This is a genomic window from Pseudomonas gebzensis, assembly GCF_034427815.1.
Taxonomy (GTDB): Bacteria; Pseudomonadota; Gammaproteobacteria; order Pseudomonadales; family Pseudomonadaceae; genus Aquipseudomonas.
The window spans coordinates 284,715-644,885 of the sequence record NZ_JAXQNS010000002.1 but is presented as its reverse complement, the minus strand read 5'-3'; the positions used below and the strand labels follow the sequence as shown (position 1 = coordinate 644,885).

The 360,171-nt window shown below is 64.5% G+C and carries 287 protein-coding genes, 7 tRNA genes and 1 other RNA gene (1 of these 295 cut by a window edge); 153 read left to right on the top strand and 142 right to left on the bottom strand.

Annotated features, from left to right (window positions below):
• Positions 1–6: 6 nt before the first annotated feature.
• From SJI00_RS06870 to SJI00_RS06855, 4 genes are all read left to right on the top strand, one after another.
• A complete protein-coding gene (locus SJI00_RS06870; protein ID WP_322460991.1) occupies positions 7–966 on the top strand; it encodes a PDR/VanB family oxidoreductase in 960 nt (319 codons plus the stop codon).
• A gap of 108 nt (positions 967–1,074) precedes the next feature.
• The gene (locus SJI00_RS06865; protein WP_322460975.1) at positions 1,075–2,319 is read left to right on the top strand and encodes an OprD family outer membrane porin; all 1,245 of its coding nucleotides are present in this window, start codon (positions 1,075–1,077) and stop codon (positions 2,317–2,319) included.
• A gap of 18 nt (positions 2,320–2,337) precedes the next feature.
• Positions 2,338–3,633: an MFS transporter gene (locus SJI00_RS06860; RefSeq protein WP_322460974.1), complete on the top strand. Its 1,296-nt coding sequence runs from the start codon at positions 2,338–2,340 to the stop codon at positions 3,631–3,633.
• A gap of 497 nt (positions 3,634–4,130) precedes the next feature.
• Positions 4,131–4,757 (top strand): NIPSNAP family protein, encoded by a 627-nt coding sequence (locus SJI00_RS06855; RefSeq protein WP_322460973.1) that lies wholly within the window; start codon positions 4,131–4,133, stop codon positions 4,755–4,757.
• A 59-nt stretch (positions 4,758–4,816) separates the two neighbouring features.
• Here the strand turns inward: SJI00_RS06855 and SJI00_RS06850 are convergent, their stop codons facing one another.
• The 6 genes from SJI00_RS06850 to SJI00_RS06825 form a co-directional block, all read right to left on the bottom strand.
• The gene (locus SJI00_RS06850) at positions 4,817–6,034 is read right to left on the bottom strand and encodes a 3-hydroxybutyryl-CoA dehydrogenase (RefSeq protein ID WP_322460972.1); all 1,218 of its coding nucleotides are present in this window, start codon (positions 6,032–6,034) and stop codon (positions 4,817–4,819) included.
• Complete coding sequence (locus SJI00_RS06845; RefSeq protein ID WP_322460971.1) at positions 6,031–7,137, bottom strand: NAD/NADP-dependent octopine/nopaline dehydrogenase family protein; 1,107 nt, start codon at positions 7,135–7,137, stop codon at positions 6,031–6,033. The genes SJI00_RS06850 and SJI00_RS06845 overlap by 4 nt, the downstream gene beginning before the upstream one ends.
• A 63-nt stretch (positions 7,138–7,200) precedes the next feature.
• Positions 7,201–8,556 (bottom strand): spinster family MFS transporter, encoded by a 1,356-nt coding sequence (locus tag SJI00_RS06840; protein ID WP_322460970.1) that lies wholly within the window; start codon positions 8,554–8,556, stop codon positions 7,201–7,203.
• 268 nt (positions 8,557–8,824) lie between these two features.
• Entirely contained in the window at positions 8,825–9,760 is a 936-nt protein-coding gene (gene catA / locus SJI00_RS06835; protein WP_322460969.1) for a catechol 1,2-dioxygenase, read from the bottom strand.
• Positions 9,761–9,827: 67 nt separating this feature from the next.
• A complete protein-coding gene (gene catC, locus SJI00_RS06830; protein ID WP_322460968.1) occupies positions 9,828–10,118 on the bottom strand; it encodes a muconolactone Delta-isomerase in 291 nt (96 codons plus the stop codon).
• A gap of 25 nt (positions 10,119–10,143) precedes the next feature.
• Positions 10,144–11,265: a muconate cycloisomerase family protein gene (locus tag SJI00_RS06825; RefSeq protein WP_322460967.1), complete on the bottom strand. Its 1,122-nt coding sequence runs from the start codon at positions 11,263–11,265 to the stop codon at positions 10,144–10,146.
• Positions 11,266–11,388: 123 nt separating this feature from the next.
• Between SJI00_RS06825 and SJI00_RS06820 the strand changes: the two genes are divergently transcribed.
• The gene (locus SJI00_RS06820; protein ID WP_322460966.1) at positions 11,389–12,261 is read left to right on the top strand and encodes a LysR substrate-binding domain-containing protein; all 873 of its coding nucleotides are present in this window, start codon (positions 11,389–11,391) and stop codon (positions 12,259–12,261) included.
• Here the strand turns inward: SJI00_RS06820 and SJI00_RS06815 are convergent.
• Both SJI00_RS06815 and SJI00_RS06810 read right to left on the bottom strand, forming a co-directional pair.
• The gene (locus SJI00_RS06815; RefSeq protein WP_322460965.1) at positions 12,255–14,393 is read right to left on the bottom strand and encodes a TonB-dependent siderophore receptor; all 2,139 of its coding nucleotides are present in this window, start codon (positions 14,391–14,393) and stop codon (positions 12,255–12,257) included. The two genes, SJI00_RS06820 and SJI00_RS06815, sit on opposite strands and share 7 nt — an antisense overlap.
• A 290-nt stretch (positions 14,394–14,683) precedes the next feature.
• Complete coding sequence (locus SJI00_RS06810; RefSeq protein WP_322460964.1) at positions 14,684–15,646, bottom strand: GlxA family transcriptional regulator; 963 nt, start codon at positions 15,644–15,646, stop codon at positions 14,684–14,686.
• A 365-nt stretch (positions 15,647–16,011) separates the two neighbouring features.
• Here SJI00_RS06810 and choX point away from each other — a divergent pair, with 365 nt between their 5' ends.
• The 14 genes from choX to SJI00_RS06740 all read left to right on the top strand — a co-directional run bounded on the left by choX (position 16,012) and on the right by SJI00_RS06740 (position 35,979).
• On the top strand, positions 16,012–16,932 hold the full coding sequence (choX, locus tag SJI00_RS06805) for a choline ABC transporter substrate-binding protein (RefSeq protein ID WP_322460990.1): 921 nt from the start codon (positions 16,012–16,014) through the stop codon (positions 16,930–16,932).
• A gap of 194 nt (positions 16,933–17,126) precedes the next feature.
• Positions 17,127–17,918: an HpcH/HpaI aldolase family protein gene (locus SJI00_RS06800; protein ID WP_322460963.1), complete on the top strand. Its 792-nt coding sequence runs from the start codon at positions 17,127–17,129 to the stop codon at positions 17,916–17,918.
• Positions 17,915–19,300 carry an FAD-binding oxidoreductase gene (locus SJI00_RS06795; protein WP_322460962.1) on the top strand — a complete coding sequence of 462 codons (1,386 nt, stop codon included), beginning with the start codon at positions 17,915–17,917 and terminating at the stop codon, positions 19,298–19,300. Before SJI00_RS06800 ends, SJI00_RS06795 begins: the two co-directional genes overlap by 4 nt.
• A gap of 116 nt (positions 19,301–19,416) precedes the next feature.
• On the top strand, positions 19,417–20,916 hold the full coding sequence (locus tag SJI00_RS06790) for an SrfA family protein (protein ID WP_322460961.1): 1,500 nt from the start codon (positions 19,417–19,419) through the stop codon (positions 20,914–20,916).
• 12 nt (positions 20,917–20,928) lie between these two features.
• Positions 20,929–24,048, top strand: coding sequence for a virulence factor SrfB (locus tag SJI00_RS06785; RefSeq protein ID WP_322460960.1), 3,120 nt, complete (start codon positions 20,929–20,931; stop codon positions 24,046–24,048).
• The gene (locus SJI00_RS06780) at positions 24,045–26,720 is read left to right on the top strand and encodes a virulence factor SrfC family protein (protein ID WP_322460959.1); all 2,676 of its coding nucleotides are present in this window, start codon (positions 24,045–24,047) and stop codon (positions 26,718–26,720) included. Before SJI00_RS06785 ends, SJI00_RS06780 begins: the two co-directional genes overlap by 4 nt.
• A gap of 3 nt (positions 26,721–26,723) precedes the next feature.
• Positions 26,724–27,740 (top strand): hypothetical protein, encoded by a 1,017-nt coding sequence (locus SJI00_RS06775; RefSeq protein WP_322460958.1) that lies wholly within the window; start codon positions 26,724–26,726, stop codon positions 27,738–27,740.
• Complete coding sequence (locus SJI00_RS06770; RefSeq protein WP_416221001.1) at positions 27,737–29,710, top strand: vWA domain-containing protein; 1,974 nt, start codon at positions 27,737–27,739, stop codon at positions 29,708–29,710. The genes SJI00_RS06775 and SJI00_RS06770 overlap by 4 nt, the downstream gene beginning before the upstream one ends.
• A 2-nt stretch (positions 29,711–29,712) precedes the next feature.
• The gene (locus SJI00_RS06765) at positions 29,713–30,405 is read left to right on the top strand and encodes an ABC transporter ATP-binding protein (protein WP_322460957.1); all 693 of its coding nucleotides are present in this window, start codon (positions 29,713–29,715) and stop codon (positions 30,403–30,405) included.
• Entirely contained in the window at positions 30,389–31,612 is a 1,224-nt protein-coding gene (locus SJI00_RS06760) for an FtsX-like permease family protein (RefSeq protein ID WP_416221000.1), read from the top strand. The genes SJI00_RS06765 and SJI00_RS06760 overlap by 17 nt, the downstream gene beginning before the upstream one ends.
• Positions 31,602–33,149 carry a formylglycine-generating enzyme family protein gene (locus SJI00_RS06755; RefSeq protein ID WP_322460956.1) on the top strand — a complete coding sequence of 516 codons (1,548 nt, stop codon included), beginning with the start codon at positions 31,602–31,604 and terminating at the stop codon, positions 33,147–33,149. The genes SJI00_RS06760 and SJI00_RS06755 overlap by 11 nt, the downstream gene beginning before the upstream one ends.
• 46 nt (positions 33,150–33,195) lie before the next feature.
• On the top strand, positions 33,196–33,906 hold the full coding sequence (locus SJI00_RS06750) for a hypothetical protein (RefSeq protein WP_322460955.1): 711 nt from the start codon (positions 33,196–33,198) through the stop codon (positions 33,904–33,906).
• Between the two features lie 6 nt (positions 33,907–33,912).
• On the top strand, positions 33,913–34,413 hold the full coding sequence (locus SJI00_RS06745; RefSeq protein ID WP_322460954.1) for a hypothetical protein: 501 nt from the start codon (positions 33,913–33,915) through the stop codon (positions 34,411–34,413).
• 291 nt (positions 34,414–34,704) lie between these two features.
• On the top strand, positions 34,705–35,979 hold the full coding sequence (locus SJI00_RS06740) for a VWA domain-containing protein (protein WP_322460953.1): 1,275 nt from the start codon (positions 34,705–34,707) through the stop codon (positions 35,977–35,979).
• Positions 35,980–36,076: 97 nt separating this feature from the next.
• Here the strand turns inward: SJI00_RS06740 and SJI00_RS06735 are convergent, their stop codons facing one another.
• Positions 36,077–36,994 (bottom strand): LysR family transcriptional regulator, encoded by a 918-nt coding sequence (locus tag SJI00_RS06735; protein WP_322460952.1) that lies wholly within the window; start codon positions 36,992–36,994, stop codon positions 36,077–36,079.
• A 182-nt stretch (positions 36,995–37,176) separates the two neighbouring features.
• Between SJI00_RS06735 and speB the strand changes: the two genes are divergently transcribed.
• From speB to SJI00_RS06690, 9 genes are all read left to right on the top strand, one after another.
• The gene (gene speB / locus SJI00_RS06730) at positions 37,177–38,136 is read left to right on the top strand and encodes an agmatinase (protein ID WP_322460951.1); all 960 of its coding nucleotides are present in this window, start codon (positions 37,177–37,179) and stop codon (positions 38,134–38,136) included.
• On the top strand, positions 38,133–38,519 hold the full coding sequence (locus SJI00_RS06725; RefSeq protein ID WP_322460950.1) for a YybH family protein: 387 nt from the start codon (positions 38,133–38,135) through the stop codon (positions 38,517–38,519). The genes speB and SJI00_RS06725 overlap by 4 nt, the downstream gene beginning before the upstream one ends.
• A gap of 166 nt (positions 38,520–38,685) precedes the next feature.
• Positions 38,686–40,185, top strand: a complete 1,500-nt coding sequence (locus SJI00_RS06720) for a purine-cytosine permease family protein (protein ID WP_322460949.1) — start codon at positions 38,686–38,688, stop codon at positions 40,183–40,185.
• A gap of 72 nt (positions 40,186–40,257) precedes the next feature.
• Positions 40,258–41,637: a sodium:solute symporter family protein gene (locus SJI00_RS06715; protein ID WP_322460948.1), complete on the top strand. Its 1,380-nt coding sequence runs from the start codon at positions 40,258–40,260 to the stop codon at positions 41,635–41,637.
• A 218-nt stretch (positions 41,638–41,855) separates the two neighbouring features.
• On the top strand, positions 41,856–43,457 hold the full coding sequence (locus SJI00_RS06710) for a 5-guanidino-2-oxopentanoate decarboxylase (RefSeq protein ID WP_322460947.1): 1,602 nt from the start codon (positions 41,856–41,858) through the stop codon (positions 43,455–43,457).
• Between the two features lie 198 nt (positions 43,458–43,655).
• On the top strand, positions 43,656–45,089 hold the full coding sequence (locus SJI00_RS06705) for an aldehyde dehydrogenase family protein (RefSeq protein WP_322460946.1): 1,434 nt from the start codon (positions 43,656–43,658) through the stop codon (positions 45,087–45,089).
• A 373-nt stretch (positions 45,090–45,462) separates the two neighbouring features.
• Positions 45,463–47,253 (top strand): allophanate hydrolase, encoded by a 1,791-nt coding sequence (gene atzF, locus SJI00_RS06700; protein ID WP_322460945.1) that lies wholly within the window; start codon positions 45,463–45,465, stop codon positions 47,251–47,253.
• Positions 47,254–47,329: 76 nt separating this feature from the next.
• The gene (gene uca / locus SJI00_RS06695) at positions 47,330–50,956 is read left to right on the top strand and encodes an urea carboxylase (protein ID WP_322460944.1); all 3,627 of its coding nucleotides are present in this window, start codon (positions 47,330–47,332) and stop codon (positions 50,954–50,956) included.
• A gap of 1 nt (position 50,957) precedes the next feature.
• Positions 50,958–51,680 carry a GntR family transcriptional regulator gene (locus SJI00_RS06690; RefSeq protein WP_322460943.1) on the top strand — a complete coding sequence of 241 codons (723 nt, stop codon included), beginning with the start codon at positions 50,958–50,960 and terminating at the stop codon, positions 51,678–51,680.
• A gap of 68 nt (positions 51,681–51,748) precedes the next feature.
• Here SJI00_RS06690 and SJI00_RS06685 read toward each other — a convergent pair whose 3' ends face one another.
• From SJI00_RS06685 to SJI00_RS06655, 7 genes are all read right to left on the bottom strand, one after another.
• On the bottom strand, positions 51,749–52,873 hold the full coding sequence (locus SJI00_RS06685) for a 5-oxoprolinase subunit C family protein (RefSeq protein ID WP_322460942.1): 1,125 nt from the start codon (positions 52,871–52,873) through the stop codon (positions 51,749–51,751).
• Complete coding sequence (locus SJI00_RS06680) at positions 52,870–53,574, bottom strand: 5-oxoprolinase subunit B family protein (protein WP_322460941.1); 705 nt, start codon at positions 53,572–53,574, stop codon at positions 52,870–52,872. The genes SJI00_RS06685 and SJI00_RS06680 overlap by 4 nt, the downstream gene beginning before the upstream one ends.
• Positions 53,571–54,320, bottom strand: a complete 750-nt coding sequence (locus SJI00_RS06675; protein ID WP_322460940.1) for a 5-oxoprolinase subunit PxpA — start codon at positions 54,318–54,320, stop codon at positions 53,571–53,573. The genes SJI00_RS06680 and SJI00_RS06675 overlap by 4 nt, the downstream gene beginning before the upstream one ends.
• A gap of 129 nt (positions 54,321–54,449) precedes the next feature.
• Positions 54,450–55,388 carry a tetratricopeptide repeat protein gene (locus SJI00_RS06670; RefSeq protein ID WP_322460939.1) on the bottom strand — a complete coding sequence of 313 codons (939 nt, stop codon included), beginning with the start codon at positions 55,386–55,388 and terminating at the stop codon, positions 54,450–54,452.
• A gap of 347 nt (positions 55,389–55,735) precedes the next feature.
• Entirely contained in the window at positions 55,736–57,946 is a 2,211-nt protein-coding gene (gene glgB, locus SJI00_RS06665; RefSeq protein WP_322460938.1) for a 1,4-alpha-glucan branching protein GlgB, read from the bottom strand.
• Positions 57,947–61,258, bottom strand: coding sequence for a maltose alpha-D-glucosyltransferase (gene treS, locus SJI00_RS06660; RefSeq protein WP_322460937.1), 3,312 nt, complete (start codon positions 61,256–61,258; stop codon positions 57,947–57,949).
• 454 nt (positions 61,259–61,712) lie between these two features.
• On the bottom strand, positions 61,713–63,731 hold the full coding sequence (locus tag SJI00_RS06655) for an alpha-1,4-glucan--maltose-1-phosphate maltosyltransferase (RefSeq protein WP_322460936.1): 2,019 nt from the start codon (positions 63,729–63,731) through the stop codon (positions 61,713–61,715).
• A 141-nt stretch (positions 63,732–63,872) separates the two neighbouring features.
• Between SJI00_RS06655 and SJI00_RS06650 the strand changes: the two genes are divergently transcribed.
• Complete coding sequence (locus tag SJI00_RS06650; protein ID WP_322460935.1) at positions 63,873–64,049, top strand: hypothetical protein; 177 nt, start codon at positions 63,873–63,875, stop codon at positions 64,047–64,049.
• 330 nt (positions 64,050–64,379) lie between these two features.
• Here SJI00_RS06650 and SJI00_RS06645 read toward each other — a convergent pair whose 3' ends face one another.
• Complete coding sequence (locus SJI00_RS06645) at positions 64,380–66,080, bottom strand: AMP-binding protein (protein WP_322460934.1); 1,701 nt, start codon at positions 66,078–66,080, stop codon at positions 64,380–64,382.
• 229 nt (positions 66,081–66,309) lie between these two features.
• Between SJI00_RS06645 and SJI00_RS06640 the strand changes: the two genes are divergently transcribed.
• The 4 genes from SJI00_RS06640 to SJI00_RS06625 all read left to right on the top strand — a co-directional run bounded on the left by SJI00_RS06640 (position 66,310) and on the right by SJI00_RS06625 (position 71,955).
• Positions 66,310–67,473, top strand: a complete 1,164-nt coding sequence (locus SJI00_RS06640; protein WP_322460933.1) for an isovaleryl-CoA dehydrogenase — start codon at positions 66,310–66,312, stop codon at positions 67,471–67,473.
• 118 nt (positions 67,474–67,591) lie between these two features.
• Positions 67,592–69,196 (top strand): carboxyl transferase domain-containing protein, encoded by a 1,605-nt coding sequence (locus SJI00_RS06635; RefSeq protein WP_322460932.1) that lies wholly within the window; start codon positions 67,592–67,594, stop codon positions 69,194–69,196.
• Between the two features lie 3 nt (positions 69,197–69,199).
• Positions 69,200–70,018 (top strand): gamma-carboxygeranoyl-CoA hydratase, encoded by an 819-nt coding sequence (locus SJI00_RS06630; RefSeq protein ID WP_322460931.1) that lies wholly within the window; start codon positions 69,200–69,202, stop codon positions 70,016–70,018.
• Entirely contained in the window at positions 70,015–71,955 is a 1,941-nt protein-coding gene (locus tag SJI00_RS06625; RefSeq protein ID WP_322460930.1) for an acetyl/propionyl/methylcrotonyl-CoA carboxylase subunit alpha, read from the top strand. Before SJI00_RS06630 ends, SJI00_RS06625 begins: the two co-directional genes overlap by 4 nt.
• 315 nt (positions 71,956–72,270) lie before the next feature.
• Here SJI00_RS06625 and SJI00_RS06620 read toward each other — a convergent pair whose 3' ends face one another.
• Positions 72,271–72,933: a helix-turn-helix domain-containing protein gene (locus SJI00_RS06620; protein WP_322460929.1), complete on the bottom strand. Its 663-nt coding sequence runs from the start codon at positions 72,931–72,933 to the stop codon at positions 72,271–72,273.
• Positions 72,934–73,065: 132 nt separating this feature from the next.
• On the opposite strand from SJI00_RS06620, the gene SJI00_RS06615 reads away from it, so the two are divergent.
• The 6 genes from SJI00_RS06615 (at position 73,066) to SJI00_RS06590 (ending at position 81,043) form a co-directional block, all read left to right on the top strand.
• Positions 73,066–73,371, top strand: coding sequence for a DUF6124 family protein (locus tag SJI00_RS06615; RefSeq protein ID WP_322460928.1), 306 nt, complete (start codon positions 73,066–73,068; stop codon positions 73,369–73,371).
• 452 nt (positions 73,372–73,823) lie between these two features.
• Entirely contained in the window at positions 73,824–74,339 is a 516-nt protein-coding gene (locus SJI00_RS06610; RefSeq protein ID WP_322460927.1) for a DUF4880 domain-containing protein, read from the top strand.
• A 41-nt stretch (positions 74,340–74,380) separates the two neighbouring features.
• Positions 74,381–75,529 (top strand): M14 family metallopeptidase, encoded by a 1,149-nt coding sequence (locus tag SJI00_RS06605; protein ID WP_322460926.1) that lies wholly within the window; start codon positions 74,381–74,383, stop codon positions 75,527–75,529.
• Positions 75,530–75,917: 388 nt separating this feature from the next.
• Positions 75,918–78,161 (top strand): ATP-binding protein, encoded by a 2,244-nt coding sequence (locus SJI00_RS06600; RefSeq protein WP_322460925.1) that lies wholly within the window; start codon positions 75,918–75,920, stop codon positions 78,159–78,161.
• A gap of 16 nt (positions 78,162–78,177) precedes the next feature.
• The gene (locus SJI00_RS06595; protein WP_322460924.1) at positions 78,178–78,639 is read left to right on the top strand and encodes a response regulator; all 462 of its coding nucleotides are present in this window, start codon (positions 78,178–78,180) and stop codon (positions 78,637–78,639) included.
• Between the two features lie 10 nt (positions 78,640–78,649).
• Positions 78,650–81,043 (top strand): response regulator, encoded by a 2,394-nt coding sequence (locus tag SJI00_RS06590; protein WP_322460923.1) that lies wholly within the window; start codon positions 78,650–78,652, stop codon positions 81,041–81,043.
• Positions 81,044–81,101: 58 nt separating this feature from the next.
• On the opposite strand, the gene SJI00_RS06585 is transcribed toward SJI00_RS06590, so the two are convergent.
• From SJI00_RS06585 to SJI00_RS06550, 8 genes are all read right to left on the bottom strand, one after another.
• On the bottom strand, positions 81,102–82,247 hold the full coding sequence (locus SJI00_RS06585) for a PQQ-dependent sugar dehydrogenase (RefSeq protein WP_322460922.1): 1,146 nt from the start codon (positions 82,245–82,247) through the stop codon (positions 81,102–81,104).
• Positions 82,248–82,310: 63 nt separating this feature from the next.
• Positions 82,311–82,646, bottom strand: a complete 336-nt coding sequence (locus SJI00_RS06580) for a hypothetical protein (protein ID WP_322460921.1) — start codon at positions 82,644–82,646, stop codon at positions 82,311–82,313.
• 386 nt (positions 82,647–83,032) lie between these two features.
• Positions 83,033–84,424: a siroheme synthase CysG gene (cysG, locus tag SJI00_RS06575; protein ID WP_322460920.1), complete on the bottom strand. Its 1,392-nt coding sequence runs from the start codon at positions 84,422–84,424 to the stop codon at positions 83,033–83,035.
• Positions 84,425–85,705 carry a serine--tRNA ligase gene (serS, locus tag SJI00_RS06570; protein ID WP_322460919.1) on the bottom strand — a complete coding sequence of 427 codons (1,281 nt, stop codon included), beginning with the start codon at positions 85,703–85,705 and terminating at the stop codon, positions 84,425–84,427.
• A gap of 29 nt (positions 85,706–85,734) precedes the next feature.
• Positions 85,735–86,109 carry a fluoride efflux transporter CrcB gene (gene crcB, locus SJI00_RS06565; RefSeq protein WP_322460918.1) on the bottom strand — a complete coding sequence of 125 codons (375 nt, stop codon included), beginning with the start codon at positions 86,107–86,109 and terminating at the stop codon, positions 85,735–85,737.
• Positions 86,106–87,431 (bottom strand): replication-associated recombination protein A, encoded by a 1,326-nt coding sequence (locus SJI00_RS06560; protein WP_322460917.1) that lies wholly within the window; start codon positions 87,429–87,431, stop codon positions 86,106–86,108. Before SJI00_RS06560 ends, crcB begins: the two co-directional genes overlap by 4 nt.
• A 12-nt stretch (positions 87,432–87,443) precedes the next feature.
• Positions 87,444–88,067 (bottom strand): outer membrane lipoprotein periplasmic chaperone LolA, encoded by a 624-nt coding sequence (gene lolA / locus SJI00_RS06555; RefSeq protein WP_322460916.1) that lies wholly within the window; start codon positions 88,065–88,067, stop codon positions 87,444–87,446.
• A 61-nt stretch (positions 88,068–88,128) separates the two neighbouring features.
• A complete protein-coding gene (locus SJI00_RS06550) occupies positions 88,129–90,594 on the bottom strand; it encodes a DNA translocase FtsK (RefSeq protein ID WP_416220999.1) in 2,466 nt (821 codons plus the stop codon).
• Positions 90,595–90,954: 360 nt separating this feature from the next.
• On the opposite strand from SJI00_RS06550, the gene aat reads away from it, so the two are divergent.
• The 3 genes from aat (at position 90,955) to infA (ending at position 92,732) form a co-directional block, all read left to right on the top strand.
• Positions 90,955–91,647, top strand: a complete 693-nt coding sequence (aat, locus tag SJI00_RS06545; protein WP_322460915.1) for a leucyl/phenylalanyl-tRNA--protein transferase — start codon at positions 90,955–90,957, stop codon at positions 91,645–91,647.
• A 55-nt stretch (positions 91,648–91,702) separates the two neighbouring features.
• Complete coding sequence (locus SJI00_RS06540; RefSeq protein ID WP_322460914.1) at positions 91,703–92,410, top strand: arginyltransferase; 708 nt, start codon at positions 91,703–91,705, stop codon at positions 92,408–92,410.
• Positions 92,411–92,513: 103 nt separating this feature from the next.
• Complete coding sequence (gene infA / locus SJI00_RS06535; RefSeq protein ID WP_002553999.1) at positions 92,514–92,732, top strand: translation initiation factor IF-1; 219 nt, start codon at positions 92,514–92,516, stop codon at positions 92,730–92,732.
• Between the two features lie 83 nt (positions 92,733–92,815).
• Here the strand turns inward: infA and clpA are convergent, their stop codons facing one another.
• Together clpA and clpS are read right to left on the bottom strand one after the other, a co-directional pair.
• Positions 92,816–95,086, bottom strand: a complete 2,271-nt coding sequence (gene clpA / locus SJI00_RS06530) for an ATP-dependent Clp protease ATP-binding subunit ClpA (protein ID WP_322460913.1) — start codon at positions 95,084–95,086, stop codon at positions 92,816–92,818.
• Between the two features lie 30 nt (positions 95,087–95,116).
• Entirely contained in the window at positions 95,117–95,479 is a 363-nt protein-coding gene (clpS, locus tag SJI00_RS06525; RefSeq protein WP_322460912.1) for an ATP-dependent Clp protease adapter ClpS, read from the bottom strand.
• 232 nt (positions 95,480–95,711) lie between these two features.
• Between clpS and SJI00_RS06520 the strand changes: the two genes are divergently transcribed.
• The 11 genes from SJI00_RS06520 to SJI00_RS06470 all read left to right on the top strand — a co-directional run bounded on the left by SJI00_RS06520 (position 95,712) and on the right by SJI00_RS06470 (position 109,177).
• Positions 95,712–95,978, top strand: a complete 267-nt coding sequence (locus SJI00_RS06520) for a cold shock domain-containing protein (RefSeq protein WP_322460911.1) — start codon at positions 95,712–95,714, stop codon at positions 95,976–95,978.
• A 448-nt stretch (positions 95,979–96,426) separates the two neighbouring features.
• Positions 96,427–98,652, top strand: coding sequence for an NADP-dependent isocitrate dehydrogenase (locus tag SJI00_RS06515; protein WP_322460910.1), 2,226 nt, complete (start codon positions 96,427–96,429; stop codon positions 98,650–98,652).
• A gap of 80 nt (positions 98,653–98,732) precedes the next feature.
• Positions 98,733–99,173, top strand: coding sequence for an NUDIX hydrolase (locus SJI00_RS06510; protein ID WP_322460909.1), 441 nt, complete (start codon positions 98,733–98,735; stop codon positions 99,171–99,173).
• Between the two features lie 57 nt (positions 99,174–99,230).
• A complete protein-coding gene (gene mnmA / locus SJI00_RS06505; RefSeq protein WP_322460908.1) occupies positions 99,231–100,355 on the top strand; it encodes a tRNA 2-thiouridine(34) synthase MnmA in 1,125 nt (374 codons plus the stop codon).
• Entirely contained in the window at positions 100,352–100,972 is a 621-nt protein-coding gene (hflD, locus tag SJI00_RS06500) for a high frequency lysogenization protein HflD (RefSeq protein WP_322460907.1), read from the top strand. The genes mnmA and hflD overlap by 4 nt, the downstream gene beginning before the upstream one ends.
• A 227-nt stretch (positions 100,973–101,199) precedes the next feature.
• Positions 101,200–102,570: an adenylosuccinate lyase gene (purB, locus tag SJI00_RS06495; protein ID WP_322460906.1), complete on the top strand. Its 1,371-nt coding sequence runs from the start codon at positions 101,200–101,202 to the stop codon at positions 102,568–102,570.
• A gap of 81 nt (positions 102,571–102,651) precedes the next feature.
• Positions 102,652–103,818, top strand: coding sequence for a ribosomal protein uL16 3-hydroxylase (locus SJI00_RS06490; RefSeq protein WP_322460905.1), 1,167 nt, complete (start codon positions 102,652–102,654; stop codon positions 103,816–103,818).
• Positions 103,811–104,239 carry a GNAT family N-acetyltransferase gene (locus SJI00_RS06485; RefSeq protein WP_322460904.1) on the top strand — a complete coding sequence of 143 codons (429 nt, stop codon included), beginning with the start codon at positions 103,811–103,813 and terminating at the stop codon, positions 104,237–104,239. Before SJI00_RS06490 ends, SJI00_RS06485 begins: the two co-directional genes overlap by 8 nt.
• A gap of 386 nt (positions 104,240–104,625) precedes the next feature.
• Entirely contained in the window at positions 104,626–106,596 is a 1,971-nt protein-coding gene (locus SJI00_RS06480) for a DNA topoisomerase III (protein WP_322460903.1), read from the top strand.
• 316 nt (positions 106,597–106,912) lie between these two features.
• Positions 106,913–107,809 (top strand): transcriptional regulator GcvA, encoded by an 897-nt coding sequence (gcvA, locus tag SJI00_RS06475; RefSeq protein WP_322460902.1) that lies wholly within the window; start codon positions 106,913–106,915, stop codon positions 107,807–107,809.
• A gap of 117 nt (positions 107,810–107,926) precedes the next feature.
• Complete coding sequence (locus SJI00_RS06470) at positions 107,927–109,177, top strand: 2-aminoadipate transaminase (protein ID WP_322460901.1); 1,251 nt, start codon at positions 107,927–107,929, stop codon at positions 109,175–109,177.
• 3 nt (positions 109,178–109,180) lie between these two features.
• Here SJI00_RS06470 and SJI00_RS06465 read toward each other — a convergent pair whose 3' ends face one another.
• Positions 109,181–109,477 (bottom strand): hypothetical protein, encoded by a 297-nt coding sequence (locus tag SJI00_RS06465; protein ID WP_322460900.1) that lies wholly within the window; start codon positions 109,475–109,477, stop codon positions 109,181–109,183.
• Between the two features lie 149 nt (positions 109,478–109,626).
• On the opposite strand from SJI00_RS06465, the gene SJI00_RS06460 reads away from it, so the two are divergent.
• On the top strand, positions 109,627–110,055 hold the full coding sequence (locus SJI00_RS06460) for a hypothetical protein (RefSeq protein ID WP_322460899.1): 429 nt from the start codon (positions 109,627–109,629) through the stop codon (positions 110,053–110,055).
• Between the two features lie 109 nt (positions 110,056–110,164).
• On the opposite strand, the gene SJI00_RS06455 is transcribed toward SJI00_RS06460, so the two are convergent.
• Positions 110,165–111,607, bottom strand: coding sequence for a SulP family inorganic anion transporter (locus tag SJI00_RS06455; protein WP_322460898.1), 1,443 nt, complete (start codon positions 111,605–111,607; stop codon positions 110,165–110,167).
• A 177-nt stretch (positions 111,608–111,784) separates the two neighbouring features.
• Here SJI00_RS06455 and SJI00_RS06450 point away from each other — a divergent pair, with 177 nt between their 5' ends.
• The 16 genes from SJI00_RS06450 (at position 111,785) to nuoN (ending at position 129,985) form a co-directional block, all read left to right on the top strand.
• A complete protein-coding gene (locus SJI00_RS06450; RefSeq protein WP_322460897.1) occupies positions 111,785–112,546 on the top strand; it encodes a secretin GspD/PilQ domain-containing protein in 762 nt (253 codons plus the stop codon).
• 195 nt (positions 112,547–112,741) lie between these two features.
• On the top strand, positions 112,742–113,002 hold the full coding sequence (locus tag SJI00_RS06445) for a hypothetical protein (RefSeq protein WP_322460896.1): 261 nt from the start codon (positions 112,742–112,744) through the stop codon (positions 113,000–113,002).
• A gap of 23 nt (positions 113,003–113,025) precedes the next feature.
• Positions 113,026–114,351, top strand: coding sequence for an isocitrate lyase (aceA, locus tag SJI00_RS06440; RefSeq protein ID WP_322460895.1), 1,326 nt, complete (start codon positions 113,026–113,028; stop codon positions 114,349–114,351).
• Positions 114,352–115,004: 653 nt separating this feature from the next.
• Positions 115,005–115,418 carry an NADH-quinone oxidoreductase subunit A gene (locus SJI00_RS06435; protein WP_322460894.1) on the top strand — a complete coding sequence of 138 codons (414 nt, stop codon included), beginning with the start codon at positions 115,005–115,007 and terminating at the stop codon, positions 115,416–115,418.
• A 10-nt stretch (positions 115,419–115,428) separates the two neighbouring features.
• Positions 115,429–116,106, top strand: coding sequence for a NuoB/complex I 20 kDa subunit family protein (locus tag SJI00_RS06430; protein WP_312934297.1), 678 nt, complete (start codon positions 115,429–115,431; stop codon positions 116,104–116,106).
• A 78-nt stretch (positions 116,107–116,184) separates the two neighbouring features.
• Positions 116,185–117,966: an NADH-quinone oxidoreductase subunit C/D gene (nuoC, locus tag SJI00_RS06425; RefSeq protein WP_322460893.1), complete on the top strand. Its 1,782-nt coding sequence runs from the start codon at positions 116,185–116,187 to the stop codon at positions 117,964–117,966.
• A gap of 2 nt (positions 117,967–117,968) precedes the next feature.
• A complete protein-coding gene (gene nuoE, locus SJI00_RS06420) occupies positions 117,969–118,466 on the top strand; it encodes an NADH-quinone oxidoreductase subunit NuoE (RefSeq protein WP_322460892.1) in 498 nt (165 codons plus the stop codon).
• Positions 118,463–119,842: an NADH-quinone oxidoreductase subunit NuoF gene (gene nuoF / locus SJI00_RS06415; protein ID WP_322460891.1), complete on the top strand. Its 1,380-nt coding sequence runs from the start codon at positions 118,463–118,465 to the stop codon at positions 119,840–119,842. Before nuoE ends, nuoF begins: the two co-directional genes overlap by 4 nt.
• 132 nt (positions 119,843–119,974) lie before the next feature.
• Positions 119,975–122,689, top strand: coding sequence for an NADH-quinone oxidoreductase subunit NuoG (gene nuoG / locus SJI00_RS06410; protein ID WP_322460890.1), 2,715 nt, complete (start codon positions 119,975–119,977; stop codon positions 122,687–122,689).
• Complete coding sequence (gene nuoH, locus SJI00_RS06405; protein ID WP_322460889.1) at positions 122,686–123,693, top strand: NADH-quinone oxidoreductase subunit NuoH; 1,008 nt, start codon at positions 122,686–122,688, stop codon at positions 123,691–123,693. Before nuoG ends, nuoH begins: the two co-directional genes overlap by 4 nt.
• A gap of 11 nt (positions 123,694–123,704) precedes the next feature.
• A complete protein-coding gene (gene nuoI / locus SJI00_RS06400) occupies positions 123,705–124,253 on the top strand; it encodes an NADH-quinone oxidoreductase subunit NuoI (RefSeq protein ID WP_312934302.1) in 549 nt (182 codons plus the stop codon).
• 10 nt (positions 124,254–124,263) lie between these two features.
• On the top strand, positions 124,264–124,764 hold the full coding sequence (gene nuoJ / locus SJI00_RS06395; protein WP_322460888.1) for an NADH-quinone oxidoreductase subunit J: 501 nt from the start codon (positions 124,264–124,266) through the stop codon (positions 124,762–124,764).
• A 3-nt stretch (positions 124,765–124,767) separates the two neighbouring features.
• Entirely contained in the window at positions 124,768–125,076 is a 309-nt protein-coding gene (gene nuoK / locus SJI00_RS06390; protein ID WP_322460887.1) for an NADH-quinone oxidoreductase subunit NuoK, read from the top strand.
• A complete protein-coding gene (gene nuoL / locus SJI00_RS06385) occupies positions 125,073–126,926 on the top strand; it encodes an NADH-quinone oxidoreductase subunit L (RefSeq protein ID WP_322460886.1) in 1,854 nt (617 codons plus the stop codon). The genes nuoK and nuoL overlap by 4 nt, the downstream gene beginning before the upstream one ends.
• Before the next feature lie 49 nt (positions 126,927–126,975).
• Positions 126,976–128,508 carry an NADH-quinone oxidoreductase subunit M gene (gene nuoM / locus SJI00_RS06380; RefSeq protein ID WP_322460885.1) on the top strand — a complete coding sequence of 511 codons (1,533 nt, stop codon included), beginning with the start codon at positions 126,976–126,978 and terminating at the stop codon, positions 128,506–128,508.
• 7 nt (positions 128,509–128,515) lie between these two features.
• Positions 128,516–129,985: an NADH-quinone oxidoreductase subunit NuoN gene (gene nuoN / locus SJI00_RS06375; RefSeq protein WP_322460884.1), complete on the top strand. Its 1,470-nt coding sequence runs from the start codon at positions 128,516–128,518 to the stop codon at positions 129,983–129,985.
• Positions 129,986–130,043: 58 nt separating this feature from the next.
• On the opposite strand, the gene SJI00_RS06370 is transcribed toward nuoN, so the two are convergent.
• On the bottom strand, positions 130,044–130,310 hold the full coding sequence (locus SJI00_RS06370) for an Ogr/Delta-like zinc finger protein (RefSeq protein WP_322460883.1): 267 nt from the start codon (positions 130,308–130,310) through the stop codon (positions 130,044–130,046).
• A 203-nt stretch (positions 130,311–130,513) separates the two neighbouring features.
• Between SJI00_RS06370 and SJI00_RS06365 the strand changes: the two genes are divergently transcribed.
• Positions 130,514–130,903 (top strand): helix-turn-helix domain-containing protein, encoded by a 390-nt coding sequence (locus tag SJI00_RS06365; protein WP_322460882.1) that lies wholly within the window; start codon positions 130,514–130,516, stop codon positions 130,901–130,903.
• Between the two features lie 73 nt (positions 130,904–130,976).
• Here SJI00_RS06365 and SJI00_RS06360 read toward each other — a convergent pair whose 3' ends face one another.
• The 3 genes from SJI00_RS06360 to SJI00_RS06350 are packed head-to-tail and all read right to left on the bottom strand — an operon-like array spanning position 130,977 to position 131,974.
• Positions 130,977–131,351: a hypothetical protein gene (locus SJI00_RS06360; RefSeq protein WP_322460881.1), complete on the bottom strand. Its 375-nt coding sequence runs from the start codon at positions 131,349–131,351 to the stop codon at positions 130,977–130,979.
• A complete protein-coding gene (locus SJI00_RS06355) occupies positions 131,344–131,715 on the bottom strand; it encodes a head completion/stabilization protein (RefSeq protein ID WP_322460880.1) in 372 nt (123 codons plus the stop codon). The genes SJI00_RS06360 and SJI00_RS06355 overlap by 8 nt, the downstream gene beginning before the upstream one ends.
• Positions 131,705–131,974, bottom strand: coding sequence for a helix-turn-helix domain-containing protein (locus SJI00_RS06350; protein ID WP_322460879.1), 270 nt, complete (start codon positions 131,972–131,974; stop codon positions 131,705–131,707). The genes SJI00_RS06355 and SJI00_RS06350 overlap by 11 nt, the downstream gene beginning before the upstream one ends.
• Before the next feature lie 228 nt (positions 131,975–132,202).
• Between SJI00_RS06350 and SJI00_RS06345 the strand changes: the two genes are divergently transcribed.
• Positions 132,203–134,293, top strand: coding sequence for a TonB-dependent receptor family protein (locus SJI00_RS06345; protein ID WP_322460878.1), 2,091 nt, complete (start codon positions 132,203–132,205; stop codon positions 134,291–134,293).
• Positions 134,294–134,344: 51 nt separating this feature from the next.
• Here the strand turns inward: SJI00_RS06345 and SJI00_RS06340 are convergent, their stop codons facing one another.
• Positions 134,345–135,409 carry an AI-2E family transporter gene (locus SJI00_RS06340; RefSeq protein ID WP_322460877.1) on the bottom strand — a complete coding sequence of 355 codons (1,065 nt, stop codon included), beginning with the start codon at positions 135,407–135,409 and terminating at the stop codon, positions 134,345–134,347.
• Between the two features lie 120 nt (positions 135,410–135,529).
• On the opposite strand from SJI00_RS06340, the gene trhP reads away from it, so the two are divergent.
• The 3 genes from trhP (at position 135,530) to SJI00_RS06325 (ending at position 137,839) form a co-directional block, all read left to right on the top strand.
• Complete coding sequence (gene trhP, locus SJI00_RS06335; protein WP_322460876.1) at positions 135,530–136,894, top strand: prephenate-dependent tRNA uridine(34) hydroxylase TrhP; 1,365 nt, start codon at positions 135,530–135,532, stop codon at positions 136,892–136,894.
• Positions 136,895–136,973: 79 nt separating this feature from the next.
• Positions 136,974–137,402 (top strand): DUF411 domain-containing protein, encoded by a 429-nt coding sequence (locus SJI00_RS06330; RefSeq protein WP_322460875.1) that lies wholly within the window; start codon positions 136,974–136,976, stop codon positions 137,400–137,402.
• Complete coding sequence (locus tag SJI00_RS06325) at positions 137,402–137,839, top strand: YqaA family protein (RefSeq protein WP_322460874.1); 438 nt, start codon at positions 137,402–137,404, stop codon at positions 137,837–137,839. The genes SJI00_RS06330 and SJI00_RS06325 overlap by 1 nt, the downstream gene beginning before the upstream one ends.
• A gap of 3 nt (positions 137,840–137,842) precedes the next feature.
• Here the strand turns inward: SJI00_RS06325 and zapE are convergent, their stop codons facing one another.
• Entirely contained in the window at positions 137,843–138,952 is a 1,110-nt protein-coding gene (gene zapE / locus SJI00_RS06320; protein ID WP_322460873.1) for a cell division protein ZapE, read from the bottom strand.
• 127 nt (positions 138,953–139,079) lie between these two features.
• Positions 139,080–139,154 (bottom strand) — tRNA-Gln (locus tag SJI00_RS06315).
• Positions 139,155–139,429: 275 nt separating this feature from the next.
• Between SJI00_RS06315 and SJI00_RS06310 the strand changes: the two genes are divergently transcribed.
• The 3 genes from SJI00_RS06310 to SJI00_RS06300 all read left to right on the top strand — a co-directional run bounded on the left by SJI00_RS06310 (position 139,430) and on the right by SJI00_RS06300 (position 142,141).
• On the top strand, positions 139,430–139,672 hold the full coding sequence (locus tag SJI00_RS06310) for a hypothetical protein (RefSeq protein WP_322460872.1): 243 nt from the start codon (positions 139,430–139,432) through the stop codon (positions 139,670–139,672).
• Positions 139,673–139,954: 282 nt separating this feature from the next.
• Positions 139,955–141,253: a leucine-rich repeat-containing protein kinase family protein gene (locus tag SJI00_RS06305; RefSeq protein ID WP_322460871.1), complete on the top strand. Its 1,299-nt coding sequence runs from the start codon at positions 139,955–139,957 to the stop codon at positions 141,251–141,253.
• 21 nt (positions 141,254–141,274) lie between these two features.
• Positions 141,275–142,141, top strand: coding sequence for a LysR family transcriptional regulator (locus tag SJI00_RS06300; RefSeq protein ID WP_322460870.1), 867 nt, complete (start codon positions 141,275–141,277; stop codon positions 142,139–142,141).
• Here SJI00_RS06300 and SJI00_RS06295 read toward each other — a convergent pair.
• The 5 genes from SJI00_RS06295 to SJI00_RS06275 all read right to left on the bottom strand — a co-directional run bounded on the left by SJI00_RS06295 (position 142,115) and on the right by SJI00_RS06275 (position 146,076).
• Complete coding sequence (locus SJI00_RS06295; protein ID WP_322460869.1) at positions 142,115–143,263, bottom strand: HPP family protein; 1,149 nt, start codon at positions 143,261–143,263, stop codon at positions 142,115–142,117. The genes SJI00_RS06300 and SJI00_RS06295 overlap by 27 nt on opposite strands.
• 205 nt (positions 143,264–143,468) lie before the next feature.
• Positions 143,469–144,788 carry a sensor histidine kinase gene (locus SJI00_RS06290; protein ID WP_322460868.1) on the bottom strand — a complete coding sequence of 440 codons (1,320 nt, stop codon included), beginning with the start codon at positions 144,786–144,788 and terminating at the stop codon, positions 143,469–143,471.
• A complete protein-coding gene (locus SJI00_RS06285) occupies positions 144,785–145,453 on the bottom strand; it encodes a response regulator transcription factor (RefSeq protein ID WP_322460867.1) in 669 nt (222 codons plus the stop codon). The genes SJI00_RS06290 and SJI00_RS06285 overlap by 4 nt, the downstream gene beginning before the upstream one ends.
• The gene (locus SJI00_RS06280) at positions 145,454–145,768 is read right to left on the bottom strand and encodes a PepSY domain-containing protein (protein ID WP_322460866.1); all 315 of its coding nucleotides are present in this window, start codon (positions 145,766–145,768) and stop codon (positions 145,454–145,456) included. It lies immediately after the preceding gene.
• The gene (locus SJI00_RS06275; protein WP_322460865.1) at positions 145,768–146,076 is read right to left on the bottom strand and encodes a PepSY domain-containing protein; all 309 of its coding nucleotides are present in this window, start codon (positions 146,074–146,076) and stop codon (positions 145,768–145,770) included. The genes SJI00_RS06280 and SJI00_RS06275 overlap by 1 nt, the downstream gene beginning before the upstream one ends.
• Before the next feature lie 301 nt (positions 146,077–146,377).
• On the opposite strand from SJI00_RS06275, the gene SJI00_RS06270 reads away from it, so the two are divergent.
• The gene (locus tag SJI00_RS06270; RefSeq protein WP_322460864.1) at positions 146,378–146,635 is read left to right on the top strand and encodes a hypothetical protein; all 258 of its coding nucleotides are present in this window, start codon (positions 146,378–146,380) and stop codon (positions 146,633–146,635) included.
• 280 nt (positions 146,636–146,915) lie between these two features.
• A complete protein-coding gene (gene queD / locus SJI00_RS06265; RefSeq protein ID WP_322460863.1) occupies positions 146,916–147,272 on the top strand; it encodes a 6-carboxytetrahydropterin synthase QueD in 357 nt (118 codons plus the stop codon).
• Positions 147,273–147,282: 10 nt separating this feature from the next.
• Here the strand turns inward: queD and SJI00_RS06260 are convergent, their stop codons facing one another.
• Together SJI00_RS06260 and SJI00_RS06255 are read right to left on the bottom strand one after the other, a co-directional pair.
• Positions 147,283–148,068: a hypothetical protein gene (locus SJI00_RS06260; protein ID WP_322460862.1), complete on the bottom strand. Its 786-nt coding sequence runs from the start codon at positions 148,066–148,068 to the stop codon at positions 147,283–147,285.
• A gap of 175 nt (positions 148,069–148,243) precedes the next feature.
• Entirely contained in the window at positions 148,244–148,711 is a 468-nt protein-coding gene (locus SJI00_RS06255) for a DUF1289 domain-containing protein (protein WP_322460861.1), read from the bottom strand.
• A 407-nt stretch (positions 148,712–149,118) separates the two neighbouring features.
• Here SJI00_RS06255 and acnB point away from each other — a divergent pair, with 407 nt between their 5' ends.
• Positions 149,119–151,728 (top strand): bifunctional aconitate hydratase 2/2-methylisocitrate dehydratase, encoded by a 2,610-nt coding sequence (gene acnB, locus SJI00_RS06250; RefSeq protein ID WP_322460986.1) that lies wholly within the window; start codon positions 149,119–149,121, stop codon positions 151,726–151,728.
• 176 nt (positions 151,729–151,904) lie between these two features.
• Here the strand turns inward: acnB and SJI00_RS06245 are convergent, their stop codons facing one another.
• From SJI00_RS06245 to SJI00_RS06235, 3 genes are all read right to left on the bottom strand, one after another.
• Complete coding sequence (locus tag SJI00_RS06245; RefSeq protein ID WP_322460860.1) at positions 151,905–153,149, bottom strand: lipoprotein-releasing ABC transporter permease subunit; 1,245 nt, start codon at positions 153,147–153,149, stop codon at positions 151,905–151,907.
• A 218-nt stretch (positions 153,150–153,367) separates the two neighbouring features.
• Positions 153,368–154,051 (bottom strand): lipoprotein-releasing ABC transporter ATP-binding protein LolD, encoded by a 684-nt coding sequence (gene lolD / locus SJI00_RS06240; RefSeq protein ID WP_322460859.1) that lies wholly within the window; start codon positions 154,049–154,051, stop codon positions 153,368–153,370.
• Positions 154,052–154,058: 7 nt separating this feature from the next.
• A complete protein-coding gene (locus tag SJI00_RS06235) occupies positions 154,059–155,306 on the bottom strand; it encodes a lipoprotein-releasing ABC transporter permease subunit (protein ID WP_322460858.1) in 1,248 nt (415 codons plus the stop codon).
• 93 nt (positions 155,307–155,399) lie between these two features.
• Between SJI00_RS06235 and SJI00_RS06230 the strand changes: the two genes are divergently transcribed.
• Together SJI00_RS06230 and SJI00_RS06225 are read left to right on the top strand one after the other, a co-directional pair.
• On the top strand, positions 155,400–155,984 hold the full coding sequence (locus SJI00_RS06230; RefSeq protein WP_322460857.1) for a PilZ domain-containing protein: 585 nt from the start codon (positions 155,400–155,402) through the stop codon (positions 155,982–155,984).
• A 30-nt stretch (positions 155,985–156,014) separates the two neighbouring features.
• A complete protein-coding gene (locus SJI00_RS06225; protein ID WP_322460856.1) occupies positions 156,015–156,737 on the top strand; it encodes a glycerophosphodiester phosphodiesterase in 723 nt (240 codons plus the stop codon).
• 42 nt (positions 156,738–156,779) lie between these two features.
• Here SJI00_RS06225 and sthA read toward each other — a convergent pair whose 3' ends face one another.
• Together sthA and SJI00_RS06215 are read right to left on the bottom strand one after the other, a co-directional pair.
• Entirely contained in the window at positions 156,780–158,174 is a 1,395-nt protein-coding gene (gene sthA, locus SJI00_RS06220; protein WP_322460855.1) for a Si-specific NAD(P)(+) transhydrogenase, read from the bottom strand.
• 304 nt (positions 158,175–158,478) lie between these two features.
• Complete coding sequence (locus SJI00_RS06215) at positions 158,479–159,942, bottom strand: glyceraldehyde-3-phosphate dehydrogenase (RefSeq protein ID WP_322460854.1); 1,464 nt, start codon at positions 159,940–159,942, stop codon at positions 158,479–158,481.
• Positions 159,943–160,109: 167 nt separating this feature from the next.
• Between SJI00_RS06215 and mfd the strand changes: the two genes are divergently transcribed.
• From mfd to SJI00_RS06200, 3 genes are read left to right on the top strand one after another with little or no spacing between them, the layout of a single operon-like run.
• Positions 160,110–163,559 (top strand): transcription-repair coupling factor, encoded by a 3,450-nt coding sequence (mfd, locus tag SJI00_RS06210; RefSeq protein ID WP_322460853.1) that lies wholly within the window; start codon positions 160,110–160,112, stop codon positions 163,557–163,559.
• 10 nt (positions 163,560–163,569) lie between these two features.
• A complete protein-coding gene (locus tag SJI00_RS06205; protein ID WP_322460852.1) occupies positions 163,570–164,142 on the top strand; it encodes a CsiV family protein in 573 nt (190 codons plus the stop codon).
• Between the two features lies 1 nt (position 164,143).
• Positions 164,144–167,443 carry a DEAD/DEAH box helicase gene (locus SJI00_RS06200; protein ID WP_322460851.1) on the top strand — a complete coding sequence of 1,100 codons (3,300 nt, stop codon included), beginning with the start codon at positions 164,144–164,146 and terminating at the stop codon, positions 167,441–167,443.
• A gap of 246 nt (positions 167,444–167,689) precedes the next feature.
• On the opposite strand, the gene nagZ is transcribed toward SJI00_RS06200, so the two are convergent.
• Both nagZ and SJI00_RS06190 read right to left on the bottom strand, forming a co-directional pair.
• Positions 167,690–168,688 (bottom strand): beta-N-acetylhexosaminidase, encoded by a 999-nt coding sequence (gene nagZ / locus SJI00_RS06195; protein ID WP_322460985.1) that lies wholly within the window; start codon positions 168,686–168,688, stop codon positions 167,690–167,692.
• A gap of 43 nt (positions 168,689–168,731) precedes the next feature.
• A complete protein-coding gene (locus SJI00_RS06190) occupies positions 168,732–169,445 on the bottom strand; it encodes a TetR/AcrR family transcriptional regulator (protein WP_322460850.1) in 714 nt (237 codons plus the stop codon).
• A 244-nt stretch (positions 169,446–169,689) separates the two neighbouring features.
• Between SJI00_RS06190 and lexA the strand changes: the two genes are divergently transcribed.
• Together lexA and sulA are read left to right on the top strand one after the other, a co-directional pair.
• The gene (lexA, locus tag SJI00_RS06185; protein ID WP_322460849.1) at positions 169,690–170,298 is read left to right on the top strand and encodes a transcriptional repressor LexA; all 609 of its coding nucleotides are present in this window, start codon (positions 169,690–169,692) and stop codon (positions 170,296–170,298) included.
• A 13-nt stretch (positions 170,299–170,311) separates the two neighbouring features.
• On the top strand, positions 170,312–170,788 hold the full coding sequence (gene sulA / locus SJI00_RS06180; RefSeq protein ID WP_322460848.1) for an SOS-induced cell division inhibitor SulA: 477 nt from the start codon (positions 170,312–170,314) through the stop codon (positions 170,786–170,788).
• A gap of 63 nt (positions 170,789–170,851) precedes the next feature.
• Here the strand turns inward: sulA and SJI00_RS06175 are convergent, their stop codons facing one another.
• The 7 genes from SJI00_RS06175 to SJI00_RS06145 all read right to left on the bottom strand — a co-directional run bounded on the left by SJI00_RS06175 (position 170,852) and on the right by SJI00_RS06145 (position 179,281).
• Positions 170,852–171,085 (bottom strand): hypothetical protein, encoded by a 234-nt coding sequence (locus SJI00_RS06175; RefSeq protein ID WP_312935477.1) that lies wholly within the window; start codon positions 171,083–171,085, stop codon positions 170,852–170,854.
• Between the two features lie 50 nt (positions 171,086–171,135).
• A complete protein-coding gene (locus SJI00_RS06170) occupies positions 171,136–171,657 on the bottom strand; it encodes a DUF6586 family protein (RefSeq protein ID WP_322460847.1) in 522 nt (173 codons plus the stop codon).
• 172 nt (positions 171,658–171,829) lie between these two features.
• Positions 171,830–174,439, bottom strand: coding sequence for a type I DNA topoisomerase (gene topA / locus SJI00_RS06165; protein ID WP_322460846.1), 2,610 nt, complete (start codon positions 174,437–174,439; stop codon positions 171,830–171,832).
• 100 nt (positions 174,440–174,539) lie between these two features.
• Complete coding sequence (locus SJI00_RS06160) at positions 174,540–174,791, bottom strand: DUF1653 domain-containing protein (protein WP_322460845.1); 252 nt, start codon at positions 174,789–174,791, stop codon at positions 174,540–174,542.
• A gap of 74 nt (positions 174,792–174,865) precedes the next feature.
• A complete protein-coding gene (gene fadA, locus SJI00_RS06155; protein ID WP_322460844.1) occupies positions 174,866–176,041 on the bottom strand; it encodes an acetyl-CoA C-acyltransferase FadA in 1,176 nt (391 codons plus the stop codon).
• Between the two features lie 31 nt (positions 176,042–176,072).
• Positions 176,073–178,220: a fatty acid oxidation complex subunit alpha FadB gene (gene fadB / locus SJI00_RS06150; RefSeq protein WP_322460843.1), complete on the bottom strand. Its 2,148-nt coding sequence runs from the start codon at positions 178,218–178,220 to the stop codon at positions 176,073–176,075.
• Positions 178,221–178,843: 623 nt separating this feature from the next.
• On the bottom strand, positions 178,844–179,281 hold the full coding sequence (locus SJI00_RS06145; RefSeq protein ID WP_322460842.1) for a hypothetical protein: 438 nt from the start codon (positions 179,279–179,281) through the stop codon (positions 178,844–178,846).
• Between the two features lie 108 nt (positions 179,282–179,389).
• Between SJI00_RS06145 and SJI00_RS06140 the strand changes: the two genes are divergently transcribed.
• Positions 179,390–179,833 carry a universal stress protein gene (locus tag SJI00_RS06140; protein WP_322460841.1) on the top strand — a complete coding sequence of 148 codons (444 nt, stop codon included), beginning with the start codon at positions 179,390–179,392 and terminating at the stop codon, positions 179,831–179,833.
• Between the two features lie 62 nt (positions 179,834–179,895).
• Here the strand turns inward: SJI00_RS06140 and SJI00_RS06135 are convergent, their stop codons facing one another.
• Positions 179,896–181,824, bottom strand: a complete 1,929-nt coding sequence (locus tag SJI00_RS06135) for an ATP-binding cassette domain-containing protein (protein WP_322460840.1) — start codon at positions 181,822–181,824, stop codon at positions 179,896–179,898.
• A 207-nt stretch (positions 181,825–182,031) separates the two neighbouring features.
• Here SJI00_RS06135 and SJI00_RS06130 point away from each other — a divergent pair, with 207 nt between their 5' ends.
• The 4 genes from SJI00_RS06130 (at position 182,032) to dsbG (ending at position 187,612) form a co-directional block, all read left to right on the top strand.
• Complete coding sequence (locus SJI00_RS06130; protein ID WP_322460839.1) at positions 182,032–183,960, top strand: transglycosylase SLT domain-containing protein; 1,929 nt, start codon at positions 182,032–182,034, stop codon at positions 183,958–183,960.
• Between the two features lie 322 nt (positions 183,961–184,282).
• Entirely contained in the window at positions 184,283–186,022 is a 1,740-nt protein-coding gene (gene dsbD / locus SJI00_RS06125; RefSeq protein ID WP_322460838.1) for a protein-disulfide reductase DsbD, read from the top strand.
• Complete coding sequence (locus SJI00_RS06120) at positions 186,022–186,855, top strand: prolipoprotein diacylglyceryl transferase family protein (RefSeq protein WP_322460837.1); 834 nt, start codon at positions 186,022–186,024, stop codon at positions 186,853–186,855. Before dsbD ends, SJI00_RS06120 begins: the two co-directional genes overlap by 1 nt.
• Before the next feature lie 4 nt (positions 186,856–186,859).
• Positions 186,860–187,612 (top strand): thiol:disulfide interchange protein DsbG, encoded by a 753-nt coding sequence (gene dsbG, locus SJI00_RS06115; RefSeq protein ID WP_322460836.1) that lies wholly within the window; start codon positions 186,860–186,862, stop codon positions 187,610–187,612.
• Positions 187,613–187,885: 273 nt separating this feature from the next.
• Here the strand turns inward: dsbG and SJI00_RS06110 are convergent, their stop codons facing one another.
• Positions 187,886–200,845, bottom strand: a complete 12,960-nt coding sequence (locus tag SJI00_RS06110) for a non-ribosomal peptide synthase/polyketide synthase (RefSeq protein WP_322460835.1) — start codon at positions 200,843–200,845, stop codon at positions 187,886–187,888.
• A gap of 438 nt (positions 200,846–201,283) precedes the next feature.
• Here SJI00_RS06110 and SJI00_RS06105 point away from each other — a divergent pair, with 438 nt between their 5' ends.
• Positions 201,284–201,814 (top strand): RNA polymerase factor sigma-70, encoded by a 531-nt coding sequence (locus SJI00_RS06105; RefSeq protein ID WP_322460834.1) that lies wholly within the window; start codon positions 201,284–201,286, stop codon positions 201,812–201,814.
• A 145-nt stretch (positions 201,815–201,959) separates the two neighbouring features.
• Here SJI00_RS06105 and SJI00_RS06100 read toward each other — a convergent pair whose 3' ends face one another.
• Together SJI00_RS06100 and SJI00_RS06095 are read right to left on the bottom strand one after the other, a co-directional pair.
• Positions 201,960–202,985: a GNAT family N-acetyltransferase gene (locus SJI00_RS06100; protein WP_322460833.1), complete on the bottom strand. Its 1,026-nt coding sequence runs from the start codon at positions 202,983–202,985 to the stop codon at positions 201,960–201,962.
• 58 nt (positions 202,986–203,043) lie between these two features.
• Positions 203,044–203,745, bottom strand: a complete 702-nt coding sequence (locus SJI00_RS06095; protein WP_322460984.1) for a substrate-binding periplasmic protein — start codon at positions 203,743–203,745, stop codon at positions 203,044–203,046.
• 245 nt (positions 203,746–203,990) lie between these two features.
• On the opposite strand from SJI00_RS06095, the gene SJI00_RS06090 reads away from it, so the two are divergent.
• Entirely contained in the window at positions 203,991–204,542 is a 552-nt protein-coding gene (locus SJI00_RS06090; protein WP_322460832.1) for a 3'-5' exonuclease, read from the top strand.
• A gap of 76 nt (positions 204,543–204,618) precedes the next feature.
• Positions 204,619–204,903 (top strand): pyrimidine/purine nucleoside phosphorylase, encoded by a 285-nt coding sequence (ppnP, locus tag SJI00_RS06085; protein ID WP_322460831.1) that lies wholly within the window; start codon positions 204,619–204,621, stop codon positions 204,901–204,903.
• Positions 204,904–204,970: 67 nt separating this feature from the next.
• Here ppnP and SJI00_RS06080 read toward each other — a convergent pair whose 3' ends face one another.
• Positions 204,971–205,669 (bottom strand): alpha/beta family hydrolase, encoded by a 699-nt coding sequence (locus tag SJI00_RS06080; RefSeq protein WP_322460830.1) that lies wholly within the window; start codon positions 205,667–205,669, stop codon positions 204,971–204,973.
• 49 nt (positions 205,670–205,718) lie between these two features.
• On the opposite strand from SJI00_RS06080, the gene ccoN (SJI00_RS06075) reads away from it, so the two are divergent.
• The 17 genes from ccoN (SJI00_RS06075) (at position 205,719) to SJI00_RS05995 (ending at position 222,824) form a co-directional block, all read left to right on the top strand.
• On the top strand, positions 205,719–207,149 hold the full coding sequence (ccoN, locus tag SJI00_RS06075; RefSeq protein WP_322460829.1) for a cytochrome-c oxidase, cbb3-type subunit I: 1,431 nt from the start codon (positions 205,719–205,721) through the stop codon (positions 207,147–207,149).
• A gap of 13 nt (positions 207,150–207,162) precedes the next feature.
• Positions 207,163–207,771: a cytochrome-c oxidase, cbb3-type subunit II gene (gene ccoO, locus SJI00_RS06070; protein ID WP_312935184.1), complete on the top strand. Its 609-nt coding sequence runs from the start codon at positions 207,163–207,165 to the stop codon at positions 207,769–207,771.
• Positions 207,772–207,776: 5 nt separating this feature from the next.
• Positions 207,777–207,968: a cbb3-type cytochrome oxidase subunit 3 gene (locus SJI00_RS06065; RefSeq protein WP_312935183.1), complete on the top strand. Its 192-nt coding sequence runs from the start codon at positions 207,777–207,779 to the stop codon at positions 207,966–207,968.
• Positions 207,965–208,948, top strand: coding sequence for a cytochrome-c oxidase, cbb3-type subunit III (gene ccoP, locus SJI00_RS06060; RefSeq protein ID WP_322460828.1), 984 nt, complete (start codon positions 207,965–207,967; stop codon positions 208,946–208,948). The genes SJI00_RS06065 and ccoP (SJI00_RS06060) overlap by 4 nt, the downstream gene beginning before the upstream one ends.
• Positions 208,949–209,660: 712 nt before the next feature.
• Entirely contained in the window at positions 209,661–211,106 is a 1,446-nt protein-coding gene (gene ccoN / locus SJI00_RS06055) for a cytochrome-c oxidase, cbb3-type subunit I (RefSeq protein WP_322460827.1), read from the top strand.
• Positions 211,106–211,714, top strand: coding sequence for a cytochrome-c oxidase, cbb3-type subunit II (ccoO, locus tag SJI00_RS06050; protein ID WP_322460826.1), 609 nt, complete (start codon positions 211,106–211,108; stop codon positions 211,712–211,714). Before ccoN (SJI00_RS06055) ends, ccoO (SJI00_RS06050) begins: the two co-directional genes overlap by 1 nt.
• The gene (locus tag SJI00_RS06045) at positions 211,714–211,923 is read left to right on the top strand and encodes a cbb3-type cytochrome oxidase subunit 3 (RefSeq protein ID WP_322460825.1); all 210 of its coding nucleotides are present in this window, start codon (positions 211,714–211,716) and stop codon (positions 211,921–211,923) included. The genes ccoO (SJI00_RS06050) and SJI00_RS06045 overlap by 1 nt, the downstream gene beginning before the upstream one ends.
• The gene (gene ccoP / locus SJI00_RS06040; RefSeq protein WP_322460824.1) at positions 211,920–212,900 is read left to right on the top strand and encodes a cytochrome-c oxidase, cbb3-type subunit III; all 981 of its coding nucleotides are present in this window, start codon (positions 211,920–211,922) and stop codon (positions 212,898–212,900) included. The genes SJI00_RS06045 and ccoP (SJI00_RS06040) overlap by 4 nt, the downstream gene beginning before the upstream one ends.
• Before the next feature lie 133 nt (positions 212,901–213,033).
• Positions 213,034–214,020, top strand: a complete 987-nt coding sequence (locus SJI00_RS06035) for a metallophosphoesterase family protein (RefSeq protein ID WP_322460823.1) — start codon at positions 213,034–213,036, stop codon at positions 214,018–214,020.
• 221 nt (positions 214,021–214,241) lie between these two features.
• The gene (ccoG, locus tag SJI00_RS06030; protein WP_322460822.1) at positions 214,242–215,651 is read left to right on the top strand and encodes a cytochrome c oxidase accessory protein CcoG; all 1,410 of its coding nucleotides are present in this window, start codon (positions 214,242–214,244) and stop codon (positions 215,649–215,651) included.
• An 11-nt stretch (positions 215,652–215,662) separates the two neighbouring features.
• Positions 215,663–216,190, top strand: a complete 528-nt coding sequence (locus SJI00_RS06025; protein ID WP_322460821.1) for a FixH family protein — start codon at positions 215,663–215,665, stop codon at positions 216,188–216,190.
• Between the two features lie 145 nt (positions 216,191–216,335).
• Positions 216,336–218,789: a heavy metal translocating P-type ATPase gene (locus SJI00_RS06020; RefSeq protein WP_322460820.1), complete on the top strand. Its 2,454-nt coding sequence runs from the start codon at positions 216,336–216,338 to the stop codon at positions 218,787–218,789.
• Between the two features lie 49 nt (positions 218,790–218,838).
• Complete coding sequence (gene ccoS, locus SJI00_RS06015; RefSeq protein ID WP_322460819.1) at positions 218,839–219,042, top strand: cbb3-type cytochrome oxidase assembly protein CcoS; 204 nt, start codon at positions 218,839–218,841, stop codon at positions 219,040–219,042.
• Complete coding sequence (locus SJI00_RS06010) at positions 219,035–219,718, top strand: sulfite exporter TauE/SafE family protein (protein WP_322460818.1); 684 nt, start codon at positions 219,035–219,037, stop codon at positions 219,716–219,718. The genes ccoS and SJI00_RS06010 overlap by 8 nt, the downstream gene beginning before the upstream one ends.
• Before the next feature lie 105 nt (positions 219,719–219,823).
• Entirely contained in the window at positions 219,824–221,206 is a 1,383-nt protein-coding gene (gene hemN, locus SJI00_RS06005) for an oxygen-independent coproporphyrinogen III oxidase (RefSeq protein ID WP_322460817.1), read from the top strand.
• 281 nt (positions 221,207–221,487) lie between these two features.
• Positions 221,488–222,222, top strand: a complete 735-nt coding sequence (fnrA, locus tag SJI00_RS06000; RefSeq protein ID WP_322460816.1) for a Crp/Fnr family transcriptional regulator FnrA — start codon at positions 221,488–221,490, stop codon at positions 222,220–222,222.
• A gap of 53 nt (positions 222,223–222,275) precedes the next feature.
• The gene (locus SJI00_RS05995; RefSeq protein ID WP_322460815.1) at positions 222,276–222,824 is read left to right on the top strand and encodes an adenine phosphoribosyltransferase; all 549 of its coding nucleotides are present in this window, start codon (positions 222,276–222,278) and stop codon (positions 222,822–222,824) included.
• A gap of 56 nt (positions 222,825–222,880) precedes the next feature.
• Here SJI00_RS05995 and recR read toward each other — a convergent pair whose 3' ends face one another.
• The 3 genes from recR to dnaX all read right to left on the bottom strand — a co-directional run bounded on the left by recR (position 222,881) and on the right by dnaX (position 226,150).
• Positions 222,881–223,483, bottom strand: a complete 603-nt coding sequence (recR, locus tag SJI00_RS05990; protein WP_322460814.1) for a recombination mediator RecR — start codon at positions 223,481–223,483, stop codon at positions 222,881–222,883.
• A gap of 87 nt (positions 223,484–223,570) precedes the next feature.
• The gene (locus tag SJI00_RS05985; protein WP_322460813.1) at positions 223,571–223,897 is read right to left on the bottom strand and encodes a YbaB/EbfC family nucleoid-associated protein; all 327 of its coding nucleotides are present in this window, start codon (positions 223,895–223,897) and stop codon (positions 223,571–223,573) included.
• A gap of 63 nt (positions 223,898–223,960) precedes the next feature.
• Entirely contained in the window at positions 223,961–226,150 is a 2,190-nt protein-coding gene (gene dnaX / locus SJI00_RS05980; protein ID WP_322460812.1) for a DNA polymerase III subunit gamma/tau, read from the bottom strand.
• 356 nt (positions 226,151–226,506) lie between these two features.
• Between dnaX and SJI00_RS05975 the strand changes: the two genes are divergently transcribed.
• Positions 226,507–228,633: a TonB-dependent siderophore receptor gene (locus tag SJI00_RS05975; protein WP_416221008.1), complete on the top strand. Its 2,127-nt coding sequence runs from the start codon at positions 226,507–226,509 to the stop codon at positions 228,631–228,633.
• 304 nt (positions 228,634–228,937) lie between these two features.
• On the opposite strand, the gene SJI00_RS05970 is transcribed toward SJI00_RS05975, so the two are convergent.
• Both SJI00_RS05970 and SJI00_RS05965 read right to left on the bottom strand, forming a co-directional pair.
• Positions 228,938–229,885, bottom strand: a complete 948-nt coding sequence (locus SJI00_RS05970) for a hypothetical protein (protein WP_322460810.1) — start codon at positions 229,883–229,885, stop codon at positions 228,938–228,940.
• 316 nt (positions 229,886–230,201) lie between these two features.
• Entirely contained in the window at positions 230,202–230,693 is a 492-nt protein-coding gene (locus SJI00_RS05965) for a DUF2938 domain-containing protein (RefSeq protein ID WP_322460809.1), read from the bottom strand.
• 84 nt (positions 230,694–230,777) lie between these two features.
• Between SJI00_RS05965 and SJI00_RS05960 the strand changes: the two genes are divergently transcribed.
• The 3 genes from SJI00_RS05960 to SJI00_RS05950 all read left to right on the top strand — a co-directional run bounded on the left by SJI00_RS05960 (position 230,778) and on the right by SJI00_RS05950 (position 234,411).
• The gene (locus SJI00_RS05960; protein ID WP_322460808.1) at positions 230,778–231,206 is read left to right on the top strand and encodes a helix-turn-helix domain-containing protein; all 429 of its coding nucleotides are present in this window, start codon (positions 230,778–230,780) and stop codon (positions 231,204–231,206) included.
• 325 nt (positions 231,207–231,531) lie between these two features.
• Positions 231,532–232,842 (top strand): site-specific integrase, encoded by a 1,311-nt coding sequence (locus SJI00_RS05955; protein WP_322460807.1) that lies wholly within the window; start codon positions 231,532–231,534, stop codon positions 232,840–232,842.
• A gap of 681 nt (positions 232,843–233,523) precedes the next feature.
• A complete protein-coding gene (locus tag SJI00_RS05950; protein ID WP_322460806.1) occupies positions 233,524–234,411 on the top strand; it encodes a helix-turn-helix domain-containing protein in 888 nt (295 codons plus the stop codon).
• A gap of 790 nt (positions 234,412–235,201) precedes the next feature.
• Here SJI00_RS05950 and SJI00_RS05945 read toward each other — a convergent pair.
• From SJI00_RS05945 to SJI00_RS05935, 3 genes are all read right to left on the bottom strand, one after another.
• Positions 235,202–235,555, bottom strand: coding sequence for a hypothetical protein (locus tag SJI00_RS05945; RefSeq protein WP_322460805.1), 354 nt, complete (start codon positions 235,553–235,555; stop codon positions 235,202–235,204).
• 162 nt (positions 235,556–235,717) lie between these two features.
• Positions 235,718–236,263 carry a hypothetical protein gene (locus SJI00_RS05940; protein ID WP_322460804.1) on the bottom strand — a complete coding sequence of 182 codons (546 nt, stop codon included), beginning with the start codon at positions 236,261–236,263 and terminating at the stop codon, positions 235,718–235,720.
• The gene (locus tag SJI00_RS05935) at positions 236,263–236,553 is read right to left on the bottom strand and encodes a hypothetical protein (protein WP_322460803.1); all 291 of its coding nucleotides are present in this window, start codon (positions 236,551–236,553) and stop codon (positions 236,263–236,265) included. Before SJI00_RS05935 ends, SJI00_RS05940 begins: the two co-directional genes overlap by 1 nt.
• 128 nt (positions 236,554–236,681) lie before the next feature.
• Here SJI00_RS05935 and SJI00_RS05930 point away from each other — a divergent pair, with 128 nt between their 5' ends.
• Together SJI00_RS05930 and SJI00_RS05925 are read left to right on the top strand one after the other, a co-directional pair.
• On the top strand, positions 236,682–236,909 hold the full coding sequence (locus SJI00_RS05930) for a helix-turn-helix domain-containing protein (protein WP_322460802.1): 228 nt from the start codon (positions 236,682–236,684) through the stop codon (positions 236,907–236,909).
• Positions 236,910–236,942: 33 nt separating this feature from the next.
• The gene (locus tag SJI00_RS05925) at positions 236,943–237,047 is read left to right on the top strand and encodes a helix-turn-helix domain-containing protein (protein ID WP_322460801.1); all 105 of its coding nucleotides are present in this window, start codon (positions 236,943–236,945) and stop codon (positions 237,045–237,047) included.
• A gap of 566 nt (positions 237,048–237,613) precedes the next feature.
• Here the strand turns inward: SJI00_RS05925 and SJI00_RS05920 are convergent.
• Positions 237,614–238,288 (bottom strand): DUF2441 domain-containing protein, encoded by a 675-nt coding sequence (locus SJI00_RS05920; RefSeq protein WP_322460800.1) that lies wholly within the window; start codon positions 238,286–238,288, stop codon positions 237,614–237,616.
• 610 nt (positions 238,289–238,898) lie between these two features.
• Here SJI00_RS05920 and SJI00_RS05915 point away from each other — a divergent pair.
• Together SJI00_RS05915 and SJI00_RS05910 are read left to right on the top strand one after the other, a co-directional pair.
• On the top strand, positions 238,899–239,489 hold the full coding sequence (locus tag SJI00_RS05915) for a recombinase family protein (RefSeq protein WP_322460799.1): 591 nt from the start codon (positions 238,899–238,901) through the stop codon (positions 239,487–239,489).
• A gap of 12 nt (positions 239,490–239,501) precedes the next feature.
• On the top strand, positions 239,502–239,720 hold the full coding sequence (locus SJI00_RS05910; RefSeq protein WP_322460798.1) for a hypothetical protein: 219 nt from the start codon (positions 239,502–239,504) through the stop codon (positions 239,718–239,720).
• A gap of 212 nt (positions 239,721–239,932) precedes the next feature.
• Here the strand turns inward: SJI00_RS05910 and SJI00_RS05905 are convergent, their stop codons facing one another.
• From SJI00_RS05905 to SJI00_RS05875, 7 genes are all read right to left on the bottom strand, one after another.
• The gene (locus SJI00_RS05905; protein ID WP_322460797.1) at positions 239,933–240,796 is read right to left on the bottom strand and encodes a DUF4238 domain-containing protein; all 864 of its coding nucleotides are present in this window, start codon (positions 240,794–240,796) and stop codon (positions 239,933–239,935) included.
• A 10-nt stretch (positions 240,797–240,806) separates the two neighbouring features.
• Positions 240,807–241,727: a hypothetical protein gene (locus SJI00_RS05900; RefSeq protein WP_322460796.1), complete on the bottom strand. Its 921-nt coding sequence runs from the start codon at positions 241,725–241,727 to the stop codon at positions 240,807–240,809.
• A 347-nt stretch (positions 241,728–242,074) separates the two neighbouring features.
• An RNA gene (gene ffs / locus SJI00_RS05895) (signal recognition particle sRNA small type) lies at positions 242,075–242,171 on the bottom strand.
• Between the two features lie 122 nt (positions 242,172–242,293).
• A complete protein-coding gene (gene ligA / locus SJI00_RS05890; RefSeq protein ID WP_322460795.1) occupies positions 242,294–244,648 on the bottom strand; it encodes an NAD-dependent DNA ligase LigA in 2,355 nt (784 codons plus the stop codon).
• A gap of 101 nt (positions 244,649–244,749) precedes the next feature.
• Positions 244,750–245,640, bottom strand: a complete 891-nt coding sequence (gene zipA, locus SJI00_RS05885; protein ID WP_322460794.1) for a cell division protein ZipA — start codon at positions 245,638–245,640, stop codon at positions 244,750–244,752.
• A gap of 220 nt (positions 245,641–245,860) precedes the next feature.
• Positions 245,861–249,349, bottom strand: a complete 3,489-nt coding sequence (gene smc, locus SJI00_RS05880; protein ID WP_322460793.1) for a chromosome segregation protein SMC — start codon at positions 249,347–249,349, stop codon at positions 245,861–245,863.
• Between the two features lie 3 nt (positions 249,350–249,352).
• Positions 249,353–250,012 carry a GntR family transcriptional regulator gene (locus SJI00_RS05875; RefSeq protein WP_322460792.1) on the bottom strand — a complete coding sequence of 220 codons (660 nt, stop codon included), beginning with the start codon at positions 250,010–250,012 and terminating at the stop codon, positions 249,353–249,355.
• A gap of 266 nt (positions 250,013–250,278) precedes the next feature.
• Between SJI00_RS05875 and xdhA the strand changes: the two genes are divergently transcribed.
• The 4 genes from xdhA (at position 250,279) to guaD (ending at position 256,356) form a co-directional block, all read left to right on the top strand.
• A complete protein-coding gene (xdhA, locus tag SJI00_RS05870; protein WP_322460791.1) occupies positions 250,279–251,730 on the top strand; it encodes a xanthine dehydrogenase small subunit in 1,452 nt (483 codons plus the stop codon).
• On the top strand, positions 251,723–254,080 hold the full coding sequence (gene xdhB / locus SJI00_RS05865) for a xanthine dehydrogenase molybdopterin binding subunit (protein ID WP_322460790.1): 2,358 nt from the start codon (positions 251,723–251,725) through the stop codon (positions 254,078–254,080). Before xdhA ends, xdhB begins: the two co-directional genes overlap by 8 nt.
• A 115-nt stretch (positions 254,081–254,195) precedes the next feature.
• Entirely contained in the window at positions 254,196–255,041 is an 846-nt protein-coding gene (gene xdhC, locus SJI00_RS05860; RefSeq protein ID WP_322460789.1) for a xanthine dehydrogenase accessory protein XdhC, read from the top strand.
• A gap of 10 nt (positions 255,042–255,051) precedes the next feature.
• A complete protein-coding gene (guaD, locus tag SJI00_RS05855) occupies positions 255,052–256,356 on the top strand; it encodes a guanine deaminase (RefSeq protein WP_322460788.1) in 1,305 nt (434 codons plus the stop codon).
• A 54-nt stretch (positions 256,357–256,410) separates the two neighbouring features.
• Here guaD and SJI00_RS05850 read toward each other — a convergent pair whose 3' ends face one another.
• Positions 256,411–256,539, bottom strand: coding sequence for a hypothetical protein (locus SJI00_RS05850; RefSeq protein WP_322460787.1), 129 nt, complete (start codon positions 256,537–256,539; stop codon positions 256,411–256,413).
• Between the two features lie 184 nt (positions 256,540–256,723).
• On the bottom strand, positions 256,724–257,479 hold the full coding sequence (locus SJI00_RS05845; RefSeq protein ID WP_322460786.1) for a GntR family transcriptional regulator: 756 nt from the start codon (positions 257,477–257,479) through the stop codon (positions 256,724–256,726).
• Positions 257,480–257,830: 351 nt separating this feature from the next.
• Between SJI00_RS05845 and SJI00_RS05840 the strand changes: the two genes are divergently transcribed.
• The gene (locus tag SJI00_RS05840) at positions 257,831–259,180 is read left to right on the top strand and encodes an NCS2 family permease (protein WP_322460785.1); all 1,350 of its coding nucleotides are present in this window, start codon (positions 257,831–257,833) and stop codon (positions 259,178–259,180) included.
• A gap of 7 nt (positions 259,181–259,187) precedes the next feature.
• Here the strand turns inward: SJI00_RS05840 and SJI00_RS05835 are convergent, their stop codons facing one another.
• Entirely contained in the window at positions 259,188–259,991 is an 804-nt protein-coding gene (locus SJI00_RS05835) for an MOSC domain-containing protein (RefSeq protein WP_322460784.1), read from the bottom strand.
• Between the two features lie 64 nt (positions 259,992–260,055).
• On the bottom strand, positions 260,056–260,991 hold the full coding sequence (locus SJI00_RS05830; protein WP_322460783.1) for a chemotaxis protein CheV: 936 nt from the start codon (positions 260,989–260,991) through the stop codon (positions 260,056–260,058).
• A gap of 331 nt (positions 260,992–261,322) precedes the next feature.
• Here SJI00_RS05830 and SJI00_RS05825 point away from each other — a divergent pair, with 331 nt between their 5' ends.
• From SJI00_RS05825 to SJI00_RS05815, 3 genes are all read left to right on the top strand, one after another.
• Entirely contained in the window at positions 261,323–261,787 is a 465-nt protein-coding gene (locus SJI00_RS05825) for a histidine kinase (protein WP_322460782.1), read from the top strand.
• 386 nt (positions 261,788–262,173) lie between these two features.
• Positions 262,174–263,070 carry a sensor histidine kinase gene (locus SJI00_RS05820; protein ID WP_322460781.1) on the top strand — a complete coding sequence of 299 codons (897 nt, stop codon included), beginning with the start codon at positions 262,174–262,176 and terminating at the stop codon, positions 263,068–263,070.
• Positions 263,060–263,707, top strand: a complete 648-nt coding sequence (locus SJI00_RS05815; RefSeq protein ID WP_322460780.1) for a response regulator transcription factor — start codon at positions 263,060–263,062, stop codon at positions 263,705–263,707. Before SJI00_RS05820 ends, SJI00_RS05815 begins: the two co-directional genes overlap by 11 nt.
• Here the strand turns inward: SJI00_RS05815 and yegS are convergent.
• From yegS to moaB, 3 genes are all read right to left on the bottom strand, one after another.
• Positions 263,691–264,581 carry a lipid kinase YegS gene (yegS, locus tag SJI00_RS05810; RefSeq protein WP_322460779.1) on the bottom strand — a complete coding sequence of 297 codons (891 nt, stop codon included), beginning with the start codon at positions 264,579–264,581 and terminating at the stop codon, positions 263,691–263,693. The two genes, SJI00_RS05815 and yegS, sit on opposite strands and share 17 nt — an antisense overlap.
• 209 nt (positions 264,582–264,790) lie before the next feature.
• The gene (locus SJI00_RS05805; RefSeq protein ID WP_416221007.1) at positions 264,791–265,978 is read right to left on the bottom strand and encodes a molybdopterin molybdotransferase MoeA; all 1,188 of its coding nucleotides are present in this window, start codon (positions 265,976–265,978) and stop codon (positions 264,791–264,793) included.
• A gap of 22 nt (positions 265,979–266,000) precedes the next feature.
• Positions 266,001–266,540: a molybdenum cofactor biosynthesis protein B gene (gene moaB, locus SJI00_RS05800; protein WP_322460777.1), complete on the bottom strand. Its 540-nt coding sequence runs from the start codon at positions 266,538–266,540 to the stop codon at positions 266,001–266,003.
• Between the two features lie 160 nt (positions 266,541–266,700).
• Between moaB and SJI00_RS05795 the strand changes: the two genes are divergently transcribed.
• Both SJI00_RS05795 and SJI00_RS05790 read left to right on the top strand, forming a co-directional pair.
• Complete coding sequence (locus SJI00_RS05795; protein ID WP_312935066.1) at positions 266,701–266,922, top strand: YgdI/YgdR family lipoprotein; 222 nt, start codon at positions 266,701–266,703, stop codon at positions 266,920–266,922.
• 78 nt (positions 266,923–267,000) lie between these two features.
• Positions 267,001–267,077, top strand: a tRNA-Pro gene (locus SJI00_RS05790).
• A gap of 166 nt (positions 267,078–267,243) precedes the next feature.
• On the opposite strand, the gene SJI00_RS05785 is transcribed toward SJI00_RS05790, so the two are convergent.
• The 3 genes from SJI00_RS05785 to SJI00_RS05775 form a co-directional block, all read right to left on the bottom strand.
• The gene (locus SJI00_RS05785; RefSeq protein WP_322460776.1) at positions 267,244–267,816 is read right to left on the bottom strand and encodes a dihydrofolate reductase family protein; all 573 of its coding nucleotides are present in this window, start codon (positions 267,814–267,816) and stop codon (positions 267,244–267,246) included.
• Positions 267,813–268,391 (bottom strand): TetR/AcrR family transcriptional regulator, encoded by a 579-nt coding sequence (locus tag SJI00_RS05780; RefSeq protein ID WP_322460775.1) that lies wholly within the window; start codon positions 268,389–268,391, stop codon positions 267,813–267,815. The genes SJI00_RS05785 and SJI00_RS05780 overlap by 4 nt, the downstream gene beginning before the upstream one ends.
• Positions 268,392–268,483: 92 nt before the next feature.
• Complete coding sequence (locus SJI00_RS05775) at positions 268,484–270,244, bottom strand: ABC transporter transmembrane domain-containing protein (protein ID WP_416221006.1); 1,761 nt, start codon at positions 270,242–270,244, stop codon at positions 268,484–268,486.
• Between the two features lie 268 nt (positions 270,245–270,512).
• Here SJI00_RS05775 and SJI00_RS05770 point away from each other — a divergent pair, with 268 nt between their 5' ends.
• The gene (locus SJI00_RS05770) at positions 270,513–270,686 is read left to right on the top strand and encodes a PA1571 family protein (protein WP_322460773.1); all 174 of its coding nucleotides are present in this window, start codon (positions 270,513–270,515) and stop codon (positions 270,684–270,686) included.
• 427 nt (positions 270,687–271,113) lie between these two features.
• Here the strand turns inward: SJI00_RS05770 and pdxB are convergent, their stop codons facing one another.
• The 3 genes from pdxB to rlmM form a co-directional block, all read right to left on the bottom strand.
• Positions 271,114–272,256, bottom strand: a complete 1,143-nt coding sequence (gene pdxB / locus SJI00_RS05765; RefSeq protein WP_322460772.1) for a 4-phosphoerythronate dehydrogenase PdxB — start codon at positions 272,254–272,256, stop codon at positions 271,114–271,116.
• Positions 272,257–272,439: 183 nt separating this feature from the next.
• The gene (tusA, locus tag SJI00_RS05760; RefSeq protein WP_322460771.1) at positions 272,440–272,682 is read right to left on the bottom strand and encodes a sulfurtransferase TusA; all 243 of its coding nucleotides are present in this window, start codon (positions 272,680–272,682) and stop codon (positions 272,440–272,442) included.
• 34 nt (positions 272,683–272,716) lie between these two features.
• Positions 272,717–273,781, bottom strand: coding sequence for a 23S rRNA (cytidine(2498)-2'-O)-methyltransferase RlmM (rlmM, locus tag SJI00_RS05755; RefSeq protein ID WP_322460770.1), 1,065 nt, complete (start codon positions 273,779–273,781; stop codon positions 272,717–272,719).
• Positions 273,782–274,179: 398 nt separating this feature from the next.
• Between rlmM and acnA the strand changes: the two genes are divergently transcribed.
• On the top strand, positions 274,180–276,918 hold the full coding sequence (gene acnA / locus SJI00_RS05750; protein ID WP_322460769.1) for an aconitate hydratase AcnA: 2,739 nt from the start codon (positions 274,180–274,182) through the stop codon (positions 276,916–276,918).
• A gap of 164 nt (positions 276,919–277,082) precedes the next feature.
• Here acnA and SJI00_RS05745 read toward each other — a convergent pair whose 3' ends face one another.
• The 7 genes from SJI00_RS05745 to SJI00_RS05715 all read right to left on the bottom strand — a co-directional run bounded on the left by SJI00_RS05745 (position 277,083) and on the right by SJI00_RS05715 (position 284,342).
• Complete coding sequence (locus tag SJI00_RS05745; RefSeq protein ID WP_322460768.1) at positions 277,083–277,484, bottom strand: ExbD/TolR family protein; 402 nt, start codon at positions 277,482–277,484, stop codon at positions 277,083–277,085.
• 1 nt (position 277,485) lies between these two features.
• The gene (locus SJI00_RS05740; RefSeq protein ID WP_322460767.1) at positions 277,486–278,211 is read right to left on the bottom strand and encodes a MotA/TolQ/ExbB proton channel family protein; all 726 of its coding nucleotides are present in this window, start codon (positions 278,209–278,211) and stop codon (positions 277,486–277,488) included.
• Between the two features lie 81 nt (positions 278,212–278,292).
• Complete coding sequence (locus SJI00_RS05735; protein WP_322460766.1) at positions 278,293–279,114, bottom strand: energy transducer TonB; 822 nt, start codon at positions 279,112–279,114, stop codon at positions 278,293–278,295.
• A 114-nt stretch (positions 279,115–279,228) separates the two neighbouring features.
• Positions 279,229–280,233, bottom strand: coding sequence for an aldo/keto reductase (locus SJI00_RS05730; protein ID WP_322460765.1), 1,005 nt, complete (start codon positions 280,231–280,233; stop codon positions 279,229–279,231).
• A complete protein-coding gene (locus tag SJI00_RS05725; protein ID WP_322460764.1) occupies positions 280,230–281,297 on the bottom strand; it encodes an ABC transporter substrate-binding protein in 1,068 nt (355 codons plus the stop codon). The genes SJI00_RS05730 and SJI00_RS05725 overlap by 4 nt, the downstream gene beginning before the upstream one ends.
• Positions 281,294–282,118, bottom strand: a complete 825-nt coding sequence (locus SJI00_RS05720; protein WP_322460763.1) for a TauD/TfdA family dioxygenase — start codon at positions 282,116–282,118, stop codon at positions 281,294–281,296. Before SJI00_RS05720 ends, SJI00_RS05725 begins: the two co-directional genes overlap by 4 nt.
• 25 nt (positions 282,119–282,143) lie before the next feature.
• Positions 282,144–284,342 carry a TonB-dependent receptor gene (locus tag SJI00_RS05715; RefSeq protein ID WP_322460762.1) on the bottom strand — a complete coding sequence of 733 codons (2,199 nt, stop codon included), beginning with the start codon at positions 284,340–284,342 and terminating at the stop codon, positions 282,144–282,146.
• A 486-nt stretch (positions 284,343–284,828) separates the two neighbouring features.
• Here SJI00_RS05715 and SJI00_RS05710 point away from each other — a divergent pair, with 486 nt between their 5' ends.
• Positions 284,829–285,785, top strand: coding sequence for a LysR family transcriptional regulator (locus SJI00_RS05710; RefSeq protein ID WP_322460761.1), 957 nt, complete (start codon positions 284,829–284,831; stop codon positions 285,783–285,785).
• A gap of 211 nt (positions 285,786–285,996) precedes the next feature.
• Here the strand turns inward: SJI00_RS05710 and SJI00_RS05705 are convergent, their stop codons facing one another.
• On the bottom strand, positions 285,997–290,862 hold the full coding sequence (locus SJI00_RS05705) for an NAD-glutamate dehydrogenase (protein WP_322460760.1): 4,866 nt from the start codon (positions 290,860–290,862) through the stop codon (positions 285,997–285,999).
• Positions 290,863–291,204: 342 nt separating this feature from the next.
• Here SJI00_RS05705 and SJI00_RS05700 point away from each other — a divergent pair, with 342 nt between their 5' ends.
• Positions 291,205–291,558 (top strand): hypothetical protein, encoded by a 354-nt coding sequence (locus tag SJI00_RS05700; RefSeq protein WP_322460759.1) that lies wholly within the window; start codon positions 291,205–291,207, stop codon positions 291,556–291,558.
• Between the two features lie 460 nt (positions 291,559–292,018).
• Here the strand turns inward: SJI00_RS05700 and SJI00_RS05695 are convergent, their stop codons facing one another.
• On the bottom strand, positions 292,019–293,335 hold the full coding sequence (locus tag SJI00_RS05695; RefSeq protein WP_322460758.1) for a T6SS phospholipase effector Tle1-like catalytic domain-containing protein: 1,317 nt from the start codon (positions 293,333–293,335) through the stop codon (positions 292,019–292,021).
• A gap of 229 nt (positions 293,336–293,564) precedes the next feature.
• Here SJI00_RS05695 and SJI00_RS05690 point away from each other — a divergent pair, with 229 nt between their 5' ends.
• From SJI00_RS05690 to SJI00_RS05665, 6 genes are read left to right on the top strand one after another with little or no spacing between them, the layout of a single operon-like run.
• Positions 293,565–294,524: an AAA family ATPase gene (locus tag SJI00_RS05690; RefSeq protein WP_322460757.1), complete on the top strand. Its 960-nt coding sequence runs from the start codon at positions 293,565–293,567 to the stop codon at positions 294,522–294,524.
• Between the two features lie 4 nt (positions 294,525–294,528).
• Positions 294,529–295,473 (top strand): DUF58 domain-containing protein, encoded by a 945-nt coding sequence (locus SJI00_RS05685; RefSeq protein ID WP_322460756.1) that lies wholly within the window; start codon positions 294,529–294,531, stop codon positions 295,471–295,473.
• Entirely contained in the window at positions 295,470–295,964 is a 495-nt protein-coding gene (locus SJI00_RS05680) for a DUF4381 domain-containing protein (protein ID WP_322460755.1), read from the top strand. The genes SJI00_RS05685 and SJI00_RS05680 overlap by 4 nt, the downstream gene beginning before the upstream one ends.
• Complete coding sequence (locus tag SJI00_RS05675) at positions 295,957–297,033, top strand: vWA domain-containing protein (RefSeq protein ID WP_322460754.1); 1,077 nt, start codon at positions 295,957–295,959, stop codon at positions 297,031–297,033. The genes SJI00_RS05680 and SJI00_RS05675 overlap by 8 nt, the downstream gene beginning before the upstream one ends.
• On the top strand, positions 297,030–298,751 hold the full coding sequence (locus tag SJI00_RS05670) for a VWA domain-containing protein (RefSeq protein ID WP_322460753.1): 1,722 nt from the start codon (positions 297,030–297,032) through the stop codon (positions 298,749–298,751). Before SJI00_RS05675 ends, SJI00_RS05670 begins: the two co-directional genes overlap by 4 nt.
• Entirely contained in the window at positions 298,748–300,367 is a 1,620-nt protein-coding gene (locus SJI00_RS05665) for a BatD family protein (protein WP_322460752.1), read from the top strand. The genes SJI00_RS05670 and SJI00_RS05665 overlap by 4 nt, the downstream gene beginning before the upstream one ends.
• 393 nt (positions 300,368–300,760) lie before the next feature.
• On the opposite strand, the gene SJI00_RS05660 is transcribed toward SJI00_RS05665, so the two are convergent.
• The 4 genes from SJI00_RS05660 to SJI00_RS05645 form a co-directional block, all read right to left on the bottom strand.
• Positions 300,761–301,771 (bottom strand): zinc-dependent alcohol dehydrogenase family protein, encoded by a 1,011-nt coding sequence (locus SJI00_RS05660; protein WP_322460751.1) that lies wholly within the window; start codon positions 301,769–301,771, stop codon positions 300,761–300,763.
• Between the two features lie 55 nt (positions 301,772–301,826).
• Positions 301,827–302,123: an ArsR/SmtB family transcription factor gene (locus SJI00_RS05655; protein ID WP_322460750.1), complete on the bottom strand. Its 297-nt coding sequence runs from the start codon at positions 302,121–302,123 to the stop codon at positions 301,827–301,829.
• Between the two features lie 57 nt (positions 302,124–302,180).
• Positions 302,181–302,450: a hypothetical protein gene (locus tag SJI00_RS05650; protein ID WP_322460749.1), complete on the bottom strand. Its 270-nt coding sequence runs from the start codon at positions 302,448–302,450 to the stop codon at positions 302,181–302,183.
• Positions 302,451–302,474: 24 nt separating this feature from the next.
• Positions 302,475–302,549 (bottom strand) — tRNA-Ser (locus SJI00_RS05645).
• A 405-nt stretch (positions 302,550–302,954) separates the two neighbouring features.
• On the opposite strand from SJI00_RS05645, the gene SJI00_RS05640 reads away from it, so the two are divergent.
• Positions 302,955–304,193: an exonuclease SbcCD subunit D C-terminal domain-containing protein gene (locus SJI00_RS05640; protein ID WP_322460748.1), complete on the top strand. Its 1,239-nt coding sequence runs from the start codon at positions 302,955–302,957 to the stop codon at positions 304,191–304,193.
• Positions 304,190–307,834, top strand: coding sequence for an AAA family ATPase (locus SJI00_RS05635; protein WP_322460747.1), 3,645 nt, complete (start codon positions 304,190–304,192; stop codon positions 307,832–307,834). The genes SJI00_RS05640 and SJI00_RS05635 overlap by 4 nt, the downstream gene beginning before the upstream one ends.
• A 482-nt stretch (positions 307,835–308,316) precedes the next feature.
• On the opposite strand, the gene SJI00_RS05630 is transcribed toward SJI00_RS05635, so the two are convergent.
• From SJI00_RS05630 to SJI00_RS05605, 6 genes are all read right to left on the bottom strand, one after another.
• The gene (locus tag SJI00_RS05630) at positions 308,317–309,447 is read right to left on the bottom strand and encodes a lactonase family protein (protein ID WP_322460746.1); all 1,131 of its coding nucleotides are present in this window, start codon (positions 309,445–309,447) and stop codon (positions 308,317–308,319) included.
• Positions 309,419–309,700 carry a DUF5629 family protein gene (locus tag SJI00_RS05625; RefSeq protein WP_322460745.1) on the bottom strand — a complete coding sequence of 94 codons (282 nt, stop codon included), beginning with the start codon at positions 309,698–309,700 and terminating at the stop codon, positions 309,419–309,421. The genes SJI00_RS05630 and SJI00_RS05625 overlap by 29 nt, the downstream gene beginning before the upstream one ends.
• Positions 309,701–310,060: 360 nt before the next feature.
• Positions 310,061–312,451 (bottom strand): efflux RND transporter permease subunit, encoded by a 2,391-nt coding sequence (locus tag SJI00_RS05620; protein WP_322460744.1) that lies wholly within the window; start codon positions 312,449–312,451, stop codon positions 310,061–310,063.
• Positions 312,448–313,470 carry a WD40/YVTN/BNR-like repeat-containing protein gene (locus tag SJI00_RS05615; RefSeq protein WP_322460743.1) on the bottom strand — a complete coding sequence of 341 codons (1,023 nt, stop codon included), beginning with the start codon at positions 313,468–313,470 and terminating at the stop codon, positions 312,448–312,450. The genes SJI00_RS05620 and SJI00_RS05615 overlap by 4 nt, the downstream gene beginning before the upstream one ends.
• A gap of 197 nt (positions 313,471–313,667) precedes the next feature.
• A complete protein-coding gene (locus SJI00_RS05610) occupies positions 313,668–314,117 on the bottom strand; it encodes a GFA family protein (protein WP_322460742.1) in 450 nt (149 codons plus the stop codon).
• A gap of 92 nt (positions 314,118–314,209) precedes the next feature.
• Positions 314,210–314,713 carry an isochorismatase family protein gene (locus SJI00_RS05605; protein WP_322460741.1) on the bottom strand — a complete coding sequence of 168 codons (504 nt, stop codon included), beginning with the start codon at positions 314,711–314,713 and terminating at the stop codon, positions 314,210–314,212.
• A gap of 96 nt (positions 314,714–314,809) precedes the next feature.
• Between SJI00_RS05605 and SJI00_RS05600 the strand changes: the two genes are divergently transcribed.
• Positions 314,810–315,751: a GlxA family transcriptional regulator gene (locus tag SJI00_RS05600; RefSeq protein ID WP_322460740.1), complete on the top strand. Its 942-nt coding sequence runs from the start codon at positions 314,810–314,812 to the stop codon at positions 315,749–315,751.
• Positions 315,752–315,922: 171 nt separating this feature from the next.
• Here the strand turns inward: SJI00_RS05600 and pepN are convergent, their stop codons facing one another.
• The 6 genes from pepN to SJI00_RS05570 all read right to left on the bottom strand — a co-directional run bounded on the left by pepN (position 315,923) and on the right by SJI00_RS05570 (position 322,627).
• Positions 315,923–318,580, bottom strand: a complete 2,658-nt coding sequence (gene pepN, locus SJI00_RS05595) for an aminopeptidase N (protein ID WP_322460739.1) — start codon at positions 318,578–318,580, stop codon at positions 315,923–315,925.
• Between the two features lie 108 nt (positions 318,581–318,688).
• The gene (locus SJI00_RS05590) at positions 318,689–319,525 is read right to left on the bottom strand and encodes a DUF2797 domain-containing protein (RefSeq protein ID WP_322460738.1); all 837 of its coding nucleotides are present in this window, start codon (positions 319,523–319,525) and stop codon (positions 318,689–318,691) included.
• Positions 319,522–319,782: a YeaC family protein gene (locus tag SJI00_RS05585; protein WP_322460737.1), complete on the bottom strand. Its 261-nt coding sequence runs from the start codon at positions 319,780–319,782 to the stop codon at positions 319,522–319,524. The genes SJI00_RS05590 and SJI00_RS05585 overlap by 4 nt, the downstream gene beginning before the upstream one ends.
• Positions 319,783–319,890: 108 nt before the next feature.
• Positions 319,891–320,769 carry a rhomboid family intramembrane serine protease gene (locus tag SJI00_RS05580; protein WP_322460736.1) on the bottom strand — a complete coding sequence of 293 codons (879 nt, stop codon included), beginning with the start codon at positions 320,767–320,769 and terminating at the stop codon, positions 319,891–319,893.
• A complete protein-coding gene (locus SJI00_RS05575; protein ID WP_322460735.1) occupies positions 320,766–321,737 on the bottom strand; it encodes a metallophosphoesterase in 972 nt (323 codons plus the stop codon). The genes SJI00_RS05580 and SJI00_RS05575 overlap by 4 nt, the downstream gene beginning before the upstream one ends.
• Positions 321,737–322,627: an NAD(+) kinase gene (locus SJI00_RS05570; protein WP_312935889.1), complete on the bottom strand. Its 891-nt coding sequence runs from the start codon at positions 322,625–322,627 to the stop codon at positions 321,737–321,739. Before SJI00_RS05570 ends, SJI00_RS05575 begins: the two co-directional genes overlap by 1 nt.
• 55 nt (positions 322,628–322,682) lie before the next feature.
• Between SJI00_RS05570 and SJI00_RS05565 the strand changes: the two genes are divergently transcribed.
• Complete coding sequence (locus tag SJI00_RS05565; RefSeq protein WP_322460734.1) at positions 322,683–323,669, top strand: DUF1853 family protein; 987 nt, start codon at positions 322,683–322,685, stop codon at positions 323,667–323,669.
• Positions 323,670–323,746: 77 nt separating this feature from the next.
• Positions 323,747–324,292, top strand: a complete 546-nt coding sequence (locus SJI00_RS05560; RefSeq protein ID WP_322460733.1) for a cytochrome b — start codon at positions 323,747–323,749, stop codon at positions 324,290–324,292.
• Here the strand turns inward: SJI00_RS05560 and SJI00_RS05555 are convergent.
• Positions 324,283–325,176 carry a 1-aminocyclopropane-1-carboxylate deaminase/D-cysteine desulfhydrase gene (locus tag SJI00_RS05555; protein ID WP_322460983.1) on the bottom strand — a complete coding sequence of 298 codons (894 nt, stop codon included), beginning with the start codon at positions 325,174–325,176 and terminating at the stop codon, positions 324,283–324,285. The genes SJI00_RS05560 and SJI00_RS05555 overlap by 10 nt on opposite strands.
• Before the next feature lie 177 nt (positions 325,177–325,353).
• Complete coding sequence (locus SJI00_RS05550; protein ID WP_322460732.1) at positions 325,354–327,531, bottom strand: TonB-dependent siderophore receptor; 2,178 nt, start codon at positions 327,529–327,531, stop codon at positions 325,354–325,356.
• A gap of 182 nt (positions 327,532–327,713) precedes the next feature.
• Here SJI00_RS05550 and SJI00_RS05545 point away from each other — a divergent pair, with 182 nt between their 5' ends.
• The 3 genes from SJI00_RS05545 (at position 327,714) to SJI00_RS05535 (ending at position 330,721) form a co-directional block, all read left to right on the top strand.
• Positions 327,714–328,409: a response regulator transcription factor gene (locus SJI00_RS05545; protein ID WP_322460731.1), complete on the top strand. Its 696-nt coding sequence runs from the start codon at positions 327,714–327,716 to the stop codon at positions 328,407–328,409.
• Complete coding sequence (locus tag SJI00_RS05540; RefSeq protein ID WP_322460730.1) at positions 328,409–329,755, top strand: HAMP domain-containing sensor histidine kinase; 1,347 nt, start codon at positions 328,409–328,411, stop codon at positions 329,753–329,755. The genes SJI00_RS05545 and SJI00_RS05540 overlap by 1 nt, the downstream gene beginning before the upstream one ends.
• A gap of 81 nt (positions 329,756–329,836) precedes the next feature.
• Positions 329,837–330,721, top strand: a complete 885-nt coding sequence (locus tag SJI00_RS05535) for an alpha/beta hydrolase (protein ID WP_322460729.1) — start codon at positions 329,837–329,839, stop codon at positions 330,719–330,721.
• A 52-nt stretch (positions 330,722–330,773) separates the two neighbouring features.
• Here SJI00_RS05535 and SJI00_RS05530 read toward each other — a convergent pair whose 3' ends face one another.
• Entirely contained in the window at positions 330,774–332,810 is a 2,037-nt protein-coding gene (locus SJI00_RS05530) for an NADPH-dependent 2,4-dienoyl-CoA reductase (RefSeq protein WP_322460728.1), read from the bottom strand.
• A gap of 294 nt (positions 332,811–333,104) precedes the next feature.
• Between SJI00_RS05530 and SJI00_RS05525 the strand changes: the two genes are divergently transcribed.
• Together SJI00_RS05525 and SJI00_RS05520 are read left to right on the top strand one after the other, a co-directional pair.
• Positions 333,105–334,223, top strand: coding sequence for a nitrilase-related carbon-nitrogen hydrolase (locus tag SJI00_RS05525; RefSeq protein ID WP_322460727.1), 1,119 nt, complete (start codon positions 333,105–333,107; stop codon positions 334,221–334,223).
• Between the two features lie 2 nt (positions 334,224–334,225).
• Positions 334,226–335,269 (top strand): AraC family transcriptional regulator, encoded by a 1,044-nt coding sequence (locus SJI00_RS05520; RefSeq protein ID WP_322460726.1) that lies wholly within the window; start codon positions 334,226–334,228, stop codon positions 335,267–335,269.
• Positions 335,270–335,456: 187 nt separating this feature from the next.
• Here the strand turns inward: SJI00_RS05520 and SJI00_RS05515 are convergent, their stop codons facing one another.
• The 21 genes from SJI00_RS05515 to leuC form a co-directional block, all read right to left on the bottom strand.
• Entirely contained in the window at positions 335,457–336,380 is a 924-nt protein-coding gene (locus SJI00_RS05515; RefSeq protein ID WP_322460725.1) for a DUF2242 domain-containing protein, read from the bottom strand.
• A 184-nt stretch (positions 336,381–336,564) separates the two neighbouring features.
• Positions 336,565–336,641, bottom strand: a tRNA-Asp gene (locus SJI00_RS05510).
• 132 nt (positions 336,642–336,773) lie between these two features.
• A tRNA-Asp gene (locus tag SJI00_RS05505) sits at positions 336,774–336,850 on the bottom strand.
• Between the two features lie 95 nt (positions 336,851–336,945).
• A tRNA-Asp gene (locus SJI00_RS05500) sits at positions 336,946–337,022 on the bottom strand.
• Between the two features lie 78 nt (positions 337,023–337,100).
• Positions 337,101–337,176: transfer RNA gene (locus SJI00_RS05495), tRNA-Val, on the bottom strand.
• 177 nt (positions 337,177–337,353) lie between these two features.
• Entirely contained in the window at positions 337,354–338,118 is a 765-nt protein-coding gene (locus SJI00_RS05490) for an SDR family oxidoreductase (RefSeq protein ID WP_416221005.1), read from the bottom strand.
• A 5-nt stretch (positions 338,119–338,123) separates the two neighbouring features.
• Positions 338,124–339,335: an O-succinylhomoserine sulfhydrylase gene (locus SJI00_RS05485; RefSeq protein ID WP_322460723.1), complete on the bottom strand. Its 1,212-nt coding sequence runs from the start codon at positions 339,333–339,335 to the stop codon at positions 338,124–338,126.
• A 15-nt stretch (positions 339,336–339,350) separates the two neighbouring features.
• Positions 339,351–340,856, bottom strand: coding sequence for an amidophosphoribosyltransferase (gene purF / locus SJI00_RS05480; RefSeq protein ID WP_322460722.1), 1,506 nt, complete (start codon positions 340,854–340,856; stop codon positions 339,351–339,353).
• A gap of 42 nt (positions 340,857–340,898) precedes the next feature.
• Entirely contained in the window at positions 340,899–341,453 is a 555-nt protein-coding gene (locus tag SJI00_RS05475) for a CvpA family protein (RefSeq protein ID WP_322460721.1), read from the bottom strand.
• A 144-nt stretch (positions 341,454–341,597) separates the two neighbouring features.
• The gene (locus SJI00_RS05470; protein ID WP_322460720.1) at positions 341,598–342,257 is read right to left on the bottom strand and encodes an SPOR domain-containing protein; all 660 of its coding nucleotides are present in this window, start codon (positions 342,255–342,257) and stop codon (positions 341,598–341,600) included.
• Positions 342,241–343,548: a bifunctional tetrahydrofolate synthase/dihydrofolate synthase gene (gene folC, locus SJI00_RS05465; protein ID WP_322460719.1), complete on the bottom strand. Its 1,308-nt coding sequence runs from the start codon at positions 343,546–343,548 to the stop codon at positions 342,241–342,243. The genes SJI00_RS05470 and folC overlap by 17 nt, the downstream gene beginning before the upstream one ends.
• On the bottom strand, positions 343,548–344,441 hold the full coding sequence (gene accD, locus SJI00_RS05460) for an acetyl-CoA carboxylase, carboxyltransferase subunit beta (protein ID WP_322460718.1): 894 nt from the start codon (positions 344,439–344,441) through the stop codon (positions 343,548–343,550). The genes folC and accD overlap by 1 nt, the downstream gene beginning before the upstream one ends.
• A gap of 319 nt (positions 344,442–344,760) precedes the next feature.
• Entirely contained in the window at positions 344,761–345,381 is a 621-nt protein-coding gene (locus tag SJI00_RS05455) for a phosphoribosylanthranilate isomerase (protein ID WP_322460717.1), read from the bottom strand.
• A 56-nt stretch (positions 345,382–345,437) separates the two neighbouring features.
• Positions 345,438–346,292, bottom strand: a complete 855-nt coding sequence (gene truA / locus SJI00_RS05450) for a tRNA pseudouridine(38-40) synthase TruA (RefSeq protein WP_322460716.1) — start codon at positions 346,290–346,292, stop codon at positions 345,438–345,440.
• A 128-nt stretch (positions 346,293–346,420) separates the two neighbouring features.
• Complete coding sequence (locus SJI00_RS05445; RefSeq protein WP_322460715.1) at positions 346,421–349,009, bottom strand: motility hub landmark protein FimV; 2,589 nt, start codon at positions 349,007–349,009, stop codon at positions 346,421–346,423.
• A 69-nt stretch (positions 349,010–349,078) separates the two neighbouring features.
• Complete coding sequence (locus tag SJI00_RS05440) at positions 349,079–350,083, bottom strand: aspartate-semialdehyde dehydrogenase (RefSeq protein ID WP_322460714.1); 1,005 nt, start codon at positions 350,081–350,083, stop codon at positions 349,079–349,081.
• Between the two features lie 180 nt (positions 350,084–350,263).
• Entirely contained in the window at positions 350,264–351,376 is a 1,113-nt protein-coding gene (gene asd, locus SJI00_RS05435; protein ID WP_322460713.1) for an aspartate-semialdehyde dehydrogenase, read from the bottom strand.
• 65 nt (positions 351,377–351,441) lie between these two features.
• A complete protein-coding gene (gene leuB / locus SJI00_RS05430; RefSeq protein WP_322460712.1) occupies positions 351,442–352,524 on the bottom strand; it encodes a 3-isopropylmalate dehydrogenase in 1,083 nt (360 codons plus the stop codon).
• Positions 352,525–352,599: 75 nt separating this feature from the next.
• The gene (locus SJI00_RS05425; RefSeq protein ID WP_322460711.1) at positions 352,600–353,364 is read right to left on the bottom strand and encodes a class I SAM-dependent methyltransferase; all 765 of its coding nucleotides are present in this window, start codon (positions 353,362–353,364) and stop codon (positions 352,600–352,602) included.
• A 64-nt stretch (positions 353,365–353,428) separates the two neighbouring features.
• Positions 353,429–354,076, bottom strand: coding sequence for a 3-isopropylmalate dehydratase small subunit (leuD, locus tag SJI00_RS05420; protein WP_322460710.1), 648 nt, complete (start codon positions 354,074–354,076; stop codon positions 353,429–353,431).
• Entirely contained in the window at positions 354,073–355,506 is a 1,434-nt protein-coding gene (gene leuC / locus SJI00_RS05415) for a 3-isopropylmalate dehydratase large subunit (protein WP_322460709.1), read from the bottom strand. Before leuC ends, leuD begins: the two co-directional genes overlap by 4 nt.
• Before the next feature lie 134 nt (positions 355,507–355,640).
• On the opposite strand from leuC, the gene SJI00_RS05410 reads away from it, so the two are divergent.
• Positions 355,641–356,519, top strand: coding sequence for a LysR family transcriptional regulator (locus SJI00_RS05410; protein ID WP_322460708.1), 879 nt, complete (start codon positions 355,641–355,643; stop codon positions 356,517–356,519).
• Positions 356,520–356,579: 60 nt separating this feature from the next.
• Complete coding sequence (locus tag SJI00_RS05405) at positions 356,580–359,870, top strand: EAL domain-containing protein (protein ID WP_322460707.1); 3,291 nt, start codon at positions 356,580–356,582, stop codon at positions 359,868–359,870.
• 19 nt (positions 359,871–359,889) lie between these two features.
• Here the strand turns inward: SJI00_RS05405 and SJI00_RS05400 are convergent, their stop codons facing one another.
• A protein-coding gene (locus SJI00_RS05400) for a tRNA dihydrouridine synthase (RefSeq protein ID WP_322460706.1) crosses the window boundary here: on the bottom strand, positions 359,890–360,171 show its end. The gene runs 702 nt beyond the window's last position; only the last 282 of its 984 coding nucleotides appear in the window; its start codon lies beyond the right edge, outside the window — the gene reads right to left on this strand; its stop codon occupies positions 359,890–359,892.

The following is a 360,171-nucleotide window of genomic DNA, read 5'->3' as shown; positions in this document are numbered from 1 at the left end:
TCGAGCATGAGCGACGCATTGCTGGATGTCGTTGTCCGCACCTGCGAGGTGCAAGGCGGCGAGGTGCTGGTGCTGGAACTCGCCGCCGCCCACGGCCAGGCACTGCCGCGCTTTGCGGCGGGTGCCCATGTCGATCTGCACGTGGCCCCGGGGGTGGTGCGCCAGTACTCGCTGTGCGGCGACCCGGCAAGGGCCAACGTCTATCGCCTTGGCGTGCTCAAGGACGCACAGTCGCGCGGCGGCTCCAGCGCTGTGCATGCACAGCTGCAGCAAGGCGCGACGACGCGCATCAGCGCACCGCGCAACCTGTTCCCGTTGGTGACCGACGCCCAGCGCAGCCTGCTGATCGGCGGCGGCATCGGCATCACCCCGCTGATCGCCATGGCCCATGCCCTGTATGCCCAGGGCCAGGCTTTCGAGCTGCATTACCGGGGCCGTTCGCGCAGCCGCTGCGCCTTTGTCGAGGAGCTGCTGGCCGCACCGTTCGCCGGCCACGTGTTTACCCACTTCAGTGACGAAGGCGCCGAGCAGCAACTCAACCTTGCCCAGGTGCTCGGCCCACCGGCAGCGGGTACGCACCTGTACACCTGCGGCCCGGCCGGCTTCATGGACTGGGTGATCGAGGGCGCCCGGCAACAAGGCTACGACGCCGCGCACATCCATTACGAATACTTCCAGGCCGAGGTCGACAACAGCGGCCAAGGCTTTGAAGTCCAGGCCGTGCGCAGCGGCAAGACCGTGCAGGTGCTGCCCGGCCAGTCGCTGCTGCACGCGCTGCGCGCCGAAGGCATCGCGGTCGAGGTGTCGTGCGAGCAAGGGGTGTGCGGAACCTGCCTGTGCGACGTGATCGAAGGCGAGCCGGAGCACCGTGACCATTACCTGACCGATGAGGAGAAACAGAGCAACGAGCAGATCGTCGTGTGCTGTTCCCGGGCGCGTAGCGCGCGCCTGGTGCTGGATATCTGAAAACAACAAAAACAATACGTGACAGCCACGCGGGCCATGACCTACAGCCCGCACGCCCCGCTCACCCGGGGCCGACCCGTGGACTGATCGCCATTCCAGGACATTCCCATGCAACTGACAAAGCCGTTACGTGCGACATCGCTGTGCCTGAGCGTCGGCGCCCTGCTGCCGATGACCGGCTGGGCCGACGTGATCGATGACAGTCACCTGTCGCTGAACCTGCGAAACCTCTACCTCAACCGCAACTTCACGCAGTCCGACGCGCCGGTGTCGAAGGTCGGCAACTGGTCCCAGGGCTTCGACCTGCAGTTCGAGTCGGGCTATACCGACACGCCGCTGGCCATCGGCCTGGACCTCAACGGGCAGTACGCCCTGCGCCTGGATTCCACGGGCAACGACGGCTCGCTGCCGTTCAGCCAGTCGCGGCAAAAAGCGGCCGACGACTACGGTCGCGCCGGCGCCACGCTGAAACTGAAATACGCCAAGACCTTGGTGAAGATCGGCGACCAGAAACCCAACTATCCCATCGCCTCCAATGACCCGAGCCGTCAGTTGGACACGATCTACCAGGGTGCCGTGATCGAGTCCCGCTACATCGACGACCTGACCCTGGTCGGTGGGCGGTTCTGGTCCATCGTCACCCGTGAATCGTCCAACCACGAGCGCCTGTACCGCTACGGCACGCGCGATAGCCAGGACAGCGATGGCCTGGACTTCGTCGGCGCCACCTACGCCCTGACCCCTGGCCTGCAAGCCAGCTACTTCCACGGCGTGCTCAACGACATCTACCGGCAGGACTACGGCGGCCTCAAGCACAGCGTGAAACTCGCTGACGACTACCTGCTCAAGACCGACATCGGTTACTTCAACAACCGCGAAGACGGAGCAGCGCGCGGCGGCGCCGTGGACAACCGCGCCTACTACGGCCTGGTGACCGTGGAAAACAACGGCCACATGCTCGGTGCCAGCTACCAGCGCATGACCGGTGACACGGTGTTCCCGACCCTCAACGGCTACGTGCCGCAGTTCTACCTGCCGAACTGGGCAGGCCTGCCGTTCATTCGACCCGATGAGCGCAGTTGGTCGGTGCGCTACGGCTACAACTTCGCCGCCGTCGGCATTCCCGGACTCAAGCTGTTCACCCGCTACATCAAGGGTACCGACATCGACCGGGGTGCCGGGCTGTCGCGGGACCAGGAAAGCGAGCGCGACATCATGCTCTCGTACGTGGTGCAGAACGGCCCGCTCAAAGACTTGGGCTTGGAGCTGAAGAACCTGCGCACGCAACAGCGCTACGGCAACGACTACGACGAATACCGCCTGATCACCTCCTACACCTGGAAGTTCTGGTAACGGCCCCGGAGAACGCACATGTCCGACCTCAACACGAACATCGGTGAAGACACCGATCCGCGTACCCTGCGCCGCATCGTCATCGCCTCGGTGCTGGGCAATGCGCTGGAATGGTACGACTTTTTCCTCTATGGCACGGCGGCAGCGCTGATCTTCGGCCCCTTGTTCTTCCCCGGTGGCACCGACCCGGTACTGGGCACCATGGCTGCCTTCGCAGGCTTTGCCGTGGGCTTTCTCGCGCGGCCTCTGGGCGGGTTGATCTTCGGTCACATCGGCGATAAAGCCGGGCGCAAGAAGGCCCTGGTGATGACGCTGGGCATCATGGGCGCGGCCACCTTCGCCATGGGCCTGCTGCCGACCTTCGAGCAGGTCGGCTACCTGGCGCCCATCTGCCTGGTGTTGCTGCGCATCCTGCAAGGCGTGGCCTCGGGCGGCGAATGGGGCGGCGGCGTGCTGATGCTCAGCGAAAACGCCCCCAAGGGCCGAGTCGGCTTCTTTGCCGCCTGGAGCCAGTTGGGCGTCTCGGGCGGCTTCGTGCTGTCGGCGGCGGCCTTCTACCTGGTCCAGCTGCTGCCCCATGAAGACATGATGAGCTGGGGCTGGCGCATCCCGTTCCTGGCCAGCATCCTGATTTTCGGCGTGGGCGTGTACATCCGTCGGCAACTGCCGGAAAGCAAAGCGTTCGTCCAAGAACAGGCCGCGCATGGCGTACCGGACAAGATCCCGGCCATGCAGGTGCTGCGCGACCACCCCAAGGCGGTGCTGCAGGCCATGGGCATTCGCATCGCCGAAAACGGCAGCGCCTACTTGTTTCTGGCCTTCACCATCGCCTATGCCAAGTTCACCGGGCTCGACACCCAGCTGGTGCTGGCCAGCGTGATGCTGGCGATGATCGTCGAGGCCTTCACCATCGTGTTCTGGGGCTGGCTGTCCGACCGCATCGGCCGGCGCACGGTGTATGCCATCGGCTCGGTGGGCCTGATGCTGCTGGCCTTCCCCTTCTTCTGGATGCTCGACACCCACGCCACGCTCTGGGTGTACCTGGCGGCGCTGCTGGGCATGGCTTTCTGCCATGGCGCGATGATCGGTACGCAACCGGCGCTGATGGGCGAACTGTTCCCGCCCAAGGTGCGCTACACCGGCATGGCCATGGGGCATGAAGTGGCCTCGATCTTCTCCGGTGGTCTGGCGCCACTGGCGGCCACGGCGCTGTTCAGCGTGTACCACTCGGCCTGGCCGGTCGCGGTGATGCTGATCGTGATGGGCGCCATCACCACCTTGACTTTGCTGACCATCAAGCCGACCCAGCCCTGAGGCTGGGCGGCAACTGTTTGCCTGGGCCTTTCCGTGCGGGGAGGGTCCGGGCTTTTTATGGAGTGGGCGCGTGCTGCCTGGATCGCTGCCAGCTGTGGTGTCGGTCACCTGCGCGGTGCCTGTCTGCGGGCCGACGACGCCCTCTTGAAGGCTGCGGGCGTGGTCCGACAGCTACGGCACGGCGCCTGGCCTGGGGCGGCGCTACCGGCCCAGTACAGACCCTACCGATTCAGCTGGCTGAACGCGCCCAACTCGCCCCGTTGCTTAGCGTCGAATCAAGGACCGTTGGCTCCTACTCCGATCGCATCGTTCTGCCGGAAGGATTGCCTGCGGCTTGCCGCGATCTGTGGACTGCCCGCTGTGGGCGGTTTTAGCCGCGACGCGCCGCGCACGCTCGCTACCGCCTCAGCGCGGATCAATCAGGAAAACCCCGAACCCGAACACGCAGCTATCCATCGACGTCCTAGCCGTCTTCGCCCCCTACCAGGAACCACCCCATGCTTCACGACTACGAACTGATCCGCCTCACCCTGCGCGTGCGCACCCCACCCCAGGCCTTGCCGCGCTTGCAGGCCGCGCTGGCCGAAGCCCCCGCGGGCGTCGAGCTGATCGGCTGCTGGCTCTCGGAGATCGGCCCGCAGAACACCTTCGCCGTGCTGCGCCGCTTCGCCGATGCCAGCGTGCGCGACCGCGAACGCCAGCGGGTTCTGGAAGCCGCAGATGCGTTCGCGATTGGCGAGTTCCTGCTCGAACAGCGCATCAATGACTACCGCCTGTTCCCGTTCCTGACCCCCCTGGCGCCGGGTGCGCATGGGCCCTTTTACGAGTTGCGCGAGTACGACCTGGTGCCTGGCGGGCTGGCGCCGACCCTGGCCGGCTGGCGCAAGGCGGTCGGCCCGCGCACCGGCCCTGCTTATTCCCAGGTGTTCGCCGCGTTCTACGCCACCAGCGGCAAGCTGCCGCGCTACCTGCACATCTGGCCGTATGCGAGCCTGGAGCAGCGCTTGCAGGTGCGCACTCAGGCGGTGAAAGACGGGGTCTGGCCGCCGGAAAACTCGGCGCCACAGCTGCAGAAGATGGAGTCGGGGGTCTACCTGCCCGCAGCGTTCTCACCTTTGCAGTGAGACCAGGCAGTGATGGGCGCGAACGCTAAGCGGCCTGCCCATCACACGCGACCTACGGTTCAGGCGATCCGAGGTAACAGGCCCATCTGCTCCAGGCGCGTCACGAACGCGGCGAGGCGTTGCTGGCGGTAGTGCACGGTATCGACGCCGTGGTAATCGTAGAACCCTGCCCCGTCGCACAGGCCATTGCGCCCGGCATGGAAATGGGCCTGCACCCTGGGCGCCGGCGCGAAGCGCTCGCCCAGCTCGCCACTGAGGTAATGCGAAGCCTGGTAGAGGGTATCGCCGCCGCCCCAGTCGATGAACTCCAGCGCGCCAAGGACCGAAAAGCGTAGGCCCAGGCCATTGCGCACAGCGGTGTCGATGTCGGCGACACTGGCGACCCCCTCCTCGACCATCCGCGCGGCTTCGTTCATCACCAGCGCCTGCAAGCGCGGCACGATGAAGCCGGCGCAGGGGCCGCACACCACCGGCACCTTGCCGATGGCCTGCAAGCCGTCGCTGAGCCGCTGCACGGCGCTGTCCAGGCTGGCCGGGCTGCGGCTGATCTCCACCAGCGGCATGAGATGGGCCGGATTCAGCCAGTGCGCCACCAGCACCCGCTGCGGGCCGGGCAGCATCGCTGCCAGCTCGCTGACGCGGAAGGTCGAGGTCGTCGAAGCAATGATCGCGTCAGGGTGCACGTGCTGACCGAGCCAACCCAGGCCCTCTCGCTTGACCTCAAGGCGCTCCGGCAAGGCTTCGAACACCAGCGACTGGCCCACCAGCGCGGCGGCGGCCTGCGGCAATGGCACCAAGGCGATCCGCGCGAGCACCTCGCTGCACTGCGCGGCGCTCAGCAGCCCGGCGTGGTGCAGGCTGCCCAGCTGCTCGTCAAGGCTCTGCCTGAGCGCCGTGAAACACGCCAGCTGGGCGGTCGCTTCCCGGGCTTTGAGGTCGATCAGCGCCACCGTTTGCCCGGCCAACGCGAACGCCAGGGCGATGCCTTCGCCGATGCGCCCGGCGCCTATGACGCAGGCGTGTGTGTGCCGTTCGCCCATGCCCTCGGCCTGCATCGCATCGGCGCTGCCTGGCCCACTGCCTGCTGGAACTCCAGCTTGCCCGCCGCTGTGGCCTGTGCCGACGGCCTGTTGGCCCATGTCCTGGGTGGCGGGCTGGCCAACGCGCTCGGGCGGCAGCGCGCCAGCGCGGCCAAGCCGATCATCCGCCGCGTCTACGTCCGGCGCGCTGCCGTTGGCAACGCAGGCTGCGCCGGTGCGATCCGCCCGCCCGCTCATGCCCCTGGCCCGTCGTTCAGCAGCCCATGCATCTGCTCACGGGTCAGGCCCGCCACGCCGAGGTTTTCCAGGGTACGCCCCTGTCGATAGAGGTCTTGCCCGGTGACCGCGCTGGCCAGCGCCAACAAGCCGGATGCCAGTGGCGTGGCAACGCCGGCCCAGCGCGCGACCGAGACCAGCAGCGACAGGCCCAGGCGAGTGTCTTCGAGCATGTAGCGGTGCTCGAGCAAGTCGATCTTTTCCCGCCAGTCGCCGCTGTCGGTGAGCTGCTCATGGGCGCCGTGGCCGTACATCCATGGCTCGCCGTCGTTGCAGTAATGATCAGCCAACGGGAAGTGTGGCGCGCCGTAGCCCAATGCCTCCCGCACACGCATGCGTTCCTCATCGAGCGCGTTGGTGACGCGGCGGATGGCGGGTTGGGTGCCTTCGTGATGAATGTCCCAGGCCGGGAAATGCTCCAGCGGGCCTGCGTTCATCAAAATCAACGGCGGGTGAATGATCGGCCCTGCGTTCATCAGGGCTGCGCTGAGCACATCCTCGATGGGCTCCACACTGGGGTAGGCCTCACGCAGCACCGCGAAGGCCTGCCGCGCCAGCCGCGCGGGCATCACTCCGGTAGGCAGGCGCGTGGCGTAGGCGCTGATCACAAGGTCGGCCACGCCGTGCTTGCGCACCAGGTAAGGCAAGGTGCCGGTTTCGGCGAAGGCGACCCGCGCCCGATTGCCGCTGGCCTGCACTGCCTGGGCGAACATCAGGCTGCCCAAGGTGCCCGGCGGCAGAAACACCACCTGGCCGTCCTGCAGGTGTGGCGCCACCTGCGTGGCCAGCGCCGGGTGGCTGGTCGAGGGCAGCGGGATCACCACCAGCGCAGCGCCCGCCAGCGCTTGGGCAAGGTCTTCGCAGACCTGCAAACGGTCATCCGCCCCACCCACGCCTACCCGCCGCGTACCGCGGTGGTCCCGCAGGCTCACCTGGCCTTCGGCGCGAAGCGCCAGCAAAGCGGCCCGGTCACGGCGCCACAGGCGCACGCAGTGGCCACGCTCGGCCAGGTCTACAGCGGCGGCGTAGCAGCCGTGGCCGCCTCCCAGAACAGTGATGAGCATGTGTCCCTCCTTCTCCTACGCAGCGAGGCACCCCAGACGCACCGGGGTGCAGGTCGTGGTGCTTCAGCCCGGATACTGGCGCTGCAAACTCTCGCGAAAATGCCGGCAGCCCTTGCACAGCAAGCCAATGGCGAGCAGCGAAGCCACCAGGCTGACGATCGACATCGACTCGCCCACCGCTGCCGGCGAGCCGAAGTAACGGTCGGTCAGCAGCGCCACCAACGTGGTGCCCAAGCCCAGCGCCAGCAGGTTGCTGACCAGCAGGAAGACTGCCGACACCTGTGCGCGGACCTGGTTAGGCGAGAGGATCTGCATCGCAGCGGTGGACGCCGGCATCGGGAACGAGGCGAAGAACATCGCCGGCACCAGCAGCGTCACCGACAGCCACAGCTGATCGACCTGGGAATACAGCACCGCCGGCACGATCATGCCCAGCGCGCCAATCACCCCGGTGCGCATGGCCGCATCGGTGTAGCCACGTTTGCCAAGCGCATCCGTCAGCCACCCGCCGAATACCACGCCGGTGGTGTTGGCCAACAACAGGATGGTGCCGAGCATGAAGCCGGCTTCTTGCGGGCTCATGCCGAACTTGCGGATGTACAGCGCCGGGGTCCAGCTCATCATGCAGAACAGCGCCATGGCGTAGAACGAGAAGCCCAGGTAATGGCAGCCGAAGGTGGCGCGGTGGCTGCCGATGAAGCGCAAGCCATCGGCCAGCGCCAGTTTGCGCGGTTGGCCCTGGGCATCGAGTTGCGCACCCTTGCGCTGCGGGTCGCGCACGGTGAGCCAGATCAGCAGACCGACGATCACCCCCGGCAGGCCGACCAGAATGAACGCCAGCTGCCAGGCCTTCATCGCCCCGAGCAGTGCCACTTCGAGGATGTCGGCGTTCTTCAGCAAGGCGATCACATAGCCGCCGACCAGGAACGCCACCCCGCCACCGACGAACGAGCCGATGGAGTACACGCCCACGGCGCGGCCGAGCTTTTCCTTGGGGAACATGTCGCTGAACATCGAGTAGGCCGACGGCGACAGCGCCGCCTCGCCCACACCGACGCCGATGCGCGCCAGGAACATCTGCAGGAAGTTCTTGCTCAGGCCGCATGCGGCGGTGGCCACGCTCCAGAACACCACCCCCAGGGCGATGATCTTGGGCCGCGAAAAGCGGTCGGCCAGATACGCGATGGGCATGCCCATGAAGGCGTAGAACAGCGAAAACGCCAGGCCATGCAGCAGGCTGAACTGGGTGTCGCTGAGGTGCAGGTCGGCTTTGATTGGCTCGATCATCAGCGCCAGGATCTGCCGATCGACGAAGGAAAAGATGTACGCAACCATGCACAGCACGACCACATACCATTCATAGACGTAGCGTTTTTTCTGCAGCGGCCGGGTGGGTGAACCGATAGCGGGAGTAGTCATGTGTCTGAGTTCCTGAAAGAGAACAGCCTGAGGTGATCCGCAGCGCGCGCGGGCAGGAGCGACCGGCCCGGAACGCGCGGAGCGGGCTGAAAAAAGGCAGTGACCTGTCAGTAACAGGCAGACGACAAGCGCAACGGGATGCGGGGCATGGACATGAGCGGGGCCTTTATTGTTATGGGTGTCGGCAGGGGGTCTTGTGGGGTCTGTGCAGCCGTGCAGCCGGTAGCGGGCTGTGGCCCGGCGCAGCGCACCGGGCCACAGCCTCGGCTCAGCCCTCCTGCAACGCGCGCGGGCGCTGGCTGCGCACCTGGGCGTTCGGCGCACTGGCCGTTTGCAGGTGGAAGTCGAAGACGAGGTCGGCGAAGGTGTCGCCCTCGATCCCGCGCGCCTGCGCCTGCTCAGCGTTGGTGACGAAGTTCAGGGCGCCGATCAGACCGTCGCGGGTGGCGTAGGCGAAGTCGTCCCAGAGGTACTTGTCGCCCTCGAAGTTGATCTGCGTGGTCAGGTGACGGTAGCCCGGTGCGCTGATGAAGAAGTGCACGTGGGCCGGACGCTGGCCGTGACGGCCGAGCAGGTTCAGGCATTCCTGGGTTGGACCCTGCGGGTTGCAGCCATAGCCCGACGGCACGATGCTGCGCGCGCGGTAGCGCCCTTGCGCGTCGGTGACGATGCGCCGGCGCAGGTTGAACGCTGACTGGCGGCTGTCGAAGTACGAATACGTGCCTTGGGTGTTGGCATGCCACACGTCCACCACCGCGCCGGCCAAGGGCTGGCCCTGCGGGTCGAACACCTGGCCATGGAGGAACAGCACGGTGCCCGGATCGGTGCCGTCGTCCATGCGCGCCTCGCCGTGCGACAACGGCGCGCCGGCCACGTACAGCGGGCCTTCGATGGTGCGCGGGGTGCCGCCGGTCAGGCCCTGTTGCTGGTCCTTGGCGTCTTGCAGCAGGTCGAGGAAATGCTCGATGCCCAAGCCGGCTGCGGCCAGGCCAGCCTCGTTCTGACCGCCCAGGCGGTTGAGATAGTCGACCGCCTTCCAGAACTCGTTCTCGCTGATCTCGAGGTCTTCGACGGTGCGTGCGAGGTCTTGCAGCAGGCGCAGCAGGATCTGCTTGAAGCGCGGGCTGCCCTGGTCGTTGTCCAGGCCGACCACGGTCTCAAAGAACGCTTGCACCTCGGGGGTATGGGAAATCTTCACGGTCATGGGTGTTCACCTCGAATTGTTGTTATCAGGCGTCAGTTTCAGGAGCAGACGGTGATGGGCGTGCGCCTCATCGATCGTCGGCGTGGATCGACGAGGGGTGGCGACACAGCCCATCGATCTCGATCTCCATGTACGGGAACAGCGGCAGTTGCAGCAGCGTGTCATGCAGCGCCTCGACGCTCGGTACATCGAACACGCTGTAGTTGGCGTAGTGCCCGGCAATGCGCCACAGGTGGCGCCAGGTGCCCGCCTCTTGCAGGCGCTGAGCCAGGGCCTTCTCATCGGCCTTGAGCTGGGCGGCCTGGGCCGGGTCCATGGCGGGGGGCAACTTCACGGTCATCTTGACGTGGAACAGCATGGGTTCGCTCCTTGAAACGGCAGGGTCAGTGGCGGACGAAGCGCGCCAGGCGCGCTTCGTCCAGGGTCAGGCCAAGCCCGGGCGTGCGGGGCACGTGCAGGGCAAAATCGCGGTACTGCGGCGGCTCGTTGACGATCTCTTCGGTCAGCAGCAGCGGCCCGAACAGCTCGGTGCCCCAGGTGAGCTGGCGCAGGGTCAGAAAAGCATGCGCCGAGGCCAGGGTGCCGATCGAGCCTTCGAGCATGGTCCCGCCGTACAGCGCGATGCCGGCCGCTTCGGCGATCTGCGCGGTACGCAACACGGCCCGAGGGCCGCCGTTCTTGGCGATCTTCAAGGCGAATACGCTGGCCGCACCGTCGGCAGCCAGGCTGAAGGCGTCTTCCACGCTCTCGATGGATTCATCGGCCATGATCGGCGCTGGGCTGCGTTGGTTCAGGCGCACCTGGCCGCTGCGGTTGATGCGCGAAATGGGCTGCTCGATCAGGTCGATGCCGTTGTCGCCCAGCACCTGGCAGGCGCGCAGGGCCTGAGACTCGTCCCAGTACTGGTTGACGTCGACACGCACGCTGGCCTGCTCGCCCAGCTCGCGCTTGATGGCGATGACGTGGTCCAGGTCCTGCGCGATGGGGTTGGCGCCGATCTTGAGCTTGAACACCCGGTGGCGACGGATGTCCAGCATGTGCTGGGCCTCGGCGATGTCGCGCGCGGTGTCGCCGCTGGCCAGGGTCCAGGCGACTTCCAGGCTGTCGCGCACGCGCCCGCCAAGCAGCTCGCTGACCGGCAGGCCCAGGCGCTTGCCCTGGGCATCGAGCAGCGCGCTCTCAAGGCCGGACTTGGCGAAGGTGTTGCCCTTGGCCAGTTTGTCGAGCTTGAGCATGGCCGCGTTGATATTGCCGGCCGGCAGGCCGAGCAGCGCCGGTGCCAGGTGCGTATCGATGTTGACCTTGATACCTTCGGGGCTTTCATAACCGTAGGCCAGGCCGCCAATGGTGGTGGCTTCGCCGAGGCCTTCGATGCCGTCGCTGCAGCGCAGGCGGATGATCACCAGGGTCTGCTGCTGCATCGTGTGCATCGCCAGCTTGTGCGGGCGGAGGGTGGGCAGGTCGACGATTACGGCGTCGATACGCTCGATAACGGGTGCGGTCATGGGCTCTTCTCGTCGCGCCGGCACAGGTTCGGGCCGGAGGATTTACTTGATTATTCAAGCATTGCGCGAGACCCTGCAAAGGTCCAATACCAAATATGTCTGCGACCATACCCTGGAGGTCTGATGGAGCTGCGCCACCTTCGCTACTTCAAAGTGGTCGCCCAGACCCTCAGCTTCACCAAGGCGGCGCAGCAGTTGCACATTGCCCAGCCGCCGCTGAGCCGGCAGATCATCCAGCTCGAAGAGCACCTGGGCACTGCCCTGCTGTTGCGCGAGCGCCCGCTGCGCCTGACCGAGGCCGGGCACTACTTCCACAAGCAGGCCTGCGCGTTGCTGGAGCAGCTCGATGGCATCAGCGACAACACCCGGCGCATTGGACAGGGCCAGCGCAAATGGCTGGGCATCGGCTTTGCGCCATCGACCCTGTACGGCGCCCTGCCCGATCTGATCCGCGCCTTGCGCGCCGATCCTGAGCTGGAGCTGGGCTTGAGCGAGATGACCACCCTGGAGCAGATCGAGGCGCTCAAGAGCGGGCGCATCGACATCGGCTTCGGTCGTTTACACGTCGAAGACGCCGCCATTGCCCAGCAAGTACTGACCCAGGATCGACTGGTCGCCGCCCTGCCCAGTGGCCATCCCCTGGCCGGGCAATCGCTGCACCTGGCGCAGTTGGCCAACGCGCCGTTCGTGCTGTACCCAGCGCAACCGAGGCCCAGCTATGCCGACCACGTGCTCGGGCTGTTCGCCGCCCAGGGCGTCGCGATCCAGGTCAGCCAGTGGGCCAACGAAATGCAGACGGCCATCGGCCTGGTGGCTGCAGGGTTGGGCGTGACCCTGGTGCCTGCGTCGGTACAGCAGCAGCACCGTACCGACGTCGACTACGCCCCCTTGATGGACGCCAACGCGGCCAGCCCGATCATTCTCAGCGCCCGCACCCGGGATGCCAGCCCGCTGCTGCGGCACTGCATCAACTGGCTCGAGCAGCGCGGTCAGTAGCTGTAGGTCAGCGACATCAAGGCGGTGCGGTCATTGCCCAGCGCTACCGCCTGGGCCAGACCGCCGGCGTAATAATCGCGGTCGAACAGGTTGTTGACGTTCAGCGCGGCACGCCAGTGCTCGGCGCCATACGCGACGCCGACGTTGGCAACCGCATAACCGGGCAGGTAGTAGCCATTGGTGAAGCGCTCGGTGACCGCGTTCACCCCCCCGTTGACTTCCCAGCCGTGCGGGCTGGCGCTGAAGCGGTAGCGGGCAAACACGTTGCCGGTGTGGCGCGGCACGTTGTTCAGCCGATCGCCTTCGGTGCTGCTCGGTTGCCCGCCATCGTCGGTGATCACCGCCCAGGTGTAGGCATAGCCGGCATTCAGGCTGAGGCGGTCAGAGACATCGGCGGTCAGCTCGATTTCCGCGCCGCGGGTGCGCTGCTCGCCAATGGCGATCTTCTGGTCCGGCACCACCGGGTCTGCCTGCAGCACGTTCTGCCGGCGCAGGTCATACGCGGCCACGGTCAGCAAGGTGCGGCCCGGCACCAGGTCGAACTTGACCCCGACCTCCGATTGCTCGCCCTCCTCGGCCTTGAACGTGCTGCCCGCCGCATCGACGCCCATGTTGGGGTAGAACGAGGTGGCGTAACTGACATACGGGCGCACGTTGGGGAACAGCTCGTACATCACCGCCACGGCGCCGGTGGTCTTGTCGGCCGGGTTGGCGTTGCGCGCCTTGCCGAGCTTGTCTTCGCCATAGGTGTCGGTGGTGTCGTAACGCAAGCCGGCGGTGACCAGCCAGCGGTCGGTGATGCGGTAGTTGTCGCGCACATAGCCGCCGAGCATGCGCACGGTGGTGTCCTGCCATTCACGCGGGGTGGTTGGGCAGACGATATCGGCACCATAAACGGGCGTGTAAGCGTCCAGCGCGGCGACCTTGCAGGCGATGTGCCGCGTGCTTTCGCGCGAGCGCAGGTAGTCGGCGCCGACGGTCACGTCATGGCTGCCGTAGGGGGTGTCGAACAGGTGCTGAAGGTTGTTGTCCAGGCTCAGGGTATCGCCGTCGAAGTGCTGGTCCTGGGCGGTGCGGTTGAGGCTACGGTGATTGGCGGCCATGCGCGCATTGGCGACGAACTGGCCGTCGAGGCGGAACGTTTGCCAGCGCAGGTTCTGGTTGAAGGTCCAGTCATTGGCCAAGCGGTGCGTCAGGCTGTAGCCCACGCGGTTGGACACGCCGTGGTACGGGTCCTGTCCCGGCTCGCCGGTAAAGCGGTGGCGCGGCAGGTCGCCGTTGGGGTTGGCGGCGATCGAGCCCGACAGCGGCAGGCCCTGCTGGCGCAGGTACTGGCGGTCCTGGTGGCTGGCGAGCAGGGTCAGGTCGGTGTCCGGGCCCAGGTCGAGGCTCAGCGACGGGGCGATGTAGTTGTTCCTGAAGCCGACATGGTCGGTGGCGTCGTTGCTGTCGCTCAGCAGGCCATTGACGCGGATCGCCGCCTTGCCGTTGTCCGACAGCGGTGTGCCGACGTCAAAGGTGCCCTGGCGAAAATCATCGCTGCCATAGCTCACGCCAAGGGTGGCGAAGGGATCGGCCTTGGGTCGCTTGCTGACCATGTTCACCACACCGCCCGGCATGACCAGGCCGTACTCCATCGACGCCGGGCCCTTGAGCACTTCGACCTGCTCCAGGCCGAAGATCTGTTCGGCCACGCGGTTCGAGGCGCTGGTGCGCAAGCCATCGAGAAACAGCGAATCGGAGGCGACCTGGCCGCGAATGATCAGGTCATCCCAGCCACGCCGGCCGTACTGCCCTGCCGTGACGCCCGGCACGTTGGCCAATGCATCGGCCAGGCTGCGCGACTGCTGGCTGTCCATCACCGCGCGCGACACCACGCTGATGCTGCGCGGCGTTTCGGCCACCGGCAGTGCCGATTTGCCGACCTGCGCCGGCGCGCCGCTGAAGCTGTCGCCGCCGCCGCTGTCGTACACGTCCGCAATGGTGCTGGTGGGCAGCTCCACAGCGGCCGGGGCCGAGGCTGCGCCGGCAGTCGACGGCGCAGCCGCCCAGGTAAGGTGGGAGGTGGTGGCCAGGGCCACACACAATACGGGCGAGACAAAGCCTTTGCGGGCTTGGATAACAGCCTTCATGAACGTCCTAATCGATGATGCCTGCGCAGCGCTGCCTGAGAGGACCTGCACAGGGCCGGTGCTGCGGTGAATCGGCCTGACGGCCGGGTTCGCGTTGCCTGGCCAGGGCCCCCACCGCTCTCGGACAGACCGCCGTACAGGCGTTGCGCCAACGGGTCTGGGTCGTCATCCATGGGCATGGATGAAACGACCGCGCGACGATACAGATCGAAAGAAATGAATGCAAACGATTTTCATTTGCTACAGCGCTTGCGTTTTGCATGCTGGCGTGGCGTCTGCATCGGTGAGGGTCAGCCCAGGTGCTCGTTGACCTGATCCGGAAACGCCCGATCCTCCCGTGGGCTGCAGGCGAACCGCGCGTTGTAGCGCCGCGCCAGGTACGACGGCGACTCGAAGCCGCAGGCCAGACTCACTTCGGTGATGCTCATCTCGGTCTGGCGCAGCAGTTGTCGGGCCTTGTCCAGGCGCAGGTCGAGGTAGAAACGATTGGGCGTGGTCTCCAGGTGCAGACGGAACAGCCGCTCCAGCTGGCGCGCCGTGATCGACACGCCCTGCGCCAGGGCGTCGGTGCGCAGTGGCTGCTCCATGTGCTCGGCCATGCGCCGGATCACGTTGACCAGTTTTTTATTGGTGGTGCCGTAACGGCCGACGATGTGCCCGCGCTGGGGGAACTGCGCCAGGCGCACCGAGCCCATGACCAGTTGCTCGGACACGCGCACCGCCAACTGCGCGCCCTGCTGTTGGCTGATCACATGCAGCATCAGGTCGATGGTGGCGGCGCCGCCGGCGCAGGTCATGCGGTCGCGGTCGATCTCGAAGGTTTCCAGGGTGGTGAGGATGTTCGGGTAGGACTCGCGGAAGGCTTCCAGCGCCTCCCAATGCAGGGTGACCTTGTAGCCGGTCAGTAGCCCGGCCCGGGCCAGCGGGAACACGCCGGTATCGATGGCGCCCAGCGCAATGCGGTTGGCCGCCAAGTGCCGCAGCCAGGCCTGCAGCGCGTCGTCATAGCAGCGCATCGGCTCATAGCCGGCCACCACGATCACCATGCAGTCGGCCGGTACTGCGCCGAGTGCGTCATCGGCGCTGATGGTCAAGCCGCTGCAGCTTTCCACCGGCTGGCCATCCAGGCTCAGCGTGCGCCAGCGGTAGTAGCCGGGCTGAAAGCGGTTGGCGATGCGCAGGGTCTCCACGGCGTTGACGAACGCCGAGGGTGGAAAACCGGGGAGCAAGAGAATCCTGAAGTCCTGGGGCATGTCGTTCTCCGTGACGCAGGCGAGCAGTCCCCAAGCCTGGGAAGTGTCGAGCCACGCGATACTGGCGCCTGGCCATGCGTCAAGCCGGCAGCGGCTTTGGCATGGTCGATAGCAGCCGATGCAACGTGTCGGAATGTATACAGCAAAGAGGTCGGTAAAGTGCGTAAAGGTGTCGGAATTATCCGCTCCTGACCCATGGGAGTTGCGTAATGTTGCTCGGGAGAACCGGTGCAATCGCGCCCGGTGCAAGGATCGCCGGAGGCCTGGAAGGCCCGTGGTCACTTGCCTGTCTTGCCAACACTCCGTTGCTCTTCATGCCAAGGAATAATCAAACCATGAATCACCCAGCGACGCTCAAACAGCCCATGTCCAAGCCCTTGCGCCAGCGGTTGTTGCTCGGCGCGCTGTGCGTGCTGCCGGTTGCCTCGCTACAGGCCGCCGATGCCGACAGCTGCAAGACCGTGCGAATGGGCCTGGTCAGCTGGACCGACGTGACCGCCACCAGCAGCGTTGCCAAGGTATTGCTCGAAGCGCTCGGCTACACCGTCAAGCAAACCACCGCAACGCAGCAGTTGATCATGGCGGGCATTCGCGACAAGCGCCTGGACATCTACCTGGGCTACTGGCAGCCGCTGATGACGCCCGTGGTGCAGCCGTATATCGACGCCGGCACGATTGTCCAGTTGCCCAAGCCGAGCCTTGAGGATGCGCGCACTACCCTCGCCGTCCCTACCTACCTGTACGACAAGGGCCTGAAAACCTTCGCTGACATCGCCAGGTTCCGCGACAGCCTGGGCGGCAAGATCTATGGCCTGGAGCCAGGTGTCGGCTCGAACCAGATCATCAAGAAAATGATCGACGACGATCAATTCGGCCTGAAGGGCTTCACCCTCATCGAGTCGAGTGAAAGCGGCATCGTCGCCACCCTCAAGCGCGAAGTGCCCAAGCACAAGGACGTGGTGTTCTTCGGCTGGACCCCCCACCCGATGAACGTCAACTTCGACATTTCCTTCCTCAGTGGCAGCAACGACGTGTTCGCCCCCGATGACGGCAAGGCCACGGTCAGCACGCTGACCTCGCCCGACTACCAGCAGCAGTGCCCCAACGTGCATCGACTGCTGGAGAACCTGACCTTCACCGCCGCCGAAGAAAGCGAAATGATGATTCCGATCATGGCGCGCAAGGCCCCCGACAGCGTGGCCAGACAGTGGCTGGAAAAACACCCGCAGCGCCGCGCCGACTGGCTGCAGGGCGTGACCCGTATCGACGGCAGCGCAGCGCCCTGACGCGCAGCAGCGCACAGGGCTCGGTATCCCGTCCGTGGGGCGCACGCCCTGCCCGGTGCTGAACCTGGAGACTGACCGGCAAGCGCCTGGACACTGACCGCCCCCTGATCCACCGACCCCTGTGTGCCCTGGGCTCGCGCGGCGCCCCGTGCGGTGCCCGCGGCTCGGCGCAGACCCCATTCGAGGCATCGACGATGAACACTGCACCCGGCGCCGCACTGCGCGCCGCCCTGGCCCACCGCACGCTGCTGATCGGTCCGTGGGTGGGTATCCCGGACCCCACCGTGGTCGAGCTGATGGCCAGGCTGGACAACGATTTCCTGCTGCTCGATGGCGAGCACTCAGCGCTGCCCGCCGCCGCGCTCAGGCCCTTGCTGCCCTGCGCAGAACTGCAGCGAAAGCCTGTGATCTACCGCGTGCCGTCGCATTCGGCCACGCACCTCAAGCACGCACTGGACCTGGGCGTCAGCGGTGTGATGGTGCCGATGATCGACACCCCGCGCCAAGCGGCGGCCATCGTCGCGGCCTGCCGCTATGCGCCACTGGGCGCGCGCGGGATCGGCCCCTGGCGAGCGTCGGGTTACTACGAGCACTTCACCGACTACCTCACCTGCGCCAACGACCACACCACGGTGATTCTGCAGCTCGAAAGCACGGTGGGCCTGGCCAACCTCGAGGCCATTGCCGCGGTCGAGGGCTATGACGTGCTGTACGCAGGCCCCACCGACCTCGCCCAGGCCATGGGCTTGCCTGTCGGCGAATTCGGCCCCGACCTGCTGGCCACCCTCGAGCGCATCTGCCAGGCAGGCCTGGCCGCCGGCAAAACCCTGGGCATCGACGCCCCCGGTTCGGCGAGTCTGCCGATGCTGCGCGACCTGGGTTTCAGCTTTTTCACCCTCGGCTCGGACATGGGCTACCTCAGCGAAGCGGGCCGTGCCCAGGCACGGGAACTGGCGCTACTGGACATTGGGAAACCGCGCACATGATGAGCCCCGAACAGATCAAGACCCTGGTCGGCACCAACGGCTGGATCGACGGCAGTGAACTGCTGCAACGCCCCGTGGATTTCTGGAACGCCACCCCCACCCAAGCCCTGGGCCTGGCCCGCCCGGCCAGTACTCAGGCACTGTCGGCGCTGCTGGCCGCGTGCAACCGCGCCGGCCAGGCGGTGGTCATCGAAGGGGGACGCACCAACCTGGTCAGCGCCACCCTGGCCAACCCCGATACCCTGCTGATTTCCCTGGAGCGGCTCAATGGCGTGTCGGTGCCCGATCCGCACGCGATGGTCATCGAAGTGGGCGCAGGCGCGGTGATCGAGCATGTCCAGGCGATCTGCGCCGAGGCCCAGCTGCGCTTTGGCCTGGATTTCGGCGCCCGTGGCAGTGCCACCCTGGGCGGTGCGCTGTCGACCAATGCCGGCGGCTTCCAGGCCCTGCGCTACGGCGTGGCGCGTGACCAGGTGCTGGGCCTGGAATGCGTGCTGGCCGATGGCACCGTGCTCAGCCACCTCAGCAGCTACGCCAAAGACAACACCGGCTACGACCTCAAGCACTTGTTCATCGGCTCGGAAGGCACGTTGGGCGTGATCACCCGGGTGATGGTCAAGTTGCACCCCAAACCCACCTCGTCCAGCACCGCCCTGCTGGCCTTCGACAGCTTCGCCCACGTGCTCGAGGCGCTGAGCACCTTGCGCCGCAGCCTCAACGGCACGCTGTCGACCTTCGAGCTGATGTGGCAGGAGTTCTTCGAGTTCAACGTCAACGCCCTGCTCAACGGCCGCTCGCCGCTCGACATCGGGCACCCGTATTACGTGCTGTGCGAGGTCGAAGGGTTTTCCCCCGAGACCGATGGCGACACCTTCCAGGCGCTGATCAACGGCCTGTTCGAACAGGGTGCGGTGGTCGACGCGGTGATCGCCAACTCCGAGCGTCAGCGCGCCGAGCTGTGGCGTATTCGCGAAGAGTTCGAGGATGAAATCCAGGCGTTCACACGCATGGTCGACTTCGACGTGTCGCTGCCCTTGCAGCAGATCGAGGCGTTCTCCGACCAGGTGCGGGTGACGCTCGCCCGCGAATTCCCGGAAAACCTCGGCCTGCATGTGCTGGCCCATCTGGGCGACGGCAATGTGCACGTCACCACAGGCCTGCCCGACACCACCCGCAAGGATGAGCTCAAGCGCTGCATCTACCGGATCATCGCCCAGCTCGGCGGTTCGATTTCGGCCGAGCATGGCGTGGGGTTGGCGAAAAGAGATTACCTGCACTATTCGAGGAGCCCGGCGGAGCTGGCGACCATGCGCGCGCTGAAGGTGGCGCTGGACCCGAAGAATATTCTGAATCCGGGCAAGGTGATTGATCTGGCGGGGTGAAAAAACGACGTGCGGCTGCCGCGACACCCTGCCCGGCGGCTTGCGTACGTCTACCCCTGAAACAATATGCAAAAACACAGCGCTGGCAAATTGACGCGTAAGGCGCATTGCCATTAATGTTCGCACCCCGCCACAGGATGGCGATGATTCATTCAAGGGTTGAAACGATGCAGGGTGTACTTGTTCGTACGGGCAGAAGTGACGCATTCATTGCCATGGGCGAAACCGGCCAACCGGTGTTTCAGGCCGCCCTGCAACTGATCGCCGCCCTGCAGCGACGCAACCCCGAGCTTGCACGTTTCCTGGCCGTACCGCAGAGCAACGAGCACGGCACGGTGCTCGACTGGTACAGCCCGATGCCGGGCGAGGTGGTCAGCTGGCGTGCCGCCACCGAAGCGGAGCGTGAGCACGCGCGCAGCCAGTTGCTGGGCTTTCGCGAGCAGATCCAGGCCAGCGCCGCCCAGCTGGTGGAATCGGCCGGCAAGCGCGGCCAGGGTGACCAGGTCATCTTTGGCAAGCTGCTTGGCCTGGTGCCTTTTTGCCCCGGCGAAGATTTTCTCTATCTGGTGCACACCGACCGGGGCCTGCAGCCGGTACTGACCTTCTGGGGTTTTGTGCGCAACGCGGCCGACCGCCAGCTCGATCCGCTGTATTTTCTCACTCCACGCCCGGTGGCACCTGCCCCCGCCCCTATCCCGGCGCCGGTAGCGCCCGTTGAGCCCGTGGCACCTGCGCCCCTCCCGCCACTGCCGGCACCTGTGCCCGTGGTCACACGGCCGTGGTGGAAGCGCTGGTGGTGGTGGCTGTTGCTGGCCTTGCTGCTGCTGGCCTTGCTGTTCGGCCTGCTGCGCGGTTGCGCACCGCACGTGGGGCTACCGGCGCTGGTGGGTGGGCTAGCGGACCAGCCGCAGGTCGACCACCGCGTGTCCGCACCGCTGAACGCGGGCTCCACGACCCCACTTCCAGGTGCCACGCTGCCAGGTGCCACGCTGCCTGTGCCCGAAGGCTCGCGCCTCACCACGCAGCCGGCCGACGCCACGGCCGGTGTGCCTGACGGTGCGTTGCCGCCCACCGACAGCCCGTCGCAGGCCCCATCGACCGAAGCAACAGAGGCCGAGAAGCCCGCGCAAGCCGCTGAGGCCGCAGTGCCTGCGGACGGTCAACCCGTCGCCGCTGAGCAAGGCACCGCGGCGACACCCCCTGCAATCCAGTCGGACCCCGCCGAGGTCGCCCCCACTGCGGGCAACAGCCCCGACCTGAGCATCCCGGCAGACGCCGGCGACGGACCTGCCGATTTCCTCAACGGCAACTACCGGGCCGGCGCCGGTCTGCTCGACGCCAAGACCGCCAAGCCTTTGCGCCTGGAATACGCTTTCGAGAAAGGCCAGGGCACCGTCACCATCCGCCGCCCCGATGGCGTCAGCTGCACAGGGGCGGTGAATGCCGCCATGCAGCAGGGCCAGTTGGGTATCCAGAGCCAGGACCAGGCCACCTGCACCGATGGCAGCCGCTACGACATGCCGGCCGTCAACTGCGCCCCGGGTGCCCAGCAGATCGCCGACTGCCAGGGCCATTACGGCTCCAGCCAATTCCCTATTTTCATGCGCCGCGACTAAAGGCTCTCCCTTATGCTGCCCGAGCTCACCCCCTTCGAAGACACCGTTCACCTGGTCAACGACAGCGGCTTGCAGTTCCTTGATTTCGCCGTTCAGCTCGACCCCGGCAAAGCCCCGGCCGGGCGCTTTGCGCGGATGGGCAATACGCTCATCGCGCGCTTGCTGCTGAACCACGACACCCGCGAGTACTTCCACCTCGGCCCCGTCAGCAACAACGGCCAGATCCGCCAGAACGAGCGGCTGGTGAGTGTGGTCGACGAAGAGGACCTGGCCCTGAGCCTGCAGAGCAGCCTCACGCTGCTCGAAGGGCTGTGGCTGCCCGCACCGTACTTCCGCTTTCTGCCGCCGGAGCGTTTCGACGAGGGCCCGACCAACTGGGCGCGGATGCGTCTGGTGCGCCTGCAGCAGCCTGACGTCGACGGCAACACCCACCGCTTGACGCTGGCCTTCGACACCCGGGCGATGTCCAGCAGCCAGGGCGTGCAGTACCTGGCGCCGACCCAGGACGACATCAACGCCGGCGCCAACTTCCGCCTGGCCTGCCATGCCCAGCAGAGCCGCTGGTTCCTTGACCAGCAGTGGGTACGGCTGTGGCTCGAAGAGATCTACCGCGACAGCCAGAAGGCCCGGCCCAAGGAAGACATCGACGAAGAGATCGACGAGCAGCGCCACCTGGGCCACTACCTCAACCTGCTGAGCCTGATGGCGCCCCCGGTGCCGGAACAGTACACCCAGGCGCCGGCGCTGATCCCGGTCCCCGACATCAAGCTCACCGCCAACGGCGTCGCGGGCCTGGAGCCGGCGATTCCGGTCGACCTGGTGCTGGATGTGGGCAACTCGCGCACCTGCGGGATTCTGATCGAGAACCACGGCCAGTCCGGCGATGGGCTCAAGCACAACTACGTGCTGCAGATCCGCGACCTGACCTGCCCCGAACGCGTCTACAGCCAGCCCTTCGAGAGCCGGGTGGAGTTTGCCCAGGCCAGTTTCGGCAAGGAAAACTTTTCGGTGCAAAGCGGCCGCCACGACGCGTTCCAGTGGCCGACCATCGCCCGCGTCGGGGTCGAGGCCGGACGCCTGTCGGGGTGCCGCAAAGGCACTGAAGGCTCGACCGGGTTGTCCAGCCCCAAACGTTACCTGTGGGATGAAAACGCCTACCTGCATGGCTGGCGGTTCAACGGCACCTCTGTGGGCAGCGACAAAGAGTCCAAAGCCACCGCTGCGCCGTTTTCCCACTGCATCACCAAGCTCGGCCAGGCGTTCTACAAGCTGAAGAACGAAGACGACCGCCTGCCTGCCTTTGCCCCGCAGTATTCGCGCAGCTCGCTGATGACCTTCATGCTGGCCGAGGTCATTACCCAGGCGCTGATGCAGATCAACAGCCCGGCGCAACGTGCGCGCATGGGCCACACCCAGCGCCCGCGGCAGCTGTCGGGCATCACCTTGACCGTGCCGCCGGGCATGCCGCAAGTCGAGCGCAGCCTGCTCAACGACCGCCTGCTGCAAGCCATCGCCGTGGTGTGGAAATGCATGGGCTGGCACGAGGGCGACCTCGACCCGGCCAAGGCGCGCGCCAGCAACGACATTCCCCTGCCACGCATCCCGCTGCCCAAGGTCAAGGTCGAGTGGGACGAGGCCACCTGCGGCCAGCTGGTGTACCTCTACACGGAAATCCGCGAAAACTTCGCCGGCCACCCGCAGGAGTTCTTCGACACCCTCGCTCGCCCCGACAAGACCCACCGTGAAGCGATCACCCTGGCCAGTATCGACATCGGCGGCGGCACCAGCGACCTGGTGATCACCGACTACAGCCTTGAGCGTGCGACCGAGAACGCCAGCGGCAGCAACGTCACCATCATTCCGACGCAGCGCTTTCGCGACAGCTTCAAGGTGGCCGGCGACGACATTCTGCTCGATGTGATCCAGCGCTTCGTGCTGCCCGGGCTGGAACAGGCGTTCGCTGCCGCCGGCGTTCACGCGCCGCGCGCCTTGCTGTCCAAACTGTGTGGCGAAGAGACGTCCACCACGCAGGACACCGTGCTGCGCCAACAGCTCAACCTGCAGGTGTTCGTCCCGTTGGGCCTGTACCTGCTGGGGCAATACGAACGCTTCGACCCCGAGTTCCCCACCGCCCCCTACTCGCTCAGCTACCGCGAGGTGCTGGCGCTGAGCCAGGGCGCGATCACCCAACAGGTGCAGGACTACGTCGCCAGCGGCGTGCGCCGCGCCGACGGCGGGCCGCCACGCTACGACCTGGAACAGGTGCCGTTGCAGGTCGACCTGGGCGCCATCCACCAGGCTTTCCTCAAGGGCCAGATCAACCTGTGCAAGATTCTCGATGCCCTGGCCGAGGTGGTGTTCCACTACCCCTGCGATGCCTTGCTGATCACCGGCCGGCCCTCGCGCCTGCCTGGGGTGCTGAGCTACCTGCGGCGCAAGGTGCCGCTGCCGCCAGGGCGCATCGTGCCGATGGATGGCTACCGGGTGGGCGGCTGGTACCCCTTCCACCGCAACGGCCGCATCGATGACCCGAAGACCACCGCCGCCGTGGGCGCCATGCTGTGCCTGCTCAGTGCGCAGCGCAACGTCTCCAACTTCTACCTCAGCGTGGCACGCCTGAAGCCGTATTCGACCATGCGCCACATCGGCAAGCTGGACGAGAACAACCTGATCATCGACCACGACGTGTTCTACCGCGACGTGATCCGCAGCGACGCCAACGGCAACGAAGCGCTGCAACTGCACGACCCCAGCGAGGAAGGCCCACGGCTGCGCGTGCTCGGCAAGATTCGCCTGGGCTACCGCCAGTTGCTGGCCCAGCGCTGGGTCGCCTCGCCGCTGTACGTGCTCGAACTCACCGCCAGCGGCAGCCGCAAACTGGCGGACAAACGCACCACCGACGGCCTTGAGCCGTGCCTGCTGGTGCGCCTGAAGGTGGAGAGCGCAGACAGCGAACGCGGCGAGGCCGAGATCATCGCCGAGAAGCTGCTGATCGATGAAAACATCGAGAGCAACGTCGAGGGCGAGTCGTTCACGCGCAAAGACGTGCGCCTGCAGCTGTACACCATGCTGAGCGCCGAAGGCGGCGCCTCTGACTACTGGCTCGACAGCGGGAGCGTGAGTCCGAAATGAGCAAAATGACCTCGCAACACGCCCCAGAGCAATTGGCCCGTGGCTGGCACAACCTGCACCAGGGCGCAGGGCTGGCCCTGGACTGGATCGCCAGCGTGGCGCCGGCGGTGGACGACATCGCGCGCCTGGCCCCTGGCCTGAACCGCGAGCTGCACCGGGCGCGCAATCTGTCCAGCAGCCTGCAGCGGGTCAGCACCACGCCCATGACGGCTGGTTTCTTTGGCCTGTCACAGGCGGGCAAGAGCTACCTGATTTCGGCCTTGGCGGCAGACAGTCAGGGCCGGCTGGACACCCGCTTCGGCGAGCGCAACCTGGGTTTCATCGAACACGTCAACCCTGTCGGCAGCGGCACGGAGGCCACCGGTCTGGTCACCCGCTTCACCCGCCATGCCACGCCCAGCCCCGACTCGGCCTACCCGGTCGAGCTGCGGCTGTTCAAGGAAATCGAGATCGCCATCATCCTGGCCAACAGCTGGTTTGAGGACTTCGATCACCAGAAAATCGACTCGGCGTTCACCGAGGCGCGTATCGATGCGGCCCTGGCGCCTTATGCCGACCTGGCGGTTGCGTCTGCTGTACCAGGCGTGACGGGCGATGACGTGGTGCGCCTCTGGGACTACCTGGAAAAGCATTACAGCTTGCCGGTGCAGCCTTTGGCGGCACGTTACTGGCCACGGGTACTGGAGATCGCCCCGCAATTGAACGTGCGCGAACGGGCCCGGCTGCTTGGGCCGCTGTGGGGCAATCTTGAGCCGATGATCAAGCTCTATGAGCAATTGGCCAATGCCCTGCATGGCCTAGGCCTGGCGCAGACCGTGAGGGCACCGCTGCAGGTGCTGGTCAGCGAGCACGACGGGGAGCTGGTGCAGCGCAACAACATCATGAACGTCGATACGCTGCCCTTGCTGGGCACGGCCAAGGACAGCCCCCTGCAAGTACGCCCACTGCTGCCCGACGGCACGCTGGGTGCACCGGCCAGCGTGACGACCGCGCAACTGGCGGCGCTGAGCAATGAGCTGATTTTCGGCCTGATGAACACACCAGCCAATGACATCGTCAACGAGGTCGATCTGCTCGACTTTCCCGGCTACCGGAGTCGTGAAAAGCTCCTGCAACTGCCCGCTTCGGGCGAAGACCTGATGCCTCGGTTGTTCCTGCGCGGCAAGGTGGCCTATCTGTTCCAGCGCTACAGCACCGAGCAGGAAATGAACGCCCTGGTGATGTGCACCAGCACCGCCCTGCAGAGCGAAGTAGTCAATGTAGGAACCGTCCTGCAGGACTGGATCGAGCGCACCCAGGGGGCCACGCCCCAGCAACGCGATGGCAAGGCACCAGGCCTGCTCTGGGCCCTCACCATGTGCGATCTGTTCGTAACCACCGCTTTGAACGGTTACCGGACGCAATACACCGAATCGTGCGCCAACCTGCTCAAGCGTACGGTGCTCGAGCGCTTCGGCAACGAGTCGTGGATGCGTGACTGGGGTAGCCGACCGTTCAACAACATGTGCCTGGTGCGCAAGCCGCGCCGGGAAGTCACTTTCATCGAGCTCAGCAGCAAAGCGGCCGATGGTACCTACCAGGAACTGGGCATCAAGGAGGACAAGAAGGCCGATCTGGAGGTGCTCAAGTCGACCTTCCTGGACAACCCGCTCGTCCATCGTCACCTCGCCGAACCTGTTGCAGCCTGGGACGCAATGCTCGCGGTGAACGACGGCGGCCTGAGCTTCTTCTGCGACGGTTTCGTCAAGGCCACCTCGCTGCACCGCAAGCTCGACCACATCGCCGAGCAGTACGACGACCTGCTGGCCCAGTTACTGCCTCGCCTGGAGCGCTACTACCAGGCCGGCGGCGAAGACGAGCGCAAGAAAAAGAAAGAACTGGCCAACCGCATTGCCGGGCCGTTCGTGCGTGAAGTCCAGCGCAAGCAGGTGCTCGGCGAGCTGCTGGCCTACATGGCGGTGCCGGAAACCGCGCTGCGCGAGCTGTACCTGTCTGGCGACTTCGAAAGCGCCGCCGCGGCGAGCACCGACGCTGCCGAGGCGGCGCCGGCCCATGACGATTTCGACATCTTCGGCGAACCCGAAGAGGCCGCGCCTGCGTCGCACGTGGCGCAGTACCAGAGCCACGAACACCGGTTCGCCCGTGCCGCTTTCGACCTGTGGGCCGCACACCTGCGCTCGCTGAGCTGCCGCGCCTACGTCCTGGAACTGCTCGACCTGCCCGCTGACACCGTCGCCAGCCTGGTCAACGAGCTGATCATCTGCGCCGAACGCCTGGAATTGCCGCAGCAGCTCAGCGAGGCCCTGTTGCGCCGCGCGCAGAGTGGCGTACGCCGAGAATCGCTGGTGCAGCGCCAGATCCTCACCGCGCAGTTGATGCTCAATGACTTCAGTGCCTGGTTCGGCCACCTCGGCCAGCCCCTGGGGCAGCGCCCGAACAGCCTGCTGGGCGGCCGCGAGCCGCTGTTCGCCTGCTACCAGCGGCCCTTGCCTGGGCGCTTCCCGGAACTGGCGGCGCAAGCCGAAGACCAGGCCGTGACCTTTGCCGACCATTGGGTTTCGGGCATTGCCATTCACACTCAGGACAACGCCGGGCACCGCAAGGGCATGGCGATCAGCCCCGAACAGAACGAACAGCTGGGCCGTGTGCTGAACACGCTCAAAGCGAGATAGATCATGGCCATTACTCCCAAGTTGCACCCCTTGAGCCCTCCCGTTCCCGGCCGCGCGCTGCTGCAGATCCGTGGTTGGGACTACGACTGCGGGGCCTTGGCCTTCGCCATCCAGCGCAATCAGGACGAGCACTACCTGCAGGCTGACCAGCGCTGGAGCAGCACCCCGTGCTGGTTCGAGCAGGTGTTCGACGAAGACGCTGCGGGCGAACACATTTACTGCACCCTCGCCGGCCAGGTGCTCGACCCGCTGCTGAGCCAGCCCAACAGCATCTTCAACCTGCGCCTGCGCGGCAGCGACGCGTCCGAGGTGGACGAAAACGTGCTGCGCCTGGGCGAGGGTCTGCTGCCTTCGAGCGCCGCCGCGGCCAGTGGCCCGGCGGCCGCTGAACGCAGTGCGGTGCTGGCCGCCGAACCACCGCCGGTTGCGCCGGCGCTGCCCGAGCCGGTAGCCGAACCGCTGGCCGAGCCGGTTGCAGCGCCAGAGCCGGTGGTCACACCGCCGCCAGCGCCCCCTGCACCCGCTCCTGCCAAACGCAGCCGCACTGGCCTGTGGATCGCCCTGGCGGTGGTCTTGCTGGCCTTGGCCGGCCTCCTCGCCTGGTGGTTCCTCAAACCGGCACCGCAGGCCGTTGTCGAGCCCACCGCGAGCACCACCACGCCGGCGCCCGACGCAACGCCTTGCAGCGCCCAAGCCCTGGCCAGCGAAGACGAGCTGCCCTTCGTCCAGGCCTGCATCAAGCACGCACCCGACAGCCAGGCTCTGCTGCAAGCGATCGCCCAGGCCAAGGCGGCCAACAAGTGCGGCGTGGCCCAGCGCCTGTACGCCAACCGCGCGCAAGCGGGCGATGTCGCCATTGCCAGCGCCTACGCCCATGAGTACGACAGCAAGTTCCTGCAGCCCAGCGAGTGTTTCAAGACGCCGGACGATGCCACTGCCGTGTACTGGTACGAAACCGTACAGAGCGTCGACCCCGACAACGCCGAAGCTGCCGAGCGGCTCAAGGAGCTGAAGAAGTGAAACTGCGCCTGCTCGCCCTCGCCATCAGCCTGACTCTGGCCAACACCGCGGCCCTGGCCGCCGACAAACCGTTGCTGCAAGACGGCAAGAAGACCCTGTTCCAGCGCGTGCTGACCACCCCTGGCTGCCAGCTCAGCCCCAGCGCCGGCGGCGCCGCCGGCGCGCAGCAACCGGCGTTCAGCCGCTTTTATGTGTATGAACGCAGCCAGGCAGCCAATGCCGAGTGGCTCAAGGTCGGGCCGGACAGCTTCGGCAAGACCCTCGGCTGGTTGCCGGCGGCCTGCACGGTCGAGTGGCGCATGCAACTGACCCTGGCCTTTACCAACCCGGCCAACCGCGACCGACTGCTGTTCTTCAAGGACCGCAGCACCCTGCAAGGCATCCTTGATGCCCCGGACCCGGTCAGCCGCATCGCTCCGCTGCGCGCCAAGCTCAAGCAGGGCCAGAGCGCCGATGGCGTGCTGGCCCAGGAGCCGGAATATTTCATCGACCTGCAGAAGCAGTTCTACCTGCTGCCCGTGCTCAGCGGCGAAGAGGTGATGACCGAGGCAGGCTTTCGCACGCGCATCCTCGATGTTGCCTCGGTGAGCAAGGCCGCAGCCGGCAACGCCGCGACCGGCACCGGGGCCCAGCCCGCTGCCCCCGCCAGCGCGGCGACCCGCGCCAGCCAGCTGAAGGAATTCAGCGCGGCCGTGGTGTTCGTGATCGATTCGACCATTTCGATGGACCCCTACATCGACCGCACCCGCGAAGCGATTCGCAAGGTCTACGCGCAGATCGCCAAGGAAAACCTCGGCCGGCAGGTCAAGTTCGGCCTGGTTGCGTTCCGCTCCAGCACCAAAGCGGTGCCGGGTCTCGAGTACCTGACCAAGCTGTACGCCGACCCCAACACGGTCAAGGACGGCGACGACTTCCTGGCCAAGGTCGCTGACCTCAAGCAGGCCAAGGTCTCCAGCAAAGCCTTCGACGAAGATGCTTACGCCGGGGTCATGCAGGCCGTCGAGCAGATCGACTGGAAGCCGTTCGGCGCCCGTTATGTGGTGCTGATCACCGACGCCGGCGCCCTGGATGGCGACGACAAACTCTCCGCCACCGGCCTGAATGCCGAGCAGGTGCGCATCGAGGCCGCCAACCCTGGGGTTGCGCTGTACACCCTGCACCTGAAGACCCCCGCCGGGGCCAAGGACCACGCGCGCGCCGAAGCGCAGTACCAGGCCCTGTCGACCTATGCCGGCACGCAGACCTCGCTCTACTACCCGGTCGATGCCGGCGATGTGGACGCCTATGGGCGCAAGGTCGACGCGCTGGCCAGCGCCATCACCGCGCAGGTCAAGGCCGCCTACATGGGCGACGACGCCATCGGCAGCGCACTGAATGCCAAGGCCGATGCCCAGGAGCAGAAGCTGATCGACGACTCGGCGCTGATTGGTCACGCCATGCGCCTGGCTTACCTGGGCGAGAAACAAGGCACCCAGGCACCGCCGGTGTTCCAGGCGTGGATCGCCGACCGTGATCCGATCAAGCAGAACATCCCCACCACCGACGTGCGGGTGCTGCTGACCAAGGCGCAGTTGAGCGACCTGTCCGATGTGCTCAAGCAGATCCTCGAGGCGGCCAACCAGGGGTTGATTTCCCCCAGCGACATGTTCGAGCGCCTGCGCAACGTTGCCGCGACCATGGGCACCGACCCCAACCAGCTCAAGGCCAACAGCAACGCCAAGGTCGCCGATCTCGGCGTGCTCGGTGAATACCTCGATGACCTGCCCTACCACAGCGAAGTGCTCAACCTCGATGAAGAGACCTGGAAGAGCTGGGACGGCCTGGCCCAGGAGAAATTCGTCCGCACCCTGGCCACCAAGCTGCGCCACTACCAGCGCTACAACGCCGATGTCGATCGCTGGGTCGGGCTGGCCGAGGGCAGCGATGCCCGCGACCATGTCTACCCGGTGCCACTGGAAATGATGCCCTGAGCATGCTCGAAGTTAGTGCCCTCAGCGTGCAACGCGGCACCCCGGGCCAAGGCCATCGGGTGCACCTGCCTGCGCTGAGCCTGGGTGCCGGCGATGTGGTGGCGGTGACCGGAGAAAGCGGCTGCGGCAAGAGCACCTTGCTCGAAGCCCTGGGCCTGCTGCTGGCGCCCAGCCAGCTGGCCAGCTATCGCCTGGGCGGGGTCGATGTGGCGGCGTTGCTGGCCAGCGGTGCGCAGGCCGAGCTGGCGCAACTGCGGGCGCAGCGCCTGGGGTTTGTGCTGCAGAACGGCGGGCTGCTGCCGTTTCTGAATGTGGCGGCGAACATTCGCCTGCCTCGCCGGTTGCTCGGCCAACCCGGCCTGGGCCCCGCTGCCGAACGGGCGATCGATGTGCTCAACCTCGCCCCGCTGCTGGGCAAGCTGCCCCAGGCGCTGTCGATTGGCGAGCGCCAGCGCGTGGCCTGTGCCCGTGCCGTCGCGCACCAGCCGCAGTTGCTGCTGGCCGACGAACCCACCGCCGCACTGGACCCGCACAACGCCAAGCGCTTGTTCGCCCTGCTGCTTGAGCTGGCCTGCGAGCTGCGCCTGGCCATCGTGCTGGTGTCACACGACTGGGCCATGGTCGAGGCCTTTGGCTTGCCCACCCTGCAGGCGCACAGCCGCCCTGGAGAAACCGACTTTGCCCCGCTGGCCTGAACGCGCGCGCCTGCTGGCGCAGCTGGCACTCGCCGACCTCTGGCACGACCGCAAGGTCTCGTTGTGCGTGGCCGCCGCATTGATGGCGGTGGTCGCCCCGCTGTTGTTGCTGTTCGGCCTCAAGTACGGCGTGGTCAGCCAGTTGCAGGCGCAACTGCTGAGTGATCCGCGCAACCTGGAGATCAAGCTGCTGGGCAGCGGCAACTTCGACAGCCAGTGGTTGCAAGCCTTGCAGCAACGCCCGGAAACCGGCTTTGCCGTGGGCCTGACGCGCTCGCTCAATACCCAGGCCGACCTGCTCGGTGAGCAGGGCCGGTTCGTCGAAAACGCCGAAGTCCTGCCCACCGGGGCGGGTGATCCGTTGCTGGCCGGTGTCGGCACCGACCTCGCCGCTGACGCCGCGGTGCTCAGTGCCGCCTCCGCCGAGCGCCTGGGGGTGTCCACCGGCGGCACGGTGCGTCTGCGCATTCAGCGGCGTCTCGAGGGCCAGCCGCAGCGCGGCGAACTGCGCCTTGAAGTCAGGGCCGTGCTGCCTGCGCAGCGTTTCGCCCGGCCTGGGGTGTTCGTCGCGCCCGCCTTGCTGCAGCAGCTCGAACGTTTTCGCGATGGCTACCAAACCCCGCTGCTCGGCGCGTTCGAGGGCGCTGAGCAAGCTCAGCTCAGCCCGCGCTATGCCCGCGCCCGTTTGTACGCCCGGGACATCGACAGCGTGCCGTCGCTGGCCCGCTGGCTGGAAAGCCAGCACCTGGAAACCAGCAGCCGCCTGGCCGAGATCGAGAACGTCAAAGCCATCAACCATGTGCTGAGCGTGATTTTTGCGGTGATTGCCGCTGCGGCCCTGTGCGGCTGCACGGCCTCGCTGGCCGGCGCGTTCCTCGCCAACATCGAACGCAAGCGCCGTAGCCTGGCGCTGTTGCGCCTGATGGGTTTTCAACGCGGTGCGGCCGCCGGGTTCATCGTGCTGCAGGCCCTGACCCTGGCGCTGCTGGGCTACTCGGGTGGACTGCTCGGTTACCTGGCCGGCAGCACGCTGTTCGACCGACTGCTCGGCGGCGCCCAAGCGACCGGCGCGTTCGTCTGCCACATCACGCCCTGGCATGCGCTGGCAGCTTTGCTGCTGGCCTTGCTGGTCGCCGCTCTGGTGGCGCTGACCGGCGCGGCCCGAGCCATCAACATCGAACCTGCGGAGAGCCTGCGTGAATTGTAAATCGCTACGTGCCCTGTGCCTGACACCGCTCCTGGCCGCCAGCCTGCATACCCAGGCGGCGACCTGGGAGGACAAGTACTTCAACCCCAAGCCCGCCGAGGGCGACGTCGTCCTGCCGATGCCGTGCGACGGGGCCATGGTGTTTCGCAAAGTGCTGGTCCCGCTTGCCGGGCCCTTGGACGACTACCCGATGGTGCTCGGCCAGGACAGCGCCGAGTGGGGCTATGTCGAGCAGTCGCGCCCGGCCTTCCTGGCCGGCAGCTTCACCGACGGCAAGCCTGCCAAGGCCCGCTACTACCTGATGGCCAAGTATGAGATGAGCGCCTTGCAATACCAGGCGCTGACTGCCGAGCAGTGCCCGGAGCCCAGCACCAAGGGCCGCTTGCCGGCGGTGTCGGTCAGCTGGATCAAGGCGCTGGACGCCAGTGACCGCTACAACCTCTGGCTGCGCCAGCATGCCAAGGGCCAGTTGCCCAAGGAAGATGGCGTGGCCGGTTTCGTTCGCCTGCCGACCGAGGTGGAGTGGGAATTCGCTGCCCGCGGAGGCCTGAAGGTCAACGCCGCCGAGTTCCGCGACGGCCGCTACCCCATGCCTGAAGGCCTGGGCACGTACGAATGGTTCGCCGGCAGCCAGTCAGCCAACGGCCAACCCCAGCTCACCGGCCTGCTGCAAGGCAACCCGCTGGGCCTGCACGATATGCTCGGTAACGTCGCCGAGATGATGTTCGAGCCCTTTCGCCTGAACAAACTCGATCGCCAGCATGGCCAGGCCGGCGGCTTCGTGGTGCGTGGCGCCGATTTCCGTACCGCTCAGGCCGAGGTGCGCACCGCATTGCGCCAGGAGCGTGACTACTACGACGGTGACCAGGCGGCGACCAGCAAGAGCACCGGCTTGCGCCTGGCACTGGTGGCCCCTGCCCTGACCTCGCGCGAGCGGGTCAAGGCCATCGAGAGCCAGTGGCAGAAACTGGGCCAGGCCGAAGCCGTCACCTCACCGGGCACCAGCACCGCGCAGGCGCTGAGCCAACTGGCGTCGGTCGTTGCCGATCAGGCCATCAAGGACAAGCTCAAGGCGCTGGAAAACCAGTTGCGCGCCAGCAACCAGCAGCAGGAAGAAAACCGCGACCAGGCCATCCGCGCCAGCCTCAACCTCGGCGCGTTCCTCTGCACCAAGCTGCTCGACGACGGCCGCTACCTCGACTTCCTGCAAAAGAACTACGCCCTGAACTGCGCCGCCGGCACTGACGACACCTCGTGCCCGATGCGCCAGGGCAAGCTCGACGAGCAGCAGGACCGCCTGCACAAGCTGAGCAACTACTACGCCAGCACCCTGGTCGAGGCCTCTACCTTGTACGCCGAGCCGTTGCTGGCCCGGCAGGTGCCGGTGCAAGACGAAATCATTGCCAGCAACCCGCGGTTGCAGGAGCTCAAACCGTTCCTCGCCACCCACTGGGGCAACCTCAAGGGTTACCTGAAGACCCAGAAGATCGACACCGAGGGCTGGCTCAAGCAATGCAAGCGCGTAAAGACCCCATGACCCCCGCCGCACCCCTGACGTCTATCACCCGGACAAGGAGCCCTTGATGAACAGGATTTTGAGCAACTCACTGCTGAGCGCGTTGCTGGCATTCAGCCTGACGCTGACCGGTTGCGCCAGCAGCGGCGGCCAGCCCGATGCGCAGGTCGACCCGCGCCTGACCCAAGGCCAGGACGCCACCTTCTTCTCCAGCTCCGGCCTGACGGCCTGCGCGGCGGCGGCCGGGGTCGGCGTGCTGGCCTGCGCGCTGGCGGCTGAAAACAAGGTCGGCTGCATGGTCGTGGCCGGCATTGGCGCGTGCGGCGTGGCGTTGGGCGCGAACTACTACTACGACTATCGACGCAGCAAGTACGCCAACGCCACCGAGCGTTTGCAGAAGATGAACGACGAGGTCAAGGCCGACACCGACAAGGTGGCCCTGCGCAGCGCCACCCTGCAGCAGGTGATCGGTGACGACAAGCAGCGCATCGCCCAGTTGAAGAAATCCATTCAGGCCAAGACCGTCAACAAGGCCGCGGCGCAGCAGCAGGTCGCCGACATCGACGCCAACATCAAGCAGATGCGCACCGACGTCGGCAACATGCGTAACAAGGTCGCGCAGTACCAGAAGACCGCGCAACTGGAACGGCAGAACGGCGCCGGCAACAACATCGCCGTCGTCGAAGCGGAAATCGCCAAGATGAATGCCAAGGTCAACAGCCTGCAGCAGGAAGTCGACGGCCTGTACAGCCAACGTTCGGCCATCACCCTCGGATAACCACCCATGAACCCTAGACACCTTCTGCCCGTGCTCGGCCTGCTCGCCCTGGGCGGTTGCACCACCACCGCACAACAGTGCGACAGCACCCTCAACGACCCGAGCCTGATCACCAAGATGAGCTGCGACCTGGGCGGCGGTTACCAGCAGCAGGTGGACCAGAAGCAGCAGGCGCTGAGCGACGCGCGTTCGGAGAATGCCGCCTTCCATCAGGTGTACGACACCCTCGTGGCTCAGCAACGGGCCACCGGGCAGAGCCTGGCCGAACAGCAGCGCCAGGACCAGACGCTGCAGCGCTCGATGAACAGCCTGCTGAGCCAGCTCAAGACCCGCCACGCCAACAAGGCCGACGTGCAGACCCAGGTGGCTGACCTGCAACGCCAGTTGACCCGCGCCAAAGCACCTGTGGCCACAGCCACGCCCGCGCAGGTCGAGGCCCGCCAGCAGGAACTCAAGACCCTGCAACAGAAGGTCTCGCGGCTGCAGATGAGCCTGGGTTACGAATGATCGCCGTGCCAGGCGCCCAAGCGCGGGAGATGGCTTTCGAGGCCCTTTACTAGGCGCTCGCTGGACGCTGACCCGGCGCTGCGCGAACAGTCAGCACACACGGGCCATCCCAGGCGCTCAGCTGCGCGAGCGCCTGGGCCGGGCTGGCACTCTCGCCGGTTTTGACGCAGCAGGCATGCGTAGCAAGCCTGTTGCAACACAGCCTGGTCGGCACCCCTGCGCATCGTGCGCCTGCGCCTGCACCTGCACCTACACCTGCACCTGCACCTGGCACTTCACCGGATTGACCCCATGCAACGTATGACCCTCGACCCCGGCCGCTACAGCAGTGCTCAGATGGCGCAGCTAAAGGCCAAGACGACCCTGCTCGCGCACCATTTCCCGCCGAGCATCGTCAGCCTGTTCGCTGTGCCACGCCAGCCCGCCACCGGCTTGCAATGGTGGACCTACCTCACCGGCCAGCCGACACCCTATGCCGAACTCGACAGCACAGCCCAGCGCGACCTGCTGGCGCGCTATGCGCAGCGCCAGCAGGCCATCGCCCAGTTGGCCGCACGCTTGCGCGAGACCGGCGACAGCGCCGGGGCCGACGCGTTGCAGAGCCTGGTACAGCCCGCCGATCTGGCGCAGCTGTACAGCGTCAATGCCGAGCCTGTGGTGCTGCGCTGGGGCGGCCTGCTACCGGCCTTGCCCGATGCGCCGGTCGCGCCACACAGCACGCCCCTGTCGCCGCCTGCTGCGCAGAGCCCGCCCACGCCCACCCCGACCCGCAGCGTGCGGCGCGGCTGGCGGCGTTGGCGCTGGCTGGCCCTGCTGCTGGTGCTGCTGCTCGCCGGGTTGTGGGCCCTGTGGCACTGGCGCGGCCCGCTGTTGCACTGGCTCAAGCCCACGGCCGTGGGCAACTTCGCCTGCACGCCCGGCACACCGCCGCCGGACTTCGTCATGGTGCTCGACACCTCAGGCTCGATGAACCTCAACGTCGCGGCCAGCGCGGACGATGAAACCTGGTTGAACGAGATCGGCGGCAACCTGCCCGACACCAATCCGCGCCGGCAACGGATACTTGCCGAACCCACGCGCCTGAGCCTGGCCAAGCAGGCCATGGCCACCACCCTCAAGCAGGTGCACCCGGCCATCGACACCCGTTTGCTGACCTTTGGCGGCTGTCACTGGGTGCGCAACCAGGGCCTGTTCAGCAACGCGCAACGTCCGCAACTGCTGGCGGCGATCGACCAACTGGGTGCCGACCGCGGCACACCCCTGGCCTACAGCCTCGAACAAGCCGCCGAGCAGGTCGACGGCCGCATGAAGGACGCGGTGGTGGTGATGTTCGTCGACGGCGAGGACACCTGCGACCAGGACGCCTGCGCCGTGGCCGAGCGGATCGCCCGCGAGCAGCCGAGGCTGCGCGTGAACATGGTCAGCATCAGCGAAAACCCGCTGTCCCAGTGCGTCGCCACAGCGACCGGCGGGCGCGTGTACGCCGCGCGTGAGGCGCAAGCGCTGGGCGCCGGGTTGCGCGAAGCGATGGAAGAGGTGGCAGAGCAGCCTGACTGTCAGCCATGAAAGGCCACGCCACTCGAACTCTGCACACCCAGGGAGCCGTCAGCCCGTCGCGAAGCGCCACACCACCGCGCTTGCGTGGGTTTTCGTCGACAGGGCCTCAGCGCTTCACAGGAACATCGGGCGCGTCCTTGCCCGCCTGCGCCTTGATCCGATCCCGAAAGCTCTGGATCAGCGGTTCGCGCGAGCGCCCCCGGCGTATCGCCGTGGCAAACGGGGCCTGGTAGCCAAAGGTGCTCGGCAGCAAGACTTTCAGACGCTTCTGCTCCACCCAGTGCTGGGCATGGTGCTCGGGCAGGTAGCCGATGTAGGCGCCCGACAACACCAGAATCAGCTGCGCCTCCATCGACTCCACGGTCGCGGCGCTGTGCTTGAAGCCATGCCGCGCCAGTTCCGCCTGGCTCCAGTAACCACGGCCCACCATGCGTTGCTGGGCGATCACTTCGGCCGGGATACGCTTTTGCGCGTAGAGCGGGTGACGGTCGCTGCAATACAGCCAATGCTGTTCGCGGTACAGCGCCTGGTAGATCAACCCGCTGGTGCGCACGGTAAACGCACCGATGGCCAGGTCCAGACGGTTTTCCAGCACGCCCATTTGCAGCTCGGCAGGGCTCAGCACCGCCAGGTGCAGGTGCACCGCCGGGTGCTCCTGGCTGTAGGCGCCAATGATGTCGGCAAGCGGCAGCGCTGGATCGCTCACCGTGGAGTCCAGCACGCCGAGGTTGAGCGTGCCGCGCAGTTCACCCTTCAAGGAAGCGGCGTAACGCTCGAAATCATGCAGCTCGGCCAGCAGGCGCAAGGTTTCCTGATGAAACAGCTCGCCTTTGCCGGTCAGGCTGAAGCCGCCTCGGCCGCGGTGGCACAGGGCAACGCCAAGCAGCGACTCCAGCTGGCTCATGTATGTGCTGATGGCCGAGGTCGACAGGTTCAGCTCTTGCTGGGCCGCCGCGAAGCCTTGGTTGCGCACCACGCTGGCAAAGATGCGCAGCAGCTTGAGATCGGGTAATGCGGACGCCATGCACGCGCTCCTGCCGGGAATCATGAAGGCCGCCAGTCTACCGCTGGCCATGGCGCCACTGGAAAGCCTGGCGCTGGAAAGTTTAGAAATTTCTGAACTGATTATTTGCTTGCAGCGATTTGTCGCACCCCGCCCAGTGCGCAGAATCGGCCCACGACAATCAGAATAATGTGAGGCCCACCGTGGACAACACCCTCCACCAGCCCCTGGGCGGCAACGAGATGCCGCGTTTCGGCGGCATCGCCACCATGCTCCGCCTGCCCCATGTGCAGGCCCCGGAAGCACTCGCTCGGCTCGATGCCGCCTTCATCGGCATTCCGCTGGACATCGGCACCTCGCTGCGCTCGGGCACCCGCTTCGGCCCTCGGCAGATCCGCGCCGAATCGGTGATGATCCGCCCCTACAACATGGCCACCGGCGCGGCCCCTTTCGACTCGCTGAACGTGGCCGACATCGGCGACGTGGCGCTCAACACCTTCAACCTGCTCGACACCGTGCGCATCATCGAGGCGCACTATGACGGCATTCTCGAACACGGCATCATTCCCCTGACCCTGGGCGGCGACCACACCCTGACCCTGCCGATCCTGCGTGCCATGAAGAAGAAATACGGCAAGGTCGGCCTGGTCCACATCGATGCCCACGCCGATGTCAACGACCACATGTTCGGCGAGAAGATCGCCCACGGCACCACCTTCCGCCGCGCCCAGGAAGAAGGCCTGCTCGACAGCGACCGGGTGGTGCAGATCGGCCTGCGCGCCCAGGGCTACACCGCCGATGATTTCAACTGGAGCCGCCGGCAAGGCTTTCGTGTGGTGCAGGCCGAGGAATGCTGGCACCAGTCCCTGGCCCCCTTGATGGAAGAAGTGCGCGCCAAGGTCGATGGCGGGCCGGTGTACCTGTCGTTCGACATCGACGGCATCGACCCGGCTTGGGCACCGGGCACCGGCACCCCGGAAGTCGGCGGGCTGACCACTATCCAGGCACTGGAAATCGTCCGTGGCTGCCACGGCCTGAACCTGGTCGGCTGCGACCTGGTCGAGGTCTCGCCGCCCTATGACACCACGGGCAACACCGCGCTGCTCGGCGCCAACCTGTTGTACGAAATGCTCTGCGTCCTGCCTGGCGTGGTGCGCCGATGAGCCCGGCCGCCGAAGTGCACGCCGCGGCCGCTGCGTTGGTCGAGGCGTTCGCCAGCAACGACACGGCGCGCTACTTCGCCTGCTTCAGCGACGATGCAACCTTCATCTTCCATACCCAGCCACACGCGCTGACGCTCGCCGGTTACCAGGCCTTATGGCAGCAGTGGCAGGCCGAGGGCTTTGCGGTGCTGGGCTGTCGCTCCAGCCATGGCCAGGTGAGCCTACAGGGCGATGTGGCGATTTTCCTCCATGACGTCGCCACGCACCTGCGGGCAGACGGTGCAGAGCATCACCTGGAGGAACGCGAGACCATCGTCTTTCGCCACCAGGCCGGACGCTGGCTGGCGTGCCATGAGCACCTGTCAGCCCCAAGCCCGAACTGACGCGCCCGCGCGCGGTGTCACCCTCACCGCGCGCGTCAGGCCCCATACCCGGGGGCCTTGCAGCATTGCCACAACACCGCCACCCGGCACAGCCGGGGGTGAATAAAAAAGGCCGGCGAGCCTGAGCCGGCCTTACAAGAACCGTGACAGGCAGCGGAGAAACGCAATGAGTCACTCCACGGGTATCGAAACCTTTGGCGTCGAGCAGATTCCTGACGCCCAGCGCGATGCATCCCCCATCGACCTGTTCCGCCTCATCTTCGGTGGCGCCAACACCTTTGCCACGGCGGTGCTGGGCAGCTTTCCCGTGCTGTTCGGGCTGTCGTTCCAGGCCGGGGTGTGGGCGATCGTCCTCGGCGTTGCCGTCGGCGCGGTGATTCTTGCGCCCATGGGCTTGTTCGGCGCGCTCAATGGCACCAACAACGCGGTGTCGTCGGGCGCGCATTTCGGCGTGCACGGACGCATCGTCGGCTCCTTCCTGTCACTGCTGACCGCCGTGGCCTTCTTCTCACTCTCGGTGTGGAGTTCGGGTGACGCGTTGATTGGCGGCGCCAAACGCCTGGTCGGCTTGCCGGAAACCGACCTGACCCTGGGCCTGGCCTATGGCGTGTTCGCGGTGCTGGTGCTGGTGGTGTGCATCTATGGCTTCCGCTTCATGCTGTGGGTGAACAAGGTGGCGGTGTGGGCCTCCAGCCTGCTGTTCCTGCTCGGCCTCATGGCCTTTGCCGGGCCGTTCGATGCGAGCTACGCCGGCACGGTGAACCTGGCGCAGCCGGGCTTCTGGGCGGCCTTCATTGGCGCTGCGCTGCTGGCGATGAGCAATCCGGTGTCGTTCGGCGCCTTTCTCGGCGACTGGTCGCGCTACATCCCGCGCCAGACCCCCAAGCGCCGCATCATGCTGGCAGTGGTCGCGGCCCAGGCCGGCACGCTGATTCCGTTCCTGTTCGGCCTGTGCACCGCCACCCTGGTGGCCACCCAGGCGCCGCAGTACATCGAATCGAGCAATTACGTGGGCGGCCTGCTGGCGATTTCGCCCACCTGGTTCTTCCTGCCGGTGTGCCTGATTGCCCTGATCGGTGGCATGTCCACCGGCACCACGGCGCTGTATGGCACCGGCCTGGACATGTCGAGCCTGTTTCCGAAGGTGTTGAGCCGAGCGGTGGCCACCTTGTTGATCGGCGTAGCGGCGATTGCCTTCATCTTCATCGGCCGCTTTACCTTCAACCTGGTGCAGAGCGTGTCGACCTTCGCTGTGCTGATCGTGACCTGCACCAGCCCGTGGATGGTCATCATGATTCTCGGCCTGATCGTGCGCCGGGGCGTCTACCACGCCGATGACCTGCAGGTGTTCACCCGCGGTGAGCGCGGCGGTCGCTACTGGTTCCAGCATGGCTGGAACTGGCGTGGCCTGGGCGCCTGGATTCCCAGCGCGGCGACCGGCCTGTGCTTCGTCAACCTGCCGGGGCAGTTCGTCGGGCCGCTGGGCCACCTGGCCGGCGGCATCGACATCAGCCTGCCGCTCACCCTGGGCATGGCGGCGCTGCTGTACCTGGCACTGCTCAACCTGTTCCCTGAACCGGCCAGCGTGTACGGGCCTGCCGGTCCGTGCTGGGTCCGCGTGAGCGGCGCCAGCGGCGCCGACCTCAAGGGCGCAGGGATCGCCTGACCCTGCGCCGTGGGCGCTGCGGGTGCGCGGCGCCCGCCTGAACCTTTCTTCCAGAACAATGAGAACAACACCATGCTCCTGGATATCTCTGTAGTGATCGTTTACGCCGCCGGCATGCTGCTGCTCGGCTGGTTCGGCATGCGCCGCGCGCGCACCCAGGACGACTACCTGGTGGCCGGGCGCAACCTGGGCCCGGCCTTCTATATGGGCACCATGGCCGCCACCGTGCTGGGCGGCGCGGCCACGGTCGGTACCGTGCGCCTGGGCTATGTGCATGGCTTGTCGGGGTTCTGGCTGTGCGCCGCCCTGGGTGCCGGGATCATCGTGCTCAACCTGTTCCTGGCAAAGCCCCTGCTCAAGTTGCGCATCAGCACCGTGACGCAGATTCTGGAGCGTCGTTACACGCCCATGGCGCGTCAGGCCAGCGCCGTGGTGATGTTCGCCTATGCGCTGATGATTGCCGTCGTTTCGACCCTGGCCAGTGCCACCGTGCTGCAGGTGCTGTTCGACCTGCCGTTCATCACCGCCGTGCTGCTCGCCGGCGGTGTGGTGGTGGTGTATTCGAGCATCGGCGGCATGTGGTCGCTGACCTTGACCGACATCGTCCAGTTCGTGATCAAGACCGTGGGCCTGATGTTCGTGCTGCTGCCGATCTGCCTGTACCGCGTGGGCGGCTGGGACGCCCTGCACGCCAAGCTGCCGGACGCCGCGTTCAGCCTCAGCACCATTGGCTACGACACCATACTCACCTACTTCCTGATCTACTTCTTCGGCATCCTCATCGGCCAGGACATCTGGCAGCGCGTGTTCACCGCGCGCAGCGAAGGTGTGGCACGGGTGGCCGGTAGCATGGCCGGGGTGTACTGCGTGATCTACGGCCTGGTCGGTGCGCTGATCGGCATGTGCGCGAAAGTGCTGCTGCCGGACCTGGCCGACGCCAACAACGCCTTTGCCTCGATCGTGCAGAGCGCCCTGCCCGACGGCATTCGCGGCCTGGTAATCGCCGCTGCGCTGGCCGCGATGATGTCCACCGCCAGCGCCGGCCTGCTGGCCGCCTCGACCACCATCACCGAAGACCTGCTGCCGAAGCTGCGCAGGGGTCGGCCCTCGACCCTGGGCATGTCGCGTGCGTTCACCTTCCTCACCGGGCTGGTGGTGCTGAGTACTGCACTGGTGGTCAACGATGTGATCGGCGCCCTGACCCTGGCCTACAACCTGCTGGTCGGCGGCATCCTGATCCCGATGCTCGGTGCCATCTACTGGAAGCGTGCGACCACCACCGGGGCGATTCTGAGCATGGCGCTGGGCTGCGGCACGGCGTTGGTGTTCATGTTCCGCGACGGCCTGGAAGCCAACACGCCGATCTACTACAGCTTGTCGGTCGGCCTGCTGGCGTTCGTGCTGGGCAGCCTGCTGACCCGGCCGCAGGTGCATGCCACGCGCATCGCGTGAGTCGCAGCGCCGACCCCATTGCCGGTCCGCAGGCGCCGCCGCGTCGGCCTGACGCTGAGCGGTGACGCCGGCGGGCCGCGCGGCCTGCGCAACGCCCCTGACAGGCACGGTGCCAGGCGCTGCGGCCGATGCCCTCACAGGCGCTGCACGGCACCCGCCGACCTGCCTGCCGGACGGACTGGCAGCCGGTATTCCCCCTTACTTCCAAGGACAGCAGTATGACCACCTGTGGAGAATTTCTCGTCAAGCAGCTCCAGGCCTGGGGCGTCGATACCGTGTTCGGCATCCCCGGCGTGCACACCGTGGAGCTGTATCGCGGCCTGCCGAACAGCGGCGTGCGCCACATCACACCGCGGCACGAGCAAGGCGCCGGTTTCATGGCCGATGGCTACGCGCGGGTCAGCGGCAAGCCTGGGGTGTGCTTCATCATCACCGGGCCTGGGATGACCAATATCCTCACGGCAATGGGCCAGGCCTATGCCGATTCCATTCCCATGCTGGTGATCTCCAGCGTCAACGAGCGCAACCGCCTGGGCCTGGGCAACGGCTACCTGCACGAATTGCCCGACCAGCACGCGCTGGTGGCCGGAGTGGCTGCGTTCAGCCACACAGTGATGACGGTCGACGAGCTGCCCGACGCGCTCGCCCGTGCGTTCGCCGTATTCGACGGTCAGCGACCGCGCCCGGTGCACCTCGAGCTGCCGTTGGACGTGATCACGGCTCGCGCCGACCATTTGAGCCTGCAACCGCGCGTGGTCACTGCGCGCCCGGCCCCGTCGCCGGCGCTGATCGAGCAGGCAGTCCAGCGTTTGCAGCAGGCGCGCTGCCCGCTGCTGTTGATCGGCGGTGGCTGCGTCGCCTGGCCCGACGCCGTGCGCCGGCTGGCCGAAGCGCTGGATGCGCCGACGGCGCTGACCATCAATGCCAAAGGCCTGCTGCCACCCGCCCATCCCCTGCTGCTGGGCAGCAATCAGTCGCGAGTGCCGGTGCGGCAGCTGGTGCGGGAGGCTGACGTGGTGCTGGCCATTGGCACTGAGCTGGGCGAGACCGACTACGACGTGGTGTTCGACGGCAACTTTCAGATAGTGGGCGAGCTGATTCGCATCGATATCGACGCCGACCAACTCAAGCGCAATCACCCGCCGCTGCTGGCCATCCACAGCGATGCGGGGCTGGCCATCGAGGCGTTGCTCGGCGCGCTGCCGAGCCGTGCCGAGGCGGCCACAGGCACTGGCGCCACGCGCGTGGCTGGCGTGCAACGGCAACTGGCCGAAGACTTCAGCGGCTGGGCACATTACCGACACGTGTTCGCCTGCATCCTCGATGTCCTGCCCAGCGCCCGCTTCGTCGGCGATTCGACACAGACCGTGTACAGCGGCAACCACCTGGTGGACCTCGACGGCCCGCGGCGCTGGTTCAATTCGTCTACCGGCTACGGCACCCTAGGCTATGGCCTGCCAGCCGCCATCGGCGCCAAACTGGCCGAGCCAACGCGTCCGGTGATCAGCCTGATGGGCGACGGCGGCCTGCAGTTCACCGTGGCGGAACTGGCCAGCGCCGTGGAGGCGCGGGTGGGCGTGGTCATCCTGCTGTGGAACAACCACGGCTACGGCGAAATCAAGCGCTACATGGAGCGCCACGGCATTACCCCGCTGGGCGTCGACCTCTACACACCAGACTTCATTGCGATTGCCCGAGGCTTCGGCTGCCAGGCCGAACGCGCTCGCGACCACGCGCATCTGCAAACCTTGCTGCGCGAGGCACCGGAGGATCGCCCGCTGCTGATCGAAATCGCCGAGGCGCCGCCGTTTGCGCCCTGAGCGAGCCTGGCAGACGCCGCTGATCGCCGCCGCTTGCGCGCCCTGTGCGCTGAGCGGCGCGCTGCAAATGCGGCCGGCCCGGGCATGCCGGCAGAGGCAGGGTCATCTGCTCGAAGCAACGCTGCGGTGCGCCAGCCGGTTGCGCATTACCCCCATTGATCATTCGCCGCGCCGTTGCGCGGCTGCCGGAGTCCGTTCATGAACACCCCTCACTACATTGCCGGCCAGTGGGTCGACGGCCAAGGCGCTGACGTGCTCAGCGTGTTCGACCCTGCACGCGCCGAGGTGTTTGCCGAGCTGCGTGCTGCCAGCCGCGTCCAGGTCGACCAGGCGGTCGCCGCCGCGCGTTCCGCCCTGCCTGCCTGGAAGAACACCGCACCCGGCACCCGTGCCGGCTACCTGCGTGGCTTCGCAGGCGCCCTCGCGGCGCGGCGCCAGGCGCTGGTCGAGCTGCAGATGCGCAACAACGGCAAGCCACGCGCCGAGGCCGAGGTGGACATCGATGATGCCGTGGCGACCTTCACCTATTACGCCGACCTCGCCGACGATCTGGCCGCCCGCCAATACCGCCCGGTGGCCCTGGCTGCGCCCGGCTTCAGCGCACGCACCCGCCTGGAGGCCATCGGCGTGGTCGGGCTGATCGTGCCGTGGAACTTTCCCCTGGTCACCAGCGCCTGGAAAATCGCCCCGGCCCTGGCCGCCGGCTGCACGGTGGTGCTCAAGCCGTCGGAAGTCACACCACTCATCGAGCTGGCGTACGGCCAGATCGCCGAGGAACTGGGCCTGCCCGCAGGGGTGCTGAACATCGTCGGCGGCAAGGCTGAGGTAGGTGCGGCGCTGAGTGCGCACCCAGGCGTCGACAAACTCTCCTTCACCGGCAGCAACGCCGTGGGCAGCCGCGTGATGCACAGCGCCGCCGAGCAGTGCCGGCCGGTGACCCTGGAACTGGGCGGCAAGTCGGCGATCATCGTCTTCGATGACTGCGACATCGATCAGGCCATCGAGTGGATTATCGCTGGCATCGCCTGGAACGCAGGCCAGATGTGCTCGGCCACCTCGCGCCTGCTGATCCAAGAGGGTATCGCCGACGCCCTGCTGCCGCGCCTGGCCCAAGCACTGAGCACCCTGCGCCTGGGCAATCCTTTCGACGACGACATCGACATGGGCCCGCTGAGCAGCGAAGCGCAATGGCGCAAGGCGGGCGACTATTTCGCAGTGGCTGAACGGGAGGGCCTGCGCTGCCTGACGGGTGGGCAGAGGCTTGACCGTCAGGGCTGGTTCGTCGCGCCGACGCTCTATACCGACGTCCCCACTGACAGCCGGCTGTGGACCGAGGAAATTTTTGCTCCAGTGCTCTGCGCCCGACGCTTCACGCGTGAAGACGAAGCCATCGAACTGGCCAACGACAGCCGCTTCGGCCTGGTCGCCACGGTCGCCAGCGCCGACCTGCAGCGTGCCGAGCGGTGCGCTGCGGCCCTGGAGGTCGGCCATGTGTGGATCAACTCGATCCAGGCGGTGTTCGTGGAAACCTCATGGGGCGGTACCAAGGGCAGCGGCATCGGCCGCGAGCTGGGGCCGTGGGGGCTGAGTGCGTATCAGTCGGTGAAGCATGTGACGCGGTGTCTGGGGTGAAGTCATCCGTCATGGCAGTGGGCTTAGCGACCCGATCCATAGAGGGTCTTGTCGGGGCCAGCGGTCTTCCACGCGCCCCCGACCCTGGGGCTGCTCAGGCGGGCTCTGTCAGGCGAATCAGTGTCATGCGCCCCTTCACATTGACACGCTCGTGGAGCGGCCGGTCCGCCGCTCCGGGGTGCGGCGATGGCCGGCGTAGCCGGGTCGGGCTCCGCTTCGCACCAAAAGGCTCCATCGCAGCCTCAGGGCGGTGCAATCATGCGCCACGTAGGCGATGGCTTTCAAAGAACTACTGAAAAATCAACAACTTGAAAACTGGCACCACTCTTGCTCTGGTCAATTCCAACTTGGATACAAGATGGAGTTCCAGCGCATGCCCTCGACCGCCTTTACCCTGGCTGACTGGCAACAGGCCTACCGCGATGCGGCGCAACCTGCCGAGTTGCTGCACCGCCTGCTCAAGCAACTCGACAACGCCGACAACGCCTGGATCTGCCTGGCCAGCGCGGGCCAACTCGATGCGCAACTGAGCCACCTGCAGACCCTGCATGACAACGCCGCAGGCCGACTCGACGCGCTGCCGCTGTATGGCGTGCCCTTCGCCATCAAGGACAACATCGACGCCGCCGGCTGGCCCACCAGCGCGGGCTGCCCCTCGTTCGCCTATGCCGCCGCGCAGGATGCGACCGCCGTGGCACGCCTGCGTGCGGCCGGCGCCATTGTGATCGGCAAGACCAATCTGGACCAGTTCGCCACTGGCCTGGTCGGTACCCGCTCGCCGCATGGCGCGGTGGTCAACAGCTTCAACCCGGCCTATGTCAGCGGGGGCTCCAGCTCCGGTTCGGCCAGCGTGGTCGCACGGGGCCTGGTGCCCTTCTCGCTGGGCACCGACACCGCTGGCTCGGGCCGTGTGCCGGCCGGCTTCAACAATATCGTCGGGCTGAAACCGACCCGCGGCTGGCTGCCCACCACCGGTGTGGTTCCGGCCTGCCGCACCTTGGACTGCCTCTCGGTCTTTGCCCTCACCGTGCAGGATGCTGAAACAGTCGCCACGATCGCCAGCGGCGACGACGGCGCCGACCCTTACGCACGCCCCAACCCCAACCGCGCACCGGTGGGCATGCCCCGCCAACCGGTGTTCGCCGTGCCGGACAGCCTGGAGTTTTTCGCTGACCGCCAGGCGCAGGCCGCCTTCGCGCAGGCACTCGAACAGCTCAGCGCCCTTGGCGTGACCCTCAAGACCCTCGATTTCGGTCCCTTCCGCGAACTGGCCGAGCAGCTCTACTGCGGGCCATGGGTTGCCGAGCGCACAGTGGCCGTGGAGGGCGTCGACCCGGCGCACCTGGACCCGGTGGTGCGCGATATCGTCGCCAATGGCCACCGTTACAGCGCCTGCGATGCCTATAAGGCCGAGTACCGGCGCGCCGCGCTGAGTCGCACCCTCAACGCCGCACTGTCCGATTTCGACGCACTGGTGGTGCCCACCTCACCGACCATTCGCAGCCTGGCCGAGATGGCGCAGGAGCCGGTGCTGTTCAACAGCCAGTTCGGCACCTATACCAATTTCACCAACCTCGCCGACCTCTCGGCCCTGGCCCTGCCCGCCAGCCTGCGCGCGGACGGGCTGCCCGCCGGCATCACCCTGCTCGCCCCTGCCTGGCATGACCGCGCACTGGCGGCGTTTGGCAAACGCTGGCAGGCCAGCCTGGACCTGCCGCTGGGCGCCACTGGCCGGCGCCTGCCGGTGCAGCCTCCGGTACGCGCAGTACCGGCGGGCAGCGTGCGCCTCGCCGTGGTCGGCGCACACCTGACCGGCATGCCGCTGAACAGCCAGCTGACGCAGCGCGACGCAGTGCTGGTCGAGCAGACGCAGACCTCGCCCGACTACCGTCTCTACGCGCTGCCCGGCACCGTGCCGCCCAAACCAGGCCTGGCGCGCAGCGGCGACGGCGACTCGATCACCGTCGAGTTGTGGGACATCCCCCTGGCGCGCTTTGGCGAATTCGTCGCCGAGATTCCTGCACCGCTCGGCATCGGCACCTTGACCCTGGCCGACGGGCGCAGCGTCAAGGGCTTCATCTGCGAGCCGTGGGCCTTGACCGACGCCCGTGACATCACCCGTTTCGGCGGCTGGCGCGCGTTTATCGCCAGCACCCACGCCTGACCCGCGTTCCCTGCCGCCAACGCACACGCCGGTGCACGCCCTGTGAGGCGATCCACCCCCCGAAGAGGCAACGAGCATGTTCCAGACCGTACTGATCGCCAACCGTGGCGAAATCGCCGTGCGCGCCATCCGCACCCTCAAGCGCCTGGGCGTGAAAAGCGTGGCCGTGTATTCGGACGCCGACCGCAATGCCCCGCACGTGCGCGATGCCGATGTCGCCATCGCGTTGGGCGGCGACAAGCCGGCCGACAGCTACCTGCGCATCGACAAGATCCTTGCCGCGGCGCAGGCCACCGGCGCCCAGGCGATTTATCCCGGCTATGGCTTTCTCTCGGAAAGCGCCGAGTTCGCGCAAACCTGCGAAGACGCCAACATCGCCTTCGTGGGCCCTGATGCCGTGCACATCCGTGAATTCGGCCTCAAGCACCGCGCCCGTGAGCTGGCGGCCCAGGCGCAGGTGCCGATGGCCCCGGGCACCGCACTGCTGCACAGCCTGGAGCAGGCCCTGGCGGCGGCCCAGGACATCGGCTACCCCATCATGCTCAAGACCACCGCCGGCGGTGGCGGCATTGGCCTGACGCGCTGCGCCGACGCCGACGCGCTGGCCAGTGCCTATGACAGCGTCAAGCGCATGGGCGAGCAGTTTTTCAGCGACGCCGGGGTGTTCATCGAGCGCTTCGTCGATCAGGCGCGGCATGTCGAAGTGCAGATCTTCGGTGACGGCAACGGCCGTGTCGTCGCCCTCGGCGAACGCGACTGCTCGCTGCAACGGCGCAACCAGAAAGTGCTCGAAGAGACCCCCGCGCCGCACCTGCCCCAGGCCACCCGCGAGCGCCTGCACGCTGCCGCCATCGAACTGGGAGAATCGGTGCGCTACCGCAGCGCCGGCACCGTCGAGTTCATCTACGACGCCGCGCGTGACGCCTTCTACTTCCTCGAAGTGAACACCCGCCTGCAGGTCGAGCACCCGGTGACCGAGCAGGTCACCGGCCTGGACCTGATCGAGTGCATGCTGCGCCTGGCCGCAGGCGACGCGCTGGACTGGACTGCGCTGAGCCGCGCTGCGCAGGGCGTTGCCATCGAAGTGCGGCTGTACGCCGAAGACCCACTGAAACACTTCCAGCCCAGCCCCGGCGTACTCACCGACGTGCAGTTTCCGGACAACGTACGCGTCGACGGCTGGGTCAGCACCGGCAGCGAGGTGTCGGCCTTCTATGACCCGATGCTGGCCAAGCTGATCGTGCATGCCGCCACCCGCGATCACGCCATTGCCGCGCTGCAGACTGCACTGGGCGAAACGCGCCTGCACGGTATCGCCACCAACCTCGATTACCTGCGCCAGGTGGTGGCCGACCCGCGCTTTCGCAACGCGCAGGTCCACACCCGCCTGCTCGACGACCTGCCCTACGCCGCCCAAGTGATCGAAGTGCTCGAGCCCGGTACGTGCAGCAGCGTGCAGGACTTCCCCGGTCGCCTGGGCTACTGGGACATCGGCGTGCCACCGTCCGGGCCGATGGACGATTACGCCTTCCGCCTGGGCAACCGCATCGTTGGCAACCACGCCAGCGCGGCCGGGCTGGAGTTCACCTTGCAGGGGCCGACCCTGCGCTTCCACAGCGCTGCCGTGGTCGCCCTGACCGGCGCCGACTGCCCTGCCACGCTGGACGCCGAGCCTGTGCCTTACTGGACTCCGATCGTGGTCAAGGCGGGCCAGGTGCTCACACTTGGCCGCGCGACCCACGGTTGCCGCACTTACCTGGCCGTGCGCCGCGGCTTCGATGTGCCGGTGTACCTGGGGAGCCGCTCGACCTTCGCCTTGGGCCAGTTCGGTGGCCACGCCGGGCGTACCCTGCGCGCCGGCGACATGCTCGGCATTTCCCAGGACCTGCCCGCCTGCACCACACCTGCGCCGGTCAGCGCGCCGCAGGCACTCGAGGCCTCGCTGATCCCCCACTACACCCGCACCTGGAGCATCGGCGTGCTCTACGGCCCGCACGGCGCGCCGGATTTCTTCACGGCCGAGGCCATCGAGGCCTTTTTCGCCGCCGACTGGCAGGTGCACTACAACTCCAATCGCCTCGGCGTGCGCCTGAGCGGGCCGAAGCCCAGCTGGGCCCGTACCGACGGTGGCGAAGCCGGGCTGCATCCGTCCAATGTGCATGATTGCGAGTACGCCATCGGGGCGATCAACTTTACCGGCGACTTCCCGGTGATCCTGGGCAAAGACGGCCCGAGCCTGGGCGGTTTCGTCTGCCCGGTGACCATCGCCAAGGCCGAGCTGTGGAAGGTCGGCCAGGTCAAGCCCGGCGACACCCTGCGTTTTCACCCGATCAGCTTCGCGCAGGCGCAAGCGTTGGAACAGGCACAACTGGACAGCCTGCTCAGCCTCAAGGCCACACAGGCGCCGCAGCTGCCCGCGCCCAGCCTGCAACCCGGTGACACCGTCTCGGCCACCGTGCTGGCGCAACTGCCCGCCGAGGGCAGCCGCCCGCGGGCGGTCTATCGCCAGGCCGGCGACGCCTACCTGCTGCTCGAATACGGCGACAATGTGCTCGACCTGGCGCTGCGCCTGCGTGTGCATATGCTGATGGAGGCGCTCAAGGCGCAGCCTTTGGCCGGCCTGGAAGAACTGGCGCCGGGGGTGCGTTCGCTGCAACTGCGTTACGACAGCCGCGTGCTGCATCAGCAGACCCTGCTCGCTCACCTGCTGCGCCTGGAACACGCGCTGGGCGATGTCGCATCGGTCAAGGTGCCGTCGCGCATCGTCCACCTGCCCATGACCTTCGAAGACAGCGCCACCCTCGGCGCGGTGACGCGCTACAGCGAGACCGTGCGCAGCCAGGCGCCGTGGTTGCCGAACAATGTCGACTTCATCCAGCGCGCCAATGGCCTGGCGAGCCGCGAGCAGGTGCGCGACATTCTTTTCGACGCCCGCTACCTGGTGCTGGGCCTGGGCGATGTCTACCTCGACGCACCGTGCGCCGTGCCCCTCGACCCGCGCCACCGGCTGCTCAGTTCCAAGTACAACCCGGCGCGCACCTACACCGCCGAAGGCACCGTGGGCATCGGCGGCATGTACATGTGCATCTACGGCATGGACTCGCCCGGCGGCTACCAATTGGTGGGGCGGACCGTGCCGATCTGGAACACCTTCGTGAAGAATCCGCAGTTCGCCGACGGTCAGCCGTGGCTGCTGCAGTTCTTTGACCAGGTGCAGTTCTACCCGGTCAGCCAAGCGCAGCTCGATGACTGGCGTGAAGCCTTTCGCGAAGGCCGTGCGCAGATACGCATCGAACACAGCACCTTCGATTTCGCCGAGTACCGGCAGTTTCTCGCGGACAACGCAGCGAGCATCGAACACTTCCAGGCCCAGCAGAAGCAGGCCTTCGACGCCGAAGCGCTGCGCTGGCATGACCAGCAAGACGACAACCACACGGCGCCCGCCCCACCTCAGGACGAGGCGCAGGCCGTGGATGGCCATCTGGTCAGCGCCGACCTGTGCGGCAGTGTGTGGAAGGTGCTGGTCGAACCGGGGCAGCACGTTCAGGCCGGCGCCACGCTGCTGGTGGTCGAAGCCATGAAGATGGAACTGGCGGTGCTTGCCCCGGTGGCCGGCACGGTCACCTCGGTGCGCTGCCAGCCCGGCAAGGCCATCGCGCCGGGCGATGCGCTGCTCACCCTCGCACCCAGCGAGGCCGCCTGAGATGCCGTTGGGCGATCCGCTCGAGCACCCCAGGGTGCGCCCACAGAACCTCGCCGAACGCATTTATTGCCAGCTCAAGGACGACATCTTCGAGTTTCGCCTGCTACCCGGTGACCGTTTCAGCGAAGGCGAGATTGCGGCGCGCATGGCAGCCAGCCGCACGCCGGTGCGTCAGGCGCTGTATCGCCTGGAGCGCGAGGGCTATCTGGCGGTGCACTTTCGCAGTGGCTGGCAGCTCAAACCGTTCGATTTCCAGCGCTTCGAAGAGCTCTACGACGTGCGCATCGTGCTGGAGCTGGCGGCGGTCAAGCGCCTGTGCGAGCGCCAGGCAGGCCCCACCCCGCCGCTGCTGGAGGGGCTGGCCCGCGTGTGGAAGGTTCCGCCCCAACAGCGCCTGGCGGACGGCCGCGAGGTCGCCCGGCTCGACGAGGCATTCCACTGCCAGTTGGTCGAGGCCACCGGCAATGGCGAGATGGCGCGGCTGCACAGCGAGGTCAGCGAACGGATTCGGATTCTGCGGCGCCTGGACTTCACCCAGCCCTCGCGGGTCGAGGCGACCTATGACGAGCACGCGCGCATTCTCGAGGCGATCCTCTCACGCCGCTGCGACACGGCCCAACAGCTGTTGCAGAGCCACATCGACCTCAGCAAGGCGCAAGTGCGCCAGATCACCCTGCACCGGCTGCACGCGGCGCACCAGCGGGCCGTCTCGGCGCCTGCATGAGGCGCGTGTAGAGGGGGTGCGCCAACGGTCTGCAGACAGGCCGAGCGAGGCACTGACCAGGGGAGCGCTCAGCGTGCCCCGCGCAACGCTTGCACACAGCGTTGCTGGCGCTGTTGGGCAGCGTAGGTCACCTGCGGCCACAGGCGCACCGTCTCGCCGGGCAGGCACTGCGCCAGCCGCGCCACGGCCAATGGGCTGAGCGCGCCCAGGCGCGGGTAGCCGCCGATGGTCTGGCGGTCGTTGAGCAGGATGATCGGCTGGCCGTCGGGCGGCACCTGCACCGCGCCCAGGGGAATGCCTTCGGAGATCAGGCCCGGTCCGCGGTAGTGCAGCGGCTCACCGGTCAGGCGCAGGCCCATGCGGTCGCTGCGCACATCCACCGTCCAGGGCTGGTTGAAGGCGTTGAACAGGCTCTGCCCAGTGAAGCCGCTGGCCTGGGCACCGAGGATCAGCTCCAGGTGCGCGGGGCTGCGCAGGTCAGGGATCAGCGCCGTGGGCACGGCGCGTGGCGCGCAGGCGCTAGCCGCAGCGCTGGATACGGCCCTGGCGGCAGGCTTGGAGGCGGCGCTGAAGACAGGCTCGCAGGCTGCGCGGGACGCAGTCTCAGAGGCGGCACCTGATGCACCTTCAGGTGCATCCCCACCTGCAGCACCCGAGGCGGCGTGACGTGCTGCGGCGTCGGCCAATGCAGTTGCAACGGCGCCTGGCGAACCGGCTTCGCCATACCCCATCAACCGATCACCCTCGCGCAAGGCGCTTCCGCGCCCATCCAGACCGCCCACGCCCTCACGGCTGACCGTCGCGCAACTGCCTGCCAGCGACGGCGCCTGCACCCCACCCGGCACCGCCAGGTACGCCCGCGCGCCCAGCCGCGGGCTGGCGAAGCGCAGGCGCTGTCCGGCCTTGACCGCGAACGGTTGCCAGACGGCCAGCGGCTGGCCATCGAGGGTGGCACCCAGGTCGGCGCCCGCCAGGGCCAGCCAGCCCTCGCCCTGGCATTGCAGCTGTAACCCGCCCAGGGTGATTTCCACCACGGCGGCGTCCAGGGCGTTGCCCAGCATCCAGTTGGCCCAGTGCTGCGCCAGCCAGTCCAACGCACCGCCCTGTGTCAGCCCCAAGTGGCGCACGCCGCTGCGGCCGGCATCCTGCACGCTGGCATAGGGGCCGCACTTTTCCACGATCAATACGCTCATGCGCGGGTCTCCATGGGCGTTTCGTCGCCACCCAAACGTAGGAATTCATCACGTTGCACCGGCTCGAAGCGTACCCGGTCACCCGGGCGCAGCAGGCTGAAGCCCTCCAGCGACGGGTCGAACAAGCGCGCCGGGCTGCGCCCCACCAGGTTCCAGCCGCCGGGGGACACCGCCGGATAGATCGCCGTCTGCCGCTCGGCGATGCCGACGCTGCCCGCAGCCACGGCTTGCCGGGGCGTGGCCAGGCGCGGGCTGGCCAGGCGTGGGTCGACCAGGCCCATGAAGGCAAAGCCAGGCGCAAAACCCAACGCGAACACCGAATACGCGCGGCCGCTGTGCAGGGCGATCAGCGCGTCCACACGCAAGCCCCGTTGCCGGGCCAGGGATTCGAGGTCCGGCCCGACGCTGGGGTGATACCACACCGGCAGGGACAACTCGCGGCCGCTGTCGGCCGTGCTCGGCTGCAGGTCCTTGAGGGCCTGCTCACACAAGGCGCGGGCCTGAGCATCGTCCAGCCGGGTCAGGTCGTAGTGCAGCATCAGCGTGGTGTAGGACGGCACCAGGTCCACCAGCGCCGCACCGAACGCTGCGCGCAGTTGCTCGGCGGCGGCCAGGAGCCAGGGCACATTGGCTTCGTCGATGGCGTCGAACAGGCGCAGGGTCAGGCAGTCGATGGCGGCGACTTCGACGCGCAGCTTCATGCCGGCAGCCCGTCGAGGGCGTGGCGAATCTGCCGCACGGCGGCCACCGACGCTGGATTGTCGCCGTGCACGCAGAGGGTATCGACCTGCAGGCGCAAGGCGCTGCCGTCGCGGGTGATCAAGGGCTCGCCACGGGCCAGGCCCAGCGCCTGGGCCACCACCTGCGCCGGCTCATGGTGCACCGCACCCGGCAGGCGGCGGCTGACCAGTTGGCCATCGGGCTCGTAGGCGCGGTCGGCGAAGGCCTCGAACCAGAGGGTCAGGCCATGTTCGCCGGCCAGCTGGCGACTGGCCGTGGTGTCGGCGGTGGCCATGAGCATCAGCGGCAGCTGCGGGTCGTAGGCCCGCACGGCGCGCATCACGGCGCGCAGGCGCACAGGGTCGGCCATCATGTCGTTGTACAGTGCACCGTGGGGTTTGACGTATTGCACGCGGCTCCCCTCGGCGCGGCACATCGCTTCCAGCGCGCCGAGCTGGTAGAGCACCAGGTCTTCGATTTCCTGCGCCGAGCAGCCCATGCTGCGGCGGCCGAACCCGGCGAGGTCCGGATACGCCGGGTGCGCGCCGATGCGCACCTGATGCTTGACCGCCAAGGCCACGGTACGCCGCATGATGCCGGGGTCACCGGCGTGGAAACCGCAGGCGATGTTGGCGCAGTCGATCAAGGGCATGACCTCTTCATCCAGGCCCATGGACCAGGCGCCGAAGCTTTCGCCGATATCGCAGTTGAGCATGGGACGTATCATTAAGGCCTCCGCCAGTGACTGAGGGGCTGATGTTCGGGCCCGCAGCGCTTGTGCGCTCGACAGGCGCTGTGTGACAAGTTGAGACCCTATGCCGAGCGCGGTGCCTGGGGCAAGCCTGCGGTATCAACCCTACTGGCTCAAAAACATTTCACGGGGCGAGTCGGAACAATCCATGAACCGGCACAGGCTGGGGTAGCGCGCCCGCGCCCAAGAGGCCGTGAAGCGCAGCGGCAGGCTGACTTCTCGCGTGCCAGAGGCATCGGTCAAGGGTCGCACGCTGCGTATGGACATCTTAGATAAGGCCTTCATCACCCAGTAATCGACCTTGTCGTCGCCAAAACGCTGGCTCAGAGTGATCTGCGGGGTGCCACTGCCGGCCTTGAAATGGTATGTCAGCTGGCCTGTCTGCAGATGAGGCGCTGCACGCACCGCCGCTGACACTTCGCTGAACCACAGGGCGCGGCTCTGCTGTTGGACCAGCGCTTTCATCCAGAGCTGCTCATACTGCTGGCGCTGCGCGTCAGTCAACGCCTGGCCCTGTTCGCGCAGCTGATCCATGGCGTTCCAGGCATCGTCTCCAGGGTAGCGGGTGGCCCGCAAGTAGCTCGATATCGCCGCTTCCAAGTCCTTGGGGCCGCCCTTGCCCGCTTCCTGCAGCCTACCCAGCGACTCTGCACCGGACTGCCCGGCCAGGGTGTAGTGTTCACGTGCCTTGGTGTAGTCGACCGGTTCACCTGCACCTGTCTCGGCCATCCGTCCCAGCGCGACATCGCCCAAGGGGCTGCCTTTGCTGGCCTGGGCATACAGCCGGCGGGCCTTGCCGAAGTTCTGCCAGACATAGCCCTGACCTCGCTGATACAGCTTGCCCAGTGCCACGAGGCACTGCGGGTGTTCGTCGTTGGCGTAACGGTCGATGAAGCGTTGGTCGTCGTAGCCGAGCGGGTCCTTGCTCAACAACAGGAGGCACCGGGTGCCGGCGAACTCCGCTTCTGCATTGGGAGGGCCGGCCATCCCCTGGCACCCCGAGAGGGCGAGAAGGGTGGCCAGTAGCATCATGGGTCGGTACATGGCGTCCTTGCGTCTGGAGCAACGTTATGCGCGCATGGGCAGAGGTGGCTCGATGCGCTCTAGGATCAGGTCAGAACACACCCGAGGCGTTTAGTTCGGCCCTCGGCGCGGGCCGCTGAGTTGACTGGCCTGCCCTTTGCGGCTGACCGACGCACGGGTCCGGCTGCTTCCAGCCGGACCACGCGATGACAGAGGGAACACCCTGTGGCAGGGGCAGGCGCGACCGACGTCGCTTCTGCCCCCGCTGACTCGCAGGAACTCGACGGCCACCGGAGCGGCCAATCGCCCTCCCACACCGAACACGTCGCCTGCGTGACAAGGGGCACCTGACCGCGGGCCGACGCGCGTTACACCGGCTTCATCACCAATATCCCCAATGGCGGCAAGTTCAGTGACAACGACAGCGGCTGGCCGTGACTTGGCAGGTGCTCGACCGTCACCGCCCCGCCATTGCCGTAATTGGTGCCGGCATAACGCTCGGCATCGCTGTTGAGCATTTCCTGCCACTGCTCGCCAAACGGCACACCGACCCTATACGCCTCACGCGGCACGGGGGTGAAGTTGGCCACCACCAGCACCGGTTCACCGTCCTTGCTCCAGCGCAACCAGGCATACACGCTGTTCTGCGCATCGTCGCCGATCAGCCACTGGAAGCCCGCTGGCTTACAGTCCTGATCATGCAGCGCCGGCACGTCGCGATACAGGCGGTTGAGGTCGCTGACCAGATCCTGCACGCCCTGGTGCTCGGAATACTGCAGCAGGTACCAGTCCAGTTGATGGTCGTGGTTCCACTCGCGCCATTGGCCGAACTCGCAGCCCATGAACAGCAGCTTCTTGCCCGGGTGCAGCCACATGAACGAGAGGTACGCGCGCAGGTTGGCAAACTTCTGCCAGCGGTCGCCAGGCATCTTGTCGATCAGCGAATGCTTGCCGTGCACCACTTCGTCGTGGGAAATCGGCAGCACGAAGCGTTCGGAATAGGCATACACCAGGCCAAAGCTCAGCTCGTTGTGGTGATGGGCGCGGTGCACCGGATCGTTCTGGATGTAATGCAGCGTGTCGTGCATCCAGCCCATGTTCCACTTGTAGGTGAAGCCCAGGCCGCCTTGTTGGGTCGATTGGCTGACACCCGGCCACGACGTGGATTCTTCGGCGATGATCAGCGCACCCGGCGCTTCCAATGCCGCGACATCGTTGAGCTGGCGCAGGAACTCGATGGCTTCGAGGTTCTCGCGGCCACCGTACTGGTTCGGCACCCACTCGCCAGCCTTGCGCGAATAGTCGCGGTACAGCATCGAGGCCACCGCATCGACGCGCAGGCCGTCGATGTGGAAGTGCTTGAGCCAGTGCAGCGCCGAGGCGAGCATGAACCCGCGCACTTCGTTGCGGCCAAGGTTGTAGATCAGCGTGTTCCAGTCTTGATGGAAGCCTTCGTGGGGGTTGGCGTACTCGTACAGCGCGGTGCCGTCGAACTGCGCCAGGCCATGTTCGTCGGTTGGGAAATGCGCAGGCACCCAGTCAAGAATCACGCCAATGCTGGCCTGGTGGCAGGCGTCGATGAACGCGGCAAAATCTTCCGCCGTGCCGTAGCGCGAGGTCGGCGCGAACATCGACAGTGGCTGGTAACCCCACGAGCCGCCGAACGGGTGCTCCATGATCGGCAGCAGCTCGATGTGGGTGAAGCCCAGTTGCTGCACATAGGGCACCAGGCGCTCGGCCAGCTCACGCCAGTTGTAGAAGCGCGCCACCTCGCCGACGTCATCCACTTCGCAGCGCCAGGAACCGGCATGCAGTTCATAGATCGACAGCGGCGCGCTGATGGCATGGCGCTGGTCGCGCTCGCTCATCCACTGGCTGTCACCCCACTCATGGCCCAGCGGCCCGGCGACTTTCGAGGAGGTGCTGGGCGGCAGCTCGGTGGCGCGCGCCAGTGGGTCGGCTTTCAATGGCAGTACGCCATTCTTGCCGAGCACCTCGAACTTGTACGTCTCGCCCGGGCCCAGGCGCGGGATGAACAGCTCCCAGACCCCCGCGCCATGGCGCAGGCGCATGGGGTGGCGGCGGCCATCCCAGTTGTTGAAGTGACCGACTACCGACACACGCCGCGCATTGGGCGCCCACACCGAGAAGCACACGCCATCGACCCCCTCGGCCTGAATCGGCTGTGCGCCGAAGCGCCCGGCCAAATCACGGTGCGTGCCTTCGTTGAACAGGTGCATATCGATGTCGCCGAGCTGGGCGCCGAAGCTGTACGGGTCTTCGGTAACCTGCTCGCCGCCCGCCCAGCCGATCTGCAAGCGATACGGCTGGTCGTGCTCCAGGTAGGCGAAGAACAGGCCCGGCAGGCTGCCCTGCTGCATCTCGGCCAGCACCCGATCATCCTCGCGGCTGAGCACACGGGCATGCAGCGCAGTGGGCAGGAAGGCGCGGACCACTACAGCACCGCCAGCATCCCGATGAGCGCCGAGCACGGCAAAGGGATCGGCGTGTTCGGCACGGGCCAAGGCATTCAGGTCACGCTGCCGCAAACCGCCGTTTTCACGCGTTGTTGCATTCATTCAGGACTCTCCCCAGGTGCTGATCAGTCCATGCAGACCGTGCAATGGCACGGCAAGCCAGGCGGGACGATTTTCGGCTTCATATATGATTTCGTAGGCGGCTTTTTCCAGACAGAACAGCTCCAGCGCCGCGCGCTCGCCGTCGGCCTGCTCCCAAGCGTGGGGCATGCCGGCAGTGGCAAGGCCATAGGCCTCGACGAACGCTTGACGAGACTGGTGCAGGTACTGCCGGGCGACCCGTTGCCGCGCTTGCCGCTCGGGCTCGGAAAGGTCCGTGGCAGAGGCGCTGCGTAATATCATCGCGGCAGCATAGTCGAAAGAACGCAGCACACCGCTGACATCTTTGAACGGGCTGTGCTTGGCCCGACGCTCCTCCAGCGGCCGCGAGGGTTCACCCTCGAAGTCGATCAGGTAGGCATCGCCCTGCACCACCAGTACCTGGCCCAGGTGCAGGTCGCCATGTACGCGGATCAGCAGCCCGCCCTGCGCCGCATCGGCCAGGCGCGCCACGTGCTGGGCCAGGCCCTCGCGCTGCTGTTGCAGGTCATCGACCAGGGCCTGGCTGTCGGCATCCAGCGCGTCGCGGTGCTGGGCCAGCAGGTCCAGCGCGTGCTCGAGTTCGGCGCCAATCTGCTGCGCCCAGCGCTGGCTGTCATCCACGCTGCTGACCTGCGCGGCGAACGCCGGGTCATCGCTCGGCGCGGCCAGGTGCAGGTGCATTTCGCCCAACCGCTGGCCGAACAAGGCCGCAAAATCGGCGAGTTCGCTCTGGGCACTGGCATGGGCCTGCTCGCCCTCCTGCTCGGCTTCCAGCGCGTCGCGGATCGCCCGCTCCAGGGTGTTCTGGGTCCAGGCCCAGGCATCGCCCTGATTGCTCAGGTAGCCCTGGGCGATCATCAGCAGGTGCGGTTGCTGCTGTTCGTCCACGCGGCTGACCCATGCCAGCAGCGGCGAGATATTGGCAAACCCGGCCTGGGTCAGGTACGCGCTCATTTCCAGCTCAGGGTGGATACCGCCATTGACCCGGCGAATCAGCTTGAGCACCAGGCTCTCGCCCACCACCACCGAGCTGTTGGACTGCTCGGCGCTGAGGTAGCGCACCGACGTGTCGTCGGTGATGGTGAAGCTGGACAACAGTTCAGTGCGGTGAAACTGCAGCTCGCCCTCCTCCAACGCCAGGCGGGTGTCGTCCTGGCAGGCGCGCAGCACTTGCCGAATGAACGGTTCCAGCACAAAACCATCGGTGATCAGCCCCACTTCACGGCCGCGGCGCACACGCGACAACGCCAGCTGTTGCGGCAGCGCGGCACTGATGTGTTCTTCGGCCAGCAGGCCGAACGGCAACTGGTAACGGCTGGCGACACCGTTGCTGACCACCTCGATTTCAGTGAGCAGCACGGGGCTTTGCGCGGTGCCGAAACGCACGCCATAGCACAGGCCGATGCTGTCGAGCGGGCCCTCTTTGCCGGCGAACCAGCGGCGCTTGGGCAAGTACTGCGGCAGGATCGTGCTTTCCAGCATGTCGCGGGCCGGCGCCTGCAACAGCTCTTCCATGCGCGCGCGCAGCACCAGAGTGGTCAGCTCGGGCAAGGCTTCGGCCGGCTCTTGGTGCCAGCTGGGCATGCGTTCGCGGCTGGCCAACTGGAACCAGTAGAAGCCGTAAGGCGCCAGGGTCAGCAGGAACGGCAGTTGGCCGATGGGCGGGAAGGCGCTGCCGCCGAGCATCTCCACCGGCACCTTGTCGGCGTAGTGCGACAGGTCCAGCTCGGCCGCCTGCGCGGTGCGCGAGACGTTGGCCACGCAGAGGATGATCTCGTGGTGGCCGGCCTCGTCGGTGAATTCGCGCAGGTAGGCGAGCACGCGGCGGTTGCTGTTGGTCAGCGTTTTCATCGTGCCACGGCCGAAGGCTTTCTGCTGATTGCGCACCGCCAGCAGGCGGCGGTTCCAGTTCAGCAGCGAATGCGGGTCATGGGCCTGGGCTTCGACGTTGACCGTCTGGAAGCCGTACAGCGGGTCCATCACCGGGGGCAGCACCAAGCGCTGCGGGTCGGCCTTGGAAAAACCGCCGTTGCGGTCGGGCGACCACTGCATGGGCGTGCGTACCCCGTCGCGGTCGCCCAGGTAGATATTGTCGCCCATGCCCAGTTCGTCACCGTAGTACAGCGTCGGCGTGCCGGGCATCGACAGCAGCAGGCTGGTGAGCAGTTCGATGCGCCGCCGATCGCGTTGCAGCAACGGCGCCAGACGCCGGCGGATGCCGAGGTTGATGCGCGCGCGGCGGTCTTCGGCGTAGTGGTTCCAGAGGTAGTCGCGCTCGCGGTCGGTGACCATCTCCAGCGTCAGCTCATCGTGGTTGCGCAGGAAGATCGCCCACTGGCACTTGGCCGGAATCTCCGGGGTCTGGCGCAGGATGTCGGTGATCGGGAAGCGGTCTTCCATGGCCAGGGCCATGTACATGCGCGGCATCAGCGGGAAGTGGAAGGCCATGTGGCATTCGTCGCCCTCGCCTTCGCCGAAATACGGCCGGGTGTCTTCCGGCCATTGGTTGGCTTCGGCCAGGAGCATGCGGTCGGGGTAGTTGGCGTCGATCTCGGCGCGGATCGCCTTGAGCACCGCGTGGGTCTCGGGCAGGTTTTCGTTGTTGGTGCCGTCGCGCTCGATCAGGTACGGAATAGCATCCAGGCGCAGGCCATCGACGCCCAGATCGAGCCAGAAGCGCATCACCGAAAGCACGGCTTTCATGACCTGCGGATTGTCGAAATTGAGGTCGGGCTGGTGGGAATAGAAGCGGTGCCAGAAGTACTGGCCGGCGACCGGGTCCCAGGTCCAGTTGGATTTTTCCGTGTCGAGGAAGATGATCCGTGTGCCGTCGTATTTCTGGTCGGTGTCCGACCACACGTAGAAATTCCGTGCCTTGCTGCCGGCCTTGGCGTGGCGGGCGCGCTGGAACCAAGGATGCTGGTCGGAGGTGTGGTTGATGACCAGCTCGGTGATCACCCGCAGCCCGCGCTTGTGCGCTTCGCTGATGAAGCGCTTGGCGTCGGCCAGGGTGCCGTAGTCGGGGTGTACGGCATTGTATTCGGCGATGTCATAGCCGTCGTCGCGCCGTGGCGAGGGGTAGAACGGCAGCAGCCAGAGCGTGTTGACGCCCAGTTCCTGAATGTAGTCGAGCTTGCTGATCAGGCCGGCGAAATCACCGATGCCATCATCGTTGGCGTCGAAGAACGACTTGATGTGGAGCTGATAGATGACCGCGTCCTTGTACCACAGCGGGTCATCGATGAAGGCTGCCGGGCGAGAACGCTTGGCCATGTGCAACTCCTTTCAAGTACGTGGTTGGGCCTTGGCGGCTACCGCTGTTCGCTCAGGCAGACCGCGATGGCCATTTGCGTAATGCGCTCGCCATGCGCTGCGCCGGTGGCTCAGGCTGCATCACGCTGGGATGTTGCCTTGCAACGGTGTCGATTCGTTCACTTGCAGACCCCCTGTACAAGCCAATTGCGAGACCTTGCAGGCGCTGCCGGTCCGGCGTCGCGGTCAGCCGCGCAGGGCGGCGACGCTGTTGCGAATTCAGGCAACGCTTCCCAGCCGATGACGCGCGGTTGCAGCCAGTGGGGGCTGCTTCGCGCAGCCCATCGCGACTGCAGTCGCTCCCACCTCGGGCAGGCTGCCCTTGCGTACCGTGCAGTGGACAGGGCGGGCTTGGCAGCGAAAAACGGCAACCCTGCCTCCCCACAGCCCGATGCGGTCACTCACGCGCCCTGCGTTACTCCCCAGCACTGATCCGCCAGATCCCGAACGGCTGATAATTGGGATCGATGCGCATCCACTGATTCTTGCCATGCCAGGTCCAGCGATGCCCGTTCATCAGGTCTTCACCCTGAGTTTCAGCGTTGTCATCCAAGCCCAGTTCCCACAAGGGCAGCTCGAAATTGGCCTCCTGCACGTTGTGCGGATCCAGGCTGATGGCCACCAGAATGTAGTTGTCGCGTTCGGTGGTGCGCTTGGCGAAATACAGGATGTTGTCGTTCCAGCAGTGCAGGAACGTCACGCCCAGGTGGGTCTGCAGCGCCCGGTTCTGCCGGCGAATGCGGTTGAGCTGGGCGATCTCGGCGATGATGTTGCCGGGCGCGGTGAAATCGCGCGGGCGAATCTCGTATTTCTCCGAGTCGAGGTATTCCTCCTTGCCCGGCAAGCCCGCGCCTTCGCACAGCTCAAAGCCTGAATACATGCCCCACAGCCCCGAGCCCATGGTCGCCAGTGCCGCGCGGATGAGGAACCCGGCCCGGCCCGACTGCTGCAGGAAGAACGGGTTGATGTCAGGCGTGTTGACGAAGAAATTGGGCCGGTAGCAGTCGCGCCATGGCGGCTGATTGAGCTGCTCGAAGTACTCGCGCAGCTCTTCTTTGGTGTTGCGCCAGGTGAAATAGGTGTAGCTCTGCGCGTAACCGACCTTGCCCAGGCGGGCCATCATCGCCGGCTTGGTGAAGGCTTCGGCGAGGAACAGCACGTCCGGGTACTGGCTGCGCACATTGGCGATCAGCCACTGCCAGAAGGGCAGAGGTTTGGTGTGCGGGTTGTCGACGCGGAAGGTCTTCACGCCCTCCTCGACCCAGCCGATCACCACATCGCGCAGGGCGATCCACAGCGACGGAACGGCGTCTGCGGCATAGAAATCGACGTTGACGATGTCCTGGTATTTCTTGGGCGGGTTCTCGGCGTAACGGATGGTGCCGTCGGGGCGCCAGCTGAACCAGCCGGGGTGTTCCTGCAACCAGGGGTGGTCCTGGGAGCACTGGATGGCGAAGTCCAGGGCGATTTCCAAGCCATGCTCGGCAGCGGCGGCCACCAGGCGACGGAAGTCTTCACGGTCGCCCAGTTGTGGGTGGATGGCATCGTGACCGCCGTCGGCGCTGCCGATGGCATACGGGCTGCCCGGATCATCCTGCCCGGCCTGCAAGGAGTTGTTCGGCCCCTTGCGATGGCTGCGGCCGATGGGATGGATCGGCGGGAAGTACAACACGTCAAAGCCCATGTCACGGATCATCGGCAGGCGCGCGTGCACGTCATTGAAGGTGCCGTGACGGGCCTTGTCGTCGGTGATCGAGCGCGGAAACAGCTCGTACCAGCTGGCGAACAATGCCGCCTCGCGATCGACGTCCAACGGCAGCTCGGCGCTGCGGGTGAGGTAACTGCGATGCTCGGCTTCGGTCATCAGCAGGGTGGTGTCGGGGTGCAAGTACATGGCCACCTGCTCACCACTGGACAACCCGTTCAGCTGCTCACGCACCTGCTGCAGACGCTGTTGCAGCTCGGGCTGACAACGGTCGGCGGCCTGGCCGAGCATCGTCTGGCCTTCCTGCAACTCAAGGCCGATGTCGACACCCGCCTGGTACTTCTTTTCCAGGTCGTAGCAGAAGGTGGCGAACGGATCGATCCAGGCCTCCAGGCAGAAGCTGTGCACACCCGGCGCCTGAGGGGTGAACTCGCCACTCCACAGATCATTGCCCAGGCTGATCAAGCTGGTGCTGTGCCAGTGTTCATCGCCGGCGGCGCGCCAGTGCAGCACCACTGCGAGCTTGTCGTGGCCATCGCTGTACACCTTGGCACTGACCGGCACCGGTTGCCCGGCCACGGCCTTGGCGGCGAACGCACCGCCATCGAGGGTCGGCTGGATGTCTTCGATCACGATCCGCGGCGCCATCAAGGCTTGGGCCAGGCTGATCGCCTGCTGCGGGTGATCGTTCGCCATGGGCACGCTTTCAAAAGGCTCGTTACGTGACATCGGACCTTGCTCCCTGAGACTGAGGCGGTGGAGGTTGAGAGCTGCTGGCACGCGGCAGGGTTCAAAAAACATTGAGCTGTGAAAGCGCCGCCGGGGTCATAACCAGGGCGACCCGATCATTAAACCTTGCGAGGTGACGCGATGACCCTGCCACAGCCTGGAAAAACGCCTGATCCGAATATCGATGATCCCACCTTGCCGCCGCCCGAGCCGGTGCCGGAGGGAGAGCCTGAGGGTGTGCCAGTGCAACCCACCGTGCCGCCGACGGTAGGCGATCCGCCACCCGAAGAGCCGCCGATGAAGGCGGGGCAGGTGTGACGGCGTTGACGTGACAGGCACGACCCTTGGCCTGGTCAGGCGCTGGAGGCTCTGCCAGGCGCTGTCGCTGAGGCTCTGAACGAAACGTGTTCACACAAGACGTCTGCAAGGTGGACACACAGCCCGGGCGTCGCGCCTGGGCAGGTGGGGCATTTCTAGCAAGTTGAACCTGCCGCTGCACCCCAGCGTGAGGCAGGGCGAAGGCGAGCCACTCACGTTTCGGGCGCTCACGTATCACCAGGTGCAGCGGTAGCGCCTCAGGGGCTCAGGGGCTCAGGGGCTCAGGGGCTCAGGGGCTCAGCTATCGCGGACCGCCCGCGCCTCAAACGTTCACACCTCGCGCGACAAACCAAGGCTGCCCTCGCGCGCCAACAGCTCGATACTCACCTCGCGCATCCGAAACTTCTGCACCTTGCCCGTGACCGTCATGGGGAAGTGCTCCACGAAACGAAAATGCCGCGGCACCTTGAAATGCGCGATACGCGCCTTGCACCAGGCGTGCAGGGTGTCCGGGTCGAGCGCATGCCCTGGGTGCAGCCTGATCCACGCCACGATCTCCTCGCCATAGCGGCTGCACGGCACGCCGACCACCTGCGCTTCGGCGATGGCGGGATGGGTATGCAGGAACTCTTCGAGCTCACGCGGGTACACGTTCTCGCCGCCGCGAATGATCATGTCCTTGCTGCGCCCGACGATGCGTACATAGCCCGCCTCGTCCATCACCGCCAGGTCGCCGCTGTGCATCCAGCCATCGTTATCGATCGCCTCGGCGCTGGCCTGAGGGTTGTCCCAGTAGCCGAGCATGACGCTGTAGCCGCGGGTGCACAGCTCGCCGATCTCGCCGCGCGGTACGACCGCACCCTCGGCGTCCAGCAGCTGGGTTTCCAGGTGCGGCTGGGTGCGGCCGACGGTGGTGACGCGGCGCTCCAGCTCATCCTCGGCGCCGGTCTGCAGCGACACCGGGCTGGTCTCGGTCATGCCGTAGGCGATCTGCACCTGGGCCATGTGCAGGTGCTCGATGACCTTGCGCATGACTTCGATCGGGCAGGTGGCGCCGGCCATGATGCCGCTGCGCAGGGTCGAGAGGTCCAGCTGGCAGCGCACGGGGTGGTCGAGCATGGCGATGAACATGGTGGGTACGCCATAGAGGATGCTGGCGCGCTCCTCGGCGACGCAGCGCAAGGTCAGTTCGGCGTCGAAGGCAGCATTGGGGTAAATCATGGTGCTGGCGTGGGTGATGCAGCCCAGGTTACCCATGACCATGCCAAAGCAGTGGTACAGCGGCACGGGAATGACCATGCGGTCGTGGGCGGTCAGGCCCAGGCTCTGGCCGACCATGTAGCCGTTGTTGAGGATGTTGCGGTGGCTGAGGGTGGCGCCTTTCGGGGCGCCGGTGGTGCCGGAGGTGTACTGGATGTTCAGCGCCTGGTCGGGATGCAGCCCGGCCTTGCGCGCCTGATAGACGGCGAGGTCGACCTGCCCTGCCCGCTGCGCAAGGCTCGCCCAGGCAATGAAGCCACACGGCGGCTGCTCGGCCAGGCTGATGATGCCGCGCAGTTCGGGCAGGGCGTCGCTGCGCCAACTGCCGGCCGGCTGGGTCGCGAGCGTGGGGATCAGCGCGCTGAGCATCGCGTGGTAGTCGGATGTCTTGAAGGCGTCGGCGCAGACCAGCCAGCGGCAGCCGGACTGGCGCAGGACGAACTCCAGTTCACTGGCCCGATAGGCTGGGTTGATGGTGACCAGGATCGCGCCGATCTGGGCGCTGGCGATCTGCAGAATGCACCACTGCGCGCCGTTGGGCGCCCAGATGCCGATGCGCTCGCCGGCCTCGACGCCCAGCGCCATCAGCGCGCGGGCGTGTTGGTCGACGGTCTCGGCCAGCTCGCGCCAGGTGTAGCGAAGGCCCTGGTGGCGCACGACCAGGGCTTCGCGGTGCGGGTGGGCGGCGGCCGTGAGGTCGAAGGCCTGGCCGAGGGTCTGATCGAGCAGCGGGCAGTCCTGAAGGCCACGGCTGTAGCTGAGTTGACGCATGGATGTCCCTTCTTGTGATTGTTCTGGAAGGAGGCGCCGGATGGCGCAGGCAGCGTGACAACTCTGGCTCAGGATTCCGTTAACGTAAAGGTCACCCGGCACATTGACAGTCGCGCAGACCACGTTTACGTTAACGTAAAGGTGAGACCTGCCGCGCAGAGCGCCTGCTCGGTTGCGTCCAGGCTGTCCAGCGTCGCTGACCTCTTTCAAGAACAACAAGGTGCCCTGTATGTACTACACCTCACTCAACTTTGCCCTGGGCGAAACCCTCGACATGCTGCGCGACCATGTGCGCGCCTTCGTCGCTGCCGAAATCGCGCCACGCGCCGCGCAAATCGACCAGGACAACCTCTTCCCCGCCGACCTGTGGCGCAAGTTCGGCGACATGGGCCTGCTGGGCGTAACGGTGCCGGAAGCATTCGGCGGCGCCGGCCTGGGCTACCTCGCGCATGTGCTGGTGATGGAAGAAATCAGCCGCGGCTCGGCCTCGGTGGCGCTGTCATATGGGGCGCACTCCAACCTTTGCGTGAACCAGATCAACCGCAACGGCACCGACGCGCAGAAGCGCCAGTACCTGCCCAAGCTGATCAGCGGCGAACACGTCGGCGCTCTGGCCATGAGCGAGCCCAATGCGGGCTCGGACGTGGTGTCGATGAAACTGCGGGCTGACAAGCGCGGCGACCACTACGTGCTCAATGGCAGCAAGACCTGGATCACCAACGGCCCCGACGCCCACACCTATGTGATCTACGCCAAGACCGACCTGGACAAGGGCGCCCACGGCATCACCGCGTTCATTGTCGAACGCGACTGGACCGGTTTCAGCCGCAGCCCCAAGTTCGACAAGCTGGGCATGCGCGGCTCCAACACCTGCGAGCTGTTCTTCGATGACGTCGAAGTGCCCGAGCAGAACATTCTCGGCCAGCTCAACGGCGGGGTGCGAGTGCTGATGAGCGGCCTGGACTACGAGCGCGTGGTGCTGGCCGGTGGCCCGACCGGGATCATGCAGAGCTGCCTGGACCTGATCGTTCCGTACATCCATGACCGCAAGCAGTTCGGCCAGAGCATCGGGGAATTCCAGCTGATCCAGGGCAAGGTGGCGGACCTGTACACCCAACTCAACGCCAGCCGCGCCTACCTGTATGCCGTGGCCCAAGCCTGCGACCGTGGCGAGACCACGCGCAAGGACGCCGCGGGGGTAATCCTCTACACCGCCGAGCGTGCTACGCAGATGGCGCTGGAGGCCATCCAGATTCTGGGCGGCAATGGCTACATCAACGAATTCCCTGCCGGACGCCTGCTGCGCGACGCCAAGCTGTATGAAATCGGCGCCGGCACCAGCGAGATTCGGCGGATGCTGATCGGCCGTGAGCTGTTCAACGAGACGCGCTGAGTCAGCGGTGAGCGGCAAGCGAGCCGCGGTGCATCGCCCACTCATATGCCTGTCACAGCCCCTCCCCCATCCGCTCGCAACTCGCGGTCAACAGCGTGCCGCGCCCAAGAGGCCAACGATGATCTTGAAGTCTCAGCTAAACGTGAATTCACCGGACTTTGCGCGCAATCGCGACGCGATGCTGGCGCAGGTCGAAGCCTTGCGCGCCCTGCTCGCGCACATCAGCCAGGGCGGCGGCGAGCAGGCGCAGGCGCGACACATCGCGCGTGGCAAATTGCTGCCGCGCGAGCGGATCGACCGCTTGCTCGACCCAGGCTCGCCGTTTCTGGAAATCGGCCAACTGGCGGCCCACGAGGTGTACGGCGAGGACGTCCCCGGCGCAGGCCTGGTCGCCGGCATTGGCCGAGTTGAAGGCGTGGAGTGCCTGATCGTGGCCAACGACGCCACGGTCAAGGGCGGCTCGTACTACCCGCTCACCGTAAAAAAACACCTGCGCGCCCAGGCCATCGCCCAGGAAAACCGCCTGCCCTGTATCTACCTGGTGGACTCAGGCGGCGCCAACCTGCCACGCCAGGACGAGGTGTTTCCTGACCGCGAGCACTTCGGGCGAATCTTCTTCAATCAGGCCAACATGAGCGCCCAAGGCATCGCCCAGATCGCCGTGGTCATGGGCTCGTGCACCGCAGGCGGGGCCTATGTGCCAGCGATGGCCGACGAGGCCATCATGGTGCGCCAGCAGGCGACCATCTTCCTTGCCGGCCCACCCCTGGTAAAAGCGGCCACCGGCGAAGTGGTCAGCGCCGAAGACCTGGGCGGTGCCGACGTGCATTGCCGCACCAGCGGCGTGGCCGACCACTACGCCGAGAACGACGAACACGCCCTGGCCCTGGCGCGGCGCTGCGTGGCCAACCTGAACTGGCGCAAGCAGGGCCAGTCGCAGTGCCAGGCGCCACGCCCGCCGCTGCTCGACGCCGAACAGCTGTATGGCGTGGTGCCGGCCGACGCCAAGCAGCCCTTCGATGTGCGTGAAGTGATTGCGCGGCTGGTCGACGGCTCGCAGTTCGATGAATTCAAGGCATTGTTTGGCACCACCCTGGTCTGCGGTTTCGCGCACCTGCACGGCTATCCGATCGCCATCCTGGCAAACAACGGCATCCTCTTCGCAGAGGCCGCGCAGAAGGGCGCGCACTTCATCGAGCTGGCCTGCCAGCGCGGCATTGCGCTGCTGTTCCTGCAGAACATCACCGGCTTCATGGTCGGCAAGAAATACGAAGAAGGCGGCATCGCCAAGCATGGCGCCAAGCTGGTCACCGCGGTGGCCTGCGCACAGGTGCCGAAATTCACCGTGATCATCGGCGGCAGTTTTGGAGCCGGCAACTACGGGATGTGCGGCCGCGCCTACGACCCGCGCTTTCTGTGGATGTGGCCGAACGCGCGGATCGGCGTGATGGGCGCCGAGCAGGCGGCCGGCGTGCTGGTGCAGGTCAAGCGCGAGCAAAGCCTGCGCAGTGGCGAGGCATTCGACGACGAGGCCGAAACGCGCCTGCGCCAGCCGATCCTCGAACAGTATGAGCGCCAGGGGCACCCCTACTACTCCAGCGCACGGCTGTGGGACGACGGCGTCATCGACCCGGCGCAGACCCGCGACGTGTTGGCCCTGGCCCTGAGCGCCGCCCACAATGCGCCGATCGCGCCCAGCCGTTTCGGCATTTTCCGGATGTGACCCATGAGCGACCTCAGCACCCTTGAACTGATTCGAGACCGGCGCGGTTTCGCCACCCTGTGGCTCAACCGCGCTGACAAGCACAACGCCTTCAATGGGCAGATGATCGGTGAGCTGGTCAGCGTTCTGACGCAGCTGGCAGACGCTGGCGACCTGCGGTTTCTCCTGCTGCGCGGCCGTGGTCGACATTTCAGCGCCGGCGCCGATCTGCTGTGGATGCAGCAGTCGGTGCAGCTGGACCTGGCGCACAACCTGAGCGATGCCCAGGCGCTGGGCGAGCTGATGTACCGCCTGCACGCGCTGCCGATGCCGACCCTGGCCGTGGTACAGGGCGCAGCCTTCGGCGGCGCGGTTGGGCTGATCAGTTGCTGCGATTTCGCCATCGGCGCCGAGGACGCGCAGGTATGCCTGTCGGAGGTGCGTATCGGCCTGGCGCCAGCGGTGATCAGCCCGTTCGTGGTGGCGGCCATTGGCGCACGCGCCGCGCGGCGCTATGCGCTGAGCGCCGAACGCTTCAACGGCCTGCGCGCGCGGGAGCTGGGCCTGCTGGCCGAGGTGTACCCCGCCGACACGCTTGAGGCAGCGGTCGAGAGCTGGGTCAGCAACCTGCTGCTCAACAGCCCACAGGCCATGCGTGCCAGCAAGGCGCTGCTGCAACAGGTCGACGGCGCAGCGCCATCGCCCACCGTGCGTGCTGCGTGCGAGCAGTGCATCGCGCAGATCCGTGTCAGCGCCGAAGGCCAGGAAGGCCTGCATGCGTTTCTGCACAAACGCCCGCCCACCTGGCAGGCCGTCCCCACCGAGCCGGAGCCCCGCTCATGAGCCAGACCCCGCTGACCACGCTGCTGGTCGCCAACCGTGGCGAGATCGCCTGCCGCATCATGCGCACGGCCAAGGCCATGGGCCTGACCACCGTCGCTGTGCACAGCGCCATCGACCGCACGGCCCGGCATGTGCGCGAGGCCGACATCCGGCTTGATCTGGGCGGCGCTAAAGCGGCCGACAGCTACCTGGACATCGACAAGCTGCTGGCCGCCGCCCGCGCCAGCGGTGCCCAGGCGATCCACCCCGGCTATGGCTTTCTCTCGGAAAATGCCGGCTTCGCCCAGGCCATCGCCGAGGCTGGGCTGATCTTCCTCGGCCCTCCGGCCAGTGCCATCGAGGCGATGGGCAGCAAATCGGCGGCCAAGGCGCTGATGGAGCAGGCCGGCGTTCCGCTGGTACCGGGCTACCACGGCGCTGCGCAAAGCCTTGAAACCTTTCGCGAGGCGGCCGCGCGCATCGGCTACCCGGTGCTGCTCAAGGCCAGCGCCGGTGGCGGTGGCAAGGGCATGAAGGTGGTCGAAGACGAGGGCCAACTGGCGCAGGCGCTGGCCTCAGCGCAGCGCGAGGCGCGCTCCTCGTTCGGCGATGCGCGAATGCTGGTGGAAAAGTACGTGCTGCAACCGCGCCACATAGAAATCCAGGTCTTCGCTGACCAGCACGGGCAGTGTCTGTACCTCAATGAACGGGACTGCTCGATCCAGCGCCGGCACCAGAAGGTCGTCGAAGAAGCGCCGGCGCCAGGGCTCTCGGCGGCGCTGCGCCAGGCCATGGGTGAGGCGGCGGTGCGCGCGGCGCAGGCCATCGGCTATGTCGGTGCCGGTACGGTGGAGTTTCTGCTCGATGCCCGCGGCGACTTTTTCTTCATGGAGATGAACACGCGCCTGCAGGTCGAGCATCCGGTCACTGAAGCCATTACCGGGCTGGACCTGGTGGCTTGGCAGATTCGCGTGGCCTGCGGCGAGCCGCTGCCGCTGCGCCAGGCCGACGTGCCGCTGCGCGGGCATGCCATCGAAGTGCGCCTGTACGCCGAGGACCCGGCGCACGATTTCTTGCCTTCCACTGGCACCCTGGCGCTGTACCGCGAGCCACTGCTGGGCCCAGGGCAGCGCATCGACAGCGGGGTCAGCGAGGGGGATGAGGTGTCGCCCTACTACGACCCCATGCTGGGCAAGCTGATTGCCTGGGGCGAGGACCGTGAGCAGGCACGCCAGCGCTTGCTGGCGCTGCTGGCCGGCATGGCGGTTGGCGGGGTGAAGAGCAACCTGGGTTTCGTGCAACGCATTCTGGCGCACCCGGCATTTGCCTCGGCAGCGCTGGACACCGGGTTCATCCCGCGTCACCAGGCCGACCTGCTGCCCGCCGCCGAGGCGCTGCCGGAGGCGTTCTGGCAGTCGGCAGCGCAGGCGTGGCTGGCGCACGCTGGCGCTGCACCGCGCGCCGACGACGCCGATTCGCCCTGGGCGGCTGTCAGCGGTCTGCGCCTGGGTCTGCCCACGCGCCGTGTGGTGGCGCTGCAGTGCGAAGGCGTCGAGCGGGTGGTTGAACTGCCCGCAGCCGCTGCCGCAGCGTCGCCCTACCCGGCCGCGCAGCTGTGCGAGCCTCAGGCGATCCGCCGCGGCGATGCGCTGTACCTGCACTGGCAACACGACTGGTACCCCCTGCGCGCGGTAGACCCTGCCCGCCATGCCCAAGGCGACACCGCGCAGGCTGGAGGACTGAGCGCGCCGATGAACGGCAGCATCGTGCGGGTGCAAGTGGCGCCGGGTGAGCAGGTTGAAGCCGGCGCGGCGCTGGTCATCCTCGAGGCGATGAAGATGGAGCACAGCATTCGCGCGCCGCACGCAGGGACGGTCAGTGCGCTGCTGTGCAAGGAGGGCGATATGGTCAGCGAGGGCACCCTGCTGGTGGCGCTGGAGGCCGGCGACGGCGCATAGCACAGCGGTGCTCAGCCGTTTCGACCCGCGTTTGAAGGCCGCTGGCCGCGCCAGCCACTGCCACGGGAGGCTCGATCAGGTGGCCGAGCCGCCTGATGCCGATCAGTGACGCTGAGTTGATACCCGTTGAGACTGCCCGGCAGCCCATCGCGCCTGAACGGAGCGCCGGACCGACGGCTGCCGGAAAATAGCGCAGGTCTGTTGGCGCGGCCGGTCGGCCGCGATGGGCCGCACAGCGGCCCCGAGCACTTGACCGACTGGCATGAGCCGAGCCACCTGTCTTTTGATGCGCTTCCAAGTCGTGCGGCCGTGCGATCAGTGCACGCCGTGCGACCGCACCACCACGCCGAGGATCTCCAGGTCATGGCCGCACAAGAGTTTGGGATACGTGGGGTTGAGCGGTCGGAGAAACCGTTGCCCGCCGTCTTCGATCAGCTGCCGGAACATGGCCGCCGTCCCCTGCTGCCGTGCAATGACCAGCTTGCCGGGTGCAGCAGGCACACCCGGATCGACCAGAATCAGCATGTTTTCCGGCACACTGGGGCCGGTGGTCGCACTCATCAAATCACCTTCGACGCGCAACCAGAAGGCCAGGCCCTGGGCGCAGTAGTCGGTCTGTTCGGTGACGATGCTGGTGGAAGGACGCGGGCCGTCGAGTTCGGCCCAAGCCAGTACCGGGTACTGGAAACACAGGATGTACTGCGACGCGATGCCGTCCTGCGCATCAGCGTCTGCAGGGCCGTACTGGGCGGAACGCTCGGCGATGGTGTTCACAGGCGCAATCTGCAGCGACACCTGCAGGTGCGGCATACCCAGGGCCACCAACACCTTGTTCATCATGTCGACCTTGGGCGTGCGCGTGCCGCGTAGCCAATGCCCAACCCCGCCCTGAGTGACCCCGATGCGTTCAGCCAGCTGTTCTTGCGACAGGCCCAGCTCGCGCAGTTTCTGCTTTACCAATGCGATCCATTTATCCATCGCCCGCACGATACTGACTGGCCCGTTGCGCTCAATACACAAATTGTATTATTTGTAACAAATCCATCTAATACCTTATGTACTATAGTGGGGAGGCATTCCCCCCACCGTTAATCACTATTTGGTAACAGGATGAAACCTACGACATATTCTGATAAGGATTTAGACAGCGAAGCCGCACGCCGGGCCTTGGACTACTACCTCAATCCCACGGCGGCCAGCACTGCCGTCGACCGCACCCCCTGGACCGTCCGCGACGATGTGACCCCCGACATGATCGACGCCCATGTCATGAATCTGCTGCGCAGCGCTGCCGCGACGGCATGCGAAAGTGCCAGTCATCAGCAAGGCAATGTGCGGGAAGTGATGTACGCCCTGATGCACATGATCAACATGGCCAGGTCGCTGCTCGAGCAACGCCATTCACAGGAAGGTTGAACGCTGAACACAGAGGAAGGCTAGGCGAACACGCCGCCCAACGCCGGCTATGCGCCGACGAACGTGAAACCAGGAAGTGCTCAGGCGTTTTTATTTCGCCGCATCGCTAAAAATCATTTGACTGCCAAATGATAACGATTATTATTGCACTCAGCGGGTCGAGAGACCTGCTGGATAATCCGAAGGCCCTTAGGTCGGGCACTCTGATTATCTCCTCATCAGGCTAATCACGGTTTTTGACCCAGCTTTTGCTGGGTCTTTTTTTTGGTGCTCTTCAGGCTAATGAAGATGGGTTACCGCTGGAATGGCCCGATCATAGCAAAGCCCTGTGGGCTCGGGAACGTCTACGGCGGGGTTTTGCCGAATCAGCACTTGAGAATCAATCTCGTTTAGATTAAGCTCGCGTCGCGTCACGGAAGATGCCCCACCCCCTGCCGAGCAAGGAGCTGTCCATGAGCCGTCTGACATTGCCGCTGGCACAACGCCCGCAGGCCGCCGCCGAATCCGCTCACAACGTGCTGCTGCAACGTTTGAAGCGCCTTCCCCGCCGCACCCTGCAAGTGTTCCTGCTCAATCGCCTGGACCAGCTCGACTTCAACCACATCGCCGTGCGCCTGGGCCTGACAGCGAGTGGTGTCGAGAAACTGATGAATCAGGCCCTGCTGAACAGCCTGCCGCCGGGCAGCCGGTGCAGGGGTGACGCCTGCCACTGGTACATCAGACTGCAAAGCCCCGCCGCGACCGCCTGCGAACGCATCGACTTCCGCCGCTGGCTCGACGCCTCGCCCCTGCACCTGCAAGCCTTCCATGACACCGAACTGCATTGGCGCAGCCTGCTCGCCCCCGCACGCATGCTGGGCGAGCGCAGCAGCTACCGACACGGCCGCGCAGCGCTTTCGCTCGGCGGCTGTTCATTGGCGGTGGGGCTGGCCGCTGCAACGCTGCTGGCTTTCGGCCTGTGGGCCTGAGGGGTACAGTACCGGCACAATAACGCCAGAGGAGCTTGGCAATGGCCGTGACGCTACCCCCACTGCACATCGACTGCGACTTCGATTCCGGCAACATCCAGGTGGTGGATGCCAGCCACCCGCACCAGGTACGCCTGGGCATTCGCCCGGATACCCACAGCGGCCACTTCCAGTGGTTCCACTTCAGTGCCTGCGGGCTCACGCCAGGGCAGCGCCATCGCTTCAGCCTGGAAAACGCCAGCCAGTCGTCCTACCCCGCTGCCTGGGCCGGCTATCAGGCGGTGGGTTCCTATGACCAGCAGACCTGGTTCCGCGTCCCCAGCCACTTCGACGGCACAGCCTTGCACATTGACCTCGATGCCGAGCAGGCGCAGGTCTGGCTCGCCTATTTCGAACCTTACCCACGCGCCCGTCATAACCAGCTGATCGAACGCGCCCTGCACATCCCCGGTGTGAACCTCCTGGCCAGCGGGCGCAGCGTGCAGGGCCGGGAGATTCCGCTGCTGCGCGCGGGCGATGGCGCACCGGGCAAACGCAAGCTGTGGCTGATCGCTCAGCAACACCCGGGCGAGCACATGGCCGAGTGGTTCATGGAGGGCGTGATCGACTGCCTGGCGCACAACGACACCAAGGTCCAGCAGTTGCTTGCAGCCGCCGACCTCTACCTGATCTGCAACATGAATCCGGACGGCGCCTACCATGGCCACCTGCGTACCAACTACGCCGGCCAGGACCTCAACCGTGCCTGGCAGGACCCCAGCCTGGAGCGCAGCCCTGAAGTGTTCTTCGCCCAGGCCCAGATGAAGCAGTACGGCGTCGACGCCTTCGTCGACGTGCACGGTGACGAGGAAATTCCTCACGTGTTCACCGCCGCCTGCGAAGGCAACCCGGAGTACACGCCGCGCCTGGCCGCGCTGGAAGCCCACTTTCGCGACACCTTGTGCGCCCTCACTGCAGACTTCCAGCAAGTACACGGCTACGCCCGCAGCGCCCCTGGCCAGGCCAACCTCACCCTGGCCGCCAATGCCGTTGGGCACGCCCATGACTGCCTGTCACTGACCTTGGAGATGCCCTTCAAGGACCATGACGACGCCCCCAACCTGCGCACTGGCTGGTCCGGAGCACGCTCCAAGGCGCTGGCAGCCGCGGTGCTCGACACCCTGCGCAGCCTGACGCACGAGCTGCGCTGAGGCGAGCGGATCGCGCGGTATCGCGCCCATCGATGCCGCGCGCTGTCAGCCCCCGCCACAGCCTCGCCACCCACCCCCGCCACCTCGACACGCCCCCAGGCCAACGCGCCTGAACCGGACGCTCGGCGAACTGGCGGGGGTGCCCGTGTACAACCCACTACCCCGCCACGACCCACGCGCTAGAAGCCCTCATCGACCCGGCCACACGCAACTCTCAAAAAAACTTGTACAAAACCCTACTCAACGTAGAACCTAGGGCGATGTCTGGCCTCAAATGGCCACATTTCAACGATCAATTCGGACTTTTCTGATAACGTGGGTGCACTATTCCCCCCTTTTTTCTGACCTGCAGCGGCCTGACCACGTGGCCACGCACGGAGAGTGTTCATTGACAACTGCCCAGAGTGCATTCGACCAAGCGGTCGAACGCTGCGCCCAGGAGCCGATACAAGTTCCGGGCAGCATCCAGCCGCAGGGATTCATGCTGGTGCTGGACGAACAGACCTTGCGCGTTGTGCAGGTCAGCGAGAATGCCCAGCGCTGGCTTGGCAGCGACGCACAGCAGTTGCTTGACCAGCCCTTGGCCGAATTGCTCGAGAGCGGGTTCGAGGTCGAGGCGCACCTGCAACAGCTACCCGATGACGACATTTTCCCGTTTCACATCGCCGATGTTCGCCTGCACGCCGAGGCTCCCTACAGCCAGCCCCTGCGCCTGCTGATGCATCGCCACGACCAGGTCCTGATCGCCGAGTTCGAGCCTTGCGGCGCTGCGACCCGCGCTGACTACCACCCGTTGGTGCGCAGTTTCGTCGGCAGCCTGCACCAGGCGGCGAACCTCGAAGAACTGCTTGATCAATCGGTGCAGCAGATCAAGCGCCTGACCGGTTTTGGCCGGGTCAAGGCCTACCGTTTCGACGCCGAGGGCAACGGCCTGGTCATCGCCGAAGCCGTTGACGCGGGCTACCCCAGCTACCTGGGCTTGTGCTTTCCCGCCTCCGACATTCCGCGTCAGGCGCGCGAGCTGTACCGGATCAACCGCATTCGTTTGATCCAGGACGCCACCTATGAGCCGTCGCCGCTGCTGCCCACGCTCAATCCGCTGACCGGCAAGCCGCTGGACATGAGCTTTGCGGCCCTGCGCAGCGTTTCGCCGGTGCACCTGCAGTACATGCGCAACATGGGCACCCTGGCCTCGATGTCGTTATCGATCGTCGTCGATAACAAGCTCTGGGGCTTGGTGTCGTGTCACCACGCCGAGCCGCGTCCGGTCGATTTCCAGACCCGCACCGCCTGCGAACTGCTGGCCAGCGTGCTGTCGCTGCAGATCGAGTCACGCGAGTCGCACACCAATACCCGCCAGTTGCTCGACCTGCGTCGGCACATCGTGCGCATGCTGTCGTCCATGGCCGACCGCGACAGTGTCAGCGAAGGCTTGCTGGCACTGCCTGAGGTGATGCTCGATTTCGCCAGTGCCAGCGGTGTTGCCATCATCAGTGCCGAACGCTGCGACCTGATCGGCAGCACGCCGCCCGAATCGCACGTGCTCGCGCTGGTGCACTGGTTGAGCCAGCGTGACGATGAAGGCGTGTTCCACACTGATAACGTGCGCCGCGATATTCCACTGCTACCGGAGCTGGCCGAACATGTCGGCGGCGTGCTGGCGGTGGCCATTTCGCAGATCCACTCGCACTACCTGCTGTGGTTCCGCGCCGAGCAAGTGCGCACGGTCGACTGGGCCGGGCGGCCTGAGAAACTGATCGACGACACCACCGGCAGCCTCAGCCCGCGCCACAGTTTCGAGCTCTGGCACGAAGAAATCCGCGGTTTCTGTACGCCCTGGCACCCACTGATCATCGAAGGCGTGCTGGAGCTGCGCATTGCCGTGCTCGGGATCGTGCTGCGCAAGGCCGAAGAGCTGGCGCAACTGGCCGGCGAGCTCAAGCGTTCCAACAAAGAGCTTGAGGCGTTTTCCTACAGCGTGTCCCACGACCTGCGCGCGCCGCTGCGGCATATCGCCGGCTACAGCGAGCTGCTGGGAGAGTTCGAAGGGCAGAGCCTCTCCGAGCGTGGCCAGCGCTTCCTGCAGCACATCGAAGAAGCCGCCAATTTCGCCGGCACGCTGGTGGACAACCTGCTGAATTTCTCGCAGATGGGCCGCTCGGCGCTGCGCATGTCCGATGTCGACCTCAACGCGCTGGTCGACACCATCCGCACCGAGTCCGCGCCCGACTACGCCGGCCGCGACATCGTCTGGGACATCGCTCCGCTGCCCAAGGTGATCGCTGACCCGGCGTTCATCAACATGGTGTTGCAGAACCTGATCTCCAACGCCATCAAATACACGCGTGGCCGTACGCCTGCGCGCATCGAAATCGGCGCCTACGAGCACGACGATGAAGTCGAGATCTTCGTCCGTGACAATGGCGTCGGCTTCGACATGGCGTATGCCAACAAGCTGTTTGGCGTGTTCCAGCGCCTGCACCGCATGGAAGACTTTGAAGGCACCGGCATTGGCCTGGCCAGCGTGCGCCGAATCGTCGAGCGCCACGAAGGCCGTGTCTGGGCCGACGGCGAAATTGACCAGGGCGCGACGTTCCATTTCGCCCTCCCCCTACACCCCCTGCAAGCTTGAGGGAACCGTACCGATCATGCTCAAACCCATTCTGTTGGTCGAAGACAACCCCAAAGACTTGGAGTTGACCCTCGTTGCGCTGGAGCGTAGCCAGCTGGCCAATGAAGTCATCGTGCTCCGCGATGGCGCCGACGCCCTTGACTACCTACTGCGCCGCAACGCCTACAGCGACCGTGACGACGGTAACCCCGCCGTCCTGCTGCTGGACCTGAAACTGCCGAAGGTCGACGGCCTGGAAGTGCTCGAAGCGGTGCGTGCAACGCCTGAGCTACGCAGCATTCCGACCGTGATGCTGACCTCCTCGCGCGAAGAGCCGGACCTGCAGCGTGCCTATGCGCTGGGCGTCAACGCCTACGTCGTCAAACCTGTGGAATTCAAAGAGTTCGTCACTGCCATCTCCGACCTTGGGGTGTTCTGGGCCGTGCTCAACGAGCCGCCACCCGGCTCGCTGCGCCTGTCCCGCCGCAGCACGTCTTGAGGCCCACTGGATGCAGGATAAGTCGCTGAAACTACTGCTGGTCGAAGACAGTTCGATGGACGCCGAACTGACCCTGATGCGCCTGGAGCGCAGTGGCCTGCACATGCAGGCCACGCTGGTATTCGACCATGCCGGCGTGGAGAACGCCCTGCTCGAAGAAGGTTTCGACCTGATCCTGTGCGACTGCGTGCTGCCCAGCTCATCGGGTACGCAGGTGTTGGCCATCGCCCAGCGCCTGGCCCCCGCTACCCCGTTCATCTTCTTGTCCGGCATCTACGGCGAAGAACATGCGGTGGAGATGATCCGCCTGGGCGCCACCGACTATGTGCTGAAGAAAAACCTGTCGCTGCTGCCCAAGGCAGTGCGCCGGGCCTTGACCGAGGTGCAAGAGCGCCAGCGCCGGCATACCGCCGAAGAAGCACTGGCCGACGTCGAAGCACGGGCACGCATCGCCATCGATGCGGCGGGCATGGGCACCTGGGACCTGCGCCCGGTAGAAGGCATCCTGCGCTGGGATGAACGCGCCAAAGCGCTGTTCGGCCTGCCCGTGGACACCGATGTGACCTTGCAGATGTTCTACGACGGCATCTACCCCGAAGACCTCGAACAGGTCCGCGCCGCCGTCAACGAGGCCATGCAGCCGGGCAGCGGTGGCCAGTACCGCGCCGAATTTCGTATCGCCCGCCCCGATCATCAAGAACCCCACTGGTTGCTCAGTAGTGGCCAGGCACGCTTCGTCGAGGGCGAGTGCGTGCGTTTTTCCGGGGTGATGCAGGATATCCATCAGCAGCGCCAAGCCACACAGGGCCTGAAACAGATCAACGAAATGCTCGGCGAGCGCGTCGAGCGCCGCACCCGCGAGCGCGACCGCGCCTGGGAGCTGTCCCAGGACTTGCTGGCGGTGTTGAACAACGACCTGACCCCGGTGGCGCTCAACCCGGCCTGGGAAGCCACGCTGGGCATCAGTCGCGAACGTCTGAGCCAGACGTCCCTGCTGCAACTGATTCCCGAACCCGAACAACAGGCGTTCCTCAGCGAGCTGGCAGCGCTGGCGCAAGGCCGCACCAATGCGCGCTTCGTGGGGCGGGTGCAGCATGTCAGCGGCCACCAACGCTGGCTGTCGTGGGTGGTGGTGCGTGAAGACAACCTGCTCTATGTGGTGGCCCGCGACATCACCAGCGAGCGCGAGTCGGCGCTGGGCCTGGCCGACGCCAACGCTCGCCTGCGCGAGCAGATCGCCGAGCGCGAGCGTATCGAGGCGGCCTTGCAGCAGATGCAACGCCTCGAAGCCGTCGGCCAGCTCACCGCCGGGGTGGCCCACGACTTCAATAATCTGCTCACGGTAATCATCACAGGCTCCAGCTTCCTGGAGCGCGACCTGAACAAGCAGGACCTCAGCAAAGCCCGCTCACGCTTGCAGCACATCCGCGAGGCCGGCGAGCGGGGCGCCAAGCTCACTGCGCAGTTGCTGGCCTTCTCCCGCCGCCAGCGCCTGGACCCGGTGGCGCTGAACCTCAACCGCACGCTCGATGGCGTAGAAGATCTGCTGCAACGCTCCTTGGGGGGCAATATTTCGGTCCGCCTCGATCTCGACCCTGACCTGTGGCAGGCAATGACCGACCCGACCCAGACCGAGATGATCATTCTCAACCTGGCCATCAACGCCCGCGATGCCATGCCCCATGGTGGGCAACTGGTGCTGACCACACGCAATACCTTGCTCAGCGAACCGGCCCGGCGCCCGGAAGATCCCGAGCCTGGCGAGTATGTGATGCTGGCCATCCGCGACACCGGCTCAGGCATGAGCGATGAGGTGGTGGCCAAGGTATTCGAGCCCTTTTTCACCACCAAGGACATCGGCAAGGGCTCCGGCCTGGGCCTGGCCCAGGTGTTTGGCTTCGCCAAGCAATCGGGCGGCGGTGTGCGGATCGACACCGCGCTGGGCAAGGGCACGCAGGTCAGCGTGTACCTGCCTGCGGTGCGCGAACTGCCGGCAATCGAGCCCAGCGTGGCGCCGCCGCCGCTCAGCGCGCTGGAGGACAGCGGCCTGGGCCGCAGCGTGCTGCTGGTGGACGACGACCACCTGGTGCGCGACTTGCTGGGCGATGTGCTGCGCCAGTACGGCTACCGTGTGCGCCAGGCACACAGCGGCGAACAGGCGTTGGCCCTGCTGGATGATCAGATCGATGTGCTGGTCACCGATTTCGCCATGCCGGAATTCAACGGTGGGCAACTGGCCTGCGCGGTACGGGAACGTTTCCCGGACCTGCCGGTGATTTTCCTGACCGGTTACGCCGAGCTGCAGGGCCTTGACCTGCCGATCAGCCTGGTGATGCAAAAGCCGGTACAGCCGCAGGTACTGGCGCAGGCCTTGAAGGATCTGCTGAGCCTGCCGAGCGCCTGAGGCGTCGATTGCGCTCAGCCCGGGTCGGGAGCAACGTTGTCCCGACCGGGCGCCAGGCTTACCGCGCGTCCAGGCCTACCTTGAGCAACACGCCGTCCTTGGCGTCCGTGAGCACGTACAGGTAGCCGTCCGGCCCGACCCGGACGTCACGGATGCGTGCTTTCAACTCGCTCAGCATGCGCTCCTCATGCACGACCTTGTCCCCCTTGAGCTGAAGACGGATCAGCTCTTCGGTCGCCAACGCGCCGATGAACAGGTTGTGGTCCCAGGCGGTGAAGGTCGGGTTGTCGTAGAAGGCCATGCCACTGATACCTGGCGACTTCTCCCACACGTGGTGGGGGTCCTGCATGCCCTCGACGTGCTTGCCTTGAGCCTCGGGGATCGGTTGGCCGGAGTAATTGATGCCATGGGTGGCGATCGGCCAACCGTAGTTCTTGCCGGCTTGCGGAATATTGATCTCGTCGCCACCGCGCGGGCCGTGTTCGTGGGTCCAGATCTTGCCGGTCCACGGGTTCAGTGCGGCGCCTTGCTGGTTGCGGTGGCCGAATGACCAGATTTGCGGCTTGACGTTGTCCTGGCCCACGAACGGGTTGTCCTTGGGCACTTCACCGTCAGGCAGGATGCGCACCAGCTTGCCCTGCAGCTTGTCCAGATCCTGAGCGGTGGCGCGCTGGTTGTTCTCCCCCAGGGCGATGAACAAGAAGCCGTCACGGTCGAATACCAGGCGCGAGCCGAAGTGATTGCCCTCAGACAGCTTGGGCGTCTGACGGAAAATCACCGTGAAGTGCTCCAGGCGCGTGCGGTCTTGGGACAACTGTCCACGCCCGACAGCGGTGCCGGCCTTGCCATCGTCACCGACCTCGGCGAAGGAGAGATACACCGTGCGGTCCTTGGGGAAACTCGGCGACAGCACCACATCGAGCAAGCCGCCCTGCCCTTCGTACCAGACCTTGGGCACGCCTGAAATCGCCGGCCCCACCTTGCCGTCGGCGCTGATGATGCGCAGGTTGCCCGGCCGCTCGGTCACCAGCATGTCGGTGCCGCCCGGCAGGAACGCCAAGGCCCAAGGCTGGCGCAGCCCTTGAGCTACAGTATTGACGATCAGTTCGCCGTCTTCGCTGGGCAGGCGCTGTTCGCTGGCAGCATGGGCCAGCAGAGGAAACAGGGCGGCGGCGGTAAGGGTGGTCAACACACGTGGCAGCATGCTCGGTTCCTTCGAGTGAGAGGTTCACAGTGGGGGGCTAGCGGGATGTTCACAGCGGGGGATTCAAGGCGCGCGCGGCGTGTCACGCGGCGGGCGGGTGGGCTCCAGGTTGGGCGTGCGTTGCTCGCGGCGCAGGTTGTCGCCGTTGCCGACCCCACGGTTGTCGAGGGTCGGCGGGGCGAAGCGCGGCTGAGTCGACGGGCCGCGCGGCGCTGGCACGGCCGGCGCGCTGCCCTGACGGCTGTTGGGATTAGCGCGTTGGATCGGGCTTGTATAGGGGTTGGCGGTGGGTGAATGAATGCGTTCGTTGGCAGCCACCTGCAGGTGGCCAGCGAAGGTGGCGGCAGGCAAGCTGACCATGAAACTGAACAACAGCGCTGGCAGTGCTTTAAGACGCATACTCCACCTCGTGTGCGAAAAATCGTGCTCAGAAGGTTGGAGGACGGAAACGTCGACAGGTTCGGTGGAAAAGCCTTCGAGATCGAGTGGCGATGATTCGTGATGTTTCAAACGTCCGGCGTCCTCGGCGGATGCTCAGCACGTGTGCAGGGGCGCCTTGTGCAGTTTCGCCTTGAAGATCCGCTGCTCGGATCCGGCGATGGCTGGCCACGGGCCTTGCAGGCGAGCCCGTGGGCTAGCGCGATGCCGAGACGCTGCGCAGTACGTGCATGGGTGGCTGGTCAGGCCGCGCCGGTGGCGCTGCAGTACAGCGCACGGCCCTGCATTGTTGCCAATGCAGGGCCGTGCGCAGGTCGGGTTGTCAGAGGGCCGTCTGCAGAACAGGCTCAGGTCCGCTCGGCACCTTCAAACCACGCCAGCTTGTCGCGCAGTTGCACCACCTCCCCGACGATCACCAGGGTGGGGGCATGCACTTCATGGCGCGCCACCATGTCGGGAAGATCGGCCAGAGTGCCGGTGAATACCCGCTGATTGCGCGTGGTGCCTTGTTGCACCAGCGCAGCCGGCGTCGTGGCAGCGCGGCCATGGGCGATCAGCTCGGCGCAGATGGTCGGCAAGCCGACCAGGCCCATGTAGAACACCAGGGTCTGGTTGGGCGCCACCAAGTCATTCCACGGCAGGTTGCTGCTGCCATCTTTCAAGTGCCCGGTGACGAAGCGCACCGATTGTGCGTGGTCACGGTGGGTCAAGGGAATGCCAGCATACGAAGAACAACCGCTGGCGGCGGTAATGCCCGGCACCACCTGGAAGGGAATGCCATGCTCAGCCAGCTCTTCGATCTCCTCTCCGCCGCGCCCGAAAATGAACGGATCGCCGCCTTTCAAGCGCAGCACCCGCTTGCCCTGGCTGGCCAGCTCGACCAGCAGACGGTTGATCTGGTCCTGCGGCACGGCATGCTCGGCACGGCGTTTGCCCACATAGATACGTTCGGCATCGCGCCGGCACATATCGATGATTTCGGGTGTCACCAGACGGTCATACAGCACCACATCGGCCTGCTGCATCAAACGCAGGGCACGGAAGGTCAGCAGGTCCGGGTCACCGGGACCGGCCCCGACCAGGTACACCTCGCCGCCTTTCTGCGCCGGTGCGCCTTCGACCTTCTCGCGCAGCAGACGCTCGGCTTCTGCACCCTGGCCCGCCAGTTGGCGCTCGGCGATCGGGCCCTGGAACACGTCTTCCCAGAAACCACGACGCTGATTGACGTCCGGGTAGAGCGTTTTGACCCGATGGCGGAAACGCGCAGCGAGCCCGGCCAGCTCGCCGTAGGCAGCTGGAATCCAGGTTTCCAGCTTGGCCCGGATCAGCCGCGCCAGCACCGGCGCGTCGCCACCGCTGGACACGGCCACCACCAGCGGTGAACGGTCGACGATGGCAGGGAAAATCACAGTGCACAGCGCTGGGGCGTCGACCACATTGACCGGCAGGCTGAGCGCCTGGGCATCGCTGGACACCTGCGCATTGAGGGGCGCATCGTCCGTGGCCGCGATCACCAGGCGGCAGCCGTCCAGGTCGCTGACCTGATAGCCGCGCAGCCGAACTTCACCGCCGCCCGCCGCGACCATCTCGCGCAGTTGGGGATCGACCTCAGGCGCGACGACACGCAGCTCGGCACCGGCATCGGCGAGCAGACGAGCTTTGCGCAAGGCAATCTCGCCACCCCCGACCACCAATACCCGACCGCCCTGCAGCTTGTGGAACAGCGGCAGGTAATCCATTTAGCGGATGACCTCAACGCCGCCCATGTAGGGCTTGAGCACCTCAGGCACACGAATCGAGCCGTCGGCTTGCTGGTAGTTCTCCAGCACCGCGACCAACGTACGGCCCACGGCCAGGCCCGACCCGTTGAGGGTATGCACCAGCTCAGGCTTGCCGGTTTCCGGGTTGCGCCAGCGCGCGCCCATGCGGCGAGCCTGGAAGTCACCGCAGTTGGAGCAGGAGCTGATCTCGCGGTACTTGCCCTGGCTGGGCACCCAGACTTCCAGGTCGAACGTCTTCACGGCGCTGAAACCCATGTCGCCGGTGCACAGGGCCAGTACGCGATACGGTAATTCCAGGGCTTGCAGCACACGCTCGGCGTTGCCGGTCAGGCTCTCCAGCGCGTCCATGGAGGTCGCCGGCGCAACGACCTGCACCATCTCGACCTTATCGAACTGGTGTTGGCGAATCATCCCGCGGGTATCGCGGCCCGACGCGCCAGCTTCACTGCGGAAGCACGGCGTGTGCGCCACCAGTTTCAGCGGCAGTTGCTTGGCATCGAGGATCTCCCCGGCCACCAGATTGGTCAGCGACACTTCGGCGGTAGGGATCAGGTAGAAGTCGGGCTCACCTTCACGGGTGATCTTGAACAGGTCTTCTTCGAACTTGGGCAGTTGACCGGTGCCTTGCAGCGCCGGCGCCTGGACCAGGTACGGGGTGTAGGCCTCTTCGTAGCCATGCTCGCTGGTATGCAGGTTGATCATGAACTGCGCCAGCGCGCGGTGCAGGCGGGCAATAGGACCGCGCAACACCGCAAAACGCGCGCCGGACAATTTGGCCGCCGTCTCGAAATCCAGGCCGCCGCTGACTTCGCCCAAGGCAACATGATCCTTGACCTCGAAATCGAAGTCGGCAGGCGTGCCCCAGCGGCGCACTTCGACGTTCTCGTCTTCGTCAGCGCCGACCGGAACGCTGGCGTCCGGCAGGTTGGGGAGTGTCAGCAGGATGCCGTCGAGCTCGGCCTGGATGGCGTCGAGTTCGGTCTTGCCGTCGGCCAGTTCGCCCGCCATGCGCTCGACGTCAGCCATCAACGGGGCGATGTCTTCACCCTTGGCCTTGGCGTGGCCGATCGACTTCGAGCGGGCGTTGCGCTCGGCCTGCAGCTGTTCGGTACGGGTCTGCACCGACTTGCGGCGCTCTTCCAGCGATTCGATGCGCGCGACATCCAGGCTGAAGCCACGGGTGGACAGGCGGTCCGCCACGTCCTGGAGTTGGCCGCGTAACAGTTTGGCATCGAGCATAGCGTTCTCTCGTTATGTAATAGGTTGATTCAGAGCCGGGTCAGGGCCAGCCCAGCCCAGGTGGCGAGCAGCCCGCCCACCACACTGAGGCTGGTGTAACCCAGCGCCAGGGCAATTTGCCCGCTTTCGAGCAGGCGCACGGTGTCTAGCGAAAAAGAGGAAAACGTTGTCAGGCCGCCGAGAAAACCGACGATCAGGCCAGCGCGCAACTCTACCGGCACCGTGGGTTTGAGCAGAAACAGCCCATACAACAAGCCGATCAGCAGGCACCCGAGCAGATTGACGGCCAGGGTGCCCACGTAGAAATGCTTGGGCCAGTGCGCAACCACCCAGTTGCCGGTCGCGAAGCGCAACAGTGTACCGGCGATACCGCCGGCGGCAACGGCTGCGATCAAGGCAATCACGGTTTTCTCCGCTGGCGGGGGCTGCTGCGGTCAAGTTCGGCCAGATGGCGCAGCTTCTCGCCGATCTTCAGCTCAAGCCCCCGCGGCACTGGCTGGTAGTAGACGCGCGGCGCCAATTGCTCTGGAAAATAATCTTCGCCGGCAGCAAAGGCGTCGGGCTCATCGTGGGCGTAACGGTATTCGTCGCCATAGCCCAGTTGCTTCATCAGCTTGGTGGGGGCGTTGCGCAGGTGCAGCGGCACCTCGAGCGAGCCGTGTTCGGCCGCCTCGCGCATGGCACGCTTGAAGCCGGTGTACACCGCATTGCTCTTGGGCGCACAGGCGAGATAGGTGATGGCCTGTGCCACCGCCAGCTCACCCTCGGGGCTGCCCAGACGCTCCTGCACATCCCAGGCCGCCAGGCACAGGCCCAGCGCACGCGGGTCAGCGTTGCCGATGTCTTCGCTGGCCATGCGCACCACGCGCCGGGCGAGGTACAGCGGGTCGCAGCCGCCGTCGAGCATGCGCGCGAACCAGTACAGCGCGGCATCCGGGCTGGAGCCACGGACCGATTTGTGCAGCGCCGATATCTGGTCGTAGAACGCCTCGCCACCCTTGTCGAAACGTCGACGGCTGTCGCCCAGCAGGCTCTGCAGCATCTGCACGTCGATGGCGTCGCCATCTTCGGCAAGGTCGGATGCGTTTTCGAGGAAGTTGAGCATGCGCCGGCCATCGCCATCGGCGGCGGCCAGCAGCATCTGGAAGGCCTCGTCACCCACGCGCAGCCTGCGCTTGCCCAAACCACGTTCTTCGCTCAAGGCGCGGTCGACCAGCTTGCGCAAGGCCACTTCGTCGAGGCTCTTGAGCACATACACCCGCGCCCGCGACAGCAACGCGTTGTTGAGTTCGAAAGAGGGGTTTTCGGTGGTGGCGCCGATGAAGATCAGCGTACCGTCCTCGACGAAAGGCAGGAAGGCATCCTGCTGAGACTTGTTGAAGCGGTGGACCTCATCGACGAACAAAATGGTGCGTCGCCCGTATTGCGCCGCCTGTTGGCGGGCCACTTCCACCGCTTGGCGAATTTCCTTCACGCCCGCCAGCACCGCCGATACGGTTTCGAAGTGAGCGTCACAGAACTGTGCCAAGAGCCGCGCCAAGGTGGTTTTGCCGACCCCGGGCGGGCCCCAGAAGATCATCGAATGCAGAGCACCCTGCTCCAGCGCCTCACGCAGCGGCTTGCCGCGGGCCAGCAAATGCTCTTGCCCGACATACTCATCCAGGCTGGCCGCGCGCATACGGGCGGCCAGGGGCTGAGCGACGGGTTCGCTGCGAAACAGGTCCATGATGAACTTGGGTTACTCCTGGATAATGTCCGCGCCTTTCGGAACATCGAAGCGGAAGCGGCTGTCGGGCACTGGCTGGTTGGCCTTGACCCCGTTGAACAGGATGTTGGTGCGCTGGCCAACGCTGTCGATCAGCTGCATGTCGTTGATCAGGCCCTTGCGGAACGACACGCGCAGCGAATCGAACAGGGTGTCCTTGGTCTTGGGCTTGAGGGTGAAATCCATCACTTCGCCCTGCTCCTTGGAGGTGATGTCGAAGCTCTGGCTGATTTTCGACACGTCGCCGGACAGCAGCAGAGCGGGGGTCTGGTTCAGGCGCACATCAAGCTTCTTGATGGTGGCCTGCTCGAGGTCCGGGTCCCACAGGGTGACTTTTTGCCCATCGGACACCACCACCTGTTCCTGTGGCGCATCGGTGTGCCAGTAGAACAGGCCAGGCCGTTTGACCGTCATCTTGCCCGTGGTCTCCTGCAGGCTGGTGCCACCGGCATCCAGGGTCAGCTGAGAGAAGCTGGCATCGATGGTTTGCGACTGCTCCAGCAACTGGGTCAGGCGGGTGACATCCTGCTCGCCGGCCAGGGCAGGCAGGGCGGCGGCGGTCAGGGCAGAAACCAACAGCATGCGAATCGCGCGCATGGAAATCCTCGTCGAACAGTGAATGGGCCGGACGCCGCACGGGCGACCAGCAGGTTGATCATCAATCGCGCGGGCCACCCGGGGCAATCACTTCCCGCGAGCCGTTGGTGTTCATGGGAGTGACCACACCGGCCATCTCCATGGATTCGATCATTCGCGCGGCGCGGTTGTAGCCGATCTTGAGCTTGCGCTGCACTGCGGAGATGGACGCCCGGCGGCTTTCCAGCACGAACTGCACGGCTTCGTCGTACAACGCGTCGGTTTCGGCATCATCGCTGTCGCCGCCACTGCCACCCTCGAATCCGCTGCCGGCCTCTTCAACGCCATTGAGAATGTCGTCGTTGTAGTCCGGCGCGCCACGCAGCTTCCAGGCCTCGACCACGCGGTGCACTTCGTCATCGGAGACGAAGGCACCATGCACACGGATCGGCAGGCTGGTGCCTGGGGGCATGTAGAGCATGTCACCGTGACCGAGCAATTGCTCGGCGCCACCCTGATCGATGATGGTGCGCGAGTCGATCTTGCTCGACACCTGGAACGCCATGCGGGTCGGAATGTTGGCCTTGATCAGGCCGGTAATCACATCGACCGAGGGCCGCTGCGTGGCAAGGATCAGGTGAATACCCGCTGCACGCGCCTTCTGGGCGATCCGCGCGATCAGCTCTTCGACCTTCTTGCCGACGATCATCATCATGTCGGCAAACTCATCGACCACCACTACGATGGTCGGCAGCGTCTTCAAGGTCGGTGCTTCGTCATCCATGCTTTCACGGCGATACAGCGGGTCATGGATGACCTCACCGGCCGCTTCGGCATCCTTGATCTTGCGGTTGAAGCCAGCCAGGTTGCGCACGCCCATGGCAGCCATGAGCTTGTAGCGCCGCTCCATTTCGGCCACGCTCCAGCGCAGCGCGTTGGCGGCGTCTTTCATGTCCGTAACCACGGGGCAGAGCAGGTGCGGAATGCCTTCGTAAATCGACAATTCGAGCATCTTCGGGTCGATCATGATCAGCCGCGCGTCTTCGGGCCCGGACTTGAACAGGATCGACAGGATCATCGCGTTGACGCCGACCGACTTACCGGAACCAGTGGTACCGGCCACCAGCAAATGCGGCATCTTGGCCAGATCGGTGATCACCGGCTTGCCGCCGATGTCGTGGCCCAGGGCCAGGGCAACCGGCGATTTGGACTCATCGAACAGGCTCGAGGACAACACTTCGGAGAAGCGCACGATCTGCCGGTTCTCGTTGGGGATCTCGATGCCGACGGTGGTTTTGCCGGGAATCACCTCGACCACCCGCACACTGGTCACGGCGATCGAACGCGCCAGGTCCTTGGCGAGGTTGGAAATACGGCTGACCTTGACGCCGGCGGCCGGTTGAATTTCGTAGCGGGTGATCACCGGGCCCGGGTGGATCGAGTCAACGGTGACCTCAACGCCAAATTCCTTGAGCTTGATTTCCAGCAGGTTGCCGACGCCTGCGAGGGATTCAGGCGAATATTCGATCTTCTTCTCTTCGGCAGGGTCAAGAATCGAGATCGGCGGCAGGGTGCCCTTCACCGCGCTGTCGACGAACTGCTGAACGGGTTTTTCTGTGCTGCGCTTGTTCAGCTCAGGCGCCCTGATGGGCTCCTTGCTGGCGGGCGGCATGATGACCGGCGCGCTGCGCACTTCGCGCGCAGCAGTCGGCGCTGGCACCGGTGCCGGCCTGGCGGGAGCAGCAATCGGTGCTGGCGCAGGCGCCAGCGCCGGCTCACGCTCGACCACACGCTCACGCACTTCGCGGGCTTTGACAGGCTCGCGCTTGAGCACAGGCGCGGCGCTCAACACCGGCTCATCCACTTCGCGCAGTTGCGCAACCAGGCGCTTGCGCTCGCTGCGTGCTTCCCACCAACGGCGGGTGGCGCCTTGCAGCAACTCGAACAGGTCGAGGGTCAGCTTGCCGGTCATGTCCATCACCTTGAACCACGACAGGTCGGTGAACACGGTGAGGCCGAAGAGGAACAGCGCGATGAACAGCAGCGTGCTGCCTTGTACGTTGAGCAGGCTGCGGGCCAGCTCACCCAGGCCTTCCCCCAACGCGCCGCCTGCGGCGAATGGCAGGCTGGCCGAAGGGTGGAAATGAATGTGTGCCAGGGCAGCGCCTGACAGCACCAGAAACACCAGGCCGATCAGGCGCCAGGAGAACAGCCAACCACTCCACTGCCAGGGCTGATGGCGCTCGCGGAAGATCTGCCAGGTCTTGATCGCCAGCAGCAGGGGGAAGATGTAGGCGAAGTACCCCAGCACCATGAACATGATGTCGGCCAGGTACGCCCCGGCCCTGCCGGCAGCGTTCTGCACCTGATCGAGGTTGCTGGTATGGCTGAAACCCGGATCGGCGGCGTCGAAGGTCAGCAGCGCCATCCACAGATAGAGGCACAGCGCGCCAACAGCGATCAGCGCACCTTCCTTGAGCCGGTAATGCATCTGCTGGCGCCACTGGGGCACGGGCAAAGGGGTCGAGGTTGCGGTGGTTTTTTTCAAAACGCCTGTATTCCTGCGCGTAGTGCGCGTCCAGTAGTGTTCGGCCTGGACAGTGGCCAATAGTCACTACTTTTTAACATTACTGTCCCACAGCTGCCACGCCAGCTAACCGCAGCGGCATGAACGGGGATCGGTTTCCAATGGCGCCAATTTGAGCACGCATTGCCTTGCGTGACAAAGGCTTATGCTGTGTTTTTGCACAGGTGTGACAGCAAATGTCCCCAATGGTGCCAGCTAGCTCGCGGATGTGGGAAAAAACCCGGCGCAGAGCCTTGAAACCGCCATTTGCGCGGCCGTTGACCTGAATCGCCTGGCGCGCCATGCTGATAGCCACTCCCCTCCCCCACCGCCTCGACGACCATGCTGACCTGGCTCAAACGCGATTCATGCACGTTCCCGGCGCTGAGCAAAGCGCTGCGCGAACCCAACGGCCTGCTGGCCGCCGGAGGCGACCTGAGCCCCGCTCGCCTGGTTGCCGCTTACCGGCACGGCTGCTTCCCGTGGTACCAGGACGGCCAGCCGATCCTCTGGTGGTCGCCAGATCCTCGCACCGTGCTGTTTGCCGATGAGTTGCGGGTCTCGCGCTCGTTGGCCAAGCTCATGCGCCAAGGGCATTACAAGGTCTCGTTCGACACCGACTTTGCCGCCGTTATTCAAGCCTGCGCGGCACCGCGCAGCTATACCGACGGCACCTGGATCACCGAGCCCATGCAAGCGGCGTATTGCCAGCTGCATGCCGCGGGCATCGCCCATTCGGTCGAGGTGCGCGCCGACGGCGAGCTGGTCGGCGGCCTGTATGGGCTGGCCATCGGCCGGCTGTTTTTCGGCGAGTCGATGTTCAGCCGGGCCGACAACGCATCCAAGGTGGGTTTTGTCACCCTGGTCCAGCACCTGCGGGATGCAGGCTTCGTGCTGATCGATTGCCAGATGCCCTCGCAACACCTGCACAGCTTCGGCGCCCGCGCGATCAGCCGGGACCATTTTGGCGATTACCTCAGCCAACACCTCGACCAACCCAGTTCCATGTGCTGGGCCGAGGCAGCACAGTCCTGAGGGCTGGCTTACACTCACAGGCACTGCACACCCACACACAGGAGGGGGGTTGACCATGACCGAGCTGGCACGTCTGAGGTTCTATGCCACTCAGCCGCACTCCTGCAGCTACCTGCCCAACGAACAGGCCACCACACTGTTTCTCGACCCGAGCCAGCCGATGGATGTGCATGTGTACGCCGATCTCTCGGACATGGGCTTTCGGCGCAGCGGCGATCACCTGTATCGGCCGCATTGCCAGCAGTGCAGCGCCTGCGTGCCCGCACGCATCCCTGCGGCGCGCTTTGCGCCCAACCGCCAGCAACGGCGCATCCTTACCCGCAATCAGGACCTGCAGGTCGCGCCCGTTCGCCCCACGTTCACTGAAGAATATTTCGACCTCTACCGCCGCTACATCGAACAGCGCCACGCCGATGGCGACATGTTTCCGCCCAGCCGTGAGCAATTCACCACATTCCTGGTCCGCGACCTGCCGTTTTGCTGGTTCTATGAGTTTCGCCTGCAGGGCCGCCTGCTCGCGGTTGCCGTCTGCGACCTGCTGCCTAACGGCCTGTCGGCGGTGTACACCTTCTACGATCCCGACGAGGAGCGCCGCAGCCTGGGGCGCTTCGCCATCCTCTGGCAAATCGCTGAAACCCTGCGGCAGAATCTTGAAGCGGTGTACCTCGGTTACTGGATCAAGAACTGCAAGAAAATGAACTACAAGACTCAATACCGGCCCATTGAGCTGCTGATTAACCAGCGCTGGGTCACCCTTAACTGAAAGCAGTGGCTGCAATTGCACTTTTGCGGCATAATCCACGCCACTTTTTTGCCCGTTGCACGTATGCAGCGGGCGCTTCACTGAATACCGAGGGCTCTACTGCATGTCGAAAGAAGACAGCTTCGAAATGGAAGGTACTGTCGTCGACACCCTGCCCAACACCATGTTCCGCGTGGAGTTGGAAAACGGGCACGTCGTGACCGCGCACATCTCCGGAAAGATGCGCAAGAACTACATCCGAATTCTCACGGGTGACAAAGTGCGCGTCGAACTGACGCCCTACGACCTGAGCAAAGGCCGCATCACCTACCGTGCGCGCTAAACCTCAGACATGAAAAAGCCCGGCCAATGTGCCGGGCTTTTTCATGGGCGCTGAACCGGGATCGCCAGGCGATCCCGGACCGCTTACGCCACCTCTGCGGTTGTCTCGAAGTCAAACACCAACTCACCGTCGCGCAACTCGACGTGAACCACACCGCCGTGATCGGCCAGCTCGCCGAACAGGATCTCTTCGGCCAAGGGCCGCTTGATCTTGTCCTGGATGAGTCGAGCCATCGGACGCGCACCCATCTGCACGTCGTAGCCGGAAGTCGCCAACCAACCCCGTGCCTCGTCGCTGACTTCCAGCAACACCCGCTTGTCTTCCAACTGCGCCTGAAGCTCGATGAGGAACTTGTCGACGATGCTCTTGATGGTCTCGTGGGAAAGACGACCAAACTGGATGATGGTGTCCAGACGGTTGCGGAACTCTGGCGTGAAGCTCTTGCGAATCACCTCCATGGCATCGGACGCATGGTCCTGATGGGTGAAACCGATCGAGGCCCGCGCCGCTGTTTCAGCACCGGCGTTGGTGGTCATGATCAGGATCACGTTACGGAAGTCTGCCTTGCGCCCGTTGTTGTCGGTCAGCGTCCCGTGGTCCATGACCTGCAGGAGCAGGTTGAAGACTTCCGGGTGGGCCTTCTCGATTTCATCGAGCAGCAACACACAATGGGGCTGTTTGGTGATCGCTTCGGTCAGCAGACCGCCCTGATCGAAACCGACATACCCGGGCGGCGCACCGATCAGACGCGACACGGTATGGCGCTCCATGTACTCGGACATGTCGAAACGCACCAGCTCGACGCCCATCGCCTTGGCCAGCTGCCGCGCAGCTTCCGTCTTGCCCACCCCGGTAGGGCCGGCGAACAGGAACGAACCCACCGGCTTGTCTGGGGCCTTCAGACCGGCACGGGACAGCTTGATGGCCGTCGCCAGCGCATCGATGGCCGGATCCTGGCCGAACACCGTCAACTTCAGGTCACGCTCAAGGTTGCGCAGCAGTTCCTTGTCGGAGCTGGTGACATGTTTTGGCGGGATGCGCGCAATCTTCGCGACGATGTCTTCGACCTGCTCCACCTCGATACGCTTGACGCGATTGGCCTCGGGCTGCAGGCGCTGATACGCCCCTGCTTCATCGATGACATCAATGGCCTTGTCCGGCATGTGCCGATCATTGATGTAGCGCGCGGCCAATTCCGCTGCAGCGCGCAGCGCTTCGTCGCTGTACTCGATGTTGTGGTGGCTCTCGAATCGCCCCTTCAGGCCGCGCAGAATGCCGATGGTGTCTTCGACCGATGGCTCGGACACATCGACCTTCTGGAAACGCCGCGCCAATGCACGGTCCTTTTCGAAGATGCCACGAAATTCCTGGAAGGTCGTCGAGCCGATGCAACGGATATCGCCCGATGACAGCAGCGGCTTGAGCAGGTTGGAGGCATCCATCACCCCACCTGAGGCTGCACCGGCACCGATGATGGTGTGGATCTCATCGATGAAGAGAATGGCCTGAGGGCGCTTGCGCAGTTCCCCGAGCAACGCCTTGAAACGCTTCTCGAAGTCGCCGCGGTATTTGGTACCCGCCAGCAGCGCACCCAGGTCGAGCGAGTAGACCACGCTCTGGGCCAGCAGATCAGGGACCTGACCATCGACAATGCGCTTGGCCAGGCCTTCGGCGATGGCCGTTTTGCCAACGCCCGCCTCGCCCACCAGCAAGGGGTTGTTCTTGCGCCGGCGAGCCAGGATCTGGGCTACACGCTCTACCTCGGATTCGCGACCCACCAAAGGGTCGATCCGCCCTTGGCGAGCCTGTTCGTTGAGGTTGCTGGCATAAGCATCGAGCGGATTGCTCGAACTGCCGGTCTCGCCGCCTTCCTCATCCTGCATTTCCTGCTCGCCATCGGCGCTCGGACCGTGGCCCGGCACCTTGGAGATGCCATGGGCGATGAAATTGACGACATCGATCCGAGCCACGCTTTGTTGCTTGAGGAGGAATACCGCCTGGCTTTCCTGTTCGCTGAAGATGGCGACCAGCACATTAGCGCCGGTGACCTCACGCTTGCCGGAACTCTGCACGTGGAATACCGCGCGCTGCAGCACACGCTGGAAGCCCAGGGTCGGCTGCGTTTCGCGATCTTCGTCGTGCACGGGAATCAGAGGTGTAGTGGAATCGATGAACTCTTGCAGGTCGTGCTTGAGCTTGTCGAGATTGGCGCCGCAGGCGCGCAGAACGGTTGCGGCAGCGTCGTTGTCAAGCAGCGCCAACAGCAGGTGTTCGACGGTCATGAATTCATGACGTTTCGAACGAGCCTCCTTGAAGGCCAGATTGAGGGTGACTTCGAGCTCGCGGTTTAACATAGCTTCACCTCATACCCAAGTGGTCGGCGATTAACCGTCCTTCTCGATTTCACAGAGTAGCGGATGCTGGCTTTCCCTGGCGTACTGGTTGACCTGCATGGCCTTGGTTTCGGCGATGTCGCGGGTAAACAGGCCGCATACTGCTCGTCCTTCGGTGTGGACGGTCAGCATGATCTTGGTCGCCAACTCTCGATTGAGATTGAAAAACGTCTCGAGCACCTCGACGACGAAATCCATTGGTGTGTAGTCATCGTTGAACAAAACCACCTTGTACATCGGTGGTGCCTGCAGAGCAGGCTTGGCCTCCTGGAGGGCGAGACCGGAAGCATCGTCCTCCTGCTCGTGTGGGGGATCCTGATTGAATGTTAGACGAATCTGACTGTGTGCATGCATGGAAAGAAATTCATCACATCGGCAGGTTTAAATGAAGGTCGACTACCCGAAACAGCCCGGTGACGCGCCGCTGAAGCGTCCTTGACTAATGGCTAAACGGTGTTACAACAAATAGTGACCCACCGTGTTCGATAAAGCTCCGCGCAGTCAACCGGATTTTTTTCGCAAGATCTGTATGCGGATACCGAGAATGATACTCCAGCCATGGGGTTCTTTGCAGAGGTACGTAGGGATGGCGACTGGCAAAGTCAAGTGGTTCAACAATGAAAAGGGTTACGGCTTCATAAATGAAGACGGTCGGACTGAAGACGTGTTCGTTCATTACTCGAAGATTCGGATGGACGGCTTCAAAACGCTCAAAGCGGGCCAGCAGGTGATATTCGACATCATTCAGGCCCCAAAGGGTCTGCATGCCGAGAACATCCTGATTCACTCGAACGATGCCTCCCCCATCGATGCACCCCAGTGCCTCACCCAGCACCATCATCTCGAAGTGTGACCCTCTGAGCGACCTGCTCGCCTGAGCAGGAGCGCCTCACGTCGCAACCGCCTCCCGCTTGTCGGTCATCGCTGCGCCATCGCATCGCCCCGGCGCCGCTGCCCTGCGACAACACACCACATTGCCCCTACATCTTTGGTCTTATATGCAGGCTGATATCACTCAGCCTTGCTGATTAGGCCGGAGGGTTTGATATACTCCGACGCTGACCGTAGGGTCACCGGGGCGAACCCTAGGAATATGCGGCTCGCTCCACCTCCGGGACCGGCCTGCAAGGGCCGTGAGCCTGGGACAAGCCTGACGTGTTACCGCACGCCAGCATTGACGCTCGAATGATGCATCCACCATCACCGCTCGCGGCCGCTCGACCGCGCCTTCGCAGGGCGCAGCGCCTACCCAGCGCACTTCGAGACTCGGGCTCGCGCAGCAACACAGAGAGTTAACCCGCATGCCCACCCGTTCCAAGATCATCTATACCTTCACCGACGAAGCCCCTGCCCTCGCCACCTATTCACTGCTGCCGGTCATCGAAGCGTTCACCGCTTGTGCCGACATCACTGTCGAAACCCGCGACATCTCCCTGGCAGGCCGTATCCTCGCGGCATTCCCGGAACAACTGGGCGCCGAGAAACACGTAGGCGATCACCTGGCGGAACTGGGCCAATTGGCAACCACTCCTGAAGCCAACATCATCAAGCTGCCGAACATCTCTGCCTCGGTCCCGCAACTCAAGGCCGCGGTCAAGGAACTGCAGGCTCAGGGCTACGACATCCCCGACTACGCTGACGAGCCCAGCACCGACGCCGAGCAGGAATCGCGCGCGCGCTATGACCGCATCAAAGGCAGCGCCGTGAACCCGGTGCTGCGCGAAGGCAACTCCGACCGCCGCGCGCCGCTCTCGGTCAAGAACTATGCCCGCAAGCACCCGCACAAGATGGGCGCCTGGGCGGCCGACTCGAAATCCCATGTGTCCCACATGACCCAAGGCGATTTCTACGGCAGTGAAAAGGCTGCCCTGATCGAAGCCGATGGCGCGGTACGCATCGAACTGGTCGGCAAAGACGGCACCACCACCGTCCTGAAGGAAAAAACCACGGTCAAAGCTGCCGAAGTGGTCGACTGCGCCACCCTGAGCCGCAAAGCCCTGCAAGCCTTCATCGTCGAGCAGATCGCCGATGCCAAGGCCGCCGGCGTGCTGCTTTCGGTGCACCTGAAAGCTACCATGATGAAGGTCTCCGACCCGATCATGTTCGGCATCATCGTCGAAGCGTTCTACGGCGAAGTCCTGAAGAAGTACGCCTCATCCCTGACCGATGTCGGTTTCAACCCGAACAACGGCATTGGCGACCTGTATGCCCGCATCAAGGACCTGCCGGCCGACCTGCAAACGCAGATCGAAGCCGACATGCAGGCGCTGTACGCCGAGCGTCCGGCCCTGGCCATGGTCAACTCCGACAAGGGCATCACCAACCTGCACGTGCCGAGCGACGTCATCGTCGACGCCTCGATGCCGGCGATGATCCGCGACTCGGGCAAGATGTGGAACGCCGCTGGCGAGCTGCAAGATGCCAAGGCGATCATTCCGGACCGCTGCTACGCCGGCATCTACCAGGCCACCATCGAAGACTGCAAGGCCAATGGCGCCTTCGACCCGACCACCATGGGCAGCGTACCGAACGTTGGCCTGATGGCGCAGAAGGCTGAAGAGTACGGCTCCCACGACAAGACCTTCCAGATCAAGGCCGATGGCGTGGTTCGCGTCGTCGACGGCAGCAGCAAGGTGATCCTGGAGCAGAACGTCGAAGCCGGTGACATCTTCCGCATGTGCCAGACCAAAGATGCGCCGATCCAGGACTGGGTCAAGCTGGCCGTCAACCGCGCCCGCCTGAGCGACACCCCGGCAGTGTTCTGGCTGGACCCTGCGCGCGCCCACGACGCGGTCATGATCAACAAGGTCGAGCAGTACCTGAAGGATCACGATACCGCTGGCCTGGACATCCGCATCCTGGAGCCGGTCGAAGCGATCAAGTTCTCGCTGGCACGCATCCGCGAAGGCAAGGACACCATTTCGGTGACCGGCAACGTGCTGCGCGACTACCTCACCGACCTGTTCCCGATCATGGAGCTGGGCACCAGCGCCAAGATGCTGTCGATCGTGCCGCTGATGAGCGGTGGCGGCCTGTTCGAGACCGGCGCTGGCGGCTCGGCACCCAAGCACGTGCAACAGCTGGTGGAAGAGAACTTCCTGCGTTGGGATTCGCTGGGTGAGTTCCTTGCCCTGGCCGCGTCGCTCGAACACCTGGGCAACACCTACGACAACGCCCGCGCCAACGTCCTGGCCAACACCCTCGACCAGGCCACCGGCAAATTCCTCGACACCAACAAGTCGCCTTCGCGCAAAGTTGGCGGGATCGACAACCGCGGCAGCCACTTCTACCTGACCCTGTACTGGGCCCAAGCGCTGGCTGCGCAGTCTGACGACACCGCACTGCAAGCGCGCTTCGCCCCGCTGGCCAAGGCACTGACCGAGCAGGAAGCGACCATCGTCGCCGAGCTGAACGCCGTTCAGGGCAAGCCGGCCGACATCGGTGGCTACTACGCACCGAGCCCGGAGCTCACCGCCAAGGTGATGCGCCCGAGCCAGACCTTCAACAGCGCCATCGCCGCGCTGTAAGGTTCAGCCCCAGCACCGCACGAACCCCGGCCACGCACCGGGGTTTGTGCGTTCTGCACACGCCCTTTCTGGAGCGATCAATGACCTGGCACCCGCACATCACCGTCGCCACCGTAGTCGAGCGCGATGGTCGCTTTCTCATGGTCGAGGAATTCAAGGCCGGCCTGCACGTGTTCAACCAGCCCGCCGGGCACCTGGAACCCAACGAAAGCCTGCAACAAGCAGCCCTGCGCGAAACCCTTGAAGAAACCGCCTGGGACGTCGAGCTGACGGGTGTGGTCGGCATCTACCTCTACACCGCACCGAGCAACGGCGTGACCTACCAGCGCATCTGTTTCGCCGCCCGCCCCGTTCATCACCACGCCGAGCGCCCGCTGGACAGCGATATCCAACGAGCCCTGTGGCTGAGCCGCGATGAGCTGCTGGCAGATCCCGCACGCTGGCGCAGCGAGCTGGTGCCGCGCTGCATCGATGACTACCTCGCCGGCCCGCTGCACAGCCTGGCCCTGCTGCGCGACTGACGCGCGACCGGCAGCCTGATAGAATCGGCCTTTTTTCCCTGATACACGCCGGTAATCATGACCAACCCAGCACGTAAAGACCCCGCCCAGACCCGCGTCATCGTCGGCATGTCCGGCGGCGTGGACTCCTCCGTTTCCGCCGTCCTGCTCATGCAGCAGGGCTACCAGGTGGAAGGGCTGTTCATGAAGAACTGGGAGGAAGACGACGGCACCGAGTATTGCACCGCCCGCGAAGACCTGGCTGACGCCCAGGCTGTGTGCGACCGCATCGGCATCACCCTGCACACGGCCAACTTCGCCGCCGAATACTGGGACAACGTGTTCGAGCATTTCCTGGAGGAATACAAGGCCGGGCGCACGCCCAACCCGGACATCCTCTGCAACCGCGAAATCAAGTTCAAGGCCTTCCTCGATTACGCGCTGTCGCTGGGCGCCGACCTGATCGCCACCGGCCATTATGTGCGCCGACGCGATACCGGTGAACGCACTGAACTGCTCAAGGGCCTGGACGCGAACAAGGACCAGAGTTACTTCCTGCACGCCGTCGGCGGCAGCGAGATCGCCCGCACCTTGTTCCCCGTGGGCGAACTGGAAAAGCCTGCCGTACGCGCGATTGCCGAGCAACACGGGCTGGCGACGGCCAAGAAAAAGGATTCCACCGGCATCTGCTTCATCGGCGAGCGCCGCTTCAGTGATTTTCTCAAGCAATACCTGCCGGCCCAGCCCGGCGAAATCCAGACCACCGACGGCGAGGTGATCGGCCAGCACCATGGCCTGATGTACCACACCATCGGCCAGCGCCAGGGCCTTGGGATTGGCGGCCTCAAAGATGCCGGCGATGAGCCGTGGTACGTGCTGGAGAAGGACCTGACGCGCAATGTGCTGGTGGTTGGCCAGGGCAACGAACATGCGTGGTTGTTCTCCCGCGCGCTGCTGGCCTCGGAAATCTTCTGGGTCAACCCCCTGGACCTCGCCGCCCCGCGCCGCCTGACCGCCAAGGTGCGCTATCGCCAGGGCGATCAGGGCTGCGTGCTGGAACGTACCGAATCGGGTTATCGCGCAGTCTTCGATGAGCCGCAGCGCGCCGTGACCCCCGGCCAGTCGGTGGTGTTCTACGACGGCGAGGTGTGCCTGGGCGGCGGCGTGATCGAAACGGCCGAGCCCTGGAGCCCGCGCGCATGAGCACGACCAAGGAGCAGTTGATTGCCCTGGGCGGTGTGTTCCAGGCAGCGGTACTGGTCGACCAACTGGCCCGCACCGGCCAGGCCAGCGAGGCCAACCTGGGCTGCATGCTCGGCAGCTTGCTGGTGCGCGACCCCAAGGACACCCTGGAAGTGTTCGGCGGTGACGACCTGAACCTGCGCGAAGGCTATCGCGCGCTGGTGGGCGCGCTGGAGCGCGATCCGGCCATCCTTCAGCGTGAGCCGTTGCGCTATGCCCTGTCGATGCTCGGACTGGAACGGCAACTGGCCAAGCGCGGCGACATGCTCGAGGTCATTGGCAAGCGCTTGCCGCAGATTCAGTCCCAGGCCGATCACTTCGGGCTGGTGCACGACAACGTGATCGCCTCCAGCGGCGCGCTGTACCAGGACACCCTCAGCACCTTGCGCCAGCGCATCCAGGTGCACGGCGACATGCGCTTCCTGCAGCAGGCCAACAACGCCTCGAAAATCCGCGCCTTGCTGTTGGCGGGCATTCGCGCGGCGCGCCTGTGGCGCCAGCTGGGCGGCCATCGCTGGCAGCTGGTGTTCAGCCGGCGCAAGCTGCTCAATGAACTCTATGACCTGATGCGCGCTTGATCCGAGCCTTGCGGATCCTCGACGGGCCCTGCGGCGGCGGCAAGACGGCCGGCGCCCGGCCTGCCTGACTCGGTACGGCCGGTCAGGCACGGCCAGTCAGGCGCGCCCCTGAGGCATCGCTCAACAGGATAGACCGCGGCCACGACCTTTGGTCCGCCGTGCCACCCAGGGCGCAATTTCATGTATGATATGCGCCCTCCAAAAGCCTGACTGTCCGAGAACACCCCATGCAGCTTTCCTCGCTCACTGCGGTTTCCCCTGTTGACGGCCGTTACGCCGGCAAAACCCAGGCCTTGCGCCCCATCTTCAGCGAATACGGCCTGATCCGTTTCCGCGCGCTGGTCGAGGTGCGCTGGCTCCAGCGCCTGGCCGCCCACCCGCAAATCGCCGAAGTGCCGGCGTTCTCGGCCCAGGCCAATGCGGTGCTCGATACCCTGGCCAGCGACTTCCAGCTGGCCCACGCCGAGCGCGTCAAAGAGATCGAGCGCACCACCAACCACGACGTCAAGGCCATCGAGTACCTGCTCAAAGAGCAGGCCGCGAAGCTGCCTGAGCTGGCCAAGGTGAGCGAGTTCATCCACTTCGCCTGCACCAGCGAAGACATCAACAACCTGTCCCACGCACTGATGCTGCGCGCTGGCCGTGACGAGGTGCTGCTGCCGCTGATGCGTCAGATCGCCGACGCCATTCGCGCCCAGGCCCATGCTCACGCCGAGGTGCCGATGCTCTCGCGCACCCACGGCCAGCCGGCTTCGCCGACGACCCTGGGCAAAGAGCTGGCCAACGTCGTCTACCGCCTCGAGCGGCAGATCGCGCAAGTGGCCGCCGTGCCACTGCTGGGCAAGATCAACGGCGCCGTGGGCAACTACAACGCCCACCTCTCGGCCTACTCGCAAATCGATTGGGAAGCCAACGCCCGCGCCTTCATCGAAGACGAGCTGGGGCTGCAGTTCAACCCGTACACCACGCAGATCGAGCCGCACGACTACATCGCCGAGCTGTTCGATGCCATTGCGCGCTTCAACACCATCCTCATCGACTTCGACCGTGACGTCTGGGGCTACATCTCGCTGGGCTACTTCAAGCAAAAGACCGTCGCAGGCGAAATCGGCTCTTCGACCATGCCGCACAAGGTCAACCCGATCGACTTCGAGAACTCCGAAGGCAACCTGGGGATCGCCAACGCGCTGTTCCAGCACCTGGCCAGCAAGCTGCCGATCTCGCGCTGGCAGCGCGACCTGACCGACTCCACCGTGCTGCGCAACCTGGGCGTGGGCTTCGCGCACAGTGTCATCGCCTACGAGGCCAGCCTCAAAGGCATCAGCAAGCTGGAGATCAACACCGCGCGCATCGCCGCCGACCTGGACGCCTGCTGGGAAGTGCTGGCCGAGCCGATCCAGACTGTGATGCGCCGCTTCAATATCGAGAACCCCTACGAGAAGCTCAAAGAGCTCACCCGTGGCAAAGGCATCACCCCAGAGGCGCTGCTGACCTTCATCGACGGGCTGGACATGCCCGCCGAGGCCAAGGCCGAGCTCAAGCAGCTGACCCCGGCCAGCTACATCGGTAACGCAGTGGCCCAGGCCAAACGCATCTAAGCGGCCCGTCGCGCCCAACGCCCGGCTTAGCCGGGCGTTTTTATTGGCGAACGAAAATCTCTTTCTTTCAATAGGTTGAACATGAATCCTGATACTCCACTGCAGCTGCTGGGCGGCCTGACGGCTCGTGAATTCCTGCGCGACTACTGGCAGAAGAAACCTCTGCTGGTACGTCAGGCCTTCAGCGACTTCGAGAGCCCGATCGAACCTGACGAGCTGGCCGGTCTGGCACTGGAAGAAGAAGTCGAATCGCGCCTGGTGCTCGAGCACGGCGAGCGCCCTTGGGAACTGCGCCGCGGCCCCTTCGCCGAGGACGCCTTCGCCAACCTGCCTGAGCGTGACTGGACCCTGCTGGTCCAGGCCGTGGACCAGTTCGTGCCGGAAGTGGCCGAGCTGCTGGAGCATTTCCGCTTCCTGCCCAGCTGGCGCATCGATGACGTGATGATCAGCTATGCGGCCCCCGGCGGCAGCGTCGGCCCACACTTCGACAACTACGATGTGTTCCTGCTGCAAGGCCACGGCAAGCGCAACTGGAAGCTCGGGCAGATGTGCGACAGCGACAGCGCGCTGCTCGACCACGCCGACCTGCGCATCCTGGCCGATTTCGAGCAGTCCGAAGAGATGGTTCTGCAGCCAGGCGACATGCTTTACCTGCCGCCGCGCCTGGCCCACTACGGCGTGGCCGAAGATGCCTGCCTGACCTACTCGGTCGGCTTCCGCGCCCCAAGCGCGGCCGAAGTGCTGACCCATTTCACCGACTTCCTCAGCCAGTTCCTGCCGGATGAAGAGCGTTACAGCGATGCCGACGCCCAGCCGGTCAGCGACCCGCACCAGATCCAGCACGACGCGCTCGACCGCCTCAAGGCCCTGCTGGCCGAGCACATGGGCGACGAGCGTCTGCTGTTGACCTGGTTCGGCCAATTCATGACCGAGCCACGCTACCCCGAGCAAGTGGCCGGCGAAGAGCTGAGCGACGCCGACCTGCTCGACGCGCTGGCACAAGGTGCCCTGCTGATTCGCAACCCGAGCGCACGCATGGCCTGGTCGGAAATGGACGCCGATCTGGTGCTGTTCGCCAGCGGCCAGAGCCGCCTGCTCTCCGGCCACCTGCGCGAACTGCTCAAGCTGATCTGCGCGGCCGACGCACTGCACACCGACAACCTCGGCCAGTGGCTTGAGGACGAGGAAGCCGTGCTGCTGCTCAGCCAGCTGGTCAAACAGGGCAGCCTGGGATTTGCCAATGAATAAGATCCGTGTGCGCCTGGCCGACTGGCAGCAGGACAACGCCGACATCCGTCGCATCCGCGACGCAGTGTTCGTCGCCGAGCAACAGGTGCCACCGGAGCAGGAATGGGACGCCGACGACCAGAGCGCGGTGCATTTTCTGGCGCTCGAAGGCGACTACCCGATCGGCACCGCGCGCCTGCTGGGCGACGGCACCATCGGCCGGGTATCGGTGCTCAAGGACTGGCGCGGGCTGAAGGTCGGTGACGCCCTGATGCAGGCGGTGATCGCCGAGGCCCACGTGCGTCAACTGGTTCCACAGAAGCTCAGCGCCCAGGTGCATGCCACGCCGTTCTACGAGCGACTGGGTTTTCACGTGGTGAGTGAGGAGTTTCTCGAAGTGGGCATCCCGCACGTGGACATGGTGCGCAACGGCGACGTCTGAAAAGTGCGCGAGCGGGCGCTGTTCAAGCGCCAGCTCGCGTGCAAGCCGGTAAGGATGACGCGGTTCACGGAATGAGCCGCGCCGCCCGAGCGGTCTTTGCGAGCGCGCCTGCGCCTGCAGGCCGTGCACCCCAGACCCAGCACCACTGCAGTGCGCGGCGCGCAAGCTTGCCTGCCAGGCGCCATACCCCGACCTTGACCACGGCAGTCGCGCGCCTGCTGCTCGCACACGCTGCCGGCCCGGCTACCCTTCAGATTCACAGGCCGCCTCTCCAAACGCTGCCTTGCAGACATAGAATCCTGTACATCCATCCAGATAAACCTTGCCTGCGCGCGCTGGCTTGCGCATCCTAGTGTCCATGATTGTCTGATGAAGCGTTACCCGCCATGCGCCTGTTTCTCTGCGAAAAACCCTCCCAGGCCAAAGATATCGCCAAGGTCCTCGGCGCCAACCGGCGCGGCGAGGGCTGCTGGCAAGGCAGTGACGTGTGCGTCACCTGGTGCATTGGCCACCTCTTGGAAACGGCCCCGCCCGACAGCTATGACGCGCGCTACAAGCGCTGGGTACTGGACGACCTGCCAATCATCCCCGACACCTGGAAAATGCTGGTCAAACCCAAGACCGCCAGCCAGTTCAAAGTGGTCAAACGCCTGCTCGGTGAAGCCCGCGAACTGGTGATTGCCACCGACGCGGACCGCGAGGGGGAAATGATCGCCCGCGAACTGGTCGAGCATTGCCGCTACCGCGGCCCCGTCCAACGCTTGTGGCTGTCGGCGCTGGACGACGCGTCCATCCGTAAAGCGCTGGGTCGCCTCTTACCGGGCCAAGACACCTTCAACCTGTATCACTCGGCACTCGGTCGCTCGCGGGCCGACTGGCTGATCGGCATGAACATGAGCCGTCTGTTCACCCTGCTCGGCCGGCAGTCCGGCTACCAAGGCGTGCTGCCCGTAGGCCGAGTGCAAACGCCCACATTGCGCCTGGTCGTGGACCGCGACCGGAGCATCGCGCAGTTCGTACCGGTGCCGTTCTGGGCCATCGAGGTACAGCTGGGCCATGCCGGGCAGTCATTCACCGCGCAATGGCGCGCGCCTGAGGCAACCTGCGACGAGCAAGGTCGCTGCCTGCAAGAGGGCCTCGCCCAGGCCGCCGCTGCCGCCATGCAAGCCGCAGGCGTGGCCCATGTCAGCAAGGTCGTGACCGAGCGTGTGCGTGAAGCTGCGCCCCTGCCCTTCGACCTCGGCACCTTGCAGGAGCTGTGCTCGAAGAAACTCGGCCTCGGCGCCCAGGAAACCCTCGACATCGCCCAGGCGCTCTACGAAACCCACAAGCTCATCACCTACCCACGCAGCGATTGCGGCTATCTGCCGTTGAGCCAGCACAGCGAGGCGGGAGCCATTCTTGCGGCCCTGCAGCGCGCCGATGCGGGCCTGGCCCCGCTGCAGCCGTACCTGGATGCCACGCGCCGCTCGCGGGCCTGGAATGACAGCAACGTTACCGCTCACCACGGTATCATCCCGACCGCTGCAGCCAGCGACCCTGCGCGCCTTGCGGCCAAGCACAAGGCTGTCTACACACTGATCCGCGCCCGCTACCTGGCGCAATTTCTGCCGCACCACGAGTACGACCGCACCCAGGCCGACTTCGACTGCGCCGGCCATGCGCTGCGCGCCGTGGGCAAGCAGATCGTCGAGCCCGGCTGGCGCCGCGCGCTGCCCGAGGCGCTGACGCCAGGCAAGGGCCGCGAACCGGTACCTGCGCAAATACTGCCGGCATTGCGCCAGGGCCAGGGGTGCACCGTGGAAAAAGTGCAGCTCAAGGACTTGTGGACCCAGCCACCCAAGCCTCTCACCGAGGGCGACCTGATCAAGGCCATGAAGAACGTCGCCAAGCTGGTCGATGACCCGCTGCTCAAGCAGAAACTCAAGGACACCACCGGCATCGGCACAGAGGCCACCCGTGCCAGCATCATCCAGGGCCTGCTTGACCGCGGCTACCTGAGCAAACAAGGCAAGGCGCTGGCGGCCACGCCTGCGGCGTTCGGCCTGATCGATGCAGTCCCACGTGCCATTGCCGACCCCGGCACCACGGCCATCTGGGAGCAGGCGCTGGACATGGTGCAGAGCGGCGAAATGACCCTTGAAGCATTCGTGACCCGCCAATCGGCGTGGATGACCAAGCTGGTGCAGCGTTGCGCGGGCTTGCGCATGGTCATCAGCGGCCCGCCGCAGGGGCCTGCCGGCAAGAGCCCGCCCTGGAAGAAAAAACGCGCCGCTAGCAAAGCCAAGGGCACCACCTCAGGGAAAACCGACAAACCCACCACGCCGCGGCAGCGTAGAAAGAAGGCAGTCGGCTGAGCGCGATGCCCTCAGTCAAATCGCGTCAAAACGCTACCGACCTAGGATGATCCTTGCGAGTAACGGCCCGCCGACCTGCGAGTCGACGCAGCAGTGCCTGGCAACCTTCGAGCGACGACGCGCCGGCATGCCCTCGACAACAACGCGCTGACAGCCACTCCTACCGCACCCACCCGGCTGCAACCACTTAGCAACTTGCCATTACTGACGCAGATCAGTATTAATCTACGCCGCCCAGGCCGACAACCGACCTTTTTGCGGCACATCATTCCCTGCAAGAATGAAATTTCCCTTTTCTGTTCGGTACGTATTCGCTATGTCCAAACGCCTGATGCCCTCGACCACTGCCTTGCAGTGCTTTGAAGCCGCTGCACGCCACTTGAGTTTCACGCGCGCAGCACAGGAGCTGCACCTGACCCAGAGCGCCGTCAGCAAGCAAGTCGCGCAGCTTGAGGACATGCTTTCCCATCCGCTGTTCGAGCGTATTCGTAGGCGTTTGCACCTGACTCCAGCCGGCGCGCTGTACCTGACCGAGGTGAACAAGATCCTCACCCAGATCGACATGTCCAGCCGCTACATCCTCAGTTACGGCGACGAAACCGAAGTGCTGCGCATCGCCACCCAGCCGACCTTCGGCGCGCGTTGGCTGGTGCCGCGCCTGCAGGGATTTGCCGATCAGTACCCGCGTATCAACCTGGATGTGCGCAACGAACTGGAGCCGTTCGACCTGGTGCAGGCCAAGGCCGACATTGCCTTCTTCTTCGGCCAGGGCACCTGGCCGGGTGCCACCTGCCTCGAGCTGTTCAGTGAAACCGTGGTGCCGGTGTGCGCCCCAACCTTGCTCAACAGCCACCGCTTCGACAGCGCCAGCGCGCTCACCGAGCACCGCTTGCTGCAGTGTGCGTCGCGCCCAGAAGCCTGGCACGAGTGGTTCCTGGGCCTGGGCCTGCACAGCCAGAACAGCTACCACGGCCTCCGCTTCGACACCTTCTACCTGTGCATCCGCGCCGCCATCGCCGGCTGCGGCATCGCCCTGATTCCGCGCTATCTGGTGGCCGAAGAACTGGCCGAGGGCAAGCTGGTGGTGGCCTGGGACCATCCCGTACCGAGCAACGGTCGGCACTTCATGGCCCATGCCGAGCACGCCGCACAAGTGCCCAAGGTGCGCGCATTCGTCGAGTGGATCGGCGAGCGGCTGGCAGCGGAGTGCTGATCGTCGACGTGCCTGGGTCATGCCTGGGGGGAATGACCGCAATCGGATAATTCGTTTGCGCGCAGGCTTGCCGACGCGCTTCGATAACGTCAAATTCGAACCCAGGCGTGCGCACAGATGAACCCGGACACTATCAGCCAATCCATTTCCATCGTTCACCCGATCATGCTGTCCCACGGCCGCAATGCCGAAGTCTGGGACAGCGAAGGCAAGCGCTACATCGATTTCGTCGGCGGCATTGGCGTGCTCAATCTGGGGCACTGCAACCCGGCCGTGGTCGAGGCGATCCGCGAGCAGGCCACACGCCTCACTCATTACGCCTTCAATGCCGCGCCGCACGCACCGTATGTGCAGGTCATGGAACGCCTCAGCCAGTTCGTTCCGGTGAGCTACCCGCTGGCAGGCATGCTCACCAACAGCGGCGCGGAAGCGGCGGAGAACGCACTGAAAGTGGTGCGTGGCGCCACCGGCAAGCGCGCCATCATCGCCTTCGACGGCGCCTTCCACGGGCGCACCCTGGCCACCCTCAACCTCAACGGCAAAGTGGCGCCGTACAAGCAGCGCGTCGGCGAGCTGCCAGGGCCGGTGTACCACCTGCCCTACCCCAGCGCAGACACGGGCGTTACCTGCGAAGAAGGCTTGAAGGCGCTGGAGCGGTTGTTCAGTGTGGAGCTTGCCGTGGAGGACGTTGCGGCGTTCATTCTGGAGCCGGTCCAGGGGGAAGGCGGCTTTCTCGCCATGGACCCGACCTTTGCCCAGGCGCTGCGGCGCTTGTGTGACAGTCACGGCATCCTGATCATCGCAGACGAGATTCAGTCGGGCTTTGGCCGTACCGGCCAGCGTTTCGGCTTTAGCCGCCTGGGCATCGAGCCCGACCTGCTGCTGCTCGCCAAGAGCTTGGCCGGGGGCATGCCACTGGGCGCGGTGGTCGGCCGGCGCGAGGTGATGTCGGCGCTGCCCAAAGGCGGCTTGGGTGGCACCTATTCAGGCAACCCGATTGCCTGTGCGGCGGCACTGGCCAGCCTGGAACAGATGACCGATGAAAACCTGTCGAGCTGGGGCGAGCGCCAGGCGCAGGCGATCCAGAACCGCTACCAGCGCTGGCAGGCCACCCGCCTGACCCCGTATCTGGGCCGGCTGACCGGTGTCGGCGCGATGCGCGGTATCGAACTGATCAACCTCGACGGCAGCCCTGCGACCGCACAACTGGCTCAACTGCTCGACGCCGCCCGCGCCAAGGGCCTGTTGTTGATGCCCAGCGGCAAGGCCCGGCACATCGTCCGCCTGCTGGCGCCGCTGACGATCGAGCCGGCGATTCTCGAAGAGGGTCTGGATGTGCTCGAGGACTGCCTGGCCGCACTGGTCTAGCCCTTACAGGCCCAGCTCTTCGGGGGTCAGCATGTCGCACTCGAAAGCGATCCAGCCGCCTTCGAGCTCGGCATGGCCATTGACGATCGGGCCGTAGTAGGCAAGGCCGTTTTCCAGGGTCACGCAAATGTGCGTCGGCGTTTCCGGGGCTGCCAGAGTGTTGACGAAATGCACTTTCTTCAAGGTCTCGGTGACCGCTTCCAGGCCGATCCGCACATTGGGATTTTCCGAGGCTTCGACATCACCGGCGTAGTTTTCGGTGCTGACGGTGATAGTGGCGTTGTAGGGGTAGGTGCTCAACGGGTCGACCTCAATGGCAATGGGGAAGCGCTACAGGGCGCGTAGGGTACGGCAGCGCGGTGCGGTTGTCTCTAGCCCGCCGATGGTCTCGCCTGCTGCGATCTGGTACGGTGCCCGCCGATCTACGCCCCACCCATGAGGACACCCGAGTGAGCGCCGACCAACCCATGACCGCCGACCTGTTCGATGTCGACAAACGCCTGATGCTGAAGCCCGTGGTGGAATTCAACGGCTACCTGCGCAGCGCCTTCGGCGAGGGCCCATGCAACTGCTACCGCTGCATCGAAAGCGGCGGCGAGCAGCTCGACTACAGCCACCTGCACACCTTTACCTTCGACGGCAGTCTCAGCCATCGGCGCTTTGCCAGCACCTCGGCCAGCGAGGTGCTGCTGCGGCTGAAGAAAGCCTGGCTGTCGTACACCCAGGAAGATCTACAGACGCTGGGCGTGCTGAACCTGGACAAGCTCAAGACCTTCATCGAACCCCACCTGCACGAACGCCTGGTCACACTGCTCGGCGCCAGCGGGCTGGCCCATGAGGAAGACGGCCAGTGGCACCTGCTGGCCCTGGCCGACTAGACCAGACCCACACAGCCCTCACGCCCAGGTGGTGTTCAACGCAGCATGAACGCCCGTGGAGACCTTGCCCCCTGGCCTGGGCAACTCCGGCGCGGCGCTTGGCGCCCCTTCAGTGCTGCCCGCCAGCACGGTGCAGCAACTTCTTGCAGCGCTCCGACAGGTGCACCACACGCAGGTGCTTGCCCGCTTTGGCATACCGCTCACGCAAAGTCTGCAGTGCTGCCACGGCGGAGTAATCGACAAAACTCAGGTGCTGGCAGTCGAGCGTGACTTGAGCCGGATCGCCGGCCGGATCGAACTGGTTGAGAAACGGCGCAGTCGAGGCGAAGAACAGCGTGCCGTGAGCCTGATAGTGCTTATGGCCCTCGGCATCGATGCGGCCCTCGGCATACAGCTCGCGGGCATGCTGCCAGGCGAAGTTGATCGCCGCGATGACGATGCCGAACAGCACCGCTGCCGCCAGGTCGGTGAGCACCGTCACCACAGTGACCGCCACGATGGCCAGCATGTCGCTGGCCGGCACCTTGTGCAGCACTCGCAGCGAGGCCCAGGCGAAGGTCTGCTGCGCCACCACGAACATCACGCCCACCAATGCCGCCAGCGGAATACGCTCGATCAACGGCGAGAGGAACAGCACGAACAGCAGGATCATCACGCCCGCCACCACCCCCGACAGCCGCCCGCGGCCACCGGAACTGAGGTTGATCACGGTCTGACCGATCATCGCGCAGCCGCCCATGCCGCCGAACAACCCTGAAGCCATGTTGGCCGCGCCCAGGGCCACACACTCGCGGTCTGGGAAGCCGCGGCTTTCGGTGATCTCGTCGGTGAGGTTGAGCGTCAGCAGGGTTTCCAGCAGGCCGACCATGGCCATCAGCAAGGCGTAGGGCGCGATGATCTGCAGGGTCTCCAGGCTCCACGGCACCTGTGGCAAGGCCAGCGCCGGCAGGCCACCGGCGATCTGCGCCATATCACCCAGGGTGCGGGTGGGCAGGTCGAGGAAGAACACCAGCAGGCCCACGCCGAGAATCGCCACCAGCGCCGGGGGCACAACCTTGGTCAGCCTGGGCAGCACGTAGACCACCAGCATGGTCAGGGCCACCAGGCCCACCATCACGTACAGCGACGCGCCGCCCAGCCACTGCCCCCCTTCCTTGAAGTGTTCCAGCTGAGCCATGGCGATGACGATCGCCAGGCCGTTGACGAAGCCCAGCATCACCGGGTAAGGCACCAGACGGATCAACTTGCCCAGGCGCAACACGCCGAACAGCACCATCAAGGCGCCACCCAGCAGCACCGTGGCCAGCAGATACTCGACACCGTGCTGTACCACCAGCGCCACGATCACCACCGCCATGGACCCGGCCGCGCCGGAAATCATGCCGGGGCGACCGCCCAACAGCGCGGTCAGCGTGCAGATGATGAAGGCGCCGTACAGGCCCATGAGCGGGTTGAGGTGCGCCACCAGGGCGAAGGCGATGCACTCAGGCACCAAGGCGAATGCGGTGGTAAGGCCGGCCAAGAGGTCGGCGCGAAGTCGGGCGGGTTTCATGGAGTTCCTGTGGCAAGGCGGGTATGCGACAGCGGGCGATCAGGCGAGTGACCGTAGCGCAAGCAGAAGAAAGGGGCGCAATGTTACGGAATTTGTCAGCCATCGACCACCGTTGCCGCCGCTCTGACGACAAGCGCAACAGGGGCAGGCGCGCCGTCGTTTAGTTTGCCATCATGCATGGATCTACCTCCGGAGATCGGCCCCATGCTGCGAAGAACCTGCCTCGCGACCCTGCTCCTGGCCAGCAGCCTGACCTGCCAGGCTGCCACCGAAGTGGTGCCCTTGCAGCACCGTACCAGCGCGCAACTGCTGCCCACGGCCCAGGCGTTCATCGGCACCGACGGCTCGGTCAATGCGTTTGAAGACAAACTGGTGGTCAACGCCCCGCAAAATCGCATCGACGAACTGCGCGCCCTGCTGCAACAGCTCGACACCGCGCCCAAGCGCCTGCTGATCAGCGTCGACAACAGCGACAGCAACTACCAGGACAACCGGGGCAACAGCCGGGTGATCCAGTACGGCACCAGCAATCGCGAAGGCGGGCTGCAGCAGATCCGCGCCAGCGAGGGGCAGCCGGCGCTGATTCAAGTGGGCCAGAGCATCCCCATCACCAGCAGCGCGACCGACAGCTACGGCCGTGTGCAGAGCAACACGCAGTACCGTAACGTCACCCAAGGCTTCTATGTCACGCCGAGCATCAGCGGCAACACGGTTCATCTGCAAATCAGCAACAATCATGACCGCATCAGCCCCGAACAGGCTGATGTAGTGAAGGTACAAAGCAGCGACACGACACTCACCGGCAACCTCGGCGAGTGGATCACGCTGGCGGGTTTCGATCAGCAGAGTCGGGCCGATCAAAGCGATTCGCAGGTCACCTACAGCACTCAGCGCGGGGAAAACATGACAGTCCGGGTCAAGGTCGATCTGGTGGAATGACCGTGACACCGAAAAGCACGACCAAAGGCCCCGAAACTGACCGGCAAGTCGTATTAGACCAAAGATGTAGTGCTTAATAAAAACCACTACAAAGTCGTTGACAGGGTGTTTTTGCGCTAGGCATGATGGCCCCGCTCCCGCTCATCAGGGGCCCTGCACAGGGCCTTCGCAGCTCCGCCACCCCGGAGACGCTGCGTGTCCATCCAGCCCACAAGGCGGTTCGACGGGATTGTGACTGCATTGGAGAAGGTCTTCGAAGGACGCAAGCGCATCACCGCAGCCACCGGCACCGAACAGTGCGACCGCAGCACGGCATCCACGAGCCAACCTGCCCAACGTGTTCAGCCCACCTGCACCGCGTCCTGCGAACATCCGTTCTGGTCAGCACAATGCCTCGAACGTGGCAGTTGCCCTGCCCCTGAAGCGCGTGCCGAGCCCAGCACCTATTTCACATGACTGATGCGACGAGGTTTTTTCCCATGGCACTGACACGCGAACAGCAAATTGCAGCCCTCGAGAAAGACTGGGCCGAGAACCCGCGCTGGAAAGGCGTGACCCGTACCTACACCGCCGCCGATGTCGTCCGCCTGCGTGGCTCGCTGCAGCCTGAGCACACCCTGGCCCGAGCCGGCGCCGAGAAACTCTGGACACTGGTCACCCAGGGCGCGCACCCCTCTTTCCGCCCCGACAAAGACTTCGTCAACTGCATGGGCGCCCTCACCGGCGGCCAGGCCGTGCAGCAGGTCAAGGCCGGGATTCAGGCAATCTACCTGTCGGGCTGGCAGGTGGCCGCCGACAACAACTCCGCCGAATCCATGTACCCCGACCAGTCGCTGTACCCCGTCGACTCGGTGCCCACGGTGGTCAAGCGCATCAACAACTCGTTCCGCCGCGCCGACCAGATCCAGTGGAAAGCCGGCAAGAATCCAGGCGACGACGGCTACATCGACTACTTCGCGCCGATCGTGGCCGATGCCGAGGCAGGTTTTGGCGGCGTGCTCAACGCCTATGAGCTGATGAAGAACATGATCGAAGCGGGCGCCGCTGGCGTGCACTTCGAAGACCAACTGGCCTCAGTGAAGAAATGCGGCCATATGGGCGGCAAGGTGCTGGTACCGACCCAGGAAGCTGTGCAAAAGCTGGTAGCCGCGCGACTGGCCGCCGACGTTGCAGGCGTGCCGACCATCATCCTGGCACGCACCGATGCCAACGCCGCCGACCTGCTGACCAGCGACTGCGACCCGTACGACCAACCGTTCGTGATCGGCGAGCGCACCCGCGAGGGCTTCTATAAAGTGCGCGCGGGCCTGGACCAGGCCATTGCCCGCGGCCTTGCCTATGCGCCCTACTCCGACCTGATCTGGTGCGAAACCGCCAAGCCGGATCTGGACGAAGCACGCCGCTTCGCCGAAGCGATCAAGCAGGAATACCCGGATCAATTGCTGTCGTACAACTGCTCGCCATCGTTCAACTGGAAAAAGAACCTCGACGACGCGACCATCGCCAAGTTCCAGCGCGAGCTGTCGGCCATGGGCTACAAACACCAGTTCATCACCCTGGCCGGCATCCACAACATGTGGCACGGCATGTTCAACCTGGCCCATGACTACGCCCGCAACGACATGACCGCCTACGTGAAGCTGCAGGAGCAGGAATTCGCCGACGCCAGCAAGGGCTACACCTTCGTGGCGCACCAGCAGGAAGTGGGCACGGGCTATTTCGATGACGTGACAACCGTGATCCAGGGCGGCGCTTCGTCGGTCACTGCGCTGACCGGCTCTACCGAGGAAGAGCAGTTCCACTGACTGCAGCGGTGACGAAAAAGCCCGGACCGCGAAAGCGTTCCGGGCTTTTCATTGGCCCGACACCCTGCACGACCGCAGTCGACGGTCGGCCTTGATCGGCGCCTGCGCGGGCAGAGTGGCTGATAGCAGCTATGCTTGGCGAACAACGACCCGGCAAGGGCTGCCTTTGTCCCGCTCACGCCTTGGCGCCATTGCACCCCCTGCGCGAGTCGATCGATGCCTGATCGCCCATTCATTGACCCAGCGCGGCACCCACTACGCTTTTATGTGTAGAACAGCGGTTTTTTGCACGCATGCCGCGCGCAGTGAATAAAGCCAACTTGGAGAAGCAATGACCAAGCAAATTAATCGGGCTTTACTTAGATGCTATTAATTATCATTACACACTGTAAATTCATTACAACTACCAAGAAAGATAATTATCCAGAACAGGGCTAAACCCCGAAACTCAAGGCGTACAGCCTGTTACGAGGGTTTTTTGTTCTTAATCCTACGAATAAATTTGCCACAGTAAATTTACTTGCATAGGGTTTACCCATAAAATCAGCGCGATTGCTCCAGCTGCGACATTTCGTCACTGCTCCTGCGACACCACGTCGCCGCTCACATCATTTTCAGTTTGCAGAGCCTGAGCTCTGTATAAGGAATTCAGCATGCCCGATTCGACAGGACTGATCGCCCACAACTGGGGCTTGGCCATCTTCCTTCTCGGTGTCGTCGGTTTGTGCGCGTTCATGCTCGGCCTGTCGAGCCTGCTGGGCAGCAAAGCCTGGGGCCGCGCCAAGAACGAACCGTTCGAATCCGGCATGTTGCCCACCGGCGGCGCGCGCCTGCGCCTGTCGGCCAAATTCTATCTGGTCGCGATGCTGTTCGTGATCTTCGATATCGAAGCCCTCTTTCTCTTTGCCTGGTCTGTGTCCGTCCGCGAAAGCGGCTGGACCGGGTTCGTCGAAGCACTCGTTTTCATAGCAATTCTGTTGGCAGGTCTTGTCTACCTATGGCGCGTGGGGGCTCTTGACTGGGCACCGCAAGCACGCCACAAGCGGCAAGCGAAGCTGAAACAATGAGGCTTTGGCAATGCAATACACGCTCACCAAGATCGATCCAGACGCACCCAACGAGCAGTATCCGGTCGGCGAACGGGAAACCGTCACCGATCAGCTGCTAGAGGATCAGGTCCACAAGAACATCTACATGGGGAAACTCGAAGATGTGCTGCGTGGCGCCGTCAACTGGGGTCGCAAGAACTCACTCTGGCCGTACAACTTCGGCCTGTCCTGCTGCTACGTGGAAATGACCACGGCCTTCACGGCGCCCCACGACATCGCCCGCTTTGGCGCGGAAGTGATCCGGGCATCGCCGCGTCAGGCCGACTTCATGGTCATCGCCGGTACCTGCTTCATCAAGATGGCGCCGATCATTCAGCGTCTCTATGAGCAGATGCTCGAACCCAAGTGGGTGATCTCCATGGGTTCGTGCGCCAACTCCGGCGGCATGTACGACATCTACTCGGTCGTTCAGGGGGTCGACAAGTTCCTCCCCGTGGACGTCTATGTGCCAGGCTGCCCGCCTCGCCCCGAAGCGTTCCTGCAAGGCTTGATGCTGCTGCAGGAATCGATTGGCCAGGAGCGACGCCCGCTGTCCTGGGTCGTGGGCGATCAGGGTATCTACCGTGCCGAGATGCCGGCGCAGAAAGACCTGCGCCGCGAACAGCGTATCGCGGTAACCAACCTGCGCAGCCCCGACGAAGTCTGATCCAGCGACCTGCCGCCCGCTCATCTGGAGCCGGCGGCCTGGCTTCATTCTCTACGTTGACCGAAAGCGACCGAGACCATGACAGCGGACACCGCTATTTATATTCCGCCTTACAAGGCTGACGACCAAGATGTGGTCGTCGAACTGCACAACCGTTTCGGGGCCGACGCCTTCGTCGCCCAGGAAACCCGCACCGGCATGCCGGTGCTGTGGGTCAAGCGCGCTCAGCTCAAGGAAGTGTTGAGCTTCCTGCGCGGCGTGGCCAAGCCCTACAGCATGCTCTACGACCTGCACGGCGTCGACGAGCGCCTGCGCACCCAGCGCCGCGGTTTGCCAGCAGCTGACTTCAGCGTGTTCTACCACCTGATGTCGATCGAACGTAACAGCGACGTGATGATCAAGGTCTCGCTCAGCGAAGGCGACCTGAACCTGCCCACGGTCACCAGCATCTGGCCCAACGCCAACTGGTACGAGCGTGAAGTGTGGGACATGTTCGGCATTGATTTCGCCGGCCACCCGCACCTGAGCCGCATCATGATGCCGCCGACCTGGGAAGGCCACCCACTGCGCAAGGACTACCCTGCCCGCGCCACCGAGTTCGACCCCTATAGCCTGACCCTGGCCAAGCAGCAGCTCGAAGAAGAGTCGGCGCGCTTCAACCCGGAAGCCTGGGGCATGAAGCGTCAGGGCGCCAACGAGGACTACATGTTCCTCAACCTGGGCCCTAACCACCCCTCCGCCCACGGCGCGTTTCGTATCGTCCTGCAGCTGGACGGTGAAGAAATCGTCGACTGCGTACCCGACATCGGTTACCACCACCGTGGTGCCGAGAAGATGGCCGAGCGTCAGTCCTGGCACAGCTTCATTCCCTACACCGACCGCATCGACTACCTCGGCGGGGTGATGAACAACCTGCCGTACGTACTGGCGGTCGAGAAGCTGGCCGGGATCCAGGTGCCGCAGAAAGTCGACGTGATTCGCATCATGCTCGCCGAATTCTTCCGCATCACCAGCCACTTGCTGTTCCTGGGCACCTACATCCAGGACGTTGGCGCCATGACCCCGGTGTTCTTCACCTTCACCGACCGTCAACGCGCCTACACCGTGATCGAAGCCATCACCGGTTTCCGCCTGCACCCGGCCTGGTACCGTATCGGCGGTGTGGCCCACGACCTGCCACGGGGCTGGGAAAAACTGGTCAAGGACTTCGTCGACTGGCTGCCCAAGCGCCTCGACGAATACACCAAGGCCGCGCTGCAGAACAGCATCCTCAAGGGCCGTACTATCGGCGTCGCCGCCTACAACACCAAGGAAGCGCTTGAGTGGGGCACTACCGGTGCCGGCCTGCGCTCCACGGGCTGCGACTTCGACCTGCGTAAAGCGCGCCCGTACTCGGGCTATGAGAACTTCGAGTTCGAAGTGCCGCTGGCGCACAACGGCGACGCCTATGACCGCTGCATGGTGCGCGTGGAAGAGATGCGCCAGAGCATCCGCATCATCGACCAGTGCATGCGCAACATGCCCGAAGGCCCGTACAAGGCGGACCACCCGCTGACCACGCCGCCGCCAAAAGAGCGCACCTTGCAGCATATCGAGACCCTGATCACGCACTTCCTGCAAGTGTCGTGGGGCCCGGTCATGCCGGCCAACGAGTCGTTCCAGATGATCGAAGCGACCAAGGGCATCAACAGTTACTACCTGACGAGCGATGGCGGCACCATGAGCTACCGCACCCGTATCCGCACCCCGAGCTACCCGCACCTGCAGCAGATCCCTTCGGTGATCAAAGGCAGCATGGTCGCCGACCTCATCGCGTATCTGGGCAGTATCGACTTCGTTATGGCTGACGTGGACCGCTAAGCATGAACAACACGCTTATCCAGACTGACCGCTTCGCCCTGAGCGAAGCCGAGCGCTCGGCCATCGAGCACGAGATGCACCACTACGAAGACCCGCGCGCGGCGTCCATCGAGGCCCTGAAAATCGTGCAGAAGGCCCGTGGCTGGGTGCCGGACGGCGCCATTCATGCCATCGGCGAGGTGCTCGGCATTCCGGCCAGCGACGTCGAGGGTGTGGCCACCTTCTACAGCCAGATCTTCCGCCAGCCGGTCGGTCGCCACATCATTCGCGTCTGCGACAGCATGGTCTGCTACATCGGCGGCCATGAATCGGTCGTCAGCCAGATTCAGAGCGAACTGGGCATCGGCCTGGGTCAGACCACCAGCGATGGGCGCTTCACCCTGCTGCCAGTGTGCTGCCTGGGCAACTGCGACAAGGCCCCGGCGCTGATGATCGACGACGAGACCTTTGGCGACGTGCAGCCTGCTGGCGTCAACAAGCTGCTGGAGGGTTACGCATGACCATCACTTCCTTCGGCCCGGCCAACCGCATTGCGCGCAGCGCCGAGACCCACCCACTGACCTGGCGCCTGCGTGACGACGGCGAGCCGGTGTGGCTCAGCGAGTACCAGAGCAAGAACGGCTATGCCGCTGCGCGCACCGCGCTGGCGCAACTGTCGCCCGACGAGATCGTGCAGAACGTCAAGGATTCCGGGCTCAAGGGCCGGGGCGGCGCGGGCTTCCCCACTGGGGTGAAGTGGGGCCTGATGCCCAAAGACGAATCCATGAACATCCGCTACCTGCTGTGCAACGCGGACGAGATGGAGCCCAACACCTGGAAAGACCGCATGCTGATGGAGCAACAGCCCCATCTGCTGATCGAGGGCATGCTGATCAGCGCGCGTGCGCTCAAGGCCTACCGCGGCTACATCTTCCTGCGTGGGGAATACACCACGGCGGCGAAGAACCTCAACCGCGCCATCGATGAAGCCAAGGCCGCCGGCTTGCTCGGCAAGAACATCCTGGGCTCGGGTTTCGACTTCGAGCTGATGGTGCACACCGGCGCCGGCCGCTACATCTGCGGTGAAGAAACCGCGCTGATCAACTCCCTCGAAGGCCGCCGCGCCAACCCACGCTCCAAGCCGCCCTTCCCTGCCGCCGTCGGCGTATGGGGCAAACCTACGTGCGTGAACAACGTCGAGACCTTGTGCAACGTGCCGGCCATCGTCGCCAACGGTAACGATTGGTACAAGGCGCTGGCCCGCGAAGGCAGCGAAGACCACGGTACCAAGCTGATGGGCTTCTCCGGCAAGGTGAAGAACCCCGGCCTGTGGGAACTGCCGTTCGGCGTCACCGCCCGCGAGCTGTTCGAAGACTACGCCGGCGGCATGCGCGATGGCTTCACGCTCAAGTGCTGGCAGCCAGGCGGGGCCGGCACCGGTTTCCTGTTGCCCGAACACCTCGAAGCGCAGATGTACGCCGGCGGCATCGCCAAGGTCGGCACGCGCATGGGGACGGGCCTGGCCATGGCCGTGGACCACACCGTCAACATGGTGTCCCTGCTGCGCAACATGGAAGAGTTCTTCGCCCGTGAGTCCTGCGGCTGGTGCACCCCCTGCCGCGACGGCCTGCCCTGGAGCGTGAAAATGCTGCGCGCTCTGGAGCGCGGTCAAGGCAGCGCTCAGGACATCGAGACGCTGCTCGGGCTGGTCAATTTCCTCGGCCCAGGCCGGACCTTCTGCGCCCACGCACCGGGTGCCGTCGAGCCGCTGGGCAGTGCCATCAAGTACTTCCGCTCGGAGTTCGAGGCCGGTGTCGCCCCTGCTGCGCCAGGCGCCACCTTGAGCCCGAATCTCGCCAAACCACTGCCGGCAGGTCCGGTCGTGGTCGGCGCATAACAAGATGAACGGCGGCTGACCCCGGTCGTCCGCCTGCCCACTGGCCGACCCGAACCGTTCGTGGAAGGCCCGCGGCAAACCGATTTCCATTAGCCACGCCTGCTCACGCGGGCCAACGAAGAACTTTGAACCATGGCCACTATCCACGTAGACGGCAAAGCGCTCGAAGTCAACGGTGCAGACAACCTGTTACAGGCCTGTCTGTCGCTTGGCCTCGACATCCCTTATTTCTGCTGGCACCCGGCGCTTGGTAGCGTCGGCGCCTGCCGGCAGTGTGCAGTCAAACAGTACACCGACGAGAACGACACCCGTGGTCGGATCGTCATGTCCTGCATGACTCCCGCCTCCGACGGCAGCTGGATCTCCATCGAAGACGAGGAATCCAAGGCCTTCCGCGCCAGCGTCGTCGAATGGCTGATGACCAACCACCCGCACGACTGCCCCGTGTGCGAGGAAGGCGGTCACTGCCACTTGCAAGACATGACCGTAATGACCGGTCACAACGAGCGCCGCTACCGCTTCACCAAGCGCACCCACCAGAACCAGGACCTCGGCCCGTTCGTCGCCCACGAGATGAACCGCTGCATCGCTTGCTACCGCTGCGTGCGCTACTACAAGGACTACGCCGGCGGCACCGACCTGGGCGTGTATGGCGCGCATGACAACGTCTATTTCGGCCGCGTCGAAGATGGCGTGCTGGAAAGCGAGTTCTCCGGCAACCTCACCGAGGTCTGCCCGACGGGTGTATTCACGGACAAGACCCACTCCGAGCGCTACAACCGTAAATGGGACATGCAGTTCGCCCCGAGCATCTGCCACGGGTGCTCCAGCGGCTGCAACATCAGCCCCGGCGAGCGCTACGGCGAGCTGCGACGCATCGAGAACCGTTTCAACGGTTCGGTGAACCAGTATTTCCTGTGTGACCGTGGCCGTTTCGGCTATGGCTACGTCAACCGCACGGACCGCCCGCGCCAGCCACGCCTGGCCGACGGCACCACGCTGTCACTCGACGCCGCGCTCGACCACGCGGCTGACCTGCTGCGCGGACGTACCATCGTCGGTATCGGCTCGCCGCGTGCCAGTCTGGAAAGCAACTATGGCCTGCGCGAGCTGGTCGGTGCCGAGTACTTCCACTCCGGGATCGAAGCCGCCGAGCTCGAACGCGTGCGCCTGGCGCTCGAGGTGCTGAACAACAGCCCGCTGCCCGTGCCGACCCTGCGCGACATCGAAAGCCACGACGCGGTGTTCGTGCTCGGTGAAGACCTCACCCAGACGGCCGCGCGTGTCGCCCTCTCGGTGCGCCAGGCCACCAAAGGCAAAGCCCAGGCCATGGCCGAAGGCATGAAAGTACAGCCGTGGCTCGATGCGGCGGTGAAGAACATCGGCCAGCACGCGCTGTATCCGCTGTTCATCGCCTCGCTGACCGACACCAAACTCGACGATGTCGCCGAGGAATGCGTACACGCCGCGCCGGTTGACCTGGCGCGCATCGGCTTCGCCGTCGCCCATGCCATCGACCCGAGCGCTCCGGCCGTGGCCAACCTCGACGACGAAGCCAGCGCCCTGGCCCAGCGCATCGCCGATGCACTGGTCGCGGCCCAGCGCCCGCTGGTGATCGCCGGCACCTCGCTGGCCGAGCCTGCACTGATCGAAGCCGCCGCCAACATCGCCAAGGCGCTGAAGCTGCGTGAAAAAAATGGCTCGCTGAGCCTGGTGGTGCCCGAGGCCAACAGCCTGGGCCTGGCCATGTTCGGTGGCGACAGCGCCGATGCCGCGCTGGATGCCGTGATCAGCGGCAAGGCCGACGCCATGGTGATCCTGGAAAACGACCTGTACGCCCGCCTGCCGGCCGCCAAGGTCGATGCAGCCTTGGCCGCTGCCAAGGTGGTGATCGTCGCCGACCACAGCAAGACCCCGACCAGCGACCGCGCGCACCTGGTGCTGCCGGCCGCTTCGTTCGCCGAAGGCGACGGCACCCTGGTCAGCCTGGAAGGCCGCGCCCAGCGCTTCTTCCAGGTGTTCGACCCGCAGTACCTGGACAGCAGCATCAAGATCCACGAAGGCTGGCGCTGGCTGCATGCCCTGCGCGCAACCCTGCTGAACACGCCGGTGGACTGGACGCAACTGGACCACGTCACCCAGGCTTGCGCCCAGGTCACTCCGCAACTGGCCGGCATCGTCGACGCCGCGCCAAGCGCAGCCTTCCGCATCAAGGGCATGAAGCTGGCCCGTGAGCCGCTGCGCTATTCGGGCCGTACCGCCATGCGCGCCGACATCAGCGTGCACGAGCCGCGCACCCCGCAAGACAAGGACACCGCCTTTGCCTTCTCCATGGAAGGCTACTCCGGGTCGGCCGAGCCGCGCCAACAGGTGCCGTTCGCCTGGTCACCGGGCTGGAACTCGCCGCAGGCCTGGAACAAGTTCCAGGACGAAGTCGGTGGGCACTTGCGTGCCGGTGACCCCGGCGTGCGCCTGATCGAAACCCAGGGTGATCGTCTGAACTGGTTCAGCGCCATCCCGGGTGCCTACAATCCGGCCCGTGGCACCTGGACAGCGGTGCCGCTGTTCCATCTGTTTGGCAGCGAGGAAAACTCTTCGCGCGCGGCCCCAGTGCAATCGCGCATCCCCGAAGCCTACGTGGCCCTGGCCAAGTCCGAAGCCGACCGCCTCGGCGTCAACGAAGGTGCGCTGCTCAGCCTGAGCGTTGCCGGCGTGCCGCTGCGTCTGCCGCTGCGTATCCATGAAGCGCTGGGCGCAGGCCTGGTCGCGCTGCCGAAAGGCCTGGCCGGCATTCCGCCCGCCATCTTCGGTGCCACCGTCGAAGGCCTGCAGGAGGCAGCACAATGAGTTGGTTCACCCCTGAAGTGATCGATGTGATCCTCAGCGTCGTGCGCGCCATCGTGGTGCTGCTGGCGGTGGTGGTATGCGGTGCGCTGCTGAGCTTCGTCGAGCGCCGCTTGCTGGGCTGGTGGCAGGACCGTTACGGTCCGAACCGCGTCGGCCCCTTCGGCATGTTCCAGATCGCTGCCGACATGCTGAAGATGTTCTTCAAGGAAGACTGGAACCCGCCCTTCGTTGACCGGTTCATCTTCACCCTGGCGCCGGTCGTGGCCATGAGTGCACTGCTGATCGCCTTTGCGGTGATTCCGATCACCCCGCTGTGGGGCGTGGCCGACCTGAACATCGGCCTGCTGTTCTTCTTCGCCATGGCCGGGCTGTCGGTGTACGCCGTGCTCTTCGCCGGCTGGTCGTCGAACAACAAATATGCCCTGCTCGGCGCGCTGCGCGCCTCGGCGCAGACCGTGTCGTACGAGGTGTTCCTGGGCCTGGCGCTGATGGGCGTGGTGGTGCAGGTGGGCTCGTTCAACATGCGCGACATCGTCGAGTACCAGGCGCAGAACCTGTGGTTCATCATTCCGCAGTTCTTCGGCTTCTGTACCTTCTTCATCGCAGGCGTCGCGGTCACCCACCGTCACCCCTTCGACCAACCGGAAGCGGAACAGGAACTGGCCGACGGCTACCACATCGAATATGCCGGCATGAAATGGGGCATGTTCTTCGTCGGTGAATACATCGGCATCATCCTGGTGTCGGCGCTGCTGGTGACCCTGTTCTTCGGTGGCTGGCATGGCCCGTTCGATCTGCTGCCGCAGGTGCCGTTCCTGTGGTTCGCGCTGAAGACCGCGTTCTTCATCATGCTGTTCATTCTGCTGCGCGCCTCGATCCCACGCCCGCGCTATGACCAGGTGATGGATTTCAGCTGGAAATTCTGCCTGCCGCTGACCCTGATCAATTTGCTGGTGACCGCTGCGATCGTGCTTTACAACACGCCAGCCGTCGCGGCCCAGTGAGGATTTGACCCATGTTCAAATATATCGGCCACATCGTGAAAGGCACCGGCACCCAGCTGCGCAGCCTGGCGATGGTGTTCTCCCACGGGTTTCGCAAGCGCGACACCCTGCAGTACCCCGAAGAAGCCGTGTACCTGCCGCCGCGCTACCGCGGGCGCATCGTGCTCACCCGTGACCCGGATGGCGAAGAGCGTTGCGTTGCCTGCAACCTTTGCGCCGTGGCCTGCCCGGTCGGCTGCATCTCGTTGCAGAAAGCCGAGACCGAAGACGGCCGCTGGTACCCGGATTTCTTCCGCATCAACTTCTCACGCTGCATCTTCTGCGGCCTGTGCGAGGAAGCGTGCCCGACCACCGCAATCCAGCTCACGCCGGATTTCGAGATGGCCGAGTTCAAACGTCAGGACCTGGTCTACGAAAAGGAAGATCTGCTGATCTCCGGCCCCGGCAAGAACCCTGACTACAACTTCTACCGTGTTGCCGGGATGGCGATTGCAGGCAAGCCTAAAGGCGCCGCGCAGAACGAAGCCGAGCCGATCAACGTGAAGAGCTTGCTCCCATAAGGACAGAAAGATGGAATTCGCGTTCTACTTCGCATCCGGGATCGCCGTGGTCTCCACCCTTCGGGTGGTGACCGGGACCAATCCTGTGCATGCGCTGCTGTACCTGATCATTTCGCTGATCTCGGTGGCGATGATCTTCTTCGCCCTCGGCGCGCCGTTCGCAGGCGCACTGGAAGTGATCGCCTACGCCGGCGCCATCATGGTGCTGTTCGTCTTCGTGGTGATGATGCTCAACCTCGGCCCCGCCTCGGTCGCCCAGGAACGTGGCTGGCTGACGCCGGGCATCTGGGCCGGCCCCGTGCTGCTTGGCGGCCTGCTGCTGGCCGAGTTGCTGTACGTGCTCTTCGTGAGCCCGAGCGGTGCCGGCATCAGCGGCACCACGGTCGATGCAAAAGCCGTGGGCGTCAGCCTGTTCGGTCCTTACTTGCTGGTGGTCGAGCTTGCCTCGATGCTGCTGCTGGCTGCGGCGGTCACCGCCTTCCACCTGGGCCGCAACGAGGCGAAGGAGTAAATCATGGGTGCTATCCCGATGGAGCATGGTCTGGCAGTCGCCGGCATCCTGTTCTGCTTAGGTCTGGTCGGCCTTATGGTCCGGCGCAACATTCTCTTCGTGCTCATGAGCCTGGAAGTCATGATGAACGCCTCTGCCTTGGCGTTCATCGTCGCCGGCGCGCGCTGGGTACAGCCCGACGGTCAGGTGATGTTCATTCTGGTGATCAGCCTGGCAGCGGCCGAGGCCAGTATTGGCCTGGCGATCCTGCTGCAGCTGTATCGCCGCTTCCACACTCTCGACATCGATGCTGCCAGTGAGATGCGCGGATGAACCTTCTCTTCCTGACTTTCGTCTTTCCCCTGATCGGCTTTTTGCTGCTGTCGTTCTCGCGCGGGCGGTTCTCCGAGAATCTGTCTGCCGTGATCGGCGTCGGCTCGGTCGGCCTCTCGGCGGCCGTGGCCGCTTACGTGATCTGGCAGTTCAACGTCGCGCCGCCCGAAGGCGGTGCGTACAGCCAGCTGCTGTGGCAATGGATGTCGGTGGACGGCTTCGCGCCGAGCTTCACCCTGTACCTGGATGGCCTGTCGGTCACCATGCTGGGTGTGGTCACCGGGGTGGGCTTCCTGATCCACTTGTTCGCTTCCTGGTACATGCGCGGCGATACCGGCTATTCGCGGTTCTTCTCGTACACCAACCTGTTCATCGCCAGCATGCTGTTCCTGATCCTGGGCGATAACCTGCTGTTCATCTACTTCGGCTGGGAAGGCGTGGGCCTGTGCTCGTACCTGCTGATCGGCTTCTACTACAGCAACCGCAACAACGGCAACGCTGCACTGAAGGCGTTCATCGTGACCCGCATCGGCGACGTGTTCATGGCCATCGGCCTGTTCATTCTGTTCGCCCAGCTGGGCACGCTGAACGTGCAGGAACTGCTGGTGCTGGCGCCGCAGAAATTCCAGGCCGGCGATACCTGGATGGTGCTGGCCACGCTGATGCTGCTCGGTGGTGCGGTCGGTAAGTCGGCGCAGCTGCCGCTGCAGACCTGGCTGGCCGACGCGATGGCAGGCCCGACCCCGGTCTCGGCACTGATCCACGCCGCGACCATGGTCACCGCTGGCGTATACTTGATCGCCCGTACCAACGGTTTGTTCCTGCTGGCCCCGGACATCCTCCACCTGGTGGGCGTGGTCGGCGGCGTGACGCTGGTGCTGGCTGGCTTCGCCGCGTTGGTACAGACCGACATCAAGCGCATCCTCGCCTACTCGACCATGAGCCAGATCGGCTACATGTTCCTGGCGTTGGGTGTGGGTGCCTGGCAAGCAGCGATCTTCCACCTGATGACCCACGCCTTCTTCAAGGCCCTGCTGTTCCTTGCCTCGGGTTCGGTGATCAATGCCTGCCACCACGAGCAGAACATCTTCAAGATGGGCGGCCTGTGGAAAAAGCTGCCGTTGGCCTATGCCAGCTTCCTGGTCGGTGGCGCGGCCCTGGCGGCCTTGCCGATCATCACCGTGGGCTTCTATTCCAAGGACGAAATCCTCTGGGAAGCGTTCGCCAGCGGTAACAGCGGCCTGCTGTATGCCGGCCTGCTGGGCGCGTTCATGACCTCGCTGTACACCTTCCGCCTGATCTTCATCGCCTTCCATGGCGAAGCCAAGACCGAGGCCCACGCCGGCCACGGCCTGGCCCACGGCTTGCCGCTGGGTGTGCTGATCGTGCTGTCGACCTTCATCGGCGCCTGGATTCACCCGCCGCTGGCTGGCGTGCTGCCAGAAAGCGCAGGGCATGCCGGTGGCGAGGCGCAACACAGCCTGGAAATCGCCTCGGGCGCCATTGCCATCGCCGGTATCCTGCTGGCGGCCATGCTGTTCTTGGGCAAGCGTCGCTTCGTCACGGCGGTGGCCAACAGCGGCATCGGCCGCTTCTTCTCGGCCTGGTGGTATGCGGCGTGGGGCTTCGACTGGCTGTACGACAAGCTGTTCGTCAAGCCGTACCTGTGGATCAGCCACGTGCTGCGCAAAGATCCGGTTGACCGCACCATCGGCGCGATACCGCGCCTGGCGCGCGGCGGCCACGTAGCCATGAGCAAGACCGAGACCGGCCAGCTGCGCTGGTACACCGCCTCCATCGCCCTGGGCGCCGTGCTGGTGCTTGGCGCTGTCGTGGTGGCAGCGGTATGACCCTGAATCTTGCGAACCTTGCGACTCTGCGAAAGGAAACGAACCCGTCATGATTTTGCCTTGGCTGATCCTGATTCCCTTCATCGGCGGCCTCCTGTGCTGGCTGGCTGAGCGCTTCGGCGCCACCCTGCCGCGCTGGATCGCGCTGCTGACCATGTCCCTGTTGCTCGGCATCGGCCTGTGGCTGTGGGCAACCGGCGACTACACCCTCGCCCCTGCCCCGGGTGCTGAACCGGCCTGGGCCCTGGAATTCAAGGTCCAGTGGATCCAGCGCTTTGGCATCAGTGTGCACCTGGCCCTGGATGGCCTGTCGCTGCTGATGATCCTGCTGACCGGCTTGCTCGGCGTGCTCTCGGTGCTGTGCTCCTGGAAAGAGATCCAGGCCCACGTCGGCTTCTTCCACCTCAACCTGATGTGGATCCTGGGCGGCGTGGTCGGGGTGTTCCTGGCCCTGGACCTGTTCCTGTTCTTCTTCTTCTGGGAAATGATGCTGGTGCCGATGTACTTCCTCATCGCGCTCTGGGGTCACAGCTCGGCAGACGGCAAGAAGACGCGCATCTATGCGGCAACCAAGTTCTTCATCTTCACCCAGGCCAGCGGCCTGATCATGCTGGTGGCGATCCTGGGCCTGGTGCTGTTCAACTACAACACCACCGGCGTGCTGACCTTCAACTACAGCGACCTGCTCAAGGCCGAGCTGCCACCTGGTGTTGAATACCTGCTGATGCTGGGCTTCTTCATTGCCTTTGCGGTGAAACTGCCAGTCGTGCCGTTCCACTCCTGGCTGCCCGATGCGCACGCACAGGCGCCGACGGCAGGTTCAGTGGACCTGGCCGGTATCCTGTTGAAGACGGCCGCCTATGGCCTGCTGCGCTTTGCCCTGCCGCTGTTCCCCAACGCCTCGGCAGAGTTCGCGCCGATTGCCATGACCCTCGGCTTGATCGGTATCTTCTACGGCGCCTTCCTGGCCTTCGCACAGACCGACATCAAGCGCCTGATCGCGTTTTCCAGCGTGTCGCACATGGGCTTTGTGCTGATCGGTATCTATTCGGGCAGCCAGCAAGCGCTGCAAGGCGCCGTGATCCAGATGCTCGCCCACGGCGTTTCGGCGGCAGCGTTGTTCATCCTCAGCGGCCAGCTCTACGAGCGCCTGCACACCCGGGACATGCGCCAGATGGGCGGGCTGTGGCACCGCATCGCTTACCTGCCGGCCATCAGCCTGTTCTTCGCAGCGGCATCCCTGGGCCTGCCGGGCACTGGCAACTTCGTCGGTGAGTTCCTGATCCTGATCGGCAGCTTCGCCACTGCCCCATGGTTCACCGTGATTGCCACGACCGGTCTGGTGTTTGGCTCTGTGTACTCGCTGATCATGATTCACCGCGCCTACTTCGGTCCGTCCAAGGGCGATACCGTGCTGGCCGGCATGGACGGCCGCGAGCTGACCATGGTGCTGGGCCTGGCGGTCCTGCTGATCGTGCTGGGCGTGTACCCGCAGCCGTTCCTCGACACTTCTGCCGCCACCATGAGTGGTGTGCAGCAGTGGCTCGGTTCCGCTTTCACTCAACTCGCTTCGGCCCGGTAAGAGCGCTATGGAATTCACCACACAACACTTCATCGCACTGGCGCCGATGCTCATCACCACGATCACCACGGTCGTGGTGATGCTGGCGATCGCCTGGAAGCGCAACCACTCACAAACCTTCCTGCTGTCTACCATCGGCCTGAACCTGGCCCTGCTGTCGATCATCCCGGCCATGAAAGTCGCCCCGTTGGCAGTGACCGGCCTGATCACCATCGACTACTTCGCCTGTTTGTACATGGCCTTGATGCTGGTGGCGACGCTGGCCTGCGTGACCCTGGCCCACGCCTACCTGGGTGAAGGCGCCACCGGCTACCCCGGTAATCGCGAAGAGCTCTATCTGCTGCTGCTGATGTCGGCTCTGGGCGGCCTGGTGCTGGTCAGCGCCAACCACCTGGCCGGGCTGTTCATCGGCCTGGAGCTGCTCTCGGTGCCGGTGTACGGCCTGGTGGCTTACGCCTTCTTCAACAAGCGTTCGCTGGAAGCCGGCATCAAGTACATGGTGCTCTCGGCAGCCGGCTCTGCGTTCCTGCTGTTCGGCATGGCGCTGCTGTATGCCGACGCCGGCAGCCTGAGCTTCGCGGGTATCGGCAAGGCCCTGGCCAGCACCGGCATGCCGAGCCTGCTGGCGCAACTGGGCCTGGGCATGATGCTGGTGGGCCTGGCCTTCAAGCTGTCGCTGGTGCCGTTCCACCTGTGGACCCCGGACGTCTACGAAGGCGCCCCGGCGCCGGTGGCGGCGTTCTTGGCAACGGCCAGCAAGGTGGCGGTGTTCGCCGTGGTGGTACGCCTGTTCATGCTCTCGCCGGCGGCCAGCAGTGGCGTGCTCAGCACCGTACTGGCAGTCATTGCCGTCGCCTCGATCCTGGTCGGCAACCTGCTGGCGCTGACCCAGAGCAACCTCAAGCGTCTGTTGGGTTACTCCTCCATCGCGCACTTTGGTTACCTGCTGATCGCCCTGGTAGCGAGCAAGGGCCTGGCCATGGAAGCGATGGGCGTGTACCTGGTCACCTACGTGATCACCAGCCTGGGCGCATTCGGCGTCATCACCCTGATGTCTTCGCCCTACGCAGGGCGCGATGCCGATGCGCTGTATGAGTACCGCGGGCTGTTCTGGCGTCGTCCGTACTTGACTGCCGTGCTGACCGTGATGATGCTGTCGCTGGCCGGTATTCCGCTCACGGCGGGCTTCATCGGCAAGTTCTACATCATCGCCACCGGCGTGCAATCGCAGCTGTGGTGGCTGGTGGGTGCGTTGGTGGTCGGTAGCGCCATCGGTGTGTATTACTACCTGCGCGTGATGGTGACGCTGTACCTGGCCGAGCCTAATCTGCGTCGTCACGATGCCCCGCTGAAGTGGGAACAGCGCACCGGCGGCGTGATGCTGCTGGCCATCGCCATCCTGGCGTTCGTGCTGGGTGTCTACCCGCAACCGTTAATCGATCTGGTACAGCAGGCGGGTCTGCCACTGCTCGGCTGATAGCCCAACTGCCGACATAAAAACACCCCGCCTTGGCGGGGTGTTTTGTTTTCGGGAATCACGCCTGTGCCGCTTCGCCGTCCGCGTCCTTGACCAACGCCGCCCGGCGCAGCTCGCGGTCAGCCTTGGGCAGATTGACCTCGGGGTTGGGCATGCCACTGGGCGAAAGCTCGTGGGTCATCTCGAACTCGGCGCGTACCGACCAACCACAGGCTTCAGCCGTGCACTGAAGATAGGCGATGCGCAGAAAGACGTGTTTGCCTTCGCTGGTGCGGATGCGCATCCGACTGTTGCAATGCGGGCAGACCAACTTGTAGCCGCTCACAGCCAGCTCCAGGAGGTGACTGCTTCTAGTCGCCGAGGATGTAAGTAAAATCCGCAATGTGTGTCAGAATTCTCAACTACTATGAGGGTAAATTTCATGTTGTCGACGCTCATGCTAGAAGTTCTCAATCAATCATAAGACCAGTATTTGTAACGAGTAGTTTACGCTCAGAAAAGATCGTTAACTAGTCATGGATATTCATTATGAGTAGCACCCCTTTGAGTCTTGTACTCACCCGCTTGAAGCTGCTGACCTGTGCGCAAAGCGATGCTCAGCTATCCAGGACTTTGCAGATCAGCCCACAGACCTTAAGCAGTTGGAAAGTCCGCGACAGCGTTCCATACGCACTTTGCGTAGATATTGCGCGCACCTATGCCTGCTCACTCGACTGGTTGCTGCTAGGCGAAGGCGAACCACAGCGCGTACCCAGCACGCTTGATGACTGGGAGGCTCGCCTGCTTGCGCAACTGCGTACCCTTACCCTGCCCGACCGCGAAGCCATCTTGATGCAGGTGAAGGACAAGCAGCGTTTGCGGCAATTGGAACAGCAAGTCCAGACCCTCAACGAGCAACTGATGGCGGTGAGCAACTGATGGCGGTACAGCGCTGAGGCCTGTGGATACGCGGTGACACGGCGGTCTAGCCACCCCAGTCTGTCGCCGCGCGTCAACTGCGCCGCTTCCAGCGCTGTAGCAGCTCTTGCAGGTCCAGACCGTCCAGCCACACCATGATTTTCAAGCTGATCGGGATGACCACCACCGCCGCCGAGAACGCCGCCATACCGCCCTCCAACATCGGCGCCAGGCTGACGATCAGGGGCTCGAACAAGCATCCCACTCCAGTACTGAGCACCATCAGCACCACGCTCTTGCGCACAGAGCGACGCGCGCCGGCGCCGAGCATCAGCCATACCTTCATGCGCCCACGTGCCAGGCTGACGAGCAGTGCACCCAACGTCGCGCCATACAGCACTTGCACATCCAAGCCCATACACTGTGCGATGGCCTGCCTGCACGCCTGGATCAGCGAATCGTCAATCATCGAACACCTCCGGCGTCATGGTGTGCGCATGCAGGGTGTAGGTCAGTGCAGAACGCGTCGCGCGTTCCAGGCATTCCCGGTAGCAACGCGACAAGGCTCGTCCAGGCGCATGCGTGTCGATGTCCTCCAGGCGCTTGAAGCCGCGGTCGCGCAGCACCCGCCGCCATTGGGCGAACTCCCGCGCGGCGGTGATGGCCGCGCTGCGCGCGGCCAGTTGCAGTTGTGCATCGGTGACCGACTCATCCAGGCCCAAATGACTGCGTAACGTCTGCAAGTCGATGCGTGGCCAGAACGGATCGTGGCTGTCGGCGTAACGCGCCACCGGCGCCGTGCACGTCGCCGGATCGCCTGCTTCAGCGTTCATCCTTCATCTCCTCAGGGTCACACAGCAGGTCGTAGCGAATGGCCTTGATGACTGCAGCTACACGCGTTTCGACTTCGAACTTGCGCAGCAGATTGCCCACGTGGAAATTCACCGTGGACTCCTTGCACCCCAGGATCTGCCCGATCTCCCAGGAGGTCTTGCCGTAGGCGCACCACAGCAGCACTTGCTGCTCTCGGGGGGTGAGGCGAATGTTCGAAGGGTCTTGCCGGTCAAGTGTGATGGTGTGAGCTGTGTACATGGTGGGGCTCCGCAAGCATGTAGGCCTTTCCCGGCAACCCGGGGGTGGCGAAGGCTTCACCTTACGAAGGGGCTGCTGCTGCCTCCAGGCACTGCACTTGTAAAGCGCGCGGCGACAAACGCGTTTCCTGAGGGTAACGCCGCACGCGAATGAAGAAAGTCGTGCTTTGCAGCCTGCTGCGTGCGTCTCAACGCGATTGCCCGTGTGCTTACCGATTGGAGTAGCTCGATGCGTCCCGCCCTACCCTTCGCCCGCTGCCTGGGCGTTCTGGCCCTGCTGCCCGCCGCCGCCAGCGCCACCGATCCCGCACCTGTGGAGCTGGGCCAAGTGGTCATCAGCGAATCGAGCAGCGAAACCGAGCGCGCCGCCGCGCGCCTGCAGGCCCAGCCCGGCGCCAGCAACCTGATCGACCTGCAGCAGGTCGACCAAGGGCGGGTGTCGAGCAATCAAGATGTGCTGGCTTATCAACCGGGCGTGTTTGCCCAGTCAGCGGGCAATGAGGGCATCAAGCTGTCGATTCGTGGCTCTGGCATCAACCGCGCGCCAGGCGCCCATGGCTCAGGGGTGTACGCCATGTTCGACGGCCTGCCGCTGACCGGCCCCGGTGGTACGCCCTATGAGTTGCTGGAGCCGCTGTGGCTGAACCGGGTTGAGGTACTGCGCGGAGCCAATGGCATGCAGTACGGCGCACTGGCCTTGGGCGGCGCGATCAATTATATCACTCACACCGGCTTTGACGCGGCGCCCTTGCAGGTGCGCTATGAAGTCGGCAGCCATGGCTACAGCCATCGCCAGATCAGCTCGGGCCAGGTGCTCGGCGATCTGGACTATTACCTAGCCCTGACCGACATGCAGTACGACGGTTACCAGACCCACAGCAGTGGCCGCGCCAAAGGCGTGGCGGCCAACCTTGGCTACCGCTTCAACGCGAACCTGGACACTCGCTTCTACCTGCGCTACCGCGAAACCGACAACGACCTGGCCGGCCGCCTCACCCAGGAACAGATCCGTCACGACCCGCGCGCCGCCAATCCGGTCTACCTGCGCCGTGACGCCAGCCGCCCGCAACCGGGCAGCACCTGGCTGGCGAACAAGACCACCTACACGTTTGATGACGATTCCAGCCTGGTCGCCGGACTGGTCTACCACGACTTCCCCATGGACCTGCGCGAAGGCCCCAACCGCCTGAAAGTGGCCTACAGCGACGTCAGCGGCACGCTGGATTATCACCGCCGCGACACCCTCGCCGGGCATGAGAGCAAGACCCGCCTCGGCTGGCGCACCAGCAAACACCTGCCCAACACCGGCGCGTCCGAGTTCGTCCGGGTGCCCGAGCCTGCCAACGGCATGCGCCCGGTCGGCACACGCACGCGTGACTTCAGCTACCAGGGTTCAGACACCGTGCTGCACGCCAGCAACGACCTCGAGCTGATCGACGACCTGTGGCTGACCACGGGTCTGGCCATGCTCTACACCCGCCGCGAGAGCGACGTCAGCTACCCGGCGCAGGGCGGTAAGGTCAGCCAGCATGACTGGGACTACGCCCCGCGCATTGGTCTGCGGTATGACATGGACCCTGACCTGCAGGTCTACGCCAACCTCAGCCGCTCGGTCGAACCGCCGCACCCGTGGGCGTTGATCTGGAGTTCGCCGGCGGTGGCCGGTGGGCAGATCCAGCCAATCGAGATGCAGAACCAGACGGCCACCACGCTGGAACTCGGCGCGCGCGGCGATTCACGCCTGGGCCGCTGGGATCTGGCCTGGTACTACGCGCGCGTGCGCCACGAGCTACTGGCCGTCGAGTGGGTGCCGAACATCAGCACGGCGGAGTTCAACGCCAGCCCGACGGTCCATCAAGGCCTTGAAACAGGCCTCGACAGCACCCTCTGGCAAGCGCGCGATGGCGGTCGGCTCGGCCTGCGTCAGGCCTATACCTACAGCGACTTCCATTACCGCAACGACCCGCGCTTTGGCAGCACCCGTTTGCCAGGCCTGCCGGTGCACTATTACCAGGGCGAGCTGCGCTACGACTGGCCGAGCGGCCTCTACGCTGCGGCCAATACCCACCTTGCCTCGAAGGTGCAGGTCGATTACGCCAACAGCCAGCACGCCAATGGCTATGCCACCTTCGGCGCGCGTCTGGGCTGGAATTCGCCCAAGCAGGACTGGCAGACCTGGCTCGACCTGCGCAATCTTGGTGATAAACGCTATGCAGCCACCGTCACGCCCGGCTTTGACGACAAGGGCCAGGACATTGCGCGCGCGACACCCGGTGAAGGTCGCGCCGCCTATGTCGGGGTGTCGTATAGCTTCCAGTAAACAAAAAGGCCCGAACCGGTACACCGGTTCGGGCCTGGGCTGACGCATCGATCAATCCGGCAGGTTCACCTTGGGCTGGTTGTTCGAGAAGATCGCCCAGCTGGAAATGAACAGCGCGGCAATCAACGGGCCGATGACGAAGCCATTGAGACCGAACACCGCCATACCACCCAGGGTCGAGACCAGGATCAGGTAGTCAGGCATCTTGGTGTCCTTGCCCACTAGCAGCGGGCGCAGCACGTTGTCCACCAGGCCGATCACCAGCACACCATAGGCGGTCAGAATGATGCCTTGCCAGAACATTCCTGTGACCAGGAAATACACGGCCACCGGGCCCCAGACGATGCCCGCACCGACTGCCGGCAGCAGCGAGAGAAACGCCATCAGCACGGCCCAGACCAGGGCGCTGGGGATGTCGAGAATCCAGAAGATGATCCCGCCCAGCGCGCCTTGAGTGATGGCGACCACCAGGTTGCCTTTGACGGTCGCACGCACCACCCGGTTGAATTTCAGCTGCAGACGACGCTTCTGCTCTTCGGGCAGTGGCACGCACTGGCGTATCTTGCGTGCGGTTTCCGGCCCCTCGCGCAGGAAGAAGAACAGGATGTACAGCATGATGCCAAAGCTCACGATGAAGTCGAACGTGCCTTGGCCGAAGCTGAACGCCTGGGTCGCCAGGTACTGGCTGCCCTGGCTGGCGAACTGGGTGATCTTCGCGCGCAGCCCGTCGAGGTTGCCGACGCCGAGGCGATCCAGGCCGTTCTGGGCGAAGGTCGGCAGCATGTTCTTGCCATGTTCGAGGTAGCCGGCGATGTCCAGGTTGCCGCTCTGGATACGCTGGTACAACGAGGCCCCCTCTTGCACCAGCAGGCCGCTGATGACGATGACGGGCAGAATGGCGATGGTCAGACAGACGAACAGCGTGGCACCGGCAGCCAGATTGCGGCGCTTGTTGAAACGCATGAGCATCTTGCGCTGCATGGGGGTGAAGATGATCGCGAGCACCACGGCCCAGAACACCGCGCCGTAGTACGGCAGCAAGATCCAGATGAAGGCAATGGTGACCGCGGCGAGCAACACGGTCAGTGCCTTGTTCTGCAGTACAGTTTCGTTCATGAAGTTTCCTCGAGAATTCACCCCTTTAGTGCACGGCGATCAGGCAAAAGTGCCGTTGATGCAGATCAATACTGCGTCGCTTCTAGCGCCTTAGCATTCGCGCCTTTTGCCAGGTGCCCCATGACCCCTCCCGCCACGCCCGAATTGCTGGCCCCCGCCGGCTCGTTGCAGACCCTGCGCTATGCCTTTGCCTATGGCGCCGACGCGGTTTACGCCGGCCAGCCACGCTACAGCCTGCGGGTGCGCAACAACGCGTTTGATCACGCCACGCTCGCGCAGGGCATCGAAGAAGCCCACGCCTTGGGCAAGCGGTTGTACGTAGTGGTCAACATCGCGCCGCACAATGCCAAGCTGAAAACTTTCCTCAAGGACCTGGCGCCGGTGATCGCCATGGGCCCGGATGCGCTGATCATGTCCGACCCCGGGCTGATCATGCTGGTGCGCCAGCACTATCCAGACATGCCCGTGCACCTGTCGGTGCAAGCCAACACGGTGAACTGGGCCAGCGTCCGTTTCTGGCAGCAACTGGGGCTGACGCGGGTGATTCTGTCGCGCGAGCTGTCGCTCGAAGAGATCGAGGAGATACGCCAGCAGGTCCCCGACATGCAGCTGGAAGTGTTCGTGCACGGCGCTTTGTGCATGGCGTATTCGGGGCGCTGTCTGTTGTCGGGCTACCTCAACCGACGCGACGCCAATCAAGGCAGCTGCACCAACGCCTGTCGCTGGAAATACCAGGCCAGCGAAGCCACCGAGAACATCACCGGCGAGATCGTGCGCGAAGTCGATCCGACCCTGGGTCTGGGTGCGCCCACCGAACAGGTGTTCCTGCTGCAGGAAAGCAGCCGCCCCGAAGACGACATGCCGGCGTTCGAGGACGAGCACGGCACTTACATCATGAATGCCAAGGACCTGCGCGCCGTGCAGCATGTCCAGCGCCTGGCCGAGATGGGTGTTCACTCGCTGAAAATCGAGGGCCGCACCAAGTCGCACTTCTACTGCGCCCGCGCGGTTCAGGCCTACCGCCAGGCCATCGACGACGCCGCCGCCGGCAAACCGTTCGACCACACCCTGATGCACAACCTCGAATCCCTCGCGCAGCGCGGCTACACCGAAGGCTTTCTGCGCCGGCACGTGCATGACGAATACCAGAACTATCAGCGCGGCAACTCGCAGTCCGAGCGCCAGCAATTCGTCGGCGAGCTGACCGGCGCACGCGTCGACGGGCTGGCCGAGGTCAAGGTGAAGAACCGCTTTGCGCTGGGCGACCACCTGGAGCTGATGACCCCGCGCGGCAACTATCATTTCGACCTGCACCGCCTGTGCGACCGCCAGCAGCGGCCGATCGAGGTGGCGCCGGGGGATGGCCATGTGGTGTACCTGCCGATTCCCGAAGGCGTATCGCTAGCGTTCGGCCTGCTGATGCGTGACCTGAACCTGACCGTTTCGTCATCTGCCGCTCAGGTCGCTGACAGCTGGCCACGGTGACAATCACCCCGTTGAGCCCTATGCTCGGCCACCCGCTGCGCGGGGCTCGCTCATCCCTGCGTCCGGAGGCGCCTTGACCATGCTGCGCAAACACCTGCTCACCCTCACCCTGCTCGCCTCGGCCGGGCTGGCCCAGGCCGCCCAGACCATCGATGTGTACCGCGACCCCAACTGCGGCTGCTGCAAGCACTGGATCAGCCATCTGCGCGACAACGGCTTTACCGTCAATGACCATGTCGAGCCGCAGATGAGCGCGGTGAAACAGCGCCTGGGCGTCGCGCCGCGCCTGGCCTCGTGCCACACCGGGGTCATCGACGGCAAGTTCGTCGAAGGCCATGTGCCGGCTGAGCAGATCCACGCGCTGCTCGCGCGCGATGATTTGAAGGGTATTGCGGTGCCGGGCATGCCGATCGGCTCGCCGGGCATGGAGATGGGTGATCGCAAAGACGCTTATCAGGTGATCGGCGTGACCCACGACGGCCAGGATGTGCAGGTCGCGCAGTACTGATGCTGGCGTGGACGGCGCTGTTCTTCAGCGCTTTCGGGGCCGCCACGCTGCTGCCGTTGCAGTCGGAGGCGGTGCTGGTGAGCCTGCTGCTGCGCCAGCCACAGGCGTGGATTACCTTGTTGCTGGTAGCGACTGCGGGCAACGTACTGGGTTCGGTGGTGAACTGGTGGCTGGGCCGCCTGCTTGATCGGCTGCGGCACCGTCGCTGGTTTCCGTTCACTCCCGGGCAACTGCAACGCGCCCAGCAGCGCTACCGGCGCTGGGGTTGCTGGTCGTTGCTGCTGAGCTGGATGCCGGTAATCGGTGATCCGCTGACATTGATTGCCGGCCTCCTGCGTGAGCCGTTCTGGCGCTTCCTGATACTGGTGACGTTGGCCAAGGCCGGTCGCTACCTGGTGCTGGCGATGATCACCCTGGGCGTGATCACAGCCCGCTGACGCCTAGGCAAAGCGCTGCAATTGCATCTCACGCAAGCGGCTCAGGGTGCGCTGATAGGGGAATGCCAAGTAGCCCTCGGTGTACAACTGCGCCAGCGGCACCTCAGCTTCCAGGAACAGGCCCACGCGGCGGTCATAGCATTCGTCGACCAGCGCGATGAAGCGGCGCACGCTGTCGTCATGGGGCGCGAGCGTTGGCAGCAAGCGGTCGCCTGCGGCCACCCGTTGCGGCCCGTCTTCCGTGCCACGGGCAATGCGGCCGGCCCGCTGCACGCCGCTCAGGCACGGCACCCCTTGCAGCAAAATGGCGGTGAACTGGTCGCACAGCGCTATGAACTCGATGGCAGCCAGCGGTTGCCGGCACAGGTCGTTGAAGTGGCACCAGACGACGCGCGGAGCACGCCGAATGACCGCGATCTGCCGGGTACCGACAGTCAACGCTTGTGCGCTGCCCGGCTGGCCGGCACTGAGGCGCGTGAACACGCCCTGCAATGCCGTGGGCTGGCCGGGCTCGGCGACCCAATAGCGTTGGCAGGCAGCACCGGGGTGCAGCCGATGGTCCTGCTCGCCGTCTACGGCCTCGATCAGCATGTGCTGCTGCATGGCCGTGATGGCCGGCAGGAAGCGTTGCCGATTGAACCCCTCGCTGTAGAGCTGCTCAGGCGGCTGATTGGAGGTCGCGACCACCACTACACCATGAGCGAACAACACCTGGAACAGCCGCCCCAGCAACATGGCATCGCCGATATCGCTGACGAACAGCTCGTCGAAGCACAACACGCAAATGTCTTGGGCCAAGGTGCGTGCCAATGCGTTCAGAGGGTCGGCGGTGCCGCTGAGCTGAAACAGCCGCTGGTGCACCCAGGCCATGAAGTGATGAAAATGCTGGCGGCGCGCGGGCACGGTCAGGGCGCTGTAGAACAGGTCCATCAACCAGGTCTTGCCCCGGCCTACCGGGCCCCAGAGATACACGCCCTGGGTAAGCCGGCCCTGCTGCAAGCACTCGAAGCAGGCCTGCAGGGCATCGACCGCACGCGCTTGGGCGGCGTCCGCGACAATCTCGCTGCGAGCGAGGGCCGATTGGTACTGACTGATGGGCGCTGGGGCTGGCATAGGTATGTCTTGGGCAAAAACCCTAGCTTACGTGAGGCGGTCAGGCGCCACGGCTTGAAAAGCGACAAACACAACAAAACCCACCATCAGCAGGTGCCGAGGGCGAGCGAAATGAGTTTGGAAATAATGGCAGGGGCGGCTGGATTCGAACCAACGCATGGCAGGATCAAAACCTGCTGCCTTACCGCTTGGCGACGCCCCTGTATCGATTCGGCAAATCGAATGACTGCCGGATTGACGCTTCCTGCTGAATGACAACTGTGTTGCCGAGGAATGCGTGGCACTGTACCAACAAAGGTTGGCACTGGGAAGCCTTGGTCGAAAAAAAATTCCATAAAACAGCGAGTTACCGGCCAAGCGATACATTGCAACGCTGCCACCAACCGTTCATCGGTTTTCCTGGCCGCTTCGCTTAACAACGGCGTGTTTCGTCATTCCAAACCTGTAACCGACTCAGGTGCCCATCAGGAGGATGTCATGCCCGTCTCACACGATTTGTACCAGGACCTGCAATACCCCCGCGAAATCGTTCAGCAACGCCGTCAAACGGATGCCGAACTCGATCGGCTGCTGGACGACTACGTCGATATCGACAACCAGGTGCTGGCAGCCGAATCGATTTCCGCCGGCAATTATGTTGATGAAGACCTGCGCCACCTGAAGGAACGGCGCCTGGCGGTGAAGTACATGATCGAGAGGCAACTGACCCGCAAGGTCTGAACGCTCGCCACGGGTCAGCCGCGCAGCACGCCGCTGCGCCCTGCAGACCGGGCGGCCCTGGTCCTGGCCTGTCGGGGCGGTTGTGGCCGCGTGCGGTGCAGCACGGCCCGCGTTCAGCCTTGACCGCTGCGACTGACGCAACGGTGCGCATGGCCCGGCGAGCCAGAGCAGGCACCGCGAGGTGCCGAAGCGCCGGCGAGCCGCAGCAAAGCTCGGTCGATTGGCCGCATCGAGCCAGTGCCGCTATCATGCCGCCCTCCGCAGCTACCTGGCCACTGGCCCATGCACAGTCTTGATGATCTTCGCGCCGGGCGTCTGCTCGGCGCCACCCGCCTCGACCTCAGCGCGCAATTGCGCCATTTCCCGTCGGAAATCTTCGACCTGGCCGACAGCCTGGAAATCCTCAACCTGACCGGCAACCAGCTGACCGAGCTACCGGCCGATCTGCACCGTCTACGCCGTTTGAAGGTGCTGTTCTGCTCGGACAACCTTTTTACCGAACTGCCCGAAGCTGTGGGCGCCTGCGCGCAGCTGCAGACGGTCGGCTTCAGAAGCAACCGCATTCGTGAGGTGAACGCCGATGCGTTGCCCGCCGGGCTGCGCGCCTTGATCCTGACCGACAACCGCATCGAAACCCTTCCCGAGGCCCTGGGCCACTGCCAGCACCTGCAAAAGCTCATGCTCGCCGGCAACCGCCTCACCGCTTTGCCCGAAAGCCTGCAACAGTGCCAGCGCCTGGAGCTGCTGCGCATCGCCAGCAACCGCCTGAGCGCCCTGCCCGACTGGCTGCTGCGGCTCCCGCGCCTGGCCTGGCTGGCGTATGCCGACAACCCGCTGCCGGCCGGTTTCCAGGCGCCGCTCGAGGCGGCGCTTTGCCCGCGCATCGACTGGGCGACACTGACCCTCGCCGGCGAGCTGGGACGCGGCGCTTCGGGAGTCATCCATGCCGCGCAGTGGACGGCCCAAGCTGCACCCGTGGCGGTCAAGGTGTACAAGGGGGCGATCACCAGCGATGGCTCGCCCCAGGCTGAAATGACTGCCTGCCTGGCCGCCGGTGATCATCCGCACCTGGTGCAGGTAGCCGGCCGGGTGGACGATCATCCCGAGCATGTGCCCGCACTGGTGATGCAACGCATCCCCGCACAGTGGCGCAACCTGGCCGGTCCACCCACGCTGGACAGCTGCACACGCGACCAGTATGGCGCCGGCCCGACGCTGGCCATGCCGGCCCTGCTGCGCCTGGCCGAGGGCATCGCGTCGGTGGCTGCGCACCTGCATGCCCGTGGCATCAACCACGGCGACCTGTATGGCCACAACATCCTCGTCCATGCGGCCAGCGGCCAGTGCCTGCTGAGCGACTTCGGCGCAGCGTCGTTCTATCCACCGGGCGGTGCCTTGCAGGCACTGGAAGTGCGTGCGTTCGGCATTCTGCTGCTCGAACTGCTGGCACTTGGCGCCCAGGCTCATGGCCCGCTGCATGCCATGGCCGAACGCTGCACGCAGCCTGATGTAGCCCTGCGCCCGTGCTTCGCCGATCTGGCCGCCGAGCTGCAACAGCGGCTCACAGCCAGCATCCACTGACCCTTCGCCCGCGAGCCCCACATGGACATCGATCAGGCCCGAACCTTCCTGCAAATCATCCGCTGCGGCAGCCTGGTCGCCGCGGCTGAGCAGCTGTTTGTCTCGCAGACGGCGATCACTGCGCGGGTGCAGCGCCTGGAACAGCACCTGGGCTGCAGACTGTTCCTGCGCGGGCGCAGCGGCGTGACCTTGACCGCCGACGGTGAAGCCTTCGTGCCCTATGCCCATCAGTTGGTGCAAACCTGGGAAGCAGCGCGCCGCGAATTGCCATTGCCGGCAGGCCCGCGCCAGCGGCTGCACCTGGGCGCCGCAGTGAGCCTGGGCAATCCGCTGCTGCTGGAATGGGTCAGCGCCTTGCATGACGCGCAGCCCGGCCTGGCCTTGCGCAGTGAAGTAGGTGACGGTGAGTCCCTGCTGCGCAAGGTCGAGGGGGGCTTGCTGGACGCCGCGTTGGTGTATCACCCCAGCTACGGGCCCGGGCTGCAGGTTGAACAGTTGCTGGAGGAAAAGCTGGTACAGGTGCGCCGAGTCGACCGCCATGCGCCGTACATCTACATCGATTGGGGTGAGACCTTCCGCCGCCAGCATGATGCCGCGCTGCCAGACTGCGCACCTGCGGCGCTGTCGTTCAATCTGGGGCCGCTGGCCCTGCAGTTCATTCTCGAACGCGGGGGCAGTGGCTACTTCCGCACCCGGGTGGTCCAGGCCTACCTCGACAGTGGCGTGCTGGAGCGCGTGCCGCACGCACCGGAGTTCACCTACCCCACGTTTATCGTCTCTTCGCGCAAGGACGACAGCCGCGCCCTGGCACAGGCCCTGCAGGTGCTACGCAGGCTGGTCGAAGGCGGTACCAGTGACTGGTCACAGCGCTGGGACCCGCTCGCCTGAGGCGGCCGTCCGGGCGCGGAGCAAGTGGCGTTTGAGGCCGGCGAGCAGGTCGGTCTGAGTGATCACCCCAACCAAGCGCTCGCCCTCCAGCACCGGCAGGCAGTGCAGGCCCTGCTCACACAACAGCGGCAGCAGGCGCTGCAACGGCTCGTCACTGGCCACGCTGACCACGCGCCGGCTCATGATCTGCGCCAGGCGTACGGGTTGCCGGGCAAATGGCCGGCGCCAGCTGAAACGGCTGCGGGCCATGGCGGGGGCTACCAGATCACTGAGGCTGACGATGCCCACCAGTTGGCCCGCCTGCACCACCGGCAGGGTGTTCAGGCGATGGCTGGACAACAGCGCCCAAGCGCGCTCAAGGGTGGTTTCGGGGGTCGCGAACTGCACGTCCCGGGCCATCACCGAGGCTGCGCGAAGGCCGCCCAGGCTGCGGCGAAGCGCCTGCTGTTCAGTCGCCTGGATGATGCGTTCGAGCTCGTCGCGGCTGACGTCGACGTATTCGCCCAAGGCCTCCAGCGCCTGATCGAGATCGTCACCGGTGACACCGACCCGCTCACTGGGCGGCAGATCGAGCGTCTGGTGCGGATCTTTGCGCGGCGCCGCCTTGGGATAGCGGACCCCGGTCAGACCGTTATAGGCCACGGCCACCGCCAGCAGGATCAGCACATTGAGCAACACAGGCTCCAGCAGGTGATCACCCAGCGCGACCATGCCAGGATCGGCCAACACCGCGGTAACCGCCACCGCGCCACCGGGCGGGTGCAGGCAGCGCAGCAGGCACATCAGCACCAGGGACACCCCCAGCGCAGCGCCTGCGACCCACAGCTCGCTGCCCAAGCCATGGCGCAGCAAGAGCCCCGTCAGGCATGCCGTAGCGTAGCTGCCAACGACCGGCCAGGGTTGCGCCAGCGGCCCGGAATGCACCGCGAACAGCAGTACCGCCGACGCCGCCAATGGCCCGAGCAGGTGCAAGGCAATGCCAGGACCGAACGCCAGGCTGCACAGGTAGCCGGCGAGAAACAGGGCCAAGGCCGCGCCGAAGCTGGCGCGTAGCCATTGTCTGGGTGGGATGTGCAATGAAGGGGGCAGAATGCGCTGCAGAAGGCTCAGAGCTTTGGGCATGGGTCAGTGATCGTGATGGCTGAAGCGAGGGGTCACAGCGACCTCGGGCAGGTCGGCCTGCATGCGTAGCGGCGCGGTAGGCGCAAGGCCTCCGGCACGCCACGCAGTGTGACGAAGCGAGCGCATGCCAGCCAATTCAAAAGACTGTTGGCTGGCTGCAGTTTTATTGCAGTGGCGCTCCGAGCAGGTGATTCATAGGCCGCTGTCAGTGCGCGCGCCGCGGCAGCTCAACGCTTACCCTGAGGCCGCCCAGCGGGCTTTGCAGCAGGACGATCTGCCCAGCCCACGCCTCGACGATATCGCGCACGATCCCCAGGCCCAGGCCATGTCCGGCCACCTGCTCGTCCAGGCGCGAGCCGCGTTCGAGCACCTGCTCGCGCGCAGCTTGCGCAATGCCCGGGCCGTCGTCGTCGACCCACAACCGATAGCCGGCCTCATGCGCCACGATACCCAGGCGCACTTCGCTGTCGGCCCATTTGCAAGCGTTGTCGAGCAGGTTGCCGAGCAGTTCGAGCAAGTCTTCGCGGTCCCAGGGCAGTTGCAGGCCCGCTGGCACGTCTCGCGCCAGGATCAGGCCCTCACCGTGAATCATGCCCAACGTGGCCAGCAGACCGGGCAGCTCGGCGTCGCAGTCGAACTGCGCCCCGGGCAGTGCGTCACCGGCCAGGCGGGCGCGGTTAAGCTCGCGGGTCAGGCGTTGGCGAATCTGCTCCAGTTGCTCATGCATCTGCGCGCTGATCTGCGGCGCGCCGCGCAGGTGCTCGCTGCTGGCCAGGCTGACCAGCACCGCCAGCGGCGTCTTCAAGGCATGGCCCAGGTTGCCCAAGGCATTGCGTGAGCGGCGCAGGCTGTCTTCGGTGTGCGCCAGCAGGTGATTGACCTGCGCCACCAGCGGCTCGAGCTCGACCGGCACTTGGCTGTCGAGTTGCGAGCGCTGGCCTTGCTGCAACTGCGCGATCTGCTGGCGCGCCCGTTCCAGCGGGCGCAGCGAGCGGGTCACGGTGATGCGCTGCAGCACCAGGATCAGCAGCAGGGCGACCAGACCCAGGCCCAGGCCGATCTGTTGCATACGGCGAAAGCCTTGGCGCACAGGGGTGTAATCCTGGGCCACGCTGATCGAGATGTTCTGCCCCAGACGCCGATAGTCGGCCCGGTGGATCAACAGCTGCTGGCCCTCGGGGCCGAGTTGTTGATTGTCCTCCAGACCTACACTGGCGGGACGCGGCATGTCCACATCCCACAACGAGCGGGAGCGCCAATGGCCCTGGTCGAAGTCGATGCGAAAGTAGTAGCCGGAAAACGGTCGGTGATACGCCGCCGCGACCCTGCGTTCATCCAGCTGAATGCCCGTGGAACCGCGTACCAGCGCGGCCAGCAGGTTTTCACTTTCCTTGCGCAGGCCCGCTTCGAGGTAGCGTTGCAGGCCGGCCTCGAACAGCCACAGAGTCGATTGCGCCAGTGTCAGGCCGACCGCTACCAGCACCGCGACCAGGCCGACGCTCAGGCGCCCCTGAATCGACCTCAATCGCGGCTCCCGGCGTACAGGTAGCCCTGGCCGCGGCGGGTTTCGATGACGCTGCGACCCAGCTTGCGCCGCAGGTGGTTGACGTGCACTTCAAGCACATTGGAGTCGCGCTCGGTTTCGCCGTCGTACAGGTGTTCGGCCAGATGGCTTTTGGAGAGGATCTGCTGCGGGTGCAGCATGAAGTAGCGCAACAGGCGAAATTCGGCAGCCGTGAGCTGGATCTCGACGCCTTCGCGGATAGCGCATTGACGGCGCTCGTCCAATTGCAGGCCGGCCGCTTCGAGGCTGGGCTGGTTGGCCAGGCCGCGGGCACGGCGCAGCAGCGACTGGATACGCAGTTGCAGCTCTTCGGGGTGGAACGGTTTGCTCAGGTAATCGTCGGCGCCGGCCTTCAGGCCCTCGACGCGTTCAGCCCACGAGCCGCGAGCGGTGAGCACCAGCACCGGAGTGTGCAAGCCAGCGGCGCGCCATTGCGACAGTACCTCCAGCCCGGGCAAGCCCGGCAAGCCGAGGTCCAGAATAATCAGGTCATAAGGTTCGCTCTGGCCCTGATACACCGCGTCGCGGCCATCGGCCAGCCAATCGATGGCATAGCCTTGGCGCTGCAACGCGGCGGTCAGTTCATCGGCCAGGGGCACATTGTCTTCAACCAGCAACAGGCGCATTCAATCGTCTTCCTCATCTTTGAGCAGCGCACCGGTCGCGGCATCGAACTTGATTTCACGCACGACCCCCTCGGGGGTCAGGATTTCCACTTCGTATTCATAACGGTCATGTTCCTCTTCGAGCTCGGCCTCCAGCAAGCGCGCCCCGGGATAACGTCCCAGGGCGGCTTCGAGCAGTCGCTCAAGGGGCACGATGGTGCCCCGGTGCCGCAGTTCGAGCGCTTCATCCTGGTCCAGGTCACGACCGACCGCCAGGGTGCTGGCGGCCAGTAGCGTCAGGCCCAGGCAGCGGACGGGCCGGGGCAGAGTGAGCATCAGCGGTCCTGTTCGTCCTTGACCACTTCACCGGTCTTGGCGTCAAGTGCCACGTCCCATTCCACGTTGTTGGTGTCCCGCAGTTCGACCTTGTAGATGTAGCGGCCGTACTCGTCTTCCAGCTCGCTGTCCGTCACAGTGGCGCCAGGATGCTTGGCAACAGCGGCGGCCTTCAACTCGTCGAGCGACTTGATGGTCTTGGCGTTTACCAGCTTGACCACTTCGTCAGGTTGTACGTCTTTGGCGAAGGCGGCAGCGCTACCGAAGGTCAGAGCAGCGGCGGTGAACAGGGCAGTCAAAGTTTTCATGGGTGTACTCCGTTGGGTCTCAAAGTTGTCTACGCAATCAACACTACTGCCGCGGGCTTAACTGAACCTGAAAAGCGCTGGCGCCATGATAGCGCAGCTCAGTGCCCGCAGCTGGGGGCTTGGACCGTGCCAATGGACGATAAGCTCCATCGCCATGGAACAGACCCTGTCCGCCCATCCAGCTTGGATGCAAAGCCAGTACCGCCTCGGCGCCGGTCAGTAGTAGCGTCCCGCCTTCAATGAATGGCTCCAGCCCGTGTGAACGCCCGCGGACTGGGGTGCTGTCGACCTGGGAGGTCAAATGGAACGTGTACAAGCTATCGACCAAACGGCATTGGACGAGGCGCTGATTGCGTTTGCCCGTTACAAGATTGGAGAAATACGGATTTTCGACCTGGAGCGTGCCATGAGCTTCGAGGCGGGCCAGGCCTTGGCCGAAAGTGGCTTGGTGCGGTTCTCGATCGCCAGGATGGTGTCGGGACGCTACCGCATCAGCGACGAAGGGGAGAGCGCCATCACACCGTCTGGACGGGAGCGCCTGGAGGCGCTCCGAGGCTGACAGCCATTCTTGCCTGGCTGCCCGACCTCAGTGTCGGGCGGGCAGGTCCAGGCGCCCGGCGCGCCTTGTGCGACGCGCCGGGTGCCGACGACGCCGATCGTAGAATCCGCCGGCCAGTGAGGCAAAACAGGTTAAGATGCGCACACAGTTGGTCGCCTGAGGCGTACCGCGCCGTGCTGGCCGCCTCAGTACCCGGCGGCCAACGGCGGCCGTCGCCGACGAGCCGTTCCTGGCAAGGCGCCAGACGCCCTCCCCTCTTCACAGCGATACAGGTCCACCCGTGGAAATCTTCAAAGAGTTTACGTTCGAATCGGCTCACCGCCTGCCCAATGTCTCCGCCGGCCACAAGTGCGGACGGCTGCATGGCCATTCCTTCAAGGTTGCACTGCACCTGACCGGGCCACTGGATCCGCACACCGGATGGATCCGCGACTTCAGCGAAATCAAGGCCGTGTTCAAGCCGATCTACGACCAGCTCGATCACAACTACCTCAATGACATTCCTGGCCTGGAAAACCCCACCAGCGAAGTTATCGCGCAGTGGATCTGGAATCAGGTCAAGCCACTGCTGCCAGAGCTCTCCAAGGTGCGCATTCACGAGACTTGCACCAGCGGTTGCGAATATACCGGCGACTGATCCCCACGGCTCAGTCCTCCCCGCTGAGCCGGTTAAATTTCGGGTGAGGCGGCACGTTCGAGTGGAGCACCTGCAACGCCAAGTAACCACGACGCCCGGTTCGCTCGTTAAGGTAGGCCCGGCCGCCCTCGATCAAGCGGCGGACGATGCGCCCACTCGGCGCAAACAAGACGATCCCGGTGCAGGTATCGCCGCTGCTCAAGGCGGTGGGATCGAGGCCGTCGAGGGTCCACAGCGACGCGGCCAGATTCCTGCGAACACGCACTACCAGCCCTTCGCTATCGAGCAATGGATCGACGGGCAGATCGATATGCCACGTTGGCACCGGATCCGGCAGACGCACATCTGCCGACGGCGATACCTGCGCAGTGGAAGCGCCTGGGCGCGCATTGTTCGGATACATTCCCAGATAGCCACCACGGCTGACATCCAGGGCGTACTCAAGCTCCGGCCAACGGTCGACGTTGGCGCCCGCATAGGCCGGACGGATTTCATACGCGTAGAGCTCGCCAATCTGGTAGACGCCAAACCAGAAGTACTCACAGTAAATGCGCTGCCGCGGGCCAATGAACGGCAGGCCGTCGCGCAAGAATGACTGGATTTCTTTGGGATCATAGTCACGGCCAGACATCAGCCAGCCATCGTCTCCGTTCCAGTCGTTGAACTCCACCCATAACGGTTTGAACTGCTGACCCGGAGAGCGCAACTTGTCTGGATCGGTGAGCGGGTCACCGGCGAACTGCCAGTGGCATCTGGCATTGAATGACAACAACGGCTGAAACACATAGTCGCTCATGGCACATTCACCCCTACTGGGCTGAGAACAGGCGCCAACAGTAGCGCTGCGCCGTCTTGCCCGGCAGCAGGAAAGCCTTCTAGGCGCTATCGGCACGCGCCAAGGGACGATGACTGGGCAACGGTCGTTGCCGTCTACCTGAGATGCCTAGCCAGGGGCGCCTAGCCAGGGGCGCCTAGCCCAGTGCGTCACCGAGAAAGGCCGGCGCGATGTAGCGCTCGTAGTGAGCTTCGGAGAGCAGAAAGAACTCACGGTCAATGGCGTCACGCAAGCGCGGCAAGTCCCAGTCACGGAACTCCGGCAGCAGTACCACACCGTAGGCGTCGAGGTCGCGGATCATCCGGGCGCCGCGGGCGATCAACTGATAGGCCCAGCAGTACTCGGACTGACGCGCAACGAAGCGGATGGAGCGTTGTTCGAGCTGAACACGCAGGCGTGCTTTGTCGAACACCTCAAGCTTGGCCATCATCACCTGCACCAACAGCTGTTCCAGGCGCAGCCAGACGGCCCGCTTCGCCTCCTCGTCGTAGCTGTTCCAGTGGATCACTTCGTGGTGAAAACGCTTGCAGCCGCGGCACACGAGGTCGCCGTAGACCGTGGAACAGAGGCCGACACAAGGGGTTTTGATGGACTTGCTGGACATGGCAGAACAACAGCTGGGCGGTGAGAGACGGTGCCATGTTAGCCCTTTGTCTAACCAGGGTCACTCGCTAAAGTCATGTGCCTTGCCTTACCTTCGAGGCGTTTTTGCCGTAGAATCATCCGGCCTTTTCCAAGGCAACCATGTCCGTTGGAAGCTGTTTTCAAAGCGTCACGAGCACAGTCAATCCGGTAGAACGGCGTTGGCGCAACCGCTGCCCGCGAGCAGGCGTTGCGCCAACCCCTCATCAGCCTTCCGTTCTACAGGCGTAAAACTTTGAAAACAGCTTCTGCAAGGATTTCCAGCATCCCTGGCCTGGCGGCCCACAAAGCCGCCGCTGCGCAGCCTTGCTGGAAGCCTGGATGAGCGTCCCGGACTCCCTTTTGGGACCACTGATGAGGGTAATAACTGTGCTTGAAGCCTACCGCAAACACATCGAAGAGCGTGCCGCCCTGGGTATCGTGCCCCAGCCGTTGAACGCCGAACAAACCGCAGGCCTGATCGAGCTGCTGAAAAACCCGCCGGCCGGCGAAGAAGCCTTCCTCCTTGAACTGATCACCGACCGCGTACCCCCAGGCGTCGACGAAGCCGCCTACGTCAAGGCCGGTTTCCTCTCCGCCCTGGCCAAGGGTGAAGCCCAGTCTCCGCTGATCGACCGCAAACATGCCACCCAGCTGCTCGGCACCATGCAGGGCGGCTACAACATCGCGACCCTGGTCGAGCTGCTCGATGACGCCACCCTCGGCGCCGTCGCGGCCGAACAGCTCAAGCACACCCTGCTGATGTTCGACGCCTTCCACGACGTCGCTGAAAAAGCCAAGGCTGGCAACGCCTATGCCAAGGCTGTGCTGGAGTCCTGGGCTGCCGGCGAGTGGTTCACCAAGCGTCCGGCCATCGCCGACAAGTACACCTTGACCGTGTTCAAGGTGCCCGGCGAAACCAACACCGACGACCTCTCCCCCGCCCCGGACGCCTGGTCGCGCCCGGACATCCCGCTGCACGCCCTGGCCATGCTGAAAATGGCCCGTGACGGCATCGAGCCTGAGCAGCCAGGCTCGGTCGGCCCGCTGCAGCAGATCGCTGACGTGCGCGCCAAAGGCTTCCCGGTCGCCTACGTCGGTGACGTGGTGGGTACTGGTTCTTCGCGTAAATCGGCTACCAACTCGGTGCTGTGGTTCTTCGGTGACGACATCCCCAACGTGCCGAACAAGCGCGCTGGCGGCTTCTGCTTCGGCACCAAGATCGCTCCGATCTTCTACAACACCATGGAAGACGCCGGCGCCCTGCCGATCGAGTTCGACTGCACCGACCTGAACATGGGCGACGTCATCGACGTCTATCCGTACAAAGGTGAAGTACGCCGTCACGATAGCGACGAACTGGTCACCACCTTCGCACTGAAAACCGAAGTGCTGCTCGACGAAGTTCGTGCTGGCGGCCGGATCCCGCTGATCGTCGGCCGCGGCCTGACCGACAAGGCCCGCGCCGAGCTGAACCTGGGTGCAACCGACCTGTTCAAGCTGCCAGAAGCCCCGGTCGACACCGGCAAAGGCTACACCCTGGCGCAGAAAATGGTCGGTCGCGCGTGCGGCCTGCCGGAAAACCAAGGCGTGCGCCCTGGCACCTACTGCGAACCGAAGATGACCACCGTCGGCTCCCAGGACACCACCGGCCCGATGACCCGCGACGAGCTCAAAGACCTGGCATGCCTGGGCTTCTCCGCTGACCTGGTCATGCAGTCGTTCTGCCACACCGCGGCGTACCCCAAGCCGATCGACGTCACCACCCACCACACCCTGCCTGACTTCATCCGCACCCGTGGCGGCGTGTCGCTGCGCCCAGGCGACGGCATCATCCACAGCTGGCTGAACCGCATGCTGATGCCCGACACCGTCGGCACCGGTGGCGACTCGCACACCCGCTTCCCGATCGGTATCTCGTTCCCGGCCGGTTCCGGCCTGGTCGCCTTCGCTGCGGCCACCGGCGTCATGCCGCTGGACATGCCCGAGTCGATCCTGGTGCGCTTCAAAGGCAAGCTGCAGCCTGGCATCACCTTGCGCGACCTGGTCCATGCGATTCCGTACTACGCCATCCAGAACGGCCTGCTGACCGTCGAGAAGAAGGGCAAGAAGAACGCCTTCTCCGGGCGCATCCTCGAAATCGAAGGCCTGGACGAGCTGACTGTCGAACAGGCCTTCGAGCTGTCCGACGCCTCCGCCGAGCGTTCGGCGGCGGGCTGCACCATCAAGCTGCCGGAAAAGGCCATCGCCGAATACCTGCAGTCGAACATCACCCTGCTGCGCTGGATGATCGGTGAAGGCTACGGCGACCCACGCACCCTGGAGCGCCGCGCGCAAGCCATGGAAGCCTGGCTGGCCAACCCTGAGCTGTTGTCCGCCGACACCGACGCCGAATACGCCGAGATCATCGAAATCGACCTGGCCGACGTCAAGGAGCCTGTGCTCTGTGCGCCGAACGACCCGGACGACGCCCGCCTGCTGTCGAGCGTCCAAGGCGAGAAGATCGATGAGGTGTTCATCGGTTCATGCATGACCAACATCGGTCACTTCCGCGCTGCCGGCAAGCTGCTGGAGAAGGTGAAAGGCGGTATTCCAACGCGTCTGTGGCTGGCCCCGCCGACCAAGATGGACGCTCACCAGCTGACCGAAGAAGGCTACTACGGCATCTACGGCAAAGCGGGCGCGCGCATCGAGATGCCGGGCTGCTCGCTGTGCATGGGTAACCAGGCACGTGTACAGACTGGCTCGACCGTGGTTTCCACCTCGACCCGTAACTTCCCCAACCGTCTGGGCGATGCCACCAACGTCTACCTGGCTTCGGCTGAGCTGGCAGCGGTCGCCTCGATCATCGGCAAGCTGCCGACCGTCGAAGAGTACATGGCCTACGCCAAGGACATCGACAGCATGGCCGCTGATGTCTACCGCTACCTGAGCTTCGACCAGATCGCAGAATTCCGCGACGCGGCGGAAGCGGCGAAGATCCCGGTGGTACAGGCGTAAGCCAAGCGCAGCAACACAAAAAAGCCCCGGCAGCGATGCCGGGGCTTTTTCGTTTCCAGGTCAATCAGCGGTCTCTGCACAGGGCCTGCTACGCCCATCAACCTGCAAAACCCAAGTTGGGACGGGAACGCCACACCTGTCTGTGCACCCGGCTCCCGCAGACCAATCGGCCCGCATCACTCGTAACGCAGTGCCATCGCCGGTTCCACCTGCGAAGCCCGATACGCCGGATACACCGTCGCCAGGAAGCTCATCACCAACCCTGCCGTGCAGATCAGCCCCACGTCGCCCCACTGCAACTCTGACGGCAGGCTGCTGATGAAGTACACATCGGAGGTGAAGATGTGCTGACCACTCACCCGCTCCAGCCAGCCGACGATCTGGCTGACATTGAGCGCTGCCACCACGCCCAACGCGCCGCCGATCAACGTCCCGACAATACCGATCAGCGAGCCCTGAACCATGAAGGTTCCCATGATCTGCGCCGGGGTGGCGCCAAGGGTGCGCAGGATCGCGATATCCGCGCCCTTGTCGTTCACGACCATGATCAGCGTGGCGATGATGTTGAACGCCGCGACCGCGATGATCATCATCAACAGCAGGCCAATCATGGTCTTTTCCATCTTCATGGCACTGAACAAGCTGCCTTGGGTGTGCGACCAATCGTCCGCATGGAAGGCATCGCCCAACTCGGCGGCAATGGCCTTGGACACCTGCGGCGCGGCATACAGGTCATGCAGCTTGAGGCGCACGCCCTGCACAGTGCCTTCAGGCCAGCGCTGCATCTCGCCGGCGTCAGCCACGTTGATGTAGGCCTGCGCGCCATCGAGCTCGGCGCCCACCTTGAAGATGCCGACCACGGTCAGGCGCTGCATGCGCGGGGTGATGCCGCCGGGTGCCTTGCTGACTTCGGGCACGATCAGGGTCAGCTTGTCGCCAGTGTTGAGGCGAAAACGCCGGGCGGTCAGCTCACCGATCACCACCCCGTACTGACCTGGCACCAGCGACTGCAAGCTCCCCTGAACAATGTGCTCGCCGACGATGGACACCTTGCCCTCCTCGGCCGGATCGATGCCGCTGACCTGGATCGGCTGCATGGCGCCCTTGTACGACAGCATGCCTTCCATGTCAGTGATCGGCGCAGCGGCCATCACGGCAGGATTGCGCAGCGCCACATCGGCCACCTTGCGCCAGTCTTGCACCGGCTCGACGCCGAGCAGGCTGGCATGCGGCACCAGACCGAGAATGCGTGAGCTCATCTCGCGCTGGAAGCCGTTCATCACCGACAGCACCACGATCATCGCCAGCACGCCGAGCGAGAGGCCGATCATCGAGGTCATGGAGATGAACGAGATGAAGTGATTGCGGCGCTTGGCACGGGTGTAACGGGTACCGATGAACAAGGGCAAGGGTCTGAACATGGACGAGAACACCCAGTGAATAAGTGAAAAAAGGTCAGTGGCCGACGCGGTTGTTCAGGCGTTGCCTGAAACGGCTTGAGCGAAGGTCAGGCGAGACTGCTGTCAACGCCGCACACCGAGCATCAGGGCTTTTCAGGCAGCGCCTGGGCCCAGCAGGCCGTGATCCGCACCGGGCCTGCATGAGCGCGGGGAGTGCCGCGCATGCAGCGCCAGGCACTTCAGATCGGCACCAGGCGACCATCTTCCAGGCTCAGCACCCGATCCATCTGGCGCGCCAGGTTCAGGTCGTGGGTCACCACCAGAAACGCCGTCTGCGAAGACGTCGAGAGCTCGCGCATCAACTCCTGAATGCCTTGGGCGGTGTTGTGGTCGAGGTTGCCGGTGGGCTCATCGAGCATCACCAGACCAGGGCGATTGACCAACGCGCGGGCAATGGCCACACGCTGACGCTCACCACCGGACAGCTCGGCCGGTTTGTGGCCGAGGCGATGGCCCAGGCCCACACGCTTGAGCAGTGCACTGGCCCGCTCACGCGCCTGCGGGATGGGCGTACGGCCGATCAGCAGCGGCATGCAGACGTTTTCCAGCGCAGTGAATTCGGCCAGCAGGTGGTGGAACTGGTAGACGAAGCCCAGCGCGCGATTGCGCAGCAGCCCGCGGGCGCGCTCACCGAGCGCCGAGAGCTCTTCGCCGGCCAGCCAGACGCTGCCCTGGCTCGGCGTATCGAGGCCGCCCAGCAGGTTGAGCAAGGTACTCTTGCCAGACCCCGAACTGCCCACGATCGCCACGCGCTCGCCCGGCAGCAGCTCAAGCTGCAGGTTGGCCAGCACCTGCACGGACTCGGGGCCTTCCTCGTAGGACTTGCCCAGGTTGCGGCAACTCAATACGGCTTTATCACTCATGCGCGACTCACTCATAACGTAGCGCCTCTGCAGGCTGGGTGCGGGCCGCACGCCAGGCCGGATACAGGGTGGCGAGGAAACTCAGGGCCAGAGCCGCAGCACAGATCATCCAGACGTCCTGGGGCAGGATCTGCGAGGGCAGGTAATCGATGAAGTAGACGTCGGCATTGAGGAATTTATGCCCGATCAGGCGCTCGATTCCGGCAATCGCAGCACTGACGTTGAGCGCCGCGAGAATGCCGACCACCGCGCCAATCAACGTACCCACCACACCGATCACGGTGCCCTGGACCATGAAGATGGCCATGATTTGCCGAGGGGTGGCGCCCAGTGTGCGCAGGATGGCGATGTCACCGCGCTTGTCGTTGACCACCATCACCAGCGTGGAAATGATGTTGAACGCCGCCACCGCCACGATCAGCAGCAAGAGCAGGCCGATCATGGATTTCTCCATGCGGATGGCCTGGTACAGGTTGCCGTGGGTGCGGGTCCAGTCGCGCGAGTAATACTCGCCGTCCAGCTGCTGGGCGATGTTGTAGGCCACGCGCGGCGCTTCGAACAGGTCGTCGAACTTGAGGCGCAGGCCTTGTACCTGATCGGCTTTCCAGCGGTGCAGGCGCGACAGGTCGGAAATGTTGGTCAGGCCCAGGTAGCCGTCGATTTCACCGGCGCCGACATGAAAGGTGCCGACCACGGTGAAGCGCTTCATGCGCGGGAACATGCCGGCTGGAGTGACACTGATTTCCGGAGCGACGAAGGTCAGCTTGTCGCCGACAGCCACGCCCAGCTTGGCCGCGGCCTTGTCACCGATCATGATGCCCCACTCGCCCGGCGCCAGCTTGTCGAGGCTGCCTTCGAGGGTGAAGCGCTCGATGATCGAGACCTTGCGCTCAAGGGCAGGATCAACGCCATTGAGCAGCACCTTCTGCACCTTGCCTTCATGGGTCAGCAGGCCTTGCATCTGCGTGAAGGGGGCGACCTCCAGCACCTGGCGGTTCTGCTTGACGCGTTCGGCAACGGCCGGCCAGTTGTCGATCGGCTGGGCGGATTCGAGGGTGGCGTGGGGGATCATGCCGAGCACGCGGGTGCGCATCTCGTGATCGAAGCCGTTCATGACCGAGAGCACCACGATCATCACCACCACGCCAAGGGCGAGGCCGATCATCGAGGTCAGGGAAATGAACGAGACGAAATGGTTGCGGCGCTTGGCACGGGTGTAGCGCGTGCCAATGAATACGAAGAGAGGTCTGAACATGTCGGGGCTTGTTCGGATGGAAGGGAACGTCTTTGTGGCGAGGTTAACCTGGCAGCTTTACACTCGGACCATCGCCGCTACCATGGGTTCACCATGACGACTCCAGACGAAGAAGAACGCCGCGAATACTACCGCATCGAAGACTCGATCGCACTGCAAATCAGTCCGCTCAGCGCCGGCGACCTGGCCGATGCCGACCTCGTGCAATCGGCCTCGCCGCTGGTCAGCCTGCTCAGCGAGCTGCACCTGGCCGATTTCGAGAGCCAGCACCTGCTGCGCCAGCTCAGCGACAAAGACCGCATCCTCGCCGCCTTGCTGCGTGCGCAGAACAAGCGTGTCGACCTGCTCAGCGCGCTGGTTGCGCACAGCCTGCTGGGGCAACTGGGCGAACCCCAGACGGTGATGCTCAGCGAAGGCGGGCTCGATTCCACCAGCGCCGAGCCCCTCGCCCCCGGCACGCGGGTTGCCGTGCAGATGGTGCTGCTGCCCAGAGGCCACGCATTGCTGCTGCGCGGGCGCATCACCCATTGCCAAGCTCAGGCCGATGGCCGCTATGCGCTGGGCACTGAATTCACCGACCTGACCGACGCCGAGCGCCAGCTGCTGGCCCGGCATATCCTCCAGCGCCAGCAACAGCAACGCCGCCAGGCCCTCGAACAGAATGATCCAACCCCTTGAGCCCTGCTCTCTCGACCTGAAGGAACGAACGTGACACTCATCTATGGCCACCGCGGCGCCAAGGGCGAAGCCCCCGAGAACACCTTGAACAGCTTCCGCCAGTGCCTGTCCCACGGCGTCAACCGCTGCGAACTCGACCTGCACCTGTCAGCCGACAACGAGCTGATGGTGATCCATGACCCGACCCTCAAGCGCACCACCGGCCGGCGCGGCAAAGTGGTCGAGCACACTGCCGCTGAGCTGATCACCTACGACGCCCGCCAGGGCGGTCCGGGCTGGGTGCAGCCCTGCCCGATCCCGACGCTGCAGACGCTGTTCGAGCAATGCCCTTTCGAGCACTGGCAATTGGAAGTCAAGAGCGCCTCGCGCACCCGCGCTGCCAGCACCGTGCTGGCGATTCGCGAGCTGGCGCAGTCGTTCGACCTGCTCGACAAGGTCACCATTACCTCCAGCTCACGGGAAGTGCTGACCGCGGCCGTTGAGCTGGTGCCGGATGTGGCGCGTGGACTGGTGGCCGATTACGCCTGGCTAGACCCCTTGAAAGTCGCGCAGAACTACGGTTGCGAGCTGCTTGCGCTGAACTGGACGCTCTGCACCCCAGAGCGCCTGGCCAAAGCCCAGGCGCAAGGGCTGCACGTGTCGGTGTGGACCGTCAACGAGCCGGCACTGATGCACCGGCTGGCCGACTTTGGGGTCGACAGCCTGATTACAGACTTTCCCGGTTTGGCCAGGACCACCCTCGGCAAAGACTGAAATCGCTCTCCCCGACCGGCTCAGGCGACCGGCCGGAGCCGGTCAAAAAAGCCGGTTCAGGCCGTCGTAGGCTGCCACGCGATAGGCCTCGGCCATGGTCGGGTAGTTGAACGTGGTGTTGACGAAGTACTTCAGGTTGTTCAGCTCCCCCGGCTGGCTCATCACGGCCTGGCCGATGTGCACGATTTCCGAGGCCTGGTAACCGAAGCAGTGCACGCCCAGCACCTGCAAGGTTTCGCGGTGGAACAGGATCTTCAGCATGCCTTGCGGCTCACCGGCGATCTGCGCCCGCGCCATGCTCTTGAAAAAGGCCTTGCCCACTTCGTAGGGCACCTTGGCCTGGGTCAGTTCCTGCTCGTTCTTGCCCAGCGAGCTGATCTCCGGAATGGTGTAGATACCGGTCGGCACATCATCGACGAAGCGCCAGCTGCCGTTGTCGACAATGCTGCCTGCGGCCGAACGGCCTTGGTCATGCGCGGCACTGGCCAGGCTAGGCCAGCCAATCACATCGCCCGCACCATAGACCGTGCTGGCTTCGGTGCGATAGTTCTCATCCACCTGAATCTGCCCACGACTGTTGACCTTGATACCGATGTTTTCCAGGCCCAGCTTGTCTGTGTTGCCGGTCCGACCGTTGCACCAGAGCAAGGCGTCGGCCTTGATCTTCTTGCCGGATTTGAGGTGCAGCACCACACCGTTGTCCAGCCCTTCGACCCGCTCGTAGTCTTCGTTGTGGCGCACGGTGATGTTGTTGTTGCTGAAGTGGTAGCTCAACGCCTGGGAGATTTCCGAGTCGAGGAAGTTGAGCAACTGACCGCGGTTGTCGACCAGCTCCACCAAAACGCCCAGACCACTGAAGATCGAGGCGTATTCGCAACCGATCACACCCGCGCCATAGATGATCAGCTTGCGTGGGGTATGGCTGAGGCTGAGGATGGTGTCGCTGTCGTACACCCGCGGGTGATGGAAATCGATGTCGGCCGGGCGATACGGCCGCGAGCCGGTGGCGATGATGATGTGCTTGGCCACCAGGGTTTCGACCACGCCGTTAGGGCAGACCACTTCGACGGTCTGCTCATCGGCAAAGCTGCCGGTGCCGAAGAACAGGTCAACGCGGTTGCGGGCGTAATAGCCGGTGCGCGAGGCGACTTGCTTGGCGATCACCCGCTCGGCGCTTTTCAGCACGTCAGGGAAGGAGAACCAGCGCGGCTCACCGATGGCGCGGAACATCGGATTGGTGTTGAACTGCATGATCTGCCGCACCGAGTGACGCAGTGCCTTGGACGGGATGGTACCCAGGTGGGTGCAGTTGCCGCCGACCTGGCGACGGCTGTCGACCATTGCCACCTTGCGCCCCGCCTTGGCAGCGTTCATTGCCGCGCCTTCACCGGCAGGGCCGGACCCCAGCACCACCACGTCGTAGTTGTAGACAGCCATGCGTACTCCTTCAGAACGGGCCCGGCGGCCGAGCTGGCCGCGGGGCTTGGCCATGTCGCCGCAGCGGCATGGAAAAAATTCGGGTTGCAGTCTAAACAAGCCTGAACGCCGCGCACATTAACCCTTGGTCGCGTCGTAGGCCAATTCTGACTGCACTACATGATGATCGCCTGCCTGCTCCCTGGCGCCGCCCATTGCTCCGTGCGCGCCCTCGTCGCGACGGCCCCGGACAGAGCCCCAAGCCCGACGCCGGACGAAAAACGGGAACCCGAAGGTTCCCGTTCATTCATGCGTTACACACCGATCAGCGCGGGAACGCAGGCGGGTTGACCCCAGCCATGTCTTCCATCACACGCACGACCTGGCAGCTGTAGCCGAACTCATTGTCGTACCAGACGTACAGCACGACGCGGTTGTCGTTGGCGATGGTGGCTTCTGCATCGACCACACCGGCGTAGCGCGAGCCGACGAAGTCAGTGGAGACCACTTCCTGCGAGCTGACGTAGTCGATCTGCTTGTGCAGCTCCGAATGCATGGCCGTCTGACGCAGGTACTCGTTGATCTCCTCGCGGGAGGTCGGGTTTTCCAGGTTCAGGTTGAGGATGGCCATGGACACGTTCGGCGTCGGCACACGAATGGCGTTGCCGGTCAGCTTGCCCTTGAGCACTGGCAGCGCTTTGGCCGCAGCGGTAGCGGCGCCGGTTTCGGTGATGACCATGTTCAGGGTCGCGGCACGACCACGGCGGCTGCCCTTGTGGAAGTTGTCGATCAGGTTCTGGTCGTTGGTGAACGAGTGAACGGTTTCGACGTGGCCGTTGATGATGCCGTACTTGTCGTTGACCGCCTTGAGCACCGGCACGATGGCGTTGGTGGTGCAGGAAGCCGCCGACACGATCTTGTCTTCTGCGGTGATGTCGCCATGGTTGATGCCGTGCACCACGTTCTTCAGCGCGCCCTTGCCAGGTGCGGTGAGGATCACGCGGGCAGCGCCCGGGCACGCCAGGTGCTGGCTCAGGCCCTCGGCGTCACGCCAGACGCCGGTGTTGTCGACGATCAGCGCATCGTTGATGCCGTACTGGGTGTAGTCGACTTCGCTCGGGTTCTTGGCGTAGATCACCTGGATCAGGTTGCCATTGGCGGTAATGGTGTTGTTGGCTTCATCGATGACGATGGTGCCGTCGAACGGGCCATGCACCGAGTCGCGGCGCAGCAGGCTGGCGCGCTTGACGAGGTCGTTCTCGGCGCCTTTGCGCACCACGATAGCGCGCAGACGCAGGCCGTCGCCACCACCGGTCTTCTCGATCAGGATACGCGCCAGCAGGCGACCGATACGGCCAAAGCCGTACAGCACCACGTCAGTGCCCTTGGCCGCAGAAGCGCCCTGCTGACCGACCACATCGGCCATTTCTTCACGCACGAAGGCTTCGGCACTGCGGCCATTGCCTTCGAGCTTGAACTTGTTGGCCAGCTTGCCCAGGTCGACCGAAGCGGCGCCGAGTTTCAGCTCGCTCATGGCCTTGAGCAGTGGGAACGTCTCGTGCACGGACAGCTCGCACTCGTCGGTCTGGCGGTGGCGCGCAAAGCGGTGCGCCTTGAGGATCGAGATCACCGAACGGTTGATCAGGCTGCGGCCATAGATCGAGCTGACCACATTGTTATTGCGGTACAACTGACCAATCAGCGGAATCATCGCTTCGGCAAGCGCTTCACGATCGATCCACTCACCAAGACACTGGTCGGGCTTCTGAGTCACGGGAACCTTCCACATGTAGGGACAAAAAAAAGGGGCTACATTATGCCGCCCCTGAGGCTATCGGGCAATGAGCGACGCGCGGTCACGGTGCTGCATGCGCAATGCCATGCTTGAGCCTGACAGCCATGCCCGCCCCCGGTACAATCGATCCCTTTGCCGCAACGCTTGGAGTCCGATCTCCCGTGTCAGTTCTGCGCCTACCGAAAATGTCGGCCACCGCCGGCAAGCAAACCTGGGGCAACCTGCAGGGCGCCGCCCTGAGCCTTGCCATTGCCGAAGCCGCCAGCAGTGCCGGCCGCTTCACCTTGCTGCTGACCGCCGACAGCCAGGCCGCCGACCGCCTCGAGCAGGAGCTGCGTTTTTTCGCGCCGGATCTGCCCGTGTTGCCCTTCCCCGACTGGGAAACCCTGCCGTACGACCTGTTCTCGCCGCACCAGGACATCATCTCCCAGCGCATCGCCAGCCTGTACCGGCTGCCGGAACTGGACCACGGCATTCTCGTGGTGCCCATCACCACCGCCCTGCACCGCCTGGCGCCCACGCGCTTTCTGCTCGGCGGCAGCCTGGTGCTGGACGTCGGCCAGAAGCTCGACGTGGAACAGATGCGCTCGCGCCTGGAAGCGAGCGGCTACCGCTGCGTCGACACGGTCTACGAACACGGTGAGTTCGCGGTACGTGGGGCCTTGCTCGACCTGTTCCCGATGGGCAGCAAGCTGCCGTACCGGATCGACCTGTTCGACGATGAAATCGAGACCCTGCGCACCTTCGACCCGGACACCCAGCGCTCGATCGACAAGGTCGAGTCGGTACGCCTGCTGCCGGCGCGCGAATTCCCGATGCAAAAAGACGAAGTCACGCGTTTCAAAGCGCGCTTTCGCGAACGCTTCGACGTGGATTTTCGCCGCAGCGCAATCTTTCAGGACTTGGCCAGCGGCATCATTCCGGCCGGCATCGAGTACTACCTGCCGCTGTTCTTCGAAGAAACCGCCACCCTGTTCGACTACCTGCCCAGCGACACCCAGGTGTTTTCATTGCCGGGGGTCGAGCAGGCCGCAGAAACGTTCTGGAACGATGTGCGCGGCCGCTATGAAGATCGCCGCGGCGACCTGAGCCGCCCTCTGCTGCCGCCAGCCGAGCTGTTCCTGCCGGTCGAAGACTGCTTTGCCCAGCTCAAGCAGTGGCCACGCGTGGTGGTCAGCAGCGAAGACGTCGGCAGTGGCGCTGGCCGCGAGCGCTTTGCCAGCCAGCGCCTGCCCGAGCTGGCCATTGAGGCCAAGGCCACACAGCCGTTGGCGGCGCTGTCGCAGTTCCTCGACCAGTTCGCCGGCCGGGTGCTGTTCACCGCAGAATCGGCCGGCCGGCGCGAGGTGCTGCTGGAGCTGCTCGAACGCCTCAAGCTGCGCCCCAAGGCCGTCGACAGCTGGGCCGACTTCATCACAAGCTCGGCACGCCTGGCGATCACCATTGCACCCCTTGACGACGGTTTGCTGCTGGAGCAGCCCGAGCTGGCGCTGATCGCAGAGAGCCCGTTGTTCGGCCAGCGCGTGATGCAGCGCCGGCGCCGCGAAAAACGTGGCGAGGCTGCCAACGATGCGGTGATCAAGAACCTCACCGAGTTGCGTGAAGGCGCGCCGGTAGTGCACATCGACCACGGGGTGGGCCGCTATCTGGGACTGGCGACCCTGGAGATCGACGGTCAGGCCGCCGAATTCCTCACCCTGGAATACGCCGAAAACGCCAAGCTCTATGTGCCGGTGGCCAACCTGCACCTGATCGCCCGCTATACCGGCAGCGATGATGCCCTGGCGCCCTTGCACCGCCTGGGCTCGGAAACCTGGCAAAAGGCCAAGCGCAAGGCCGCCGAGCAAGTGCGCGACGTGGCGGCCGAGCTGCTCGATATCTATGCCCGGCGCGCCGCTCGCGTGGGTCATGCCTTCGCCGACCCTGCGGCCGACTACGCCACCTTCAGCGCCGGCTTCCCGTTCGAGGAAACTCCGGACCAGCAATCGGCCATCGAAGCGGTGCGCCAGGACATGCTGGCGGCCAAGCCCATGGACCGCCTGGTCTGCGGCGATGTCGGCTTCGGCAAGACCGAAGTGGCCATGCGCGCGGCATTCATCGCCGTGCACAGTGGTCGCCAGGTGGCGCTGCTGGTGCCGACCACCCTGCTCGCCCAACAGCACTACAACAGTTTCCGCGACCGCTTCGCCGACTGGCCCGTGGTGGTCGAGGTGATGAGCCGCTTCAAATCGGCCAAGGACATCTCGGCTGCCGCGGCAGACCTCGCCGAAGGCAAGATCGACATCCTCATCGGCACCCACAAGCTGCTGCAAGACGATGTGAAGTTCAAAGACCTGGGCCTGGTCATCATCGACGAAGAACACCGTTTCGGCGTGCGCCAGAAAGAACAGCTCAAGGCGCTGCGCAGTGAAGTCGACATCCTCACCCTCACCGCCACACCGATTCCGCGCACGTTGAACATGGCCGTGGCCGGCATGCGCGACCTGTCGATCATCGCCACGCCACCGGCACGACGCCTGTCGGTGCGCACCTTCGTGATGGAAGAGAACAACAGCACCATCAAGGAAGCCCTGCTGCGCGAACTGCTGCGCGGTGGCCAGGTGTACTACCTGCACAACGATGTGAAAACCATCGAGAAATGCGCCGCCGACCTCGCCGCCCTGGTGCCCGAGGCGCGCATCGGTATCGGCCACGGGCAGATGCGCGAGCGCGAGCTGGAACAGGTCATGAGCGACTTCTACCACAAGCGCTTCAACGTGCTGGTGGCCTCGACCATCATCGAGACCGGCATCGACGTGCCGAGCGCCAACACCATCGTCATCGAACGCGCCGACAAGTTCGGCCTGGCCCAACTGCACCAGTTGCGCGGCCGGGTCGGGCGCAGTCACCACCAGGCCTACGCCTACCTGCTGACCCCATCGCGCCAGGGCATCAGTGCCGATGCCGAGAAACGCCTGGAGGCCATCGCCGCCACCCAGGACCTGGGCGCAGGTTTCGTACTGGCCACCAACGACCTGGAAATCCGTGGCGCCGGCGAGCTGCTCGGTGAAGGCCAGAGCGGGCAGATTCAGGCCGTCGGCTTTACCCTCTACATGGAAATGCTGGAGCGGGCGGTGAAGGCCATTCGCAAAGGCACCCAGCCGAACCTGGAGCAGCCTCTGGGCGGCGGTCCGGAAATCAACCTGCGCCTGCCGGCGCTGATTCCCGAAGACTACCTGCCTGATGTGCATGCGCGCCTGATCCTCTACAAACGCATCGCCTCGGCGGCCGACGACGAGGGCTTGAAAGACCTGCAAGTGGAGATGATCGACCGCTTCGGCCTGCTGCCCGAACCGACCAAGAACCTCATCCGCCTGACGCTGCTCAAGCTGCAAGCGGAAAAGCTCGGCATCAAGAAAGTCGATGCCGGCCCCAATGGCGGCAAGATCGACTTCGAGGCGCAGACCGTGGTCGAGCCGCTGACGCTCATCAAGCTGATCCAGAGCCAACCCAAGCGCTACAAGTTCGAAGGCGCCACGCAGTTCCGCTTCATGGTGCCGATGGAGCGCGCCGACGAGCGCTTCTCGACCCTCGAAGCGCTGTTCGAGCGCCTGACCCCAACGACTGCCTGAAGGAAGATCCATGCGTGCCATTCCAAGCCTGGCCCTGATGCTGGCCCTGTTCGCCCCGCTGGCCAGTGCCGATGGGCTGTACCAGGTCGAGCTGCTGCTGATCAGGCAGAACGCTGTTTCCGCCCTGTATGGCGCGCCAGCGCCGGAAGACTGGCGTGCCGGTGCCGCGCCGCTGGCGGCGGATGCCCAACGCCCAGCCAGCCTGGACAGCCTGGCCGAGCGCCTGCAGGCTTCGGGCGATTACACCGTGCTGTTGCACAAGGCCTGGCAGCAGACCCTGAGCGCCGAACCTACTGCGGTAGCCTTGAGCGCCGGCGAGCCAACCTATGGCCGCTCGCCGATCGAAGGCACCGTGAGCCTGGCCGATGGCCGCTTCGTCGCTGCTCGGGCGCGCTTCTGGGTCAACCAGCTCGACAGCAACGGCGGCGTACAGCGCAGCGAACAGTTGCGCCAGAGCAACAGCAACATGAAGCGCGGGCAGCTGAATTTTCTCGACGGCGGGCACCTGGCCGTGCTGATCAAGGTCACGCCGGCCGGTATGCGCGCGCAACCCGAAGCGGACCCTCAACTGATGGAGCAATGAGGTGAACGCGCACGAGCTGGGCGCGCTGCTGCGCGAGCATGCCGACTGGACCCACTCCTTCAGCACGCAATTCCTGCAGCGCGGCGAGCGCTACGCCCAGCAGGGCCGGGTCGAGCTCACCAGCTTCGAGCTGGACGACGTTCAGGCGCGCTGCCGCGGCAGCGAGGGCCAGCACTACCGTCAGCGCATCACACTGCACGTGCATGGCCGCTATTGCGAGGTTGAAGGGCGCTGCACCTGCCCGGTAAAGGTCAACTGCAAGCACTGCGCGGCCGTGCTGTACACCCTCGCCGGGCAACCTGAATCGACCGCCAGCGACGCCCTGCCGGCCGAGCTGCAGCATTGGCTGCAGGGCCTCACCCCGCCGCGCGCGACAAGCAACGAAGACAAGCGCGGGCGTCTGGTCTGCTATCAATTGATGCTCTTTGAAGATCGCACCTGCGGATTACGGGTGCGCAAGGGCGTGTTCGAGAACGAGGCGCTGCAGTTCAAACGTCTGCAATCGCTGTATGAACTGCTCTACCAGCCCCCGCGTTTCGTCAAAGAAGACGATCTGCGCCTGTTGCGCCTGCTCGCAGCCCTCGACGATCCGAGCGGCGCGCAATACGGCTACGAGCTCAAGGGCCAGGAGGGTGGCGAACTGCTGCAGCGCGCCCTGGACACCGGCCGCCTGATCCATGAGCCCGACATGCCGTTCATCCGCCAGGGCAGCGAGCGGCATGCGGAGTTTCGCTGGGTGCGGCTGGACAATGGCAGCTACCGCGGCGTGTGGGTTCACGAGGAGCGCGCCCTGCCCTGCGTGCTGCCGCTGCTGCCGCTGTATTACTACGATGCGCACACCCAGGAACTGGGTCTGCTCACCCATGCGCTCGATACGCACATCGCCCAGCAGCTGACGCTGGCCCCCGAGGTGCCTGAGCACCTGGTCGTGCCGCTGACGCACAAGCTCAATACGCTCAATCAGCACCTGCCGACCCCGACTCAACTGCACGAAGAGCTCATCGACACTGTCGCGCCCCGCCCACACCTGACCCTGGGCAGCGTCGAGTTCAGCGCCTATGCGACCAAGACCGGGCGCATGCAGCGGCAACTGCAGCACCGCGCCGCGCTGGCCTTCGACTATGACGGCCTGCGCGCGAGCGGCAGTGACGACAAGCCGGTGTCGCGCCTGGCCGGCAGCACGCATCAGCGCATCCAGCGCCAAAGCGAGGCCGAACATGCTGTGCGCGATCAGTTGCGTGCCTGGGGCTTCAAACCCGCCACCCGGCAGAGCAAGGCCCTGCCCGATAGCGCAGGCGAAATGCTCCAACTGGCCGATGACGAGGCCTGGCTGCGTTTCGCCCGCGAAGGGCTACCGGCACTGCGCGAGGCAGGTTGGACGATCGAGGTGCAACGTGATTTCGCCTTTCACCTGCACCACGTGCAGGACTGGTACGCCGACATCGCCGACGCGCCTGGCCATGAGTGGTTCGACCTGGAACTGGGCATCGTGGTCGAGGGTGAGCGCTACAGCCTCTTACCGATCATGCTGCAATTGCTGCGCAGCAACCCCGAGCTGCTGCGCAGCCACGAACTGGCCAAGCGTGGCGACGACGAACACCTGCTGATCGACCTCAACAGCGCTCGCCATGACAGCCCCGCGCTGCGCGTCGCGCTGCCCTACGCACGCATCCGCGCGGTGATGCGTACCCTCGGCGAGCTCTACCTGCACGAGCAGGTCGGCGGCCCAAGCGTGCGCCTTGAGCGCGCAGATGCGGCGCGCCTGAACGAGATCGAGGGCCTGCCGCTAACGTGGGCCGGCGGCGAGCAAGTGCGCGAACTGGGCCGCCGACTGCGCGATGCGCGCGAGCTCGAGGTAGCGCCCCCAGCAGGTCTGAACGCCACCTTGCGCCCGTACCAGCAACAGGGCCTGAACTGGCTGCAGGCGCTACGCGAGATGGGCACCGGCGGCATCCTGGGAGACGACATGGGCCTGGGTAAAACCCTGCAGACCCTCGCCCACTTGCTCTTGGAAAAACAGGCCGGGCGTCTGACTCAGCCCGCCCTGCTGGTCATGCCCACCAGCCTGATCCCCAACTGGCTCGACGAGGCCCAGCGCTTCGTGCCCGCGCTGCGCGTTCTGGCCCTGCATGGCGCCGGCCGCGCCCAGCACTTCGCCGCGCTGGCCGAGTACGACCTGATCCTGACCACCTATGCCCTGCTGCCGCGCGACCTCGACACCCTCAAGGCGCAGACCTGGCACGCGCTGGTGCTGGACGAAGCGCAGAACATCAAGACCAGCACCAGCAAGGCCGCCCAGGCTGCCCGCGCGCTGAAAGCCGAACAACGCCTGTGCCTGACCGGTACGCCGATGGAAAACAACCTGGGCGAGCTGTGGTCGATCTTCCACTTTCTGATGCCAGGGTGGCTGGGCGACAGCAAGCAGTTCACCAAGGACTACCGCACCCCGATCGAACGCCACGGCGACAGCGAACGCCTGAGCCATCTGGTGCGGCGCATCCGGCCCTTTCTGTTGCGCCGCACCAAGGAAGAGGTGGCCACCGACCTGCCCGCGAAAACCGAAATGGTCCATTGGGTAGAGCTGAGCGACGCCCAGCGCGACACTTACGAAACCGTGCGCGTGGCGATGGACAAGAAGGTCCGCGAAGAAATTGCCCGCAACGGCGCTGCGCGCAGTCAGATCGTCATCCTCGAAGCCCTGCTCAAGTTGCGCCAGGTCTGCTGCGACCTGCGCCTGGTGAAGGGTGTGGACGTCAAGGGCCCGCAGCACGACAAGGGCAAGCTGGGCAGCCTGCTCGAGATGCTCGGTGAACTGCTCAGTGAAGGGCGGCGGGTGCTGCTGTTCTCCCAGTTCACCTCGATGCTGGCGTTGATCGAGGAGGAACTGGTCAAGCGCGGCATTCGCTACAGCCTTCTGACCGGCGACACGCGTGATCGGCGCACGCCCGTTGCGCAGTTCCAGGGCGGTGAAACCGACGTGTTCCTGATCAGCCTGAAAGCCGGTGGCACCGGCCTCAACCTGACCGCAGCAGACACGGTGATTCACTTCGATCCGTGGTGGAACCCGGCCAGTGAAAACCAGGCGACCGACCGTGCCTACCGCATCGGGCAAGACAAGCCGGTGTTCGTCTTCAAGCTGATCACCCGCGGCACGGTGGAGGAGAAGATCCAGCAACTGCAACTGGAGAAAGCCGCACTGGCGGCCGGCGTGCTCAAAGACGGCGAAGCCGGGCAGTGGCGCATGGCCGATGAGGACATCGAAGCCTTGTTTGCACCGCTGCCCGGCAAGCGCAGTCGCTAAGCTCTGCTTCGAAACGCCTGAGACGAAGGCCAGGCAAGGCCGACGGCGCCCCCGCGGAAACCGGCGAGCGAGTGCAGCGTACTGAAGCCCCTGAGTATTACGTCGGGGGCGCCTAGCCGGGGAAGCCCAGTCGGGCGCGCCCAGTCGAGGGGCGCCCAGTCGGGGCCGGCCTTTCGCGATGGCCGCCCGCACCTTTTTCAACCCAGCCTGCACCCGTACCGCAAGTTTTCAGGCAGAGCCCGAGGTTCAGTCGATCAGTTGCGCGGCCCGCAAGGCACTGACCGCCTGCAGCCAGCGCGGCTGTTCGCGGTAATCGGTGCGGGCAAAGCCGCGCCCGCGCATGTTGGCGATGCGTGGCGAGGGGCTGACCTGCAAACGCTGGGCCGCACTGAGCGCCAACTCGGCGGCCGCGCGGTCGTTGCACACCAGGCCCATGTCGCAGCCTGCGCTCAACGCGGCTTCGATGCGGTTGGCGGCATCGCCGACCACATGCGCGCCGGCCATCGACAGGTCATCGCTGAAGATCACCCCGTCAAAACCCAGCTCGCCGCGCAGGATCTCCTGCAGCCAGCGGCGCGAGAAGCCGGCAGGTTGGTTGTCGACTTGCGGGTAGATGACGTGCGCGGGCATCACGGCGGCCAGCTGCGTGCTCAGGTGCTTGAACGGCAGCAGGTCGGCCTGGCGCAATTGCTCAAGGCTGCGCTCATCGGTGGGGATCGCCACATGCGAGTCGGCTTCAGCCCAGCCATGCCCGGGAAAATGCTTGCCACACGCCGCCATCCCCGCCGCGTTCATGCCGCGAATGAAGGCGCCGGCCAATTGCGTGGCGCGCAGCGGTTCGCCTTCGAACGCACGGCTGCCCACCACCGCACTGCGCTGGTGATCGAGGTCCAGCACCGGGGCGAAGCTCAGATCGAGCCCCACCGCCAGTACCTCAGTGGCCATCAACCAGCCGCATTGCTCGGCCAGGTGTTCGGCGTGGTCGTTGTCAGCCAGCGCGCGCATGGCCGGCAGGCGCACAAAGCCCTGACGCAAGCGCTGGACCCGACCACCCTCCTGGTCCACCGCGAGGATCAGGTCCGGGCGAACGGCGCGAATCGACGCGCACAGCTCACGCACCTGGCGCGGGCTTTCGATGTTGCGGGCAAAGAGGATCAGGCCGGCCACTTGCGGCTGGCGTAGCAGGGTGCGGTCTTCGGCGGTCAGCCAGGTGCCGGCGATATCCACCATCAGCGAGCCTTGCAGGCGGGCAGTCATAGAAGGTCCTTCAATACAGGGAGGGGCAGGCTCATGCCTTGACGGGGGGCGCTTGGATGACCGGTTTGTTGCGCGGGCGAAGCTGCGCACCGGCCATGTGCGGGTCAGTGACGCCACTGTCGGCACGCATGCCGGCGGCGAGAAACGGCACCATCAGGCGCATGACCTGTTCGATCGAGGTGTTCATGCCGAAATCGGTTTCGGAAATGGCGCGCAAGGCCTTGATGCCGGACATGCTGAACGCCGCAGCACCGAGCATGAAGTGTACGCGCCAGAACAGCTCGAGCGGTGGAATGCGCGGCGCGGCGTCGTTGACCAGCAGCATGTAGCGGCGGAACACCTTGCCGTACATGTCTTCGAGGTAGCGGCGCAGGTGGCCCTGGCTTTCGCTGAACGCCAGGCCCAGCAAGCGCATGAAGATCGACAGGTCGTTATTGCTGCGCGGCTGTACGGCCAAGGCCTGGTCTACCAGCATTTCCAGCAGCTCTTCCAAGCTGGGCCTGAGCTCAGGCTGCGCCTGGCGACGATCCAGCTCACGCTCCAGACTGGCGCAGAAAGGGCCTAGAAACCGGGAGAAAACGGCCTGTATCAGGGCTTTCTTCGAGCCAAAGTGATAATTTACCGCGGCCAGGTTGACCCCAGCCTTGCTGGTGATCAAACGCAGCGAGGTTTCGGCAAAGCCTCGTTCCGCGAACAGCTGCTCGGCAGCGTCGAGAATGCGCTCAACGGTTTCGGATTGGGCCATGACTTACCTATTCGCCAGACAAACAGTTGTTTGAAACATACGTTTCAGAGTGGCCGCTGTCAAGATTGTGTGACCGATGGGTCGAACTTGCACAAGCCCGAATTCCCTGCCCTGCAGCCCTTCCCGTGCGCGTGCCGAGGCCGTCCGGGGCTGGGCGCTGCAAGCGCAATGGAACAGAGTGCTTGCAGCGGACCAACTACTGTATATAATCCCAGTCACTGGATAAAAAAACAGAGCGCCCGCCATGTTGAAACTGACGCCACGCCAAGCCGAAATTCTCGCCTTCATCAAGCGCTGCCTTGAAGAAAACGGTTTCCCGCCTACCCGTGCGGAAATCGCCCAGGAGCTCGGCTTCAAGTCTCCCAATGCTGCCGAAGAGCACCTCAAGGCCCTGGCCCGCAAGGGTGCGATCGAGATGACCCCTGGGGCTTCGCGCGGTATCCGCATCCCCGGTGTGGACACAAAAGCCGAAGACACCAGCCTGCCCATCGTAGGCCGGGTCGCTGCCGGGGCGCCCATTCTCGCCGAGCAACATATCGAGCAATCGTGCAACATCAGCCCAGACTTCTTCAATCCTCGGGCCGACTACCTGCTGCGCGTTCACGGCACCAGCATGAAAGACGTCGGTATCTATGACGGCGACCTGCTGGCCGTGCACACCTGCCGCGAAGCGCGTAATGGCCAGATCGTCGTGGCACGCATCGGCGACGAAGTGACCGTCAAACGCTTCAAGCGCGAAGGCAGCAAAGTCTGGCTGATTGCCGAAAATCCAGAATTCGCCCCGATCGAAGTCGACCTGAAAGATCAGGAACTGGTCATCGAAGGCTTGAGCGTCGGCGTCATTCGCCGCTGACCGAGGAGGCGCCATGCACACGTCCACCCACGCACCCGAGCATTCCCAGTTGTCACTGTTTGAAGCCTTTCTGGCCCAACCTGTGTTGCCTGGCCTCAAGACCCGCGAACCGGCTGGCGAGTATTGCCGCCCCGACCTGTTCAGCGAGCTGACCCTGCGGGGTGCGTCGGGGCATTGCCACAGCCTGCTGGCGCCGGTTTTGCGAGAGCTGAGCGAAGAAGACGACAGCCGCTGGCTGACCTTGATCGCGCCGCCTGCAAGCCTGACCCAGGCCTGGTTACGCGATGCGGGGCTGAACCGCGAGCGCATCCTGCTGCTGCATCCTCGCGGCAGCCAGAGCGCGTTGCATCTGGCAGGCGAAGCATTGCGACTGGGGCGAAGCCACACCGTCATCAGCTGGCTGGGCAGCCTCAATGCCAGCGCACGCCAGCTCCTGATCCGTGCTGCCAGTGCTGGTAACGCACAAAGCCTGAACATCCGCATTAGCTGATGCTCAGGCTTTGCCTGGGCTGCTCACCTGTACCAGGCAAGCAGCTAAATCGTTCTGCTGACGTCAGTGCAGCACACGTGGCCCTTCATCTCGCTCGAGATCGCCTTCAACCAAACGACCTGCCATTTGCACGCCAACGCTGAGCATGGCCTTGGCGACTTCGACATGCTGTCCTTGCAGAAAGACCTTGGCATCTTCAGAGAAGCTCAAGGTAACGAGCGAACCCTCATCTTCGGCGCGGCGCAGCTCGATGCGGCCATCAGGCAACTCGACAATTTCAAGAAACGACGTTGACATAAAGGGCTGTTCTCCACGAAAGGCCATCATTGTAGCAGCCACCGCGTTGATCAGCACTCACTCAGCGCGTCACGAAAACGTCGTACCACGTCCTTCAAGTCGCCACGCCAACGCTGCAGCTCTTCAACGCCCAGGGCCGGTTGCTCGGGTGCATCCAGGTTAATGGCCTGAATCAAGGGTTGGGTCACGTCGGTTTTTGGCGCTTTCTTCGCGACAGGTGGTCGCAACAGATCGGCATAGGCTTTCAGCAGACTCGCTAACCAGTTGTCCCGGCCACTGGCCAACTCCAACAGCTCGGCCATCTCCGGGATCGCCACTTCTCGCAGCACCTCGTCGTTCAGCAGGTCTTCTGCACGCTGGGCGCCTGCCTGCGGGAGTCGATAAAAGCCTGCAATCTCGTGGCACAACCCTAACAATGCCCCGTACAGATGAAACACGGCCGCTTCGCGCTCGGCTTGCACCAAGCCTTGGGCGTTCATGGCCTGGCTTTGCTGCGCCTTGCTCATCGACTCCAGGGCCAGCCCTGCGAAGAACAGCTTCTGATTAGTGCGGGTATAGAGTTCCTGAGCCATGGTGCGAGGTCTCCTGAAGCGCGACGTGGCGAGCCGGTGTTTTAGCGGTGATGGTTCAACGCCGCAGTTGTAGCCTCAGTACGCCTGCACTGCAAGCCAAACGCAACGGGGGCAAGCCGTTTGATTCGGCTTGCCCCCGTTGCGTACTGCCAGTGATCAGCGTAGTGCCTGATCAGCGTTTGTCTTCGACCTTCCAGGCGGAGCCGTCGTAAAACGCCTTCCAACCGGTCGGCTTGCCTTCGACTTCAGTCTGCACATACTGCTCTTTGGTCTTGCGGCTGTAGCGGATGACCGTCGGGCGACCCTCTGGATCTTTCTGTGGGGCTTCGCACAGGAAGTGGTACTTCGGATCGATTTCGGCCTTGTGCGGCACGATTTCCATCACCAACGGCGCGCGGGTTTCCCGATTCTTGGGGAACTGGCTCGCCGCCAGGAACAGCCCGGAGGCACCATCACGCAGCACGTAGGTGTCATCGACCTTCTCGCACTTGAGTTCAGGCATCTCCACCTTGTCCATTTTCGGCGGCGCTGCCTCACCGTTCTTGAGCAGCTTGCGGGTGTTCTTGCACGCCGCATTGGTGCAGCCGAAGAACTTGCCGAAGCGCCCGGTCTTCAACTGCATTTCGCTGCCGCACTTGTCGCACTCAAGGCTCGGGCCTTCATAGCCCTTGATGCGATAGGTGCCCTCTTCGATCTCATAGCCCGGGCAATCCGGGTTGTTACCGCAGATGTGCAGCTTGTGCTTCTCGTCCAGCAGGTAAGCGTCCATGGCGGTGGCGCAAATCGGGCAGCGGTGCTTGCTGCGCAGCACGCGCGACTCCGACTCACCTTCGTCGTCGGCGGCGATCTCGTCGCCTGGCACCAGGTTCACCGTGGCCTTGCAACGCTCCTTGGGCGGCAGGGTGTAGCCCGAGCAGCCGAGGAACACGCCGGTGGAGGCGGTACGGATCATCATCGGCCGGCCGCATTCCTTACAGGCAATGTTGGTCATGGTCGGCAGGTTGGCGCGCATGCCGTTTTCGGCAGCCTCGGCGGTCAGCAACTTCTTGCTGAAGTCACCGTAGAACTCGTCGAGCACGTTTTTCCAGTCGCGCTCACCGTGAGCAACGTCATCGAGGTGCTCCTCCATGCCGGCGGTGAAGCCGTAGTCCATGAGGTTGGAAAAGCTCTCGGACAACCGCTCGGTGACGATGTCGCCCATCTTTTCCGAGTAGAAACGTCGGTTGTGCAGGGTCACATAACCGCGGTCCTGAATGGTGGAGATGATCGCAGCGTAGGTCGAAGGCCGGCCGATGCCACGCTTTTCCATTTCCTTGACCAGGCTGGCTTCCGTGAAGCGCGCCGGCGGCTTGGTGAAGTGCTGGCTCGGATCCAGCTCGACCAGCTGGAGCGCTTCGCCCTGGGCCATTTCCGGCAAGACGTCGTCTTCGCCCGGCTTGCTCTGTTGCGGCAGCACTCGGGTGTAACCGTCGAACTTGAGAATACGGCCCTTGGCACGCAGCTCGAAGTTGCCGGCCACGGCCGTGATACTGGTGGACAGGTACTGGGCCGGCGGCATCTGGCAAGCCAGGAACTGGCGCCAGATCAGTTCATAGAGGCGCTCGGCATCGCGCTCCATGCCGCTGACCTTGCTCGGGTGCGTGCTGACGTCGGAGGGGCGAATCGCTTCGTGCGCCTCTTGGGCACCCTGCTTGCTGCCGTAGACGATGGGCGCCTCAGGCAGGTACTGGCTGCCGAACTCGCGCTCGATGTAACTGCGCGCCATCTCCACGGCATCGGTGGACAGGTTGGTGGAGTCAGTACGCATGTAGGTGATGTAGCCCGCCTCGTAGAGACGCTGCGCCATCATCATGGTCTTCTTCACGCCGTAGCCCAGGCGGTTGCTCGCGGCCTGCTGCAAGGTCGAGGTGATGAACGGCGCCGACGGCTTGCTGCTGGTCGGACGGTCCTCACGCTTGCTCACGCTGTAGCTGGAGGTCTTGAGCTGCTCCAGGGCGGCCATGGCCTGCGCCTGGTTGAGCGGCTTGAAGGCCTCGCCATTCTGGCGGGCGACCTCGAAGCGCACCTTGGCCTTTTTGGCGCTGCTCAGGTCGGCGTGGATCTCCCAGTATTCTTCGGGATTGAACGCACGGATTTCGCGCTCGCGCTCCACCACCAGCTTGACCGCCACTGACTGCACACGGCCGGCCGACAGACCACGGGCGATCTTGGACCACAGCAGGGGCGAGACCATGTAGCCGACCACGCGATCGAGGAAGCGGCGCGCCTGCTGGGCGTTGACCCGTGCAATATCGAGCTCGCCGGGTCGTGAGAAGGCCTCTTGAATGGCCTTCTTGGTGATTTCGTTGAACACCACCCGCTTGTAGCGGGTGTCATCGCCACCGATGGCCTCGCGCAGGTGCCAGGCAATGGCTTCCCCTTCGCGGTCCAAGTCGGTTGCGAGATAGATGGTGTCGGCGTCTTTGGCCAAGCGACGCAGTTCATCGATGACCTTCTCCTTGCCGGGGAGGATCTCGTACTTGGCCTTCCAGCCGGCGTCAGGGTCGACGCCCATGCGGGCGACCAGCTGGCGACGGGCCTTTTCCTTCGGCGGGACCACCGGCGCATCAGCCGCAGCCTTGCCGCGCTTGGCTGCAGGCTCCTTGGAGGCGCTGGCCGAACCGCTGGTTGGAAGGTCGCGGATATGGCCGATACTCGACTTCACCACGTACTCGTTGCCCAAGTACTTGTTGATGGTCTTGGCCTTGGCCGGGGATTCCACAATGACCAGCGATTTGCCCATGGATCGGTGTATTCCTGAATCTGGAGATGAATAACGCGCCAGGTGCCGGACGCGGCACCGCTATATATAGTGGCGACAGAGTGAGGTCAAGCGCAGTCGTTCAGAGCGAGGGTGCGGTGAGCGCCGGAAACGGGCCCTCTTCCACTTGCCGCAAAGCAAAGCGCGGCACCTGCGTTCCGTCAACCTCGACGGTCTCGAGGAACATCGCCAATGGCCGCACCCACAGGCTGAAATCGCCATACAGGCACTGGTAGAAGACCATCCATTCCTCGCTTTCCGAATGGCGCGCGGTACCGAACACGCGGTACTCAGGCCCCTTGTAATGCTGGTAGATGCCTGGTTGTACCTGCATGTCACACACTCCTGAACCTCTGCGAAAAACAAAAACCGGGGCACTGGGCCCCGGCTGCTGTGACAACGAAACGATCAGCGCCGTTCGAAGACAGTGGTGATGCCCTGACCGAGGCCGACGCACATGGTGGCGACGCCCAGCGTGCCGCCGTTCTGCTTCATGACGTTGAGCAAGGTGCCGGAGATCCGCGCACCGGAGCAACCGAACGGATGGCCCAAGGCAATCGCGCCGCCGTGCAGGTTAACCTTCTCATCCATCTTGTCGAGCACTTTCAAATCTTTCAGCACGGGCAAGGCCTGTGCAGCGAACGCTTCGTTGAGCTCGAAGTAGTCGATGTCATTGATGCTCAGACCTGCGCGCTTGAGGGCTTTCTGGGTCGATGGCACCGGGCCGTAGCCCATGATTGCCGGGTCTACCCCGGCCACCGCCATCGAGCGCAAGACCGCCAGCGGCTCGATGCCCAGGTCCATGGCACGCTGGCCGGACATGACGATCATGCACGAGGCGCCATCGGTGATCTGCGACGAAGTACCGGCAGTCACGGTACCGCCTTTGGGGTTGAACGCAGGCTTGAGCGCGGCCAGCCCTTCAAGGGTGGTGTCCGGACGAATGGTCTCGTCAAAGTCGAAGACCTTGAGGAAACCGTTCTCGTCATAACCCTGCATGGGGATGATTTCGTCCTTGAAGTGACCCTCGACGGTCGCCTTGTGCGCCAGCTGATGCGAGCGCAGGGCGAACAAGTCTTGTTGCTCACGGCTGATGCCATGCATCTTGCCGAGCATTTCGGCCGTCAGGCCCATCATCCCGGACGCCTTCGCGGCATGCAGCGACAGGTGCGGGTTGGGGTCGACGCCGTGCATCATGCTGACGTGGCCCATGTGCTCCACCCCACCGATGACGAACACATCACCGTTGCCGGTCATGATCGCCTGGGCGGCGGTGTGCAGCGCGCTCATCGACGAGCCACACAGACGGCTGACGGTCTGCGCGGCTGCGGTGTGGGGGATCGGCGTCATCAGCGAGGCCATGCGGGCGATGTTCCAGCCCTGCTCCAGGGTCTGGTTGACGCAGCCCCAGATCACGTCCTCGACTTCCTTGGGATCCACCTTGGCGTTGCGCTCGAGCAACTTCGTGATCAGGTGCGCCGACATGTCTTCGGCGCGGGTATTGCGGTGCATGCCACCCTTGGAGCGGCCCATGGGCGTGCGACCGAAGTCGACGATCACCACATCTCTTGGATTCAGGCTCATATCAAATCTCTCGCTCTAGCTCGTTGACCGCTCAGTTGAAGAAACGCTGGCCGTTCTGGGCCATCTCACGCAGCTTCGCCGTCGGGTGGTACAGCGGCCCCAGATCGGCGTACTGATCGGCCAGGGCAACGAATTGGGCCACACCGACCGAGTCGATGTAGCGCAGCGCACCGCCGCGGAACGGCGGGAAACCGATGCCATAGACCAGGCCCATGTCGGCTTCGGCGGCGGTTTCGACGATGCCGTCTTCCAGGCAGCGGACCACTTCCAGGCACAGCGGGATCATCATCCAGTTGATGATGTCGTCATCGCTCAGCTCGCGCTGCTCGTAGATCACCGGCTTGAGCACGTCGAGCACGGACGGGTCGGCAACCTTCTTCGGCTTGCCGCGCTTGTCGGTCTCGTAGGCATAGAAGCCCTTGCCGTTCTTCTGGCCCAGACGCTTGGCCTCGTAGAGCGCATCGATGGCGGTGCGGCGCTCGTCTTTCATGCGGTCGGGGAAGCCTTCGGCCATGACGTCACGGCCATGGTGGCCGGTGTCGATACCGACCACGTCCATCAAGTAGGCCGGGCCCATGGGCCAGCCGAATTTTTCCATGACCTTGTCGATGCGCACGAAGTCGACACCCGCGCTGACCAGCCGCGCGAAGCCACCGAAGTACGGGAACAGCACGCGGTTGACCAGAAAGCCTGGGCAGTCGTTGACCACGATAGGGTTCTTGCCCATTTTCTTGGCGTACGCCACGGTGGTGGCCACGGCCACGTCACTGGACTTCTCGCCACGGATCACTTCCACCAGCGGCATCATGTGCACCGGGTTGAAGAAATGCATGCCGACGAAGTTTTCCGGGCGCTTGAGCGCCTTGGCCAACAGGTTGATGGAAATGGTCGAGGTGTTCGACGCAAGGATCGTGTCGTCCTGCACCTGCCCTTCCACCTCAGCCAGCACGGCTTGCTTGACCTTGGGGTTCTCGACCACCGCCTCGACCACGATGTCGACATTGGCGAAATCGCCATAGGACAGCACGGGGCGGATCGCATTGAGTGCTTCGGCCATCTTGGCCGGGGTCAGACGGCCTTTCTCGACACGGTTGCCGAGCAGCTTGGAGGCTTCGTTGAGGCCGAGCTGAATCGCTTCCTCACGGATGTCCTTCATCAGGATCGGCGTGCCCTTGACCGCTGACTGATAGGCAATACCGCCACCCATGATGCCCGCGCCGAGTACGGCCGCCTGCTTGACGTCGCGGGCGATCTTGTCGTGGGCCTTGGCCTTGCGCTTGAGCTCCTGATCGTTGAGGAACAGGCCGATCAGGCTTTTGGCAACCTCGGTCTTGGCCAGCTTGGCGAAGCCTGCGGCTTCCACTTCGAGGGCCTTGTCGCGACCGAAGTTGGCCGCTTTCTGGATCGATTTGATCGCTTCGACCGGCGCGGGATAGTTCGGCCCGGCCTGGCCGGCGACGAAACCCTTGGCGGTTTCGAACGCCATCATCTGTTCGATGGCGTTGAGCTTGAGCTTTTCCAGCTTGGGCTGGCGCTTGGCGGTGTAGTCGAGCTCGCCGCTGATGGCGCGCTTGATCAGGTCGAGCGCAGCCGCCGCGAGCAGTTCGGGCGAGACCACCGCATCGACGACGCCCAGCTTGAGCGCGTCGTCGGCGCCGTTCTCCTTGCCCGAGGCAATCCACTCGACGGCGTTGTCGGGGCCGATCAGGCGTGGCAGACGCACGGTGCCGCCAAAGCCTGGGTAGATGCCCAGCTTGACTTCCGGCAGGCCGATCTTGGCGCTGCTGGACATGACGCGGTAGTCAGCGGCCAGGCACATTTCCAGGCCACCGCCCAGGGCCATGCCGTTGATGGCTGCTACCGTCGGCACCTGCAGGTCTTCAAAGGCGCTGAAGATGCGATTGGCCTGCAGGTTGCCGGCGACCAGTTCGGCTTCGGGCAGCTTGAAGTTGTCGACGAATTCGGTGATGTCGGCGCCGACGATGAACGTGTCCTTGCCGCTGCTGACGATCACGCCCTTGACCGAGGCGTCGGCGGCAATGGCCTCGACGGCCTGGCGCAGTTCCTCGAGGGTGAGGCGGTTGAACTTGTTGACGGACTCACCCTTGAGGTCGAACCGCAGTTCGACGATGCCGCTTTCAAGAGCCTTCACCGTGATGGCTTTACCTTCGTAAATCATCAACTGATCTCCACGATATGGAAGCTGAACGTTACCTGCCGGTCGCTGGATCAGGGCAATCATTGCCCTGTGTGTCCAGGCACACCCGCCAGCAGGCTGCTCGGGATTCTGTAGGAGCGTTGCAACATCCAAACGCTCAATTCATACGCCCGTTTGATTTGGGTGAGCACACATTCTCCGAAAAGATCAAGGTTGTCAAATGCCCATCGGCATTCGGCCAAACCGACCGTTCGGTCATTCTGCACCGCTCCTGTCTACGGGGTGATGACGGTAGCTGCCGACCCTCCCTGCAAGCCTGGAAACCGCACGAGCCGGGCACAGGTGGCCCGGGTATCGAAGCGCATGGCAGCGCTGGCCTGCAAGGCTGAACTGCCGCGACCTTCGAGGGGCGCAACGCTCGACTGTCACAGATCGACGCCACGCACCTCAACGGCCACACGACGCCAGTGCCTGAACACTCGACTGCCGCAAAACTAAACTATAGTCACATCCGTTTCCCGGCCTGCCTGGCCTTTGTGCGCAAGCACAACGCAGCGCGGGGCATCTTCCGCTGCAGTCGACTGGTGATGACCAGCCGCTGCAGCGGAAGATGCCCCGCGTTGTCGTTACAAGATTTGTCGCAGTCAGGCGAGTGTCTTCAGAGCCTGCTTCAGCGTGTCCAGCACCGCTTCGTCGCCCCGCTCGCCCCAATAGATGGCCAGCATCTGTGCATCGGCTTCGACCTTGTAGACACTCTCGGGCAGCCCGTTGAAAACGGCCAGCAGCCCTGGCTCCGTGCACACCTCCCGCCACTGGTTCCACCATACCCCGGGGCTGACCTGCCAATAGCTCCACGTATCCGTGCGGCCCGCGCGCCGTGCGCAGTGGTACTGCGGGCAAGGGCTCGGCGGCTGCTTGTCCAGCCAGTGCGGCCACGCCTGCGGGGCCAACTGCATCGCCAGGCCGGCCCTGCGTGCGGCCAGGCGCAGGTCCATCTGCCGGCTCTGCTTGCGTGAGGGCCGCAGCCAGGCAAGCGGGCTCAAAATCAGCGCAAGGATTGACACCACAAGCCATACCGTCATATCTCTACGCCCCCTAAAGCGTTGTACCTGGGCGTGCCAGCCGCGTTTGCGGCGAGTGCCTGAAAAGCAACCATACTTCCTTTACCCCGATCATCAGGAGTGCCGCTCATGTCCTACATTCATCTTCTGGTCGCCGTCGACCTTACGGAAGAGTGTGATCCCGTGATCAAGCGTGCGATGGCCATCGCCAAGGCGGACAACACCAAGGTCTCGCTCGTCCACATCGTCGAACCGATGGCCATGGCTTTCGGCGGCGATGTACCCATGGACCTGTCGCAACTGCAACAGCAGCAGTTCGATCAGGCCAAGGAGCGCATGGATCGCCTGTTCGCCAAATACCCTGATATCCAGCGCGGCGACTCCGAACTCAAATACGGCCAGCCGCGCCAGGAAATCCACCAACTGGCCAAAGACCTGCACTGCGACTTGATCGTGGTTGGCAGCCATGGCCGCCACGGCCTGGCCTTGCTGCTGGGCTCCACCGCCAATGACGTGCTGCACGGCGCGCCCTGTGATGTGCTCGCGGTGCGTCTGCAGAAAAAAGACAGCTGATACGCACGCGGCGCCTGCAGGGGCGCCGCGTACGTTTACCGGCCGCAATGGCCCAGGCGCTGTCAGCTTTCCAGTTCTGCCCAGCGCTCTACCAAGGCATCGAGCTCGCCCTGATACTGCTCCAACTGCGCCAGTACCGCACTGGTTTCGGCGCTTGGCCGCTGATAGAAATTGCCATCGGCGATCTCACCCTGCACCTTGGCCATCTTCTGCTCCAGCGCGTCGATCTGCAGCGGCAGCTGCTCAAGCTCACGTTGCAGCTTGTAGCTGAGCTTCTTCTTGGCAGGTTCTGCGGCGGCCTGCGAGGCCGGCACAGGGGCGACCTCGGCGACCTTTTCGACCACGGCGCTGTTGAGCTCGGACTTGCCGCCCTTGCTTTCGGCCACGCCCAGCAAACGCGGCGAGCCGCCCTGACGGATCCAGTCCTCGAAGCCGCCGACGTATTCACGCACCCGGCCCTCGCCTTCGAACACCAGCGTGCTGGTCACCACGTTGTCGAGGAAGGCCCGGTCGTGGCTGACCATCAGCACGGTGCCCTTGTAGTTGCACAGCACCTCTTCGAGCAACTCCAGGGTCTCGACGTCGAGGTCGTTGGTAGGCTCGTCGAGCACCAGCAGGTTGGCGGGCTTGCTGAACAGCTTGGCCAGCAGCAAGCGCGCCCGCTCGCCGCCCGACAGCGCCTTGACCGGGGTGCGCGCGCGCTGGGGACTGAACAGGAAGTCACCCAGGTAGCTCAGCACATGGCGGTTCTGCCCGTCGATCTCGATGAAGTCGCGGCCTTCGGCAAGGTTGTCGATCACCGTTTTTTCCACGTCCAGCTGATGGCGCAGCTGGTCGAAATAGGCCACTTCCAGCTTGGTACCGCGGTCGACTTTGCCCGACACCGGCTCCAGATCACCGAGCATCATCTTCAACAGCGTGGTTTTGCCTGTGCCGTTGGCGCCCAGCAGACCGATGCGGTCCTGGCGCTGTACCACCATGGAGAAATCCTTGACCAGCATCGGGCCACCGGGATGGGCGAAGCTGACGTTTTCCAGCGACATCACCTGCTTGCCCGATTTCTCGGCCGCCTCGATGAGGATGTTGGCCTTGCCCTGGCGCTCGCGGCGCTCGCCGCGCTCGTTACGCAGCGCCTTGAGGGCGCGCACGCGACCTTCGTTGCGGGTACGACGGGCCTTGATGCCCTGGCGAATCCACACCTCTTCCTGGGCCAGGCGCTTGTCGAACAGCGCGTTCGCGGTTTCTTCGGCCGCCAGGGCCGCTTCTTTGTGCACCAGGAAACTGGCGTAGTCGCCGTTCCAGTCGATCAGCCCGCCACGGTCCAGTTCCAGGATGCGCGTGGCCAGGTTCTGCAGGAAGGAGCGGTCGTGGGTGATGAACAGCACCGCGCCGGTGAAGCCCTTCAACGCTTCCTCCAGCCAGGCGATGGCGCCGATGTCCAGGTGGTTGGTGGGCTCGTCGAGCAGCAGCAGATCAGGCTCGGACACCAGCGCCTGAGCCAGCAGCACGCGGCGGCGCCAGCCACCGGACAGCTCGGCCAGGGTTTTGTCGGCGGGCAACTGCAGACGGCTCAAGGTGCTGTCGACCAGTTGCTGCAAACGCCAGCCGTCGCGCGACTCCAGCTCGTGCTGCACGTGCATGAGCTTGTTCAGGTCTTCGTCGGTGACGATGTTCTGGCTCAGATGGTGGTACTCGGCCAACAGCGCGCCAACGCCATCGAGCCCTTCGGCGACCACGTCGAACACGCTGCGGTTGTCGGCCAGTGGCAGCTCTTGCGGCAGTTCGCCGATCTTCAGCCCGGGACTGCGCCAGATTTCGCCGTCATCCGGGCGTTGCTCGCCCTTGACCATGCGCAGCATGCTCGATTTGCCAGTGCCGTTACGGCCAATGATGCACACCCGCTCGCCGCGGCCGATTTGCCAGGACACCTTGTCCAACAGCGGCATGGCGCCGAACGCGAGGGACACATCGCTGAATTTGAGAAGGGTCATGATCGTCTCCAGAAAACGGGCGCGCATTCTACCCGGTTTGGCGTGCCGAGACATCAAACGCCCCGATATAGGCGCCCCGCTCGTCCACAATCAGGCAAACGCTGCACGGCGCTTTCGCCGCCTGCGGGCAACCGGCTAAGCTAGGGCCCTAATCTCACAGTGCTGGCCACGCCGTCACTTTCCATGGTTCAACTGCACGGACGTATCATGCGCAGCCGCCTGTTCCAGATCGTTTCCTGCCTGCTGCTCGGCGCCGCCTCCACCAGCGCGGCACAGGCCACCGACCTTACCCAGCAACGCCAGTACTATGACGAAGCCAAACGTGCGCTCGCCAAGGGTGACAAAGGCCCGTACCTGCGCAACATCCAGGCCCTGAGCGATTACCCGCTGACCCCCTACCTGGCCTATGACGAACTCACCGCGCGGCTGAAATCGGCCAGCAACATCGAGATCGAAGCCTTCCTCAAGGCGCACGGCGACCTGCCCCAGGCCAACTGGATGAAACTGCGCTGGTTGCGCTGGCTGGCCGAGCGTGGCGAGTGGGACACCTTCGCCCGCTACTACGACCCCAAGCTCAACTTCACCGAACTCGATTGCCTCAACGGCCAGTACCAACTGAGCCACGGCAAGCACGCCGAAGGCCTGGCCAGTGCCGAAAAGCTCTGGCACACCGGAAAATCCCAGCCTGCCGCCTGCGACACGCTGTTCGGCATGTGGGCCGCCGAAGGCCAGCTGACCGAAGCGCGCCGTTGGGAGCGCCTGAAGCTGGCCGCACAAACCCGCAACTACGCCTTGGCCAACAGCCTGGTCAAGACCCTGCCGACCCTCGCCAGCCAGGGCCAGTTGCTGATCGATGTGGCGCAAAAGCCCGAGATGCTCAACCAGCCGTCGCGCTTCGCACCGGCCAGCGAGGCGATGTCCGACGTGGTCAGCCTGGGCCTGCGTCGCCTGGCGCGACAGGACCCGGAACGGGCCATGTCGATGCTCGACGACTACGCCCAGCGCATGCACTTTTCCGTCGATGAAAAAGTCGCCATCGCCCGCGAAATCGGCCTGACCCTGGCGCGCCGCTACGACCCGCGCGCCCTCGACCTGATGACCCGCTACGACCCTGAACTGCGCGATGACACCGTCAGCGAATGGCGCCTGCGCCTGCTGCTGCGCCTGGGCCGCTGGCAAGAGGCCTACGATCTGACACGCCGCCTGCCGCCAGCACTCGCCAGCAGCAACCGCTGGCGTTACTGGCAGGCGCGCAGCCTGGAACTGGCCAAGCCGAACGACCCACAAGTGCCGCTGCTGTACAAGGCCGTGGCCCGTGAGCGCGACTTTTACGGTTTTCTCGCCGCTGACCGTGCGCAAACGCCCTACCAGCTCAACAACAAGCCGCTGGTGCTGAGCCAGGCCCTGGTCAACAAGGTGCGCAACACCCCAGGCGTGCGCCGCGCCCTGGAATTCCATGCCCGTGGGCAGATCGTCGATGGCCGCCGCGAGTGGTACTACGTCAGCCGCCACTTCAGCCGCGACGAAATGGTCGCCCAGGCGCGCCTGGCCTACGAGTTGCGCTGGTACTTCCCGGCCATCCGCACCATCAGCCAGGCACAGTACTGGGACGACCTGGACATCCGCTTCCCCATGGCCCACCGCGACACCCTGGTGCGCGAAGCCAATGTGCGCGGCCTGCATTCGAGCTGGGTATTCGCCATCACCCGCCAGGAAAGTGCGTTCATGGACGATGCCCGCTCTGGCGTTGGCGCCAGTGGCCTGATGCAGCTGATGCCGGCCACCGCTAAGGAAACCGCACGCAAGTTCAGCATCCCATTGGCCTCGCCGGCGCAGGTGCTCAACCCCGACACCAACATCCAGCTCGGCGCCGCTTACCTGAGCCAGGTGCACAGCCAGTTCAACGGCAACCGCGTGCTGGCATCGGCCGCCTACAACGCCGGCCCCGGCCGCGTACGGCAATGGCTGCGCGGCGCCAAGCACCTGAGCTTCGACGTCTGGGTGGAGTCGATTCCGTTCGACGAAACCCGCCAGTACGTGCAGAACGTGCTGTCTTACTCGGTGATCTACGGGCAGAAGCTCAACTCCCCGCAGCCGCTGGTGGACTGGCACGAGCGTTACTTCGACGACATGTAGGCCGTCGTGCGGCGTGGCTGAAACGGCACGCCGCCCTGGCTCGGGCAGCCATTGCCCGTGACGCTCAGCCGACGTGATGCTTCAGCAGCGCTGGGTCGGGGCAGGAGCGGACTGCGGTGGGCAGGCTCCTGCGGTGGACCGGTTCCTGCGGCCTTTTGTCTGTGCGATCGCTTGGAAAAACGCCGTCCGGGTACAAGCGAGCGGTGCGCCGGCGCGCTCAGGCGCGGTGGGCCGCAGAGGGCGAACAGCGTTGCCCCGTTAACCCGCCGTTAATCACCCACCGCCAGGCTACGCGCTCCTTCACCGTCGCCAAGGCACCCAGATGCGCGTTTTCCTGCTCCTCGCGAGCCTGCTGCTGAGCACTGTGCTCAGCGCCAATCCCTTCGCCAGCAAGCCGGACTTTCTCCCGGTGGAACAGGCGTTCCGGGTCAGCCATGAGCGCCTGCCCGATGGCCAACTGCTGGTCGACGTGCAGATTCAACCGGGCTACTACCTGTACCAGAAGCGCCTGAAATTCGACGGCCTTACGCCCGCTCAGTACCCTGTGCTGCCCCCCGCACTGAACCATCACGATGCGTTCTTCGGTGACAGCGCCATCTACCGCGAGCAACTGGAACTGCGCATTCCCGCCGAGGCGCGCGGCACCCTGCGCCTGGGCTGGCAGGGCTGCGCCGATGCCGGCCTGTGCTATCCGCCACAGACCACGGTGATTGCGCTGGGCGAGGCAACCGCAAGCACGTCGTCTGGCGCATCCAGCGCAGCGCCGGCGGCACAAGCGCCAGACCAGGCCTTGGCGACAGGCCTGCTGGATGGCTCGCTGGCCTGGAGCCTGCTGGCCTTCTTCGGCCTTGGCCTGCTGCTGGCCTTTACCCCCTGTTCACTGCCGATGCTGCCGATCCTCGCAGGCCTGGTGCTGGGCAACGGCGCCAGTGCCCGGCGCGGCTGGCTGCTGGCCGGCAGCTACGTGTTGAGCATGGCGTTGGTGTACGCCGCCTTGGGTGTGCTGGCAGCCTCGCTCGGCGCCAGCCTGCAGGCCTGGCTGCAACAACCGTGGTTGCTGGGCGCACTCGCAGCGCTGTTCGTGCTGCTGGCCTTGCCGATGTTCGGCGCCTTCGAGCTGCAGTTGCCTGCTGCGCTGCGCGAGCGCCTGGATCGCGCTGGCCGAGGCACCCAGGGCGGCAACCTGTGTGGCGCCGCGTTGCTCGGGGCGTTGTCCGGGCTGCTGCTGGGCCCGTGCATGACCGCGCCACTGGCCGGTGCGCTGCTGTACATCGCGCAGAGCGGCGACGTGCTGCAGGGCGGCCTGGTGCTGTTCAGCCTGGGCCTGGGCATGGGCGTGCCGCTGCTGTTGCTGGTGACCTTGGGTAACCGCTTCCTGCCACAGCCTGGCGCGTGGATGGACCGGGTCAAGGGCGTGTTCGGGTTCGTTTTCCTGGCCATGGCTCTGTACCTGCTGCGCAACCTGCTACCGCCGGCGTTGGTGCTGGGGCTCGCTGGCAGCTGGCTGCTGGCGCTGGCCTGGAACATGTGGCTGGCCCTGCGCGAGTGCCCGGCGCTGCGCGTACTGCCGATGCTGGCGGGTCTATGGGGCGGTTTGATGCTGATCGGTGCCGCTGCCGGCGGCGGCGATGTCTGGCAACCACTGCGACCGTTCACCGGCGGCGTGCCGGGTGCGAGCGCACAACCCGCCGCAGAACGCTTCACCACTGTGACCTCCCCAGCCGAGCTGCAACGCGCCTTGGACACTGCCAAGGCCTCCGGCCGCTGGGTGATGCTTGACTACTCGGCCGAGTGGTGCGTGTCGTGCAAGGTCATGGAACAGCAGGTGTTCAACCGCAGCGACGTTCAGGCCAGCCTCGCCGGGGTGCAGTTGATCCGCCTCGATGTCACCGCCGACTCGGCTGACAGCCGCGCCTTGCTGCAACGTTACCAAGTGCCCGGCCCGCCCACCCTGCTGTGGCTCGGCCCGGACGGTGAAGAACGCCGCGCCCGGCGCATCACCGGAGAAATCGATGCGCCCGCCCTGCTCGAGCACTGGGCCCTGACCCGGAGCCAAGGCTGATGCTCACCGTGACCTTAGGCCCCCTGACCATGGCCCTCAACCACCTGGTGCTGCTCGCCGCGCTGGGCGTGGCGAGCCTGGTCGGCTGGGCCGTGGCCCGGCGCGGCGGGGAGAACCCGGAATCGGCGCTGTTCAACCTGTTTCTGCTCGGCGTGTTCGGCGCACGCCTGGGCTTCGTGCTGGCCTACTGGCCGATCTACCGGGATGACCTGACGCAGATCATCGATATCCGTGACGGCGGTTTCCTGCCCTGGGGCGGCGTACTCGGCATCGCCCTGGGCAGCCTCTGGCAAGGCTACCGCCGCGTGGCGCTACGCCGGCCCCTGGCCTGGGCGCTGTGCAGCGGCGCACTGTTCTGGGGCCTGGCGAGCCTGGCCGGCCATCTCTACGACAAAGGCACCGAACTCCCGGCGATCAGCCTGACCGACGCCCAAGGCCAGGCCGTTGCGCTGGACAGCTACCGTGGCCGCCCGCTGGTGATCAACCTGTGGGCCACCTGGTGCCCGCCCTGCCGCCGGGAAATGCCGGTGCTGCAGCAGGCCCAGCACGATTACCCCAACGTGACCTTCCTGTTCGTCAATCAGGGCGAAACGCCGGCCAACGTCAGCACCTTCATGGGCGCTACAGGGCTGAGCCTGTCCCACGTGCTGTTCGACGCCGGCGGGCGGCTCGCCCAGCAGGTCGGCTCGATGGCCCTGCCGACCACGCTCTTCTACAGCAGCGAAGGCCGGCTGATCGGCAGCCATCTTGGCGAGCTGTCCCGTGCCAGCTTGCAACACGCCCTCCAGGCGTTCGACTCCAGCGCCCCTGCGGCGCCCGCTCAAGGAAACTGAACCCATGCGCTTGACCCTTCCCCTGACCTTCGCCCTGCTCGGCATACCGCTGGTGCAGGCCGAAGAACTGCCCGCACCGATCCAGCAGATCCAGGCCAAAGGCGCTGTCATCAAAGGCCGCTTCGACGCCCCGGACGGTCTGCGCGGCTACGCCGCCGAGTACCAGAACAATGCCCTGGCGCTGTACCTCACCGCCGATGGCAAGCACGTGCTGGTGGGCAACCTGTTCGACGCCAAGGGCCAAGACCTGAGCGCCGAGCCGCTCGACAAGCTGGTCTACGAGCCCATGAACAAGGCCATCTGGACCCAGCTGGAAAAGACCACCTGGATCGCCGACGGCAACGCCGATGCACCGCGCACGCTCTACGTGTTCAGCGACCCGAACTGCCCCTACTGCAACCTGTTCTGGGAGCAGGCACGCCCCTGGGTCGAGTCCGGCAAGGTGCAACTGCGGCACATCATGGTCGGCATCATCCGCGCCGACAGCCTGGCCAAATCCGCCGCACTGCTGGCCGCCCAGGACCCGGCCAAGGCCTTGCACACCCACGAAGCTGCCGGTAAAGGCAGCGACCTCAAACCGCTGGCGCAGATCCCTGCCGCCATCGAGCAGCAACTGGCCGGCAACATGACGCTGCTGAAGGAACTGGGCTTGCAGGCGACCCCGGCAATCTTCTTCCTTGACGAACACGGCCGCATGCAACGCCAGCAAGGCGCACCGCGCCCGGAGATGCTGGAGGCACTGTTGGGCAAGCGCTAGCGGTGGAGTTCAGGCGTGATGCCCATACGGTCACGCCTACCCGCTATGCCGCGGTGTTTACGACAGACAGCGACACCGCCCCGCTGATCGCTACGCGGTGCTGCCGGAGCATCAGCAGCGCCTGTGGTGAAGGGCCAGTGAAGGCAGCCCTGATTCAAATTGAAGGAACACGCCCTTCCGACCGCCAGGCGGAGTCGAGCGGCAGCTGGCTGGCTCGCGCATGAATCGCTGGGCCGGTGTAGCCGGCCCAGTGCCTCTGAGCAGTCGCCCCTCTCACAACGCCTCCAACTCCGCCATCAGGTCACTCAAGCGATCCACCTTGTCCTCGTCCAGCACACTGGCCTGCAACCCGCGCACGTACGTGGCCAGGGCCTCGACCGTGTTGCACTCGAACATCGCCCGCAGCGGCACGTTGAGTTGCAGTTGCTTCTGCACCCGCGAGGCGATCTGGGTGGCCAGCAGCGAATGGCCGCCCAACTCGAAGAAGTTGTCGCGCACCCCGACCCGTTCGGCCTTGAGCACATCGCTCCAGATCGCGGCCAACGCCTGCTCGAGCGCGTCGCGCGGGGCCACATGGCCTTCGCGTTGCGCCACGCCGATCTCCACGGCTGGCAGCGCCTTGCGGTCCAGCTTGCCGTTGGCATTGTGCGGCAGCTGTGCGAGCCAGGCGAAGTGCTGCGGCACCATGTACTCGGGCAGCTCGGCGCGCAGGCGTGCCTTCAAGGTCTCGAACAGCGCGCTGTCGGCCACGCTGCCAGCAGCCACCACCAGATAGCCGACCAGCTGTTTGCCAGTGGCCCCTTCCTGCACCCCCACCGCGACATCGCGCAGTTCCGGCTGCTCATGCAGGCGCGCTTCGATCTCGCCGAGTTCGATGCGATAGCCGCGAATCTTCACCTGATGGTCAATGCGCCCGACATACTCCAGCACGCCATCGACACGCCGCCGTGCCAGGTCACCGGTACGGTACAGGCGCTCACCCGGCGCGCCGTGAGGATGCGGCACGAAGGCCTGCGCCGTACGTTGCGGATCACCGACATAACCGCGCCCGACGCCGGTCCCGGCCACGCACAGCTCACCGACCGCGCCCAGGGGCACCAGCGCCTGGTCTTCGTCATAGAGGTACAGCCGGTTGTTGTCGGTGGGTGTGCCGATCGGCAGATAGCTGCCCTCGGTGGAGGCCACATCGACTCGGAAGAACGCCACATCGTCCGAGCATTCCGCCGGGCCGTAGGCGTTGACCAGGCCAATGCCGGGGTAGCGCTGCAACCACTGCCCCGCCAGCTCCGGCGGCATCGCCTCGCCGGTCGGCAACATCCAGCGCAACCCGCCCAGCGCCAAGTGCGCGTCGGCGAGCATGCCCTGGATCAGCGACGGTACGCTTTCCAGCACGCTGATGCCGGTCTCCACCACATGGGCCAGCAGGCCCTGCGGATCGTGGGCGATGGCGTTGGGGACGATCTGCACGCAGGCGCCGAACAGCGGTGCGGCAAGGAACTGCCACACGGAAATGTCGAAGCTCTGCGAGGCGGTCTGGGCGATCACGTCTTCAGCACTCAAACCCAGGTACGGCACCTTGCTCAACTGGTTGTTGAGCATGCCGCGCTGCTCGACCATCACCCCTTTGGGCAAGCCGGTGGAGCCGGAGGTGTAGATCACGTAGGCGAGGTTGTCCGGCCCACTGTAGACGCCTGGGTCATGGCTCGCCACGGCGCTGGCCTGAACGTCTTCCCAGACCAGCAGACGCGGGCGCGCAGCGCCGTCCAGCGCGGCGAGCAAGCGTTTGGCCTGCTCGGCGCACGCGGCGGTGCACACCAGCAAGGGGGTACGGCTCAGCTCGACGATCCGTTGCAGGCGCGCGCTCGGCAGGCCGGGGTCCAACGGCAGATAGCCTGCGCCGGCCTTGAAGCTGCCGACGATCATGCCCAGCAGCGGCAAGCCGCGCTCGGCCAGCAGTGCCACCGGCTGATCGATGCCCACGCCTTCGGCCAGCAAGGCATGGCCCAGGCGGTTGGCCGCAAGGTTCAGCCCGGCATAGTCGAAGCTGGCCTCCAGGCAGCGCGCCACGGTGCGCTGCGGATGGGCCGCGACCTGCGCCTCGAACAGCTGCACATAGCTGTGTTCCAGCGGGTAGTGGTGGTCAGTCTGGTTGCAGTCATGCAGCAAGAAACGCTGCTCGGCCTCACCGAGCAGCGGCAAGGCGGCGACATCGCCGTCGATGCCTGCGGCCAGTGCCAGCAACAGGCGCTTGAACTCGGCCAGCAGGCGCTCGACCGTGGGGGCGTCGAAATAGCGTTGGTCGTAGGACAGGTGCAAGCCCAGGTCATCACCGGGGTAGCACACTGCCGTCAGCGGGAAGTTGGTGTGGGTACGGCCAGAATCGGAGCGGGCGTTGAGCTGCTGGGCATGATCGAGCACCGCGCTTTGCACCGGCGCGTTCTCGAACACGAACAGGCTGTCGAACAGTGGCTGGCCCTTGGGCAGTTCGCTGCAGTCCTGAATCGCCACCAGCGGCAGGTACTCGTATTCGCGCAGCTCCAGGTTGCTGTGCAGCAAGCCGTGCAGCCACTGGCGCACGCTGCACGGCTGGCCTGCGGCCGGCAGTTGCACGCGCAGGGCCACGCTGTTGATGAACAGCCCGACGGTGTGCTGCATCTGCGGCAGGCTTACCGGCCGCCCGGCCACGGTCACCCCGAAGGCCACGTCGCGTTCGCCGCTGCAGCGCGCCAGCACCAGCGCCCAGGCCGCCTGGGCGAAGGTGTTGATGGTCAGTTGATGCGCCTGGGCCAGTTCGCGTAGCTGCAGCCCTTGCGCCGGATCGAGCCGGGTGTAGCAGTCGCCCACCACCATGCCCTCGCCGGCATGCTCATGGCGCAACGGCCGGTCGCTCGGAAGCGGCGTGGCGCGCTCGAAGCCGGCCAGGTTGCGTTGCCACCATTGCCGCGCCTCGTCCAGGTCCTGGTGCTGCAGCCAGTTGATGTAGTCGCGGTAGCGCGGTGGCGCCGGCAACTGCGCCGAGCGGCCTTCGCCGAGGGCCTGATACAGCACGAAGAAATCGTTCATCAGCAGGGATCGGCACCAGGCATCGATGAGGATGTGGTGGTTGCTCATCATGAACCAGTAGCGCGCATCCCCCACACGCACCAGGCGCAGGTGGAACGGCGGTTGCTCGAGCAGGGCGAAACCGGCCTCGCGCTCGGCCTTGTGCAGCGCTTGCAGGCGGTCTTCCTGGGCGGCGTCGTCCAGCTCGCGCCAGTCCTGATAATCCACGGCAACGGCGCCAGGCTGATGAATGATCTGCACCATCGCTTCGCCGGCGTTCCAGCTGAACGAGGCGCGCAGCGCCTCATGTCGAGCGACCACGGCCTGCCAGGCGGCGGCGAAACGCTGCGGGTCGAGCGCGCTGTGGATGCGGTAGCGGTCCTGCATGTAGTAGATGCCGGTGCCGGGTTCGAGCAGGGTGTGCAGGAGCATGCCCTCCTGCATGGGCGTCAGCGGGTAGACGTCTTCGATGTCGCGAGCCGGGACCGGCAACGCATCGATCTGCGCCTGGCTGAGGCGCGCCAGGGGGAAGTCGGAGGGAGTGAAGCCGCCGCTGCCCTCGCTCAGGCAGTGTTCAACGAGCGCCAGCAGTTCAGTGCGGTACGCCTCGGCCAGGGCACGTACCGTGGCGTCGTCGAAACGTTCGCTGCTGTAGGTCCAGCGCAATTGCAGGGCACCGCCATACACCTGGCCATCGACACTGAGCCAGTTGGGCAGCGGCGCGTCAGGATCATGGGCCAGGCCCGACGGGGCCTGCACCGGTGCGAACAGGGCCGCGTCATCGAACTGCTGATCGAACTGCCCCAGGTAGTTGAACGTGATGCGCGCCTGGGGCAAGGCAGCCATGGGCTCGCGCACGGTTTCATCGGCCAGGTAGCGCAGCACGCCATAGCCCTGGCCTTTGTGCGGAACCTGGCGCAGTTGCTCCTTGATGCGCTTGAGCGACCTACCACGGGCGGCGTCCTCAGGACCGGTTTCAGGGCTCAGACGCAGCGGGTAGGCATTGGTGAACCAGCCGACGCTGCGGGTCAGGTCGATGTCGTCGAACAGCCCATCACGGCCATGGCCCTCCAGCTGCACCAGCGCCTCGGCGCTGCCGGTCCAGGCGCACAGCGTGCGCGCCAGGGCCGTCAGCAGCAGGTCGTTGACCTGGGTGTGGTACGCCGCTGGGGCGTGTTGCAGCAGCTGCTGGGTGTGCGCGGCGGGCAGCGTGATCGCCACGCTGCGGGCATGGCGATTGAGGTTGCCACCTTGCGGGTGATCGCAGGGCAGCTCGGCCTTGACACCGCCGAGCTGATCTTGCCACCAACCCAATTCGTCGCGCAGGGAATCGCTGCCGGCGTAGTGCGCCAGCCGTGCGCTCCAGTCGCTCAGCGCGTGGGTCTTGGCCGCCAGGGCCTGGCCGCGATACAGCGCTTGCAGGTCTTCGAGCAGCACACGCCAGGACACGCCATCGACCACCAGGTGATGGATCGCCAGCAGCAGGCGCTGGGCGCCCTGTCCGTCACTCACCAGGACCCCGCGCAGCAGCGGACCGTCCGCCAGATCGAGGCTGCGCTGCACATCGGTGTACAGCGCGTCACAGTGTTCCAGGTCGGCGACTTCGGCAGTCCACAGCAAGGTGTGTGCGCCGGGCGCGGCGTGATCGGCATAGGCGGCCTGCCAGCGACCGGCTTGTGCGGTGAAGCGCAGGCGCAAGGTGTCGTGATGGGTCACCAGCGCGTTCAGCGCCTGTTGCAGCGCCTGAGCCTGTAGCGGCTGGCGCGCCTGCAGCAATACGGCCTGGTTCCAGTGCTGCGGCGCCGGTACGTCGCTGTCGAAGAACCAGTGCTGGATCGGCGTCAGGGCGCTATGGCCATGGCGCGTGCCTTGCTCGATCTGCGTGGGGGCTGCGCCCACGGTCACCACCGCGGCCAAGGTCTGGATCGACTGGTGCTGGAACAGATCGCGCGGGGTGAACTGCAAGCCCAACTGGCGCGCGCGGCTGACCACCTGGATCGACAGGATCGAGTCGCCGCCCAGCTCGAAGAAATTGTCCTGCACACCGACTTGGGGCAGGTTCAGCACCTCGCCCCAGACCTGCGCCAGGTGCGTTTCCACTTCGGTGCTGGGCGCGCGATAACGCTGCTGCGCCATCTGCAGATCCGGCGCCGGCAAGGCACGGCGGTCGAGCTTGCCGTTGCCCATCAGCGGCAGGTGTGCCAGCAGGACCAGGTGCGCGGGCACCATGTGGTCCGGCAGGTGTTGCCGGGCGTGCACCTTGAGCGCCTCGCGCAGTGCAGCCTGGGTCGCCGCGTCGGCCTCGGCCAGGGCACTGCGCACATAACCGACCAGTTGTTTGCCACCGGGCAGGTCGAGGGCCAGCACCACGGCCGCGTCCACATCAGGGTGCGCCTGCAGGCGGCTTTCGATCTCGCCCAACTCGATGCGAAAGCCACGAATCTTCACTTGCTGGTCGGCACGGCCGATGTATTCCACCTGGCCATCGGCGCGCAGGCGCACCAGGTCTCCGGTGCGGTACAGCCGGCCGCCTTGAGTGCTGAACGGGTCGGCGACGAAGCGCTCGGCGGTCAGCCCCGGGCGGTCGTGATAACCCTGGGCCAGGCCGGCCCCGCCGATGTACAGCTCGCCGATACCGCCTTGCGGTAACAGCGCCAGGTCCTCATCGAGGATGTAGCCGCTGCGCGCACCGACCATGCTGCCGATGGGCACGCTACCGGCGTCGCTCGGCAGTGTGTCAGGAGCGCGACACGCCAGTGGCATGACCACGGTTTCCGTCGGCCCATAGGCGTTGAACAGTGCGCCGGGCCGGAAGGCTTGGCGCAGACGCAGCAGGTGTTCGCCGGTCAGCGCCTCGCCGCCGGTGATCACCAGCCGCACCGGCAGGCTCTCGCCCTGCCCCAGCAGGTACTGGGCCAACTGGCTGCCGTAGCTCGGGGTGAAGCCGAGCACGCTGACCTGCTGCTCGCGAATCAGTTGGCAGATCTCTTCAGCGCCCCACTGCCCCTGGGCGCGCAGCACCACGCGGGCGCCACACAGCAACGGCACCAGCAGACGCTCGCTGGCGGCGTCGAAGTTGATCGAATAAAAGTGCAGCTCGCAATCGTCGCTGCGCATGCCAAAGGCGCGGATGACCGCCTGGCAGTGCATGGCGATCTCGCCATGGCTGACCACCACGCCCTTGGGCTGGCCGGTGGAGCCGGAGGTGTAGATCAGGTAGGCCGGATGCTGCGCCAGGCTGCGCAGGTGCGGCGCCGTGGCGGGGTAATCGGCCAGTGCCGCGCGGTCCTGCTCCAGGCTCCAGGCGTGCACGGTGCGCGGCAACTCGCCCAGGCGTTCGAGCAGCGGCTGCTGGGCGATCAGCAGCGTCAGGCGGCTGTCTTCGATCAGGTAGTGCAGGCGCTCGAGGGGGTATTCCGGATCGAGCGGCACATAGGCGCCGCCGGCCTTGAGAATCGCCAACAGACCGACCACCAGGTCGAGCGAACGCTCCAGCGCCAGGCCGACACGCACCTCAGGCCCCACGCCACGTTCACGCAAGGCGTGCGCCAGGCGGTTGGCCTGCCGATCCAGTTCGGCATAGCTCAGGTGCTGACCGGCGAAGGTCAACGCGCGTGCATCGGGTGTGCGCGCCGCCTGGGCCGCAAACAGGCCGTGCACGGTGTGGGTGAGGTCCAGCGTCGGTTCGCCGTGCAAGGCACCGATCAACGCATGCTGCTCATCGCCAGGCAACATCGGCAGCTCGCACACGCGCTGCTGCGGATCGTCCAGCAGGCCCGCCAGCAACAGCTGCAAGTGCTCGGCCATGCGTGCGATGCGTGGCGCGTCGAACAGGTCGCGGCTGTAGGTCAGGCAGCAGCCCAGGCGGCCGTCGAGGTCAGTGACTTCCAGGTACAGGTCGAACTTGGTGGCGCTGGCGTCGTTGACCAGGTAATCGACCTGCATGCCCGACAGCTCGCGGCGCTGCTGGAAGGTCCAGCGCTGCACGTTGCACATCACCTGGAACAGCGGGTTGTAGGCGCTGCTGCGCGGCGGTTGCAGGGCGTCGACCAGCTGCTCGAAGGGCAGGTCCTGGTGCGACTGGCCATCGATGATCACCTCCCGCATCTGCTCGAGCAGCGCGCTGGCGCTCATCTGCCCGTCCACCTCGCAGCGCAGCACCTGGGTGTTGAGGAAGGCGCCGATCAGGCCCTCGGATTCGGGGCGGATACGGTTGGCCACCGGGGCGCCGATGCGCAGGTCGCGCTGGCCACTGTGGCGGTGCAGCAAGGCCGCCAGGGTAGCCGTCATGGTCATGAACAGGGTCAGGCCGTGCTGGCTGTTGAAGGCGTGCACGCGCTGCACCAGCGCAGGGTCCAGGTCGAAGCGGTAGAGGCCGCCGCGATGGCTCTGCACAGCTGGCCGCGGCCGGTCGCTGGGCAGCGCCAGCACCGGGTGCTCATCGCCCAGGCGGGCTTTCCAGTAGGCCAGCTGACGCGCGCCCTCACCGCCGTCGAGCCACTGGCGATGCCACACGCTGTAGTCCAGGTACTGCACCGCCAGCGGCGGCAGCGGCGATTCACGTTCGTCGACGAAGGCTTCGTACAGCTCGCCCAGTTCGCGGGCGAAGATGTCCATGGCCCAGCCTTCGGTGACGATGTGGTGCAGGGTCAGCACGAAGTAGTGCTCGCGCTCGGCGACCTTGACCAGGCAGGCGCGCAGCAAGGGGCCGCGCTCCAGGTCAAAGGGCAGGTGTGCCTGCTCGTCGGCGAGCTGTTGCAGGGCAGGGTCGCGGCGCTGGGCGTCGAGGGCAGTGAAATCGTGCCAGCCCAATCGCAGCCCGGCGTGCTCGGCCACGCACTGCACCGGCTTGCCGTCGATGCTGGGGAAGGTCGTGCGTAGCGCTTCGTGACGCGCCAGCAGCGCATGCAGCGCGCGCTCGAAGGCGTCCACGTGCAAGGCGCCGCGCAGGCGCGCCATGCCGCCGACGTTGTAGGCCGGGCTGTCGGGTTCCATGTGCCAGAGCACCCACATGCGCTGCTGGGAATGGGACAGCGCCACCGCCTGACGGCGGTCGATGCGAGTGATCTCGCCCTGCCGATTGCGCTGGCCGCTGGCCTGCAGACGCTGGATTTCGGCGCAGAACGCGGCCAGTTCGCTGGCGTCGAACAGCGCCTTGAGCGGCAGCTCGATGTCACACGCCTGGCGGCAGCGCGAGACGATCTGGGTGGCCAGCAGCGAGTGCCCGCCGAGGGCGAAGAAATCATCCTGCAAGCCCACCTGCGCCACGCCCAGCACCTCGCTCCAGAGGTCAGCCACCTGTCGTTGCAGCGCGGTGTGCGGGGCAATGTGCTCGCGCTGCTGCCAGACCGGGGCCGGCAAGGCGCGGCGGTCGAGCTTGCCGCTCGGACCCACGGGCATTGCGGCCAGGTGCAGCAGGTGCGCCGGCACCATGTAAGCCGGCAGTTGCGCGGCCAACACGGCGAGCAGCTCGGCGGTGCGCTCGCGGCCGCTGTAGTAACCGACCAGTTGAGCGCCCACGGCGTCCTGATGAATCACCACAAGCGCCTGCTCGACCCCCGCCTGAGCCAGCAGCACTGCCTCTACTTCTTCAGGCTCGACGCGAAAGCCGCGGACTTTCACCTGCTGGTCGAGGCGGCCGAGGTATTCCAGGGCCTGCTGAGCGAGGTTCCAGCGCGCCCGGTCGCCACTGCGGTACAGGCGTTGGCCGCGGCCGTCAGGGTCTGGCAGGAAGCGTTCGGCGGTCAGCCCGGGGCGGCCCAGGTAGCCCCGGGCCAGGCCCGCGCCGCCCAGGTACAGCTCGCCGGGAATGCCGGGCGGGGTCGGTTGCAGGTCGTCATCCAATACGCGGCAGAGCACGTTGGCCAGGGGTCGGCCTATCGGTGAATGCGCCCCGTCGCTGGCCTGGCAGCGCCAGTGGGTGACGTTGATGGCGGTTTCGGTGGGGCCGTAGCGGTTGTCCAGGCGCACCTGCGGCAACACCTGCAAGGCGCGGTCGCGCAGGGCTGCCGGCAGCGCCTCACCCCCGCAGAACAGGCGCCGCAGGCTGTGGCAGCCAGCGGCGTCGGGCTCGTGCAGGAACACCTGTAGCAGCGGCGGTACGAAGTGCACGGTGGTGACCGCGAACTGCTGGATCAGGGCCGCGATGCGTTGCGGGTCACGGTGCTCGCCGGGGCCGGCGAGCACCAGCGAACAGCCACTGAGCAGCGGCCAGAAGCATTCCCACACCGACACGTCGAAGCTGACCGGGGCTTTTTGCAGCAGCACGTCGCTGCCATCCAGGGCGTACTGCGCCTGCATCCATTGCAAGCGCTCGGCCAGCGCGGCGTGGGTGTTGCCGACGCCTTTCGGGCGGCCGGTTGAACCGGAGGTGTAGATCACGTAGGCCAGGTGGTCGCCGTGCAGGTGCAGGCGCGGCGGCTGGCTTGGCCAGTTGTCCAGGTGCAGCTGATCGAGGGCGATGACGCTCACCCCCTCAGGCTGTGGCAAGCGCTCGAGCACAGTGCTGTGGCTGAGCAGCAGCCCGGCGCCGCAGTCTTCGAGCATGTAGCTCAGGCGCTCGGCCGGGTAGTCGACGTCCAGCGGCACGTAGGCGCCGCCCGCCTTGAGGATCGCCAGCAGGCCGACCAGCAGCTGCGGCGAGCGCTCCAGGGCGATGGCCACGCAGGTATCGGGCCCAACGCCCTTGTCACGCAGGTAATGCGCCAGGCGGTTGGCCTGTTGGTGCAATGCGGCATAGCTGAGGCTGCCGCCGTCCCAGCGCAGCGCAATGCGCTCGGCGCACAGCCGAGCCTGCTCGTTCAGTTGCTCGGGCACCAGGCTCAAGGGTGCTGCGACCGGGGCCTGGCCCCAGCTCAGCAGTTGCTCGCGCTCGGCAGGGCTGAGCAGTTGCACCTCGCCCACGGCCACACACGGCTCGGCGCAGACCTGTTCGAGCAAGGCCGGCAGGTGCCCGGCCAGGCGCTCGATGGTGCTGGGCTCGAACAGCGCGGCGGCGTAGTCGAACGCCAGGCTCAGGCGGCCCTGGTGGTCTTGCTCGCTGTGCAGTTGCAGGTCGAACTTGGCCTCGCGGCTGTGCCAGGGCAGTTCCTGGGCCAGCAGCCCAGGCAGCCGGCGCAGGGCCGAAAGGTCGCGTTGCTGATGGTTGAACATGACCTGGAACAGGCCCTGTTCACGGGCCTGGGGCAGCGCTTCGAGCAGTTGCTCGAAGGGTAGGTCCTGGTGCGCCTGGGCCTCCAGCGTGCTGCTGCGCACCTGTTCCAGCAGCGCGGTGAACGGCAGCCGCGCGTCCACTGCGCTGCGCAGCACCTGGGTGTTGATGAAAAAGCCCACCAGGGCCTGGGCCTCCAGCCGTGGGCGGTTGGCATTGGGCACGCCGACACGGATGTCGGCCTGCCCGGTGTAGCGGTACAGCAGCGCTTGCCAGCCGGCCAGCAGGACCATGAACAGGCTGGCCTGGTGGCTGCGCGCCAGCTCATCGAGTGCGGCGCCAAGCGCCGCCGGCACCTTGACCTGCACCCGCGCCGCGCGGCGGTCATGGCTGCTGCTGCGAGGGTGGTCGGTGGGCAGGTCGAGCACAGGCAGCGCATCGCCCAGCTGCTGTTGCCAGTAATCGAGCTGGCGCGCGGCCTCGCCGTTCGCCAACCATTGGCGCTGCCACTGCGCGTGATCGGCGTAGCCCATGGGCAATGCGGCTAGCTGCGCAGCGCTGCCGGGGGCGGCGTACAGGCGGGCGAACTCGTCGAGCAGGATGCTCAGCGACCAACCGTCGGCGACGATATGGTGCAAGGTCACCCAGAGCTGGTGCTGTTCGTCGTCCTGGCGCACCAGGGTCACGCGCAGCAACGGGCCTTGGCGCAAATCGAAAGGTTGCTGGGCCTCGATCTCGCGCTGCGTGGCGAGCTCGGCATCGCTCAGCCCGCTGAGATCGCGCTGCTGGAGGTGCAAAGGCGCAGCGCGCTGGATGTGCTGCAAGGCCTGGCCGTCGACCTCGCTGAACACGGTGCGCAGCGATTCATGGCGGTCCACCAGTGCCTGGAAGGCGGCCTCGACGGCCATGACGTCCAGCTCGCCACGCAGGCTCAACCCGGCGGGGATGTTGTACGCCGCCGAGTGCGGTTCGAGCTGCCAGAGCAGCCACAGGCGGTTTTGCGCCAGCGATTGGGGCAGCGCCTGGTCACGCGATTGCACGGTGATCGGGCTGGGCACGCGGTCACCTGTGGCCAACTGCTCGGCCACTGCAGCACTGTAGGCCGCCAGGGTGGGTGCTTCGAACAGGGTACGCAGGCTCAGGCTGACGCCCAGCTCATCGGCCACACGGGCGGTGAGCTGGGCAGCGGCGATGGAGTTGCCGCCCAGCAGCAGGAAGTGGTCGTCGGCGGCCACGGTGCCGAGCTTGAGCTGATCGCACCACAACGCGGCAATGCGTCGTTGCAGCGCGTTGTCGTTGCCCGCAGTCAGCAGGCGGTGTGGCGTTGTTTCCGGGAACCGGGCATAGCAATCGAGGCTGCCCTGGTCCATGCGCAGGCGGCAGGCCGAACGTTGCAGCTTGCCGCTGGAAGTCTTGGGCAACGCCCCTGGGTTGAGCAACAGCACCACGGCCGGTGCCTGATTGCAGGCCTCGGCAACGGTCTGGCGCAGCGCGGTGATCAACGTGTGCGCAGGCAGGGCTTTCTGCACACTGCGGCTAACCTCCACCGCCACGCCGATGCTCTCCTCGCCCCGATGCTCCACCGCAAAGACCGCCACGCGGCCTTTGCGCAGGCCTTCGACCTGACGCTCGAGGGTCTGCTCGAGGTCTTGCGGGTAGAGGTTCTGGCCGCGCACGATCAGCAGGTCTTTCAAACGCCCGCTGACGAACAGCTCGCCATCGCGCAGAAAGCCCAGGTCGCCGGTGCGCAGCCAGGTCTGGCCGTCGCGGGCGACGAACGTGCGCGCGCTGGCCTCAGGATTGCGCCAGTAGCCCAGCGCGATACTCGGCCCGGCGGCCCAGATCTCACCGACCTGATTCTCGCCAAGGGTCTGCAAGGACTGCGGCTCGACCACCTGCACGGCATGCCCCGGCTGCGCAAACCCGCAGCTCATCAGCACACTGCCCTCGCCCGCCTCGATGCGATGCGCGGCCAACGCCTGGGCATCGACCTGCAAGGCCGCAATGCCGCCCCCCCGGCGACTGCCGCTGACGAACAGCGTGGCTTCGGCCAGGCCATAGCTGGCGAAGAAACTCGACGGGTCGAAACCAGTAGTGCGCAAGCGCTCGGCGAAGCCGTCGAGGCTGTCCTGACGAATCGGCTCGGAGCCGGAATAGGCCACGCGCCAGCGGCTCAGGTCGAGGCCGGCCAGGGCGGCATCGCTGACCCGCTCGCTGCACAAGCGATAGGCGAAGTCCGGGCCGCCGCTGATGGTGCCGCCGTACTCGCTGATGGCCTGCAACCAGCGTTGCGGGCGGGCGAGGAAATAGCCGGGCGACATCAACACACAGGGCACGCCGCTGTAGATCGGTTGCAGCAGCCCGCCGATCAGGCCCATGTCGTGGTACAGCGGCAGCCAGCTGACGATCACATCGTCGGGGTTCAGGTCGATGCCGAAGCCTTGGCGGATCAGCGCTTCGTTGGCCACCAGGTTGCCGTGGCTGATCTGCACGCCCTTGGGCAAGGCGGTGGAGCCGGAGGTGTATTGCAGGAAAGCGATGTCGGTGTCGACCAGAGCCGGGGCCTGCCAGTCGGCGGCCAGGGCTGCGTCAAGCGCATCGACCGCGAGCAGAGCTGGCGCATCGGGACGCTCCAGCGCCTCCAGGCCTTGCAGGCTGTCGTGCAGGGTCTGGAGGGTCAGCAGCAGGCGCGGCTGGGCATCGTCGATGATCGAGCGTAGACGTTCCTGGTGATGCGGGCGCGAGGATTCTGGCGGGTAGGCCGGTACCGCGACAACCCCGGCATACAGGCAGCCGAAGAACGCTGCCACATAATCCGGGCCGCTGGGGAATAGCAGCACCGCACGCTCGCCGAAACCGGCGCGCGCCTGCAAGGCGGCAGCGATGGTACGGGCGCGCTGGTCGAGGTCCCGGTAGCTGAGCACGGCCTGGTCGCAGGGCTGGTCGGCGAGAAAGCGCAGGGCGATCTGCTCGGGGGTACGCGCGGCGCGTTGCGTCAGGGCCTGGACCAGCGTGAGCGGGCGTTCGAAGGCGTCCATCATGGAATGTTCCTGCCAGAGTCTGGAAAGGTCGCGCCGTGCGGACACGCTCAGGGCGCGGCGGCAGACGGCGGTGGGATATCCAGAGAAACGGACGGGCGGGAGAAGAAATTAACCGGGTTGGCAGAGGCCGTGCGGGCGGCCGCCCAGGCAGGGACAGCATGCCCAGGGCTGACGGCTTGCACTGTGCAAACCGGAGCCGCAAGGCGCATCGCGGCCCTGGGTAGCAGTGCCAGGCGCAGCGTCCATTGAACCGTGATGCAGCGGTCATGGGCCTGAAACGCGCAGCACGTCTTATGAATGCGCTGTGAACGCGAAAAATTCCGAAACTAATTAAGCTTCGCAATTGACAATCATTATCATCTTGCTTAGCGTGTCGTCCGTCTTAGGCCGTGCCTTACACAGTGCATTTCCTTTTCCTCTTGAGACCAGGTGATTTCCATGACGGAACAACTATCCACAAGTAAGTGCGATTCACCATTGCTCCAAGCATTCGTCGACAACCGCACCATCCTCGTGAAGATCGCCGCACGCATCACCGGCTGCCGCTCGCGCGCCGAAGACGTGGTGCAGGACGCCTTCTTCCGGCTCGCGGCCGCGCCGCAGATCACCTCCTCGTTCAAGGCCCAGCTCAGCTACCTGTTCCAGATCGTGCGCAACCTGGCGATCGATCACTACCGCAAGCAGGCCATGGAGCTGAAGTACTCCGGCCCCGAGGAGGAAGGCCTCAACGTCGTCCTGCTCAACGCCTCTCCGGAAGCCAGCCACATCAACTTCAGCACCTTGGAGCACATCGCCGAAGCGCTCAACGAACTGCCCCAGCGCACCCGCTACGCCTTCGAGATGTATCGCCTGCACGGTGTGCCGCAAAAAGACATCGCCAAGGAGCTGGGCGTGTCGCCGACGCTGGTCAACTTCATGATCCGCGACGCCCTGATCCACTGCCGCAAGACCGCCAACCGCCAAGGCTGATGACAGACATTGGAAGGCGCTACGGGTGCAGGCACGGCACGCATCGCCGCGCAGGCGCAGTGTTGGCCTCAAGCCCGCACGCGGGTGTTTGAAAGCCACCCCCTGAGCAGGCCCCGTGCGATGGCCGGCGGGCCGGCACGCCGCTTCAGCTGAGCCGGCAGTGGTCGAAGAAGCGCTCACGCCCCAGCACCATCAAGGCCGCCCGCTTGTGGGGAAAGTCAAAGGCCTTGTCGCAGTGAAACCCCACCTGTTCCATGTAGCTGATCATGCGTTGATTGTCGGCACGCGGCTCTGCGACCACGCGCTGGGTGCGCGGGTCATCGAGGAACAGATAGTGCACCAGCGCTGGCATCCAACTGGCCACTTTGTGCGGGCCGCGGTGCGCGTCTTCGCCCACCAGCATGTGCATGCCGCGGTCGTAATCGTCGACGTCATAGAACGGCGCGATGCGGTCTTCCTTGGCCCAGTAGGCCTCGAAATAGGCGAACGGCTGGTCGTTGAAACAGCCGATCAGCGTCAGCGCATGGGGGTCGTCGTGCAGCCGTTGCAGGTACTGCTGGTGCTGCTCGAGGGTGCCGCCCTCGTCCCAGAAGGCGAGCACGCGCGGGGTGTTCTGCCAGCGGTTGAAGCGCTCGAGGTCCTGGGCGAGGTCGAGGCTGCGCAGCGATACCCAGGCGCCCAGGCGCGAATCGTAGCGCCGGTACACCTCGCCGCTGGGTTTGGGCGCGCGGCGCGGGTGCCGCTTGCCCTGGCTGAAGAGCATCTGCGCGGGAAACAGCGGCCGCGGCGCATCGCCCAGCCAAGGCTGCGGCAATTGCCAGAACAGCCCGCGCTCACAGGTGAACCGGCCAGTTTGCTCGGTGGCCAGCAACAGGCCGCAGGCCAGGCTGGCGCTCAGCGCAGGGATCTGTTCAGCCGGCAGGTGCCAGACCAGGCGCTGGCAATCGGGGTGGCGAGCGAACCACCAGTAGCACGCTGCCCACAGGCCCTGCTGCGGGCGGTCGGCGCACAGTGTTTGCAGGTGCAACGCAGGCACTGCGCCCGGCACCAGGCGCAGCCGGATCAGCGGCCGGCCTTCCAGGCTCAGGTCCAGGTGCGCCTCGCCTGCCTCAGCGACAAGGCTGCGCCAGCGCGGCGGCATGGGGGTTGGCGCAAGGAGGGGGTTGGGCATGGTCACGGCTCGCGATTGGAAAGTACACGTTGCAGAAACGTCTGCGCGCCGGCGGAATTTAAGCCCCCGGCGTGGGCGTCACGGCGATCTGATACGGCGCGAAGATGCGCTGCAGCTCGCCATTGCTGCGCAAGCGCTCCAACAACGCCGCAAAGGCCTCGGCGCTGATCGGCGCCTGCGGGCGCAAGATTGCGTAGTGGCGATAGACCTGATCGACCCGCTCGGACACCAGCAACGCCTGCGCGCTGGCGGGATGGCGGGCGAGGAAGTCCGTCAGGTACGAGCGGGTCACCAGGGCGACGTCGGCGCGGCCGCGCTCGACCATGTACAGGTTGCTTTCGTGGGAGTAGGTCAGGCTGGCGGCGTGGACCCGCGCGAGGTAATGCGGGTCGGCGTTGAACTGGGCGAAGGCATAGTGATAGCCGTTGAACAGCGCCAGGCGCTTGCCCGCCAGGTGATCGAAGTAGCGTTCGGTGCGCCCGGGGGCGCGACGGGCGACGAACAGCTCGGCATCTTCCAGGCCCATGTCGACGGTGTGATGGGGGATGTCCTGCCACCCCCATGCCGGGTTCTCGAAGATCGCAAGGTCGGTGCGGCCATTGTGCAGGTCGCGGAATCGGCGGGGTATCGAGGTGGGCACCAGCACGAAACGGTAATCGTGCTGCACGGCATTGAGGGCGTCGGCCAGTTGCTGGAGCAAACCACTGTCGCTGCCCCGCTCCGGGCGCTGGGTGTAGGGGGGAAAATGCGCCGCACCCATGCGCACATCCTGCGCCGCCTCGGCCCAGGTGGGCGCCACCAGCCAATACAGGGCGAACGATAGGCCGCACAGCGCGGTCTTTACTCGGAACAATCGGCTCAAGTGGGCACTCATTGCGGGGAATTGCGGGGACAGGAAGCCTTGCCCCTTCAAGCTAGGCGCTTTGCTACGCCGATACAACCGCTGACAGCGGGCGCAACACTAGACCTTTGGCTACGCTGTACCTCTATTCAAAGGAGCCTGGCATGGGCCATTGGTTGGTTATTGACCTGGAAGCCACGACCGACGAAGGCGGCTGGCCGGTCACGGACATGGAAATCATCGAAATCGGCGCCACCCTGGTGACCCGTGAAGGGCGTGAAGTCGCGCACTTCCAGCGCCTGGTGCGCCCGCGCAGGCGGCCACAGTTGACACCCTTCTGCCGTCAGCTGACCCACATCAGCCAGGCCAGCGTCGATGCGGCGGCCTCTCTGGCGCAAGTCTGGGCGGCGTTCGAGCCGTGGCTGGCGCAGCACGGCGAGCAGTTGCGGGCCTGGGTCAGCTGGGGCGACTACGATCGCCAGCAACTGCTGCAGGAGTGGCGCATGAACCAGATCCACAGCCTGCTGGCGAACCTGCCGCACATCAACCTCAAGCAGCGCTTTGCCAAAGCCCGGCACCTGCCCAAGCCCATGGGCCTGAACAGTGCGCTGCACCTGGCCGGCTTGCAGTTCAACGGCCAGCAGCACCGCGCCTTGGAAGATGCACGCAACACCGCGCGTTTGCTGCCGCTGAGCCTGCCGGCGCACGTCACCTGAAAGCAGATGACGCTGGCGGGTGCCTTGGGCATACTGGCCAGCCATTTTTCCTACGTCTTGTATCCAGGAGTCGCCCATGTTCAAGGTCAATGAGTACTTCGACGGCACCGTCAAATCGATTGCCTTCCAGGGCGCAGAAAGCCCGGCCACCGTCGGCGTAATGGCCCCGGGCGACTACGAATTCGGTACCGCCAAGCGCGAAGTCATGCAGGTGGTGGCGGGCGCGCTGACCGTCAAGCTGCCGGGCAGCGAGACCTGGCAAACCTTTGCTGCGGGCAGCACGTTCCACGTCCCGGCCGACAGCAAGTTCCAGCTCAAAGTCGAGGTCGAGACCGCCTACCTGTGCGAGTACCACGACTGATCGCGTGCGCTGCGCAGCCGCTCGGCGGCGCAGCCCCCTGCCCCACGAGACGCCGCTGCGCTCGCGCTCACAACGCCCCCTTCAGAAACGCCGCAACGCGCTCGGCCGTGCGCTGCAGGTGCCCGTCATGGGTACACCCCGACGCCTTGAGCGGTTTCAGGTCGTGGTCGGCGGCTTGCAGCCAGCACACCTCGATGGCCGGTGACAGCGAGTAACCCTCCACCGTCTGCCGATTACCCAATGCATCGCGCTCGCCCTGCACGATCAAGCTTGGCGTGCGCAAGCTGGCCAGGTGTGCAGTGCGCGGCTTTTCCGGTTTGCCCGCGGCGTAGAACGGATAGCCCAGGCACACCAGGGCATCGACGCCCAACTCATCGGCCAGCAGACTGGCCATGCGCCCGCCCATGGACTTGCCTGCGACCGCCAAACGACCTGTGACCAATGGTCGCACGCTGGCGTAGACCTCACGCCAGCGGTCAAGCAGAACCGCCTGTCGATCGGGCGGTCTGCGCCCGCCGTCCCGACGCCGCTGGGCCATGTAGGGGAACTCGAAACGCAGCACCGCGACCCCTTGCCCCGCCAGTCTTTGCGCGATCTGGTCCATGAACGGACTGTCCATCGGCGCGCCGGCGCCATGGGCCAGAATCAGCCCGGCCTGACAGCCGTGTTCCCCCCGTGGGTCGGGCAGGTCGCAGTGCAAGCCTGTAACTTTTCCGACCTGCGCCCATTGATCCCCGTCAATACAGGCCAATTGCCCATCTTCCATCCTTCCCTCGCTTTTTAGCCTGCCTATAACCGTGGATGGGAACCCATACATGAACACAACCCTTAGCGCCGCCTACAACTACCAGGTGGTTCGCCAATTCTCCATCATGACGGTGGTGTGGGGCATCGTCGGGATGGGGATCGGCGTCTTCATCGCCGCCCAGCTCGTCTGGCCTGCCCTCAACTTCGACCTGCCCTGGACCAGCTTCGGCCGCCTGCGACCGTTGCACACCAACGCTGTGATTTTCGCCTTCGGGGGGTGCGCACTGTTCGCCACCTCCTATTACTCGGTGCAGCGCACCTGTCAGACCACGCTGTTCGCACCCAAGCTCGCCGCCTTCACCTTCTGGGGCTGGCAGCTGGTGATCCTGCTGGCAGCGATCTCGCTGCCGTTGGGCTACACCAGCTCAAAAGAATACGCCGAGCTGGAATGGCCGATCGATATCCTGATCACCATTGTCTGGGTGGCCTACGCCATCGTCTTTTTCGGCACGCTGATCAAGCGCAACACCAAGCACATCTATGTCGGCAACTGGTTCTTCGGTGCCTTCATCCTGACCGTGGCGATCCTGCATATCGTCAACAACCTGGAAGTGCCGGTGAGCCTGACCAAGTCCTACTCGGTCTATGCCGGCGCCACGGATGCCATGGTGCAGTGGTGGTACGGGCACAACGCGGTGGGCTTCTTCCTCACGGCGGGCTTTCTCGGGATGATGTACTACTACGTGCCCAAGCAGGCCGAACGCCCGGTGTACTCGTATCGCCTGTCGATCGTGCACTTCTGGGCGCTGATCACCCTGTACATCTGGGCAGGGCCCCACCACCTGCACTACACCGCGCTGCCCGATTGGGCGCAGTCGCTGGGCATGGTGATGTCGCTGGTGCTGCTGGCTCCGAGCTGGGGCGGCATGATCAACGGCATGATGACCCTCTCCGGTGCCTGGCACAAATTGCGCAGTGACCCGATCCTGCGCTTTTTGGTGGTGTCGCTGGCCTTCTACGGCATGTCCACCTTCGAAGGCCCGATGATGGCGATCAAGACCGTCAACGCCCTCTCCCACTACACCGACTGGACCATCGGCCACGTGCACGCCGGCGCACTTGGCTGGGTGGCGATGATTTCCATCGGCGCCATGTACCACACCATCCCCAAGGTGTTCGGCAAGGGGCGCATGTACAGCATCGGCCTGATCAACGCGCACTTCTGGCTGGCGACCATCGGCACCGTGCTGTACATCGCCTCGATGTGGGTCAACGGCATCGCTCAGGGCCTGATGTGGCGCGCGGTCAACAGCGACGGCACGCTGACCTTCTCGTTCGTCGAAACCCTGGTTGCCAGCCACCCTGGCTTCATCGTGCGCTTCGTCGGCGGCGTGATCTTCCTCAGCGGCATGCTGCTGATGGCCTGGAACACCTGGCGCACCGTGAGCGGACCCGCCAGCGCAGCCGTTAACGCGAACGCGAACGCCCAGCTGGCTTGAGGAGAACCGCCTGATGAAACACGAAGTCATTGAAAAGAACGTCGGCCTGCTGGCCTTGCTGATGGTGCTCGCCGTCAGCGTCGGCGGCCTGACGCAGATCGTTCCGCTGTTCTTCCAGGACGTCACCAACACCCCGGTCGAGGGCATGAAGCCCTACACCGCGCTGCAGCTCGAAGGGCGTGACATCTACATCCGCGAAGGCTGTGTGGGCTGCCACTCGCAGATGATCCGGCCGTTCCGTGCCGAGACCGAGCGCTATGGCCACTACTCGGTGGCCGGTGAAAGTGTGTGGGACCACCCGTTCCTCTGGGGCTCGAAACGCACCGGGCCGGACTTGGCCCGGGTCGGTGCGCGCTACTCCGATGACTGGCACCGCGCGCACTTGTACAACCCGCGCAACGTGGTGCCCGAGTCGAAGATGCCGGCCTACCCCTGGCTGGTCGCAACCCCTGTCGACAACAGCCATACCGACACCAAACTGCGCACCTTGCGCGGCCTGGGCGTGCCGTACACCGACGAAGACATCGCCGGTGCCCGTGACGCAGTCAAGGGCAAGACCGAGATGGACGCCCTGGTGGCGTACCTGCAAGTGCTCGGCACCGCCATCAAGAACAAGAGGTAATCGCCATGGAACTGGATATCGGCATGATCCGTGGTCTGGGCACCCTTGTAGTCTTCATCGCCTTCATCGGCCTGACCCTCTGGGTGTTCAACCGTCGCCGCGACCGTGATTTCGCCGAAGCGCGCCTGCTGCCCTTCGACGACGACAACCTGCCCCCTGCGGGGCAGGAGCCTGCCATGAGGAGTAACGGGCAATGACCACTTTCTGGAGTACGTACATCAGCGTACTGACCTTGGGCAGCCTGATCGGCCTGACCTGGCTGCTGCTCTCGACCCGCAAGGGCCAGAGCAGCGACACCACCGACCAGACCATGGGCCACAGCTTCGACGGCATCGAGGAGTACGACAACCCGCTGCCCAAATGGTGGTTCTGGCTGTTCGTGGGGACCTTGGTGTTTGCCGTGGGCTACCTGATCCTCTACCCGGGCCTGGGCAACTGGAAGGGTATCCTGCCCGGCTACAGCTACCTGGATCCCGACAACAAAACCGAATTCGCCAGCGGCGACAAAGGCTGGACCGGCGTGCACGAGTGGGAAAAGGAAATGGCCCAAGCCAATGCCCGCTTCGGCCCGCTGTACGCCAAGTATGCGGCAATGCCGGTAGAGGCCGTGGCGCAAGACCGCAAAGCGCTGGAGATGGGTGCGCGGCTGTTCGCCTCGAACTGCTCGGTGTGTCACGGCTCCGACGCCAAGGGCGCCTACGGCTTCCCGAACCTGACCGACCAGAGCTGGCGCTGGGGTGGCGAGCCCGCCAGCATCAAGCAATCGATCATGGACGGTCGCCACGGGGTCATGCCGGGCTGGGCGGAAGTGATCGGTGAGCAAGGCGTGGCCGATGTGTCCGCGTACGTCATCACCGGCCTGAACAAACGCCCCCTGCCAGACACCGTCAGTGCCGATGCCAGCAAGGGCCAGGCGATCTTTGCCGCCAACTGCGTGGCCTGCCACGGGCCAGAAGGCAAAGGCACGCCGCTGTTGGGCGCGCCCGACCTGACGGTGGCACAGGCCTTCATCTACGGTTCGAGCTTTGCCCAGTTGCAGCAGACCATCCGTTACGGCCGTCAGGGTCAGATGCCTGCGCAGCGTGATATCCAGGGCAATGACAAGGTGCACTTGCTGGCCGCTTATGTGTACAGCTTGTCGCAGCCAGAGCCTGCCGAGGCTGGCAAAAGCCACTGATCCACCCCCGCGCGGGGCCGCTCTGGCCCCGCCATCGCTAGCGCCACAGCCGGCCAGTCCCCGCCCGTATGAAACCGCATCCCCGCCCCACTGCCGCCTTCCCGGTTCAACACAGACCCACGCCACACTGCCGCCCCCCGGTTTTAACAGACCCCCGCCACACGGCCGCCCCTGGCAGGACGAGACCCTGAACCCCTGCCAGGCCACTGTGTGCGCCCACTGGCTTTTCACCAAGTCCGGCCAAGCCTCCTGCAGGGGCGGGTTTGGTAAGCAGACTCAGTGCTGCCCGTACTGGGCCGGCTGTGCCGGCCATCGCGGCTGACCGGAGCACCGGACCGGCCGCTCCTTCAGGGGCCGTGTGAATCTCAGGCAACACGCAGTCCACATGCCAGTGGCCCCCACAGCCCGAAGCCCTCTCCTCCCGACGCATACGACTTTCGCTTCGATCTGCTGCACCTTTGGCACCTCGACCCAGCGCTCGCCGAGGGTCGAGAAAAGACTGACCAATCGATCAGAAAAAACCGAGAAACGGTACACATAACAGGTATTTGTTTGTGTACACTCCCACCACTTCCTTATGCAGATCACTGCCATGACGGGGGTCCGTGACACGGGTCGGCGCAGGTGTGCGTGCGTTGCCAGAGCCCTTGGGGTTACTGATACTGGCGCCGATTGACGACCAACAAGAACATCACGACCGTGGAACCTTGCAATGAACACTGCACTTCGTCCGACCGCGTACAACTACCGGGTCGTCCGCCAGTTCGCCATCATGACGGTGGTGTGGGGGATGGTGGGCATGGGCCTGGGGGTCTTCATCGCCTCGCAGCTGGTCTGGCCCCAGCTCAACTTCGACCTGCCCTGGCTGAGCTTTGGCCGCCTGCGCCCGCTGCACACCAACCTGGTGATCTTCGCCTTCGGCGGCTGCGCACTGATGGGCACCAGCTTTTATGTCGTGCAGCGCACCTGCCAGGCCCGGCTGGTCTCTGATGGCCTGGCCGCCTTCACCTTCTGGGGCTGGCAGGCAGTCATCGTCGGCGCGCTGGTCACGCTGCCGCTGGGCTACACCACCAGCAAGGAATACGCCGAACTCGAGTGGCCGCTGGCGATTCTGCTGGCCGTGGTGTGGGTCAGCTACGCGGTGGTGTTCTTCGGCACGCTGGTCAAGCGCAACACTCGGCACATCTATGTCGGCAACTGGTTCTACGGGGCGTTCATTCTGGTCACGGCCATGCTGCACATCGTCAACCACGCCTCCTTGCCTGTGAGCCTGTTCAAGTCCTACTCAGCCTACGCCGGCGCCACCGACGCCATGATCCAGTGGTGGTACGGGCACAACGCGGTCGGGTTTTTCCTGACCACGGGCTTTCTGGGCATGATGTATTACTTCGTGCCCAAGCAGGCCGAGCGGCCGATCTACTCGTACCGGTTGTCGATCGTGCACTTCTGGGCGCTGATCACCTTGTACATCTGGGCCGGCCCCCACCACCTGCATTACACCGCGCTGCCGGACTGGGCGCAGTCGCTGGGCATGGTGATGTCGATCATCCTCCTGGCGCCGAGCTGGGGCGGCATGATCAACGGCATGATGACCCTCTCCGGCGCCTGGCATAAGTTGCGCACCGATCCGATCCTGCGCTTTCTGGTGGTCTCGCTGGCCTTCTACGGGATGTCGACCTTCGAGGGGCCGATGATGGCGATCAAGACCGTCAACGCGCTGTCGCACTACACCGACTGGACCATCGGCCACGTGCACGCCGGCGCCTTGGGCTGGGTGGCGATGATCTCCATCGGCTCGGTGTATCACATGATTCCGCGCCTCTATGGCCGCGAGCAGATGCACAGCGTAGGCCTGATCAACGCGCACTTCTGGCTGGCGACCATCGGCACCGTGCTGTACATCGCCTCGATGTGGGTCAACGGCATCACCCAGGGCCTGATGTGGCGTGCGGTGAATGACGACGGCACGCTCACGTTTTCGTTCGTCGAAGCGCTGCAGGCCAGCCACGCCGGTTACATCGTGCGCGCCATCGGCGGAGCGATCTTTGCTTGCGGCATGCTGCTGATGGCCTGGAACACCTGGCGCACCGTCCGTTCGGGCAACCCCGAGCAGGCCGAAGCCGCCGCACGTATCGTCACCACGGCGGGGGCGCACTGATGAAACATGAAGTGGTTGAAAAGAACGTCGGCCTGCTGGCGCTGTTCATGGTCATCGCCGTGAGCATCGGCGGGCTGACGCAGATCGTGCCGCTGTTCTTCCAGGACGTCACCAACCTGCCGGTCGAGGGCATGAAGCCGCGTACCGCGCTGGAAGTCGAAGGCCGCGACATCTATATCCGCGAAGGCTGCGTGGGCTGCCACTCGCAGATGATCCGCCCGTTCCGCGCCGAGACCGAGCGCTATGGCCACTACTCGGTGGCCGGTGAGAGCGTGTGGGACCACCCGTTCCTGTGGGGCTCCAAACGCACCGGGCCGGACCTGGCCCGGGTCGGCGCGCGCTACTCCGATGACTGGCACCGCGCGCACCTGTACAACCCGCGCAACGTGGTGCCCGAGTCGAAGATGCCGGCCTACCCGTGGCTCGTGGAAAACACCCTCGACGGCAAGGACACGGCGAACAAGCTCGAGGTGCTGCGCAGCCTTGGCGTGCCCTACAGCGACGCCGATATCGCCGGCGCCAGCGCTGCGGTCAAGGGCAAGACGGAAATGGATGCACTGGTGGCCTATCTGCAAGGCCTGGGCACGCTGATCAAGAGCAAACGCTGATGGATATCGGGATGATTCGCGGCCTGGGCACCGTGGTGGTGCTGGTGGCCTTCGTCGGGCTGGCCCTGTGGGTGTTCAGCCCAAAGCGCAAGCAGGATTTCGATGAGGCGACGCTACTGCCGTTCGCCGATGACGCCCAGGCCCGGCGCAGCGCCGAGCCTACCGACAAGAAAGCGCCGGATCAGGCGCCCGGGAGCCAGCAACCATGACCACCGTGTGGAGCCTGTACGTCAGCGTGCTTACCCTCGCCACCCTGGTCGGCCTGACCTGGCTGCTGCTCTCGACCCGCAAGGGCCAGCGCGAGGACACCACCGAAGAAACCGTAGGCCACGCCTTCGACGGCATCGAGGAATACGACAACCCGCTGCCCAAATGGTGGTTCTGGCTGTTCGTCGGCACATTGGTGTTCGCCGTGGGCTATCTGGTGCTGTACCCGGGGCTGGGCAACTGGCGCGGTATTCTGCCCGGCTACAGCTACCTGGATAACGCCAACAAGACCGAATTCGCCACCGGCGATACCGGCTGGACCGGCGTGCACGAGTGGGAAAAGGAAATGGCCCGCGCCAACGCCCGCTTCGGCCCGCTGTACGCCAAGTACGCCGCCATGCCGGTAGAGGCGGTCGCGCAAGATGCCAAGGCGTTGAAGATGGGTGCGCGACTGTTCGCCAACAACTGCTCGGTGTGCCATGGCTCCGACGCCAAGGGCGCGTATGGCTTTCCCAACCTGACCGATGACGTGTGGCGCTGGGGCGGTGAGCCAGAGGCGATCAAGACCAGCATCATGAACGGTCGCCACGGCGTGATGCCCGGCTGGGCGGCAGTGATCGGCGAACAGGGCGTGGCGGATGTGTCGGCGTTCGTCCTGACTGGGCTCAACAATCGCCAATTGCCCCAAGGCGTCAGCGCCGATGGCGACAAGGGCCAGGCGATCTTCGCCACCACGTGCGTGGCCTGCCACGGCGCGCAAGGCAAAGGCACGCCGATGCTGGGCGCACCCGACCTGACCCGCCCCGATGCGTTCATCTATGGGTCGAGCTTTGCCCAGTTGCAGCAGACCATCCGCTACGGCCGCCAGGGGCAGATGCCGGCGCAGGCGCCGTTGCAGGGCAACGACAAGGTGCATGTGTTGGCGGCCTATGTGTACAGCCTGTCGCATCCAAGGCAAGAGGCGGCCGATGGCCAGTGACCGGCACCCGAGCTCGGCGTGCACCGTGCCTGAGCGGTACGACAGGAAGCGGTACCGCCTGCTGTCGCGCAGGTCAGTACGCAATGCTCTTGGCGCAGGCGCTCTGCCTGCCTGGCCAAGAGGAATCAACAGCATGAACGCATATCCCTACCCCGACGCCCTGCCACCCAAGCAGCAGGGCCGTCACGGTAATCGCGCCACACCCCGGGCCTTCGTCTTCGCCTCCGACCCGCAGTACCCCTGGACCCCTGCCAGCGACAACGGCCTTGAACAGTCCAGCGAGGCTCGCGACCTGCAATCGCAGGCCTTGATCGAGGAGCAGTACACCAGCATCGCCGAGTACCGTGAGCACCACGGCGGCCTGGGTATCCCGGTGATGATCAACGGCGACATGACCGCCTATGGACACGGCTGGCAGCGCGAGTTCGTCTACCCCAAGCTGCAGACGCTGCTCAAAGACAACTACCACTTCGGCCTGGGCAACCACGACTACCAGAACAACATCGACGATACCTTCAACAATGGTGCCGCCAGGGACAGCATTCTGGATCTGGTCAAGCACCACCAGACGCGCGTCGATACCTTCGACCTGCAGGTCGAGAGCGACGAAACCCGGGACATCTACTCCGGCAGCCTGGCCTACAGCATGAGTTTTGGCCAGGTACGCCTCATCCAGCTGAACAACGAGCCGACCTACCGCACGCAGTTCGACAGTGGCTGGGCGTGGCCGGTCGAGCGCCATTATCGATTTGTCATCGTCGATTCGCTCGACTGGCTCGAGCAGCAATTGCAAGAAGCCCACGACCATGGCCAGACCGTGTTGCTGAACCTGCACAAACCCGATGACTGGGACGGTAGCCGCGAGGAGTCCATGCGCTTCAAGGCCATGATTCGCCACTACCGGGTGAGCGCCTTGTTCGCCGGGCATATTCACAAGGAGCCCGGCTGCTTCTATCGCGGCAATTACGGCCAGGTGCCGATCTACCTGAGCGGCTCGGCTTCGCAGAGCACGTTCCTGCTGGCAGAGCTCGATGATGATGGTCGAGCCATGAGCGTCAAGCAGGTCTCGCACAACAACTGGCGCGACGCTGAAGTCATAGACCGCGTGGCGCTGTACTGAAATGGGGCGTCATTTGCAGGGTACACGGCCCTGTCAATTGACGTGGATCAAGGCGGCGCTCTTTACACGATAACGTCATCGAACCCAATGCGACCTGGTGTCGCACCCCGACTTGACGGCGCCCGACAGGGGTATCATTGCTCGCAGGCGCCAACCTAGACATGACCGCGGCCGGCACGCATTGGCCGCGGCACCCTCTTCCACCGCCGTGGGACACGATGATGAGCAAGCAGATTCCAGTACAGGACGTTACCCCCGCCAAGGGGACGGTTTCCGTTGACCTCTACGCTTCACGCAAGAATATCTACACCAAGGCTTTCACTGGCGTGTTCCGCCGCGTGCGGATGCTCGCCGGGGCCGTGCTGTTCCTGCTGTATTTCGGCACCGTGTGGCTGAACTGGGGCGGCCACCAGGCCGTGTGGTGGAACCTGCCCGAGCGCAAGTTCTACATCTTCGGCACCACCATCTGGCCGCAGGATTTCATCCTGCTCTCGGGCATTCTCATCGTCGCCGCGTTCGGCCTGTTCTTCATCACCGTGTATGCCGGCCGCGTCTGGTGCGGCTACACCTGCCCGCAAAGTGTGTGGACGTGGATTTTCATGTGGTGCGAGAAGGTCACCGAGGGCGACCGCAACCAGCGCATGAAGCTCGACAAAGCCCCCATGAGCGCCAACAAATTCGTACGCAAGGCCGCCAAGCACAGCCTCTGGCTGCTGATCGGCTTCGTCACCGGGCTGACCTTCGTCGGCTACTTTGCCCCCATCCGCGAACTGGTGTTCGAGCTGTTCACCGGCCAGGCCGACGGCTGGGCCTATTTCTGGGTCGGCTTCTTCACCCTGGCCACCTACGGCAACGCCGGCTGGCTGCGCGAACAGGTGTGCGTGCACATGTGCCCGTACTCGCGCTTCCAGAGCGTGATGTTCGACAAGGACACGCTGATCGTGTCGTACGACCCACGCCGCGGTGAAGCGCGCGGTGCACGCAAGAAAGACACCGACTACAAGGCCAAGGGCCTGGGCGACTGCATCGACTGCACCCTGTGCGTGCAGGTCTGCCCCACCGGCATCGACATCCGCGACGGCCTGCAGATCGACTGCATCGGCTGCGCGGCGTGCATCGACATGTGCGACACGGTGATGGACAAGATGCACTACCCGCGCGGGCTGATCAGCTACACCACCGAACACAACCTGTCCGGGCAGAAAACCCAGATGGTGCGCCCGCGCCTGATTGGCTACGCCGCCGTGCTACTGGTCATGATCGGCGCCTTGGCCAGCGCCTTCGCGCTGCGCCCGCTGGTGGGCCTGGACGTGAGCAAGGACCGCGTGCTGTACCGCGAGAACGCCGAGGGCCGGATCGAGAACGTCTACAGCCTCAAGGTGATGAACAAGGACCAGCGCGACCACGTCTACGTGCTGGACGCCAGTGGCTTGCCGGACCTGCGCCTGGAAGGCCGGCGTGAGATCGCCGTCAGTGCCGGCGACATCGTCAGCCTGCCGGTGCAGCTGTCGGTCGCCCCTGAGGCGCTGCCGTCCACCACCAATGAAGTCACCTTCACCCTGCGCAGCGCTGACGACAGCGGCGCCGAGGTCCAAGCCCAGAGCCGTTTCATCGGCCCGTCCATCCGTTAAGGGAAACCGTTATGCCCGCTACTGCCGCCAGCCCCTGGTACAAGCACCTCTGGCCCTGGATCCTGATTGGCATCCTGACCTGCTCGGTGACCCTGAGCCTGTCGATGGTCGCCATCGCGGTGAACAACCCGGACAACCTGGTCAACGACAACTACTACGAGGCCGGCAAGGGCATCAACCGCTCCCTGGACCGCGAGCTGCTGGCGCAGTCCCTGGGCCTGAAGGCCAGCCTGTACCTGGATGAGCTGACCGGCGAGGTGCAGCTGCGCCTCGACGGCCAGAGCGAACCGGCCACCCTTGAGCTGAACCTGATTTCGCCCACCCAGCCCAGCCGCGACCGCAAGGTACTGCTGGCCCACGCCGGTGCCGGCCGCTATCTGGGCCAGTTGGATGACAAGGTCGAGGGTCGGCGTTTCGTCGAGCTGCTGGGTGAAGACAACGGCAAGGTGTGGCGGATGTTCGAGGAAGAAAACGTTGGTCACGGTGTGCGCCTGCAGCTGGGTGACGAAGCCCTGCTGGGGGCCGAGCGCAAGCCATGACTGCACGTGCAGCCGGCAACCCGTGCTGTTTGGGCGCCCCGGCCGCCGTGCGCGGCCGGGGGCGTGATGACCACCAGCCCTGCAAGGCAGTTCAGCGCAGCGATCAGGCAGGCCTGCTGGTCACTCGCGGCAACGGCGCGCAGCCATGAGCCAACCCACCCCCTGCTACCACTGCGCCCTGCCGGTGCCGACCGGCACCCGCTTCAGCGCCGTGGTGCTGGGCGAGGGCCGCGTGTTTTGCTGCCCCGGCTGCCAGGCCGTGGCCGAATCCATCGTCGCCGCCGGCCTGGAGCACTACTACCAGCACCGCAGCGAGACCAGCGCCAACCCTGAAGCCTTGCCCCAGCAGCTACAGGATGAACTGCGCCTGTACGACCGCCAGGATGTGCAGCGCCGCTTCGTGCGCCACGACGGCCCTGTGACCGAGGCCACCTTGATGGTCGAAGGCATCAGTTGCGCCGCCTGCGGCTGGCTGATCGAGAAGCACCTGCGCGCCATGCCGGGCGTGCAAGCGGCGCAACTGAACCTCTCCAGCCATCGCTTGACGGTGCGCTGGGCCGACGCGGCGCTGCCGCTGTCGCAGCTGCTCGCCGAACTGCGACGCATCGGTTATGCCGCCCACCCCTATCAACCGGACCAGGCCTGCGAACAGCTCGCGGCGCAAAACCGCAGCGCCCTGCGCCGCTTGGGGGTCGCGGGCTTGCTGTGGTTCCAGGCGATGATGGCGACCATGGCCACGTGGCCGGAATTCAACGTCGACCTGTCCCCTGAACTGCACACCATCCTGCGTTGGGTGGCGTTGTTTCTGACCATTCCCATCGTGTTCTACAGCTGCGCGCCGTTCTTCAAGGGCGCGCTGCGCGACCTGCGCAGCGGCCATCTGACCATGGATGTGTCGGTATCGTTGGCCATCGGCCTGGCCTTTGCCGCCGGTATCTGGACAGCCATCACCGGCAGCGGCGAGCTGTATTTCGACACGGTCGGCATGTTCGCCCTGTTCCTGCTGACCGGCCGCTACCTGGAGCGCCGCGCCCGCCAGCGCACGGCCGCGGCGACGGCGCACTTGGTCAACGTATTGCCGGCCTCGTGCCTGCGCCTGGATGCCACTGGCAAGGCCGAGCGCATCCTGCTCAGCGAATTGCAACAGGGCGAGCGGGTGCAGGTGCTGCCGGGGGCGGTGATTCCTGCTGACGGGCGCATCGTCGACGGTTGCTCCAGCGTGGATGAGTCGTTGCTGACCGGCGAATACCTGCCATTGGCCAGGCGAGAGGGGGACCGGGTAACCGGCGGCACGCTGAATGTCGAGAGCAGCCTGACCGTTGAAGTCCAGGCGCTTGGCCCGGACAGCCGGTTGTCGGCCATTGTTCGCTTGCTGGAGCGGGCACAGGCGGAAAAACCGCGCCTGGGGCAGATTGCCGACCGCGCCGCCCAGGTGTTTCTGATTTGCTCGTTGATCGCAGCGGTGGTCATCGGCGCGCTGTGGTGGCAGCTGGACCCGGCCCGTGCGTTCTGGATCGTCCTGGCCATGCTGGTCGCCACCTGCCCGTGCGCGCTGTCGCTGGCCACGCCCACGGCCTTGACGGCCGCCACCGGCACCTTGCACACGCTGGGCCTGCTGGTGACGCGTGGGCATGTGCTGGAGGGGCTGAACCAGATCGATACGGTGGTGTTCGACAAGACCGGCACCCTCACCGAGGGGCGGCTGACCCTGCGCAGCATTCGCCCGCTCGGCACGCTGGAGGCAGAGCAGTGCCTGGCCCTGGCCGCCGCCCTCGAGACCCGTTCCGAACACCCCATCGCACGCGCCTTCGGGCCCGCCACGCAGTCGGCGCAGGCGGTGACCAACACCCCTGGCCTGGGCTTGCAGGGCGAGGTGGGCGGGTGCCTTCTGCGCATCGGCCAAGCGCGCTTTGTGTGCGCCCTGAGTGGCGCCGATGTGCCAGCGCCGCCGACGCTGTCAGGGCAGTGGCTACTGCTGGGCGATCGTTCGGGCCCGCTGGCCTGGTTTGGCCTGGACGATCGCCTGCGCAACGATGCGGCAGCGCTGGTTGCGGCGTGCAAGGCGCGCGGCTGGCGCACCCTGCTGCTGTCAGGCGACAGCTCGCCGATGGTGGCTGAGGTCGCGGCGCAACTGGGCCTCGACCAGGCCCTCGGCGGCCTGCTCCCGGACGACAAACTCGCGCGGGTCAAGGCCTTGCAAGCCCAGGGGCGCAAGGTGCTGATGCTTGGAGACGGGGTCAACGACGTGCCGGTGCTGGCCGCAGCCGACATCAGTATTGCCATGGGCAGCGCCACCGACCTGGCCAAGACCAGCGCCGACGCGGTACTGCTGTGCAATCGCTTGCAGGCGCTGGTCGCCACCTTCGACCTTGCCCAGCGCACCCGCCGCAACATCCTGCAGAACCTGCTCTGGGCCACCCTGTACAACGGCCTGATGCTACCCTTTGCGGCGCTGGGCTGGATCACCCCGGTGTGGGCGGCCATCGGTATGTCGGTCAGCTCCCTGGTGGTGGTGCTCAATGCGCTGCGCCTGACGCGGGTCCGACCCGCACCTGCTGCCCCTGAACCTGCGTTGCGCGCTGCCCAGGCCCATCCATGAACGGCGTGCGTCTGCTGTGCGCCCCTCTCCACCCCCGAGCGCGCTGACCATGCCTGCCTTGTACATCATGATTCCTGCGGCCCTGCTGCTCGTCGGCGTGGCTGTCTACATCTTCTTCTGGGCGGTGGACAGCGGCCAGTACGATGACCTCGACAGCCCCGCCCACAGCATCCTGTTCGACGACCAGGACCCGGCGCATCAGGCAGCCATCAAGCGCGACGCCCCCGCCGATGCAGGCCGGCACGATGACTGAACTGCTGCCGCTGTTGGGTTCGGCCTTCGTCCTGGGCCTGCTTGGCGGTGGTCATTGCCTGGGCATGTGCGGCGGGCTGATGAGCGCCCTGACCTTCGCCATCCCAGCCGAGCAACGCGGCCGTCGGCTACGGCTGCTTGTGGCCTACAACGTTGGCCGGGTGCTGAGCTACGCCTGCGCCGGGCTGTTGCTGGGGCTGGCAGGCTGGGCGCTGGCCAGTAGCCCGCTGGCGCTCGGCTTGCGGGTGCTGGCGGGGCTGCTGCTGATCTGCATGGGCCTGTACCTGGCTGGCTGGTGGAGCGGCCTGACCCGTGTCGAAGCCCTGGGCCGCGGGCTATGGCGCCACCTGCAGCCGCTGGCCCGGCGCTTGCTACCGGTCAGCAGCCTGCCGCGTGCGCTGCTGCTCGGTGCGCTGTGGGGCTGGCTGCCGTGCGGACTGGTCTACAGCACACTGCTGTGGGCGGCGAGCCAGGGCAACGCCAGTCACAGCGCCTGGCTGATGCTGGCATTTGGCCTAGGCACCTGGCCGGTGTTGTTGGCCACAGGCCTGGCGGCAGAGCGGGTAGCGGCCCTGCTGCGCCGGCGCAGCGTGCGCCGCGCCGGCGGGCTGTTGGTGATGCTGTTCGGCCTGTGGACCCTGCCGGGCCCGCACCAGCATTGGCTGATGGGCCACTGATCGGCGCCGCAGCGCGACCGATTTCGCCGTTGATGCAAATCAACATGGCATTGCCGGTGCAGCCCTAGACTCGGGCCCATGCTGCTTTATCCAGGGACTGCCCTCATGCTCGACGATCTGCGTTGGGACACCGATCTGATCCGCCGCTACGATCTGAGCGGACCGCGCTACACCTCCTACCCCACCGCGCTGCAACTGCACAGCGAAGTGGGCTCATTCGACCTGCTGCATGCGCTGCGCGAAAGCCGCCGGGCGACGCGGCCGCTGTCGCTGTACGTGCACGTGCCGTTCTGCGCGAACATCTGCTACTACTGCGCCTGCAACAAGGTCATCACCAAGGACCGCGCCCGGGCTCAGCCGTATTTGCAGCGCCTGGAGCAAGAGATCCAGCTGATTGCCTGCCACCTGGACAGCCGCCAGACCGTCGAGCAACTGCACTTTGGCGGCGGTACGCCGACCTTCCTCAGCCATGTCGAGCTGCGCCAGTTGATGGGTGCGCTGCGCAAGCATTTCACCTTGCTCGATGACGACTCCGGGGACTACGGCATCGAGCTCGACCCGCGTGAAGCCGACTGGTCGACCATGGGCCTGCTGCGTGAGCTGGGTTTCAACCGAGTGAGCCTGGGCGTGCAGGACCTCGACCCTGCCGTGCAGCGCGCCATCAACCGCCTGCAAAGCCTGGAGCAGACCCGCACGCTGATCGAAGCGGCGCGTACCCTGCAGTTCCGCTCGGTCAACCTCGACCTCATCTACGGCCTGCCCAAGCAGACCCCGGAAGGTTTCGCGCGCACCGTGGTAGAAATCATCCACTTGCAGCCAGACCGCCTCTCGGTGTTCAACTATGCGCACCTGCCCGAGCGCTTCATGCCGCAGCGACGCATCGACAGCAGCGACCTGCCAACGCCGGCCGCCAAGCTGGAGATGCTGCGCAACACCATCGAACAGCTGACCAACGCCGGCTACCGCTACATCGGCATGGACCACTTCGCCCTGCCCGACGACGAGCTGGCCATCGCCCAGGAAGAAGGCACCCTGCAGCGCAATTTCCAGGGCTACACCACCCATGGACATTGCGACCTGATCGGCCTGGGGGTCTCGGCGATCAGCCAGATCGGCGACCTGTACAGCCAGAACAGCAGTGACCTGAACACCTACCAGCAGAGCCTGTCCAGCGCCCAACTGGCGACCCAGCGCGGCTTGCTGTGCAACCGGGACGACCGTGTCCGTCGCGCGGTGATTCAGCAGCTGATCTGCCACTTCGAGCTGGATTTCGAGCAGATCGACGCGGCGTTCAGCATCGATTTTCGCGGCTACTTCGTCGCTGAATGGCCGGCGCTCCAATGCTTGCAGCGCGATGGCCTGATCACTCTGGACAGCCAGGGCATCCGCGTCTTGCCAGCGGGGCGGCTGCTGGTGCGCTCGGTGTGCATGGTGTTCGACGCGTACCTGGCACAGCATTCACAGCAACGCTTCTCGCGGGTGATCTGACCTGCCCAAACATCCCCAAGGCCTGTACGAGAAATCGGAAACTGATGATCAAGCGCAGCTTTTTTGCTGCTTATAGACCATCGTCGCGGGCACGATTTCGTACAGCGTCTGGCAGGCAAGGACAACCTGCTGCGGGGCTTGTCGCTTGAAGCATGGCCCACTCAGGTACCCACCGGTGCCGACCAAAGTCGCGGCGCACCCTAAACGCGCATGCTGGCTACCGCACACCCCGTAAGGTACCCTTACGGCTTATGTGTGCTTTTCCACAAGGATCGAAAGAAATGTCCGAGCCAGTCAAACTGCGCCCCCACACTCAGGCCCACTGCAAGGATTGCAGCCTGGCGCCGCTGTGCCTGCCCCTGTCCCTGAATCTGGAAGACATGGATGCACTGGATGAAATCGTGAAGCGGGGTCGCCCGTTGAAAAAAGGCGAGTTCCTGTTCCGCCAGGGGGACAATTTTGGCTCGGTGTATGCCGTGCGTTCGGGCGCGCTGAAAACCTTCAGCCTGAGCGACAGCGGCGAGGAGCAGATCACCGGTTTCCACCTGCCCAGCGAGCTGGTGGGCCTGTCAGGCATGGACACCGAGGCTTATCCGGTGTCGGCGCAGGCGCAGGAAACCACCTCGGTGTGCGAGATTCCCTTCGAGCGCCTGGATGAACTGTCGGTGCAACTGCCGCAGTTGCGCCGTCAGCTGATGCGGGTGATGAGCCGGGAAATCCGCGATGACCAGCAGATGATGCTGCTGCTGTCGAAAAAGACCGCCGATGAGCGCATTGCCACTTTCCTGGTCAATCTGTCCGCACGCTTCCGCGCGCGGGGCTACTCGGCCAATCAGTTCCGCCTGAGCATGTCGCGCAACGAGATCGGCAACTACCTGGGCCTGGCGGTGGAAACCGTGTCCCGCGTGTTCACCCGCTTCCAGCAAAACGGCTTGCTCAAGGCCGAGGGCAAGGAAGTGCATATCCTCGACCCGATCCAGTTGTGCGCCTTGGCCGGCGGCTCGATCGACGCCTGATCGCGGGGTGAAGTGGGTATACTGGCGGCCAGTTTTCCCAGGATACCCGCCCCATGCACAGCGACACCTTCAACCTCAAAGCCCTGATCCGCCCGGTCCCGAACTTCCCCAAACCGGGGGTGATCTTCCGCGACATCACCCCGCTGTTCCAGTCACCCCGCGCCTTGCGCTACGTGGCTGACCAGTTCATCGAGCGGTACGTCGAAGCGCCCTTCAGCCACATCGGGGCCATGGATGCGCGGGGCTTTCTGATCGGCTCGATCATCGCCCACCAGTTGAACAAACCCCTCATCCTGTTCCGCAAGCAAGGCAAGCTGCCTGCTGACGTGCTGTCGGAGGGCTACCAGACCGAGTACGGCGAAGCCTTCCTGGAAGTGCACGCCGACAGCCTGTGTGAGGGTGATTCGGTGGTGATCTTCGATGACCTGATCGCCACCGGCGGCACCCTGCTGGCTGCCACCACGCTGATCCGCCGCACTGGCGCCCAGGTGTTCGAGGCGGCGGCGATCATCGACCTGCCCGAGCTGCAAGGCTCACAGCGCCTGCAAGACACCGGCGTACCGACCTTCTGCCTGACCGAGTTTTCGCTGGCCGAGTACTGAGTCATGCGGCCCGGCAGGCGCCCTGAGCAGCGCCTGCCCGACGCTTCTGACAGGGCCTAGTAGGCCACCGGCCGGCGCCCGGCAAAGGCATGCGCCAGCGTGCCACCATCGACCAGTTCCAGCTCCCCACCCAACGGCACTCCGTGAGCGATGCGGGTGGCGCTGATGTTCTTTTCCGCCAGCAGCTGGGCGATGTAGTGCGCGGTCGCCTCGCCCTCCACGGTCGGGTTGGTGGCCAGGATCACTTCGGTGAAGGTGCCCTGCGTGTCGATCAGCGCCATCAACTGCGGAATGCCGATGGCATCGGGGCCCAGGCCATCAAGCGGCGACAGGTGCCCCTTGAGCACGAAATAGCGGCCGCGGTAGCCCGCCTGATCGACGGCAAACATGTCCATCGGCCCTTCCACCACGCACAGCTGGGTGTCGTCACGGCGCGGGTCGGCGCATTGCGGGCAAAGGTCCTGTTCGGTCAGGGTGCGGCACTGGCGGCAGTGGCCCACGCCTTCCATGGCCTGGGTCAGCGCCTGCGCCAGGCGCAAGCCGCCGCTGCGGTCGCGCTCGAGCAACTGCAGGGCCATGCGCTGCGCGGTTTTCTGACCCACGCCCGGCAGAATGCGCAGGGCGTCGATCAATTGGCGGATCAAGGGGCTGAAGCTCATGGGCAAACCTGCTGGGAACGGGTGGCATAACGAACAAGGGAGCAGCAACCGTGTGGCTGCCACTCCCTTTCAAACTCAAAGCGCGGGTCAGAACGGCATCTTGAACCCAGGCGGCAGTTGCATGCCGGCGGTCATGTTGCCCATCTGGTCTTTGCTGTTCTGCTCGATCTTGCGCACGGCGTCGTTGACGGCAGCGGCGATCAGGTCTTCGAGCACTTCCTTGTCTTCTTGCATCAGGCTGTCATCCAGGCTGATGCGCTTGACGTCATGGCGACCGGTCATCACCACGCTGACCAGGCCAGCGCCCGACTGCCCGGTGACTTCTGCCTTGGCCAGTTCTTCCTGGGCCTTGGCCATTTTTTCCTGCATCTGCTGGGCCTGCTTCATCAGGCCAGCCATGCCACCTTTCATCATGGGAAATACCTCGAGTGGGTCGTGTGATGCCGCCCGGCCTACGCCGGACGCAGGGTTATTCGTTCATTGGCCCTGGCTGACCAGGGCCTCTACCGGCTCAATAGTATCCTGCCGGACCGACGCGCCAAACCGCTGGATCATCTGCTGGATGAGTGGGTCCTGCTCGATCGACGCTTCGGCCTCGTGCTGACGCTCGGCGCGTTTGCGCGCGGCGGCCTGGGCGGGGGTTTCCTGCTCCGGGCGCACCAGCTCGATGCTCAGGCTGATGGTACGGCCCAGGTGCTGGTTCAGCGCCTCGTTCAGGCGCCGCTGCTGCGTGGTGTTGAACAGCGCACCTTGCGCCGGGTCCAGGTGCAGCAGCCAGTGGTTGCCCTCGGTTGAAATCAACGTACAGTTCGCGGCGATGTTGCCCGTCATACCCGAGACCGGCAGCGCAGGGAATAATTCCAGCCATTGCAGCGCCAGGCCGGTGGCCGGCATGGCCGCCAGCGCCGGTTCGGCGGGTGGCATGGCCTCGGCTTCCTGCACGTGTTCGGCCAGCTCGTCCAGATAGCTGAACGACACAGGGTCGGGCGGCGGTGACTCGTAATCGTCGTCGAGCGGCGCATCGTCATCGCGCTCCATGCCGGCCGAAGCATAGGCCGAGGGGTCGAAGGGCGGTGCGTCATCGTCGTAATCGGGCGGCGTGTCGCGGGCGTCTCGGCTGGCCGGTGCGGGGGCTGACGGAGCGGCAGGCGGCTGCGCAGGGGTCGGGCGCATCGGCGTAGCCGTCGCAGTTTCCCAAGGCAGGTCGATGGGTGCATCGGGCGACACGTAGGCCGAAGCCGGTGGTGGCGTTTGCTCGGGCGCTGAGGGCTCATGCGCGGGCGCTGACGGCGCTTGCTCAGACGCTGACGGCTCTGGCTCTGGCACCGGTGGCTGTGCATCAGGCTTCGCCGGCGCTGAGGGCTGTGGCCCTGGCGTGGCGTCGGACGGCAACCGCTCGGCTGGCATCGCCGCCGGCCGGTAGGCTGGCAGCTCGGCGACTGGCGCTGCGGGCGCGGCCACAGGCGGTGCGGCAATGACCGGCGCCGCTGCCACCGGCTTTGGGGAATCAGCTGTGGCCTGGCTGATCCCCACTGGCTTTGGTGATGAGTGCTTCAGCTCGGCACTGGGCGCATCGTCGGCATCAGCCGGTCGGAACGCCAGCATGCGCAGCAAGACCATCTCGAAACCACCTCGCGGCTCCGGCGCCAACGGCAAGTCGCGTCGGCCAATCAGGCCCATCTGGTAATAGAACTGTACGTCTTCAGCGGGCAGCGCCTGGGCCAACGCCAGCACCCGCTCGCGGTCGCCCTGGCCGTTGTCGACCGCTTCAGGCAACGCCTGGGCAATGGCCACGCGGTGCAGCACGCTGAGCATTTCCGCCAGCACACCGCCCCAGTCCGGACCCTGCTCGGCCAGGTCACGCACGGCATCGAGCAATGCCCGCGCATCGCCGGCCAGCAGCGCTTCGAGCACCCCGTAGACCTGCCCATGATCGAGCGTGCCCAACATGGCGCGCACATCGGCGGCCAGGACCTTGCCCTCGCCAAACACGATGGCCTGATCGGTCAGGCTCATGGCGTCGCGCATCGAACCGTCTGCGGCGCGGCCAAGCAACCACAGGGCGTCGTCCTCGAACGGCACATGCTCGGCGCCCAGTACGTGGGCCAGGTGCTCGACCACGCGCTCGGGGGTCATGTTCTTCAGCGAAAACTGCAGGCAGCGCGACAGGATCGTGGCGGGCAGCTTCTGCGGATCGGTGGTGGCGAGGATGAACTTGACGTAGGGCGGCGGCTCCTCAAGGGTTTTGAGCAGCGCGTTGAACGAGTGGCTCGACAGCATGTGCACTTCGTCGATCAGGTAGACCTTGAAGCGCCCACGGCTCGGCGCGTACTGCACGTTGTCCAGCAGCTCGCGGGTGTCTTCGACCTTGGTGCGGCTGGCGGCGTCGATCTCGATCAGGTCGACGAAACGGCCCTCATCGATCTCGCGGCAGACCGAGCAGGTGCCGCAGGGCGTCGAGGTGATGCCGGTTTCACAGTTCAGGCACTTGGCAATGATCCGCGCGATGGTGGTCTTGCCGACGCCGCGCGTGCCGGTGAACAGATAGGCGTGGTGCAGGCGCTGGTTGTCTAGCGCGTTGATCAATGCCTTGAGCACATGGGCCTGGCCGACCATTTCGCGGAACGAGCGCGGACGCCATTTACGTGCAAGGACCTGATAACTCATGAAAAACGTCACAACCTGAGCGAGCGAAGAGCGCTAATGCTAGCGGAGAGAGGGAAGAATTGCACCTTGCGTGCGGGGTGGTAGGGCGTGTGTGAGCGCCACGTTGATTGAAGTGTAGGAAAATAGCAGGGCCGTTTGTCGATAACACGACTGCAAATGTGAAATATTTCTATTTACATAATTTTCACAAACACATAGCCTTTTACCAGCACTGACGGTCAAGTGCCCTACCGAAACGGATTTCCTCCCCTAAAAAAAGCCGCACTACCGCGCCCTTCTGAGGCAGCGGTTCGATTGGGCTGTGCCCGAGGATTGTTCCGAGCATGAACCGTTTCCCCCTGCGCCGCCTGGCGTTGATGATCTCACTGGCCAGCGCCAGCGCCCTGACCCACGCTGCCAACGAGATCGAGCTGCCGGTCAGCAACGTGACCGCCGACGCCGACAGCCTGAAGAACCAGGCCACGACCGAGGGGACCCGGTCGTACACCACCGGTGCCATGGGCACCTCCGCCGGCCTGCCGCTGTCGATCCGTGAAACGCCGCAATCGGTGAGCGTGATGACACGCCAGCGGATCGAAGACCAAGGCATCCAGGACCTCGACGACGTGGTCAGGTACGCGCCAGGCATCACCCTGCGCAAATTCGGCTCGGACCGTCAGGAGTTCCTGGCCCGAGGTTTCCGTATCGACAACCTGATGTTCGATGGTCTGCCCACCTCGGTCGGCACCTTTACCCTCGACACCATGGCCTCGCCGGACATGGCGATCTATGACCGCATCGAAGTGGTGCGCGGCGCCACGGGCCTGATGACCGGCGCGGGCGATCCGTCGGCCACCCTCAACCTGATCCGCAAGCGCCCCACCGACACGCCACAGGTGAGCGTGACCACCAGCGCTGGCAGCTGGGACCGCTACCGTACCGAGGTCGATGCCTCCAACCGCCTGAACAGCAGCGGCACCGTACGCGGCCGTGCAGTGGCGGCCTATGAAGACGGCCACAGCTTCGAAGATGTGCGCCAGAACAAGCGCCAGACGTTCTACGGCATTGTGGAAGCGGACCTCAACGACGCTACCACCGTGACCGTGGGCGCCTCCAAGCAGCGCCAGGACAAGACCTCCAACTGGGGCGGCCTGCCCAGCGGCCCGAATGGCGAGAACCTCGGGCTGTCGCGTTCGAGCTTCACCTCGGGCAAATGGGCGTACTGGGACCAGGACAACTACACGCTGTTCGGCGACCTCACCCACACCTTCAACAATGGCTGGAAGGCCAAGTTCGCCGCGCAGAAGATGTGGAATGAGTCCGATACGTTCTCGAACTACTTCGGGTCGATGAACCCGACCTACGCCTACACCTCGGTCAGCGACCTGGGCACTGCGTCCGGTCACTACCTCACGGATGACGACCTGCTCAACCTCGACGCATCGTTGAGCGGCGCGTTCCAGGCCTTTGGCCGTGAACATGAGTTCCAGGCAGGCGTCAGCAAGCGTCACGAGGATTACCATATTCGCGGGGGCTATTCGGGCCTGACCCCGGTCGACGTCTACGATTTCGACCCGGGCAACGTGCAGAAGCCTTCTGACGAAAGCCTCAGCGCCTATGCCAATAAAACAGTCACCACCGAAAAAGCAGGCTACGCCGTTGTACGCCTCAACCCGATCGACCCACTCCATGTGATCCTGGGCGGCCGAGTGAGCTGGTACGACTTCGAGAACGAGACCTACGGCAACGGCTACAAGGCGACTCGCGAGTTCACCCCGTACGCCGGCGTGATCTACGACCTGAACGACACCTACTCGGCCTACGCCAGCTACACCGAAATCTACAAGCCGCAGGATACCCAGGATTCCTCTGGCGGTGTGCTGGAGCCCACGACCGGCGAAAGCTACGAAATCGGCCTCAAGGGCGAGTACTTCAATGGTGATCTGAACGCGTCCGTGGCGCTGTTCGACATGACCCAACAGAACCGGCCTTATCTGCTGTCGGCCGACGTGTCAGGCTGCGCACCACCACGCTCATGCTATGAAGCCGCTGGCGAGGTCCGTAGCCGCGGTATCGACACGGAAATCAGCGGTGCGCTGACGCCTGACTGGAACTTCTCCGCGTCTTATGTCTATGTCCTGAGCGAATACACCAAAGACGACACCTATCAAGGCAAACGCTTCGCCCCCGAACAACCCAAGCACCTGTTCAAAGCCGCGACCACCTACAACCTCACGGGCGACCTGAGCAAGTTCCGCGTCGGCGCCGATGTCTTCGCCCAGAGCGAAACCTACTACCGCGTCGGCACCGGCCACTCCACCCAGGACAGCTATGCCATCCTCGGCCTGATGGCCGGCTACCGCTTCGACGAGCACTGGGATGGCCGCGTCAACCTCAACAACCTGACCGACGAGAAATACTGGCAGGGCATTCCCAACGGCACCGGCAACGGCACCTACGGCGACCCGCGCAACGTGATGTTCAGCCTGAAGTGGACGCTCTGACGCCCGCGCCTCAACGCCCCACCCGTTGACCACAACGCCAGCCTTCGTGCTGGCGTTGTGCGTTTGAGCTCAGTGACGAAATGGCAAGCGGCACACTGTGCCGGACCTTCACTTGAGCATCCACCTGCACCGCACTCGTTGCACCGTCCAGACAGCCTTGTAGCCATGCCGTGCCGCGCATGGGTGGGCTCGATTGTGGCGGTAGGCCAAAGGCCGGCCCTTGCCCTCTGGCTCGTCTAGCGGGGTACATCCGCCCAGACTGCCCTCCCCCGAGCTCGCACGCCCTGCATCAAACCCTGCCGCCTCAGCCGCCAGGCCTGATCACCGCATCGATGACATGCTCGCGCTGCAACTGCTCAACGTCAAAGAACCCCAGGTCGTCGATGTCGATCCGATCCAGCGCCTCGATGAATGACGGCGAAGCGCCCACTCGTTTCAGCGCCTTGGCGAAATCACCGGCAACATCAGCGGCGCCACTGACCGCGTAACCATTGACTGCAGAGCGGTAGAAGCCCAAGCGGCCCTGCTCGCCCAAATAACGTTCCTTGCCGGCCAGAAACACGAGGACGCAGGCACGGGCGCAGGTCGCATCGGTATAGGTGCTGAGCCGGCGTTGCTCGATCAGCCCTGCCAATCGCTTCGCCTCACCCACCCGCCCACCCGGGCTGTCGAGACGGATGACCTGCACGCCAGGATTGGCGGCGAGCGCCTTGCCGACCGCGTCGCTCACGCCCATCCGCAGACCGCCCGCCAGCGCCAGCTCGGTGCCATTGCCCATGAGCCGCAATGAATACTCAGGCACCTCGTCGATGCCGCGCACAAGGCTGATGCCCTCGCGCACGATCGGCACGCTGTTGACTGCCCCAGGCACCAACCAACCCAGCGTCGCGAGCACCACCACCGTCATCGCCAGCACGGCCTGCAGCGGCTCGCCACCGTGGCCCTTGTGCGCCCGCGCCGACCGCCATACGCCGACCAGCATCCAGATCGCCACCAGCGGACGCAGCAGGTAGAACGCCAGCATCAAGGCGCCTTGAGCACGCAGCCCCCAGCCCTGCGCCTCGCTCATCTCGCGCGTGGCAGAGCCCGCGATCGTCAGGACCAGGGAAAGGCCCACGGCAATCCGCCAGCAGGCAACACGCAGCGGGTACTCACCGCGCCAGTGCCTGAGGATGAAGTTGCGCGAGGCGGGCGCGGGAACAACCCGATGTGCCGGTTTTGCCGGGATCTGGAATGAAGCACGCAGCTCCACCGGTGGTGGCCGTCCGCTGGCAGGCGCCGATGTGGCGATGCTCGATGGCGCTGGCGTGGATCCAGGGACCATCGCCCCTCTGCAACTGCCACACCTCTGGGCCAGCAGCTGGTTTTCCACGCCGCAGCGCGGGCAGTAAAGCGAATCCTTCATGTGACATCCCTGATCATGCACGGCGGCGCGCGATGCACGCCCCGTGTTTGAAATAGCCCTGCGCGTTTGACTCAGACCCACGTTGGCCGTGACTTGAGTCAGGCGTAGACCACTAGATCACAAACGGATTCCCAATGCGGTTGAACAACCCTTGGCACACTGCTCAGCCTATCAACGCCCTCGCCCATCCCGCCCCGTACAAGCCCAGCCCGAACACGCCATGCGTCACCAGGCTGCGCAGGCACCCCCTTGCGGGAGCCGGCGTGCGCCGGGCAAACACGCCTGCGCCCATCGCCGGCTGCATCACCAGCAGCGGCAGCAGCACCGTGGCCAGGGCAAAGCCCAGCGCCGGCAGCAGCGTGGGCGCAGCCAGCCACGGCGCACCTGCCCACAGCGTGAACACAGCGGCGAAGACGATGCCGATGGCATAGTGCGCGAACCACCCCAGCGCCCGTTCCCAGGCAATCGGCGGCGCCTTGCCGATCGCCGCATGGCGCCACGTGCCGCGCCGCAGATGCCCCAGCCAGCGTCCCAACAGCGCATAGTCCAGCGTGCGCACGCCCAAGCGCTTGAGCAGCAGCGCCCAACCGTCCATGACCAGGGTGGCGCCGACGCCGAGCGCCAGGCTCGTGCCGATGAAGGTGGTGATGTGCATACTTCAGCCCTCTGCAGATTGACGTGATTCAGCCTGCCAGGCAGCCTACGAGTTGAAGTCGACTTCAAGTCAAGGGGTGTGTTCATGGATATCGCCGATGTCGCCCGCCAGACGGGCGTGCCTGCATCGACGCTGCGCTACTACGCCAGCAAGGGCCTCATTACCGCCCTCTCCGGCCACGGCCAGCGCCGCCAGTTCGGCCCCGACGTGGTGCAGCGCCTGGCGCCGATCGCCCTCGGTCAGGCAGCAGGGTTCTCGCTCGATGAGGTAATGGCGATGTTCACAGGAGGCCGCGTGGACCGGGCGTTGCTGATCGAAAAGGCGAGCGAGATCGACGCGCGGATCAGGCGCTTGCAGGCCATGAGCAAGGGGTTGCGGCATGCGGCGCAGTGTCCGCAAGAGGATCATCTGGCGTGCGAGACGTTTCAGCGTTTGATGAACGCTGCGGCGGGAACTGGGCGCAAGGCAAGCAAGCGAAAACCACCGACAGGCACGACGGCAGGTAACGGCTGATCAGGAGGGCAAACGGTGAGAGGTCACCGAGACTACAACGTGTTGGAGCCAGAAGATTTTCCGACCCCTGAAATGGAGGCAGCCCCACCAGCCACACCCCGGCACACAATGTTCCCGCTGTGGCTGCTTCCTTCCGGATCTGACCAGGTAGCATGCAAGCATGCACGGACATCGTTGCAAGCCTTATGGAACGAGGGTTTCAGGCTGATGGGATAGCTCGCCGCCCTCCTGTGCAGACATCCGGCACAGGCGCTCAAGACTTGGGGTGTGACCAGAATTGTTCCACTCAACTGGTCCACTTTACTGGTCCACTCCGGTGTTTCCCATGGCCTACATTGTCCGGCGTCAATCCGTTTACTACCTCAACCTTCGTCTGCCGAAGCACCTATTCCCCAACCGTCATACCCTACGCATATCCCTGCGATTGCGAGAGCGGCAAGCAGCCCTGTACCTAGCTACCTCACTAGCTCAGCGAGTAAACAACCACTTGAATGAACACCCTTTAACAGCTCCTGAGACGCTGCGTGCGCTGTGTGATCGATGGCGAGTAGAGGGACCCCAACCAGCCGTTGCAAACGCCCCAAGGACAGCTCCAGCAGCTATACAGAGGCCGAGAGGTGAAGGACCCACACTGGCCAACCTTTCCAAGCTGTACATAGAGGAAGGGAAGCGGGGTGGTACATGGCGGCAAGGCAGCGTTGATGACGTTGAACGTGCCCTTGCGGATTTATTCGAGCTGATTGGTGACATGCCTGCGGTAGCCTTTGATGCTCAAACAGCTCGCGTACTGAAAGCACGACTGAGCCGCTACCCCCAGTACTTCGGCCTACGCCCCGAGTTCAAGGGCATGACGCTGAAGCAAGTGGTTGAGTCAGGTAGCACCTATAAGACCATCACCGCCGTCACGGTCAACAACCGGCTACGCAAGCTCACGGCCTTTATGAATTGGTGCAAGGCGAATGGGTATGTCGCGGAGAACCCTCTGGCTGGGATGAAGGTCATGACAGGATCAGCAAAAGAAGCACGCTTGTCATTTGACCATCATGATCTGACTGCACTGCTGAGCCCTGAGGCACTGCGAAAGGAAGCACGCAAGCATCCCTGGCGTTACTGGCTACCTTTGATGGGACGAGCGACGGGTTGCCGACTGGAAGAACTGTGCCAGTTACGCGTTGATGACTTCAACGAGCAACAAGGGATTCAGTGCATACGCATTGATGACAGTCGTGATGGCCAAAAGCTAAAGAACGCAAGCAGTCGTCGCACGATACCCCTGCACCCTGCCCTGCTGGACCTCGGCCTGCTTCGGCATGTGGAATCGGTCAAGGCTACCGGCGCAGATCGTGTATTCCCTGAGCTGGAAGCGGTGCGGGGCAAGCTCGGCCATGCTCCGTCGAAGTGGTTCAGCCGCTACAAGACAAAGCTAGGTATCACCGACCCCCGTAAGACCTATCATAGCTTTCGCCACACGCTTATAGACGATCTGCGCGATGCTGGCGTTCAGGATTCCTTAATCAAGCGGATAGTTGGCCACGAAGACGGGGCTGTGACTTTCAGTATCTATGGCAGTCGCAGCCCTCTAAAGGCGATGGCCGAAGCGCTCAGTCAGATCAGGCTAGAAACATCGCTGCAATAATCCAGCAAACACCTTCCTTTGCAGGCGCTGACTACCACTTTCCAGCCTAACGCTCACCGTCAAAAGGTATGGTTGGCAGCGCCTCAAGACTATCGACTAACCGATTAGCCACTAAACTTGAAGTTTAGCCACTGTATTTGCGCCCTTCATGCAATGATGCTATTGACTTGAAACAGCCCCCTGGTAGCTTTCACTCCAGCCAGACAGAAGCTGAACAAGATAGCCCGCCTTGTGCCCTAACCCATGCCCCATACTAGGTCACAGGTGTTAACGCGTTACAAGCAGCCAAACTATGCTAAGCCACAAGATCACAACATTGACACTGCCTCTGCCGTCAAAGCTGACGGTGTAGTATGCGGACTAATGGTCAAAGCCATGCGCGCTCATTCCGTCTTCAATCAGCAGGTGGCGAAGCAAGTAGCGAAGGACATGCATTACAGCGCACTTCAACACTAATCTTCAACAGTGCCAATCCAATGCTTTCAAACGCCAGCATTAGCAGCATGACAATCAGATACACAACCACCAATATCCATGTGGTTATACCGCACATCAGCTTTTATGCTCAACGCATTAGGCCATTGTGCAGAGCAGAACCAGTGTTACCTACGATATGCCCTCGTAATAATCAGAACGCCATCGGCATCAGCGCCCAACCAACCCAACACAAGGAAGTAATAAATGAAACCTAGGACCATGACAACTAGAACCGCATCGTTCATCGACACACTGTCAAAAGCCTGCACTAGAGTAATTGAAAGCCACGTCTATGATCACGTGACCGGAGAGTATTACGGCGAGTACATTGTCACACCCTATGTACCTAAACCGATGCAGTACGCAATGGGCACACCTTCAAGAATAGGCAAAGACTGGTTCACTGAAGAGGATGGAACCATAAGCCCATTAGCGCCCATTGAGAGCAGCACGCAACCAAACGTACCAGCCTCTGTGGTTAAGCTACCTAATAGTAAACCAATGACGAAGGCTAACACCAGTTCCACGTGTGGACCAAAGCCACAGGTAATAGCTAACCCGCTAGCCCCTGCACTTTGTATCTTCAAGTTCGAACATAGACCTACCCCATGGCTAGATGAGTTTGTGTTCGGAGCAATCTATACAGGTCCGGGAGTGATCAATGGGAAGCATAGCGTCTCTCTTGCAGATGTTAAGAAGGTATTACGCCTTTCCATGATCTCGACAGCAACGGCAGCATCCTGTTTATTTAATCATGAACGGCAGCCAATGAGCACACGGCAGCTACAACGAGTAATTGAAGCGGCGAGGACGGCCTTACGGGGCATTGCCCTGTACCTTGAACGAAACCCGGAAATCCTCAGATCCATTGACGTACAGGTAGACTTCGATTCTTTATGGCAACCACAACAGGCAAGTGTGGCAAGCGTCGCTAGCAGAGAGCATCCAATGAAGCAGCAGGCGCTGAGCATGATTGAGGCCAAGATTCCGAATAAAACCATCGCTAAAGCGCTTGGCATATCCAAGAACACAGTAAAGCGATGGAAGGAGGAGCTTCCATCAAGCCACAGCGGAGGGGTCAATCAAGGATAGTTAGCGACAGATCCTATAAGGGGTTAAGTTAACTCTTAGCACACACCAATTCAATCTCGACATCTGACAATCTAAATTAGTGGCGTAAACGCCACAGCGGATCGATGGTGCTCAGAGCACAGATGAAACTTTATGCAGTGAAAAGGAGAAGGGGCAAGAAAGCCCCTCATTCTATTGATCTTGCTCTATCTACACTTAGAACCGTAGAAGCTATCACTGCGTGACGGAACGTCACCATTCATTTGCAAGGTTAACATCAAAAGCACTGGGGGCTTGTCTGCCCTGCCCCCTGCTATTAATACGCCGTAAGGCAGAATAACAATTCTATAAGCAGAGGGAGAGAAGGGCTGTACTGCCCTCCCCACTCTAAGCCTTGATCTCAATCATGCCGAGCGGCATAGATGTATTATTGCGTGACGGGACGTCACAATTTAGTGAGAGAGTCAAGCCCACTTAGTGGACTACCGCTCCCCCTGCCCCTACAGGAACCAAGTCGCAGGCGCAGGTAAATCTCCAAACCAAAGTTAGGATGATGCAGCACCAACCTGCTCTTGCCCCCTACTCTTACTAAAGGTAAATCTTCCGTGAAGGCTGTAGCACTCTGTATACAAGCAGTGCTACCAGACAGCTCCGAGGGCCTACCCTCCAAGGTTGCCTTATCTAGTTCACAGTAGATGCTAAGTCAGATACGGAAGCTTTGGAATGCGGCACATCCTAGGCCGCAGGTTGCTTTCCATGGAGTGAACTTAAGGCTTTTGAGCAACCCTTGCTCATGTATATCAGGCCAGCATCACTTATGCACCGGGACCTCGCGGCTTACCAAGGTAGAGCTTACTTGGCAGAGTATTCTGCCCTCAAGGCTGGCCCTTACATTGAAATTCTCTATAAGCCCTGCGCCAGCGAGCCCGAAGATGGCTGCCGTTAACCTTTTTAGCGTGAGCTCACACTGCCGTGCGAATTCCAAGCTGGACAGCTCGATAGAACCGTCAGCTCTTGCCTCTGAAACAAGCATCAGCATTACTGGAATGCAGTTGGGAACTGCGAGGCTAGCTTCGGCAAGCCTGGAGAGCATTTGCTGGTTTAGGTAGACGAACGGTGGTTCACCATCGTCACTGCTTTGGGTTGGTGCATACTGGTCGTTCATGAGGTAAGTTCCTTCGATTAAGCTCAGTTGAGCAAGGTAGGTTTAAGGTTGTTGCAGCCTTACACTTACAGTCTTACTGGCTTCCTTACTTAGGGTCTTACCAACTACGGACTAACCAGACTTTCGATATCGCCAATCTCGCTCCGATGTAGTGCTAGGGAGCTACTGTGCGAACCTCTCTTCTATCATCAGGGCATGCCTGCTGGTCTCATACTGACCCGCTGCTATGTGGTCCTTCGGTGCAGAGATCGACATTCCTGCAAGGAAGGCTGACCACTTCGCGTACAGGTCCTTGCTCAGGTCCAAGATTTTGGCTGAGACCTTAGCTTGCTTGAGGCGAACAATGGCCTCATCCCCCTGCTGATAGGCGTACCGCTGGCAGTCAGCTAGAGCTTGAGCGTTCTCATCAGGTCGCTTGTTCGATCCATACTCGCGAAGCTGCCTGTAGAGGATGTAGCCCATATCTGCCTGCTGGCTGCACTCCCAGGCTCTCGCCTGAAGCACCGCTTCAAAGTTCCAGGCGGGGGACTGGGTGTCTTTGTACTTGACCTCAATCGGCGTGAAAGCCCAACGCTCAGCGGGTGCGGAGTCTGTGTACACGATTGGCTCGTACCGTGATTGGACACATCCTGCCAGGGCACACAGCACCCCTGTGACCACCACACCTTGAAACACGCACTGCATCATCGGCTTCAGTTCTAGAGGCATCACTTGACCCTGATTGAGCTGTAACCCAAGCTCACCATGCAGTTCTGGTAAGCCTTCTGCTGCTTGATCTGGATGTTGGCGCCCTCAGCAAACGTTCCTCGGTACTCCCAGTCGGCAACCTGGATCATCGCAGACTGGTTTTGACATCTCGCTTCATCTTGCATCACCGCCTCATCAGAGGCCCCAGGCTTCACCATCCTGTACTGTGGCTGGGCACACGCAGACATCAGCAGCCCGGCACCGGCAACCATCAAGCCTTGCAACATTCCTTTCACCATCACTGCTCTCATTACGCGATAGCACCATGCTATCGATCAGAGCAGATGATGCCACGATAAGCAGCAAATTCACAATATACTGTGAAGACCTGTGCATTGACGAAATGGACAGTTCACCCCTCAGATAGAGGGGATGTGGTATGGACGCAGGCTTGGCATTCGGTAAAGTTCTTCGCGAGCGTCGAAAGTACGCCAAGCTCTCTCAGGAACAGCTAGCGCTCGAAGCGGGTATCCAGCGAAATTACGTGAGCCTCATTGAGCGAGGCATCAATCAACCCACGATCACAACCATCTTCAAGTTGGCTGCAGCTCTGCAATGTCAACCCTCAGTCCTCATTGCAAACGTCGAAGCGGTTTTACAAACCTAATCATCACTCCGTTCGGCTGCTAACGATTAAGTTGTGTCACGCATCGAGACGGGAGGAGCGAATCCGTCCATTAATGGCATCAAGGTCTTGGCTGACGCCTTGGGTGTCAGCATCTCTGCTCTCTTCGCAGGCATGTGAGCCCCGAAGCCACTGCACGCCAACGCTTCATCTAATCGGTTGCTAATCTGCAACTAACCCAATGCGTGGCCCTCTGACGGCTGGCCTTCCCCCTACTCCCTATGAATGCTGGGATTGATACAAGCGGAGTCAAGCAGAATGCCCCTTTGAGGCATTAACCTTGTAGTTAACATGGAATTAGATACAGCTCACCTTTCCCCAACTCCGGCGAAGCTTCCTAGAAGTGAATTATCCAGGCAGCCAGCACGGCTACTGAGCTGCGGTGGTGATCGGAAAGCAGGGAGGCGAACGTTGTGCGCACTAAAAGGTGTCCGTAGCCATAGTGGTAACGCGCCTTTCGTGTAGTCAGATGGCTATGTTATACGCTCTTCATGCCATAGCGCTGCCGCTTATAGCAACCGGGCACCTTGATCAGGCAGAACAGGTAGTGCAGCTACTCAACAGTCTTCTGGACTCGAGCTACGAGACACCAGCAATCGGGGCTCTCACGGAGGTGTCGGGAAGGGGGTTCCACCGTCTAATGATGATGGTCCTGCTCAACCTCCCCTAATCGATGAATGAACGTTTCAGGCAGGGGATGGCAAGCAGTGCCCTGCATCTCGGCAATCCTGTAGTAGCACCTGAAGCTCATCATCTTTGGTAACGTTGATAGCCCCATCTAACAGAGTTTCCCAGCGTCCATCAAGCTCGTATCCCTGCCAGTAAAGTTTCGCAGCGACCAGGTCACCTGTTTCAGCGAATCGATCGTAAAGGCTCGCATCAGCTTTCAGTGAGTTAATAGAGTGAACGATGTTCACTGAGACGATGTGTCGAGCCGTTCCGAACATCACCCTGAGCATTTCACGGGACGCGTCGCCCTCTTCAGCTACCCATATGCAGCCAAGCCTAGATGGAGCAGCTGGAGCAACTCGCCGCCGCACTTCTTCCATCTGAAGCTCCACATCGTAGATCCTAATGAAGCGATCTCGGTCACCAAATCTCAGCTGCGAGCCGTAACCATCTGTGATGGTCATTCTTCTGCTGAGCATGAAGCCAAGCATGAACACACGTGCACGAGGCGTGAGCGCTGAACGGAATTGCCCTTCGCGAACGGCATCAAGACTCAGATCCTCGACACGCGTGTGTATCGCATGTACGCCCTGGTCGACCAACGCAAGACAGCTCGGTGACATAATGGTTGGCTTGATTGACAGGTTGTGGCAGACCATGGAATCAGTAGGGTCAAACGCATGAATGAGCATTGGGTACTTGCCTAGTCTAGGTCATCAGCCTGCGACTCTACATCAATCACAACGTGACGCACGATGCATTCAGGCCAGACCCTGGGCACAATCCCATCCCAGGTCGAATCAGGAAGGCATAGGAAGCACCGCCCGCCGTCATTCTCCTTATACGTACCGAGGTAGCCCGCACCATCATAGCGTAGGCAATACGGATCTGCGTGAGCCTTCAAATAGACCCTCAGGCCAAGCCGTTCACTTCCCGTTGATCCAATGCGCTCGTCTCATGTTCTAACAACTTCTCAAGACCGTCAGGATCTTGGGTGTCAATCCCCAACGTTTCGCAAAGGTCTTCCCAATCACTCATCGTCTGTCCCTTTCCATACCTCAGCAAACGCCTATCCCAACAAGACGGATGCCTCTGCTTCTACGAGCAGCCTTCCATCGCCCAGCTCTCGCCTAAGGCTCCCGATCTCGCTTTTCCAAACCCTGTGTTCAGTTGGTTCTACCTCAGTGGCCACAAATGCATGAATACAGTCACGTCGAGAATTCGTATTCATTAGAGTTGACTTGAGCAATGAATACACCCACACTCTCAGCATCTAGAGCTTAATGAATACAAAGGCAGGATATGGCACGGGTTGGGTACATTCGCGTTAGTTCGGTAGATCAGAACGTAGATCGTCAACTTGATGGCGTTGCACTGGATAAGGTCTTTACTGAGAAGCTTAGCGGCGCGAACACTGACCGACCTCAGCTTCAGGCAATGCTGGAGTATGTCCGGGAAGGTGATGTAATCCTGGTCCACAGTATCGACCGTTTGGCACGCTCCTTAGCGGATCTGCTGAAGCTAGTCGAAGACCTGACCAAGCGCGGCGTGCACGTCTGCTTCGACAAAGAGAAGCTTGAGTTCACTGGTGAAGATAATCCGACCCAGCACCTGATGCTGTCGATGATGGGTGCTGTGGCTCAATTTGAGCGAGCGATGATCAAGGAACGCCAGCGTGAGGGCATAGCTAAGGCCAAGCTTAAAGGAGTCTATAAGGGCCGAACGAAGATCGTTGATGACGCAGCCATACGGGCTGCTATCGCTGGTGACGGGGTTACTAAAGGACTGTCATTCCGTCAGGCTGCGGAGAGGCTTCACGTAAGCCTGAGCACTGTACAACGTGCAATGAGGGCAAGTGCCAAGCCACACTTACCAAGCCAATTCAATAATTAGGAGATGTCGTTAATGGGTGATGACAAGGCCGCTGTTGCCGCTGATGCCCTGGAGCTACTGCTGATGAACCAAGCAGCATTACGGGCAGCCATCGATGAAGTGAGTACATGGATACGCCAGCGTGGTTCGACCAACATCCATGACAACGCGATGATCGCCCTCCAGACTCTTGACGTCAACGCTAGCGCGATAGCCTCAGCAATAGAGCTGCTACGCTCAGATTTAATTTGAGAGAGCACCGTACAAGTCCTGCCGCACTCGGCCGGCTCTAAGAGGTGATTGATATTTTGGAAATCTCGGCGGTGCTGTCGAGTCGCGAGAGCTATGGTGCTAGGCACCGCTTCTCACTTCAGTCATGATCCGATATTTGATCCAAGACTTTAGATTAGTGTCTTCAATGGGCCTTATACCCTATTGATAAAATTCTAGGCTCAGCATATCAGCTATATGCGGTGCATCTCATTGAGAATTCGGCTGAACTTAGTGTACTGGCCATCGACCAATTCTCTACTTGCTATAATGTATCTCAGAGACGCTTCAACTACCATGATGTTGTAAGTAGCAGCAAGAGTGGAGATGAAATCATCATCAAGAGCAGACTGATTATACGCAAACAACATGAGCTTGTCAGGGGCAATGGCAATTCTAAGGAAGTATAGCGGCTCATCAACTGCTGACGCATTGTTTATTACTAACGCATGATCCCCTAGAACGAAATGCTCGCCAGGGATATTGTTCTGCACAATTAGCCACTGCATGTTATATATATCACAAGCAAGGTCAGAGTTCAGGACCCTGTCAACCATGAAATTCAGCACTGTATTATTGACCACCGCATCAATATCAAATCCAAACCTGTCAACGAGTGCTTCAGCGCCAGGATAAAGCCCATTTAGCTCTTTTATCACCTCTTGCACACTAGCCTGCTCTTTATACATCTGCAGACGCTGCGGAGACCGCTCTATTATTGAAGCAATGAACACCGACCACATATAGCGATCTTCTAGTGTAATACTATCCAATCCACGATCTAGGATCGCTTTATGAATAATAGCGGCCTGATCATCAAGCCTACCCATAATTTCCGTCTCGATTTCATCAGACGCAGGCTTGGAGAGCTTGTGTTCTGGGCGTATCGTGTACAAATTCTCAACATATGCAACTGATTTAGGAGCCCCCTTCCGTAGGGATATCCCCCCGCCATCACTTCTCTTGTAAACCCATAACCTGCCTGAATCATCCTGCCACTTTCTCAAGAGAAATTTAGGAATGAAGTGGTGCTTCGAGGCGAATTGGGGGCTTGACATAGATGAGACCTTAACGCAAACCTTCAAATAACTTCCTAGCCGTAGAAGGAACACGGTCTATTTGACCAGACTCAAGAACTCTTACAATAGAGTGATCCTCATCACCCTCCACAGTGCCATAGAATAAGTAATAGTTATCTCTCTCGAAAGTCTTCCACCCACGAGCCTCAAAGATATCTAGCTCGCAGTGTCCACTTAACTCATGCTCAGGGGATTTAAAGTTAAAGAACACTCGACCGTAATTGCCCTTTACAATACTCGTAGGCCGACCAAAGAACAAGAATCCCTTACCGATATAAGGCTTTATGTTTTGCTGAGCTTTCTCAATAGACACAATCAAATCCCGCAGAAGGATTGCATCCTCGCCGTCGAATTGCACGGCTATATTCAAGCTAACTTTTGCAAGCTGCACTAGCCTACCAACGGTGCTGAACTTTCCTGGATTCAGGAGATTGCCTTCCGCGTCGAAGATATTCTTAAAACCATTCCTACCTGTTATCGATGAGCCGTTCTGAACCTCTTTCCTCCGGGGCTTGCTTTTGTCGCCATCGAAGTCATCATCAGACTCATCATCACTTTCTAGATTCTTCCAGCCAGCAAAAGTCACGAGACTGATTGCCCGCTTTTCCCTTGTACCGGGATCGCCCCCAGCTCCTGCTCCCCCCTTCTTCCTATGCGGACATTCAACCTCATCGAACCCTGGAAGGTGAAAGTAGAATGCATCCACCCCATCCCGTCTCTTAGGGGTTTTGAGAGGCCGCCTGCTGCACCTCACACCACAGTCTGGGCAGTAAACCCGACCGTGATGGTCGGCATCCACGTACAGCTCTGGGGGAAGCTTTAGGGCTTCAGCGAGATCCTGTATTGCCACAGATTCCGGCTGCGGCTCGAGCGGGTGGAAAGCAACATAGGGGATAGAAATCTGTGACATACATTCCTTTGCAAACAGGGGGGTTAGACTAGGCAAGCTGAGCATCAGCTGAACGCAGAATATCCAATCGCAGGAAGCAAATGCTCCGACAGCGCTTAAGCAAACACAGTCAGCTGGGCAGAGGGGTCTGCCACAGAGGCGAAGCAGCTAGTAGTTTATTGCCACATAAATTTTGTGTGGTCAAACTCAAAGCGCAATCGAGGTCAACACAGGGCTTGGGCAGAGGGCAGTCTGAAGCTAGAATACTCAGCACAGTGCACCACCTAGGTGTACTACAACACTGGTCCACTTCGAACTTTTGAGAGAGAAAAGCCCTTTAGAATTAAGGACTTGCAGAATGGAGGCGGCCCCACCAGCCACACCCCGGCACACAATGTTCCCGCTGTGGCTGCTTCCTTCCGGATCTGACCAGGTTCACGGGTAATCGTTGCGGGGGGACCGGTAGGGCCACCACTAACGCGATCCGTCAGGTGACGGACCGCGCCATTGTACCGTCACCGAGGGAAGTTACAACCTCTGGTTGAAGAAAAAATCATCATTTCTCAATGACTTGTCTTCACAGCGGGTCAAACGCCCATTCCGTGCCCGGCCAGGAAGCCGATGAATTGATCTTCGTCGAGCACCTTGAGCCCGAGTTCATTGGCCTTGGTCAACTTCGAGCCGGCGCCGGGGCCGGCGACGACACAGTGGGTCTTGCTGGACACCGACCCGGCGACCTTGGCCCCCAGCCCTTCCAGATGCTCCTTGGCGATGTCACGACTCATGCGTTCCAGGCTGCCGGTGAGCACCCAGGTCTGCCCGGCCAAGGGCAGGCCTTCGGCGGTTTTCTTCTCACTGCTCCAGTGCATGCCGAAATCGAGCAATTGCGCTTCGATGGCGTAGGCCAGCTGCTGGTTTTCCTCGGATTGGAAAAATGTTCTTACGGCGTCGGCCGGCTTGGCCGATAACGCCTGGCGCAGGTCGATGCCGTCGGCCGCGATGATCGCCTCCAGGCTACCGAGCTTGGCCACCAGTTTATCCGCGCCGGTGGGGCCGACCGAAGGGATGTCGAGTTTGCCGATCAGGCCGGCCAGGGTAGTGCTGGCGGCGAACTCGGCGGCCAGCTCACCCTCTTCCTGCAGGTGCATGCCGCTGTCGAGCAACTGCGCAATGACTTCGCGGTTGTGCTCGGCCTCGAAGAAGTTGTGGATCTCATGGGCCACTTCCAGGCCGATGTCCGGCAGGTACGTGAGCACCTGTGGCAAGGCGGCCTGAACCCTGGCCAGGCTGCCCAGCGAGCGGGCCAGGACCTTCGCGGTTTCTTCGCCCACATCGGGAATGCCCAGGGCGTAGATAAAGCGCGCCAGGGTCGGGCGTTGGCTGGCCTTGATCGCATCCAGCAGCTTGTTGCTGGAGACGTCGGCGAAACCTTCGAGGCCGACGATCTGCTCGTAGGTCAGCGTGTAGAGATCGGCCGGCGAGCGGATCAGGCCTTCGTCGACCAGTTGTTCGACGCTCTTCTCGCCAATGCCGTCGATGTCCATGGCCCGGCGCGACACGTAGTGGATGATCGCCTGCTTCAATTGCGCCGCGCAGCTCAGCCTGCCCACGCAGCGGTACACCGCGCCCTCGCTGACCGTCGCCTTGCCCTTGCTGCGCTTGACCAGTTGCGTGCGTTCCACAGGCGAGCCACACACCGGGCATTGGCTGGGGATCAGCACAGCGCGGGCGTCGGTGGGACGGCGATCGAGCACCACTTGCATGACCTGGGGAATCACATCGCCGGCACGGCGGATGATCACCGTGTCGCCCACATGCACATCGAGGCGGGCGATTTCATCCATGTTGTGCAGGGTGGCGTTGGACACCGTCACACCGGCCACTTTTACCGGACGCAAGCGTGCCACTGGCGTAACGGCGCCGGTACGGCCCACCTGGAACTCGACGTCGAGCACTTCGGTGAGCTCTTCCATGGCCGGAAACTTGTGGGCAATGGCCCAGCGCGGCTCACGGGCGCGAAAGCCCAGCTCGCGCTGAGAGGCCAGGCTATTGACCTTGAACACCACGCCGTCGATTTCGTACGGCAACGCATTACGCCGCTCACCGATGTCGTGGTAGTAGGCCAGGCACTCCTCTATACCCGCGGCGTGGCGAAGCTCGCGGCTGATTGGCAGGCCCCAGGCCTTGAGCTGCTCAAGGGTATCGATATGGCTGCTGGCGACAGGCGCGGAGGTCTGGCCGACGCCGTAGCAGCAGAATTCCAGAGGTCGGTTGGCCGTGATCTTCGAGTCCAGCTGCCGCAGGCTGCCGGCAGCGGCGTTGCGCGGGTTGGCAAAGGTCTTGCCACCCGCCTCGGCCTGCGCCGCGTTGAGCCGCTCGAACCCGGCCTTGCTCATGAACACTTCGCCGCGCACTTCCAGCTCATCGGGCCAGCCGCTGCCCTGCAGCTTGAGCGGCACATTGCGAATGGTGCGCACGTTGGTACTGATGTCTTCGCCCGTGGTGCCGTCGCCGCGTGTGGCGCCTTGTACCAGTTGGCCATCGCGGTACAGCAGGCTGACCGCCAGGCCGTCGAGTTTCGGCTCGCAGCTGTAGTCCACCGCCGCGCCGTCATCGAGCAGATCGGCGCTGGGCAGGTCGAGCCCTTCGGTCACACGGCGGCCGAACTCGCGCAGGTCGGCTTCTTCGAAAGCGTTGCCCAGGCTCAGCATTGGCACGGCATGGCGCACCTGATCGAACGCGGCCAAGGCCGTACCGCCGACGCGCTGGGTCGGCGAGTCAGGCGTGACCAGGTGCGGGTTCTCGGCCTCCAGAGCCTTGAGCGCGTTGAACAGGCGGTCGTACTCAGCATCGGGCACGCTGGGCTCATCGAGCACGTAATAGCGGTAGTTGTGCTGGTCGAGTTCGGCGCGCAGTTGGTGAATGCGGTTTTCGGCGGTCATGGCGTGTGTTCTCTTCAACGCAAAAGAGCAGCCGGCGGGGCTGCTCTTTCGTTTCATTCATCGCGAGCAGGGTCAGGTCGCGACCCGCTCGGTGGGTGGCTTCAGCGTTTCTGGGTCAGGGCGCGGCGCTCGTATTCGACGATGCGCTGGCGGTAGTGCTCGATGGTTTGTGCGGTCAACACACTGCGCTGGTCGTCCTTGAGCTCGCCGTCCAGTTCGTGGGCGAGCTTGCGCGCGGCGGCCACCATCACATCGAAGGCCTGTTTGGGATGACGCGGGCCCGGCAAACCGAGGAAGAAGCTCACGGCGCGGGTGCTGAAATGGTCGATGTCGTCCAGATCGAAAATGCCAGGCTTGACCGCATTGGCCATCGAGAACAGCACCTCGCCGTGGCCGGCCATGCTTTCGTGGCGGTGGAAGATGTCCATGTCGCCGAAACGCAGGCCGCTTTCCAGGATGTTCTGCAGCAGCGCCGGGCCTTTGAAACCGCCAGGGTCGCGAGAAATGACGCTGATCACCAACACCTCATCCGCCGGCTGCACCTCTTTGACGACAGTGCCAGAAGCGGCAAAACCGGTGCTGCGGCTGTGGTCTTCGCTGTAATCATCATCGCTGGCACCGAACACTTCAGGCTCGCGCTGCTCGCGATGTTCGCGTGGCTCTGCAACCAGTGGCGTTTCGCTCGGCTGCGGCTCGACGCGCTTGGCGCGTTTGGCCGACTTGGCCGGTTGCACATCGCGGTCCCGGCCCGATGCGCTCATCGAGGGCAGATCGTCTTCGTCAAGCTCAGGTTCTTTGTGTGTGTCGATCACACGTGACGGGCCGAGCACCTCGGCGCCGCCCTCTTCGTCCTGGGCGGCGGAATAGCTGCGGTCCAGACGGAATTTCAGACGGCCCTTGCCGCCGCGCATGCGCCGCCAGCCGTCGAAGAGAATGCCGGCAATGACAATGATGCCGATAAGGATCAGCCACTCGCGCAGACCGATTTCCATGTAATCCCGTGCCTCTGTAAAAAAATTATTCTGAAAAACAAAGGGTTCAAAGCCCTTTAACACACAGCGCCAAGCCCATGTTCTGCCAAGGCTTTTGCGCGGGTGCAAACGAGTGACCTAAAGCTAGCACGCCGTCACATAACTTTACACCGTCTGTCGCGATTGTCAGGAAATATGCCTACGACTCGTGACCGACTCTTCCTGCACTATTTACCGACCATTACGCATCAACCATGGCCATGGCCGCCTCGACATCCACCGCGACGAGCCTGGAGCAACCGGGCTCATGCATGGTGACCCCCATCAACTGATCGGCCATTTCCATGGCGATCTTGTTGTGGGTGATGTAGATGAACTGCACCGTCTCGCTCATCTCCTTGACCAACCTGGCGTAGCGCCCGACGTTGGCGTCGTCCAGCGGTGCGTCGACTTCGTCGAGCATGCAGAACGGCGCCGGATTGAGCTTGAAGATGGCAAACACCAAGGCCAGTGCCGTCAACGCTTTCTCGCCACCGGACAGCAGATGGATCGTGCTGTTTTTCTTGCCCGGCGGGCGCGCCATGATCGTCACCCCTGTATCGAGTAGATCTTCGCCCGTCAGTTCCAGATAAGCGCTGCCACCACCGAAAACTTTTGGAAAAAGTGCCTGCAAACCGGCATTTATCTGATCAAAGGTATCTTTGAAGCGATTGCGGGTTTCCTTGTCGATCTTGCGGATCACGTTTTCCAGCGTGTCCAGCGCCTCGACCAGATCGGCGTTCTGCGCATCTAGGTAGCGCTTGCGCTCGGACTGTTGCTCGTATTCCTCGATGGCGGCCAGGTTGATCGCGCCCAGGCGCTGAATGCGCGCCTCGACCTGCTCGAGGGCGTGCTCGGTGCCCTGCTCGGTGGCGTCTTGCTCGAGCGTGGCGAGCACGCCTTGGAGGTCATAGCCATCCGCCAGCAACTGCTCTTGCAGGGTCTTGCGGCGCACGTCCAGGCCCTGGCTTTCAAGGCGCATCTGCTCGAGTTGGCCACGCAGCAACTGCGCCTGCTGCTCGGCCTGGGTGCGGCGTTTCTCCACCTCTCGCAGTTCGCGGTCGGCGTCTTCCATGTGCAGGCGCGCCTGGCGCATTTCTTCGTCGACGCTCATGCGTTGCTCAAGCAAGCCTTCGAGGGTCATCGACAGCTCTTCGATCGGTGCCGCGCCCTCCTCCAAGTTCAGGCTGAGCTGTTCCTGACGCTCGATCAGTCGTTCCGATTGCTGCTCAAGGCGCTCGAGGGCCTGGCGGGTGGAGTCGTGCTGGGCGCGCAGCGAGCCCAGGCGCACCGCCAGTTGATGGGCATGATCCTTGTGTTGCCGCGCGTCCTGGCGCACCCGGTCGAGCGCTTCGCGCAAGGTGTCGCGGCGGGCCAGCAGCTGTTCGCGCTGGCCGGTATCGTCGGCCATGAGGTCGAGGGCTTCTTGCAGCAGCAGGCGCGACTCGCCCAACGCTTCCATTTCCAGCGCGCGTTGCTCGCCGATTTCCGCCAACTCTTCGACCAACCGTTGACGGCGCAGCGCCAGTTGCTCGGCGCGGGCACGCCCGGCAGACAGACGCGCCTTCAGCTCGCCGAGCTGACGGCTTTCCTCCTGGCTGCGCCGGCGCAGTTGATCGCGCTGGGTTTCGGCGTCACGTTGCTGCTCGTGCAGCGCGGCCAGTTGCTGTTCGGCCTGTTCGAGCAACGCCTGCTGCTCGCGCTGGGCATCACCCAGCTGTTCGATTTCCTGCGCGCGGGCCAGCACGCCACCTTGCGCATCGCTGCCCCGGCTCACGCGCAGGTAATGCCGGCCCACCCAATAACCATCGCGACTGATCAGGCTGTGGCCATCGGCCAGTTCGCTGCGCAGGGCCAAGGCCTGCTCAAGGGTCTCGACCGGGGTGACGCGGCCAAGCCAGGGCGCCAGGTCGGCGCGGCCTTCGACCTTGTCCAGCAGGCTGCCGGCAATGGCGGTCGAACCGCTGGCCCTGAGCAACAGGCGCAGGTCGCCGTGTTCGAGGGTGTCCAGCGCAAGGCCGGCGAAATCCTCGACCAGCACGGCCTGCAAGTCGGCGCCCAACACGGTTTCCACCGCCAGCTCCCAGCCTGGCGCCACGCGCAGGCCGTCGGCCAGGCGCGGCTGCTGTTCCAGGCCCTGGCTGCGTAGCCACTCAGCGGTGCCGGCACCCGGTTCGAGCGCCGCTTGCTGCAAGGCTTCGAGCGAGGCCAGTCGGCCGCCCAAGCGTTGCAGGTCTGCCTGCCGGGCCTGTTGCGCCTGGGTGGTCTGCTGCAGCTGGCTGCGCACCACCTCCAGACCCTCGACCGCCTGCTCTTCGCTGAGCTGCATCTCTTCGATGAGCATTTCGCTGCTGGCGACCTGTTCGGCGACTTCCACCATGGCCGCATCTTGCGGGTCGGCGCCCAGTTGATCACGTTCCTCGCTCAGCTTGCGCTGGCGCTCCAGCAGGCGTTCCAGGCCGGTTTCAAGCTGCTGCAAGCGCGACTGCTGCACCTCGGCCTGCCGCCGCGGTTCGGCTGAACGGGTGTTGAAACTGTCCCACTGTTCCTGCCAGCCCTGCATGCTCAGCTCGGCTTCTTCGAGCGTGGCGGCAGCTTCTTCGGCCGCCGACAGGGTCAGTTCCTGCTCGGGTTCGAGCATCGCCAGCTCTTCAGCCAAGGTGGCGAGCAAGGTGCGGTCATGGCCCAGATGGGATTCGGTTTCCTGACGGCTGCGCTCGGCTTCCTGCAGGTCGGCCTGCAACTGGCGCAAGCGCTGTTGGCCGTGCTGGATGCTCTGCTCGACCCGGGCAATGTCGCCGGCCACCGAATAGAAGCGGGCCTGCACCTGGTTGAAGCGCTCGGACAGCTCGTGGTGGCCGTCGCGCAGGCGCTCGATGCCGGCATCGGCATTGCGCTGCTCGGCCACCAGAGCTTCGAGGGCGACTTCCTGATCAGCGATCACCCCGCCGCGCTGACCGACACGCAGATCGAGGTCGCGCCAACGCAGCGCCGTCAAGCTGGCCTTGAGTTGACGCTCCTGCGCTTTATGCTCGCGGTATTTTTCGGCGGCCTGGGCCTGACGGTGCAGGCGTTCGAGCTGGCGTTCCAGCTCGTCGCGCAGGTCGGTCAGGCGCGCCAGGTTTTCCTGGGTGCGGCGGATGCGGTTCTCGGTTTCGCGTCGACGCTCCTTGTACTTGGAGATGCCGGCGGCTTCTTCGATGAAGTTGCGCAGCTCTTCGGGCTTGGCTTCGATCAGCTTGGAGATCATGCCCTGCTCGATGATCGAATAGCTGCGCGGCCCCAGACCCGTGCCGAGGAAAATGTCGGTGATGTCGCGGCGCCGGCATTTGGTGCCGTTCAGATAATAGGTGTTCTGCGCATCACGCGTGACTTTGCGGCGGATTGAGATCTCCGCGTAGGCGGCGTACTCGCCCACCAGGGTGCTGTCGCTGTTGTCGAAGACCAGTTCGATGCTGGCCTGGCTGACCGGCTTGCGGCTGGTGGAGCCATTGAAGATGACATCGGTCATCGACTCGCCGCGCAGGTTCTTCGCCGAGCTTTCGCCCATCACCCAACGCACCGCATCGATGATGTTGGACTTGCCGCAGCCGTTGGGGCCCACCACTGCCGCCATGTTGCTCGGGAAGTTGACGGTGGTGGGGTCGACGAAGGATTTGAAACCGGCCAGGCGAATGCACTTCAGACGCATCGATCAACCCTTCGCCAAGGCGGCCAGCACCAGTTCGCAGCTGCGCTGGCAATAGGCCTGGAGCACCTCGCGAATGCGCGGCAGGTCACGGCCGAGCACGGCGTCGAGCAGGCGCGCGAACAGCTCGAGGTAATCGATCATGTTGGCTTTGCGCTGATCCAGCGCCAGGTAATAGGCGCGGCTCATGGCGGGCTGAAGGTTCTCGACGGTTTCTTGCAGGTAGGGGTTGTCGGCAAAGGGATAGGCCGCGCGCATGACCGCGAAGCTGTCGGCAACGAAGCCCCGGATGTCCTGCCGGTCGTGGGCTTGCTGCAGACGCTGCTGAATGTGCAGGAACGGCTGCAACTGAGCCTCGCTCTGCCACTTCAGCGCCACTTGGTTGCCGAGCAGGATGTACAGCTCGCCCATCAAGGCGCACAGGCTGCGCACGCTGCGCTCGTCCAGACGGGTCACGTGGGCGCCGCGGCGCGCCAGGATGGCCACCAGATGACGACGTTCAAGGATGAGCAAGGCCTCGCGGACCGAGCCACGACTGACGTTCAAAGCCTGGGTGACCTTCTGTTCCTGGATACGCTCGCCCGGGGCGAGCTCGCCGAGGATGATCCGCTCGGCCAGGTGATGGGCGATCTGCTCGGAGAGACTGTCCGGCGCCTTGAACGTCATGGGTTTCCTTGGGAAGCGTTACGCTGTGCAAAAAGCGCGATTGTAGCGTAATTGCCTCGGCGTGGCGCAGTGCCACGCTGGAGTTTGCAGCACGCTGGGTGCGGCCGCTGGGGCGAGCGTGATCTAGGCTCTATGCGTATCGAGTCGAGTTCCTGGACGACCGCACGGCGACTTTCCTGACTTTAAGGTCAGAATATTATTGACCCCACGGTCAGCCCTGCTTAGAGTCCGCTCAACAACAATAAAACCTGTACGAGGTCATCCCCGTGATCCAGTTTCTCGTCAACCAGACGCTGCGCAGCGAGCACAGCCTGGACCCCAACGTGACGGTGCTGCAGTACCTGCGCGAGCACTTGGGCAAACCCGGTACCAAGGAAGGCTGCGCCAGCGGCGACTGCGGCGCGTGCACCGTGGTGGTGGGCGAGCTGATCGATGCTGGCGACGGCCCTGCCCTGCGCTACCGCAGCCTGAACAGCTGCCTGACCTTCGTGGCGGCCCTGCACGGCAAGCAACTGATCAGCGTCGAAGACCTCAAGCACGGCGGGCAACTGCACAGCGTGCAGCAGGCCATGGCTGACTGCCATGGCTCGCAATGCGGCTTCTGCACACCGGGTTTCGTCATGTCGCTGTTTGCCCTGCAGAAGAACAGCCACGGCCCCGACCTGCACCAGACCCACGAAGCCCTGGCCGGCAACCTGTGCCGCTGCACCGGCTACCGCCCCATCATCGAAGCCGCCCAGCACAGTTGTACAGCGCCCTGCCAGGACCAGTTCGATGCCCGGCAGGCGCAGACCATCGCCCAGCTCCAGGCCATCGCCCCACAGCACACGGCAGAGCTCAACAGCGGCGACAAACGCTGCCTGGTGCCGCTCACCGTCGCCGACCTCGCCGATCTATACGGCGCCCACCCCGAAGCGCGCCTGCTGGCGGGCGGTACGGACCTGGCCTTGGAAGTCACCCAACAGCACAAAACCCTGCCAGTGATGATCTACGTCGGCGCCGTGGCCGCGCTCAAGCATATCGAACAGACCGACAGCCACCTGGAAATCGGCGCCGCTACCCCCCTCACCGACTGCTACACCGCACTCAATGCCCAATACCCGGACTTCGGCGCCCTGTTGCAGCGCTTTGCCTCCTTGCAGATCCGTAACCAGGGCACGCTGGGCGGCAACATCGGCAATGCCTCGCCCATCGGCGACGCCCCGCCGTTGTTGATTGCGTTAGGCGCCGAGCTGGTGCTGCACCAGGGCGGGCAACGACGCACCCTGGCCCTGGAAGACTATTTCATCGACTACCGCGTCACCGCGCGCCAGGACGGCGAATTCATCGAGAAGGTCCGCGTGCCCCTGGCGCAAAGCGCCTGGACGTTCCGCGCCTACAAGGTCTCGAAACGTCTGGACGATGATATCTCCGCCGTGTGCGCCGCCTTCAACGTGCGCATCGAAGACGGCACCGTGCGTGAGGCACGTGCCGCGTTCGGCGGCATGGCGGCCATTCCCAAACGCGCCCGTGCCTGTGAAGACGCCCTCTGCGGCCAGCCTTGGACCCAGGCGACGGTCGAGCGCGCTTGCCAGGCCCTGACCCAGGATTTCACCCCGCTCTCGGACTTTCGCGCCAGCCAGCAGTACCGCCTGCTGACCGCACAGAACCTGCTGCGCAAATACTTCATCGAGCTGCAATCGCCACACATCGCAACCCGGGTGACCGCTTATGTCTGACCATCACGCCGTCAAAAGCCAGGCCGAAATGGCCGAGCTGTTCCGCCAGGGCCTCAGCACCGGAGTCGGGCGCAGCGTCAAGCACGACAGCGCCGACAAGCATGTCAGCGGCGAGGCGGTGTACATCGACGATCGCCTGGAATTTCCCAACCAGCTGCACGTCTATGCGCGCACCTCCGACCGCGCCCATGCGCGCATCCTGCACATCGACACCACCCCGTGCTACGCCATCGACGGCGTACGCATCGTCATCACTCACCACGACATCCCCGGCCTCAAGGACATCGGCCCAGTGGTGGCCGGCGACCCGCTGCTGGCCATCGATCGGGTGGAATACGTGGGCCAGCCAGTGCTGGCCGTGGCCGCCTGCGACCTCGACACGGCGCGGCGCGCGGCCATGGCAGCGATCATCGAATACGAAGACCTGGAGCCGGTCCTGGATGTGGTCGAGGCCCTGCGCAAGCAGCACTTCGTGCTCGACAGCCACCGCCACCAGCGCGGCGACGCTGCCGCAGCCTTGGCCAGCGCCCAGCACCGCCTGCAAGGCACCTTGCACATCGGCGGTCAGGAGCATTTCTACCTGGAAACCCAGGTGTCTTCGGTGATGCCCAGCGAAGACGGCGGGATGATCGTCTACTGCTCCACGCAGAACCCCACCGAAGTGCAGAAGCTGGTCGCTGAAGTGCTGGGCGTGCCGATGAACCGCATCGTGCTCGACATGCGCCGCATGGGCGGCGGTTTCGGCGGCAAGGAAACTCAGGCCGCAAGCCCGGCCTGCCTGTGCGCCGTGATCGCCCACCTCACCGGGCAGCCGACCAAGATGCGCCTGCCACGGGTCGAGGACATGACCATGACCGGCAAGCGCCACCCGTTCTATGTCGAGTACGACGTCGGCTTCGACGACACCGGGCGCTTGCACGGGGTGGCGCTGGAACTGGCCGGCAACTGCGGTTACTCACCGGATCTGTCCGGTTCGATCGTCGACCGCGCCATGTTCCACGCCGATAACGCCTACTACCTGGGCGATGCCACCATCACCGGCCACCGCTGCAAGACCCACACCGCCTCCAACACGGCCTACCGCGGCTTTGGCGGCCCGCAGGGCATGGTCGCCATCGAGCAGGTGATGGACCACATCGCCCGGCACCTGCACCTCGACCCGCTGGCCGTGCGCAAGGCCAACTACTACGGCAAGACCGAGCGCAACGTCACCCACTACTACCAGACCGTCGAGCACAACATGCTCGACGAAATGACCGCCGACCTCGAAGCCAGCAGCGACTACGCCGAACGCCGCGAAGCGATTCGCCGCTTCAACGCCGCCAGCCCGATCCTGAAGAAGGGCCTGGCGCTGACGCCGGTGAAGTTCGGCATCTCCTTTACCGCCACCTTCCTCAACCAGGCCGGTGCGCTGATCCACATTTATACCGACGGCAGCATTCATCTGAACCACGGTGGCACGGAGATGGGCCAGGGCCTGAACACCAAGGTCGCGCAAGTGGTGGCCGAGGTGTTCCAGGTTGATTTCAACCGCATCCAGATCACCGCCACCAACACCGACAAGGTGCCCAACACGTCACCGACAGCGGCCTCAAGTGGCGCCGACCTGAACGGCAAGGCGGCGCAGAACGCGGCGCAGATGCTCAAGCAGCGGTTGGTGGAATTTGCCGCGCGGCATTTTCAGGTGAGCGAAGAGGACGTGCAGTTTCGCAACGGCCATGTGCGCATGCGCGAGCAACTGGTCAGCTTCGAGCAACTGGTGCAGCTCGCGTACCTGGCTCAGGTGTCGCTGTCGAGCACAGGCTTCTACCGCACGCCGAAGATCTTCTACGACCGCAGCCAGGCGCGTGGTCGACCGTTCTACTATTACGCTTTCGGTGCCGCTTGCGTGGAGGTGGTGCTGGACACCCTGACCGGCGAATACAAGATGCTGCGCGCCGACATCCTGCACGATGTGGGCGCTTCGCTGAATCCGGCCATCGACATCGGTCAGGTCGAGGGCGGCTTTGTGCAGGGCATGGGCTGGTTGACCACCGAGGAGCTGGTGTGGAACGCCAAGGGCAAGCTGGTCACCAACGGCCCGGCCAGCTACAAGATCCCGACCATTGCCGACATGCCGCTGGATCTGCGAGTGAAACTGGTGGAGAACCGCAAGAACCCGGAAGACACGGTGTTCCACTCCAAAGCCGTGGGCGAGCCGCCGTTCATGCTCGGCATTGCCGCGTGGTGCGCGATCAAGGACGCCGTGGCGAGCCTGGCCGATTACCGCGTGCAGCCGGAGATCGACGCACCGGCAACGCCCGAGCGGGTGTTGTGGGGGTGTGAGCAGATGCGCAAGGCGAGGCGGTAGGCAATCCGGTTTCGCAGGTATCACGCGAACGTGACCCTGCCGAGCCCGCCTGGCTCCGCCCGGCAATGTTGCACACGAACGTCGATCCACCGCTTTTTCACCGAAGGTCACGACCATGCACGAATGGATCAATGCCCTAGCCGACCACCACGCCCGCAGCGAGCCCTGCGTGCTGGTGACGATCATCGAGGAACGCGGCTCGACCCCGCGCAATGCCGGCTCGAAGATGGTAGTCAGCGCCCGCGCCCTGCACGACACCATCGGCGGCGGCCACCTGGAATTCCAAGCGCTGCACATCGCCCGGCAGATGCTCAGCGAGCAACGCAGCACGCCGCACCTGGAGCGCTTCAGCCTGGGCGCCAGCCTCGGCCAGTGCTGCGGCGGCGTCACCGTACTGCTGTTCGAGCCCATGCTGGCCGTGCAAGCCGAGATTGCCGTGTTCGGCGCAGGCCATGTCGGCCGGGCTCTGGTACCCTTGCTCGCCGCGCTGCCGTGTCGGGTGCGCTGGATCGATTCACGCGAGCAGGAATTCCCTGCGCAACTGCCCCCTGGCGTAGTGCGTATCGTCAGCGAGGAACCGGTCGACGAGATCGCCGGGCTACCGGCCGGCTGCTATTGCATCGTCATGACCCACAATCACGCCCTGGACCTGGAGCTGACGGCCGCCCTGCTCGCGCGCAATGACTTCACCTGGTTCGGCCTGATCGGCTCCAAGACCAAGCGGGTCAAGTTCGAGCACCGCCTGCGTCAACGCGGTTTCGCCGACTCGCAGCTGGCGCGCCTGCGCTGCCCGATGGGCCTGGCCGAGGTCAAAGGCAAGCTGCCGATCGAAATCGCCGTGTCCATCGCCGCGGAAATCATTGCCACCTACAACGCCTGCTTCGGTCAGCACGACGCTGCCCTCAATGCCGGCCCCATTGCCCAGTTGCTGCCGCCCTCACGGCGCAGCCACGCCCTGTAAAGAGACGCCCATGACCGCTACCCGCAAAGCCTACCGCGCCGCCCTTCTGCACAGCATCGCCGACCCGGCCGAGGTTGGTATCGAGGCCTCTTACGAGTATTTCGAAGACGGCCTGCTGGTGATCGACGAGGGCCGTATCGTCGCCATGGGCGCGGCCAGCGAGCTGCTGCCGACCCTCGACGCCGCTATCGACGTGGTGCATCACCAGCACGCGTTGATCACGCCGGGTTTCATCGACACCCATATCCATTTCCCACAAACCGGCATGATCGGTTCCTACGGCGAGCAACTGCTCGATTGGCTCAACACCTATACCTTCCCCTGCGAACGGCAATTCGCTGACAAGGCCCATGCCGATGAAGTGGCGAAGATCTTCCTCGCCGAGCTGCTGCGCAACGGCACCACCACTGCGCTGGTGTTCGGCAGCGTTCATCCAGAATCGGTCAATGCCTTGTTCGAAGCGGCCGAGCGCCTGGACCTGCGGCTGATTGGCGGCAAGGTGATGATGGACCGCAACGCGCCCGACTACCTGACCGACACCGCCGAATCCGGCTACCGCGACAGCCAGGCGCTGATCCAGCGCTGGCACGGCAAGGGCCGCTTGCAGTACGCCGTCACCCCGCGTTTCGCACCCACCAGCACCCCGCAACAGCTGGCCGCGGCCGGGCGACTGCTCAAGGAAAACCCGGGCGTGTACCTGCACACGCACCTGTCGGAAAACCTCCAGGAAATCGAATGGGTCAAGGCGCTGTTCCCCGAGCGCAGCGGCTACCTGGATGTCTACGACCATTTCGAGCTGCTCGGCGAGCGCTCGGTCTTCGCCCACGGCGTGCACCTGTGCGATGCGGAGTGCGAGCGCCTGGCCGAAACCGGCTCGGCGGTGGCGTTCTGCCCGACCTCGAACCTGTTCCTCGGCAGTGGGCTGTTCAACCTGCCGCAGGCTGAGCGCTTCAAGGTGAATGTGGGGCTTGGCACGGATGTCGGCGCGGGCACCAGCTTTTCGCTGCTCAACACGCTGAACGAGGCGTACAAGGTGATGCAGCTGCAGGGCGCGCAACTGCATCCCTTCAAGTCGCTGTACCTGGCCACCCTGGGCGGTGCACGCGCACTGCGCCTGGACGACCGGATCGGCAGCCTGCGCCCCGGCAACGAAGCCGACTTCGTGGTGCTCGACTACAAGGCCACGCCGTTGCTGGATTATCGGCTGCAGCAATCGACCAGCATCGAGGAAACGCTGTTCGTGCTGACCACGCTGGGGGATGACCGGATGATTCGCGAAACGTATGCGGCGGGGCGCTGCGTGCATCAGCGCTGAAGGTCATGGATTGCGGTGTGTATCAGCGCTCGAGGTCATGGATTGCGGTGTGTATCAGCGCTCGAGGTCATAGGTTGCGGTGTGCATCAGCCCCGAGGCCAGGTCTGCATCGACACTCGGCACGGGGGTGGCGCCTCGTTCCATCCGTATCACGCAGCGCGTCAGCCGGGCTCTGCCGGCCATCGCAGCGCTCCAGAGCGCCGGACCGACCGTGCCAACATGGACCGCGTTTCTTTCCAAGACGAGGCGCAGCTAGACGATCGCATGACCCTGCCCACCGCAGCCCGTGCAGGAGCGGCTATTTGCCGCGATGGGCGGCAAAGCCGCCCAAGGCTGCGCGCGCCATACCGCTATACCGCGCGAAACCTTAGCCCTTCCCGCCCACTTTTTTCTTCTGCAGCAGGTGCGAAAACACCGCGTGCAGATCATCGGATGCGCTCTCTTCATCGAGGTTGAGCTTGCTGTCGATGTGATCCATGTGATGCATCATCAACGACACCGCCTGCCCCGCATCACGCGCTTCGATGGCGTCGATCAGCTGCATGTGTTCGTCGTAGGAACAGTGCGAGCGATTGCCGCTTTCGTACTGGGCGATGATCAGTGAAGTTTGCGAAACAAGGCTGCGCTGGAAGCTCACCAGCGGCGCATTGCCGGCGGCCTCTGCCAGCTTGAGGTGGAATTCGCCCGACAGGCGAATACCGGCGCCGCGGTCGCCGCGAGAAAAGCTGTCGCGCTCTTCACGCACCATGTGGCGCAACTCGTTGAGCTGCTCGGCGGTGGCGTGCTGCACGGCCAGTTCGGTGATTGCGCGCTCGACCATGCGCCGCGAGAAGAACACCTGGCGGGCTTCCTCGACCGTGGGGCTGGCGACCACGGCGCCGCGATTGGGCCGCAGGAGCACCACACTTTCATGGGCCAGGCGCGACAGTGCGCGACGGATGATGGTGCGGCTGACCCCGAAGATCTCGCCCAATGCTTCTTCGCTGAGCTTGGTGCCGGGTGCCAGGCGCTGTTCGAGGATGGCCTCGAAGATGTGTGCGTAGACGATGTCGTCCTGGGTACCGCTGCGCCCGGCCTTGGTGGCGCGCACAGGTTTCTTCAGAGGTTGCAGCTGTTCGTTCATGGGCGCTCGAGCACGTGGGCCTGGCCAGGGGGCCTTGACGGTGAGTGCGCGTCAGAGGGCTGGCGAGACCGGATGGAAATAATGGGCCAAGGTACCGGCGCATTGTACACAGCCTGAGGCGCTTCTGCAGGTCGAGCATAGGCCATATAGCGGTTGTTCGGACATTTCTGCGCACAAAAAATAAAACATTATTTGCATTATTTGTACACAAACGCATAATCCAGCGAGCGACTTCCTGACCCATTAGTCAACAAAACCATCAGCAAGTCGTCATCCCTCACGGGGCCACCACGTGCAAAGCGCAGGATGAAAAGGCCCCGAACAACAAGAACGATTCGAGGAGTACTCGCTGTGGAAAGCCGCAAATCCGATGCGCCCGCCGTAGACCTCACCCCACCCGCAAACAGCGGCCTGCTCGAGCGCCTGTTCCGGCTTCGGGTACACGGCACCACGGTCCGAACCGAGCTGATCGCCGGGATGACCACCTTCATCACCATGGCGTACATCATCTTCGTCAACCCCAACATCATGGCCGACGCCGGCATCGACCACGGCGCAGCGTTCGTCGCCACCTGCATTGCCGCCGCACTTGGCTGCCTGCTGATGGGCCTCTATGCCAACTGGCCGGTGGGCCTGGCCCCGGGCATGGGGCTCAATGCGTTCTTCACCTACACCGTGGTCGGCACCATGGGCTACAGCTGGGAAACGGCGCTGGGCGCGGTGTTCGTGTCGGGCGTGCTGTTCATGATCCTCACCCTGTCGCGGGTCCGCGAATGGCTGCTCAACAGCATTCCGGTCAGCCTGCGCCACGCCATGGGCGCAGGCGTCGGCCTGTTCCTCGGGGTGATCGGGCTGAAAACCGCCGGTATCGTGGTCGCCAGTCCGGCCACGCTGATCAAGCTCGGTTCGCTGCATGAACCCGCACCGCTGCTGGCAGCGCTGTGCTTTCTGATGATCGCGGTGCTGAGCTACCACCGGGTGTTCGGCGCGATTCTCATCAGCATCATTACAGTCACCCTGCTCGGCTGGGGTCTGGGCCTGGTGCAGTACGGCGGGGTGTTCTCGCTGCCGCCAAGCCTGGCGCCGACCTGGATGGCCATGGACCTGGCCGGGGTGTTCAACGTCAGCATGATCAGCGTGGTGCTGGCATTTCTTTTCGTGCACATGTTCGACACCGCCGGCACCCTGATGGGCGTTGCCCAACGGGCCAACCTGGTGCGGGCCGATGGGCGCATCGAGAACCTGTCACGCGCACTGAAGGCCGACAGCGCCTCCAGCGTGTTCGGTGCGGTGGTCGGCGTGCCACCGGTGACCAGCTATGTGGAAAGCGCGGCAGGCGTTGCCGCCGGGGGGCGCACCGGGCTCACCGCCGTGGTGGTCGGGTTGCTGTTCGTGGCGGCGATGTTCTTCGCCCCGCTGGCCGGGATGATTCCGGCATACGCCACCGCCGGTGCGCTGATCTATGTGGCGATGCTGATGATGGGCAGCATGGCCCACATCAACTGGGACGATGCCACCGACTGCATCCCGGCCATCGTCACACTGATCATGATGCCGCTGACCTTCTCGGTGGCCGACGGTATCGCGCTGGGCTTCATCAGCTACGTAGTGCTCAAGGCCGGCACCGGTAAACACCGCGAGATCTCCGCCAGCCTGTGGGTGCTGTGCGTGATCTTCATCGCCAAGTTCGCGTTCCTTTGAACGAGCGCTAGGCCAGCACCTCGACCGGCATGCCCGGCTCCAGCACACCCTCGCCATCGACGGCGAGGTTCTGCCCAAACAGCACATTGCCCTCGTGTTCGCGAAAGGTTCTGAGGGTGGCCAGTGGCTCCTTGTCGGGGCTGCGCTGGCCAGTGACCGGGTCGAGGGTGGTGAGGATGCAGCGCACGCTGGGCTTGAGCACACGGAACGTGGTCTGGCCGATGCGCACCTGCTGCCAGGCGTCTTCGGCAAACGGCTCGCTGCCCTCGACCACCAGATTCGGGCGAAAGCGCAGCATCTCCATGGGCCGACCGATGCGTCGGTTCAGCTCATCGAGCGACGCTTGGCCGATCAACAGCACGGGGAAGCCATCGGGAAAGGCCGCGCGATCGCTGGCCAAGCCATACCCGCTGGGCAAAAAACGTGCGCGCTGCTCCGGGCAGTAGACCAGCCGTAAGGCCTTGCCCAGCAAGGTACTGAGCCAGGCAGCCGCGGCATCGCCGGCATCGGGCACTTGCAACAGGTCACGCCAGAGGGTCACCCCGCGCAAGGGGGCCTGGGCATCCGGGACCGGCACCTGCAGCGTGCCCAGACCCGGCGCCTGCAGCCACAGGCTGCCGTCAGGCTGGTGCAGGGCGCCGATCTGGGTCATCTGCGGCCAGGCGCGCTGGGTGAGGAACTGCCCGTTGTCTTCGCGCACCACCATCCAGCGCCGGTTACCGGCCAGCCCCAGCGGCCCGACGGCTGAGGCCTGCAGGCATTGTGCCTGGGCCGACTTCAACGGATACCGGTAGATCGCACTCAGAAACATGCTTGCCCGCCTCGCTTGGCCGAAAACCGCCGAGCGTATACCCCAGCGGTGCGCACTGCAGCCATCAGGCGTTTTCTACATCCAGGGCCAAACGCTGGCGCACCACTTCGACCAACCGGTCAGGCTGGAATTTGGAGAGGAAGTTGTCGCAGCCCACCTTCTTCACCATCGACTCGTTGAAACTGCCCGACAGCGACGTGTGCAGCACCACATAAAGGCCACGCAGGCGGGCATCGCTGCGGATCTCGGTAGTCAACCGGTAGCCGTCCATTTCCGGCATTTCGGCGTCGGTGAACACCATCAGCAGTTTCTCGCAGAGGTTTTCCCCGGCGTCGGCCCAGGCCTGAAGCATGCGCAGCGCCTTCAAGCCATCGCTGGCCACATGCAGCTTCACGCCCAACTGCGACAAGGTATCGCGCAACTGCGCCAGGGCGACGCTGGAGTCGTCCACCAGCAATATTTCGCGACCACGGGCGCGAGCCAGCAACGGGTCGTCGAGCTTGTCGCGCGAGACCTTGGCGTTGTACGGCACGATCTCGGCGAGGACTTTCTCCACGTCGATGATCTCGACCAGCTGTTCATCGACCTTGGTGATCGCCGTCAGGTAATGCTGGCGCCCCGCGCTGGTGGGGGGCGGCAGGATCGATTCCCAGTTCATGTTGACGATGCGCTCGACGCCACCGACCAGAAACGCCTGTACCGAGCGGTTGTACTCGGTGACGATAATGGTGCTGTCTGGCCCTGGCTGCACCGGGCGCATGCCGATGGCCTGGGACAGGTCGATCACCGGCAGGGTCTGGCCACGCAGGTTGACCACGCCACAGACGAACGCATGACGCTGCGGCATGAGGGTCAGTTTGGGCAGTTGCAGCACTTCCTGGACCTTGAATACGTTGATCGCGAACAGCTGCCGGCCGACCAGGCGGAACATGAGGATTTCCAGGCGGTTCTCACCGACCAGCTGCGTGCGTTGATCTACTGTGTCGAGAATGCCAGCCATTGAAATGTCCCTGATTTGAAAAGTGTCATCGGCCCTGTATCGGCGCCGATTCACACAACTTGATGACGAATGGCATTCGCCTTTCCGGTAATTGATATCACTTTAACACCATGCTTAACTGCTGTGCTGCGCCCTCCAGCCTCCGAACAACGGCTGTCTCAGCCAATGCTATCGGGGAAACCCCTAGCCACCATCGGGTCAAACCTGATGTTCGCGATATCCCTTAGCCATTAATGTGACGACCTTCGCACTGCATGGAAGGAGTCCGGCTTGTGTTGCCGACCATCTCTAGGAGGCGCGTTGCATCGACAACGCGTCAAGGCGCTTGATCATGGACGTTGACGGCGCCAAGGACAGTAGCCTGCGCACATTCCAGCAGGATGCCGAGCGGCTGTTGGCCGTGGCGGACGACTGCATGGCGCACCTGCACCTGATTACCAACGACCCCGATGCCTGCCGCTGCCTGAACACCGCACTCGCCGCGCTGGTAAGCCGCTCGGCCCTGGCCGGGGTCGATGAAGTCACGCGCCATGCCGAGCACCTTCGCCACCTGCTGTCCGGCGCTTTCCAGCAGCGCCGGCTGGCAGGCCCCGTGCTGCCCTGCGCCCAGGCCTGCCTGACCCTGCTGGCTTGGCAGCTTGAGCTGCTCGACCCGCAGACCCGGCGGGTAGACCTCGATGACCAGGAACAACGCCGCTTGCTCGACGACCTGGCCAGCGCCTTGCACATTGCCGGGCTGCGCGACCATCGCGACAGCAGCCCATTGGCGTTCGCTCGCGCAGCAGAGGACCCCTGAACGGTGCACTTCAAACGCCGCGAAACGTGCACAGCGTTACAACGCTCATGCGCCGCAAGTTGCACTTGCACTGAATAGCGGTAACTGAAACACCCAACTTTCGAAGTTGTACAGTGCGCCACCGCGATCCCTGTTTTAGTTGCCGGTAAAGGGGCAGGATCGGCAATCAGATACTGGCACTTTGCCTAACCGCATAACCGCCAGACCCCTGAAAACATTGAGGCTGACCGTCTACTGGCGGCACCGCGACCTCAGCCATGCGAAGTGATAACATGCGTGCCCTCAAAGACCCATAACTCTGAAACAACGCACTGCGACGCGTTCGTAGTGCGCGCGGCCTGTCGGTTTCCGATTCTTCCAGCAATAATTCAGTGATCCCCCTGACCATGCTTTCATGCGTGAAGCTCCGTCGCCGTTGGTATTCCCGCCCTGCCCTCTCCCGCCGGTTGACCACGCTGTCCTGTGCAGGGTCGCTGGGCGCCAACCTGTGGTATTGGGAGCAGTCCCTGGCGTTGCCGGGCGAGCTGCTGGTGCTGCAGCTGGCGAGCCTGGTGGCCGTGTTCTGGCAACTGCACCAGCACGGCAAGTCGATCAGCCTGCTGCCTGAAGAACTGGCCCAGCGCATGCTCAAGGTGCAGGAGCACGAACGCCAGCACCTGAGCCGAGAACTGCACGACGACATCGGCCAACTGCTGACTGCCGCCAAGCTGCAGGTCGACTGGCTGCAGCGCCGCGTCAACGACGAGCTCAAGCCACATTGCAAGGGCCTGCGCAGCACCCTGGATCAGAGCCTGAACACTGTTCGCGATGTCACCACCCTGCTCAACCCGCGCCAGCTGCTCAGCCTGGGCCTCGAGGCCAGCCTGCGCGCCCATCTGCTGCGCACTCTGCAGAACAGTCCGGTGCGCTGGACGCTGCATTGCCCGCAACGCCTGGACAGCGTACCGGCGCCGATCAGCATGGCCGCCTTCCGCATCACCCAGGAAGCCATCACCAATCTGCTGCGCCATGCGGCGGCCGACAACCTGCGCATCGAACTGCGCCGCAGCAGCGACGGGTTGCTGCTGAGCATCGAAGACGACGGTCACGGCTTCACCCCGGCCAGCAACCCGGCCGACGCCGGGCAGCGCGGCCTGGCCGGCATGTTCGAGCGCGCCTTGGCACTGCATGGCAGCCTCGAACTCGATAGCCAACCGGGGCACGGCACACGCATCCAGGCGCGCCTGCCCTGGCCACCGCGCACCCATGAACGCGCCAGGAGCCCGGCTACCCATGACCTGTAGATTGCTGCTGGTGGATGACCATTCGCTGATCCGCGCCGGCGTACGCGCACTGATCGCTGACGTGCCGGGCTACCAGGTGGTGGGTGAAGCTGAAGATGGCGACCAGTTACTGAGCCTGGTGTCGAGCCTGGCGCCGGATATTGTCCTGCTCGACCTGTCGATGCGCTCGACCAGCGGCCTGGATGCCTTGACCCAGTTGCGCGCCGCAGGTGCGAGCTGCCAGGTGCTGATCCTGTCGATGCACAGCGACCCCGAGACCATCATGCGGGCACTGGAAGCGGGCGCCCACGGTTACCTGCTCAAGGACAGCACGGCCACCGAGCTCGAACAGGCGCTGCGTGCGCTGCGCAACAACGAGCGCTACCTGAGCCCGGCCGTGGCCCACACCGTCATCAACCAGGCCTTGCAACGCACCCAGGCCGCCTGCGAGCGGCACAACCTCACGGCACGCCAGTTGGAAATCCTGCGCCTGATCGTGCGTGGCAAATCGACTCGCGAGATCGCCAGCGGGCTGGGGCTGTCGATCAAGACCGTGGAAACCCACCGTTCGCAACTGATGAAGCGCCTGCAGATCTACGACGTGGCGGGGCTGGTGCTGTATGCGGTGCGCGAGAAGATCATCACCCTCGACGACTGAGCAGGGGCGAATTCACCGGCAGGTGCACATGCAAGGCCGACGGGCACGCCTCGAAGCGCAAGCTGTCGCCTTCCAGCGGCTCGCCGTCGAGGTTGATGTTGAGACCCTTGGCGCTCTTGATTTCCACCCATGGCAGGCGCGCACGAACGAACAGCCCTTCACCGCCAAGCAGGTCGCGCACCGCGCCGACCACGTCCTGCGGGGCGGGCAGAACGCTGATGTCGAGCAAGCCATCGTCTGCCAGTGCCTCCGGACACAGTTCATGGCCGCCCCCGGCCTGACGACCGTTGCCGATGCCCAACGCCAGCAGGTCGCCCTGCCAGTGAAAATCCGGGCCTTGCAGTTCCACCGAGGCCGCCTGCAATTCGCTGAAGCGGCTCAGGCCGGTGAACAGGTACGCGGCGCCGCCGAGCACTTTCTTCAGGTCTTCGGAGGTGTTGGCGGTGACTTGGCTGCCGAAGCCGCCGGTGGCCATGTTGAGGAACCACTGGTCGCCGACCTTGCCCAGGTCCACGGCATGCGCCGGTTGGTCGAGCAGGGCCAGGGCCTGGGCCGGTTCCAGCGGCACGCCGGCAGCCTTGGCAAAGTCGTTGGCCGTGCCCAGAGGCAGCAACACCAGCGTGGCATCAGTGCCAGCCTTGCCCATGGCCTCGGCGATGTCGCGCAAGGTGCCGTCGCCGCCGCCTGCGATCAGCGTGCCGTAGCCGGCTTGCAGCGCCTCCTCCACCAACCGTGCGGCGTCGCCGCCTTCCCAGGTCAGGCGCACGTCGAGTGTCCAGCCGCGCTCACGGCACTGGCCAACGGCGGTACGAACGTCTTCGTTCATGGCTTGCTTGCCATGCAAAACCAGCATTGCCTTGCGCTGCTGCTGCATTGCGCTTCTCCGAGAGTGGGGTGCCTGCAATCGACACTTGGGAATGGGCGAATGCTGCATGGGCGGGCGCTGGCCTTGCAAAATAATCGGGCCAACGCTTTGTCAACGCTCAGCCAAGCGCATGACGCGCAGGCGCTGGCCGCGCTTGGGGCTCGCAGGCGCGGCCAGCGCGCTGAGCAGCGGCAACCGGCGACGCCCTGAGCCTGGTCTCAGCCCAGCAACTCGCTGAACGGAATGAACGGCACTCGATCGCCCACCTGCGGCGTCGTGCCTTCACGCACCTCCACCACGCCATCGGCCCACGCCGCGCTGCGCAGCACGCCGGAACTCTGGTTCTTGTAGATGTGCACCGCACCGTTTTCGATGCGCGCACGCAGGTATTCGCGGCGCCCGCCGGCCTTGGGCCAGTTGAAGGCGGCCGGCACCTCGAAACGCAGGGGCGCCACCTGCATGACGCCCAGGCGGCGCAGCAGATAAGGCCGGGCCAACAGGCCAAAGGTCACCAGGGTGGAGGCCGGATTACCCGGCAAGCCGATCACCGGCACGCCGCGAAAATGCCCGAAGGTCAGCGGCTTGCCGGGCTTGATCGCCAGTTTCCACAACGCCAGCTGCCCTGCTTCGCGCAGCGCGATGCCAAGGTAGTCCGCCTCGCCCACCGACACGCCGCCGGTGGACAGAATCAGGTCGACATCCCCCAGCCCGCCCAGGCACTGCCGAGTCAGCGCCAGATCGTCGGCCAGAATGCCCGCGTCGAGCACTTCGCAGCCCAGGCGCTGCAGCCAGCTGACCAGCAAACGGCGGTTGCTGTTGTAGATCTGCCCAGGGCCCAGCGGCTGGCCGGGCTCGACCAGCTCATCGCCGGTCGACAGCACCGCCACGCGCGCGCGGCGCACCACGTCGAGGTGGCCATAGCCCAAAGTCGCTGCCAAACCCAGTTCGATCGGGCCCAGACGCGTGCCTGCCGCCATGACCTGCTCGCCCACACGGGTTTCCTGGCCTTGCGGGCGGATGTTCTGCTGCACCCGTAGCGGTTCGAGAAAGCGCACCGTGCCGTCGCCCAGCACCTCGACGTTTTCCTGCATTTCCACGCAGTCGGCACCTTCTGGCACCGGCGCCCCGGTGAAGATACGCGCGCAGGTGCCTGGGGCAAGAGGATCAGGGGCATGACCGGCGAAAATCCGCTGGCTGACCGTCATGGGCTGGCCTTGCCAGTCCGCCAGCTTCAAGGCATAGCCGTCCATGGCGCTGTTTGGCCACGGTGGCAGGTCGACGCTCGCGACCAGGCCTTCGGCGAGCACGCGGCCGTCCGCCTCGGCCAGCGACACGCGTTCGATCTCGCGAATCGGCGCGGCCTCGGCCAGGGCCAGCAATTCGGCCAGGGCCTCTTCCACCGGCATCAAGGGCCGGCTCGGCGGAGCCTCAGCCACGGCTTTCACACGGCGCGGCCTGCTTGAGGTGCGGCACGAAATTGCACGGTCGATGACGGGCGTCGAGCTGCTCGGCGAGGATGCCGTCCCACCCCGTGCGCACCGCGTTGGTCGAGCCCGGCAGGCAGCAGACCAGCGTGCCGTTGGCCAGCCCGGCCAAGGCGCGCGATTGCACGGTGGAAGTGCCGATGTCGGGTACGGAGATCTGCCGGAACAGCTCGCCGAAACCATCGACTTGTTTGTCCAGCAGGCAGGCGACTGCTTCTGGGGTACTGTCGCGACCGGTGAAACCGGTGCCGCCGGTGATCAACACCACTTGCACCACATCCTCGGCGATCCAGGCGGCGACCTGGGCGCGAATCTTGTAGAGATCGTCCTTGAGCAGCACGCGGGCCGCCAGGCGGTGCCCGGCCTCGCTCAGGCGATCGACGAAGGTCTGGCCGGAGGTGTCGGTGTCCAGGGTACGGGTATCGCTGACCGTGAGCACGGCGATGTTCAGCGCTACGAACGGGGTATCTGCCTTGGCTTTCATGGGGGTCCGTCACGTGAGGAAACGTTGCCCGCCGTTATAGCACAGCAGCACCCGTACAAAGGGGCTGGTAGTCAAGCGCCAGGTGTGCTGGACTGTGCAAGGAACTTGTAACGACGCTTTGCGTCATAGGCACATCTAGCACCCTCGATGGAGAAACACGATGATCAAGCGGACCCTTCCCGCCTTCCTGCTGGCCCTGGGTATGGGCGCACTCGCCGGCTGCGCCTCGCCGAGCGTGATTACCTTGAATGACGGTCGCGAAATTCAGTCGGTCGACACCCCGAAGTTCGATGAAGACTCCGGCTTCTACGAATTCGAGCAGCTCGACGGCAAGCGTACCCGCCTGAACAAAGACCAGATCCGCACCGTCAAGGAGCTGTGATGGTGTCGTCTTTTTGCCAAACTCTATTTGCAACAAGGGGTTGCGAGCAAAAAGGCGATGCAGTAGCATTTTGCCCATCGGAGTGTAGCGCAGCCAGGTAGCGCGTCTCGTTCGGGACGAGAAGGCCGCAGGTTCGAATCCTGTCTCTCCGACCACATCCGAAAACCCGCTCAGTGCGGGTTTTTTGTTGGCTGGGAAAGGGTGGGGGCACTGACCAGCAGAATCAGCCCTCGCAGAGGTGGCAACTGCCTGGACTGGAATTCGGCCTGACGAGCGTCGACCCATGCACGGTCAGCCTGCACGGTGCGACAGGTTATGCGCCTACAGCGCAGGGGTTGGCCGCTCGACGCGGTAGGTGGCATGGACCATGCCGTCCTGCGTGGCGTGGCTTGCCAACAAGGTCAAGCGGATGTCGTGCTCCAAAGCACCGAACAGCGGCAGTCCGGACCCGATGAGCACAGGGGCGTGGCTGGTGGTCAGCTCGTCGATCAAGCCGTTGCGCAGAAACAGTCCAATGACCTGCCCACCATCGACATAGACCTGCCGTGCGCCACCTTGAACGAGCGCACTGCAGGCCCGCTCCAGCGTGCGCACCACAACAACTCGCTCGTCATCATCGGGCAAGGTTGTGGACAGTACGATGACCTGCTTATCCGCGTATGGCCATTCAGGGAAGCTCGCAACCTTCTCATAGGTTCCCCGCCCCATGACGAGGTGGTCAATGGCGGGGAAAAAGGTGGCCCATGACTGCGCATGCCTGCTGCTCTCAACGAGTTGGTGAGGGTGCCGAGGCGGGTTGGTCAGCCAGTCGATATCCCCATCAGAACGGGCGATGAAACCATCGAGACTGACGCCGATGAGGACACGGCCGGTCCAGGTTTTGGGGTGATTCATGTCCACATCTCCAAGAGCTTGTCGAGGTTGCCGGTCACAGGGCCATGACCGCAGTCAGCGGCACGGCGTAGGGCGGCGCCATTGAGCGCGTCGAAAAGGATGGCTGCACACGTGCCTGGATCATTGACGCCCGGCAGATCGGCCGCCTCCAGCAGCGAAGCGAGGTAGGCCTGCTCACGCGACCACCCTGCTGCCAGGAGGGTGCGCAGGTCGTTATCGATAAGGTCGTCGATGAGCTGACCTAGCCCCTGCGCCCCACACTGATCCGACGTAAAGCGACCGTGGACCCACTCGCGCAGTTCATCCAAAGGCGGGAGCTCGCCACGTGGAGCGTGCGGTATAGCGGCGCTCCAGCACCGGCTCAACGCAATCAGCAGCCCTTTGCGCGTGCCGAACCGCTTGATCAGTCCCGCAGGGCTCAGGCCTGCTGCGGGAGCAATTTCGGCCAGGGTCCAAGGACCGATGGCATCACGAGCAGCCAGGGCCGCCGCAATGCGGTGCAAGACGACTTCTTGAGTATCGCGATGGGGTCTGGCCATGCGCATTAGTAAATCATCATTTACTAATGGTGTCACGCTGCCTACCTGATCGACGCCTTGGTCAGTCGTGCAAGCCCGATGTGATCATGACGCTCCCCGCTGCTGCCGGATCATCCCGGGTCGCAACCTCATCGCCCCTCAACGTTGAACTGCAACGCCGCCAGCCGCGCATACAGCGGGTTGCTCTCGATCAGTTGCCGGTGAGTGCCCACGGCCACCAGGCGCCCTTCGTCCATTACGGCGATCCGATCAGCATGCTGCACGGTGGCCAGGCGATGGGCGATCACCACGGTGGTGCGCCCGGCCATCAAGCGTGGCAAGGCCTGTTGAATGAGGTGTTCGCTTTGCGCATCCAGCGCGCTGGTGGCCTCGTCCAGGAGCAGGATTGGCGCATCGACCAGCAACGCGCGAGCAATCGCCAGGCGCTGGCGCTGCCCGCCCGACAAGCCCAGCCCGCCCTCGCCCAGCAGCGTCTGATAGCCCTCGGGCAGGCGTGCAATGAAGTCATGGGCATGGGCGCTGCGGGCGGCCGATTCGACCTCGGCATCCGTCGCTGCTGGCCGGCCGTAACGCAGGTTGGCTTCTACCGTGCCGCGAAACAGCGCAGGGTTCTGCGCCACCAGGGCGAACTGGCTGCGCAGTACATCGGGGTCAAGGGTGTCGAGGGCTTGGCCGTCGATCAGAATGCGGCCTTGCTGCGGGTCGTAGAAGCGCAGCAGCAGGTCGAACAAGGTCGATTTGCCTGCACCGGACGGGCCGACCAACGCCAGGGTCTGGCCGGGCGCGATGCGCAGGTCGAGGCCATCGATCGCCGGTTGGTCGGGGCGTGAGGGGTAGGCGAACCGCACCCCCTGCAGTTCGATCAGCCCTGTCGCCCGAGGCAGCTCGGCCGGCAGCGGGGGCGCAACGATGGCCGGCTGTGCGGCCAGTAGCTCGGCAATCCGCTGGGCCGCACCGGCCGCCCGCTGCAGTTCACCGAGCACTTCGCTGATGGTGCCCACCGCACCGCCGACGATCAGGCTGTAGAACACGAATGCCGCCAGTTCACCGGCAGAAATGCGTCCAGCGATCACGTCCATGCCGCCGACCCAGAGCATCACCCCCACCGCGCCCAGCACCAGCACGATCACCAAGGTGATCAGCCAGGCGCGCTGGGCGATGCGCCGGCGGGCGACATCGAATGCGGCCTCCACCGTGCCGGCGAACGCTTCGCGGTCGCGGCCCTGATGGTTGTAGGCCTGCACGGTCTTGATCTGGCCCAGCACTTCGGACACGTAGCTGCCCACATCGGCGATGCGGTCCTGGCTTTGCCGCGACAGGCTGCGCGCGCGTCGGCCCAGCAACAGGATCGGCGCCAGCACCAGCGGCAAGGCGATCACCACGATGCTGGTGAGTTTTGCATTGGTGACGAACAGCAACACCACACCGCCCATCACCATCAGCAGGTTGCGCAGGAACATCGACAGCGATGAGCCGATTACCGCCTGCAGCAAGGTGGTATCGGCGGTCAGTCGCGACTGGATTTCCGAGCTGCGGTTGTCTTCGAAAAAGCCTGGATGCAGGGTCAGCAAATGGTCGAACACCGCACGCCGCAAGTCGGCCACGCAGCGCTCGCCGATCCACGAGACCAGGTAGAAGCGGCTGAAGGTGCCCGCCGCCAAGGCCAGGACCAGCAGCAGAAACAGGCCCAGGGTCTGATTGAGCTGGTGCGCGGAGCGGGTCATTAAGCCGTGGTCGACCAACAAACGAATACCCTGCCCCATCGACAAGGTGACCAGCGCGGTCAGCACCAGTGCCAGCAACGCCAGCACGCCTTGGCGCCGGTACGGATGGAGGAACTGCCAGGCAAGGCTCAAGGCGTGGCGCTGGGAAACGGTGATGGGCGGCAACATGGAGAATTCCGGAGGGTGCATAAAGAGCAGCAGCCTACCACTGGCGTGCCTGGGAAAGAGCGCTTGGCGGTGCGGCTGCGCTGGATCGAGTCGATCCAACGGCGAACAGGACCCAACGGTGGGTATGCCCATTCGTTCTAAAAGGGTACTGGCATCTGGCCCTATTTTCTGGTGGACTGATCATCCGTCACCTGTAGACCAGGCGTCACAGGTCGGTCACTCCCTTCCACTACCGTTGAGCCCGCACCCCAAGAGGAGACAGGACATGAGCCTACAGCACACCCACCAGCAGCCTAAAACCCATACCCAGGTTCTCCAGCAGCCCTGCGGTTCGATCATTGATGCCCAAGGCCGTGAAGTCCCGATCACCGAAGAGATGATTCGCGACGCTTGCGACGAGTTCGAAAAGAGCCGAGCGGCCCAGGCCCGCCGCGATTGATCCATACCGGTTCACAGATCCGGCCGAGTGCCTGGGGCTGTTACCTCAAACGATCAGAGGCTGCTGCGCAGCCCATTGCGGCCCTACCTGAACCGCGTTTATGTCCAAAACGCGGCTCAGCGAGAAGACCGCATCAACCTGCCCGACCGCGTCCCTTTAGGGGCGGCCGGTCCGACGCTCCGGATTGCCGCGATGAGCGATAAAGCCGCCCCAACCCTGGGCCGGCTTCGCCGCCCATCGCGAGCAAGCTCGCTCCTACACTGAGCGTCATAGGGTCCTGTAAAGGCGGCCGGTCGGCGCTCCGGATTGCTGCGATGAGCAGTAAAGCCGCCCAATCCAGCCTGCCTGACCCGGCTCAGTCAGCCTGAGTGCTCAGTAAACCGCACCCCAGCCCGGTGCCGGTTTTGACTGCCGGCCCACCCGATCCTCAGACCAGCACTGCGCCCAACGCACTGACCATCTGCGCCAACTGCGGCGCCTCACCACGAACTCGCACTCGCAACCCTTCGATTTCACGCCGCGCCGGATACTGCTTGCGCAAAACATCGAACGCCGCGCGTTGCTGCTGCGGGTCATCACTCAGGCTGCGACGAAAATCGGCATCGTCTCGGCGCGGGTCATACACTGCCCGGCACAGCGTGGCCAGGGCCCAGGCCGGCTCGCAGCTGGCGTCCAGTTCGATCTGCGCCAACGGCGCCGCGGGCAGCAGGTCGGCCAGTTGCACGCGGGGCGCAGAGCCGTGCCACTGGCACAGCGCCTGATAGATCTGCGCGGTGCCACGCTGGCGGCCATCGAGGCTGTAGCCGGCGATATGGGGCGTGGCCAGGGTGCAGACATCCGCCAGGTCGACATCCACGCTCGGCTCGCCTTCCCAGACATCGAGCACCGCATGCAGGTCGTCGCGCTCCAGCAAGCAGGCTTTCAGCGCCTGGTTGTCCAGCACCGGCCCACGGCTGGCGTTGATCAGCCAGGTGCCTGGACGCAGGCGCTGAAGTTCGCCAGCGCCGAACAGGTGGTAGGTGGGGTGGTCGCCGTCGCGCGTCAGCGGCGTGTGCACGCTGATCACATCGCACTGCTCCAGCAACGTGTCGAGGCTGACGAAATCGCCGCCCTCCTGCGCCTCACGCAGCGGGTCACACACCAGCACTTTCCAGCCCAGGCCATGCAGCACACGAACCAGACGCCCACCCACCTCGCCCGCGCCGACCACGCCATACACCCGCTCAGGCAGGTGCACGCCGTCGAGTTCGGCCAGGGTCAGCACGCTGCCCAGCACGTAGTCGACCACACCCCGGGCATTGCAGCCTGGCGCGCTGCGCCAGCGAATGCCGGCTTCATCGAGGTAGCCGAGTTGCAGGTGGTCGGTGCCGATGGTGCAGGTGCCGACAAACCGCACTCGGCTGCCTTCGAGCAGTTGCCGGTTGACCGGCGTCACCGACCGCACCAGCAGCACATCGGCGTCCTTCACGCAGGCAGCGTCGATGGCCCGGCCTGGATAGCGGCGGATCTCGCCGAACCCGGCGAAAAACGCATCGAGCAGGGGAATGTTTTCGTCGGCAACTATCAGCATGGCGCTCTCCTTATCAGGGAGCGCAGTGTAGGCGCTCTGGGGTAGCGCTTCCAGCAGGGTTGGGCGGTAATGCCGGTCACTGAAAGGTCAACGCGTCACGCAGGCGCTGTACGAACAACCCAGCGCTGTGCAGTTCATCGCGCCGGACCGACCCCCAAGCGCTTCACTGCACAGCGCCAGGACTCAGTCGGCCTTCTTGCGAATCCAATAGAGGTAGGTGCCGGTCTCTTCCTGCTGATCGACCAGCTCATGGCCGAGGAAGACGCAGAACTTGGGAATGTCGCGGCGGGTCGAGGGGTCGGTGGCGATGACCTTGAGCAGGCCACCGGCCGCCAGGGCGCGCACGTGCTGGTGCAGCATCATCACCGGTTCGGGGCAGTTCAGGCCGGTGGCGTCGAGCACCGCGTCGGGGGTGAAATCGGTCATACAGGGCTCCTGGGAAAAATGCGGGTTGGGCCGCTCAGCGCGGCGCAAGGTCCAGCCGGCGCAGGTGGCAGGTCACCTCTTCGCGGTCGTGATAGAGCTGCTTGCAGGCAATCGAGACCCGCACCTTGCGCGCCTTGAAGGTGGCCTCCATGCGATCGAGCAGCCGCCGAACCTCGGGGTAGCGCTGCTTCATCGGCAGTTTGAGGTTGACCACAGCCTCGCGGCACAGCCCCTCGCCCAGCCAGGTTTCGATCAGCGCCGTGCTACGCGCGGGCTTCTCGACGATGTCGCAGACCATCCAGTCGACTCGCTGCTTGGGCTTCCAGGTAAAACCATCGGCCATCAGGTGCTGCACCAGCCCCGTGTCCATCAGACTCTCGGCCATCGGACCGTTATCGATGGCGGTGACCAGCATGCCGCGCTTGACCAGCTGGTAGGTCCAGCCGCCCGGCGAGGCGCCCAGGTCGACGCCCGTCATATCGTCGCCCAGACGCGTCGGCCATTGCTCGCGAGGGATGAACTGGATCCACGCCTCTTCGAGCTTGAGGGTCGAACGGCTCGGCGCCTCGCGGGGGAATTTCAAACGTGGAATACCCATGGGCCACAGCGCCGAGTCGTCCTGGGCAGCATTGCCGACGAAGACCTGGCGGCCACTGATGAAGGTCAGCAGCAGGCGCGGACGGCTGGCGTCTTCGACCAGCCGCCCGGCTTTTTCCAGCGCTTTGCGCAACGGGCCTTCAAAGCGCTTGCAGAAGGTGGAGAGCTCTTTGCCATCGTTGGTATCGAGCACTTCCAGCCACAGGCTGCCAAACACCGGCAACCCGCGCAGGTGTTCGAGCAGTACGCTGATGCGGTCGGTTTCCGGCAAGTCGAGGAACTGCCCGCGCGCCCACTGGCGCGGGAAGATCAACTGATCGAAACGCAATTGGGCCATCAATTGCTCGCTGCCACCAACGTCGGTACAGACGAACTCGGCGCAAGCACTCTGCGGCTTGGCCTTGGCGTAACCGGGCACGCCCAGGCGCGCGGCGTGCTCGCTGATTTCAGCGCAGACCTCACCCTCGAAGCCGGGCCGGCAATGCATGAACAGGGTACTCATTGGTTACTCCACGACAGCGGCGCAGCATGCGCCAGCCTTGTTCCGGCGCAAGGTGGGCGCCGGCAAGGCGGCGAATGATAAAGGAAGATCGAACCGGCGACACGCTCTGCCGGTCCACACTACAGCAGGCCGGGCCACCCCCGGCCCAACGTCAGGCTCTGTACGAAAGGTATCGGCACTGCATGGAGGCCTAAGCCCGGCCATGCAGCACAGGCAAACGTCAGGGGTGGTCGGCCGCACCGGCGTGGGTCCGACGCCCGCCTTACGGTCGCCCGCTCGACCCCTGATACCTTTCGTACAGAGCCTGTAGCCAGGCCCGTACCGTGCGGGCCGTCATACCGAGGTGACACTGGCAACGCTCACGCGATTGCCGGGCACCGGCGCAGAAGGAGTTGGCAATGCCCTCGCTCGATAGCCTGAAGACCCTCAAGACCCTCGACGTGGCAGGTCGGGTCTACCACTACCACAGCCTCCCCGAAGCGGCCCGTACCCTGGGCGACCTGCAAAAACTGCCGATGTCGCTCAAGGTGCTGCTGGAAAACCTGCTGCGCTGGGAAGACGGCGAGACCGTCACCCGTGACGACGTCGCAGCCCTCGCCCAGTGGCTGGAGGCGCGCCGTTCCGACCGCGAAATTCAGTACCGCCCAGCCCGCGTGCTGATGCAGGACTTCACCGGGGTGCCGGCAGTGGTCGACCTGGCTGCCATGCGCGCCGCCGTGGCCAAGGCCGGCGGCGACCCGCAGCGCATCAACCCGCTGTCGCCGGTCGACCTGGTGATCGACCACTCGGTGATGGTCGACCATTACGCCAGCCCCCACGCGTTCGAAGAGAACGTCGACATCGAAATGGAACGCAACGGCGAGCGCTACGCCTTCCTGCGCTGGGGCCAGGACGCCTTCCACAACTTCAGCGTGGTCCCACCCGGCACCGGCATCTGCCACCAGGTCAACCTGGAGTACCTGGGCCGCACGGTGTGGACGCGCGAAGAAGACGGGCGCACCTACGCCTTCCCCGACACCCTGGTCGGCACTGACTCGCACACCACCATGATCAACGGCCTGGGCGTACTCGGCTGGGGCGTGGGCGGCATCGAAGCCGAGGCGGCCATGCTTGGCCAGCCGGTGTCGATGCTGATTCCCGAGGTGATCGGCTTCAAGCTCACCGGCAAGCTGCGCGAAGGCATCACCGCCACCGACCTGGTACTGACCGTCACCCAGATGCTGCGCAAGAAAGGCGTAGTGGGCAAGTTCGTCGAGTTCTACGGGGACGGCCTGGCCGAGCTGCCGCTGGCCGACCGCGCCACCCTGGCCAACATGGCCCCTGAGTATGGCGCCACCTGCGGCTTCTTCCCGGTCGACGAGGTGACCCTCGATTACCTGCGCCTGTCCGGCCGGCCGGCCGAGACCGTCGAGCTGGTCGAGCAGTACTGCAAAGCCCAGGGGCTATGGCGCGAGCCGGGTCAGGAGCCGGTGTTCAGCGACAGCCTGGGCCTGGACATGCATGAGGTCGGCGCCAGCCTCGCCGGCCCCAAGCGCCCGCAAGACCGCGTGTCGCTGGAGGACGTCAGCAAGACCTTCGACGGCTTCATGGACCTGCAACCCAAAACGGCGGGCAAGGAAGTCGGCCGCCTGGAAAGCGAGGGCGGCGGTGGCGTGGCGGTGGGCAACGCGGATCAGGCCGGGACCTATGAAGACGACCCCCGCCACTCGCGCCCGCTGCGCGACGGCGCCGTGGTGATCGCCGCCATCACGTCCTGCACCAACACCTCCAACCCCAGCGTGATGATGGCCGCAGGGTTGGTCGCGAAGAAAGCCATCGAACACGGCCTGAGCCGCAAACCGTGGGTCAAGAGTTCGTTGGCGCCAGGCTCGAAAGTGGTCACCGACTATTTCGAGGCCGCCGGCCTGACGCCGTACCTGGACCAACTGGGCTTTGACCTGGTCGGCTACGGCTGCACCACCTGCATTGGCAACTCCGGCCCGCTCAACGAAGACATCGAAACGGCCATCAGCAACAACGACCTCACCGTCGCCTCGGTGCTCTCGGGCAACCGCAACTTCGAGGGCCGCGTGCATCCGCTGGTGAAAACCAACTGGCTGGCCTCCCCGCCCCTGGTGGTCGCCTACGCGTTGGCCGGCAGCGTGCGCGTGGACCTTTCGCGTGACGCGCTAGGCACCGGCAAGGACGGTCAGCCGGTGTACCTCAAGGACATCTGGCCCAGCCAGCAGGAAATTGCCGACGCGGTGGCCAAGGTCAGCACCGAGATGTTCCACAAGGAATACGCCGAAGTATTCAAGGGCGATGCCCAGTGGCAGGCCATCGAGGTGCCGCAAGCGGCCACCTACCAATGGGACGAGCACTCCACCTATATCCAGCACCCACCGTTCTTCGACGGCATCGGCGGCCCGCCCCCGAAAATCGAGGACGTGCGTGGCGCCAACATTCTCGCTCTGTTGGGCGACTCGGTCACCACCGACCACATCTCCCCGGCGGGCAACATCAAGGCCGATAGCCCCGCTGGCCGCTACCTGCGCGACAAGGGTGTGGAGCCGCGCGATTTCAACTCCTATGGTTCCCGCCGCGGCAATCATGAAGTGATGATGCGCGGCACCTTTGCCAACATTCGCATCCGCAATGAAATGCTTGGCGGTGAAGAAGGCGGCAACACGCTGCACATTCCCACAGGTGAAAAGCTCTCGATCTACGACGCGGCCATGCGCTACCAGAACGCCGGCACGCCGCTGGTGGTGATCGCCGGCCAGGAATACGGCACCGGCTCCAGCCGTGACTGGGCGGCCAAGGGCACCAACCTGCTGGGCGTCAAGGCCGTGCTGGCCGAGAGCTTCGAGCGCATCCACCGCTCCAACCTGGTGGGCATGGGCGTGCTGCCGTTGCAGTTCAAAGCGGGCGCCGATCGCAAGACCCTCGGCCTGACCGGCCGCGAGCAGATCGATGTGATCGGTTTGACCGACGCGACGATTCGCCCCGCCATGCCGCTGACCCTGCGCGTCACCCGCGAAGACGGGAGCACCGAAGAACTCGAGGTGCTGTGCCGGATCGACACGCTGAACGAGGTGGAGTACTTCAAAGCGGGAGGGATCCTGCACTACGTGTTGCGCCAGTTGATTGCTGGCTGAAGCGCCACACGGCAAGGGCCTGACCCCGAATGGTCAGCCCCTTGCCCTCCCCTCATGCCGCGCTATCCTCGTCGGCCTCCTGTCTACGCCTCATCCTGGAGGTCGGTGTGGGAACGGCAGCGCCGCGCCAGCGGCACCGGTCTGGCTCGCCTGACTCACCGCGCTCACCGCGCCGTGATCACCGACAACTTGCTGATGCCCGCCCGCTCGATAGACGCCATCGCCCGGGCCACTTCGCCATAATTCACACCGTTATCGGCCTGCAACTGCACACGAACGTCAGGATCTTCGGCCTTGGCTGTCTGCAACCGGGCCTGCAGTTGCTCGGGCTGGATCTCGTCCTTGTCGATGAACACCTTGCCCCGGTCATCGATGCTCACCACCAGCGGGTCTTTCTGCTCCACCGGCGCTACCGCTTCGGTCTTGGGCAGGTTGATGGGAATCGCGTTGGTCAGGAGCGGCGCGGTGACGATAAACACCACCAGCAACACCAGCATCACATCCACCAGGGGCGTCACGTTGATCTCGCTGAGTACCTCGTCGCTGTCTTGCGTGGAAAAGGCCATCTCAGGAGGCCTCCTTCACGGGGCGCCCGGCAGCGCTGCCGCCCGCTCTGAGAGGCACCGCCTGCAGTTGCACGCGGAACGCATGTTTCTGCGCCAGGCTGTAGAAGTCGTGGGCGAAGTCGTCAAGGTCGGCGACGGTCAGCTTCAGGCGCCGCAGGTAATAGTTGTAGACCAGCACCGCCGGCACCGCGACGGCAATGCCGACGCCGGTGGCGACCAGCGCTGCGCCGATGGGGCCTGCCACGGTTTCCAGGCTGGCCGAGCCCGCCGCGCTGATGCCCTTGAGCGCAGACATGATGCCCCACACCGTGCCGAACAGGCCGATGAAGGGCGAGGTGCTGCCAATACTGGCGAGGATCGCCAAGCCGCTTTCCAGTGAGCGGCGCTCGCGCACGATCTGCTGGCGCAAGGCGCGTTCCAGGCGGTCCTGATGGTTGATCGCCTGGCTGAGGTCAGCAGCGTGGGCGCTGTGCGGCACCTGGATCGCAGCATAGCCGGCCCGCGCCACGCGCGCGGCGGCGCCGGGCTGGTTCTGCGCCAGCGCGGCGGCCGAATCCAGGCTGGGCGCGGCCCAGAACTGCGCATGGAAGCGGCGGTCCTGGCGTTTCAGACGGGTGAACTGCAGGCCCTTGATCAACACCAGGGCCCAGGTGGCGACGGAAAACAGGATCAGCAGCCAGATGACGGCGTGCTCGGTGGACTCGAACGGGGAGGCGATGAGGTTCATGGTGAGGCTCTCCAGCAAGGCATTGTCAGGGTGAGCGATGCGCCTTTGGTGAGGTGGCCCGCCTGTAACACAGTCATTGAATCAATGAATCTTGAAGCTGATCGGCACACTGACCCAGCCGTCCTGGGCGACATCGCCCTGCTTGGCCGGAACGAAGCGCCAACGTTTCACTGCCGCCACGGCCGCATCGTCCAGCTGCGTGCGGCCGCTGCTGTTCTGCATCTGGATCTGACCGGGCGCGCCGCTGGCCAGTACCTGCACACGCAGCAACACCGTGCCCTCCCAGCCGCGGCGCATCGCCAGTGACGGGTAGTCCGGTGGCGGATTGTTCAGGTAACCCGCGCTGGCCGAAGGCGGCGTGACGGGCTTGGGCGCTGGCGGCGCAGGTGGTGCAGGTGGCGAAGGTGCCGCCACGGGTGCAGGCGCCGGTGGCGGCGCAGCGGTGACCGGCGCGGGCGCGGGCTTCACCGGCTTGGCAACCGGCTTGACCACGGGCTTGGGTTTGACCACCGGTTTGGGCGGTGCCTTCTTCGCCGCGAGTTCTTCCACAACGGGCGGCGGCTCGGCCACAGGCGGCACCACCGGCTCAGGCGGCGGTGGCGGTTGCTCCACCGGCGGCGCGGGCTGTGAGAACTCGATGGTTATCGGCGGCACCTCAGGCGGCACCACGGGCAGCTCGGGTGTCGGCTGCCGGTTGATCCAGACGATCACCGCACCGTGCAAGGCCAAGGCCAGCACGCCCAGCACCAGCGCTTCGCGCCGGCTCGACGCACGCCGCGGCGTCGCTTGCAACCTGGCCACCGCCAGGGGTTCGGACGGGCTGGGATCCGTGCCGAATGCGAGGTCAGGCGTCGGCGTGCGCGAAAACGCAAGGGCACCGGGGTTGCGCTGAACATTGCCCATGTCATGGCTCCTGTAGGTCACTGCAGTGAGGCGCTGCAACAACGGTGCAACGAAGGCCCTGCACACCGCGTCTGGCGCGACGCAGCGGCAAGGCTGTGGCGGTCGGGCGCAGGGTCATGTCTGCGCCAGTTGTGCGAGCTCGTCCGCGCTGAACGCCAGGTTGTCCAGCGCACGCAGGTTCTCGATCAATTGCTCGGGCCGGCTGACGCCCATCAGCACAGAGGTGATCTGCGCAGAGCGCAGGGTCCAGGCCAGCGCCAGTTGCGACAGCGTCTGCCCACGCTGCGCAGCCACCGCGCCGAAGGCGCGAACACGCGCGTGCAGGCTCTCGCTCAACGCCTGCTCCGGCAGATAGTGGCTGCCCTTGCCGATGCGCGAGTCTTGCGCGATTGCCTGCGCGTACTTGCCCGACAGCAAGCCCTGGGCCAGCGGTGAGAAACCGATCACACCGGTGCCCCGCTCATGCGCGCCTTGCAGCACCCCATTGGTCTCGATACTGCGGTCGAGCAGGTTGTACAGCGGCTGTTGCAGCACCAGTGGCACCTGGCGTTCGCTGAGCAGCGCGGCAATCTCATCGGCCTGGCGCGCCGGGTAGGAGGAAATCCCCACGTACAGTGCCTTGCCCTGACGCACGACGCTGGCCAGGGCATCCGCAGTTTCTGCCAGCGGCGTGTCAGGGTCGAAGCGGTGGGAATAGAACACGTCCACGTAATCCAGCCCTAGCCGAGTCAGGCTCTGGTCGAGGCTGGCGAGCAGGTACTTGCGCGAGCTGCCGCCCTGACCATAAGGGCCTGGCCACATGTCCCAACCGGCCTTGGTGGAAATGATCAACTCGTCGCGATGGGCGCTGAAGTCCTGGTGCAGCAACTGCCCCAGGTTGCGCTCGGCACTGCCGTAGGGCACGCCGTAGTTGTTGGCCAGATCCAGGTGGGTCACGCCATGGTCGAAGGCGGTGCGCAGAATGCTGCGCTGGCGGCTCAGCGCTGTGTCGTCGCCGAAGTTGTGCCACAGCCCCAGCGAAAGTGCGGGCAGCAGCAGGCCACTGCGGCCGGCGCGGCGGTAGTCGCGGCCCTCGTAGCGCTGCGGGTGGGCAACGTATGGGGTTAACGGCTGGCTCATTGGGCGGTATCCTTGGCGGTGCTCCAGCGGTAGTGCGTGGCCGGTGTCCAGGCATCGCTGAGCTGAGCCTGCTGCAAGGCACGCTCGAGAATGGCCGGCTCGACCCATCGATCGACATCGAAGGGCTTGCGAATCAGGCGCGCGTCTGCGGCCAACTGCACGTCCTTGCGCAGCACGCCCAGGTAATACGGGTCGAGCAACGGCGAGTAGACGAAGCTCAGGTCGCCCCCTTGCAGCGCCTGGGTCAACACCGCAGGCGGGTAGCCAGACTGCTGGGCACTCAGCTCGATCTGCGCCTGGCGGTTGGCTTCCTGAGCCAGCCAGTGCTGCGCCTCGAGCACCCCTTCGACCAACCGCTGCGCCGCCTGCGGGTGGGCGTCGATGAAGGCCTGGGTGACGATCAGCCCGCCCTGCCCTGCGCCGCGCCCGTCGAGTTGCTGGCTGCCGAGCGGGATCTGGATCAGGCCCTTGTGCTGCAGCGCGAACAAGCGTGCCGGTGCCCAGCTGGCGTCGATCTGCCGCGCCGCCAGGGCGCTGTTGACGGCGTTGAAGTCAAGGTTGATGACCTTGACGTCGCGTTCGCTCAGGCCCGCTTGGGTGAGCACATCGATCAGGGCCAGGTGGTCGGCGGTGCCGCGCAGAATCCCGACGCGCTTGCCCTTGAGGTCTTCGATGCGCTCGATGCCCGAGCCGGGCACCACGCCGAGGTAGCCATTGCTGGCACGGCCGGTGGCCATCAGCAAGCGCGTCTGCAACCCCCCGGCACGGCCGATGATCGAGGCCAGATCACCGAGAAACGCCGCATCGAGCTGATCGTTGGACATGGCTTCGTTGATCAGCGGCCCGGCACCTTTGAAGAAATGCCATTGCACCGTTACGCCATCAGCGGCCAATGCGTCCTCGAGCACGTGCCGGGTGTGCAGCACATCGACCAGCGGCCCGCCGCTGGCCTGGGCCCCGGCGCTCACATCCGGGCTGGCGATGCGCAAGGTCACGCCCTGCGCCTGGGCCAACGACATCAGTGCGATCAACGGCAGCACCAGCCAGTGTCTGCCTGCCTTCATACCGGCCGCCCCTCTTCCAGCACCGCCGCACGGCGCACTTGGCGACGCGCGGGAAAATAGTCGGCCACGGCCAGATGCTGCGTGCTGCGGTTGTCCCAGATGGCCACGGTGTTCTTCTTCCAGGCCCAGCGCATCTGGAATTCGGGAATCTGCAAATGCTGCAGCAGCAGCGTCAACAGCTGTTCGGATTCCACCCAGGAGAGGTCGGCGATCTGCGAGGTGAACGCGCGGTTGACGTAGATCGACTTGTTGCCCGACACCGGGTGGGTGCGGATCACCGGGTGCAGGATCGGCGGCGGCAACACACGGTTCAGGTGCCTGAGGGCCTCGCTGTAGGGCTGCGCGTTCGGGCTGCGGGCGTGGCGGATGTCGTGCACTGCGCTCAAGCCGTCGAACAGCGTTTTCAGCGGCGCCGACAGCGCGCCGTAGGCCGCTTCGGTATCGACCCACAGCGTATCGCCGCCCAACTCGGGGATTTCCTGGGCGTACAGAATGCCCAGCTTCGACGGTCGATCGGCAAAGGTCACGTCCGCGTGCCAAGTGTCGTTGGCGCCCTTTTTCGTCTCGTCGTAGGCGAACACCACCAGTTCGCGCACGGCCGGGTCGGCTTCGTACACCGGGTGCACATGCAGCTCGCCGAAGCGCTCGGCAAAGGCTTTCTGCTGTTCGGCGCTCCAGTGCTGGTCCTCGAAGAACAGCACCTTGTGGGTCACCAGCGCGGCTTCGATCTGCGCCAGGGTGGCGTCGCTGACATCGGCCAGGTCAATGTCCGAGATGCGTGCGCCCAGCAGTGGATGCACGCGTTGCAGGTTCAGGCTCATGGTTTTTCCTCCAGCAGTGAAAGGGTCAGAAGTCTTTGCGCACTTGCAGGCCGAAATAACGCTCGTCGTCGCGCGGCACCACGCGGGTGGTACTGGCCCCGGACGACAGCACTGGTGAATAGGACTTGTCGGCCAGGTTCTTGCCGATCACGGCCACGCGCCAACCGGCGTCATAGTCGGCCAGCGCCACGGTCGCGCCCCACAGGCCGAACGCGCCCTGCTGGGTGTTGGGGTTCTGGTCGAGGCTGTATTGCACCTCGCCCTGCCAGCTGTAATCGGTGCCCAGCTCGAGGTCCCAGCCGTTGTCCAGCGCGATGGTGTAGTCAGCGCGCAGGTAGCTTTTCCAGTCCGGGGTGAAGGGCAACGGCTTGCCGTTGATGTTGCAGCTGCTGGCCGCGCCCGCCGGGCAGCCGAAGTCATCGATGCGGGCGCGGGTGTAGGCCAGCGCACCGGAGAGTTTCAATTGCTCGGTGGCCTGCAGCGCGTAGTCGAGCTCCACCCCTTCGCTGGTGACGGTGCCGGCGTTGATCAGGCGGGTCACTACGGAGGTGCCGACCACATCGAAGAAGTTGGCCTGGTAGTTGTCGTAGGTGGAATGGAATACCGCGAGGTTTGCCGTCAGGCGGTTGTTCCAGAGACTGCTTTTGAGCCCCAGTTCATAGGTGTCGGAGGTTTCCGGGTCGAGCGGGTCCAGATCCAGCGCCTGCATGTTGAAGTAGACGTTGTAGGCCGGGCCCTTGTAGCCGCGCGAGTAGGTGGCGTAGGTGGTGAGCTGGTCGTTGATGTCGTACTGCAGGCCAATGCGCCCTGACCCGCCGTTGTCACGGTGCGAGCCGCTGCTGGCGAACGACGGGCGGACCGAGTTGACCGCAAGCGCCGAGGTGGACACGCGGCGGTGGTCGTACTCGATCTCATCCAGGGTCCAGCGCAGGCCGAAGATGGCGCGCAGGTCGTCACGGAAATTCAGGGTCGTCTCGCCAAACACCGCGTAGCTGTCGTTGGTCGCGCTGTAGTCGGCGCGGCCGCTGTCGCGCACCGAACCGTTCACCGACAGGCGCCGGTAGGTTTCTTCGGATTTGCCATGGAACAGGTAGGTGCCGAGCACGTACTCGGCGAACTGGCCCTTGGGCGAGGTCAGGCGAAACTCCTGGCTGAACTGGTCGTAGTCGACATCGCCCTTGTCGTGCACGGCACTGACGGGGAGCGCTGCGGTGAAGTCGTTGTCTTGGTATTGAGTGTTGTCCCAGCCGCGCCAGGCGCTGATCGAGGTCAGGGTGAAGTCGGCCAGCGACCAGTCGGCCTGCAGCGACAGGCCGCGGTTGGTGTCTTGCACGTGGGTTCTGTAGTCACTGCTGATCTTGCGGTTGTCAGACCCTGGAACGACTGGCGCGATGGCGCCTGCGATGGCGGCACTGGGCGTGACCAGTACCGAAGGCGTGTCGTTTTCGCCGTCGCTGTAGTCGCCGATCAGGGTGAATTTCAGGTCTTCCTGAGGCTGGAACTGCAACTTGCCGCGCACGCCTTTGCGCTCGTAGCCGTTGGTATCGTGGCCGTTGACCACGTTCTTGACGTTGCCCTCATACTCGCCGAACGAGGTCGTCAGCGAGCCCTTGAGGGTCTCGTTGAGGCGCCCGCCGAGGCCCAGGCGCACGCGGTTTTCGTTGCCTGCGCCGAAGTGTGAATAGTCGACAAAACCGTGGGTGGCGTCTTCAGGCTCACGGGTGATCACGTTGAGCACCCCGGCCGAGGCGTTCTTGCCAAACAAGGTGCCCTGGGGGCCGCGCAGCACTTCGATGCGGTCGACATCCAGCAGGTCCAGCGTCGACTGGCCCGGGCGGGCGTACACCACGCCGTCGATCACCGTCGCCACACTGGGCTCCACCCCTGGCGAGGTGGAGATGGTGCCGATGCCGCGCACGAACAGCGAGCTGTCCTTGTTGGAAGCGCTGCTGCGGTAATTGAGCGTCGGCACTTGCTGCACGATGGCAGCCACGTTGTTACGGTTTTCGCGTTCGAGCTGCTCGCCATCGACCACGGTGACCGCCACCGGCACCTGCTGCAGCGATTCCTCGCGTCGGGTGGCGGTCACGGTCACCGCCTTGAGCGTCGGCGTGGCCTGGGCTGTAGTGTCTGCTGGCGGCTCGGCGCTCTGGGCATAAGCGCCGGGCAGGTACAACAGCCCCAGGAGCGCCCCCCGGTGCAGGGTGCTGGTGATTGGCTTCATGGTTCGGATCCCCTGATTCTCTAATGGCAGCCGCTGAAGCACTCGCCGACGCTCCAGGCGTACGGTCGGTGTTGGGGCTTCCCGGGATCGGGTCAGGTCTTCAACGGGCAGGTCGCAAGTGCGATGACGGTCTTGGCCGTCGAGTCGATGTTTTAACAGCGGGTGTTGCGGGCTGTACAAGGCGAAAAATGCATGGCGGCCATGCGCATCAGGTCTGCTGCCTGAGCTTGCGTGCCATTGCCGAAGAGGCAGCCACGGCGCGCGGGGCCTGTTCACACGCAGCGCAAGGCGATCATCGCGGGGTCGCACATAGCCGAAATGACCGACCGCATGTGAAGCGCCATATGGTTATAAATAATCGGTATTTAAAATCGAAAAGTTATCAGAGTACCGTTCATCGACCCGTTCAGCGCGCGGGTGTAGCTCGCAATGTCTGCGCTGTGAAACGTCTTTCCCGCATCAGCGCCATTCCCCGCGAGACTCGCCATGGACCTGCACCAACTCAGACACTTTCTGGCGCTCGCCGAGCACGGCAACTTCACCCGCGCCGCCCAGGCGAGCTTCATCACCCAATCGGCCTTCAGCCGCAGCATCCAGAGCCTGGAGCACAACCTCGGTTGCCAGTTGGTGGAGCGTGGCGTAGGCGGGCGCGGCTTTACTCTGACAGCTCAGGGCCAAGCACTGCGTGGACGTGCCCGCGACATCATCGAGGCGATGAAAGTGCTGCGGCACGACATCCTCACTGGCGACCACGCGCCCGCCCCGCTCCTGAGCCTGGGCTGCGGCCCGGCACCCGCAGCGCGGCTGGTGCCTGCAGCACTCGCCGAGTTCATCGACCGCCACCGCGACACGCGCATCGATCTGCGGGTCGACGCGCCGGACATCCTCAAGGGCTACCTGGACGCCGGCGAGATCGAATTCCTGATCGCCGACCTGCGCCACATCCGCGCCGACCAGGGCTACATCACCCAGGCCCTGCGCCCTCGTCGCTTTCAGCTGTTCTGCCGCCGGCATCACCCGCTGCACACGGGCCAGGACCGCTCATTCAACGCATTGGCCGACTACCCGCTGGCCTGCTCGTCGCTGCCCACCGAGCTGCAGGCACTGCTGGCCGAGCGCGCAGGCCGTCAGGCACTGCCGATCAACCTGCAGTGCAAGCACACCGATGTGCTGGTGCAGATGGTGACCGGCTCCGACCTGATCGGCATTGCCACCGAAGATGTGGTGTCGCAGTGGGTGGCGCAAGGCACTGTCGAGCGCCTGAGCTTCGTCGATGCGCCGCAGGGGCTGCTGATCGGCGGCACGTGTTTTGGGGTGGTGTATCGGGTTGACCAGCGCTTGTCGGTGCGCGCTGTGGAGGCCATCGAAACCATCGCCCGGGTGGATGCCAGCTATGTGGCGACGGATCTGGGGATGACGCAGCGGTTTGCACTGGCGATTTGAGGCAGTTGGGGTATGCGCGCGCTGGCCGCGTGTGCCTCTGGGTCAGCCATGCCTCACACCGCGTTCAGCATCGGCGCACTGGATCAAGCATGTCTGTCATCCCCTGCCTACACCGCATGTCCGTTGACGAGGCAAGGTTGCTGATCGCGGTCTTTGCAGTGAAAAAAAAGCCCCGGCATCACTGCCGGGGCTTGCTCATTTCAACTCACCTTCAAGACGGCACCACCACCGCCTGCCCGCTCATGGCGAGATCGACCAGTTCACGGTTCGCCACCGCATACATCGCGTAGTCATGCCCGGTCGCGTTGCGCAGGTCATCCAGCATGGCGCGCCAGCGCTCGGCCATCACACGGTGCTGCTCGATCCACAGGGCCACGCGGGCGTCCATGTCTTGCGGGGCATCGGTCATTTGCAGCACGGAGATGGTGATCGCGCGTTGCTGCAGGTCGATGTCGTCGCGGAACGCTTCGCGGGCCAGCGCCTGCCAGTTGTTTTCCACCGGCAGGTTGCTGATTTCCTGCAGGTACCAGGTCAGGTCCAGCGCGCTGCCCACGGCGAAGAACGCCTTGGCCACTTGCGCCGGCTCGTGGCCAGTCACATCGGAGGCTTCGATGATCGGCAGCAAGGTGTACAGGTGCGAAGTGCCGGCCACCATGCGTGCCAGCAGCTCCGGCACTCCGGCGTCGACATAGCCCTGGTAGCGGACCGTCCAACGCTCGCGGGTCGGGCCTTCGAGCAGTTCGTCGAGTTTCAGACCCAGCTGGGCGATCTTCGGCCCGAAGTGGGCGGCGTCACGGCCAGCGTCCTGTTCGTTGCGGCGGCTGCGCAGGAACCAGCGCGTCGCGCGGCGGCCCAGACGCATCAACTCGTCCATCAGGGTCAGCTGGGTCTCGGCCGGGACTTGATAGTCCAGTGCTTCGATCTGACGGAACCAGTGCGGCAGGTGGAAGATGTCACGCACGATCACATAGGCACCGGCCACATTGGCCGCGCTCATGCCGGTGGACTCTTTCAGGCGCTGAACGAAGGTGATGCCCATGTTGTTGACCAGATCGTTGGCGATCTGGGTGCTGACGATCTCGCGCTTGAGGCGGTGACGACGCATGGAATCGGCGAACTTGCTCACCAAGGATGGCGGGAAGGCAGTTTCCATGTCGCGGGTCAGGTACTCGTCGTCCGGCACTTCGGACTTGAGCAACTGCTCCTTGAGGTCGATCTTGCTGTACGAAATCAGCACCGACAGCTCGGCGCGGGTCAGGCCAAGGCCTGCGGCCAGACGCTCCGCCAGTTGCTCTTCGGACGGCAGGAACTCGATGGCGCGGTCCAGCTTGCCACGCGATTCCAGGTCGGCCATCAGGCGCTTGTATTCGGCAATGCGCTCGCGCACGCGGCGCGCGGCCAGGGACAGTGCCTGGGTCTGCTTGTAGTTGTTGCCCAGCACCAGGTTGCCGACCTCGTCGGTCATGCTGCCGAGCAACTGGTTGCGCTGTTTCTCGGTCATGTCGCCACCCTGCACCACTTCGTTGAGCAGGATCTTGATGTTGACCTCGTGGTCCGAGCAGTCCACGCCACCGGCGTTGTCGATGAAGTCGGTGTTGGTGGCGCCGCCATTGAGGCCGAACTCGACCCGACCCAGCTGGGTCATGCCGAGGTTGCCGCCCTCGCCCACCACCTTGCAGCGCAGCTCGTCGCCGTTCACCCGCAGGGCGTCGTTGGCCTTGTCGCCGACATCGGCGTGGCTTTCGCTGCTGGCCTTCACATAGGTGCCGATGCCGCCGTTCCACAGCAGGTCGACCGGTGCCTTGAGCAGTGCGTTGAGCAGCTCGGTCGGGGTCAGACGATCGGCGCTGATCGCGAAGCGTTCTTTCATCTGTGCGCTGATGGCGATGCTCTTGGCGCTGCGCGGGAAGATACCGCCGCCTTCGGACATGAGGCTGGTGTCGTAGTCGGTCCAGGCCGAACGCGGCAGCTCGAACAAACGCTTGCGCTCGGCGAAGCTGCTGGCGGTTTCAGGGTTCGGATCGATGAAGATGTGCAGGTGGTTGAAGGCCGCGACCAGCTGCAGTTTGTCAGACATCAACAAGCCGTTGCCGAACACGTCGCCGGCCATGTCGCCCACGCCGATCACGGTGATCGGGTCTTCCTGCACATTGATGCCGCGCTCGCGGAAGTGGCGCTGTACGCCGACCCAGGCGCCACGGGCGGTGATGCCCATCTTCTTGTGGTCGTAGCCCGCCGAGCCACCGGAGGCGAAGGCATCGCCCAGCCAGAAGTCGTAGTCGATGGCAATGCCGTTGGCGATGTCGGAGAAGGTCGCGGTGCCTTTGTCGGCCGCCACCACCAGGTACGGATCGTCTTCATCGTGACGCACGACGTTGGAAGGTGGCACCACGCCGCCGTCTTTGAGGTTGTCGGTGATGTCGAGCAGGCCGCTGATGAACAGGCGGTAGCAAGCGATGCCCTCGGCGGCGATCTCGTCACGGCTGCCGCCCAGCGGCAGGCGACGCGGCAGGAAGCCGCCCTTGGCGCCGACCGGCACGATCACCGAGTTCTTCACCTGCTGCGCCTTGACCAGGCCCAGCACTTCGGTGCGGTAGTCTTCCTCGCGATCCGACCAGCGCAGGCCGCCACGGGCGACCTTGCCGAAGCGCAGGTGCACGCCTTCGACGCGCGGCGAGTAAACGAAGATTTCGAACTTGGGCACCGGCTTGGGCAGCTCGGGGATCAGCTTGGGGTTGAACTTGAAGCTGAAGTAGGACTTCGCCTGGCCGTTGCCGTCGGGCTGGTAGAAGTTGGTGCGCAGAGTGGCCTTGATCAGGTCCAGGTAGCGCCGCAGGATGCGGTCCTCGTTGAGCACCTGGACATCGTCCAGGGCGGTGAGGATGGCCTGCTCCAGGCGCTGCTGCTTGTCGTCCAGGTCATCCTGGGTGAGCTTGCGCGCCAGATAGAAGCGGGTCTTGAACAGGCGAGTCAGCTCGCGGGCGATGTCGGTGTGGTTGTTCAGCGTGCTGGCGATGTAGCCCAGGTCGAAGCCCAGGCGGATCTGCTTGAGGTAGCGGGCATAAGCGCGCAGCAGGGCCACGTCGCGCCATGGCAGGCCGGCGGTGAGCACCAGGCGGTTGAACGCATCGTTCTCGGCGTCGCCGCCGACAATGTGGATGAAGGCGTCCTGCAGCGTTTCGTTGAGCTGCTCCAGGTCCAGGCTCAAGCCTTCGCTGTAGGTAAAGGCGAAATCGTGAATCCAGTATTCGCGCCCTTTGGCGTGGCGCAGGCGGTAGGGGAATTCACCCAGCACGCGCAGGCCCAGGTTTTCCAGAATCGGCAGGACGTCAGACAGCGCCAGCGGCGTGTCGGCGTGGTACAGCTTGCAGTGCAGGATGCGCTCACCGACCTGGGTCAGCGGCTGGTAGAAGCTCATCGCCAGCGGGCGCTGGTCATTCAGGGCCACCACGTGCTGCAGGTCGACCACCGCCGAGTGCGGGGCGAAGCGCTCGCGGTAACCGGCCGGGAAGCCTTTGGGGAAGTCGGCGAGCACATTGGTGCCTTGGGCTTCGCCGAAGTTCTCGACCACCAGGGCTGAATAATCGTCCTGCCACGAACGGCAGGCCTGGATCACTTCCTTTTCCAGTTGCTGCGGGTCGATGTCGATGCGGTTTTTCGGGTCGACCCGCAGAATCAGTTGCACACGTGCCAGCACCGATTCGGAGAAGAAGGTCCAGAACTCGCAGTCGCTGGCCTTGAGGCGCTCCATGAGCACCTGCTCGATCTTCTGCCGCACTTCGGTGGAGTAGATCTCGCGGGGCACGTAGGCCAGGCAGTAGCAGAAGCGGCCGTACGGGTCTTTGCGCAGGAACACACGGATCTTGTTGCGTTCCTGGATCTGCACGATCGACATGACGGTGTTGAACAGCTCGTCGATCGGGGTCTGGAACAGGTCGTCGCGCGGCAGCACTTCCAGTACCTGGGTCAGTTCCTTGCCCAGGTGCGCCTTGGCGTCGAAGCCGGAGCGGCGTTCCACCTCGGCCACCTTGACCCGCAGGTATGGGATGGCATGCACGTTTTCGCCATACACCGAAGAGGTGTACAGGCCCATGAAGCGGCATTCCTTGATGACCTTGCCGTCGGCGTCGAGCTGGCGAATCGACACGTAGTCAGGGTAGGCCGGGCGGTGCACGCGGCTGGGCAGCGCGGCCTTGGCGAACGACAGCAGCAGCGGCTCGTTGAGGTAGGCCTCGGCGTAGTCTTCGATGCGCAGCTCTTCGGCGCTCAGGCCGACGCGCAGGCGGGTCGGCAGGCCGAGGAAGGACTGCTCGTCATAGTTGATGCGCCCGCCTTCGCCGTCGTGGGTGACGGTGAATTCTTCATAGCCCAGGAAGGTGAAGTGGTTGTCCAGCAGCCACTCGAGGAACGCGGCGACCTCGCTCTTTTCGTTCTGCACCGGGGCGTAGGGGCTCTGCTCGACCAGCGCGACGACCTCGCGCAGACGCGCTTTCATCGGCTCGAAATCGGCCACCGCCACGCGCACTTCGGCCAGCACCTGCTCGATCTCGCGGCTCAGCACGCTCAGCTCGGAGGCGTTGGCGCAGCGGTCGATTTCCAGGTACATCAGCGATTCGTGCTGCACGCCCTCGCCCTGGCTGCCCTTGGGCAGCAGTTCGAGCAACTCGCCCTTGGCGCCGCGGCGGGTGCTGAGCACGGTGGTCTGCAGGGTGTGGATGCTGTAGCCGTGGCGGTTCAGCTCGGTGCGCACCGAGTCGACCAGGAACGGCAGGTCATGGTGCAGCACCTCGACCACGGTGTGCGTCGACTGCCAGCCGTTGCGCTCGTAGTCAGGGTTGTAGACCCGCACTTGCGGGGTTTGAGCATCGAAGCGCTCGACGATGCGCCAGGCAGACAGGGTGCAGCCGACCAGGTCGGAGAGCCGACGCTGGGTGAGTTCGTCCAGGGAAATGATGCCGAAGAACTGCTCGGCGAACAGGGCGACCTGGGGCAAGGTCTGTTCGCTGATGTGCTGCGCCAGGGCCGATCGTAATTGCTGCTGGAAATCGGCCTTGCTGGCTGCGGTGAAAAACGCCATCTGTGTGGTACTCCGCGTTGGCTCTTTGATCATAGGGAAGCGTTGCGTGCGCGCTCCGGTCGCATCAACCATAGTCATCAACCATGGACATGAGGCCAGTGGAGCGCGAAAAACCAGGCGTTGAGCCTGCGTTGCAGGCTCAGCGTGTGATGGGTATCTGCAAAAGCGACTGTGGGGTAACACTGTGCCTTTACGGGTAACCATCGACTGGGCAGCTTAACGACTGGCCGGTCAGACGGCTTCCGGTGCTGCGACATATTCGGTCAAGGTGAGGCAATATGTCGCAATGCTGAGACATTTCCCCCTGGCAAAATTCCTTTTCATTCATTCCATGAGCCCGCCATGCACCTGAAGACAGCGCAATTCCTCGCCACCCCGTGCGATGACGAAGAAGACAACATGGCGACGCTGTGCTGCTTCGCCAGCAACGGCCAGATGTTTCTGCTGACCCGCTACCCCGACGAAGACACCCTCGACCTGACCCTGGATGACGCGCCCTCCACACTCGACGGCCTGACCGTGACGGTCAGCCCGACCCGCCTGGTCCTGAAGGTGGCGGCTGGGGATCGCGATGCACTCAAGGGCGATGAACAGCTGGAGATCGAACATGCCACGCCGGCGAGTGACCTGGCCGAAGTGATCGAAACCTTGCGCAATCTGCTGGAGGGCACCGGCGAGTTGATCGTTGAGGTCTGAGGAGGCTACGAAAGACTGCAAGGCGGCCAGAGGGTCGCCATCCGGTAATCTTCCTAGTGGGTGTTGCCTGAGTCAGGCCGGCTGCGCCGGCCATCGCGGCAATAGCCGCTCCAGCAGGACGGTGTGAAGCTCAGCTGATACGCCCGTGCAGCGAGCTCCCTCGCAACAGACGCGCAAGCCGGCCCAACAGCGGCGCTGCCGGCCGGCTTGAGGGCGCCGCGGACCTCCTTGAGCACACGGGGTTGCGGTCATGGGGGCTGGGTTGCAGCCCCCATCCAGACCTCCACGATCAATCCGAGCAGACCCGTTGCAGCTCCCCAGGCCCCTGTGAACTCCAAGCACTACGCCAACCCTTGTAGGCGCGAGGGGAACGCCTGGTTCTTGCTCGCGAAGGGCGGCAACGCCGCCCCACTCCAGACAGCCCCCCGAAGGGCCGACCACCGCGCTTAGACCTGCCCCTTCAACCCTCCAGCACATCACGATGCACTTGCCTCACCCCATCGGCAGTCGGCCGGTTGATGAAGACCCCGTCCAACACACTCTCCCGCCATGCACTCACCGCATTCCAATGCGCCGAGGTGTGGATGTAGCGCGCGTGCAGCAGCGCCATCTGCGCGGCATCGAGCCCCGGATCGTCGCGACAGCCCAGGGCGTAGTCATGCAGGCGGGCGCTGATCTCGAGCAGGTCGGCCGGCAGCGCCAGCAGGGGCGCCGGGAGCGGCGCGAACGGCACGCCCTGGACCACCGCGAGTTCACGCAAGATGCTCAGGTACACGCGCGACAAGTCTCCCCACACCTCGCGCTCGCGGCACGGCGCGGCGTAGACCTGCTTGTACGGCGCCTCTCGGCGCGCGTGATGGTCGCGGCTCAGCACCTCCCAGGTTCGCACCAGCGTCCCGGCGCGCTGGACCTGCGGCAAGGCCTCCAGCGCCTGGGTCGCGGCCTGGTAGGCCGCAGTGTCGCCTGCCGCCATGGCCACACTCACCCGGCTGGAAAACGGCTTGCTCAGCAATACCGCCTCCATCATGCGCGGCAGATAGCCGCCGCCGATATCGGCATGCGCCCCCGGCAGCACGAGGTCATGCCCGCTGGCGATCAGCGGAAAATTGTGCCGCCGCTCGTCAGCGGCGACCAACTGCACCACCTGCCGGGCCAGGCCCTCCGCCAGCCCCAGGCGCAAACCGCCCAGCCCAGCAGAACCTGAGCCATGGCCCGAGGTGAAGGGGTCGAAAATCGCCGCTACAGTGTCGTACAGGCCGATGAAGTTGATCGTCACGCCGTCTTTGAGCGACGCCTGCCAGGGCGAGGTGTCGCCCACCTCAACCAGCAGCACATTGGCGAAGTGCCTGGCGGCCGCCGCGCCTCGGCTGAAGCCGAACAGATCGAACTCGACCCCCGCCAGCGCCTGCTGGGGGTGCTCGCTCGGCCAGCGCCGCACCTGCTCGGCGACCTCTACCAGAGCCTGCCGCACCCGCGCCTCGACGCCGGTGGCGCCGGCGCCGCTGGCCTGATCGAGGCGTGCATCGGGCTGACCGGCACGGGTGCCAACCCCTTCGAAATACAACGGCCGGTAGTGCCGCGGCCTCTGTGGATCGGGGCCGTTCGGGTAAAGCCGGTGCAGCAGCGCTACATTGCTCAAGGCGTTGGCATAACTGCCGCCGCCTCCCGTCGCCACGCCGGCGTCGGTCACGGCATTGGCCTGGTTATTTGCGGTGCCATCGAAAAACACGCCAAAGCGCAGGGTAACGGACGGGGTAAGGTGGGGTATCTGGGTCATGGCGCAAGCCTCTGGCTGATGGGATTGCCAGCAGAGGCCAGATCGCTCGGTGTGTGGGATCAGCAAAGTCAGCCGCCAATGCGGGACATTTCGCCATTTCACAAAGGAAGTTGGTGAAAAATAGGCGCGTGGCCATTAGTCGGCGCACCTGCGGATGGATTAAAGTATCAGCCCCTGCCGGTACGGATGTGCCACATCCGCCCCGGCGCCTCTCCAGGAACCGCCTCCGATGGACCACCGCGACGCGTTGATCGCGCTACGCACTTTCCTCTCCACCCAGATCCTGGGTCAGGAGCGGCTGATCGATCGCCTGCTGATCGTCCTGCTGGCCGACGGTCACATGCTGGTCGAGGGTGCTCCAGGCCTGGCCAAGACCCGTGCCATCAAAGAGCTGGCCGAAGGCGTCGAGGCGCAGTTCCATCGCATCCAGTTCACCCCCGACCTGCTGCCGGCCGATATCACCGGCACGGAAATCTATCGTCCGGAAACTGGCAGCTTCGTCTTCCAGCAAGGGCCGATCTTCCACAACCTGGTGCTGGCCGATGAAATCAACCGCGCGCCCGCCAAGGTGCAGTCGGCGCTGCTCGAAGCCATGGCCGAGCGCCAGGTCAGCGTCGGGCGCAGCACGTATGACCTGTCGCCGCTGTTTCTGGTGATGGCCACGCAGAACCCGATCGAGCAGGAGGGCACCTATCCCCTGCCCGAAGCCCAGCTCGACCGCTTTCTGATGCACGTCAAGATCGGCTTCCCCGACGCCGCCGTGGAGCGGCGCATTCTTCAGCAGGCCCGGGGCGAGGCGCTGGGCGGGGAAACCAAGCCCGAGCGCCAGGTCAGCCAGCAGGCGATTTTCGCCGCGCGCAAGGAAATTCTCGGCCTGTACATGGCCGATGCCGTGGAGGAGTACCTGGTGCAACTGGTGATGGCCACGCGCACCCCGGCCAAGTTCGACAGCGAACTGGCCGACTGGATCGCCTACGGCGCCAGCCCGCGCGGCTCGATTGCCCTGGACCGCTGCGCGCGGGCCCACGCCTGGCTGGCCGGGCGCGAGTTCGTCAGCCCCGAGGACATCCAGGCGGTGCTGTTCGACGTGCTGCGCCACCGCGTCATCCTGTCGTTCGAGGCCGAGGCGGCGGGGGTCGATCAGGACCGCGTGGTCCAGCGTATCCTCGACGTCGTCGCCGTCGCCTGACCCCATGCCCACACCCCACACGGCCGAACCCGGCATCCGCATCGGCCTGAGCGATCTGATCGACATGCGCCACCGGGTGCGCGAGGTCCAGCTGTTTTCGCGGCCCGGCCAACGCAGCCCGCTGGTGGGCCTGCACCCTTCCAAGCTGCGCGGGCGCGGGGTGGATTTCGACCAGGTGCGCGTGTACCAGGCTGGCGACGATGTGCGCAACATCGACTGGCGCGTCACCGCGCGCACTCAAGAGCCGCACACCAAGCTGTTCCATGAGGAGCGCGAGCGGCCGATCTACATCCTCATCGAGCAGAGCCAGCGGCTGTTCTTCGGCTCCGGGCTGCTGTTCAAATCGGTGCTCGCCGCCCAGGCCGCGGCGCTGTTCGGCTGGGCCGCCCTCGACCACAACGATCGCATCGGCGGCCTGGTCTTCGGCGACGGCGAGCCCCACGAAATCAAGCCCCGGCGCAGCAAGCAGAGCCTGCTGCAACTGCTCAACCGCCTGGCGCGGGTCAACCAGCTGCTGCACACCGACGCCACGCCGCAGCCCGACAGCCTGGGCTTGGCCCTGCGCCGCGCGCGCGAGGTCCTGCGCCCTGGCAGCCTGGCCATTGTGGTCTGTGATGAGCGGGCGCTGAGCGAGCAGGCCGAGCAGCACCTGTCGATGCTCTCGCGCCACTGCGACCTGCTGCTGATGCCGGTGTCCGACCCGCTCGACCACGCCCTGCCCGCCGCCGGCCTGCTGCGCTTCGCCCAGCGCGGCGCGCAGCTTGAGCTCGACACGCTCGACGCCAGCCTGCGCCAGGCCTATCACCAGCAGGCCCAAGCACGGATCGAACGCTGGGAGGTGCTGACGCAGAAACTGCGCGTGGTGTTGATGCCGCTGACCACCCGCAGTGACCTGATCGAGCAACTGCGCGAACACCTCAGCGCGCAACGCCCGGGGCACAACCGATGAACCCGCTGGACGGCTTGCAGCCGTTGATCGCACCGCCCGCCATCGGCCTGTGGCCGCCGGCCCCCGGCTGGTGGTTTTTACTGGTCGCGGTGCTGGCGCTGGCCTGGACTGCCTGGCGCATGCGCCACTGGCGGCCCAAACGCGCGCCGGTCAAGGTGATCGAATCCGACATCGACCCGGTGCGCAGCGCCGCTCTGGCCGAGCTCGCGCGCCTGCCGCGGCCCTACGACGGTGCGCCTGCCGGCGCCTGGCTGCAGCAGATCAACGCCCTGCTCAAGCGCCTGTGCCGCAACCACTATCCCGGCGCCAACAGCCACACCCTCAATGGCCGGCAATGGCTGGCCTTTCTCGACAACCGCTGCCCGGCCGCCGGGTTGACCCGCTGGATGGTGCTGGTCGAAGGCGCCTACAAGCCCGAGTGCAAACTCGATGACAAAGCCATCGCCGGGCTCAGCCAGGCGGTGGACACCTGGATTCGCAAACATGTTTGAGCTGGCCTGGCCGTGGTTGCTGCTGCTCGCGCCGCTGCCGTGGCTGCTGCGTCTGTTGCTGCCGCCCGCTGACAGCGGCGAGCCGGTGCTCAAGGTAGGCTTTCTGCCCGAGCTTGAAGCCCTGGCCGGGCGCCGCGCGCGGCTGAACCTGCCGACCTGGCGCCAGCAGGCGCCGTTCGTAGTGATCTGGCTGCTGCTGCTGTTCGCCGCCGCCCGCCCGCAATGGCTGGGCGAACCGGTGCCGGTGGCGGCCAGCGGTCGCGACCTGCTGGTGGCGGTGGATGTCTCGGGCTCGATGGACTTCCCCGACATGCCGTGGAAAGGCGAAGACATCAGCCGCCTGGATTTGGTCAAGGCGTTGCTCGGTGATTTCCTGCAAGCACGCAAGGGCGACCGCGTGGGCCTGATCCTGTTCGGCAGCGAAGCCTACCTACAGGCGCCGCTGACCTTCGACCGGCGCACCGTGCGCACCTTCCTCGACGACGCGCTGATCGGCATCGCCGGCAAGAACACCGCCATCGGCGACGCCATCGGCCTGGCAGTCAAGCGCCTGCGCGAGCGCCCAGCCAACAGCCGTGTGCTGATCCTGATCACCGACGGCGCCAACAACGGCGGGCAGATTCATCCGCTGACCGCCGCGCGCTTGGCGGCCCAGGAGGGCGTGCGCATCTACACCATCGGCATTGGCGCCAACCCGGAAGCGACCGGCACGCCCGGCCTGCTCGGGCTCAACCCGAGCCTGGACCTGGACGAAGCCTCACTCAAGGAAATCGCCGAGCTGACCCACGGCAGCTACTTCCGCGCGCACAACGGTGCGGAACTGGCCGACATCGGCGACACCCTGGATGAGCTGGAACCGGTGGCCCAGCAACCGACCCAAGCCCGCGCCGCCGAGGCGCTGTATGCCTGGCCGTTGGCCCTGGCGCTGCTGCTCAGTGTGCTGCTGGTGTGCGCCGCGCTCTGGCCCGACAACCGGCTGCAACGGCAACTGCGCAAACCGCGCTTCCTGCAGCCGCACCCGCAGTGGCAGCAACGGCTCAAACGCCTGCGCCTGAGGAAACGCCGATGACCGAGCTCTGGCCCTACTGGCTGCGCCCGCTCTGGTTGCTGGCCTTGCCGCTGCTTGGCTGGCTGCTGCTCAAGCTCTGGCGCCGACGCCAGCGCGCCGGGCGCTGGCAGATGATCTTGCCGGTGCAGTTTCATGCCACGCTGCTCGGCGGCGGCAGCGGCAGTAACCGCAAGCTGGCCTGGATCGCCTTGGGCGTGGCCTGGCTGCTGGTGCTGCTGGCCTTGCTCGGGCCCAGTTGGCAGCGCGTCGAGCACACCCATCAGCGCCCCGCCGACCCGCTGGTGATTCTGCTCGAGCTTACCCCTGCGATGCTCGCCGAAGACAGCGCGCCGAACCGCCTGGAACAGGCGCGGCGCAAGATCCTCGACCTGCTCGAACAGCGCCGCGACAGCCAGACCGCGCTGATCGTCTACGCCGGCAGCGCACACACGCTGGTGCCGCTGTCCGACGACCTGGCCACCACGCGCAACCTGCTCGAAGCCCTCGACCCCTCGCTCATGCCGCAGCCTGGCCAGCGCGCCGACCTTGCCGTGCGCAAGGCCCTCGGGCTGCTGGCGCAAAGTGACCTGGGCCAAGGTCGCTTGCTGCTGGTCGGCTCGTCCCTGAGCGAGCATGAACGCAGCGCCATTGAGCGCGCCCTCGGGCGCCATGGGCCGAGCCTGCTGATGCTCGGCATCGGCAGCAGCGAAGGCGCCCCGGTCCGCCAGGCCAACGGTGAGTACCTCAAGGATGAGCACGGCGCGATCCTGCTGCCGCGCCTGGACAGCCCTAGCCTCAAACGCTTCATCAACGACACCGGCGGGCGCTATCGCCACGCCCGTCTCGATGACCTCGACCTGCGCGGCCTGGGCCTGTTCGACAACCCGCTGCGCCTGCGCAGCGACGGCCAGACCGTGCAGCTCGACAGTTGGCTGGACCAAGGTTACTGGCTGCTGCTGCCGCTGCTGTTGCTGGCAGCCTGTGCAGGGCGGCGGGGCTGGCTGTTCTGCCTGCCACTACTATTGGCCCTGCCGCAGCCAAGCCAGGCCTTCGAGCTGCGCGACCTGTGGCTGCGCCCTGACCAACAAGGCCGGCAATTGCTTGAGCAGCATCAGCCCGCGCAGGCGGCGCGGCGTTTCGCAGACCCGCAATGGCGGGGCATGGCGCTGTACCAGGCCGGGGACTTCGAGGGCGCCGCCAAGGCATTTGCCGAAAGCGACAGCGCCGAGGCTCATTACAATCGTGGCAACGCGCTGGCAGCCAGTGGCGAGCTGGACGCGGCGCTGGACGCCTATGAGCAAGCCCTCGACCGGCAGAGCGATCTGCAGCCGGCCCTGGCCAATCAGGCGCTGGTCGAAGAAGCGTTGGCCCAACGCACCGCTGGCGCCCAGGCTCAACCCAATGCCGGTGGCGATGCTGAAGGCGCACCCGGCAGTGACAGCGATGGCGACAGCGGCTCTGCTGGCACGCCGTTGCCAGACGGCCCGGGCAACGAAGCACGGCCAGGTGAGGCCCAACCGGGCCAGCGCAAGCCTAGCGGCCAGGCACCCGGCGCCAATGCCAGCGGTCAGGACGAGGATTTGCCCAATGCCCCTGCCCGCCCGGGGGCTGGCAATCTGGATGCCGAGCAGCGCCAGGCCCTGGAGCAATGGCTGCGCGAAATCCCCGACAACCCCGCGCAGCTGCTGCGGCGCAAATTCTGGTATGAACAGCAATTGCATCAGGAAAAAACACCATGAGCCGCGTCGGCGTCTTTCTACTGAGCCTGCTCTGGGCACTGTTGGCCCAGGCCGAGCCAACCCTGCAGGCCAGCGTCGACCGCACCCGTGTGGAAGCCGGGGAAACCGTGGAACTGATCCTCGAAAGCCAGGACGTCACCCAGTTCGGCAAACCCGACCTGTCGAGCCTGGATGCCGACTTCGACGTACGCGGCACACGTCAGCTCAACAGCCTGCACACCCTCGACGGCGAAACCCGGGCCAGCACCCGCTGGATCGTCTCCCTGCTGCCCAAGCGCAGCGGCAGCCTGAGCATCCCGGCCCTGCAACTGGGCCAGTCGCACAGCCAGCCCATCGAGCTGCAAGTGCTGCAGGCCGACGCCTCTCGCCCCGGCAACGCGTCCCAGGTGTTCATCGAAACCACCCTCGATGCCAGTGAGGTGTACGTGCAGGCTCAGGCCGTGCTGACCGTGCGCATCTACCACTCGGTGCCGCTGTACGACGACAGCAGCCTCAGCCCGGTGCAGGCAGACGGCATCAAGGTCGAGGCGCTGGGTGAATCGCGCACCTACGAGAAAGACATCAACGGCGTGCGCCATGGCGTGATCGAAACGCGCTACGCCCTGTACCCGCAGCAAAGCGGTGTATTGGCGGTGCCCGGCCTGACCTTTACCGCCACGGCCGCCGATGACGCCAGCCCTGGCAGCACACGCGGCGGGCGCCAGGTGCAGGTCGCCTCGACCGCCTTGACCCTCACCGCCAAGGCCATGCCGGCGGGTTATCCGAAAAACGTGCCCTGGCTGCCGGCGCGCAACCTCAGCCTGGATGAGCACTGGAACCCCGACCCTGCCCAGCAGCCCACGCAAATTGGCGACTCACTGACCCGCAGCATCACCCTGCGCGCCGAAGGGTTGTCGAGCACACAATTGCCGCCGCTGCCCGCCACCGAGCTCGACGGCCTGCGCCGCTATCCCGATCAAGCGCTGCTGCGCAACGATGTCAGCGAGCGCGGCATGACCGCCAACCGCGAAGAGCGCGAAGCACTGGTGCCGGTGCGCAGCGGCCCGTTGGCCCTGCCCAGCGTCGAGGTGACGTGGTGGAACACCCGCGAAGATCACCTGGAAACCAGCACCCTGCCCGCGCGCAGCCTGCAGGTGCAGGCCAATCCGGCGCTGGAGAGCGAGACCCCCGGCGGTGACCCACGGGCGGGCATTGGTCGGCTGTGGCCATGGCAGCTGGCCACGCTGCTACTGGCCCTGAGCACCGCGCTGGGCTTCACCCTCTGGTGGCGTGCACGTTCGCGGCCGGCGGTGCTGAAGGTGGCGCCGAGCGGGCCGAGCCCGCGCACGCTGCTGGATGACCTGAAGCGGGCGTGCCAGGCCAACGATTCCCACGCCACGCGCCAGGCGCTGGATGCCTGGGCGCGGCAGCAGCCAGAGACGCTGGCGGAGATGGCAGCGCGCTTCGTGCCGTTGTCGGAGGCACTGGATGCGCTTAACGGCGCGCTGTATAGCGAGAGTGGCCAGTATTGGCAGGGAGCGGATTTGTGGCGAGCGATTGGGGATATTCCGCAGGGTGAGGCCATCGAGGCACTGAGTACTGGAGAGGGTGGCCTCCCGCCCCTCTATCCCAAGTAAGCGTGGTGCCGTAAACGCCAACCGCCTGTCACCTACCCACGGTCATGCCCAAGGCGCTGCGCAAGCAAATGCGGCCTTGGAGGAGCGACTTCAGTCGCGAGAGGCTGCAGAGCAGCCCCAATGGCTGCGATCGCGGATTATCGGCAGGTCATGCGTTGCATCAGTCAGGGCGGCTGGGCCGCGCCAGGGCTGCGACCGTTCTTACACACTATCGCGGGGGTCTGGATGAGGCCGGCTGCGCCGAAATGCTCACGTATTTGAGTACGCTCCGCTTTCTCCCCTGTTTTCGCCTTGCCTGAGCTTCGTCTCAAGACTTTACATGCAGACCCTAGGTCAGCAGCCATGCTGACCTGACTTTGAGATCGGACACGCATCAGGCCCGCTTAAATGGACTTAGATATCCAGGCAAATCTTGCCGAAATGCTGGTTGGTTTCCTGATACTTGAACGCCTCGACAATCTCGCTCAAAGGGAAATGACGGTCGATCACAGGGCGCATGCCATTGGCATTGATGGCTCGGATCATGTCTTGCTGCTGGCTGCGGCTACCCACCAATACACCTTGCAGGCGCACTTGCTTGACCAGTGCGGGGACGAAGTTCATGGCACCGCTGACACCGCTCAATATCCCGATGACGGAGATATGACCCGCTACCCGAATGGCAATCATCGACTGCTCAAGCGTTGCTGGGCCGCCAACTTCGATGATGTGGTCGACACCACGGCCACCTGTCAAAGCACGTGCAGTTTCGCCCCAGTTGAGGTCTTTGCGGTAATTGATGACATGATCAGCGCCGAGCGCTTTCAAGCGTTCAAGTTTTTCGTCGCTTGAGGAGGTGGCAATGACGGTAGCACCGGCCATCTTAGCGAACTGCAGGGCGAAGATTGAAACGCCACCGGTGCCCTGGACCAGCACGGTGTCGCCTGGCTTGAGCGAGTCATCGGCCATCAGCGCGCGCCATGCAGTGAGGCCTGCGGTGGTCAGCGTCGAGGCTTCTGCGTGGCTGTAGCCGGTAGGTGCGAGGGTGAACGAGGTGGCCTTGGCGGTCACTTGCTCGCGAGCGTAGCCGTCGATGCCATCGCCTGGCACGCTGACAAAGCCTTCAACCAGGGGCACACCGTCGATCCACTCCGGGAAGAAGGTGCTGACAACCGAGTCACCCACCTTGAATTCAGTGACATCCGGGCCCACGGCAATCACTTCACCTGCACCATCGGCCATGGGGATGCGTTTTTCGCTAGGGCCCCACATACCGCTGACCACCGCGAAGTCGTGGTAATTGAGCGCGTTGGCGTAGAGGCGCACGGTGATCTCGCCATGCGCTGCGGCCTGGACTTCGCTGCTGCCCACCACGACGTTTTCATAGCCGCCACCGGGTTGGACGAAGATAGTATTGTTGCTCATAGGAGGCTCCTCATGTTTTTTAATTACGCGAAATAACGAAATGAAAGCTTAAAAATTACAACGTGATGACCAGCTTGGCCGCAAAGTCTTTGATCGCCTGCTCATTGCGCCGGTAGTAAGTCCACTTTCCGATGCGCGTGGTCAGCACGAAGCCCGCACGCTGCAAGATGGCCAAATGTGCAGACGCGGTAGACGGCGACAGCCCTGCCTTGTGCTGCAAATGAGTCACGCACACGCCAAGCGCAGGATCGCCATGGTCCTGAGGCGGGAAATGACTGACTGGGTCTTTGAGCCACTCCATCATTTCCATGCGAGTGTCGTTGCCCAGGGCTTTGAGCTGTTCGAGAATCATGGGCAGCGATGTTACGCTTTTTTACGAAATGTTCAATCGATAATCTATAACTCCCGCCTAAAGACGCCCCGTGGCGAAACCGCCCGTGCTCACTTCGCGCGAGACCCAGGCGGGCACGTCGGCCAAAGGCGTGCGCGAGCCGTATTGCAAGTACCCTGCACGGCGTGCGCGAGTACCTGCTGCCAACGTGCAATGCGTGCGGCGGCATTGGCGCACGCGCGGATCAAGGCCATCGCTTTCTGCGAGCAGGGTTTTGCTGAGTTGCCAGCTGGCATAGCCGGCGCCGATGCCAGGCCGTGTGGCGGAGTCGCTATCGCGCTGGGGCATGCGGCCTCACACAGGGTGCAGTAGTGGGTCCCAGGGCTGGAGTCGAACCAGCGCCCACTCGGGTAGCAGCCGAGCGTTCTACCGCTGAACTACCTCGGAACAGGGCGGCTGTCGGGGAAGGTTGGAAAGATGTGAAGTCCGAGGCATTCGTGGGCATGTGCGATGTAGATGCAGGGCAGAGATTTTCGGCTAGGGGTTCTCGCCAAGGCCTCAGTCGCCCAGCGCTGTAGCGTGGCCCCTCCGAGGTTCAGCCCGCGCGGCCATGTTCAAATTCCAGGCAAAAAACTCGCCTTTTTTACGCCTGCGATGAATCAGGGCCCTATCCGTTGGGCAGGGCGTGTGGCGAATGGGTTGCGCACAGGCTGTCTGGCACGGACCCATGCCTCGATGACGTCTCGCTCTTCCCCGTCCATCCCCTCCCATGAGTTACCATACCGTCCATTCGCAACACGCCCTTTCCCCCGCCCCGCCACCCCCGGCGCGGCCCGACTTCACAGGTCATCCATGCGTCTGTTTCACACCTCCGACTGGCACCTGGGCCAGAGCCTGCACGGCCAGGAACGCGACTTTGAACACGCCTGTTTCTTCGACTGGCTGCTCGGCCAGTTGCAGCTGCGCCAGCCGGATGCGCTGCTGATCGCGGGTGATCTGTTCGACACCGTCAACCCGCCTGTCAAGGCGCAGGAGCGGCTGTACGACTTCATCGTCAGGGCCCACGAGCAACTGCCCAAGCTCGACATCGTGATGATTGCCGGCAACCACGATTCAGGCTCGCGCATCGAGCTGCCGGCGGCGCTGATGCGGCGCCTGCGCACCCATGCGCTGGGCCGCGTGCATTGGCTCGACGAGGGCGAGCTGGATGCCGAGCGGCTGCTGATTCCGTTGACCAACGCACGCGGCAAGGTCTGTGCCTGGTGCCTGGCGCTGCCGTTCCTGCGCCCAGCCGAAGTGACCGGGCCGCAGCTGGGCGATGACTACCTCAAAGGCATCGCCAAGGTCCACGAACAGCTGACCGCCGCCGCGCAAGGCAAGCGCAAGAAAGATCAGGCCCTGGTCGCCATTAGCCACGCGCACATGGCCGGTGGCTCGGTGTCGGAAGACTCCGAGCGCAGCCTGGTCATCGGCAATGCCGAGGCGCTGCCGGCGCGCTTGTTCGACCCGTGCATCGCCTACGTTGCGCTGGGCCATCTGCACAAGCCGCAGCAGGTCAACCGCGAGTCGCGCATCCGCTACAGCGGCTCGCCGCTGCCGCTGTCGTTCGCCGAAATCAATTACCCGCACCAGGTGCTGGAGATCGAGCTGGAGGGCGCCGAGCTGGTCAGCGTCGAGCCGCGGCTGGTGCCGCGTGCCGTGGCCTTGCTGCGCGTCGGCCCGGCGCCGCTGGCCGAGGTGCTGACGCAGCTGGCCGAGTTGCCGGCGCCCGACCTGCTGCAAGACCCCAATCGTCAGCCGTGGCTGGAAGTGCGCGTGCGTCTGGATGAACCGCAGCCCGACCTGCGCCAGCAGATCGACACGGCCCTGAGCGGCAAGGCCGTGCGCCTGGTGCGCATCGGCGCCGAGTACGCCGGTACGACCGACGCCAGCGACGACGGCCAAGGTTTCGTCGAGCTCAGCCAGCTCACCCCGCAAGACCTCTTCAGCCGCGCCTGGGCCCAGGCCTATGGCAACGAGGTCGACGAGCAGACGCTGGCCGACTTCGCGCAATTGCTGCAGGACGTGCAACTGGAGGAGCAGCAGCCATGAAGATTCTTGCCATTCGCTTGAAGAACCTGGCTTCGCTGGCCGGGCCGGTTGAAATCGACTTCACTGCCGAACCGCTGGCCAGCGCTGGCCTGTTCGCCATCACCGGCCCGACCGGCGCGGGTAAAAGCACCTTGCTCGATGCCCTGTGCCTGGCGCTGTTCGGCACTGTACCGCGGCTCAACGACCTTGGCCGCGAAACCAAGGTACCGGATGCCGAGGGCGATATCGCCACCAGCGATCCGCGCAATCTGCTGCGCCGTGGCACCGGCAGCGGTTACGCCGAGGTTGATTTCGTGGGCGTCGACGGCCGCCGCTACCGTGCCCGCTGGGAAGCCAACCGCGCCCGCGACAAGGCCAACGGCAAGCTGCAGAACAGCCGGCAAAGCCTCTACGACCTCGACAGCGAGCAGCTGCTGGGCAGCGGCAAGCAGGAATACAAAGAACTGCTGGAAACCCGCCTGGGCCTGAACTTCGAGCAGTTCACCCGCGCGGTGATGCTGGCCCAGAGCGAGTTCAGCGCTTTCCTCAAGGCCAACGACAAGGACCGCAGCGAGCTGCTGGAAAAGCTCACCAACACCTCGATCTACACGCGCCTGGGGCAACGTGCGTTCAGCAAGGCCACGGAGGCGAAGAAGGTTCAGCAGACGCTGCTGGACCGGGCCAGTCACGTGCAGCCGATGGCCAGCGAGGCCCGCGCCGAGCTGGAGCAGACCTTGCTCGGCGCGCAGCAGCAGTTCAAAGCCGATCAGGACCAGCAACGTCAGTTGGAACGCCAACGGGCCTGGGCGCAGGAACAGCAACAGTTGCAGGCACAATTTCAGGCCGCGCAACAGGCACTGGCCGCTGCTGAGCAGCAGGTCCAGGGCCTGGCCGCCCAGCGCAGCGATCTGCAACGCCTGGAACAACTGGCGCCGCAGCGCCACCAGTTCCAACGTGAACAGCAGGTCATGGCGCAGTTGCAGCCCTTGGCCGCCGCGCTGGCTGAGCACCTCCAGCAACAAACGGCCGTGCAGGCCCGCCGTGAAACGCTCGAAGGCGCGCTGGCCACTGCCGCACAGACACTGGCAGCGCGTCAGCAACAGGACGCCGACAGCGCACCACGGCTACGTCAGGCGTTCGCCGCACAAGACACGCGCACGCGCCTGCAAGATGAGCTGAGCAAAGCCGGTAGCGCCGTCGAGCAGGCCGAACAGGCCTGCGCCGCCTTGCAGCAGCAACGCGAACAGTTGGAGGCCGCGCAGCAGCGCGATGAGGCGCAGCTCACGCAGCTGGAGCAGGCCCTGACCCAGAGCGCCGCACTGGCGACCTTGGGCGATGCCTGGCAGGCCTATCGCGGCCAGTTGCAACAGGTGCTGCAGATCGCCAACCGGCTCAGCCAGGGGCGTGAGGAGCTGCCGGCCTTGCAGGCGCAGGTCAGCCAGGCCAACGCCCAGGTTCTCCAGCAGCGCCAGGCCCTCGACCTGCTCTACCGTGAAGGCGGTGCCGAACCGCAGGCCGTGGATGAACAGCTCGACTTGCTCAGCGCCATGTTGCAAGACAACCGCAAGCAACAACGCGCGGTCGACGAAGCGGCACGCCTGCACGGGCAGGCCCACGACGTGCAGCAACGCCTGGACACGCTCAAAGCGCGTCAGCAGCACGCCTTGCAGCAGCGCCAGCAGCTGATTCAGGACGGCACCGCCGCGAAAACCGAACACGCCACTGCCGAGCAGGCGCTGGCCGTGACCCGGCAGTTGCTGGAGCGCCAGCGTCTGGCCCGTCACGACAGCGTCGAGGCCTTGCGTGCACAACTGCGCGAGGGCGAGCCGTGCAGCGTCTGCGGCAGCCTGGAGCACCCCTTCCATCAGCCTGAGGCGCTGCTGCACAGCCTCGGCCAGCACGACGAGGCCGAGCAAGCCGCAGCCGTCGCCCACGTGCAGCAGCTCGCCAAGCGCCTGGACACGCTGCGCAGCGAGCTGGGTGGGGTGAACGGGCAGCTCAAGGCCTATCAGCAGGAGCAAACGCAGCTCGATACGCAGTGGCAGCCGCTCCAGCAGCAGCTCGAAGCGCTGGCCCTCTGGCCCGCGCTGCAGACCCAGGAGCCAGCTGCACGCGGTACCTGGCTCGACGGCCAGGCGCGGCGCCTGGAGCAGGAAATCCATCGCGATGAGCAGCGTCAGCAGGCCTTGAACCGCCTGCAACGTGACGCCGCCCAGGCCACCAAGCAACTGCACGCGGGCCAAGAAGCCCAGCAGCACGCCGAACAACGCCTGGGCCAGCAACATGCTGCGCTGGCCGCCGACCAACAACGCCTCGACCAGGCCTATGGCGATTTCGCCGAGGTGCTGCCGAACGAGCGTCTGCAAGCCCTGCGCGAGCAGCCTGCCGAGGCGTTCATGGCCCTCGACCAGCAGCTCAGCGAGCGCCTGCAGCAGCTTGAGCAGCGCCGCGAGCAGCAGCAGGAGCACCAGCGCCGCCAGCAGCAACTGGAACGCCTGCTCGATCAGCAGCAGGGCCGTAGCGAGCAGCAGCAGCAACTGCGCGCGCAGCTCGACGCCCTCACCGCGCAGCACGCCCAAGCCCACGCGGCCCTGGCCGACCTGCTGGGCGAGCATGCCAGCGCCGAGGCCTGGCAGAGCCATGTGCAGCAACAGCTTGAACACGCACGCAGCGGCCATGCCGACACCGAGCGCCAGTTGCAGACGACCCACACCGAAGCGGTGCAGCTGGCCAGTGAGCTCAAGGCCAAACGCGCCCGCCAGCACGAGCTGGAGCAGGAACACCAACAGCTGCAGCAGGCCATCGCCCAGTGGCGTGCGGCGCATGCCGACCTCGACGACGCCGGCCTCGAGCGCCTGCTGGCCATCGACGACACGCAGCGCGCGGCCTTGCGCCAGGGCCTGCAAGACGCCGACTCCGCGCTCGATCAAGCGCGCATCCGTGTGCAAGAGCGCGAGCAACGCCTGCAGCAGCATCAGCAACCTGACCTCGAGCCGTTGCCGGCCGATGCTCTGGAGCAGGCGCTGGCCGAGACTGCGCAACGCCTGGCCCACCACGAGCAGCACTGCGCCGAACTGCGGGCGCAGCAAGCCGAAGACCAACGCCGCCAGCAGGTTTGCGAGGCACTGGCTGCCGAAATCGCCCACGCCGAGCAGCACTGGCAGCGCTGGGCGCGGCTCAACGCGCTGATCGGCTCGGCCTCGGGCGATGTCTTCCGCAAGATCGCCCAGGGCTACAACCTCGACCTGCTGCTGCACCATGCCAACACCCAACTGCGCCAGCTGGCCCGGCGCTATCGCCTCAAACGCGGCGGTAGCGCCCTCGGCCTGCTGGTGATGGACACCGAGATGGGCGATGAGCTGCGCTCGGTGCATTCGTTGTCGGGCGGTGAGACCTTCCTGGTCTCGCTGGCCCTGGCCCTGGGGCTGGCGTCGATGGCCTCCAGCACGCTGCGCATCGAGTCGCTGTTCATCGACGAAGGCTTCGGCAGCCTCGACCCTGAATCGCTGCAGCTGGCGATGGATGCCCTGGATGGCCTGCAAGCCCAAGGGCGCAAAGTGGCGGTGATCTCCCATGTGCAGGAAATGCACGAGCGTATTCCTGTGCAGATCCAGGTGCGGCGTCAGGGTAATGGGTTGAGCGATGTCGAGGTGTGTGGCTGAGCCTGAGCCGGCAAAGCTCGCTGCAGGGTGCGTCGCGATGCGGCGCAGCAGCCCCAATGGCCGCCATTGCGTTGTGTCAGGTGGGCCGGTGGTGCTGAACTGGGCCGGCTGTGCCGGCCATCGCGGCAGTAGCCGCTCCTGAAGGGACCGTGTGAATCTCAGGCAACACGCAACCCACGTAGGGGCGAGCTTGCTCGCGATGGCCGGCGAAGCCGGCCCAGGGCAGCCACCCCCATTTAGACGCCATCGTGGGCGCCTGGATGAGGCCGACTGCGGCGGCCATCGCGGCAATCCGGAGCGCCGGACCGGCCGTTTCCTACCGGGACCGCGTGTTTTGCCAAGAGGTGGCACAGAGAGAAGACCGCAAGAACCTGCCACCGCAGCCCCGGTACGGCGAACAGGCTTCTACCCAGGTGCCGCGCCAGAGAGCATTCGAGTCACCCCCGAGGGGCCGGAGCGCAGCGGTGACGGCTGGGCGCTCTCTATTCAATGAACTTCAAATCCGACGGCGCCGGCTGTGCAAAGCGCTGCACAACCTCGCCCAATGTCCCCTCACGCGGATCACGTTGAATCACCACGATCTCGTTGCTGTGCTGGTTCGCCACCAACAAGAATTGCCCATCCGGCGCTACGACGAATTCACGCGGGTGCTCGCCCTCCGCTGCGCGGCGCTGCAACAGGGTCAGCCGGCCATCGTCGGGGTTCACCCGATAGGCCACGATCTGGTTGGCCTGGCCACGGTTGCTGACGTAAAGAAAACGCCCATCGGCTGACAAATGCAGCCCGCCTGCCGCCTTGAATGCAGGGTCGGCCTGATCGGTGAGCGGCAGACGCTGGCTGAGCGCGAGCTGCCCGTCGGGTTTGACCGTGAGCATGGCCACTTCACCCGACATTTCCAGCGTCAGGTAGGCGTGCTTGCCCTTGGCATCGAACTGCAGGTGGCGCGGCCCGCTGCCAGGCGGCAGTGACAGGCTGGCCGTCGGCGCTGAGCTGAGCGGTTGGGTGTCATTGGCAGCGTCGTAGCGGTAGATGAACACCTTGTCGGCGCCCAGGTCGCTGGCGTACAGGTGCTGGCCGTCGGGTGCGAGCACCACCGAGTGCACGTGTGCCTCGGTCTGGCGCTCGGCGTCGACCTTGCTGGGGGCGTGGCGCAGGTCCTGGGTGGCGGTGGTGAGCGTGCCGTCGCGGCGCACCGGCAAGGCCACCAGGCTACCGCCCGGCGTTTTGGCGCCGTAGTTGGCGACGAACAAGTAGCGCTGGTCACGGCTGAGGCTGGCATGGGTCGGCTCGCCGCCCTGGCTGGCAATCTTGCCCAGCGGGCTGAGGGCGCCGTCTTTGCCGACGGCAAAGCTGCTGACCTGGCCGTCGGGCGCTTCGTTGACCGAGTACAGCTGGCGCTGGTCTTCTGACAACACCAGCCAGGAAGGATTGGCAGCGCGCACCACTTGCAGCGGGGTCGCGTCGATCTGCCCTTGCCTGGGCTCGAAGTGATAGCGGTAGATGCCGTGGCTGTCGCCATCGGTGTAGCTGCCCACCAGCAGCGTGGCGGCGTGGCTGTGCAGGGTCAGGCTCATCAAGCCGGTGCTAAGCAGGTGTTTGTAGATCCTGTTCATCGTTGTCCTCGTCCGGGGCCCGCAGTGCGCTCATGCACACCAGCCGGTGTTCGCCTTGGACACCGTCGAGGCGCCATTGCTCACCCTCACTTTGCGCGGCGGCAATCTGTTGCGGGCTGAACTGCCAGCGGCGCAGTTGCCGACCGTCCATGCACTCGGCCATCAGGCCGTTGTCGTCGAGGTGAAAGTCGAAACAGTGCAGGTCATCGATCAGCAGCATGTCGCAGGCTTGAAGGGCAGCAAGGAGGGTCATGGGAAATCCGCAACGAAAAAAGGCGTGCAGTATACCTGCTGCGGGCCAACCTCACGCACGGCTGAAGACCGGTAGCGGAACGCGCGCCCGTCAGACAGAGGCCTGCAAACCGTTTGTCCGCCCCAGTGTGTACGTGAGTGGGTGTGGGTGTGTATGTGGGTGCAGGAGCGAGCTTGCTGGCGAAGGGCTGCCAAGCAGCCCCCACCGCGAACCCGCCGCTTCATCAGGTGGGATCGCTGCAAGCAGCGGATGGAAGCTGCGGATAGACGTCGTGCGTGGGGGCGGCTTTGCCGCCCTTCGCGAGCAAGCTCGCTCACAGGGCGCATCCAGGGCACATCGCGGGCTGGCTTGCGCCTGCAATCAATGTGCGAGCAGCGATCCGCCTTTCTTGCCCGCCAGCCGCGCCGGCTTGATCAGGAAGCGCGCCAGCGCCGGCAGCAGCCACAGGGCGCCGATCATGTTCCAGAGCAGCATGAAGGTCAGCATCAAGCCCATGTCGGCCTGGAACTTGATGGCCGAGAAAATCCATGTGCACGTGCCAATCGCCAGGCACAGGCCGGTGAACAGCACGGCTTTGCCGGTCGAGCGCAGGGTCTGGTAGTAGGCCTCCTGCAACGGCAGGCCGGCGCGCAGGAAATGCTCCAGACGGCTGTAGATGTAGATCCCGTAGTCCACGCCGATGCCCACGCCCAGCGCCACCACCGGCAGGGTCGCAACCTTCACGCCGATGCCCATGAAGGCCATCAGCGCGTTGCCCAGCACCGAGGTCAGCACCAGCGGTAGCACGATGCACAAGGTGGCGGCGAAGGAGCGGAAGGTCACCAGGCACATCAAGGCGACACACAGATACACCAGCAGCAGGATCGTCAGCTCGGCGGACTTGATCACCTCGTTGGTAGCTGCCTCGATCCCGGCGTTGCCCGCTGCCAGAAGGAACTGCAGGCCGTCGCGGTCATGGCTGCTGGCGAATTCGCGGGCCACGCCGGTCACCTGCTCCAAGGTCTCGGCCTTGTGGTCGTTGAGAAACACCAGCACCGGCGCCAGCGAGCAATCGGCGTTGTACAGGCCGTCGGCGCGGGCGATGGAGTTGTTCAGCACATCGGGGTTGCGCGACAGCGTCTCCCACTTCAGGCTGCCCTCGTTCATGCCCTTGATCACCTGCTTGGACACCGTTACCAGAGAAATCGCCGACTGCACGCCGGGGGTGTTGTGCATCGTCCACATCAGCTCATCGATGGGCGCCAGGGTCGAATGCACCGAGCACTGTTCGGCGGGGGTCTTGACCATCACCACCAACACGTCGGAACTGGTCGAGTAGTTGTCGATGATGAAACGGTTGTCTTGGTTGTAGCGCGAATCAGGGCGCAGCTCCGGGGCGCCTTGGTCAAGATCGCCGATCTTCAGGTGCTGGCTGTACCAGAGGCCACCGGCGAACGCTAGCAGCGCCAGGCCGATGGACACCGGTGCCACGCGGGCGCTGGCGAACGTGCTCAGCAGCCGCCAGAACGGGTGCTCGCGATAGGCATCGGCCTTGCTGCGGGCAATCGCCTTGGCACTGATGCCGACATAGGAAATCGCCACCGGCAGCAGGATCAGGTTGGTGAACACGATCACCGCCACGCCCAGCGAAGCACCGATGGCCAACTCGCGAATCACGCCGATGTCGATCACCAGCAAGGTGATGAAGCCCACCGCGTCGGCCAGGATGGCGATCATCCCCGGCAGGAACAGTTGGCGGAAGGTGCGTCGCGCCGCTGTCAGCGCACTGTCGGCGTCGCTGGACTGCAGGGCGATGCCGTTGATTTTCTGCACGCCATGGGAAATGCCAATGGCGAAGATGAGAAACGGCACCAGCATCGAGTACGGGTCCAGGCCAAAGCCCACGGCGTGCATCAGCCCCAGTTGCCAGACCACCGCCACCAGCGTGGTGATGAGCACGGCCACGGTACTGCGGATGCAGCGCGTGAAGGCGTAGAGCAGCACCAGGGTGATCAGCAGCGCCACGCCGAAGAACACCACCACCATCAGCAGCCCGTCGATCAGGTCACCGACCTTCTTGGCGAAGCCGACGATGTGCACCTTTACGTTGGGGTTCTGCGCTTGGAACTTGTCGCGGATCTTGTCTTCGAGCTGATGGGAGAACTGCTGATAGTCCAGTTTCAGCTGGCGGCTCTGGTCTTGCGGGTCGGGGTAGCTTTCCAGCAACGGCACATCGACGATGCTGGAACGGAAGTTGTTCGCCACCAGCCGCCCGACCTGGCCGGACTTGAGCACGTTGTCGCGCAGCGCATCGAGGCTGGCGGGCGAGCCATCGTAGGTGTTGGGAATCACCTCACCGCCGGCGAAGCCTTCTTCGGTCACCTCGGTCCAGCGCACACTGGGGCTCCACAAGGATTTCAGCCCGCCGCGGTCAACGCCCGGCAGATAGAACACCTCGTCATGGACTTGGCGCAGGGTCTCCATGTACGCCGGGTCGAAGATGTCACCGTTCACCGCCTCGACCGAAATGCGCACCGAGTTGCCCAGATTGGCCAGGTCGTTACGGTGTTCGAGCATGCGTTCGATGAAAGGGTGTTGCAGTGGGATCATCTTCTCGAAGCTGGTGGACGGGCGAATCAACGTGGCTTGCCAGAACAGCAGCACACTGACCAGCAGGCACAGGACGATCACGCCCGGGCGGTGGGTGAAGATCAGCCGCTCCAGCCAGGTGGCGTGAGCATCGTCAGGGGTAATGCGCTGCTGTTCGTTCATGGCTGCACCTCTTGGTCTGCGCCTTCGGCCGTGGCCAGACGAATGCCGCCCTGCCCCACCAGCAGCAGGCCGTTGGTGCGCCCGGCGACAGCGGACAGCGCCAGGCGGTCGGGGCGGTTGAACACGCTGAAGTGCTCGCCATCATCGAGGCTGCGCAGCACGCTGCCGCCGTTGCCGACGATCACCACGCTGCCATCTGCGAGCAACGCGCCGCCTGCCAGGCCGAAGGCAAGGGGCCCGCGCGCGGTTTGTAGCTGAACGGTCTGCCAGCTGTCACCGAAATCGGTCGAGCGCAGCAGATTGCCGCGCAGCCCGTACGCCAGCACCGTGCCGGGCGTGGCGGTGCCGAGCACGCCGAACAGTGACCCTTCGTAGGGCCCTTCAACGCGCGACCACTGTTGCCCGCCGTCGCTGGAGCGGTACAGGCTGCCCTGCTCACCGACGATGAACAGGCCGCGGTCCTTGATCGCGGTGATGGCGTTGAGGTGCAGTTGATCGGGGTTGTCGAGGCGTTCGCTGACATCCTGCCAGCGCTGGCCGCCGTCGCGGGTTTCCAACAGCGCGCCATAGGCGCCGACGGCGAAACCGTGTTGGCCATCGAGGAAGTGCACATCGAGCAGCGGCGCTTCACGGGCGAGGTCTTCGAACTGCTTGTTCCAGGTGGCGCCGCCGTCGCGGGTGGCGAGGATCTGCGCATCATGGCCCACCGCCCAGCCGTGCTGGCTGTCGACGAAATACACGGCGGTCAGCAGTTGTCGGGTCGGTACGTGGGCCTGGGTCCAGGTCGCGCCTTGGTCGTCGGACAGCAGCACATGCCCGCGTTCGCCCACCACCACCAGGCGGTCACCGGCATGCGCGGCGTCGATCAACAGGCTGTGGCTGGCGCGGGGCGAGGCCACGGCCATCTCCTCCTGCGCCTCAAGGCTGCCTGCCCACATGGCAAGCGCGATGCCCAGCAGCATCACTTTCACTAGCGAACTGGCAGCGTGGCTGCCACGAACCTTTGACCGTGCCGTCATGGCGTTCCCCTGTTGTTGTTCTTGGCGGGGGCATGCGCCCGCGCGAGCAGCGCGGTGAAGGCGGACCCCGAGGAAACAGATGCTGCGATAGCGATGGGCCATCCTAGCGGGGACGGCAACGCAATTACAACGACAACACGGGGGTTATTCGGTCTGTGAATACAGCCGCCCTCTGCCCCCGTGTCGGGAGCGCTCGGTCAACGGTCAACAGCCTCAGTATTGGCCACGAAGCGCAACCAGCCGGCTGTCCGCGATTGGCCATCGGCGCGGTCCTTGGGGTGGCGGATGCCCTCGGTGACCGGCACTTCGACGAAATCGAACGGGCTCAGGCCCTCGAGGCACGCCACGTTGATGCCGTATTGATCGGGCGAGGAGCGCCGTTGGTGAAAGGTGTAGATGCCGCAGTGCGAGCAGAAGTAGTGCTTGGCCTGACCCGTATTGAACTGGTACAGCGTCAGCGCCGCCTGGCCCTGCTCGACCACGAGGTCGGCAAGGTCTGCCGAGACCGCCACCGCGCCGCGCATCCGGCAGTAGGAGCAGTTGCAGCGGCGGGCAGTGTTCAGGCCGTCAGCCAGGCGTACCGTGAAACGCACAGTGCCGCAGTGGCAGGCGCCGTTATGCAGGGGGCGGGTGTCGAGAGCAGTCATGGCAGCACCGTGTTGGCAAGGTGCTTGGCAGCATAGCTGGCCCGCGGCATCCGACCACCTTTGCGACGGTGCAGCGCGTCGGTTGCGGCTCGTCAGGGCCACACTTGCGCGGCGCGTTTGACCGTCAATTTCGAGCGCAGTGCACTGAGTGCAATCGTGTGCACGGGCTCGGTGGGCGCGGCGCAGAGGTCTTCCACAACCACCACCTCAAAGGCCTCAGCCGCCTTGGACAGCGCTGTGAACGCCACGCAGTTCTGGGTCATCATTCCGCAGATGAGCAGGGTCGTGACGTCGATCAGATGGCTCGCCAGGTCGGTCTCCTGAAACGCATCGGCCAGATGCTTGAGCACGATCGGCGCGTCTTGGGCAACGTCGAGAATGGCCGGCCTGATCGCCGCCCCTGCGCTGCCCGCCGCGAACAGACCGTTGGCCGCGGTGGAGTGGTGCTGCACCAGCACGATGCGGTCACCGGCGTGGCGTGCGCGTTCGATCGCCGCGCAGAGGTTCGCCGTGGTCGCTTCGACGTCATGCAACGGCAGCACGCCGTCGGCGAAGTAGTCATTCTGAATATCGATCACAACCAGTGCGCGGCTCATGTCGGTGTCCTCCAGGGGGTCAGTGGCTGTGACTCTAACCCTGTCGCGGTCCGGCAACGACTGGCCGGATAGCCATCTTTCGATTAGATTCGGCCAATGAAGATCGCCCTCCTCGCCTACGACCATGTCAGCCCGTTCATGCTCTCGACACCGCTTGCGGTATTCGAGGGCGCGGCCCTGGCTGCACCCCATGACGTGATCGTCTGTGCGAGCAATCGGCGGGCGCTGGGGCCTGGCGGGCTGAGCTTCAACCTCAGCGCCGACCTGGACGCCGCGAGCGATGCTGACCTGGTGCTGCTGCCGGGCTGGTGCGACGCGCAGGAGCCGGTGACCGACGAGCTGGTCGAGGTGCTGCGCCGCGCCGCCCAGCGAGGCGCCGTGGTGGTCGGCCTGTGCCTGGGTACGTTCGGTCTGGCGCAGGCAGGCCTGCTGGATGGGCGGCGTGCAACCACGCACTGGGCCGAGGCCGCACGCTTCGCGGCGCGCTTCCCCGCCGTGGACGTCGATGCAGGCGCGTTGTTCATCGATGAGGGCTCGGTGGTGACCTCTGCCGGTGTCGCAGCGGGGCTCGATTGCTGCTTGCACCTGGTGGCGCGGTTTTGCGGGCAAGCCGAAGCCAATCGCATCGCGCGCCAGTTGGTGGTGGCGCCGCAGCGCTCAGGGGCCCATGCGCAGCTTCCCGAGCGCCCGGCACCTGTATCCCTGGCCGAGCATCGGGTGGCGGATTTGCTTGAAGCGCTGTGGCACGACCCGCGCGACACACCTTCGCTCGACGCCTTGGCCAAACGCGCGGGGGTGAGCACGCGCAGCCTGACACGGCATATCCGTACCCGGACCGGGGACAGTCTCGCAGGCTGGTTGAGACGGGCGCGCATTGCGCGCGCCCAGGAACTGCTGGCGCGCGGCAGCCCGATCGAGCTGGCGGCCGTGCAGTGCGGCTTTGCCGATGGGCAGGCCATGCGTCAGGCGTTTCAACGTGAGCATGGGATGTCACCGCGGCAGTGGGCAGCCAAGCAGCGCTTGGACTATCGCCTGTGAGGGATCCCAGCGACCGCGATCGCGGAGGGCCCGCTGTCGGCGCTGCACCCCTGCCCCAAGCCGGCGCCAGCCCGCACCCACAGCGCCGCAGGTCGAGCGTCGGCGCCAGTACTGAAAAAGCCCGCCCTCGAATCCGAGCGCGGGCTTGTCTGAACACTCGCCAGCAGCGACTTACGCCAGGCTTTTGCTCACCACTTCATACACGTCACTGGACAACGAACCGGCATCCAGAATCCGCTGCAACTCACCTTTCATCAGCGCCTGACGCGCCGCGTCGTATTTGCGCCAGCGGGTCAACGGCGCCAGTTGGCGCGAGGCGATCTGCGGGTTGAAGGCATTCAGCTCGATCACCAGATCGGCCAGGAAGCGGTAGCCCGAGCCATCGGCGGCGTGGAAGTTGACCAGGTTCTGCCCGGCGAAGGCGCCGATCAGCGCGCGCACCTTGTTGGGGTTCTTCAAGGTGAAGGCCGGGTGCTGCATCAGCGCCTTGACCCGCGCCAGGCCACCGGGCTGAGTACTGGCGGCCTGCACGCTGAACCACTGGTCCATGACCAACGGGTTGTCCTTGAAGTGCTCGGCAAACACGTCCAGCGCGTGCTGGCGCTCGGCGCTGAACGGCGAGTTGACCAGCACGGCCAGGGCCGTGAGGCGTTCGGTCATGTTATCGCACTGGTCGAACTGCTCCAGCGTGGCGGCCAACACATCCGGCTCGCCGGTCAGCATCAGGTAGGACAACGCGATGTTCTGCAGGCCGCGACGGGCAAAGTGCTCGGCCGCTGCCACGTACGGCGTTTCACGCGACACCGCGCGGTTGGCCTGGTAGCGCGCCCACAGGGCGTCGTGCAACTGCTCGGCGATCTGCTGGCGCGCGAAGTCGCGGGCGGCGTGAATGGCGTCGACGTCGGCCACTTCGCTGATCTCGGTCAGGTAGCCCTCGCCTGGCAGCGAAAGCATTTCGGCAACCATGGCCGGGTCCAGCGATTCGTTGCCCAGTACCGTGCCCAGGGCGGTGATCAGTCGCGCATCGAGCGTGAACGCTTCGCCGCGCTGGTGCTGGCCGATCAGCTCCTGCAGCACCTGCACCGACAGTTGCTGGCCAGCCTCCCAGCGGTTGAACCCGTCGCTGTCGTGCTGCATGAGGAACATCAACTGATCGCGGTCGTAGGGGAAGCTCCATTTGACCGGCGCGCTGAAACCGCGCAGCAAGGACGGCAGCGGCTTGGCGGTGAGGCCCTCGAAGACGAAGGTCTGCTCGGCCTCGGTCACCGACAGCACGCGGGAGGTGCCGTGGGCTGCGTTTTCACCGGCCAGTCGCAAAGGCAGGTCGTTGCCGTCGCGGTCGAGCAGGCCCAGCTCGACCGGGATCACGAACGGGAGTTTTTCGCGGCCATCCGGGGTTGTCGGACAGCTCTGGCGGAAAGTCAGGCTGTAGCGCCCGGCTGGGGCATCCCAGGCTTCGCTGATGGCCAGGCGCGGCGTGCCGGCCTGCACGTACCAGCGCTTGAACTGGGTGAGGTCGGCGCCGGTGGCGTCTTCCATGGCCTGGATGAAGTCATCGCAGGTCACGGCCTGGCCATCGTGGCGTTCGAAGTACAGGTCGCTGCCTTTGCGAAAGCCCTCGGCGCCGAGCAGGGTACGGACCATGCGCACCACTTCCGAACCCTTCTCGTAGACGGTCAGGGTGTAGAAGTTGGAAATCTCGATGAAGCTGTCCGGGCGTACCGGGTGGGCCATGGGGCCGGCGTCTTCGGCGAACTGGTGAGTGCGCAGGTAGGCTACATCCTCGATGCGCTTGACTGTGCGCGAGTTCATGTCGGCGCTGAACTCGGCGTCGCGGAACACCGTGAAGCCTTCCTTGAGCGAGAGCTGGAACCAGTCGCGGCAGGTCACGCGGTTGCCCGACCAGTTGTGGAAGTATTCGTGGGCCACCACCGCTTCCACGCGCTGGTGCGCGGCGTCAGTGGCGGTTTCGGCGCGGGCCAGCACGCAGCTGGAGTTGAAGATGTTCAGGCCCTTGTTTTCCATGGCGCCCATGTTGAAGTCGTTGACCGCAACGATCATGAAGATGTCCAGGTCGTACTCGCGGCCGTACACCTCTTCATCCCAACGCATGGATTTCTTCAGGCTGACCATGGCGTGGTCGCACTTGTCGAGGTTCTCGGGCTCGACATAGATCCGCAGGGCCACGTCGCGGCCGGACTGACGGGTGAAACTGTCCTCGACGCACCACAAGTCACCGGCCACCAGCGCAAACAGGTACGCCGGTTTCATGAACGGGTCTTCCCAGGTCGCCCAGTGCCGGCCATCGTCGGCCGGGCCGCTGCCGATCGGGTTGCCGTTGGACAGCAGGATCGGATAGCGCTGCTGGTCGGCGATCACCGTGGTGGTGAACACGCTCATCACGTCTGGACGGTCGAGGTAATAGGTGATCTTGCGGAAACCTTCGGCCTCGCACTGGGTGCAGAACATCTTGCCGGACGTGTACAGGCCTTCGAGGGCAGTGTTGCTTTCCGGGTGGATGCGCACCGAGGTGTCGAGGGTGAAGCGCTCGCTGGTCGGGTGCAGGGTCAGGCTGTCGGCGTCTGTCTGGTAGGCGCCCTCGCTCAGGGCCTGGTCGTCCAGCTGCACGCTGAGCAGCTCAAGTTGCTGGCCGTCGAGCACCAGGGCCGGCAGGCCGGCACCGCGCGCCGGGTTACGGCGCATCACCAGTTGCGCATGGACCAGGGTGTGGTCCTCGAACAGCTCGAAGGTCAGGTGCGTCTCGTCGATCAGGTACTCAGGCGCCTGGTAGTCCTTGAGGTAGATCGCTTGCGGTTGTTCGGTGCGCATGGGGCGGTCCTTTTACTGGAGTTCGGTCTGAACGATCTTGAGACGAAGATCGGGCAAGGCTGTGCGCCGCGACTGCGTTTCACGCAGCCTGGCCTGGTTTCAAGGCGTTCAGGCAGCTTGCAGCACGGCCAGCTGATAGGCCGTGTACTTGCGAACGTTGATCACGCCGGTGTCGAAGATCAGGTACTGACCCTTGATCCCCAACAGCGTGCCTTCTACCACCGGGTTCTTGTCGAGATTGAAGCTGACGATCTTGGTTGGATAGGCCTGGACCGGATAACGCATCTGCACCACTTCGGCATCGGGCAGCGGCTGGATCGCCTGCAAGCCGAAGCGCGCTTGCAGCACACGCAGGCCATCGGCGCAGGCGTCGAAGATCTGCTCACGCACGGCGATCAGGTCGAGGGTTTCGGCGTCGCCCTTGAGCAGCGCACGCCAGTTGGTGCGGTCTGGCACCTGGCTGCGCAGCAGGTCTTCGACCAGCCCGGACTGCAGGCGGGTGGCCACGCGCATGATCGGCAGCGCCTGGCTGGCGCCCTGGTCAAGCCAGCGCGTGGGCAGTTGGGTAGCGCGGGTAATGCCGACCTTGATACCCGAGGAGTTGGCCAGGTACACGATGTGGTCGGTCATGCAGAATTGCTCGCCCCACGACGGATCGCGGCAGGTACCGGCGTCGTAGTGGCAGCGCTCCGGGGCCATGATGCACAGGTCGCACTGGGCCAGTTTGGTCATGCAGGGATAGCAGTAGCCTTGGCTGTAGCTCGACTTGGTGCGTTTGCCGCAGTGGCTGCAGTGGATCGCGCCGAGGTATTCCAGGCGCAGCGACTGGCCGATCAGCGGGTTGACCGGCACCTGGGTGTCGCCCAGGCGAAAACTGTATTGCACGACCGGCGCGTCAAGGCGCACGGCCATTTTGCTCAGAGAGCCGCGAGCGAGTTCGATCAATGTACCGAGTCCGACTTGAACAGAATGTTGGGGATGGGCGCAGACTTGGAGGCGCATTCCTGCGGCCCCATGTAGCCGGTGCGCTGGTCTTCGGGCAGGTGCTTGGCCTCCCAGGCGATCACGGCTTGCAGCGACAGCTCTTTCTGCTCGACGGTGAGCTTGCGCCCATCCGACCAGCGCCCTAGCTCAACGGCCGTTTTCAGGCTCTGGTAGATGTCGGGGGTGATGTTTTCGATCATGTGTTCAAACGTGGACATAGCGTCTCCAGAGCAAGCCGACAGGCCCTGAACGAACCAGGACGTGTCTGAAATATGTGGGCGCGAAGGCGCCGTTTCAACGTGGGGACGGCTGCCAACAGACACCCCTCAAGCGACACCCAGTTTACGCCGCGCCCAGGCGCCACCCAAGAGCCCGGTCAGGCAACCGATGAGCAGTCCGCCCACGTGCGCGGCATTGGCGATCTGACCCATGCCCAGCTGGCCGACCACGCCCGTCAGGCACACCACCAGCCACACCAGCATCATCACCAGTACGCCTCTGGGCAGCTCGAACAGCCGGCTGGGCGCCAGGCGTTGGTACAGCCAGAGGTGCCCGAGCAACCCGTAGAGCACGCCCGACAGCCCGCCGAACACGCCGGGGCCGCTGGTGAAATGCTGGGCCAGGTTCGACACCAGACTGAACAGCAGGGTCAGGCCCAGCAGCACCCATGGTCCTTGGCGCGCCTCGATACGCCGGCCAAGCTCCCAATACCACAGGCTGTTCATGGCCAGGTGCAGCACCCCGAAATGCAAGAGCATGGGCGATACCAGGCGCCACCACTGGCCCGCGGCCAGGCCTTGGGCGAGCGAGGTGAAATAGAGGTACTCGCCTTGCACCTGGACCTTGAGGAAGGTGAACCAGCCGACGCTGGCGAGGTTGTCGCCAAGGCCGGTGACAGCGGCGACCAGCAGGCACAGCACGATCACGCCCGCCGTGACCTTGAACGCGTTGACCTGGGCCAGCAGCGACGGCGCCCGGTTCACCGGCTGATCGGCCGGCGCAGACTCAAGGGCAATCAGGCCGTCGCCTTGCGGGTGGCGCTGGTACAGCGCGCGCACCTGCTCCACCAGATCGGCCGCCACCCACAGCACCTGCACATCGCCTTCCTCGCTGACCCGGTGCGGCACACCGCGAGCGTACAGCAGGCGCACGAAACCGCTGAGGTCGGTGCTCAGGGGCAGGCGCAGCGTTTCGAGATAGGTCATGAATGGGCCTGCGAGCGTTCGACGTCGACCCAGACGAACTTGCGCGGGTCGAGACGGGTTTCCTGGTCCAGCCGATAGGCCACCAGCTTGCCGTACAGCACTGCGCTGTAGTCCAGGCACGCCAGGTTAGGGCGGATCGGGCTCGGTGGGCCGCTGCGCCAGTAGTGCCCGACGAACAGCAACGGCTCATCTTCGGCATAGCGCAGCAGGGCTTTTTTCTGGGTGTGGTCGAGCGGCGTGCGAGCGACGTCCTCGGGCAGCGCGTCGGGCTGGAAAACGATATCGCCGTAGGTCTGCGGGTCGTCTTCCCAGAACTTGGTGCGAAAGAACGCACGGGTCAGGCCGTCGCCGCCGGTCAGCGTCAGGCCGTCGGGCAGGCGCATGTCGGTGCCGCGCAGCAGGCGGTTGCACACGGTGGAGGCAAAGCTGCCGGGCACGTCCGAGGCCTGGATGAAGTGCTCATCGACACAGCCTGTGGGGTATTGCGCGCGCAGCGGATCGATCAGGTCCGGGTCCCAGCAGGCGTGCACCAGGCGAAAGCGGCCGGCATCGATGAACAGCGGCAGGCGATAGAACCATTGGCTGAAGTCGTGCCAGTCAGCCGGGTGGTCGGCGAACTGCGCCAGGGTCTCTTCGATCAGCCTGGCGTGCCGCGGGGTGTGTTCGCGCACGTAGGTCTTGCCGCTGCCTGGCAGCGCTGGGGTCACCCAGCCCAGGGCGTTGTATTCGTGATTGCCCATGATGCAGAAGGCCTGGCCAGCCTCGACCATGTCGTGCACCAGGTGCAGGGCCTCGCGAATGCGCGGGCCGCGGTCGACGATGTCGCCGAGAAACAGCACCTGGCGCCGCGGGTGGCGCCACACGCCGCCGTGACGGCTGTAGCCCAGTCTGTCGAGCAGGCGTTCCAGGGTGTGTGCACAGCCATGCACGTCACCGATGATGTCGAAGCTTCGCGCCGGATCGAGCATCAATCGTCTCTACCCCCCAAGCGGCTGCCCCAACCCAGTTTGGTGCGGCAGACCTCGTAGTAGTTATGGCCCAGCGGATGGATCAGGCGCAGCTTCTGCGACTTCTTGCTGACGGTAACCGTGTCGCCCGGGGCGCAGGTGAAGTGGTTCTGCCCGTCGCACGACACCTGCGGGTAGATCTGCAGGTCCTTGGAGACGACGATCTTCAGCTCGCTGTTGCCGTCGACCACGATCGGCCGGCCCGACAAGGTGTGCGGGTACATCGGCACGATGACGATGGCGTCGAGTTTGGGGTGCATGATCGGCCCGCCTGCCGACAGCGCGTAGGCGGTGGAACCGGTCGGGGTGGAGACGATCAGGCCGTCGGCCTTCTGGCTGCAGACGAACTGACCGTCGATGTAGATCTCGAACTCGATCATGCGCGTCGACTTGCCGGGGTGCAGCACCACGTCGTTCAACGCGTCGCCCTGGCCGATGGCCTCGTTGTGGTGGCGCACTTCGGCCTGCAGCAGGAAGCGGTTTTCCACCAGGTAATGGCCGTCGAGCACTTCGGCGACCTTGGTTTCCAGCTCGTCGGGGCGGATGTCGGTGAGAAAGCCCAGGTTGCCGCGGTTGATACCGAGCACGGGAGTGTTGTGCCGGGCCAGGGCGCGGGCGGCGCCGAGCAGGCTGCCGTCGCCGCCGACCACGATCACCAGGTCACAGACCTCGCCGAGCAACTTGCGCGACGAGGTTTGCAGGCCATGGCCGGGCAGCACTTCGGCGATGGTGTCCTCAAGGATCACGTGCAGGTGGCGTTCCAGCAGGAATTTTTTCAGTCGGCGGATCGTGTCGAGCACCTGAGCGCTGTTCAGGCGACCGATGATACCGATATTGCGAAATTGCTCCATGGGGCTCCTGCTTGGCTCTACGGCGGATTGGCCTGGGCGGCACTGAGAGGGAATTATGGGCGAAACCACCGGCCAGCAGCAAACCAGCGATACTGGCAGCATGAATCCTTTCCCCTTGCTTGCCCACCTGCCCTGCCAACTGCGCCACGCCAGCGTGCGCGACCTGGCCTGGACACTGCTATCGCCGGCCCTCATGCAGCCGCCGCCGGGCGCTCAGCGCCACCCGTTGGCGGCCAGCGGCTGGGCCGATCATCCACACCAGCTGGAACACTGGCTACGGCGCCTGGACGACGCCCCTCAGGCCCTCGATCACTGGCTGGCGCAGCGCGGTAGCCGCCGCCTTGGCCTGTATTACGAGCGGCTCTGGCAGTTCGCCCTGACCCAGGCGCCAGGCATCGAGCTGCTGGCCAGCAACCTGCCGATCCGCCAAGGCGGGCGCACCCTGGGCGAATTGGATGTGGTGCTGCGTGACCGTACCGGAGTTCATCATCTGGAGCTGGCGATCAAACTGTACCTGGGCCCCGAGCAGGGCGCGGGCGAAGACGTCGGGCAATGGCTGGGGCCAGGCTGCCATGACCGCCTGGGCGCAAAACTGGCGCACTTGGTCGGCCATCAGCTGCCCATGGCCGTGCAGCCGCAAAGCCAGGCGGCGTTGGCTGCGCTGGGGATCGGCGCGGTGCGATCGCATCTGTGGCTGGGCGGTTATCTGTTCCACCCATGGCCTGCCGGGTGCGCGTGGCCCGATGGCGCGGCGGCAGATCACCTGCGCGGGCAGTGGCTGCGCCGGCAGGACTGGGCACGGTTTGCGGCCAGCCGGCCTGCCGGTCACTGGCAACCGCTGGCGCGTGAGCGCTGGTTGGCACCGGCGCGGGTGGGTGAACAGGCGTTGTGGTCGGCGGCGCAGTTCACACAGTGGCTGGCGGCGCTGGAGGCCGACGCCGCCGCGCGGTTGCTGGTCAGGCTGGCACCTGCTGCTGCCGGCAGTTGGGAGGAACAGGAACGTGTATTTCTGGTGGCCGACCACTGGCCGGCTCTAGACTAGGCGCCACCCCGCTGCACCCGCTGACCAGGCGCCACCAGAGCGCCCCCCTTACCGTGACCTGCTGAAGAGGCTTTTACATGATCTCCACTACCCCGCCTGCGCATTACGCGCGGCTGTCGATCCTGCTGCACTGGTTGATGCTGGTGCTGCTGGCCGCGGTGTATGCCTTTATCGAGTTTCGGGGCGTATTCCCGCGTGACAGCGCCGAACGCGACCTGATGAAAGCGCTGCACTTCATGCTCGGCCTGACCCTTTTCGCTCTGGTCTGGCTGCGCCTGGCCATGCGCCTGATTCACCCCACCCCGCCCATCGTGCCCAAACCGCCAGCCTGGCAGATCGGCATGGCGCACCTGACGCACCTGCTGCTTTACGCACTGCTGATCGGCCTGCCGCTGGCCGGCTGGCTGATGCTCAGCGCGGCCGGCAAGCCGATTCCCTTCTATGGCCTGGAACTGCCCGCCCTGATCGACCAGAACCCGGATCTGGCCAAGTTCATCAAAGGGTGGCACGAGCGCATCGGCACCTGGGGTTACTGGCTGATCGGCCTGCACGCCGTGGCTGGGCTGTACCACCACTGGGTGCGCCGCGACAACACGCTGGTACGGATGCTGCCTTACAAGTAACCGCGCCGCCCCTGCAGCCCGCCGCCGTGGACCACGATCAGGCGGCTGCCGGGGGCGATCTGGCCCGCTTGCACCTGATCGTGCAACGCCATCAACAGCTTGCCGCTGTAGAGCGCTTCGAGCGGCACTTGGGTCTGGCACTCCGTGTTTTCGATGAAGCGCCGCAATGAGTCGTCGATGCGCGCAAAGCCCCCGCGACAAGCCTCATGCAACTGATAGCCTGCGCTGCCGGCCAGTGCCTGGATGTGTTCGATCAGGTCCGGGTGCGCCGGCACCGCTAACGCTCCGTGCACCTCATGCGCGCCCTGCTCGCCCTGCACCAGCCCAGCCAGGGTGGTACCGGTGCCCACCGCCAGCCACCAGGCATCGAAATCTTCCCAGCCCAGTGCCGGCAGCTGCGCGCGGGCCTGCTCGACGATCGCTTGACACCCCAGTGCCCCCGCCGCCCCGCCGCCGCCCTCAGGAATGCAGTACCACCCCGGATAACGAGCCTGCCACGACGCCCAGAAATCAGGCTCGTGCCGAGTGCGGTAGCCGCCATAACCCAACCAATGCAGTGCCATGCCCCAGCGTTGCAGGTCGGTCACCGTGGGCGTGTCCTGGGCATGCCCACGCAGCAAACCCGCAGTGGCGAAGCCGAAACGCTGACCGGCGGCGGCAAGCGCATGCAGGTGATTGGAGTGGTTGCCACCCAGGCTGATCAGGCCCGGCGCGCCGCTGGCGCGGGCGGCGAGCAGATGGTGGCGGAGCTTGAACCACTTGTTGCCGCTGATCAGCGGGTCGATGAGGTCCAGGCGCAGGATGGCGGCCTGGATGCCCGCGTGAGCCAGCCAAGGGAGGTCGAGGGGTTGCAGCGGGGCGTAGGGCAGTTCCGAAAAAGCCAGCAACGATTGCACCCGGTGATGTGAGGGAGCGACAGTCTAGCGGGCAGAGTCGGGATCGCCAAAAGACACCGGGGCCCGGTTGTCACGGGCCCCGGCTGCAGAGCCTGTCCAAGCGTTCCACAGCCGTCAGCGCCGCCCCCGTGCCTCAAGGTGCGCTCAAGCCTTGAAGCACCTGGCTCAGAAGTCGTACCGCGCGCCCACAGTCACACTGCGCGAAGGCCCGTAGAAGTTGAACGTCGAGGTCGAGCCCACGCGCGACAGGTAGTCCCGGTCGAACAGGTTGTTGACGTTGAGGCTGGCGGTGAGCTTCGAGGTCACCGGGTACGAGACCATCGCGTCCACTGTGGCATAGCCCGGTGCGTCGATCCGCACGCCGCCGTTCTCGGCGTAGAAGTCACTCATCGCCGAGACCCCACCCCCCACCGCCAACCCGTTCAACACACCGTGATCCAGGGTGTACTTGCTCCACAGCGACGCCTGGTGGCGCGGCATGATGAAGAAGGTGGTCTGTGCGTCGCCCTTGACCGTATCGGTGTCCATCCAGGTGTACCCGGCCAACAGTTCCCAGTTGGACGTGAGCTTGCCGCTGACCTCCATTTCCGCCCCCTTCACCCGCGTCTCACCGGCTGCCACCGAGTCGGTGGTCGCCACACCGTCGGCATCGAACAGGGTGGTCGCGCGGTGTTTGTCCGTCAGCCGGAACAACGACAGGCGGGTATTGAGGTCGCCGCCAAAATAGCTGCTCTTGAGCCCGAACTCGTACTGCTCACCCTCACGTGGCTTGAGCACTCGGCCGTTGCCGTCGGTTTCGGACTGCGGCTTGAACACCTGTGAATAACTGGCGTACAGCGCATGGTTGTCGGTCAGGTCGTAGACCACGCCGCCATACGGGGTGAAATGGCCATCGATGCGCTTGCTGTCGTCTTGCGTGGCACCGCTGCGCAGGGTGCTGGTGTAGAAGTCGCCGCGATACCAGCTGAAGCGACCACCGGCAATCAACGCCAAGCGCTCGATGGGGCGGAACGTGACTTTGGAGTAGAGGCCGTATTCCTCTTCCTGCGTGCCGGTTTCAGTGCTGTAGTTCGGCGACGGCTTGGCGAAGCGCTTGGGCGAGTAGGTGCCGAGGTTGATAGCCCCCAGATTGGTGGTGCCGTTCAGGTACTGGGTGTCGTAGTTCTTGTAGTCGCTGCCGACCACGAACTCGCTGACGTTGCCAAAGGTGGCGAAGGGTTGGCTGTAGCTGGCATCCAGGGCATAGGTGTCCTGTACGAAATCCCGCGCGCTGGCGCGTTCGCTGGTGGCGCCGGTCAGGGTGTTGGTGGCCGTGAAGGCATACAGGTAATCGGTCTCGCGGCGTGAACCGCGAGCGGCCACGCGACCATAGCCGCCGTTGTCGAAGCGGTGTGTCAGCTCGCCGACCAGGTCCGTGGTCTTGCCATCGAACGCGTTCCAGTCGGCGCCCAGAAAGCGCGAATGGCTGAAGTCCGGCACCTCGCCAGACAGCCTCGCCGGGTAACCGTTATGCGGCGTGAGATTCTTCACTTCGTGGATCAGACCCAGCGACAACAGCGTGTCCTCGTCCAGGTCGACGTCCAGGGCGCCGTAGTAGCTGTTGCTGGTGTTGGCGTTGTAGTCCACCTCGCCATTGGTGTCGTCACGCGAGGCGATCAGGCGCCCGCGCACGCGACCGGCCTCATCGAGCGGGCCGCTGAGGTCGAGTTCTTCGTGGTTGGTGTCCCAACTGCCGTAGCGGCCCTCGACATGGCCCTGGAACTCGGCGGTCGGGCGCTTGCGCACCATGTTGACGATGCCGCCCAGCTCGCTGGTGCTGCTGAACAACCCGGCCGGGCCGCGCATGATTTCGACGCGGTCGAATGCAACCAGGGACGGCACCGTACCGAAAATGCTGGTCATCGGCGCCGGCAGGCCATCGATGTTGAACTCGCTGTACTCGTAGCCCCGGGCGTAGATCGAGGAGCGCCCGCTGTCGTTGGTCAGGGTGCGCAGGCCGGCGGTGTACTTGGCCAGGTCGTCCAGGTGCACGAACTGGCGATCCTTGACGTAGTCCTGGGTGTACACCGTGATCGATTGCGGGATGTCCTTGAGTGCGGCCGGCGTCTTGGTGCCGACGGTGGCGGCATCGACGCTGTAACCGCCCGTGGTCTCGGAGGGAAGCATGTCGTAGAGACGATTGCCCTCGATGGTCACGGCCGGCAGATCGACTGCGCGGTCTTCAGGCAGTGCCTGTTCCGCCACCGTCTCAGCCAGTGCCGTCAACGAAAAAGGTGCCAGTAGCACCAGCAACCAACCACCGCGTACCCGCCGAGCGCCAGACGCGCCGTTCAACCCCTTCATGTCATCCCCTTCCTGCAAATGGCAGCATTTCTCAAACGAAACTGTTTTCTATTTGCGCAGAATATCGAAGGGTTCAGCGGGGTGCAGCCGCCTTAACTTTATTAACACCCGCAGGCGTTGCCCCTGCAGGGTCGGCAGTGGGATGATTCGCAACTGATAGGAATTCTCATTAAAGGTTCACAGTGCCCACCTCACTTCTGCTGGTCGAAGACGACCTGCACCTGCGTCAAGACCTGGAACGGCATTTTCGCAACCGTGGATTCGACGTCTGTGCCTGCGCGACCGGGACCGAGGCGCTTGCAGCCCTCGATCGCTCACTGTTCGACCTGGTGCTTCTGGACATATTGCTTCCCGGTATCGACGGCCTGAGCCTGCTCGACCGTCTGCGCCGCCAGAAGGCTGTGCCGGTGATGCTGATGTCGGCGCTGGGTGCCGAACAGGACCGGATCAGTGGTTTCACACGCGGCGCCGATGATTACCTGCCCAAGCCCTTCAGCCTGGCGGAGCTCGACGCTCGGGTCGATGCCTTGCTGCGTCGCGTGGCGCTCGATCAACGCTCAGTGGCCCCTGACACCCGTGGTTGCGCCTTGCTGCTCGATGCGCAACGCCAAGACGCCATCCACCAAGGCCGTGCCGCCGGTCTCACCGGCTCCGAGTTCCGCCTGTTGGCCACTCTGCATGCGCACGCCGGCGAAGCGCTGAGCAAGCCCTTCCTCTACCAGACCGTGCTGCACCGCGCCTACACCCGGCTTGACCGCGGCCTGGACGTGCACGTGTGCAACCTGCGTCGCAAGCTCGCTGACATCGACGTCCATCACCTGCAGATCCAGGCCATCCGCAGCCAGGGGTACATGTTGCTGGACAGGGAGCCGGGCTGATGCGACGCCACCCTTTGCTGTGGAAACTGGCCGGGCTGCAGGTCAGTTTCTGCCTGTTGCTGGTCTGGTTGATCTGGACGTGGGGCCTGTCGGTGGAACGCAGCACCTACTTTCTGCCGCAAGCCGACCAGGACTACCTGGCGCGCTACGCCCAGCAGGCAGAACAGGCCTGGCAACGCGGCGGTGCCGCGGGCATCGAGACCTGGCGCAGGCAGGTCGAACGCACTGAACAGACGTGGGTGGCGGTGATCGGGCCGCAATTGCAGAGCCTCGGCCCGACGCCACTGACCGCCGAGCAAGCCAGCCACCTGACCTTCATGCGCAAGCTCGATTGGCCGATGAGCCGGCGGCTACGCGATGAGCTGCCGTACGTCAGCATCGAGTTCCCTGAGCATCCCGATCAGGGGCGCGTGGTGATGCAACTGCCCGAGCGCCTTCTACCCACGGGCCTCACGGCTTGGACCCATGTGATAACGCATGGCGTGGCCCCAGCGTTGCTGGCATTGCTGATGGGCCTGGCGTTGTACCGCCATCTGGTGGTGCCGCTGAACCGTCTGCGCGACCGCGCCGATGCCTTGCGCGCCGATGAGCTCGACAGCCCCGCCCTGCCCTTCGTGCAACGCCGGGATGAGCTGGGCGAGCTGGCGCAGGCGTTCGAGCACATGGCCGTGCGTCTTCGCCAGAGCCTGGAGCAACAGCGCTTGCTACTGCGTACGTTGTCCCACGAGCTGCGCACGCCCCTGGCGCGCCTGCGCATCGCCCACGACAGCCATTTACCCGCACAGCAACTGCGCGAGCGCCTCGACCGCGAGATCGCAGACATGCAAACGCTGCTGGAAAGCACCCTCGACCTCGCTTGGCTGGACACCGAGCAGCCGTGTCTGTCGACCGAACCGGTGCTGCTGGTCTCGGTGTGGGAAGCGCTGTGCGAGGACATCTGTTTCGAAAGCGGCTGGGAGCGTGCGCGTCTGCCCTGCAGGTTGGGCACCGAGTGTCGGGTCCAGGCCCATCTGGACAGCCTGGCACAGGCGCTGGAAAACCTGATGCGCAATGCCATCCGCCACTCACCAGACGGTGGCACGGTCAGCCTCGACGGGTGGCGCGAAGGTGATCACTGGCATGTGCGGGTGAGCGACCAAGGCCCTGGAGTCCCTGAGGGCGATCTCGAGCGTATCTTCACCCCCTACCAACGCTTGGACGACAGCGGCGCAGGCTTCGGCCTGGGCCTGCCCATCGCCCGCCGTGCCATCGAACTGCAAGGCGGTCGACTGTGGGCGAGCAACGGGCACCCGGGCTTGAGCCTGCACCTGACCTTGTCAGTGGCGGCCGACGGTTTAGAAAGTTAAGGCGCTTTACCCCCACGCCGGACTCGATACCCTCAACTGCTGGAGCCGAGCGCTGATCGAGTAACCTGCATGAGCACACGCATGAAGACGATAATCGTGGCACTGGCACTGACGCTGGCAGCGCCTGCCGTGCTGGCACGCCCCGACCCAGAGCAGCGCATGAAGACCTCGCTGATCAGCCGCCACGACCTGGCATACGGCTTCACCCACATCGACCTGGACTCAGCCGACGGCCAACGTCATTACCGCCTATGGATCGGCATCCCGAAGCGCCCCGCGCCTGCCATGGGCTATCCGGTGCTGTGGATGCTCGATGGCAACGCCGCGCTGGGCGCGCTCGACGGCCCGCACCTGGCGGCGCTCGCTGCAGGACAGGCACCCGTTCTGGTGGCGGTCGGCTACCCGAGCCTGCAACGCATCGAGCGTACCGCACGGACCTTCGACTACACCCCCACCGTGCCAGGGCTGAGCGAGCAGCGCGACCCACTCACCGGCGAGCCCAGTGGAGGCGTGGACAGGTTCCTCGATCTGCTCACAGGCCCGATGCATGACAGGGTAGCGGCCATCGTGCCTATCGACCGGCAGCGGCAGACCTTGTGGGGGCACTCCTACGGTGGGCTGGCGGTGTTGCACGCGCTGTTCACGCGACCTGGCCGGTTCAGCGACTTCGCCGTGGCCAGCCCGTCATTGTGGTGGCACGACGGGGCGATCATTCGTGAGGCTCAGGGCATGAGCCCGGCGCTGGGTTCGTCGCGGCCAAGGGTCCTGCTGATGCGCGGCTCTGAAGAGCCCTCGAGCCCGCGCGGGGCCGTGGCGGGAGGTGCCGAGCGGCCGCTGCGTGAGCTGGCAGCAGCGTTGCGTCAGGTCGAGGGGGTGAGCGTGCAGGTCGACCGGTTCGAAGGGCTTGGCCATGGGCCGATGTTGGCTGCGTCCCTGCAGCGGGTGATCGATCGTCTGTCGCGTTGACGCGCTAGCATCCATCGACTGGACGCTACACCACACCGTACGCGGGCAGCCGCTAGAGCGCCGCCGCCAAGCGCGAGCCCTGATCGATCGCGCGCTTGGCATCGAGCTCGGCAGCGATGTCAGCGCCGCCGATCAGGTGCACCGACTGGCCTGCTGCGAGCAGCCCGTCATGCAGCTCACGCAGCGGCTCCTGCCCGGCGCACAGCACGATGTTGTCCACCGCCAGCAGCTGCGGCTGGCCATCGCCAATACGCACGTGCAGCCCGGCATCATCGATGCTCAGGTATTCGACACTGTTGAGCATCTGCACATGCCGATGCTTGAGCCCGGCGCGGTGAATCCAGCCCGTGGTCTTGCCCAGGCCTTCGCCGACCTTGGAGGCCTTGCGTTGCAGCAAGTACACCTCGCGGGCCGCAGGCTGCGGCTGGGGTTGGACACCGGCTACCCCGCCACGGGCCTGCAAGGCTGTATCGATGCCCCACTCCTTCCAGAACGCCTCGCGGTCCAGGCTGGTGGCGACGCCCTGATGAACCAGGTACTCGCTGACATCGAATCCGATGCCCCCCGCGCCGATCACCGCGACCCGCTGGCCCACCGGCTTGCGTTCGAGCAGTACATCCAGATAACTCAGCACTTTGGCATGCTCGATGCCTGGGATCGCGGGCACTCGCGGGCTGATGCCAGTGGCCAGAAGCACCTCGTCGAAACCGCCACCGAGCAGGGCCGACACGTCCACGCGCGTGTTCAGGCGAACATCGACGCCGGTGCTGCTGAGCGTATGGGCGAAATACCGCAGCGTTTCATTGAACTCCTCCTTGCCCGGAATGCGCTTGGCGACATTGAACTGGCCGCCGATTTCGCTGGCGCTGTCGAACAACGTCACCGTGTGGCCACGCCGCGCAGCGACAGTGGCTGCCGCCAGGCCCGCAGGGCCGGCACCGACCACAGCTATGCGTTTGGGCTGCGCAGCCGGCAGGTAATTGAGCTCGGTCTCGTGGCAGGCACGCGGGTTGACCAGACAGGTGGTCAGCTTGCCGGCGAAGGTGTGGTCCAGGCACGCCTGGTTGCAGCCGATGCACGTGTTGATCGTCTGTGGCTGGCCGGCGGCAGCCTTGTTGACGAATTCCGGGTCGGCGAGAAATGGCCTGGCCATCGACACCATGTCAGCGTCGCCCGCGGCCAGCACCGCTTCGGCGACCTCGGGTGTGTTGATGCGGTTGGTGGTGATCAGCGGAATGCCCACCTCGCCGCGCAGCTTGGCGGTCACATTGCTGAACGCTGCGCGTGGCACCTTGGTGGCGATGGTCGGAATACGCGCTTCGTGCCAGCCAATGCCGGTATTGATCAAGGTGGCGCCGGCCTGCTCGATGGCCTTGGCCAGGCGCACGATCTCGCTCCAGTCGCTGCCGCCTTCGACCAGGTCGAGCATCGACAGGCGGAAGATGATGATGAACCGCGCGCCGACCGCTTCGCGGGTGCGTCGCACGATCTCGACCGCCAGGCGCATGCGGTTGTCGAAACTGCCGCCCCAGCGATCGGTGCGCGTGTTGGTGCAGGCGGCCAGAAACTGATTGATGAAATAACCTTCGGAGCCCATCACCTCGACGCCATCGTACCCGGCGCGCTGGGCCAGCACGGCGCAGCGCACGAAGTCGCTGATCTGTTGCTCGATACCGGCTTCATCCAGCGCCTTGGGGGTGAATGGGTTGATGGGCGCTTTCAACGCGCTGGGCGCCACCTGCTTGGGGCTGTAGGCATAGCGGCCGGCATGCAGGATCTGCAGGCAGACCTTGCCGCCCGCCTGGTGCACCGCCTCGGTGACCACCCGGTGACGCTCGGCCTCCGCCTCAGTGCTGAGCTTGGCAGCACCGGCATACACGCCACCCTCCTCGTTCGGCGCAATGCCGCCGGTGACCATCAGCCCCACCCCACCGCGCGCGCGCTCGGCGAAGTACGCCGCCATGCGCTCGAAGCCGCCGGGGCGCTCCTCAAGGCCGGTGTGCATCGAGCCCATCAACGTGCGGTTGCGCAAGGTGGTGAAACCCAGATCAAGCGGGGCCAGCAGGTGCGGATAGGGCGAAGCCGTCATGGTGGAGTCCTTGTCTCGGGCGTTATCACGGAATGCGAGGCCTCGTTCTGCGGCTGGGCCTCTTCATGGTTAGGCGGGACATTAACCAGCTATGATCGCCACCTCAATGATCGTAACTGACGAATGGGTAACCGTAACTTACAGGGTGATGTGACACGCGCGCACCCCGCCCCCTGCAACGCGTGCAGGGCGGTTTGCCGCACGTCAGTCACACGACCACGCGCAACAGGGAGTTTGCGCGGCGCGCGTTTGCTCGTACCCTTGTCAGCCCAGCCATCGGATAGACACGGTTTCATGCGAAAACTGCTTTGCGGCGCCTTGGCGCTGATTGTGATCGCGGCGCTCGGCGGCTACGGCTTCTGGACTCTGCAACGCCCTGAAGGGCACTACCTCTCGGACCTGCGCATCGAGCTGGCGCTGAACCAGGGCGAACCTGGCGCACGCGGCAACCTGCTGGGCGTCGAGCCGCTGCTGTTTCCCGGCGACTACCAGAACCTGACGCGCCTGCAGCGCAAGCTGTCGGCCTACCTGCAACAGGCCCGCGACCAGGGCTTGATCAACCCGCGCACGGTGGTGGTGCTGCCGGAGCACATCGGCACCTGGCTGTGGGCGCGCGGCGAGAAACCCATGCTGTATCAGGTCACCCACCGCCGCGAAGCCTGGCAGTGGCTGGAGCTGAGCAACCCGGTGCGCTATGGCCTGGCCATGTTGCAGGCGACCGGCGAAGACCGCCGTGCCGATGCGCACCTGCGCATGAAGGCCGATCAGATGGCAGCCGACTACCAACAGGTCTTCGGCGAGCTGGCCAAGGCCTTTGGGGTAACGCTGGTGGCAGGCTCGATCATCTTGCCTGCGCCCTATGTCGAAGACGGTGTGCTGCGCGCCGGCAGGGGTCCGTTGTTCAACAGCAGCGTGGTATTTGCCGCCGACGGCTCGCTGCTGGGCCAGCCCCAGCGCCAACGCTACCCGGACAGCGAACTGCGCCGCTTCGTCGAGCCCGGCCAAATGCAACCGCAGCAGATACTCGACACGCCCGCCGGACGCCTGGCGGTTCTGCTGGGCAGCGACAGCTGGTATGCCGACAACTACCGGCAGCTGCACGCGCAGTCTGTCGAACTGATCGCTAACCCGGCGTTCCTCGCCGGAGCTGATCGCTGGCAGGGGCCCTGGCGCGGCAACCGCCACCAACCCGCTGCACAGGCGTTGCCGTTGCAGCGCGGGGCAGTCAGCGAAGCGCAGGCCTGGCAGCACCTGACCCAGGCGGCCGGCGGCGGCACGGCGAGCATCAGCGTGTTCATGCGCGGACAGTTCTGGGAGCAGGCCGCCAGCGGCCAGGGCTTCATCAACCAAGCCGGCCAGCAGCGGATCGCACCGGCCCACCCCGGTGCGCGCTTGCTCAACGTGTGGCTCTAGGCATGACGCAGCGCACCCAGGTGCGTCTGGGCGATCTCTCGGTCGGCTTCGTCCAGCCACTGGGCGAAGCGCTGCGCGAACTGGGTCACGACCCGCAGCCGCTCCTGCAGCGCTATGGCCTCGACACCGCGCGCCTGGCGCAGGCTGGGGCACGCTTGTCGATCCCGCGCTACATGCACCTGGGCCATGCAGCGCTGACACTGTGCGGCGATGCCGCACTGGGCTTGCGCATGGGCCGGCACAGTCGCCTCGCCCAGGCGGGCCTGGCCGGCGTCACCGCCGCCCAGGCGCCCACCGTCGGCGCCGCCGCCCATGCCCTGCTGCGCTTCGAGCCGCTGTACGCCAGCAACTACCGCGGTCGCTCATCGTTCGAGGAAGACCCGCACGGCGCCTGGCTGCGGTTCTATTCGATCAGCCCCTACAATGCCTACAACCGCTTCGTGGTCGACTCGCTGCTCAGCGGTTGGCTGAACCAGCTGTCGAGTGTCGGGGGGCAGGTGTTGGTTGCCGAACGCCTGCAGCTCGAATTTGCCGCGCCCGCCGAGGCCGAGCGCTACCAGGCGCTATGCAGCCAGGCCGTGCAGTTTGGTGCGCAGAACAACCAACTGAGGCTCAGCCGCGCCGCGCTCGATCAGGCCAACCCGCAGCACTGCCCAGGCACCTGGCAGCACCTGTTGCAGCTGTGTGAAGCGGAACTGGAACAACTGACGCGGGTGCGCAGCCTGCGCGAACGCATCACCCACCTGCTGGGGCGGCAGCTGAGCAGCGGGCGCGAACCCAGCCTGGAAGAGGTGGCGCAGCGCATCAACCTGCCCAGCTGGACGCTGCGCCGGCAATTGGCAGAAGAAGGCACCGGGTTTCGCGAGCTGCTCAATGACACCCGCCGCGACCTGGCCGAAGCCTACATTCGCGACACGGCACTGAGTTTCGGCGAAGTGGCGTACCTGCTGGGCTTTGCCTCGGCAGAGGCCTTTCAGCGGGCCTTCAAGCGCTGGACAGGGTTGACTCCGGGGGCCTGTCGGCGGCAACAGCGCCGATTGGCCTAGAGCTCGGTGGCGTCGTCGACGGTATCGACTGCCTCGGGCTCGTAGACCTGGGTGTCCAACAATTCTTCCTGATAATCATCCATGGGGCTGGCTCCTGTCGTTCTACCTGTGTGGTCATCGGCACCACGCTAAGGCGGGCTGATGAACCTGTGATGACACCGGTATGACGCAGCAGGCCAGGCGAGCGTTACTGCGCCTGATCACTGACCGGCGCGGGCGCCGCAGTGCTGCCCTCGGCGGCAGGCGCGGCCTCCACGGTTTGCGGCTGAACCTGGATCGGTTCGGCGGCAGCGGGCGGTGCCAGCGGTTGCGAGCCTTGGTTGTCATCGATCTGCGCAGCCGGCTCCACCTCGGCGTTGGGCTGCGGCACCGCCGGGGCCAGCGTCTGGGTGACAGGCGCCGTGCTGGGAGGTGAGCTGGAGGGTGAGCTGGGCTGTTCAGCCGGTGCCGTGGCAGGCGTCGCGGTCGGCGGTGTTGCGCCAGCCGCCGGGCTGGCCTCAGCTACAGGCTCCGGCAGGCCAAGCTCAGGCGCAGCGGCGGGCGCCTTGCTGGTCTCGACCGGCGCCGGCGCGGTGACCTTCTTGGGCTTGGGCAGGTAGCTTTCCACCAAGGCGAAATAACGGTCATAGAACTGCGCGGCCGTGACCGTCTCGCTGGCGACCTTGACCATCGAATCGTCGCTGGAGCCGATGGGCATCGACACCGAACCCAGGATCCCCACCCCCAGGCTGGCTGAGGTATTGGATTTCTTCAGCGAGTAGCGGTCCTGCAACGCGTTGGCAAATATGGTGGAGCGCTGGTCATCGCCGCTGTCGGGTGCGCAAGTCACGTTGAAGCTGATCTGCAGATGGTTCTCGCTGCTCTGCTGAAAGCTCTTGTTACCGGCGACCTGGTTGGCATCACTGCTGGTGATGATGTAGCCCTGGCTCAGCAATGCACGCCGCGCGGCCTCGCACGAGCCTGCCTCGTTCACAGCGAAGCTGCGCGAGTAAGTGCCCGAGTTGTCGAAGTTCTCGTGCTCATACATAGCCGCTTTCTTCGTGGCACAGCCGGACACGCCTGCCAGCGCAAGCGCGAGCCCAAGCCCAGCGAGGGCGGATGATCTAGACATTGCTTCTACCGGGGGAAATCGAATGGTGCTTATTGTGCATCACATCGCTCGATGACAGGAACCGCTGATCGGCCTTGATTCAGCACGACACCCTTGCCCCGCACTGGAACCGCGCCCACAAAAAAAGCGACCCAAAGGTCGCTTTCGTTGTGTTTCAAGGCGTTCAATGACCTCGAAACGAAGATGGCGCAGCGGACGGGACTCGAACCCGCGACCCCCGGCGTGACAGGCCGGTATTCTAACCGACTGAACTACCGCTGCGTATCGCACAGGCTTGCGCCCGGTGAAACTGTGTAAGCCGTTTCGAGCACGAATGCTCTGGCGGCAACCATGAAGCTCGACGGATCGTGCTTCATGTTGCGTCGAGTCGTTCTAGGGAACTCGATGCGAAGATGGCGCAGCGGACGGGACTCGAACCCGCGACCCCCGGCGTGACAGGCCGGTATTCTAACCGACTGAACTACCGCTGCGTATCGTACAGGCTTGCGCCCGCTTGAAACTGGGATCTGGCCTCAGGCTTGCCTGACGACCTCAGACCGGTGTAAACACCCATCTGGAGAAAAAGTGGCGCAGCGGACGGGACTCGAACCCGCGACCCCCGGCGTGACAGGCCGGTATTCTAACCGACTGAACTACCGCTGCGCAGATGGGCTAATGCCCTGTTCCTCTCTACTGACAGGTGCCTTTCGACACATGCAGATTCAGGAACGTCTCAGGAAGTGGTGGGTGATGACGGGATCGAACCGCCGACCCTCTGCTTGTAAGGCAGATGCTCTCCCGGCTGAGCTAATCACCCGTATGTAACGTTTGCTTCGCTGAGGCCGCGAAATTTACGCAGGTAGTGATGCTAAGTCAATACCCCCATTGGATTTTTTTCAAAAATCGTTGCTGAGGCGGCAAGCCCGGCAAGGCCCTTCACAGCCTGGAAAAAGACAACGGGCCATCCAGCTCCGTCGCCCACTCGCAGACTGCCTCAGGTGTAGATCATCTTGCGCGTCATTCCGCCATCGACCACCCATGCCTGGCCAGTGACAAACCCCGCCTGGTGCGACAACAACCACGCCACCAGAGCAGCCACGTCTTCTACCGTTCCCACCCGCCCCACAGGATGCTGAGCGTGATCGGCATCACTGAGCGGCTCGGCCCGGCGCTGCGAAGGATCGCGCGCATCGACCCAACCCGGGCTGACCGCATTGACGCGAATCTCCGGCCCCAGGCTGACGGCCAAGGCGTGGGTCAAGGCGACCAGGCCGCCTTTGCTCGCGGCATAGGCTTCGGTATCGGGCTCGGACTGCTCGGCGCGGGTTGACGTGAGGTTGACGATAGAACCGCCATGCGCCCGCAGATACGGCGCGCAGTGCTTGGCCAGGAGCATGGGGCCCGTAAGATTGACCGCCAGCGTGCGGTTCCACTTGGCCAGTGACAACGTCTCCAGCGGCCCGTTGTGCGGGTTGGCAATGGCCGCATTGCACACCAGCGCGTCCAGGCGGCCAAATTGCCCGAGCACCTCGGACACCCCTGCCCTGACCTGCCCTTCATCGGCCACATCCATCAGGATGAACCAGGCGTTGTCACCCAAGGCTTTGGCCACCTTGGAGCCGCGCTTGCGATCGACGTCGCTGAGCACCACCTGCCAGCCTTCGCAGATCAGCCATGCCGCGATGCCCAGCCCGATGCCGCGTGCGGCACCGGTGACCAGGGCGACACGACCGTTGAGGCCAGGATCGGCCTGATGCAGTTCGATCACAGTGCGGCCAACCCCCGCGCCAGGTCTGCCTGGATATCGACCAGATCCTCAAGGCCCACGGCCACGCGGATCAAGCTGTCACGGATACCGGCGGCTTCGCGCTCCTGGGGCGACAAGCGACCATGGGAGGTCGTGGCTGGATGGGCGATGGTGGTCTTGCTGTCACCCAGGTTGGTAGTGATGGAGATCATCCGGGTCGCGTCGATGAAACGCCACGCGGCCTCCTTGCCGCCTGTGACCTCGAAGCTGACCACCGCGCCGAAGCCGCTCATCTGCCGCTTGGCCAGCTCATGCTGCGGATGGCTGCGCAAGCCTGCGTAGTGCACCCGCTCGATGCCTGGCTGCTGTTCCAGCCACTGCGCCAGTGCCTGGGCACTCTCGCAATGTGCCCGCATGCGCAGGCGCAAGGTTTCCAGGCCCTTGGTGAAGATCCAGGCGTTGAATGGGCTGAGGGTCGGGCCTGCGGTGCGCAAAAAACCCACCACTTCTTTCATGTGCTCGCTGCGCCCGGCCACCGCGCCACCCATGCAACGGCCCTGGCCGTCGATGAACTTGGTGGCGGAGTGGAAGACGATATCCGCGCCCAGCTTGAGCGGTTGCTGCAGCGCCGGGGTGCTGAAGCAGTTGTCCACCACCAGCAGCGCGCCGCCGCCATGGGCGATGTCGGCCAGCGCCGGGATGTCGACCACCTCGGACAGCGGATTGGACGGTGACTCGACCAGCAGCAGGCGGGTGTTGTCCTTGAGCGCCGCTTGCCAAGCCGCCAGGTCGACCAACGGCACGTAATCGACCTCGATCCCGAAGCGCTTGAAGTACTTTTCAAACAGGCTGATGGTCGAGCCGAACACGCTTTGCGACACCAGCACATGGTCACCGGCGCTGCACATGGACATGACGATAGCCAGGATCGCGGCCATCCCGGTCGAGGTGCCGACCGCCTGTTCTGCACCTTCCATCGCTGCCAGACGTTCTTCGAACGCCCGCACCGTAGGGTTGGTGTAACGCGAGTAGACGTTGCCTGGCGTTTCGCCTGCAAACCGTGCCGCGGCATCGGCTGCGGTGCGGAACACATAGCTTGAAGTCAGAAACAGCGCTTCGCTGTGCTCGGCTTCCGGCGAGCGTTGCTGGCCGGCACGGACCGCGAGGGTGCCGAAGCCGACACCCTCGAGGTCACTGTCCAATCGTCCGGCATCCCATTGATCCGTCATGCCGCCGCTCCCTGATCAGTTGTTGTAGAGGTCGATGATTGCGCTGACAGCCTGGTGCTGCACCTTGGCCATGTCGTTGCGCGCCTGCTCGATGCGATCCAGGTAGGCGTCGTCGATGTCGCCGGTGACGTACTTGCCGTCGAACACCGCACAGTCGAACTGCTCGATCTTGATCTTGCCGCCACCGACCGCTTCGATGAGGTCAGACAGGTCCTGATAGATCAGCCAATCGGCACCGATCAGCTCGGCGACCTGCTCGGTGGAGCGGTTGTGGGCGATCAGCTCATGCACGCTGGGCATGTCGATGCCATACACGTTCGGGTAGCGCACGGCCGGGGCCGCCGAGCAGAAGTACACATTCTTGGCGCCGGCTTCACGGGCCATCTGGATGATCTGCTTGCAGGTGGTGCCGCGCACGATCGAGTCATCGACCAGCATGACGTTCTTGCCGCGGAACTCGAGCTCGATGGCGTTGAGCTTCTGGCGCACCGATTTCTTGCGCGCTGCCTGGCCCGGCATGATGAAGGTCCGGCCGATGTAGCGGTTCTTGACGAAGCCTTCGCGGAACTTCACGCCCAGGTGGTTGGCCAGTTCCAACGCCGCGGTGCGGCTGGTGTCCGGAATCGGGATAACCACGTCGATGTCGTGCTCGGGGCGTTCGCGGCGAATCTTGTCAGCCAGTTTCTCGCCCATGCGCAGACGCGCCTTGTACACCGACACGCCGTCCATGATCGAGTCAGGGCGGGCAAGGTAGACATGTTCGAAAATGCACGGCTTGAGCTGCGCGCTGGTCGCGCACTGGTGCGTGTAGAGCTGGCCTTCTTCGGTGATGTACACCGCTTCACCCGGTGCGAGGTCGCGAATCAGGGTGAAGCCGAGCACGTCCAGCGCCACACTTTCCGAGGCGATCATGTATTCCACGCCATCGTCGGTATGACGCTGGCCGAACACCACCGGACGAATGCCGTGGGGGTCACGGAAGCCGACGATGCCGTAGCCGGTGATCATGGCGACCACCGCGTAGCCACCGACACAGCGGCTGTGCACGTGGGACACCGCCGCGAACACATCCTGCTCGGTAGGCTGCAGCTTGCCGCGCACGGCCAGCTCATGGGCGAACACGTTCAGCAGCACTTCGGAGTCCGAGCTGGTGTTGACGTGACGAAGATCCGATTCGTAGATCTCCTTGGCCAACTGCTGGACGTTGGTCAGGTTGCCGTTGTGCGCCAGGGTGATGCCGTATGGCGAGTTGACATAAAACGGCTGCGCCTCGGCGGACGTTGAGCTGCCTGCGGTCGGGTAGCGCACATGGCCGATGCCCATGTGGCCGACCAGACGCTGCATGTGGCGCTGCTGGAACACGTCACGTACCAGGCCATTATCCTTGCGCAGGAACAACCGGCCGTCATGGCTGGTAACGATACCGGCAGCATCCTGGCCGCGGTGCTGGAGGACCGTAAGCGCGTCATACAGCGCCTGATTGACGTTCGACTTACCGACGATACCGGTGATGCCACACATGCGACGCAACCCCTACTTTGATGAAACTTGAGTGGAACGCGCTCAGGGCTTGAGGGGCCCGAGCAACTGCTCCTTGAACGGAAGATCAGCGGGCGCGCTGACCCCATTGGACATCCACTGACCGGTGAAACCCAGGATCAGGTTTTTCGACCAGTCGGCGACCAAAAGAAACTGTGGTATGAGGCGAGACTCCTGCCACCACGCATCCTGCTGCACCGGGCCCAGGCTGAGCAGGCCCACTGTGACGACCACCAGCAGCGCGCCGCGCGCCGCACCGAACGCCATGCCCAGGAATCGATCCGTGCCGGACAGGCCGGTGACGCGGATCAGCTCGCCGATGAGGAAATTGAGCATGGCGCCCACCAGCAAGGTGGCGACGAAGAGAATGGTACACCCTGCGATGACCCGCGCCGATGGCGTCTGGATGTAAGGTTCGAGGTATTGGGAGAGAGAACCTCCGAACATCCAGGCGACCGCGCCGGCCACGATCCAGATGAGCAAGGACAGCGCTTCCTTGACGAAACCGCGCTTGAGACTGATCAGTGAGGAAACGGCGATGATCGCGATGATCGCCCAGTCGACCCAGGAAAATGCCACGGAGCTGCCTGCAGAGGTTTGAGGCGGCGCATTTTATCAGAGCAGGAAGCTGGGAGTAAGCGGAATGTCAGTCCCGAGGGGGTGCACTGACCTGCCATCGCCGCAAAGCGATGGCAGGTCCATGGCAGATTCATGCAGGGCCGGTCAGCCGCGTTCCGGCTGGAAACGTACCACCAGCCCCTTGAGCTTGTGCTGGCGATTGATCACATCGCGCAGGCGCTCGGCCTCGGCCCGCTCGATCACCGGGCCGACGAACACCCGATTGAGCCCATCGGCGCTGCGAATGTAGGCGTTGTAGCCTTGGCTGCGCAGGGTGTTCTGCAACTTGTCGGCACCGGGGCGGCTGGACAGGCTGGCCAGTTGGATCGACCAGCTCACGGACAGGCCGTTCGGATCGACCTTGGCGCTTGCGGCAGGTTTCTGCGCAGGCTGCGCCGCCGGCTGGGAGGCCGGCTGACGTGCAGGCTCCTGGCCAGGCGCGACCTTTGCCACAGGGGTCTGCGGCTGGACCTGCGGGGATGGCCTGATGGGCTGACTGGGCGTTGTCACCGGCGCGTGCGATTCGTTGACGACCACTGGCGCCTGTGCGGACTCATCCGGCAGGGCCTGCGGCTCTGGCACCGCCACCTCTTGCACCTGGACATCCTTGAGCCCAGGCGCAGCGGGTGCCTGCGGCGCCTCGACATGCACCTGGCGAATTTCATCCTGACGGGTGAACAGCATCGGCAAAAACACCACCGCCAATGCCACCAGCACCAGTGCACCGACGATGCGCTGCTTGACCCCTTTATCCAACACTGCCATCTACCTCATCCTCCGGAACCTGCTGCTCGAGCCATTCAAGCGCCTGGGCAACACAGAAGAACGATCCGAACAGCAGTATCTGGTCGTCCGCGGTTGCCAGCGCGCACTGCTCTTGCAGAGCAGCGTCGACGCTGGCGTAAGACTTCACCGCAGCGCCAAGGTTCGTCAGGGTCTGGGCAAGCTCTGCAGCCGGTCGGCTGCGCGGGGTGAGCAACGGCGTCACGGCCCAGCTGTCCACCAGATCCAGCAGCGGCGTGACGACGCCGATCAGGTCCTTGTCGGCCAGCAGCCCGAACACCGCGCGGCGCTTGCCAGCGAGGGGCCGTTGCGCCAGCCGGGAGGCCAGATAATGCGCGGCATGCGGGTTGTGCCCAACATCGAGCAGCACTTCCACGCGCCTGCCCTGGCAGTGCACCACGCGGCGATCGAGCCGGCCCGCGACTCGCGTAGCACTTAGCGCCTGGACAATCTGCACAGGGTTCCACGGCAGGTCCATCAACGCGTACGCCTGCAACGCCAGGGCAGCGTTGTCCATCGGCAGGTCGAGCAGCGGCAAGTCGCGCAACTCGGCAGGTTGGCCGTTGGCACGCAGCCCCCGCCAGTGCCAATGAAGCGCATCGATCGCCAGATCGAACTCACGACCGCGCAGGGCGAACGGGCAACCCAGCTCAGCGACTTTGTCCAGCAACGGCTGGGGCGGGTCGAAATCGCCGCATACGGCAGGCTTGGCGCGACGCAGAATACCGGCTTTCTCGAACGCTACCGACTCGCGGCTATCACCCAGGTATTCGATGTGATCCACACCAATGCTGGTGACCACGGCGAGGTCGGCATCGACCAGGTTGACTGCATCGAGGCGGCCACCCAGGCCAACTTCGAGCACCACCGCATCGAGATTCGCCCGACTGAACAGCCAGAAGGCGGCCAGCGTGCCCATTTCGAAGTAGGTCAGGGTGATCTCACCACGCGCCGCCTCGACCGCAGCGAAGGCTGCGCACAGTTGCGCATCCTCCAAGTCGGTGCCGTCGACGCGCACTCGCTCGTTGTAACGCAACAGGTGCGGCGAGCTGTACACCCCGACTCGAAGGCCCTGGGCCTTGAGCAAGGCGGCGATGAAGGCGCAGGTCGAACCCTTGCCGTTGGTGCCGGTTACCGTGACAACGCGCGGCGCAAGCGGCCCCAGTTGCAGGCGCGCCAGCACCTGCTGCGAACGCTCCAGCCCCATGTCGATGGCGGCCGGGTGCAGTTGCTCGAGGTAGGCGAGCCATTCGCCCAGGGTGGTCGGGTTCATCACGCTACTGCAGCCACTTCCCGCGCTTGTTCAGGGGTTTGCTGGCCAGTCATCTGCGCCAGCAGACGGGCCAGGCGTGGGCGCAGCTCTTCGCGGGAGATGATCAGGTCGATGGCGCCGTGCTCAAGCAGGAACTCCGAGCGCTGGAAGCCTTCAGGCAGTTTTTCACGCACGGTCTGCTCGATCACGCGTGGGCCGGCAAAGCCGATCAGTGCCTTGGGCTCACCGACGATCACGTCGCCGAGCATGGCCAGGGAGGCGGACACACCGCCGTAGACGGGGTCGGTCAAGACGGAAATGAATGGAATGCCTTCTTCACGCAAGCGCGCCAGGGCGGCTGAAGTCTTGGCCATCTGCATCAGGGAGATCAGTGCTTCCTGCATGCGCGCACCGCCGGAAGCGGAGAAACAGACCATCGGGCAGCGGTGCTCGAGTGCGTAGTTGGCCGCACGCACGAAGCGCTCACCGACCACCGCGCCCATGGAGCCGCCCATGAACGAGAATTCGAAGGCGCTGACCACGATTGGCAGGCCCATCAGCGTGCCGCTCATGGAGATCAGGGCATCGTGCTCACCGGTCTGCTTTTGCGCCGCGGTGAGGCGGTCCTTGTACTTCTTGCCATCACGGAATTTCAGACGGTCGACCGGTTCCAGCTCAGTACCCAGCTCGGCACGGCCTTCTGCATCCAGGAAGATGTCGATGCGCGCGCGTGCGCCGATGCGCATGTGGTGGTTGCACTTGGGACAGACGTCGAGGGTCTTTTCCAGCTCCGGACGATACAGCACAGCTTCGCAGGACGGGCACTTGTGCCACAGGCCTTCGGGTACCGAGCTTTTCTTCACCTCGGAACGCATGATCGATGGGATCAGCTTGTCTACCAACCAGTTGCTCATGCTGTCTTTCTCCAGTAGTGGATGGCGGCGGGCGTAACCAACGACGTGGTCTGCTCGCCCCCTCCTTGAACTCAAAAATCATCATTACAACGGCGCAGCCGTCCAGGCCGCTGCACCTCAATAGGTGTGTCGGGACCCGCATGTCGGGACCCGCACGTCGGAACCCGCACGTCGGAAACCCGCATGTCGGAAACCCGCATGTCGGAACCCGCACGTCGCAGCCCGCAGGCTACCCGGCCAGGACGCCTGACCAACGCCAGGCAGCCCACGGCCGCGAATGCTATGGACGATGACGCCTGGCGCCCCGTCACATTCGCCCTCAGGCGCCTTGAACCGCCTGCAGGAATGCCTGGATCTTGCCGGCATCCTTGATGCCCTTGCCCTGCTCCACCCCGCCGCTGACATCCACCGCCCACGGCTTGACCCGGGCGATGGCCTCGGCGACGTTGGCAGCCGACAGACCGCCCGCCAAGACCACCGGCTTGCTCAATCGCGCGGGAATCAACGACCAGTCGAACGCTTGCCCCGTGCCGCCGGGCACGCCGGCCACATAGGCGTCGAGCAGGATCGCGCTGGCGCCGGCATAGCGCTGGCAGGCCGCTTCCAGATCATCGCCCGGGCGCACCCTGAGGGCCTTCATCCAGGGCCGGCCATGGCCCTCACACTGCTCCGGCGTTTCGTCGCCATGAAACTGCAGCATGTCGAGCGGCACAGCATCGAGGATTTCTCCCAACTCGCAGCGCGATGCGTCGACGAACAAACCGACGGTGGTGACGAACGGCGGCAGCGCACGGATGATCGCCCGCGCCTGCTCGACGGTCACCGCCCGCGGGCTCTTGGCATAGAACACCAGGCCGATGGCATCGGCGCCGGCGTGCGCGGCGGCGAGTGCGTCCTCGACGCGGGTGATTCCACAGATCTTGCTGCGAACGTTGCTCATAAGCGGCGAACCCTGGCAAATGCAGGGGCCGATAGTAGCAAACCAAGCCTTTCCCGTCAGTCGGCCAGTGCTTCGTAGCCGGTCAAAAAATGCGGACCGATGTATCGCTGCGGCAGCACATAAGGCTCCGGGTATTCGACCTGCACCAGATAGAGCCCATAAGGATGGGCCGTCACGCCGCCGGCACGACGGTCGCAGCCTTCCAGCACCTCCCGCGCCCACGCTACAGGGCGATCACCGGCGCCGATGGTCATCAGCACCCCGGCAATGTTGCGCACCATGTGATGAAGAAACGCCGTGGCACGGATATCGAGCACGATCATCCGGCCATGACGGGTCACGCGCAGGTGATGAATGTGCTTGATCGGTGACTTGGCCTGGCACTGGCTGGCGCGAAAAGCGCTGAAATCATGGGTACCCAGCAGGCATTGCGCGGCTTCGGCCATGCGCTGCACATTCAGCGGACGGTGGTTCCAGGTCACTTCCTCGGCCAGATGGGCCGGCCGAACGGGGTCGTTGTAGATCACATAGCGGTAACGCCGCGCATTGGCCTTGAAGCGCGCATGAAAATCCGCGGGCATGGGCTGGGCCCAGCTGACGCTGATGTCGTGAGGCAGGTTGTAGTTGGTGCCCATGGTCCAGGCGCGCTCATCGCGCACGGCGCGGGTATCGAAGTGCACCACTTGACCGCAGCCGTGCACACCGGCGTCGGTCCGCCCGGCGCACGACACCGTGATGGGCTCGTTGGCGACGGTCGACAAGGCCTGTTCCAACGCCTGCTGGACACTGGCCACGCCGCTGGCCTGGCGCTGCCAGCCACGGTAGCGCGAGCCCTTGTATTCAACGCCCAAGGCGATACGGGTCAAACCTTCGGCGGCGGATTCGGCCGCGTCGTTGTCGGAGATGTTCAAGAAAAACGGACCTGTAGCTGAAACAAAGGCCAGATTGTATCAGGGCTGTGCAGGAGGGAAACGCTTGCCCGCTACGTTGGGGCAGCGCCGATTCAGCCTGGCGGGCGAACTGGCGCCGCAGTGAAGCCTCAGGCGAGTCGCGACAGCAACTCCTTGGCCTCTTGCCGCTGCCCGTCGTCACCATCCTTGAGCACCTCGTCGAGAATGTCGCGGGCGCCCTGGCTGTCGCCCATGTCGACATAGGCGCGGGCCAGGTCAAGCTTGGTGGTGACCTCATCGGTGCCAGAGAAGAAATCGAAGTCCAGGTCATCGACCGGCTCGTCCGCTTGGCCCATGCCGGTGTCCAGGGGCGGCGATTCCAGCTCCTGAGACAGCTTGTTCAACTCGGCGTTGACGTCATCGACCTCGGAGGCGAAGTTGCGCGCCGCCGGGGACTCGTCATCCAGCGCCATCGACAGGTCGAAATCGTCCGAGCGCTCGGCCGCAGGCACCGCTGCGCCACCGGAGGCGGAGGAATCGGCGATGTTCAGGTCGAAGTCGTCCAGCGGATCATCCGCCTGGGCTGATGGCTCGCCCACGGGCTGCAGCGCCTCGAGCTGCGCCTGGGCCAACAGGGTTTCGAAATCATCGTCGTCCTGCTCGGCCAGGCCAGGCTCTACGGCATCCTGCGCGCCGAGCGCCGGCCCGAAGTCGGCGACCGGCTCGACCGCGTCCAGACGGCTATCGACCGCAGTCCGGTCGCTGACCGCTGGCGCCGGCTTGTCCAGACTCAGGTCGAAGTCTTCATCCAGCGAGGCCGGCTCGATCGGGTCCAGTGGGCTGTCGAGATCAAGCGACAGGTCTTGGGTAGGCTCGGCGTGCGCCTCAGTGGCGGCAGAGGCCTGCTCGTCCAGCAGGCCCTGCACGTACTGCTCATCCATCTCTGCCGCCAACGCCGCGGCACTCAAGCCGGTAGCCAGCGCCAGCATGGCCGGATAGCGCGACTTCAAGGCCTCGACTTCACCGCGGTGAAGCTCGTCGTTGGGCAGTTGCTGTTCGTGACCGGAAAACGCGTCCTGATCGCCTTGGCGGGCATAGACCTCCATCAGCAGCAAGCGCGCATCGCTGCGGCGGGGATAAGCCTCGACCACCGGTTCAAGCACTTGGGTGGCCTGGTTCAGCTGACCCGCCTTGAGGTGCTGCTGCGCCTGGGCGATGGCCTGGGCGACCGGGTCCTGCTGGGGCACAGGTGCTGCGGCGCCTTGAGCGGCGGTTGCGGCAGCGGCCGAGGCCGCCACCACGGCCGGCGAAAGCGTTACGCTGGGTGCGTGCAGCGCATCATCGGCTTCGAGCGGCATGTCGAAATCCGGATCGCGCGGGCCCTCCTCTTCCAGCGCGCGGGCCATGCGCACATGCTTCTCGGCTTCCTGATCGGCCTTGCGCTTGCGCAGAAGCAACAGCACCAGCAGCAGCACGACCAGGAACAGCGAGCCGGCGATCAGCCCAAGCAGGACCGGATTGCCGAGCAGGTCATCCAGCGTACTTGTGGTGGGTTCGCCAGGCTGAGCAGCCTGTTCGTCCGCCGCCGCGGGCGGCTGATCGGGCGTTGGCGTGGTATCGACGGCCGCAGGTGCGGGCTCGATGGCCGGGGCGATGGGCGCAGGCACCGCCGCCACGCCAGCAGGCGCCTGAGGGTCGGGCGTGGCCTGCGCGGCATCAGCGGCCGCTGGTGCCGCGCCTTGCGCCTCGAGCCGCGCCAGCTGGTCATTCTTCAGCGCGATGAGCTTCTCAAGCTTGTCCAGCTGGCTCTGCAGGTCGGTCATGCGGCTTTTCAGCTCGTCGTTGTCACGACGGCTGGTGTCCAGGCTTTCCTGGGCCACGGCCAGTTGATCGTTGAGGGCGTCTGCTTTGGCACCGTCCGCCTGGGTGCCCGGCGAGACCAGGCGCAAGGTATCGCCCTGGGCAATGCGCTCGGGCGCAGGCTCTGCCTCACCGCGGCGGGTGGCGTCCAGCTGTCGGGCGCGAGGCCCCAGGCGCCGACCTTCGCGCCAGGCGGCATACTGCTCGGCAACTTCGCTCAGCGCTTCACCCTGGGGAATGCTCTGCACCTGCTGTGGGTCCGGCAGGCGCAGCACTTGGCCGGTTTTGAGCTGGTTGATGTTGTTGCCGATGAACGCGTCCGGGTTCAGTGCCTGAATAGCCACCATGGTCTGCTGGATAGACCCACCATTGCTGTTGCGCGCCGCGATCTGCCACAGCGTGTCACGCCGCTTGGTGGTGTAGTTGGCGGCCTGGCTCTGCGCAGGCGCGATGGCGTTGCCGGCCTTGGGCTGATCGGCCGCAGGGGCATTGAGTGGCACGCTGTAATCGCGCAGCAGGCGCCCTTGCGGCCACATCACCTGGACCAGGAAGCGCATCACCGGAGCCGACATCGGCTGGTTCGAGGTGACGCGCAGCACGCTGCGGCCGTTGGGTGTGATCACCGGGGTGAAGGTCAGGCTTTGCAGGTAGGCCGGGTAAGGCACCCCTGCCTTGCTGAATGCCTCGGGCGGCGCCAGGCTGGGCGCCACTTCGGCAGCGGTGAGATCGCGCACATCAAGCAGTTCGATCTCGGCATCCAGCGGTTGATTCTGTGCCGAATGCAGGGTCAGTTCACCCAGTACCAGGGCGTTGGCCGCACCGGACGACAATGCCGAAGCTGCCGCGATGGCGAGTACCAGTTTGCGAATTCGAAGCATGACCCTGTCCTTGTAAGAATCGTCCTGAAACGCGCGCGGTTTCGGGACAAAATTGCTATCCAGTATCTTTTACACCATGTGTTTAATCAACAATTGCGCCACTTGCACGGCATTCAGCGCTGCACCCTTGCGGACATTGTCAGTGGTGAGCCAGAGGTTGAGCTGTTCGACCTCATCGACTCCCCGACGTACTCGTCCAACATAGACCACGTCTTGCCCGACCGCGTCGCCCACCGGCGTTGGATAGTCGTCCCCCTCGACACGTTCAATGCTCGGCGCCCGATCCAGCTCGGTCAGCACTGCCGGTAAGTCGACCGGCCCGCGACTCTGCACGCTGACACTGTAGCTATCGCCGAAAAACACCGGGACTTGAATGCAGCTCACGGCCATCTTCAACGAGGGCATACCCAGCAGCGCCCGCAGTTCGTGGAGCAGGCGCTGTTCGAGCAGGGTATGGCCCTGCTCATCCTCGGCGCCGACCCGTGGCAAGACGTTGAACGCCACTTGCCGATCAAAGAACTGCGGTTCCAGGGGGCGGGCGTTGAGCAGCTCGGCGGTTTGCCGGGCCAGCTCGTTGACGGCCTTGCGGCCCTGGGCCGACACGGCCAGGCACGCCGTGACCTGTACACGCTCGATGTCCAACTGGCGCTTGAGCGGCGCCAGGGCCACGGCCAAGGCGACTGCCGCTGCGCTGGGGCTGGTGACCCAGGCAGGCTGGGACAGCGTTTCCAGCACCTCAGGGTTGGCTTCGGGCACCACCGGTACGGCGTCGGCCAGAGCACCCGACAGGTCGATGACTGCGCAACCGGCCTTGCGCGCCTTTTCTGCGAAGCTCAGGCTGACGGCTGAGCCGGCGGCAAAGAAGGCCAGGCGCACCTGACTGAAATCGAAGCTGTCGACCTCACGCACGCGCAGCTTCTTGCCAGCGAACATCACACTGCTGCCAGCGGACTCCATGCTGGCAAGCAGGTGCAGGGTGGCGACCGGGAACGCCAGTTCCTCCAGAATCTGTACCAGGGTTTCACCGACACTGCCGGTGGCGCCGACGACGGCGATATTGAAAGTGGGGTTCATGTGGGCACAGCCTCTGGCGAAACGGGAGCGGCACTGTACTCGCATTGCCCGAAGGGAGCCAATGTGCCACGCCCGCTCAGGTGCAGCGGTGAACCGCCAAAGGCCATCGCGCCCCATGAAAAAACCCGCCCTGGCACAGGCCAGGACGGGTTCGGGTGTCGCTCGATCAGGCGTGCCCGATCAACGCTCCAGCAGGATGCGCAGCATGCGCCGCAGCGGCTCGGCAGCGCCCCACAGCAGTTGGTCGCCGACGGTGAATGCGCCGATGTAGTGCGACCCTAGGTTCAGCTTGCGCAGGCGCCCGACCGGCACATTCAGCGTGCCGGTCACCTGGGTAGGTGAGAGCTCCTGCATGCTGGCCTCGCGCTGGTTCGGGACCAGCTTCACCCAAGGGTTGTGCTGGCTGATCAGGCCTTCGATGTCGGCCAGCGGCACGTCCTTGTTCAGCTTGATGGTCAGCGCCTGGCTGTGGCAGCGCATGGCGCCGATGCGCACGCAGATACCGTCGACCGGGATCGGGTTCTTGAAGCGCCCCAGGATCTTGTTGGTCTCGGCCTGCGCCTTCCACTCTTCGCGGCTCTGGCCGTTGGGCAGTTCCTTGTCGATCCAGGGGATCAGGCTGCCGGCCAGCGGCACGCCGAAGTTTTCCGTTGGGTAGGCGTCGCTGCGCATGGCCTCGGCAACCTTGCGGTCGATGTCGAGAATGGCGCTGGCCGGGTTGGCCAGCTCATCGGCGACGGCGGCGTGGGTGGCGCCCATCTGGCGGATCAGCTCGCGCATGTTCTGCGCGCCTGCGCCGGAAGCGGCCTGGTAGGTCATGGCCGTCATCCACTCGACCAGCCCGGCCTCGAACAGGCCGCCCAGGCCCATCAGCATCAGGCTGACGGTGCAGTTGCCGCCGATGTAGTTCTTGGTGCCGATGTCGAGCTGGTGGTCGATGACCTTGCGGTTGACCGGATCGAGCACGATCACCGCGTCGTCCTGCATGCGCAGCGACGAGGCGGCATCGATCCAGTAGCCCTGCCAGCCGGCTTCACGCAGCTTGGGGAAGACTTCGCTGGTGTAGTCGCCACCCTGGCAGGTCAGAATGACGTCAAGGGTCTTGAGCTCATCGATGCTGTAGGCATCCTTGAGCGGGGCGGTCTCCTTGCCCACGTTCGGACTTTGCCCACCGACGTTGGAGGTGGTGAAGAACACAGGTTCGATCAGGTCGAAGTCCTGTTCTTCCAGCATCCGCTGCATGAGCACGGAACCGACCATTCCACGCCAACCGATCAGACCTACACGTTTCATCGCAACTACACCTTTGCTAAAAGTGGGCCGCCACCGTCAGGGAGACGGTGGCGGGGGCAGAGAGATTACAGATTCCGCAGGGCGGCGACTACTGCATCGCCCATTTCACGGGTACCGACCTTGCGGCTGCCCTCGGAGAAGATGTCACCGGTACGCAGACCCTGGTCCAGCACCTGGCTCACCGCTTGCTCGATGGCATCGGCAGCCTGGGCCTGGTCGAAGCTGTAGCGCAGCATCATCGACACCGACAGAATGGTTGCCAACGGGTTGGCGATGCCCTGCCCGGCGATGTCCGGGGCCGAGCCGTGGCAGGGCTCGTACATGCCCTTGTTGTTGGCATCGAGCGAGGCCGACGGCAGCATGCCGATGGAGCCGGTGAGCATCGAGGCTTCATCCGAAAGGATGTCGCCGAACAGGTTGTCGGTCACCATCACGTCGAACTGCTTGGGCGCACGCACCAGCTGCATCGCAGCGTTGTCGACGTACATGTGGCTGAGGTCCACGTCCGGGTAGTCCTTGGCCACCTCCTCCACCACTTCGCGCCACAGCTGGCTGGACGCCAGGACGTTGGCCTTGTCGACCGAGCAGAGTTTCTTGCCACGTACCCGGGCCATGTCGAAGCCGACCCGGGCGATACGGCGGATCTCGCTTTCGCTGTAGGGCAAGGTGTCATAGGCCTGACGCTCACCACCGTCCAGCTCGCGCTGGCCGCGCGGCGCACCGAAGTAGATGCCGCCGGTGAGTTCGCGAACGATAAGGATGTCCAGCCCCGAGACGATTTCAGGCTTGAGCGATGAGGCATCGGCCAATTGCGGGTAGAGAATGGCCGGGCGCAGGTTGCCGAACAGGCCCAGTTGCGCGCGGATTTTCAGCAGGCCACGTTCTGGGCGAATGTCGCGTTCGATCTTGTCCCACTTCGGCCCGCCGACAGCGCCGAGCAGCACGGCATCGGCCTTGCGCGCACGCTCCAGGGTCTCATCGGCCAGGGGGACGCCATGCCGGTCGATGGCAGCGCCGCCAATCACGTCGTGTTCGAGGGTAAAGCCCAGCTGGAACTTGTCGTTGGCCACTTCCAGGACCTTGACCGCCTCGGCCATGATTTCCGGACCGATGCCATCACCTGGGAGAATCAGAATCTGCTTGCTCATGCTTTCCTCTATTCATTCGAGCGACAGGGCACAGGTGGCCCTGCCGAAAAAAACCGTGCTCATCGTCTACCGAGCCTAACGCTCGGCGAACACCACCAGCACATCGGTGCTGAACGAGCCGTCGCCTTCGATCTGGTAATACTGCCGCACTTCTTCGCCCATCGCCTGCTGTAACTGGCGAACCGCCACCTGCAAGGGTTCAGGCGTGCGCATGCGCGCAACCCAGCTGGAGAACTCCAAACGCAGGCGCTGGCGCGTAAGGCTGCGCACCCACAGACCGGCCTCGCTGAGCTGATGCTGCCATTCGGCGCCGCTGTAGTCGCGCACGTGACTGGTATCGCGCAGCACTTCCACGCTTTGCAGATAGGTGTCGAGCAGCGGGCTGCCTGGCGACATCACATCGACGAACACCGCCACCCCGCCCGGCTTCAGTACCCGGCGCACTTCGCGCAGGGCCACGCCCAGGTCGCTCCAGTGATGGGCCGAATAGCGGCTGAACACGAAGTCGAACGACGCGTCGTCAAACGGCAAGCGCTCGGCCGCACCGCAGGTGGTCACGATGTTGCCCAGGCCCCGCTCGGCCGCGGACGCGGCCACCACCTCGAGCATCGACGGCGACAGGTCATAGGCCACCACCTCGGCCACTCGCGGCGCAACGTGGAAACTCACATGCCCTGCCCCGCAGCCCAGATCCAGCACGCGCGCGCTGCCCTGCCCGTCCAGTGCAGCCTGTAGCAGGGCGAATTCGCTGCCTTGGGCATGCACGGTGCTGGTCAGGTAGGCATTGGCCTGTTCGCCGAACTGGCGCTGGACCACATCGGTGTGGGCGCTGCGGGTCATGGTAGGAGTCCTTGGGGGTCAGTCGCAGAGAGGCAGGGGGCTGCGAGCAACCCCCCTGGCCCGTTCATCGGGCGTCGCGGAACAACCAGGGTTGGCTGGCGCGGTGCTTGTCTTCGAACGCCTTGATCGAATCGCCGTCCTGCAAGGTCAGGCCGATGTCGTCCAGGCCATTGAGCAGGCAGTGCTTGCGAAACGCATCGATCTCGAAGTGCAGCACCTTGCCGTCTGGGCGAGTCACCGCCTGGGCCTGCAGATCGACGACCAGTTGGTAACCCGGGTTGGCTTGGACCTGGGCGAACAGCTCATCGACCTCTTCGTCGCTGAGGATGATCGGCAGCAGCCCGTTCTTGAAGCTGTTGTTGTAGAAAATGTCGGCAAAGCTTGGGGCGATGACGCTGCGAAAGCCGTATTCGTCCAGCGCCCACGGCGCGTGCTCGCGGCTCGAACCACAACCGAAGTTTTCCCGTGCCAACAGCACGCTGGCGCCTTGGTAGCGCGCGTGGTTGAGCACGAACTCGGTGTTCAACGGGCGCTTGCTGTTGTCCTGGTAGGGCTGGCCGACATCGAGGTAGCGCCACTCATCGAACAGGTTAGGACCGAAGCCGGTGCGCTTGATCGACTTGAGAAACTGCTTGGGGATGATCTGGTCGGTGTCGACATTGGCACGGTCCAACGGCGCAACGAGGCCGGTGTGCTGGGTAAAGGCTTTCATGCTGCACTCCCTTGGATCAACTCGCGGACATCGATGAAGTGACCGGTCACCGCAGCGGCGGCGGCCATGGCCGGGCTGACCAGGTGGGTGCGGCCACCGGCGCCCTGACGGCCTTCGAAGTTGCGGTTGGAGGTGGAGGCGCAGTGCTCACCACTTTCCAGGCGGTCGGGGTTCATCGCCAGGCACATCGAGCAGCCGGGCTCACGCCATTCAAAGCCGGCTTCGACGAAGATCTTGTCCAACCCTTCACGCTCGGCCTGGGCCTTGACCAGCCCGGAGCCCGGTACTACCAGTGCCTGTTTGACGTTGGCAGCGACCTTGCGGCCCTTGGCGATAGCGGCAGCCGCGCGCAGGTCTTCGATCCGCGAGTTGGTGCACGAACCGATGAAGACGCGGTCGAGCTTGATGTCGGTGATCGCCTGGTTGGCGATCAGCCCCATGTAGCGCAAGGCGCGCTCGATCGAGCCACGCTTGACCAGGTCCGACTCGGCGGCAGGATCAGGCACACGCTGGTCGACGGCCAGGACCATCTCGGGCGACGTGCCCCAGCTGACCTGCGGCTTGATCAGCGCAGCGTCGAGTTCGACCACGGTGTCGAACACCGCATCGTCGTCGGACACCAGGTTTTTCCAGGCCTCGACCGCCAATGGCCACTGCTCGCCCTTGGGTGAATACGGACGACCCTCCACGTAGGCCACAGTGATGTCATCCACTGCCACCAGGCCGACGCGGGCACCCGCTTCGATCGACATGTTGCAGATGGTCATACGCCCTTCCATCGACAACTGGCGAATGGCATTACCGGCGAACTCCATGGCATGGCCGTTACCGCCCGCGGTGCCGATCTTGCCGATCACGGCGAGCACGATGTCCTTGGCGGTAACACCAACAGGCAATTCGCCCTCGACCCGCACCAGCATGTTCTTCATCTTCTTGGCGACCAGGCACTGGGTGGCCAGCACGTGTTCTACCTCGGACGTACCGATGCCGTGGGCCAGCGCGCCGAACGCGCCGTGGGTGGAGGTATGCGAGTCGCCGCAGACCACGGTCATGCCAGGCAAGGTGGCACCCTGCTCAGGGCTGATGACGTGGACGATGCCCTGGCGCTGGTCATTCATCTTGAATTCGACGATGCCGTACTCATCGCAGTTTTCGTCGAGGGTCTGCACCTGAAGGCGCGACACTTCATCGGCGATGGCCGCAATACCGCCCTTGCGCTCGGGTGTGGTCGGCACGTTGTGATCGGGGGTGGCGATGTTGGCGTCGATGCGCCAAGGCTGGCGCTTGGCCAGACGCAAACCCTCGAAAGCTTGCGGCGAAGTCACTTCGTGAATGATGTGCCGATCAATGTAGATCAGCGACGAACCATCATCACGGCGCTTGACCTCATGGGCGTCCCAGAGTTTGTCGTAGAGCGTTTTGCCAGCCATCGGACTGTTCCTCATCAGCGTGTTTCTATGCCAAAGACCACTTGGCTTGTATGGGCGAATCCTATGGCGTTACATTGAATAACTCAAATTCATATTTTTCATACTTTGCATAACCATCAGGAATTCAAGCAGTCATGGACCTGGCCAATCTCAGCGCCTTCATTGCCGTCGCCGAATGCAGCAGCTTTTCCGCTGCAGGTGAGCGCTTGCACCTCACTCAACCGGCGATCAGCAAACGCATCGCCGGGCTTGAGCAGCAACTGAACGTACGCCTGTTCGATCGGCTGGGGCGCGAAGTGGGCCTGACCGAAGCCGGTCGCGCCCTGCTGCCACGCGCTTATCAGATCCTGAACGTGCTGGATGACACCCGCCGCGCGCTGACCAATCTTGCAGGAGAAGTGGGCGGCCGGTTGACCCTGGCCACCAGCCACCACATCGGCCTGCACCGTCTGCCCCCGCTGCTGCGCACGTTCACCCGGCAGTACCCGGACGTGGCGCTGGATATCCAGTTCATGGATTCGGAAGCGGCCTACGACGAGATTCTCCATGGCCGCGCCGAAATCGCCGTGATCACCCTTGCGCCCGAGCCGCATGCGCTGCTCCAGGCGGTACCGATCTGGCGTGATGCGCTGGATTTCGTCGCGGCGCCCGAGCATCCGCTGGCGCGCAGTAGCGGCGTGACCCTGGCCGAGGTCGCCGGGCATTCAGCGGTGTTTCCGGGTGGCAACACCTTTACCCATCACATCGTCCAGCGCCTGTTCGAGAGCCAGGGCCTGACCCCGAACATCGCCATGAGCACCAACTACCTGGAGACCATCAAGATGATGGTCTCCATTGGTCTGGCCTGGAGCGTGCTGCCGCGCACCATGCTCGATGAGCAGGTGGCGCCCATCGCGCTCGAGGGCATTCAGTTGTCCCGCCAGCTAGGCTACATTCTGCACACCGAGCGCACGCTATCCAACGCTGCAAAGGCTTTCATGGCACTGCTCAACAGCCACGCCAGCACGGCCTGACCGCTCGCCAGAACGGCACTCATTGTCAGGGACGCTCCATCCGCCAAAGGTCTGGTATCGATGCCCAACTCCGCTGATCCCCTGCCGCGCATTCCTGCCGTCGACCCGCAAGCCTCGGAACGGGCCTGGCGCAACGCTCCGCAACTGCTGGCTGCACTCAATGGCGCACGTCTGGGCGCCTGGCTGTGGGATATCGACAGTGGCCGGGTGAGCTGGTCGCGGGGCACCCACGCGCTGTTCGGCTTCGATCCGCAGCGCCCCCTCCCGCATGATCTGGACTACCTTGAGCTGTTGCCCGAGGAAGACCGGCAGCGCACGCGCCAAGCCTTCCAGGCGGTGCTCGACGGCGAGCCCGTGCGACAGGCCATGCGCCATCGCATCCGCTGGCCCGACGGCAGCCTGCATTGGCTGGAAATCAGCGGCAGCCTGACGCTGAACCCGGACGGCCGTCGACAAATGATCGGTGTGGTGCGCGAAGTGACCCGGCAGCGCGAGCGAGAAGCCGCGCTGATGAACTCGGAAAAACGTTTTGCCACCCTCTTCCACTTGAGCCCCAATCTGATCCTGCTGAGCCGCCGGCAAGACGGCATGATTCTGGAGGTCAACCAGCATTTCGAGCACACCCTCGGCTGGCCGGGCACCTACGTGATCGGCAAGACCACGCTAGCGCTGGACCTGTGGGTCCATCCCGAGCAGCGCATGCAGATGCTCGAAGCCACCCGCAACAACACGCGCCCGGCCACCCTGGAGGTTCAGTTCAGAGCCAGCAGCGGGACAGTGCGCGACGGCATTCTTTCAGCTCAGAGCATCGAGCTTGAAGGGGTTGCACACCTGATCAGCACCTTTGTCGACACCACCGACCGCAAGCGCGCCGAGCAGGCCCTCAAAGACAGCCAGGAACGCCTCGACCTGGCCCTGGATTCGGCGCAACTGGGCACTTGGGACTGGCATATCCCAAGCGGCATGCTGTACGGCTCGGCGCGCGCGGCACAACTGCATGGCCTGGACCCGGTCCCGTTCCACGAATCGTTCGAGGCCTTCTTCGAGGGGGTGCCCGAAGAAGAACGTGCGGTGATGCGCCAGGCCTACCGCAGCCTGCGCGAGGGCCCGGCGGGCAACTACCAGATCACCTATCGGGTGCAACTGAGCGACGGCGCCTCGCGCTATATCGAGAGCCGTGCACGGCTGTACCGGGACGATCAGGGCACCCCCTTGCGCATGGCCGGCACGCTGCTCGATATCACCGAACAAGTGGCGCGCGAGCAACGCCTGGTGGCCTCGGAGGAGAAATTTGCCAGCCTGTTTCAGGTCAGCCCCGACCCGATCTGCGTCACCCGCCGTGACACCGGCCAGTTCATCGAAATCAACCATGCCTTCACCCAGACCTTTGGCTGGACCGCAGAGCAGGTGATTGGTCGCGACAGCGAGCAGCTCGGCCTGTGCGGCGAGTCGGCGCAGCGCGCCGAGCACCTGACTCGGATCATCAGGGGCGAGGGCCTGGACAACGTGGTGGTCAGGGTCAGGCATCAAGATGGCAGCGTGCTGACCTGCGTGATTTCCAGCCGACTGATCAGCGTCGACGGTCAGCCTTGCAGCGTCACGACGCTGCGCGACATCACCCAGCAGCAACGCGCCGAAGCCGCGCTGAAGGCCAGCGAAGAGAAGTTCGCCAAAGCCTTTCACTCAAGCCCCGATGCCATCACCATCACCGAATGCGCTACTGGCCGCTACATCGAAATCAACGACGGTTTCTGCCGCTTGACCGGCTACAGCGCAGCGGACGTGCTCGGGCGCACGGCCCAGGCGCTGAACATCTGGGCCGACGAGCAGCAGCGCGCCGGCCTGCTCAGGGAGATCAAAGCCAAGGGACGGGTGCTGCACCGGGAAATGCTCGGGCGCAGCAAGCAGGGCAACCTGCTCACCGTGGAAGTCTCGGTGGAGCCGATCAACCTCGATGACACCCCGTGCCTGCTGCTCACCGCGCGGGACGTGAGCCTGCTCAGGGACGCCCAGGCGCAGATTCGCCATCTGGCCTACCACGACCCGCTGACCAACCTGCCCAACCGCGCCTTGCTCATGGAGCGTCTCAGTCAGCAGATCGACTGGCTCAGGCAGCACAACCTGCGTGGCGCTCTGCTGTTTCTCGACCTGGACCATTTCAAGCACATCAATGACTCGCTGGGCCATCCAGTGGGCGACACCGTGCTCAAGATCATCACCGCGCGCCTGGAAGCGAGCGTTCGCCAACAAGACATGGTCGCGCGGCTGGGCGGCGACGAGTTCGTGGTGCTGATCAGCGGGCTGCAGGGCGAGCGCGCCAGCGTCGAGCACACCATCCGTGAACTGGCCGATACCTTGCGCGGGCTGCTGGCCGAGCCCATGTCGCTCGATGGCCAGCGCCTCCAGGTCACCCCCAGCATTGGCGTGGCGCTGATCCCCGATCACGGCAACACGCCGGCCGACTTGCTCAAGCGTGCCGACATCGCCCTGTACCGTGCCAAGGATTCGGGCCGCAACACCACACAGCTGTTCCACAGCACCATGCAGAAGGCCGCCAGCGAACGCCTGCGCATGGAAAACGACCTGCGCCTGGCGCTCGCGCGTGACGAACTGACGCTGCATTTTCAGCCCCAGGTCGACGCCCGTGACAGCCGCATCATCGGTGCAGAAGTGCTGCTGCGCTGGCATCACCCGCAACTCGGCCAGCAACCGCCTGGGCAGTTCATTCAGGTCCTGGAGGAAAGCGGCCTGATCCTGGAGGTGGGTAGCTGGATTCTCGACCAGGCCTGTGCCGCCTGTGCAAGGCTGGTCGCTGATGGGCTGATCGACGCCCATGTGTTCAGTCTGTGCGTGAACATCAGCCCGCGGCAGTTTCGCCAGGGCGATTTCGTCGAGCGCGTGCTACGCAGCCTCGACGAGCAGGGTCTGCCCCATCGCCTGCTCAAGCTGGAGATTACCGAAGGCATCGTGATTCAGAACCTGGACGACACCATCGCCAAGATGCGCGCACTCAGACGACAGGGCGTGAGCTTCGCCATGGACGACTTCGGCACCGGGTATTCGTCGCTGACCTACCTCAAGCGCCTGCCAGTCGACGCGCTGAAGATCGACCAGAGCTTCGTCCGCGATGCGCCGATCGATCCCAACGGTGCTGAAATCGTTCGCGCCATCGTGGCCATGGCCCATAGCCTGAAATTGACCGTGATCGCCGAGGGCGTGGAGCTGCCGGAGCAACTGGCATTTCTCGAAGGGCTGGGCTGCCACTACTACCAAGGCTATCTGCACAGCCGCCCGCTGCCGTTCGATGAGTTCCGACGAACGCTGGAGCAGTCACCGAGCGCCTGTCGATAACCCTGTTGCAAACGTCTGCTCAGGCCACACAGGCACCTGTGCGAGTGCTGCCGGTCCACGCTGGCGTGCCGAGCAATGCACTGATGGCCTGGCAGTCTGCAGAGCGACGCAGTTCGGCGAACAGGGCCACCGCTTCGGGGTAGCTGCGCGTGAGCATGGCCAGCCACTGCTTCAATCGCCCGGGCGCATAGCGCGGCGAGAGTTTGTCCTGCGCCTGACGCCAGAACTCCTGAAGCAGCGGCAGCAGTGCCGGCCAGGTCAGGGGCTGGTAGTCCAGCCCGTCGCGCGCAGCGGCAATCTG

Excerpts from the sequence above, each read along its gene's own strand:
- SJI00_RS06870 (WP_322460991.1), top strand. The coding sequence starts at position 7 with ATGAGCGACGCATTGCTGGATGTCGTTGTCCGCACCTGCGAGGTGCAA.
- SJI00_RS06865 (WP_322460975.1), top strand. The coding sequence starts at position 1,075 with ATGCAACTGACAAAGCCGTTACGTGCGACATCGCTGTGCCTGAGCGTC.
- SJI00_RS06860 (WP_322460974.1), top strand. The coding sequence starts at position 2,338 with ATGTCCGACCTCAACACGAACATCGGTGAAGACACCGATCCGCGTACC.
- SJI00_RS06855 (WP_322460973.1), top strand. The coding sequence starts at position 4,131 with ATGCTTCACGACTACGAACTGATCCGCCTCACCCTGCGCGTGCGCACC.
- SJI00_RS06850 (WP_322460972.1), bottom strand. The coding sequence starts at position 6,034 with ATGAGCGGGCGGGCGGATCGCACCGGCGCAGCCTGCGTTGCCAACGGC.
- SJI00_RS06845 (WP_322460971.1), bottom strand. The coding sequence starts at position 7,137 with ATGCTCATCACTGTTCTGGGAGGCGGCCACGGCTGCTACGCCGCCGCT.
- SJI00_RS06840 (WP_322460970.1), bottom strand. The coding sequence starts at position 8,556 with ATGACTACTCCCGCTATCGGTTCACCCACCCGGCCGCTGCAGAAAAAA.
- catA (WP_322460969.1), bottom strand. The coding sequence starts at position 9,760 with ATGACCGTGAAGATTTCCCATACCCCCGAGGTGCAAGCGTTCTTTGAG.
- catC (WP_322460968.1), bottom strand. The coding sequence starts at position 10,118 with ATGCTGTTCCACGTCAAGATGACCGTGAAGTTGCCCCCCGCCATGGAC.
- SJI00_RS06825 (WP_322460967.1), bottom strand. The coding sequence starts at position 11,265 with ATGACCGCACCCGTTATCGAGCGTATCGACGCCGTAATCGTCGACCTG.
- SJI00_RS06820 (WP_322460966.1), top strand. The coding sequence starts at position 11,389 with ATGGAGCTGCGCCACCTTCGCTACTTCAAAGTGGTCGCCCAGACCCTC.
- SJI00_RS06815 (WP_322460965.1), bottom strand. The coding sequence starts at position 14,393 with ATGAAGGCTGTTATCCAAGCCCGCAAAGGCTTTGTCTCGCCCGTATTG.
- SJI00_RS06810 (WP_322460964.1), bottom strand. The coding sequence starts at position 15,646 with ATGCCCCAGGACTTCAGGATTCTCTTGCTCCCCGGTTTTCCACCCTCG.
- choX (WP_322460990.1), top strand. The coding sequence starts at position 16,012 with ATGTCCAAGCCCTTGCGCCAGCGGTTGTTGCTCGGCGCGCTGTGCGTG.
- SJI00_RS06800 (WP_322460963.1), top strand. The coding sequence starts at position 17,127 with ATGAACACTGCACCCGGCGCCGCACTGCGCGCCGCCCTGGCCCACCGC.
- SJI00_RS06795 (WP_322460962.1), top strand. The coding sequence starts at position 17,915 with ATGATGAGCCCCGAACAGATCAAGACCCTGGTCGGCACCAACGGCTGG.
- SJI00_RS06790 (WP_322460961.1), top strand. The coding sequence starts at position 19,417 with ATGTTCGCACCCCGCCACAGGATGGCGATGATTCATTCAAGGGTTGAA.
- SJI00_RS06785 (WP_322460960.1), top strand. The coding sequence starts at position 20,929 with ATGCTGCCCGAGCTCACCCCCTTCGAAGACACCGTTCACCTGGTCAAC.
- SJI00_RS06780 (WP_322460959.1), top strand. The coding sequence starts at position 24,045 with ATGAGCAAAATGACCTCGCAACACGCCCCAGAGCAATTGGCCCGTGGC.
- SJI00_RS06775 (WP_322460958.1), top strand. The coding sequence starts at position 26,724 with ATGGCCATTACTCCCAAGTTGCACCCCTTGAGCCCTCCCGTTCCCGGC.
- SJI00_RS06765 (WP_322460957.1), top strand. The coding sequence starts at position 29,713 with ATGCTCGAAGTTAGTGCCCTCAGCGTGCAACGCGGCACCCCGGGCCAA.
- SJI00_RS06750 (WP_322460955.1), top strand. The coding sequence starts at position 33,196 with ATGAACAGGATTTTGAGCAACTCACTGCTGAGCGCGTTGCTGGCATTC.
- SJI00_RS06745 (WP_322460954.1), top strand. The coding sequence starts at position 33,913 with ATGAACCCTAGACACCTTCTGCCCGTGCTCGGCCTGCTCGCCCTGGGC.
- SJI00_RS06740 (WP_322460953.1), top strand. The coding sequence starts at position 34,705 with ATGCAACGTATGACCCTCGACCCCGGCCGCTACAGCAGTGCTCAGATG.
- SJI00_RS06735 (WP_322460952.1), bottom strand. The coding sequence starts at position 36,994 with ATGGCGTCCGCATTACCCGATCTCAAGCTGCTGCGCATCTTTGCCAGC.
- SJI00_RS06725 (WP_322460950.1), top strand. The coding sequence starts at position 38,133 with ATGAGCCCGGCCGCCGAAGTGCACGCCGCGGCCGCTGCGTTGGTCGAG.
- SJI00_RS06720 (WP_322460949.1), top strand. The coding sequence starts at position 38,686 with ATGAGTCACTCCACGGGTATCGAAACCTTTGGCGTCGAGCAGATTCCT.
- SJI00_RS06715 (WP_322460948.1), top strand. The coding sequence starts at position 40,258 with ATGCTCCTGGATATCTCTGTAGTGATCGTTTACGCCGCCGGCATGCTG.
- SJI00_RS06710 (WP_322460947.1), top strand. The coding sequence starts at position 41,856 with ATGACCACCTGTGGAGAATTTCTCGTCAAGCAGCTCCAGGCCTGGGGC.
- SJI00_RS06705 (WP_322460946.1), top strand. The coding sequence starts at position 43,656 with ATGAACACCCCTCACTACATTGCCGGCCAGTGGGTCGACGGCCAAGGC.
- atzF (WP_322460945.1), top strand. The coding sequence starts at position 45,463 with ATGCCCTCGACCGCCTTTACCCTGGCTGACTGGCAACAGGCCTACCGC.
- uca (WP_322460944.1), top strand. The coding sequence starts at position 47,330 with ATGTTCCAGACCGTACTGATCGCCAACCGTGGCGAAATCGCCGTGCGC.
- SJI00_RS06690 (WP_322460943.1), top strand. The coding sequence starts at position 50,958 with ATGCCGTTGGGCGATCCGCTCGAGCACCCCAGGGTGCGCCCACAGAAC.
- SJI00_RS06685 (WP_322460942.1), bottom strand. The coding sequence starts at position 52,873 with ATGAGCGTATTGATCGTGGAAAAGTGCGGCCCCTATGCCAGCGTGCAG.
- SJI00_RS06680 (WP_322460941.1), bottom strand. The coding sequence starts at position 53,574 with ATGAAGCTGCGCGTCGAAGTCGCCGCCATCGACTGCCTGACCCTGCGC.
- SJI00_RS06675 (WP_322460940.1), bottom strand. The coding sequence starts at position 54,320 with ATGATACGTCCCATGCTCAACTGCGATATCGGCGAAAGCTTCGGCGCC.
- SJI00_RS06670 (WP_322460939.1), bottom strand. The coding sequence starts at position 55,388 with ATGTACCGACCCATGATGCTACTGGCCACCCTTCTCGCCCTCTCGGGG.
- glgB (WP_322460938.1), bottom strand. The coding sequence starts at position 57,946 with ATGAATGCAACAACGCGTGAAAACGGCGGTTTGCGGCAGCGTGACCTG.
- treS (WP_322460937.1), bottom strand. The coding sequence starts at position 61,258 with ATGGCCAAGCGTTCTCGCCCGGCAGCCTTCATCGATGACCCGCTGTGG.
- SJI00_RS06655 (WP_322460936.1), bottom strand. The coding sequence starts at position 63,731 with ATGTCACGTAACGAGCCTTTTGAAAGCGTGCCCATGGCGAACGATCAC.
- SJI00_RS06650 (WP_322460935.1), top strand. The coding sequence starts at position 63,873 with ATGACCCTGCCACAGCCTGGAAAAACGCCTGATCCGAATATCGATGAT.
- SJI00_RS06645 (WP_322460934.1), bottom strand. The coding sequence starts at position 66,080 with ATGCGTCAACTCAGCTACAGCCGTGGCCTTCAGGACTGCCCGCTGCTC.
- SJI00_RS06640 (WP_322460933.1), top strand. The coding sequence starts at position 66,310 with ATGTACTACACCTCACTCAACTTTGCCCTGGGCGAAACCCTCGACATG.
- SJI00_RS06635 (WP_322460932.1), top strand. The coding sequence starts at position 67,592 with ATGATCTTGAAGTCTCAGCTAAACGTGAATTCACCGGACTTTGCGCGC.
- SJI00_RS06630 (WP_322460931.1), top strand. The coding sequence starts at position 69,200 with ATGAGCGACCTCAGCACCCTTGAACTGATTCGAGACCGGCGCGGTTTC.
- SJI00_RS06625 (WP_322460930.1), top strand. The coding sequence starts at position 70,015 with ATGAGCCAGACCCCGCTGACCACGCTGCTGGTCGCCAACCGTGGCGAG.
- SJI00_RS06620 (WP_322460929.1), bottom strand. The coding sequence starts at position 72,933 with ATGGATAAATGGATCGCATTGGTAAAGCAGAAACTGCGCGAGCTGGGC.
- SJI00_RS06615 (WP_322460928.1), top strand. The coding sequence starts at position 73,066 with ATGAAACCTACGACATATTCTGATAAGGATTTAGACAGCGAAGCCGCA.
- SJI00_RS06610 (WP_322460927.1), top strand. The coding sequence starts at position 73,824 with ATGAGCCGTCTGACATTGCCGCTGGCACAACGCCCGCAGGCCGCCGCC.
- SJI00_RS06605 (WP_322460926.1), top strand. The coding sequence starts at position 74,381 with ATGGCCGTGACGCTACCCCCACTGCACATCGACTGCGACTTCGATTCC.
- SJI00_RS06595 (WP_322460924.1), top strand. The coding sequence starts at position 78,178 with ATGCTCAAACCCATTCTGTTGGTCGAAGACAACCCCAAAGACTTGGAG.
- SJI00_RS06590 (WP_322460923.1), top strand. The coding sequence starts at position 78,650 with ATGCAGGATAAGTCGCTGAAACTACTGCTGGTCGAAGACAGTTCGATG.
- SJI00_RS06585 (WP_322460922.1), bottom strand. The coding sequence starts at position 82,247 with ATGCTGCCACGTGTGTTGACCACCCTTACCGCCGCCGCCCTGTTTCCT.
- SJI00_RS06580 (WP_322460921.1), bottom strand. The coding sequence starts at position 82,646 with ATGCGTCTTAAAGCACTGCCAGCGCTGTTGTTCAGTTTCATGGTCAGC.
- cysG (WP_322460920.1), bottom strand. The coding sequence starts at position 84,424 with ATGGATTACCTGCCGCTGTTCCACAAGCTGCAGGGCGGTCGGGTATTG.
- serS (WP_322460919.1), bottom strand. The coding sequence starts at position 85,705 with ATGCTCGATGCCAAACTGTTACGCGGCCAACTCCAGGACGTGGCGGAC.
- SJI00_RS06560 (WP_322460917.1), bottom strand. The coding sequence starts at position 87,431 with ATGGACCTGTTTCGCAGCGAACCCGTCGCTCAGCCCCTGGCCGCCCGT.
- lolA (WP_322460916.1), bottom strand. The coding sequence starts at position 88,067 with ATGCGCGCGATTCGCATGCTGTTGGTTTCTGCCCTGACCGCCGCCGCC.
- aat (WP_322460915.1), top strand. The coding sequence starts at position 90,955 with ATGCTGACCTGGCTCAAACGCGATTCATGCACGTTCCCGGCGCTGAGC.
- SJI00_RS06540 (WP_322460914.1), top strand. The coding sequence starts at position 91,703 with ATGACCGAGCTGGCACGTCTGAGGTTCTATGCCACTCAGCCGCACTCC.
- infA (WP_002553999.1), top strand. The coding sequence starts at position 92,514 with ATGTCGAAAGAAGACAGCTTCGAAATGGAAGGTACTGTCGTCGACACC.
- clpA (WP_322460913.1), bottom strand. The coding sequence starts at position 95,086 with ATGTTAAACCGCGAGCTCGAAGTCACCCTCAATCTGGCCTTCAAGGAG.
- clpS (WP_322460912.1), bottom strand. The coding sequence starts at position 95,479 with ATGCATGCACACAGTCAGATTCGTCTAACATTCAATCAGGATCCCCCA.
- SJI00_RS06520 (WP_322460911.1), top strand. The coding sequence starts at position 95,712 with ATGGCGACTGGCAAAGTCAAGTGGTTCAACAATGAAAAGGGTTACGGC.
- SJI00_RS06515 (WP_322460910.1), top strand. The coding sequence starts at position 96,427 with ATGCCCACCCGTTCCAAGATCATCTATACCTTCACCGACGAAGCCCCT.
- SJI00_RS06510 (WP_322460909.1), top strand. The coding sequence starts at position 98,733 with ATGACCTGGCACCCGCACATCACCGTCGCCACCGTAGTCGAGCGCGAT.
- mnmA (WP_322460908.1), top strand. The coding sequence starts at position 99,231 with ATGACCAACCCAGCACGTAAAGACCCCGCCCAGACCCGCGTCATCGTC.
- hflD (WP_322460907.1), top strand. The coding sequence starts at position 100,352 with ATGAGCACGACCAAGGAGCAGTTGATTGCCCTGGGCGGTGTGTTCCAG.
- purB (WP_322460906.1), top strand. The coding sequence starts at position 101,200 with ATGCAGCTTTCCTCGCTCACTGCGGTTTCCCCTGTTGACGGCCGTTAC.
- SJI00_RS06490 (WP_322460905.1), top strand. The coding sequence starts at position 102,652 with ATGAATCCTGATACTCCACTGCAGCTGCTGGGCGGCCTGACGGCTCGT.
- SJI00_RS06485 (WP_322460904.1), top strand. The coding sequence starts at position 103,811 with ATGAATAAGATCCGTGTGCGCCTGGCCGACTGGCAGCAGGACAACGCC.
- SJI00_RS06480 (WP_322460903.1), top strand. The coding sequence starts at position 104,626 with ATGCGCCTGTTTCTCTGCGAAAAACCCTCCCAGGCCAAAGATATCGCC.
- gcvA (WP_322460902.1), top strand. The coding sequence starts at position 106,913 with ATGTCCAAACGCCTGATGCCCTCGACCACTGCCTTGCAGTGCTTTGAA.
- SJI00_RS06470 (WP_322460901.1), top strand. The coding sequence starts at position 107,927 with ATGAACCCGGACACTATCAGCCAATCCATTTCCATCGTTCACCCGATC.
- SJI00_RS06455 (WP_322460898.1), bottom strand. The coding sequence starts at position 111,607 with ATGAAACCCGCCCGACTTCGCGCCGACCTCTTGGCCGGCCTTACCACC.
- SJI00_RS06450 (WP_322460897.1), top strand. The coding sequence starts at position 111,785 with ATGGATCTACCTCCGGAGATCGGCCCCATGCTGCGAAGAACCTGCCTC.
- aceA (WP_322460895.1), top strand. The coding sequence starts at position 113,026 with ATGGCACTGACACGCGAACAGCAAATTGCAGCCCTCGAGAAAGACTGG.
- SJI00_RS06435 (WP_322460894.1), top strand. The coding sequence starts at position 115,005 with ATGCCCGATTCGACAGGACTGATCGCCCACAACTGGGGCTTGGCCATC.
- SJI00_RS06430 (WP_312934297.1), top strand. The coding sequence starts at position 115,429 with ATGCAATACACGCTCACCAAGATCGATCCAGACGCACCCAACGAGCAG.
- nuoC (WP_322460893.1), top strand. The coding sequence starts at position 116,185 with ATGACAGCGGACACCGCTATTTATATTCCGCCTTACAAGGCTGACGAC.
- nuoE (WP_322460892.1), top strand. The coding sequence starts at position 117,969 with ATGAACAACACGCTTATCCAGACTGACCGCTTCGCCCTGAGCGAAGCC.
- nuoF (WP_322460891.1), top strand. The coding sequence starts at position 118,463 with ATGACCATCACTTCCTTCGGCCCGGCCAACCGCATTGCGCGCAGCGCC.
- nuoG (WP_322460890.1), top strand. The coding sequence starts at position 119,975 with ATGGCCACTATCCACGTAGACGGCAAAGCGCTCGAAGTCAACGGTGCA.
- nuoH (WP_322460889.1), top strand. The coding sequence starts at position 122,686 with ATGAGTTGGTTCACCCCTGAAGTGATCGATGTGATCCTCAGCGTCGTG.
- nuoI (WP_312934302.1), top strand. The coding sequence starts at position 123,705 with ATGTTCAAATATATCGGCCACATCGTGAAAGGCACCGGCACCCAGCTG.
- nuoJ (WP_322460888.1), top strand. The coding sequence starts at position 124,264 with ATGGAATTCGCGTTCTACTTCGCATCCGGGATCGCCGTGGTCTCCACC.
- nuoK (WP_322460887.1), top strand. The coding sequence starts at position 124,768 with ATGGGTGCTATCCCGATGGAGCATGGTCTGGCAGTCGCCGGCATCCTG.
- nuoL (WP_322460886.1), top strand. The coding sequence starts at position 125,073 with ATGAACCTTCTCTTCCTGACTTTCGTCTTTCCCCTGATCGGCTTTTTG.
- nuoM (WP_322460885.1), top strand. The coding sequence starts at position 126,976 with ATGATTTTGCCTTGGCTGATCCTGATTCCCTTCATCGGCGGCCTCCTG.
- nuoN (WP_322460884.1), top strand. The coding sequence starts at position 128,516 with ATGGAATTCACCACACAACACTTCATCGCACTGGCGCCGATGCTCATC.
- SJI00_RS06365 (WP_322460882.1), top strand. The coding sequence starts at position 130,514 with ATGAGTAGCACCCCTTTGAGTCTTGTACTCACCCGCTTGAAGCTGCTG.
- SJI00_RS06360 (WP_322460881.1), bottom strand. The coding sequence starts at position 131,351 with ATGATTGACGATTCGCTGATCCAGGCGTGCAGGCAGGCCATCGCACAG.
- SJI00_RS06355 (WP_322460880.1), bottom strand. The coding sequence starts at position 131,715 with ATGAACGCTGAAGCAGGCGATCCGGCGACGTGCACGGCGCCGGTGGCG.
- SJI00_RS06350 (WP_322460879.1), bottom strand. The coding sequence starts at position 131,974 with ATGTACACAGCTCACACCATCACACTTGACCGGCAAGACCCTTCGAAC.
- SJI00_RS06345 (WP_322460878.1), top strand. The coding sequence starts at position 132,203 with ATGCGTCCCGCCCTACCCTTCGCCCGCTGCCTGGGCGTTCTGGCCCTG.
- SJI00_RS06340 (WP_322460877.1), bottom strand. The coding sequence starts at position 135,409 with ATGAACGAAACTGTACTGCAGAACAAGGCACTGACCGTGTTGCTCGCC.
- trhP (WP_322460876.1), top strand. The coding sequence starts at position 135,530 with ATGACCCCTCCCGCCACGCCCGAATTGCTGGCCCCCGCCGGCTCGTTG.
- SJI00_RS06330 (WP_322460875.1), top strand. The coding sequence starts at position 136,974 with ATGCTGCGCAAACACCTGCTCACCCTCACCCTGCTCGCCTCGGCCGGG.
- SJI00_RS06325 (WP_322460874.1), top strand. The coding sequence starts at position 137,402 with ATGCTGGCGTGGACGGCGCTGTTCTTCAGCGCTTTCGGGGCCGCCACG.
- zapE (WP_322460873.1), bottom strand. The coding sequence starts at position 138,952 with ATGCCAGCCCCAGCGCCCATCAGTCAGTACCAATCGGCCCTCGCTCGC.
- SJI00_RS06310 (WP_322460872.1), top strand. The coding sequence starts at position 139,430 with ATGCCCGTCTCACACGATTTGTACCAGGACCTGCAATACCCCCGCGAA.
- SJI00_RS06305 (WP_322460871.1), top strand. The coding sequence starts at position 139,955 with ATGCACAGTCTTGATGATCTTCGCGCCGGGCGTCTGCTCGGCGCCACC.
- SJI00_RS06300 (WP_322460870.1), top strand. The coding sequence starts at position 141,275 with ATGGACATCGATCAGGCCCGAACCTTCCTGCAAATCATCCGCTGCGGC.
- SJI00_RS06295 (WP_322460869.1), bottom strand. The coding sequence starts at position 143,263 with ATGCCCAAAGCTCTGAGCCTTCTGCAGCGCATTCTGCCCCCTTCATTG.
- SJI00_RS06285 (WP_322460867.1), bottom strand. The coding sequence starts at position 145,453 with ATGCGCCTGTTGCTGGTTGAAGACAATGTGCCCCTGGCCGATGAACTG.
- SJI00_RS06280 (WP_322460866.1), bottom strand. The coding sequence starts at position 145,768 with ATGCTCACTCTGCCCCGGCCCGTCCGCTGCCTGGGCCTGACGCTACTG.
- SJI00_RS06275 (WP_322460865.1), bottom strand. The coding sequence starts at position 146,076 with ATGAAAACTTTGACTGCCCTGTTCACCGCCGCTGCTCTGACCTTCGGT.
- SJI00_RS06270 (WP_322460864.1), top strand. The coding sequence starts at position 146,378 with ATGGAACGTGTACAAGCTATCGACCAAACGGCATTGGACGAGGCGCTG.
- SJI00_RS06260 (WP_322460862.1), bottom strand. The coding sequence starts at position 148,068 with ATGAGCGACTATGTGTTTCAGCCGTTGTTGTCATTCAATGCCAGATGC.
- SJI00_RS06255 (WP_322460861.1), bottom strand. The coding sequence starts at position 148,711 with ATGTCCAGCAAGTCCATCAAAACCCCTTGTGTCGGCCTCTGTTCCACG.
- SJI00_RS06245 (WP_322460860.1), bottom strand. The coding sequence starts at position 153,149 with ATGTTCAGACCCTTGCCCTTGTTCATCGGTACCCGTTACACCCGTGCC.
- lolD (WP_322460859.1), bottom strand. The coding sequence starts at position 154,051 with ATGAGTGATAAAGCCGTATTGAGTTGCCGCAACCTGGGCAAGTCCTAC.
- SJI00_RS06235 (WP_322460858.1), bottom strand. The coding sequence starts at position 155,306 with ATGTTCAGACCTCTCTTCGTATTCATTGGCACGCGCTACACCCGTGCC.
- SJI00_RS06230 (WP_322460857.1), top strand. The coding sequence starts at position 155,400 with ATGACGACTCCAGACGAAGAAGAACGCCGCGAATACTACCGCATCGAA.
- sthA (WP_322460855.1), bottom strand. The coding sequence starts at position 158,174 with ATGGCTGTCTACAACTACGACGTGGTGGTGCTGGGGTCCGGCCCTGCC.
- SJI00_RS06215 (WP_322460854.1), bottom strand. The coding sequence starts at position 159,942 with ATGTGGAAGGTTCCCGTGACTCAGAAGCCCGACCAGTGTCTTGGTGAG.
- SJI00_RS06205 (WP_322460852.1), top strand. The coding sequence starts at position 163,570 with ATGCGTGCCATTCCAAGCCTGGCCCTGATGCTGGCCCTGTTCGCCCCG.
- SJI00_RS06190 (WP_322460850.1), bottom strand. The coding sequence starts at position 169,445 with ATGGCCCAATCCGAAACCGTTGAGCGCATTCTCGACGCTGCCGAGCAG.
- lexA (WP_322460849.1), top strand. The coding sequence starts at position 169,690 with ATGTTGAAACTGACGCCACGCCAAGCCGAAATTCTCGCCTTCATCAAG.
- sulA (WP_322460848.1), top strand. The coding sequence starts at position 170,312 with ATGCACACGTCCACCCACGCACCCGAGCATTCCCAGTTGTCACTGTTT.
- SJI00_RS06175 (WP_312935477.1), bottom strand. The coding sequence starts at position 171,085 with ATGTCAACGTCGTTTCTTGAAATTGTCGAGTTGCCTGATGGCCGCATC.
- SJI00_RS06170 (WP_322460847.1), bottom strand. The coding sequence starts at position 171,657 with ATGGCTCAGGAACTCTATACCCGCACTAATCAGAAGCTGTTCTTCGCA.
- topA (WP_322460846.1), bottom strand. The coding sequence starts at position 174,439 with ATGGGCAAATCGCTGGTCATTGTGGAATCCCCGGCCAAGGCCAAGACC.
- SJI00_RS06160 (WP_322460845.1), bottom strand. The coding sequence starts at position 174,791 with ATGCAGGTACAACCAGGCATCTACCAGCATTACAAGGGGCCTGAGTAC.
- fadA (WP_322460844.1), bottom strand. The coding sequence starts at position 176,041 with ATGAGCCTGAATCCAAGAGATGTGGTGATCGTCGACTTCGGTCGCACG.
- fadB (WP_322460843.1), bottom strand. The coding sequence starts at position 178,220 with ATGATTTACGAAGGTAAAGCCATCACGGTGAAGGCTCTTGAAAGCGGC.
- SJI00_RS06145 (WP_322460842.1), bottom strand. The coding sequence starts at position 179,281 with ATGACGGTATGGCTTGTGGTGTCAATCCTTGCGCTGATTTTGAGCCCG.
- SJI00_RS06140 (WP_322460841.1), top strand. The coding sequence starts at position 179,390 with ATGTCCTACATTCATCTTCTGGTCGCCGTCGACCTTACGGAAGAGTGT.
- SJI00_RS06135 (WP_322460840.1), bottom strand. The coding sequence starts at position 181,824 with ATGACCCTTCTCAAATTCAGCGATGTGTCCCTCGCGTTCGGCGCCATG.
- SJI00_RS06130 (WP_322460839.1), top strand. The coding sequence starts at position 182,032 with ATGCGCAGCCGCCTGTTCCAGATCGTTTCCTGCCTGCTGCTCGGCGCC.
- dsbD (WP_322460838.1), top strand. The coding sequence starts at position 184,283 with ATGCGCGTTTTCCTGCTCCTCGCGAGCCTGCTGCTGAGCACTGTGCTC.
- SJI00_RS06120 (WP_322460837.1), top strand. The coding sequence starts at position 186,022 with ATGCTCACCGTGACCTTAGGCCCCCTGACCATGGCCCTCAACCACCTG.
- dsbG (WP_322460836.1), top strand. The coding sequence starts at position 186,860 with ATGCGCTTGACCCTTCCCCTGACCTTCGCCCTGCTCGGCATACCGCTG.
- SJI00_RS06110 (WP_322460835.1), bottom strand. The coding sequence starts at position 200,845 with ATGATGGACGCCTTCGAACGCCCGCTCACGCTGGTCCAGGCCCTGACG.
- SJI00_RS06105 (WP_322460834.1), top strand. The coding sequence starts at position 201,284 with ATGACGGAACAACTATCCACAAGTAAGTGCGATTCACCATTGCTCCAA.
- SJI00_RS06100 (WP_322460833.1), bottom strand. The coding sequence starts at position 202,985 with ATGCCCAACCCCCTCCTTGCGCCAACCCCCATGCCGCCGCGCTGGCGC.
- SJI00_RS06095 (WP_322460984.1), bottom strand. The coding sequence starts at position 203,745 with ATGGGTGCGGCGCATTTTCCCCCCTACACCCAGCGCCCGGAGCGGGGC.
- SJI00_RS06090 (WP_322460832.1), top strand. The coding sequence starts at position 203,991 with ATGGGCCATTGGTTGGTTATTGACCTGGAAGCCACGACCGACGAAGGC.
- ppnP (WP_322460831.1), top strand. The coding sequence starts at position 204,619 with ATGTTCAAGGTCAATGAGTACTTCGACGGCACCGTCAAATCGATTGCC.
- SJI00_RS06080 (WP_322460830.1), bottom strand. The coding sequence starts at position 205,669 with ATGGAAGATGGGCAATTGGCCTGTATTGACGGGGATCAATGGGCGCAG.
- ccoN (WP_322460829.1), top strand. The coding sequence starts at position 205,719 with ATGAACACAACCCTTAGCGCCGCCTACAACTACCAGGTGGTTCGCCAA.
- ccoO (WP_312935184.1), top strand. The coding sequence starts at position 207,163 with ATGAAACACGAAGTCATTGAAAAGAACGTCGGCCTGCTGGCCTTGCTG.
- SJI00_RS06065 (WP_312935183.1), top strand. The coding sequence starts at position 207,777 with ATGGAACTGGATATCGGCATGATCCGTGGTCTGGGCACCCTTGTAGTC.
- ccoP (WP_322460828.1), top strand. The coding sequence starts at position 207,965 with ATGACCACTTTCTGGAGTACGTACATCAGCGTACTGACCTTGGGCAGC.
- ccoN (WP_322460827.1), top strand. The coding sequence starts at position 209,661 with ATGAACACTGCACTTCGTCCGACCGCGTACAACTACCGGGTCGTCCGC.
- ccoO (WP_322460826.1), top strand. The coding sequence starts at position 211,106 with ATGAAACATGAAGTGGTTGAAAAGAACGTCGGCCTGCTGGCGCTGTTC.
- SJI00_RS06045 (WP_322460825.1), top strand. The coding sequence starts at position 211,714 with ATGGATATCGGGATGATTCGCGGCCTGGGCACCGTGGTGGTGCTGGTG.
- ccoP (WP_322460824.1), top strand. The coding sequence starts at position 211,920 with ATGACCACCGTGTGGAGCCTGTACGTCAGCGTGCTTACCCTCGCCACC.
- SJI00_RS06035 (WP_322460823.1), top strand. The coding sequence starts at position 213,034 with ATGAACGCATATCCCTACCCCGACGCCCTGCCACCCAAGCAGCAGGGC.
- ccoG (WP_322460822.1), top strand. The coding sequence starts at position 214,242 with ATGAGCAAGCAGATTCCAGTACAGGACGTTACCCCCGCCAAGGGGACG.
- SJI00_RS06025 (WP_322460821.1), top strand. The coding sequence starts at position 215,663 with ATGCCCGCTACTGCCGCCAGCCCCTGGTACAAGCACCTCTGGCCCTGG.
- SJI00_RS06020 (WP_322460820.1), top strand. The coding sequence starts at position 216,336 with ATGAGCCAACCCACCCCCTGCTACCACTGCGCCCTGCCGGTGCCGACC.
- ccoS (WP_322460819.1), top strand. The coding sequence starts at position 218,839 with ATGCCTGCCTTGTACATCATGATTCCTGCGGCCCTGCTGCTCGTCGGC.
- SJI00_RS06010 (WP_322460818.1), top strand. The coding sequence starts at position 219,035 with ATGACTGAACTGCTGCCGCTGTTGGGTTCGGCCTTCGTCCTGGGCCTG.
- hemN (WP_322460817.1), top strand. The coding sequence starts at position 219,824 with ATGCTCGACGATCTGCGTTGGGACACCGATCTGATCCGCCGCTACGAT.
- fnrA (WP_322460816.1), top strand. The coding sequence starts at position 221,488 with ATGTCCGAGCCAGTCAAACTGCGCCCCCACACTCAGGCCCACTGCAAG.
- SJI00_RS05995 (WP_322460815.1), top strand. The coding sequence starts at position 222,276 with ATGCACAGCGACACCTTCAACCTCAAAGCCCTGATCCGCCCGGTCCCG.
- recR (WP_322460814.1), bottom strand. The coding sequence starts at position 223,483 with ATGAGCTTCAGCCCCTTGATCCGCCAATTGATCGACGCCCTGCGCATT.
- SJI00_RS05985 (WP_322460813.1), bottom strand. The coding sequence starts at position 223,897 with ATGATGAAAGGTGGCATGGCTGGCCTGATGAAGCAGGCCCAGCAGATG.
- dnaX (WP_322460812.1), bottom strand. The coding sequence starts at position 226,150 with ATGAGTTATCAGGTCCTTGCACGTAAATGGCGTCCGCGCTCGTTCCGC.
- SJI00_RS05975 (WP_416221008.1), top strand. The coding sequence starts at position 226,507 with ATGATCTCACTGGCCAGCGCCAGCGCCCTGACCCACGCTGCCAACGAG.
- SJI00_RS05965 (WP_322460809.1), bottom strand. The coding sequence starts at position 230,693 with ATGCACATCACCACCTTCATCGGCACGAGCCTGGCGCTCGGCGTCGGC.
- SJI00_RS05960 (WP_322460808.1), top strand. The coding sequence starts at position 230,778 with ATGGATATCGCCGATGTCGCCCGCCAGACGGGCGTGCCTGCATCGACG.
- SJI00_RS05955 (WP_322460807.1), top strand. The coding sequence starts at position 231,532 with ATGGCCTACATTGTCCGGCGTCAATCCGTTTACTACCTCAACCTTCGT.
- SJI00_RS05950 (WP_322460806.1), top strand. The coding sequence starts at position 233,524 with ATGAAACCTAGGACCATGACAACTAGAACCGCATCGTTCATCGACACA.
- SJI00_RS05945 (WP_322460805.1), bottom strand. The coding sequence starts at position 235,555 with ATGAACGACCAGTATGCACCAACCCAAAGCAGTGACGATGGTGAACCA.
- SJI00_RS05940 (WP_322460804.1), bottom strand. The coding sequence starts at position 236,263 with ATGCCTCTAGAACTGAAGCCGATGATGCAGTGCGTGTTTCAAGGTGTG.
- SJI00_RS05935 (WP_322460803.1), bottom strand. The coding sequence starts at position 236,553 with ATGAGAGCAGTGATGGTGAAAGGAATGTTGCAAGGCTTGATGGTTGCC.
- SJI00_RS05930 (WP_322460802.1), top strand. The coding sequence starts at position 236,682 with ATGGACGCAGGCTTGGCATTCGGTAAAGTTCTTCGCGAGCGTCGAAAG.
- SJI00_RS05920 (WP_322460800.1), bottom strand. The coding sequence starts at position 238,288 with ATGCTCATTCATGCGTTTGACCCTACTGATTCCATGGTCTGCCACAAC.
- SJI00_RS05915 (WP_322460799.1), top strand. The coding sequence starts at position 238,899 with ATGGCACGGGTTGGGTACATTCGCGTTAGTTCGGTAGATCAGAACGTA.
- SJI00_RS05910 (WP_322460798.1), top strand. The coding sequence starts at position 239,502 with ATGGGTGATGACAAGGCCGCTGTTGCCGCTGATGCCCTGGAGCTACTG.
- SJI00_RS05905 (WP_322460797.1), bottom strand. The coding sequence starts at position 240,796 with ATGTCAAGCCCCCAATTCGCCTCGAAGCACCACTTCATTCCTAAATTT.
- SJI00_RS05900 (WP_322460796.1), bottom strand. The coding sequence starts at position 241,727 with ATGTCACAGATTTCTATCCCCTATGTTGCTTTCCACCCGCTCGAGCCG.
- ligA (WP_322460795.1), bottom strand. The coding sequence starts at position 244,648 with ATGACCGCCGAAAACCGCATTCACCAACTGCGCGCCGAACTCGACCAG.
- zipA (WP_322460794.1), bottom strand. The coding sequence starts at position 245,640 with ATGGAAATCGGTCTGCGCGAGTGGCTGATCCTTATCGGCATCATTGTC.
- smc (WP_322460793.1), bottom strand. The coding sequence starts at position 249,349 with ATGCGTCTGAAGTGCATTCGCCTGGCCGGTTTCAAATCCTTCGTCGAC.
- SJI00_RS05875 (WP_322460792.1), bottom strand. The coding sequence starts at position 250,012 with ATGACGTTCAAGGCGCCGGACAGTCTCTCCGAGCAGATCGCCCATCAC.
- xdhB (WP_322460790.1), top strand. The coding sequence starts at position 251,723 with ATGTCTGACCATCACGCCGTCAAAAGCCAGGCCGAAATGGCCGAGCTG.
- xdhC (WP_322460789.1), top strand. The coding sequence starts at position 254,196 with ATGCACGAATGGATCAATGCCCTAGCCGACCACCACGCCCGCAGCGAG.
- guaD (WP_322460788.1), top strand. The coding sequence starts at position 255,052 with ATGACCGCTACCCGCAAAGCCTACCGCGCCGCCCTTCTGCACAGCATC.
- SJI00_RS05850 (WP_322460787.1), bottom strand. The coding sequence starts at position 256,539 with ATGGCCGGCAGAGCCCGGCTGACGCGCTGCGTGATACGGATGGAACGA.
- SJI00_RS05845 (WP_322460786.1), bottom strand. The coding sequence starts at position 257,479 with ATGAACGAACAGCTGCAACCTCTGAAGAAACCTGTGCGCGCCACCAAG.
- SJI00_RS05835 (WP_322460784.1), bottom strand. The coding sequence starts at position 259,991 with ATGTTTCTGAGTGCGATCTACCGGTATCCGTTGAAGTCGGCCCAGGCA.
- SJI00_RS05830 (WP_322460783.1), bottom strand. The coding sequence starts at position 260,991 with ATGGCTGGCATTCTCGACACAGTAGATCAACGCACGCAGCTGGTCGGT.
- SJI00_RS05825 (WP_322460782.1), top strand. The coding sequence starts at position 261,323 with ATGGACGTTGACGGCGCCAAGGACAGTAGCCTGCGCACATTCCAGCAG.
- SJI00_RS05820 (WP_322460781.1), top strand. The coding sequence starts at position 262,174 with ATGCTTTCATGCGTGAAGCTCCGTCGCCGTTGGTATTCCCGCCCTGCC.
- SJI00_RS05815 (WP_322460780.1), top strand. The coding sequence starts at position 263,060 with ATGACCTGTAGATTGCTGCTGGTGGATGACCATTCGCTGATCCGCGCC.
- yegS (WP_322460779.1), bottom strand. The coding sequence starts at position 264,581 with ATGCAGCAGCAGCGCAAGGCAATGCTGGTTTTGCATGGCAAGCAAGCC.
- SJI00_RS05805 (WP_416221007.1), bottom strand. The coding sequence starts at position 265,978 with ATGCCGGTGGAAGAGGCCCTGGCCGAATTGCTGGCCCTGGCCGAGGCC.
- moaB (WP_322460777.1), bottom strand. The coding sequence starts at position 266,540 with ATGAAAGCCAAGGCAGATACCCCGTTCGTAGCGCTGAACATCGCCGTG.
- SJI00_RS05795 (WP_312935066.1), top strand. The coding sequence starts at position 266,701 with ATGATCAAGCGGACCCTTCCCGCCTTCCTGCTGGCCCTGGGTATGGGC.
- SJI00_RS05785 (WP_322460776.1), bottom strand. The coding sequence starts at position 267,816 with ATGAATCACCCCAAAACCTGGACCGGCCGTGTCCTCATCGGCGTCAGT.
- SJI00_RS05770 (WP_322460773.1), top strand. The coding sequence starts at position 270,513 with ATGAGCCTACAGCACACCCACCAGCAGCCTAAAACCCATACCCAGGTT.
- pdxB (WP_322460772.1), bottom strand. The coding sequence starts at position 272,256 with ATGCTGATAGTTGCCGACGAAAACATTCCCCTGCTCGATGCGTTTTTC.
- tusA (WP_322460771.1), bottom strand. The coding sequence starts at position 272,682 with ATGACCGATTTCACCCCCGACGCGGTGCTCGACGCCACCGGCCTGAAC.
- rlmM (WP_322460770.1), bottom strand. The coding sequence starts at position 273,781 with ATGAGTACCCTGTTCATGCATTGCCGGCCCGGCTTCGAGGGTGAGGTC.
- acnA (WP_322460769.1), top strand. The coding sequence starts at position 274,180 with ATGCCCTCGCTCGATAGCCTGAAGACCCTCAAGACCCTCGACGTGGCA.
- SJI00_RS05745 (WP_322460768.1), bottom strand. The coding sequence starts at position 277,484 with ATGGCCTTTTCCACGCAAGACAGCGACGAGGTACTCAGCGAGATCAAC.
- SJI00_RS05740 (WP_322460767.1), bottom strand. The coding sequence starts at position 278,211 with ATGAACCTCATCGCCTCCCCGTTCGAGTCCACCGAGCACGCCGTCATC.
- SJI00_RS05735 (WP_322460766.1), bottom strand. The coding sequence starts at position 279,114 with ATGGGCAATGTTCAGCGCAACCCCGGTGCCCTTGCGTTTTCGCGCACG.
- SJI00_RS05730 (WP_322460765.1), bottom strand. The coding sequence starts at position 280,233 with ATGAGCCAGCCGTTAACCCCATACGTTGCCCACCCGCAGCGCTACGAG.
- SJI00_RS05725 (WP_322460764.1), bottom strand. The coding sequence starts at position 281,297 with ATGAAGGCAGGCAGACACTGGCTGGTGCTGCCGTTGATCGCACTGATG.
- SJI00_RS05720 (WP_322460763.1), bottom strand. The coding sequence starts at position 282,118 with ATGAGCCTGAACCTGCAACGCGTGCATCCACTGCTGGGCGCACGCATC.
- SJI00_RS05715 (WP_322460762.1), bottom strand. The coding sequence starts at position 284,342 with ATGAAGCCAATCACCAGCACCCTGCACCGGGGGGCGCTCCTGGGGCTG.
- SJI00_RS05710 (WP_322460761.1), top strand. The coding sequence starts at position 284,829 with ATGGACCTGCACCAACTCAGACACTTTCTGGCGCTCGCCGAGCACGGC.
- SJI00_RS05705 (WP_322460760.1), bottom strand. The coding sequence starts at position 290,862 with ATGGCGTTTTTCACCGCAGCCAGCAAGGCCGATTTCCAGCAGCAATTA.
- SJI00_RS05700 (WP_322460759.1), top strand. The coding sequence starts at position 291,205 with ATGCACCTGAAGACAGCGCAATTCCTCGCCACCCCGTGCGATGACGAA.
- SJI00_RS05695 (WP_322460758.1), bottom strand. The coding sequence starts at position 293,335 with ATGACCCAGATACCCCACCTTACCCCGTCCGTTACCCTGCGCTTTGGC.
- SJI00_RS05690 (WP_322460757.1), top strand. The coding sequence starts at position 293,565 with ATGGACCACCGCGACGCGTTGATCGCGCTACGCACTTTCCTCTCCACC.
- SJI00_RS05685 (WP_322460756.1), top strand. The coding sequence starts at position 294,529 with ATGCCCACACCCCACACGGCCGAACCCGGCATCCGCATCGGCCTGAGC.
- SJI00_RS05680 (WP_322460755.1), top strand. The coding sequence starts at position 295,470 with ATGAACCCGCTGGACGGCTTGCAGCCGTTGATCGCACCGCCCGCCATC.
- SJI00_RS05675 (WP_322460754.1), top strand. The coding sequence starts at position 295,957 with ATGTTTGAGCTGGCCTGGCCGTGGTTGCTGCTGCTCGCGCCGCTGCCG.
- SJI00_RS05670 (WP_322460753.1), top strand. The coding sequence starts at position 297,030 with ATGACCGAGCTCTGGCCCTACTGGCTGCGCCCGCTCTGGTTGCTGGCC.
- SJI00_RS05665 (WP_322460752.1), top strand. The coding sequence starts at position 298,748 with ATGAGCCGCGTCGGCGTCTTTCTACTGAGCCTGCTCTGGGCACTGTTG.
- SJI00_RS05660 (WP_322460751.1), bottom strand. The coding sequence starts at position 301,771 with ATGAGCAACAATACTATCTTCGTCCAACCCGGTGGCGGCTATGAAAAC.
- SJI00_RS05655 (WP_322460750.1), bottom strand. The coding sequence starts at position 302,123 with ATGATTCTCGAACAGCTCAAAGCCCTGGGCAACGACACTCGCATGGAA.
- SJI00_RS05650 (WP_322460749.1), bottom strand. The coding sequence starts at position 302,450 with ATGCCCCAGCGCGATAGCGACTCCGCCACACGGCCTGGCATCGGCGCC.
- SJI00_RS05640 (WP_322460748.1), top strand. The coding sequence starts at position 302,955 with ATGCGTCTGTTTCACACCTCCGACTGGCACCTGGGCCAGAGCCTGCAC.
- SJI00_RS05635 (WP_322460747.1), top strand. The coding sequence starts at position 304,190 with ATGAAGATTCTTGCCATTCGCTTGAAGAACCTGGCTTCGCTGGCCGGG.
- SJI00_RS05630 (WP_322460746.1), bottom strand. The coding sequence starts at position 309,447 with ATGAACAGGATCTACAAACACCTGCTTAGCACCGGCTTGATGAGCCTG.
- SJI00_RS05625 (WP_322460745.1), bottom strand. The coding sequence starts at position 309,700 with ATGACCCTCCTTGCTGCCCTTCAAGCCTGCGACATGCTGCTGATCGAT.
- SJI00_RS05620 (WP_322460744.1), bottom strand. The coding sequence starts at position 312,451 with ATGAACGAACAGCAGCGCATTACCCCTGACGATGCTCACGCCACCTGG.
- SJI00_RS05615 (WP_322460743.1), bottom strand. The coding sequence starts at position 313,470 with ATGACGGCACGGTCAAAGGTTCGTGGCAGCCACGCTGCCAGTTCGCTA.
- SJI00_RS05610 (WP_322460742.1), bottom strand. The coding sequence starts at position 314,117 with ATGACTGCTCTCGACACCCGCCCCCTGCATAACGGCGCCTGCCACTGC.
- SJI00_RS05605 (WP_322460741.1), bottom strand. The coding sequence starts at position 314,713 with ATGAGCCGCGCACTGGTTGTGATCGATATTCAGAATGACTACTTCGCC.
- SJI00_RS05600 (WP_322460740.1), top strand. The coding sequence starts at position 314,810 with ATGAAGATCGCCCTCCTCGCCTACGACCATGTCAGCCCGTTCATGCTC.
- pepN (WP_322460739.1), bottom strand. The coding sequence starts at position 318,580 with ATGCGCACCGAACAACCGCAAGCGATCTACCTCAAGGACTACCAGGCG.
- SJI00_RS05585 (WP_322460737.1), bottom strand. The coding sequence starts at position 319,782 with ATGTCCACGTTTGAACACATGATCGAAAACATCACCCCCGACATCTAC.
- SJI00_RS05580 (WP_322460736.1), bottom strand. The coding sequence starts at position 320,769 with ATGACCTATCTCGAAACGCTGCGCCTGCCCCTGAGCACCGACCTCAGC.
- SJI00_RS05575 (WP_322460735.1), bottom strand. The coding sequence starts at position 321,737 with ATGCTCGATCCGGCGCGAAGCTTCGACATCATCGGTGACGTGCATGGC.
- SJI00_RS05570 (WP_312935889.1), bottom strand. The coding sequence starts at position 322,627 with ATGGAGCAATTTCGCAATATCGGTATCATCGGTCGCCTGAACAGCGCT.
- SJI00_RS05565 (WP_322460734.1), top strand. The coding sequence starts at position 322,683 with ATGGGCGAAACCACCGGCCAGCAGCAAACCAGCGATACTGGCAGCATG.
- SJI00_RS05560 (WP_322460733.1), top strand. The coding sequence starts at position 323,747 with ATGATCTCCACTACCCCGCCTGCGCATTACGCGCGGCTGTCGATCCTG.
- SJI00_RS05550 (WP_322460732.1), bottom strand. The coding sequence starts at position 327,531 with ATGAAGGGGTTGAACGGCGCGTCTGGCGCTCGGCGGGTACGCGGTGGT.
- SJI00_RS05540 (WP_322460730.1), top strand. The coding sequence starts at position 328,409 with ATGCGACGCCACCCTTTGCTGTGGAAACTGGCCGGGCTGCAGGTCAGT.
- SJI00_RS05535 (WP_322460729.1), top strand. The coding sequence starts at position 329,837 with ATGAAGACGATAATCGTGGCACTGGCACTGACGCTGGCAGCGCCTGCC.
- SJI00_RS05530 (WP_322460728.1), bottom strand. The coding sequence starts at position 332,810 with ATGACGGCTTCGCCCTATCCGCACCTGCTGGCCCCGCTTGATCTGGGT.
- SJI00_RS05525 (WP_322460727.1), top strand. The coding sequence starts at position 333,105 with ATGCGAAAACTGCTTTGCGGCGCCTTGGCGCTGATTGTGATCGCGGCG.
- SJI00_RS05520 (WP_322460726.1), top strand. The coding sequence starts at position 334,226 with ATGACGCAGCGCACCCAGGTGCGTCTGGGCGATCTCTCGGTCGGCTTC.
- SJI00_RS05515 (WP_322460725.1), bottom strand. The coding sequence starts at position 336,380 with ATGTCTAGATCATCCGCCCTCGCTGGGCTTGGGCTCGCGCTTGCGCTG.
- SJI00_RS05485 (WP_322460723.1), bottom strand. The coding sequence starts at position 339,335 with ATGACGGATCAATGGGATGCCGGACGATTGGACAGTGACCTCGAGGGT.
- purF (WP_322460722.1), bottom strand. The coding sequence starts at position 340,856 with ATGTGTGGCATCACCGGTATCGTCGGTAAGTCGAACGTCAATCAGGCG.
- SJI00_RS05470 (WP_322460720.1), bottom strand. The coding sequence starts at position 342,257 with ATGGCAGTGTTGGATAAAGGGGTCAAGCAGCGCATCGTCGGTGCACTG.
- folC (WP_322460719.1), bottom strand. The coding sequence starts at position 343,548 with ATGAACCCGACCACCCTGGGCGAATGGCTCGCCTACCTCGAGCAACTG.
- accD (WP_322460718.1), bottom strand. The coding sequence starts at position 344,441 with ATGAGCAACTGGTTGGTAGACAAGCTGATCCCATCGATCATGCGTTCC.
- SJI00_RS05455 (WP_322460717.1), bottom strand. The coding sequence starts at position 345,381 with ATGAGCAACGTTCGCAGCAAGATCTGTGGAATCACCCGCGTCGAGGAC.
- SJI00_RS05445 (WP_322460715.1), bottom strand. The coding sequence starts at position 349,009 with ATGCTTCGAATTCGCAAACTGGTACTCGCCATCGCGGCAGCTTCGGCA.
- SJI00_RS05440 (WP_322460714.1), bottom strand. The coding sequence starts at position 350,083 with ATGAACCCCACTTTCAATATCGCCGTCGTCGGCGCCACCGGCAGTGTC.
- asd (WP_322460713.1), bottom strand. The coding sequence starts at position 351,376 with ATGAAACGTGTAGGTCTGATCGGTTGGCGTGGAATGGTCGGTTCCGTG.
- leuB (WP_322460712.1), bottom strand. The coding sequence starts at position 352,524 with ATGAGCAAGCAGATTCTGATTCTCCCAGGTGATGGCATCGGTCCGGAA.
- SJI00_RS05425 (WP_322460711.1), bottom strand. The coding sequence starts at position 353,364 with ATGACCCGCAGCGCCCACACCGATGTGGTCCAGCGCCAGTTCGGCGAA.
- leuD (WP_322460710.1), bottom strand. The coding sequence starts at position 354,076 with ATGAAAGCCTTTACCCAGCACACCGGCCTCGTTGCGCCGTTGGACCGT.
- leuC (WP_322460709.1), bottom strand. The coding sequence starts at position 355,506 with ATGGCTGGCAAAACGCTCTACGACAAACTCTGGGACGCCCATGAGGTC.
- SJI00_RS05410 (WP_322460708.1), top strand. The coding sequence starts at position 355,641 with ATGGACCTGGCCAATCTCAGCGCCTTCATTGCCGTCGCCGAATGCAGC.
- SJI00_RS05405 (WP_322460707.1), top strand. The coding sequence starts at position 356,580 with ATGCCCAACTCCGCTGATCCCCTGCCGCGCATTCCTGCCGTCGACCCG.